This window comes from Serratia sp. D1N4 (genome assembly GCF_054552755.1).
The window spans coordinates 346,029-807,401 of record NZ_CM137274.1 but is presented as its reverse complement, the minus strand read 5'-3'; the positions used below and the strand labels follow the sequence as shown (position 1 = coordinate 807,401).

Genomic DNA, 461,373 nt, shown 5'->3' with positions numbered 1-461,373 from the left:
ATCGGCAAACGCCAGTGAGGCAATAAAAATCGACATAGTGAAACCAATACCACAGAGCACCGCAACGGCAAACACTTGTTTAAATCCAATGTCTTGCGGTAATTTTGCGATCCCCAACTTCACTGCTAGCCAGCTAAAAGTGAAAATCCCCAGCGGCTTACCGATGAACAAGCCCGCCGCAATCCCTACAGGTAACAGTGAGGTTAATCCGCTCAAGGATACACCCTGTAATGAAACACCGGCATTGGCAAATGCAAACAACGGCAAAATCAAGAATGCAACCCAAGGATGCAGTTCATGTTCCAGCGTTTCGGACGGTGAAGACCCATTTTTAACATTCAGCGGGATCAGGAAACCGATAATCACCCCGGCTAGCGTGGCATGCACACCGGACTTCAGGATTGCCACCCACAGCACCAGCCCGACGATCATATACAGTGAGGTTTGCCCCACTCCGCGCCAGTTCATCAGTGCCAAGACGGCAATCGCCGCAGCGGCTACGCCCAGTGCCACCATCGACACCCCATGGGTGTAAAACAGCGCGATAATGATGATCACGCCCAAGTCGTCGATAATCGCCAGCGCCAGTAGGAAAACCTTCAAACTGGTCGGAACACGGTTACCCAACAGTGCCATGACGCCCAGGGCAAAAGCGATATCGGTCGCTGCCGGGATCGCCCACCCCTGGCGCGTCACCTCATCTGCCCCGTTGAACAGCAGATAAACCAGCGCAGGCACCAGCATGCCGCCCAATGCGGCGATCGCCGGAAATATGGCTTTATCACGACCGGCCAATGAGCCTTGTATCAGCTCACGCTTGACCTCCAGGCCAACCACCAGGAAAAAGATCGCCATCAGCCCGTCGTTAATCCACAGCAGCAACGGCTTAGCGATCTCCAGCGATGAGATTTTAACCATCACCGGCAAATTGAGGAATGCCTGATACAGGCCCTGCATCGGAGTATTAGCCATGATCAGCGCCACGACGGCGGCCACGATCAGGATAATGCCCCCTGCCGCCTCTTGGCGTAAAAATTGACGGATAATATTAGTCACAGTGCATCACTCCAGATCTGAACCAGGCGATACGCCTTGGCTTTGAGACAATGTAATGAGTATAGATGCTGTTTCACTTCGAAAAAATCAGTTTATAAGCGCTTAACAACTCGTTAAAAACGATCAATTAGCGATATTTATCACATTTTTAGCATGGGTATTGGAATAATAGCAGCCACAAAAAACCCCGGTGTTTTATGACCGGGGTTTATCAACAGAACAACAGAAACGCTGATTAACGTGTCAAATCGTCAAAAAACTTCTTCACGCCGTCGAAGAAGCTTTTCGAGCGCGGGCTGTTTTTATCACCTGAGGGGCCACCGAGGCTCTCTTCCAGTTCTTTCAATAACTGTTTCTGCTTGTCGTTCAGGTTCACCGGCGTTTCTACCACCACGCGGCACAGCAGGTCGCCCTGGCTGCCACCACGGACCGATTTCACACCTTTACCACGCATACGGAACAGTTTACCGGTCTGGGTTTCAGCCGGAACTTTCAGATTAACGCGGCCATCCAGCGTCGGCACTTCAATTTCGCCACCCAATGCAGCCATGGCGAAATTAATCGGCACTTCGCAATACAGGTTATTGCCTTCACGCTCGAAAATCGGGTGCGCCTTCACCTGCACCTGAACGTACAGATCGCCCGCGGGTGCGCCGTGCTCGCCAGCTTCACCTTCACCCGCCAAGCGGATACGGTCGCCGGTATCAACACCTGCCGGGATTTTCACCGACAGCGTTTTGGATTTCTCTACCCGACCATGGCCATGGCACTTGGTGCAAGGATCTTTAATGATCTGACCACGTCCGTGACAATGCGGACAAGCCTGCTGTACGGTGAAGAACCCTTGGCGCATCTGCACCTGGCCCTGACCGTGACAGGTTGGACAGGTAACCGGTGAACTGCCCGGTTTGGCACCGCTGCCGTGGCAAGAGTCACACTCTTCCAGCGTAGGAATACGGATCTCTTTAGTGACACCGCGTACGGCTTCTTCCAGCGTCAGATCCATGTTGTAGCGCAAATCTGAACCGCGACTGGCACGCTGACGGCGCCCGCCACCGAAGATATCGCCAAATACGTCACCAAAGATATCGCTGAAATCAGCACCGCCACCGCCGCCACCCATACCACCTTGTTCAAAGGCAGCATGGCCGTACTGATCGTAGGCAGCACGCTTTTGATCGTCGGTCAGGATCTCGTAGGCTTCTTTAATTTCTTTGAATTTGGCTTCGGCGTCTTTTTCCTGATTACGGTCAGGGTGATACTTCATCGCCAGACGTTTGTACGCCTTTTTGATCTCACGCTCATCTGCCGTCTTGGCGACGCCGAGAACCTCGTAATAATCTTTCTTCGCCATTATTTTCGCTTACCCTTAACATGCGTGCACGGGCGTAGAGTTGCCTCGACGCCCGTGCTGGTTTCCGGTTACGGCCTTTGGCCGCACCGTGCCCGCTTAAGGGCGATTATTTTTTGTCTTTAACTTCTTCGAACTCGGCATCAACTACGTCGTCGTCTTTCTTCGCCGCGTTGTCTGCACCCGCATCAGCACCCTGTGCCTGCGCCTGAGCTTGTGCCATTTCCAGCAGTTTGCCGGAAACCTGCACCAGAGCCTGGGTTTTCGCTTCGATCTCGGCTTTATCTTCGCCTTTCGCAGCCACTTCCAGATCTTTCAGCGCCGCTTCGATAGCCGTTTTGTCTTCCGCTGGCAGTTTATCGCCCGCTTCTTCCAGTTGCTTACGGGTACCGTGGATCAAGTGATCCGCCTGGTTACGGGTTTGCACCAGCTCTTCGAACTTACGGTCTGCTTCAGCGTTCACTTCCGCATCGCGCACCATTTTCTGGATTTCTTCTTCGTTCAGACCAGAAGATGCCTTGATGGTGATCTTCTGCTCACGACCGGTGTTCTTGTCTTTAGCAGACACATGCAGAATACCGTCGGCGTCGATATCGAAAGTCACTTCGATCTGAGCCATACCGCGCGGTGCGGCCTGGATACCGTCCAGGTTGAACTGGCCCAGCGACTTGTTATCGTTAGCGCGTTTACGCTCACCCTGCAACACATGGATGGTCACTGCCGCCTGGTTGTCTTCAGCGGTCGAGAACACCTGGCTGTGCTTGGTTGGGATGGTGGTGTTTTTGGTGATCAACGGCGTCATCACGCTGCCCATGGTTTCGATACCCAGCGACAGCGGGGTAACGTCCAGCAGCAGAACGTCTTTCACATCACCGGCCAACACGCCGCCCTGAACCGCAGCACCTACGGCCACCGCTTCGTCCGGGTTAACGTCTTTACGTGGCTCTTTACCGAAGAAGTCAGCAACTTTCTTCTGAACCATTGGCATACGGGTCTGGCCACCCACCAGGATCACGTCCTGAATGTCGGAAACCGACAGGCCTGCGTCGTTCAGTGCCACTTTCAACGGCTCAATAGAACGTGCAACCAGATCTTCTACCAGTGACTCGAGCTTGGCGCGGGTCACTTTGATGTTCATGTGTTTTGGACCGGAACCATCTGCAGTGATGTACGGCAGGTTCACGTCGGTCTGCTGGGCAGAAGAGAGTTCGATCTTCGCTTTCTCGGCGGCTTCTTTCAGGCGCTGCATCGCCAACGGATCGTTGCGCAGATCCATGCCCTGATCTTTCTTGAACTCTTCTACCAGGTAGTTGATCAAGCGGCTGTCGAAGTCTTCACCACCCAGGTGGGTATCCCCGTTGGTTGCCAGCACTTCGAAGGTTTTTTCGCCATCAACATCATCGATTTCGATAATAGAGATATCGAAAGTACCACCACCCAGATCGTATACCGCGATAGTGCGGTTACCCACTTCTTTGTCCAGGCCGTAAGCCAAGGCAGCAGCGGTTGGTTCGTTGATGATACGTTTGACTTCCAGACCCGCGATACGGCCCGCGTCTTTGGTTGCCTGACGCTGAGCATCGTTGAAGTAAGCAGGAACGGTAATTACCGCTTCGGTTACCGGCTCGCCCAGATAATCTTCCGCCGTTTTCTTCATTTTTTTCAGCACTTCAGCAGAAATCTGCGGAGGTGCCATTTTCTGGCCTTTCACTTCCAGCCAGGCGTCGCCGTTATCAGCAGCAACGATGTTGTACGGCATGATCGCTTTATCACGCTGTGCTTCTTCATCCTGGAAGCGACGGCCAATCAGGCGCTTGATCGCAAACAAGGTATTCTGTGGGTTAGTGACCGCCTGACGCTTAGCAGGCTGGCCAACCAGAATTTCACCATCCTGGGTATATGCGATGATCGAAGGTGTAGTGCGATCGCCTTCGGCGTTCTCCAGCACACGTGCCTTGCCGCCATCCATAATTGCTACACAAGAGTTGGTAGTACCCAGGTCGATACCAATAATTTTGCCCATCTAAACATCTCCACTAATAAATTCATAATCGGTCAGGTTGCTAACCTATATGCGGGCGATTCTTCATTTTTCAACTGCCCGCTATTCCAGTTTTATCCCCTTCACCTTGCAAACTACAGGCAGATGCTAATTTACAAGCTGAAGGGGATATCCGCGGTCGGCAACTGCGGTTGTCAATAAGATGGGGCCATCCGAACCAGCATCAAGGGCCTGAGTAAAAAAAATTTCGTTTTTACCCACTGTAAGATCATTGTTTCCTTTCATCGGGATCATTATGATGCCGCGCGCTCTGATGGAAGCGAGGCTTTTTTCGGCCATTCAGACCCATTATGAGTTTACCTATACCCAAAATATTTCAACTGGCTTGAAAGACAGCGGGCATATCCATTTTTGTTAGTATTCTGTTATTACAGAGGACATATGCACACCAACAAGTTGGCGAATCCAGGCCCTCTGGGTCTGATGGGCTTCGGAATGACTACCGTCTTGCTGAACCTGCACAATGCAGGCTTTTTTCCACTGACCTCCGTCATCATCAGCATGGGGATTTTCTTCGGTGGTATGGCTCAGATTTTTGCTGGCATTCTTGAATTCAAGAAAGGCAATACCTTCGGTTTGACCGCTTTCACGTCCTACGGCTGCTTCTGGCTGAGCCTGGTGGGGATCCTGCTGCTGCCACGTATGGGTCTGGCAGATCCTACCGACGCCACCGTACTCGGTATTTATCTGGCGCTGTGGGGCGTCTTCACCCTGTTTATGTTCTTTGGCACGCTGTGCGCCAACCGCGCGCTGCAATTCGTGTTCGCCAGCCTGACCTTGCTGTTTGCCCTGCTGGCCGTCGGCAACATGACCGGTAACCACGCCATCCTGACCTTTGCTGGCTATGAAGGGATCATCTGTGGTGCCAGCGCTATTTATCTGGCGATGGCAGAAGTGATTAACGAACAGCTGGGCCGCACCGTTCTGCCTATTGGCAGCGTAACTGCTTCACCAGCGGCGCAAGTCACCGCAACCGCCTGATTAATGACGTTCTGATAGCAAAAAGCCCTGCCGTTGCAGCAACGACAGGGCTTTTTTAGCATTCAGGAACCGGTGATCTAGAGCTTGTTCTCACTGTTCAGATCGCGGCGCAGGTAGATCCCTAACAGCAACCCGATCATCGACAGCGCCAGCACATAGTAAGCCGGAGCTAACGGGGTTAATTTCATGATCAGCGTGACAAAGATCGGGGTTAACCCACCAAAGATGGCGTAGGCCACATTGTAGGAGAATGAGATCCCGCTAAACCGCACTTCTGCCGGAAAAGCCCGCACCAGCACATAAGGCACCGCTCCTACGATCCCCACGCTGAATCCCACCAGCGCATAGGTCGCAAACAACATTTCCGGGTGAGTTCCTATCGTCTGATAAAACAGCCAACTACAGGCGGCAAGCAGCAGGCTGCCGACGATAAAGGTTTTGCTGGCACCAAAGCGATCGGCCGCCGAACCTGAGGTGATACAGCCGATAATCAGCATAACGATCGCCACGCTGTTGGCCTGCAACGACAGCGCCGGAGCAATGCCAAACTGTTTTTGCAGATAGGTTGGCGTCATCAGGATCACCACGACAATCCCGGCCGACAGCAGCCAGGTCAGCAGCATGGATACCGCCACCTCTTTCTTGTGATTGACTATCACCGATTTCAGCGGCAGCTCTTCCGCCAGCGCTTTACGCGCCTGCATCTCGATAAAGATCGGTGTTTCCTGCAACCAGCGGCGCAGATACATGGCGAACAGACCAAAAATACCGCCGAGGAAGAACGGAATACGCCAGCCACCGTTGAGGATCGCTTCTTGGCTGAGCGTGGTATTGATGAGGGTAGCCACCACCGATCCCAGCAGGATACCGGCAGTTAATCCCGCAGTGAGCGTGCCGCAGGCGAAACCAATGCGTTTACGCGGCACGTGTTCGGCAACAAAAACCCATGCCCCCGGCACTTCCCCGCCGATCGCCGCGCCTTGCAGCACGCGCATCAGCAACAGTAACAGCGGTGCCGCAATACCAATACTGGCATAAGTGGGCAGCATCCCCATCGCCAGCGTCGGTAACGCCATCAAGAGAATACTCAGGGTGAACATCTTCTTGCGGCCAACCAGATCGCCAAAGTGGGCCATGATGATGCCGCCCAGCGGGCGGGCCAGATAACCGGCCGCGAAGATACCGAAAGTCTGCACCTGGCGCAGCCATTCCGGCATGTCCGCCGGGAAGAACAGCTCGCCCATAACCGCAGCAAAGAAAACGAAAATGATAAAATCATAGAACTCTAACGCACCGCCCAAGGCCGCCAAGGTCAGAGTTTTGTAGTCTTGCCGGTTTAAGCGGCGATTATTGTCGTGGTGCATAAGATACCGTCAGAGGAAACAATGAAGAAAAAAAGCACAGCGGCTTTATGTAAACGAATCCTTACTATAACGGCAAATTATTTTCACACCAAATCGGTTGAACGCTATTTCGCAGTTGGCTGAAATTTAGAGGTTCATCTCACGGCGCGCATTTTTAGGGCGAAATGCCGCTACCACTGCCTCGTGGGTTTCTACGTAAGGCCCCTCAAGCAGTTGGATGCAATAAGGCACGCTGGCGAAAATACCATGCACCACCACCTTGCCCTGCTCATCTTTTACCCCTTCTAGCGTTTCCTGAATCGACTTTGGCTGCCCCGGCAGGTTGATGATCAGTGCCTGTTTGCGGATCACGCCAACCTGACGCGAAAGAATGGCCGTTGGTACATAGTGTAGGCTGATTTGGCGCATTTGTTCACCAAAGCCAGGCATCACGCGATCGGCGATCTCCAACGTGGCGTCAGGCGTAACATCACGGCGTGCCGGGCCGGTTCCGCCAGTGGTCAGCACCAGATGGCAGCCCATTTCATCGACCAGTTCGCACAAGGTATGTTCAATCAGCATCTGCTCATCGGGGATCAGCCGGGTTTCCAGTTCGAAAGGCGTGGCCAGCGCGCTGCTAAGCCAAGCCTCCAGTGCCGGGATCCCTTTGTCCTGATAAACACCGCCGGAAGCGCGGTCGGAAATTGAAACCAAACCAATACGTAATGTGTCCATGCTTAACCTCTGTCGCTGAAGTGCTGTGGATGGGTTCATCTCCCACCCTGTTACTCATCCCGAAAGTATAGGGTGTCAGCCTACCACCGGGGAAAATGGGCATAAAAAAGGCGGCCTAAGCCACCTTTTTCCACGCGAATTGCCGTTAATTACAGCAGATCGGCGATCATTTTTTCCAGCTTGCCCTGGTCTACGGCAAATTTGCGGATGCCGTCGGTCAGTTTCTCAACCGCCATTGGATCCTGGTTGTGCTGCCAGTAGAACTCAGACTCAGTCAGCGGTGCAGGACGTGCCTTCACTTCACCGGTATAGGACAGTTTACGCTCCAGCGCCCCTTCGCTCTCTGCCAGTTCTTTCAGCAATGAAGGCGCGATGGTCAGGCGATCACAACCGGCCAACTCGATGATTTCACCGATGTTACGGAAGCTTGCGCCCATCACTACGGTTTCATAGCCGTGCTGCTTGTAGTACTGATAGATCTCAGTCACGGAAACCACGCCCGGATCTTCATGCGGTGCGAACTCTTTTTTGTCGCCATTGGCTTTGTACCAGTCGAGGATACGGCCAACAAACGGAGAAATCAGATAGGCACCGGCTTCGGCGCAGGCACGTGCCTGGGCGAAGGAGAACAGCAGCGTCAGATTACAGTTGATGCCTTCTTTTTCCAGGCGTTCCGCCGCGCGGATGCCCTGCCAGGTAGAAGCCAGTTTGATCAGAATGCGATCGTTGCTGATACCCGCTTCATTATAAAGTTTGATCAGGCGCTTGGCCTTGGCCACGCTGGCTTCGGTATCATAAGACAGGCGAGCGTCCACTTCGGTGGAAATACGGCCTGGGATCAGTTTCAGGATTTCCAGACCGATGTTGACCGCCAGCTTGTCTGCTGCGTCGGCGACTTGTTGCTCACGATCGCTGCTCTGCTCACGCGCCCAGGCGATAGCTTCATCAATCAGTTTGCGGTATTCAGGAATTTGAGCTGCATTGAGGATCAGCGAAGGGTTAGTCGTTGCATCTTGCGGTTGATATAGCTTCATTGCAGCGATATCACCCGTATCCGCAACCACCGTAGTAATCTGGCGTAGGGAAGTTAATTTATCGGTCATGTTGGCATTATCTCATCGTTTGTGCATGAACTTTTGGCATCGTTCAACCATGCCCTGAGCTGATAATAACATGCGAGAGGCCCGGTGCAAGGCTGGAAAATCACAGCGTTGCGGCAAGGGTTTCATCCATGTTCAAGCAACCGTTTACATCCATAACCTTCGTAATTTCCGAGCAAAAAGGACGGCATTACCGTGCATTCTCTTCTGAAAATTATGTTAAATTCGCGCCAGCAGATCTATATTACGTCTAGAATCCAAGAAATTCTCACCCCGATAACATCAAAACATATTTAGCTAACTCACTGTAACAGTTAGCTAAACATATTTTCCTTTAGGTGGCGGGAGCGCTGTGCGCTGTAGAGCTTAACTAAGGAGAGATCTGTGACGGATCTAATCAACTTTATTAGTAATATCCTCTGGAAATCGGTACTCATCTATTTGCTGCTGGGTGTTGGTCTCTATTTCACTTTGTGTACCCGTTTCATTCAGATTCGCCACTTCGGCCATATGTTTTCCGTGCTGAAAAACAGTACCAAAAGTGATAGCGCCGGTATCTCCTCTTTCCAGGCGCTCTGCACGTCGCTGGCCGCGCGCGTTGGCACCGGCAACCTGACCGGTGTCGCAATCGCCCTCACCGCCGGTGGCCCCGGAGCCATCTTCTGGATGTGGGTGGTGGCCTTTATCGGTATGGCGACCTCTTTCATTGAAAGTACCTTGGCCCAGCTATACAAAACCAAAGACGATGACGGCAACTACCGTGGCGGCCCTGCCTACTACATGGAAAAAGGGCTGGGCATGCGTTGGATGGGCGTATTGTTCTCCGTTTTCCTGATCATCGCCTTTGGTTTGGTGTTCAATGCCGTGCAGGCTAATGCTATCGCCCAAGCCAGCGCCATCGCCTTCAATTTCAACCCCATGTATGTGGGTATTGCTCTGGTCATGCTGAGTGGCATTGTGATCTTCGGCGGTATCCGTTCCATCGCCCGCGTAGCTGAGAAGGTGGTTCCGCTGATGGCGGTCGTCTATCTGCTGCTGGCGTTATGGATCGTCGCTCATAACATTGAGCATATGCCGGCGATCCTGGCGTTGATTATCAAAAGCGCCTTCGGCCTGCAAGAAGCGGTGGCAGGCACTCTCGGCTATGGCATTTCCCAAGCGATGACCCAAGGTGTACAGCGGGGGGTGTTCTCCAATGAGGCCGGTATGGGCTCCGCCCCCAATGTGGCCGCCTCCGCTACCCCGTATCCCCCTCATCCGGCTTCACAGGGCTATGTGCAAATGCTCGGCGTGTTTGTTGACACCATCGTGATTTGCAGCGCAACCGCCGCCATTATTCTAGCTTCCGGCATCCTGGAGCATTCGCCTGGCAATATCAGCGGCATTGACCTGACCCAGCGGGCGCTAACCAGCGCTGTGGGTGCCTGGGGCGCATCTTTTGTCGCAGTGGCCATTTTCTTCTTTGCCTTTACCTCGATCATCGCCAATTACGCCTATGCCGAAAGCAATCTGATCTTTCTGGAGCATAATCATCCGGCCGGATTACTGATTTTCCGTTGCGCAGCCTTAGCTATGGTGATGTTCGGTTCGATGGCGGACCTACCGGTGGTGTGGCGCCTGGCGGATATTTCAATGGCGCTGATGGCCATCACCAATCTGACGGCGATCCTGCTGCTGTCTGGTGTCGCCTTCAAGCTGACCAAGGATTACAACCACCAGCGCTCGATCGGCAGATTACCGACCTTCGATGCGAGCTATTATCCCGAATTGCAATCCCAGCTAGAACCAGGCATATGGGAGCGCGAAAAGCCGCGTTAGCCTATTGAGGGCGTGCGTTAAGCGCGCCCTATTACAGCCATTCATCCCTTCTGCCGCGCTTTTTGTTACAGTATCGGTTCTTTGATAAACAGGATGTGGCCATGCTCGTTATTATTTCACCCGCCAAGACCCTAGACTACACAAGCCCACTGGCGACCGAACGTTTTACGCAACCTGAGCTGCTGGATAAATCGAAAGCGCTTATCAACCTCTGCCGTAAACTGACGCCCGCACAAATTGCCAGCCTGATGAGCATCAGCGATAAACTCGCCGGCCTGAATGCCGCACGTTTCAGTGAATGGCGACCTGAATTCACCCCGGAGAATGCCCGCCAGGCACTGTTGGCGTTTAAAGGCGATGTTTATACCGGGTTGCAGGCACAGGATTTCAGCGAAGATGATTTCGACTTTGCACAACAGCATCTGCGTATGCTTTCCGGGTTATACGGCGTGCTGCGGCCGTTAGATCTGATGATGCCTTACCGCCTGGAAATGGGTATTAAACTGGAAAACCCGAAAGGCAAGGATCTGTACAGTTTCTGGGGCGAGCAGATCACCAAGAAACTGAACGAAGCGTTAAAGCAGCAAGGTGATGATGTCATTGTTAACCTGGCTTCTGACGAATACTTCAAATCGGTAAAACCGGCCAAATTGCAGGCGCAGCTGATCAAACCGGTGTTCCTTGATGAGAAGAACGGCAAGTATAAAGTGATCAGTTTCTATGCCAAGAAAGCACGTGGGCTGATGAGCCGCTTTATCATCAAAAATCGGCTGACCAAAAGCGAGCAACTGGTTGATTTCGATCTGGAAGGCTATGCCTTTGACGAAGCCGCTTCTGCAGGTAACGAACTGATATTCAAACGCCCGGAACAATAAAGCCGCCTGGCAGCAAGCGGCTCTTAGGTTGCACAAGGGGCGCAGAGCGCCCCCTCCATCAGGCCGGTAAGGTCATCAGGAACTGACGCAGTCTGGCGAAATCAGCCGACATGTGATGCGACAGCAGTGGCAGATTGGCACGCGCCGCCAATGCTTCTGGCAACGGTAACTCCTGATCCAGGATCGCTTCAACACTCTCTTTGAACTTGGCCGGGTGCGCCGTGCCCAGGAACAGGCCGAACTCCCCGTCTTTCAACTGATCGCGCAACGCACGGTAGGCGATCGCCGCGTGCGGTTCGGAAAGATAGCCCAGTGCTGCCAACTCTTTCATCGTGTCTTTGGTGGTTTCATCGCTCACCGCAGCGTGGCCCAATTCTTTAAGCTGCCAGATTTTGCGGCGGAACAGTTCTTCCACGCGCGGCCAGTTGTTTGGCTGGCTGACATCCATGGCATTGGACAGCGTCGCCACCGTGGCGTGCGGCTGCCATTCACCGTTGCTCAGGAAACGCGGCACGGTATCGTTGGCATTGGTGGCAGCAATAAAGCGCTTCACCGGCAGCCCTAAGGATTTTGCCAGCAACCCGGCGGTCAGATCGCCAAAGTTGCCGCTCGGCACCGAAACCACCAGTTGATTACGGGCTTCCTGTGGCAACTGCGCTACCGCTTCAAAGTAGTAACAGATCTGTGCCAGCAGACGGCTGATATTGATCGAGTTAGCCGAGTTCAGGTGCACCGTGTCTTTCAGTTCCTGATCGTCAAACGCCTGTTTGACCAACGCCTGACAGGCATCGAAGTCGCCCTCGATCGCCACGGTGTGAATGTTACCGCCCAGAGTACAGAACAGTTTTTCCTGCAACGGACTGATCTTGCCCTGCGGATACAGGATCACCACCCGGACGTTTTTCAGCCCATAGAAGGCATGAGCCACGGCGGCACCGGTATCGCCAGACGTCGCGGTCAGAATGGTCACCGGCTGATCGCCCGCCACTTCTGCCAGCATCTGCGCCATAAAACGGCCGCCGAAGTCTTTAAACGCCAGCGTTGGGCCGTGGAAGAGCTCCAGGCAAGCCACATCGCTCTCAACCGGTGCTATCGGTGCCGGGAAGGCAAAGGCGGCTTTTACACGCTGATACAGCGCAGCTTCGCCGATCTCATCGCCAATAAAAGCCGATAGGATCTTGGTGCTGCGGGTGACGAAATCCATCTCCAGCAGGTGATCAATCTCGGTCAGTTCGAACTCAGGCAACTCCAGCGGGAAAAACAAGCCTTGCTGTTTGCCCAGCCCCTGTTTGATCGCCTGTGCGAAGCTGACCTGCTCATTGTGGTCTTTAAGATTGTACAGTTTCATGCGTTATCCCAATAGTCGAGCGCCGGCAGTATCCAGACGGCAAATATGAACAAAACCTTCATCGTTTTGCAGATAGTGATTTGTCAACCAATCGGCCATGCGTTGCGCGGTAGCGCCGTCATCACAGATCGCAAACAGCGTCGGGCCGGAACCGGAAATACCACAGGCCAGCGCGCCGATATCCTGTGAGGCTTTGCGCGCTTCAGCAAAGCCCGGCAGCAGGCGAGTACGATAAGGTTCAGCAATCACATCCTGCATCAGCTTGGCGGCCAGGCGCGGCTGCTGCGTGTGGCAAGCGTGAATAAAGCCCGCCAGATAGCGACCATGGCTGATACAGTCCTGACGACGGTACTGCGCAGGCAGAATGGCGCGTGCTTCAGCGGTGGAGACTTTGATACCAGGATAAGCCATCACCCACAGCCACTCTTTAAAGCAAGGCACTTCCTGACTGATGAAACCTTCCTCTTCCAACATCAGTTGCAGGCCGCCGAGATAGCACGGCGCAACGTTGTCGTAATGTACGCTGCCAGAAATACGTCCTTCCAGTTCCCCCATCAGCGCCAACAACTGCATGTCGTCCAACGGGCGATCACAGAACTCGTTCATCGCCATCAGGCCAGCCACTACCGAACAGGCGCTGGAACCCAGCCCTGAACCGATTGGCATATTTTTCTCAAGCCGCATCGCCACCGGGACTTCACGGCCAATTGCCTGGCAGAAACGCTCCCAGCACTGGTAGACAATGTTCTCTTTCGGATCCGCTGGCAGCTTGCTGACAAAGCGCCCGGCGTTTTCCAGACTGAAGCGGGAGGCCGCCTCTACGCTGACGCAATCGCCCAGCAGCGAACCGTCGATGGGGGAAACCGCCGCCCCCAAGACATCGAACCCAACGCTGACGTTACCAATTGAGGCCGGTGCATACACCTTAACCATATTAAACTCCCAACTTCCATGACAGTGTGCGCAACAGATCGGCAAATACCCCTGCCGCAGTCACATCATTACCCGCACCATAGCCACGCAGCACCAGCGGCAGTGGTTGATAATAACGGCTGTAGAAGGCCAGGGCGTTCTCACCGTTCTTCACTTTATACAACGGATCGTTGTCATCTACCGCATCAATACGCACCTGGCAGCGGCCTTCTTCAATCACCCCGACATAGCGCAGCACCTTGCCTTGTTCGGCAGCAGCAGCCACGCGGCGGCCAAATTCGGCATCCAGTTCCGGCAAGCGCGCCAGGAAAGTCTCTACGTCGCCCGACGCATCAAAGGACGGTGGCAACACCGACTCGACCTCAATATCGCTCAGTTCGAACGCATAACCCGCTTCACGCGCCAGAATCAGCAGCTTGCGTGCCACATCCATGCCGGAAAGATCGTCACGCGGATCCGGCTCGGTGTAGCCGTTCGCCTTAGCCTTCAGGGTAGCCGCCGACAGCGACATACCTTCATCCAACTTGCCAAAGATAAACGACAGTGAGCCCGACAGGATACCGGAGAAACGCGTCAGTTCATCACCAGCGTTGAGCAGGTTCTGTAGGTTCTCGATCACCGGCAGACCCGCGCCCACGTTGGTGTCATACAGGAACTTGCGGCGTGAACGCGCAGCGGCAGTGCGCAACTGCTGGTAATAGTTCATTGAGGAGGTGTTGGCCTTCTTGTTTGGCGTCACCACGTGGAAACCATCGGCAAGGAAATCGGCATACTGATCGGCCACCGCCTGGCTGGAGGTACAGTCGACGATCACCGGGTTCAGCAGATGGTACTCTTTCACCAGGCGGATCAGGCGGCCAAGGTTGAACGGCTCCTGCGCGCTGCCCAGCTCATCGCGCCAGCTTTCCAGCGAAATACCGTGCACGTTGGTCAGCATGGCGCGCGAGTTGGCGATACCACAGACGCGCAGATCGATATGCTTCTGCTTCAGCCATGGCTGCTGACGGTAAATCTGTTCGATCAACGCCCCACCCACGCCGCCGACGCCGATCACAAACACTTCGATCACCTGATCGGTGTTGAACAGCATCTGGTGGCTGACACGCACGCCGGTCGTCGCGGAATCATTATCGACCACCACGGAGATAGAACGCTCGGAAGAGCCCTGGGCGATAGCGACGATGTTGATGTTGGCGCGCGCCAGCGCGGAGAAGAAGCGCGCGGAAATGCCACGCAAGGTACGCATACCATCGCCCACCACCGAGATGATTGCCAGGCGCTCCATCACGTCCAGCGGCTCCAGTACGCCGTCTTTCAGCTCCAGATAGAATTCTTCTTCCAGTGCGCGACGTGCGCGCTGTAGCTCGCTCTGCGGCACGCAGAAGCTGATGCTGTATTCGGAAGAGGACTGGGTGATCAGCACCACGGAGATGCGCGCCCGCGACATTACGGCAAATACCCGCGCCGCCATGCCCACCATCCCTTTCATACCCGGGCCAGAAACGTTGATCATCGCCATATTGTTCAGGTTGGTGATCCCCTTCACCGGCATCTCGTCATCCACGCTTTCGCCGCCGATTAAGGTGCCAGGAGCTTGTGGGTTGGCGGTATTTTTAATCAGGCAAGGGATTTGGAACTGGGCAATCGGGGTGATGGTACGCGGGTGAAGCACTTTGGCGCCGAAGTAAGAAAGCTCCATAGCTTCCTGATACGACATCGATTTCAGCAATCTGGCGTCCGGCACGGTGCGTGGATCGCAGGTATAAACGCCGTCGACATCGGTCCAGATCTCACAGCAATCTGCACGCAGGCAGGCGGCCAGTACGGCGGCAGAATAATCGGAACCATTACGCCCCAGCACCACCAGTTCGCCTTTGTCGTTACCGGCGGTGAAACCGGCCATCAGCACGATATGATCTGCTGGAATGGCGGCGGCAGCGATACGCTGGGTGGACACGGCGATATCGACGGTCGATTCCAGGTAATGGCCCTGCGCGAGCAGTTTCTCCACCGGGTTGATCACGGTGACCGGATAACCCTTGGCTTTGAATACCCCTTCCATAATGGCAATCGAAAGCTTTTCGCCACGGCAGATGATGGCGGCGTTAACACCGTCCGGGCACTGCCCCAGCAACGCTACGCCGTGCAGCACCTGTTTCAGCTGCGCGAACTCCTGATCGACCAGCGCTTTCAGGCGATCGTACTCAAAGCCCGGCAATGCCTTGGCCAAGCCGCTCAGCAACTCAGCAAAAATACGCTCTGCGTCGCTCATATTTGGCTGAATATCTTGGCCTGCCGCCGTTTTTTCAATCATCGCCACCAAGTGATTGGTGATCTTGGCGGGTGCGGACAATACCGTGGCCACCTGTCCCTGACGCGCGTTATTCTCCACGATATCGGCAACGCGCAGAAAACGTTCCGCGTTCGCTACCGAGGTCCCACCAAATTTCAACACTCGCATTTACTTTATCTCCTGAATTTATGACGAAAAAAAAGCCCGCACTGGTTAGGTGCGGGCTTTTTTCTTCTGTTTCTTGTGTGCGTCAGCCCGCCCCGTTACCTGTGGTATCGGTGGTGGTAATAATTGTGGTGTTCAGGCTGATGTTTCGCATTTAGTCTGTCTGTCTCATTAGAATCTTGTCCCCTATACTGGTTAAAGCAATCACTTTCCCAAGTCAAATTATTTCTTCAATTCGCTTGTTTAATGACCAGGCCAAACTCTGCGCAATGAAACAGATTAAAAACCAAATAACAGAACAAAAAATCAATAAAAAGCTCAACTAACAGTGAATTAAACTGGATTATCAAAGAATAACATTAGCATTACTTTATCAATTTTTTTTCAATGTCATGCAGCAGCGTATGCAACATCACGATATCGCGCTGTTGTAATACACCAAGCCGCTGGTGCAGCCAATCACGCAATTTTTGGTCACCGCTGACCTCAAGGGTGCTCAATAAACGATCGGCGCGTTGCCGTAAAGCCTTCAGTTGCCCGGCATTGGCAGCAGGTTCCTGCGGAGGGCTGACCTTCATCAGTTCCGCAAGCTGGTAGCAATACACCATCACCGCTTGACCAAGATTAAGCGAAGGGTAATCAGCAATCATCGGTACACCGGTCAGCAAATCCGCCAGTTCCAGCTCTTCATTGGTCAGGCCCGAATCTTCGCGGCCAAACACCAACGCAGCCTGCTGCACCCACTGCTGGCGCTCCATCAATTGCCCAGTCAGTTGCTGCGGCGTGCAATAGTAATGAAAGCGAGCGCGGCTGCGGGCGGTGGTGGCGACGGTAAAATCCACGTCGGCCAGCGCCTGCTGCAAAGTAGGGAACGTCTGTACGGCATCCAGGATATCACCCGCCCCGTGCGCCACCCAGCGCGCTGCTGGCTGCAAATGAGCATCGCTATCGACAATGCGCAATGAGTTAAACCCCATAGTTTTCATCGCCCGCGCCGCTGCGCCCACATTTTCCGGCCGTGCCGGAGCCACTAACACGATATGAAGCTGCATCATTACTCCAGCAAAAAAGTAGAAATAGTTCTTTGACTGTTGAGGGCAGGCTGATTATATTTACAAATGATTAACATAATTTACCACCCCCAATAATATGAACAAATAGAGCATTGGAAGCATAACCAAGACAAAAGCCTTATATCCACAAGAAATATATTAATTTTTTTATTAATCAGATAATTGAAAATTTCCAATTATCAGTTAACCAACGATTGTAGCGCATTGGCTATTACAATGCTGAATCGTTCACAGAATTTGTTAATCTGTGTCTTAAGCTTGCATTTCTGTAAGTGTTTTTCACAAATCTGTTAACGTGCTAGAATTGAATTTGATATATGTCAACAAAGCGTAGTTTTGTTGGGTGATGAATTCGGCACGCACTGTTATATTGCTGTTAATAGGGTTAGGATATGCGCCGTTTTGGCATCATTTGGGGATGCTGGCAGTAGCGTCTCCTCCAAGCTAGCGATCTTGTTGACATTGATGGAAAGTGCATCAAGAACGAGTTTACGTACTTTAGTCGTTTGGTCATGAGGGAACGTGAGCGGTATCTCTGCCCTCCACGAAGAACACAAAGACTTCTGTACTTCCTATTTTCTATTTTGTTGGCAATTTTAGGTAGCAAATATGCAGACCCCGCACATTCTGATTGTCGAAGACGAGTTAGTCACTCGTAACACCCTGAAGAGCATTTTCGAGGCGGAAGGCTACATTGTTCATGAAGCCAATGACGGTGCAGAAATGCACAACATCCTGTCTGAAAATGATATCAACCTGGTTATCATGGATATCAACCTGCCGGGCAAAAACGGTTTACTGCTGGCGCGCGAACTGCGTGAACAAGCCAGCGTAGCGTTGATGTTCCTGACTGGCCGTGATAACGAAGTGGATAAAATCCTTGGCCTGGAAATTGGTGCCGATGATTACATCACTAAACCGTTCAACCCACGCGAACTGACTATCCGTGCGCGCAACTTGCTGTCACGTACCATGAATCTGGGTAGCGTCGGCGAAGAACGCAAACTGGTTGAAAGCTACAAATTCAATGGTTGGGAACTGGACATCAACAGCCGTTCACTGATCGACCCAGCAGGCGAGCAATACAAGCTGCCGCGCAGCGAATTCCGCGCCATGCTGCACTTCTGCGAAAATCCGGGCAAGATCCAATCCCGTGGTGAATTGCTGAAGAAGATGACCGGCCGCGAATTGAAACCGCACGATCGTACCGTAGACGTGACTATCCGCCGTATTCGTAAGCACTTCGAATCCACGCCGGATACACCGGAAATCATTGCCACCATCCATGGTGAAGGTTACCGCTTCTGCGGCGATCTGGAAGAGTAACTTCCGCAACGGTTTACCCTGGGGTTCAGCATGCTGAACCCCTTTTGTTTTACTTGGCTTCACCCCAAGGGATGATGGGCACCGCGCTCAAGGCATTCTTCGGTGAACCGTCAATCACTTTGTCTGAGTAGGTCAAATAAACCAGCGCGTTACGTTTGGCATCATAAAAACGCACCACCTGCAGCTTTTTAAACACCAGCGAAGTCCGCTTCTGGAACACCACGGTACCTTCTGATTTGCCATTTTTAATCTTGTCACTCAGCTCGATCGGCCCAACCTGCTGGCAGGAAATCGCGGCATCCGAGGTATCTTCCGCCAGCCCGAGCCCACCTTTTAACCCACCGGTTTTTGCCCGGCTGATATAACAGGTTACATTTTTAACATCCGGATCGTCGAACGCTTCAACCACAATTTTATGGTCTGGACCAAACAGTTTAAATACCGTATCAACTGAGCCCACCTGTTCCGCCTGCGCACTGCTAATGGTTGCGCAAACCAGGCCAAACAAAAATATCCATCTTTTTTTCATTCACTTAACTCCAAGAGAACAGCCTAAGGGAAAACGGGGCGGTAATTAAGAACGCTTATGTTTTAAGTCACAGAAGAGGGATTTTCTCGGCCCGAGCTGCCATTTTTAGCACAGTGCGGAGAAAAAATCTTTGGGAGTCGCGGAGTAAAAAAGTTGCTATTATGCGGCATTGTTGTTTCTTTATGCCTGTTAATGTATCCCTCCCCAGTAGTCGCCCGGCGCATTGAGAGGGGCATTTCGTGCAATGCAGCTGATTGATGGATAAGTCAGTTAGCATCAGGTACCAGCGCGATAAATGAAATCGTTCGGGTTCCGACCCTACAGCTCTACGAGGAAGATCTATGGATCAAGCCGGTATCATTCGTGATCTGCTTAGCTGGCTGGAAAGCCATTTGGACCAACCTTTGTCACTGGACAACGTGGCAGCAAAAGCGGGCTACTCTAAATGGCATCTGCAACGGATGTTCAAAGATATTACCGGTAACGCCATCGGCGCTTACATCCGCGCCAGGAGATTATCCAAAGCCGCCGTCGCATTACGCTTAACCAGCCGACCCATTCTGGACATTGCCTTACAATATCGCTTCGACTCGCAGCAGACGTTTACCCGCGCGTTCAAGAAGCAGTTTGCGCAAACGCCAGCCTTGTATCGCCGCGCTGAAGACTGGAGCGCCTTCGGTATTTGCCCACCGATACGCCTGGGGGCCTTTACCTTGCCACAGCCGGAGTTTATCACTCTGCCAGAACAGCACCTGATTGGCCTGACGCAAAGCTACTCGTGCACCCTGGAACAAATCTCCAACTTCCGTAACGAACTGCGCGCGCAGTTCTGGCGTCAGTATCTGGGTGAGGCAGAAACCTTGCCACCGGTGCTATACGGCCTGCACCATTCACGGCCAAGCCAGGAAAGGGACGACGAGCAAGAGGTGCTGTACACCACCGCCCTGGAGCCGCATCACGTCCCGGCCAACGTTCAGGAAGGCCAGCCAATGGTATTGCAGGGCGGCGAATATGCCATGTTCAACTATCAGGGGCCAAGTTCAGGCCTGCAGGATTTTATCCTGATGCTGTATGGCACCTGCCTGCCAGCGCTCGAACTGACGCGCCGCAAAGGGCATGATATTGAGCGCTTTTATCCGCAAAGTGACCGTAGGCCACCTCAGGCACCAACCGAGATCAAGTGTGATTACCTGATCCCGATCCGCCGTTAACGCTGTAGTTCGTCCAACGCAGGCATATCTAGGTGCGAGACATCGCCTGCGGTTTCTACGATCCAGCCGGAAGCCAGCCACGGGCTTTGCTGATAGTCAACGCGTGACAGCGAACAGTTGCGCAAACGCAGACGACGTTCTGCATAGGCTGGCAACCCCAGCACCGTACTGATCAGGCAACCCAGTGCAATACCGTGGCTGACAATCAGTGGCTTGCTGCCTTGCGGCAACTCCAGGCAGCTTTCCAGCGCGGCGCGCACTCGCGCGCCTAACTCCGTCATGGATTCACCTTGAGGGATGCGGGCATCGGCAGTACCATCGACCATCTGTTTGCGCCACTGCTCTTCCTGTGGTGTCAGGCTGTCGATCAGGCGCTCTTCCAGAACGCCCATATGCAGTTCACGCAATCGAACGTCGTTAATCACGTCACAACCACACGCCTCTGCAATAATTTGTGCGGTGCGACGGGTGCGGCCCAGATCGCTGGTAATCACGTGCGTAATGCCTTCAAGGCGCACGCGCTTGGCAACCTGTTGTGCCTGGTATTCACCCTTGGCGGTCAACGGGCTATCGGACTGGCCTTGAATACGACGGGCCGCGTTCCATTCCGTTTCGCCATGGCGAACAAGGTATACCTGTAACATGTTTGTTTTCCGTTATACTGCGTGAAACTTGAGTTTATCTGCGCCCGGTGGCCACTGATACCAACGCCTGGCATATTGTGACAGAAGGATATTAGACCCGTTATGTACCATGTTATCGCTGCAACTACCAACCCGGCAAAGATTAAGGCTATTCAACTGGCCTTTGATGATACCTTTGGTGAAGGCCAGTGCCGTATCGAATCTGTGGACGTCGCCAGCGGTGTCTCACTGCAACCTATCGGTAATGTCGAAACTCGTACCGGTGCACGGCAGCGGGTGATGGAAGCTCGGCAGGTGCGGCCAGAGGCCGACTTTTGGGTTGGCGTAGAGGCCGGGATCGAAGAAAACATGACCTTCGCCTGGATGACCATAGAAAACCCGCAAACCCGTGGTGAATCACGCTCTGCCAGCCTGATGCTGCCAGAATCTATTTTACAGGGCATTCGCGCTGGCCGCGAACTGGGCAGTGAAATGGCGGAGTTGACCAGCAATACCGAGATAAAACGCCAAGAGGGCGCGATCGGCATTTTCACCGATGGCAGGCTGAGCCGCACCAGCGTTTACCATCAGGCATTGCTGTTAGCCCTGGTGCCGTTCCACAACCCGATTTATCGCAACTACGCTAGCAATACGCCAAATCAATAATCTGCTGGGTGATGCTACTGTGCATCACCCAGCAACTGCTGCTCGAGCCACAGTTTTAACGCCGGAGATGCCGCTTTAAGGCTGTTCGAACCGCGGGTAATGGTGGCAATCCCTGCTCCCAGTTCATTCTTCAGCTCACGCTGGCTCATTTCGCCGCGCATCAATTCCTGAATGATCCGCACGCGCGTCCCGAGTGCGGTCCGTTCGTCCGGCGTCAAGAGCAGTTGCATCAGTTGTTGGTGTAAGTCTTGGGTGAACGAACTCTGCAACAGCGCCACAAAGCGCAGCCAATCGTCATTACCTTGTTCTGAAAGAGCGGGGTCGTTAAGTGATAATTGCGTCATGGCAGCCACCATACTATTTAACTAGTACAGCAGCATACCATATCCCCACTGGCCAGCAAAATTCAGGCCAGCAGGGCCATCTTCTTCAACATCAATAGCGCCGTTGCCACTCGGCATCGGTCAACACTTTCGCCGGGCGATGCATAAAGTGGCGGTAAAACGCATCGTAAGCCAAAACGTTCTTCACGTAAGAGCGGGTTTCCGAGAACGGAATACTTTCCACAAACGCCACCGCGTCAACGCGGCCATCGGTGTTGCCCAACCAGGTGTTCACCCGCGACGGGCCAGCGTTATAGGCAGCCGAAGACAGAATACGGTTGCGGCCAAATTGCTGGTAAACCGATTCGAGATAGCTGGTGCCAATGTTGATGTTGGTTTGAGGATCAAACAGCTGGCTCGGGCTGGAATAGCCCGGAATGCTGTACATCTCCACCGTATGCTGAGCAGTACGCGGCATCACCTGCATCAATCCTGTCGCGCCGACCGGCGACTGGGCTTTCGGGTTCCAGGCGCTTTCCTGACGAGCAATCGCCATGGCATAGCTTGGCGTAATGCCTTTATCCTCGGTAGCGCGGTGGAACTCCTGTGACCAGGCCATCGGGAAGCGCTCCTCCAGATGATCCCACAGCTTGGCAACGATGGTGGCCTGTACGCTCAGATCGGCCCATTTCTGCTCAAAAGCATAACGCGCCAAAGCTTCCTGCTCCGGCTGGCTGCGGCTGACCACAAACGAACTCCATTCATTGCGCGCCAGATTATCCATATTCCAATACATCAGCTCACGTACGCGGGCAATTTCCTGGCCATTCACCAACGCAGCGCTGGGCTTGGTGGCAGCTAGCACCTTTATCGGGTAGGGCATATTCAGCTTTTGTGCCGCCACCATTGGATAGAAACCGCGCTCATTCATCAGGCTGCGCAGTATCTGCTCCCCTTCACTGCGCTTACCTTCATCAATCAGTTCACTGGCACGCCAGTAACGCCATTCGTCTTTATTACGGGACTCTTCCGGTAAACGTGACAACCAGGTTTTCAACCCCGCACGATCGCCAGCCCCCAGCGCCATACGTACCCGGCGTTCCAGCAACGCAGGAGACTGGCTGCGCAGGATCACCTGATCGCGCCATTGAGTCTGCTCAAAAGTGGCATCGCTGCCCATCAAACGCCAGGCTACCGCCTCTTCCAGCTCCAGCTTCTCGCTGTCACTCATTTTCTGCAGGCGAGCCAGGGTCGGGATCATCGCCCGGGCATTTTCCGCATCTTGGCGGGCGAGGCGGGCAAAAACGATGCTGGTGGCCGAACGGGTAAAATCGGTTGGGCCAACGCTACGGGCAAAAGATTCCACCGTGGCCGGATCGTTTTGCAAGCGCACCAACGCATCGCCCATGGTCTGATAACTGGCAGGCAACTGGCGATACAAATAGTTGACCAGGCTGCTGTTACCCTCGGCCAACGCCAGCTTCATACGTGCCAGCGTGTTCAGCGGCGTTTGCTTACCGGCTGCCTGCCAGACACCGAACAGCTTGTCACAGGAACCCGGCAGAGTTTTACCACTCAGCCAGATCTCATCTGCACCGCTCCAGGCGGTTTGCTGATCGCCGGTCACCCATTTGGCGTAATAGTAATTACAACGTGCCGCCACCGGTTTTGGTGCCTGCGGGCTGAACGCCAGCAGCGTGCGCCAGTCCTCACGGCTTGCCAGTTCATTAACAAAGCGGGCAGACAGTGATTGAGCTGGCGGCAACGTTGGGTTCTTCTGCAAGAATTGGCTCACCTGCGCAACGCTGGCAGTAGCAAGCTCCTGCGTTAGCTGACGGTACTCCAGATACGGATACAGCGGATAATCCTGCAACGTCGGCATCAGTTGCTGCACCACATTCTGCTGATTACTGTCCCAAGCCTGCTTGATTTGCAGGTAACGCTGACGCTGGGCATCCAAAGAATCTGCCAATGCTGCACCAGAAAATGCTGTGAGGCACAGGCCTAATGCCAAAAGCCGCCATTTGTCCATACTTACGTTTTCCTCACTGGGTTGTCTTGCCAAGAAACTCTGCACCACGTTGAGCGGCACTTGATACTTATCATAGACAGCAGAAACCTATATCCATTCATTAGATTATAAGAAGTTTACTGCCACAGCGTATTTCGCCCTGTTTCGCATTGAGATCTTGATAACTCAGGTGATTATCTCGACTTTTTTCATCACACAATAAGCTTGGTGTTCTATAGTTTTCTTTAGATAGCACCTTGGTTTCCTATACATAAAGTGACGTAAAAACAGAAACATTCACATAAGAAATGAAATACTGATTATTAATTTATTTTTGTTATTCCAGATCAAAAACCTAAGTTCTCGATTACTTACTATCATGCGGCCAATGACTTACCCACAGGGTTATTGAAAATCATCAACATTGACACCCGCATGACAGCAAAAAAATGGATATCAACCCCGGCAAAAGGGCTGCCGACGCAAGTGGGAATACAGATTTAATTTACTTTTAGGAGAGGCTTAAATGCCAACACATACCCCCCATGAGCACCATGCTCCCATTACGCCGGAGAAAGCATGGTATCAGTATGATATCGAAGAAACTCTTCAGCATTTAAACAGCCGGCCCGAAGGCCTGAGTGAACAGGAAGCTGCCGCGCGCCTGGCAAAATTCGGCCCGAATGCGCTGCCTGAAAAGGCGGGGAAAAGCGCCTTCATGCGCTTTATCGCTCATTTCAAAGACGTGCTGATTTATATCCTGCTGGCCGCCGCCTTTCTTAAAGCCGTAATGGGCCACTGGATCGATACCGTGGTGATTCTTGGGGTTGCCGTAATTAACGCCCTGATCGGCTTCGTACAGGAAAACAGCGCGGAGAAATCGCTGAAAGGCATTCGGAATATGCTTTCCAGCCAAGCGATTGTGGTGCGTGACGGGATTAATCATACGGTGAATGCCGAAGACCTGGTGCCCGGCGATATGGTGCTGCTGCGCCCTGGTGACAAAATCCCGGCCGACCTGCGGCTGCTGGAATCGCACAACCTACAGGTGGAAGAAGCGATTCTGACCGGTGAATCGACCGTCGTCTCCAAGCAAACCGATGCCATCAACGAAGAAGTGATGATTGGCGATCGCACCAACCTGCTGTTTTCCGGCACCACCATCAGCGCTGGTAATGCCAAAGGCGTGGTGATCGCCACCGGCGGCCACACCGAGCTCGGCCACATCAGCGAGATGATTTCCACCGTTGAAACCCAGCGCACACCGCTGCTGCAACAGATGGCTCGTCTGGGTAAAGGGATCTTTATTCTGATCCTGGTGATGATGGTGCTGCTGGGTCTGTTTGCCTTAACGCTGCGCGATATGCCGATCGGTGAACTGCTGCTGGCCTTGATCAGCCTGGCGGTGGCTTCGGTGCCCGAGGGCCTGCCTGCCATCATCTCGATCATCCTGTCGCTGGGCGTGCAGGCGATGGCGCGCAACCGTGCCATTATCCGCAAATTGCCGACGGTAGAAACTCTCGGTTCAATGACGGTGATCTGCTCGGACAAAACCGGCACCCTGACCATGAACGAAATGACGGCGAAAAACGTCATCATGGCCGACCATGCGTTCCGCGTAGAAGGCGAAAGCTACCAGCCCACCGGCGGCATTTTCTTCGCCGACAGCGACAAACAGGCGCGAGTGCAGGATATCCCCACGCTGGCGCAGTTCATTACCGCCATCACCCTGTGTAACGACAGCCAGGTGAAACAGGATGACAGCGGCCGCTGGATCATCACCGGCAGCCCAACCGAAGGTGCGCTGAAAGTCTTGGCGATGAAAGCCGAACTGGCGTTTGGTGAAGCCCGTCAACTGGCAAAAATCCCGTTCGACTCCAGCTACAAATACATGGCGGTGCGCAGCCAGGTGGCTGGCAAAAATCAGGTGTTCCTCACCGGTGCCCCTGATGTGCTGTTCTCGCTGTGCGAGCTGGAGCTGACCGAATCCGGCATCAAACCGTTCCGCCGCGACTATTGGGAAAAAGAGATGTCGCGCTTTGCTGAGCAGGGCTTGCGCATGGTAGCTGCCGCCAGCAAAACCACGCCAGATGAAGAGGTGGAACTGGATCATGACGATATCCGCCAGCAGATGGTGTTTATTGGCATCGCCGGGGTAATGGATCCGCCTCGCCCTGAAGCGATTGCGGCGATCGCAGAATGCCAGCAGGCCGGTATCCGCGTGAAAATGATCACCGGCGACCACCAGACAACCGCCATGGCGATCGGTGCCATGCTCGGTATCGGTAACAGCCAGGATTCCATCACCGGCAACCAGTTGGAACATATGGATGATAAGGCGCTGGCAGAAGCCGCGCTGCATTACGATATCTTTGCCCGCACCAGCCCGGAACACAAACTGCGTCTGGTGAAAGCGTTACAGAACAAAGGTGAAGTGGTCGGTATGACCGGCGATGGCGTCAACGATGCGCCAGCGCTGAAACAGGCCGATGTCGGTATCGCCATGGGAATCAAAGGCACCGAGGTCACCAAAGAAGCCGCAGATATGGTCTTGACCGACGATAACTTCGCCACCATTGCCAGCGCGGTGAAAGAAGGCCGCCGCGTTTATGACAACCTGAAGAAAACCATCCTGTTTGTGCTCCCCACCAACCTGGCGCAGGGCCTGTTGATCATCATCGCCATTCTGGCGGGTGCGATACTGCCGTTAACCCCGATCCAGATCCTGTGGATGAACATGGCCACCTCCACCACCCTGTCGTTCGGCCTGGCGTATGAACCGGCGGAAAAAGGGCTGATGCACCGCAAACCGCGCGTACCGGGTAGCCACGTACTGGATCTGCACGCCATCTGGCGCATCGGCTTTGTCGGAATTCTGATCGCCATCAGCGCCTTCATACTGGAAGCCTGGATGGCGCCACGCGGCTACAGCAGCGAATTCATCCGTACCGTGCTGCTGCAAACGCTGGTGACCGCGCAGTGGGTTTATATGTTCAACTGCCGCACCACCGATCGCTTCCCGCTGAACCGTCAGGTGTTTATGAACAAAGGCCTGTGGCTGGTGAGCGGCGTATTGCTGCTGTTGCAGATGGCCATCATCTATCTGCCATTTATGAACTCGCTGTTCGGCACTGCGCCACTGCCGCTGTTCTACTGGGGCATCACGCTGCTGATTGCCATTGCCCTGTTCCTGATTGTGGAAGCCGAGAAGTGGGTCATCGTCCGCATCAGGGCGAACCGCAAAAAAGCGGCATAATCCCTGCGTAAATTTATCCCCAGCGCCCGGCACACTCTGCCGGGCGCTTTTCTTTATCCGTGGCGAATTCCACCTGTTAGCGCACATTAACGGGTATACTTAGCGATCGTCGTGGGAGGTCTGGGATCCGTGGTTGAAACGGGCTACACTCGTGCCGCCAGACATCCTATAAAAACTGATAGAGAGGCTCGCAGCAACGTGGCTCAATACGTCTATACTATGCATCGCGTCGGCAAAGTGGTTCCGCCGAAGCGTCACATTCTGAAAAACATCTCCCTGAGTTTCTTCCCTGGGGCCAAAATTGGCGTACTGGGCCTGAACGGCTCCGGTAAATCCACCCTGCTGCGCATTATGGCCGGCATCGATACCGATATCGAAGGGGAAGCGCGCCCGCAACCGGGTATCAAGATTGGCTATCTGCCACAGGAACCGCAGCTCAACCTGGAACATACCGTTCGCGAGTCGGTAGAAGAAGCGTTGGCCGAAGTGGTGGGGGCTCTGAAACGCCTTGATGAAGTGTACGCACTGTACGCTGAAGAAGGTGCCGATTTCGATAAGCTGGCCGCCGAACAGGGCCGCCTGGAAGAGATCATTCAGGCTCACGATGGCCACAACCTCAACACCCAGCTTGAGCGCGCCGCCGATGCTCTGCGCCTGCCGGAGTGGGACGCCAAAATCGCCAACCTTTCCGGTGGTGAGCGCCGCCGCGTTGCGCTGTGCCGCCTGCTGCTGGAAAAACCGGACATGCTGTTGCTGGACGAACCGACCAACCACCTGGATGCGGAATCCGTGGCCTGGCTCGAGCGCTTCCTGCATGACTTCGAAGGCACCGTAGTGGCGATCACCCACGACCGTTACTTCCTGGATAACGTAGCGGGTTGGATCCTTGAACTGGACCGTGGCGAAGGCATTCCGTGGGAAGGCAACTACTCTTCCTGGCTGGAGCAGAAAGACGCTCGCTTAGCGCAGGAAGCTTCTTCCGAAGCCGCACGCCGCAAGTCGATTGAGAAAGAGCTGGAGTGGGTGCGTCAAGGCGCCAAAGGCCGTCAGTCTAAGGGTAAAGCCCGTCTGGCACGCTTTGAAGAGCTGAACAGCACCGAATACCAGAAACGTAACGAAACCAACGAACTGTTTATCCCACCTGGCGCACGCCTGGGCGATAAAGTGGTGGAAGTCAGCAACCTGCGCAAATCCTACGGCGACCGTTTGCTGATCGACGATCTCTCCTTCTCGGTACCGAAGGGCGCGATTGTCGGCATTATCGGCCCGAACGGTGCGGGTAAATCCACGCTGTTCCGTATGATGTCCAATCAGGAACAGCCTGATTCCGGCAGCATCGTGCTGGGTGATACCGTCAAGCTGGCCTCGGTCGATCAGTTCCGCGACAGCATGGATAACTCCAAAACCGTGTGGGAAGAAGTCTCCGGCGGCCAGGACATCATGCGCGTCGGCAACACCGAAATGCCAAGCCGTGCTTACGTCGGCCGCTTTAACTTCAAGGGCGTCGATCAGGGCAAGCGCGTGGGTGAACTGTCCGGCGGTGAACGCGGCCGTCTGCACTTGGCCAAGCTGTTGCAGGTTGGCGGCAACGTGCTGCTGCTCGATGAACCGACCAACGACCTGGATATCGAAACCCTGCGCGCGTTGGAAAACGCCCTGCTGGAATTCCCAGGCTGTGCGATGGTGATCTCGCACGACCGTTGGTTCCTTGACCGTATTGCCACCCACATTCTGGATTATCAGGATGAAGGCAAAATTGAATTCTTCGAAGGTAACTTTACCGAATACGAAGAGTACAAGAAGCGCACTCTGGGTGCCGAAGCGTTGGAACCACGCCGCATCAAGTACAAAAGAGTCACCAAGTAATCCGATTCAGCCCGCGCTCTCAGCGGGCTTTTTATTATCCCTACGCATAATCTGCACTGAAACAAGCCAGCACCGGAATGTATTATCCGTCTTATATACTCTAAATAATTCGAGTTGCAGGAAGGCGGCAAGGGAGAGAATCCCCACGAGCATAGATAACTATGTGACTGGGGTGACCGACAAATCTGCCTGGAGCAGATTTGAACGCTGCTTGCAGCGGCCCCGAAGGGGCGAGGCCCAGGGATGGGCCGAGTAACAAAGCCAACGCGCATGCAACTTGAAGTATGACGAGTATACACATTCAAAGGAGCACCACCATGTCCATCAAGGCCATTGCCGTCGAACCGCAAAACCCTGCCCGCTTTATCGAGATCTTCCCGGAACAACCCAAACCGGGTCAGTACGACCTGCTGGTGGAAGTAAAAGCCGTTTCCGTCAATCCGGTGGATACCAAAGTCCATGCGGGTCTACAGAAAAACGGCTTGCAGCAACCGCGCATTCTCGGCTGGGATGCCAGCGGCGTGGTGCTGGCAGTCGGCAGCAGCGTGGAAGATTTCAAGCCGGGCGATGAAGTGTGGTACGCCGGGGATATTACCCGCCCAGGCAGCAACAGCACTCAGCAACTGATCGACTCACGCATCACCGCGCATAAGCCGCGCACGCTGAACTGGGCCGAGGCCGCCGCCATGCCGCTGACTGCCCTCACCGCTTGGGAGGCACTGTTTGAACATCTGAAAATCCAGGATGCCGCAGCGGGTAAAACCCTGCTGATCATCGGCGGTGCCGGTGGCGTGGGTTCATTGGCGATCCCGCTGGCCGCACAGCGCAGCAAGGTGAAAGTGATTGCCACCGCTTCACGCCCAGAATCTGCCGCCTGGTGCCGCGAGCGCGGTGCCGAACTGGTGGTGGATTACCGCGATCTGAAGGCCAATCTGGCCAAAGAAGGCATTGAACACGTCGATTATATCCTGTGCCTGAACGATACCGACGGCCACTGGCCAGCCATCAGCGATTTGATCGCCCCGCTCGGCCATATCTGCACCATCGTAGAGAACAGCCAGCCGCTGGATCAAAACGCGCTGAAGCTGAAAAGCGCCGCGCTGCATTGGGAATTCATGTTTACCCGCAGCATGTACACCACGCCGGATATCGCCCAGCAGGGGGAAATCCTCAAGCAAATGGCGCAACTGCTGGATGCTGGGAAATTGACGACCACGCTGAGCGAAACGCTGCATGGTCTGACGGTGGAAACCCTGGCCGCCGCACACGCCAAGCTGCTGGAAGGCCATATGCAGGGTAAGTTAGTGATTGTTTACTGATAACCTCAGGGCGCAGTCTGCTGCGCCCTCATCCTTCAGCGCGACAGGGGGGAAACCCCGACCAACCGGCTGGCATCCGCCGCCAGCAACTGCTTGACCAGCTTAACGCAGTGCAGGAAACGCTCTTCATAATCGCTGGATTCTACGTGCACATATTCGATGTTGTTAGCGCGCAGCATCTCTTCCAGCAAGTGCTGAAACGCTTTGCGATCAACCGGATTACCCAGGCTACGCAAACCATCGGCCACCCACGGCGTATTGTTCTCCAGCAGGATCACCAGATCGAAACGGTACTCGTCGATCAGCGCCTGCACAAACGGGTGCTCACGCCCTTCGTATTTCTTGCAGAACGCCTGAGTGGTAACAAAATCGGTATCGATAAACGCCACTTTGTTGGCGTATTTCACCGCAAAATCCACGTACTGCGCCTGCCCGAGCGCAATCTTGTCGTAGTCGGAATACTGTAGCGCCATCTCGTCGCCGCCCAAGTGGGAGAACACGTAATCACGGCCATATTCCCAGGCGCTGGTGGTGTTGAAGATATTCGCCAGCTTGTTCACCAGCGTTGATTTACCGCTGGACTCACCGCCTAAAATCGCCACGGTACGCACAAAGAACGGCTTCACCTCGGTCGGGATATAGTCCCAGTAACGGAACGGATCCTGGCGGATCTGGCGGCCGCTGATGTTCATAAAGGAGCGTTCCGGATCCACCAGAATGGTCTCGATATCCAGATGTTCGCGGTAGCGCGGCGCATCCAGCTCTTCGCTGGAATAGATAAAGCTCGGCACGATGCCCTTCTGCTCCATGAAGTTCTTCATACCGTTGCTCCAGACCCCCCAACCGTGCGGGTAAGGTTCAATGCCCTTTTCGTCGAAGGAGTGGATATGAATGTTTTTCTGGTATTTGAAGGTTTGCAGCAGCCAACGCAGGCGATCGCTGACCGTCGGTTGCTGTGACATCGAGCTGTTCTCGAACAGTTCGCGATCGCGCGGTTCGTCATGGCATAGAATGACATGCAACTCGTCCACCTGGCTGCAAGCGCGCTGGATCAGATAGATATGCCCGGTGTGCAACGGGTAAAATTTACCAAACACCACGCCGACTTTTTTCTCGCGACGCGGGAACTCTAACCCGAGAAAACGGTGTACGGCTTCCAGCTTCTGCGCGCTGGGGCTTTTGATTTTATCGTTCAACAGTTGGCTGAGATAGCCCTTGGTCATGCTGCTGGCATCGGCCACCTGTTGTAAGGTACAGCCTTTTTGCTTAATCGCCGCTTTTAGGTAATCGAACTGCCGCATAACCCCTCCAAGTTTATATACCCTTCATCTTTCAAGCCTTTGCTGCCTAGCTGCAACATGAAAGCTATTGGGTATAATATACTAAACAAGGCAATATTACGGCTCACTTAAAGCTCATCCAGAATGCTCAAGGCATCCGCCAACTTCTTCACGCCAAACACCTGCATATTGGCTGGTGGCTTTTTCGGTACGTTGGCATGCGGCACAATGGCGCGCTTGAAGCCATGTTTTGCTGCTTCGGAGATACGCTCCTGGCCGCTTGGCACCGGGCGGATTTCCCCCGCTAGCCCGACTTCGCCAAATACCACCAGATCGTCAGGCAGCGGACGATCGCGGAAACTGGAGACCAGCGCCAACAGCAACGCCAAATCGGCGCTGGTTTCGCTGACCTTCACCCCGCCCACCACGTTGACGAATACGTCTTGATCCGACATCTGCAAACCGCCGTGGCGGTGCAACACCGCCAGCAGGATCGCCAAACGGTTCTGCTCCAACCCCACCGCCACGCGACGCGGATTGGCCATCATTGAGTGATCCACCAGCGCCTGAATTTCTACCAGCAGCGGGCGTGTGCCTTCCCACACCACCATCACCGAACTGCCGGAGGTGACTTCATCGCCACGGCTGAGGAAAATGGCAGAAGGGTTGCTGACTTCACGCAGGCCCTGTTCGGTCATGGCAAATACGCCCAGCTCATTCACCGCGCCGAAGCGGTTTTTATGGCTGCGCAAAGTGCGGAAGCGGGAATCGGCATCGCCGTCGAGCAGCACGGAGCAGTCGATACAGTGTTCCAGCACTTTCGGCCCGGCCAGAGAACCGTCTTTAGTCACGTGGCCAACCATCACGATCGCCACGCCGCGCGTTTTGGCAAAGCGCGTCAGATAGGCAGCGGTTTCACGCACCTGCGCCACGCTGCCGGGCGAAGACTGGATATCCGCCATATGCATCACCTGGATCGAGTCGATCACCATCAACCTTGGCTGTTCCTGCTCGGCGATCAGGCAAATTTGTTCAATACTGGTTTCCGACAGCATGTTCAGGCCGCCGGTCGGCAAACCCAAGCGGTGAGCGCGCATCGCTACCTGTTGCAGCGATTCCTCACCGGTGACGTACAGGGTTTTCATCTGTTCAGAAAGCTTGCACAGCACTTGCAGCAGCAGCGTACTTTTCCCCGCACCGGGGTTACCGCCGATCAGAATGGCACTGCCCGGCACCACCCCGCCGCCCAGTACGCGGTCAAACTCGAGGAAGCCGGTAGAAAAACGCGGCAACTCTTCCAGGCTGATGTCCGACAGCTTCTGCACCCGGCTGACGCCCGCATCGCCCGCATAGCCGCTGAAGCGCTCGGTACGGGCAGAAGATGAAGACACCGCAGCCAAGCGCACTTCCGTAATGGTGTTCCAGGCATTGCAAGCGCTGCACTGCCCCTGCCAGCGCGGATAATCGGCACCGCATTCATTACAGACAAACGCCCGTTTTGCTGCTTTAGCCACGGTTACCTCACCTCATGTTTCAAGCTGCCGGTGAGCACACAGAGTACCCCTAGCAGATCGGCATGGCGAATCGACACCTGTGCCTTTTCATACACTTTAGGCTTGGCGTGATAGGCAATGCCCAGCCCGGCCACCTGCATCATTTTCAGATCGTTGGCACCGTCACCGATCGCCACGGTTTGCTGCGGCGGAATGCCCAGTTTTTCCGCCAGCTTCACCAGCACATCGGCTTTGTATTGTGCATCCACCACCGGCCCCAGCACTTCGCCGGTCAATTTTCCGTCGCGGATTTCCAGTTCGTTGGCCGCGACCGCCACCAGTTTCAGCTTGTCGCGCAGGTATTCGGCGTAATAGGTAAAACCGCCGGAAGCGATAGCCACATGCCAGTCCAGCGCCTGCAATTTGCACACCAGGCTGGTCAGCCCCGGCATCAACGGCAGTTCATCGCGCACCTGTTTCAGGATATTGGCATCGGCCCCTTTCAGCGTACCCACGCGCTGCCGCAGGCTGGCGGTGAAATCAAGCTCACCGCGCATCGCGCGCTCGGTAACTTCGGCCACCTGCTCGCCCACACCGGCCAGCTTGGCAATCTCGTCAATGCATTCAATCTGGATCGCAGTAGAGTCCATATCCATCACCAGCAGGCCCGGCGTACGCAAATGTGGGATCTTGCCAAGCGGTGCCACGTCCAGCCCGTTCTCGGCGGCCAGCAGCTTGGCGCGCGCAGACAGCGTTCCCGCCAGACGCACCACCTGATAATCCTCCACATTCCAAGCGGTGACGATCACCATCGCCGCCCCGAGCTTGCGCTGGAACTGGGTAATGCGCTCTTTATCCAGTTTTCTGCCATATAATAGCCAACCGGTATGGCCCGCTCGATAATCCAGCGGCATGACTTCGTCACCGCTCAGCGAAAGGGGAAGACCCGGCCATTGAGAGATCTCGGCAGGGAGATCGCAATAGGTCAGACTATTCGACATCATTGACTCCTGAAAAACTGCAGCTTGAAAGACGACGGGTAAAGCTATCCTATCGCCCTTGGTTCTGGCAACATAAAGCGTCCAAAAGACCAAGGAAGCCGCATGGCTAAAGCTAAACTGAAATTCCGCCTGCACCGCACCGCTATTATCCTGATTTGCCTGACTTTGCTCGTAATGCTGATGCAAGGTGCCTCCTATTTTAGCCTGAGCCACCAAATGGCGCGATCGGAACAGGTGGAACAACTGGCACAAACGCTGACCAAACAGGTGGCTTTTAGCCTGGCTCCGCTGCTGGATGATGACGGTGATATCGACAACCAGCGCATTGACAGCATTTTGCAACAGCTCACCGACCACAGCCGGATCCTCGACGCCAGCGTCTATCAGTTGGACGGCACGCTGGTGGCCCATTCCGGTGAGCAGATCAGCGTGCGCGATCGCCTATCGCTCGACGGCAAACGCGCAGGCAGCTATTTCAACCATCAGCTTGTCGAGTCGATTCAGGGCAAAGATGGCCCCATCGGTTTTATCCGCGTCACGCTCGATACCCACGTGCTGGGCACCGAATCCAAACAGGTGGATAACACCACCAACCTGCTGCGCCTGATGATCCTGCTGGCATTGGCCATCGGCATTATTCTGGCTCGCACGCTGCTGCAAGGCCGCCGCAGCCGCTGGCAGCAGTCGCCGTACCTGTTGACCGCCAATACGCCGCTGGCAGAAAGCGACGACGACAAGCCCGAAGAACCAGAAGAAGCGAAAAAGGACTGAGCTAAGCCAAACGCTGAATGCGTTCATTCAGCGCCTGGATCTGCATTTGCATTTGTGCGGCGATGGTGCGGAATGGCTTGCCGATCTGCGGGTGTTGCGCCGTACGTTGCCAGAACTCCAGCGCCATCAGCTCTGCTTGCCGCCAAACTGCGCCGCTGACTTCATTGCTCAGGCCGATCTCCAGCGCATCCTGCCGCATATTGCCGCTATTGGCTGGTGCAAACGCCATTGGCAACATGTCATACAGCGGTGCCAGCTCCACGGGCCGCTGCTGCGGGCGCAGAAACGACAGATTCCCCTGATGCATATCGCTGTTGGCGATCAACCGACCAAACGCCCAATACAGAGCGATTTTCTGGTAAGTATGAGGGTTGATGATCCCTTGCCGTAATAGCCGTTCAGCCGCCGTGACCCAGTTAGCGCCACCGCTGCCGCTGAATTCGGCATCCAGAGCCTCCAGCGAAACCATGGCAACGCGGCCATACTCGCCAACGCGATCGAAACGCTCAAGCTCCAAAAAGCACTGCCGGTCCTTGCCAAACAGCACGTTGGCGGGTGCAGCAGGCAACCCGGCCTCCGCCACCACCTGCAACGCTAATGACTCGGCAATCAGTAAATCACTCCAGCGTTGGGCAATGATATTCTCCGGCGCGGCGCTGAATTTCACCAGTACATGACCATAGCGTGCGCCTGCCAGTTCGGCATAAACAGTAAACTTGGGTTGCTCGCCACCGGCGGAAGATCCAATCAGTTCTCCTGCCAACGCGCGCGCAGAGAGCGCGGCGTACTGAACGGCTTTGTCCGCCAACGGAACCGGGTTCTCTGGATCGCGCGTCAACCAGCGTTGATAGCTGCCCGCTCCAGGCAGCAGATCGCCACTCATCTCCTCACCATAGTGGCAAAGCGCCTGTAAACGCTGATCCTCATTCCATCGCAGGACATCTTCCGGCAGCCGGAGCTGCCGGGCAGCGGCTTTGCCCCAGGCGCGACCAAGAAAACCTATCGGACGCAGATCGTTCAGGTACCCAGGCAAACCATGGTAAAGCTGCCATTCTCCGCTTTGCTCATTGCGCACCACGCAGCCGTCGGCGGGATACAGGGGATAGAGCGTGGCAAACCCATGCGCCTTACCCAATTCATCGATACGGTACAGCGGGAAGTGCAACTCACCGCTGACATCACGCCTTAGCGCATAGCGCGTCGCCCGGCCTTTACCGATGGTCAACACCGCCCCCGCCAAAGCGCGGATTCGGCGCGATAGCGTTGGCTGGCTGATGCCCAGTGCGCCGGTAAGCTCCTGGGCCGTGGCCGGGCCGTGACGCAAGATTTGTTCGACAGTGCTCATCGCTGAATAGAGTAGTGAATAGATGGGTGAATAAAGTAATAGCGCTAATTAGCTGAAAGGTAAAGGATTAGTAAGATAGGCTTGCGGAGAGATGAATAGATTAGTGAAGGGGCGCAGCGTCCTACGCCCCTGTGGTATTTACGCTTTATCGCCTAACAGCACAGATTCCAGCGCGATAACGATCATTTCGTTAAAGGTGGTCTGGCGCTCTGCGGCGGTGGTAGCTTCGTGACGCAGGATGTGGTCAGAAACGGTGCAGATGGTCAGCGCTTTACAGCCGAACTCTTCGTACAGCTCTGCGGCCACGCCGTAGATGCCCGCCGCTTCCATTTCCACACCCAGAATGCCGTACTTCTTCATCACCTGGAACATATCTGGATCTGGCGTGTAGAACAGCTCGGCGGAGAAAATATTGCCCACGCGCGCCGGGATGCCCTGCGCCGCCGCAGCGTCTACGGCGTTACGCACCATATCGAAATCAGCAATCGCGGCATAGTCGTGATCTTTAAAACGCATGCGGTTCACTTTGGAATCGGTGCAAGCGCCCATGCCGATCACCACGTCACGCAGTTTGATATCATCACGCACCGCACCGCAGGAGCCGACGCGAATGATTTTCTTCACGCCGAATTCCGCGATCAGCTCACGCGCATAGATGGAACAGGACGGAATGCCCATGCCGTGGCCCATCACCGAGATTTTACGGCCTTTGTAGGTGCCGGTGAAGCCCAACATGCCGCGCACGTTGTTCACTTCCACCGCCCCTTCCAGGAAGGTTTCAGCGATGTATTTTGCCCGCAGCGGATCGCCCGGCATCAGCACCACGTCAGCGAAATCACCCATCTCAGCATTAATATGTGGCGTAGCCATAATCTCTTCCCTCAATTCTTATTAAAAAAGGCGCTGGCTTCACGCCAACGCAATCTACAGTCTTAAAATAGGTTTTTACCGTAATCCATCGGCGACAGGCCAAAATAGCTGGCAATGGTCTGGCCGATGTCGGCGAAGGTTTCACGGTGCCCCAGCGAGCCCGGTTGCACTTTCGGGCCATACACCAGCACCGGGATGTGTTCACGGGTGTGGTCGGTGCCTTCCCAGGTCGGATCACAGCCATGGTCGGCGGTAAAGATGATGATGTCGTCACCCGTAACGCGCTCCAGCAGTTCCGGCAAGCGGCGGTCGAACTGTTCCAACGCGGCAGCATAACCGGCCACGTCGCGGCGGTGGCCGTAGGAGGAGTCGAAATCAACGAAGTTGGTGAACACGATGGTGTTATCACCGGCTTTTTCCATTTCGCTCAGCGTGGCATCGAACAGCGCATCGATGCCGTTGGCCTTCACTTTCTGGGTAATGCCGACGTTGGCATAGATATCGGCAATCTTGCCGATAGAAACGACTTCACCGCCTTTTTCATCAACCAGCTTCTTCAACACGGTTGGAGCCGGGGGTTCCACCGCCAGATCGTGGCGGTTACCGGTGCGCTGGAAGCTGCCCGGTTTGTCACCGAGGAACGGGCGCGCAATCACGCGGCCGATGTTGTAGCCGCCTTCGGTCAACTCTTCACGGGCAATTTCACACAGCTCGTACAAGCGATCCAGACCAAAGGTTTCTTCGTGGCAGGCGATCTGGAACACCGAATCCGCCGAGGTGTAGAAAATCGGCTTGCCGGTTTTCATGTGTTCTTCCCCCAGTTGATCGAGGATCACCGTGCCGGAAGAGTGGCAGTTGCCGAGATAGCCCGGCAGGTTGGCGCGCGCTACCAGCTTGTCCAGCAGTTCCTGTGGGAAGCTGTTGTGCTCGTCCTTGAAATAGCCCCACTCGAACAGCACCGGCACACCGGCGATCTCCCAGTGGCCGGACGGTGTGTCTTTACCTGAAGAAAGCTCGCTGGCATAACCGTAAGCGCCGATGATCTCAGCGTTTGGGTCCAATCCTACCGGGAAGTTGCCGGTAGACTCTTGCGCCGCTTTGCCCAAGCCCAGGCGGCTCAGGTTCGGCAGCGTCAGCGGGCCGCTGCGGCCCACGTTGGCTTCACCACGCGCACAGGCTGCCGCGATATGGCCAAGGGTATCGGAGCCTTCATCACCAAAGCGTTTGGCGTCGGCGCTGGCGCCGATCCCGAACGAGTCCAGTACCATAATATAGGTGCGTTTCATTCTGTTCTCCTGCTGTGGGCGGCAGCTTACAAGCCGCTACCGCTCCTGATTCTTTAACAATCACGGTTATTGCGTGATGCGCTGATACACCACCGGCGTAGTTACCGGGGCTTTATCGCCCATCACTATTGCACTGCGCACCGCATCTGCTGCCTGTTGCCAGCTCTCTTCATCGTTGGCGTGGATCAGCGCCAGCGGGCGCTGCGTACCCACGGCATCTCCCAAGCGCGCCATCTCCGCCAGGCCGACGCTATAGTCGATATTGTCGGTAGCGCGGCGGCGGCCACCGCCCAGCGCGACGACGGCCATCCCCAGCGCACGGGTATCCATCGCGGTGATAATGCCCGGTTTTTCGGCATAAACCGGTTTACTCAAGGTCGCCGTCGGCAAGTAGCTGTCGTAACGCTCCACAAAGTCCACCGGCCCCTGTTGCGCCGCCACCATGCGGCCAAACACTTCCGCTGCTTTGCCATTGTCCAAAACCGCTTGCAGCTTGGCGCGAGCCTGCGCATCATCCGCCGCCAAGCCGCCGGAAAGCAGCATTTCCACGCACAGCGCCATGGTGACTTCCAGCAGGCGCGGATTGCGGTATTCACCGGTCAGGAAGCGCACCGCTTCACGCACTTCCAGCGCGTTACCGGCGCTGGAGGCCAGCACCTGATTCATGTCGGTCAGCAACGCGGTGGTTTTACACCCCGCACCGTTGGCTACGCCGACGATCGCCTGCGCCAGATCTTGCGAAAGCTGATGAGTCGGCATAAAAGCCCCTGACCCCACTTTGACATCCATCACCAACGCATCCAGCCCTTCCGCCAGTTTCTTCGCCAGAATCGAGGCGGTGATCAGCGGGATGGAATCGACGGTAGCGGTAATGTCGCGCGTGGCGTAAAAACGCTTATCCGCCGGAGCCAGCGAGCTGGTTTGGCCGATAATCGCCACGCCGACATCTTTGATAATTTTGCGGAATGCGTTGTCATCAGGGAAAATATTGAAGCCCGGAATGGCCTCCAGTTTATCCAGCGTGCCGCCGGTGTGGCCTAAACCACGGCCAGAAATCATCGGCACGTAGCCACCACAGGCCGCCACCATCGGGCCAAGCATCAGCGAAGTGACATCGCCCACGCCGCCGGTAGAGTGCTTATCGACAATCGGGCCGTTCAGCGCCAGGCTTTTCCAGTCAAGCACCGTGCCGGAATCGCGCATCGCCATGGTGAGCGCCACGCGCTCCGCCATGTTCATATCGTGGAAATAGATGGTCATCGCCAACGCGGCGATCTGCCCTTCGGAAACCACATTGTCACGCACCCCATTGATAAAGAAGCGGATTTCTGCTTCGTTCAACGGCTGGCCGTCACGTTTTTTACGGATTATTTCTTGCGCCAGGAACAAGGCATCCCCCTGCTTGAGCTATTTAATTTCACTGCGCCAACGCGGCGCGCTAGAGCATCAGTAACCGTTGCTGGCGGTTTGGGTGCTATGCCCCAACGTCGTCAGCAGGCTGGCCAACAGGCTCGAGGCACCAAAGCGGAAATGACGCGCATCGGCCCAGCCCTCCCCCAGGATACGCTCGGCAAGTTGCAGATAGTGTTGCGCATCTTCCGCCGTGCGCACGCCACCGGCAGGCTTAAAGCCCACGGTTTTGCTGACGCCCAGATCGCGGATCACCGTCATCATCAGTTCAGCACTTTCCAGCGTGGCGTTAACCGGCACTTTACCGGTGGAGGTTTTGATAAAGTCCGCCCCGGCATTAATGGCAATTTCAGAGGCTTGGCGAATCAGATGCGCCTGCTTGAGTTCACCGGTTTCGATGATCACTTTCAGCAGGACGTTAGCGGCGGCGCAGGCCTGTTTGCACTGTTGCACCAGCTCAAAACCGACTTTGTCATTACCCGCGATCAAGGCGCGATAAGGGAACACCACGTCCACTTCGTCAGCCCCGTAGGCGATCGCCGCGCGGGTTTCCGCCAGCGCGATATCGATGTCATCATTGCCATGCGGGAAGTTGGTGACGGTCGCAATACGGATATCCGGCGTCCCCTGCTCACGCAGCGTTTTACGCGCAATCGGGATAAAACGCGGATAGATACAGATAGCGGCAGTATGGCCCGCCGGGCTGTTAGCCTGACGACACAGTGCGATCACCTTCTCGTCGGTGTCATCGTCATTCAGCGTGGTTAAATCCATCAGGTTCAGCGCGCGTTGCGCTGCTGCGGTTAGTTCGGTCATAAAACTCTCCAACTTTACTCGTCATACTTCAAGTTGCCTGGGTGTTGGCTGCGCCCGTTCGCACCAGTCACATAGTGGCCTATGCTCCTGGTGACTCTCGGACTTGCCGCCTACATGCAACTCGAATTATTTAGAGTATAAACACTCGGATGTTGGCGAGCGGACTTGGTTCCATGAAGATAGCCCGTGAGCAACGTCCTCACGGCGGCAACTGAGATCCTTCTCACCGCATATAGCCCTTCGATATTGGAACACGATCGCCTTGGCTGATACGTGTTCCGATTCACATAATATGAAATGTCACTGCAACAAACTGGAATTATATGTGATTTAAATCACAAAATAACGCGACTTTGTTCACAAACTCGTTAAACGGACGGGTAATCAATGGCGGGCGCTCTACAGAATGCCCGTATCAGGAAATCATGCGGCAGCCCCCAGCAAAACATGCTGGGGGCTGTTTCTAGTTTAGCTTACAGCGCCAAAAAGAACCCGGCGATGGTAGCACTCATCAGGTTAGAGAGCGTACCGGCAGCCACGGCCTTCAGGCCAAAGCGTGCAATATCGTGCCGACGGTTCGGTGCCATGCTGCCCAAGCCACCGAGCAGAATCGCTACGGAAGAGAGGTTGGCAAAGCCGCACAGCGCAAAGGAGATAATCGCCTTGGTGTGCTGTGACAGGACCTGCAACCCATCGGCGGCGACCACGTCGTCCGGGCGCAGATAAGCACCAAAGTTCATATAGGCTACGAACTCGTTGACGATCACCTTCTGGCCGATAAACGAACCAGCCACCATCGCCTCACTCCACGGCACGCCGATCAGGAAGGCGATCGGGGAGAAGACCCAACCCAAGATCAGTTCCAGCGACAGCTGCGGGAAGTTGAACCAGCCACCAATGCCACCCAACATACCGTTCAGCAAGGCGATCAGGGCGATAAACGCCAGCAGCATCGCGCCCACGTTCATCGCCAGTTGCATCCCCGAAGCCGCACCTGAAGCCGCAGCGTCAATCACGTTGGCCGGGCGATCTTCAGCGGCGATCAGCTTCATCGCGTCGTCTTGGTCGTGGGTTTTCTCGGTTTCCGGCACCATCAGCTTGGCGAACAGCAATCCGCCCGGCGCGGCCATAAAGGATGCGGCGATCAGATACTCCAGCGGCACGCCCATCTGGGCATAACCTGCCAGCACCGAACCGGCCACCGACGCCAAACCACCACACATCACCGCAAACAGTTCAGACTGCGTCATGGTAGCAATATACGGCCGTACCACCAGAGGCGCTTCGGTCTGACCCACGAAAATATTGGCCGTTGCCGACAGCGATTCGGTGCGCGAAGTGCCCAGCAGTTTCTGCAGGCCGCCGCCGAGCACTTTAATCACCAGTTGCATGATGCCCAGATAATAGAGCACAGCGATCAGCGAGGAGAAAAACACGATCACCGGCAGTACGCGCAGCGCGAACACAAAGCCGCCGCCGCCAAACACCTCGAACATTTTGTCGGAAACCAGGCCGCCAAAAATGAAAGAGATGCCTTGATTGCCGTAAGCGATGACGTTAGCCACCCCTTCAGACATGCCGCCAAGAATACGGCGGCCCAGTGGCACGTACAGTACCAGCGCGCCAATGGCGATCTGAATGATAAATGCCCCGAGCACGGTACGCAGTTTAATAGCGCGTCGGTTGCTGGAAAGCAGCACAGCAATGGCGATCAGTACCACCATACCGACCAGGCTCATGATGAGTTGCATGTGAGAATATCCCTGTTGCGAAAAAGTAATGCATCCCTGTTCGGTGAACCCGCAGGGTTGCTTAGGAGTAGATAACGGGGCGCAATTATACTGAGCGTGGAGAAATTCGCCTCATTATATGTCACAGATGAATACAACAAGTTGCAAATGAAAATCTCGCAACGTGATTTAAATCACGTTTTAGGCGATGTGCGGCGTCAAGCCGAATAAAGACAGGGTGTTTTGTTGCAGATGATGGGCGATTTCATCGGGCGGTTCGGGCCGCAACTGGCAAAGCACCTGAAACACCTCGGCGGCCCGTTCAGGGCGGTTCGCTTGCCCCTGATAGCCCGCTAACGGCATATCCGGCGCATCGGTTTCCAGCAGCAATGACGCCAGCGGTAACTGTGCCATCACGCTGCGTGTTTTCTGCGCGCGTTCGTAACTGATAGTGCCACCAACGCCGATGTAATACCCCAGCCGGATAAAGGCCTGTGCCTGCGCCAGGCTGCCAGCAAAACCGTGTACCACGCCACGGCGCGGCACATCGGCCCGGCGCAATATCGCCGCCAGTGGATCGTGGCTACGGCGGGAATGCAGGATCACCGGCAGATCGTGGCGTTTTGCCAACGCCAACTGTTGCTTGAGCAACACCTGCTGGCGATCAAACTGGGGGTTTTCCATATACAGATCCAGCCCAATCTCCCCCACCGCCACCAGCTTTGCCGGTTGGCGGGCGAGAAAAACCGCCAATTGCTCAAGCTGTTCATCGTGATGCTGCGCGATATACAACGGATGCAGCCCCAGCGCGGCAAACACCGGCGCATGATCGTGCGCCAGTTTCAACACCAGGGCAAAACGATCCGCCGTTACCGCTGGCACGATGATCTGCTGCACACCGGCTTGCGCGGCCAGTGCCAAGCTTTCATCTTCGTGGCCGCTAAACGGCGGAAAATCAAAATGGCAGTGGGTATCGGTAAAAACGTAATTCACAGCGCGTCTCCATCACCAGCGGAGGGATCTCCCGGCAGAATGATTTTCGCCGTTGCCAACTGGGCTTCCTGATTGTGCGAATGTGGCATATCTGTCGCGATCGGTGAAGGCATACGCACGCTTTCCGGCTGCAACAAGCGGCGTGAAACGGGCTGTTGCAGCTTGATGCCATCGCGCTTTTCCTGCTCCAGCAGCCAATGGCCAACCGTGGCCAGGAAGTAACGCCCGCAGCGGCGGCCAAGATGATAATCCTGATTCAGCGCAGGCAGACGGCTGCCGAGCGCACTGCTCGCCAGCGGCTTAGGGGGGAATATCTCAAAGATGCGCAGCTCACCCGGCGGTTGCTCAATAAACTGCTGGATGCGGTGATAACTCTGCTCATGCTGCTGCATGATGCGCACCATCTGCTGCAAACTGCTGTCACTCAGCCAGTGCTCCATGCGTTTCAGCCACTGCGGCGTGTAATACATCTGCGAAGGCACGGTGCGGATCACCACAATGGTATCGGCACCGCGGCGATAGGCCTCCTCCACCGGGATAGCATCGCTGATGCCACCATCCAGATAGCTGATACCGTCCAGCTCAACGCCCTGGCGGTAAAAGCCGGGGATGGCGCTCGATGCCTTGATCGCAGGCAACCAGTTAGCTCGCTCAACGCGCAGGTAAGCGGGTTCAAAATTATCGCTGCGACAGGCGCACATCAGCAATTCACGGCCATTGCTGAGATGCTGCTCGGCAACATCGATCGCCAGCGGCAGTTGCTGTGAAGTGATATCTATCAACCAGTCAAGATCGATAAGATGCCCACCGCGCACAAAACGCAGAGGGTTGAAGAAATTGGCCGACGTGGTGTAACGGGTGATCACGCGTCGCGCATACCCCAGCTGGCCACAGATAAAGGCCGAAAGATTCTGCGCTCCGGCAGACGTGCCAATCATCAGTTCAAAAGGGTTAAAGCGGGCGCGCTGCAACTCGTCCAATACACCGGCAGTAAAGATGCCGCGCTGCCCGCCGCCCTCACACACCAGCGCCATTTTACCGGGCTGGAATGGTTTATATGCCAGCGGTTCTATATTACCGAGCGTGATAGGTATTCTGTATCCCAACCCTATCTCCTCAATGTGGCTGTTTTTCTGAGGATAACTCTTCTTGCTCTCTTCCGTAATCTTCTTGCAAGACGCCGGAGAGGCAGTCATTACTCCCAACCAACCAGGCATAGTCACTACCGGAAAACTCTGCCCACGCCTGCCAGACCTGGCCTTTCCACTGTTTCCAGCGGCCGACAATGATGTCGCTATTCATGACTGAACTCTCCAGACGACGAGAAAAGGAATTAAGCTTTGTTACACTTTGAGAGAAAAGTTAAGGACGCCGACGACCGGCAAACAGGCTGATCAGGAACAGAATGATCCCCACTACAAACACCATTTTAGCCGCCCAGGCGGCGGTGCCAGCCAGCGAACCAAAGCCTAGCGCGGCCGCGATCAACGCAATGACTAAAAATATAATGCCCCAACGAAACATAAGCTGCTCCTCACGCAGGAGCGCAATAGGTTGCGCCCCTTGATGATCATGTAGTTAGAAATGGATTTAAGATTTCACAGCCAGATCGTTCTTGACGCTTTTCACGCCATCAATCGCTTTGGCAATGCTCTCTGCCCGCTCGGATTGCGCCTGCGTTTTTACCGTACCGGAAAGCTGCACCACACCGTCGGTGGTTTCCACTTTCACATTACGGGAAGGTACGATGTCGTCAGCCAGCAGTTTGGCCTTCAATTCACTGGTGGTTGCAGCATCACCGGCATAAGCCTTCACCGATTGGGTGGCTTCGTCTTTCACGTGCAGCTTGTCGCTGACGGATTTCACCCCTTCCACCTTACCGGCAACCGCAACGGCACGTTCGGCCTGCACCTGGCTGCTGACAAAACCACTGAGCGTTACCACGCCCTTCTCAGTGACCACCGAGATATCGGTACTTTTGATCGCTTTATCGTCAACCAATGCGCTTTTCACTTTCGCGGTTGTCGCACTGTCACCCATATAGCTGTCGACTTTTTTCATGGAGCTATCGATTTTGGCACCCGTGCTATCAGCCACGCTGGTGGCTTTGTTGAGCAGCGACTCTTGCGCCAGCACACTGCCACTCACCAGAACAGAACCCAAAACGATAGCCATCAAAGAATGTGCAAACTTGGTATTTTTCATCGATCTCTTCCTTCTTGTTGTGAATCCCCATCAACTGCGGATCCCTGCACCGTGTTATCACGGCGAACTCAAATGAATACTTCACGATTACTATACAATCAAACGTTCACGATAAGATCAAAGCAATATCTATGCCATCCTTATAAAACCATTAAGAATCAACAGTAAAGAAACAGGAATGCAACACTTAGGTGAGAAACTGTTGCCTATTGGCGACAGTCGCGTCTTCATACGGGGACACTGTTGCTATCTCATTGATATTAATGAGATAGAACTGTCTCCGATCGACAACACAGCAAAATAACCTTCTATATAGTAACTGAATAGCAGTTATTTTTGCTTATTAAATGCCAAAGACCCTAATAAATATAGTCCATCAGGTGAAATTTGCAGAAGGATAGCTGTGAAACATCAGCCACGAGGAAAAATAGAATTTATAAATAAAATTTAATAATTAGCAAGATGAGTGCTGAGAGTTGCAACTGCTGGGGAGTCATGGGCACCGCAAGAATGCGGTGCCGCATCGGCAGATTAGTGTTCGCGAGTTTTGCGGAATACCACGTCTGGGTAACGTTCTTGCGTCAGGTTGAGGTTCACCATGGTCGGTGCGATGTAGGAGAGATTATCACCGCCATCCAACGCCAGGTTCAGTTCGTTCTTGCGCTTGAACTCTTCAAATTTCTTCACGTCGCTGCACTCCACCCAACGGGCAGTGGAAACGTTCACCGACTCATACAGCGCTTCCACGTTGTATTCGGATTTCAAGCGTGCAACCACCACGTCAAACTGCAGCACACCGACGGCCCCCACGATCAGATCGTTGTTGGAGATTGGGCGGAACACCTGCACAGCCCCTTCTTCCGACAGCTGCACCAACCCTTTCAGCAGCTGTTTCTGCTTCAGCGGATCGCGCAGGCGAATGCGGCGGAACAGTTCAGGGGCAAAGTTCGGAATGCCGGTGAACTTCATATCTTCACCCTGGGTAAAACTGTCGCCAATCTGAATGGTGCCGTGGTTATGCAAACCGATAATATCGCCTGGGTAAGCTTCTTCCACATGAGAACGATCGCCCGCCATAAAGGTCAGCGCATCGGAGATCACCACGTCTTTGCCGGTACGAACCTGGCGCAGCTTCATGCCTTTCTCATATTTGCCGGACACTACGCGCATAAAAGCCACGCGGTCGCGGTGTTTCGGATCCATATTCGCCTGGATCTTGAACACGAAACCGGTAAATTTATCTTCTGCAGCGACCACTTCACGGGTATTGGTTTTACGCGGCATCGGCGCAGGTGCCCAGGCCACCAAACCATCCAGCATATGGTCCACGCCAAAGTTACCCAAGGCGGTACCAAAGAACACCGGGGTCAATTCACCGGCCAGGAAGGCTTCCTGCTCAAACTCGTGGGAAGCCCCTTGCACCAGTTCCAGCTCTTCGCGCAGTTGCGCAGCCAAGTCTTCACCCACGGCAGCGTCGAGATCCGGGTTGTTCAACCCTTTGACGATCCGCACTTCCTGAATGGTGTGGCCTTTACCGGTCTGATACAGGTAGGTTTCATCTTTATAGAGGTGATAAACCCCTTTGAACAGCTTGCCGCAGCCAATCGGCCAGGTGATCGGCGAGCAGGCGATTTTCAGTTCGCGCTCGACTTCATCCATCACTTCCATCGGATCGCGGATGTCACGGTCAAGTTTGTTCATAAAGGTCAGGATCGGCGTATCACGCAGGCGGGTCACTTCCATCAGCTTGCGGGTACGATCTTCAACGCCTTTTGCGGCGTCGATCACCATCAGGCAGCAGTCCACCGCGGTCAGGGTACGATAGGTATCTTCAGAGAAGTCTTCGTGCCCTGGGGTATCCAGCAGGTTGACCAGACATTCGCGGTACGGGAACTGCATCACCGAGGTGGTGATCGAGATACCACGCTGTTTCTCCATCTCCATCCAGTCGGATTTGGCGTGTTGGTTGGAACCACGGCCTTTTACCGTACCGGCGGTCTGGATAGCCTGTCCGAACAGCAGCACCTTCTCGGTAATGGTGGTTTTACCGGCATCGGGGTGCGAGATAATGGCGAAAGTTCTTCGCTTTTTGATTTCATTAAGAAAATCTTGGTTTACCATGTGTAAATTCTTTTAGTTTGTACACGGATTTGGACACGCTTTTGGAAGCACTCTCTTTTCAGTTCTTCGCTTGTCAAATTCGTCGTGTTAATCGTAATTGGCTGCTATTTTCGCTGATCTTGACTTTATAAACAATCAATGGTTGTGCAATGTATTACCATTTACTCTCAGCGAGCGCCAAGGATTGGCTGTCGCTGGTTTGCAATCGTTGCTTATTCAGCCCATGAACAACTGTGGCTAATCGACTGCTGTTTTATACCAATGCGACGAGGCAACTCAAACTGAGTCTCCCCTAGTAAGCTGCAAAGCATGATTTTCGATTGCCGAAGAAGATTCAGACATTTCCACCAACTAGCCTAGACAGCCTCTTCCAACCAAATCCCTGAACAGGGATGTATTATATCCCAACATGGTTACTTTAAACGATTAAATTAATTTAATGTACCTATATTGGCACCTTAATTAACAAATTGACAACCAACCTATAAGGTCCTAAATTAAATACATTAGGCGCATAAAATCTTTTAATGTAACCATTTAGGGTCTCAATATAATGAGTGATAAAACAGCCTATGCCCTTGCAGAAGAGATCGGCGAGCGCTTAAAGCAAGCACGACTCAATCGAGATCTCACTCAGTCCGAGGTAGCAGTTCTTGCCGGTGTAGCACGTAAAACCGTGTTGAATGCTGAAAAAGGTAAGGTACAACTAGAAATATTGATCGCGATTATGATGGCACTAGATTTGACTGATCAGCTAGATCTGTTTCTTCCAAAACAAGAAATATCACCTTTACAGCTAGCGAAGTTACAAGGAAAGAAGCGTCAAAGAGCATCAGGACAACGCCGCAATGTGGATGAGGATAAACCTGAATGGTAATGGAAGTAATAGAAATCACGTATCAAGAGCATGAGGTTGGCGCAGTTAGCTTTGATACCGACAAAGGGGTCGGCGCTTTTGAATATGACCCAAACTTTTTAAAAAAAGGGATCGAACTGTCACCAATCAAGATGCCATTATCAAGACGTATTTATAGCTTTCCTGAATTAGATTTCAATACATTCAAAGGACTACCCGGACTAATAGCTGATTCTTTACCCGACGATTTTGGGAATGCGGTCCTCAATGCATGGGTGGCTGGCCAAGGTCGTTCACCGAATAACATTACCCCCTTACAGCGGCTTCAATATACTGGCAAACGAGGTATGGGGGCATTAGAGTACGCGCCAGCAACACAATTACGCAGTCTTAATGCGTCACAGCAAGTTGAGATCCAATCTCTGGTATCAATCGCACAAGAAATCTTAGATTCTCGTGGTCATTTTGAGATGAAGCTAAAGCAAAATGGGCAGGAAGACCGCGAAGCAATGATGTCCTTACTCTCAGTCGGCATGAGTGCGGGCGGAGCAAGACCTAAAGCAGTATTAGCTTTCAATGAAGACTTTACCCAAGTTCGTTCTGGTCAGACAGCCGTTCCAGATGGCTTTACTCATTATCTGATGAAGTTCGATGGCGTTAGCGAACATAATAAAAACCAAGAAACCTTCGGTGACCCTCTTGGCTATGGTGCCATGGAGTTTGTATATCACTTAATGGCCAAAAAATGTGGTGTCGATATGATGCCATGTCAGTTACTCCAAGAAGGGAACCGAAGGCACTTTATTACTCAACGTTTTGATCGAATCAAAAACAAAAAAATACATGTGCAAACGCTAAATGGATTAGCTCACGTGGACTATAAAAAGCCAGGCTCATTCTCTTATGCTGAATTATTTAGCATTGCGCGCCAGTTAAAACTCTCCGCATCCGAAGCGGAGCAACTACTAAAACGTATGATCTTTAATATCATTTCACGGAACCATGACGACCATTCTAAGAATTTTGCTTTCATTCTAAAAAACGAAAAATGGTCACTTGCTCCAGCCTATGATCTGGCCTATAGCTACAAGCCAGGCAGTAAATGGGTTAACAGTCACTGGATGAGCTTAAATGGTAAAAGGGATAATTTCACTCGTTCTGATTTTTACAGCTTAGAAAAACTCAGCCCATTGTTTAGCAAAAGAAAAATTGACAACATCATTAATGAAACAATAGAACACGTATCAAGCTGGCCCCAACTAGCCGAAGAATGGGACGTACCAAAAACTTTGGTCGATGAAATAAACGCAAATCTACGGCTTAATTTTTAGGGGCTCTGTTTGCAAAGTCTGAGCGCGGCTTTTTAACCCGAGATAGAGTCAGTGACAATGCATGTATGAATTTCAGACAAAAACAACTTATTTGCTGTTAATAGATTTAAAAACAACGAATGAGGTGTATTCAATCTAAAATACACCTCATTCGTTGTAAAAATAGGGCTTCTTGACGGTGAACGCTACCCCAGCGGCAGCGCCATTACGATCGCATCTTCACGACCGTTAGCGGCGGGGTAATAGTTGCGGCGCACCGTCACTTCGTTGAACCCGAGATCTTCATATAGCGCGATCGCCCCATGGTTGGAAGCACGCACTTCCAGCCACAGCGTGACCACGCCACGCGCCTCGAGCTCTGCGATCAGCGCAGTGAGCAGCGTGCGGCCAAAACCCCGACGCTGCCAATCTGGGTGAATGGCAATGTTAAACAGCGTAGCTTCATCCAGCACGATCTGGGTAATGGCAAAACCCGCCATCTGCCCTGCGGCTTCCAGCTTCAGGTTAAGATAGCGCTCGCCCTGATTGCTGGCGAATGTTGCCTCAGTCCAAGGAAAAGCATGGCTGGCGTGTTCAATCTTGAAGGCGGTGGCCAGATCGGCCGTCGTCAGGGGTGAAATGCTGTTCATAGTGACAAATCTGCTGCCAGAGTGCGCGTTTGGCACCCGCATCTTGAGAAAGCTCGGCCAGCGCCGGGCTGTGTAGCTGCGCACCGGCCACCGCGAGCGGCTCCGCAATGCCCAACCGCCAACTGTTGCATTCGGTGTCTTGCGGCAGCATCGCCACCTGATCCGGCGTCAGACCATAGGTTTGCGCCGGTTGCAGCCCCAGGCTGCGTAGCACATCACAAAACAAGGGATCCTGAGGATCGGGCAATGTTTGCGCCACCACCAGCAGACGCACTTCCGCCGGCAGGCTGACCGCGATCTCGCCCTGCAACGCGCCAGGGCGGCGCAATGTCCACTGCGTAATCCCCAGTTGTTGTAATAGCCAATCGCGTTTTGATGCCATACCGATTCCCGTGTGTTGCGCACTATGCCTGCCATGTGCCGCGCTATGCTAACAAACCCGCGCACCCTGCGCCAACAAACCCGTCGAACATCTCGCCACAAAGCTCTATAATCTCCCGCTTAATCTTGAGGAGCCAAAAACTGATGTCCGCATTAACCCCAGCCAGTGAAGTCATGCTGCGCCACAGTGATGAGTTTGTTGCACGCCGCGTCCTGTTCGCGGGCGATCTGCAGGACACCCTGCCGGCCCAATTCGAGGCCGCTGATGTGCGTGTCCACACCCAGCAATACCATCACTGGCAGTTACTGAACCGGATGATGGGCGAAAATGCACAATTCGGCCTGACGGTAGATCCCACCTTCGTTGCCAACTGCGATACGTTGGTCTATTACTGGCCAAAGAGCAAACAGGAAGCGCAGTTCCAACTGTGCAATCTGCTGTCTTTGCTGCCGGTTGGCGCAGAAATCTTTGTGGTTGGTGAAAACCGCAGCGGTGTGCGCAGCGCGGAACAGATCCTAGAGCGCCAGGCCACCCTGGCAAAAATCGACAGCGCGCGCCGCTGTGGTTTGTATCATGGCCGTATCGATGTACAGACCACCTTTGATCTGGCCGACTGGTGGGAAAGCTATCAGTTGCACGATCTGGAAGTGAAAACCCTGCCGGGCGTATTCAGCCGTGATGGGCTGGATGTAGGCAGTTCGCTGCTGCTGTCGACGCTGGAAAAACACATGAAAGGCAAGGTGCTGGACGTGGGTTGCGGTGCTGGCGTAATGGCGTCGGTGCTCTCCAAGCTGTCACCAAAAATGAAGCTGACGCTGAGCGACGTGAATGCCGCCGCGGTGGAATCCAGCCGCGCAACGCTGGCCGCTAACGGTATTGAAGGTGAAGTGATCGTCAGTAACGTCTATTCCGACATTACCGGCCGCTTTGACATGATCATCTCCAACCCACCGTTCCACGACGGTCTGGCCACCAGCCTGACTGCCGCAGAAACCCTGATCCGTGGCGCATTGAAACATCTGCCAATCGGTGGGCAACTGCGTATCGTCGCCAACGCCTTCTTACCATATCCGGATATTCTGGATGCCACTTTCGGCAGCCACGAAGTGCTGGCGCAGAACGGCCGTTTCAAGGTGTATAAAGCCACCGTTGGCCGCCAACCGCGCGATCCGAAGAAGAAAAAGTAACTCGGCATTGAAATTCACGGGCGCACTTCAGCGCCCGTTTTAGATATACCCAAGTTTAATCAAGATGCAGGTAGGCAGCAACTGAGTGAGTCCCCAGGAGCATAGGCCACTATGTGACTGGGGTGAGCAAAGGCAGCCAACACCCCTGCAGTTTGATTGACGACGGGTATATTAGCCGTTAATAAACTCCATCCCAACCTGCGTATAACGCGCGCCAGCCACGCCTGCCAGTGGGAATACCGCCTCGATCGCCGCCAGTTCCTGTTCACTCAGCGTAATCTCCGCCGCCGCTACGTTTTCTTCCAGATAGCGCCTGCGCTTGGTGCCTGGGATTGGCACAATATGTTCCCCCTGCGCCATCACCCACGCCAGTGCCAACTGTGAAGGCGCAACGCCCTTCTGCCGGGCCAATTCACTGACTTTTTCCACCAGTGCCAAGTTGCGGGCAAAGTTTTCCCCCTGAAAACGCGGATTAGCACGGCGGAAATCGTCCTCGGCCAGATCTTCCGGGCGCTGGATCGCCCCGGTTAGAAAGCCGCGCCCCAGCGGACTGTAAGCCACAAAACCGATGCCCAACCGTTCACAGGCCGCAAGCTGGCCTTGCTCGGCATCCCGCGTCCACAGCGAGTATTCGGTCTGCAATGCGCTAATCGGGTGCACTTTGTGCGCGCGCTCCAGTGTGGCAACGGAAGCCTCGCTTAGACCGATATAGCGGATTTTGCCCTCTTTAATCAGATCCGCCATGGTGCCCACCACCTCTTCGATCGGTACCTGCGGATCAACCCGGTGCTGATAATAAAGATCGATGGTTTCCACCCCCAAGCGTTGCAGGCTGCCTTCGACCGAGCGACGGATATACTCCGGCTTGCTGCTCACGCCACGGGCATGGGGATCGGCCGGATCGCGCACAATGCCGAACTTGGTCGCCAGAAATACGCGATCGCGCTGGCCTTTGATCGCTTTACCGATCAGTTGCTCATTGGTATGCGGGCCGTACATATCGGCGGTATCCAACAGCGTGACGCCCAACTCCAATGCCCGGTGCAGCGTGGCAATCGCCTCTTTTTCATCGCTGCCGGTGGAGTAAAAGTCGCTCATTCCCATGCAGCCTAAACCCAGAGCCGAGACGACGGGGCCGTTAGAGCCTAATTGACGTTGTTGCATTGTGTTGTCCTCATTGAACGGTCTATGTTGCAACCCAGTCTGGTTGTTTACGCTGTAAAGATAAATAATGAAGATTGCACATCACTGTTTATAAATCGCTAACAATGACAGGCGGGAAGATGGATCAGATTCAGGCCATGCGTATCTTTACCCGGATCGTGGAATTGGGCAGCTTCAGCCGTGCGGCTGAACGCCTGCAACTGCCGCGCGCCACGGTCAGTAATGCGTTGAAGCGGCTGGAGCAGCGGCTCGGGGTCCGTCTGCTGCTGCGCACCACGCGCCAGGTACAGATCACCGCCGAGGGCACGCTGTACTATCAGCGCTGCCTGCAACTGCTGGATGCGCTGGAAGAAGCAGATACGCTATTCCACCAGCATAAGCTGCAACCCGCGGGCAAAGTGCGTATTGATATGCCGCACTCGCTGGCGCGGGAGATCGTCATCCCGGCACTGGCGGATTTTTATCAGTGTTACCCAGAAATTGAGCTGGCGCTCGGCGCCAACGATACCCATGTGGATCTGCTGCGCGAAGGCGTAGACTGCGTGCTGCGCGCCTGGGAAACCGAAGACGACGCGCTGGTTGCCAGGCTGATTGCCCAGATGCCACAGCTAACCTGCGCATCCCCCGCCTATCTGCACACCTTCGGTACTCCGCAATCGATCGACGATCTGCAACACCATCAGGCGGTGGGTTATTTCTCGCTGGTCAACAACCGTAACTATCCGCTGGAATTCTGCCGCAACGGCAAGCTGGAACTGCGCGAATTACCCAGCAAGCTGAGCGTCAGCGGTGCCGATGCCTATACCAGCGCCTGCCGCGCCGGAATGGGATTGATTCAGGGATCCCGCTACTCGGTGGCTTCCTGGTTAAAGACGGGTGAAATGGTGGAGGTCTTGGCAGAAACACCGCCGCCGCCGATGCCGATCTACATCATGTATCCCCCCGGCCGCTTCCTCGCGCCACGCGTTAGGGTGTTGATTGATTGGCTGATTGGTCTGTTCGATGGTTATCAACAACGCTGATGAGGCGTTTTTTCCAGCGAACGCCCTAAAAGCAGGAAATAACTATTGACGTACCCGCCAAAATCTCTAGAATTCGCCCCCGTGGTAGCATTACTCCGGTGATGTTTCTGGTAAGCGAAGGTGGCGGAATTGGTAGACGCGCTAGCTTCAGGTGTTAGTGTTCTTACGGACGTGAGGGTTCAAGTCCCTCTCTTCGCACCAATAACCACATGATTTATATTACACAGCATCAATGCGAAGGTGGCGGAATTGGTAGACGCGCTAGCTTCAGGTGTTAGTGTTCTTACGGACGTGAGGGTTCAAGTCCCTCTCTTCGCACCAAGCTGGTGATATAAATCAAGATTAAGCAACAACATCGACTGTGCGAAGGTGGCGGAATTGGTAGACGCGCTAGCTTCAGGTGTTAGTGTCCTTACGGACGTGAGGGTTCAAGTCCCTCTCTTCGCACCAATTGATGAGTTCTCTTCCCGTTTTTCCTGCGTATTAAATCCTCTGAAAAACCAACACGCTAATGCGTGATTTTGTCGTTTCAGCTAAAGCTGAAATGCAGGCTGATGGCGGCTAATCCGCCTGCCAACGCCATAAACGAAGGCAGCAAGAGATAATGGCGCAGATGGCTGTTAAACAACATCACCAGCGTAACCAGCATGGCAATGACGATCAGGGTACGCAGTTGCATCATATTGAGGTCGGTCAGCGCGATTAACGGCATCAGAACGCAAGGTAGCAATACGCCCCAGGCGCTGGTCAGCCGTTTGCCCAAGCACATACTGACGATCCATAACCCACATGCAATGATTATCGCGGCAATCATGATAGCCTTATTTCACAAATGATAATGATAACCAATATCATATAACACTTTTTTTCCCTGCGCAGCAATTTCCCCCTTCATCAGGCTTAACACAGATGACAGTCTGGTGAAAAAATGATAATTTCATCTAAGCAAATTCCTAGAAAAATTAGCATATTAATAATATTTAACTGATCCCTTCATCGCAGGTGCTCAATCTACGCACTGGGAATTTTTCATAACCTTATTCTTCCGGCAGAACAATTGGGCAAAGAGTGATCCCTGTATGAATGCGCGTTCTTATCTGGAGCTGCAAAGCAACAAGCACCGTTTATCGTTATTGCTTTTTTTATCAATGAATACCGTCTCTGCCGTCTTCACTTTATTGTTACCCTTTCAGGCGAATCCAGCCTTTACTCTGCCATTAATCGGCATTCCTCTGTTTTGTCTGGCGGCATTCGGGTATACACGCCGATCGCCACGGCAATACATCAAAAAATTGCACCTGTCTGCCACGGTACTCGGTCTGCTGTGGGCGGCACATATCTATATCAAACATCAATACCTGCCCAACGATAGTCACAGCTTTCTGTTAATCAGCCTGTTCAGCATTTTCTTTATCAGCGCAATCTCTCTGACGGATAACGTTATCGCCTTCTGCCTGAACGCCTTGCCTTCGGCGCTGACCATTCTGTGGCTGGACGATATGCACAATACCCTGCGCATCCTGTTAACCATTCTGTTGCCGATCGTGGCTTTTTCAATCCATCACCTGATGTTGAAACGCAGCGAAGCCTTTACCCAAGATCTGGTGGCCAATCTGTATCACGAGCGGGATAAGTTCAACGATCTGAGCATGCTGGATCCGTTAACCGGCCTGTATAACCGCCGTGGTCTGGAAAATAAGCTCAATCAGCTGCTCGCGCCTACCGCAGGCAGCCACTTCGTGCTGCTGCTCGATATCGATCACTTCAAGGCTTACAACGATCGCCACGGTCATACCATGGGCGATCAGGCGCTGCTCCAGGTCGCAACCGCCATTCGTGATACGGTGCGTTCACGGGATATCGTGGTGCGTTACGGCGGCGAAGAATTTCTGGTGCTGCTGATCAACGTCAGCGAAGAGTACGCCACTTCTCTGGCAGAGAGCGTGCGCCAATGCGTGCAGGAACTGATCATCCCCCATCACCGTTATCCGCAGGAGATCACCAGGGTGACGTTGAGCGCCGGTATTACCGTGCTGGATAAACTGGATCTCGATTCTGCCATCTGCTCTGCTGACGCGGCGCTATATCGGGCGAAAAACAGCGGCCGTAACAATATCCAACGGGCCAGTAGCCCGCAAAGCGCCGCGTCTTGACGGCCCGTAACCTGTTGTCATAGTAAAAAATTCGCCATCGGGCCTTTTTCCATATGCCATTCTGGCAATCGCGCATTACACTAAGCAGCGACTTTTGCCTTTCCCTACAGCATTTTGAAAATGGAAAACGACCGTTGAAGACCTCACTCTCCGCTTTATTGCTGGCGCTGGGCCTATGTGCCGCGCCGCTGGTCAGCCAGGCCGCCACTCAACTGACGTCACAGATTGTCGATCAGTATGCTGAACATATCTTTTTCAATAGCGGTGCAACCGGCATGGCGCTGGTAGTGATCGACAATAATCAGGTAGTTAACCGCAGTTTTGGCGATACCAAACCGGGTAACGATCAGCGTCCACGCCCAGATTCCCTGATCCGCATTGCTTCCATCACCAAGCTGATGACCAGCGAAGTGATGGTCAAGATGGCGGAAGAAGGCAAGATAAAGCTCACCGATCCGCTGCGCAAATACGCGCCCAAAGGGGCGAATGTGCCGTCTTACAACGCACGTCAGCCGATCACTCTGCTGAATCTGGCCACGCACACCAGTTCCCTGCCGCGTGAGCAGCCCGGCAAGAAACCGCCCAAAACGCCGGTGTTTACCTGGCCAACCAAAGCTCAGCGCTGGCAGTGGCTGGCACACGCCAGCATTACCGTGCCGCCGGGCGTGCGGGCCTCCTACTCCAACCTGGCGTACGATCTGCTGGCCGATGCCCTGTCGCGCGCCGCAGGAAAGTCCTACAACGCTCTGCTGCGTGAGAAAATCACCGCCCCGCTGGGGATGGTGGATACCACGCTGACGCCCAGCGCCGAACAGTGTTCACGCCTGATGATTGCCGCTACCGGGTCAAGTGCCTGCCGCGATACCACAGCCGCCGCTGGCAGCGGTGGCGTCTACTCCACCCCGCGCGATATGCAGCGCTGGATGCAGCAGTTCCTGTCTTCCAACCTCACCGGTTCGAGTAAACTGACGGCGCAGAGCGAGCAAACCATGTATTTCCAGCGTAGGGAGCTGGCATCGCTGACAGGGATGGATGTTCCGGGCCAGGCGGATGCTCTGGGACTAGGTTGGGTGTATATGGCCCCGAAAGATGGCCTGCCGGGCATTATTCAGAAAACCGGCGGCGGCGGCGGCTTTATTACCTATATGGCGATGGTGCCACAGAAAAATATCGGCGTATTCGTGGTAGTGACCCGCTCAGAGTTGACCAAATTCACCAATATGAGCGATCCGGTTAACCGGCTGGTGGGCGATCTGGTGGCGAACAAGGGCTGATTCTGCAACAATTTCGGGCGAACTTACTTGTTCGCCCGAGATACTTTAGCGGGCGCGATAAACCGACGGGGAACAGCCTTCAAGCCGGTTGAAGAAGCGGGCAAAATAGGCCGGATCTTTAAACCCCAGGCTGTAGGCGGTTTCATGCACCGTACAGGCGCTGAACAGCAGCATACGCTTGGCCTCACGCAGCATGCGATCGAAAATCAACCGCTTGGGCGATCGGTTGGCGAAACGACGGCACAAATCATTGAGCCGCGACTCCGTCACCCCCAGCGTTTGCGCATATTCCGGCACCGGCAGGTGTTCGCGGAAACGCTCATCCACCATCTTATTGAAACGCTGAAACAGCTTCAGTTCACTGCGCATCCCGCTGGCGGCTTTATCTTCCAGTGAGGTATTGCGCAGCAACAGCGTCAATACCGCCTGCGCCAGCAACGCCAGCGTCTGCTCGCGCCCTGCCATTCTCTGGCTGAACTCACGGCGGATCAGCGCCCAGTAATGGCTGAGCGCCGCCAACTCTTGCGGCGCATCGGCCAATGAAAGGCAAATCCCCGGCATCTCCAGTTCCAGCGCCAGATTGCTGCCGGGGTACAGCCGTTCCAGCACCGGCCAAACCAGTTCCTGACGCACCGTCAGTACGTGTCCGTCGCTGTCCGGTTCGGTGAAGAAAGCATGCGGCACCGAAGGGGGCGTGAGAATGAACAACGGTGCCTGCACCGAATAGTGCTGATCGTCGAGCTGTAGCTCTATCTTGCCGGTTTCCAGAAAGTGCACCTGAAAGAAGCTTTCATGCCAGTGCACCTGCATGTCACGGCCGAAAAACGCCGCCAGCCCCGCGAAGGTTTCGTAGTGCACTTCATCGGCGGCATAATGCGCGTCATACTCTTTGCAAATATCGATATTGACGATAAAGCCGGTATTTTTCTGCACGCTGTCCTCCGAGAATGAGAATAGCGGGGCTCAACATTTTTTGAGCCCCTTGGTTTTGAGTTTTAAGGCGTGGCACGCGGCCGTGAATCTTTCATCGGGATACGCCATACCAGCACGGCACCGATAATCAGCAGCGCCGAGACAAAATACAGCCCGGAGTTGAAGCTGCCGGTCACATCCTTGAACCAACCGATCAGCAGCGGGCTGACGGCGGAGCCGATATTCCCGGTGGCGTTGATCACCGCGATCCCCACCGCACGTGCCTCAAAGCTGATCGACTGATCCGGCGTGGTCCAGAAGATCGCCATAGCCGTAAAGGATCCCACCGACGCCATCACAATCCCCAGCAACTGGATCATGCTGTGGTTGGTGGCCGAAGCCAGCAGCCAACCCGCAGCGGCAAACAGGTACGGCAACGCGGTGTGATATTTACGCTCCTGCAACCGATCCGAACGTTTACTCCACCAAATCATACCGGCGATGGTACAGATCTGCGGGATCGCCGCCAGAATGCCGATCACAATATTGCTGCTGCCCTGGTTAAAGCTCTGCAAGATCTGCGGCGTCCAGATATTGATGGCGCTCAGGGTGTTGGTCAGGCAGAAATAGGCCAGCGTATACATCAGCACCACCGGCGTCAGCACTTCGCGCCACAGACTGCGCTGCTGCAAAGCCCGATGGCTGCTCGGCCCTTCTGGCTGCACCAGTTGCAGTTTGTCCGCGTCCATCATCGCCTGTAGGCTGCTTTTCTCTTCGTCGGTCAGCCATTTGGCTTTGGCTGGCGTATCGTCAAGGTAGAACCACACCACCACACCCAGGATCACCGAAGGGATTCCTTCCAGCAGGAACAGCCACTGCCAACCTTTCAGGTTCATCATGCCGTCCATCGCCAGAATGTAGCCGGACACCAACGAACCCAACGCCATCGTGACCGGCATGGCAATCATAAACAGCGCGTTGGCCCGGGCGCGGTAGAACGCCGGGAACCAGTAAGTGAGGTACACCAGGATCCCCGGTAGGAAACCCGCCTCGGTAATGCCGACAATCATCCGCAGCACGTACAGGCTGGTTGGCCCGGTGGCGAACATGGTGCAGGTAGAGGCAATGCCCCACAGCACCATGATGGTGGCGATCCAACGCCGTGCCCCCACCCTGCTCAGCATGATGTTACTGGGGATACCGAAGATCACGTAGGTGACGTAAAACAGCGTTGCCGCCAGGCCGAACATGGTGGAGCTAAGACCGAGGTCCTGCTTCATGGTCAAACCGGCAAACCCGATGTTGATGCGGTCAAGGAACGAGAAAACAAACAACACAAATAAGAAAATAATCAGGCGCCGAAATAACTTTTTAATCACCGATTGCTCGGTGGCGGTTAACGCTTTATGTTGCTCAGCCGGGTTAAGTGGCTTGAGCGAATCGACGTTGCTCATAGTGACTCCGATTAGTAGACGCCCGGGGATTGCACTGCCGGTTTGCCCCGCTTGAATTGGCTTGCCAAGGATTCAGCCGCCCGCGCCAGCAGGGTGGTATCCACCCCAACGGCGACAAACAGCGCACCGGATTCCAGATAATGCTGTGCCAGTTCCATCTGTGCCGTCAGGATGCCCGGAGCCTTGCCCGCAGCGCTGATGCGCGCAATCGCATCATCAATGGTGCGCTGCACTTCCGGGTGCTGCGGATTACCCGCAAAACCCATATCGGCACTCAGATCCGCCGGGCCGATAAACACCCCGTCCACGCCTTCCACCTGCAAGATGGCATCCAGATTGTTCACCGCTTCACGGGTTTCGATCTGCACCAGCACGCACATCTGGCTGTCGGCCTGTTGCAGATAGTTGGGTATCCGGTTCCAGCGCGATGCCCGGGCCAGCGCACTGCCCACGCCACGAATGCCGTGCGGCGGATAGCGAGTGGCACGCACCGCGGCCTGCGCCTGTTCGGCGTTCTGGATCATCGGGATCAGCAAGGTCTGCGTACCAACGTCCAGCAGCTGTTTGATCAACACCGCATCGTTCCAGGCTGGGCGCACCACCGGGTGGCTGGGATAAGGTGCTATTGCCTGCAATTGGCCGAGCACCGTCTGCACGTTGTTTGGCGCGTGTTCACCGTCGATCAGCAGCCAGTCAAATCCGGCTCCGGCCAGCAGTTCGGCGCTATAGCTGCTGCATAGCCCCAGCCACAGGCCAATCTGCGGGCGTTTTTCCTGCAAGGCCTGTTTAAATTGGTTAGTTAGCATTGTGTTCTCCATTAGGTATTTCCCCCTCACCCCAGCCCTCTCCCTCAGGGAGAGGGAGCAATCGGTGCACTTGATTAGCCTCTGCACAACGACATCAACAAACTCCAGCCGTCCCCACAGAAGAGAACAATCGCTGCACTTGTTAGCCTTTGCACAACAGCCTCAACAAACTCCAGCCGTCCCCACAGGAGAGGGCAATCGCTGTACTTGACTAGCCTTTGCACAGCGGCCTCAACAAACTCCAGCCGTCCCCAAATCGCTGCACTTGATTAGCCTTTGCACAACGGCATCAACAAACTCCAGCCGCCCCAAAATCGCTGCTCTTGATTAGCCTTTGCACAACGGCATCAACAAACTCCAGCCGTCCCCACAGGAGAGGGCAATCGCTGCTCTTGATTAGCCTCTGCACAACAGCCTCAACGAACTCGATCCGTCCCCTCTCCCTCGGGGAGAGGGTCAGGGTGAGGGGGAGCGATCAGACAAACCGGCAGCTGATGCAGCCCATCGGGCCATAGTCCGCATGGAAGGTATCGCCGCGCCGTGCGGGCACCGGCCGGGTAAAGGAGCCACCGAGGATGATCTGCCCGGCCTCCAGTTCCACGTCATACGGGAACAGCTTATTGGCTAACCATGCCACGCCGTTGGCCGGATGATTAAGCACCGCCGCCGCCACGCCAGACTCTTCAATCACCCCGTTGCGATACAGCAAGGCGCTGATCCAGCGCAGATCCAGCGCATCCGGCTTGATCGGCCTGCCACCCATCACCACGCCAGCATTAGCGGCATTGTCAGAGATGGTGTCGAATACCTTGCGTGGCCGCTGGGTTTGCGGATCAACGTTGTGGCTGCGCGCATCGATGATCTCCAGCGCCGGGATCACATAGTCGGTGGCGTTGTACACGTCGAATAGCGTGCAGTTCGGCCCACGCAGCGGTTTTGCCAGCACGAACGCCAGTTCCACCTCCACGCGCGGCACGATAAAGCGATCGAAAGGAATATCGCTGCCGTCGTTGAAGAACATGTCGTCCAGCAGCGCGCCGTAGTCCGGTTCGGTGATCTGCGAGCTCATCTGCATGGCGCGCGACGTCAGGCCGATCTTGTGGCCTTTCAACGTGCGCCCTTCAGCAATCTTCACCTCAACCCACTGGCGCTGGATGGCATAGGCATCTTCGATGGTGATCTCCGGGTGATCCAGCGACAACGCGCGGATCTGCTCCCGGTTCTGTTCCGCCTGATGCAGGCGCTGCACGGCTCGGCTCAGTACGTCTTTATCCAGCATTGATGGCCCTTCCTCTTATTCAGTTTTTACTAAACAGCGCGTGGACGTTGTTCTGCTTGTAATTCAGCACCGGATCCAGCTCTTCCAAGGTGAAAGAGAGCGCCAGATAACGGTTGGCCATCAGCGCGGCGAAGTGATCCTTGATCAGGATGAACAGCATTTCCGCCACCTGTTGGCGGCTTTCTAGGCTGCGGCCGTGGCCGATCTTCAGCGTCATATGCACGAAGGCGTAGTTCTGCTTGCCATCGGCCATCTGCCAGGTATCCAGCCAGATGGCGCGGCTGCGGATGCCCGCCAGCGGGAAAATGCCGGTTTCCGCCAGCGCGTGGTGCACCTTGGCAAACAGCGCGGGCAAATCCGCCTCCCGGCGGATGTTGTCAGTACATTCAGCATAAAAATGGGGCATCAGGCACCTCAGGCTTCAGCAGGGAGTGGGAACACGGCATTCACCTGCCCGGTACCGGAGCTGGCAAACAGCGGGGTGACAAACTCCACCTCGCCTGAGTACTTATCCCAGCCCAACAGACCCAGCAGCATCACGGTGTCGTGCATGTTGCCCTCGCCGTAGCAGTAGTTGGCATACTCCGGCAGCATTTCGCAGAACTCGCTGAAGCGCCCGGCTTTCCACAGCTGCACCACACGTTCGTCCATCTGCTGATCGAACTGGCGGGTGTAGCTGTTCATGCCTTGTTCGGCACGCTGATCGTCGATAAAGCGGTGTGACAGTGAGCCGCTGGCCAGCACCGCCACGATGCCGTCGTATTTCTCGATCGCGGTTCTGATCGCTTCACCCATGCGGCGGCTGTCGGCAAAATCATGCACGGTGCAGAAGGCAGAAATGGACACCACCTTGAAGTGCCGATCGCTATTCATGTAGCGCATTGGCACCAGCGTGCCATATTCCAGCTCCAGGCTTGGGATCTCATGCGCCTTGGCGCGTACCCCGAGCTTGCAGGCTTCTTCGGCGATCAGGTGGCCCAACTCCGGGTTACCGTCGTACTCATAATCCATGTCGCGGATGAAGTGTGGCAGCTCGTTGCTGGTATAGACCCCTTTGAAGTGCGAGGTGCAGTTGATGTGATAGGCGCTGTTCACCAGCCAGTGGGTGTCGAACACAATGATGGTATCGACGCCCAGTTCACGGCAGCGCGCACCGATCTCTTTGTGACCGGCGATCGCCGCCTGGCGGCAACCGTGGTGCTTGCCCGGCAGCTCAGACAGATACATTGAAGGAACGTGTGTGATCTTTGCGGCTAATGCTAACTTACCCATATATCCTCCCATACCCTTCATACGTCGAGTTACAGGTGCGTTAGCTGTGCCGTAACTCGAAATCTGGGTATAAGTCCTTGGTTAATCTAAAGGGTGTGAAACCTGTTACACACCCCAGCGTGGGATCGGGTGATCCCCCATGGAAATACAGACGTTTTTCATTTCGGCAAACACTTCGAAGCTGTACTCGCCCCCTTCGCGGCCGGTGCCGGAGGCTTTCACCCCGCCAAACGGCTGACGCAGATCGCGGACGTTCTGGGTGTTGACGAACACCATACCCGCTTCAATATTGCGGGCCAGACGCAGCACCTTGCTCACATCCTGCGTCCAGATGTACGACGCCAGGCCGTACTCCACATCGTTGGCCATGCGCAGGCCGTCTTCTTCTGATTTGAACGGCAGCAGGCAGGCCACCGGCCCGAAAATCTCCTCCTGCGCGATACGCATACGGTTGTCGACATCTGCCAGCACCGTCGGGCGCAGGAAGTTGCCGTGGCTCAGGCCCGCGGGTTTATCCGGGCCGCCTGCCAGCAGGGTTGCCCCTTCTTCGATACCTAGGCGGATATAGCCAGACACTTTCTCCCAGTGCTGCGGGCTGATCAGCGCACCCACCTGGGTATTAGGATCCTGCGGATCGCCCACGCGCAGGCGGTTGGCGCGCTCGGCAAAGCGTTTGACGAATTCCGGGTAGATGCTTTCCTGAATAAAGATGCGCGAACCGGCGGTGCAGCGTTCACCGTTGATTGAGAAGATGGTGAACAGCGCGGCATCCAGCGCGCGCTCAATGTCGGCATCTTCAAAGATCAGCACCGGCGATTTACCGCCCAGTTCCATCGAGAATTTCTTCAGTCCGGCGCTTTCAATAATGCGGCGGCCGGTGGCCGTACCGCCGGTGAACGACACCGCGCGCACGTCTTTATGGCGCACCAGCGCATCCCCTGCGGTAGCACCGTAGCCCTGCACCACGTTCAGCACCCCGGCAGGGATACCGGCTTCCAGCGCCAGTTCGCCCAGGCGATCGGCGGTCAGCGGCGACAGTTCGGACATTTTCAGCACCGCGGTGTTGCCCAACGCCAGGCAAGGCGCGGTCTTCCAGGTGGCGGTCATAAACGGCACGTTCCACGGCGACACCAGCGCACACACCCCCACCGGCTGGATCAGCGTGTAGTTGAGCATCTTGTCGTCCACCGGATAGGTGCGGCCATTCATCTGCTGGCAGATTTCGGCGAAGAACTCAAAGTTGTGCGAAGCACGCGGGATCAGCACGTTTCTGGTTTGGTGGATCGGCAAACCGGTGTCGGCGGTTTCCATCTCGGCAATCTGCGGCACGTTCTGGTCGATCAGCTCACCCAGGCGGCGCATCAGGCGCGCGCGCTCTTTCATCGGCGTATTAGCCCATTTCGGGAAAGCCTCTTTGGCAGCAGCTACCGCCTGATCGATCTCCAACTGGCCGCCGGAGGCCACTTCCGCCAGCACTTCACCGTTGGCCGGGTTAACGGTGGTGAAATACTCTTTACTGGCGACGTTCTTGCCATTGATCCAATGGTTGATGGTTTTCATCTCAGGCTCTCCTCGTAATCTTTTTCACTGATAATGTGGTTAACCAAGCGGCCAATGCCTTCGATCTCCACCACCACTTCGTCGCCCGGCTGCACATCGGCCAAGCCTTTCGGCGTGCCGGTGGCGATCATGTCGCCCGGTTGCAACGTCATAAATTCGCTCAGATAAGCGATCAGGAATGGGATGTCGAAGATCATATCGGCGGTGGTGCCGCGTTGGCGTAACTCGCCGTTGACGTAGGTGCTGAGCGTCAGGTTGTGCGGATCGTTAACATCGTCACGATCGACAATGTAAGGGCCGATCGGCGTCAGCGTGTCGCGGCTCTTCACCCGCAGGTTCGGGCGGTAGTAGTTTTCCAGGTAATCGCGGATCGCGTAGTCGTTACACAGGGTGTAACCGGCCACGTATTCCATCGCCTGTTCGCGGCTGACGTTGCGCGCGGTTTTGCCAATCACCGCCACCAGTTCGGCTTCGTAATGCATATAGTCGACGCCCGCTGGGCGAACAGAAACCTGGCGATGGCCAGTCAGCGTGTTTGGCCCTTTCAGGAACACCAGCGGTTCTTCCGGCGCTTTAAACTCCAGCTCACTGGCGTGATCGGCGTAATTCAGGCCGAGGGCAAACACCGTGCCCTGCGCGGGCGGCAGCCACTCGACGTCATATTCATCAAGCTTGCTGCCATCCGGCAGCGTCACCTGCAACTGGTCATCAACGGTGACATTCACAATCTGGCCATGATGGCGGATACGAGCATGTTTCATGATTATTCTCCTACCTGCATCACGCGGTTAGTCAGAGCTGGCAAAGGCGCACCTGGGGCACGCACCGTAACCCGATCGCCCGGTTTGATTTCCACCCGCTGGTGCGGCGTGCCAACCAGCACCGCGTCGCCCGGTTGCAGGGTAATAAAATCGCTGATGGCGGCGATCAGTTCCGGCACTGAACGCACCAGATCGGCCATTGACCAGCGATCCTGCTCTACGCCGTTGATTTCGGTGACGATCTCCAGTTGATCCACATTACTTAACGGCACCACCTCACCGAGCGGGCAGAAACCGTCGCGGCATTTGGCTTTGATCGCCGGGCGGTAAAAACTGGTTTCCGGCAGGCTGACGTCATTCGCCAGCGCATAGCCAGCAATGTAGTCAGCCACCTTTGCAGCCGGAACCTTACGGGCAATGCTGCCAATCACCACCGCCAGCGTCGCGCCACTTTGCACGGTTTCACCGGCCGGGAAGGGAATGCTGCCGCCGTTGATCAGATGGGTGTTGCGAGGTTTGATAAACCACACCGGCGTCTTCGGCGGGGTTTGATACGGGGCCGCGCGAAACGCCTGATCCCAGGCATCAAGCTGGCTGCGGTGATTCAGTGCAACGGAAAATACGGTGCCTTTCATAGAGACTCCTTCAATGGCAAAACAGCACAATCACTATTCGTTAATATATTAATGATCAGTTTTATACGCTGTTCAGCTTTTACGCAACGCGGTTAATTTAATTTGTGATCGCGATAACGAAATATTCACAAAACAAAAACATTGCTGCTATTATTCAATCCGTTAACCCTTTCTAGTGTTTTTTTTCATCACGGCGGGTACTTTTGCTTCCTTCATCGCCGCAAAGTTGGCTACTATTAAGTTGTTAACAAACTCCTCTCACAGACAGAACGTTTTGAAAGCTAAAGGCCATACACATGCATGAATCGCTCACCATCGCCCTGTTGCAGGCGCGTGAAACCGCCATGGGGTTCTTCCGCCCGATCCTGAAAAGCCATAATCTGACGGAACAGCAGTGGCGTATCATTCGCGTCTTGGCCAACAGCCGTTCGATTGAGTTCCATGAATTAGCCGCAGAAACCTGCATCCTGCGCCCCAGCCTGACCGGCATTCTGTCGCGCATGGAGCGGGATAAACTGATCTTCCGCCTCAAGCCGGTCAACGATCAGCGCAAGCTGTATGTCTCGCTGACCCAGCAGGGTCAGGAGCTGTATGAATTGGCACGCCATCAGGTGGAACAGGGCTATCAGGAGATCGAAGCGGCGTTTTCGCGGCAGAAAATGGAACAACTGATGGGGTTGCTGGGTGAATTGACCCAGCTAGGTGCTAAGCAGCCAGACGATGTGGCAACGGATCCCAACGAGCAATAATAAGAGTTGCAGCCAACGGCGCTGCAACGTGCAATTTCTCGGCTCAGGCCAGCGGATGCTGAGTGATATTGAGGATCTGCGCATGCGCTCCCACGGCAAAGTTACTCAAGGCGTTGAAGTCACTGCCCCGATAGCCGAGGATTTTGCCATCGGTGCGCATGCCCTGCAGATCGATCAGCACCACGCCGAGCGTCGGCACAATCTTTTCGCGCCAGACGAACAGGTAGAGCTTTTCCGCCACTTTCACATAATGGCAGCGATCGACGTCCGCCAGCCCTTGCTCAACGCCATCTAAGCACTGCCAGGCGTAGAAATTGTCATTCAGATAGATATGCTCGTAACGCTCGGTTGGGCTGTAGGTGTACAGATTACGCATGCTGATCAGTTCGTCGGTCAACTGCGGCAAGGCAGCAACGCTATGATCCAGACGGCCAAAGCGCAATTGCACATTTACCGCGGTCAACGGCAACCCCTGCTCGACCCGGCTGAAGGCATCCAGCCTCACCTGTGGCTCATCCGGTAATTGGCCATATACCGCGGTAAAGTTACCCTGCTGGCGATCGCACACCAGCGTGATGCTGCCGTTGGCGCGCTGCGGATCGAGAAAATCGATAAACAGGATCCCCGGGCGAATGCTGGTGGCACGGTAGTCAACGCGCCGATCCTGCCACAGCAAGGTTTGATCGTTATTGAAATGGCAGCTCACTGAATCCCCTTCGGCAAAACAGAAAGCCAGCTCAAGCCCCGCCAAATCCTGTTGCTCCAGCGTATGGCTGTGCGGGGCGAAACCTTCTGCCAACGCGCCAACCTGAATAAATACCGCTTCTGAACTCATCTGCTGCTCCTTATAAAGAGGTGAACGCTAAAGTAGGGACATCGACAATCGTGGAACCGCCATCGGCCACCAGCGTTGCGCCGGTAATAATCGATGCCTGCGGTGAACAGAGAAAACGGCACACCTGCGCAATCTCTTCGGCGCTGGCCGGGCGGCGCAGCGGCACATCGCGGCAAACGTGTTGGTAGGCTTGCTCCAGGGTTAAGTTATGCGCAGCCATTAACGGCTGCATCTCTTCATCCGCCATCGGCGTGGTCACCCAGCCGGGGCATACTGCGTTGGCACGCACGCCCTGCGGACCGTAATCGCGAGCAATGGAGCGCATCAGGCCGATCAGCGCATGTTTGGCGGTAACGTAGCCGCACACCTCCGGCCCGGCGGCCAATGAAGCGATCGACGCCACAAACAGCAGGTTGCCGCCGCTATTCACCAGTTCCGGCAGGCAGGCCCGCGCGCTGGCAAACGCGCTGTTGAGGTTGCTGTCCAGCGCCTGCTGCCACTGGCTGTCGCTCACGTCGGTGATCCGCCCCAGCCCCATGCCACCGGCGCAGCCGATCAGGCAATCAATACGCCCGGCCTGTTGTAAAATTGCCGGTAAGATTGTCTTTTGCCAGCTATCACCGCTGGCCGCATCACCGACCACCGCCTGAACGCCAATCTCATCCGCCAGCGCGTTCAGCGGTGCATGGCGGCGGCCAACGATAAACACCCGATCGCCCTGCTGTGCCAGCAAGCGCGCGCAGGCGGCACCAATGCCGCTGCCGCCGCCGGTGATCACTACCACTCTACTCATCACACTTCTCCATCAGTTGGCCGATCATCAGGAAGCTGCTCAGCAGCAAACGCCGCTGCTCGGCCTCCAGCCGCAAATAGCGACGACTCGCGGGCAAACGGCTGACCACTTCGGAAGCCGCGAAATGTTCAATCTCCATCTGCCAGCCACCGTCTTTCACCTGGAGCGTAACGTGGCGGAAATCGAGCTTCTCCAAGGTTGCCCCGATTTGTGGATATTGATACAGCATGGTCAGCAGCCGCTGGGCACTCGCATGTTTGGCTTTGGTGCGATAAATCACGCCGTTGCGGCGCAGCCAGCCGCCGGTAATCACCTTCAGCACCAGCGGTTCAGCAAGCGTGGTCAGGCCCTGCAAGCGAAAACGGTGGGTGACGATATGCGCCAGAAACAGCGATTGCACCTGCTCACAGATATCAATGCTCGGCCCCTGCGGCAGCGTCAGCCGCAGTTGGTTGGCCGCCAGCCGTTCACAGGTGTAGGGTTGCAGATTATTAGCCAGGCGGTTCAGCGCCGCCCCCGGTTGATAACCGGGAGGATCGCGCCGCCAAGCGCGATTAAGTGAGGGAAGTAAGCCGATCAAATTCCACCTCCTCGTTTTCCGCTCTGGCAAAGGCGCGTTCCAGCACTTCTTCCACCGGCACCGGTTTAAACGGGTTAACTCGCTGCACGCACAGGGTCCAGAACAGCGCATAAGCAGCGGTCAGGCCAATCATGATGCCGAACGGAATATAGACGTCACGCGGGTTCATACCCGGGGGGGTAATATTGAAAATCGCCAGCAGAATACCGATGCTGGAGACGATCTGCGGCAGTGGGAACCATGGCGATTTATAAGCACGCGGCAGATCCGGGCGGCGGACGCGCAGGATCACCACCGAGCAGGTCACCAGCAGATAAGCCACGCCCCAGGCGCAGACGGCGGCCAGCACCATCGGAATGATGCGATCCAGATTGCCCTGAATGGCAATAGCATGCACACAAGGGATCAACACCGCCGCCGCAATCGCCACCACCGGGGTTTTAAAACGCGGATGCAGGTAAGCAAAAATGCGCGGTAATGCCCCGTCCAGCACCATGCCGTACATAATGCGTGGCACCGCCGCCATCAGGGTGTTGATGGTGGCCGCACCCGCCAGCAGCAGCCCGATACCGAGCCAGTATTTACCAAAGTCCCCCATCACTCGGCCAGCAAACGCCGGAATGGCCATCGGCGTATCCAGCAGATGCACGTTGTTGGCCGCATCCAGCACTACGTTTTCCACCTGATGGCTGAGCGCCGCACCGTACAGCGCCATACAGGTCGCCACACCGCACAGCCCTAATGACATGGCGCGCGGGATGACGCGGTGGGAGCGTTTAATCTCCGGTGCCATCGGCGTTACCAGTTCGCAGCCGACGAACATAAACATCGCCATGCCAATCAGGCTGAATACCGCCCAGGGATCGCCGACGCTGAGCGTGCTGCCGAACCAGCCTTCCAGCGGCACCGCGTGGGGCAGCAACAGCCCGGCGATCGAGAAGATCATCAGCGTGGTCCACATGCAGAACGTCAGCACCACTTCCGCTTTGCCGAAAGCCTCAATACCTAGCGCATTCAGCAGGCCGAAGATGATCACCAAGCCGATGCCGATCATCCACGACGCATTGTGGCTTTCCACCAGGGTGTTGAGATGCTCAAAGTTCACCAGCGCCATGATGCCGGAGAGAATGGTTTCAGCGGTGCCAGCAAAGATATGCACGATCAGATAGGCCGACAGGGTGCCAGTAATGGCAAAAAACCGCCCCATGCCGCAGGAGATATAGTCATACACTGAACCGGTGGTCGGCATGATCGCCGCCGCTTCGGAGAAGGTGGTGAGCTGCGCTTGCATCATGATAAAGGCGATCAGCATCGCCAATGCGAAGGTATCACCACCGATACCAAAACCGCTGGTCACGGTCAGGATCACCGGGCTGGCCATTATCACCCCAACCGAACTGGCTAACGTGGTGGGGAACCCGACCTTGCCCCGTTCAAGCTGGGCATGGAGCCGTGATGACAGGTTCATGGTTACTTCCTCTTTATAGTTTTTGACCCGGTGTTGTGGCCGCTAAAAGCGGTAATCTCACTATAAGAAGGAAAGGAAAAGACTGACTATCGTCCTTAAGAACGATAGGGATTAACTTGTGGGTAATATCACGCGAGCGCAGCGTATTTGCTTCTCGGCGTCGGTATCAATAATGTAAACGTATTACCACAACATATTTAAGGATAAATCAATGACGATGCAGGGATTTAAAGCCACTTTGCTGTGCGCCTCGCTAGTTTTAGCCTACCCGACCTATGCCGAAACGCAGATACAGGACATTAAGCTCAATGACGTGACGGTGTTTATTCGCGGAGCCGAGTTATTCAATAGCGCGAAAGTCACCTTACCGGCGGGTGAAAGCGAAGTGATATTTACCAATATCGCCAGCGGAGTGAATGAACAAAGCCTGATGCTGGATGCCGATAACGGGGTGGTGGTTCAATCCTCCAGCGTAAAACGGGACTTTCTGACCGAGAATATCTCACCAGAAGTGGTGCAACTGACCACGCAAATTGAAACGGCAACCCGTGAGCAGAGTAAGCTGAACGTGCAGCGAGAAGTGATTCAGGCTCAGCTCTCGGTGCTGGAAAGCAATAAAGCGCTGGGCGGCGAGAAAGAAGGCGCTTCGGTTGAACAAATTAACCAGATGCTTGAACTGGTCAGCAAGCGAATGAGCGAAGCTTTGCTGGCGGATATTGATCTTAAAGAAAAGATCGCCGCCATCGATAAAAATATCGAAAAGTTGAACAGTCAGCTTGAGGAAGCGCAGCAAAAAACAGGCCAGGCGGTTAATCAGGTGGTAGTGAAGTTTTACACGCCGAAAGCCGTGACCAGTGATATTAAATTATCCTACGTGATTCAGGATGCAGGTTGGGTTCCAACCTATGATGTGCGGGTGGAGAATATTAATCGCCCGGTGAAGCTCAGCTATAAAGCCAACGTCTTTCAGAACAGCGGGATTAACTGGAATAAAGTGAATCTGACGCTTTCCAGCGGTAACCCCAGCGAGGGCGCACAGGCTCCGCGCTTAAATCCTTGGTTTCTCGATCTGTATAAGGATTACTCGCGCAGCAAAATGGTGGCGCAAGAAACGCCGATGCCAGCCATGGCACCCGCGCCGATGGCTGATGAATCTGTCGATACCCTGGCAGGGGCGCAAGAGCGAAAAGTTAAGAGTCAATCGTTGTCAGATTATGTGGTAACCGATGTCGGCGGCGTTAATACCCGCTTCAGCATTTCCTTGCCCTACAATATTGCCACTGACGGCAAAGGCCATGCGGTATTAATTAAAGATGTCGATGTGCAAGGCGATTACCGTTACGTGGTGGTGCCAAAATTAGAGCAGGATGCATTTTTACAGGTTCAGCTAAAAGAGTGGGAAAGCCTCAATCTGCTGCCGGGTCAATCCAGCATTTTCTTTGAAGGCTCCTTTGTTGGGCAAGGCTATATCAATATCAAGAACGCCAAAGAAACGCTGGATCTGTCTTTAGGCCGGGATAAGAAAATAGTGATTAACCGTGAGAATGACAAACAACTCACTTCTAAATCCGAGTTTTTTGGTAATTCCGTCAGCCAGCAATATTCCTACGTTATGAAGGTCAAAAACACCCGTAAAGAGCCGGTTAAATTGGTGGTGCTGGATCAGGTGCCGATGAGCCGTGATTCCTCCATCACGGTCGATAACCTCAACTATGACGGTGCCAATTACAATAAAGATACCGGCGAGGTTCAATGGGCGCTGGATCTGGCACCAAATCAATCCCGTAAATTGGGCTTATCCTATACGGTGAAATACCCGAAAGACCAACGGGTTAACGGCCTGTAGAGCGCATTTAAGTCACCCTTTCCCCCGCAGAAAACCACAAAAAGGCCTGGCTATCGTTCTTAAGAACGAGGCCAGCCCACAAGCGGTGCTATTTGTAGCACGCCGCTACGCCAAATATGGCAGAGATAGAAATCACAGAAACCGTTGTAAATTCAGCGGGAAACTGCCACATCATTTTTATTAATGTATTAATGAAGCCGCTATTAATCAGAGGTGAAAAGCCTACCAAACCAACACCGAGATGTTGTTATTAATGTGTTTTATTGCAATAACGCTCACGTTGTTAATGTGTTCTTATTGTGTTAATTATTTGCTACAACTATGCTTGCAACGTTCATATATTGCACAAGCGGCAGATCAAGAAAGGGAGGAAAATGAATTATGCGAACCACATCATCCCCCGTGCGTAACGACGCTTTTATCTCAAGCTGTCTGAATACCATTGCGCATCTGATCCCGGTTTCTGCGGCGGTATTCTATCTGGTCGATCCGGATCTGCGGCCCGAACACTATATCCTGCACGGCATTTCTGATAACACCCACCAGCAATATCTGAATCACTTTCAGCAGTTGGATCCGCATAAACCCGCCAATTTCCACCAGCAGGAGATCACCATGGTGGGCATGAGCCCGGCGGCGTTCGCCAATAACAGTCACTACTATCATGACTTTATGTTACCGAACCAGATGCGCGATATGACCGAGATCTTTATTCGCCAGCGCAAGCGGATCATCGCCGGGGTTTCGCTGATCCGCGATACGCCGTTCACCGAGCCCGAACGCAGCCGGCTGCGGGCGATCATGCCTTTGATCGAACTGGCCACCCGCGATCTGCTGCCAGACGCAGAGGCACCACTGCTCACCGCCAAAGAGCAGGAGATCGTCAATATGGTGCGCGAAGGGGCGAGTAATAAACGTATTGCCTTGAAGCTGGGGATTTCGCTCTCGACGGTGAAAACACATATGCGCAATATCTTTGCCAAAACGGCGGTGGTTAACCGCACTGAGCTGGTTTCCAGCGGTTTTATCGCTCACGGCTGATCGTTTTACTCAAAATATCACAGCACAAGATCCGCCAAACCTGGCCCGGCTTCCGCATGCTAAAAAAACGGCGTGGCGGATATTTATGGATGAAAATCAAGGATATTAACGATGTCCAATAATTCACTTTCAATATCTGTTCCCGCTACGGCGCTCCCCTGCCCGCCCGCGCTGTTAACGGCAATTATTGTTTTTGCGGCCATCGCACCGGGCATATTAATGACCGCACCGGCGGTTGCCGCGCAGTTGGCGCTGCAATGGCAGCTCAGCCCCGGCCAGATCGGCCGCTTATTCTCCACCGAACTCGGAGCCATGAGCCTGGCAACGCTCCCGGCCTGGTGGTGGATCGGCCGCATCAACTGGCGCCAGATCGCTACGCTGGCGGCCACGGTATTTATGCTTGGCAACCTGGCCTCGGCGATGGTCAGTGATTACAACCTGTTACTGATACTGCGCTTTATCGCCTCGCTGGCAGGCGGCACGCTGATGATCCTGTGCATCACCTGCGCTGCCAGAACGAGCAACCCCAGCCGGGTGTATGCCTTCTGGGTGTTGGGCCAGTTGTTGTTGGGGGTGATTGGCCTGTTGGCATTGCCGCCGCTGTTCGCCCATTTCGGCCTGATGGTGGTGTACCTGATTCTGGCGGCGATCATGCTGTGTTGCCTGCCGCTGATCCGCGCGTTCCCCAGCGGCTTTCACCCAACCAACGGCACTTCCAGCCCGTTCCCAGCGGCCCCGCTCAGCCGCAAGCTGTACGCCGTGTTAGCGGTGTTAACCTTCTATATCAGCCTGAGCGCCGTCTGGACCTTTATCGGCAATATCGCCGCCACCGCCGGCCTTTCGCTGGTGCACAGCGGGCAGGTGCTGGCGGCTGCTACTGTGTTTGGCATTATCGGTGCCGGATGCGCCTCGTTGATTGGCGCACGGCGCAGCCATAAACCGCTGTTGTGGATCGGCTATGGCCTGCTGATCGCCAGCATCGTGCTGCTGAGCCGCGATCCGCTGCTCATTCGCTTTACGCTGGCTGCGGTGATGTTCAAATTCACCTGGACCTTTGTGCTGCCATTCATTCTGGCGCGCGTCGCTGCGCTGGATAACAACGGCAAGCTGATGAACAGCATCAACCTGGTGATCGGCGGCGGTATGGCGATTGGCCCAACGCTGGCGGGTTACCTGATCGAATCTTCCGGTGGGATCGGCTCTTTGCTGGGCGGGGCGCTCACCTGCGCGCTGCTGTCTTTGCTGCTGATCTCACTGGCTTCACCGCGCACGCCGCGCCGTTTAACAGGAGTTATAAGGTGAAAAGAAAAACCGGTTTCTTCTTTGATGAACGCTGCTTCTGGCACAGCACTGGCCTGCACGCCACCACGCTGCCGGTGGGCGGCTGGGTACAACCGCCATCGGGCGCAGGCCATGCGGAATCGCCGGAGACCAAGCGACGGATGAAAAACCTGATGGACGTTTCAGGCCTGTCGCGCCAGCTCAGCCTGCTGAGCGCAGAACCGGCGGAAGAAGAGGATCTGCTGCGTATCCATCCCGCACACTACCTGCAACGCTTCAAGCAACTGAGCGACAACGGCGGCGGCATGCTGGGGGAAGAAGCCCCATTGGGGCCGGGCAGTTATGAGATCGCCAAACTCTCTGTCGGTTTGGCCTGCGCCGCCGTCGAAGCGGTGCTGAAAGGTGAGTTGGACAATGCCTACTCGCTATCGCGCCCGCCGGGCCACCACTGCCTGCCGGATCAATCGATGGGATTCTGTTTTCTGGCTAACATTCCGATCGCCATCGAACGCGCTCAGGCCACGCTAGGGCTGGGCAAGGTGGCGGTGATCGACTGGGACGTACACCACGGCAATGGCACTCAGCATATCTACTGGCAGCGCGATGACGTGTTAACCATTTCTTTGCATCAGGACGGCTGTTTCCCTGCGGGTTACGCCGGTGAGCAGGATCGCGGGGAAGGTGCCGGTCGCGGTTATAACCTCAATATTCCGCTGCTGGCCGGTGCCGGTGACGACGGCTATCAATACGCCATGCAGCAGATAGTGATCCCGGCGTTGGAACGCTTCAAGCCGGAATTAATCATTATTGCCTGCGGTTACGACGCCAACGCCCTCGATCCGCTGGCGCGTATGCAACTGCACAGCGACAGCTTCCGCGCCATGACCGCACAGGTGCAAAGCGCTGCCGATCGGTTATGCGAGGGTAAACTGGTGATGGTTCATGAGGGCGGTTATGCCGAAGCCTACGTACCGTTCTGCGGGCTGGCGGTGATGGAGGAGTTGAGCGGGATCCGCACCGAAGTGCAGGATCCGCTGCTGGGGTTTATTCAGCAACAGCAGCCTAGAGAAGCCTTCAACCAGTTCCAGCGCGCGGCTATTGATAGGTTGGCGAGGGAGTTTGATCTGTAATTCCTGTTTAGAAGCGTGGATATCCACGCCTCTGTCTCCAACATATTTAACGAATAAACCGGAAAGTCTTCGACTGGCACGGCGCAAGCTGGCCGAAATCCCCGCTCGCTGCATTCTGCTGCGCCAGCGGTTGTTCATCCATACCGGTTTCCAACCACTCCTGCGACGGTGTTTCCAGCGTTAACTGCCCGCCGATCGTCACCTGTTCTGAAGGGTTGTAGACGCGGATGACCAGGGCTTCGGCATCTTCGGCCTTCTTCAGCACGCTGAGCACCGGGCCAGATTCCGCCATCGACAGCAGGCTGAAACGCAGCGGGGTGCGGAATGGCGCCAGGTTCAGCTTCATCGCATCGAACGGGATCTTGTTGTAGCAACGCACCGGTGTGACATAGGCCCGCGCCTGCTGCATCACGCCCGCCTGATGCGGATCGCCCGCAAAGCTGAACAGGCTGAAGCGGCAGTGCAATTTGCCACGCATCTGCGAATCCGGCGTCGGCAGTTTGATGCCGGAAGGGCGGCCTGGGCGCAGCAGTAACTCTTCCTTGCCCAGCACGCCGACCGAGCGGAACAGCGTCAGCGCAAAGGTATCGCGGCGTTCACCGACAATCTCAAACTCGCGCAGCCCTTCGGTGAACAGCGCCAAGCCATGGTGCCGATCGTGCAACGCGGCAAAGTTCATCAGTTGCCACACCGGGATCGGCGCTTCCTTCCAGCCTTCCTGTTGCCAATACGCCATCGCCGGATCGTCCACCGGGCGGGTAATGCTGCCAAACTGGTTATCCGCTAGCACGGTTTTGCTGGCAAACGGCGTCGGGATCAGCACGCGCACGCGGTGATCGTCGGCCTGGTTATCCAGTTGCATCTCAATGTCGATGCGGCGGCTGCCGTGCGCCAGCGTGATCTGGCACTGCACGTCCAGATAACCGTCGGTTTGGCGTTCGGCACGCTGTTGCAGATTGGCAGGCAGCGCCATCCGCAGTGCCAGCGTGGCGGTACTCTGCCAAGCTTCGTGGCGGATGGCGGTGGTCACAGCGCTCTGCGTGGAGTAGATCAACCATTCCTGGCGGGAAGGAGAATAGTCGTATTCGTCGCCATCATCCGAGCCGTCTTCCAGTTGCAGCACCTGTTGGTAGCGGCAACCGGTCTGCTTATCTTCAATATCCAGCGTGCCGTTAGCATTCAGGCCGATGCGGTAATAGCGGTTTTCCAGCAGGTCCGCTGGCTGCGCCGCAGGTTGGCGCAGAACCCCGGCCTGATTGGCGTGGATATGCAGGGTGCAATATCCCATTGCCGGTAAACTTTGGCGCAGTTGAATATCGTATTCCATAAACGGATCGTAGTTGCCGTAATGGACGATTTGGCGATCCACCAAGCCCGGGTCGATCTCCCGTGCGTCACGAATAAAGTATTCCACCGGCTGACCTTGGTCGTCCAACAGCGAGAACTGCCGGGCACGAATGCGGATGGTGGTGTTGATCACCTCTTCACGGGCGTAAGGCAACAGATTGAAGAAGGTCAGTTTGTCGGCCACCTGACCTTCCGCATCGCTGTGCTGCACCGGCATGTTGTCGACAATCTTGCGCATATAGAAACGCACCAGATTCTCGGCCATGTCATCCGCCAGGATAAAGCGTGTCATGATCTCCTGATGCACTTTGTCGCTACAGCAACAGCCGATGCTGTCGTGTGCGTGGTTTTTCAGGATCTCTTTCCACATTTTCTCCAGCAGACCGTGGTGATATTCAAAGCCCAACGACCAGGCGATCGCCGCCAGCGGTTCGAGAATATTGACGATCTTGTTCTCGATCTCCGCATGGGCGATCTTGATGTCCATGCGAGTAGAGGAGATGGTGCGGTGCACGCGCATGTACTTGCCGTCGTTGAATTCACCTTTCAGCGTCGCCAAACGTTCACGGCTGGCTTCGATGCGCTCAAACACTTCTTCAAAACGGCTCATGACAAATTCGCGCTGCGGGTAGATCTCGCGCAGCTTGGCCATCACCGCGAAGATATTCTGTTGCAGCGGCATCTGATCGTGGCCGTTGGGCAGCAGGATGTCTTGGGTAACCGAGGCGTTTTCCAGCACCTTGAAGTAGCTGTCCAGCCGTTTGCGCAGCCCGGCTTCATCCTCTGGCAGATATTTACCGATGGCGTAGCCCAACGGCAGTACCTGCGCCGCCACTTCGCTGCCGTCATTGCTCTGCCACAGGAATTCGGTTTTGTCGGTGCCGTGGCGCTCGGAGCAACCACGCCAGAACATGGCACGCGTGATGCCAAAGCCGTTGAAGATGTGCGGTAACTGTGAGGACATGCTGAAAGAGTCCGGCAGATAGCCAATCTTCATCGGCTCGCCGAAGGCCAGGCAATCGCGCATGCCGTACATCAGGTTGCGGACGATGGATTCACCGGAGACCACCATGGTATCGGTCTGGGTATACCACGGGCCGATAATCAGCTTGCCCGCCTGCACCAGCGCCTTCACCCGCTCGGTGTTTTCCGGCTTGATGGCGAAATAGTCTTCCAGCACCGCCGTTTGCCCGTCCAGCACATAGAACCGGTACTCGGGATCGGTTTCCAGCCGGGTCAGGATCTCTTCCATATTGTTAATCAGCAGGATGCGTGACTCCTCGGTGGTAAAATACCACTCACGATCCCAGTGCATATGCGGCGTAATATGAACTCGTGATACTGCTTTCATCTTCAATTCCTAAATAGGGCAGCGCATTCAATAGACTGCCAATCAGTTAACGCTAAACCGTTCAAGGTGAGGCTGCTAGCTCATCACCCCGGCCCTCTCCCCAAGGAGAGGGGGAAATGCGAACCCGAAATTACTGCGGCTGAGCAATAGTGTATTTGCCCTGCTTGGTCGCCTGGCGCCGCCAGAGGATCAGCACCAGCGTGGAAATCACCGTACCAATCAGCGCCGCACCCAGCCAGATCGCCGCCGACAGCAGCCCACCCAGGCCATTGTCATGCAGCAGGAACAGCGAGAAGATCCCCGCGCCCGGTGTAGACAGGCCGATGCCCATGCCACCGACGATAGCGCCAGTCACCATCGATCCCACCAGGAAGGAGCCGATCACCCGCAGCGGATCTTCAATTGCCATCGGGATCGCCCCTTCGGTAATGCCCGCCAGGCCCAGCAGCCAGGTGGATTTACCGGTCTCAATTTCAAACTGCTGGAACAGACGCGGTGCCAGCATCGTCGAGGCGGTAACCGTGAAAGCCGACACCATTTTGACCGCACCGAAAATTGCATAAGGGCCGAACACCCCGTTGGCCATCGCCCCCAGGCAGAAGGCATAAGCCGCTTTGTTCACCGGGCCGCCGAGATCGAACGAGCACATAAAGCCGAGGATCGCCCCCAGCACCAGCGCGTTGGTGCCCGACAGACCGTTGAGCCAGTTGGTCAGGCCGTTGTTCAACCAGGCTACCGGTTGGCCAATGACAAACAACATCAGGCTGCCCGCCACCAGGGTGCCAATCACCGGGTACAGGTAAAACGTCAGGAAACCGTTGAAGTTCGGGCTGAGGCGCACGTGGCTTTTTACCCAACGCATCAGATAGCCAGCGATCAACCCGCCGACCACGCCACCGAGAAAGCCGGAGCCGATCATGTTTGCCGCCAGCCCGGCAGCAAAGCCGGGGCCCAGCGCCGGTTTATCGGCCAGCGAATAGGCGGTGTAAGCGGCCAGTACCGGCACCATCAGGGTGCCAAGCATGCCGCCACCCAGTTTGCGATACATCCACAGCCAGGAGTTCTCCTGATCGAACAGATGTTGCAGCCCGAGGATCTGTGCCAACAGCACCGCCACCGCCAGCACCGTGCCACCCGCAACGATCAGCGGCACGGCAAAAGAGATACCGCTCAGCAGCGCCTGCTTGAGTTCGGTTTTCACGCTCGGTTTCTGCGCAGGCAAGTCCTGTTGCCTGACGCGTTCAGCACCGTTGCCGGATTTGCCCGCCTCCAGCGCACGATTGAGAATACGTTCGGCATGTTTGATCGGTTCCGCCACCGGCGTTTCAATGCGCGGAATGCCGTTGAAGCGTTCCACCTCTTTGATCGCCACCTCGGCGGCAAACACGCAGGCGGTGGCTTGATTCAACTGCTCAGCCGTCAGGCGGCCTTCGATACCGTTGGCACCCTGTTTTTCCACATAGACGTTAATGCCGAGCTTGCGCCCCGCCTTTTCCAGATATTCCGCCGCCATATAGGTATGGGCGATCCCTGCCGGGCAGGCGGTCACGCACACGATCGTTGGCCGGGTGGCATCCTGCTGCGGTTGTTCAGGCTCTGCCGCATCTTGGGACAACAGGGCCAGCAACTGTTCCGCCGTGGTGGCCTGCAATACCGCCGCACGAATATCGTCATCCACCAGCGCGGTGGTCAGCGTGGTGAGCAATTGCATATGGGTGGAACCGGCCTGAGCCTCAGGGATCGCCAGCAGGAAGATCAGGTTGACGCTTTCCGGGCCATCAATGCCTTCCCACTCAATCGGGGTTTTCAGAGTAGCGACGGCAAATGCCGCCTCTTTGACCGTATCGCTTTTACCGTGCGGCACCGCCAGCCCTTCCCCCAACGCGGTGGGGCCCTGCGCTTCGCGGGCGAATACCGCCTGCAGGAAAGCCTCTTTGTCGTGCAATTTGCCTTGCTCGGCCAGTTGATCGGCCAGCAGATGAATGGCCTGATCGCGCCCCGCAAACTCCGTTTGCAGGTTTATCAGGCTGGGGTGGGTCAGGCTGCTCAGGTTCATCGCTATCCTCGGTTTAACTGCTTTCGCTGTGAAGCCAACACGGCTCCATCACCAGACAGGTGGCGATAATAACAAGTAGTACCATACCATTTTGTGATCAATTTCAAATCACCATTATTTTTGTATTAAATTTGTATTATAAATATAGGCCAATAATTCAACGAAAGACGGGTTATTGGTTTTATTATCCTAGTGTGAAGGCTAGAATGCAGGCAGAAAGCCATACACCATCGGGGATGCCAACATCTTGAGCAAGAAGCCTATTTATCGCCAGATTGCGGATACTCTGCGCCAACAGGTTGCCAGCGGCGAACTGAAACCAGGCGATGCGCTCCCGACAGAGGCCCTGTTGTGTGAACAGTACGGCGTCAGCCGGGTAACGGTGCGCCAGGCGCTGAAGTTGCTGACCGAAGAGCGGGTAATCGAAAGCCTTCAGGGCAGCGGCTGGTATGTGAAAGAAGAGCGGGTTAATTACGATATTTATCAGTTGACCAGCTTTTATGAAAAACTGGCCGATCGCAATGTGGAAACCCATAGCGATGTGCTGATCTTTCAGGTCGCCAAAGCCAGCCCGGAGATCGCCGAAGCGCTGCGTCTGACCACCGACGACAAGGTGTATTACGTTAAGCGGGTGCGTTACATCAAACAGAAACCGGTCACGCTGGAAGAAACCTGGATGCCGCTGGCGCTGTTCCCCGATCTTAGTTATGAAGTAATGCAAAAATCCAAGTATCACTATATCGAGCAGGTGAAAAAGCTGGTGATCGACCGCAGCGAGCAGGAAATCATACCGGTGATGCCTTCCGAAGATGCAGTAAACGCGCTGGGGATTGATGCACAGAAGCCGATTCTGGAGAAAGTCTCCACCGGTTTTCTGAGCGATGGCAGGGTGTTTGAATTCAGCCGTAATTTCTTTAAAAGCGAAGACTACAAATTTACGCTGGTGGCAAAGCGTGGGCGCTAAGCACTTCCCCCGCTTTACCCCATAAAAAAAGCGCCCGCAGGCGCTTTTAGCCTATCAGAACACTCAGCCCACGCGGACTGGCATACCCAAACGCGCTTTAACCGCAGCGTCGACTTCATTCTGGTCAACGCTTGGATCCATCAGCGTTTTGCCAACCGCTTCAGAGAACAGAATTGGTACTGGCTCTTTTGACTTCAGTTCCTCTTCGCTGGAAGACAGCGGATTATGCACTTCCAGGTAACGGGAACCGTCCGGCTCAACGGTGGCTTTCACCGGCTCGTTGATGAACTGCACGCGGGTGCCGACCGGCACGCTGTCGAACAGGTATTTGATGTCATCAGCACGCAAGCGCACGCAACCATGGCTCACACGCAGGCCAATACCAAAGTTGGCATTGGTGCCGTGAATGGCATACAGGCGGCCCACGTACAGCGCGTACAACCCCATTGGGTTATCCGGGCCAGCTGGGTAGACCGCTGGCAGGATTTCCCCCTCGGCAGCATACTCTTCACGCATTTTGGCAGTCGGCGTCCAGGTTGGGCCGTCTTTCTTACGCTGTACGCTGGTCACCCAGTCCATTGGGGTGTCTTTACCCAACTGGCCGATACCAATCGGTAGCACTACCACGGTATTGGTGCCTTTCGGGTAATAGTACAAACGCATTTCAGCGCTGTTGATGATGATGCCTTCACGCGGTGCACTCGGCAGAATCAACTGCTGCGGAATGGTCAGCGTGCTGCCCGGTAACGGCAGGAACGGATCCACGCCCGGGTTGGCTTCCAACATGTTGCTCAAACCCATCTGGTACTGAGCCGCAAAGCTTTCCAACGGCAGTTTGCTGTCTGCTGGTACGGTAATCTGGATATTTTCCCCGACTAAGCGACTATCTTTAGCGGGTAAAGGGTATACAACGGCGAGGGCAGCCTGGCTAAACGCAGCCAGTGCCGTAAACAGGGTTAATAACGCGCGAATGCTCATTTTCATCTTCGTATTAGAGTGGTGGCCGCACTGGCTATGATTAATATGTGTTAAATCCGGCCAAGTGTGACCGGATGCGCATTATATGTGCACTTCCCCCCAAGAGTGAAACATTACTGGAGCAAATATCACACTTTTTTGTCGCCAAATGTGCTGCACGGTAAACTTTGTATAGATATCGGCCCAGAAGTGCCAAATCTGAGCCAGATATTCGCCACCGAGCTAATTACTGTGCCAACCAACCACCGTCCATATTCCACGCCGCACCGCGCACCTGTATAGCCGCATCGCTACACAGGAACAGGGCTAATTCACCAAGTTGCTCCGGGGTGACAAATTCCTGCGAAGGCTGCTTCTCGGCCAGCAGATCATCGCGCGCCTGTTGTGGATCGATCCCTGCGGCAATGCGTTGATCAATCTGCTGCTGCACCAAGGGTGTCAGCACCCAGCCGGGGCAGATGGCATTGCAGGTGATTGCGGTGCGCGCCGTTTCCAACGCAATGGTCTTGGTCAAGCCAATCACGCCGTGTTTGGCCGCCACATAGGCCGCCTTCTCTTTGGATGCCACCAGGCCATGTACCGACGCCACATTAATAATGCGCCCCCAGCCACGCTCCAGCATGCCGGGTAATGCCAGGCGGCTGGTATGGAACACCGAGGAAAGATTAATCGCGAGGATCGCATCCCATTTCTCTGGCGGGAACGCCTCCACCTTGGCAACGTGCTGGATCCCGGCATTGTTAACCAGAATATCCGCCCCGCCAAACTCACGGTTAACATAGTCCATCATGTCGCCGATCTGCAGAGGATCGCTGAGATCCGCCGCATGATAGCCCGGCGTTTTACCAATGCTGGCAATATGATCCTTCGCCCGCTCGATATCGCCAAAACCGTTAAGGATCACGCGCGCCCCTGCCGCCGCCAGCGCAGAGGCCAGGCCAAGGCCAATACCGCTGGTTGAACCGGTAACCAGTGCCGTTTTGCCCTGTAATTTCATGTTAATTCTCCTTTATACAATGCCGGTCAGATAGAACACCCCAATGACAAACAGCACCGCGGCGCTCTTGATCAGGGTGATGGCGAAGATCCCGCCATAGGCCTGCCGGTGACTCAAACCGGTAATCGCCAACAGGGTGATTACCGCACCATTGTGCGGCAGAGTATCCATGCCGCCGCTGGCCATTGACGCCACGCGATGCAGTACTTCTAACGGAATGTCCGCCGCATGGGCGGCAGCAATAAATGAATCCGACATCGCCGCCAGCGCAATACTCATGCCTCCGGACGCCGAACCGGTGATACCGGCTAATATCGTGACGCTGATGGCTTCGTTCAGCAGCGGGTTGGGGATGGTTGCCAGCGCCTTGGAGAGCACCAAAAATCCCGGCAACGCCGCAATCACCGCACCAAAACCGTATTCCGACGCGGTATTCATCGCCGCCAGCATCGCGCCCCCCACGGCATTTTTACTGCCTTCGGCCAAGCGACCACGAATATTGCGAAAGCCAAACAGCAGTACCACCACAATGCCACTCAACAAGGCCGCCTGCACCGCCCAGATGGCCGTGAGTTTGCTCACTTCGACGGTGATCGGCTTAGCCAGGCCGGCCAGCAGCAGTTCATGGCTGGGGCCGTACCATTGCGGGATCCAGCGGGTGAAAGCCAGGTTCAGCAACCCCACCAGGATCAGCGGCATAATGGCAATCCACGGATTGGGCAGATTGATATCTTCTGGCGTTTCCGGTTCGTTCAGCAACGCAGTGCCATAACCTTCACCGCGCAGCTGCGCCTTATGGCGCTGCCGCTCAAGGTAGGCCAGACCGACCACGATAATAAACAGCGAACCTATCAGCCCAAGCCAGGGCGCTGCCCAGGCGGTGGTGCCAAAAAAGCTGGTGGGGATGATGTTCTGGATCTGCGGAGTGCCCGGTAACGCGTCCATGGTGAAAGAAAAAGCCCCCAACGCCACCGTTGCAGGGATCAGGCGTTTCGGGATGCCGCTCTGGCGAAACAGTTCGGCCGCAAACGGATATACCGCAAAGGCCACCACGAACAGAGAAACCCCGCCATAGGTCAGCAGCGCACACACCAGGACGATCACCGGAATGGCGTGGCGACGGCCCAGAATGCCGATCGCCGCCGCCACAATGGAACGGGAGAATCCGGAGAGTTCAATCAGCTTGCCAAACACCGCCCCCAGCAGGAATACCGGAAAGTAGAGTTTGATAAAGCCGACCATTTTCTCCATAAACAGCCCGGTAAAGGTCGGGGCTACCGCGCTAGGGTCGGTCAATAATACCGCCCCCAGTGCGGCGATCGGCGCAAACAGGATCACGCTGTAGCCGCGATAGGCCGCCAGCATCAAAACGGCCAGTGCGGCCAGGGCTATTAAAACGCTCATCAATGACTCCTCATATAATTATTATTTTCGAGTACAGGCTCCACAGATTGCTCAGGCACGCTCAACGGCCAGTGCCACCCCCTGCCCGCCGCCGATACACAGCATCGCCAGCCCTTTTTTGGCTGCGCGGCGCTGCATCTCATGCAGTAGCGTCACCAGAATGCGGCAGCCAGAAGCGCCGATCGGGTGGCCGAGCGCGATCGCTCCGCCGTTGACGTTCACCCGTTCACTGTTCCAAGCCAACTCCTTGCCTACAGCCAGCGCCTGTGCGGCAAAGGCCTCGTTGGCTTCGATCAGATCGACCTCATCCAGTGCCCAACCGGCTTTAGCCAATGTGCGGCGTGCCGCATCGACCGGGCCGATCCCCATAAGCGCCGGATCAACCCCCGCCGACGCATAAGCGGCAATACGCGCCAGCACCGGTAGCCGCAACTCCGCCGCCTTTTGCGCACTCATCAGCAACACCGCCGCAGCGCCATCATTGAGTGAGGAGGCATTACCGGCGGTGACCGAGCCTTGCGGAGCAAACGCCGGGCGCAAGCGAGCCAACAGATCTTCGGTGGTGCCCGCCCGTGGTTGCTCGTCTTGCGCTATGAGTAAAGGCTCCTGCTTGCCGCGCGGCACCAGAACCGGGGTGATTTCCGCTATAAAACGCCCAGCCTGCTGTGCGGCATGGGCTTTTTGCTGTGACTGTGCGGCAAAACGATCCTGTTCCGCGCGGCTGATGCCATAGCGCTGTGCCAGATTTTCGGCGGTGACGCCCATGTGGTAATCGTTGAACGCATCCCACAGGCCATCGTGGATCACGCTGTCGATCATCTGGGCATGGCCCAACCGCAGCCCGGCACGCGCACCGCTCATCAGATAAGGTGCCTGGCTCATGCTCTCCTGCCCGCCTGCAATTACGATCTGCGCGTCGCCGCAGCGGATCGCCTGCGCCGCCAGATGCACCGCCTTCAACCCTGAACCACACACTTTATTGAGAGTGAAAGCCGGTACACCGAAAGGCAGACCGGCGTTGAGCGCCGTTTGCCGTGCCGGGTTCTGGCCGCAGCCCGCCGTCAGCACCTGCCCGAGGATCACTTCATCCACGCTTTCCGCTGCCACACCGCTGCTGGCCAGCAAAGCCTTCACTACCGCCGTACCAAGATCCACCGCCGAAAGCGGCGCGAGTGCCCCTTGAAAACGGCCTACCGGCGTGCGGGTTGCCGCCACAATAGCCACGTACTGCATGTTAACCTCCTGTATCAGAAGCGCATTTCTGGAACCTGATCCGGTACGATCAGTTCACCGGCCGTCTTGGCGACGATCTCTGCCACGCTGACGCCCGGTGCCCGTTCACGCAGCACAAACGCCCCGTTTTCAATCTCCAGATAGGCCAGATCGGTCAGCACTCGGCGAATGCAATTGGCCCCGGTCAGCGGCAAGGTGCAGCGCGGCAGCAGCTTGGATTCGCCGTCCTTTGAGGCATGGGTCATTACCACGATGATATTTTCCGCCCCGGCCACTAAATCCATCGCGCCACCCATGCCTTTCACCAGCTTGCCGGGGATCATCCATGAGGCGATATTGCCCGCCACGTCCACTTCAAACGCCCCCAATACGGTGAGATCCACATGGCCGCCACGGATCATGGCGAAAGACTGCGCCGAGTCGAAAATCGCCGCCCCAGCGCGCGCCGTCACGGTCTGTTTGCCGGCGTTGATCATGTCAGCATCCAGCTCCGCCTCGGTGGGGAACTCCCCCATGCCCAACAGCCCGTTTTCGGACTGCAACATCACATCCATCCCCTGCGGGACATAGTTGGCCACCAGCGTCGGGATGCCGATCCCCAGGTTGACGTAGTCACCATCACGCAGCTCTTGCGCTACGCGTTGCGCCATTTGTTCACGGGTAAGCATCGGGTTCTCCTCAGGAACGAAGGGTGCGCTGTTCTATGCGCTTTTCGAAAGTGCCCTGGATCAGGCGATCGACATAAATACCGGGGGTGTGGATCGCGGCCGGATCCAGCTCACCGGGGGCCACGATCTCTTCCACTTCCACCACCGTGATGCGCGCGGCGGTGGCCATCAGCGGGTTGAAGTTCTGTGCCGTATGGCGATAGATGACGTTGCCGTAGTGATCGGCCTTCCAGCCTTTGATGATGGCGAAATCGCCGGTAATCGCTTGCTCAAGAATGTAGGGGCGCTGATTGAATTCACGCACCTCTTTGCCCTCGGCGATCGGCGTGCCGTAGCCGGTGGCGGTGAAAAATGCCGGGATCCCTGCGCCGCCTGCGCGCACCTTCTCCGCCAGCGTACCTTGTGGGGTCAGTTCCACCTCCAACTCACCGTTGAGCGCCAACTGCTCGAACAACGCGTTTTCACCCACGTAGGAAGCAATGATCTTGCGGATCTGCCGGTTCTCCAGCAGCAGGCCGAGGCCAAAGCCATCGACACCGCAATTATTCGAAACCACCGTCAGTTCCCGCACGCCACGGCGGCGGATTTCGTCGATCAGGTTTTCTGCAATACCGCACAGGCCAAAGCCCCCTGCCAGCACAGTCATGTTATCCGTCAGGCCATCCAGCGCTTCCTGATAGCTACTGACGCGTTTATCCAGCCCTGCCATACGCTTGCCTCTGAGAATGGTGTGGCGAAAGCGATATGCTTTCCCCGTGCGCAGGCATCATCAGCGCACAACAATGATTTGTTAATTTTGTTTTTATGCTCCATTGATTTAGAATTTTTATTAATATAATGTTAATCAATGTTTAACAATGAGTTAATGAGCGTGATAATGAAAATGAGCGTCAAGCAGTTACGTGCGTTTTTAGCGGTAGCTCACACTCTTAACTTTGCCCAGGCGAGCGAACAGCTGAATCTTTCGCAACCGGCGTTAAGCCTGGCGATTCGCGCGCTAGAAGAGACGCTTGGCGGGCCGCTGCTGTTACGCACTACGCGGCGCGTGACGCTAACCCCGGAAGGCGCGACGCTGTTCCCCATCGCTCGGCAGCTGCTGGCCGACTGGGATAACGCCGAAGAAACGCTGCGGCAGCGTTTTACCCTGCAACGAGGTAAAGTCTCGATTGCCGCTATGCCCTCTTTCGCCGCCAACCAACTCCCGCCACTGCTTAAGGTGTTCCGCGATCGCTATGCCGGTATCAACGTGGCCGTTCACGACGTGATTAACGAGCAGGTTTTCGAGATGATCCGCGAAGGGCGCGTAGAGATGGGCATCGCCTTTGAGCCCGAACCCAGCGACACCCTGCATTTCACCCCTTTGTGTACCGATCGTTTTGTTGCCATCGTGCCCAAGGATTCGCCATTGGCCAGCAAAGACCACGTCACCTGGCGGGAATTGCTGACCATGGACTTTATTGCCCTGCAACGCCCTTCGGCGGTGCGGTTGCTGCTGGAGCAGGAGTTACTGCGCAGTGGCAAAAAGTTGGAGGTGGCATTTGAAAGTCACCAGTTGGTCACCGTAGGCCGCATGGTGGCCAGCGGCCTGGGTGTCAGCGCAGTTCCCGCCCTGTGCGTGAAACAGATGGGGGAATTGGGGGCGCAGTGCGTGCCTTTAATCGCCCCGCAGATCGAAAAACGAGTGGGGTTGATCCGGCTGGCACAGCACCAGCTTTCTGCCGCCGCCCAGGCGCTGGTGGAGACCATCGAACAAGGCGAATATTAGGCTGTATCCCTCTACAAGATTAAAAACGCTCCCTTTCTTTATCAATAATGATTATCATTACCAAATAAGAAGATCGGCATGCAACGCCGTGACCGATCGAGTTTTATCTTTGATTCAATGCTGAGCCTGAATTTGGCCGCTGAGCTTCTGCCCCGCGGCGATCTGTACTTTGATGAAATGGAGCTTGTATGAATGCTGTAATGACAATGGGCCGCCGGTTTAGCGGACGCGCGGTTTATCCTCTGTTACTCCTCACCACCCTGATGTTTGCCACCACGCTGCGAGCGCAGGCAGAGCCGGAGTTACTGCGTAAGCCGATCGGCAAAGGGGCTTATGAGATGGTGTACAGCCAAAGCGAAAATGCGCTGTATCTGGCTACCTCGCAAAGCCGCAAGCTGGATAAAGGCGGGATCGTTTATCGCCTTGATCCGCAAACGCTGGATATCACGCAAGTTATTCATAACGACCTGAAGCCCTTTGGTGCCGCCATCAATCACCAAACCGGCACGCTGTACTTTGGCAATACCGTCAATAATTCGGTCACCGCCATCGACAGCAAAACCGGCGAAGTGAAAGGCCGCCTGGTGCTGGACGCCCGCAAACGCTCAGATACGGTCAAACCGCTGGCCCCGCGTGAACTGGTGGCCGATGCCACTACCGATACCCTGTATATCACCGGCCTGGGGGAATCCAGCGTGGTGTGGGTGGTCGATGGTAAGGATCTGACCCTGCGCACCACCATTACCGATACCGGCAAGTTCGGCACCGGCCTGGCGTTGGATGCAGCGGCAAGTCGTCTGTATGTGACCAATGCCGAAGGCGAGTTGGTGACTATCGACACCAAAACCGACAAGATTCTGTCACGCAAAAAGCTGGATGAGTCGAAAGAGCACTTCTTCCTGAATATCAGCCTGGATCCCGCTACGCACCGCGCGTTTATCACCGACTCCAAACAGCCGCAGGTGTTGGTGGTGGATACCCGCAGCGGCAATATCTTGCAGAAAATCGACCTGCCAGAATCGCTGGCGGTGCTGTTCAATCCGGCGCGCAATGAAGTGTATGTCACTCATCGCAAAGCAGGCACGGTAAGCGTGATCGACGCCAAAAGCTACAAGCTGCTAAGCACCCTTAAAACCCCGGTGCACCCAAACAGCCTGGCGCTGTCGCCGGATGGCCAGACCCTGTATGTGAGCGTGAAGCAGGCATCCAGCCGCGATAAAGAAGCCACAGAACCAGACGACGTGATCCGTATTGCGTTGAAGTAATCCCTTGGGGTGCAGCAGCGCCCCTTTCTCTTACCCCGCCCTCCAACGTCTGTTCATAGAACTGTCATTAAAAGCTGCTAATAAATTGCCTCGATAATTCATAGATTTATTAGGGAAGATTAGTAATGCTAAAAAATGCAGCGCGCTCTGCAATCGCTATTGCCGTGATTGCTTCTGTCGCCCCCGCCTATTCCGTTGATGGCCGTACGATCAACGCCACAGAGCTGATCGCAGGCTTTAGCCAGCTTAACAACAGCGTGGAAGGGCGTAATGCCCTGACTGAAAACCTCGACACCTCGATCGCCATCAACAACGGCTCTTCTGCCACCCAGCGCGCCAGGGCGATTGCGGATAATACGATAGCGGCACTGATCGGCTCCATGGACAACGGCCTGCTGGTGGCTAATGCGCTGGGGCCGAAGATGTATGAGATTTTCTCCGCCAACAACAGCATCAATGCGACAGCCTATAAGGCCAGCACCTTTTCCCCAAGCTTCGCGGCCCTGTTCTCGCAGGTGAATGCGCTGATCCAAATAGATTCGAGCTTTGCCAAAAACTATTTCGCCAATGGCAGCACCAACGGCAATCCGGCGATGCAGGCCACCGGCATCAGCCTGCCAGAAGGCGGGGTGTATAACGTCTACGATCTGGCTTACCAGCCTACGGAGGAAAACCGTAACACCGTAGGTAACTCACGCCCGGTGCAGGTTGCGCCGGGCAGAGTCGAGAGCTTCAGCGCCCTTGATTTCTTCGGAGCCCAGACCGACAGCGCGGTATCCATCCTGCCCACCCTCAAGGGGAATGCCTCTTTCCCCAGCGGCCATACCGCTTTCGGCTTCGCCAGCACCTACCTGTTTGCAGAAATGGTGCCGGAACGTTTTCAGGAGTTCCTCCTGCGTGGCTCTGAATATGGCAACAGCCGCGTCACGCTAGGCGCTCACTATGCGCTGGACGTTATTGGTGCGCGCATTATGACCACCTACGCTATGGCGCAAATCCTCAACAATAACCCCGATTATCTGGGGAAAAGCATCTCGGGGATCTTGGGTGGACCAATCACCACCACTAACGATTTCCAAGGCTTGATGGCAACGGCACAAACGGATCTGCGCACACTGTTGGAACAAGGGTGCGGCACTACGCTGGCGGCCTGTTCAGCGGCCGACCAAGCGGAGCGCTTGCAGCAGGCGGCACGTAATAAGGCCGACTACACCTATCGCCTGACTTACGGCCTTGCCGCTGTTGGCCCAACAGATCTCGCCCCGGTGGTGCCAGAAGGGGCAGAAGTGTTGCTCGCCAGCCGGTTCCCCTATCTGACTGCCGAACAGCGGCGCGAGGTGCTCGCCACTACGGAGATCGAGTCCGGCCATGCGCTGGATAACGGTTCAGGCTGGGCGCGCCTCAATCTCTATGCCGCCGCCGACGGATACGCCGCCTTCAACGGCAACGTTGCAGTCACCATGGACGCCAGCCAGGGCGGCTTTAGCGCTTATGACGCCTGGAACAATGACATCACCGGTAATGGTAGTTTCGTGAAAAAGGGGTCAGGTATCCTCGAACTTACCGGTAACAACCGTTTTTCAGGCACAACAGAGGTCGCCGGTGGTGCGTTGATCGTCAATGGCTATCACGGCAACTCTGCCGTCACGGTCGATGACGGCGCGTTGCTCGGCGGTTCCGGCACGGTCGGTGCGTTGAACGCGCTGTCTGGAGCGGTTATCGCACCGGGTAACTCGATTGGCACCTTGCAGGTGGCTAATGACCTCACCTTCCAGCCTGGCGCGCACTACGCCGTCGAAGTCGCGGCTAATGGCAGCAGCGATCTGATCCAGAGCGCAGGAACTGCCGTACTGAACGGCGGCGAAGTGGATGTCTCGCTGGAAAACAGCGGCAACCTGCTCAACCAGAGCGAAGTACGCAGCCTGCTGGGCCAGCAATACACCATCCTGACCGCACAGCAAGGCATCAGCGGGCAGTTTGATCGCGTGCAGCCAGATTATCTGTTCTTGGGCAGCACCCTGAATTATCAACCGAATCAGGTGACCCTGAACGTTGGGCGCAACGCCACCGCCTTCGCCGATGTGGCACAAACGCAGAACGAACGTGCCGTGGCGCGCGCCGCCGAGACGCTGGGCGCAGGTAACCCGGTGTACGAAAGCATTCTTGCCAGCGGCACACCTTGGGAAGCTCGGCAGGCGTTTCGCCAACTGTCGGGGCAAATCCATGCCGATATCGCCTCCGCCCAGATGAATGACAGCCGTTACCTGCGCGAATCTCTGAACGGGCGGCTGCGTCAGGGCTCAGGGCTGGGCAGTTCGCCTGAGATAAAAGCGAACGAAGGCGGCGCCTGGGCACAACTGTTAGGCGCTTGGGATCACGCCTCCGGTAATGCAAACGCCACCGGCTACCAAGCATCAACCTACGGAGTGCTGATGGGGTTAGACTCCACCTATGCCGAAGAGTGGCAGCTCGGTATGGCGACAGGTTATACCCGTACTTCGCTGGACGGCGGCTACGGTTCTAACGCCAACAGCGACAATTATCACCTGGGGGCGTACGGCAGTAAGCAGTTTGATGCGTTGGCATTGCGGGCTGGCAGTACCTACACCTGGCACCGCATTGATACCGCGCGCACCATCAATTATGGCGCGCAGTCAGACAATGCTTCGGCCAAGTACAGCGCCCGCACCCAGCAACTGTTCGCCGAGGCGGGCTACAGCATCAAAGCTGCGCAAGTTAACCTCGAACCCTTTGCCAACTTGGCCTACGTCAATTTCCAGAATAACGGTATTGCTGAAAATGGAGGTGCCGCCGCGCTACGTGCAGATAAGCAGCACACTGACGTGACGGTTTCCACTTTGGGGTTACGTGCCGATACCCAGTTACAAGCCGTCACGCTGCGTGGTGAATTGGGTTGGCAACACCAGTATGGCGAGTTGGATCGCGCTACCGGGTTGATGTTTAGCGGCAGCAACTCATCGTTTGTGATCAACAGCGTGCCGGTATCCCGCGATGGCGCGGTGTTGAAAGCCAGCGCAGAAGTCGCTGTTGGCAAGAATGCAGCCCTGTCACTGGGCTATGGTGGTTTGCTATCGCAAAACCATCAGGATAACCGCGTTAACGCGGGCTTTAGCTGGCGTTTCTGATTATTTCACCAGCCCATACCGACGGGTATGGGCTATTACCCCTATAAATATAATGGTTTATTTCCGACCAGTATTAACCGCCTTGCCAACCTCGCAAAATTAGCCCTACCAAATTGTTTTTTATCAGTTTATTTTCAAATAAAAAATATATGTATAACACCCAACAAAATATCATCTCCCCAGAGCACAGGATAGCTCTTATAGTGCGCCCCCATCGGTGGAGCTAGCATTGAACGTAATACTCTTTATCTTCTGCAATCGTCTCACTAAAACAGAATACTACTGGTTAAATTTTATTATTACCCCTCTAGCCTGATAGGAAAAACATCAGATTTGCTTAGAGTTTCAGGATTACATCATGAATCAAAAAAAGATTGTGCTGCAATGCGCTTGCCATTTTACGCGCATTGGGTTAGGTACGTTAATTAACAATACGTTCTTCACTGAAAGTGTTAATTTTATTGACAGAACCAATACCCAAGAAAATTTCGAATCAGATGTCAGTAATTTAACATATGGAGATATCGTCATCATTGTATTAAGCGATAATGACTATGATCCAGTTTCGCTGATCAATCTGGTTTGTGAGCGTTTATCCAAAGTACCGCTAAACGGTAGGATATTATTCATCGGTAACATTGCCTATATAAATAAGTTTCGCTACTACCTTGCGAGCCTAAAAAGTGCCTGGGCATTTATCGATATCTCAATGCCACTGAAGCAGTTACAGCAACAGTTGCAAAATGCAGCTTTAATGTATACCGACATGTATCAGTGTTCTCAACCGACCGCGACCACGCTAACACAACGTGAATTGACCGTGCTGCACCGGATGTTGAACGAGCAATCAGTCATTCAAATAGCCAAAGAGCTAGGTATTAGCGAGAAAACGGTGAGCTGTCATAAACGCTCCGCACTCGTGAAGCTCAATGTTCGCTCATTGAATCCGCTGCTAATGGGTAATGATAATAAAGAAAAAACAGATCACAGATTATCTCCATCACTGAATACCGAGCCCCCACAGAGAGGAAGAACTGTTTTACATACTATATTTGACGTGTTGTTGAAAAAGCCTCTCGCTCATCGAATTGCTACCGATAAAAACGAAAATATTCATGACCAGGTAAAAATTTGAAGTATGAAGAATATATCCACGGCAAGGCTATTCCATAAACGGATAGCCTTTTTCCACCACCTCCAGCACCTCGCTCATATACGGCGTGGCGGGTATTTTCACTAATGCCGGGAAAAAAATTAGGGTAACGGGAAAACATCCATTATGCATGATCACATTCGGGCTAACTCCCCCTTTGCATAACAGATCAAGCAGCGTTTCATACGCACCGGAATCGCGGACACGATGTAACAACACCAGAGGGAAGTGGCCTAGCGGCCTAACCCGAGATAAGCGAAAGGATTCCGCGGTTGCTCCGCCAGTAATGCCTTTACGCATAAACAGGGCAACATTCAGTTCTTCTTCCAATTCGTGAAGACCAAAACACGAATACCGGCAAAGTGATGCCAGAATTCCCGGGCTATACCAGCGAAGCAAAAGAAGCTATTCCAGTGATCAAGGTTAAAGCGGTAAAGGGATAGGTCATCATGGTCGAATCACTGAGAAATCCTTTGATTGGTTTGCTGTGTTTATCAACGGTTGGCTGCGCCAATATGAGTGGCGAGGAGATCGCTACCGTTGGGGTGGTCGCTGTCAGCATTGGTGCTCTGGTTGCGGTCGCACTGCTTAGTGACAGCAATGATGATGAGCGGAACCAGAAAGAGCGTAACAAGAAAGGTCGCCATAAAGGTGCTGAAGGGAAAGAACACCGCAAAAGTCATGCTGAACGTCGTTAATCTCTATACCCGATTATTACAGCCCCGAGGTTTAAGCTGGGATGAGGTGCAGTTGCCGTAACCTGCCAAGCGTGGCCTAGCGCATCTATGGGGCATACTCTGCCCCCAACTCAACATTACCTAACCGCTCACCTTCCGATTCCAACCGTTCATCCGCGTATTAAACCACTGACTGAAAATCAGATGTATTCCCCTCCCCAGGCTAGTGATGATGGGCTGTTCCTCTACCTGCCCCTTAACACCGGGGGAAGACGTTACAACACCTATGACCGACAACAGGCCGCTGTTGGCCTGCAATAACAAATAACCAGATTTATCACTCATTTTTTGCAGATAGGAATAAGGACACCTCAATGAAACGCGAGGGAATTTTAAAACATATCCCATGGATATTATTAGGAATACTGGGTGCTTTCTGCCTGGGCGTGGTGGCATTGCGCCGTGGCGAGAGCATCAGTGCGTTGTGGATCATCGTGGCTTCGGTGGCGGTGTATCTGGTGGCGTATCGCTACTACAGCCTCTACATCGCCACCAAGGTGATGCAACTGGACGCCACCCGCGCCACACCGGCGGTGGTGAATAACGATGGCCTCAACTATGTGCCAACCAACAAGAACGTGCTGTTCGGCCACCACTTTGCGGCAATTGCCGGTGCTGGCCCGCTGGTTGGCCCGGTGCTGGCGGCACAGGTCGGCTACCTGCCCGGCACGCTGTGGTTGCTAGGCGGCGTGGTGTTGGCGGGGGCGGTACAGGACTTTATGGTGCTGTTTATCTCCTCGCGCCGTAACGGTGCTTCTTTGGGCGAGATCATCAAAAAGGAAATGGGCCCAATACCTGGCACCATCGCGCTGTTTGGCTGTTTCCTGATAATGATCATCATCCTGGCGGTATTGGCGCTGATCGTAGTGAAAGCCCTGGCAGAAAGCCCGTGGGGCGTATTCACCGTCTGTTCCACCGTGCCAATCGCGCTGTTTATGGGCGTGTATATGCGCTTCCTGCGCCCTGGTAAGGTGGGTGAAGTGTCGATCATCGGTATCGTGCTGTTGATCGCCTCCATCTGGTTCGGCGGCGTGATCGCCCAAGACCCATACTGGGGCCCGGCGCTGACCTTTAAAGACACCACCATCACCTATACGCTGATTGGTTATGCCTTTATTTCTGCCCTGCTGCCGGTGTGGCTGATCCTGGCGCCGCGTGATTATCTGGCGACCTTCCTGAAAATCGGCGTGATCGTCGGGCTGGCGATCGGTATCGTGATCCTCAACCCTGAGCTGAAAATGCCTGCGGTGACGCAGTTCATTGACGGCACTGGCCCGGTGTGGAAAGGCACCCTGTTCCCGTTCCTGTTTATTACCATTGCCTGCGGCGCCGTTTCTGGCTTCCACGCGCTGATCGCTTCCGGTACCACACCTAAGCTGCTGGCCAGCGAAACCCATGCGCGTTTCATTGGTTACGGCGCGATGCTGATGGAGTCCTTCGTCGCGATCATGGCGCTGGTAGCGGCTTCAATCATCGAGCCTGGCCTGTACTTTGCCATGAACACTCCACCGGCTGCGCTCGGCATCACCATGCCAGACCTGCACCGCTTGGGGACCGAAGATGCGCCAATGATCATGGCCTCTCTGCGTGACGTAACCGCCCATGCAGCGGCTACCGTCAGTTCCTGGGGCTTTGTGATTACCCCAGAGCAGATCCTGCAAACCGCCAAAGACATCGGCGAACCTTCGGTACTGAACCGTGCCGGTGGCGCACCCACTCTGGCAGTCGGTATCGCTCACGTGTTCCACCAGGTCATCCCTGGTGCGAATATGGGCTTCTGGTATCACTTCGGTATTCTGTTCGAAGCGCTGTTCATCCTGACCGCTCTGGATGCGGGCACCCGTTCCGGCCGCTTTATGCTGCAAGACTTGTTGGGTAACTTCGTCCCGTTCCTGAAGAAAACCGATTCGCTGGTGGCTGGTATTGCCGGTACTGCGGGCTGCGTTGGCTTGTGGGGTTACCTGCTGTATCAAGGCGTGGTCGATCCGCTCGGCGGCGTTAAAAGCCTGTGGCCGCTGTTCGGCATCTCCAACCAGATGTTGGCTGCCGTAGCGCTGGTCCTGAGCACTGTGGTATTGATCAAGATGAAGCGCACCAAGTACATCTGGGTGACCGTGATCCCAGCCGTTTGGCTGCTGATCTGTACTACCTACGCGCTGGGTCTGAAGCTGTTCAGCGACAACCCGCAGTTGGAAGGCTTCTTCTTCCAGGCCAGCCTGTACAAAAACAAAATCGCCGAAGGTGGTACTGAACTGACCGCCCAGCAGATTGCCAACATGAACCATATCGTGGTGAACAACTACACCAACGCCGGTTTGAGCATTCTGTTCCTGCTGGTGGTCTACAGCATCATCTTCTTTGGCATCAAAACCGCCATGGCAGCGTACAAAAACCCGCAACGTACCGATCAGGAAACGCCATACGTGCCGGTTCCTGAGGGTGGCGTCAAAGTTTCGTCGCACCACTGATGGTGATTTAATAGATACCCTGCATAATGAAAGCTAATTAATACCCAATGGATTTCAAGCCACAGCTAGGCGACAAGATCGTTAATCCCCAGGAGCTGACTCAGGTCAGTGACTGGGGTTCACGAACGCAGTCAACAACGCTGTGGTTTGAAAGACGAAGGGTATAGGGTATTTTTCTTTGGAGAAGAACCATGTTCGGCAACCTTGGCCAGGCAGGTAAATATCTCGGGCAGGCAGCACGCATGTTAGTGGGCGTGCCTGACTACGATACCTATGTCCAGCACATGCAAGACAATCATCCGGATAAACCGATGATGACTTATAAAGAGTTCTTCCGTGAACGCCAGGAGGCCCGCTACGGTGGCAATGGCAAAGGTGGCATGCGCTGCTGTTAGTGAACATCAATAAGGACAAAAGATGAAACCCATCGCAGTCACCATCCTGACGGGCTTTTTGGGCGCGGGTAAAACCACTCTGCTGCGCCACATTCTGAACGAAAACCACGGTTACAAGATTGCCGTCATCGAAAACGAATTCGGTGAAGTGCCGATCGACAACGCCCTGATTGGCGATCGCGCCAGCCGCATCACCACCCTCAGCAACGGCTGCATCTGTTGCAGCAAATCCAACGAGCTGGCGGATGCGCTGCTGGACTTGCTGGATGCGCTTGATCAAGGCCAACTGGAGTTTGACCGGCTGATCATCGAATGTACCGGCATGGCCGACCCCGGCCCGATTACCCAGACTTTCTTCTCGCACGACGTCATCTGCGAACGTTTTCTGCTGGATGGCATCATCACGCTGGTAGATGCGGTGCATGCCGAGCAGCAACTGAACCAGTTCACCATCTCGCAGGCACAGGTAGGCTATGCCGACCGCATTTTGCTGACCAAAACCGATGTTGCCCCCAACAACGAAGCACTGATCCAGCGTTTGCAGTTAATGAACGCCCGCGCACCGATTTATAACGTCACCCAGGGTGATATCGATCTGGCTGTCTTATTCGATATTGAAGGTTTTGTGCTTAACGATCGCCTGAACGTGGCTCCTCCGGCACCGCTGTTTCGGCGTATCCCGCAGCCACAGAATAATATCCGGTCGATTGTGGTGTATCACGACCAACCACTGGAACTGATGCAAATTTCCGCTGTGATGGAAAGTTTGCTGCTGAAATTCGCTGATAACCTGCTGCGCTATAAAGGTATATTGTCGATTAAAGATGAATCACGTCGCTTACTGTTCCAGGGCGTACAGCGCTTGTATAACGCCGATTGGGATCGCGAATGGTTACCGGACGAACCGCGCCAAAGCACGCTGGTATTTATTGGGGTCGACTTGCCCGAGGAAGAGATTCGCGGTGCATTTGCGGCGTTGGAAGGGGAGTGTATGAATTAAGGGCTTTTTCGCCGCAGGCAAATCCTCCGATCAAACAACTCCCTGCTATACTTTTGGCATATTCCCCCGTTTTTAGCGGGGCGTGGGCGCATGGATGCTTCATTGTTTTCTTCTTAAACGATGCGGAAGGTGCCTTATGCCATACCTACCCAAGATAAATCATCTGAGAGTCTTCGAAGCCATTATTCTGCACGGCAGCATCCGGGCTGCCGCTAAAGCCCTGAACCAGACACAACCTGGTATAACGCGTACTCTCCAGGAGCTCGAAGCAACGCTCGGCGCAACGCTAATGGTCAGAGGATCCCGCGGTATAATCCTGACTGATGCCGGAAGGATCTTCGAAAAACGGATGAAGTTGGTGCTATATGAGTTGGAGCGTGCTGTAAACGAAATAAAACAAATTAATCAATCACAGCATGGAACCGTTTCATTCGGGTGTTCACATCTCAAGACACTGAGGATTATTCCTAGTGTTATGCAGCGCATTAATAAAACCTATCCCAAAGCTCAAATTTCTCTTTTTGAGGGGCAACAGTCTGAGCTATTACCCTCGCTGCGCGTGGGTAGACTGGACTTTTTTATCGGCATCATTTCCGAAGAGATATCTTTGGGCGAATTTATCGAAGAGCCCTTGATGACTTGCCCATTTGGCGTTATTGCCAGGAAAGGGCACCCCCTGGCGCACTGCACTTCACTCGAAGAATTACGCAACGCCAAGTGGTATCTCCCCGTAGCCGATGCCGGGTATTACAGCCATCTTGAAGCGATCCTTTTTCCCTCAGGGAAGGGGCCTGAAAACATGATATTGAAGGGGGATTCCTTTACTGTCGGTGAACGACTGGTGCTGGAGGCGGATTATCTGGTGATTGCTCCGCTGGCGATGCTCGATATCGATTATATGAAAGATCGATTTTGCATCATCCCTGTGAAAGAAAAATTCCCTCATGGCCAATACAGCCTACTCTATCGTCAAGATGCGTCTTTGACCCCGCTAGCCAAACATTTGATCAGCGAAATTCGCCTGGAATGCGGCAAGCAGGTGATTCAGAAAATAAACTGACCGGCTCAGGCACGCGCAATTCAGAACTATTGCGGCAGGTAATTTAAACATCAGCTCTACAGAAGCGGCTGAAAAGCGCAGGCTTTAATTTGAGTACTGTTCACACATGAAATATGCGCCTATCGCTTCCCGTAGAGCCTCACCATTGATCGCGGTGCTATGGCAGCCCCAACTATACCCAAAATAATTCGAGTTGCTTGTAGGCGGCAACTGAGAGAGGCCCTAGGAGCATAGATAAACTATGTGACTAGGGTGAACGAAGGCAGCCAACACCCAAGCAACTTGAAGTATGAAGGGTATAACCACCAGCAACACTGATGAATAGTGAAGAAATATGTTGGTTTTATCAAACACGGCTAATTTATTCTATTGATAGGTCTGGAGATTATCTGGCTTAGTATTTCCCGTAAATAGTCTGCATTACAGTGTGCCATTAAGCGGTGAAGTACCGCAAAAGAACGTTAAATACTTCTCTCAGCTACCGGGATTTACAGCGCGCGTAAAAATGCTGTTTTCTTACCAAATTTAGTGATTTCATGTAAATCCCCCCAATTTTAATTGAAATTATTTTTTTATCACTCTGTTTAATAATGAATTTAACCAATAAATGCTTTTTTTGCATCACACAAAACAAAATATCATCTTCCCACTACCCGAGATAAATCCTATAGTGCATTTACATCACTAGAGGGAAGTAACTTTTTCCCTCCGTAGAATTTTTCCCCATACAAAAACAGGAATGATCTCAGACACCATAAATTTCATTATTGCTCTAAAACACATGCATAATAAAAATTGGTTAGACACACGTCAGAGAGGCAGCCTATTACAGGTGGGCAAAACCACCAATTCACAGCTCAATATGCTCGTGAATATAAGGAATGAAAAACATGGAAAGTATAAAAATATTACTGCAGTGCCCTTGTGAATTTACTCGCGTTGGAATGATGGGTTTATTAAACTCCCACTATCCCGACTCGAAAAATAACATGATAGTCAACGTCAGCAGCCTTGAGCAAGCTGAAGATGTGTTAGTCATGAATACTAGCCTGGATATTATCATCCTGACATTAAGCAGTCTTTATTACAATGCCGTTGAGCTACTGGATGTACTGAGTCGTCGTATTCCTCTACATCATCCTGATAGTAAAATAATTATTTTTACAGATAATAAGTGCATCGGGGCATTAAAACGCCATCTGAAAGGGCTAGAGAATATTGGTACCATTCTGGAAATTAATGTGCCTATTGAAAAAATAAAGTGTGAACTATCAAAAATGGGCAAACCAGAAAAAGCATTAAACAAACCAGTAGCCAACGTAACTTGCGTGCTCTCTGCACGCGAATTAACAATACTCAAAAAATTACTGCATGGAAAAAGCATTTCGCAAGTGGCAAAAGAGCTTTCTCTTAATTACAAAACCATTAGTCATTATAAACGCTCGGCAATGAGTAAATTGGGAATTAGGACTCTTCACCCGCTGTTTATTCCCTTTTGAAAGCAAAGCTGACTATTTGGCCACATGAGATAACATTTTAATCAAGATAGTGTATCCCATCATGTTTTTATGCAACTCACTTTAATCAAAGTGGAGTAAACACTCCAGAAAGCCCAATTAAAACCAGGTTAATTGACACCTATAAAAAATATCAGAAAATTTTCTTATTAATTTTAATATGTTGTAGATGGAATATAATAAAAATGGATAGATTTCTCGTGACACGCTTACCCAAAATTCACCAGATCAATATTTTTCTAAAGATAATCGAATGTGGCAGCATTCGTGCAGCAGCGATTGAACTCAAGCAAACTCAACCCGGTGTCACGAGAGCGATAAAAGAACTCGAGAAAACATTAGGCAGCCCATTATTTATTCGGGGCAGCCGCGGCATTGTCCTCACGGAGATGGGCCGGATTTTCGAGAGCCGTGCGCAACTCATCATGAAAGAACTGGAACGAGCCGTTAATGAGATCGAAATCATCAATGGGGAATCGCAAGGTGCTGTAACATTGGGATGTTCATCATTATTGCCCTTCACGATCCTGTCATCCTCCATACAGAGATTTCAGCAGCGTTATCCTAATGTAAAAATCTATATCACCGAGGGACAGGTATCAGAGCTGCTTCCCGCCTTGCGTGAAGGCGAGTTGGATTTTATTATCGATGCCATATCTGCAGATTTTACGCTTAGTGATATCACTATAGAGCCATTTTTTAAGACATCGGCGCATATTTTCACCAACAAGAAACATCCACTGGCACACTCTACCTCACTGGAGGATCTTAAGTATGCCAACTGGTGTCTGCCTTCATCAAAAATTGGTTATTATGACAAGCTAAACTCGAAACTTTTCTTTGACGCTCACGAAAGACCTACGACCGTGGTACGCTCCAACACCATGATCATGGCATTGCAGATGGTATTAAATGAAAATTATCTTACCGTGGGTGCCAAAGAGATGCTCAAGGTCCCCTATTTCAATAAAGATTTACACCCTATATTGATAAAAGAGACATTACCCGATATTGACTATAGTTTTATTTACTCTCAGCGCTTCCCTTTGACTCAGATAGCGAGAAAGTTTATCAACAAATTAAGATATGAATATGATGATTATCAATAGTAGTCATCAACCCAGCGAATGCAAAGAGTTTGCTTATAAATTTTCAATCAGGTTTATTTAACGGCGTGAGGGATAGTTTTATTTATGTGATTTTTATAGCATGAGAAATTAGTCCCCAGTTATTTTTCACTTTATAATAACAACAATAAATCATAGATAGCACTAAAGCGTTAAACTAAATCACCAGCAAGCAAAGCAACGACAAACTGGCAACCGAGTGGCAGAGTTTTAATATTACCGAAGGTAACAAGGTTAGCCTAACAGCAACTCGATTGCGCTGAACCGAAGGTTCCAAAGTGACAGGGAAACTGAACACCGATGATCGCGTATTTCTGGTCAACCCGAGTGGTGTACTGTTTGTCAGCAACACCCAGGTTAACGTCAGTGGGCCGATGGCTTCGACTCAATACTTGACCGGTAGCTGGAATACTGAATGGTATGGCAACAGGCTGCACAGGAGTTTGAGAGCCCATCCATAATTCTATTATCTGCCTGTGCTACTCGTCGCGTGCTTGTGACCCAAGCCTGTTGCCTCAGCCTCTTCGCCTGCTTTAAGCTGACAAGCGCCTATTATCTGAACCCAAAATAATTATGCTTATGTTATCCTCACTGCCCACATGGTAATCTCTTCGTTTTATTCTGGCTTGGTCAGGTTTATTCATGAGTCGTATAGCTGATAACCTCGTCGCTATCATTGATACACTATGCGGGATGGTGCCAACCAGCCGCTGATAGCCCAAGACACGCAATATTGCATCACTGTTAATTTTTCGAGTAAAGGAGTAGGCAATGTTTTTCCTGATGCCTGAGAATGTCATTTTTCTCGTCAGTTTTGCGCTTGTTTTTGTGATTGGATTAGTTGAAATACTGGCCATTATCTGTGGCATGAGTCTTTTCGCTCATGTAGATGCTCTTTTCCCATCAGATATTGATGCTAGTGATTCCATTTTTGCACAAGGGCTTGACTGGTTGAATAGAGGAAGAGTCCCTTTCCTTATTCTGTCCGTTCTTTTTTTATCCTGTTTTGCAATCGCTGGCTTTGTTATTCAATGGTTAAGTCTGACCGTAGCACACTCACTACTCCCAGGTAGCCTTGTTGCGCTCCCTTCTATTGTGTTCACCATTTTTATGGTGAAAAAAGCCAGTGGGTTGCTCGCAAAAATTATTCCGCCGAATGAAACCAGTGCCATATCTGAAGATCTTTTTATTGGATGCATGGCCGTTATCGTGGGAGGGACGGCCAGCACCAACTCCCCTGCTCAGTGCAGGCTGGTGGATAAATTTAATCAGACTCACTATCTGCTCGTGCAGCCTGAAAAGGAAGATGAAACATTCTTAGCAGGAGATAAAATCCTGATAACTGCACGACTTTCCTCTTCTCTGTTCCAAGGGATGAAAAACCCATGGCCAGAGCATTTATAACATTACATTGAGAATATTTAATTAAATTAAGGATTAATTATGGGTGCATTGAATAACATGGATAGTTTATCTTTTTTTGCTAGCATTGCTGGCTCAGCTCTGGTTGTCTTATTTATCATCGGCCTAATATTTTCCCGGCTATATAAGAAGGCATCTGCAGAGCAATCCTTTGTCAGAACGGGGCTTGGTGGATTAAAGGTGGTACTGAGCGGTGGTTCTCTTGTCCTCCCCGTTTTCCATGAAATCATTCTGATCAATATGAATACGTTAAAGCTGGAAGTCAGTCGCTCTTTGCGGGATAGCCTGATTACCAAAGATCGTATGCGTGTGGATGTTGTCGTGGCTTTTTTCGTACGTGTAAAACCGACCGTTGAAGGTATTTCAACAGCAGCACAAACACTTGGGCAGCGTACTTTATCACCTGAAGATTTACGTATTCTGGTGGAAGATAAGTTTGTTGATGCGCTGCGTTCTACAGCATCCCAGATGACTATGCAGGATCTACAGGATACTAGGGAAAAATTTGTCCAAGGCGTTCAAAATACCGTTGCCGAAGATTTGACCAAGAATGGTCTGGAACTGGAAAGCGTCTCCTTGACTAACTTTAACCAGACATCAAAAGAATACTTCGATCCTAATAATGCTTTTGACGCCGAAGGGTTAACCAAGCTTACGCAGGAAACAGAACGTCGCCGCCGGGAGCGCAACGAAGTTGAACAGGATGTTGAAGTGGCAGTTCGTGAAAAAAACCGTGATGCACTTTCGCGTAAGCTGGAAATCGAACAGCAAGAATCCTTCATGTCTTTAGAGCAGGAACAACAGATCAAAACCCGCACGGCGGAGCAAAATTCAAAAATCGCGACATTTGAAGCAGAACGACGTCGTGAAGCCGAACAAAGCAGAATTATGGCCGAGCGTCAGATTCAGGAAGCTGAGATCGAAAGTAAGCAGGTGCTCAAAACCCGCGAAGTTGAAGCTAACCGTGAAATCCAGGTCAAAGAGATTGAACAAACTCGCGTCACTGAAATCGCACAGCAGGATAAAGCGATTGCCATAGCCGCAAAATCCGAGCAGCAATCACAGGCGCAAGCACAGGCGAACAATGCACTATCTGAAGCAGTTAAAGCCGAGCAAAACGTAGTGACTACACGCGAAACTGCCGAAGCCGATCGTGCAAAACAAGTTGCCTTGATCGTTGCCAGCCAAGAAGCAGAGACCAAAGCAGTCCAGTTAACGTTGAATGCGCGGGCTGAGAAAGAAGCAGCAGAACTGCAGGCAGCAGCCATTATCGAACTGGCTGAGGCCACACGTAGAAAGGGGCTGGCAGAAGCAGAAGCGCAACGCGCACTTAACGATGCAGTTAATATGCTGTCCAGCGATCAAACCAGCCTCAAATTTAAACTGGCACTCTTGCAGGCTCTGCCTGCCGTTATCGAGAAATCGGTAGAACCGATGAAGGCGATTGAAGGGATCAAAATCATTCAGGTGGATGGCTTGAATCGGGCTGCAGCAACTAATGCATCTGGAACTGGCGGTTCTGTTGCAAGCGGGAATCTTGCTGAGCAGGCTTTATCTGCCGCACTATCATATCGGGCACATGCACCTATTCTGGATTCCCTACTGCAAGAAGTGGGGCTCTCTGGTGGTTCATTAAATGCGCTTACGGCGGCATTGCCACAACATACAACGGTGAGCTCTGATGTAGAACCTAACGCTCCGGCAGTAGCATTCCCTGCCGATAACTCCACCTTACCTACCAAACAGGCAGCATCCGGTCAACATGAGCCATTAATCGAATCTGCAGTTTAATACCCTGTCATCCGCCAACCTTCGGCCCGATATCTACTCCCTCTTCGGATATCGGGCCGGAGGTTGGTCACCATACGCCACGGGTGCAACCTGGTAAAGGCTGGGTTGACGCTTACCTTTAATCAATGCTTTTTGTTTATCGATAAGGTTGTCCTGCACGTTTTTATGTCGATGCCATGGACATGTCACGTCATCATGTTTAAAAAATCACATTTCATCGACACATAGCCAGAACGTGTCGATGTTGTAAACATGTTAGGGCCATATGTTTAAAAAAATAATTTTTATCGACATATACTAAGATGTACACCGTAGGTCTGCTAAAGCGCCGCTGTCTTCACATCGTTAATCAGGGTTGCCCCGCTGCAAGCCAGGTTATCTATACCCAAAATCTCTAATGTCTAATAAACGCCGCTGGCTACGCTCTTCTATGCCGAAAGGCATCTGCTAGCACCGGAACTGCTGCGTTTGGTGCGCGGCGTCACTTTTACTTGTGAAAGTGACGCCGCAGCACGGACCCACTTCAGCCTTAGAGATAGCTGCACCCGCGCCCTGGTTAGGGACGATATGAAAGCGATGGGATTTGATGTGTCCAAGAAGTTTGCCCGTTGGCTGGACAAGCTGGAAAAAGACGGCTTGTTCTCATTCGACGGTGAGCACATCACACCGTTACCGCACCGAAACAAGGTGGGGGAAGAAGTGGGGGAAACGTTATGATCGCTTGCCTTGCTCACTCACCGTTTTATGACTGCCCTGCCTGGAGGACAAATGGCTCCTCTTATTTATGATGCAGTTCCTGTAACCGACCACACTGCTGCCGCATACCATCAAAAACACATTCCGCAAGCTCTGGTGGAAACGACTCTGGCAGCAACGCAGATACACGTTCAATAACCACAGGTGTTCTGGATATGATTTCATCCATCATTGATTCAACCTGCCGTCTGCCCAGACCGGTTAATTCCCCCTGCTTGATCCAATGCCGCCGTTGAATTCTGTACAACTGGTAATAATTACTGCTACCACGGACTGCCATTGCCAGTTTGCACTTCTGCCAAGAAATCTGGTTATTGCCAGGGCCAATGACTGGCCATGCCGATAAAACATCATACAGAGGCGTAAGGTGATAACGACCTTGTGGCTCAATAGCGATACTGAAATTTTTGGCATGCCCATCTGTGGCCGCTATCAGCCAGAAAATAATTTGCGCCATAAAGAACAACGCCTTGTCCCGTTCAGCCTGGTCTGAATGACTCAGTATGGCCATAATATCGGCAATACCCAGCCCACCATCAGACTGGTATTTTCGTAGTGGAGAAATCCCCAGAGCCTGACACATATCCTCTTGTGGCAAGCGAACGATCCATTGCCGATCGCCCGACCATCTCCTATCAAAACGCTCAACAATCAATGCCTTCTGCTCTTCAAACTGCGCAACCTGCGTTTTTGCCACGGGGAGCCCAAACTCCTCAAGGATCCAAGAACATAGCCATTCATTTTCAACCGACGTACTCATATTCGCTTTCATATTACCAACCAGCCCGAGTGGTAACTTGAAAATATGCGTCGTTGGGGTGCTACCTTCTGGCAAACACCATTGTTCTTCATGCCGCAGTAAAGCCGTTTTTTCTTGTGCTCCGGCAATTGATAAGCGCAAATCGTCAGTATCATCCTGCCGACCAGGTAACAAAGCTGCCGTGGTATTACGCAATCTTGTGGCGATCTCTGCATCAGAAAGCGGACGATAGTTTATGGAGAATAAATCTGTGGGTTCTTCATCAACATTCAGTAACTGTATCGCACCAACACAGTCTCTTCCCAACTCAGCCAACAGATCAAAAGGCTCAAGGCTTGCTGCCTGGTAACGCATGGCTAAACGCCTGCGAATACCTTCGCTGTCAGGCAATAAATTATCAAAATAGTCGCGTACCACGTTGCCGCGCCAAAGCTGATTGCCGGGAGTGAAAAGCAAAGAGAGCGATAAAGGTCTGCCCTGTTCATCAGCAATCCATTCCGGGAGGTATTGCAGCCGATCTTCGCCTCTGACCTTTTCCCAGAATCCAACCTGGATCCCATTCATCCATATCGCTAAACGCTGTTGTGTACGACGCATATCATCACCATTTTTCCCGTCGGGCAGGGGAATCTATTGGTTTTTCTGCCCCTTTCATTGTTGAAGATGACGCAGGTAAGAACCCTCTTGGTTCAGAAGAGAGCACCACTTCAACCCCCAGTAAAGTAAGCACCTTAAACAAGCGCTCAATACTGGCGCTTGCAGGGTTTGCCTCCAGACGGGCATAGGTTTGCTGTGTGACGCCTAACCTTTCAGACACTTCTTTTTGCGTCAGTCCATTCGCCTTGCGAAAGCCAATCAGCAATGGACGCAACTGATTCAAGGTTTTCAACGGATAAACAGTATTCATAAGGCACTTACCATTGTTTAGACGCTTATACATACTATAGGCTGTTTTTAAACAATACACCCTATAAGCTGTAAATACAAAATACATCAAATAAGCTGTGAAACAATAAAACAGCTTATAGGCTGTAAAAATGTAATGAATTAATAAAGTGGCTAATGATGTCGAACAGAAAGTTTACCGCTATCCGGGTTGCCTTTCTGTGTTGCCGCAACGTGAAGATACCCTTGATGAGGTCAAATGGGCTTTGACGGCCATGACCGAAATAGATTTCTGCGCAAGGCTGGCGTTGCCGGAAGGTGAATCTGTGTGCGGTGCGGTCAATTTTGAGAAAATAGACGACCGGTTGGAGTGATGCAGGGTGGAGACTCATACCGTCCAGGGCTGACGACGTTCGTCAGGCAGGATGAGGTTGTGCTGGGTAAATTGATTTCCGCTTTTGGTTGACCGTTGATAAAGTCAGCAACAAAGAGTGGAAAGGAACCCAGCATGGTCGAACGTATTGATTACCAGATTGAAAAATACAGCTTTGCGGACGTTAATGAAGCACCGCGTCTTTCTCAGCAATGGGCTGAAGTCATCGAAGAATGCCGTCGGGTAAGGGCTGGAAGTGCCGAGCGTTTGCGTATCGCATTGCTGAATGTGGACTACGTCACCAGCTTTGAGCTGCCCTTTCGTTTGCTGTTGGTGCGAGCCCCGCAACTGATTGCCGATCTGCGTGATGAACTGCAACTCAGTCGGAAAAGCGCCGTGTTTAACGGCAGGCGTTTTGGTTGTGTTTACAGCGTGAAGTCTGATTTGAGTAAAGTACCGGATGAATTTCAATACCGTCTATCAACCCGTATTTTCCGGGAAGGATCTTCAGGCGATACCGCTGCGCCTTACCGGGAGATTGCCAAAGAAATTAAAATGCCGCGTGAGCGGCTTAAACGAGCGCTGGAGAACGGGCTGGCGGTAACGGCGCTGGATGGTCTGTTTTGGTTCGGTATGCAGCGGATCGCAGCAGACGTGGCGGTGCTCAGAAAAAAAGGGATGCGTATTGCAACCTCAGAGGTACAGATATGGGACAGCCTAACTGACACTCTCCGCCTTGTACCGGTATACCGCAGCGCCTGATACGCTCATTGTCATTATTGTGGTATTTTCTTGGTATGCTTTTAGACCGTATCGGCAGTTTAGGGTTGCAGGCAGTTCAGGGGTTGATTGAGGCGTTGGCAAGCATTCAAGAGATACCCACAGGATTTATATAAAACGTGTTTATCTGAATCTAAACCTGCATAACATCAATCTCTCTATCCTGTAGGCAGATCATCTATTTTTCCCAAAGTGACGGCATAAACACGCTGAATCAGTTGTAATGTATTTCGTTCAATAAAACATCAAATTAACGTCCATCTGCTTGCTTTTCATTCAGTGTGGCAAGATAATCCCCCGCGCAAAATAATACATTTCTTTACATTAATATATTCAGGGATCACACATGTTGGGATGCAGGACGCGCCCGTGGCGGTACACGGCATTAGTAGCGATAGTGGTATCGGCGGCAGGGGTTTTTCCGGCTACCGCCGCGTTTCTCAGCCCCGCCGATCGCGATACTATCCAACAGCAACAGCGTGATCTGCTGCAGCAAAACCAGCAACAGCGCCAGCAACTGCAACGCAGCCTGACCCCCACGCGCCCGGACGCCCCGCCTGTTGCGGCTAACGCTGGCCCCTGTTTCGCCATTAATACCATCCGCCTTGATGGGGCCCTTCACCTGCCTGCCAGCGCGCGGCAAACGCTCACGCAGCCTTATCTCCAGCGCTGCCTGAATCTGGCGCAGATCCAGACGTTGGTACAACAGGTCTCCGACTGGTATATCGCTCGCGGTTACATCACCAGTCGCGCGTTCCTTACCGAGCAAGATTTATCTCACGGGGAGCTGAAACTGCTGGTGTTGGAGGGCCAACTGGAGAAAATCCAGTTGGATAAACGTGATGACCGGATGCTGAAGATGGCGTTTCCCGGTCTGGTAGGCACTATCCTCAACCTCCGTGATGTCGAACAGGGCATGGAGCAAATTAACCGCCTGCGTCAGCAACCGGTACAGATTGAAATCCTGCCCGGCAGCCAGCCGGGTTATTCAGTGGTGAACCTAACCGCTACTCCTGAGTTCCCGGTCATGCTGGGGTTGGGGTTCGATAACAGCGGGCAGAAAAGCACCGGCACCGGGCAGATCAACGGCTCGTTGACCGGCAATAACCTGCTGGGGCTGGCAGATCAGTGGTTTGTTTCTGGCGCACGCAGCAGCGATTTTGCCAACGACCACAACGCCCGCAGCGTGCAAGCAGGTGTCAGCCTGCCTTACGGCTACTGGCTGGCAGATTACAACTATTCCTACAGCGACTATCTGTCGACCATCAACAATCAGGGCTTCGATTGGCGCTCCAGCGGCGACAGCCAGACGCATCGTTTCAACGTTTCGCGCGTATTGTTCCGCAACAGTGAGATAAAAACCGGGCTGGCGTTGGGTCTGACGCACCGCATCAACCGCAACTACTTGAACGACGCCCGGTTGGAAAGCAGCAGCCGCAAGCTCACCAGCGTATCGCTGGGGATCACACACAGCCAGAAGCTGTGGGGCGGGTTTGCCACCCTCAATCCGACCTACAGCCGTGGCGTACCGTGGCTGGGTGCGGAAGACGACAGTGGCAAAAGTAACGATGCGCCGAGAGCGGAGTTCAACAAAACCTCGTTTTCCAGCAGCTATTACCTGCCGCTGGCCCAGGACTGGACCTATCTCACCAGCGTCTACGGTCAGTGGTCGCCGGATCGCTTGTACGGCAGCGAACGCCTGACCATTGGCGGCGAAAGCTCAGTCCGGGGTTACAAAGAGCAATATCTGTCCGGGGATAACGGCGGTTACTGGCGTAACGAGGTGAACTGGTCGCCGTTCAGCCTGCCGTACCTCGGCACTATCACCCTGTTGGGCGCAGTGGATGGCGGTTACCTGCGCCACGATTCACAGGATACTTACGCCTCCGGCACGCTGTGGGGCAGCGCGGTGGGGCTCGGCAGCCGCAACCGTTATTTTGGCAGCCAGTTGACCGTCGGTTGGCCGCTGTCACACCCGAGTTGGCTGGAGCCGGACCGGGTTTCTGTCTATTACCGCATCAATATTGTTCTTTAATTAATTTCCAGGGAAAGGGTTAACACATGAGTCAGTCAACGGATCGTCCTCTGCATGCCACCCAACGTTGGCTAAGCTATGCCCTGTGTACCCTTTTGGCGTGGCAGCCAGTGTTACCGGCTTTTGCCAACGGCGTGAGCGTCGCCGAAGGCAATACGAAACTCGATCAGGCCGCCAACGGCGTGCCGGTGGTCAATATTGCCACGCCCAATCAGGCCGGGATTTCCCACAATAAATACAACGATTTCAACGTAGGGAAAGAGGGGCTGATCCTCAACAACGCCACCGACCGGCTCACTCAGAGCCAACTGGGTGGCCTGCTCCAGAACAACCCCAATCTGCAAGCAGGGAAAGAAGCCCAGGGCATCATCAATGAAGTCGTAGCCCCGAATCGTTCGCAACTGCAGGGCTACCTCGAAGTGGCGGGCAAGCAGGCCAATGTGATGGTGGCCAACCCGTACGGCATTACCTGCGATGGCTGCGGCTTTATCAACACCCCGAATGCGACGCTGACCACCGGCAAACCGGTATTGGGTGCCGACGGTAGCTTGCAGGCGCTGGAAGTGACCCAAGGGGCGATCAGCATTCAGGGCCAAGGGCTGGATGCCAGCCAGAGCGACAAGTTCGCGCTGATTGCCCGTGCCACCGACATCAACGCACAACTGCATGCCAAAGACGCAACCATCACGCTGGGTGCCAACCGGGTAGATGCGCAGGGCAACGTCACACCGATCGCTGGTCAGGGCGAGGTGCCGAAAGTGGCGATCGACACCGGTGCATTGGGCGGCATGTACGCCAACCGCATTCACCTGGTGTCCAGTGAAACCGGCGTCGGCGTCAACCTCGGCAACCTCAATGCCCGTGACGGGGATATCACCCTTGATGCCAACGGCAAGCTGACAATCAATAACAGCCTGACCAGCGGTACGCTGACGGCAAACGGGCAAAGTATCAGTCTGCTGGGGGACCACAAAGCCGGTCAATCCATCGCGTTGACCAGCCAGGGCGATCTCACCCAACAAGCAGGTACGCTGGTCAGCGACCAGAATATGGTCCTGGCCAGCGGCGGTACGTTACAGGTCAGCAACGGCAAGCTGACCGCCGGAAACGATATCAACCTGCGCACCCGTGACCTGCTTATAGACGCCAGCAGCCAGGTTGATGCAGCACGCCATATCGATATGACGCTGTTTAATTCCGGGCTGACTCAGGGGCAAACGATCGCCGGGCAAAACCTCACTCTCAGCGGAGGCGCACTGGCAAACAGCGGCACGCTGGCGGCCAATGGGGCAATACAAAGCACCCTCTCCTCCCTCGGGAACAGCGGCACCGTTCAGAGCCTGGGGAACATGACGCTGAACGGCCAATCACTGACCAACAGCGGCAACATACTGAGCGGTGGGGCCTTGACCCTTTCCAGCCAAACGCTGGATCAGGACGGTATTCTGAGCGCCAAAGGGCAAGCCTCTCTCACTATCAGCGGGATGTTGCGTAATGGCACCACCGGTGAACTGTTGAGCGATAGCAGCCTGAGCGTGACAGCGGGAACGTTACAACAAAATGGTCTGCTCTCTGGCACGAAAGCATTAACCCTCAACGGCGATACGCTGTTCACCGGGGCAGGCTCAATCACCACCAGCCAGGGCGACATTACCGTTAACGCGGGGAACGCCACATTAGGCGGAGAATGGAGCGCCGGGGGAGATCTGGCGCTGCAGAGCACCACCTTGACCACACAGTCCGGGGCACAGGTACAAAGCGGAGGCGATCTCACCCTCCAGGCCCAGCAAGCCACGCTGGCAGGCACCCATACCGCCAAAGGGGCCTTGACGGTAGCGGCAGACTCCGTGTTACACAGCGGGAAAAGCCATGCGGCAACCCTGGCGCTGAATGCGAAAACCCTCACCAACCAGGGGACCCTGGTCGCCCCCATCTTGACGATAAACAGCCAAACGCTCACCAACAGCGGCCTGCTGCAGGGCAGCCAGACCCTGCAACTGATCGCCCAACTGCTCGACAACCAACAGGGCGGAACCCTGTATACCGCCAATTCGCTGTTGTTGACGGTCCCGACGTTAAAAAACGCAGGGCTGATCACCACCGATCGCGATCTGCAGCTCAAGGGTGAACAACTGAGCAATAGCGGTGAAATCAACGCCGTTAACCTGACGGCGGACTATCAGCGCATCGACAACCAGCAGAGCGGTTTGCTGCTGGCCGAAGATCACCTGTCGCTCACCGCGATGGCGTTCTCCAACGCCGGGCAACTGGCTGCGGATCAACTGACCCTGACCAGCAACAGCCTCACCAATAGCGGAACATTACAGGGCGACAGTGCCCTTTCCATCAAGGCTGATGAGGTGACTCACCGTGGGCGCTTACTCACCGGCGGCACGCTAAGCCTGGCGGCAGACTCCCTGACCAACGCCGGGATAATGCAAGCGGCCATGATGACGCTGTCACTGGCCAAACAGTTCAGCAACCAGAAAAGCGGCACCATCAACGCGGCGGAGTCGTTAACGTTAACCACCCCTCTGTTCAATAATGACGGCCTGCTGACAGCGTCCATTCTAACGCTGGATACCACAACACTTTTCAACACAGGTACCCTGCAAGGCAGCAACCAGCTCAGTATTGGGAGCGCTTCGCTGGATAACCAGTTGGGTGGCGTTCTGTTCAGTGCCGGGAAATTGGCATTACAAACGGAGTCACTGACCAATGCCGGGTTATTGCAGGGCCAGACGCTGGATCTTTCGACCCAGACCTGGCTCAACAGCGGTAATGCGCTGAGTGAACAAACCGCCGATCTGAACATCGCTCACGTGTTCACCAATCAGGGGAAAGTGCTCAGCCAGCAAGGGCTGAATATTTCCGCCGCTACGCTCGATAACGCGGGGTGGCTGGCGGCCAACGTGCTCAGCGTGGTGGGCGATGTCATCAACCAGGGGCTGCTGCAGGGCAGCCAGTCCGTGCAACTTTCGGGTGCCCACCTCAGTAACGGCACCACTGGCAAGATGTTGACGGAGGGCGCCTTACGCCTCGACGGCAAGCAGTTGGTTAACCAGGGCACTCTGCAAGGCCAGCAATTGGAGGTAAATGCCAAGAGCTGGCAGAACAGTGGCAGCGCTCAGGCGCAGACGCTGCTGACCGCAGATCTTACCGGCGATCTCACCAACAGCGGTTATTTACTGAGCCAGGATCGGTTTGCCCTCACGGCGGCCAGTATTCTGAATCAGGGTACGCTGGCGGCTGACACACTGACACTGACCGCACCGCAACTGACCAACAGTGGCTTACTACAGGGTAACAGCCATCTGCAACTGGCTATCCCTACCCTCAGCAACCTCGCCACCGGGAAACTGATCAGCGGCGGTGCGCTGGATCTGGCCCTCGACCAACTGGATAACGCCGGGTTATTGCAGGTTAATGACGATTTATCGCTTACCGGCCAGCAATTTACCAACCAGGGCAGCATTCTGGCCAATAACCTGAGCATCAACATGCGCGGTGCCTTGGTTAACCAGCAAAACGCTCAACTGGTGGCGCGGGAAAACGCCACCTTCCGCAGCCAATCGGTAGACAACGCCGGGGTGCTGGCGGGCAACAGGCTGACGCTCAACAGCGGTAACGTGATGCACAGTGGCACCCTGCAGGGCAATATCGGGCTGACCCTGATCACCACGGGGCTGAAGGTGCTCGCCGGGGCACAGTTGCTGAGCGGCGGTGAGCTAACGCTCAACAGTGGCGCGGTCACCAACGCCGGGCTCTGGCAGGCGGATACGCTGACGTTTAGCGTCGATAGCCTGGATAACACCGGGTCGATCAATGCGATCTCCAACCTGACCGGTGATCTCACCGATACCCTGCAAAACGCCGGGCAGATCGGCAGCCTGAATACGCTGAACCTCAACGGCACTCACCTAACCAACAGCGGCAAACTGGTGGCCAATCAGTTGACGCTGGGGGCCAGCACGCTGAGTAACAGCGGATTATGGCAGGGTAACGAATGGCTTGATGCTCAGGCAGATGTGATGACCTTGGGAGCCTCAAGCCGTACCTTGGCCGGAGGGCAACTGGCGCTGAATGCCGGGCAACTGACCTCGGAAGGCCTGGTGCAGGGTGGGCAAACCCACATCACCGCCAATAGCTGGCTGAACCGTGGCACCCTGCTGGGGACCGATTCGCTGTCGCTCAACGTCACCAACGAACTGCTGAATGAAGGTTCACTGCTCAGCCAGGGCGACAGTGAGATACAGGCGCAGACGCTGACCAACAGCGGTTCCGTGCTGAGCGAAGGGCAGTTATCCCTGGCGGGTGCTCGGTTAGACAACCAGGGGGCCGTACAGGGCGATACCCTGAGCCTGGCCCAGGCGGTGGTAAACAACGCAGGCACGCTGATCGGCCTGCAATCGCTGACCCTCGGCACTCAGGCGCTTACCGCCCCGCTGCTGACGCTGGTGAACAGCCGCCAAGGCGCTATCCTGACGCAGGGCACACTGACGGTGAACGGCGGCACCATCACCAATGACGGGCAGTGGCAGGGGCAACAGATCCTGTTAAGTGCTCAGCAACTGGAGAACAGTGGCGCGATCCAGAGTGCGGATGCACTGCAAGTGGCCCTGTCCGGGGCGTTGAATGCCGCAGCCAACAGCAAAATCACCGCGAACGGCACGGCGGCATTACAGGCGCTGTCGCTGACCAATGCCGGGCAATGGCTGGCAAAAAACCTCACCCTGCACGGTAATACCCTGAATAACCAGGGTGACATCAGCGGTGTAGACGGGTTAACGATCGCACTGAGCGGCGATTTTATCCAGCAACAGGATCACACCCTGCTGACGGCGGGCACGCTGAAACTGGACGCTGCATCGGTGACCAACTTTGGCCGTCTCCAGGGGAATGATCTGTGGATTAACAGTGGTGCACTGACCAACAGCGGGCGCATACAAGGGGAAAACGGGCTGACGCTGACCCTGTCCGGCACGTTGACCAATCATGCCACGGGTACCCTGCTCAGCCAGAACGCGCTGACCCTCACCACACCGCAGTGGGTTAACAGTGGCCTGATACAAAGCGGTGGCCAGGCCTGGCTAGACGCGGCGACGTCTGGGTTCAATGACGGTCGGCTGCTTTCCGGTTCTGACCTCACGCTTAACGGCACACAATTCACCAACAACGGTTGGCTGCAGGCCGCCACGCTGCTGCTGAATGCCAATACGATAAATAACAGCGGCACCCTGCTGGCAGAACGGCAGGCTACGCTGACAGGCAACAACCTGATTAACCTAGGTACCGTCCAAGGCAGCAGTCTGGCGGTCAGCACCCAGCAACTGACCAACGGTGGGACGCTGCTCGGCACATCGGGGCTCAGTATCCAAGCCAACCAGGTGGATCAACAGACCACGGGGAAACTGTTCAGCGGTGGCGATTTATGGCTGAACAGCGCCAGCTTTGCACAACAAGGCCAGGTAGTGGCGTTGGGTAACTTGACGCTGCAACTGGTGAATGCCTTTACCAGCCAGAATGTGATTGCCGCAGGTCAGGGCCTGAACATCAGCAGCCAGGGGGCGTTGACCAATCAGGGCACGTTGCAGGGGCAGAGCGTTAACCTCGCCACCTACGGCATCTTGACCAATAACGGGCAAATCACCGCCGGGAGTGGTGCTAGTACCCTCAGTGGCAGCGCTATCGCCCTGAATGCCGCCGGAACGCTGCAATCAGGGGGAGATGTCACCCTGAACAGCCAGAGCGATATTACCGTCGGGGGCTTTACCGGCACGCTGGGCACACTGACGCTGAATGCGGCGGGCAGCCTGGTCAACACCGCCCTGCTGTATGCCGGTCACAACCTGTATCTGCTGGCCAACAGCATCAAAAACCTGCGTGGTGATATTCTGGCGGGCAACAGCCTGTGGATGCAGCGCGACATGGCAGGCAACGCCAACGGCGAAGTGGTGAACAGCTCCGGCACCATCGAGACGCAAAATGGCGATATCACCGTCAACACCGCCAGCTTGCTCAATGAGCGTACCGGGTTGACCTACTCAACCCAGACCCTCGATATGAGCAACACTTACAGTTGGCTGAACAGTGCTTCCGCCGATATCCCGATTGAGGTTTTGGGGCTGGATACCCTGACGCAAAGGAGTGTCACCTCGTCATATTCCACCTCAGGCTCCTGTGGGGGAGCGCCCTGCTTTGTCTATGCCAATAAGACCTATTACTATCTGCCCACCTCTGGCAACGAAACCCGGCAATTTGCCGTCCGTCAGATCCTGTCACAGGCCTCCGCCGAAGGGGGCAGCGCACGTCTATCTGCGGGCGGCAACTTAACGGTTCAGGCAAACGCCCTTAACAATCAGGCCAGTGTGCTGCTGGCGAACGGCGATATTTTGCTCGCGGGCACCACGCTCAATAACCAGAGTTATCAATCCGGCACCTACACCGAGTATGCGGTTTTCAACTATCTCGACGGTGTGCGCAAGAACGCATACAATCCTTACTATGGTCACGTCATCCGCTCTGGCACAAACGAAACCGAAGACACGGTCCACTATGTTCTGGCGGGCCACACAACAGAAACGACCTCAGATGACAGCTACCGTTCCGTTATCCAGGCAGGCGGTAACGTCACGGCAAACTTCAGTCAGGATATCAGCAACACCAACGCCACGGCCAACGCCGGCAGGGTAAGCAATACCCTCACTGCCCCGGTGCTGAACACCCTGAGTCAGCAGGCAATCGGCGGTGCCGTAGGGCAACAGACGCTCTCAGCCAGTGACAAGGTGGCCGTCAATTCGCCAGAATGGCAAGACAACCTGCAAAATGCCCTGCAACAGATCGCGGGTGGCAACGGGTTGGAGAATTCCACGCCAGAGCTCACCGGATTAGGAAAGTACAGTGACAATGGCCTGGGGAATGCCAATCTGGGGGATGGAGCCAGTTTGCAAAACACCACCACCGGTGGCGCGAGCCTGGTCAAACCCGGTGGCAACGATTTAAGTCAGTATCAGGGCAAAACGGTCGATACCAGTGCCTATCCCCTGCCCTCGGGTGAGAACGGCTATTTTGTCACCTCGACCGATCCCAACAGCCCGTATCTGATCACCACCAACCCGAAACTGAATGGCCTGGGGCAACTGGATCCGAGCCTGTTTGGCGAACTTTATGCCCTGTTGGGCACCTCTCCCGGCCAGGCTCCGCGTGAAACCGGTGGGCAGTACACGGATGAAAACGCCTTTATCGGCTCGGCCTATTTCCTCGATCGCCTGAATCTCCACCCGGATTACGACTACCGATTCCTGGGGGATGCGGCCTTTGATACCCGCTACGTCAGCAATTTCATGCTCAATCAGACCGGGAGCCGCTACCTGAACGGCGTAGGGTCGGATCTGGAACAAATGCAAGCCCTGATGGACAACGCCGCCAAGGCGCAGCAGTCCCTCGGGCTGAAGTTCGGTATTTCATTGACGAGCGAGCAGATCGCCGCACTGGACCACAGCATCTTGTGGTGGGAAGCCACCACACTCAACGGCCAGACGGTGATGGTGCCGAAGGTCTACCTGTCACCAAAAGACGTGACGCTGAATAACGGCAGCGTGATTTCCGGCAAAAACGTCACGCTCACGGCGGGGAATGTGACGAACAGCGGCAGTACACTGACCGCACAGAATGCCCTGACGCTCGATAGCCAAAACAGCATCAGCAATCTCAATGCCGGCCTGCTCAATGCGGGCGGCAACCTGCAACTGAGCGCGCTGGGGGATATCAACAACATCGGCTCCACTATCAGTGGCAACCGGGTGGCGTTAGAAAGTTTCGGTGGCAGCATCAATAACCTCACGCTGGCGGAAACCAACAGTTTCAGTGCCAGAGGGCCCAACGGCGAATTTGTCGGGTTCACTGACACCACGCTGGGTAATACCGCCTCTATCACCTCGCTGGATTCACTGAGCCTGAGTGCCGGTAAAGACATTCGCTTGACCGGTGCCAACCTGTCTGCCGGTGGCGATTTGTGGCTGGATGCCTGGGGGGATATCGCCATCACCGCCAATCAGGTGACCCATAGCTATGCCCAGTCAGGTTTTGGCAAGGACAGCACCCTGAATACCGTTACCGACGTGGCGCGCAGTACGCTGACCAGCGGCGGTGATTTGATGTTGGACGCGGGCCGGGATGTGACCTTGCAGGCGGCAGCGGTGGCAGCGGATAACAACGTCAGCCTGAGCGCCGGACGTGATGTGAATCTCACTACCCAGCAAACCAGCCAGTACAGTGAAAGCAAAAACGGCAAGCGCCAACAGGTGGACGAATCTCTCCGCCAACAGGGTACGGAGATTGCCAGCGGTGGAAATACCACGGTTCAGGCAGACCGAGACGCGGCCTTGAATGCGGCACAGGTGCAGGCCAGCGGTGACGTGGCGGTGAACGCCGGGCGGGATATCACGCTCAACAGCGCCACCGAAAGCGATTATCACTTCTTCGAAGAAACCAAAACCAAGAAAGGCTTCCTGTCGAAGACCACCACCCACACGGTGCGTGAAGATTATGCGACGCAGGAACAAGGGTCGATGCTCAGCGGCAACAACGTGTCGTTGTCGGCAGGTAATGACCTGACGGTAAAAGGTTCTGCGGTGGTGGGTGACGGCAATATTGCTCTGAAGGCAGGCAACAACGTCGAGATTGTGGCATCCACCGAAGAGCAATCAAGCTACCGGTTGGATGAGAAGAAAAAGAGCGGCCTGTTCAGCGGTGGTGGATTGGGCTTTACCATCGGCAACACCTCGTCACGCCATAAGGTGAACGAAGATGGCACTACCCAGAGCCAGAGCGTGAGCACCATCGGGTCGACCGGTGGCGATGTCAACATCGTTGCAGGCAATAAGGCGCATATTGGCGGTGCGGATGTGATTGCCAACCAGAACCTGTCGGTGACCGGTGACAGCGTACAGATTGACCCTGGGCACGATATCACCCGCCGGGATGAGACCTTTGAGCAGAAGACCAGCGGCTTGACCGTGGCGCTCTCTGGCCCAGTGGGCAGTGCTGTCAACAGTGCGGTTACCACTGCACAACAAGCAAAAAAAGAAACTGACGGGCGCTTGGCCGCCTTGCAGGGGACTAAAGCGGCACTGTCGGGTGCCCAGGCCGTGCAAGCTGGGCAACTGGTGCAGGCAGAGGGTGGCGATGCGGCGAGTATGGTGGGCGTCAGCGTTTCATTGGGTTCGCAGAAATCGTCCTCGCAACAACATCAGGAACAGAAAACCGTCAGTGGTTCGACACTGACGGCAGGCAACAACCTGACGGTCACTGCCACCGGTCAAGGAAATTCGGCAAACAGCGGCGACCTTCTGATTGCCGGTAGCCAGCTCAAAGCCGGTGGTGATACCACGTTAGATGCGCAACGCGATTTGCTGCTACTGGGTGCAGCCAATACGCAAAAAACCGAAGGCAGCAACAGCAGCAGTGGTGGCAATATTGGCGTCAGCCTGGGCGTGGGTGGCTCGGGTAGCGGCTTGAGTGTGTTTGCCAACGCTAACAAGAGCCAGGGCAATGAGCACGGCGATGGCACCTTCTGGAGCGAAACCCTGGTCGACAGTGGCGGTACGCTGTCGCTGCACAGTGGTCGCGACACGGCATTGGTGGGTGCTCAGGCCAGCGGTGACACGGTGAAGGTGGATGCGGGGCGTAATCTGACGTTGCAAAGCCAGCAGGACAGCGACAACTATGATGCGAAGCAGACCAGTATCAGCGGCGGTGTCAGCGTGGCGGTGGTGGGCGGCGGTGGCTCCGCCAACCTGAGCATGAGCCGTGACAAACTGCACAGCAACTATGACAGCGTGCAGGAGCAGACGGGTATCTACGCGGGTAAAGGCGGCTTTGACGTCACGGTGGGTGAGCATACGCAACTCGACGGGGCGGTGATAGCCAGCACGGCAGACGCGGATAAAAACCGGTTGGATACCGGCACACTGGGCTTTAGCAATATCCATAACCAGGCAGACTTCAAGGCCGAGCATCAGGGCGGTAGCTTAAGTTCTGGTGGCCCGGTGGGCTCTGACCTGCTGAGCAATTTGGGCAGCATGGCACTGTCGGGGTTGGGCAACAGTGGCCATGCAGAAGGCACAACGCAGGCCGCAGTCAGTGACGGCACTATCACTATCCGTGACCAGGCCAACCAGAAGCAGGATGTGGCGGACCTGAGTCGAGACACCGACAATGCTAACGGAAGTATTGGGCCGATATTCGACAAGGAAAAGGAGCAGAACCGGCTGAAGGCAGCGCAACTGATAGGGGAAATCGGTGCACAGGCGATGGATATCGTCCGGACACAGGGGGATATCAACGGACTTGAGGAAGCACTGAAACGTCATCCGGAGTTGAAAGGCAATGCGGAAGAGTTACGTAAAACCGATGCCTATAAAGCGGAGATGCAGAAATACGGCACGGGCAGTGACTTGCAGAAAGCAGCACAAGCCGTCACAGCAGCGTTGCAGGGCCTGGCCGGTGGCAATATGGCCGCCGCCATTGCCGGTGGGTTAAGCCCGTATGCAGCAGAGCAAATCAAGAAATACACCGGGGATAATGATACCGCCAACGTACTGGCCCATGCGGTGTGGGGTGCTATAGCGGCAGAGATGAGTGGTAACTCTGCTGTGGCTGGGGCAGCAGGGGCGGCAGGAGGCGAACTGGCCGCGCGTTATCTGGCGGGGCAGTTGTATCCTGACGTGAAACCTGAAAACCTGAGTGAGGAGCAGAAGCAGAGAATCAGCGCACTGGCGACCTTGGCGGCAGGGTTAGCGGGTGGTGTCGTGGGTGACAGTACTGCGAATGCTGTGGCGGGAGGTCAAGCTGGAAAGTCGGCGGTAGATAATAATTTCCTGAGCCAGGGAAGCCCGCAAAAATACGCTGAGAAGTACAAAGGATGTAACGGAAATGCAGATTGTGAGCAGACAATCCGTAAGGATATGGCCCAGGAGTCGGCGGATAACATTCAGAAACTGAAGTCTTGCTGGGATGCCGGTGACGCTACCTGTGTTGCAGATACACGAGCAAAGATAGAACTTAGTGATAAAGCGTATACTGAACTGCGCCAACAAGACAACATGGCCGGACGGGCTTATGAAGACTCGGCGAAATGGTATGCTGATATTATTGATCAGTGTGCTGGTAAATGTGATTGGCTAGAAGCATCATTGCTGAAGACCGGAGCCGATGGGCTAGGTAACTTGGCTTATGGTGCACTGGGTGCGGGGAGTTTGCCGAAGCCGGGACAGATAGTGAAGCCAGGCGTTTCTCAAGAAATTGCGAACGCTGATAAGGAAATGTTGAGCAATGCTAATAAACAATTAGATCAATATGTAAAATCCTTTGCTGATAGTAAATATAAACCAGCAACGGCTATTGGCGCAGTTGATCCATTGACTGGAAAAGTTGTAACCACGTCTAATGGAGCAATACCTGAAGTTATCGCTCCTGAGTTAAAAGCGTATGCAGATAAATTGGGTGGGTTAGGCGTGAAAACTGCATGTGGTAATACATTGGGAAGATGCGCAGAGTTTAGGGCTGCCAATGAGCTTCTGTTATCGAATCCCAATCTAACACTTAAGGATATCAAATTTACACCCGCCGTTCGACCTAGAACTGGCGAGGTAGTTCCGCGCTGTGAGAACTGTACAAACATATTTGGGGCCGAATAATGACGTATATGAATGATGAGTTCTTAGAATCCAATGATTTAGATTGGTTTTCATCCTACGGAGATGGCTCTTTAGCCCATTTTGCAACAGGAGGAAGTTGCGCAATCCCTGGAAAAGTTAGGGATTCAATTGATAACTATGAAATTATTTATGATTACTTCAACTCACTGGGAGTAGTAAGTGACATTGAAATCGTTGAAAATAATTTACCCTCATTCATAACTGAAGAACAGCGTGCTCGTTATTTACAGTCATTTATCAATATGGCGGCTAAAGGGCTTTTTAGTTATGACATTAGAAGAGAGGATGGCAGTTATAGATTGATCGCTCGGCCCAAATTTCGGTTAACATACGAGCAACTGCCAGAGGAAGTAAAAAATATAATTTATATGCTTCCTGCCGAAATAACGCCAGATGCTGTAATTGTAAGAAAACTTGAATGATAGTTTTTGGCCAATAGGTCGGGATCACTTATCTATGGCCAGAACTCAATCACCAGTCTACTACTTTTCAGTCGTCGATTTTTGCTAACAGACTGGGGGGATTGTTATTAGGTAGTGATGTTTGCTCTTTAACAGGTCAGGGAAGCCCACAGAAATACACCGATAAGTATAAAGAATGTAATGGAAATGCTGGCTGTGAGCAGACTATCCGTAAGGATATGGCGCAGGAGTCAGCAGAGAATATTCAGAAGCTGAAATCATGCTGGGATGCCGGTGATGCTACCTGTGTTGCAGATACACGAGCAAAGATAGAACTTAGTGCTAAAGCGTATACTGAACTGCGCCAAAAAGACAACATGGCCGGACGAGCTTATGAAGACTCGGCGAAATGGTATGCTGATATTATTGATCAGTGTGCTGGTAAATGTGATTGGCTAGAAGCATCATTGCTGAAGACCGGAGCTGAAGGGTTAGGTAACTTGGCTTATGGTGCGCTGGGTGCGGGGAGTTTGCCGAGGCCGGGACAAACTTTAAGCGCGAATAATCTTAAGGTTGCCAGCGAAATTAGTAAGGATATAGCATCTGTTGGGAAGCAAACAGACATTGGTTTTGCTGCAAAGCAAACTAAGAAAAGTGCAGGACAAATCGTTGTCAAAAATATAAATCAATCTGAGGCAATTGAAAATTTATCTGCCAATGGTTATATCAAATCAGTTTCGAAAGATGGTTCGGTTACCGTTATGACGAAGGGTGAGAAGGTATATAGATTCTATCCATCTTCAACTGGAGGTGGGATCGCTGGTGCTGAATCTGGTGTGCCGTCTGCCTCTGTGTCAGTAAATGGTAAAATCATTTCTAAATTACGTTTCCCAGGAGAGTGATGCCATGACTATCGAACATGATGATGCAATGACTCGACTTAAAAATGTCGTAAGGCTTGGAGTTAATCTTCCTGCTCACGTTTTTCACAAAAAATTTTCAAGATATTTCTTTTTTGATAATGATATCTGTACATCTGACGATTTGATTAGTGTGACTAAACTAATCATCAGAGAGTCTTTGGGACATGACTTAATTGCGAACGTTTTCGCTAGTTCAGATTTTAAATACTTGGGCGATCTGTATATGAATGAAGATTGGGTCGCTAAAATAGCTTCCTTAAGCACTGAAATGAATAACTCCGGTGATTATGGGGGCCTAATTATTTTAGATCAGGAAAAACAATGGGCAATTTTTCAGAAAACCCCTGTTGATGAGGGCGTGTTAGGGTTCAATAGCAATAAAAAATTAGAGCCCATAAATAATTTAATTTATGATAACTTTGTTGATTGCAAGAACTTTAAAGAATGGCTTGAAGAAAAGACATCACAACATGCTGAATTAGTTAAATGTATGGGGAGAGACTATTTAATGAGCATAATGAAAAACTATAGGGAAGCATAATTGACATATTTCCTACTGTTGACTATTATTAAAAAATCCCGACAACTATAATCGCAGATGTAAAGATCGCGCTATAACAGGGTATTAGATTGCTCTTTAACAACATCGGAGAAAATGGCGTAACAGGCTGAAAAAATGCGTTTGGGTAAAAGTTATCCGAGCCCAAATGAACAGGGAACAATTAAGGTGTGAGATAGGCTAATAGGGCAAAACCTATAAAATATCGCGCATTAACGAAAGAGGAATTTCTGAATGAATTTAACAAATGATTATCAGAATTTACTCGATGCTATTTTTAATGGTGATAAAGATATAGCTATCTTTGTTGCGGATGGCGCTCATTACTACCTTTTTGATAGTAAAGATAATTACTGCATCGATGTTAGGCCAGAATATAAGGCGTATATAGCTAAAGGATGGATAAAAGAGTCTCTGTATGACGAGGCAGTCAGTTCATTCAGAAATGGAGTTCCTGTCTTATCTAAGGATAGCTTTAAAGATTACATAACCAGAAATGATGTTGCTATTTATACAGTTGACTGGATGAGATCATTCTTCACATTAGACAGAGATGACGAGCAACTTGTCAGTTTTTATGATTATGTTGAGCGATTTTTATCTACATTAACAGACCCAGTATCAGTTGAGTGGGATAACTGGAGAATGCGGCTACCTAAGTTTTATATTAATTTTGACAAAAAAATTTATCGCCATACTGATTGGGATAGAAGTCACGAAGCGTTCGTACCTTCTGATTGGAACGCTCAAGCAAATAGTGATTTTGGCTTATTAGTACCAGACAAAGAGCAATACTGGCTTATTAATGGCATGAATTTTTGGAAATTACAGATGTAAATGGTGAAATCCCGCCCTCAGTGGCGGGATTTTACTTTATATGTCAGCCAGTTATGCTTCTGCTGCCAGTCGGATGATCAACTGCCCCGGTTCGGTGATCACTTCGATCCTCTGCCCAGTGGTGAATCCGAGCGGTTCCAGCCATCTTCCCTTGATGGTCAGTTGCGGCAGCGGGTTCGGCCTGCCGCCGTTGGTGCGGTATCCTCCGTACCCAGGGGTGAACCGCCCCGAGTTTTTTGGAGAGTATTAATTCTGGGCGCTCAGGCTGCCAGTTCCTTGTTTTCAAGGGAAGCATAATACGCTTTTTCAGCTTCAACCGGCGGGATATAGCCTATCTGCTCCAGCAGGCATCGATTGTTGCCCGTCGTTGACACATTTCCAGACGTCCCCTTGTTCAATGTTAATTACAGCTCAAGTGTTGAGGCTCAATCAATGGTAACCTTGATTGAGTACCCACCCTAAACGTCATTTTGGCAGTTCTAGGTCTGTAAAACACGTCAAGATTGCCTTCTTATCAAAAAATGTATTCACTAATAGCGTGACTTTGGGAGATGAAATTATCATTCCCAATCCCAATCAAAAACCATGTAATCATTTGATTAAAAAGCAATAATAAAGGAAAGTAGTGTTAGTATTTCTTCACAAAATCATTTTTGCGATAAAGCGAGCTCATAGCCAAAAAATGACATTGGTCACGGTTTGAACAGCTCACTGCTTATATATTACATTAATAAAACTTAACATAATCAGATAGAGCATTCTTATGGGTGGAGTAAACAAGCTGCAAATCAAGCCCTTCCTTTCTATACTTTTAGGTATGAGCCAGATTGAGACTAATGCAGCTGAGATTCATGCAATTATTGCAAAAATTATTCATAATGAAGGTCGAAAGGAACAGACTGTTGAGATGCATCCAACAGAAGAGGATTCTGCAGGTGAAGCCCTAATTTTTTACACTCACTACGAAGTCCTAAAAAATCCAAATTGGTTTTCAGGTAATATTCTTACCGATGTAGAGAATCATATATTTATCACAATTTGCCTAAATAATACCTTCGCTTTTTATATCTCTGAAAAAGGGATGAAAGATGAAGTTAGAGGATTTTTTTTCACCCCATTACTACCAAATCTTCAAGTGATTAATATCAGTCAACTTAATTATCTTTTTATAAATGAAGATAAGATTAAAATGTTATGGCTTTTGGGCATACATGGTAGGGAAAGTTTTAAAGCTGACTCGAAGATATTAGGTGGTGAGAGTGTGGCTGAAACTTTAAACCCCTTAGAAGACCAGTCGTTTGCTATGTCTGCTGTTCGCACTTCTATTGAAGGCGCAGATACAACTATCGGTTTAAACCCATATAAGTCCTCTTTATGGAGAGGTCCTTGTAAAAACTGGGAAACTTTTGAAAGTAGAGTAATTGAAATACTGGATAAGATCGATAAAAATAGGGATGAAATTGAGAACCCAATTAGTATACTAGCTACTCCTGTAGCCGAAATGAAAGGAATTCGCAACGCCTATGACCTTTCATTCCTAGAACCTGAGTTTTATAGCTATGGATTAAGTGATAATAAAAAAGACAGATTGCGCATCATCCACAGTGATTATACTTACAATGTACTGGATACATTAACCTCTTCTGAAATTAAGTTAGAGGTCTTTAAACATAGATCTAGCATCGGTGATATAAATATTACACCAGAAATAAAAGATTATGACGTCGAGTTTAAAGTGAGCAGAATATATCCAAAAAAGGGAAGAAAAAAAGACATTGAATACTTTGCTAATATATTTAAACACCCAGATTTAATTAAATGCTGGTATGAGTCCGGGCATGCAATAGTTAATGGGCGCATTTATAAAACAGAATATAAAGATGTTACCTACAATAATTTCATTTGGGCAAATTTTGACGGTTTTGATATACTGAAAGAAAAACCTGAGTTTGAAGGAAAAGTAGCACTTAGCAAAATAGGTCAACAAAAATCTCTCTTTTGTTGGATGAAACATCATTGGAGTGGACTTTGGGACACTCATGAAAATTTTTTAACTACCGATAAACCATCAGGGTGGCTTCTATGCGATGATGGAGCGGGTGAGAAAGCTGATTTTATACATGTAGTTCAATATAATGACAAGGTCTACATTTCACTAGTTCATATTAAAGCAGCCAACATAAGTAGCACTGACAGAAGAATTTCAGTAGGCGCTCACGACATCGTTTTAAACCAAGCAATCAAAAACCTTCGATATATTAGCAGGAAAAAATTAGTTACCGATCTAAGAGAAAGAGCTGAAAAAGCAAACACTAAGTATTGTTGGAATAATAATAAAGAAAGCGATTATAGTAAGTTCTTAAATGCTATTGAATCATTTGAAAATGATAGTAAAGTTAAATTTAGAGTGATAGTTGTACAACCCCACACAATGAAAAGTTACTACTGTAAAAATTCTCAATCAAATGTAAGAAGACAGTTAGACGTCCTGCTTGTTAGTGCTGAGTCAGCAATAAAAGCATCAGGAGCAGAGTTTTTCATAATAGGCCATGATGATGCTCAAAAAACATAGCATTTTTTAAGTGATAACTACGTGATGAAGTTAAGCAACTTAGGTCAGTAGATGACAATGCTTAAGAGGCGCTACAAATGGGAGCGGTATTAAGCACACCACAAATCATCCACATTTTATTCTGTATGCTTCCATACTTATCATTCAGTTGATGTTATTTATAACCTTGGGTAATGGTACTATTACTGACCATTTACCATTTCAATGATTTGTAATGCAAGGGAATATTGAATTCCGTCACTTTTGCGAGCATGATCGCAACAATATTGTTTACCGGGATAACTGCATGATCACCAGTAAGACACTGCAAACAGCGATTTCCAACCTGACTGTTTGGCGCAAAGGCGATCAGCGTGCACCACATAAGCCATTGTTACTGTTGTATGTGCTTGCGCAGTATCAAAAGGGCCATGAAAGAATGTTCAATTATGGTGAAGAAATTCATCAGCCACTGCTGGAACTGCTCCATAGTTTTGGCCCACAGCGGCGCGAACATTACCCCACCATGCCATTCTGGCGCTTACGCAGTGACGGTTTCTGGGAATTGCAGAACGCTGAATTTTGCAGCCCACAGAAAGGTAATAAAGAACCACCGAAGCGTGAAATCATCGAACATGGTGTGATGGGTGGCTTCGATGAAGAAAGCTACCAGTTATTACGCAGTAAACCCGCGCTGCTAAACAAACTCGCACAGCAAATCCTGAGTGAACACTTCCCCGATAGCCTACAAGAATTACTCGCTAACCGTTTAGACTTACAGCTTAGTGATACACGCAAAGTACGTGATCCGGCGTTCCGCCAAACCATCCTGCGTGCTTACAACTATCAATGCGCTGTTTGTGGTTACAACCTGCGGCACGACAGCACACCCGTTGGCCTTGAAGCAGCACATATCAAGTGGAAGCAATACGGTGGCCCTTGTACCGTAACCAACGGCCTGGCGTTATGCTCATTGCACCATTCTGCCTTCGACATGGGAGTGATTGGGCTTGATGACAACATGAAGCTACTGGTTTCAGAAGGCGTAAATGGCAGCCAAATGGTTGAACGGCTATTCTGGGACTTTGCAGGACGGGCGATTTTACTACCCAAAAATGCAGAACATTATCCACTGGAGCAGTTTGTGGAGTGGCACCGGGGGCAGGTGTTTAAAGCCTAAATCAAATGATACTCACAAAGATATTAATGTGGGATAAGTCAGATTGATGTCGGTTGACCGAAAAGCGAGAAGAGCCTTGCAGTGACTGATTTCATGACTTGTTCCCAGTAGACTAGTTCACCATAGCAATTCTGTGTCAATACCGCTCGAATTGTTGCCCACCCTGCCAAAGTAAAACTGCCAAGAGTTACTTAGTGCCATTGCAACATAATCATGTAGATAGCGTGATATATGAGCACAGCATACATACGCCGGACTTTGAAATGGCCTGCCAGTTAACATCGGTTATGAATATTCTCGCCTGTTATTTTTATGCAGAGGAAGAAGATCTGGCTGAAATTATACCCGGGTACTCTGAGTCGAGAAAAAATCAGCCACATAAGAAGCATTAGCTCCAGCACCAACGGAAAGGGGCTGGAGCGGTGTAAAAATTACTGCTAGTTTAATAAGTTTTAAAATTACCTTTCGCATCCATAATTGTATCCCACTGTTTAAACTCGTCGCTACTAAGAACTACACAACCTTTTGCCATAGCTTTAAAATTATTTTTAATATATTTATCTTGCTTTGTAGAGAAATGATCGAAATTTGAAATCAATGTTTTTCTTCTAAGATTCTCCACATATACGGGGCAAATGAGATTTTTTCCACCAAGTGAAAACATATTAACAGCCTTAATAAAAAAATCACTTCTACCTTTTATATATTGTGTATCCCATATGGTATTAGGGAATAGTTCTCTATAGTATTTATCAGATGTAACATTATAATAATGAGTTCTTTTGTCTAATACACCAATTATACTTAACGTATTCGAGCTAATAAATAAAAACCCATTAGGCCAAAAGAAAAAAATCAAAAACAATGAAGCTAAAATAGCAAAAGCAGTCTGTTTCACCACTTCAAAACTCAAGACTCCATTGTTATCAAATGAAAAATTCCTTGAATAAAAAATCATCGCTGGGAACAATGATAATATTGAATAGAATGAAAGAAAAAAGAAAGCATAGATAAACCCAGAAAAAGTATGTCCATCCATATTCATCAAGAGTAAAGAAACAGATAAGCTTATTGACATTGAAGATAAAAAACATATAGCCGAAGTGGCAATAATAGAGCCACTTATTTTCATAAACTTATTAAATCCGCTATAACGATATATGTGAGTGTTTTTTATTTTATACGGGATGATAGTGAATATTATAGAGGCAAGGAAAGAGATGAGTAAAGATCGAAATGGTTCGTCTATATAGAGAAAAACCTTCTCTATATAAATATGCTTTTTAGCAAAAGAAGAAAAATAGTCAGACGATAATATAAAAACAGATATCAACATAGATATTATCATCACCAAAGTAATATATGGCATATTTTTTGTATTACTAATGTAACTTTCTTTGACAAAAGATGAAAATAGCATCAAATTAAAACTTGGCAATATAAATATAACTGACATTAGTATAGAAATGAATAAAAACGAACCCAATATTGAAATAAGAGTTACTTTATTTTCAATAGCGCCAATTAAAAGATCAAGGCGTGAAAAATGTCCTAAATACCCCCAAACAATAATTATGGAGAATAGTATGTATATAGGTGAAATTTTTAGTGCATAAAAGAAACATTTTTTAGCATTATTAAAAATCGGCATTAATTCGCTTTCCTTGATTCCTTCCATATATCCCTCTGTATAAAAAACCAGGATTCCATTAAAAATCAATCACATGATTAAATTCTCTAAAATAACGAAGTATTGCAACATATCACTTTTTAAACTCATACGGCACCACATGCGCCTTGCGGTTCGCATCCAGATAATCTGCCCACCATTGCAGCATCAGCTTGCGTTCTTCGATGTGTTCAGCCTTATGGATATAAGCCGCCCGCACGCTATTGCGTTCCTGGTGGCTCATTTGCCGCTCTACTGCGTCCTTTGACCACTGCCCTGACTCAACCAGTGCGCTACAGGCCATGGTGCGGAAACCATGCCCGCACAACTCGGTTGTGGTGTTATATCCCATGACGCGCAACGCATTATTGACGGTATTTTCACTCATGGGTTTGCTAGGACGATGATCGCCAGGGAAAATAAGCTCATGGTTGCCGCTGATCGCCTTGATCTCTTCCAACAGTGCTAAAGCCTGCCGGGATAAAGGCACCAAATGCTCGGTACGCATTTTTGCCCCACGTTGAGAGTGTTTTACACCCGGTATCGCTTCACGTTCAGCCGGTATGGTCCACATAGCACGTTTAAAGTCGATTTCAGTCCAACGGGCAAAGCGCAGTTCGCTGGAGCGGATAAAGACACATAGCGTTAACTTTAAGGCTAAGGTGGTCAACGTCCGCCCTTTATAGTGCTCAATCCTTGCCAGAAAATCCGGTAACCTCTCCAGTTTCAAAGCAGGGCGATGGGTGGCTTTTGGCGAAGCTAACGCCCCAGAGAGATCTTGGGCGGGATTACGCTCTATCAGATCGTTCTGCACCGCATAGCGCATAATATCGGTCACCCGCTGGCGCAACCGTGACGCCAAATCGAGATGGCCGTTTTGCTCCACCACTTTCAACGGCTCAAGCAAGTCTTTGGCTTTCAGGTCAGCAATGTGGCGCTGCCCTATCGCTGGCAGAATATTGCGTTCCATGTCACGCCATACCCTTTCAGCATGCGTTTTTGACCAGCGATTCTGACTAATTTGCTGGAACCAGTCATGAGCCACTTTTTCGAAGGTATTCAGCGCAACCTGCGCTTCTTCTTTTTCTACTTCCCGTTTTTCTGCCGGATTGATGCCATCGGCTAACAACAGCCGTACCTCATCGCGCTTCTCTCTGGCCTTGGCCAACGAGATCAGCGGATAGGCACCAAAAGCAATCCGGCTCTCCTTACCAGCAAAACGGTACTTGAGATACCAGCGCTTAGAGCCGTTGGGATTTACCAAAAGATACAGGCCATGCGCATCCGCGAGTTTGTAGGCTTTCTCGCGTGGCTTGGCGGTTCTAGCTACAACGTCTGTCAGGGCCATAATTGGGGGTCAACTCATTATCGAAGTGGGTTGACCCTCATCTTGACCCCCAAATCATCTGGATGTCAATGGACGAAAAAAGACCACTGTGGATAAAGTAGACAGTTCACGAAGGTACAAGGGAATACAAAATGTGTTATTTAACAATAAGATATAAACGTTAATGGAAGATTATGGACATAAAAAAAGCCACCCTAAGGTGACTTAATTTCATACTATGGTGCCGAAGGCCGGACTCGAACCGGCACGTCTTTCAACGGTTGATTTTGAATCAACTGCGTCTACCGATTTCGCCACTTCGGCACTGGAAGCAGTATGCGGAAAACGTGGGCATTATACCTGCCAGCTTCTCTCGTGCAACAATTATCACGCACTCAATGAGTTGAATGTTGAAAAAAACGTCACCCGGCTATTTTCCCTGCGTACTTTGCTTGTTTATCAGCCCCATTTTGATTGCCACGTTCACAGATGGCGGCCAAGCAAGAGCCACGCTATCAAGTCCTGAAGGTGAGCAATCCCCAAGGTAACATCACGTCTTGTTGTTACACATCACATTATTCATCACAGTCCCCTGTTACCGGTAAAATCGCCAAAAACAAAATTAACCAATTGAATATAAAATACTTTATTAAAAATCCAGATCGAGCCTTCTGTGACCCTCATCGTTTAATTGTTAAATCAGATAATTAAACATTAACTCCCATAACAAAAAATAACAGCCATTGCGCGGCAACATCGCCAGCAGCCCGCAGCTGCCGAGGAGAGAGCATGATCCCATCGGAACGCCGTGATTTTATCTATCGCCATGTACATGAATATCAGTTGGTCACCATTGTGGCTTTAGCCGAGTTGATGAGCGTTTCACACATGACTGTTCGGCGCGATATCCATCAACTGGAAGAAGAAGGCAAAGTGATCAGCGTCAGCGGTGGCGTACGCCTGAGCGATGCGCTGCGTCAGGAGTTGGCCTATAAAGAAAAAGCCCAGCTGCATCACCGGCAGAAACGGGCCATCGGCAAATATGCCGCAGCGATGGTGGAAGATGGCCAGGTGGTTTACCTGGATGCGGGCACCACCAGCTTCGAGATCGCCCGCCATCTGGCAGAACGCTTCAACCTGACCGTCGTTACCAACGATTTTTCCATTATTCAGCACCTGATGAATCGCCCGCAGCTCAACCTGTTTCATACCGGTGGGCGCGTCGATCAACGCAACTTTTCCTGTGCGGGCAGCAGCGCTGCCATGCTGCTGCGCACCCTGAATATCGATATCGCCTTTATCAGCACCAGTTCCTGGGATCTGGAGCATGGCCTTTCCACACCACACGAAGAAAAAGTCCTGGTGAAACAGGCACTGCTGGACGTGGCACGGCGCAAGGTGCTGGTCTCCGACAGCAGTAAATACGGCAAGTACGGCATGTTCCGCGTCTGCCCCCTAACGGCGCTCGACGACATCATCTGCGATGCCGCGCTGCCGCCAGATGCACTGCAACAGCTCAAAGAGCGCGGTTTGCGGCTGCACAGCATCAACCTCTGATAACAACAATCTCCCCTATAGGGAAAGGAAAATAACCATGAAAGTCATCATTACCGGTGGAGCAGGTTTTTTGGGGCAGCGTTTAGCAACCGCATTATTGCGGGAGAATGAGCTGCCCTTCAGTGAATTGATTCTGGCGGATATTCAGCAGCCTTCCGCCCCTGTGGAAGACCCGCGCGTACGCTGCCTGGCGCTCGATCTCACCCAGCCCGGTGCTGCTAACCAGTTGATCGATAAGCACTGCAGCGTGCTGTTCCACTTGGCTGCCATCGTCAGCAGCCATGCGGAAAGCGATTTCGATCTCGGCATGCAGGTCAACTTCGACGCCACCCGCCAGCTACTAGAAGCCGCACGGCATAATGCCCCGGCCATGAAACTGATCTTCACCAGTTCGCTGGCGGTGTTTGGCGGCACACTCCCGTCCATCGTCACCGATAATTGTGCCGTGCTGCCGCAGTCATCCTATGGCACGCAAAAAGCCCTGTGCGAACTGCTGATCAACGACTATGCCCGCAAGGGATTTGTCGATGGGCGAGTATTGCGCTTGCCCACCATTAGCGTGCGGCCCGGCAAGCCAAATAAAGCGGCCTCTTCGTTTGCCAGCGGCATCATCCGTGAACCGCTGCATGGCGAATCTTCGGTTTGCCCGGTTTCCCCCGATCTCGCTTTGTGGTTATCCAGCCCTGGTACCGTAATGCGTAACTTTATTCATGCCGCTCGGCTTTCTGCCGCGCAGTTCGGTACCTCTCGTACCGTCAACCTGCCCGGCATCAGCGTCACAGTCCAACAGATGTTGCACGCACTGGGTGCGGTTGCCGGTGAACAGGCTCGTGAACGGGTCAGCTTTGCACCGGACGAAGCCATCAACCGGATCGTCGCCAGTTGGCCGGGTAACTTCGACGTTCAGCGTGCGCTGGCGTTAGGGTTCTCTGTCGATGAAGACTTCCAGCAGATCATCCGTGCCTTTATGCGCGATGAAATGCTACAGGCAGGGGGCTGATTATGGCGCTTTATACCCCTATCATCGGCCTGGCAGTGGCCGTATTCGTGCTGGTTTTTCTGGTGCTGCGTACCCGGGTGCACGCACTGATTGCCATGCTGGCGGCGGCCTCGATCGCCGGTATTTCTGGCGGGCTGACGGCAGTACAAACGGTAGATACCATCAGCAAAGGGTTCGGCAGCACGCTTGGCAGCATCGGGATTGTGATCGGCTTGGGCGTGATGATGGGCCGCGTGCTGGAAGTCTCTGGCGCAGCGGAACAGATCGCCTACAGCTTTATCAAATGGCTGGGCAAAAAGCGTGAAGAGTGGGCATTGGCGATCACCGGTTATATTGTCAGTATCCCGATTTTCGTCGATTCGGCCTTCGTCATTCTTTATCCACTGGTGAAGGCGCTGGCCAAAAAAGGCAAACGCAATCTGTTAACGCTCGGGGTTTCCTTGGCTGGCGGGCTGATCCTCACCCACCATGCCGTGCCACCCACACCGGGCCCATTAGGTGTGGCAGCGATCTTCGGCGTTGATATTGGTGCCATGATGATGGCGGGCCTGGTGTTGGCTATTCCTTGCGTGATCGGTGTGGTTATCTATGCGCGCTGGCTTGGCACCCGTTACCCGGATTTTGAGCCGGAAAATCGGGATGAAGAACCCGAGGATTTGCACGCTGCCCACCAGCGCTATATGGCTGAAAAAGAAGCTAAGGCACTGCCTAGCCTGACGTTATCACTGCTGCCAATCGTGGCCCCCATCGTGCTGATCTTTATCAACGCGGTGAACAATATGCTGGCAAAGGCCGAAGGCATGGTATGGCTGGGCGAAAGCCTCTGGGGGCAGGCGTTCGCCTTTCTGGGTTCGCCGATTATTGCTTTGGCGATCAGCGTGTTGCTGGCGGTCTACACCCTGATGCCCAACGTCGATAAGCACGAAACGCTGGAACGGCTGGAAGAAGGTTTGCAGACCGCAGGGATTATCCTGCTGGTCACCGGTGCAGGCGGCGCGTTAGGAGCGGTGCTACGTGAAAGTGGTACCGGCACCTTGCTGGCCCAGCACGTCGCCAACCTGCCGCTGACGCCAGTGCTAATCCCCTTTTTCATTGCGACGCTGGTCAGGCTGATACAAGGTTCAGGTACGGTGGCCATGATTACCGCCGCATCGATCTCTGCCCCAATCGTCAGCCAGTTACCCGGCGTCAACATGCTTGCCGCCGCTCAGGCTGCCACCATGGGCGCGCTGTTCTTCAGCTATTTTAACGACAGCATGTTCTGGGTAGTAAACCGCATGATGGGGATCAAGGACGTTAAGCTACAGATGATGGTCTGGTCGGTGCCCACCACTATCGCCTGGGCGATCAGCCTGTGCGGTATCCTGATACTGGATTGGCTACTGTAATTTCTGATAAACAATGCCAGTCAGTGGGTTTAACTGACTGGCATTATTAAAGCAATATGAATAACGCTATCTGCGTTTCAGCAACATATACAGGCTAAGCAGCAGGAACAGCAGGCTCGGCAACAGCGCGCCCAATACCGGCGGCATACTGTAAACCAGGCTCAGCGGGCCGAAAATCTGATCCAGCACATAGAACAGGAAACCGAAGCTGATACCGGTCACAACGCGGATCCCCATAGGAACGCTGCGCAGCGGGCCGAAGATAAACGATAGCGCCATCAGCATCATCACCGCCACGGAGAGCGGCGAGAAAATTTTGCTCCACATGTTCAACTGATAACGGTTGGCTTCCTGCCCGCTCTGCTTCAGGTACTTCACATAATTGTGCAGCCCGCTGATAGAGAGTGATTCAGGATCTAACGCCACCACGCCCAGCTTGTCCGGCGTCAGGTTGGTTTTCCAAATACCGGTCAGCGTCTGGGTACCCGTCACCTGTTTCGCGTTGGTCAGATCAGAAGTATCCACCTGCGACAGTTTCCACTCGCCATCTTCGAAGTTGGCGCTGGCGGCATAGCGTACTTTCTCCAACCTGCGCTGGTCGTTAAAGTGATAGATATTCACCCCAGACAGCTCAGTCTCACCGGACACCCGTTCAATGTAGATGAAATCATTGCCGTCTTTTGCCCATAAGCCGCTTTTGGTGGAAAGCAGAGAACCGCCGTACATCTGCTGCGCACGGTAGTTACGCGCCATCTGCTCACCTTGCGGTGCAACCCACTCGCCAATTGCCATAGTCAGCAACACCAGCGGGATCGCCGTTTTCATCACCGAACCGGCGATCTGCAAGCGGGTAAAACCGGCCGCCTGCATGACCACCAGTTCACTGCGCGTAGCCAGCGTCCCCAAGCCAAGCAAGGCCCCCAACAACGCCGCCATCGGGAAAAAGAGCTCAATATCTGTCGGTACGCTGAGCAGAGTAAATACCCCCGCCCCTAGCGCCGTGTAGTCACCCTGGCCCACTTTACGCAACTGCTCAACGAACTTGATGATGCCGGAAAGCGATACCAGCATAAACAGCGTCATCATGATGGTGTTGAAAATCGTTTTACCGATATAACGGTCTAATACACCAAACATCAGGCCGCTCCTTTGAAGCGTTCACGCAGTCTGCGCATCGGTACGGTGTCCCACAGGTTAAGTACCAGCGCAATCGCCAGGTAGGCCACGTTCACCACCCACATCCACAGCATCGGGTCGAGTTTGCCTTTACCGCCGTTGGAACGCAGCGATGTCTGCACCAGGAAGAAGATAAGATACAGCAAGATGGCTGGCAGCATGCTCAGCACGCGGCCCTGGCGCGGATTCACCACGCTCAGTGGCACCACCAGCAGCGCCATCAGTATCACAGAAACCACCAGCGTCAGGCGCCAGTGGAACTCGGCGGTGGCATCCGGATCGTCAGATTCCCACAGCATACGCATCGACAACTGCTCAGTCTGGGTGTTATCCAGCGTCACCGGGCGGTGGCCGATCACCGCTTTGTAATCATTGAAATCCGTGATGCGGAAATCACGCAGCAGCGCAGTGCCCTCAAAGCGGGTGCCTTTATCCAACGTCACCACCTGCGAACCATCGCGGTTCTGGTTAATCACGCCGTGCTCCGCCACCACCACCGAAGGCCGCTGATTACCGCTTGGGCGCAGCTGCGCCAGGAACACATCATTGAAGGCGTTCCCTTTTACGTCGCCGACAAACAGCACGGCATTGCCATCCTGTGACGGGCGGAACTGGCCTTCTGCCAGCCCGGCAATGCTCGGGTTGGCTTTGGCTTCCGCAATCACTGCATCCTGATTACTGGAAGCCCATGGCCCCAACCAGAACACGTTCACCGCAGCAAAAGCGGAAGTGAAGAGCGCCAACGTCATGGCGGCAATAATCAGGGTCCGTTTACCCAAGCCGCAAGCATGCATAACGGTGATTTCGCTTTCGGTATACAACCGCCCAAGCGTCATCAAAATGCCAAGAAACAGGCTTAAGGGCAGGATCAGCTGCGCCATCTTTGGCACACCCAATGCAAGCAGGGATAATACTAAGTTTGTTGGGATATTACCGTTGACCGCATCGCCTAACACCCTGACCAGGTTCTGACAAAAAAAGATCAGGAGCAGGATAAACAGGATGGCAATTTGGCTCTTCAGCGTTTCCCGTACCAGATATCTAATGATGATCACGCTTATTACGCCTGTGAAAACTTGTCTTTTTGCAGGAAAATCGCTAGTTTCATCGCTAATCCGCCATTTTTTGTCATCATGTGGCAACCTTCACAGCTAAAATAGTATTAGAACATCAAGCCGTTTGGGTGCCTTATAGGTACTATCCTATAGTCGCCAAAACAGAACATTTACGCAGTTCAGGTTAACATACTCAGTTAACTCAATGACGGCAGCACGTTACGAAGTCAGTCATTCTAGCCGTAGCTACCGCCGTTGTCTTTAAGATTCAGGAGAGTGCATGGAGTTCAGTGTAAAAAGCGGTAGCCCGGAAAAACAGCGTAGCGCCTGTATTGTCGTCGGCGTTTTCGAACCGCGCCGCCTGTCACCTATCGCAGAACAACTCGACAAAATCAGTGATGGTTATATCAGCGCATTGCTGCGCCGTGGCGAACTGGAAGGCAAAGTCGGGCAGACGTTACTGCTGCACCATGTGCCGAACATTCTCTCCGAACGCATCCTGTTAATCGGCTGTGGCAAAGAGCGCGAGCTCGATGAGCGCCAATACAAACAGGTGATTCAGAAAACCATCAATACCCTTAACGACACCGGTTCCATGGAGGCCGTCTGCTTCCTTACCGAACTGCACGTCAAAGGCCGTAACACCTACTGGAAGGTGCGCCAGGCGGTAGAAACTGCCAAAGAAACGCTCTACACCTTCGATCAGCTAAAAAGCAACAAAGTGGAGCCACGCCGCCCGCTGCGTAAAATGGTGTTCAACGTGCCAACGCGCCGCGAACTCACCAGCGGCGAACGTGCCATCCAGCACGGCCTGGCTGTCGCTTCCGGCATCAAAGCTGCCAAAGATCTCGGCAATATGCCACCGAATATCTGTAACGCCGGGTATCTGGCATCGCAGGCGCGTCAGTTGGCGGATGCGTTCAGCACCCACATCACCACCCGCGTCATCGGCGAACAGCAGATGAAAGAGCTGGGGATGAACGCCTATCTGGCAGTCGGTGCCGGTTCGCAAAACGAATCATTGATGTCCGTGATGGAATATAAAGGTAATCCCAATCCCGACGCTAAGCCGATCGTGCTGGTGGGCAAAGGTCTGACCTTTGACTCCGGCGGTATCTCGATCAAACCGGCCGACGGCATGGACGAGATGAAGTACGACATGTGCGGTGCCGCCACGGTGTATGGCGTGATGCGCGTGGTAGCAGAGCTTAATCTGCCGCTGAACGTGATCGGCGTGCTGGCAGGCTGTGAAAACATGCCGGGCGGGCGCGCTTATCGCCCAGGTGACGTGCTGACCACCATGTCCGGCCAAACGGTTGAAGTGCTGAACACCGACGCCGAAGGCCGCCTGGTGCTGTGCGACACCCTCACCTACGTGGAGCGTTTCGAACCGGAACTGGTGATTGATATCGCCACCCTGACCGGGGCCTGCGTGATCGCACTCGGCCATCACCTCACCGGTTTGATGTCGAACCATAATCCGCTGGCACACGAACTGATCGGCGCTTCCGAGCAATCTGGTGACCGCGCGTGGCGCCTGCCGCTGGCAGACGAGTACTACGAGCAACTGGATTCCAACTTTGCCGATATGGCAAACATCGGCGGCCGTCCTGGCGGGGCGATCACCGCAGGGTGCTTCCTGTCGCGCTTTACCCGCAAATACAGCTGGGCACACCTGGATATTGCTGGCACCGCATGGCGCTCCGGCAAAAACAAAGGGGCTACCGGTCGCCCGGTGGCGCTGCTGGCGCAGTTCTTGCTTAATCGGGCAGGTCTGAACGGCGACGATTAATATACCCTTCATCTTTCAAGCTGCAGCGTTGTTGGCTGCGCTCGTTCACCCCAGTCACTGACTCAAGTCAGCTCCTGGGGTTTCACGAACTGGCCGCCTAGCTGCAACTTGAAATCTATTGGGTATATAATCATGCAATACGGGCGCACTGGTTGCGCCCCTACTTTTTCTTAGCGGCAACGAATCAATGAGCAAACAGGCAACGTTCTACCTCCTCGAACACCCAGACCCCGCTGGCGCGCTCAGCGCACACGAGGCGGTGGCCTGCGCCGTTGCTGCTGAACGTTGGCGCACAGGCAAGCGGGTGCTGATCGCCTGTGAAAGCCAAGAGCAGGCCCAGCGGCTGGACGAAGCGCTGTGGCAGCGCGAGCCGCACCAATTTGTGCCGCACAACCTCGCGGGCGAAGGGCCGAACTACGGCGCCCCGGTCGAACTGTGCTGGCCCGGTAAACGCGGCAATGCCCCGCGCGATCTGCTGATCGCCCTGCTGCCGCAGTTTGCAGATTTTGCTACTGCTTTCCATGAAGTGGTAGACTTCGTTCCTTACGAAGACACCTTGAAACAGTTGGCGCGCGAACGTTACAAAGCCTATCGCAGCGTCGGCTTCCATTTGACCACGGCCACGCCGCCAACTTACTGAACAACGAAGCACAATGGAAAAGACAAACAGTCATCTCGATACCGCCTACGACCCAACACAGATCGAACAGAAGCTTTACGACCACTGGGAAAGTCAGGGTTATTTCAAACCGAATGGCGATACTAGCCAGGAAAGTTTCTGCATCATGATCCCGCCGCCGAACGTCACCGGCAGCCTGCATATGGGCCACGCGTTCCAGCAGACCATTATGGACACCATGATCCGCTACCAGCGTATGCAGGGTAAAAATACCCTGTGGCAGGCCGGTACCGACCATGCAGGGATCGCCACCCAGATGGTGGTTGAGCGCAAGATCGCCGCAGAAGAAGGCAAAACTCGCCACGATTATGGCCGCGATGCCTTTATCGACAAGATCTGGCAGTGGAAGGCTGAGTCCGGCGGTACCATCACCCGCCAGATGCGCCGCCTCGGCAACTCGGTGGATTGGGAGCGCGAACGCTTCACCATGGACGATGGCCTGTCCAACGCGGTGAAAGAGGTGTTTGTCCGCCTGTACAAAGAAGACCTGATCTACCGTGGCAAACGCCTGGTGAACTGGGATCCGAAGCTGCGCACCGCCATTTCCGATCTGGAAGTGGAAAACCGCGAATCCAAAGGTTCCATGTGGCACCTGCGTTACCCGCTGGCCGACGGCGCAACCACCGCCGAAGGTAAAGATTATCTGGTGGTTGCTACCACCCGTCCGGAAACCGTGCTGGGTGATACCGGCGTGGCGGTCAACCCGGAAGATCCGCGTTACAAAGACCTGATTGGCAAAGAGCTCATTCTGCCATTGGTGAACCGCCGCATCCGTATTTTGGGTGACGAACATGCCGATATGGAAAAAGGCACCGGCTGCGTGAAGATCACCCCGGCGCACGATTTCAACGACTATGAAGTGGGTAAGCGCCACGGCCTGCCGATGATCAACATTCTGACTTTCGACGGCGATATCCGCCAGGAAGCGGAAGTGTTCGATACCCTGGGCGAAGCCAGCACGGCCTACAGCAGCGAAATTCCAGCACAGTTCCGTGGCCTGGAGCGTTTCGCCGCGCGTAAAGCCGTGGTAGCCGCCTTTGACGAGCTCGGCCTGCTGGACGAAATCAAACCGCACGATCTGACCGTGCCTTACGGCGACCGTGGCGGCGTGGTGATCGAACCGATGCTCACCGACCAATGGTACGTGCGCACCGCACCGCTGGCCAACGTGGCGGTAGAAGCGGTTGAACAGGGTGAAATCCAGTTCGTACCTAAGCAGTACGAAAACATGTACTTCAGCTGGATGCGCGACATTCAGGACTGGTGTATCTCGCGCCAACTGTGGTGGGGCCACCGTATTCCGGCCTGGTACGATGCTAATGGCAACGTGTACGTGGGCCGCACCGAAGAAGAAGTGCGCAGCGAAAACAACCTGGGTGCGGACATCGCGCTGAACCAGGATGAAGACGTGCTGGATACCTGGTTCTCCTCCGGCCTGTGGACCTTCTCTACCCTGGGTTGGCCAGAGCAGACCGCCGCGCTGAAAACCTTCCACCCCACCAGCGTGATGGTCAGCGGCTTCGACATCATCTTCTTCTGGATTGCCCGCATGATCATGCTGACCATGCACTTCATCAAAGATGAAGACGGCAAGCCGCAGGTGCCGTTCAAGACCGTGTACATGACCGGCCTGATCCGCGACGACGAAGGGCAGAAGATGTCCAAGTCAAAAGGCAACGTGATCGACCCGCTGGATATGGTAGACGGCATCTCGCTGGAAGATCTGCTGGAAAAACGCACCGGCAACATGATGCAGCCGCAGTTGGCAGAGAAAATCCGCAAGCGCACCGAGAAGCAGTTCCCGAACGGCATTGAGCCGCACGGCACCGACGCCCTGCGCTTCACCCTGGCAGCATTGGCTTCCACCGGCCGCGATATCAACTGGGATATGAAGCGCCTGGAAGGCTACCGCAACTTCTGTAACAAGCTGTGGAACGCCAGCCGCTTTGTGCTGATGAACACCGAAGAGCACGACTGTGGCTTCAACGGCGGTGAGATGCAACTTTCGCTGGCCGATCGCTGGATCCTGGCAGAATTCAACCGTACGGTGAAAGCCTACCGCGAAGCGCTGGATACCTATCGTTTCGATATCGCCGCGGGCATCCTGTATGAATTCACCTGGAACCAGTTCTGCGACTGGTATCTGGAACTGGCCAAGCCGATCGTCAGCAACGGCAGCGAAGCGGAACAGCGCGGCACGCGCCATACGCTGATCACCGTGCTGGAAGCCTTGCTGCGTCTGGCGCACCCAATCATTCCGTTTATCACCGAAACCATCTGGCAGCGTGTGAAGACTCTGACCGGCGAAACCGCAGACACCATCATGCTGCAACCCTTCCCGGCCTACGACGCCGCGCTGGAAGACCAGCAGGCGCTGAACGATCTGGAGTGGATCAAGCAAGCGATCACCGCGGTGCGTAACATCCGTGCCGAGATGAACATCGCGCCAAGCAAAATGCTGGAAGTACTGCTGCGTAACGCCAGCGGCGATGCTCAGCGTCGGGTGCAGGAAAACCAGAGCTTTATCGAAAAGCTGGCGCGTTTGGAATCCATCACCCTGCTGCCTGCTGGCGATAAAGGCCCGGTATCGGTCACCAAACTGGTGGAAGGTGCGGAACTGCTGATCCCGATGGCCGGCTTTATCGATAAAGACGCAGAGATCGCGCGCCTGACGAAAGAGATGGGCAAGCTGGACGCAGAAATCGCTTCTATTGAAGGCAAGCTGTCGAATGAAGGCTTTGTCGCCCGTGCGCCGGAAGCGGTCGTCGCCAAAGAGCGCGAACGCTTGGCCGCCTGCCAGGAAGGCAAAGTGAAGCTGCAAGAACAGCAGGCGACCATCGCCGCGCTGTAACTGCCGCCTGCATAGCCAAGCAAACCGATCAAAAACAGCGGGTATTTTCCCCGCTGTTTTTTTATCACCATTGCCAAGGGTCAGCCTTAAATGGTATTACAAAGTATTAATGCGGCCCATTCCGTAATAACAACAAAATTCCGTAACCTTCCAGGGTTTCTCTCAATGGCGAGTATAAACATGACAACAGCAACCCCAGTGCGTCTTCTGGTGCGCCCAATAACGGCTGAAGATAATGCCGCTATTGCTCACGTCATTCGCGAAGTCTCCGCCGAGCACGGCTTGACGGCGGATAAAGGCTACACCGTTTCCGACCCCAATCTGGACGCGTTATACCAGATCTACAGCCAGCCACGTAGCGCCTACTGGGTGGTGGAGATAGAGGGTCAGATTGCCGGCGGCGGCGGCATTGCGCCACTGCAAGGCGGCGAAGCCGACGTTTGCGAATTACAGAAAATGTATTTCCTGCCGGAATTGCGCGGCAAAGGCCTGGCAAAACGCCTGGCGCTACAGGCGCTGGAGTTTGCCCGCCAACAAGGGTTCCGCTGCTGTTATTTAGAAACCACCGCCACTCTGCAACAGGCGATCGGCCTGTATGAGCATCTCGGTTTCGAGCATATCAATCACGCTATGGGCTGCACCGGCCACGGCGACTGCGAAGTTACCATGCTGAAAACGCTGTAACCTTCGCAGCCCCTCACCCTAACCCTCTCCCACAGGGATAGGGGACTTAACGTGCCACAGCCTTACTCCTGCGCCTGACGATAACACCGTTCCAACTCCCTCTCCCTCGGGGAGAGGGCCGGGGTGAGGGGAATCGGCTTGGCATCTGCATATTGAAAATTTATTAACATCAACATCACTCAACAAAAACCATCACATTTTTATATTTCAAACATATAAGCTGAGCCTTTAATCCATAATGTAAAATTATTGTGATATTCGTTAATAAATTAACGATCACAAATTGACCACCAATCCTGCTGCGCTACTCTGCAATAACCAGCCATCACGCACAGGGAACACTTATGTCGGAAAATACCTTCGATTACATCATTGTCGGCGCAGGCTCAGCGGGCTGCGTGCTGGCAGCACAGTTGATCCGCCGTACTCAGGCGCGTGTTCTGCTGCTGGAGGCCGGTGGCGACGACAATAATCTGTTTATCAAGATGCCCGCTGGGGTAGCCAAGATCATCGCCAAAAAAAGCTGGCCGTATGAAACCGAGCCAGAACCCCATGCCAACAACCGCCGTATGCAGATCGCCCAGGGCAAGGTGCTGGGTGGCAGCAGTTCGGTGAACGGCATGATTTATATTCGCGGTCAAAAACAGGATTACGACGATTGGGCCAAAAAATTCGGCTGCACCGGCTGGGGTTATCAGGACGTGTTGCCCTATTTTAAACGCGCCGAGGCCAACGAAAGCCTGTCCGATGGCTATCACGGCAGTGACGGACTGCTGCCGGTCAGTGAGAATCGCTATCGGCACCCGCTCAGCATGGCGTTTATCCGCGCTGGCCAGGAACTGAACCTGCCCTACCGCAACGACTTCAACGGCGAAAGCCAACACGGCGTCGGTTTCTACCAGACCACCACCCACAAAGGCGAACGCGCCAGCACCGCACGCACCTACCTGAAATCGGTGCGTGATAACTCACGGCTGGTAGTGAAGCTCAATGCCTTGGTGCACCGCGTCACTTTCGCAAGCAACGTGGCAACCGGTGTGGTTTACAGCCAGAACGGCGGCAGTGAAATCACCGCACAAGCCAGTAAAGAAGTGATCCTCAGCGCTGGCGCAGTCGGTTCACCGAAGATCCTGATGCTGTCCGGTATTGGTCCCCGCCAACATCTCGAATCCTTAGGCATTACGCCCCTGGCAGATCTGCCGGTGGGCAAGAACTTCCACGATCATCTGCATATGTCGATCAACGTCAGCATGCGCGAGCCTGTCAGTTTGTTCGGTGCCGATCGCGGTTTGCAGGCGCTGCGCCACGGTGCCGAGTGGCTGGCGTTCCGCAGCGGCGTGCTGAGCTCCAACGTGCTTGAAGGTGCCGCCTTTACCGACAGCCTCGGCGATGGTCGGCCAGACGTGCAGATCCACTTCCTGCCGCTGCTGGACAGTTGGGACGACGTACCCGGCGAACCACTGCCAGCGATCCACGGCATGACGCTGAAAGTCGGCTATTTACAGCCCAAAGCACGCGGCCAAGTGCAATTGCGCAGCCGCAACCCAAGCGATCCGGTCAAGCTACAGGCCAACTACCTTGGCCACCCGGACGATCTGGCCGGTAGCATTCGCGCTGTTAAATTTGGCCTGCGCTTTTTGCAAACCGCCGCCCTTAAACCGCTGATTAAAGATCTGCTGATGCCGCAGCCACAGTGGACCAACGACGAAGCGCAGTTGGAGGAGTTCGTGCGTAACTTCTGCAAGACGGTCTATCACCCGGTAGGCAGTTGCCGCATGGGCCAGAGCAGCGAAGACTCGGTGACCGATCTGCAACTACGGGTACACGGCTTTGAACGCCTGCGGGTGGTGGACTGCTCGGTCATGCCGCAGGTCACCAGCGGCAACACCAACGCTCCGACCATTATGCTGGCGGAAAAGGCAGTGGATTTGATTTTGGGTGAAATAGCTTAACTCGCCACTTTTCTAGGCGGAAAGTCGCTACTGCCGTGACTTTCCGCTTTCTCACAACGACTTGTCTGACTTCTCTGCTCAACGAGGCAATAACACAGCTAAATTTTTCTCCTTGATTTGTAGATTGATCAATCTACAATGATGGCAACTATGCTGCCTCTTACGAGAAAATCATGAGCAAAAATCTTGGGCGCCCACGTGAGTTCGATCCGCAAGCTTTTCTTAATCAGGCAAAAGACTGCTTTTGGCAGAACGGATACCGAGCTACCTCCATTGCCGACCTCATGAAAGCATCGGGTCTGGCTAGTGCCAGCATTTACAAACTATACCCTGATAAAAAAGCGATCTTCCTCGCAGCCCTTACTCAATACATGGACGAAGGCCTGATGCGCCTCAGAACACGCGCCGCCACACTGCCGCCACAGGATGCCCTGCGTGAAACGCTCGACTATTGCGCCGTGATCTCCACCGGCCCAGATGGCGAAAGAGGCTGTTTCACTATTGCTGCTGCCAATGAGTTACTGCCCGGAGACCAAGAAGTAAAACAGAAAGTGGATTACATGTTCACGCAGATTCAGGCGGCAATCACGCAGATCATCACCCAAGGTCAGGCAGACGCTACCTTCAGACAAGATATTGCGGCAGAAACTATTGCCAGTGGAATTTTTATGATGCTGGAAGGTATGCGGGTCTATGGGAAAGTCACCCCAACGCTTGAGTCACTAAAAAAAGCCAATGAATTCATGATTATGTCAGTGAAGAATGGAGCATAACACCTCCATTTCATGCTGTTACAGCGAAAGGGTGAACCATGTTAGAACCAGGCATGCAAGTCAGACAGGCTCAACATAGCCACCATATGGTGATCGTCAGCCTGCATGATAAACAGGCGACTTGTGTTTGGTATGAACGAGGAAGGATGCAGAAGAAAATGTTTCCCCAACACCAACTGATCGTGGTCAGAGGGCTGTCTGGCTCAGGCATGTTTCCCTGAGCTACAGGGAAAACATCACCCCACCGGCACACCGCTATGAAAGCGGAACTCATTATCCGGCGACCGGATCAGTTCGGCTTCAATGCGGCCAAAATGTGCCACACGCTCGCTGATATCCCCCTCGGCGATCTGCTGCGCCAGCGTCAGGTAGTCCTGATAATGGCGCGCCTCGGAACGCAGCAATGAAACGTAGAACCGGTTAAGTTCGTCGTCCAAAAACGGCGCCAGCTTAGCGAAGCGCTCGCAGGAGCGGGCCTCGATATAAGCGCCGCAGATTAATTTGTCGATCAAGGTAGCCGGATCGTGAGTGCGCACTTCGCGGATCATGCCTTTGGCATAGCGGCTGGCGGTGATCTTTTTATAGCGGATCTGCCGCGCCTGCATGATCTCCAGCACCTGCGAGAAATGATGCAGCTCTTCCTTAATCAGCAGCACCATCTTATCCACCAGATCCTGCCCGTAGGCCGAGCCGTTTTTTGGCAGGATCTTCTTGGTGAAAGCGCTCTGGCGGAATAAAGCTTCCGGCACGCCCTGCTCCTCATGCACAAAGGCCTCATAGGGCCGCAGCAGTGCCAGCAGTGCATCGCCGCTCTCTTTGTCCGCCACATAACGGCGGATCAGCCACATGCCGGTCTGCGCCGCTTTCAGTTCGCAAACCATATGGTCGGTCAGCAACAGTGGCAGGTTTTCCGGACGGCGCGCGGCATCAATCCAGCCATCTGGGGTTTCACAATGCAGGAAGTTCAGAATTGGGGTTAATAGAGAATGGTATGTCATTTGAGATTACACAGGAAAAGGGCCGGGAACCCGGCCCTTTAGATTAATTAATGGCGCTTACCGTCGTCGTCTTCATCGATAAATTCGCCGTCTTCTTCGTCATCCTCACCGTCTTCACCGTTCGGATCTTCGTAGTAGGTGCCCCAACCGTCGTAGTTAACGCCGCATTTCTCTGCCAGCGCCACCAGTTGCTCCACCTGGCTGTCGATCAGCTCAGCATTCAGCGCCACTTCGCTGATCACGTCACAGCACATCACCAGTGAGCCATCTTCTACTTCCAACTCTTCGGCATCGGTCACTTCGTAGCCCAGCTTAAAGGCTTCAACCGCGGCCTTCTCCAGCACTTCAAACTTTTCGGCAGAGAAATGGTGCTCAATGGTGTAGAGCGCATCCGGATCGCTGCCGTCTTCCAGCAGTTCTTCGATGATCAGGCGGGTTTCTTCACGTTGTTCTTCCAGCAATTCGCGGTTTGCCATGCCTCTATCCTCAATAAAATGGCTTTCAATACTTCTATTTTCACACACCAATGTCACAGCTGCCATGATAAACGTGAAAGATTTCTTTCTTGGGGTTGAAATTGAATATTCATACATATAAAGTGAATTTTAATTCAATTAAAACGTTAGGGATATACGAAGATGAGCCAGATAAACCCCTTTTACAGTCGTCACTTTTTGAGGTTAATGGATTTTACTCCTGCCGAGATCCAGTCTCTGCTGCAACTGGCTGCTGATTTAAAACAGGCCAAAAAGCAAGGCCAGGAAACCCGCCACCTGCAAGGCAAAAACATCGCGCTCATCTTCGAAAAAGACTCAACCCGTACCCGATGCTCTTTCGAAGTTGCCGCATTCGATCAGGGGGCACAGGTCACCTATCTTGGCCCAAGCGGCAGCCAGATCGGCCATAAAGAATCGATGAAAGACACCGCCCGCGTGCTGGGCCGCATGTACGACGGTATTCAGTATCGCGGTTTTGGCCAGCACCTGGTGGAAACGCTGGCAAACCACGCCGGTGTACCGGTGTGGAATGGCTTGACCAACGAGTTCCACCCCACCCAACTGCTGGCAGATCTGCTCACCGTGCGTGAACACATGCCGAACAAACCGCTGAGCGAAGTGAAGTTCGCCTACATCGGTGACGCACGTAACAATATGGGCAATACCCTGTTGGAAGCTGCTGCACTGGTGGGGATGGATCTGCGTCTGGTGGCACCAAAAGCCTGCTGGCCGCAGGCGGAACTGGTAGCAGAGTGTCAGGCGCTGGCGCAGCAGACCGGCGGTAAAATCACGCTGACGGAAGAGATCGCCGAAGGGGTGAAAGGCGCTGATTTCCTGTATACCGACGTTTGGGTCTCAATGGGCGAGCCGAAAGAGGTGTGGCAGGAACGTATTACCCTGTTGAAGCCTTACCAAGTGAACATGGCGATGGTTAAGCTGACCGGCAACCCGCAGGTGAAATTCCTGCACTGCCTGCCCGCGTTCCACGACGATCAAACCACCTTGGGTAAGCAGATGGCAGAGCAGTATGGCCTGCTGGGCGGTATGGAAGTCACTAACGAGGTATTCGAATCCGCGCACAGCGTGGTGTTCGATCAGGCGGAAAACCGCCTGCACACCATTAAAGCGGTGATGGTCGCCACATTGAGCAAAACGCTCTAGCCCAGAGCAACACTCTCGCAAACCCCTTCAGGTCGAGGGGGTTTATCTAGCAAACCCTCCCCCCGCGTCATATAGTCTTTTTTGTCATATCAAATAACAGATTGGCCTTTGCCTGCTTTTTACGAACGTTCTACCGTGGCACTTTGGCGGTGGAAATACCGTAAAAAAATCAACGATAACAACCTCTTCTCCGTTCTGGTTTGCCAGTACACTCAAGGGAAACGTCTATGAAAGCCAAAGCCTTACCGCTGTTTATTCTCGCCGCACTTTCCGGAGCCGCATTCGCCGCCACGCCGCCCAATACGCTGGTGGTCGTCCAATCGCTGGATGATATCGTCAGCCTCGATCCGGCAGAAGCCAACGAGCTTTCCAGCATCCAGACCGTGCCAAGCCTGTATCAACGGCTGGTGCAGGCCGATCGCGACAACCCGGCCAAGGTGATCCCGGTGCTGGCAGAAAGCTGGCAGGATGACGCCGCCGCCAAAACCCTGACGGTGAAGCTGCGCCCGCAGGCGGTGTTCTCCTCTGGCAACCCGCTAACCGCCGACGACGTGATTTTCTCTTATCAGCGCGCGGTGAAAATGAATAAGTCACCGGCGTTTATCCTTAACGTGCTCGGCTGGCAGCCGGACAATATCGCTACGCAGTTGAAGAAGATCGACGATCATACCGTGCAACTGAGCTGGACGGCGGACGTCAGCCCGGCGGTAGCACTGAATATTCTCTCAACGCCGATCGCCTCGATCGTCGACAGCAAAGCGGTGCAGCAAAACGTGAAAGGCGATGACTTCGGCAACGCCTGGCTGAAAATGCACTCCGCCGGTAGCGGCCCGTTCAAGATGCGGGTTTATCAGCCGCATCAGGCAATAGTGCTGGACGCCAACCCAAGCTCACCGGGCGATAAGCCGCTGCTCAGCAACATCATCATCAAAAACGTGCCAGACCCCAGCGCGCGCCGCCTGCTGATCCAGCAAGGCGATGCCGACGTGGCGCGTGAACTGGGCCCGGACCAGACCGCTGCGCTGAAAAACCAGCAGGGCGTGAAGGTGCTGGAAATCCCTTCCGCCGAGCAAAACTATCTGGTGTTCAATAGCGGCAACCAGGCCAATCCGCTGCTGAATAACCCGGCGTTCTGGGAGGCCGCGCGCTATCTGGTGGATTATCAGGGCATCACGAAAGATCTGCTGAAAGGGCAATACTTCGTACACCAAAGCTTCCTGCCGGTGGGTTTGCCGGGTGCGCTGGAAGATAACCCGTTCAGTTTTGATCCCGCTAAAGCCAAGGCGATCCTGGAAAAAGCCGGGATCGCTAACGCCAGCCTGACGCTGGACGTGGAAAACAAACCGCCGTTTATCACCATTGCCCAGTCGTTGCAGGCCAGCTTTGCCCAGGGCGGCGTAAAGCTTGAGCTATTGCCTGCGGCGGGCAGCCAGGTGTATGCGCGCGTGCGTGCCAAGCAGCACCAGGCGGCGATCCGCCTGTGGATCCCGGATTACTTCGACGCGCACTCCAACGCCAGCGCCTTTGCCTATAACGACGGCAAAAGCAGCACGGTGGCAGGCTTGAACGGCTGGCAGATCCCAGAGCTGAACCAGAAAACGCTGGCGGCGGTGGCAGAAGCCGATCCGGCCAAGCGCAGCGCGCTGTATACCGCCATGCAGCAGGAGCTGCAACGCAGTTCGCCTTATGTGTTTATCGATCAGGCCAAAACGCAGGTGGTGCTGCGCGATAACGTGAAGGGCTATCAACAGGGCCTGAATGCGGATATGGTTTACTACGATCGCGTCAGCAAATAATCAGGATTGTCATGTCGGTAGCAATAAAACCCACGCCGGGGAGCCCTTCCCGGCGTCATATTTGGGGGTTGGCCCAGAGCCTGCTTACGCTGGTGCTGACCCTGTTCGGCCTGCTGTTAATCACCTTTCTGCTTTCGGCGCTATCGCCGGTTGATCGGGTGTTGCAGATCGTCGGCGATCACGCCAGCGCCGCCACCTATGAACAGGTAAAACATCAGCTCGGGCTGGATCGCTCATTGCCGGTGCAGTTTTGGCACTATCTGGAGCGGCTGGCGCATGGCGATCTCGGCACCGCCAGCGCCACCGGTCAGCCGGTGTTGCAGGATCTGCTGCACGCCTTCCCCGCCACACTGGAACTTGCCACACTGTCTCTGGTGATTGGCGCACCGCTCGGCGTGCTGTTCGGCGTACTGTGCGCCCGTTTTGCCGGTAGCAAGCTGGATATCTTCGTGCGTTTTATCACCCTGCTCGGCAACTCGGTGCCAATCTTCTGGCTAGGGCTGCTGATGTTGCTGCTGTTTTACGCCAAACTGCAGTGGAGCGCCGGGCCGGGGCGGCTGGACGATATCTACCAATACAGCGTGGAGAGCAAAACCGGTTTCGCGCTGATCGACACCTGGCTTTCTGGCGATATTAGCGCGGTGCGTAATGCGCTGGCGCACCTGGTGCTGCCGGTCTGCCTGCTGGCCTATTACTCACTGGCCAGCATCACCCGCCTGACGCGCTCGGCCTGCCTGAGTGAACTGAATAAAGAATACGTCACGCTGGCGCGCGCCAAGGGTGCCAGCGAGATGCGCATAATGCTGTGCCATGTACTGCCGAATATCGGCGGCACGCTGCTGACGGTGATCGCTCTGTCTTACACCAGCATGCTGGAAGGCGCGGTGCTGACCGAAACAGTGTTCTCCTGGCCCGGTATTGGCCGCTACCTCACTACCGCGCTGTTTGCCGGTGATACCACCGCCATCATGGGCGGTACCCTGCTGATCGGCCTGTGCTTTGTGCTGATCAACACCCTCACCGATCTGCTGGTACGCGCGATCGACCCAAGGACGCGGCCAAGATGACGATCGCGATGCTCAAACGTTCCCCTTCTGCCACCTGCGGTGCGCTGATCCTACTGGCGCTGGTGCTGATCGCCCTGTTCGCCCCCTGGCTGGCCCCGGTTGACCCTAACTGGCAGAACGCCGCCAACCGCCTGCTGCCACCGGGTGCAGGCCACTGGCTCGGCACCGATGGCTATGGCCGCGATGTGCTTTCACGCCTGATCTACGGCACCCGACCAACGTTCGGGCTGGTGCTGCTGGTGACGGTGATTACCCTGCCGCTCGGTCTGCTGATCGGCGTGCTTTCCGGCTATTACGGCGGCTGGTTGGAGCGCGTATTGATGCGTTTTACCGACGTGGTGATGTCGATGCCACGGCTGATTCTGGCATTCGCCTTTGTGGCGATGCTCGGGCCAGGGTTGGTCAACGGCGCACTGGCGCTGGCACTCACCACTTGGCCCGCCTATGCCCGTCAGGCGCGGGCCGAGATCCAGTTGCTGCGCAAAAGCGACTATCTGGCCGCCGCCGAAATGATGGGCATTCAGGGGCCGCGCCTGCTGTGGGGCCATATTCTGCCGATGTGCCTGCCTTCTGCCGTCGTCCGGCTGGCGCTCGATCTGGCTGGCATTATTCTCGCCGCTGCCGGGCTGGGTTTTCTCGGTTTGGGAGCACGACCGCCGATGGCCGAATGGGGTTCGATGGTGGCCGACGGCATGCAGGTGATCTTCGATCAATGGTGGATCGCTGCGATCCCTGGCTGTGCGATCCTGATCAGCAGCCTGGCGTTTAACCTGCTGGGCGATGGCCTGCGCGACTTACTGGATCCGCATCATGACTGAGCCACTTTTGGTAGCACGCAATCTCTGCATCAACTTTAACGGCCACAACGTGGTGGATAACCTTGCGCTGACGATTGGCCGGGAAAAGGTGGCATTGGTCGGGGAATCGGGTTCCGGCAAATCGATGACCGCCCGTGCGCTGATGGGGCTGGTGCGTAAACCGGGCATCGTCAGCGCCGATACCTTGCGCTATCGCCAAACCGATCTGCTGGCGCTGAAACCGCGCCAGTGGAACGAGGTACGCGGTGCCAAAATCGCTATGGTGTTGCAGGATCCGCGCTATGCGTTGAACCCGGTGCGCAGCATTGGCAAACAGATCGAAGAGTCTCTGACGCTGCATCATTCCCTGACCCGCGCCGATCGCCATGAGCGCGTGTTGAACTCCCTGGCCGCCGTTGGTTTGCCGGAGAATATCTACCACAGCTATCCTGGCCAGCTTTCCGGCGGCATGGGCCAGCGTGCCATGCTGGCGATTGCGCTGGTTAACGATCCGCAACTGCTGATTGCCGACGAACCCACTTCTGCGCTGGACGCCCGGCTGCGTAATCAGATCCTCGATCTGATCGTCGAACAAACCGCGCGGCGCAATATGGGCCTGCTGCTGATCAGCCACGATCTGCCGCTGGTGGCAGCGCGCTGCGATCGGGTGTTGGTGATGTATCAGGGCAAACTGGTGGATCAAGGCATCGCCGCCGATCTGCCGCTGGCAACTCACCCCTATACCCGCACGCTGTGGGCCTGCCGCCCGAGCGCCGCCACCTATGGCCAGGAACTGCCGGTGCTGGATCGCAGCATCGATTTTACCCGGAGCGAACATGGCGCTGATTGAAATTGAAAACCTACAGGTCAGTTTCCCGCAGGGCCACGGCCAAAAAATCGCCGTGGAATCGGTGAGTTTTGCCGTCGAGGCCGGGGAAACCTTCAGCCTGATTGGGGCCTCCGGCTGCGGTAAATCCACCGTATTGCGCGTGCTGGCAGGCCTGCAACGCGAGTGGTGCGGCGAAGTGCGGCTACTCGGCCAGGCGATTCAGCCGTTGCAGCGCTTCACCGGCCAGCTGCGCCGTGATGTGCAGATGGTGTTTCAGGATCCTTACGCCTCGCTGCATCCGCAGCACAAGATTAGCCGCACGCTGGGGGAACCGCTGAAGATCCACGGCGAAAAACAGATCCCGGCGCGCATCAACGAAGCCTTGCAGCAGGTCGGTTTGAACGCAGCGATGGCCGAACGTTACCCGCACCAGCTTTCTGGCGGCCAACGCCAACGGGTGGCAATAGCCCGCGCCTTGCTGCTGCGGCCCAAGCTGTTACTGCTCGATGAACCTACGTCGGCGCTGGATATGTCGGTGCAGGCGGAGATCCTCAACCTGCTCAACCACCTGAAGCGCGAGCACGGCATGACCTATCTACTGGTCAGCCACGACGGCGAGGTGATCGCCCATATGTCTGAACGCGCCGCGCTGATGGAAAACGGCCATATTGTGCGCCATTTCAACCGAGGGGATTTGCAAGCGGGCAAGCATCATAGCGTGCAGCATTAAACCATTAGATACCGGTAATCAAGAAATCCAACGCAGAGATAATGGTATTGCGGTATTCAACTAAAGAGCCAGCCGGATGGGTGAGTGATTTGATGGGAACTGTGGTCAATTGGTGGGTAAGGATAATAAATACCTCACCATCAACCCTGACTTTCGGGCAGAGATTAGCAGGGAATTTATCTCTGAAGTTTGCCAATTCAACGAGGGGAAGCACAATTCGGCTATCGAGCTGACTTAATAAATCATTTTGTATATCAATAAAATAGGGGTAATTAATACGGTTATTACCCCGGTTTTCATAAAGCGTGAATTGCTGCATTATAACTCCCTGTGCTCATCCGAAAAAAGTCCATACTCCTCGGCAACTTCGTTACAAAGCAGAAGCCCTTCCTGATTCTGCCTCAGCCATTCTTCACGCTTACGTTCAGCGACAGCACGGTGTAATGCCGCATCTAACGTCGCGGATAGGTTGATATTGAATTTTCTGGCCTCTGCCAATAACTCGACATCAACAGAAACATTGGTTGGTTTTTTTACGGCTTTAGAAACTTCAGAGCGTTTCATAACACCTCCATCATGCGCATCAGTCATGCACATTTAATATACACTATCTTTCTCAGCCTAACAAATAGCCAACATCCATATTGGCTACGCCCTCTCTCAACAGCCAATCGGTTGCGAAAGGGCAAAAAGTGATGTTTTAGCGCTTGCAGTGACGAAAAGCACGAGTATAATGCGCGACAATTTGCCAGGAGAAAGCATGAAAAACGCCGCTTGTTTTGTTCGCAACCATCGACAAAACCGACTGCCCATCGGCAGCCAGCAGCCGTTGTTTCTCCTGTTGCATGATCTCATTATTTAAGCCCCTCATTGAGGGGCTTTTTTTTGCCTTAAGAACTGCCCCACGCCAAGGGCACGAGTCGAGGAGAGTGAACATGGCCAACCCGCTATATCGCAAAAACATCATCTCTATTAACGATCTCAGCCGCGAGGATCTGGAACTGGTGCTGCGCACCGCCGCCAGCCTGAAAGCCAATCCGCAGCCGGAGTTGCTTAAACACAAGGTGATCGCCAGTTGCTTCTTTGAAGCGTCAACGCGCACCCGCCTGTCGTTTGAAAGCGCCATGCAGCGCCTGGGGGCGTCGGTGGTCGGCTTCTCTGACAGCACCAACACCTCCCTCGGCAAGAAAGGCGAAACGCTGGCCGATACCATCTCGGTGATCAGCACCTATGTGGATGCCATCGTGATGCGCCACCCGCAGGAAGGAGCTTCACGCCTGGCGGCGGAATTCGCTGGCGGTATCCCGGTGTTGAATGCCGGCGACGGTTCCAACCAGCACCCTACCCAAACCCTGCTAGACCTGTTCACCATTCAGGAAACCCAAGGTCGGCTGAGCAACATCAACATCGCCATGGTGGGCGATCTGAAATATGGCCGCACCGTCCATTCGCTGGCGCAAGCGCTGGCTAAATACGACGGCAACCATTTCTTCTTTATCGCCCCGGACGCACTGGCGATGCCGGGCTACCTGCTGAAGATGCTGGAAGAAAAAGGTATTACCTACAGCCACCACAACAGCATTGAAGAAGTGGTACCGGAGCTGGACATTCTGTACATGACCCGCGTGCAGAAAGAGCGCCTCGATCCTTCCGAATACGCCAACGTGAAAGCCCAGTTCGTGCTGCGGGCGACAGACCTGGAAGGGGCTCGCGACAACATGAAAGTGCTGCACCCGCTGCCACGGATTGATGAGATCACCACCGATGTGGATAAAACGCCGTACGCGCACTATTTCCAGCAGGCGGGCAACGGCATTTTCGCCCGGCAGGCGCTGTTGGCACTGGTATTAAACGCAGATTTGGCTCTTTAAGGGGGAACCGTCATGACTCACGATAATAAACTCCAGGTTGAAGCGATCAAATGCGGCACGGTGATCGACCATATTCCGGCGCGTATCGGCTTTAAGCTGCTGTCGCTGTTCAAACTGACCGATACCGATCAACGTATCACCATCGGGCTGAACCTGCCTTCGCGCGAGTTGGGCCGCAAAGATCTGATCAAAATCGAGAATACTTTCCTGACCGAGCAGCAGGCAAACCAGCTGGCGATGTATGCGCCCAAGGCCACGGTCAACCGCATCGACAATTACGAAGTAGTGCTGAAGCTGAACCTCAGCCTGCCGGATCATATCGATGGCGTACTGACCTGCCCGAACAGCAACTGCATCAGCCGCAGCGAGCCGGTGGCTTCCAGCTTCAGCGTGAAGTCCCGCGCGGGCGAAGTGTATTTAAAATGCCGCTACTGCGAGAAAGAGTTCGAGCATCAGGTCGTCTTGCAGGCAGATTGATTTCCCCAGGAGTGGCGCTGTTAATCTGCCCGCCACTCCCTATAATGGGATTTCTGAAAAAAATCATGCTTCGCCATCACAACACTGTTCAGTGAGTTCCCTCTCCCACGGGGAGAGGGGGCGTTACCTTGAGCATTGCGCTTAAGTGAACGGTGTTATCTACCATCAGGAGATAAAATGTCACGTAACATCAGCACTGAACTCGCGCCAGCCGCCATTGGGCCTTACGTACAGGGCGTTGATCTGGGCAGTATGATCATCACTTCCGGCCAGATCCCGGTAGACCCAAAAACCGGTGCAGTCGCCGATGACGTTGCCGCTCAGGCCCGCCAGTCACTGGAAAACGTCAAAGCGATCGTCGAAGCCGCAGGCCTGAAAGTGGGCGATATCGTTAAAACCACCGTTTTCGTGAAAGATCTGAACGATTTCGCCACCGTTAACGCTACCTATGAAGCCTTCTTCACCGAACACCAGGCCTCATTCCCAGCACGCTCCTGCGTGGAAGTGGCGCGCTTGCCAAAAGACGTGAAAATCGAGATCGAAGCCATCGCCGTTCGCCGTTAATCCCCGCGCGATAGTTGATACGGCTAGCCTTGGCTGGCCGTTTTATTTTGTAGGTATTGCATCATTTGATGTTTCCATACTCCTCAATGTGCTGTGAATATATTTTCCCTTTTATATCAACGACAGCGAAATTTAATATTTAAATCCATCTAAAACCTCAACAACAAACATTTAGTTCGGATAATTCCAATTGAGCAGATAATATAATTTATATATTCGGCATTACATAAGCACAAAACACTACAAAAACAATCCAAAGCAGCCTATTATGCATGCTTTAGCACATTGACCACAGATTAAAAACCACGTAATCTTCGCATCCTGAATTAAACGAACTGAAATAACCGCATATTTAAAAGAGTGCAAATAGATTTTATTTTAATGTTAATCACCATACACTGCTATTAACAACGCAGTAAAGATTACAAGGAAGAATCCTAATTAAAATAGATTTTAACTCTGACGATAGCTTTAATTCCATCGAGATAATTCACACCCTAGAATCATGATGTCAATGTGCCATTACCTACAATGAATCGTTGCATTATTTTAACTTATTTTAACCTAAAGAAAATAAAGGATTATTTATGTCTAACTTCAAAATGAACGTACTGGCCGCAGCATTGATTTCAGCTTCAGCATTTGCTGTACATGCTGCCGATCAAGGTTCAGGTACCGTAACCTTTACCGGTTCTATTATTGATGCACCATGTTCAATTACCCCACAGACTTCAGATCAGGTTGTTCCGTTGGGTCAGGTTTCCGCAGCGCTTCTGGCTAACCAAGGTACTTCTACACCACAGACCTTCACTATCGATCTGGAAAAGTGCGACGTTTCCACGCTGAAGAACGTTTCTATCACCTTTAATGGCACTGCCGATGGCGACATGCTTGGCATCGTTGGTGATGCACAAGGTGCAGGTATCGTGATCACCGACGGTAGCGGTACTGCAATCAAGCTTGGCCAGGCCTCTGCTGCACGCCTGCTGAGCAATGGTAACAACACTTTGCTGTTCTCCGCTTACCTGAAAGGTAAAAGCGCAACTCCAGACAGCGTGAAGCCGGGTTCATTCACCAGCATCGCCAACTTTACTCTGGCTTATCAGTAATTGTTGCCAAAGCATGCGGCTTCGGCCGTATGCTTTATCACTAAACAATAATGGTGTTAAAGATAAGTATGTTGAGACCTCTGTTATTACTATTCTGCCTGATATCTTCCTCTACAACGTTTGCAGTACGGGAACAGCATGGCCGGGTGAATATGAATGGGGTCATTATTAATCCGGCTTGTAGCATATCCTCTGATAATGCTGAGCAAACCGTTGACTTAGGTGTTATTACTCAAGAACAAATCGAAGAGGCTGACACCCCAATTATATACCCCTTTACCATTAATTTAGTCAGCTGCATTTTAGCAACCTCGCAATCAGCAGGGGGCGCGCAGCATACGTTTAGCCTGAAGTTCGACGGGCCAAGCACGCCAGGAAACACCTTATTCAGTCTGGGTGAAGCTAGCCAAGGGTTAGCCTTCGAAATCCACGATGAACAGGGTCATGCAGTTATCCCAGGCGCAATGATGAAGATAAATGAACAGGCTGCAGAAAATAAAAAACTAAATTACTCGCTACATTTACTTAAAACATCGCAACAGGTCAAACCTGGAACATTTCAAACAGCCGTGCATTTCACACTGGTGTATCAATAAATACCTTCATGAATGGATACTGACTATCGGTTCGTGAAAGAGATAATCGAGCCATTTATATGAGCCATACAATGGATTGTGTCAAAACACTCTGCGTTACATTTGCGACATCATTGATGGGGCTCAGTGGCGCTACGCATGCCATAGAATTCAACACCGATGTCTTAGATATCGAAGATAAGCAGAATATCGACTTATCACGCTTTACCACTTCTGGTTACGTGATGCCTGGGCACTACCCCTTGGTCATCAACGTTAATCAGCATGGTTTACCTGAACAGACTGTCACTTTTCTTCCTCGTGAGGATAAACCAGACAGCAGCGAACCTTGCCTGACGGAGAATGTGGTGACTTTGCTTGGGATGAAACCCAATATCGCGGAAAAAGTCAGCTATTGGCATAACAATACCTGTGCGGACTTGAACGCGCTCGATGGCGTGATCACCAGGACCGATCTCGGGGCCGGTGTCTTATATATCACCATCCCTCAGGCGTGGCTGGAATACAGCGATCAAAACTGGCTGCCCCCCTCGCGCTGGGATGATGGTATCTCCGGTATGTTGCTGGACTATAACCTGAACAGCTTGGTCAGCAGACCCCAGCATGGCGCATCTATCAATAGTGCCAGCCTGAACGGCACGGCAGGAGCGAACCTGGGCCCATGGCGCTTGCGCGGCGATTATCAAGGTAATTACACCGACATTGGCGGCAGCAATAGCCAATCCCAACACAACTTTGACTGGAACCGGGTGTATCTGTTCCGTGCTATACGCTCGCTGGCGGCAACGTTAACGTTAGGAGAAAATTATTTCACGTCGGATATTTTTAACACTTTCCGCTATACCGGCCTGAGCCTGGCCAGCGACGAGCGCATGTTGCCACCAAATCTACGTGGTTATGCACCAGAGGTCAGTGGTATTGCCCGTACCAATGCCAAAGTCACGGTCAGTCAGCAAGGGCGGCTGTTGTACCAGACCACGGTGCCTTCCGGGCCGTTTCGCATTCAGGATCTGAGCAGTTCAGTGAATGGATTGCTGGATGTGCGGGTAGAAGAACAGGATGGCAGCGTGCAGACCTTCCAGGTCAACACCGCCACCATTCCCTACCTGACCAGGCCAGGAGCGATACGTTACAAAACTGCCGTCGGGCGGCCATCAAACTCTGGCCGTAACCTAGAAGGGCCAGCGTTTGCCAGCGGCGAGCTCTCCTGGGGCATGAGCAACAGTTGGTCACTGTACGGCGGCGGTATTGCTGCCGGTGATTACAACTCTCTGTCCATGGGGATTGGCCGCGATCTGTTCGCTCTGGGAGCACTGTCAGCCGACGTTACCCAATCCTGGGCGATGAATTTACCGCAACAGGCATCACTACAGGGGAAGTCGTTCCGCCTGAACTATGCCAAGCGCTTTGACCAGTTGGACAGTGAAATAGCCTTTGCGGGTTACCGTTTCTCGCAGCGCCAGTTTATGACGATGGACCAATATCTCGATATCCGTTACCACGGCAATAGCCGCGGCAATGACAAAGAGATGTACACCATTACGGCCAATAAAAACTTTTCTGATGCCCGGCTCAGCCTGTATCTCTCTTACAGCCATCAGACATATTGGGATCAACAGGCTACAGACAATTACAGCCTCTCTCTCAACCGTTATTTTGACGTGTTTGATATTAAAGATGTGGCGGCCAACCTGTCCGCAGGCCGTAGCAAAAATAATGGCGTGAATGATGACAGCCTATTCCTGAGCTTTTCGGTCCCACTCGGGGGCCAACAGAATATGACTTACAGCGGGCAACATAACCGGAGAGGTTATAACCAGACCGTCAGCTATATCAACAACAGCGGTCAGGACAGCAATTACCGTCTGAGCGCGGGGTTGAATAACCAGCAACAGGGCGGTGCCAAAGGTCAGTTCAGCGGCTTTTATAACCAGCGGAGCAGCATCGCTGAACTCAGCCTGAACAGTAGCTATGCCCAGGATAATTTCACCTCGTATGGCCTGGCGCTGAAAGGCGGAGCCACGCTGACGGCCAAAGGCGCTGCGCTGCATAGCAACAATATGAATGGCGGCACCCGCCTGATGGTCAATACCGACGGCGTAGCCGGAGTGCCAATTGAAGGACGCAGCCTCCGTTCCAATGCATTTGGTATCGCGGTGCTCAACGATGTCCCGAGCTATTACCGCACCGACACGCGGATCGATATCAACCAATTGGCTGAAGATGTTGAAGCCCGTCAGCCGGTTGTTGAGTCGGCCTTGACGGAAGGGGCCATCGGCTATCGGCAGTTTAGCGTCGTCAAAGGCCTCAAGGCCATCGCGACACTGCGCCAGGCTGATGGCAGTTATCCGCCCTTCGGCAGCAGTGTGACGAACAGTAAGGGCCAGGAACTGGCGATCGTCAGTGATGATGGATTCGCCTATCTGAGTGGTATTTCAGCCGGAGAGACGCTGGATATCACCTGGAATGGCAGCAAACAGTGCCAGGTCAATGTACCAGAAAGAATACAGGCGCAGTCGCAATTGCTACTGCCCTGCCACCCAATGAAATAGGTAAGTAAGAGTATGAAAATCAGACAGAAAATCGCCTTGTTAACCGTGCTGTTCCTGGGGAGCCAGGCAGCCGATGCGGCTATCGCCCTAGATCGCACCCGGGTGATTTATGACGGACAGAGTAAGTCGGTCAGCCTGAATATCAGTAATGAAAATAAAGAGTTGCCTTATCTGGCACAGGCGTGGATTGAGAATGCCCAGCATCAGAAGGTCACTACCCCGCTGGTCGTCACCCCGCCGGTACAACGGCTAGAGCCCGGCGGTAAAAGCGCCGTGCGGATCGCTGCCTCACCGGAGGCAATGGCTCTGCCTCAGGATCGCGAATCGCTGTTCTACTTCAACCTGCGTGAAATTCCTCCTCGCAGCGAGAAAGGCAACGTGATGCAGATCGCGTTACAAACACAGATCAAACTGTTTTACCGCCCGCAGGGGATTGCCCCTAAAAAAGGTGAGGTCTTGCAGGAACAAGTGAAGCTGCAAAAAACGGCGCAGGGTTACCGGATTGAAAACCCAACCCCTTATTACCTGACGGTTATTGGGTTGGCAGAGAAAGATAGCACCAAAGCTGATGACAATTTTCAGCCATTGATGATCGCCCCTAAATCCACCGATGAATTGAAATCGAACCATTTCAACCAGCCGACCTTGACTTACGTTAATGATTACGGTGGCCGACCGGTACTGAATTTCAGCTGTAACGCAGGTCATTGCCACGTAGTAAAACCGGCATAAATGGCGATTGCCAGGGAGAAGAGACATGAAAAGGGATAGGTTTGTACATAGCCTGCGCAAAATAGCACTGATGGCGGGTGCTATCTGCCTAACGTCGTATAGCCTGCCGAGTATGGCCGCTATCACTGCGGGCAGTTGCGCCGCAGGAACCATGAGCGCTGGCCCTTACGTAGTGCAATCGTTGCCTACCACGTTAACCAACGGGACCGTACTGGCCTCCCGCGTTTTAACCACCTCCTTTAAATATAACAAAACCGGTAACACGGCTGATACCTTGATAACCGGGAGCTGGTATCAACAAGGGAACTACAACAGTACCTATAATACTGTGCCAGTGAGTAGTACGAGTAGCGCGGCGAATCTACTGCCCGGCGTTGGTTTTCGCATGTCCAATATCGGCAGCTCGCCAGGTGGGTTTACCAATACCACTCTATTCAACAAACTCAACGTCCGCACGGTTTCTACCGCAGGCAACAATCTTACCGCCACAGATTACTGGTTGCAGGAACTGGTGGTGACTAATGCTGCAATCTACACCGGGGGGCAGATCACCAGCCTCGGCAGCGCAGGCGTCGCCATCGCCTTTGGTAACCAAAAAGCCTGGGATGACCAAAATCTCTCCGCAGGTGTCGGTCGTTGTATTAACTATCAAGCGTTTATAGGGGCAAGTGCCTTGACGCCAGAAGGCGGGGGAGCTGCGGTTATCCCTCCATTACCTGTGCCGAAAAACCCGACCTGCGATTTAGGCGGCACCAACATTGCCGTGCCTTTACCGGATGTGGACAGCTCGACCCTCAAAAACAACGGCGATATGAGTGGCAGCAAGTCGTTTTCCATCCCATTGGGTAACTGCGGTAAAGATGCCAAACCCTATATCACATTTACTGACAGTAATAACAAAGCCAATCGTTCTACAACGTTGGGGTTATCTGCAGCAAGTACCGCCGCCGGAGTGGGAATAGTGATTGAAAAAAGTGGCGGGAATTTAGTGCAGTTTGGTGCACAGAACACCAGCGTCAGCGGCAGCAACGTGGGGCAGTTCTTAGTTGGCACCTCATCGGCAGACGGCAGTTCAATTCCACTGAATTTAACGGCTAAATATATTCGTACCAATGCCGAGCTGAAAGCGGGCGAGGTAAAAGCTGATGCTATTTTCACCATCGCTTACCCTTAAGTTTCCGCGGAATGCTTGAACATAAGATAGGCGCTATGACTCAATGATAAAGGCAGGTATTCGTCATTAACTATCATTGAATACCTGAATATATCCTCCATCATTCCCGTTGCAGTAAAGCGTTGAGCACAGATCAACGCTTTACTCCCCCTCTAGGGCATGAGAAAAATGCCGCCAAAACCAGCCCCATCTCCATAATGTCTCCCCATCCCAAACGCGGTTCTGTCACGCGGGCAAAAGTGAGCCGAATGCACCCCATGATTGTAAAAGCCCCTTTACACCACAACGGATTAAACGGAATGACCGAACCGGTTGCTAGGCTCACCGATCCCAGTGTTTATCTTGACTGGGTTGTGGTTAAGGTTCGCTACTGTGGCGGCGTGATTAACTACGCCCTGCGCTTTGCTCTGGGTAGCAACCCCAAATTTCTGAAAGTTCTATTGGATAGGAGTTAGCAGTAACTCAGATTCACTGCACTGAAAAGAGGCAGACAGGCGGTGCGGTGCTAATGGCACTGAATAAATTCACAAGCATAGATGTGTTAAAGGTGGGGGGTTATCTGGCACGTCGAAAAGTGGAGGATGCAGCGACAGAACTGGCGATGGGGGTAATGCGCGGTTTTACTCTCGGGTTCGGTGATCGTCCGAGCGATCACCGTTGATGTATTCACAATTACACAGAATAATTGACAAGCCCCGTGATTATCATTAAGCGAAACAGGAAAGCTTCATTAACGCAGAAAATTGCTCGCCGTTATAATTAGCAAAAAAATGATCTGAAGACGTGACGCCAAGCTTCGCCAAGGCTGAGTTTTTATGGCTATACAACGTCTTTTGCTCTCTGCCACTGCTTTGGCTCAAATAATTAATACTCTTTCTCTTGGCTAACTCCACCAAGACGGCTTTCTCCGTTCTGGTAATATAGGGCCTTTTTACTCGTTTTGAATCTGTGATGTGAAGTATGTTATTAACTTTACGTAGCAAAGCCAAAACTGGCTCTGCTTTATTGTAAATACTACAAGAGTAGAATTTCAGAATCGCTATCGGAAACTGCCCTTCGGGGTACCTATGTGTAAAAAGCACTTTGGGTCGTTTCTTATGAGACTCGTAAACCTCATCCAGCCAGGTAAAAACGGCTAATAGCGTGAATTCAATACCACTCATATCGATAATAATAACATCCCAATCAGAGGATGGCATCTCTGCCAACTCATTAAATGAATGAAAAACATCCACCTTTGCCACAGGAGAATAGACGTCTTGAAGTAACGCCTTCATTCCTAAACTTGAGAACTTATCCTCATCAAGTAATGCAACGTTTAGTGATTTTACTATCTTCATGTTATTTCCTTATCATTTACGACACGTTGAAAGTGCTATTGCTTAACTGACAACGCTACAATCGCCTTCTGTCTTGAAATAAAGCTTTAATATATATTTACAGGTTATGCTATAACCTTCACCTCGGGAGTAATTGATAAAATCATCAGGTACGCCTAAATACTGGAGGTCTTCTTCTAATTTCTTCACCACTTGTAACAATCGTGGATAAGAAGAACTTAAGCTGCTGGCTTCCCAAACGTTACTCAGTAACTCCTCTCTGCTGACAATAATGTTGTTCGCTTTCTCTAGGAGATAACAAAGCAACTTCATTTTGGTCGTCCTGACTGAAAGAGTCCTGGGCTCGTCTTTTTTTGTGGTTGTCACTTTGAATAAGCTTTTATGTAATAAGTCGACTTGCAGACAACATCCATTATCAAACTTTATCAAATATCCATAATGGTTATTTTTATCCGGCATGCAGACTCCTTGCTGAAAAACTCAACTTCTCAGTACTGCTCATTAATATAATCACGGTAAAGTTATAAACTCCCATAATAACCTCCTGGCTAAGACTATTCTCTGTTATAAGATTGGGTGTCACAATCCCAATACTTTAATGTAATGATTTGTCAGATTATTATATGACTTACTATTTTTTATCAAAAAAACAGTAATATAGTGGCTATGGGGTGAAAAAATGAGGGGTATTCAGAATTAAAATCTAATTACTCGTCGCGTTATAGAGTAAGCGTTTTCCTCTTTTTTACTGTACTTTATAGAGCTATCACCTTTTTTCGTTTTCAGGTATTACTCTTCATTTATTTACCTGCATAAATACACTATAATCATATCATTTTAATATTTTCACAACATATCTCTTGTTGATAACATTAACGTACTAACAATGACATTTTCATGAGGCATATCGTATCGCTGAAATTTCCCTGATGAAAGAAAAAACGTTGTATTTAGATATCTAATTAAGACTAAAAAGTATCTAAACCACGCCTGAAAGAAATTTAAACCTTCTGATAAATCTAAAGTAAAAAAATAAAAAATACATAAAAATCAATATCATATATCTTTTTATTTGTTTTGCTTGGTGATGTTTCGCCAAAACAAGATAAATGGTAAAGACATGCTCATAAAATCAGCCAGAGGCATGAAAACTGCTTATCAGGCTATTTAACTCATTAGTCTGAAATGTTTCTAAAAAAATGCGCTGCTATTCCATCACCTTCGTCTCACTGTAAGCCCCGAATACTCCCTTTCTGTGCACATCAACAAGCGGTGCTAACACGATAACGATAGTTATACTCATGAGGAACAGAGCATTTCTCTTGGTTAAAATCAATAAATAACAATGGAATATGAAAATCGTAAAATAAAATTATTTGATATAACCAGAGACTGCCATTTTGAATTACACTTAGGTAACACATTGTTTTGTAGACGAAGCATCACGATATTGCTGTGATATCAATAAAGTGGTCGTCATATGATAAGCAACAGGGCTAATCTTGGTGTTGTTCAGGTTGTCAGCGCTAACTTGAGACATCGCTTGAGATTTAACATAATGATATATAAAAAATAAATTCACTAGCCTGGTGGAACATGAGCAAGCGATACATCATTGATTCAAGTTTTGAATTTTGGCCAGAGACCTATCAGTTGGTCGCTTTCGGGGCTGAAAATATTACCATCTCCCTTAATATGCCAGCCAGTCGCTGTTTGGAACTGCTTATCGAGCAGCGTTTCAGCCTCGTTCCCCAGAATGAGTTTTACGAATACGTTTGGGGAGAGGAAGGCCATAGCGTTTCGGTTAACACGCTCTATCAGAATATAGCCCTGCTTCGTAAAGCGCTAAAAAGTATTTCCAAGAAATATGGAGTTATGGTGCTAACGGTGACTAGACAGGGATTTAAACTCAATCCTATTTTTACCGTGCAGGAAAAACTTGGTGAGGAAGTGATCGATACGACCACCAATATCCCATCAGAGATCCTGACCGATGAAGCTCCACATAAAGAGATCGTGCTCGTGCAGGCCAACTCACCGTCATCTTGGTGGAGCCAAAAGAATGCCGTACTAAAATGGCTCCTGGCTTGCCTGATTCTCATGTTGATAATGACGTCGGTAATACTCTACCACTCTTTGGAAAGAACAGAATCCTCACCGTTAAGCCATTATTCGCTCTATCCTGATGAGACTGAGTGTACCACTTATGCCAACACCTTCATTCCCGAGGTATCAAGAAGGATACAAATGATTAAAGAGTTAGGTGTCGACTGCCAAAAAAAACCTTATCTGTACATCACCGTATTTAGTTATAGCACTCGTACTTCCGCCGTTGCCTGTAATACCCCAATAGACAGTAACCCACCCCCTTCCTGCATAACTTATAATTTCATTGGGAAGGACATAAGATGAAAAGAATATATATCTACGCCAACATTCTTGCTGTTCTGGCTTTGTTTGCTTTGCTTTACTATGCCTTTATCAATAAGTCGCCAGATAATATAAACCTCTCTTGTCATGGTACCTTGGTCAGTGGCAATCAGCATACAGCAAGTAGGATGCGGGTTTCTTTATTCTTGAACGGAAATCGCGGGCGAGTTAACTTCGATGGCATCGTAGAGAGTGATAACCATCGGATAACCGTTATACGCAGAGCGTCCTCATTCTTTCTGGCCCGTCACGAAAATGGCTATATGATAAGTCAATCTATCGTCTCCGAACTCCCAGGCAATACAGCCTCAGCAGACGTATTAAGGAGCATGTTCCCTTCTTTTATGTTGTTTAATGGCGAAGATTATAGATTTAACATGTATTCCGTAGGAAATAGTAACTTCCTTTTTATGAGTGACAAATTTGTGACCTTATACTGTTCTCGTTAGCCCCTCTATACGTGAATACCATTCATCTCACCTTCGACTATTTTATGCCCCGTTTTATCGCAGCCAGGAATAAATATTAACCTGACTGCTTCAACATTTCTTGACAATAATGGTATCTAACGCTCATTGCAGGGCCAAAACTGAGCCCTGCAATGATTGAGTCAACGTACCGCAATGCCGCGCAATAACGCCTCCAGTGGGTACACCGCCGCAATCACCACTTCATCACGGATCTGCGCAGCGGCATCCAGTTGCTGTTGCGCCCGTTCGGCTTCGGCTTTGCTCAATGGCTTGCCTTGCTGATAGCGATCCAACAGCATCAGCCCCAGATCGGCCAACGCACTGACGTCCTGCGCCACCGGAGCCAGATCCTTCATCACCACGTTGCCCGCGATCGCTTGCTGCACTGGCGCACCGTTACGCTGCCAGTGCTGTAAACGCGCACGAATCGCCTGAGCTGCCGCCTGCTGATTCTTGTCTTTCAGCAGCAATGCCACCTGAGCGTGCAAATCACGCACTGCCGCACTTTCCGCTGGCAACGCATCGGCAAAGCGGTTTAGCGGTTCGAACTGGTGATAATGACCGGCTTTAAACTTCAGATGATTGCGAGTGTAATACTGACCGGGTTCCACCGCTTCAGCGAGGATCTGCAACGGCGTGATCTCCACGCTGTTAGCCAAGCGGGTGAACTCGCGTGCCGTTGCAGCATGCTGCTGCAAGCCTGCGGACACCACCGACCAGGCATCCACCGCCGCCAACCGCTGATACATATTGCTTTCATCGGTAACATCTTTCGCCGACCACAGGCGCTCCGCCACCGCAAAAGTGCGGGGCCACATTTTGATATCGAGGATCGGCGCGCGAATGTTTTCCGCCCAGAATGCAGCTTCGCCACCCAGAATATTGGCCTGATGCTGTTCATCCGGCACCACCGGCATTTTACCTGTTGGGATCGCCGCCAATTTGCTGCCAGTAGTGGGATAACGCACATTGCCCACCCGCGTATAGCCGGTCAGTTGATCCTGCTGCAACGTCAACACCGGGCACGTTTCCCCCATCCAACTGTCGATGCAGAAAGTCACCTGTTCCGGCGTGCGCCACTGAATATCCTGCACCGCACGGCGCGATTTACCTTTAAAATCAATAAATCCGCGCCAACCCTCTTTGCCTTCAATCAGCGTGAAAGAGCCTTCAACCGCGCTGCCCTTAAAGCGCGGCATGCTGAACTGCCAACTTTGCGCGCTTTCCCCCTCCCGCACCTCCGTCACCACGTCCAGCGGCTGCGGCAAAATCTCATTGCGGTAGTGGTAAGCGGTGCTTTGTGGTTGATCGAGGTAAAAACCGGTGGAAAGAATGCCTTGATAACCGTCCTGCGCGCTGGCTCCCAAAGAGTCCGGCCCCTGCCAGGATTGGATCACAATGTTATGCGGCAAGACCGGGTGATAAATCTCATCCCAACCCACCATGCGGCGCTGATGTTTTTCGAGGATGTTTTCCAGCTTTTGGTTGAAGAAGGCTTGCAGCGCATGGGCATCCGCCAGTTGGTTTTGCTGCATAAATGCCTGAATGCTTTTCGACTCGTTCCATTGGCTGGCATCCACTTCGTCCCCGCCGATGTGCAGGTAAGGATCGGGGAAAATCGCCACCAGTTCGCCGATAATATTGTCGACAAACTGATACACCCGGCTGTTAGCAGGATCGAGCGTCGGCTTATGCACACCCCAGGCACGTTCCATCTGATACGGCCCCGGTGCGCTCATCAGTTCCGGGTAAGCCACGGCGATAGTGGAAGCATGACCGGGCAGATCGATCTCCGGCACCACGCGGATCCCGCGTGCAGTGGCATAGGCCACCACCTGCTGCATCTGCTCGCGGGTGTAGAAATGGCCGTCGCTGGCCAGTTGTTGCAGTTTGGGGTAATGCTCAGAGGCAAAACGCCAACCCTGATCGTCGGTCAGGTGCCAATGGAAGACGTTGAGTTTCGCCGCCGCCATGCCGTCGATCTGGCGCAGGATATCCGTAACCGGCAGGAAGTGACGTGCCGAATCCAGCAGCACGCCGCGCCATGGGAAACGCGGCACGTCGGTGATATTCACCAACGGCATAAAGGTGTTCTCACCGTCGGTCTGCACCAGTTGCAGCAGCGTTTCCATGCCGCGCAACGCACCAAAACGCGTGTTGGCGGTCAACGTTGCACCCTGTGGCGTCACTTGCAGTTGATAGCTCTCATCGCTATCCGGCAAGGGCTGTGGCGCAACCTGCTGCTTGATAATAATCTCAATGGTTGCCGCTCCGTTCTGCTCCCCTTGCGGTGCCAGCGTCCAGCCGGTTTGGCGTTCGATGCGCTCGCGCCAGCGCGGCAGAGCCTCCGTCAGTTCGTCCCCCCGTATGTTGATGGTTAAACGATAATCCAGCGGCAGTTTGCCTTGCGGCTGCGCCAGTTCAACCTGCTGCGGCCAAGGCATTAACGGTAAATCCCCCGCAGGCAGCGCTGCGGCATTGAGGGAAAATAACAGCGAAGAAGCCAGTAGCGTATAACTGAAGGGTTTGTGCATCAGCAATTCCTCAAAGGAAAAAAATCAAAATAACCAAAGAGGTAGATAAAGACCGAGCGGCGTGGGGATGTCCAACCACGAGGGCAAAAAAGGGAGGTGGATCACAAATTGATTTAGGGATTGGGAAGGTGAATATAATGTCCCTTGCTCCAACCCCTATTCATAGAAAAGGTCTACCTATCAGGCTTTACTGCCTTGCCCAACGTGCCCCCACACCATCTCCCCCTTGTGGAAGGTAGCGGTTCTGGGTGAAATCCGCGCCACCGCTTCGGCGGAACAGGAGGCATCCACCAGCACAAAGCTGGCGTCGTCCTGGGCTTTTGGCCATACACGCTCGCCTTTATCGTTTAGCGGCAGCACATCGCCGGTAGCCACCGCCAGCGCGCGCGACAGGGTTTTCTCGTTCGGGCGAATATAGAGCTGGGCATAAAGGTTGGCCTTTTCCAGCATGTCCCCCAGACCATACGGTGACCAATGATCGATCACGCTGTCGGTGCCGGTCATCACGAACACACCCTTTTCGCGCAACTGGCTAAGCGGCATATGCAGCGTGCCGATCGGCACCGAACTGGCGATCGTGACCTGCTGAGCCGCCATGCGGGCTGCTACTTCATCGACCTGCTGCTCATTGAGCGTTGCCAGCGCAAAGGCGTGGCTGATGGTCAGCTTGCCTTTCAGCTGCGGGGTTTTCTCCACGGTGCTCAACATGTAATTCACCGCCGCCATGCCCGCCGGGCTGGTTTCATGCAGGTGAATATCCACGCCTTTGTTATAGTCCAGCGCGATCTGGAACATAGTATCCAGAGACTTTTCCATCGCTCCATCAACGTTGGTCGGGTCCAAACCGCCCACATAATGTGCCCCCGCCTGCATCGCTTCGCGCATCAGCGGTTCTGACTTGGAAAACAGCAGGCCATGCTGTGGAAAAGCCACAATCTCACAGCTAAAACCAGACTGACGGCGCGCCAACACCGCTTGCAGGTTTTCCAGGTTTTTCAGCCCCGAAGTGGGTTCAACGTTGCAATGGCTACGGGCGGTGGTGGAACCGAATGACTGGATGAGGTCGATCAGCTTTTCTGCCCGCTCTTGGGTAAAAGGTTGCAGCTCGGGCAGCAATTTCTGCTCCAGCGCGATCATATCCTTGATGGTAGTACCCGCCGGGCGATTGAGCGCGCGCCACGGGCCGCCGTAAAAGGTTTTGTCCAGGTGGATATGCATGTCGCGCATCGCGGGCAGCATCAGCTTACCGCCAGCGTCATACGCCGGTAGCGTGCCGTCTGGGTGCTGGCGGTTATCGCGCAGGGCAACAATCTTGCCTTGGTTGATCTCCAGGGTTTTCAGTTCAGTACGGGTGCTGACCGGGGTCGCCCCTTCAAACTCAAAGCCCGCCTCCAGCAGCACGTTATCCAGATAATAGTGCGGGTCGGTAATTTTCATCGGTGCCCCCGCCTCTGCCTTGGCCGTTTTGCTGGTAGCTGCATAACTGACCGAGCTGGCCGCGCCCAAAAACGCACAGGCGGCAGCCACTTTGCCGCTGCGGCTTAAAAACTCACGACGGCTTTTATTCTCATTCATCTGTTCTTCCCTCTCAGAGGTTGACGATATGGGTACCCGTTTCACCGCGCAGTGCGGCGGGCAAACAATCCGGCGTGGTGATCACCACGCGTTTTCCACCCTCGCGTAAAAACGCCAGGCTGGCGACAATCTTCGGCAGCATACTGCCGGGAGGAAAATGCCCTTCCGCCATATAGCGGGTCATCTCTGCCACATTCACCCGATCGAGCTCGCGCTGATTCGGCTTGCCGAAGTGAATGCACACTTTCTCCACGCCGGTGGTGATCACTAAAACATCTGCACGGATCTCCCGGGCCAGCAGCGCGGTCGAGAGATCTTTATCGATCACTGCGTCCACGCTCTGATAATGCCCCTGCGGATTGCGGATCACCGGAATACCACCACCACCGACACCAATCACCACAAACCCCTGCTGGGCCAATGCCTTAATGGCGTCGGCTTCGATAATCCGCTTGGGCTCCGGCGAAGCCACTACCCGGCGATAACCGCGCCCAGCATCTTCCACAAAACGCCAGCTCGGCTGTTGCTGCTGTAAAGCATCGCGCTGTTCAGCACTAAAGAATGCGCCGATCGGCTTGGTGGGGCGCATAAAACCGGGGTCGCTTTTGTCCACTTCCACCTGGGTCACCACCGTTACCGCTTTCTGCTCACCACGCTGCGCCAGCCGGTTGTTGAGCGCCTGCTGAATAAGATAGCCGATGCCGCCCTGAGTATCCGCCACGCAGTTGGCCAGCGGGGTCAGCGGCAATCCTCCGTACTCATGCGCAATCTCAGCGCGGCGTAATTCCAGCCCCACCTGCGGGCCGTTGCCGTGGGTGAGCACGATCTCATAATCCGCTGCCAACATCTCCAGCACCGATTCGGCCACCGCTTTTACCGCCTCGGTCTGATGTTCAACCGACTGGCTGGCGTTGTCTTTGATAATACTGTTGCCACCGATGGCAACCACCACAAGTTCTTTCATCTGCATTATCCGGTAAGAAATGTCGCCTATCCGTTCAAGGTAGGGCCGGGTGATTTGCCCCTCACCCTAACCCTCTCCCCCAGGGAGAGGGAACTGAACGTGCCACAAATTGACGCCTGTACCAACCACAGCACCCTAACGGTTCCCTCTGCCACAGGGAGAGGGAACTGAACGTGCCGCAAATTGACGCCTGTACCAACCACACACCGTAATGGCTCCCCTAGGGAAGCTACCGTTCCTGACCACTGCCCCTAACGGCTCCCTCTCCCACGGGGAGGGCTGGGGTGAGGGGGGAATCACTGAAGTTACACAGTTTTACTGGGCTCCGGCGCTACAGCAGGAGCCTCTTCGCGGCTATCGAGGAAATGTTTCACCACAAACATGCCCGCCATCATCAGATAGGCCACCACGAACAGTAACGAGTTACCCCCTGCAAAGCCGACCATCGGCGAGTGGATCACACCGAATAATGCCAGCAGCGCACCGGTTGCCGCCGCCACCGCACCGCGCAGCGGTTTGTTAATGATGGCGAAAATGGCGATACAGCCCCACAGCATGCTGGCAAGCGGCGCACCGTTACCCAAATGCACCAGCCCCTGGTAATACACGCCCTTGCTGTGCAGTACCTCAGCTCCCAGCTTGGCAGCCGAGGTGCCCGCCGCTGCCATCACGCTGTTGACCATGGTCAGCGCCCAGTTGGCGATCCACGGGAACAGGCAGATGAAGATCACCGGCACCTCCGCTTTCGGCGTTTCCCTCACCACTTGGTTGGCGGTCACCACGCCGATAAATACCAGAATCGGTACAATCGCGGTCATCGGAATCACCGCCAGCATAAAGGCCCCCAGCCCGAATAACGGCACGATAAACATGGTGACGCCGGAAGCCAGCGTGTAGCCGATGCTGGCCCCCATTGCTTTCCAACCGGCGTGACCCACGTAAACGGTTACCGGGAACGGGTTGCCCATCAGGCAGCCGAGCATTGAGGAGAGGCCGTTTGCCATCATCACTTTACGGGTGTTGTAGTTATCCCCCGCCGCGTGCGCACTTTCGATGTTCTCCAGGTCAAAGATATAGTTCGCCAAGCCCAGAGGAACGGCGGAAGCCAGGTACGGCAGCGCGTGCGGTAAGCCTTGCAGGAAACTGTCAACGTGCACGCCTGGCGGGTTGAAACCAAAGGAAGACATCGACGCTTTAATCGCTTCCGGGCTTTGCAGACCCGAGATCCACGCCAGCGCGGTACCGGCCACCAGCAGCAGTAAACCGGTGGGAATACGCGCGAAGATCGGCTTTTTGCCAAACCAGTTGATAAAGATCAGCAGCAGCACGATAAACGAGACGGTCGGCGCTTCGAACGCCTGTAGCATCGGGTTCATCGCCAACAGCAACAGCCCCAGGCCGGACAGGCAGGAAAGCAGCACGGTGCGCGGGATCATCTTGCGGATGGTTTCGCCAAGGAATGAGCCGCCCACCAGGATCAGCGCTTCGACAAAGCACCACACCAGGCCGATCTGAATGGCAAAATTAGCATCGCCGGTTTGCTGATAAACCGGCATCAGCACCAGAAAAGTGACGGTAAAAATCGACGGTGCGCTGGGGCCGGACGGCAGCGCGGTCACATCCGTACGCCCGGTCTGGCGCGCCATCTGTAGGCCAAACCAGGTGTAGCAGATGCTGGCCGTCAGCACCGCCAGCCCAAAGGCCGGGGCAATGCGCCCGTAAACAATCTCTTTCGGAATACCCACCACAAAGATGAGCAGCCCCATCATGGTGAGCAGGTTGGTCAGGTTATTGGTCATCAGCCCGAAATAGGCTGCCCAGTTACCGCGTTTCCATTCTAATTTTATTCTGTTCATGGACTGTCCTTCACAGGTCGTTAAAACACGCTCTACGATCCACGGGATCGCTATCGGTCCTGCAGGTGAACAACATTCTGGTTCTGGTGTTGGTTTGCTACCTTGGGGCTAGAGCCCCTGTTATTGTTATCCCCTATGGATTTCAAGTTGCAGCTAGGCACCAAGCTAACTCATCCCCAGGAGCTTACTCAGGTAAGTGACTGGGGTGAGTTAGTGCAGGTAACAGCGCTGCGGCTTGAAAGACGACAGGGTTATTGGCAGTAGCGATCGCGATAAGCCAGTAACGCCTGCTCAAAACAGGCAAACGGCGGGTGAACAATACCGGCGCCGATCATGCCGATCCCCGCGTCTTTATGCGCGATGGCGGTGTTAATCACCGGCAGAATGCCGCTGCTGCCGACCTTGGTGATATCGATCGCCGTCGGGATCCCCATAAACGACAGCAACGGAATGGTGACGTTGGGGTTTTCGCCGAGGGTGATCTCGCGCATCTGGCGGGAGAAATCGATCGCCTCATCCACCGTGCCGCCCACCAGCGCGACAATCGCTGGCGCGGTCGCCATAGCAAAGCCGCCAATGCCGTAGGTTTCGGTAATTGCGCTGTCGCCGATATCCAGCCCGGAGTCTTCCGCTTTGTAACCGGCAAACATCGGGCCGATCACCTGCTGTGCCGGGCCGGTAAACCACTGGCCCGGCAACCCGCTGATGCGCAGGCCAAACTCCACGCCGTTACGCGCCATGGTGGTGACCACGGTGCTGTACTCAATGCCGTGCGCCGCATCCATCGCCGCTTTGCACATCGCCATCCAGGTCGGGCCGGAGAAGTAATCGCTACTGGCGACAAAATCGAACACCTCACGCTGCTGCTCCACCGGGTAACCGGTCTGAATAATCCACGGCGTCAGCGCCTGGATCAGCAGCGCAGTGCCCGCGTTGTTGCGGTTATGGCATTCGTCACCCATATGCAGCGCCTGGGCCAGCATCAGCCGCAGATCGATCTCCCCCGCCAGCTTCATGGCGTCGCGCAGCATCGGGCCTTGCACATCACGCATCCAGTTCAGGCGGTCAATCACGCTCTGGTCGTTGGCCCCCATGCGCAGGATCTTCGCCATCTGCTCGCTCATGTTGGTATACGCACGGTTGCCGTAGGTTTTGTTCTCGACGATGTGCATAAACATTGACGCAGAAGTGACGCCCGCCATCGAGCCAACACAGTCATGCTCGTGGCACGGCGAGAAGACGATCTCGCCGGAGGCCGCCAGCTTGGCCGCGTCGTCCAGATTGGCCGCCAATCCTTCAAACACCAGCGCCCCGGTCACTGCCCCTTTCATGCCGCCGCACATCTTTTCCCAGCTAATCGGTGGGCCAGCGTGCAAAATGGTGTGGCGCGTCATGCCCGGCACCACGTTAATCGCCTGGTCGTAACCCACCAGCACCGGGTGCGACTGAATAATGCGTTCCAGCGCCAGTTGGTTCGCCGCCGCGATTTTATCGGCAAGATGTGGCGAGGCGATCTGGTCCAGCGCTGCGATCACCGCCACGTTGCCCTGCCCCGGTGGCGTCCAGTCGAGATGGGTCACCGGCACATGCTGTTTTTTAAGATCGTCACTGAACATCGCCAGGCCAACGTTGATCACGTTCAACGGCTGGTTAAATAATGTATGGCTCATCAGGCTTTCTCCCCTTTGCAGACAAATTCACGCGCCAGTAACCCGGTATTAGTGCTACTGCTGGCCCAGATCACACCCGCGTCCGTGAGCATCTGGCACTGCTGTTGCAACGATGGCGTATCAAGATCGGTCCCCAGCACATAGCCAAGGATCTCCAGCGGCCGTTGCTCGCGGGCGGCAATCGCCTTGGCCTCTTTGATCGCCTCGATCATCACCCCCACCGGATCTTGGTGAGCACCAAAGCCGAGCACAAAATCCAGCACGATCACGCCGACTTCAGGATCGCGCGCCTCTTGCAACAGACGGCTGATGCGATTGGTGGGGTCGATCATCGGGTGCGGTTTGCCGTTGGTGAAATCGTCATCGCCAAAATCGAGGAAGGTGTGCGCCACACTCTGGTTCAGATCTTTCAGGCGCATTGCCGGGTCGGGTTGGATATTGCTGTAAACGTCGCTGTATTTTTCCAGGGCAGCAAACATCGCCTCGTCACACAAAGTGCCGCCACAGAACAGCCCGCGAATGTATTTTTGCTGCGGCGTCAGTTTGGCGCGCACGTCTTCAATCAGCGGCCAGTTGAGCGGATGGAGATCGAGAGACTCTTGCTTGATACCGGTTAGCAGCACCGCTTTTAGCGCGGCCTCTTTAGTACTACGCGCAAACTGCACCCCTGCTTCATCGGCAGGCGGCGTATTGCGCCCAAGGAAACAGACCACCACCGGCTTGCGGCAGGCACGGGCGCGTTCCAGCACGGTGCGCGCCACCGCGGGCGCAGGCGGCTTGGAGATCAACGCAATCACCGCCGTTCCGCTGTCTTCCTCCAGCATTTGCAAAGCGTCGAGCATCATCAGGCCGCCGATCTTTTCACTCATATCGCGCCCGCCGGTGCCAATCAGCTGCGAAATACCGCCGCCAAACTCATGGATGCGCACGCTCAGTTCCTGGCTGCCGGTGCCGGACGCGCCGATAATACCGATGTTGCCCCGGCGCACCGCGTTGCCAAAGCACAGGGCCGCGCCGTTGATAATCGCGGTGCCGCAATCCGGCCCCATCATCAGTAGCCCTTTTTCATGCGCCAGCTGTTTCAGCGCCAGCTCATCGTCAATCGAGACGTTATCGGAGAACAGCATCACGTTGAGATTGTTCTCCAGCGCCTGGCGGGCTTCGCGCGCCGCGTACAGGCCGTTTACCGCGATCACCGCGAGATTGCTCTCTGGGATATTGGCCTTGGCGCTGGCTAAGGTGGCGTAGCGCGCCTCGTGCCGGGTGCTTTTATCTTTATGGGTGAACAGCGCTTCAATCGCTTGCAGCGTGGCTTGGTTCGCCTCTTCGCTGGCCCCTTTGATGACGATCATCAGATCGCCGTTTTTGGCCTCTTCAAGCTCCGGGGTTAACAGCCCCAGGTTCTGCAACACCCCTTTGTTCATTTCGGTGGCCATCGCCACAAACGCCTGTTCAACCCCGTCCAACTGGTTGGCTTTGGTTGAGATCGACATCAGTGAAACGGAATCAAACCAGGTGTTCTTTTTAACCATGATCCTGATGGGCATATTTTTCTCCAAAATATGAGGTCAAGAGGCAGGCATCCGCCATGCCATGCAGCATGTCGTAACCTGAACTTGAGCCGATCTGTTTAATTTCGTTAATGGTGTGAATAATAAGGTGGCGCTCGTCACGCACTATTTGGGTTATCAGGTTGCTAATAACCTGCCGATAGCGCTGATTGATTGCCGCCGCTAAAGTGATTGCGCTCAACAGCGTGGTTTTTTCTTTCGCCTTTTCCAGCACGGCGAGAAAATTCTCGCGATAATTTTGCGCCGGGTGGCCAGGAACAAGTAATATTACGCAAAGCCCAACCAGATAATCATCACCAGAAGGCGTTAAGCCAATCCCTAAACCAATAAGGGAATATATCGCTTCGTCAGGAAATTTATTCCGCCGCATTGCCATTAATAACGCTTCACGATGATGCTGTAATAACCTCGCTATTTCCTGATGAAATATATTTTCACCACGATAATGAAAAAGTGAATTACCGGATATTGCGTGCTGATTAATCCATTCCCCCCATCGCTGCCAATCAATATATTTAATGCTTTCAGCCGTTAAAGCGTGCTCAGGCTGTTGCCATAACTGGCAGCGGGAAAAATCAATCCACTTATCCTGGCCAATTTCAATACCGCTTGGAGAAAACAGCACCCGTTCACCGGGGCTAAATACCTTGTCGCAGTGCCTGAGCGCTATTCGGCAGCTATTGGGGGCGTTATCGTACTCATCGCTTAATAACGTATAGAGCATGTGCTGCTCTGGGACGAACAGGTTTACCGCGCGGGAAAACACCTGTTCGACCTGCCCGCTTAGCCGCTGGCGGGGGAAGGCCCCCTCCGCCGATAGCGCCGTGATGCACTGCCTGAGTGGCGGTGCGATAGCGTTTCTCCTCTATTCTGCACCAGCGGCAACCAGCAGCTCAGCAATGTGGTGATAGCCTTTTTCACGCGCCAGCGTCAGCGGCGACTTACCATATTTATCGGTCATATGGGGATTGGCACCGTGATCGAGCAGTAATTTGACAATTTCCTGCTGCTTGGCCCCGCCGTCATTAAGCACAATCGCTTCCAGCAACGGCGTCCAGCCGACAAAATTGGTGTGATTAACGTTAATATCGGTGCGCGTTAATAATTCGCGCACAATTTCAACGTGACCTTTCTCACTGGCGGGGGTAATACCTACGCCACCGAAACGGGTTAAACGATCCAAATCTGGCTTGGCGGGCAATACCAAACGCAATAGCGTTAAATCGTTATTTAAACAGCTAAGCAGGAAGGGGTTAAAACAGGTTTGATCCTGTTTATCAACATCCGCACCGGCGGAGATTAATAATGCCACGCAGTCGTAATGTTTATTCAAGCTGGCTAGCGTAATGGCGGTTCTGCCTTGACGATTGGTGGTATTAATATCCACACCGTTAGCCAAGCATTTTTTCAGCGCATCGCTATCGCCCTGTTCCGCAGCAAAAAGAAATGCGGTTATCAATTCTTGCTCTGGCATATTCTGGCTCCCTTTTTCTTGTGGGCTTCTGATACTTTTCATTGCTACTGAGAATAGCAACAGACGCAGAAGAAAAACATCCGCTTAAAAATCATTCATCGCAAAGGGAAGCATTATTGAATAGTTTTCAACAATCAGGGCAAAATGTGCGGCAGCGCAGGCTTTCCCTGGCGTTTTCACTCGTTCATCAGAGTAAACGCCTCTGCGATAAACAGGCTTTTATCGCTTGCTACATCAGGCTTTAAACAAATCATCAGAAGTGTGACTCTCTTCAAATCAGTTGTAACGCCAGTGTTAAATTCCGTTCAATACTGGTTGCCCATCTGGAGAATTACCAATACATTCAACCCTGCGGCCGGAGTGGATTTCCCCTTCTTCGGTCACCACCATCAGGTGGGATGAATTCGGAGCCCAACGCATGAATTCCATTTTTACCGAAGAGAACCTGTTGGCTTTTACCACCACGGCGCGCTTCGGCAGCTTCAGCAAAGCGGCCGAAGAACTGGGCCTGACGACATCGGCCATCAGCTACACCATTAAGCGCATGGAAACCGGGCTGGATGTGGTGCTGTTTAACCGCAACACCCGCAGCATTGAGCTCACCGAATCCGGCTTCTATTTCTACCGTAAGGCCACCGATCTGCTGAACGACTTCCACGCCATCAAGCGCGGCATCGATACCATCTCGCAGGGTATTGAGGCACGGGTGCGCATCTGTATCAATCAGTTGCTCTATACCCCACGCCATACCGCCCGGCTGTTGCAGGTATTAAAAAAGCAGTTCCCTACCTGCCATATCACGGTGACCACCGAGGTGTACAACGGCGTTTGGGATTCCATCATTACTCATCATGCCAATGTCGCGATTGGCGCGCCAGATACCCTGCTGGATGGCGGTGGGATTGATTACACCGAAATTGGCGCCATCCGTTGGGTGTTCGCCATTGCGCCCGATCACCCGCTGGCGTTGATGCCGGAACCGATATCCGAGAGCCAGCTGCGGCTGTATCCGAACATCATGGTGGAAGACACCGCGCATACCATCAATAAAAAAGTGGGCTGGTTGTTACACGGCCAGGAAGCGATTCTGGTGCCAGATTTCAACACCAAATGTCAGTGTCAGATTTTGGGTGAAGGGATTGGTTTTTTGCCGGAATATATGGTGCGTGAGGCGGTGACCAAAGGGGTACTGGTCATCCGCAACATTCATAACCCACGGCAGGATTCCCGCATGTTGTTGGCCACGCAGCATGCGGCAACCGGGCAGGTCACCCAGTGGATCAAAAAGCAGTTCGCGCCGGGCGGAGCACTGACCGAGATTTATGCCGATTTACTCTATCGCATTTAAGGGGGGTACAAAGCCCTAATGCCTGTCAGTTAAGGCTAACCGTTCCCTTGGGGAGAGGAGACGATCACCGCACTACAAGCCCCTCACCCCGGCCCTCTCCCACAGGGTGAGGGGGCGACTCCTTTAGCCATTGATGTATGATTCCCCGACAAAAATCACTGCCAGCCGTAGCGGCGCACAAACCAGCCTTTCACGCACTGGGTCAACACCATGTAACCGGCCAGAATCAACACCAGCCATGGGAAGTAACTCAGCGGCAACGCCTGCAATTGCAGGAAACCGGCCAGCGGCGAGAAGGTCAGGCCGATACCGGTGGCGATCACCGCCAGCGTCATCACGCACAGCGGCCAGGAAGGGCGGCTCTGGATAAACGGGATTTTGCGCGTGCGGATCATATGGACGATCAGCGTCTGCGACAGCAACCCCTCCACAAACCAGCCAGATTGGAACAGCGTCTGCATTTCTGGCGTATTGGCCTTGAACACAAACCACAGCAGGCAAAAGGTCAAAACGTCGAAGATCGAGCTGATCGGCCCAAAGAACACCATAAAGCGCCCCAGATCGCCGGAGTTCCAGCGCTGCGGTTTAGTGATCTGATCGTCGTCCACGTTGTCGAACGGAATGGCGATCTGTGAAATATCGTACATCAGGTTCTGAATCAGCAAGTGCAGCGGCAGCATCGGCAAGAAAGGTAAAAAGGCGCTGGCAATCAGCACGCTGAACACGTTACCGAAGTTAGAGCTGGCGGTCATCTTGATGTATTTCAGCATGTTGGCAAAGGTACGGCGGCCTTCGATCACCCCCTGCTCCAGCACCATCAGGCTCTTTTCCAGCAGGATGATATCTGCCGCTTCTTTGGCGATATCCACCGCCGAATCCACAGAGATCCCGATATCCGCCGCCCGCAGCGCCGGCGCATCGTTGATGCCATCCCCCATAAAACCAACCACGTGCCCTTGCTTGCGCAGCAGTTGCACAATGCGCTCTTTGTGCAACGGCGTCAGTTTGGCAAATAGCGTGGTGCGCACCGCCGCCTGAGTCAGTTCTTCATCATTCATCCGTTCAACGTCGCGGCCAAGCAGCACCTGATCCGCCGCCAGGCCAACGTCTTTGCACACTTTGGCCGCCACCAGCTCATTATCACCGGTGAGGATCTTAACGGTGATGCCGTTCTGTTTCAGCGCTGCCAATGCCGGAGCCGTGCTCTCTTTCGGCGGATCGAGAAAAGCGATATACCCTTCGAGGATCAGATCCGCTTCATCCACCACGCCATATTCATATTCTGCCGCTGGCAGGATCTTGTTGGCGACCGCCACTACGCGCAGCCCCTGCTGATTGAGATCGTCGGTCACGCGGCGGATGCGTGTCAGCAAGGCATCACTGAGCGGGATCACCTCTTCGTCCTGCCGCACATGGCTGCAGATCGTCAGCATCTCTTCCAGAGCGCCCTTGCAGATCAGCTCATGATACTCTTTGTCTTTCTCTACTATCACCGACATCCGGCGGCGTTCGAAATCAAACGGGATCTCGTCCACCTTACGGTAATGCTGCATTAACTCCGGCTGTTGGTGCTCATCGGCACAGTTCAGCACCGCCACGTCCAGCAGGTTTTTCAGCCCGGTCTGATAGAAGCTGTTCAGCCAGGCATAGCGCAGCACCCGTTCGTTATTGGCACCAAATACGTCGGTATGGCGCTCCAGCACGATCTTATCCTGGGTCAGGGTGCCGGTTTTATCGGTACACAGAATGTCCATCGCACCAAAGTTCTGGATCGCATCCAAGCGTTTGACGATCACTTTCTGGCGCGACAGTTTGACCGCCCCTCTCGCCAGGGTAGAGGTGACGATCATCGGCAGCATTTCCGGGGTTAAACCCACCGCCACGGAAAGCGAAAACAGCGCGGCTTCCCACCAATCGCCCTTGGTGTAGCCGTTGATCAGCAGCACGATCGGCGTCATCACCAGCATAAAGCGGATCAGCAACCAGCTTACTTTGCTGATACCGCTCTGGAAGGCGTTCGGCTGCTCATCCTGGCCGATCACACGCTGCGCCAACTGGCCGAAGTAGGTATTACCGCCAGTGCCAATCACCATCGCCAGCGCAGTGCCGCTCACCACGTTGGTGCCCATAAAGCACAGATTCTGGCACTCCAGCGGCGAGTCCAGCGGAGCACGCGATTCAACCCTTTTTTCTACCGGCAGCGATTCACCGGTCAGCGCCGCCTGGCTGATGAACAGATCCTTGGCGGAAAGCAGCCGCAGATCCGCCGGGATCATATCCCCGGCGGCCAGTTTGATGATATCGCCCGGCACCAGCTGAGAAATTGGCAGCTCAACGTGCGCGCTTTTGCCGGTCAGCGCATCGCTGCGGTAAACCGTTGCGGTGTTACTCACCATCGCTTTCAGCGCATCCGCCGCCTTGTTGGAACGGGCCTCCTGAATAAAGTGCAGCAGCGTGGAGATCGCCACCATCAGGCCGATCACCAGCGCACCGGTCAAGTCTTCGGTGGCGTAGGAGATCAGCCCCAGCACCGTCAGCAGCAGGTTGAACGGGTTGCGATAGCAGTGCCACAGGTGGCGCCACCAGGTCTCGGCCTGCTGGTTTTCAATTACGTTGGCACCAAACTGGCTGCGCGCGGTTTCCGCCTCACGGTCGGTGATACCTTCCGGGTGGCTGTTGAAGCGCTCATAAAGCTGCATTTTGCTGGCAGCGGCGCACTCCAGGCGCTGCTGGGCCAGACCGGCAGGCAGTTCATGTGCCGCTCCGCTGACGCTTGCCAGCAGGGCATCGCGCCGTACCAGGCGGCGCGGTAGGCTGCGGCTAAACAAGCCGAGCAGTTGACGGGGAATATTTTTGAATTTCATGGTTCGCACCTTGTCGCCCAATGCCTTACGACAATGGATGAACAGCGAATCTGCACGCCGCAACGCTTTTTGGCACGCCAAAAATTGTCCGCCGAGGCAGATGCTCTTTATGTTAATAACAGGGGCGAACTGCGAAGCGCACGCCGCTGTTTACCGTTTATACTCGTCATACTTCAAATTGCATGTGCGTTGGCTGCACTCGCTCACCCCAGTCACATCGTTATCTATGCTCCTGGGGACTCGCTCACTTGCCGCCTTCCTGAAATTCGAATTATTTAGAGTATATTTCACCGATAAAACAGCCACGCAGCGCGAAGAGGCTTTACCGGGGAACCGAATAGCTGTTTTCGGGGCTAGGATCAGGATCCATACGGGTAATCTCTCCGGTAAATAAAAAGAGTGAATGACAATCGCGGTCATTCTGTTTTGCGCAAAGATTCGTTGAGAAAAATACGCTATTGTGGCGGGCATAGATCGTCTGTTGTAACTTTAAGCCTATTAACCTAAACGATAACTAAACCATGCAAAACCGGCTGACAATCAAGGATATCGCCCGCCTCAGCGGAGTAGGTAAGTCCACCGTCTCGCGCGTGCTCAATAACGAAGGCAGCGTAAGCCCGCAAACCCGTGAACGGGTGGAAGCGGTGATCCGCAGCCATGGGTTTACGCCATCCAAGTCGGCGCGTGCCATGCGCGGCCAAAGCGATAAAGTGGTGGCTATTATCGTTTCGCGGCTGGATTCACCGTCGGAAAACCAGGCGGTGCGCACCATGCTGCCGTTGCTGTATCAGCAGGGTTTTGACCCGATCGTGATGGAAAGCCAGTTTGAAACCCGGCTGGTACAGGAACATCTGCATGTACTGCAACAGCGCCATGTCGACGGGGTGATCCTGTTCGGCTTTACCGGCCTGACCGCCGCGATGCTCGCACCCTGGCAGGAAAAAATGGTGGTGATGGCGCGTGACTACCCCGGAATTTCTTCCGTCTGTTACGACGATGACGGCGCGGTGAAACTGCTGATGCAGCGGTTGCGCAAGCAAGGCCATACCCATATCAGCTACCTCGGCGTGCAGGAAGCGGATGCCACCACCGGGATGCACCGCCACCAGGCCTATATCGACACCTGCCGTGAGTTAAAGATCCCGCCGGTTGCCGCACTCGGTGAACTGAACTATCAGAGCGGTTTCCAACTGGCCGCCAGCGTGATTGAGCCACACACCACCGCGCTGGTGTGCGCGTCTGATACCATCGCCCTCGGCGCGATGAAATACCTGCAACAGCAGCAGATTACGCCGTTACAGGTGTGTGCGATCGGCAATACTCCGTTGCTTAACTTCCTGTTCCCTGAGGTATTTTCAGTGGAGCTTGGCTATGGTTCCGCCGGGCAGCAGGCTGCCCAACAGCTACTGGGCCAGCTCAGCGGTGAGTTAGGTATTCGCCAGATCATTATCCCCAGCAAGCTGGCCTGATTAAACGCAGGTCACGGATTATGGGGGTCTATCCCCTTCATACTTCAAGTTGCTTGGGTGTTGGCTGCGTTCTGTCGCCTGCAAGCAGCTCGGATTATTTTGGGTACATTGATTTTCTGTGATAAAAAAACCGCCTTTTTCGGCGGTTCTATTTAAGAAGCTTCTCGATGTCTTTTAGATCTTTCTTGCGGTGCTTTTTTTGTTCGTCATAGAAGTTCTCATGTGATCCAAGCGTCATAAGATACAGTACCAGCTTATCCTCAACCCAGCTGTAACCCAGTAGGTACAACTGCTCATTGATAACAAACTTATGCACCCACAAATGCTTTAAGTCGCCCTTCTTTTGTTCACCAATGGTTGGTTCGGCGATTATTTTATCAATTTCGTCTTCAACCTGTTGCAGCACGTCCGTGTGCAACCTGTCCAGAGCTTTGCTAAATCGCCGGGTTTCGTAAACATCAGGCTTGTTTGGTGTCCTTGGTAGCGCTTCTTGCTGTTCTTCGTTCATACTTTTTCATTCTGCCATTATCAACTTCGCTTTTTGCCAACAACGCTTCTTTGATGAAGGAGAATGGCAGGTCGGGATTGTCCTCGGCCATACGGCCTATCTTGGCCCAATACTCGATCTGTTTAGGTACGCTGCGGCTCGAAGCGTCGGCATACACTTTCACATCCTCAACAAAGCCCCCATCGAGACGAACACTAATTGCAGTCGTCATGGAATAACCTCTTAACTCTATTAAAATTTCTCTACGATCTATCCTAGCGATACCTAGGATAAAGATATCCAATACGACTTTGGATACTCACAGCTTGCGATAAAAGATCGCATCGCACAAGCCAGTTTGCCATCTTTTGTCGCAAAAGAATGTGTTTTGCCATAAAAACAGTAACGCTTCCTCTGCCCAATACCAGAGCCATTTTGAACCTTTATTAACCATTCTGTGATCCTCAACCCAAAATGGGAACGTTCCCATTTCATAAAAACCTACGAATGACTAAGCTTTCTTTATCCCCACCTCTGCGCCTAAAAAAGGGTTTCATCATGAGTAAAGTTCAGCAGCAGGATATTGACCGTCTGATTGTGCTGGTGGGCGGCCGCGAGAATATCGCCACCGTCAGCCACTGTATTACCCGCTTGCGTTTCGTGCTTAACGATCCCGCCAAGGCCGACCCCAAAGCGATCGAAGAGCTGCGAATGGTCAAAGGTTGCTTTACCAACGCCGGGCAGTTCCAGGTGGTGATTGGCCCGGAAGTGGGCGATTACTATCAGGCGTTGATCGCCACCACTGGCAACAACGAAGCCAACAAAGAGCAGGCCAAACTGGCCGCACGCCAGAACATGACCTGGTCTGAGCGCGCCATCTCGCACTTCGCCGAAATCTTCTTCCCGCTGCTGCCTGCGTTGATCAGCGGTGGTTTGATCCTCGGTTTCCGCAACGTGATCGGCGATATCCCGATGTCTGGCGGCCAAACGCTGGCCCAGATGCACCCGGCCTGGAAAACCATTTACGATTTCCTGTGGCTGCTCGGTGAAGCGATCTTTATGTTCCTGCCGGTCGCCATCTGTTGGTCAACGGTGAAAAAGATGGGCGGCACGCCGGTGCTCGGCATCGTGATGGGGATTACCCTGGTTTCACCCCAGCTAATGAACTCCTACCTGCTCGGCCAGCAGGTGCCGGAAGTGTGGAACTTCGGCTGGTTCACCATTCAGAAAGTGGGTTATCAGGCGCAGGTGATCCCGTCGATCCTCGCAGGCTTAACGCTGGGCTGGATCGAAACCCGCTTGAAAAAGATCGTGCCGGATTATCTGTACCTGGTGGTGGTGCCGGTGGTTTCTCTGCTGCTGGCGGTGTTCCTGGCGCATACGCTGATCGGCCCGTTTGGCCGCATGATCGGCGACGGCGTAGCCTGGGCGGTAAAAGCGGTGATGACCGGCAGCTTTGCGCCGATCGGCGCTGCGCTGTTTGGCTTCCTGTATGCGCCGCTGGTGATTACCGGTGTGCATCAGACCACGCTGGCGATCGACATGCAGATGATCCAAAGCATGGGCGGCACGCCGGTCTGGCCGCTGATTGCGCTTTCTAACATCGCGCAGGCTTCGGCGGTGCTCGGCATCATCATTATCAGCCGCAAGGCCAACGAGCGTGAAATTTCAGTCCCGGCGGCAATCTCCGCCTACCTCGGCGTTACCGAACCGGCGATGTACGGCATCAACCTCAAATACCGTTTCCCAATGCTGTGCGCCATGATCGGCTCAGCCATGGCTGGCCTGATCTGCGGGTTGACCGGCGTGATGGCCAACGGTATCGGCGTCGGCGGTTTGCCGGGCATTCTCTCCATTAAACCGCAGTTCTGGGCAATCTATTCTCTGGCGATTCTGGTAGCCATGGTAGTCCCGCTGTTGTTGACCATCATGGTGTACAAACGCAAAGCCAGCCGCGGCGAGTTGCCGGTCTGAATCAATAAACGGGCCCGCCTGCGGGTGGGCCTATGGCAATACATAAAGAGGCTAAGGTTCCGATGAGCAATCCTACCCCCTGGTGGCAAAACGGTGTCATCTATCAAATCTACCCGAAGAGCTTCCAAGATAGCACCGGTAACGGCTATGGCGATCTGGCGGGGGTTATCCAGCGGCTGGACTATTTACAGGAACTGGGGATCGACGCCATCTGGCTGACGCCGGTGTATGTTTCACCACAGGTGGATAACGGCTACGACGTGGCCGACTACTGCGCCATCGATCCGGCCTATGGCACACTGGCGGACTTCGAGCAGTTGGTGGCAGAGGCCCACCAGCGCGGCATCCGCATCGTGATGGATATGGTGTTCAACCATACCTCCACCGAGCACCCGTGGTTTAAGGCGGCACAGGATCCTAACAGCCCGCAGCGCCAGTTCTATATCTGGCGCGACGGCGAAGCGGATACTCCACCCAATAACTGGCGTTCCAAGTTCGGCGGCAACGCCTGGCAATGGCATGCCGACAGCGGCCAGTATTACCTGCATCTGTTCGCCACCGAGCAGGCCGATCTCAACTGGGAACACCCGCCGGTGCGCGAAGAGTTAAAGAAAGTGTGTCAGTTCTGGGCGGATAAGGGCGTCGACGGATTGCGCCTCGACGTGATTAATCTGGTGTCTAAACAACAGGATTTCCCCAACGACACCCAAGGCGATGGCCGCCGTTTTTACACCGATGGCCCGCGCATCCACGAGTTCTTGCAGGAAATGAGCCGTGAAGTGTTTCAGCCGCGCGGCCTGATGACCGTGGGCGAAATGTCTTCCACTTCGCTGGAACACTGCCAGCAGTACGCAGCGCACAGCGGCGCAGAGCTGTCGATGACCTTCAACTTCCATCACCTGAAGGTGGACTACGCTAACGGGCAGAAATGGACGCTGGCAGCGCCCAATTACGTCGAGCTGAAGCAGATTTTCCGCCACTGGCAGCAAGGCATGCACAACAGCGCCTGGAACGCGCTGTTCTGGTGTAACCACGATCAGCCGCGCATCGTGTCCCGCTTTGGCGACGAAGGTGAGCTGCGCGTCACCGCCGCCAAGATGCTGGCGATGCTGCTGCACGGCATGCAGGGCACGCCGTATATTTATCAGGGTGAAGAGATCGGCATGACCAATCCTGGTTTTAACCATATCGATCAATATCGTGATGTGGAAAGCCTGAATATGTACGCCGAGCTGAGCGCACAGGGCAGAAGCGACGCCGAACTGCTGGCGATCCTGGCCAGCAAGTCGCGCGACAACAGCCGCACGCCGATGCAGTGGAACGCCAGCGCCCACGCCGGTTTTACCCGCGGCACACCGTGGATCGCCTGCGCAGAGAATTACCCGCAGATTAACGCCGAAGCGGCGCTGGCGGATCGGGATTCGGTATTTTATGCCTATCGCCACCTGATCGCCCTGCGCAAGCAGTATCCACTGCTGACGCACGGTGATTATCAGGATCTGGCCCCGGATCACCCGGCATTATGGTGCTATCAGCGCAGTTGGAATGGGCAGCGATTGTTGGTGGTGGCTAACCTGAGCCGCGAACCTTTGGCGTGGAACGCCGCAGGCGTTGAGCTGGCCGATGTGTGGCAACCCTTGATGAGCAACTACACAGATGCGGCGGAACAACCGCAGGCCATGACGCTGCGGCCGTTTGAGGCGGTATATTGGCTGGTGAAGGGGTAATCTTTTCTCTGTGGTATTCCCCCTAACGCGGGGAATACCACAAAATGGCGGCTGGTTATTTATCGCATTATTTCAGCTGCCTGTGCGGCAGCAAACGTAACTCTGCACAATTCAGCCAATCAACAGCTTGTTGCATTTCAGTATTGTTAATCAGGTATCTCAAACAACACTATGGAGGAAAGGGCAATGCCCTTTCCTCCATAGCGTAAAGCTTCTGCTTTAATCATCACCCCGAATGTCGACCAACCAGGCTATCTTCTGGTGCCTGTTCACGTTGATGTAAACCATAATCTCTTATTACCGATGTCACGCGTACACGGTAGTCATGAAATATCTTGTCTCGGCCAGCTTGTTGAGCAGACAAATGTGCCTGTACATTTCGCCACTGTACCACCGCTTCTTCATCCCTCCAGGTGGTGACTGACAGTACTTTTTCAGGATTTACCGTGCTTTGAAAACACTCAACGCCAATAAAACCGTCCATCGGTTCCAGAAGTGGTGTCAATTTGTTCACTAAATCCACATAGGTTTGCTGTTGCCCTTCAACTGCCTGTAATTCAAATAATACGACAATCATTTTTGACTCCTCGTCATTGCTCAACAAAGATATTTATTGCAACACTCGCTCAGTCCTGTTCAAGGTTGCGCAGCCAGATGGTAAAAACGGTATGCGCTGCCGTCGCCAGGCGATCACCTAATCGGGCAGCATCTGCACGCAACAGGCCAGGGTTGATCCCTACCTGTCCTAACTCGCTTGCATGACCGACCAACCAATGCTCAATCTTGTGTACATCCGCTTCCAGATGAAATTGCAGCCCAAGGACATTGGGGCCTACCGAAAACGCCTGGTTTGCGCCAAGCGATGTACTGGCCAAGCGAACACCTGCCGCTGGAATGTCAAACTGATCGCCGTGCCAATGCAGCACCGGAATATCTTCCAGGGCGGCAAGTACGGACTCCCTACCATCATCAGTCAACGTCAGCGAGGTAAAGCCTATTTCTTTGACTCCCAGAGGATAGACATTCGCGCCAAGGACTCGGGCAATGAGCTGGGCTCCCAGACAAATCCCCAGCAAAGGCTTACCAGACTGCAATCGTTGTCGCACAATGGCTAATTCTCCCTCCAGGAAGGGGTAAACCCGCTCATCGTATGCGCCGATCGGGCCCCCTAGAACAATCAGCAGATCGGCCTGTTGCACCTCTGTGTTGTCAAGTTCGTCGACTGTCGGATCGAGGTATCTCACCTCATAGCCTTGCTCAGATAGTGCCGTGTCTAGCGTGCCTACATCTTCAAAATGAATATGGCGTAGTGCGATGGCTGTTTTCATACAAATCCCATTAGCAAGATGGCAGCGTTACCCGGCAAGACCCAAACTCACCGTCAAGTTTCCAGATAATGGAAAAGTGCAGCACGCCAAGGCATAGCCAGCATTTTTATCTTCATCACTGAGACAAAAATCCGATTCAAAGCGACACTCACCCTCGGAAACCCTGACGCGGCAGTTACCACAGATACCCGCTCGGCATTGACTACGAATAGGAATACCGCTGGACTCCAGAATTTCCAGCAGGCTTTTGCCCAAGGGAGATTCGATGGTCTGCTCGCTGTCGGCAATACGCAGTTTCACAGTCTGCCCGGCCTCTTCATGCTGCCTCTCTGGCAGCATTGCGCTGGCCGGAGATGTGAATGCCTCTATCAATAGCCGGGCAGACGGAAACTCGGCAGCAGCATGCTCACGAAACGTATCCGCGAAAGAGTGGCTGCCGCATATAACCACGGCTTGGGGTTGCTCCAAAACCTTCAAAGAGTCTGCGGAGAGTCTGCCAGGAGCAAAATGATCGCTCGGCTGGACACTCTCCTGGGTAATAAACACACGGAAAGTGAACCATGTTGTGGTAAGTGCCAGTTGCAGCAGTTCGTACAGGAAAGGGATGTCGGCAATTTTCGGCACACTCAGCAGCAGTACAACATCAGGCACCGGTTGGCCTATATCCGCACGCACAGCTAACTCTCGAAGCAAAGCGAGGGGCAAAGTGATGCCGATCCCTCCCGCCACCATACCGATACGTTGATGATGAGCGATTGACTCTACTGAAATGTCACCAGCCACATATTGCAGGGACATAACCCCATCCTCATGGAGAGTTGAATGTAAATGGTCCGATACCCCGCCATAATTCGAACGCTTCACCGCAATTTCGAACAGATCCCTGCCCTGCTTGCGGGTAATTGAGTAAATTCTCTGCTGGAGCTCACCAAAGGTATCCGGATAGTGAATCGCGACATATCTGCCTGGTTGAAGCGAATTTAGAAATTCAGCTGACGCATTTTGTACCCGCATAGTGAAAACCTTGACGCCCCCAACTTCTGATACCGCCCCTTCACAACGAGCCTGAATAATGGAGCTCATGGGCACGTCTCCTGAGGCGAGGATAAATCAGCTTTCACAGAGGCATAGGGCTTGCTCGTCAACCCTATCCTGTCGATGAGTTTCTCCACAGAGTCCGTGTAAACGCTAATCTCATTGCTGTCGCTGACATCATGAAGAATGTCCCGTGCATGGGGGAACTTCAGCATGGAGAACACCTTTCCCCATGCGCCCAGTTCGTTGTTGGCGAACATTTGTACGGTTTTGAGGATGATTGTCCGCATGTATTCACGCTCTTTACGGCTGATGTTTTGCACGATATCGGTCGCTACAAGACTGAATACGCTGGAATGAGCCCACTCATCCATGGCATGTGTACGTGTAACCTCATGACAAATCGGCTGAATAGTTGTGTCTGTCGCCATTGTTTTCAGGTAGTCGGTGATCAGCGTCTCACTGGCGCACGCAATGGAAAAACGTGTCAGGCGGCGCTCCCATTCGGCACCACAGTCAGCCAGAAGCCCCTCACGCCATGTAACCAGATTAAAATTTGCAAAGTCGAGGGGCGGAATTTTGCGCATTTCGTAGATATAGTTGCATGCCATGATTGACATGCGGGTGTGCAAAGCTTCGTCCAAAAGGGCCTCTGACATCACGTCCTGCAGTAGCATACGATTCGCACTGGGTGGTGGCGTCTTGATGATGTCCTCGCAGGCCGGTGTAACTACGTTGCATTCAATATAAATAGTCTTCAGGTTATAGATCCCCCACGCATAGGAGAGACATTCAGATTGAAGTGCTTCAGGGGCTTCTTGCCAGGCCTGATGATGACGAAATGGCAACAAAGAACGGGTGAAATCCTCCTTGGATGAGTCAAATGCCAGATCCCAATAGTCAGGTAATTCCTGATTAACTGCCGCACGACTTTTCCAGAGAGTTGATAACTTTTTCAGCATGGTGTGAACGGTGTTGTTAGTTTCAGAACTCAAAATTTTCATGTCGAATATCCTTGTAGCAAGACTGCATTCTTATAATTAGCCTATTCCTTGCTGCGCCAGCCGCCTCCAAGCTGCCGTATGAAAGAGTTCGAGTAAGTAACCCAATGCCTTTCACTCGTACCTTCAACAGCATGAGGAACGCCCCGGCAACAGCACTGAAGGATCCCTAAATAATTCATGAAAAAACAACTATCTACTCTGGGTGCCAATACTGAGATCCCTAAATGAGCCTAGTGATAATATGGACTCATTCGATAGTCCATTCCCCCCATACTCACCAGACCACTTTAAGATAAATGGAAATACTTCATCCCTTAAGAATTGCTAACACTCATGCAGCATCATCAATAGCAGTCAGCCCCACCGTTTTCGCTTACCTATGGCGGAGAGGTTTAATTCCAGGAGTTGTTACCATCAGAATGGCGGATATGTGATAAAGATCTCTATAACGTTAATTTATACATTTTGATGAACACGGTGCTGAAACCAACCTGATTTTCAGGTTGATAAATGGTCTGTATAAACTGAAAAACGTGGCCTATCTTGGCAGCCTTTATAGCGATAACATCACATTAGGTACTCGCGTGGGGATACCGCCCGCACACTCAGGTTATTTCGGTCCTATGTGGGAAACACGCACTCAACAGGCTGAGGTAGGTGAACGACGCTATTGTTGCCTTAACGCGTTGGCAAGGCGCTGCATCGCGGCCTCTATTTCATAAGCCGTCAAGGAGGAGTAACCCAATATCCAGCCCTGCTTTTTATCCTCACCAGCATACAATCGGCTGAGTCCTGGTAATTGTACGCCCGCCGCTGCCGCCTGCCGGATCGTCTGCTCTTCAGACCACCCAGGAGCCAACAGACAGGGGATTTGTAGCCCGCCCTCTGGTCGCAATGCAGTCACAATACCTCCCAGGTGCCTGTCGATAGCCTCAAGCATAATTTCCCTGCGCCCGGCATACAGTTTGCGCATTGCCCGGACATGCGAGTTGTAATGTCCATCCTCCATAAAACGCGCCAGGGTTAGCTGAAGGAGTTGCGGTGTGTGCCCGTCTATGATGCTGCGCGCATAGGTGAATGCCTTGACCAATTCGGGTGGCAAAGCCATGTAGCCTATCCTGAGGCCCGGATAGAGCGTCTTGCTGAAGGTACCGAGATAGATAGTTCTTTGGTATTTATCCAGCCCTTGGACACAGGCGGTTGGCAAGCCTTCGTAGTGAAACTCGCTGTCGTAATCGTCCTCGATGATCCATTTGCCGTTCTCGGCTGCCCAATTGATCAGCTCAAGCCTGCGCTCCAGCGACAGCGTTGCCCCGGTAGGATATTGGTGAGAAGGCGTCACGTAGATGCAATTGGCACCACTGCGATCGGCCCGCAGCAGATCCAGACGAATACCTTGTTCATCAACATCAATAGGAACAATTCTTGCCTCTGCGGATTCAAACGCTTTCTTGGCACCGAAGTAACCCGGGTTCTCCAACAAAATGGGTTTGCCTGCGTCCACCAACAGTTGTGCGCACAGAAACAATGACTGCCTGGTACTGCTCAGCACCAGGATCTGGTCAGGAAAAACCTTGGCACCACGTTCAAGATTCAAGTAGGACGCAATCGCCTTGCGTAAAGGTTCAGCACCTTGAGGATCGCCATGCAGCAATACATTGGCACGACAGTCCTTCAGCACCTGACGTTGCAGGCGCTCCCAGACGTCGGTCGGGAAATTACGGGTTTCAGGCAGGCCGGTAGCAAAGGCTTTAATCACCCGTTGATCGGCAACCCCTTCACTCTCAAAAATCATTCGTCCGCGTCGGCTCAGGCCTGCCCCCGGTTCCATCTCACTCGGCTTATGGCCCAGAGGTTTGGCAAGCCTGCGCGCCACGCCTCGCAGTTCAGTACCTACGGTTGCAGACACATAGCTCCCAGAGCCCTTGCGCCGGACGATGAAACCATCACGGTGCAACTGCACATAGGCATTCTCTACGGTGTCACGGGCAACACCCAGTGATTTGGCTAACGTACGGGTGGCTGGCAACTTAATGTCCGAACCAAGCACACCATCAAGGATCAGGGTACGCAATGCACGCTGAATGCGCTGGTGCAGATCCAGACATTGAAAATCAGCATCATTGAGCCGAATTCTCAATGTTTCAAGCTCAAAGCATTTTGCCATTAGGTCTGCCTCAGGGAATAAAAATGGCCTACTGAAACAGACCATTTTATCGTTAGACTCTATTTCTCACCACTGAGTGTTAATCAGTGACACGCAGCATCACATCTAACCTTAAGCAAGGCCGAAAAAATATGGAAAGATCGTATAACTTCAGCGCAGGCCCAGCAGCACTACCACTTGAAGTACTCCAGGAAGCCCACGAGGAATTTTTCGACTTTGCCGGATCGGGTATGTCCGTGATGGAAATAAGCCATCGTTCAGAGATTTTCATCGACATAGCAAGGCAAGCTGAAAGCGACCTACGTGCCCTTTTGAACGTTCCCAGCGACTACAAAGTCTTATTTCTTCAAGGAGGCGCTTCCATGCAATTCTCACAAGTCCCAATGAACCTGCTGCGTGGCAAAGACACGGCGGATTATTTGCACACCGGGCTTTGGTCGGGCAAAGCTATCAGTGCTGCCAAGCGATACTGCGATGCCCGAATTGTGAGTAGCAACGCATCTTCGGGCTTTAACCACATTCCCGCCGCCACTGGCTGGCAACTTAATCCTGACGCCGCATACCTGCACTATACAGAGAATGAGACGGTTCATGGCGTTCAATTCCCCGCAACACCGGCCTCACTGGTTCCTTTGGTTTGCGATGCCTGTTCAAGCCTGCTATCCAAGCCTATCGAGGTGGAGAAACACGGTCTTATTTATGCCGCCGCACAAAAAAATATCGGACCTGCTGGCGTATCAATAGTGATCGTCGATGAGGCGCTGCTTGATGCACCATTGGCTATCACGCCTGACATTCTGAACTATGCCATTCAGGCGCAAAACGAATCCATGCTTAATACACCGGCAACATTTTCCTGGTATCTCACTGGATTGACGCTCAAATGGATTCTACGTTCAGGAGGGATTAGTGGCATCCATCAAGTCAACACGGAAAAGGCAGAACTGCTGTATCGCACGATTGACAACAGCAACGGTTTTTACATTAACACAGTGCAACCCGCTTTCCGTTCTATCAACAATATCCCTTTTGTTCTGGCTGATGCATCCCTTGAACAGGACTTTCTCCAACTGGCAGACCAGAATGGGTTAAAAGGGCTAAAAGGGCATGCATCCACAGGGGGGGTTAGAGCCAGTATTTATAACGCCGTTACGCTCAATGCTGTTGAGGTATTAGCCGACTTTATGAACGACTTCCAGCGGGTCCGTGGCTAGCCCCCGGGCCAGTAATAGGCATCTGGTAGCGCACGCGCGCCAAAGATAGCCTGGCCCACACGGACTACTGTGGCACCTTCTTCAATAGCAATTTCGAAGTCGCCAGACATCCCCATAGAAAGCTCATCCAATCCAATACCGGTTGAAGTCTCCTGTCGCAGACGATCGCGGAGTTTGCGTAACCGTACGAAACAGGCTCGAACACGAACCGCTTCTGATGAAAATATGGCAAGTGTCATCAAACCGCGTACACGAAGTGCAGAGAATGCAGGCAATGCCTGCAAAAAAGCCATCACCTCTTCTGGCGGTAAACCATACTTACTGGCCTCACCCGAGGTGTTGACCTGGACAAACACATCCAGGCTGCGCCCTTCTGCCTGTAGACGACGCTCCAATGCCTCGGCCACGCGCAAGCTGTCAAGAGCTTGAAACTCTGAGGCAAAGCGCGCTACCAGCTTGGCTTTATTGGTTTGCAGGTGGCCTATAACCGACCAATTCAGGTCGGCCAAATCGGACAGAGATCCCCACTTACGATTCGCCTCCTGCACCTTGTTCTCACCAAATTGCCGACAGCCTGCGGCATAGGCAAGACGCAAATGAGCAACATCAAAAGTCTTGCTCACCGGCAACAGACGCACGCTTGCCGGATCACGGCCAATACGCCTGCAAGCGCTGGCGATACGCTCGCCAACCAGGGTCAAATTATGCCGAAAATCCTCAACGCTATTAGCCTGCGGATAAAGGCCGTGGCGGTCATGCACGGTCTTGGTTTCGAATAACGTTTCATCAGCGTCAGATGGCGTTGGCATCAATTAGCGGCTCCTTTACTGGCTCTAGGCTCTGAAACCGAAGGATTGGCATCTTGGGAAGTTGAGGCTCTGCGAGGTAAACGGCCATTGAGTACCGCGTAAGCAACCAGCCCAATCAGCAGTCCCCAGAAAGCACCGCCGATACCGAATAGCTTGATATTGGCAGCCGCGGCCAGAAAAGTGATCAACGCAGCCTCGCGGGATTTCGGATCGGCCATTGCACTGGCGAGGCTGCCACCTATCGTTCCAAGCAAGGCCAGCCCCGCTAACGTGGTGATGAACGTTGCCGGAAAGGCCATGAAAACGGCTGCCAGCGTTACACCAAACACCCCGACGAGGATGTAGAACAAGCCTGCGGCAATACCTGCAACCCATCGTTTAGACGGGTCTTCGTGCGCTTCCTTACCAGTACAAATCGCGGCCGTGATAGCCGCAATGTTGAACGCATGTGAGCCAAACGGAGCCATGAGCAGGGAACCGAGCCCGGTAATCGTTATGATCGGATTGGCACTGGTTTTAAAACCGTCGTTACGCAGTACCAGCATGCCAGGCATGTATTGCCCAGTCAGGGTAATCAGGAACAGCGGCAGCGCGACACTCAGTAAGGAATTTAACGAAAATACCGGCATCGTGAATACCGGGGCAGCAAACTGAAGCTCCAGCCCGGACAGATCAACACGTCCTTGAGTAAGCAAGAAAGCCAAACCCAGCACCAAGATCCCCACCACGGCATAACGTGCGGTAAAACGTTTGAGCACCACATAGGCAATAATCAGCATGCCTGCCAGCATGGGATCAATACTCATACCGCCAAAGGCACCGATGCCAAACTGCAACAGGATGCCTGCCAGCAACCCGGAAGCCACCCCCGCAGGGATCAGGCGGATTAGCTTCTCGAAATAGCCTGACAAACCGAGCACCACAAAGGCGGCGGCCGAGATCAGATACGCCCCCACCGCCTCGGCATAAGACGTTGTTGCCAAAGCCACCACCAGAAATGCAGCAGCAGGCGTTGACCAGGCCGTAATGATCGGCTCACGAGAAGCCCAACTGAGAAGAATCCCCGTGACGCCCACACCAATTGAGATAGACCACACCCACGAAGCGGTCAGTTCAGGGCTGAGGCCTGCCACTTTCGCCGCCTGGAAGACCAGAATGAAGGTACCACCATAATTGACAATCACCGAGATCAGCCCTGCAACGATCGGATGTATAAGATCCCTTAAGCGAACGGAGGACGTCGAAGTTAAAGGCTTTGAAGAGGTTGAGGAAGACATAATGTGGCGGTTCCTTCTGTAGCTTTACTTTGGCTAATAGAGGTTATTTTATACCGCACGTATGGACTGTTTAATCAGTACACTTTTCACATTTATAGCAGACCACTTTTACAACATAATTACTTTACAGGCCCAACTGGGGCAATACAGTGAAAAAGCCATGATCCGCCCTCACCGCGCCGGGCACCGATCTTGGTGACAATGACCAGATCATCAGGATAAGGATGCAGTTTGTGCGGCAGAAGATAAATGCTTCGAGGAAGGTAGCCCGTGGTTACTGCCTTAGCGCAGTGGCAAGATGCTGCACCGCCGCTTCGATCTCATAGTCCGTCAAAGATGCATAACCCAGTATCCAACCTTCTATTTTATCCTCTCCGGCATACAAACGGCTAAGCCCGGCTAATTGCACACCCGCCGCCGCTGCCTGCCGGATTGTTCTCTCCTCTGACCATCCGGCCGCCAACAAACAAGGGATCTGCAACCCTCCCTCTGGCCGCAACGCGGTCACAACATCCGCCAGATGCTGACCAAGAGCTTCCAGTAAGGCCGCCCTACGCCCGGCATACAGTTTGCGCATTGCCCGGACATGCGAGTTGTAATGCCCATCCTCCATAAAATGCGCCAGGGTTAGCTGAAGGAGCTGCGGTGTGTGCCCATCCATAATGCTGCGCGCATAGGTGAATGCCTTGACCAATTCGGGTGGCAAAGCCATGTAGCCTATCCTAAGGCCCGGATAGAGCGTCTTGCTGAAGGTACCGAGATAGATAGTTCTTTGGTATTTATCCAACCCTTGGACACAGGCGGTTGGCAACCCTTCGTAGTGAAACTCGCTGTCGTAATCGTCCTCGATGATCCATTTACCGTTCTCGGCTGCCCAGCGAACCAACTCCAGCCTGCGCTCCAGCGACAGCGTTGCCCCGGTAGGATATTGGTGAGAAGGCGTCACGTAGATGCAATTGGCACCACTGCGATCGGCCCGCAGCAGATCCAGACGAATACCTTGTGCATCGACATCAATAGGAACAATTTTTGCCTCTGCGGATTCAAACGCTTTCTTGGCACCGAAGTAACCTGGGTTCTCCAACAAGATGGGTTTGCCTGCATCCACCAACAGTTGTGCGCACAGAAACAATGACTGCCTGGTACTGCTCAGCACCAGGATCTGGTCAGGGAAAACCTTGGCACCACGTTCAAGATTCAAGTAGGCCGCGATCGCCTTGCGTAAAGGTTCAGCACCTTGAGGATCGCCATGCAGCAATACATTGGCACGACAGTCCTTCAGCACCTGACGTTGCAGGCGCTCCCAGACGTCGGTCGGGAAATTACGGGTTTCAGGCAGGCCGGTAGCAAAGGCTTTAATCACCTGCTGATCGGCAACTCCGTTACTGGCCAGGATCATTCTGCCACGCTGGCTCAGGCCCGCCTCCGGTTGCCCGGCTCTACGCTTATCATCCTGCTGCTTAACACGCCTGCGAACGGCTCCTCGCAGTTCAGATCCCACACTCTCAGACACATAGCTCCCAGAGCCTTTGCGTCGAACGATGAAACCATCGCGGTGCAGTTGCACATAGGCATTTTCGACCGTATCGCGGGCAACACCAAGCGATTTGGCCAGCGAACGGGTTGCTGGTAGCCTCACACTCGAGCCGAGCACGCCTTCGAGGATCAAGGCACGTAAAGCGCGTTGGATACGCTGATGCAGATCCAGGCACTGAAAGTCAGAGTCATTGAGCCGAATTCTCAGCGTCTCAAGCTCAAAGGATTTTGACATTGTATCAACCGTACACCGGATATCGGCGGCACAGCGCCAGCACGAGTTCTTGCACCTGATGCGTCACTTGCTCACTGCCGCCGTTTTCCAGCGCATCCAACACATCACAAAGCCAGCCTGCCAACTGTTCGCATTCATTGATGCCAAAACCACGAGTAGTAACGGCCGGAGTACCAATACGTACGCCCGAGGTTACGAAGGGTGAACGCGGATCGTTAGGCACTGAGTTTTTATTCGTGGTGATAAAAGCACGGCTCAGGGCAGCATCCGCCTCTTTACCGGTATAGGGTTTATCAGACAGGTCAATCAGCATCATGTGGTTATCCGTTCCCCCGGAGACCACCTTGTAACCCCGTTTTTGCAGTACCGCAGCCATAGTGCGCGCGTTGCTGACCACCCTCTTCTGATAGGTTCTGAATTCCGGTAACAGCGCCTCTTTGAAAGCAACAGCCTTGGCCGCAATGACATGCATCAATGGCCCACCCTGAACGCCAGGAAACACGGCGGAATCGAGCTTCTTGTTGAATTCCTCACTCTGCCCTTTGGACAGGATAATCCCGCCACGCGGGCCACGCAGGGTTTTGTGAGTGGTACTGGTGACGACATGCGCGTGAGGCAATGGGTCTGGATATTCGCCAGCCGCCACCAGGCCAGCCACATGGGCCATGTCCACCCAGAAGATCGCCCCGACCTTATCGGCAATCTTGCGCATACGTGCCCAGTCTTTGTAGCGGGAGTAGGCAGAGAAACCGCCAATCAGAATTTTAGGCCGGGTCTCAAGCGCAATGCGCTCCATCTCTTCGTAGTCAATCAGCCCGGTCTGCGTATCAAGGCCGTAGGGAACGATCTTATACAGCCGACCAGAAAAGTTGGCTGGGTTACCGTGAGTCAGGTGCCCCCCTTGTGACAGATTCATCCCCATCACGGTATCACCGGGGTTAGTCAATGCCAGAAACACGGCGGTGTTAGCTTGCGAGCCAGCATGCGGTTGAACATTGGCGTAATCGCAGTCAAACAGCTTTTTCACTCGCTCTATGGCCAGGCGTTCTGCCACATCAACATACTCGCAGCCGCTGTAAAAACGTTTGCCCGGATAACCTTCAGCATACTTATTGGTAAATACCGAGTTCTGAATGGCCATCACCAGCGGGCTGGCATAGTTTTCTGAGGCAATGAGCTCGATGTGGTCTTCCTGCCGGCGCGCTTCGTTCTGAATTGCCTCGGCAAGTTCAGCGTCAAATTCAGCCAGGGTCACAGATGAGTTGTACATGATAGGCTCCTAATGTTTGGAGGGGCAGATGGAGCCAACTTATACCGCAATTATGGCCTGCATAATCCGGACAATTTTTTCAGTGTGAGCAGACCACTTGGGCATTCGATATTCAATGCCACCAAAGGCTAAAAGCCCTTTTTCTCCCACTTTATTTTATTCCTTTAAAATCAATATATTAATTGCAGACTAAAAAGGAGTGTCGCGATATCTTGGCTATGTATCCACCACACTCCTTTCTGGGGTATATCATCTCTAACCCTGCAATCCGTCCGCCCCTCGGCAAAAACTGTCTCTTGATCAGATTGATGTGGTCCAGCAATATCGGACACTCGCTAAGGTTTTTACGCTGCATGCCTCTCTTTGGCATGCGGCGTCTGGCCGTTTGAAGCGGTATATTGGTTGCTGAAGGATCAATATTCACGCACGCAAAACACCGTCATCTTCCCGGTTTATCCCCACTAACGCGGGGAATATTCCCGCGCCGCCAACAATCACTTTTTACCCAAGATAAAAGCAGCCTGTAATTTGACAGGGCATTATTTCAACTCACTAATTCAAGCAGTTTCCAATGACTCCGAAGAAAAGTATAAAGCCCAAGATTACTGGTGATATTGAGCTTATTCATTGCGGACTTTTTCTGCGAAAATACTGTTTTAACATTTTTATTCAAGATATTAGCGATCGCCGTTAGACAGTATTCCTGATTAATTAATCTGAGCACTTCGATTTCTTTTGACGTCAGCCAATATTTATCACCTATATCACCTTGTTTCTGCATGAACTTTTCATAAGGCTGCATATTGCTTTTATGCAAGCGCGATAGTTGCCTACTCACCTTGTTAATGACGACCGAGGGTGAATCCTGCCGATAAATAATGGGAAGCACTTGAGTACCGGTATGGGTATGACCGAGGTTTATTTCTGATTCACAGATGGGGAAAATAACCCCCATAAAATGTCTTCCAAAAAATGGCAGAGCACCCAGAGAGTGAATGTCATGATCAACCTCTTGAAATACCAGGTCCGCACGCGCCACAAGCTTGCAATCAGGCTCGGTAAATATGACCTGAGTGTTTCTGGCGTTAAAGTGCTGTTTTAATATTGTACGCAGCGCATCCACATAAAAGGTATTACTATCTCTTATAGCTATACTTAACATAATTCCCTCTACTCATTAATGTGCATCTAATGGCAGGGCGATGTTTTACTTCCTACCAATCTGGTAAAAATGCAACGTTACCGTTATGGCGTGCCGGTCTGCGTTGTTGGGGTATAAATAATACGTAGGCTGCCGGTGTAACGTCCGGCCGTTTTATCAGCCAGACGAAAGGCTGGTGTTGTCAGGGTTATTGGCGCAGGTACACATAGCGCGACGCCCGACCCGCCCGGTAATACCACCTGCCGTTGGATATTGCGCCGATTGGTATCGGTCCAGATAATTTCGCTGCCGTTTGACACATTCTGCACCGCTCCCGTTGTCGGATTTATCACGCTGACCTGATAGTCCAGCCGGTTAGCCGCCTGATTTTTATCTGCTCCTTGCCGGTAAACGGAGAATTGCCCAGCCGGGCGACCAGATGCGCTGGCACCTTCGTCCTGAAATAGCAGGCTGAGGCGGTTGCTGGATGAATTACTGCCGTCGTACAAGCACATATCCAGCGAGGTTGTACCGCTGGCGGTAGTGTTTTGCACACCCGGCCGGTTATTCAGGTTAAGGCTCACCTGCGGCGTAGCATTAGGGAATGCCGGGAAGTAGATTTGCTGTCTGCCAAGATCCGTAACGTCCAGCACGATATTGGCATTCCAGTCAGCCCGGTGAAAACCGTTACAACCGGTGGTTAAATGTGTATCGCAATTACTCCATGCCATCACACGCATTTCCAAACGAGCCTGCCATCGCCCAGGTAAACTAAGCTTATTAAGTTCTGATGCAGGGATATAAACAGAGAAACCTCTCTGTGTAGCGCTAGCTCGCCATGATGCTAAAGAGTTCCGTTCTTTTATACTGCTTAAATTTAACGTAACGCGGGCATTGCTCTCGTGTTTGAAGATAAGCTTTAGGCTGTTAGCTGGAACGTTACTGTACCAGATAAGTTTTGTCGGGCACGCTCCATAGGTGGCGTCGTTTTCTGAGTAACAAATCAAACTATTCAATTCATCCATGTTATTACAATCATTGCTATTTGTGCATTCTGGGCTTGAACTTCCGCCAAAAACGCTATCCCAGATAAATAAGCGGACAGGGGGACTTCTTTTGTCAAACCGCACATTCAACGATGAATTTTGTGGCTCAGGAGGTATAGTCAATGCTGCGGTCAGAAAGGGGATCCCATATACCATTAGCGCTAATCCCCTTATGAGGCCGATGGGCGTGAAGCAAAAAGAAAAAATCTGATACATTGCGACTCCTGAAGACTGCTTACTTAATGTTTTTTACCATCACCTGTTTTGAACCGTGCTGCTGTCTTTATGGCGGTTACCCGCCGTCATCAGTTCCACCTGTTTTTGCTCGGCATTGGGCAGATTCGCCATCTCAGTGCTGGCACATTGTGTGGTACCCACCCAGCGCACCACATCACGTATCGCTTTTACCTTCAGTTGGCACTGCCAGAACGCGTTCTCTTTCATCAAGTACAACGTCTTCAGCAAATTCGTTGTTTCCAGCGTAAAACCGCCCTGCCCAAGCGGCGTCCAGGACTGTACGTTTAGCGGGATCGCGCCCTCAAGCGGCTGGTTATTTTCATCGGTCATCCTGCCCAGCCAGGTGTAGTGGGATGTCACCTCGATACCGCGGCTGAACACTTTTCCTGGTGTCAAAAATACCGTTCGCGAACCGGCCCCTTTGCTGATTTGGCTGTTAATCCCCGCCAACGCAGAGGAGGACTCGTTGACACTGAAGGTCGACTGGCGATAGGCGGGCACGGTAAATACCGTCCGGCTGTTGCCGCTGACGTCAGCCTGCCCGGCACTGTCGACGGAGACGTTAACCCGTGAAGCCCAATCCCCTTCAGGCGTATCCACACTCAACGCAATCGCCGATGAGGGAGAGCCGTCACCCCAGCGGCCCCACAGCAGCCCGGTCCGGTCAACAACCAGCGAAGACCCATAGTTGCCGCTGCTGCTGAGCCTGTGATGGTTTTCCGTTCGGTCATACGCGTCGCTGACGGTGAGCATGCCGTTACCGTACTGGCCGCCCATGCGGGCGTAGGCCGATGCGGTTGCCGTCTGCGCATTGACGCCGTAAAGCGATGCACCCAACTCGTTCTCTCCGCTGTCGTCGGTATAGCGGCTATAGGCGGCGTTGTAGCTCAGCCGATCCCCTCTATGCTGGCTTTTCTGCCAGTTGGCCCCCAGCGAGGATAGGCTGCGCTTGCTGCCAAACGTCAGGCTGACGTTCAGGAATGCCACGCTGTCGACGCCATCAAAGCTGGAATCCCGGCGTGTAAAGGCGTTAATACTGGTATTGATGTTGATATCATTAATCGTGAAGGCACGACTGAGCCCCACCTGCCAGGTGCGGCTGTGGGAGCGGCTGGTGTAAACCTGTTCCCACGGCGCGCCGCCCAGGCGTTTTATGTCGTCATCCGAAAGTTCGCGGCGAGAGGCGTAACGCCCTTGGTTGCTGTTAATGGCATAGCCCAGGCTCGCGTTCCATTGCGCGATGGGAACCGACAGCATCAGGCTGGTGCTTTTATAGCAACCGCTGTAGCTGTAGCGGTTCTCCGCCCGTTGATTACAGTCCGGGGCCGTCATTTCCGAGCGGTAAAAACTGAGTGAAAAGCCGTCGTTATAATTCACCTGTTGAATATTGCCCCGAGAACCCTCGCTACCGTGCAGGTAGCTTATCCGCGAGGTCAATACGCCATCGATGGGGCCGCTGCTGAAACCGTGGCTCCAGTCTGCGGCGCTTTCCCAATAGCGGGCATTGCTTAACAGAGTGCTGCCCGCCGTCAGGGACAGCGTATCGATCAGAGGAAGGCGAAATCCGCCCTGAACCACGCGTTGACTCTCGTCGGTGTTATTTTGCTCACGGCCGATCTGGTTACCCCCCTGTAAAAACCACTGAAAAGTATTCAGCGGAGCACTGCCCGTAGCGGTGTAGGGAAGGGTTTCCGTCCTGACCAGTTGATTATCTTCATGGATACGCAGAGTCACCGTATAGCTGCCGATGGGAAAGGTACGGGTATCCAGCTTCTGCGCACCGGCCCTCAGATAAAATGATGACAGCAGTTGACCATCACGGTAGGCGTCTACACGTGCTTCCCGCGACAGGAAAACGGTCACCGGCGTTCCCTGAACGACGTTGTCCCGATTGATCCACGCCAGCGTCGAGCCAATGCGGGCACCACGGATTTTACCCAGCGGAAGCTGGCTGAGGTTGATGTTGCCGCCCATGTTGCTGAAAATATCGCGTGAGTCCATGATGCCGCCCTGCAGGTAGATCTGTTTCATGAAGTCCTGGCGGAAATAGGCGTTGTTCACGTCGGCCTGCTGAACGCTGTCAGAGCGGAAGCGCTGCCCCTGCCAGTTCCAGTCGACGTTGATAAAGCCGTTTTCCGTTACCCCCAGAGAACCGTTGCCTTGCACCGAAGCCGACTGATAATCCTGATCGGCGACAAAATTAACGTTTTGCTGGTGCACGAGGGCGTTACGGCTGTCGATCGTGACGTCGTAATATTTATCGTCGTTTTTCTCTTCTGGCAGATATGCCTTTCCAAGGAACAGGCTGATGCGCCCGTAGTTCTCGTCATAAATAACGGCGACGGCGTCGGTCTCAATAAAGTCACAGCCCGGCGCATTGCCACTGGTGCTGCATGCAAGGTTGCCATTGCGCTTAAGCGGCCGGTTTAACGAACTGCGCAGCAATAATTGAGGCGCGGATGAATCGTTATATTTTTCCTGAATCGCGGCTGCAATCTGATCGGGCTGCAAAAAGAACACATTATCGAGATCGACCTTGGCCTGAAAAAGCCCCAGAGATCGGCCATACAGCGACACATCCAGCCAGATAACCTGCCCTTTGGCCAGATCTTCAAAGCCCGCAGGCACCTTCGGGGATGCCGCCGCGTGGTTGTAGACCAAAAACAGAGCCGCCAGCGCAGCGGATAAAGGTTTGATTCTGATATTCATCCGTGACATCCAGGAAGTCAGGCGAGGCCGTCAGCCTCGCCTGTCAGAGGTAATACTTTTAGCCACCGTTTTTTGCAGTTGCCTGGGTAACGATAAGGCTGACAATACCGCTGTACTTGCCGGAAGCCGTGGCCACGCCAGCATTAGTCTGCGAGATAATCAGCGGTATTGCCGCCGAACCATTAGTGATCCCTGCTGGGAAAGTCGTGGCGTAGTTAAACACCGTGGTGGTGGTACTCAGTTTCTGCCCGTTCAGCGTTACACTAAGCGGAATGGCGTGGTCACCGCTCTGGTCGCTCAGTGAAGGAGAAGACGCTAGGCTGACGTTAAGATCGCGGTCTGCCGTATTTGACCATAGCTTGATATTATTACGATACGCTGCCAGCCCCTGGCCCGGCAGGTATTGCATCGTAATGCTGGCCGGCAGCGCGCTATTATCGGCCTGCGTGATAGCAAGGGTAGGGTCAATATCTGCCGTCACGGTAATATCCTGCTGCACGGCATTGGCGTTAACAGCGGTAAATAAAACCGCTGAACTCAGTGCAATTTTGAAAATACTTTTCATTGAAGACTCCATTAGTGGTATTGATGTATCCCTTCATTCCAAAGGGAGGTTATTTCACCTGACTGGCAGGTAATTCAATTTCTTCCGTCGCGTTTTTAAGCCAGTTGTAATATTTGACGCGGTATTTTTTTTCGGGTGAGAAACGCACGTTAGCAAGGTGTATCGTCGTACCCGGATACAGGGTCGAGGTCTCTTTTTTCCATGAGCACTCACCCGCTGTATTGCATATTGCTAACTCCCGCAGTGGCAGGCGAACTGTCCCATCATTAATTAACTCTGCAGAGCCAGGGTTATATTTTAAGCTGACCATGGTGTCTGCGGGCGCAACATGGACTAATGCACCCCATACGATGCTAACGCCGACTTCTGCCGTACTGTTTTTTTGGTTTTCTTCGTCATTCATCTTATTAAAAATATTTTCTGATACACTTTCGAAGTAAACGCGCCAAGTGGTTTCCTTTGGCGGAAAAGAAAGGGAAACCAGCCGAACAATTCTTTCCCCACCCGCCGTGAGTGCCAGTTTTTGTGGTGTGACGATCAGTGATTCACCGGCAGAGATATCAACAGGGATCTCTTTTTCTTTCGGCGTTCCAGGATCGATGATCTTTTTTAAGCTAACCTTGATAAATTGCACTTCATCACTTTGAGACAGCACTTTAATTTGTGCTGCTCCGTTTTTATCTACAGCAGTCTCCATCGGATACACCATCATTGATGCCCGACTGGTGAAGCAGAAGAAAACCAGCACAAAGACAGCACACTTTATAGTGTGTTGTAGTAAAGAATATTTGGTCATTATATTTGCGTATCCGTATGCCGTCAGTCATCAGCGTGTTTTAATTACCTGACAAATCATACTCGCTAAGAAATTTTAAATATATTTAATACCGTTTAACTTCAAAAATTAGATTTTTATGTTGTTAAAATGTAACAAATGATTTGATTAGTCTTGATCTGCGGTAAATTAAATGATTTACTAGAGATTAATCTCATCGGGAAAATGAGCAGAATTTTAATTAAAAACAAATACATTGATCAGCGATTGACTCTGGGTGGGCATTTCAAATAACTTATTATTAAAGTATAAAAAAACTCTTTTCATGATTGCTAATATTTGATTTTTTCACCAAGAAGATTCTTATCCATATGAAATTTATAATTAATTTTGTTCTCTATTTTGATTCTGACACTCGAGTGTTAGCGCTAAAAAATGACGAAAATCTCTCTATAGAGCTGTCAAAACCCGCAAATAGACTGTTATGTGAGCTGATCATTAACAACAAGATCACTCTTGAGCGCGAGGATATTATTAAGAGCGTATGGGCAGATTATGGCTTTTCAACATCAACGGCCACTTTAAGCAACCATATTAGTGAGTTAAGGAAGGCCTTCGCAAACTTAGGGCTCAATAAGGAAATGATTGTCACCGTGCCAAAAATAGGTTTCCGGCTGGAAGCAGAAATTCACCCTATTGAGCAAAAGGATGACGTAATCAAAGGGGTTGCTACCTCAGTCAAAGATGTGGCCCTCATGGATGAACCCTTCCTGCAAATTAATGAGCGCGTCTTATCTCCTTCAGAAAATCGTGCGGGTAGGATAATAAAACGAATCGGGCTGAAGACGAGTATCCTTGTTGCAGGTATACTTTTGGCCGTTATTATTGCCGGCGTTACTTTCCTCATCTTACCGCAAAGTGAAATAATTCGTCCGGTCACCGCTATGGGGAAATGCAGTATCCATAGCTTAAGCAATATCAAACCCTCTTCCGATTTTATCGCAAATGTGCAAGGTATGATAAAAAAAGAGAAAATAGATTGCACCCGTGAGCCTGTTGAGGTTTATTACACAGACACACGTCAAGACAATAAATTATTAAAGATAAGCTTTATGGCCGTTTGCTATCCCATTGATGACGGTCATTATCAAAACTGTAAGAATTATAAATTTGTCAGGTAGATCTATAAATGAAAAAAATCATCACCTCATTGCTGTGCATCGTTGCCTTATGCGGCTATTTCTATTACCACTATTATGGCAAGTCATCGCTTCGCTGTGATGCTCAGTCAATTGCACACATTGAACAAGACAATACTGAAATTGAGCTAAATTTGCACAATAACATTATTGTTACGCTCCCCGATGAAGGGTTCATCTCAATGGTCGGCTCAGTGAAGCAGGATGATAAAGAATATCTCGTAAGCAGAACACTGCATTTCACCATCAAATCTTCAGGATTAAAAAACAATCATAGATTAGAAATAATCCGAGAAGAAATTGATAAAAGAGATGAACTGCCTGAGGGCTTATGGCTAAAGTATATTTTCCCGAAGTCTACGGGCGTTGAGTTCTACTCGGAGGCAAGAAAGTTGAATAAAAATGCCATCCTATTTCAGTCGCTTTCTAATCCACAACTGGTTTGCGTACTGGTAGAAAATTAGGTGAGCCGGTACCGGTCACCCTTTTCCAAGCTGCCTGCACGGCAGTGAACGAGCTGTTCATCAATGCGGTGCTCTGCGTCATTTTCTAAGCTGCCTGCACGGCAGTGAACTGGCGGATCCTGGATGCCCAATATTTCGGAGTTTTCTAAGCTGCCTGCACGGCAGTGAACGCAAGTATGAGTATGACCAGATGACAGAGAGCTTTCTAAGCTGCCTGCACGGCAGTGAACTAACGCGTTGCTGGGTAAAACGCCGCTTGATGTTTCTAAGCTGCCTGCACGGCAGTGAACTTGTCTACTACAATAAATTCTGTTAATCCTTTGTTTCTAAGCTGCCTGCACGGCAGTGAACCTGGATTCCAGACCGGCCCATGACGCTTTTCATTTCTAAGCTGCCTGCACGGCAGTGAACACAGTCAGTCACGGCTATGCGGTACCGAAATATTTCTAAGCTGCCTGCACGGCAGTGAACGCGCTGACGGATGAGGGCACAGAGATTATCTGTTTCTAAGCTGCCTGCACGGCAGTGAACAGTGATACACCAGTTGCTGCGGAGAGTTTAGATTTCTAAGCTGCCTGCACGGCAGTGAACTCTTATCGATCAACTGCTGGGCACGTTTTAAGTTTCTAAGCTGCCTGCACGGCAGTGAACGATTTCCGGCGGTAAAGATAGCCTGGCGCAGTTTTCTAAGCTGCCTGCACGGCAGTGAACTGTTCCACTGCAAAAAATGAGTTAATCAGGATTTTCTAAGCTGCCTGCACGGCAGTGAACTGTTCAAGCATAGCGCTAATCGCGTTAATTATCATTGGCTAACACCACCGAAGGCTAAAAAACCCTTTTTCCGTCGCGTACTTTTATCCCCTTTAGAATCAATACATTAATCGCAGACTAAAAAAGAGGGTCAACGATATCGTGGCGATGTCTCCACTGAACTCTCTCCGGGGAATATCATCTCTAACCCCGCAATCCGCCCCTCGGCAAAAGAGAGAGGCGGATTACGTCACCATCACCGCAGCGGTTTTATCACCGACCGAATCTCGCTAACACAATCGATAATATTATGGTGATTGCATGCTAATGGAATAACCTTCAACCGATCGCACACGGCCCCCACTCCATTATCCTCACTCAACCATGTCGCGTTGCCACCAGCCAAAGACTGATAATAAGAAGACACCTGCGTGGCCTTAAACAGCGTGACTTCCGTATGCCGCAGCCGGCCAGAAATCTGCCCCTGGCTGATCGCCTGCTCCGCCTGCTCCACCGCCAAGGCACGCACCGCGCCATCCCCATCAATCCCCATTTCCGCCAGCATGTTTTTGCGCAAATCTGGCATGTCCTGATAATTCACCTTGGCCTGATAGAAACTGTCCAGCAGGTAAAGCTGGATATGCTTAACCCCGCGCGCCTCCAGCCGGGCGGCGATCTCCAGCGCAATCACCCCGCCCAAAGACCAACCCAGCAGTTGGATCGTCGGTTGTTCCAGTAGCCCTTGCTGCTCCATATTGGCCAGATAATAGCTCGCCACGGCTGGCAAATCGCTCAGTTGCTGCGGGTGATAAAGGTTGTAGTTATCAACCCCCATGCAGTTGATCTCCCCCTCCAGAGCCTGGGCAAAATTGAGGTAGGTTTCACACCCCACGATCGCCGGGTGAATCAGCCACAGGCTTTCCGCTTCTGGCTGATAACGGTTAAGGCGCTGAATCGGCTGATAGCTTTCCACCGTTAGCAGGCCGCGGATCGTCCGGTGCTTAAACAGCTTCACCACTGGCACGGTTTCTGCCAGTAAACCGGACATCTTCTGGCACAGGGAAATCGCCAGAATAGAGCTGCCGCCGCAGGCAAAGAAATCATCGGTGACGCCAATGGTCTGTTGATTCAATGCCTCCTGCCATAAGGCGCACAGTTGCCGCTCCTGCTCGCTCTCAGGCGCAACATACTCGCGCTCAGAGCTGACAAACTCAGGCAACGGCAGCCGTTGGCGGTCAACTTTCCCGCTGGCGTTAAGCGGGAATGCTTCTAGGAAGATCAACGCGGCGGGCACCATATACACCGGTAAGCGCTCTTGCAGATGGGCGAGCAAGCGCGGGTGATCCACCGGCGCATCACTCACGTAATAGGCGATTAACCGCTCTTGCTCACCGGTTGATTTGAGCGCCAAACACTGTTTGATCGCGCCAAAATCCATCAGGGTGCTTTCGATCTCGCCCAACTCAACCCGGTATCCGTTGATTTTGACCTGATTATCAATGCGGCCACGGAACTCCATATTGCCATCGGCCAGCCAGCGGCCGAGATCGCCTGGGCGATAGAGCCGTTCCCCGGTAATCGGGTGCCGAACAAATCGCTCAGCGGTGCGTTCCGGATCGTTAAAATATCCTGGCGATAGCCCGACGCCACCAATGTACAGTTCGCCGACAATGCCCGGTGGCACCGGGTTCAACTGCTCATCCAGAATATAAAAGCACTGATTGGTGAGCGCTTTACCGTAAGGAATGCTGTGCTGGAATACCGCCCCTGGCTCCACTTCGAAGACACAGGACAAAATTGACGCTTCCGTGGCACCACCGATGCTGATAAATCGGCTATCGGGTGCCCAGCGATGGCAGCGCTGCGGCAGAGTAACCGGGATCCAATCACCGCCGAGCATCACCTTGGTTAACCAAAGGTTCTGTTTAAGCTCTTCATGCTCGACCTGCTGCATCAGTAACTCAAATAACGCCGGTGCAGACAGCCACAGCGTCACCTGATGCTCAAGCATCAGCTGGCACCAGGCATCCGGCTGATAGCGCTGTTTTTCACTTGGGATAACCAAACGCCCGCCCACCGACAGCAGGCCAAAAATATCATAGACGGAGAGATCAAAACTCAGCGCACTGATGGCCAACGCGGCATCGCCAGGGCCAACCTTCAGGCGCTGGTTAACATCAATCAGGGTGTTATTGGCCGCCGCGTGCTGAATAGCCACGCCTTTCGGCACGCCGGTAGAACCCGACGTGAAGATCACGTAAGCCAACGTCTCGGGTGTCACCGGCTCAGGAGGCAAGAGTTTGACAGGCTGCGGCAGATCGCGGGCCAGCCCGTTATCATCCAGGCAAATCGTCGCAAACTCATCGCGCAACCAAGAGTGATCGGTCAACACCAGGCTGCAACCCGCTTGCTGCATGATGCTCAACCGACGGTTTTCCGGCCAGGAGGTATCCATCGGCAGATAAGCACGGCCAGCCATTAACGCCGCCAGCACCGCCACAATCTGCGCCCGCCCTTTATCCATCACTACCGCAACCAATGCCGAATAGCCAAAATCGCCCTGCCGGATCTGGTTCGAGAGCACCAGCGCCCGTTGGTACAACTCACCGTAGGTGCAACTCCCCAGCGAATCGATCAGCGCAATATCATGCGGGTGCTCTTTTGCCCGCTGCATAAACCCGTCATGAATGGCGTAGGCATATTCGGCCGATGGCCGGGTTTCAACCGCCGGTTGCAGGTATTTTTGCTGCTGATCGGCGCTTAACAGGCTCAAGTTGGCGACTTTTCCCGCCGGTGCTTGCACCATAGCGCGCAATAACTGCTGGAAATGCTGAATAAGGCCGTTGATCGTCTCTGGCGCAAACAGCGCGCAGGCATAGTTGAGGTTGGCGGCCAACTGCGGCTGCCCGTCTTCCACCATCAGGCCCAGATCGAACTTCGCTACCTGATAACAATCGCTAAGATCGAGCGGCGTAAACAACGCTTGTTTCTGCTGCCCGCCGATGGCCTGCTCGACGCTGAACACCACCTGGAACAGCGGCTGTCTGGAGAGATCGCGCTCCACGTTCAGGCTTTCAACCAGGGTTTCCAACGGCATGTCCTGATATTCCTGGCAGGCCACGGTATTGGCAAACACCTGCCGAATCATCTCATCAACGCGCATTTCCGGTTCGATCACATTGCGCAACGCCAGCGTGTTCACAAACAGGCCAATCAGCGGTTCGACCTGCGCATGCGGGCGGTTGGCCACCGGTGCGCCAATAATAATGTCCTGCTGATTGCCGTATTTACCGAGCAGCAGAGTGAAACCGGTCAAAAGTACCGCATGTAACGACACACCGGTTGCTCTGGCTAGATTACGCAACCGATCGCTCAGTTCGGCATCCAAACGGAAAGGCACCGTTGAACCACGATGATCAAACTGTTTTGGCCGCGGATAATCCGTCGGTAGCTCCAACTGCTGATACCCCTGCATTTTATCCAGCCAGAACTGCTGCCGAGCCTGGTGACGAGCGCTCTCCGGCTGGCAATCCAGCCAAGCGGCATAATCGGCATATTGGATAGTCAGTTCGGGCAGCGTCAGCTCAGTATCCTTGGCAAAGAACGCATAATACGCCTCAAGCTCAGCCAGCAAGACGTTGGCCGACCAACCATCAAAAACAATGTGATGGAAGTTGAGCAAAGAGAAACAGGTTAACTGGCCGTTGGCTTCCCGGCGTTCGATCAGCAGATGGCGAACCGGATACTCTTTGCGCAGGTTGAATGGCCGGTCAATGGCGGTTGCCAGCGCCTGTTCCCATTGCTCTGCTTCTACCCGCAGGCGTTCAACCGGCAGCGGTTTCTGTTGCAAAGCAAACTGCGTGCAGCCCGCGTCGGTATGCTGCACCACCGTGCTGCGCAGCAAATGGTGGCGCTTGACCACCGCCTGCAACGCCAGTTGGTAGGCAGCCACATCGATCTCCGCCCCCAGCTCAAACAGCATCGGGACATGATAGAGATTGCTACCCTGCATCAGTTCTTCGATAAACCACAAACGCATCTGTGATGAGGAGAGCGGATACTTGGTCTGCGCTTGTGCGGCGATCGGCCAAGGCGAATGCGCCTCTGCCTGCTGCTCCAACTGCTGGCAAAGCTGCCGGATAGTCGGGTTAGCGCTGAACATGGCAAACGTCACTTCTCGCGCCAGAACCTGGCTCAGCCGGTTACACAGGGTGATCGCCTGGATCGAATTGCCGCCGCTGCTGTAAAAATTATCGTTAACCCCAACGCGTTCACAGCGCAGCACCTCGGCCCACAAATCACAGCAGAGTCTTTCCTGCTCACCGATCGGAGCGGTATATTCCTGCTGATTAACGGTAGCTTCTGGCTCCGACAGCGCGCGACGATCGATTTTACCGCTGACGCTTAATGGGAGGCTCTCTAAGGCGATCAAATCGGCGGGGCGCATATATTCCGGCAGCGTCTGCGCCAACACGCTATGCAGGTAAGCGTGGTCCATCGGTTGGCTGGCGGTGTAATACAGCAAGATCCTGGGGGAGTTGACCGTCACCGACGCCACACACTGATTGATCTCCGCAACGTTAGACAAGGTGCGCTCTATCTCACCCAGCTCAATGCGGTAACCATGGAGTTTCACCTGATAATCGATGCGGCCCAGGAATTCGATATCCTCATTTTCCAGCACACGCCCCAAATCCCCGGTGCGATACAGGCGCTCCCCAGTAACCGGATGAAAGATAAAGCGTTCGGTCGTACGTTCCGGATCGTTTAAATAGCCCTGCGCCAAGCCCACGCCAGCGATATACAACTCACCGGGTACGCCCTGCGGCAACGGTTTCAGTTCGCTATCCAGAACATAAAGTGACTGGTTCGCCAGCATTACCCCGAGCGGAATACTCTGGCTAAAGCTTTCTGTTGGCCCAACTTCATACATGGTTGAGCAGATAGCGGATTCGGTTACCCCCCAGCAGTTGAAGATACGGCATTGCGCGGCCCAGGCGTAACCGCGCTGAACCAAGGCCGGTGCCACCCAATCACCGCCCAGCATCACCACACGCAACGGGGAATCAGATGCGCTGGCGTATAGTTCAACATGTTGAGTCAACAGCTCAAACAGGGCCGGGGTTGACTGCAAAATGGTCACCTGATGCTGCGAAACCAGCTGATGCCAAGCCTGAGGTTGATAGCGCTGTGATTCCGTTGGGATCACCACCCGCCCACCAGCCGACAGCGCGCCAAAAATGTCATAGACCGACACATCAAAACTCAGGGCGCTGATGGCAAAAACCGCATCGCCTGGGCCGACATTCAGCCGGGTATTCATAGCGATAATGGTGTTATTGATCGCCGCATGGGCGATCGCCACGCCTTTCGGTACCCCGGTCGAACCGGAGGTGAAGATCACGTAGGCCAAAGCATCCGGCTCCACCGGCTGCGGCGCGCATAAGGGCTGTTCGAGCGCTACACCCTCCGCTTTGCCTGCGCCATCCAGCAGCAGAGCCGTGAATGCGGCGTTTTGCCAAGGTTCATCACACAGCACCATCCCCACGCCAGCCTGCTCCACGATCGCCACGCGGCGTTTTTCCGGCCACGATTTATCCATCGGCAGATAGGCTTTGCCTGCCATCAAGGTGGCCAGCACGGCAACGATCTGTGCGCGCCCCTTGTCCAGCAGAATAGCCACGAGCGCCGAATCACCGCCTTCGCACTGGCGTATCTGGTTCGAGAGCACCAGCGCCGCCCGATACAGTTCGCCGTAGCTGCAACTCCCCAGGCCATCAACGATGGCGATATCATCAGGCTGCCTGCGCGCCCAATCCATAAAGCGCTGATGCAGAGCAAAACGGTAGTCAGCAGCAGGCGTTGCCGGTTGTTGCACCGGCGTAGTCGCCGCCAGCAGCGGCAGTTGTTGATGCGGCACATACAAGTGGGCGGGCAGATGCGCCAGCATAGTCACCAGCAGGGATAACAGCGTATCGGCCTTTTGCTCGGTCAGATACTGGTTGGCATACGCCAGCGCCAGCATCAGCCCATCATCTTGGTTATAGGCCAGCAGATTCAGCGGATAATCCGTTTTCTCGGCGGTAGAACGGATACGCACCGGCATGCCATGCGTCTCCACGCTCGGATAGTTTTCAAACACCAGCAAGGTGTGGAACAGTGCCTCACCGCCACGGCTCAACTCCGCCAAGGGCTGATAGCTGTATTCATCCAGTTCGTTCAGGGAGCGCTGAATCGCCTGCAACTGCTGCAAGCAACTGTGGTCGTTATCCCATTCCACCACCAGCGGCAGAGTATTGATATACAAGCCGACGCTTTCCGCAATCCCCTCGATCGGCAGGTTACGGCCAGACAGCGTGGTGCCCACCAGCGTGACCTCCTGCTGGCTGTATAAGTGCAAGAGCTTGTGCCAAGCAAACTGCAACATAACGTTCAGCGTCACCCCTTGGTTCAGGGAAAGCTGCTGCAATGATGAAAACACCGCAGTAGGCAACAGGCGCTTGAGCGTGGTTTGCTCGGAGTTTGTGACGTTTTTTGCCTCATAAGACACGCTGAGCAGGTATGAGATGTCATTGCCCTGGCATTGATCGATCTGCCGCCGTTGCCAATAAGCCCGGCTATTTTCTGCCTGTTCCACATAGTAGCGCTGCGCTTGCAGGTAGGTGGTTTCCTGCCGGGTGTCTGGCCGTTGCCCCGCCTGTAATTGCAGATAGGTTTGATGCACATACTCCAGCAACAGTTGGCCGCTCCAACCGTCCGTGATGCTGTGGTGTACGGTATACACCAGGCAATAATGCTGCTCACTAACCCGCACCAGCCGCAGGCGGAATAAGCCGGGCTGCTGCAAGTCAAACGCCTCAGCCTGCTGCTGCTCGCACAGTTGGCTGAGGGCACGCTGCCAATCCCCCTGCTGCCGGTACTCCACGTATTGCCAATCGATGTCCACCTCGGCACAAATCACCTGTAGCGGCTGCCACTGCCAGTTAAAGCAGGTGCGCAGGATCGGGTAGCGCGCCGCGGCCAGTTCCCACGCCTGCCGATAACGCTCAGGATTGAGATCGGTAAGGTAATCCAGCACCATTTGCACGCGATAGCTGGCGTCATCCGGTTGGCTAACGTGATGGTAAATAAACCCCTGTTGCAGGCTATTGCAGGGGAAGATCGCCTGCGGCGCATAGCGCTGTTGCAGCGCTTGCCGCACGGTTGCGGGCAGCTCATCGCCCATTGCTTCCGGCAAACAGGCACTCTGTTCAATCAACAGATGCACTTCATGGGTAAATTGCCGGGCAACCTCCGCCAAGGCTGCGACCGTCAGCATGCCATCCAGGCGGAAGCAGAGCTGCTCATCGGTGATCCAACTGTTGAGGATCAGCAGATCGCGGCTGGTGTTGGCCGGGTGGCTGTTTTGCCCGGCAAACTCGGTTAACAGTTGCCAGTCCGCGCCGTGATCGGCAAATTGCCCCAGATAGTTGAAGATCACGCCCGGATAACGCAGCTCCGGGCGGCGTTCGGTTGCGCGGCTACGGAGCACGCCGTACCCGATGCCGTGGTTTGGCACTGCCGCCAGCGCGGCCTGAACCTGGCCGATATCCGCCTGCGGATTATCCGCTAGGGTAAAGTTCACCGGATACAACGCGGTAAACCAGCCGAGGGTGCGGCCAACGTCCATTTGACCACCGGGGAGATCGCGCCCATGGTTTTCTAACATCAGCGTATGGCTGCTCGCCTGGCTGTAATGCCGCAGGGTGCGCAGCAGGGCGGCCAGCAGCACCTCATTCACCTGCCCACTTTCCTGCATCAGCCGGTCAGTGGCTTCAGGTTCAAGCTGGCCGTAATGCAGGTTCAACTCATTGCTCAAGGTGAACGCGGCGCGATAATCCCGCTGCTGCTCACATTGCTGCCGCCAGTAATCCCCTTCGGTTTTATCGAGAGGAACATAATCCAACAAGGCATTCACCCACTGCCGATAGCTGGCAGATTTGGGCCCCAATGCTTCGCCAAGATACAGACGGCGCAGATCCTCCACCAGAATACGCCAGGATACCGCATCAATAATCAGGTGATGGCAGGCAAAGAAAATGCGCGCAGAACCATCCCGATAACCATCAACGTAGCCAAACTGCCACAGCGGGCCGTGCTGGTAATCAAAACCGCTTTGCCACTCGCTAAATAGCGCCGCTAATTCAGCATCGGCCAGCTCGGCTCGGTTGCAGCGCTTTAACGGCTGAGGGGCTAGTTCCGCCCGATAATGCTGGCGGTAACCCTGTTGATCCGGCGTAAAACCGGCTCGCAGCATGTCATGGTGATTCGCCAGTTCATCAATCGCCTGCTGCAAGCGCCTCAGATCCAATGCGGGCACCCTAATCAGGAATGATTGGTTCCAGTAATTATCCTGTGCAAACGCCTGCTCAAAGAACCATTGCTGGGTCGGTGCCATAGCAATCTCTTGGCTGAGGTTCCCCTGCTCCGCCAACGGTGCGTCAGGCAAGGCTTCGCTTGCAACGTTCTCCAGCAACGCGGCAATAGAGCGATGCTGATAGAGATCCTGAGTGCGAAATGCCATGCCAATTCGGCGCATCTCTGACACCAGGCGGATCGCGGTGATCGAATCCCCGCCAAGACGCAGAAAATCATCGTTGATGCCGATATCCTCCAGCCCCATCACCTGCTGCCAAACGGCCTGCAACTGCTTTTCCTGATAGGTACTGGCTGGGCGATAGCCGTGGCTGACCTGGCTGTAATCCGGCTCTGGCAGCGCGCGCGTATCCAGTTTGCCATTGATGGTCAGCGGCAGCGCCAGCAGTTGAACCAGCGCTGCGGGCACCATATAGTCCGGCAGCAGCTCAGCCAACTGGCGTTTTACCTGCTCATCATTCAGCGTTATCTCTGCAACGTAATAAGCCACAATGCGCGGCGTATCGCGCCCCTGGATCACCACGGCGCAATGCGCCACCGAGGTTACCGCCACAAAGGCCTGCTCGATCTCGCTGAGTTCAATCCGATGGCCACGGATCTTGACCTGAAAATCGTTACGGCCGACGTATTCCAACTCACCGCTCGGCAGCCAGCGGACAATATCGCCGCTGCGATACAGCCGCTGATATTCGGCTTCTTCTGCCGTCGCGAACGGGTTGGCAATAAACTTTTCCTGCGTCAGCTGCGGCTGATTCAGATAGCCGCGCGCCAGCCCGAGCCCGGAAATACACAACTCACCGGCCACGCCAAGTGGTAGCGGCTGTTGTTGCTGATCCAACACATACAGACGCACGCCGGGCAACGGCCGCCCGATATTATTGGCCCCGTTGTAGCGGTAAAGATTGATCGACGTGCAAACGCTCGCCTCTGAAGGCCCGTAGCCGTTAAACAGCCGGTGCCCTGAGCCGGTGTAGTGATCGAGGCACACCTGCGAGGTCGCTTCCCCCGCCACGACAATCCGCGCTAAACAACCCGGTATTTTCGGCTGTAGTTTTAATAACGCTGGCGGCAGAATGGCAAACTCAACCTGATGCTGTTCAATCAGCGCTAACAGCGCGGGCAGATCGTGGCGCTGTTCTTCAGACGCCACCACCAGCGTATGCCCACCGCACAGGGCGATGTAGGTTTCTGCCACATGGGCATCAAACACCACGGAAGCAAATTGCAGGCAACACAGTGCTTCATCTGGTTCGCTGATGGCGGCCTGGAACCCGCGAATCATATTGAGCACCCCTTGGTGCTCCAACAGGGTTCCTTTGGGCTGGCCGGTGGTCCCAGAGGTATAAATCACATAGGCCAGTTGCTGAGGAGTCACCTCAACCGCCAAAGGCGTATCGTCCCCCTCAGCCAAGTCATCCAACACCCACAGCTCGGCGGGCAGGGCCATATCCTGCAATTTCGCCAGTAGCCCTTGTTCGGTGATCAATAACGGGGCTGCGCTATCGGCCAGAATATAGCTGATACGCTGCTTGGGGAGCTGTGGCTCCAGTGGGATATAAGCCGCCCCGGTTTTCATAATCGCCAGCATGGTGACGATCATCTCCACGCCTCGGTTCAGGCACAGTGGTATCAGGGCATCTGCGCCAATACTCTTTTGCGTGATGCGCTGATACTGCTCGGCGATCCGGCGGGCCAGCCGGTTACTTTTCTGTTCGAGCTGGCGATAGGTCAACTGCTGCCGATCATCGATCAGGGCAATACGTTGTGGGTATTGCTGCGCCTGACGGGCGATCGCCTGCGGTAAAGTGCCCGCTGCCATCGCCACCGCTGATGGCTGGGCATTCCAATCGATCAGTTGTTCACGCTGCTGGGCCGGGGTGATCGGTGGGAAACGGCCTAATGGCTGTTCTGGCTGCAACAACGCCTGGTTCAGTAACTGCTGGTATTGTTCGGCCATCGCGGTGATCTGCTGTGGGGCAAACCGATCTGGCGCATAGCGGATGCGGAACACCATGCTTTCACGCTGTTCCTGATACTCCAACACCAGCTCAGCGTTAGCCAGGCTATGGTCAAACCGGTGGTTACAGCGCGCCTGACACCCCGCCAGATCCAAGGTCAGGTTATTGAGATGGGCCTGCGCAAAGCTGACATTCAAGCGCAGCCCGCTGTTTTTCAACACCTCGTAGATCGGCCAACGGGTGAAACGTAAACCTGGTTTGGCTTTCAACGCACGGCTGTGAGCAAGAGTTCGCTGGTAAATATCCGCAAAGCTCTCCTCCGGGCGGACAAAGAAGGGGAACACCGCCGTGTTCACCTGCGCACCTAATTTCAGATGGCTGCCACTCTCCATCGAGACTGGGTAAGCAATATGTACGGCATCGCTTTGGCAGTGGCGCGCTATCAATAATGCCCAGAGCGTTTTGAAGATCAGAAATGCATTAGCATGCCTGATTGATGACTTCAGCGTGTGCCATTTTCCGAGAGATATTGAGAATTGTACATGCTGACCTGATAATTGATTATCAGGACGATGCACATAGGGAAGCTCATTAATTTTTGGTAAATTCCTTAAGGAATTCCTCCAAAATTCATCTGAATTTTCAGAAGCGAGCTCATTTAATTTCAGCCGATATTCTTGGCACTTCTCGGTGATATCTCCTACATCGTTTTTCTCATTTCCCGGCAAGATTTCATTATTATAAGCCCGCGATATTTCAGCATACAGCTCAGCCGTGGAAAATCCATCAACAGTAACATGGTGTAAAACCAGAACAAACTCGTATACGTCGGCTTTACCATTCTGGCATAATCCATAGCGCAACAGCGGCCCGTTATTTAAATCAAAAGGCCGTGCAGCCAACTCTGCTAATGCTTGCAGGTTGTCGCACCTTTCTAACCCTGTTGCCGTACTGCCTTCATTTTTACACCATAAGAGCTCATCACCCTCCTCTACCAAATGGCTATGTAATACCGGATACTTTGCAATAACGCTTTTTATCGCTCTCTCAAGCCTATGGATATCTAATGATCCGGAGATACTCTGGTCCATTACCATATTGTACTTGGCAGATAAAGGTTCAAGTTGCCATTCCGTCCAAAACAGTCTTGTATAAGGTGTTGCTAATGCCGTATGCACGTCAAATCCCTCTCTGACAAAAAGAATATCCAATAGGTTTAAAGTTCAAATTTTGTTCGATTTATAGCAAATAAGGCATAAAACAAGCCATAACCATTATGAAATGGCTTTTGGCTTGTTTTATGTTCTCTATACCTTAGTTCGGAACGAAGAGATCTCTGATATCCACAAGCCGGGCATTGACAATACCCACCCTGTTTTTATTCTTTAAATTCAGCAATATGCGCTGAATACAGCTACGCGACAGCGTTGTACGCTGCTCAATAAACTTCAGCACTGAGGTATTCGATCGAAAATCTTCAGGAAATTCCATCAAGAGTACCAACATGTTTTTTACAATATCTTCAGACTTATATTGCAAGACACTGCTATCACGTAAATAAAGCAGTGACATCTTGTAGGATACTGCGCTGATATACTCTTTTTGCAAGTCAAGCTTATTGATAAGATACTGAGCTCGAGTCCTGGATATCTGATATAAACAGCTATGGGCTCCTAACTCTATCGAGTAGTAGACACCAGCCCCTGGATAAAATGATAGCCCAATGACATGAGGGGAGAAAACGGTAGAAATGATAAGATTATCCTCTAACCGGCAAAGATTAGCACTCCCTTCCTCCAGCAAAAAAAGCTTAAAAAACTCAGGATCATTCTTTATTATAATACCTTTTGTTATGTCACCAGGTCGCTTAGGGACTATTTTCTCCGCATGAGGAATCAGGTCATTAAGTAGGCGATTAAACGCAACATTAGGTTTTTCAACTTTGAACATACTTCACCGTTTTCTTTACAAGACAGACTATTTCTATCTTGCACATATCAATTACCTGCCTACATAAGAAGCATCGAGAATGTTTAGCACTCTTTAACTGTCTATACGATATTATAGAAAATGGCTCAGCCATGCATCAGAATCATTAAAATAAGATAATCATCTAAAATGAATAATAAAAAATCATGATGCAATATAAAAAACCAGGAAATGGCTCTGCAATTGGATGTTAATCTAAAAAAATGAAAACGTTCGGGAGTTAATAAAAAGAAAAGAAAACCCTAACCATGTTAATTAGTAGGTCATTTGATTCATACCTCATAGGTGTTATAAATCGCCATTTTTACCATAGTGTCGAGCACTATTTTAGGTGCTTTTCACGAACGGAAATAACCTGTGACTTTGTACGTGATGCCTTAAAGGATTTGAGGGCGACATAGAGATAAATTGGTCTGTGCTCGATGTAAACCACGCTGTCCTAACCCGTAAATCGTTGCTGCCTGTGCGGCAGTGAACCATGCATGGCAGCCAAAAAGGACTCTACTCGCTTTCTAAGCTGCCTGCACGGCAGTGAACTACTGTCTTGAGCGCCTATCTCATTATCGCGATTTCTAAGCTGCCTGCACGGCAGTGAACGGCCCAACGTGACCTGGCTCGAGATTGCATTATTTCTAAGCTGCCTGTACGGCAGTGAACCGTAGCCAGATACCCGCCCCGCTGCGCTGCATTTTCTAAGCTGCCTGTACGGCAGTGAACTAATCAGAAAAGCGGTTGGGCATTTGACATATTTTCTAAGCTGCCTGTACGGCAGTGAACGCCAGTGTTGCAAAGTGCGTGGAGCGGGTGGAGTTTCTAAGCTGCCTGTACGGCAGTGAACATCGGTGCGGCACAGTATGGCGACCTGGCAACTTTCTAAGCTGCCTGTACGGCAGTGAACTCAGCAACTCACTCGTTGCCGCACCGCAGGCATTTCTAAGCTGCCTGTACGGCAGTGAACGCTGACGCGCAACACCATATTAATGATGTTGCTTTCTAAGCTGCCTGTACGGCAGTGAACTTGAAGCTGAATCATATAATGGTTGGTGCTACTTTTCTAAGCTGCCTGCACGGCAGTGAACGTCGGCCAAGTCCTCACTGACTGCGGCACGCATTTCTAAGCTGCCTGCACGGCAGTGAACTGCTGGTTAAAGAGCAGATCACCGATATCGAGCTTTCTAAGCTGCCTGCACGGCAGTGAACCGTTCAAGAATAGCGCTAACCGCTTTATTTATCATTGAGTAACAACGCAAAAGGCTAAAAAACCCTTTTTCCACCGCCTTCTTTTCTCTCCTTTAGAATCAATATATTAGCTATGCGCTAAAAAAGAGGGTCCACGACACCTTGGCTATTTATCCGTTGAACTCTTCTCGACAACGCTGAAGAATGACGGCTGGTATTTTGCTTGATGAAAAACGGTATAGGCATTTATGAATGAAGTGATCTGGCACCTCTATATACTGCGTATGCCGAGCGGCATGCTGTATACCGGCATCACCACCGATGTGGCGCGGCGTATAGCGCAGCATCAGGCCGGTAAAGGGGCAAAAGCGCTGCGGGGAAAAGGTGAGTTGGTGCTGGTTTTTCACTGTCAGGCGGGCGATCGCTCAACGGCACTGAAGCTGGAATATCGAGTTAAGCAACTGAGCAAAAAACAGAAAGAAAGCTTAGTGTTGCATCAGCCCAGTTGCCTAAACGATTTACTAACGGATACGTGCCAAAAAGCTTAAAACCGCTGTACCAACTGCACTACGCCTGCCTCTGCTTGTGCCAAGCGTTCATCGCTCATATCAAATACCCCTTGCACCAAATGCGGCGGCAAATAATCCATGCCGGTCAGATTGGCCATCGCGTTGAACGGGCGCAGCAAATCGGCCACCGGATAGCGGTTATACCCTTCCGGCGAATAGGCCTGCGCATTACCGCCGGTAGTCACTATCAGTTGCAACGGTTTGCCATGCAGCTTGGCGCCTTCGCTGCCGTAAGCGAAACCGTAGGTTAATACCGCATCCTACCATTCACTGAGGATCGCCGGTGAGCTGTACCAGTAAAACGGAAACAACATCACAATTACATCGTGGGCTTGCAGCAGTTCCTGCTCGCGGGCCACGGCCAACGCAAATCTGGCTGTATTACGCCTCGGCCGATCTGCCGCCACGGGTGCGCGCCTGGGTTGATTTTTTACTCAACCATTTTCGCCACTCTCCGGCGTGATGCGATCGTCATCACGCTTTAGCGATTTTGGCGTGTTACGACCATTTTGCGTTCAGCCCGCTGATAGCAAGGGCTGCCATTCTTCCTGAAATTGACCGTTGTACATCCTTCAAACGCTCTCCCGAATTCTTTGTCCCAGGTCAAAAAAACCGACGCCACACCCATATATAGTGCTCACAGTAAATTAATCATCTATATGTAGTAGTTATCCACAAAGTCATCCACACGCCCCCGCAGCCCTTGTGTTCTGCGGCATTGCCCTGTGGATAAGCCGAAACTGTGCCAATACCCCAGCATGCGGGTGTAACGCTCCCCAACGGGAACAGGAGTAACAACGTGAAACCAGTAGTGATTAAACGGGACGGTTGTCAGGTCTCTTTTGACGAAGAGCGCATCAAACAGGCCGTTGAGCGGGCCGCGCTGGCCGCTGGCGTGATCGATGCCGACTACTGCGCTACCGTCGCCCGTGTGGTCGCTCAACAGATGGAACAGCAGCCGCGTGTCGATATCCATGAGATCCAGCAGGCGGTCGAAAACCAGCTGATGGCTGGCCACTACAAGCAACTGGCACGTACTTATATTGAATATCGCCACGATCGAGACGTATCGCGCGAGCTGCGCGGGCGGCTGAACCAGGAGATCCGTGGCCTGGTGGAGCAGAGCAACGTGGCGCTGCTGAATGAGAACGCCAACAAAGACAGCAAGGTGATCCCTACCCAGCGCGATCTGCTGGCCGGGATCGTCGCCAAGCACTACGCCAAACAGCATATCCTGCCGCGCGACGTGGTGCTGGCGCACGAACGCGGCGAAATCCATTATCACGATCTCGACTACTCGCCGTTCTTCCCGATGTTCAACTGCATGCTGATCGACTTGAAAGGCATGCTGACCAACGGCTTCAAAATGGGCAATGCCGAGATCGAACCGCCGAAGTCGATCTCCACCGCCACCGCCGTCACCGCGCAGATCATCGCCCAAGTGGCCAGCCATATTTATGGCGGCACCACCATCAACCGTATTGATGAGATCCTGGCGCCTTTTGTTACCGAAAGCTTCCACAAGCACCAGCAGATCGCGCAGCAGTGGCAGATCCCGGACGTGGCAGGCTATGCGATGGCGCGCACCGAGAAAGAGTGTTACGACGCCTTCCAATCGCTGGAATACGAAGTGAATACCCTGCACACCGCCAACGGTCAGACGCCGTTTGTCACCTTCGGCTTTGGCCTGGGAACTCGCTGGGAATCGCGCATGATCCAGCAGTCGATCCTGAAAAACCGCATCGCCGGGCTGGGTAAAAACCGCAAAACGGCGGTATTCCCGAAGCTGGTGTTCGCCATCCGCGACGGCCTGAACCACAAGTTTGGCGATGCCAATTACGATATCAAGCAACTGGCGCTGGAGTGCGCCAGCAAGCGCATGTATCCGGACATCCTCAATTACGATCAGGTGGTGCAGGTCACCGGTTCGTTTAAAACCCCGATGGGCTGCCGCAGTTTCCTGGGGACTTACGAAGAGAATGGCCAGCAAGTCCACGATGGCCGCAACAATATCGGCGTGATCAGCCTTAACCTGCCGCGCATCGCGCTGGAAGCGCACGGCGATGAAAGCCGTTTCTGGGCGCTGCTGGATGAACGCCTGCTGCTGGCGAAAAAGGCGTTGATGACCCGTATTGCACGGCTGGAGGGCATCAAGGCGCGCGTGGCACCGATTCTGTATATGGAAGGGGCCTGCGGCGTGCGGCTGAAAGCCGACGATAATATCGCGGAGATCTTCAAGCATGGCCGAGCGTCAATCTCGCTGGGCTATATCGGCGTACATGAAACCATCAACGCCCTGTTTGGCGCGGAGAAGCACGTGTATGACGATGAGCAATTGCGCGCTAAAGCCATCGCCATCGTCGAGCGCCTGAAAGCGGCCACCGAAAGTTGGAAAGCCGAAACCGGCTACGGTTTCAGCCTGTATAGCACGCCGAGCGAAAACCTGTGCGATCGCTTCTGCCGCCTGGATACCAGCGAGTTCGGCGTAGTGCCGGGCGTGACCGACAAAGGCTACTACACCAACAGCTTCCACCTCGACGTGGAGAAAAAGGTGAACCCTTACGACAAGCTGGATTTCGAAGCGCCCTATCCGCCGCTCGCCAACGGTGGCTTCATCTGTTACGGCGAATACCCGAACTTGCAGCACAACCTGAAGGCGCTGGAAGACGTGTGGGATTACAGCTACACCCGCGTGCCTTATTACGGCACCAACACGCCGATTGACGAATGCTATACCTGCGGCTTTACCGGCGAGTTTGCCTGCACCAGCAAAGGGTTCACCTGTCCGAAATGCGGCAACCATGATTCGGCGAAAGTGTCGGTAACGCGCCGCGTTTGCGGCTATTTAGGCAGCCCGGATGCACGGCCGTTCAACGCCGGTAAGCAGGAAGAGGTGAAACGCCGGGTGAAGCACTTGGGGAATGGGCAGATTGGTTAACCTTGGTTAACGGCCCCCTCACCCTAGCCCTCTCCCACAGGGAGAGGGGATGGATGGTGCCAGATTTTAGTCCAGTTCCCACCCGAACCACGCTTTTCCCCCTCTCCCTAGGGGAGAGGGCCGGGGTGAGGGGAACAAAAAAGAAGCTAATACTATGAATTACCACCAGTATTACCCCATCGACGTGGTCAACGGCCCCGGCACGCGCTGCACGCTGTTTGTGGCCGGTTGCGTGCATCAATGCAAAGGCTGTTACAACCAAAGCACCTGGCGGCTGGATTCCGGCCTGCCGTTTACCGCGCAGATGGAAGAGCGGATCGTGGCCGATCTCAACGACGTTCGCATTCCGCGCCAAGGGCTGTCTCTCTCCGGTGGCGATCCGCTGCACCCTGCCAACGTCGCCGCCGTGTTGCAGTTGGTGAAACGGGTACGCGCCGAATGCCCCGGCAAGGATATCTGGCTATGGACCGGTTATCAGATGGATGAGCTGGATAGCGCACAGCGGCAGATCGTCGATCAAATCAACGTGCTGATCGACGGCAAGTTTGTGCAGGAGTTAAAAGATCCGGCGCTGATCTGGCGCGGCAGCAGCAATCAGGTGGTGCATAAGTTGCGTTAGCTGGGGAATGTTTCACGCTGATGGGCTCTTGTGCCGTCGTACCAAGCCCGAATAACCGCGATTGATGAGTACATTGCTGTGTTTGGCCAATTGACACTTTGCATAACAATTGCGGTGGTTACCCGAAAATAGAGTTAACTTTTCCAAAAGTTGGGTAAATACCGGCCCCGAATCAAAATGTTTTCAACTCGGGAGCGGTATTGCGCTAGTTGCTGACTATTTTGCTAGCTTATTCGCGATGGCATTAAACATCAGCGAGGACTCTAGAGGCTGCGCACTCAGTGGAGGTACGGCTTTCGGCCATACAGACCACTGAACAATCACTAACTTCTGCTTTGGGTTGACAGCAATCATCTGGCCAAAGATACCCAGCGCCCATAGAGTATCCGCGCTCGCCAACCCATGCTTTGGCTCAACGTCTTTGGCGTTGGCTGGCACGCTGTTATCCCACCATTGGTAGCCATAAATGCCGTCAGGATGCTCAGCGCTAACCGATTTCTCTGCCTTGTTCCAGGTACGGGCATCCACAACCCAGCGATCAGGCAGCACTTTGGTTCCATCGGGTAATACCCCGTCGTTCATAATGAACAAACCAAATTTCCCCCAGTCTTCCAGTGTGGCATTAAAACCATGCGCCCCGACATCATGCTTGCCTATCTGGTAACTCTCCCACACACCATCATGGACCATGCCATATGGCTGCCAGATTTTTTCCTCCAGGTATTGTGCCAGAGATTTGTCGGTTGCCTTTTCCAGCGTATCACCAAGCAACCAGGCACCACCGGAAGAGTAGGACCATACCTGCCCTGGTCTGGCATAAGCTTTACGCTGTGGATCTTTTACCAGCCGGTTTACACAATCATAAGTCTGTTTATTCGCCTCGCACTGAGTCAGCAGAGCAAAGTCAGATTTTGGATTGGTATAGTCTTCGCCCCAGGTAACGCCAGAGGTGTGCTGCATCAGTTGACGTAGGGTCACCTGTTCCCAAGCTGTGCCGCGTACATCTGGATTGTATTTAACAATCTGATCATCCAATGAAGCGATTTTTCCCTCTTTGAGCGCAATACCGACCAACGTTGAAACCACCGACTTGCCGACCGAGCGCGACGTCCACAATGTGGTATCGGTGTTACCCTTGGCGTAATGCTCCCAAACTATTTTCCCCTCTTTGATGACCATCATTCCGGTAACGTCATTGCGTTGCAGATAGTCCGATAGCGCGTACTTCTGCCCTTGATACTGATAGCTAACGGCGGATAAATCCCTCACATCCCGCGCAATCGGGGCTGCTTTACCTGCTTTAAATACCTCTCCCGCATAAGAGCGATAATTGTTACGGAACCCGACTACACGCTGTTGCTGGTTCCATGTCAGCATATCTTTCACATCCGGCAATTGGGTATCGAGAGGGGCCGGACAGACGCTCAATTGTGCCACAGGGCAATCCGTTGAAGCTTGCGCCGCACCGACCGGCAGTGCAACGCCCAAACACAACGCCAGGAAACAAAATCCAGTTTTCAGTTTTTTCATAACACTTTCCTTCCTCAAGGAGCCGCTCTAGGGCGGCTGCTCTTCATGGGGATCAGCGAGACCACCACCGCACCCAACACCAGAAAACCGGCGACCAGATAAATTCCCGCATTGAAACTGCCCGTAACATCCCTCAGCCAGCCCATCAAGAGTGGGCCCAGCGCTGCGCCAGTCATCCCCGTGGCATTGATCACCGCAATACCGATAGCACGCGCCCGCAGGCTGATGGATTGATCGGGCGTGGTCCAAAAGATCACCATCGCGGCAAACGCCCCGGTGGACGCCATAATAATCCCCAGTAACTGCACCAGACTGGTGGTGCCCAATGCGGTAAACATCCAGCCCGCTGCGGCAAAAAGATAGGGCAGCAACGTATGCATTTTGCGCTCCTGCAAACGGTCTGAACGCTTGCTCCACCAAATCATCCCTATGATGGTACAGACCTGCGGAATAGCGCTGAGAAAACCAATGGTGATATTGCTGCTGCTTTGATTAAAACTCTGCAAAATCAGCGGGGTCCAAACGCTTAAGGCACTCAGCGTATTGGTCAGGCAGAAGTAAGCCAAGGTGTATAGCATAATCACCGGGGTAAACAGCTCACGCCACATGCTGCCGCTCTGCAATGCGGTATAGCTGGTGCTCCCCTGGGGTTGCACCAGGCTCAACTTGTCTGCCTCCATCATTTCCTGCAAACAGATTTTATCGTCGTCGGTTAACCATTTGGCCTTGGCGGGGCTGTCATCCAGATAAAACCAGACCACCACCCCCAGCAGCACCGAAGGAAAACCTTCCAGCAGGAACAACCACTGCCAGCCACGGAGATCCAGCAGGCCATCCATGCTCAATATGTAGCCCGATGCCAGCGAGCCCAGCGCCATGGTGACCGGCATGGCGATCATGAACAGGGCGTTGGCCCGCGCGCGGTAGTAGGCGGGGAACCAGTAGGTGAGATACAGCAATAAACCGGGTAAAAAACCGGCCTCGGCAATGCCCACCAGCATTCTCAACACGTACAGGCTGTTAGGGCCAGTGGCGAACATCGTGGCGGTAGAAGCCACGCCCCAGATCACCATAATAATCGCAATCCAGCGCCGCGCGCCGACGATCCCCAGCATGATGTTGCTGGGAATGCCAAACACCACATACATCACGTAAAACAGGGTGGTCGCCAGGCCAAACATGGTGCTCGTCAGGCCAATATCTTTCCCCATGGTCAGGCCGGCAAACCCAATGTTGATGCGGTCCAGATAGGAGAAAACAAACAGGATGAATAGAAACACCAGCAGCCGACGAAACAGCTTGTTAATAACGGCCTGTTGGCGGGCATTCAGCCGCGCACCATCGGCCGTAGGGAGCATCGGCGGGTCACACTGTATCTGCTCAGAAGAGGGGCTACCGTTCATGATATCTCCGCAATAAGGTTCATGGGTGTTGAAAATCCGGTGCAGGCACGCGGATAGGCTATCCACAGCGTGATTGGCTCACGGGGGATATATAATGTTTTGATATTTATATTAAAAATGGCCATTCCCAGAGGTTTTCGTGAGCCATTTGTTTTTCGTTATTGCTCAATTCGACACCAAAACATGGGCTCACTTATAGGAAGGAACAGATCCGGGTAGCAACAGGTTTCTGCATAAATGATACGAAAATGTTAACTGTGTTACATTTTTGTATCATTTTCGTGCGATATTCGGCCGCACCACGATGGCGATCGGCAGGGAGGACCCCAAGAGGTATGCTGTAATGCTATAGACACCTACCATTAGCAGCTATAATCAGCGCGCAAATACCTCCCTCAGTAAGGAAAATCATGAGCCAAATACCAGATAGTCCGTCCCCGGAAGATCCGGTTTTTCACCGTGAGGAATTCCCGTTTTACTGGATCGTCAATGTCTACGCGCGTTATACCCAAATCATGGAAGTCACGCTCAAGAAGGTTCAGCTGGATGTGTCGCGTTTTCGGGTGCTGGTGATCACCCGCCTGTATGGCACCGCCAGCATCTCGCAGATTTCCGAGTATGCGATGGCTAAAATGCCGACGGTCACTAAAATTGTCGGGCGGCTGCGTGACGATGGATTAGTGACGACCGTCAGCAGCGAACGGGACGCCCGCGTGACTGAAGTGACACTCACCGCTGCTGGCAAGGCCAAAGTGGAAGAGGCGCACCGCCTGACGCAGAAGGTATTTGAAAAGGCATTTAAGGGCATGACGGCGGCCCAGCGAGAAAAAATGAACCAGTCTCTCGGGCGAGTCTTGGATAATCTCAATGAGCTGTAACCTCCCCCGCGCTACCCCGATCGCAAAATTGTGATCGAGCGATTAAAATAGAAATTAACACACTGTAAATAAAGACGTTATCACCACCGTCTGGGATTTTCCCCGGCGGTTTTTTTATTGGGAAAATAACCTGATTTTTCATTTTATTCATCATGATAGGTTATTAACCCTGCAATTTTTAATGCTATATCGATTGTTACCGAGATGTAATTTTTATGTGAAATATTACTTGAATTTTCATCTAAATCATCCATGATGGATTCATCGTCAATCTGAATAAAAAATGTACTCCTGGTTATTCTCAAAACAGATACGTTTTTTAAATCCAAGGTGGCAATGATGAACCATTTCAGTAACAGCAATGCCTACGTTGAGAAATTTACCCTGGGGCAAGGCGATCTGCACTTTGCGGTGAAAGATACCCTCGATGTCGCAGGCTATGCCACGCAGGCAGGGTGCCGAGCTCTCGCATCCGCCTCTCCAGCACAGCACCATGCGCAGGTGGTGAATACCCTGCTCAATCAGCACTGCGTTCTGGAGGGAAAAACCACCCTGCATGAGCTGGCGTTTGGCGTCACCGGGATTAACCCATGGAGCGGAACCCCGCTGAATCCTCAGTACCCCGCGTTGATCCCCGGGGGTTCTTCCAGCGGTTCGGCGGCGGCGGTGGCCGCTGGCGACGTGGATTTCGCCATCGGCACCGATACCGGGGGGTCGGTTCGTCTGCCTGCGGCCTGCTGCGGTATTCTGGGGCTAAAACCGACCTATGGCCTGCTCAGCCGCCAAGGGGTTATGCCAGCACAGAGTTCGTTAGACTGCGTGGGCCTGTTTGCCCGCAAGGCAGGCGTGCTGCGCCAAGTATTGAGCCGCTTAGCCATTCAGCCGGGTAACAGGCTGCTAACCCTGCCAGCAATAGGGGTGATTAGCGCCGCCGCGCCGTCTATCGATGCGTTAATTCACCAGGTGCTGGAACAGGCTGGAGCCACGCTGCACCCCATCTTGCTGCCAGAGCTTGACGAGGCTTACCTGGCCGGAATGACCCTCATCAGCCATGAAAACTGGCAAGCGTTTCACCCACTGCTGGCGCTGGATGGCATCTCCGACGATGTCGCCACCCGCCTGCGTGCCGGGGAAACGGTGAGCGCCGCCGCGCTGGCCCAGGCTGAACGCGTGCGGCAGAGTTTCAGCACTCGGCTGGATACGCTGCTGGAACGCACGCCGCTGCTGGCCTTGGCTACCCTGCCAGAACTGCCACCGACGCTGGGCGAAGCCCGCGATCCACTCAGCATGGTCAGCCTGACAAAGCTGGTTCGCCCCTTCAATCTCAGCGGGCACCCGGCGATCTCAGTCCCGATCGGTGAGATTGATGGCCGCCCGGTAGCGCTCCAGTTAGTCGCCAACAAAGGCCACGACCCTCTGCTGGTTGATGCTGCGGAATACCTGCTCGCCAGACTCCGCTAACGGCACTCGTTCGGCCCTTATTTGATTAATCAACTCAGTAAGTACGGCTTACTGCGGCAGCACTCGGCTGCCCGCTAACCACAGAATCACCCAGGAGGAAGCCATGTCAGCTCTACATCGTCATGAAGATATTGCTCCATTACTGAATGATATTGCGGCCCACAGCGTGGATTTTGAGCATCAGCGCCATATCTCCGCCGACATCATTGCCCGTTTTAAACAGATCGGGGTTTACCGCGCGCTGGTGCCAAAGATTTACGGCGGTGATGAATGTCCCCCGGCGCAATTTTGTGAACTGGTTGAACAGATTGCCACCGCCGATGGTTCTGCCGGGTGGGTCGCCAGCTTTGGTATGAGTCCGTTTTACCTTGGGGCGTTGCCCACCGATACGCTACAGGCCCTGTATCGCCACGGCCCGGACGTGGTTTTTGCCGGGGGCATATTTCCCCCGCAGCGAGCACCGCAGACGGATGGTGGCTACCGCGTCAGTGGGCGCTGGAGCTTTGCCAGCGGCTGCATGGGGGCCTCGATCTTTGGCGTGGGGATCATGCCGGAAGGCGGGCAACCGCTGCCGCGTATGGCGGTGTTACCACAAAGCAGCGTGCAGATTGATCCCACCTGGAACACCGTTGGGCTGGCGGGCACCGGTAGCCACGATCTGGTGGTGAATGATGTGTTTGTGCCGCAGGAGTGGACCTTTACCCGCGGTGCGGCTCTCAATCTGGATGGGCCGTTGTACCGCTATCCGGTGCTCTCCCTGGCGACACAGGTGCTGTCCGTGGTGGCGCTCGGCGTGGCGCGTGCTGCGCTGAATGAAATCTACGCTATTGCACATCGACAACAGTCGGTCACCGGTGCGCCGCAGTTGGCAGAACGGCCACAGGCGCAGATCCAGATCGCCCGCTGCGAGGCCGAACTGTGCTCTGCCCGTTCCTGGTTTTATCAGGCGATTGATGACGTCTGGCAAGCGCTATTGGCGGGTAACGACGCCTCTTGCCAGCAGATCAATGCGTTACGCCTCTCTTCTACTCATGCCACCCGGGTGGCCGCAGAGGTGGCCCGCCAGGCTTTGGCGCTCAATGGCATGGGCGGGATCGCGCTGACCAGCCCGCTACAGCGCTATGTGCGCGACACCCTGGTGATTACTCAACACGCTTTTATGGGCGACCTTTCTTATATCAATGCCGGTACGGTGTTTTTCGGCGGTAAGCCGCTGCCGGGTTATTTGTGATTTTCACTCAAAAGGAACAACAGATGAGCCAGTCAAACAAACTGCGGGTGCTGTTTTGCATCGGCGTAAACCAGAATTTTTTTGATGCTACCGCGCCTGAAGCCAAGCAGGTGTGGGCCGCCTTTGGCGCAATGATGAAAGGGATGGAGGAAATGCCAGGGATCCGGGTGATTGGCAACATGGACGACGATCAAATCATGGTCGGGCCATCGCCAGGCTGGCCGTGGACGACCTACGTATTGGCCGATGCCGACGCGCTGGAACACGTCAGCGCAGTGTGCAACCTGTTTCGCACCACGCCCGTCGGCGATGGGGCTTACAAGTTATGGAAGTACTGCAAGATCGAAGCCCGCGTCGGCCGTGAACTGATCATACAGCGCTAACGGAGCCGCTCATGAACTTACCGGATGCTCAGCGTTTACAGCAGTTGGAAGATCAGCAGGCGGTACGGCTGTGCATCAGTGACTACATGCGCCTGTGTGACGAGCTCAACAGCCCGGAAAGTGCCCGCGCAGCCGGGGCGTTGTTTACCCCAGACGCCCGCTGGGAAGGAGTTGGCGAACCCTATGCCACCCGTCTTGGCGTGCATCAAGGGCGTGAAGCCATTGTGGCGATGCTGCTGCGCTATGTCCGTCAACCCGCCCACTTCGCCATGAATGCCCATTTTCTCTGCTCGGAAACGATCGGCTGTGAGCAGCCAGGGCGCTTGCGTGGCCGTTGGCTGATGTTGCAAACCTCTACCTTCAGTACCGGGAACGCACATCTGAATGCAGCTGAAATTATTGCCTGGTTTGTGCGCGCAGAAAGCGGCATGCAGATCGCTCATTTTACTACCCGCAATCTGTTTAGCCGCCCGGTGAATCACTGGAACAGTGCCGATGAACTGCCGGTACCCGATGAAAGCCGCTAATTGAATATATACAGGGGAATGACCATGTCTTGTCAGCACGCTATTGCAGTAAAAAACCTCGACGCGACACCGCCCAGCAGCGCCGAAATTGCCGCGTTGGTTAAAGCCGACCGGGTACACACCTCGCTGTATACCTCCGCTGAACTGTTTGAACTTGAGCTGGAGCGGATCTTCAGCAAAACCTGGGTCTGGGTGGCGCACGTCAGCGAACTGCCGGAAAGCGGCAGCTTTAAAACCACCGAGATCGCCACGCAGCCGGTGATCGTGGTGCGTGACCGCAAAGGAGAAATTCGCACCCTGCTCAACCGTTGCCGTCACCGGGCGGCAACGGTATGTGAACAGCGCAAGGGTAAAACCAACAGTTTTGTCTGCCCGTACCACGGTTGGGGCTATGCGCTGGATGGCAGCCTGCGCGGCGTGCCGCATCCTGAAAGCTATGCTGATCAACTGAATAAAGCCGAACTGGGGCTGGTGCAACTTCGGACTGAACAGTACGCCGGAATGATTTTTGCCACCTTCAATCCGGGTATCGAACCGCTGAGCGACTATCTGGGGGCAGCCAAAAAGTGGATCGATCTGTTTATGAAGCAGGGCGCGGGCTATCCGGTTAAAACCGGCCCGGCACATCGCTTCCGCTTTCCCGGCAACTGGAAAATCCAGTTGGAGAACACCACCGATGGCTATCACTTCCCCGTGGTGCATCGCTCGTTTTTAAGCTCCGTCAATAAGCAGACCGAAGAGATGCTCAACTTTGTCGGCGGCAGCGGCTATGTCGAAGATCTGGGCAACGGCCACAGCGTGATGGTGATGATCCCAGAGTTGGTCGATCTGGACGCCAACCTGGATGCGCCCATTCCTGAACGCTTTCTCGAACTGGCAGAGGCGCTGCGCCAAGATCATGACGAACCGCAGGTGCGCCGCATTGTGCGTGCCGTCGGCGGTTCCGGGTTCAACCTGAATATCTTCCCCAATATCGCCTGCTCGATGGCGTTTTTCCGGGTGCTGCAACCGCTGTCGGTGAATGAAACCGAAATTCATCACGCGGTGATCACCATGGACGGCGGGCCGGACATTGCCAATCAGGCACGCCTGCGGATGCATGAACACTTTCAGGGGCCGATGGGGTTTGGCACACCGGATGACTCCGAAGCCTGGGAGCGGGTGCAGCGCGGTGCGACCGCCGGGGACAATTTGTGGATCATGCTAAACCGCGGGCTCGCCGGTGAGCAGCCAACCGCCGACGGCCTGCGCAGCGACGTCAGCGCCGAAACCGGGATGCGGGCAGCCTACCAGATGTGGAAAAAACTGATGACGGAGAACTCATAATGGAAGCCTCTAACGCAGTGCTGTTCAGTGCCATCACGCTGATTAATCTGGAAGGTGATTTGCTCGATCAAGGCGATTTCAATGCCTGGCTGGCGCTTTGGCAACCTGACGGGCTGTATGTGATCCCTATCGATCCGCAGGAAACCGATTTTAAAAACAGCCTTAACTACGCCTATGACGATCACCAAATGCGGATGAAACGCGTGCGCCGCCTCGACAGCGGCGAATCCATCTCCACCACGCCGCGCGCCCGCACGCTGCGCACGCTGTCGCGTTTTCGCCTGCTGGAAGCAGACGAACATCAGGTGGTGGTGCGCTGTGCTCAATCCCTGTGGGAACACCGCAAGGGCAACAGCAGGCACTATGCCGCCGACGTCACTTACATCCTGTTGCCACAGGGCAGCCAGTGGCTGATTCAGCAAAAGACCATCCGCCTGATTAACAGCGATGACGTGCTGCACAGCATCGGCTACATCCTCTAAGGAGCAAGGCATGACACAAACCGCATTAGTGACCGGTGCCGCTTCGGGCTTAGGCAAGGTTATCGCCACCCATCTGTTACAGCAGGGTTTTCAACTGGTGTTAACCGATGTGAACCTTCAGCGGGCACAGCAAGCCGCTCGTGAGCTGGATAGCCATGGGGATCGCGTACTGGCACTGGGGTTGGATATCCGCCAGGTGCAAGACGTTGAACGCGCGCTGGCCGCCACTTTAGAGCGTTTTGGCAGCCTGGATGTGCTGGTGAATAACGCCGCGCTGACCTTGGCAACCCCGGTGATGGACATCCAGCCCGATGAGTTTGATCAGGTACTCACCACCAACCTGCGCGGCACTTTTGTCAGTTGCCAGACCGCAGGGCGCTATTTTGCCGAGCGGGGCTATGGCCGAATTATCAACCTGGCCTCGTTGGCGGGGCAAAATGGGGGAACCGCCTCTGGGGCGCACTACGCGGCCTCGAAGGGCGGCATTCTGACGCTGACCAAGGTCTTCGCTCGTGAGCTAAGTCAATCCGGCGTCACCGTAAATGCGATTGCGCCGGGCCCGCTGGATTTACCCTCGGTTCATGCGTTAGTCCCGGCAGAAAAGCTGGCGGGGTTATTGCAGATGATCCCGGTCGGCAAGCTGGGCGATGCCGAGTTTGTGGCGCAGGCGGTAGCGTTATTAGCCTCACCGCAGGCGGCCTTTGTCACCGGTGCCACCTGGGATATCAACGGCGGGTTGTTTATGCGCTAAGGCATAAGGGAGTCAATATGTTGATATTAAAAGTGATTGCCCGAGCATTGCAGGGCGATGTCGTCCTGCTCACCTTGGCTGATCCAGCAGGCAAGGAGTTGCCCGGTTTTACCGCCGGGGCACATCTCGATCTCCACTTGGGGAACGATCTGGTTCGCCCTTATTCACTGTGTGGCGATCCTGCCGATCGCTATCACTACCAACTGGGCATACTGAAAGCCGCTCAATCTCAGGGCGGTTCGCGGGCGGCGCATGCTTTGCAGCCAGGGGATGAGGTGCGCGTGAGCACGCCGCGCAATCTGTTCGCGCTGGAGCCCAATGCGGCCCACAGCCTGTTGATTGGCGGGGGTATTGGTATTACGCCCATGCTGGCGATGGCGGCAACGCTCTATGCCGCTGGCCGTTCCTTTAGCCTCCATTACTGCGCCCGCAACCGCCAGCAGGCCGCTTTTGCGGATAGGTTGGAACATGCCCCCTATGCCCACCATGTACGGCTGTATTTCAGCGACGAGCAACGCTTGGCATTAACCCCAACCCTGACGGATGTACCCGAGAATACCCATGTCTATGTCTGCGGCCCGCCACGCCTGATGACGGCGGTCACCGAGCAGGCGATCGCCTTGGGTTATTGCCACGATCGCATCCACCAGGAGTGTTTTGCGGCTGAAGTGGCAATGCAGGGTGCGGCCTTTGACGTCACCCTGGCCAGCAGCGGCACCAAGGTGCGAGTGGCAGAGAATCAGAGCATTGTCGAAGCCTTGGCGCAGGCGGGGTTGAAAGTATGTGTTTCCTGTAAACAGGGGATCTGCGGCAGTTGCTTGACCGACGTGCTGGAAGGAGAACCGGATCATCGCGATAGCTATCTCACCGACGAGGAAAAGGCAGCTAACAATCTGATTCTATTGTGTTGCTCGCGAGCGAAAAGTGCGCAGTTAGTACTCGATCTATAAGGAAGAAATCATGACTCTTCAAACTGAATTTCGTAATGCGATGGCGCAGTTGGCTAGTGCAGTCTCGGTGATTACCACCGATGGCCCGGCGGGAAAATATGGTTTTACCGCTTCGGCGGTGTGCAGTGTGACCGATCAGCCGCCCACCCTGCTGGTGTGCATGAACCGTAATTCTTTTGCCAACCCCCATTTCAAGCAAAACGGTACGCTGTGCGTCAACGTGTTGTCCAGCAACCATCGCGATCTATCGGGGATATTTGCCACTGCCACGTTGCGCTCGGAGCAGCGTTTTCTCCATGACAGTTGGCAAGTACTCGCCAGCGGTGCGCCAGTATTGAATTCGGCCGTCGCCAATTTTGATTGTACGATCCATCAATTCCACGAAATCGGCAGCCACACGGTGTTTTACTGCCAGGTGCAGGCGGTGCGCATCAGTGAATCCCCACGTGGGCTGATGTACTTCAACCGTCGCTATTATGATTTGGATGGATAACTGCAAGATGTGAGGCCGATCGTGACGCAACTGGCTTTCCGGCGGCTTGGGAAATTTAGCGTTTTTGACTGACACAGTATCACAGGGATCGCGTTAAAGGGGATTTCCTTTACGCTGGGGGATTCAGATGGTGACCAGGCCGTGACGATCTGCCCCCACTATGATCAACGTGAGCAATGCAATTGGTCGGATTCTAAAATTTTCACCCCATTGCCAGCGCTGAAGGCCTGCGTTAACAGGGTTTGCGCCACGTCGTTGCCAGCAACCGAGCGCCATTTGCCGGGCAGCAGCGCAAACAGCGGCACGCTGAGCCACTCCAGCAGGCGCGGTTTCGCCCGGCCCAACAGCATGGAAGGCCGCACCAGCGTCAGGCGTGGCCAGTTCTGCGCGCGCAGCGCCTGTTCCATCTCCCCTTTGGTGCGATTGTACAAAAATTGGGAACGCGGATTGGCACCGATGGCGCTCACTGCCAGGCAATGCTGCGCGCCCAACCGCTGCCCGGCGAGAGCCGTTTCGATCGCCAGTTGATAATCCACATGGCGAAACGCCTCGGCACTGCCAGCCTGACGGCGCGTGGTGCCCAGGCAACAGAACACCACATCCACCGGCTGATCCAATCCGGCCAGCAGTGCAGACAGATCGCCACCAATCGGATTGTGCAGCTTGCCGTTTGGCGGCAACGCCGCCCGCGTGGGGGCGATGATTTCCGTTACCTGCGGAGCAGTCTGCAATAGTTGCAACAGTTCTCCCCCTACCAGACCAGAAGCCCCGGTGATTAATACCCTTGTCATGCGTTCTCCCTTTACTCCCCAGCAAGCATCCAAAGATGCCCTTGTCTCAACCGGGCATCTTACGTTTTTTATTTCTTTACTGCGCGGGCTTCACATCTGCAACAAACGTCGGCAGATCCCAGGTTCCGCCCAACCGAATATAGCGACACATGCCTGTCGTAGCTTCACGACGCTTACGGAATGTTTCACCGTCCCACACCCAACTTGCCATTCCCCAACAGTCACCCAACCCGCGCCCTTTGTGGCCATAAGAAATAACGCCTTCACCATAATCCGAGCCCGAAGTCGTCACTAATAGCGGGGCTTCTTTCAACGTATTGTCGATCACCCAGTAACCACGGCCTTCGTTATAGGCGGCTCGCCAGCACAGCGCGGAGATCACGGCATACTTATCCCCCAACGGCGTCAGTGTGATGGCTTCTTCGCTTCCCTCGTTCTCATCCTGCGAGGGCTGTATTCTCTCGCAATCCTCCGGTTTCAAGGTGGCCAACAGCTTGGGTTTTAACGCTGCAATTTCTGGCGCAGTCAGCGGACGTTCCTGCATTTCAGCGACCTTCACCGCCCGAATAACCGGAGCAGGAATCGCTGCAGGCACGCTGCTTTCAGGCTTGTCGCCCTTTTTAGTCAATGCCCCCGGCGTACCGATACGCCCCTGGACATCATCCATTTTCAGCATCACGGCGGAAGCGCCGTCACCAGAAAGCACAAAGGGTAGCGGGCCACCTTTAAATTCAACTTTACTACTCCCTTTCACTGCTTTGATAAGTGCGCGGGTCTGGGCTTCTGATAAGCGCCAGGTATCACCCTCTGCCACTTTGAGCGCACCAGCAGATTTATCAGCAATCCAGAGGGTGAGTTTACCCATAGGGTTTGAACCATTAGACTCTATATCCCCCAAGGTCACTTCCCCCGTTGGCACCGTTCCAGGGCCAGCAAGACGCGTGAGCAGCACTGAACCACTGGACTCGCTCTCATCGCTATAACCCGCTGCACGGCAGGTATTAGTGTTGTCACAGGCCAGTTCCCAGTTCTTGTGGCTGAAAGAAACACCACTATCTTGCGCCATTACCAAGGGAGCAAATGCGGCCATCAGCGCCAGTGCAACTCTATCTCTGTTTTTCAATCCATCTCTCCTTAATGGCCAAACACTAATATTATGAAAAATTAAATGAGCGTATTAACAAGATAAGGGGCGTATCCAATGCAGCTTTTTACCAAATCCTAACGTGTTATCGGTCATTTTCACTTCCTGCAAAGTGAGCTGCCAGATCGGGGCTTTCATCACCTTCGCCACCGGGAAACGCTTGCAGTAACGCTCGCGGGCTAATAGATCTTCATCCCCCTGTAACAGGGCGATGTCACCACGATACTGCACGCCTTTGATCAACGCGATGCTCTTTGGCTGCGGAGCAATGGTTCCCACTACCGTGCTGTTCTGCTGCATCAGGCGGCCATGTTGGGTGTGCGGTTCGGTCATCAGCCACAGCGCCATGCGTTCGGCATCGAACACGTAAAAACAGTTGGCACACCACATCTCCATGCCATTACCGGCGCACAGCGTGAGCACGTGCTGCTTGTTGAGAAAACGGATGATGGGCTGCTGGTCTTCGGTTTGACTCAACGTTATCTCTCCTGTTACCGACATCTTCACGGTTGAAGACAGTCACAATTAGCGGCAATTCATTTTAAAGCCCCAAAACAGCATAGTAATAAATAATCTTTGTATTGATATGCACATCAAGCAGGCCTTATGAATAACAATAAAAAAACATTCTGGCTTTATTGGGTTCTCTACAGATCAAATTAGCGTGATACTCCCCCCGATACTCAACCGGCTTAAGCCAAGCCGATTCACGCCAGCCCGCATTTTTGTGGCTATTAATTCACATCGGTGAATAGCTGTATATACCTGTCATACTTCAAGTTGCATACCTGTGTGACTACATCCTGTTTGATTCTGCCTGGGTGGGTTACGAACAGTTCATCCCGATGATGAAAGAGTGCTCGCCGCTGCTGCTGGAACTGAACGAAAACGATCTGGGGATTATCGTTACTCAATCGGTGCATAAGCAGCAGGCGGGCTTTTCGCAGACCTCGCAAATCCACAAGAAAGATCGGCACATCAAAGGGCAGGATCGCTACTGCAACCATAAGCGTGCTGTGGCTAGCCCCGTGGCCAACTAACGCACAAACCAAGGGTTCAAGATTGACTCTTGGCAATTCGCGCTCTCCGCTACGGCCACTCGACGATGTAAGAGCGTTTTTTTACCAACAGAAGCGCGGTGAACAAGGCTTGAAAACCGAGATAGTCACGGAAAAACAACCACAAAGAGTTAAAAAATGAACGACTATTTTGAATGTTCTTATTTTTACCCTCCTAAATTCTGACAAAAAACCCGCAAAAGACTTAAAATCTGAATAAATATGATTTTCAGGTTCAACACCCCAACCAGACCAAGAAACACAGGTCATCGTCTTTTATTTTTAGCCAATCATAAAAACATTACTATTTAGTTAATTGTTTGTTTTTAACAAAACACATACAAAATAATTATTCCTCCACCTATTAATCTTAGTGAAAGATATAAAAACAAAATATGTCATTCGATTTTTTTGAATGTTCTATCAAGCTTGCTCAGCAGGAGCGGTAGTTTATAATGGTGAATAAAACAAATAAAAAATGTTGTTTCAAATAAATACACTGTGTAACATGCCGCTTGGATTTTTATTAAATACAGGAAAGTAAAAAATGAACAAATTTGCTAAATTGGTACTTATTGCTGCTGCACTGTCTACTCTGACTGCTTGTACTGGGCGTATTGAGAACAAAACTAAAGATTGCAGCTACGATTACCTGCTGCACCCTGCAATTTCTATCTCTAAAATCATTGGCGGCTGTGGTCCAACTGCTAAGTAAGAACCAGCACTAGTGCTTGTTTTATTGGTGACGCATAAAATTCAACTAGTTACCCGCATTTTCAATATAATAGATCTATAGTTTAGATTTATTTATATTATGAGATGTATAGGTTAAACTATTTTTATCGTCACCAACCTTACAACGCCAAACTAATAATGCAGATTTTTCTTAGTTATTGTTTATAATCAAGCTGAATAGCAATTAACTTCACTAACCAATGTATTTAGGGTTATGAACCATTCTCTACATTAGAGATACTTGTGAATTATCCCTTCTGCCACTCATGAAATACCCGTTCTAAACGCCAATCTTGGAAAATGCGCTTCCCGCACGAAGTTGTTGTATTCATATGGATGCAGAAGGCATAGCATCCTCCCCCATAGAAAAAATCACCATGCTTTAAAATTATAAAACCAGCAAGGTTCGTTAAATAAATCTAACTTTTTGAAGATCACATCAGTTTTGAACTGCCTGTACGGCAGTGAACGGGATAAATCAGGCTTATGCTGACCATCCGCTTTTCTAAGCTGCCTGCACGGCAGCGAACTTGATCCGCAGCCGTCCAATCGGCATCAAGATTTTCTAAGCTGCCTGCACGGCAGCGAACGTCTTTGCTCAATGATCCTTTTTTGATCCTTGTTTCTAAGCTGCCTGCACGGCAGCGAACGATCCGGGTGGCGGTGTCTATAGCGTTCTACTTTTCTAAGCTGCCTGCACGGCAGCGAACCCGTGTTGACCGAGGGACTGAACTTGGTCAATTTTCTAAGCTGCCTGCACGGCAGCGAACAGCATTTCAGTATTCGGGTTGGTCTGGCTCATTTTCTAAGCTGCCTGCACGGCAGCGAACAGTTACCTCCGCGCCGCCAGCGCGATCAGGCATTTCTAAGCTGCCTGCACGGCAGCGAACGAATCAATGCGATTACCCAGGCCGTACATGCTTTTCTAAGCTGCCTGCACGGCAGCGAACCGGCTGATGCCTGTCGAGTGTGAACGCCTCCAGTTTCTAAGCTGCCTGCACGGCAGCGAACGAATCCGCACCCGTTCCCCAGGAAACAGCCAATTTCTAAGCTGCCTGCACGGCAGCGAACAAACAGACGCCAGGTTCAGACATTACCGCACATTTCTAAGCTGCCTGCACGGCAGCGAACTCTGATGGTCGCCAATGTTCCCGCTGTTGTTCTTTCTAAGCTGCCTGCACGGCAGCGAACTTCGTTGGCCGACATCACACCGCTGCGAGTAATTTCTAAGCTGCCTGCACGGCAGCGAACTGTTTCTTCAGGTCACTGAGCGCCGCCTCACTTTTCTAAGCTGCCTGCACGGCAGCGAACCCGCTGAGGATATTTCCGAAGGCCCGCTAACCTTTCTAAGCTGCCTGCACGGCAGCGAACCTACCACATCAGGGAAGCTCACATGGGTGACTTTTCTAAGCTGCCTGCACGGCAGCGAACGACAAGATTGTCGCCAGCCTGTTGCCGTTGCTTTTCTAAGCTGCCTGCACGGCAGCGAACCGGTGATTGTTTTCGCTAAATACCGGGTTATCTTTCTAAGCTGCCTGCACGGCAGCGAACGCCGCAATCGTATTTTGTGCAGTTCTATAACTTTTCTAAGCTGCCTGCACGGCAGCGAACTTCGTTCTCGCTAGTTGTACGTGGCGCACGTTTTTCTAAGCTGCCTGCACGGCAGCGAACAAACGCATTGCCCTGCGCCTCTAACTGTTCACTTTCTAAGCTGCCTGCACGGCAGCGAACACGCGCCTTGCGCTTGATCGTCCCCCCCTCTTTTTCTAAGCTGCCTGCACGGCAGCGAACGCTGCGACCTTCTTCGATAAAATGGTCTTTGCTTTCTAAGCTGCCTGCACGGCAGCGAACCGACGGCAGTCATACCGAGGCGCAGGAAGTCTTTTCTAAGCTGCCTGCACGGCAGCGAACTTGCTGCTGTGGGCTTCTCTGAATGTGATCATTTTCTAAGCTGCCTGCACGGCAGCGAACGATATTGCCGACCCTTTCCGCCCGCGTTTCGCTTTCTAAGCTGCCTGCACGGCAGCGAACATGGCGCCAGTGCCTTTAACGTCCATCTTCCCTTTCTAAGCTGCCTGCACGGCAGCGAACCCATGGCGTGCTGCCGATGGCATTTGTGGATTTTTCTAAGCTGCCTGCACGGCAGCGAACTTCCTCAGGGTCGAAATAGGCGGCCGTTTCCATTTCTAAGCTGCCTGCACGGCAGCGAACCCGAACCACGCCGATAAACTCTTCAACATCGTTTTCTAAGCTGCCTGCACGGCAGCGAACTTGTGATGTTACTGCCTGCAGATACATCAACATTTCTAAGCTGCCTGCACGGCAGCGAACAGAACAGCGTTACGGGGCGTGGTGGTGCGCCCTTTCTAAGCTGCCTGCACGGCAGCGAACTGTAATAATAATGCGCCAGCATCCTGTTTATTAAACATAAATCAAGGTTCGAGCTGGAAAACCCTTTTTTCTTACCCTCTTATTACACCATTAAAAAACAATCAGTTAGCAATAGCCGAAAAAAAAGGGTTAAAACCAGGGTACGGTGGTACTGCTACTTAGACCATAGGCAGAGAAACTCCCCAACTGAGCTTGTTCCTGCAATTCACCATGCTGAATATAAATCCGCATCGTATTGCCGTTCGAAAGGCTACGCAGTTGAATAAAGGGCAACCTGAGCGATTTCTGTTGGGTATCAGGTATTTGCTCAAACGCTTGCTGTTCGGTTAACCACCCCTTGGCAATCGATCTCTGTCGCTTGTTATGAGCGCTTTTTGCCTGCACTCGCCTCACCGTTCGGTATTGTACCGCCTCAGGTACCGGTAATACCGCACTGCATCGAACGTAGTCACGCATGCCTTGTAACCAGCTTTGCTGCATCAGATTTTCGATATCCTGCGCCGAACCGTGTAAGCGCAACACGCTACCCAGAGTCTTATCATTACAAGGAAAGCTAACGCCTATTTTCCCTACTGCATAATGCCCTAACGCACGGTGTAATTTAGCAAACAGATTATTAAGCAAATCCTGTGCTGAGGTTTCCAGATCGGGTTGAACCTTAATATCCAAATAGTGGTCCATAATCACCTCGTTTAGCTTGCATCACCAAAGACACCACCGCGAATCAACATAGCAATGACATAGTGCTGCTGTGCCAAATCAGGTTCTTTACCTTTCAATACCCAAGCATCCAGCAAATTATAAAAATCCAACTTCTCCCTGGGTTGCCGGTAAGCCTTACCACGATTGGTCACTGAGCCATAAGGCTCTACCGCGATCGCCCCCACCTCCGCGGAGTCTGGGTGCCAGGTATCAATCGTACGCAAAGCATTGCCAATTTTTTGCGAGTGCATGGCGGCCACCTGGTTCAGTTGGAACAAGAATTTGCTCTTATCTCCTTTACCACCACCCATCACCAATTCTTGCGAAGGGTAGACCGCCTGCCCTTGCCCCAGACGGACAAAAGCCTGAACCTCAATAAAGGTATACTGCTGGCCATGCAGACCCGCTTCTATCGCTTTACTTAACTCCAGCAGATCGCCAGTCACCGGAGGAAATTCATTCAGGCTTTGTGCATAACCATCAAACACCCAAAAGCGACCACCACAACTCACCCGCACCTCAACCTGCTCAGCACCAACGCGGTTACGCCACAGGAAGCGGCCACTGGCAATATTGGTTGCATAACGTCTGGCAAGTTCACTAAATCCTTGGCGGGCAACATAGTCCTGGATCACTGCGGCCAATGCGGCCTGATAGTCAGGATCGTTGCAGGTAGAAGGCGTAGCCAGCCCACCGAGCACGCGCAGAGTAAAGCTCACTTTTAATGTGTCACAGTCGAAAGGTAATGCCGCCACATCTACGGTTTGCAGGTTGGCATTTTGAATCGCTGCATCCAGCTTCGCAGTGTCACTGCTGATCGCTGCCTTTAAACGGTTGGAAATCGTACCGCGCACCGCCTTTTCCTGTACCAAGATGGGCTGCCAGCAGGTTACATCCGTTCTCTCTTCCCAATTTCCCGCCGCCATAATCGCGTCAGAACAAGCCAACTTGCTTTCAAATGCCAGCACTGATGCCGTTTTTAATGTGATAGTCGCCATGATCCAATTCCTTTTTTATCAGAAAAAATCGAAATCTTCTTCGAGTTGAGAAATGCTGTCTGTAACCACGCTAGGTTGTGCCTGACAGAGATACCACTCTTGGTCACAATGGTATTGCCAAAATATCTGCCGCAAGTCGTCAAGATTGTGTGGGCTTTTCCATTCACCAATACCGTAGACCGCCTCTGCGAAACGAAAAGGCGTAACCCAATCGCGGCTGTTGTTCACCATACCTGGCTCATAGCAAGGCGAAATAGCGCGGAATCCTGCCATGATCGGCACCAGCCAGCCACTTTCTGGCTTGGGTTGATAAACCCACTGCGCTTTGTTGTTCTCATCCAGCGCACCGTGCTCATCTTGCAAAGGCACAGCCTGATATTTCAGCGCAGAAAAATCGAGCCAGGCATCCAAGAGATCGGCTTCAGGTTGGTTTTGCTGCAAGCGTAATAGATGCTGCTGTAACAGAGAGGAACGATCGAGCAGGACAAAACCAGGTAGCAAACGCCGGGTAAAGCGCGATCGCTCCTGTGTCGTCGTGGGAAAAGCCACAATGTCGATGTCTTGTAACCCGCTAATCGTCCCCCCAGCTAATCTCTGGCTCTGGCACAACGGAAATAAATGCTCACGCAGCGCCGCAATGCCTGCTTCACCGCCAGAAATCAGCCCCTGACACTCCAGAACCAGGGAGATATCCATCTGCATACGCCCCTCTTCAACAATAGGGGCCGTATTTCCCTCTTTAGTCAGTGGATTACGCGTTAATGCAAACACATAATCGCCCCATCCCGACGGCTGATAAGCCTGGATCTGATGATGATGGCACACCACCGCGCAGCCCTGTAGTTCGATACCGTGGCTCTGCTGAAGCTTGCGTGATAGCGCATGGGTATAGCCTAAGAGTTGAGTGATAGCAGGAAAACCGTAAGTCAGTCCGGCAATGGTGTTGACATTGCTGACCTGAAGGTGGCGTAGGGTAATTAATGTACTCATGCTTCCTCCCTCCACCCAAGGTCAAACTCCCGGAGGCGTTGACTGAAGACCTTCTGCCAGGCCTGGCTTTCAGCCTGGGCAAACGTCATCCGCTTGTGCTCCAGCTTTTTATTCAACCAATACGCAAATTGCTTGGCGATCTCGCCCGGCCAGGCATTTTTACTGCGTTGCTGCTGAAACTCTGCGGAAGGATTATGAGGATCGAGCCATATTCTCTGCGCATCAGGTAATTTACAGTCAGGATGCGAACTCCACCCTGCTAATTCGGTCAGAAACTGTATCTCACTAGCGTAATTCAATAAGGTGTCCACCAGCGCTAACACACAACGCCCACGCTGCTGACGGATCTCCAACGTACTCTCTTTCTCCGCCACACTGAGCAGGTAGTTTTTCAGTTGATTGACCTGTTGCCAGGTACGGCGGTTAAATTCGCTGCTATACAAAATATCTGTACCGCTGGGAGGGGTTAAGCAGCCGCGCCAGTTGGGCGGTGCGCAGGAGAGCAGCAGCATTTTTCCCCCGCGCATACTGTTCAAGATGGAGATGTTCTGAGGTTTAGAGCCGCCGTAAGACTGGATTGCCGTACCGGGGTAACTGACCTGAAGTTCAGCATGATATTTCCCGGCCTTTTTCGCTTCACGGATCTCTTTGGCCTGTTCACCAAAGCGGCTTTGCCCAATGCGGCCATAGATCTCATGCGCCAGAGAAGAAGGAAACAGCGGGCTTAGCAGATGATAGTCTTGTTTGGTGATAGGAAAGAAGATCTGTTTGGCAAGGGTGTGCGAGCTGAGATTTTTATCCACCAGCGCCAACTTAAAACCGGCCAGCCACTCTTCCAACTGCTGTAGATCGGCAGTAAAGGGAGCAAAAGGTGAGATATCGTCCTGCGCGATACAATCCGCTACGCTGGCACCATTCACAGTTAGCTGTAACAGCTTGGCCACATCCAAAGCAGCTGCGTTACCAATAGCATCGGTTTCCAGTTGGTTCAACGCCAGTGTGGAGAGATAGCCCTTGGCAACGGTTGACTCTCTGGCATCAAGTACACCGCTCCCCTTCGCATCGCCATGGGTAAACTTCAGTGCATGAGTCACCAGGCTGATCTGTTTGGCTCGCTTAGCCGCATCGGTTAACCAGGGAATATAGGCAAACTGATTATCCAGCGCCTGAAGCTGTGCCTGATATTCCGTACTGATTGCCACACGTCTCGCTGCCTCCGGCTCCTCCTTTAGTGCCTTTTCGCAGCTCTTTTCTACAGGTTCCTTTTTAACTCTTCGTCGCTCATCGATATAGCCAGCAATTGCTGCTGAGAGCCCGGTATATTCCATAAAGTGATCCTCACATTAATGTAGCGAGTACGACATAGAACAACTAACAGCGTTCAAATAGTAACCTTCCAATGAGTTAATCTCAACCTAAGTACTTATAATATAAAAATACGATAATAGACTTAACATCCATCAACCAATATGATTGCACTCCTACCGACTAGGTAGCTTAGAAGTAAGTACTTATGACCTCACTACCGCGCAGGTAGCCCGCGCCCTTACTCAAGGGCGCGGAACACGCCTAACACCGGATGATATCGCCATGCCACAGAGGTAGAACGCGACTCCCGCAAACGGATCTCACCATAACGAGTGCTGATTTCGTTGAGTTCCAGATCAAACCGTTCGGCCAAGAGTGGGTAAACATAGTCGGCATCCAGATTGAACCAAGGCTGATTGCCCGCGGCTAGTGTTAGAGCTACCGGCTCAATCACATCAACCGGTACATAACAAGGCGGCCTGGCGTTCATGTCATACAGGCGAAAATCGGCAACCTCACCAATCTCTTCCAGAAAAAGAAAATACTGTTCATCCGCCGCTGATTGACGGAATGGGGTGCAACGCTGAAATTCAGCGTGCCAGGTTGGCTGGTTCAACCACCAGCGAGAAGCACTGAGCAAGGGCTTCTCACCACGCTTATCTTGGAATAAGGCACACAATAGTTGAGCATGCTCCAGCTCAGAAAAGTTGTCGTATTGCGATTTCAGTCTAAGTTGCTCAGGTGACAAAATACGGGGTAAGGAATTAATTTCCTGGTACTTGATGTCGCGCAGCAATACGGATAAATCGTGGCTGGAAAAGCGGCGTTCCTGACTTTCAAAACCAGGGTGACGGTAAGCAATCTCCTCCCCGGCCAACGCATTAATGTTGTGTGTAAGAATGACAATATTGTCAGTCTCAGGTGAACACTGCCGATGCCGTTGTACTCGCCCCGCCAGTTGGATCAGCGAGCGCATTGAGCTGGGTTCGACTATCGCCCAATCATAGTCATGATCACGCCCCACCTCTGCTACCGAGGTTGCCAGCACCACAAACAGCTGATTTTCCTCTGGTGCGTTCTGTATCGCTGCCTGAATTTCTGGCTGGTGCCAAAGCGCGTCAGGATCGTAACGCGTCAACGCCGCATCAAGCCGGGTTTCAATATGAGAGCGCTGTGCCAAAGGGTGTTGGCTGTGGTAAACACAGTAGTGAATCCGATAATTTGCTTCCGGTGTCGTCGCCATCAGTGCTGAAGCTAGCGCTACTAACGGAGCGATATTGGCCATCCGCACCAGACCGATAGAAACCCGCTTACCCGATGGGTGGCGCTGGTGGTGGGCTTGATGCAGAATCGACATCTGCCGTTGGATCACGCTAACTATCGAGCGCACCGCTTCCAGCTTGCCAGCATGATTGTTGCTGACTGCCACCAGCCTAACCTTACGCAACACCTGTTGCCGGTTCAGCAAATTCTGCGCTCGTTGCAGAACAAAAGCCTGATGCTGTTGCTTGAAGCTTTCTCGGTCCGCAATACTGCCGTTGCCGGTATCGTATTCATCCACCCAAGCACAACAAATCTCTCCTTGTGGATTAGGTTCGCCATTGACGCTGGCATAATCCATCCACCCACGTTGATAGGCTTCAAATAACGCCACAATCAGGGCCGGTGGTAATGTTGCCGATGAGAGCAGTACACGGCTACCCAGCATTCCCGCCCAGTTGACCAGCCGACACAACGCAGGCAAGTCCGCCAGATCAAAATCATCGGGTTCGTCCAACACCAGATCTGACGTTAGTAACCGCAGCATTGGTGCAATCTGCTTACCCCCTCGAACCCCCTCAGTCGCGGGCATCAGATGATCGATAGTGCTGACGAGGATCGGGGCACTCAGCAATTGCTGTAGTTTTGGGCTGGCCTTCAGCCAACGGCTTAAGCGGCCATCTTCCAGGCTACCGTCATATTTTACATACATATGCTCGGCAAACAGATCGTCTGCCGACTCGCTACCTGAAGCCTGCAGTTCCCGCTGTTGCTCCTGCTCATTAAGCTCTTTGACAGCAGCAGAGCCAATCATAACGGCCAGATCATCATCCTGTAGATGCAACCTATTAAGCAGCGCTTCACCGGTCTGCAACGTCAACGTGCGTAAACCTAACGCCACGCTAAAACGGCAGCCCAACGTCTCATCCGCCAAACCATACATAATCCGGGCATTGGCAAACGTCTTACCACAGCCGGTAGAAGCCATATTGACGCCAAAAAAACCTTGCTGCCGAGTTTGTTCTCTTAACGAGCAAGCGAGATCATATGCCTTATCCTGCCAACGGAACCGGCTGTCAGTAGCACGTTTTTTAAAGTCTTTATGCCGGGTTATCGCAGGCAAAGAGTCTCTCAGCGCAGGTAGACTGCGGGCCAACAGGAAAGCATTATGAGCAACACCAATGTTATGTTCATCCAACTGCTGTTTACATTGGTGAGTGGTACGATCGGTGTTGGCAAAAGCGGTATAGTTGCGATCTTGCCACTTTTCCGTCACGGGCTGCGCTGAATAAAAGTGATCTGCCAGCATCAGAACCAGACGTGAAAGATGCAAAGTAAAACGCTGTTCAAACCACCCCACCCCGTTGTAGAGCACACTACTTTGCAGGGCACGCCGGGCAATTTCCTGCGCCTTCCTGCACCAGGTTGCGCTTTTGAACGGTGTCCCATGCGGAAACTGCCAGTTATGTTCACGTACCACTCCCGCATAGTCATTCATAAACTGCGGGGAATTCCAGCCGGGTGAAAAGCACTCACTGAGCCAGCGATCATGATATTCAAGTTTCGGTGGGTTTTGATATTCCGGCCAACGGGGTGAAGCAGGATAAACGGGCAACCGGTGATGAGAAACAATCAACCAGGCAACCACCTTCGCCAGCGGCGGCAATGCGGTGAATGGATTCTGTAGCGTGCGGGCATCATCAGCAATCAACTTGGCCAGCAGCGCGGGCTCATCCGCAGCGCTTACTTCCGCCAACGCCTGTAGCCACTGCGCATCCTCCCGTTCTGCGACAAAAGCAGTAAATAACCGCAGTGAGACCCACTCATGTCGGCAAGGCTCAAAAGAAGCACCTATCCTCAAGAGCTTGTTTTGAAACAGTCGATTAGCCTTACCAAAATCGTGAAACAACCCAGCAATACCCGCTAACAGCGCGATAACTTCAGCGTTGTGCCATTGATTCTCATCCTGACTACGCAGGATATCTCGCTGCGTGCTGTTCGTCGGTACCGTGCCCTGTGCATTAAAACGGCGCAGATTACCCACGATCCACAGCAATTCCGTGTTGTTGGCTCCCCGAATCCAATGACAAGCCACTGCCGTATTACGCTTGGCGGTTTTACGCAGCAGTTTCCTCAACGTATTCAAACCCTCTTGAGTAATCGGTGTTTGCCAAGTCCGATCCCCTTTCCGCTCGGCGAACTGGTCCAAAATACGACGAGTTTCTATCAATGCCTTTTTACTGCACTGAGCAACCAGCAAAATATTCATTTACCCACCTGTGACAGACTTTCTGCGGTGTCTTTCAGGGTATCAATCATCACATCCAGTGCATCCGCCTGCTGAAATCCAGTGAGGCAACGCTGGCGAAATTGCTGTTCATCCTCCCCAGCCATCGCGGCGATAAAGGCTTGAGGCAGAATTAAAGCATCTTTAATCAAATCAGCAATATCAAACACCAAGCCACCACGCCGAGTTTTGCCATGAAGTATCGACAAACCATGCGGCAGGCCAATAACCCAAGCCGCAGTAGCGCCAAGGCCATAAGCCAGATAGTTACCGTGATCTAAAAATCGGTTAGCGATGTCGATACCGCTGCCGCGTTTGGCACGGCTGAACTCACCATACTTCACTCCATTGGCCGCCAATTTATAGAGCGCTTTAGTCATGACCGCCTCTTGTGCCAGAACATCGTTGCTATTCTGGCAAGCGGATAAGCGCTGGATAAAATTGTCCAGCACCGGATTAAGCTGGGCAGCATCAACCTCGAATGCCTGTTCACGCTGCATGCGCACCGAGAGCCAATGAGTGCGGATTTGAGCAATGCGCTGTTGCTGAAAAGCAATAGCCGCAGCCAGACGCTTATCGTCGTTAAACCAGAAGCTCACCCAATGCTGTAGATATTCCGTTGGCCGGTATTCGCTTTGTGAGGTTAACCAGGAAACATCCACTTCAACTTCATTAGCGGCAAACAAAGGCGTGCCCCCACCGCCACAGAATCCAACCAGAACCCCCGCTTTAGCAAACTCACGCATAGCGGCCTGAGTGATTGAGGTACCGGTCCCCAGCATCACCACGGAGGTATTGGCGATGGGGATATTCCAATAGAGAGATTGCTTACCTTCATCAGTGACATATTCAACCCGCCCGCCGTTCACTAATACCCGGCAGTATTGTAAATAATAAATATTGGCGCGTTTCGAATGCAGGATAGTTTTCAAATCAGAAGGAGAGAATTGATTACTCATAAAATAGTAACATCCCTATTTTGGCGGGTCACAGAACCAACGCACATACAACTTGAGGTATGACCGGTATAGCATAATTCCCCGAGAAAATAGGATGATTAATGCTAAGTTTTTATTTGATTTTTATGGGTAATGAATTTGAGAGATGAATATAAAAAATCCATCATTAGATAAGGGGTGAGGGGCTTTTTTATCACGATCTATTGCCAACGACTCCGTTGGAAGCTCATTGTCATTGACAACGAAACTCATTGAATTAATTGATATTTAATCAATGAAGGTTCGCCGTGAATAGCCCCTCACCCTAGCCCTCTCCCGCGGGGAGAGGGGACCGTTTAGTGCATATTTCAAGCACCAAAGCCGCAGCAAGCCGTGATACTCTGTCCGTCGGAGGTGATGGGGCTGTCTATTGGCAACTTGTGTAGATACCTACGCCCGCAGGGAGAGGGAGAACAGGAATATCGCCTAACACCAATATTCCCTTTCTTTATTAGCTTAAATCCGAACCGTTGCTGGCAATGACCTTCTTATACCAATAGAACGATTTCTTTCTGGTTCTGGCTAAGGTGCCATTCCCTTGATCGTCACGATCGACATAGACAAAGCCATAGCGTTTGCTCATTTCCCCGGTAGAAGCAGAAACCAGATCGATGCAACCCCAGGAGGTATAACCCATCACCGGAATACCGTCACTGATCGCCTCCGCCATCGCTTTAATATGCTCACGCAAATAGCTGATGCGGTATTCGTCGTCAATTTCACCTTGTTCGTTGATTTCGTCTTTTGCGCCCAGACCATTTTCCACCAGGAACAGCGGTTTCTGGTAGCGGTCATACATCATGTTCATCGTAATACGCAGGCCCAGAGGATCGATCCCCCATCCCCAATCGCTGGCCTGGATGTATGGGTTTTTCAGCGATTTAACCACGTTGGCGGCGCTGCTGTTGTGCTCGTTCATCTCTGCCGAGGCACAGCGCGAGGCGTAATAGCTGAACGAGACAAAATCGACGCTGTTTTTCAGGATCTCCGCGTCGCCTGGTTCCATTTCGACGGTGATGCCTTTTTCCCTGAACAAACGTTGGGTGTACGAAGGGTAGGCTCCGCGCGCCTGAACGTCGATAAAGAACAGGTTTTCGCGGTCTTTTTCCAGCGCGGCCCACACGTCTTCCGGTTTACACGACCAGGGGTAGAAATTGCCACCGGCCAGCATGCAACCGACCTGATTGTGCGGGTTAACCTCATGGGCGATTTTCGTCGCCAGCGCGCTCGCCAACAGTTCGTGGTGTGCGGCCTGATATTTCACCTGCTCTTGATTATCGCCCGGTTCGAATACCAAGCCCGCGCCGGAGAACGGGCTGTGCAACAGGATGTTGATTTCATTGAACGTCAGCCAGTATTTCACCAGCCCATCAAACGCTTCAAAGCAGGTGCGGGCGTAATGGGTGAAAAAACCCACCATTTGCCGGTTGCGCCACGAGCCGTATTCGCGCACCAAATGCATCGGCACATCAAAATGGCACAGCGTCACCAGCGGTTCAATGCCGTGCTTTTTGCATTCGGCGAACACATCGCGGTAGAAGGCAATGCCCTCGGCATTCGGCACGGTTTCATCCCCGTTGGGGAAAATACGGCTCCAGGCGATCGAGGTGCGAAATACGCTGAAGCCCATTTCCGCCATTAGGGCGATATCGTCTTTATAACGATGATAAAAATCGATGCCCTGATGGCTCGGGTAGAACTCATCTTCACGCAGGGCAAAGCGTTTTTCCTGGCCCAGCTTGACCGCCAACCGATCTTTACCGTGAGGGATCATATCCACCGTGGTCAGCCCTTTGCCGCCTTCAAGATAAGCGCCTTCGGCCTGGTTGGCAGCGAGAGCACCACCCCATAAAAAATCTGCGGGGAAAACAGATGCTGACATAAGATACCTCTTGTTAATTAGTTACAGACAACTCGGATGCAGGTTTGGCTTTTTCGCTTTCCGCCTCTTCGGTGACGGGAATGTCTTCAAACCCCATCAGCAGCGTGAGGACGAAGGAAAGTACGATCGCCAGTGCCATCACGCCAAACACCCAGACGATGGTCATCGGGTTGGCCGGATCAAAAAACTGCACGCTGGTGAACAGGCCCGGAGAGGCCATCGAGTGGCTTGCCAATCCGGCCACACCAGCCACGCCGCCGCAGACAAAGCCGCTGATCAACGCCGCGATCAGCGGGCGTTTCAAGCGTATTGCCACGCCGTAAAGCGCCGGTTCTGAAATACCGGCAACAATGGCGGATGCCGCTGCGGCCAGCGCCGTCTGGCGCAGTTCCGGGTTTTTGGTGCGCCAGGCCACCGCCAGCGATGAGCCGCCTAACGAGAGGTTGGCACCAATTTCTGACGGCATCACCATGCCCTCTTTGCCGGTTTCCGCAATGGTCTGAATGATGGTTGGGGTGAACACGCGGTGCATCCCGGTCATCACCAACAGCGGCCACAGCCCGCCCATAATGGCGACGGATAACCAACCCAGATAGCTGTGAATGGTGTAGACCAGCGCCGAAATCCCGCTACCAATCCAGATGCCCAGCGGCCCAATCAGCAGGATGGCGATCGGTGCCGAAACCAGCACAATCAGCATCGGTTTGAGGAAGTTTTTGGTCACCGCTGGCGTGATGCGATCGACCCATTTTTCAATGTAGGAGAGCAGCCAGGTCATAAACAGCGCCGGGATCACCGTGTAGGTATATTTCACCGCGGTGACCGGTAGGCCGATAAATTCAACCTGCTGGCCCTGCGCCGCTTTGGCCATCAGATCGATAAAGGTGGGATGCACCAACACCCCGGCAATGGCAATCGCCAGCGACAGGTTGGTTTTGAATTTTATGGCAGCGGAAGCGGCCACCATCACCGGCAGGAAGAAGAATGCGCCATCGCCGATCACGTTGAGAATAATCAGCGTTGAGGAGTCTTTACCGAATACACCGGTCATATTCAGGATCATGGCGAGCAATTTCACCATCGATCCGCCGATGATCGCCGGGATCAGCGGCGACATAGTGCCGATCAGCGCGTCCAGGATCCCTGCCCCAATGCGTTTCAGGGTAATCTTGTTCTTTTCTGGCGCAGGCCGCTCGGCCACCGCCCCTTCTGGCAGCAGTTTCAGCACTTCGGCATAGGCTTGTGAAACCGTATTGCCAATGATCACCTGGCACTGGTTTTCGCTTCTCACCACGCCCAACACGCCGCTGATGGCCTTGAGTCTTGCGCTATCAACCACGCTATCGTCGTTGAGCACAAAGCGTAAGCGCGTCATGCAATGCGTCACCGCCGCGACGTTACTCGCTCCCCCAACTGCATCCACTATCGATCTTGATACCGCCGCATAATTCTTTGACATGAGGACTACTCTCATAGATAGGTAACCGGTTCCACATAAGAGTGAAAACATTGCAGTTAAATATCAATTTATAATTTTTTTTATTGTCTGTTTTGTGAAGGTGATCGAATTGAAGCGGTGATGCAAGGTGGGTACCCCGCTCAACGGCGTGAGCGGGGCCGAAGAAGGTTAGCGTTTTTCTCGGGCGGCGCGTCGATACAGCGTGCTGCGGGCAATGCCTAGTGCCTGAGCCGCTTTACTGACGTTACCGTTATAGCGTTCAAGGGTTGCCGCAATCACCCGGTCATCATGCTGATGCAGGGCAACCTGAGGCAGAACCTGTTTAGGCCGGTATTTTTCTGGCAGAGCTTCGCAGTTCAGCACCTCATGGTCATCCGCCAGAGCGAACAGCACTTTGAGCACGCTTCTTAGTTCACGCACGTTGCCCGGCCAATCGTAATTCGCCAACGTTTGCAGCAGTGCAGGGGCGAGTTGGATACCGCGCTCCACACCGCCCAGTTCCTGCCACAGTTGCGTGATAAAAACCGGTAAAGAGGGCCATTCACGCAGCGGGGGCAGCGTCAGGGAAAACTCCTGTAGCCGGTAGAGCAGATCTTCGCGGAACTCGCCTTCGGCTACCCGTTGATTGAGATCCCGGTGCGTGGCAGAGATAACCGTAAAGTTGACCGGCCAAGTGCGGCTGGAACCCAGCGGTGCCACCTCTTTTTCCTGCAACACCCGCAGCAAGCGGGTTTGCAGCGCTAATGGCATATCGCCAATTTCATCCAGAAACAGCACGCCGCCGTCCGCCTCGCGGATCTTGCCGATATAGCCGTTCTTGTTGGCACCGGTAAACGCCCCCGGCTGATAGCCAAACAGCTCCGACTCAATCAACGGCTCCGGAATAGCCGCACAGTTAATGGCCACAAATTTGCCCTCTCGCCACTGGCTTTGCTGATGCAGCGCCCGGCTGACGTACTCTTTGCCGCTGCCCGTTTCGCCGTGAATACACAGAGACACCCCCGCGTTCAACAGCCGCACCAGCTTATGAGTGTTATCAGGCAGGGAAAGTGAAACATCGGGTGCAGCAACCGGGGCTGCCGCAACCTGGGTGCGGGCCGGTGCGCGCAGGCGGCAAAAATAGCGCTGCTGGTGGTGAGTGAGGATCGGCTGCGGAACGCTGTTGGCCTGCTGCTCGCCATGGGGAAAAAGCTGCTGGAAAGTGAGTGAGCCAAAACGATCGGCGCTCAGTTGCAGCTCGCGCATGGCCAGGCGGTTCGCCGCCACTAGCACGTTGCCGGAGAAAACCAGCAGCATCTCCGCAGCGCTATCAATCCCCTGCACCTGTGGATGCAGGCTCATCAGCCACTGGTCCGGTTGCAGGCTCTGCTTCACCCACAAAGACTCAATCTGCTGCGCGGCCTCTTTGATCCAGGCCAGCGTATAGGGGTGGGGATAATGCGCAGGCCCGGAAATATCCAGCACGCCAGCAATCTGCCCGTTGGGCGCTTGCAGCGTCATGGCGGCGCAGTACAACCCCTGATTGCTGGTGAGATAGTGCTGATGGGCAAAAATTTCGCAGCCATCATCAATCGCCAGCGCCGTGCCGATGGCATTGGTTCCACGGCCACATTCGCTCCACAGGTTGCCGGGTGCCAGCGCAAAGCGTTGGGCTTTTTGCAGTGCCCGCATATCACCGAAGGTGTTCAGTATCAGGCCGCTGGCGTCGGAAAGGACCACGACGGATTGCTTATCGGCGATTTTTTCTGCCAAGGTTTTAACCGTGGGATGGGCAAATTGCTGCAACGCGGCGTTACTCGCCAGCACGTCAGCCAGCTCTGCCTGACGAAGACGCGGGAAATCATCGGCGATACGGCTTAAGCCATAGAGTTCGCTGCGCAACCAGGAATCATTAAGCAACGGCGTATCGACGGCGATGGCTGTGCTGATGGCTGACGAATTTCCCCGCATTGGTGACCTCATCTCTGCCTAGAAGTGTTGCAATATTGTAGCCATTGCGTTCTATCAGTGTTGCGATTTGCAACACAAATGGCAGATTCTTCCCTTTTGCTACGCAGGCCCAGCAAGCCAGTTAATTTTAATTAACTGATTTTAAATAAAATTTCACTTTAAACGGCCATCATGAAAAGAATGGCACGGCGGCTGCAATAGTCCTAGCGCAACCGCAATATCCCGTAGCGGTTGCCACACTCTGATAGCGATACCCTACATAAGGAGTTTGCGATGCGTTACGCACATCCCGGCACGCCGGATTCATTGGTTTCTTTCAAAGCGGCTTACGGCAACTACATTGGTGGCAAATTCGTAGAACCGCTCGGTGGCCAATATTTTATGAACACTTCGCCTGTGAATGGCAGTGACATTGCGCAGTTCCCGCGCTCCGATGCCCAGGATATTAACGCCGCATTGGATGCCGCACACCTGGCCGCAGATGCCTGGGGGAAAACCAGCGTGCAGCATCGTTCCACGCTGCTGCTGCGGGTGGCCGATCGTATCGAAGCCAATCTGGAATACCTCGCGGTTGCAGAAAGCTGGGATAACGGGAAACCGATTCGTGAAACCCTGAATGCCGACCTGCCGCTGGCGATCGATCACTTCCGTTACTTTGCCGGTTGCCTGCGAGCACAGGAAGGTAGCGCGGCAGAGATCGATGAGCACACCGTTGCCTATCACTTTCATGAGCCGTTGGGCGTTGTCGGCCAGATTATCCCTTGGAACTTCCCGCTGTTAATGGCAGCGTGGAAGCTGGCTCCGGCGTTGGCGGCGGGCAACTGCGTGGTGCTGAAACCAGCGGAGCAGACGCCGCTGGCCATTACGCTGCTGATGGAGCTGATTGGCGATCTGTTCCCCGCAGGCGTTCTCAACGTGGTGCAGGGCTACGGCCGCGAGGCGGGTGAAGCGCTGGCGACCAGCAAACGTATCGCCAAAATTGCCTTCACCGGTTCAACGCCGGTTGGCCGCCACATTATGGCCTGTGCGGCGGAGAATATTATTCCTTGTACCGTCGAGCTGGGCGGTAAATCACCGAACATCTATTTTGCCGATGTGATGGACGCCGAACCGGAGTTTATCGAGAAAGCGGTTGAAGGCCTGGTGCTTGGCTTCTTTAATCAGGGTGAAGTCTGTACCTGCCCGTCGCGCGCCCTGATCCACGAGTCCATTTACGCCCCCTTCATGGAACGCGTGATGGCGAAAGTCAAAGACATCCGCCGTGGCGATCCGCTGGACACCGACACCATGATCGGCGCACAGGCTTCTCAGCAGCAGTTTGACAAAATCCTCTCCTATATCGATATCGCCCGTAATGAAGGGGGGCAAATCCTGACCGGCGGCGGGAGAGCCAGCATCACGCCTGCGCTGGATAATGGTTTCTATATCCAACCCACGCTGATCAAAGGGAGCAACCAGATGCGTTGTTTCCAGGAAGAGATTTTTGGCCCGGTAATCGGCGTCACCACCTTCAAAGACGAAGCAGAAGCGCTGGCTATCGCCAACGAAACCCAATTCGGCTTGGGCGCAGGCGTCTGGACCCGTGATACCAACCTGGCTTACCGCATGGGGCGCAGCATCAAAGCGGGCCGCGTCTGGACCAACTGTTATCACATCTACCCTGCTCATGCGGCGTTTGGCGGCTATAAGCAATCGGGCGTTGGGCGTGAAACGCACAAGATGGCGTTAAACCAGTACCAACAAACTAAAAACCTGCTGGTCAGCTATAGCACAGCACCGTTGGGCCTGTTCTAAGCCCAGTCTATTTTTAAGGATGAAAATATGAATACAATGAAAGCCGCCGTGGTTAAAGCGTTTGGGGAACCCTTGGTGATTGAACAGGTACCGATCCCGAAAGCCGGGCCGGGCCAGCTGTTAGTGAAGATTGTTGCCACCGGCGTCTGCCATACCGATTTGCACGCTGCCGAAGGCGACTGGCCGGTCAAGCCACAGCCGCCGTTCATTCCCGGCCATGAAGGCGTGGGCTATGTGGTGGCGGTGGGTGAAGGCGTAAAACATATCAAGGAAGGGGATCGGGTAGGAGTACCTTGGCTGTACTCCGCCTGTGGCCACTGCGAGCACTGCCTGGACAGTTGGGAAACCCTGTGTCACTCGCAGCAAAACGCTGGCTACTCAGTTAACGGCAGCTTCGCGGAATATTGCCTTGCGGACGCCAACTATGTCGGCATCCTGCCGGATAACGTTGAATACCACGAGATCGCGCCAATTCTCTGCGCTGGCGTTACGGTCTATAAAGGCCTGAAAATGACCGAGACCAAACCGGGTGACTGGGTGGTGGTTTCGGGTATTGGCGGGCTCGGCCATATGGCGATTCAGTATGCGGTTGCCATGGGGCTGAACGTGGCGGCGGTGGACATCGACGATGACAAATTGGCGTTTGCCAAGCGTTTAGGGGCCAGCGTGGTGGCGAATGCCAAGCAGGTCGATCCAGCCAAGGTGTTCCATGAAAGCTTCGGCGGCGCACACGGCGTGCTGGTGACAGCCGTCTCGCCAAAAGCCTTTGAGCAGGCCATCGGTACCTTACGCCGCGGCGGCACCATGGTGTTGAACGGGCTGCCTCCGGGCACCTTTGACCTGTCGATTTTCAATATGGTGCTGGATGGCATTACCGTGCGCGGTTCAATTGTCGGCACCCGCAAGGATCTACAGGAAGCCCTCAATTTTGCCGGGCAGAATAAAGTGGCAGCGAATATTAGCGTTGAGCCCCTGAGCAACATCAACGATATTTTCGCCCGCATGCACGCCGGTAAAATCGAAGGGCGTATCGTGGTCGATTTAGCGTTATAAGCACCGAAACCATCCGGTGGGTAATCAAGCAGGTATCGCCTTTGGCTGTACCTGCTTTTTTTTGGGTATAGAATGTGCGTCATTGTCAAAAAGCCAGGAAATACCTATGTCTACCATGCAGGAAGTGGCCAAGAAAGCAGGCGTCTCTAAAGCCACTGTTTCACGTGTTCTTTCCGGCAAAGGATACGTCAGCGAAGCAACGAAAGATCAGGTATACAAAGCCATCGAAGAGGCGGGGTATCGCCCCAATCTGCTGGCGAGAAATCTGGCCACCAATAAATCGCAATGTATTGGCCTGGTGGTAACCAACACGCTCTACAACGGCAGTTATTTCAGCGAGCTGCTTTCCCAGGCGGCGCAAAAACTGGAAGACAATGGTCGCCAGCTGATTCTGGTGGACGGCAAACACAGCGCCGAAGAAGAGCAGGCAGCGATTCAATTCCTGCTCGATTTGCGCTGCGATGCCATCATCATCTACCCGCGTTTCTTGACCATCGATGTGATGGACGACATCATCGAGCAGCATAAACAGCCGATTATGGTGGTGAACAGAAGGCTGAGGAAACACCAAAGCCACTGCATTTGCTGCGACCACAAAGGTGCCAGCTTTAACGCGACTCGATACCTGATTGAACGGGGCCACCGCGATATCGCCTTTATCACCGGCTCACTGGATTCACCGACCGCCATTGAGCGGCTTTCTGGTTATAAAGAAGCGTTAAATCAACACGCTATTGCTGTGCAGGATAATCTGATCATCAAAGGGAAGTGGACGCCAGCCAGCGGTGCCGCAGCGGTAGAATCTTTGCTGAACGATAAAATAACCTTTAGTGCGGTGCTCGCCAGTAATGACGACATGGCCGTTGGTGTTATCAAGCAATTAAACCAGGCGGGTATTGCCGTGCCCCATCAAGTCTCGGTGATCGGTTTCGATAATATCCCTACCGCACCGTACCTGATCCCAGCACTTTCCAGCGTTAAGGACCCGGTTAGCGCGATGATGAATGAAGTGATCGACCGGCTGATTTCTATGCTCGATGGCGGGTATTTGTCCAAAGACAACATGTTTACCTCGGAGCTGCTGGTCAGGGATTCGGTGGGGAATGGGCCGTTTTGGGGGAAATAATCTGTTGCCCCACTTTCCGCCATGGAAAGTGGGGATAAAATCAAATATCGGCCTAATAGGCGGAGAGGTCACAGGGTGAACCAGTAAGAGCATCCTCTGGCAGAGAGCCTGTAATCTCGGCCGGAGATAACGCCGCTTTAGTCCAAATTATCCATGCCAATGAACCATGGGTTGCGGTTGAGGTTGCCGCGCCAGAACCGATGGAGAAATAATTACCCGGCCCCGAGAGTGACACGGCATTTAATACGCCACGATAAGGCAACGCCGGCCCTGATTTCACCTTCGCCGCTTTGCCGTCAATAAACAGGTTCACCGTTCCCGTATTGTAATTCTCCATCGCGATACTGACCTGATACAGATGGTATTGGCTGGTATCGGTTTGCACCACAGAACTGCTGCTGCCGTCTATATTGTTAAGCTGCACGCCGGTGGCAGAACTCGTTTTCTGGATCACCGTTTTCACCCGGCTGCTGTAATCCGGCCCTAATAGAAAATCGCCGGTTGCCACTTCGATTTCAAGCGCGTTCTTGGTGCTAGGCTCATTGGCTTTCACACAGGCCAACCAGGTAAACCCTTTCGGATAACCATCGCTGGTGACGCTGTCTGCGCTGGCTTTCAGCCCTTTATTGGCATTATCACAGGAGCCGGTATTGCACAGGCGTATCGTCGTAGTGACGGCCGACCCGGTGTTGTCATAGCGCAGCGTATTATCCGGGTTGATACTGAATGGCGTAATATTGCCATTAACGGCAAACAGATTCGCCGTGCCATAACTGTTGCTCACTGCCCAGCTCACATTCGGCATCAAAGCGCCGTTGGTGACGGGAGCATACAGATTCCATTTGATTGAACCGTCGTCGATATCATCGGCCCCCGGTTCTCCATCCTCTGAGCCACCGGCGTTTGCTAGCCCTGTCGTCCAACTCGATCCTGGCGTGATGCCATTGCCATACCAGGGAGCCACGGTCTGTTCAAGCCAGACACGTTTTGCCAAGCAACTCGAGCAGAGGACCCTGCCCACTCCAACTGCGGATGGATTATAATTTCTCTATATTTATCAGCAAGTTTTGTGCGTATTGAACAATATCTTCATGCTCTTGTGGTGAGAATTTTTTTATCTGGTGATACACCATAGACAGGCGCGGATTATGCATCAGGCGCGACTGATGCTGAATAAAAAAATGCCAGTAAAGCGCATTGAAAGGACAGGCATTTTCCCCCGTACGCGTGCGCGGGTTATATTCACACTGTGAACAGTAATTGCTCATTTTGTTGATGTAGGCCGCACTGGAGACATAGGGTTTGCTGGCCAGCAGCCCGCCATCCGTAAACTGGCTCATCCCAAGCGTATTGGGTAACTCAACCCATTCAAAGGCATCAATATAAATCCCCAGATACCATTGGTGAACCTCGGCAGGCGCAAGCCCGGCGAGTAAGGCAAAGTTGCCGACAATCATCAGCCGCTGGATATGATGCGCATAAGCGTGCTCCAGCGACTGCCCGATAGCCTGCGCCACGCAATGCATTTTGGTGTTGGCGCTCCAGAACCAGGCGGGAAGCGGTCTCTGGTGATTGAAGAAATTGTTATCGCGATAGCCGGGCATTTTCGCCCAATAGACGCCTCTCACATACTCACGCCAGCCCAAGACCTGCCGGATAAACCCCTCAGCACAGGCAAGAGGAACCTCGCCGTTTTGCCAGGCCACCTGCACCTTGGCGACAATTTCACGTGGAGACAACATTTTGGTATTGAGGGCAAAGGAGATCAGGGAATGGAACAGGTGCCAGGAGTCTGTGTGCATCGCATCCTGCCACTGGCCAAAGTGGCGGAGGTCATCACGGACAAAATGTTCCAGTAACACCAACGCTTCTTTTCGATCCAATGGCCAGCGAAAATCACCCGCATGCGGCTCGCCAAAGCTGGGCACATCAAGCCCGATGAGGGTATTCCAGAGTGCGGTATGATCGTGTACAGGCCGACGATCGTTTGGAGGCGCAGGCTCGCCCTTCCAAGGCTTGCGGTTCTCTGCGTCGTAATTCCATGCTCCTCCCTCTGGCGTACCGTCCGGGCACATCAATACCTGTTCGCGGCGGCGCATCGCGTGATAGAAATGCTCCATACGCCAGGTTTTACGCTGGCCAAAAAAGTCTGATACCTGATGGCGTTCACAAAAAAAGTGCTCGCTGTCCACGCTAACGGCCTCGACCGCGCAGGTTGCAGACCAGCGTTTTAACTGTTCGTCCAGACGCCACTCATCGGGGAGTTGCCAACAGAATGTCACTGCCTGATAGTAAGCAATAAGCGCATCAAGGTTATCCGTCAGCGATCCACGATTCGACGGGTCATCCAGTTGGAGATAGCGTACCCGATGGCCTTGCAGGCGCAGTTGGCGAGCAAATTCACGCATGGCGGCAAAGAGGGCAATAATTTTTTGTGCATGATGGAGGACGTACCGCGTTTCCTGCCGCAGCTCAAGCATCACGTAGACAACATGGTCTGAGTGCTGCTTGAACCAGGAGTGATCGGGGTTGAGTTGATCCCCTAAAATGAGCCTGAGTTCCGTCATATTTCCCCTGATAACATCACGATAAACCATTTTCGGCTGCGTTAGTGGCCTCGCGACCTCAGCGCGGAAATGCTTTTAGTTAAGCCAGTAGATTGATGCATTCAAGATCGTGGCAAATCCAATCCATAGTCGTACCTTTCCTGCTGGAAGAGATGCTCAAAGGTAACAGTGGCCACTACAGCCGTGCCGAAAACTGGCCTCTTCAAACGCCACCGCAGAGGCATTATTAAAACGACTCTAAGCACCCATCGCCATCATACTGACGACAGAACCCCGTGGACGGGCACTGCCTCTTATTGTAGGTGAAAGCACTATTCTAGCAGTCAAGTTGAATTAGGGGGGGGCACAGCCAGAGGGGGAACGCTCAATGGTATGGCGGTTAGAATATCAGTTAACCGACCGACGAAAAAAAAGGTGGGTGAGTGACCCACCTCTCTCATGTTGAAGTACTGACTTACGGTGACTAAAACCGCCCAAAAGGTGACGAATACTCCACCAGCCCGTTAACATCATTCAGGGCGTCTTCTGCCAGCGGGTAAACCTGAAATGCCGCTTCAGCCCCCGGCCAACGGCAGTGCAGATCGTATTGGGCGGCGGTTTTGAAACCGAAACGCCCGTAGTAGGCCGGATCCCCCAGCACCACAACGGCGGCATAGCTGAACTCGTTCAGCGCATCCAGCCCTTCGTATATCAGTTTTTCACCCAAACCCTGGCGGCGTAGATTTTCGTCCACCGCCAGCGGCGCAAGCCCTACCCACTGACGATCAACGCCCGCAACATCAACCGGGCTAAAGGCCGCATAGCCAACCACACCGCCTTCATCGTCGGTGGCGACAATGCCCAGCGTCAGCAGGCCATCTTCACGCAGTTGCTGCACGAGATCGGCTTCGTCATCACGCCCGAAAGCCCTGCGCAGCAAGGCATCAATGCCCGCTGCATCCACCGGAATCTCAACGCGGATCAACATGGCTGCGGTACACGGGAGGATTGCACCGTGCCCTCCTGCAAACCTGCTTCAATAAAAGCCGCCAGTTGCAGCAGGCCAACGCGCAGCGGCGCAGGCATGGCATCCAGATCGATGGCGTCCATCAGATTCTTTACATACAGGCCCAATTCGGTATCTCCTTCAATCCGCAGCCGACGCTGGAAAAACAGCGTATCGGGATCTTGCTTACGCGCTGCAATCAACACCAGATCGTTGGCATCGCCGCTGAAGCTGACATCCGCTTCCGCCTGTTGGCTTACCACCAGCCTGCCGTTATCAACCGTCATAAACCATTGCAGCGCCAGATCGCACACTTCGATTTTCAGCCAACGCGACTCGAGAAACTCTAAATCTCCGTCCGCCAGCGCCTGACGAAACTGCCAGCCCAGCACCTGTTCCAGAAGCTGGCGCTGTAGAGCAAACGGCGTGAATTTTAGCGGCACGCGCAGCAGCGACGGCCCCTGACGCACAATGCGTGCCCGTAGTTTTTCCAACACTGTCATTCACTCCTTTCAACTCAATCTGAGCCTATTTTGCCACATTGATGCTCTGCGTAACCGGTCTATATCAACAAATAGTGCAATTAACATCCGCAGCCGCCTTTCTATCAATACGCCAGAAACTGCCTCAAATCAAAACCTGTTGGCGGCAGGTTGACTAAAATTGTCCCCCCGTTGACATCATTGCCAAGCGAGAAATTGCCCGGCAACCATTATCACAGCGTATGCCTAGCCTGGCATACGGCTGAATCAGGATTAAATCTATGGAGCTGCTTTGCCCCGCCGGTAATCTGCCGGCCTTGAAAGCTGCGGTGGATAATGGCGCAGATGCCGTTTACATCGGCTTGAAAGACGATACCAACGCACGCCACTTCGCCGGGCTGAATTTTACCGAGAAGAAGCTGCAAGAAGCGGCCGATTACGTGCATCGGCATGGGCGCAAACTGCATATTGCCATCAACACCTTTGCCCACCCCGATGGCTACGCCCGCTGGCAGCGCGCCGTGGATATGGCGGCGCAACTGGGGGCCGATGCGCTGATCCTGGCCGACCTGGCGATGCTGGAATACGCCGCGCAGCGCTATCCGCAGGTCGAGCGCCACGTTTCGGTGCAGGCTTCCGCCACCAATGAAGAAGCCATCCGTTTTTATCAACGCCACTTCGATGTGGCACGCGTGGTGCTGCCACGGGTGCTGTCGATGCATCAGGTCAAACAGCTTTCGCGCACCAGCCCGGTGCCACTGGAAGTGTTCGCGTTTGGCAGCCTGTGCATCATGGCCGAAGGGCGCTGTTATCTCTCTTCCTACCTGACCGGTGAGTCGCCCAATACCGTGGGTGCCTGCTCACCCGCGCGCTTTGTGCGCTGGCAACAGACGCCACAGGGGATGGAATCGCGCCTGAATGACGTGCTGATCGACCGTTATCAGGATGGCGAAAACGCCGGTTACCCAACGCTGTGCAAAGGCCGCTATCGGGTGGATAACGTGCTCTATCACCCGTTGGAAGAACCCACCAGCCTGAATACGCTGGAGCTGTTACCGGAGCTGCTTGCCGCCAATATTGCCTCGGTGAAGATCGAAGGCCGCCAGCGCAGCCCGGCGTATGTCAGCCAGGTGGCGCGCGTGTGGCGGCAGGCGATCGATCGCTGTAAAGCCAACCCGGCCACCTATCAGGCCGATGCCGCCTGGATGGAAACCCTCGGCGCAATGTCCGAAGGCACCCAAACCACGCTCGGCGCTTATCACCGCAAATGGCAGTAGCAGGAGGAACCATGAAATATGCATTAGGCCCGGTACTCTACTATTGGCCAAAAACCGATCTAGAAGCCTTTTATCAGCAGGCTGCCAGTAGCAGCGCCGATATTATCTATCTTGGCGAAAACGTCTGCACCAAACGGCGCGAGATGAAAGTGGGCGACTGGCTGGCGCTGGCGCAGGAGATCGCCAAATCCGGCAAGCAGGTGGTGATCTCTACCCTGGCGCTGCTGCAAGCACCTTCAGAACTGAACGAACTGAAACGTTATGTAGAAAACGGCGAATTCCTGATCGAAGCCAACGATCTCGGCACGGTGAATATGGCCGCCGAGCGCGGTTTGCCGTTTGTCGCCGGGCACGCCCTCAATTGCTATAACGCCTACACGTTACGTCTGTTGCATCAGCAGGGCATGACGCGCTGGTGTATGCCGGTGGAGCTTTCCCGCGATTGGCTAGTGAACTTGCTGAACCAGTGCGAAGAGCAGGGGTTCCGCCAGCAGTTTGAGGTGGAAGTGCTGAGTTACGGCCATCTGCCGTTGGCTTATTCCGCGCGTTGCTTTACCGCTCGCTCAGAAAACCGCGGCAAGGACGAATGCGAAACCTGCTGTATCAAATATCCGCAGGGTCGGATGGTCAATTCGCAGGAAAATCAGCAAGTGTTCGTGCTGAACGGTATTCAGACCATGAGCGGTTACTGCTACAACCTGGGTAATGAGTTGGTCGGGATGCAAGGGCTGGTGGATATCGTGCGCCTGTCGCCGCAGGGGGAAGAGACGCTGGCGATGCTCGATCGCTTCCGCGCCAACCAGCAGGGAACCCAGCCGCTGGCGCTAACCGATCACGCAGAGTGTAACGGTTACTGGCGGCGGGTGGCCGGGTTAGAACTGGTGCAATAGCCTTTGGAACGACCTAAATGCTAAAGGTGGTGCCCCTCTTCCTGCGGGAGTGGCCGGGATGAGGGGTTTTAATGCGGTGATACCCCCCTCACCCTAGCCCTTTCCCTGAAGGAGAGAGGGCTGGTTAGCTCTGACTGGCAAGAGGCTTTCACCTGATCTTGAAAAACGCACGGATCAATCGTAGGAGATATTGAACTGTATGGAGCTTTTCACTTTGCCAGGCGTAGCTTGCCCGGTGGCGTAATACTCATAGGCAATATCACACTGGCTCTCGTTATTGACGATGACCGCGCAACCAACGCGCGGGCTGGTGCGCAGATCCAGCGGCGTGTCATTCATCAACAGCCTGATCTCAACGTTCTCGGCTTCGCCAGTCAGGGTATTGACCAGATTACCGGTATCTGCACTGACGGTGCCGCCATTGTTCAGCGTGATATACGGGGTATAACCGTTAGTACAACGCGCCCCGCCCAAATGGATACTGCCTTGGGTACGGCCATGTGTCATACCTGGGCTATTCAGGTTCCCCATGTACACCTTCGGCAACAGCCAATCGTAGGTTTTGTGTTCTTGCCCTACAACGCTGTCGAAATAACAGGTGGCGAGCTTAATCGAACCCGTCACATTCAGCACTCCGGTGGAAGAGGCCTGCACGCTCGCTGCGCAGCAGAACAGCACCAGTAGAGAGAAGAGCCTCAACGTATTCGCTATATGCATTTCACGCTCCCGATCACTGATAGGTGATCATAAACTCGATTTGAGCATCAGCCTTGCCGGCCCGGATCGGGGCGGCGGTCTGAATATACGTGGCCTTAACCCCCAGGCTGTAATCACTGCCGCGATCTTCAAGGAAGGTTATATAGTTGGCCAGATCGATATCCTGATTGAATTTGGCTACCTGATAATTGCCGTTTTCCTGTTTGAAGCTCAGTTGCACTCCAATACCCGCCGCAGCATCACCTGCTTCAACATTCAGCTTCGAAATTCCCTGCTCGGCATTTTCGAAGCCATTGCGCGGCGTCAGTTTGATGCTGAGAACGTTCGGCTTGAATACGCTGTAGGAGGTCCGGCCATAGAATGCAGGACAACCCGACAGGACAATCTGTGTCTCGGCATTACCGGCCGTGCTGCCGACGCCATTGAACTCATCCGGGTAGTGTTCACCAAGCGGCAGGTAATAGTTACTGCCCACGTTGCAGGTGGCCGGGATCACCGTCAGACTGCCGCTTATCGACGTTTTCTGATAGACAAAATTATCGCCATTACCATTCAGTGCAGTCTCAAAGCTGGGTAAGTCGCTTCTACCGATAGTGCCACTGCCGACGTTGCTGGCGGTTTTGATAAATTCAATGTTAAAACCGACCGAAGCATCACTCTGGCTGGTGAAGTTGAAAATGCTGGTACTGCTGTTGGATAAATAGGCTGGAAGACTGCCAGGGATCTGCAAGCGTGCGCTGCCACCGTCGGGAGTGCCTTGCCACAGCGCCACCCCAATGCCGGGAATATTGGTATTGAACACGTACGGAAACGTGGAGTCACTGTAGCTGGACTGACCATAAGGCGTGCTGGTAAAAGAACTCACCAGAGCATAGATACCCGCCTTACACAGCAGTGCGGCACCGTTACCACTGGTTTGGATCCGCTGGGAATAGATCACGCTACCGATCGGTAAATCTTCCCCTACGGTCACCGAACCACCGATAGTCAAACGGGTATCAAGCGGTAAAGAAATAGCGGAACTGCTATCCCACTCACAACCGGCCTCTCCCGCTACGGCGTTTTGCGCATATAAGCCTGCACAGAGCATCACCGATGCCACCGCTCCTGACGCGATTCTTGTTTTCATCTGTTTTCTCATTAACCTTGGCGCTCTGTTATTGGCAGATACCTTGAATCACTGGCCTGCTATCGTCAGGCGAGGATGATGGCAGCGTATAATGGATACTGCAGTGTTCTGCCTGCGCATCCCCCCATCTCACCTGCAGGACTCCCGCTTCGGCAAGGTCATGCGCAATCACCAGGCTCGCCTGCCCTACGATGCCGATAGCGTTGTTCTGCGCATCATAAACGTTGGCGGCAAAAGGCAGTGGCGTGCCATCCTTACGCTTCGCCTTGATGTAGGTTACCTTGCTACGCTTGGTTTCATAATCAAGCAGCACCAAGGCCCCGGCACGAGGAACGGCGATACTTCTGCTGGACAGCAATTCAACATCCTGCGACGTGCCCTTAGGATCGATATCCACCTGATTGAGGTAGTAAGGCCGCAGGTAAGGCACGATCGCATAACCGAAGCGATCGACCTCCACGCCGGAGGCGCTGGTGACCAGTGCCCCTTTGGCACCCGGAGCACGAACCAGGCCGCTGGTTTCCCCAAGTGATTGCCCCAACGTGATGCCGCCACGGTGAGCGACAATGGCACCGTCCATGTTGGCCGACAGTTGCCGGCTGCCCTGGCCGTAGCTATAGCTGGCACCCATATTCGCCTGTGAAGCGCGGTAGCCCACGCCGCTGTTGAAGAAGTTGCCATTTGACGCGGTATCACGGCTGACACTGACGGCATAGTTAAACTGATTCTGCTCACCCGCATTCCCCGACAGCCCAACCATGCCATTGCTCCCCTTGCTGTCGGTGCTTCCGGTAACGTCGAGCGTTGGAGCGTGCGCACTCCCCCCCAACGGTAGTGAAAGACTCAGCGTATATTGGGTTTCGCGCCGATCCAGCGTGCTGTCTTGCAGCCCCGAGAACTGACCGCTCAACGTCCGGCTGACCGAAAGGGTGTAACTAAGGTTGTGCCAGAAGTTGCTATAGCCTAGCTGCATGCTCTGCTGTGAACCCTTCTGGTTCCAGTAAGTAATGTGATTACCGGTGGCATACAGGCTTCCCCAACGCTCGCCCAGAGGCTGGCTCACCGAAAGCGTGAACATGCTGCGCTGCCGCCCATAGGTATCAATATTTTCATTACGCAGCGCCAGATCGCGCAACTGCACGGCATCATTCAGGCTGAGGAAATTGTCGGTTGAATAGCGATAGGCCATCACCGAGAAACTGGTCTGTGTTTCTGCATAGACCTGGCTGAACCCGATACGATAGCTTTGTCCTGAGCGTTGATCCTGCTCAGGCAGGCGGGCTATCGACTGGGTGACGTCCAGGGAAAGCGCGCCAATCGGCGTGTTCAGGGCACCGCCTAGCAGCGCAGAGAAATAACTTTCACTGCCAACAACGCCGGTATAACCCGTCACCAAGTTACTCAGGCCAAGCTGGTAGGTCAGGCTGCCAAAATCGGGCTTATCGACCAACCCCGTGGTATTGATCTTACCTGCTGCCACCTCGTAACGGCTGATACCGGGCCGCAGCATCTGCGTAACCGAGGCATAAGGCACCGCAAAAGATCGGACCTGACCATTGGCTTCTTCGACGCGAACCGTCAACTCACCACCATAGCTGGTAGGGTAGAGATCGTTGATCTCAAACGGCCCCGGAGAAACGGTGGTGGTATAAATGGTAAAACCGTTCTGTACGATCGTGACTCTGGCGTTGGTATTGGCCACGCCACGCACCACGGGAGCATAGCCGCGCAGGGAGTCTGGCAGCATGCGATCATCGGAATACATCCTGACGCCACGGAAACGGATGCCGTCAAACAGCTCACCACTGGTAAAAGCATCGCCGATGATCAATTGGGATTTCAGCACCGGAATATCACGGCCAATATAGGTGGAGGCACTCTTATAGGCGCCACCGTCACCATCTGAAACCCAGTTGAACGACCCGTTGTTACGCACACGCCAAGGACCAACGTTCAAACCATTGCGCAGCCCGAGATAACCATAGGTGCTGGTATTTTCGCGCTGCTGAGACTGATAGACGTTGGCGTTATAGTTGACCATCAGGGCGGTCAGGCCATCTTCCCACAGCTTGGGGTTAACATAACCACGTGGCGCTCTGTTCAACAGCAACTGCGGTATCGACAGCGTCAGCTTTTGTTCGCCGGCATCAAAACTGGCTGAGGCTCCGGGCAGGAGCGCGCTGAGCGACCCGCAATATCCTTCGGCTTCCAACTGGCTAAGCCGCAGCGGTGGCGTTTGCTCCAGCAGTTTCTTTTCGCTCAGATTGAGCAGAGAAAAGAAGCTGCCGCTGTAGCAAGGGATGGTGGCATATTGGCTGCCAGGCTGTGGTTTAAAATGAACTTCTTCGCTGCCGATCGGTTGCCCGTTGAGTTCAATTTCCGCATTGTAAACACCGGGGACCACGATGTTGCCGCGGCCAAACTGGGCGGGATCGAACTTCCCGGCTTTACCGCCAGGAAAAAAACTCGGATCAAATTTCACCTCTTCCGGTGACTCTGCGGCATAGACAGACGTGGCCGAAATCATGGCGTAAGACAGGATCCATTTCAGTCTCATTTTTCTTGCTGGTTTATGCGTAGTCATAGCATCCTTGACGACTCAGATAAGCCAATAATCCTGAAAAAACAACGAAGGCTAACGAGTTAGCGGGTATGTTTTTTCAATAAAAGCCCCATAGTCATTGATCGCATTGGCCATTACGGTGTTTGGCAGCCCACCAACGGCGTTACCACTGCGCTTGACCTGAAAAGCCTGCTCAGAGAAAGGGGCAATCATGCCACCGTCACTGCCCGCCATTGCCGCTTTCCCCGTGCCAGATAGCCTTAAAGAGGCGTAACTGATGTAATAAGGGGTGGGGTTTTTTCCGATGAGTTTCTCCCCTTGCAAACGCCAACTGACCTGCCCGATGACTTCAGGGGATAAGCCTTTTAACGCTACGGGGCGGTAAAACACCTTCAGGCGATTGCGATAAGCAATGGAGAGGTAATTTTTATCGCCTTTCGACTGCGGGGGCACTTCAAGTACGTTGATCCAATAAAGCGTTTCACGATCGGTTGCCTGTCTCGCGATAGGTGCTACGGTAATACGTAACGTTTGCGCCTTGGTTGGTTCAATGCGTGAAACAGGTGGCATAATAGTAAAAGGCACATCACTGTCTTCAGGAAGCGAGTTAGGATCTCCCCCGTCAATCCAGGATTGCACCAATAAAGGAACATGACTTTTATTTTCCAGTTTTAGCGTCACTTCTCTTTCATTAGACGGGTAAATAACGCGAGTACCAGAAATAACAATACCCGCATGCAGGCATGAAGAAAATAATCCGGCGACGAGCACCAATGATGACAACCAATATCTTTCCATGAAAAGCATAACCGCCCTGTAAGTATATACCCATCACCCTTCAAACTGCGGAACTATTAGCTGCCCACAAATTAAAAAGGCTCTGGGTATTGCTATTAAACAGGGCCCTGTTTGCGCAGGCCCCTGTCACTACTGCTATAGTTTATTGATAAACAATACTATATTTAACCGTAGAGGCTACTTTACCCGGAGTGGCTGCACCACCCACTGCAATATACTGACCAAAGTACGTGTACTCGGCCGTATTATTGGTGATGGTTTTCGGCAAATAGTTCTCGGTACCGGTCCACAGGTTAATTGGATTGTTATTCTCGCCATTCAGGATTTGTACCTGAACATTGCCTGCCGGGTTATCTGCTGCAATGATGGTATTCTTCAACCAGCCTGTTGCTCTGTCGATCGCCGGGCTAGTTGGCTCGAAATACACTTGAGCAATCTTCCCATTAGTGCAGTTGGTGTCACCATCGCCACCCAGAGTAATTTTAAACGGGGTAGCGTTCGCCGTAGCTCCTGGGCTGTTCAGCGCACTGGCCTGAACCTGTCTTAAATTGACGTTTACATCAATGTCACCATTTGGAGTCTTACCGTTGATCAAACAAGTGGTATCAGTAACTTCGCCAATAAAATTGATGTCACCATCAATAGCAAGAGCAGAAGTCGCAGTCAGGCCACCCATGACACAGGCAAGCGTCATTAAGAGAGTATTTCTTTTCATTTAAATAATTATCCTGTTAATTGTCCTTAAATACTCTGAATCTTTGGGGTAAACCTTAGGTTCAGAGCCATTATTTCACTTTATAGTGAAATCCTGTCTCCCTATTAGTTGTACCTAAAAAGCTATATAAAGGTACAATCAATGCTCCTTGCAACGTATATCCCTTTCCGCGAGAGGCTTTAATAAAACTGTCATCTATACCTATTGTTGCCAACCGCGCCTTAAGTTCAGTAATTACTTGCGTTAGTCTGGTGGAGGAGGAAGACAAATTATAATTCTCCCAAACATTGACCAAAATCTCTTGATTAGAGACATAGCCAAAACTTGCATTCGCCAACAAATAAAGTAACAATCTCATCATCGTCTCACGCAACTTAAAATAATTACTAAAGCGATAGTCAAGATAACTACTATATTCTATAGTATTATATAGTTTTATTACTGAGCCTGACTTTATATCGACTTGGAATTCATCATTAACAACATAGCCAAAAAGCTGCAATTTTTTTGCATCAACTCTTATAATTGATTTCTCTGCATCTCTTTTTTGGCTTGTGGTATCCATTATCACTCCGTAGCATCACTGCTGTAACCACCTAGATATTCTATTTATCGATTAAAAATTCAGCACATACATATATTATCGGCCCGGTCTATATTATGGACTAGGATTATAATGTCAATTCATAAAGGCAAAAAAAATCACGCTTAAAAGAGAATTAAAAACTTTATTAATTAAATAACACACCAAAAGATAGATTATATGACTATATAATTTATATTTTTAGGTTAAAATTCTATTCATACAGATAAATTAATACATAAGCATGAAATTCTTTTTTTGTCATTTATTTGGATAGCTATTTCGCTATTTTTAGGCTCAAATCTGATTGACTAACATCAAAATCACTAATTATTTCTCATACCCCTAGCCATTTGGGTGTTTTTACATGAACTCCTTTCTTAATTCTCTACTCTCGTTGATTAATAGCGCTGCGAGTAAAGACTGTCGATTGTTCTGGATAAATAAAACAGAATATTAATTAATTTTTATGATGCTTTTCCTTGATTCATACACCTTAGTAATGATTAACTCACCTAGGCCCTGATATATACCCAAAAACTTTGAGGCCATTTAGAGAGGTTCAAGCACGGATATCCTCTTTTCTCATCGTAAATTGGATTATGCTTTCACAGCTTGCAGATCCCTGCACTCGCCCTTTAAGCGATAAACCTATAGGCCGTGCCCCGTAATGGCAGGAAACGGCTTTAAGCACAATGGACGATGAAATGACTGAAAACACACAGGTGCCGCTTTCGGTACTGGATTTATCCCCAATCCCTCTGGGAGCCAAAGCGCGGGATGCGTTCCATTCCTCATTGGATTTGGCGCAACATGCCGAAAAATGGGGATACCAGCGTTACTGGCTGGCGGAACACCACAATATGACCGGCATTGGCAGTGCGGCAACGTCGGTGCTGCTGGGCTACCTAGCGGCGGGCACCCAACGTATTCGCCTCGGTTCAGGTGGCGTGATGCTGCCAAACCATGCGCCGCTGGTGATTGCCGAGCAGTTCGGTACGCTGGAGTCGCTCTATCCAGGGCGTATCGATCTGGGGCTTGGCCGTGCGCCGGGTACCGATCAGCGCACCATGATGGCACTACGCCGCCATCTCTCCGGTGACGTGGACAACTTCCCGCGTGACGTGCAGGAACTGCAACGCTACTTCGGTGAAGTGCAGCCAGAACAAGCGGTGCAGGCAGTGCCGGGCCAGGGGTTGTATGTGCCCATCTGGCTGCTGGGTTCCAGCCTGTACAGCGCGCAACTGGCAGCGAAGCTCGGCTTGCCCTTCGCCTTTGCCTCTCACTTTGCGCCAGAAATGCTGTTCCAGGCGTTGAACCTGTATCGTGACAATTTTACCCCTTCCGAGCAGTGCCAACAGCCGCATGCCATGGTGTGTGTGAACGTGATTGCGGCCGACAGCGATCGCGATGCCCGCTTCCTGTTTACCTCCATGCAGCAACAGTTCATCAATCTGCGTCGGGGTTCGCCAGGACCACTGCCACCGCCGGTAGACAATATCCACGCCCTGTGGACTGCGGGTGAACAATATGGAGTGGATCAGGCACTACGGATGTCGATCGTCGGCGGCGAAAATACGGTGCGCCAAGGGCTGCAAACGTTGCTGCGTGAAACCGATGCTGACGAGATTATGGTTAACGGCCAGATTTTTGATCATCAGGCGCATTTGCGATCGTTTGAGATTGTTGCCGGGGTGAAAGGCGACTTAATGAAGAGATAGGGGTTACGTATAGGTGATGCCCCTCACCCTAGCCCTCTCCCACAGGGAGAGCTGCTGTGTTTAAAGTCAATGGGTGATGATTAATTTGTCACCCATTGCCTATTGTCTCGCAGCATCGCGTTTAATATCGTTAACAGCTTTCTGATGCATGCGGTTAGCGCCACTTTCTTCGCTTTACCCCGTGCAACCAGCCTCTCATAGAACTCTTTTATCGTCTTATTGCTACGCGTTGCCGACAACGTTGCCATGTAAAGCGCCGCTCTCACCGCCGAACGACCGCCCCAGATCGTTCGCTGCCCTTTCATTTTCCCACTTTCATGGGCGTACGGGCACACGCCAACCAAGGCACTGATTTCTCGCCGTGTCAGCTTACCTAGCTCCGGTAACAACGCCAGTAACGTCGACACCGTCACTTTACCTAGCCCTTTCACCTCTTCGAGCAACCTGGCTTTCTCCTGCCAGACTGGCATCACCTTCAGTTGTCGGTGTATATCATCGTCAATATCGCTAATCTGCTGGTTCAGCCAATTAACATGGGCATGTATCGATTGGCTGGCCTCGTATAACGCACCCTCAAGCCTGTTAAGCTCCGCTGTGCGGATCTCTACCAATTGACGCCGTCGCGTTACCATTCCCGCCAGACGTTGAGTTTGAACATCGTTTTGTTCTCTCACTGGCGGCTCTATCGCCTGGGCAGAGCGGCATAACACTGCAGCATCTATCGTGTCTGTTTTTGCCCGTTTTCCCAACGCACGGGCAAAATTCTTGACCTGCCGGGGATTAACGACCGCTACGGGCAATGTCTTCAACGTGAGCGCTGCACAAAGTGGCCCATGATATTTACCTGTAGCCTCCATGGCGATCAGCTCCACCTCATAGGTCTCAAGCAAGGTGATTAACGCCTGATGCCCTGAGGACGTATTGTCAAATTGAGCAATACGATGGTCTGTGTTGATAAACACGTCGAACTTCTCTTTGGCGATATCAATACCGACGTAAGTCTTTTGCTTCATCTCATGTCTCCCAGCCTTGCGTGATACGGACTGACAGCATCGTCGTCCAGGCAGCTGTTCGGGCTCATCATGAAACCGACGTGGCGCAATAAGCTCTCCCACGGGCTTGGTGTCCCAGAGGGGGTACGTGCTGCCACGCCGGGTAAGAACACGGTACAACCTATCTTTTTACATCAACTACAAACATACAAGGGAACCGATCGAGTATGTTTGAAATTACAGTGATTCACCTTGGAGGAGAAAGCGAACGAGTTTGCTGGGATTATCTCTTTACTGCCAAACGAGCAAGGGCTATCAGCTCCCTCTCCCTGCGGGAGAGGGTTGGGGTGAGGGGCTCAGCGTTGGATCAGGTAGCGAATGGTCGGGCCATCCTGCTGAATATCCAGTACTTTATAGCCGTGATTACGCGCATCCAGCGGGATGTTGTTGATCGACTGCGGGCAGTCGCTGATCACTTCCAGTATTTCACCCGGTTTAAGCTGCGGCATCGCCTCCAGCGTGGCCACTGCCGGATAAGGGCAAGGTTCGCCCACCATATCCAAGCGATAATCCGGCACTATCTCTGCCTGTTTCATGACGCACTCCTTAAGTCAGCCACCTGCGCATCAGCTTTTGCGCGGAAAAAACGTTTCTCCCACCACAACATGGCGGCAAAGGCGATTGCCAGCAGCAGATAGGTCACTAGCAGCCCACCGATCGGCCCGAAGGTATCCAGCAGGTTAATCTTGTCGTAATGAGTGGCTAATGCAGGGGACAAATCATCCCAGTAATACGCCAACAGCGTTGCACCGATGATATTACCCAAGCCCACCCACCAGTAGTGGATCTGCCCTTCTACCGCACGGTACATCCAACCGGTTTCACAGCCGCCAGCCAGCACAATCCCAAAGCCGAACAGCAATCCGCCGATAACCGCATTCGGGCCAGCCCACATGATTTTTGGCGCGACGCCCAGTTGCACATAGCTGAAGATGCCAATCGCACTCACCGCCATCCCAAGAATGATCGCTTTAGCCATATGGGTGCGGCCGGTGATCCACAGATCGCGGAACGCCGAGGTGAAGCAGATCTGTGCGCGTTCAATCAGCAGGCCAAAGCCGATGCCAAACAGCATGGCGATGCCAAGCTTCGGTGCATCGAACAGAGTCCATAATGACCAGGCCACGGTCAGGCAAAAAATCACCATCCCCAAACGGAAACGGCGGCGTGCTTGCTCCGGCTTCTGCGTCAACGGTGCGGCAGCACTGACCTTTTGCAGCTTGACCGGGATGCGGAACATCGGCAGCAGGGTAAATTTCGCGCCGAAGTAAGAGCCTGCGGCCGTCGCCAGTGCAAAAAACCAGGCGTGCAACGAAAACTGTGGGATCCCGGTGAAGAAAGCTGCCAGGTTACAGCCCATCGCCAAGCGTGCGCCAAAACCGGCAATAATGCCGCCCAAGAGCGCCTGTGCAATGCGGATACGGTGTTGTGGCATGCGCAGCTTGACGTTATTCGCCCACAGCGCGGCGGCGATACAACCGGCAAACATGCCGATAATCATCCGGCCATCGATACGCTCGAGTGGCGAATCTTGCAGGCCTATCACTTTAAAATAGCCCCACTGCTCGGGGTGGAACCCCAACCCTTGCAGCACATGGCCGCCCCAGCGGGTGAACTCACCGGTTACCGCCCAAAACGTGCCCGTCATGCCAAAATAATAGGTAGAAAGGATCCCGGCAGCCATCACTGCCGGTAAAGGCGCCCAAAAGCGTACCAGGTACTGAGATTTGAATTGCTGCCAGCTCATGGCATCTCCTGTGCATGACATCCGTAAAATAAACCTTGCGAATCATACGCCATTTAGCGGTATAAACTGCGATTTCAAGCATAAAAAAACCAGCCCGCAGGCTGGTTTCTGATGTGACTAACCGCGAGCGGTTAAATCAGCAATTATGCATCACCGAAACGGCGACGTGGTGCAGCAGGTGCCGCATCGTCACGGCGCGGTGCTGGCTTACCGCCACGGCGTTCGCCACCGGCAGCGTTACCGCCTTCACGACGCTCACCGAAAGAACGACGCGGAGCAGCAGCGGCCCCTTCACGGCGCTCGCCATTGAATGGACGAGCAGCACCGCCACCACGACGCTCACCGCCGTTACCACCAGCAGGACGCTCACGGCGTTCATGTGGCAGTGCATCACCCAGCAGTTGCATATTCATCGGCTTGTTCAGGATACGGGTGCGAGTGAAGTGATTCAGGATCTCGCCCGGCATGCCTTTCGGCAGCTCGATAGTGGAGTGGGAAGCAAACAGCTTGATGTTACCGATGTAACGGCTGCTGATATCGCCTTCGTTAGCGATAGCGCCAACAATATGACGAACTTCTACACCATCATCCCGGCCCACTTCAATGCGGTACAACTGCATCTCACCGACGTCACGACGTTCGCGACGTGGACGTTCAGCACCATCACGGCTCTCTGGACGTGCACCGTCTGGACGTGCGTCACGACGACGCTCGCCGCCACGCTCGTCACGGTCGTTAAACTCACGGCGTTGACGCGGCTTGAATACCGGATCCGGTGGCAGGATCAGAGGACGTTCGCCCTGGGCCATTTTCAGCAGTGCTGCGGCCAAGGTTTCCATATCCAGATCTTCTGCCGGTTGCAGTTTAGCCAGCAATGCGCGGTACATATCCAGATCGCTGCTTTCCAGTTGCTGCTGCACTTTAGCGGCAAACTTGGCCAGACGGCGCTCACCCAGCAGGTCTGCGTTTGGCAGCTCAACTTCTGGAATGGTCAGCTTCATGATGCGTTCAATGTTACGCAGCAGGCGGCGTTCGCGGTTTTCCACGAACAGCAGCGCGCGGCCAGCACGGCCAGCACGGCCAGTACGGCCGATACGGTGAACGTAAGACTCTGAATCCATAGGGATATCATAGTTTACGACCAGGCTGATACGCTCAACGTCCAAACCACGGGCTGCCACGTCGGTGGCGATCAGGATATCCAGGCGGCCATCTTTCAGGCGTTCCAGAGTCTGCTCACGCAGAGCCTGATTCATGTCACCGTTCAGTGCAGCACTGTTATAACCGCTACGCTCCAGCGCTTCGGCCACTTCCAGAGTCGCGTTTTTAGTACGCACGAAGATGATCGCAGCGTCAAAATCTTCTGATTCCAGGAAACGCACCAGCGCTTCGTTTTTACGCATGCCCTGCACAGTCCAGTAGCTCTGGCTGATGTCCGGACGGGTAGTCACACTTGACTGAATGCGCACTTCCTGTGGATCTTTCATGAAGCGACGGGTAATACGACGGATCGCTTCCGGCATGGTGGCAGAGAACAGCGCAGTCTGATGTTCAGCCGGGATCTCCGCCATGATGGTTTCTACGTCTTCGATAAAGCCCATGCGCAGCATTTCGTCGGCTTCGTCCAACACCAGGCCTTTCAGGCTGGAGAGGTTCAGGGTGCCGCGCTTCAGGTGATCCAGCAGACGGCCCGGAGTCCCTACCACGATCTGTGGGCCCTGGCGCAGAGCGCGCAGTTGCACGTCATAACGCTGGCCACCGTACAGTGCCACCACATTCACGCCATGCATGTGCTTGGAGAAATCGGTCATTGCTTCAGCAACCTGAACCGCCAGTTCGCGGGTCGGTGCCAGCACCAGGATTTGTGGTGCTTTCAGGGCTGCATCAAGGTTGTGCAGCAGTGGCAACGAGAACGCTGCCGTTTTACCGCTCCCGGTCTGCGCCATGCCCAGCACGTCGCGACCGTTCAACAGGTGAGGAATACACTCAGCCTGGATCGGTGATGGTTTTTCGTAGCCCAGATCGGTCAGGGCGGCGATGATTGGAGCAGACAGCCCCAGGTCAGCAAAAGAGGTTTCAAACTCAGTAGTCATGTACACGTGCCTCATTAATAATGGCAGCCAGTCTACATAACTCGTCGAGAAAATTTTCAGTCATTTTCATTGAAAAGTGTGAACCGGCTCAAATTAGATTGTAAAACAGACAAAAAAGCCCTCGCCCGTTAAGGCGATTACTCTGGTTAAAAAACCAATGTAATTCAGGCTGATAAGTGTCCGTCAGCTATTGCTGGTCCGATTCCGATAGGTCGTCTTGTTCTTGGCTTAACATCGCCAATTCCAACAATGCATAGCGGTGCTCAACAAAGTTATGAACGTTGTTAGCTACCGTCAGTTTGAACAGCGCCGAAGCGGTGTCCTTGTCCCCCAGACTTAGGTAATGCTTACCTAAATAGAAGTCAGTTTCACTGAGATGCTCAGCGAGCGAAGTGTTATCCGTTGCATCTGCCTTGAGCCGTTCCATCAGCGTTTTTTCGCTGATTGTGCCCAGGTAGAATTCGACAATATTCCATCCCCATTGCCCTCGGTTCGCTTTGTCATAACGCTGCTGGAGCGCTACGGTAGCTGTCTTGGGATCGATTTCTCTTTCCACCAGATAAAGCCACAACGAACGGAAGGGATCATTTGGATCGTCTTGATAAAACGCCTGCAGATCATCCTGCGCTAACGGGAAGCGACCACCATAATACAGTGCGATGCCCCGATTTAAACGCGCGTAATTGTAAGTTGGATCAAGCTCTAGTACAGAATCAAACGCTTCATAGGCAGCATCAAAATTGCCTGCCTGCGTAAAGTAAATGCCCAGGTAGTTGAAAACTTCCGGCATATCAGGACGTATCGCTAACGCTTGCGAGAAATCATTGCGCGCCAGTGCACGTAGCCCGAGGCTATCATACAGCACACCGCGCTCATATAAAAGCTGCGCACGCTCATCGTCCGTCAGTGCCCGGCTGGCAAGTATTTGTTCCATGCGCGCCAGGATCACTTCCTGCTGCAGTGTTGGCTGCAACGGGATAGCCAGAACTTCGTCTTTACGCCAATCATGGTTGCTGCATCCTGCCAGCATGAGTGCTGTCGCAACATAACACCAGCGCAAGAAAGGCTTCATTTCCCACTCCCGAAGACAAACATTGGATGAACGTCCTGTCCTCCGCTTGCTAATACGCGGATATCCTACCCACGTGATAAGAACAGCTCCCAACCCCAAGGTGGGGAGCTGTAAAACTTATGATACAGTTACTCTGCTTCAGGAACCGGTGCGGCAGCGGTTTCTGGCGCTGTCGCTTCTTTGATGCTCAGGCGCACACGGCCCTGGCGATCAACTTCCAGTACCTTAACCGGCACTTCCTGGCCCATCTGCAGATAGTCGGTCACTTTCTCAACGCGCTTGTCAGCGATTTGAGAGATATGTACCAGACCTTCTTTACCGCCGCCGATGGCCACAAAGGCACCGAAATCAACGATACGGGTCACTTTACCCTGATACACACGGCCAACTTCGATCTCAGCGGTGATCTCTTCGATGCGACGAATAGCAAATTTCGCTTTTTCGTTGTCGGTAGCAGCAATTTTCACTGTACCATCATCTTCAATTTCAATGGTCGTGCCGGTCTCTTCGGTCAACGCACGAATGACAGAACCGCCTTTACCAATGACATCTTTGATCTTGTCTGGATTGATACGGATGGTATGGATACGCGGTGCAAACTCAGAGATATCGCCACGCGGCGTGCTGATTGCCTGTTCCATCACGCCCAGAATGTGCAGACGCGCACCCTTGGCCTGGTTCAGAGCCACCTGCATGATTTCGCGGGTGATACCTTCAATTTTGATATCCATCTGCAGCGCGGTGATACCTTCACGGCTACCGGCCACTTTGAAGTCCATGTCGCCTAGGTGATCTTCGTCACCCAGAATGTCAGACAGCACCACAAAGTTGTCTTGCTCTTTCACCAGGCCCATCGCGATACCCGCAACCGCAGCCTTGATTGGCACACCGGCATCCATCAGCGCCAGAGAAGCACCACAAACCGAAGCCATGGAAGAAGAACCATTGGATTCAGTGATTTCAGACACCACACGCACGGTGTACGGGAAATCTTCTGGTTTAGGCATCATCGCCAAGACACCGCGTTTAGCCAGGCGGCCGTGACCGATTTCGCGACGCTTAGGTGAACCCACCATACCGGTTTCACCAACGGAGTACGGAGGGAAGTTGTAGTGGAACAGGAAGTTGTCGGTCTTCTCGCCCATCAGTTCATCGATATTCTGTGCGTCACGCGCAGTACCCAGAGTGGCGGTAACCAGCGCCTGAGTTTCACCACGGGTGAACAGGGCTGAACCGTGAGTACGCGGCAGCACGCCGGTGCGCACGTCCAGACCACGGATCATGTCTTTTTCACGGCCATCGATACGCGGCTCGCCACGCAGCACACGGCTACGTACGACGTTTTTCTCAACGTTACCCAGGATGTCTTGAATCTCTGAGGCATCCAGCGTTTCGTCTTGTGCCAGCAGAGTTTCCACTACGCTGTCTTTGATCGCGTCAACCTGAGCATAACGCTCTTGTTTCTCGGTGATGTGGTAAGCATCACCCAGACGGCTTTCTGCCAGTTCAGCCACGCGCGCATGCAGCGCTTCGTTGACCGCAGGCGCCTGCCAATCCCACTTCGGTTTGCCAGCTTCAGCAACCAGAGCGTTGATGTTTTCGATAACCACTTGCTGCTGGTCATGACCGAACACCACTGCACCCAGCATCTGATCTTCGCTCAGCACGTCAGCTTCGGATTCCACCATCAGCACGGCACCGGCAGTACCGGCAACCACCAGATCCAGACGGCTTGCTTTCAGTTCGTCAGTGGTTGGGTTCAGCACATACTGATCGTTGATGTAACCCACGCGCGCTGAGCCGATTGGGCCATTGAACGGAATACCGGACAGGCTCAGGGCAGCGGAAGCGCCGATCATCGCAACGATATCTGGGTTAACCTGTGGGTTAACGGACACCACGGTGGCGATAACTTGCACTTCGTTCAGGAAGCTGTCTGGGAACAGTGGGCGAATTGGGCGGTCAATCAGACGGGAGGTCAGGGTTTCGCCTTCGCTCGGACGGCCTTCACGGCGGAAGAAGCTGCCTGGGATACGGCCAGCAGCGTAAGTACGCTCCTGATAGTTAACGGTCAGCGGGAAGAAGCTCTGGCCGGGTTTGGCTTTTTTCTGGCCTACAACAGTTACGAATACGGCTGTGTCATCCATGCTCACCATAACGGCGGCAGTGGCCTGACGTGCCATCATACCAGTCTCAATAGTGACGGTATGTTGGCCATACTGGAATTTGCGAATGATCGGTGTCAGCAAAATTTAATCCTTAATTGACGGCGCGCAATCGTAATGACGACTCGACACGCCAGTGACTCAACTTGCCTTCACATTACATCCTCGCGACTAATGACAACCCTTATCTCAGCCTGAGATAAAGCCTCTCATTAGCCGCGCGAACCTCTGTAACGGAAGGTCCTAGTAATACATTAACCTGATTTACCTATGCTTCCTAGAAGAAAGGGGCCAAATTAGGCCCCTTTCCACTGAAACTTGCTCGATTAGCGACGCAGACCCAGACGCTCGATCAGGCTGGTATAACGTGCTACATCTTTACGCTTCAGGTAGTCCAGCAGCTTACGACGCTGAGAAACCATACGCAGCAGACCACGACGGCTGTGGTGATCTTTTTTGTGCTCTGAGAAGTGGCCTTGCAGATGGTTGATTTGCGCAGTCAGCAGGGCAACCTGAACTTCGCTAGAACCGCTGTCGTTAGTACCACGACCAAAATCAGCTACGATTTTAGCTTTAGCTTCAACACTTAGAGACATTGTCATACTCCAGATTATAGATAATAAATACGGGCGCCGATCTCTAATTCAGCAACCCAATGCATAAGCTGCGCCATTCTACTCTTATCCCCGCCATCCTTCAAGCGATCGGGGAGGTACGCAGGGCAAGGCGATCAGTCGAAATACTCAACCACCAGGCGCCGCGGCGCGACTCGCCCATCGTCAGCAATTTCGCCAATACCAATAAATTTACGCTCTGCACCTTCCGTGATGCGTACCAATCCTGAGGCTGGCGCGCCCGCAACCTGTACCGGCTGCCCCTGTTTGACGTAACCGGCCACCGCTGGTAGCAGATTCACTTCAGGGAAGTCTTCCGCCGGGCTATCCATCGGCATCAACAGCGGATCGAGCAGTTCGCTTGAAGCGATCCCCTGCTCCTCGGCCTGTGCCACCAAGGCATGCAGCTGTTCCAATGTGACCATTCGAGCGATCGGATACTTCGCCACCTGCAAGCGACGCAGATAAATCACATGCGCACCACAACCCAGCAACTCACCGAGATCGTCGGTGATGGTGCGAATGTAGGTACCTTTCGAACAGTGGATTTCCAGCTCCAGCTCATCCCCTTCCCAGCGGATAAATTGCAGTTCGTAGACGGTGATGCTGCGCGCTTCACGTGGCACTTCGATACCCTGGCGCGCATATTCATACAGCTTTTTGCCCTGATATTTCAGCGCCGAATACATCGATGGCACCTGCTGAATATTGCCACGGAAGGTATCCAGTGCAGCATCTAGCTGAGCTTGCGTGAAGTTAACCGGCCGCTCCTGCACCACCTGGCCATCCGCATCCGACGTATCGGTACGCTGGCCCAGGCGGGCAATAACGCGGTAACGCTTGTCAGAATCGAGCAGATATTGTGAGAACTTGGTCGCCTCACCCAGGCAAATCGGCAGCATGCCGGTTGCCAGCGGATCGAGCGCGCCGGTATGGCCCGCCCGATTGGCGTTGTAAAGACGTTTCACTTTTTGCAGGGCGTCGTTGGACGACAGGCCCTGCGGTTTATCCAGCAACAGTACGCCGTGGATATCACGGCCACGGCGGCGCGGGCGACTCATTAAGCCTCCTCGTCATCGCCTGATGCAGAACGGCGTTCAGCATCACTTTTCACCACGTTGGTCACCAGGTTAGACATACGCATACCTTCAACCAGTGAGTTGTCGTAAGCGAAAGTCAGTTCAGGCACCACACGCAGGCGCATGGCTTTGCCCAGCAACGTGCGGATATAACCGGAGGCGTCTTCCAACGCTTTAATGCCGTTGGTCACCAGATTCGGATCGTGATTTTCGGTCAATACGTTCAGGAAGGTGACATACACTTTGGCGTACGCCAGATCGCGAGAAACTTCTACCCCTGAAACGGTTGCCATACCGATACGCGGATCTTTGACTTCACGCTGCAAAATGATCGCGATCTCTTTTTGCATCTCTTGTGCCACGCGTTGACCGCGGCTGAATTCTTTTGCCATTTGAGTATCCTCCAGACAAATCGGGGGGCCATGAGGCCCCCCAGAACAAATTTAAGCATCATATGAAGCTTAAGCGATGGTGCGCTGGATCTCGATAATTTCAAACACTTCGATCATGTCGCCAACGCGCACGTCGTTGTAGTTCTTAACGCCGATACCACATTCCATGCCGTTACGGACTTCGTTGACGTCATCTTTAAAGCGGCGCAGGGATTCCAGCTCGCCTTCGTAGATAACCACGTTGTCACGCAGAACGCGGATTGGGTTGTGACGTTTAATCGTGCCTTCGGTAACCATGCAGCCTGCAACAGCGCCGAACTTAGGTGATTTGAACACGTCACGCACTTCAGCCAGACCGATAATCTGCTGTTTGTACTCAGGCGCCAGCATACCGCTCATCGCCTGCTTCACTTCGTCGATCAGATTATAGATCACGGAGTAGTAACGCAGATCCAGGCTTTCTGCTTCGATCACGCGGCGCGCAGAGGCGTCGGCACGAACGTTGAAGCCCAGGATGATGGCATTGGAAGCAGCGGCCAGAGTTGCGTCGGTTTCGGTGATCCCACCTACGCCAGAGCCAACAATCTTCACCTTCACTTCGTCGGTAGAGAGTTTCTGCAGCGAATCAGAAATCGCTTCACAAGTACCCTGTACGTCAGTTTTCAGCACGATGTTCAGTTCAGAAACTTCACCTTCGGTCATGTTGGCAAACATGTTTTCCAGTTTAGATTTCTGCTGACGCGCCAGTTTGACTTCACGGAACTTGCCTTGACGGTACAGCGCCACTTCACGCGCTTTCTTCTCGTCACGGACTACGGTCGCTTCATCACCTGCGGCAGGAACGCTGGACAGACCCAGGATCTCAACCGGGATAGAAGGACCCGCAGAAGTCACTTCGCGGCCCAATTCGTCACGCATCGCACGCACACGGCCATATTCGAAGCCACACAGCACGATATCGCCTTTGTTCAGCGTACCTTCCTGAACCAGCACGGTCGCCACTGGGCCACGGCCTTTATCCAGGAAGGACTCGATCACCACACCGCTCGCCATACCGCTGCGAACCGCTTTCAGTTCGAGAACTTCCGCTTGCAGCAGAATAGCGTTCAGCAGTTCATCGATACCGGTACCGGCTTTTGCCGATACGTGAACGAACTGTGCTTCACCGCCCCACTCTTCTGGCATAACGCCGTACTGAGACAGCTCTTGCTTAACGCGATCCGGATCGGCTTCTGGTTTGTCGATTTTGTTAACCGCAACCACCAATGGCACTTTCGCTGCCTGAGCATGCTGAATAGCTTCGATGGTTTGTGGCATCACGCCGTCGTCGGCTGCAACCACCAGAACCACGATATCGGTCGCCTTGGCACCACGGGCACGCATAGAAGTAAAGGCTGCGTGGCCTGGGGTATCCAGGAAGGTGATCATACCGTTTTCGGTTTCTACGTGGTAAGCACCGATGTGCTGGGTAATACCGCCAGCTTCGCCCACTGCCACCTTGGTGGAGCGGATGTAGTCAAGCAGGGAGGTTTTACCGTGGTCAACGTGGCCCATGATGGTTACAACCGGAGCACGAGACTCGGCTGCTGCACCAGTGTCACGGTCGCTCATCAGCGCTTCTTCCAGCTCGTTCTCACGACGCAGGATAACTTTGTGGCCCATCTCTTCGGCAACCAGCTGTGCGGTTTCCTGGTCGAGGACCTGGTTGATGGTCGCCATTGCGCCCAGCTTCATCATCGCTTTGATGACCTGAGAGCCTTTTACCGCCATCTTATTAGCCAGTTCGGCAACGGTAAGGGTTTCGCCGATGATAACGTCACGGTTCACCACCTGAGCTGGCTTGTTAAAGCCCTGCTGCAGGGTGCTTGGCTTACGCTTGCCTTTACCACCGCGGGTTACGGCGCGAGCTTCTTCGCGGTCTGCTTTAGACTCGGAGAGCTTGTTGCCTTTTTTCTGCTTGGTCGCTTTGCCACCGCGAGTACGGCTGCGGCGCTCGCCTTCAACTTTGGCGTCGTTTTCGTCTTCGGCTGCACGAGCGTGCTGAGAGGTGGTCACGTGGTAATCGGCTGTTTCAACCGCAGCGCTTGCTGCTTCAGCTTCGGCCCACTTCTCACCGTTCTCTTCGGCCATACGGCGCGCTTCTTCCGCTACGCGTTTGGCGTCTTCCTCAACCTTACGGCGCACTTCTTCTTCCGCTTTACGTTTCAGTTCAGCGGCTTCGGCTTCACGGCGTGCTTTTTCTGCCTGAGCTGGCTTGGTCATTTCGTCGGTACGTTGATTGGTCACTTTTTCTTTTTCCGCTGAATTACGCTTAGCAATCTCCGCGGCCTCACGTTTGGCTTGCTCTTCGGCTGTACGCTTCGCTTCAGCTTCACGTTTCGCTAACTCTTCTGCTTCGCGCACTGCCTGCTCTTCCGCTTCACGCTGTGCCTGCTCTGCCGCTTCAGCCTGTTGAGCTTCTTGCGTATCGCGATTTACATAAGTGCGTTTCTTGCGGACCTCAATTTGCACCGATTTACTTTTACCGCCGGTGCTCGGAATATTCAAGGTGCTGCGCGTTTTGCGCTGCAACGTGAGTTTACCTGGTGCACTACCGTGTTCACGGTTCAAGTGCGCCAGCAAGGTTTCTTTCTCATGCTGGGTTACAGAGTCAGTCTCTGACTTGTTGATCCCAGCATCAGCAAACTGCTGTACCAGGCGATCAACTGGAGTCTGAATCTCTGCTGCCAGCGATTTTACGGTTACATCTGTCGTCATGCTGTTCCTTCCTGCTACAGTTTATTACGCGTTGTCGCCAAACCAACAGATATTACGGGCGGCCATAATCAGCTCGCCGGCCTGCTCATCGCTAAGCCCTTCAATATCAGCCAGATCGTCAACACCCTGCTCGGCAAGATCTTCCAGCGTACAAACCCCACGCGCGGCCAGTTTAAAGGCCATGCTGCGCTCAAGCCCTGAAAGGTTGAGTAAATCATCAGCAGGTTTTTGGTCGCCCAGGCTTTCTTCCTGAGCCAGAGCCAGCGTGGTCAATGCAGCTTTGGCGCGATCGCGCAACGCTTCAACGGTATCTTCATCTAGGCCGTCGATTTCCAGCAGCTCTTTGATCGGTACGTAGGCCAGCTCTTCTAACGTTGAGAAGCCCTCTTCGACCAAAACGGTGGCGAAATCTTCGTCGATAGCAAGATACTTGGTGAAGGTATCAATGGCGGCATGAGCCTCGGCCTGATGCTTGGCCTGCAGATCGTCCGCCGTCATCACGTTCAGTTCCCAGCGATCATCATCACGATGCTGTTTCAACAACTGGGAGGCTAAACGCACGTTTTGGCCATTACGGCCGATCGCCTGTGCCAGATTGCTGGCTTCAACGGCGATATCCATCGTGCACCGGTCTTCATCCACCACGATCGAGGCAACATCTGCCGGGGCCATGGCGTTAATGACGAACTGTGCAGGGTTATCATCCCAGAGGATGATATCAATACGTTCCCCGCCAAGCTCGCTCGAAACGGCCTGGACGCGGGCACCGCGCATACCGACACAAGCACCGACCGGGTCGATACGCTTGTCGTTGGTTTTCACGGCAATTTTTGCACGGGAGCCAGGATCGCGGGCTGCCGCTTTAATCTCGATCACTTCTTCACCGATTTCCGGCACTTCGATGCGGAACAGCTCTTTCAGCATATCCGGGCTGGAACGGCTGACGAACAGTTGCGCACCACGCGCTTCTGGACGCACGGCGTACAGCACACCGCGGATACGGTCGCCTGGGCGGAAGTTTTCGCGCGGCAGCATGTCTTCACGGCCAATGACGGCCTCCGCGTTGCTGCCCAGATCCAGCGCAATGCTGTCACGGTTAACTTTTTTCACCACGCCGGTGACGATCTCACCTTCGTGTTGGCGGAAGGCGTCAACCACCATCGCACGTTCAGCTTCACGTACTTTCTGTACGATAACCTGCTTCGCGGTCTGGGTAGTGATACGGTCAAAGGTGACGGATTCGATCTGATCTTCGATATAACCACCCAGTTCCATGGATGGATCTTCATACTGCGCAGCTTCCAGCGTGATTTCACGCGTTGGCTGAGTCACTTCATCAACGGCGACCCAACGGCGGAAGGTATCGAAATCGCCGGTTTTACGGTCAATGCTGACACGCACGTCGATTTCCTGCTCATACTTTTTCTTGGTTGCGGTGGCTAATGCGGTTTCCAGCGCTTCAAAAATCTTCTCACGCGGAAGGGATTTTTCATTGGAAACAGCTTCAACAACAGCCAGAATCTCTTTGTTCATCCTAGTTGCCTCATCCAAACTTTAAAAGTGGGGTACCAGGTTCGCTTTCTGAATGTTGCTCAGCGCGAACACTTCATCTTTCCCTTCCACAGTAACCGTGATCATCTCGCCTTCGACGGATTTGATGATGCCCTGCCATTTGCGGCGGTTTTGTATCGCCATACGCAGAACAACGCTGACTTCTTCACCGATAAAACGCTGATAGTGTTCTGCGGTGAACATAGGACGTTCAAGGCCAGGAGAGGAGACTTCCAAGTTGTAAGCGACCGTGATCGGATCTTCGACGTCCAATACAGCGCTGACCTGGTGGCTGACATCAGCGCAATCATCAACATTGATTCCGTTCTCACTGTCAATATAGATGCGTAGCGTCGATTGGCGCGCCCGAATAAATTCGATACCTACGAGCTCAAAGCCCAACGCCTCTACCGGTGCGGAAATCATCTCTGTTAACTTTTGCTCTAATGTGGACAAGCCCACCCCCAAGACATAAAAAAAGGGCTTAATAGCCCAGTGATTCTGTTGCCAAATAACAAAAAACCCCGAAAATTCGGGGCTTTATGCAACTGGACCCTGTTTGCCGCAAAGCGGCTTCGGTGCAACTTTCTAACAAGTGTCATTTTCAAATGTTGTTCGAGAAAAGCGGATTTCAATCGAAAAGTGTATTTGAAAATAGACACTTAAAGGAAAGTGGTTGCGGGGGCCGGATTTGAACCGACGACCTTCGGGTTATGAGCCCGACGAGCTACCAGGCTGCTCCACCCCGCGTCCGAAAACGTGGCAAATATTACGCCGATAATCGCAAAAAAGCAAGTTATCTCTGGGATTTGGTACCGAGGATGGGACTCGAACCCACAAGCCCGTTAGGGCACTACCACCTCAAGGTAGCGTGTCTACCAATTCCACCACCTCGGTACAGATTCTTACTGCTAACGGCTGTTTTTACTCTTAGGCACCAACAACCGTTTTCAAACTTTTTATTGCTTAGCGCGGGATATCGCTGCTCGGCTTAGCAGGTTCTGCCGGTGCGGTAGTCTGCTCAGTTTTCACTGGCTGACCCAGGTTTTCCCACTCGCTGCCTTTCTGGTTCTTATTGCTGCTCAGGTTACCCAAGATCAGACTGATGACGAAAAACAACGTCGCCAAAATAGCCGTCATGCGGGTCATAAAGTTGCCTGAACCAGTCGATCCGAACAATGTGCCAGAAGCACCTGCTCCGAATGAGGCTCCCATATCAGCGCCTTTGCCTTGCTGCAACATAATCAGAGCCACTAGCCCGATTGAAATCAGCAAGAAAATTACCAGAAGAGCTTCGTACATAGTTGTACCTGTATCCTTGCGGGTTCACCGCGTGCCAAATGCTTCTCACCCCAGATGCTTCTATAACGAAGTCGCGGCGTGTCATTAAACAGCCCACTGAAGCGGGTGTGAATACTAACCAAAGCCGTCAGGCCACGCAAGGGCAATTTGCTGCCACCGATGCGTTTGCAGAAAAAAACATCAAAAAACGAGGTAATCTGTGATCTACGCAGGCTCCCTGAAACGGAGCCTGCGTGAAAACAACGTGTTAGCCTGCCAGTTTCACCGCATCGGCAATACGATGCGCCAGCATCTCAACCTGTTTTTCGTCTTCACCTTCCACCATCACGCGGATTAACGGCTCAGTACCCGATTTACGCAACAGAACGCGACCATGGCCAGCCAGTTCGGCTTCTACCTGCGCCGTCACTGCGCGCACAGCTTCGGATTCCAGTGGGTTATGTTCACCGACAAAACGCACGTTAACCAGAATCTGCGGCAGCAACTTCATGCCGCTGCACAGATCGTGCAGGCTCATGCTATTGCGCACCATGGCCGTCAATACCTGCAAGCCAGCCACAATGCCGTCACCGGTGGTGGTTTTATCCAACAGAATTACGTGGCCGGAGTTTTCCGCACCAATACGCCAGCCCAGCTCTTGCAGTTTTTCCAGCACATAGCGATCTCCAACCTTGGCACGTGCGAATGGGATACCCAACTGCTTCAGCGCCAATTCCAGACCCATATTGCTCATCAAGGTACCCACGGCACCGCCACGCAACTGGCCTTGACGCAAACCTTCACGGGCAATGATGTAGAGGATCTGGTCACCATCCACTTTGTTGCCCAGGTGGTCCACCATCATCAAGCGGTCGCCATCGCCATCGAAGGCCAAGCCAACATGTGCCTGCTCTTCCAGCACACGTGCCTGCAGTTGACGCACATCGGTAGCACCACACTCTTCGTTGATGTTCATACCGTCCGGCTCACAGCCGATGGCAATCACCGTAGCACCCAGCTCACGCAGTACGCTTGGTGCGATGTGGTAGGTTGCACCGTTCGCGCAATCCACCACAATTTTCAGGCCATTCAGGCTCAATTCGCTTGGGAAGGTGCCTTTACAGAACTCGATATAGCGCCCGGCAGCATCGACAATGCGGCTGGCTTTGCCCAGTTCGGCTGACTCAACGCAGGTCAGCGGCTTTTCCATTTCAGCTTCGATGGCTTCTTCCACCTCATCCGGCAATTTAGCACCGTCGATCGAGAAGAATTTGATGCCGTTATCGTAGAACGGGTTATGTGAGGCCGAGATCACGATCCCGGCTTCCGCGCGGAAGGTTCGGGTCAGATAGGCCACGGCTGGAGTGGGCATCGGGCCGGTAAAGGATGCGGAAAGCCCCGCCGCTGCCAGCCCGGCCTCCAGCGCCGACTCCAGCATATAGCCGGAAATGCGGGTGTCTTTGCCGATGATAATTTTACGCGAGCCATGACGGGCCAGTACCTTACCGGCTGCCCAGCCGAGTTTAAGGACAAACTCCGGGGTGATCGGGCTGTCGCCGACTTTGCCACGAATACCATCGGTACCAAAATATTTGCGCTCGCTCATGTCTCTACTATCCCTTAGCTGAAAGTGTTGCCTCGACGACACGCATCGCCTCGACGGTTTCTTTAACATCATGCACTCTGACAATCTGCGCCCCTTGCATTGCGGCAATCACCGCACAGGCAACGCTGCCAATAACCCGTTGCTCGGGTGGCACATTCAACAGTTGTCCAATCATCGATTTGCGCGACATTCCAACCAACAAAGGCAAACCAAAATGATGAAACTCCGACAGCCGGGCCAGAAGCTGATAATTATGCGCCAAATTCTTACCGAAACCGAAGCCCGGGTCGAGCAACAATTTCTGTTTTGCTATTCCGCCTGCCATGCAGCGGTCAATATGATGCTGGAAAAACGCATTTACATCGCCAATCAGATCGTTGTAATGCGGTGCCTGCTGCATGGTACGGGGCTCACCCTGCATATGCATCAGACAGACCGGTAGACCACTTTCGGCGGCGGCTTCCAGCGCTCCAGGCTCCTGCAGCGAACGCACGTCGTTAATCAGGTGCGCGCCGGCGCGGGCAGATTCGCGGATCACCGCGGCTTTCGAAGTATCTACCGAAATAAAAACCTCAAACCGCTGGGCAAGTGCTTCTACCACTGGCACCACACGGGCAAGCTCTTCTTCTTCGCTAACGTCGGCGGCACCAGGACGGGTCGATTCGCCGCCCACGTCAATCATCGTCGCACCGGCAGAGATCAACGCATGGGCATGCAGCAAGGCATCATGCAGCGAATTATGTCGGCCACCATCGGAAAAGGAGTCTGGAGTGACGTTAAGGATCCCCATCACCTGCGGATGATTGAGATCAAAAATCTGGTCGCGCACGGTTAACTGCATAATTAATTCACCTTAATGTTGCCTGCCGGGAGTTTACGTTGAACGTTGCAGGCAACGGCCCAACCCTACTGTGTCAGCGGGCAACAACGCGGCAATTTCAAATATGACGGGTACAAAAAACCCCGGGCTTAGCCGGGGTTCGATTTTATTACACAGCCGACGTTATTTGTCGAGCTGTTGCTGTTCAGACATTGAATTGTCTGGGTTTGGCGTCTGCGGCTCATCAACCGGCGTCGGTGCTTTTGGCGCGCCACCGTTGTCGGAGCTGTTATTCTTCGCAGCATCGTCCCAACCGGCTGGCGGGCGTACTTCACGGCGGTTCATCAAATCATCAACCTGTGGCGCATCAATCGTTTCGTACTTCATCAACGCGTCTTTCATGGCATGCATGATATCCATGTTTTCGGCCAGCAACTGCCGGGAGCGTTGATAGTTACGTTCAATTAATGCCTTAACTTCCTGGTCAATAATCCGCGCGGTTTCGTCTGACATGTGCTTGGTTTTGGAAACTGAACGCCCCAAGAAGACTTCGCCTTCTTCTTCTGCGTAAAGCAACGGCCCCAGTTTTTCCGAGAACCCCCATTGGGTCACCATGTTACGGGCAATGGTTGTTGCCTGTTTGATGTCCTGAGAAGCACCGGTGGAGACGTTATCCACACCATAGATCAACTCTTCAGCCAGACGGCCACCGTAAGCTACGGAGATCATGCTTTCCAGTTTCTGACGGCTGTAGCTGATGCTATCCCCTTCCGGCAGGAAGAAGGTCACACCAAGCGCACGGCCACGAGGAATAATCGTGACTTTATGCACCGGGTCATGCTCAGGCACCAGACGACCAATGATCGCATGGCCCGCTTCGTGATACGCGGTGGATTCTTTCTGCGCTTCGGTCATCACCATGGAGCGACGTTCCGCACCCATCATGATTTTATCTTTGGCTTTTTCGAACTCAACCATCGACACCACACGCTTGTTTCCACGCGCTGCAAACAGCGCTGCTTCGTTAACCAGGTTGGCCAAGTCAGCACCGGAGAAGCCCGGAGTACCACGCGCAATCACAGAGGCATCAATATCCGCAGCCAATGGCACACGGCGCATATGCACCTTCAGGATCTGCTCGCGGCCACGTACGTCTGGCAAGCCCACCACCACCTGACGGTCAAAACGACCTGGGCGCAGCAGCGCTGGGTCAAGTACGTCAGGGCGGTTAGTTGCCGCAATCACGATAATGCCTTCGTTACCTTCAAAGCCGTCCATTTCGACCAGCATCTGGTTCAGCGTTTGTTCACGTTCATCGTGACCACCGCCAAGACCTGCGCCACGCTGGCGGCCTACGGCATCGATTTCATCGATAAAGATGATGCACGGCGCCGCTTTTTTAGCCTGTTCGAACATGTCACGTACGCGGGAAGCCCCCACGCCGACGAACATTTCGACGAAATCAGAACCGGAAATGGTGAAGAACGGCACTTTAGCCTCACCGGCGATCGCTTTCGCCAGCAGGGTTTTACCGGTACCTGGAGGGCCTACCATCAGCACGCCTTTCGGGATCTTACCGCCCAGTTTCTGGAAGCGGCTCGGTTCACGCAGGTAATCCACCAGTTCACTCACCTCTTCTTTTGCTTCGTCACAACCCGCGACATCGGCAAAAGTGGTTTTAATCTGGTCTTCCGTCAGCATACGGGCCTTGCTCTTGCCAAAGGACATCGCGCCCTTGCCACCGCCGCCCTGCATTTGCCGCATAAAGAAGATCCAGACCCCAATCAGCAACAGCATCGGGAACCAGGAAATAAAGATCGAAGCCAGTAAACTCGGTTCTTCCGGTGGTTCACCGACAACTTTGACATTCTTGGTTAACAACGTATCCAGCAGTTTCGGATCGTTGACAGGGATGTAGGTCGTGTATTTGTTACTGTCTTTACGAATAACATTGATTTCACGTCCATTAATTCGTGCTTCACGAATCTGATCTTGGGTCAGTTCGGACATGAAGGTAGTGTAATCTACCCTACGGCCATTAGACTCGCTGGGCCCAAAGCTCTGGAATACAGACATCAATACTACCGCGATGACTAACCAGAGAATTAGGTTTTTCGCCATGTCACTCAAGGGATTAACCTCATATTACAACTGTGTTAACAAACAGCGTTAGGGTACTACAGTTTCCGCCCTGTCGCTACAATGTACACTTCACGCGAACGTGCGCGGGAAGCGTCTGGCTTACGAATCTTAACCTTCGTAAACAGGGAGCGAATTTCCCGTAGGTACTCGTCAAAACCATCTCCCTGGAACACCTTCACCAGGAAACTACCACCTGGAGCGAGGACATCACGACACATTTCCAGTGCTAACTCCACCAGATACATCGATTTCGGGATATCGACTGCCGGGGTGCCACTCATATTCGGCGCCATGTCAGACATGACAACCTGAACCTTACTTTCACCTACACGTTCCAACAGCGCTTTGAGTACCAGTTCATCACGAAAGTCGCCCTGAAGGAAATCGACACCAACAATAGGATCCATTGGCAAAATATCACAGGCAATGACACGCCCGTTACCACCAATCTGAGTGACGACATATTGCGACCACCCACCCGGTGCAGCACCCAAATCGACTACCGTCATGCCCGGCTTAAACAGTTTGTCACTTTGCTGTATTTCATCAAGTTTAAACCAGGCGCGGGAACGCAGCCCTTTTTTCTGCGCCTGAAGTACATATTTATCGCTAAAGTGTTCTTGTAGCCAGCGACTGGAGCTAGCCGAACGCTTTTTATTAGCCATCTCGTTTTCCAACTATCCTAAAAGAGAGTCTTATGTCAGGTTCGCTGCTCACGTAGACGCCATTCGGTGCAGACCGATTTGGTGATATACATGAGATGGCGGTAGAATGACCCGTTTTCAATCCCAACTTAAGCAAAAAAGACAATGAATCTGAATAATAAACAAAAACAGCACCTGAAAGGCCTGGCGCATCCGTTAAAACCGGTTGTCATGCTGGGTAATAACGGTCTCACCGAAGGGGTGCTGGCTGAAATTGAACAGGCTCTGGAGCATCATGAGCTGATCAAAGTAAAAATTGTGGCCGAAGATCGTGAGACTAAATCCCTGATCGCCGACGCTATTGTGCGTGAAACGGGTGCCTGCAATGTGCAAGTGATCGGCAGTACGCTTATTCTTTACCGCCCATCGAAAGAGCGCAAGATCACTTTGCCGCGCTAATCCACCGTCCGTTTGACGGAAAAGGTGCCATGCACCGAGTTCAGATAAAAGGCCGCTTGCGGCCTTTTTCCTTTCTTTACAAAACACTGCTGAATATCTGACCAATTGTTCCAGGATTACAGATATTCAACCTTCAGGATTTCATATTCGACATCGCCGCCCGGCGTTTTGATGACGACAACGTCATCCTGCTCTTTGCCGATCAAACCGCGCGCCATCGGTGAATTGACTGAAATAAGATTCTTTTTAAAGTCAGCCTCATCATCACCCACAATACGGTACGTGACTTCGTCTTCAGTTTCCAGGTTCATTATCGATACGGTAGAGCCAAAAATTACGCGGCCAGTATTCGGCATTTTGGTGATATCGATCACCTGCGCATTAGACAGTTTGGCTTCAATTTCCTGAATGCGACCTTCGCAGAACCCTTGCTGCTCACGGGCGGCATGGTATTCAGCGTTTTCTTTCAAATCGCCATGTTCACGCGCATCGGCGATATCTGAAATGATTTTCGGACGGCGCACGCCTTTCAGATATTCAAGTTCTTCACGCAGTTGTTCTGCGCCAAATAAAGTCATCGGAATCTGTTTCATCGTTTCAATACCTCTAAATCTTTCCTGTTCAAATAGCCGTCATCCTGACGTGTTCGTATGAAAATACGGCAGGCGTTGCGCCTTCCGTCTCCAGGCGATAAACAAAAGAAACCTGACTCGGAATTTTCTCCCAAGTCGGGATCGATTTTGCATTTTGAGATGCATTTTAGCCTAGAGTTCCTTAAGGGTCATCGTTTACTTTCTCCCTTAATGCACCGTAGTATGGCAACACGTTATCCAGCTGTTACCCCGAGATTATGCGTTTTTCACGAATTGTCAGTGCATTGGCCTGTGCATTTGTTCTTAATGCAAATGCGGCCCCGGTCGAAGATTACACACAATACTTGCCTGATGGGGCCAACCTTGCCCTGATAGTTCAGAAGATTGGTGCCTCTGCGCCAACCATCGACTATCACTCACAGCAAATGGCATTACCGGCCAGTACTCAGAAAGTGCTGACAGCGCTGGCGGCGTTGTTACAGCTCGGGCCTGACTACCGTTTTACCACTACCTTGGAAAGCCAGGGCAACATCACGGATGGCGTGTTGCGCGGTAATCTTATCGCCCGTTTCAGTGGGGATCCGACCTTCAAGCGCCAGAGCCTGCGCAATATGGTGGCGGTGCTGAAAAAGCAGGGAGTGAGTGAAATTAGCGGCGATGTTCTGGTCGATACATCGGTATTTGCCAGCCACGATAAAGCCCCCGGCTGGCCGTGGAACGATATGACCCAATGCTTCAGCGCACCGCCAGCAGCGGCAATTGTCGATCGCAACTGCTTCTCGGTATCGCTTTACAGCGCACCGAACCCCGGCGAAATGGCCTTTATTCGCGTTGCTTCTTTCTATCCGGTCAATATGTTCAGCCAAGTGAGAACGTTGGCGAAGGGTTCCGCGGACGCACAATACTGCGAGTTGGACGTGGTGCCTGGCGAGTTGAACCGCTTTACGCTGACCGGATGCCTGACGCAGCGCAGCGAACCGCTACCGCTGGCCTTTGCCATTCAGGACGGCGCCAGTTACGCCGGTGCGATCCTGAAAGATGAACTGACGCAGGCGGGGATCAAGATAGGTGGCCATCTCAAGCGCCAGACCCTACCCGGCATGACCGGTACGGTGATTGCCCAGACACAGTCTGCACCGCTGCATGAGTTACTGAAAATCATGCTGAAAAAATCCGACAACATGATCGCCGATAGCGTATTCCGCACCATTGGGCACGAGCGTTTCGGCGTTCCCGGCACCTGGCGTGCCGGTGCTGACGCCGTACGCCAGGTGTTACGCCAGAAAGCCGGGGTAGATTTAGGCAACAATATTGTGGTCGACGGGTCGGGCCTGTCGCGCCACAATCTGCTGACACCGGCTACCATGATGCAGGCACTGCAATATATCGCCCAACACGACAATGAGTTGAATTTCATCTCGATGCTGCCGCTGTCCGGCTACGACGGCACCCTGCGCTATCGCGGTGGCCTGCATGAAGCGGGCGTCGATGGCAAAGTTTCTGCCAAAACCGGTGCTCTGCAAGGGGTGTACAATCTGGCAGGCTTTATTACCACCGCCAGCGGCCAACGTTATGCCTTTGTGCAATTCTTGTCGGGTTACGCGGTGCCACCGGAAGATCAGAAGCAACGCCGCGCTCCGTTAGTCCGTTTTGAAAGCAGATTGTATCGCGATATATATCAGAACAATTGAGGATCAATCAGCATGAAACTATTGATTGTTGAAGACGATGAATTGTTGCAGCAAGGCTTGGCATTGGCGTTATCCCACGAAGGCTATGCCTGTGACTGCGCTGCCACGGCGGCCGAAGCCAACAGCCTGATCGTCACCAGTCAGTACAGCATGGTGATCCTGGATCTTGGCCTGCCGGATCTCGACGGTGCCAGCCTGCTGCGCCAGTGGCGCCGTCTGCAGATCGGCATACCGGTGCTGATCCTGACCGCGCGCGATGCTCTGGAAGATCGCGTTGACGGCCTGGATGCCGGTGCCGATGATTATCTGATCAAACCCTTTGCCTTGGTTGAGCTGCAAGCCCGGGTACGAGCGCTGCTCCGCCGTTATCAGGGCCATAGCGATAACCTGCTGCAACAGGACGATCTGACGCTGAATCTCTCCAGCCAACAGGTGTATTTGCAACAACAATCGATCGATATCACGCCAAAAGAGTTTGCCATCCTGTCACGCCTGATGATGCGCGCGGGTCAGACCGTCAATCGCGAATTGCTGCAGCAGGATCTCTATACCTGGAATGACGATCTGGGATCGAACACCCTCGAGGTTCACGTCCATAACCTGCGCCGCAAGCTGGGCAAAGATCGTATTCGTACCGTGCGCGGCATTGGTTACCGTCTGGAACCCGCATCATGATCAGTATGCGCCGCCGTCTATTGCTGATGCTGGCGCTGATCCTGCTGGTCACCCAGCTTATCAGTGCGTTCTGGCTATGGCATGAGAGCCAGGAGCAAATCAGCTTTCTGGTGGATGAAACCCTGTCCGCCAAAATGCGCAATGAACGGGTGGATACCGAAATTACCGAGGCTATCGCTTCACTGCTTGCCCCGTCGCTGATCATGATGATCGTGACTCTGCTGGCCTCTTTCTGGGCCATCAGTTGGATTACCCGCCCGCTTAATCAGCTACAGGAACGGTTAGAAAAGCGCTCCGCAGATAACCTGACGCCGTTACCCGTGAGTAACAGCAGTCTGGAAATGGTGGCAGTGACCAGCACGCTGAATCAACTGTTTTCACGCCTTGATCATACCATCCAGCAAGAACGCCTGTTTACCGCCGACGCCGCCCATGAGCTACGCACGCCGCTGGCCGGTATCCGTTTGCATCTGGAGTTGATGGAGCAGCAAGGGATTAAAGAAAGCAAGATACTGATTGCCCGCATTGATCAGTTGATGCACGTCGTTGAGCAATTACTGATGCTGTCGCGCGCCGGCCAGAATTTTGCCAGTGGTCATTATCAGCAATTTGACTGGGTAAGCCACGTTATCCAACCGCTAAAGGAAGAGTTGGAAGAGCTGGCGGCTCAACGCGGGCAAATATTGCTCTGGCAGTTGCCTGCGCAAGCCGTGACCCATGGCGATCCGGTCTTGCTGCGCCTGATGCTGCGTAATCTGGTGGAGAATGCCCACCGCTATAGTCCGGAAAATAGCACCATTCATGTGCAGCTCACCCCGCAAGATCGCGGGCAGCGCTTGCAGGTGCTGGATGGAGGACCAGGCATTAAGCAAGAGCAGGCGGGAGAGCTGACGCAGGCATTTCGCCGAATGGATCAGCGTTACGGCGGCAGCGGGCTTGGGCTGAATATTGTGATCCGTATTGCGCAGTTGCATCGCGGCTGGCTGCGGCTTGAAAACCGGGCCGATGCCAGTGGTCTGAACGCACAGTGCTGGATACCCGACAACGTGCTGAACCCATGAAAAAGGCCCAGCATCGCTGAGCCTTTATTTTCATACCGATCACGCCAGAACAGAATTACTTCTGGTAGATGATTTCGATGCCTTCGTCGTCATCTTCATTCCAGTCATCATCCCAGTCGTCTTGCGCTTCGGCTTCCACTTCAGCGATTTGCTCACGGTGGTAGTCATCCCACATGAATTCGACTTTCTCTGGCGCACTTTCTTCAATCGCCATGGTCTTCGGTTGGGTATTGATAAAGTTCATCACGTCCCAGCACAACGCATTAACGCCTTCGCGGTTAGCGGCGGAGATCATGTAGTACTTACCTTCCCAACCCATGCCCTCTACGATCGCCTTGGCGCGTTCGGCGGCCTCTTCTGCATCCAGCAGGTCAAGCTTATTGAACACCAGCCAGCGTGGCTTGTGCGCCAGATTTTCGCTGTACTGATTCAGTTCATTGATGATGACCTTGGCATTCTCTACCGGATCGGATTCATCGATCGGAGCGATATCCACCAAATGCAGCAGCACACGGCAACGTTCCAGATGCTTCAGGAAACGGATCCCTAAGCCAGCACCGTCGGAAGCGCCTTCAATCAGCCCAGGGATGTCGGCAACCACGAAGCTCTGCTCGTTGTCCATTCGTACCACGCCCAGGCTAGGTACCAGCGTGGTGAACGGATAGTCCGCCACTTTTGGCTTGGCCGCAGACACCGCACGAATAAACGTCGATTTACCCGCATTCGGCAACCCCAGCATGCCCACATCGGCCAGCAGCAACAGTTCCAGCAGAATGTCGCGCATTTCGCCCTTGGTACCCAAGGTTTTCTGGCGCGGAGCGCGGTTTACCGAGGACTTGAAACGGCTGTTGCCCAGGCCGTGCCAACCGCCTTTTGCCACCATCAAACGCTGCTGATGACGAGTCATATCGCCGAGGATCTCTCCGGTGCCCTGATCCTGCACACGAGTCCCTACCGGCACTTTAATCACAATATCTTTACCGCGCTTACCGGTACAGTCACGGCTTTGGCCGTTCTGGCCACGTTCGGCACGGAAAGATTTCTCAAAGCGGTAATCGATCAGGGTATTCAGGTTTTCGTCAGCCAGCAGGTAGACGTCACCGCCGTCACCGCCGTCACCGCCGTCCGGCCCACCGTTCGGGATGTATTTCTCGCGGCGGAAGCTGACGCAGCCATTACCACCATCACCTGCAACAACCAGGATCGTCGCTTCATCTACAAACTTCATTTACCGTCTCCGTAAATCATTCACCGGACTGCTTCAAAGAAACAATCAGGTTGGGTTCTGCCCGTCGCGGCCACCAGCGGTGACCAATTGCGGAAAACATGGCGCCTGCTACCACCACAAAAGCACCGACATAACCGACAGCATTCAATGTCGGGGCGGCGAATACTTGCGGCCATGCCAGCGCCAATAAATCTGAAAACATCAGGGTAAACAACGGTGTGAGCGTCACTATCGCACTCACCTGCGCCGCCTGCCAACGCGCCATCGCCTCTGCCAGTGCACCGTAACCAATCAGCGTATTCGCCCCGCAAAACAGCAAGCAGGCCAACTGCCAGTTGCTGAGCTGGAAAATCATCGCAGGCTTGGCCAGCGGGAACAAGGTGATTGCACATAAAGCGTACAACATGACCAGGATTTGCGGCGAAGCCAATCGGCGCAGCAGCACTTTCTGAGCCACCCCGTAGGTTACCCAAACCATGGCAGCACACACGCCCAGCAGAACACCGAGGGTGTAATCCGTCAGTCGGGTAAAAATCTCAATCAGGCTGACGTTGAAAAACAACATCAGCCCGCAAATCAGCATCAATGCCCCAATCACCTGGGTGATTCGCATCCTTTCTTTCAGGATCAATACGCTGGCGAACATCATGCCAACCGGTGACAACTGACCAATCACCTGCGACGCCGTCGGGCTCAGGTATTGCAGTGAAGAACTGAAAAACACAAAATTGCCCAGCAATCCTGCCGTGGCAATAATCAGCAAGAGCAACCAGCGCGGTTGACGAAATATTTTCACCGATGGCAAACGCCCGCGCACTGCCAGAATCATGCCCAAGCCGATAGCGGCGAAGGCAAAGCGGTACCAGACGACGGTAAAGGGCTCCATCACCTTCAGCACTTCTTTCATCGCGATCGGCAACGCCCCCCAGCAGATTGCTGTGGTAAGCGCCAGGAGAATACCCATACCGGCCTGCTGTTTTGTTTCCATTTTTCCTAATGCCTACGGGCCTGGGCACAAGCACCCTATAAATGTAAAAAGCCCCGCAATGAATTGCGGGGCTTACATCTATTTCGTAAGGCTCGAAAAATTATTCAGCTTCGATGCTGATGAATTTACGATTGCTCGGGCCTTTAACTTCGAATTTGACTTTACCGTCTTTCAAAGCAAACAGAGTGTGGTCTTTGCCGCAACCCACGTTGATACCAGCGTGGAATTTAGTGCCGCGCTGACGAACGATGATGCTGCCTGCCAGTACTGCTTCGCCGCCAAAGCGTTTTACGCCCAGACGTTTAGCTTCTGAATCGCGACCGTTACGAGTCGAGCCGCCAGCCTTTTTGTGTGCCATTAATCCGCTCTCCTAACTTAAGCGCTGATGCCGGTGATTTTAACATCAGTGAACCACTGACGGTGACCCTGCTGCTTACGGTAATGCTTACGACGACGAAACTTAACAATCTTAATTTTTTCGCCACGACCGTGAGCAATGACCTCAGCTTTGATCTTACCGCCATCGACGTAAGGAACGCCGATTTTGATATCTTCGCCATTAGCGATCATCAGAATCTGGTCAAACTCAACCGCTTCACCAGTTGCGATGTCCAGCTTTTCCAAGCGAACGGTTTGACCTTCGCTTACTCGGTGTTGTTTACCACCACTTTGGAAAACCGCGTACATATAAAACTCCGCTTTCCGCGTGCCCAACTGTTCAGTACAGAGCGCGCTATAAATATTCACAATAGGGCGCGAATTCTACGCAATAATCCCGCGCATGACAAGTGCAGAATAGAGCCAGAAGGTGAAAAAAGAAGAAAAAAAACACAGTTTCTTTCATGGCGTTTATCTGTGTCGTTTTTCAAGTACAATCAAAGGCGACAGTGACCGCCCTATACCGATGTGAGCAGCGATCTCATCGCGGTGAACAGAAACACAGCTGAAAAAATACAATGAACCTAGAACAAATTACTGAGTTAACCGCGCAAGATATGGCGGCCGTGAACGCAACAATTCTCGAACAGTTGAATTCCGATGTCACGCTCATCAATCAACTTGGCTATTACATTATCAGCGGTGGCGGTAAGCGCATTCGTCCGATGATCGCCGTGCTGGCGGCGCGGGCGCTGCGCTATCAGGGTGATAAGCATATTACCGTGGCAGCCCTGATCGAGTTTATTCACACCGCCACGCTGCTGCATGATGACGTGGTGGATGAATCCGATATGCGCCGCGGCAAGGCTACCGCCAATGCAGCGTTTGGCAATGCGGCCAGCGTGCTGGTTGGAGACTTCATCTATACCCGAGCTTTTCAGATGATGACCAGCCTGGAATCGCTGCGCGTGCTGGCGCTGATGTCTGAGGCCGTCAACGTGATTGCCGAAGGCGAAGTGCTGCAATTGATGAACGTGCACGACCCTGACATTACTGAAGAAAGCTACATGCGGGTGATCTACAGCAAAACCGCCCGCCTGTTTGAAGCAGCAGCCCAGTCATCGGGCATTCTTGCCGGTGCCAGTGAGGCAGAAGAAAAAGCACTGCAGGACTATGGCCGCTACTTGGGTACCGCGTTCCAGTTGATCGACGATCTGCTCGATTACAGTGCCGATGGGGTAACGCTGGGCAAAAATACCGGTGACGATCTTAATGAAGGCAAACCCACGCTGCCATTACTGCACGCTATGCATAATGGCAATGCAGAACAGGCAGCGATGATCCGCACAGCCATTGAGCAGGGGAATGGCCGCCATCTGCTGGAGCCGGTTCTGGCCGCCATGGAGGCGTGTGGTTCTCTGACCTACACCCGCCAACGCGCAGAAGAAGAAGCGGACAAAGCGATTGCTGCGTTGCAGGTGCTGCCGGAGTCGCCACACCGTGCAGCGCTCGAAGGATTAGCACATCTTGCGGTTCAGCGCGATTTTTAAGAAATAACCCTTTCCTAATATTCAAATAGGTCTGGATTCCAGGCCTATTAATTCTCTTCATTAATGAGTTCCAGTGGAACAAACGATTAATGCCCATCCGTTAGTCATACCATTCACTATGTAGTTGCCACACAAGAAAATTGTCCCGCGATAACTCAAGGCAGGCTTATTGACCAAAGAGAAGATAAAACGAAAGCCGCACTGAAAACACTTGGCCGCAGGAATACGGTGTTTGTGAAACACTTCACACAATGATTCGCGTTACTTGTTCTGCTCGGCAATCCACGCCAACAGGCTTCCGACGCCTTCGCGCATCAGGAATGCCATCACCTGCGCCCGCTCGCTGTCTGACAGGTGGTAGTAATATTCAATCCAGACCGCCAAAGGATCCTGCCGTTCCACCTCATAGGCCGCCGGTTCTTCCCGCAGTACCAACAATTTCCTCACGCCAGTCGGCAGGCTGTCGATATGATACTCCAACGCCTTTCCCTGCACGCCTTTACGACGGCGGCTGACCCAGCCTTCGCGCCGAGCCATCAGATTGATTCCCTGTGTAGAAGAAGGTAATCCTGCGATGCCTGTAAGCTCCTTGGCAGCAAACCACTCGTTTTTCATAGCCATTATCTCTGGACAATAGTGTGGCAAGACAAATTTTTCAGAAACCATAAGATGTTTTTTAGAAACTTAGTGGTATTCTTGTTTCTGAATAAGCGCTTCATGTTGTTCAAACGATTAATTCTGACCTGTTAGTTATACCACTAACAGAACTTTCTCTAATCAAAAAAGGAATGTAAACATGAATTCACGGAACCCAGACTGGCATCCAGCAGACGTAATAGCGGCATTAAAGAAGAGAGGGACGACATTGGCAGCGGTTTCACGCGAGGCAGGGCTAAGCTCATCCACCCTCGCCAATGCGCTGTCACGCCCCTGGCCGAAAGGAGAATGGCTGATTGCCGACGCATTGAATGTTCATCCTGCGGAAATTTGGCCAAGCCGGTATTTTGATCCGCACACGCAGCGTCTGCTGGATCGAAAAAGTCGTATCAAATCATGAGACAAATAAAAAAGCCGCCGGACTGTTGTTCCGGCGGCTTTTGTAAAGCTAATCGAACTGGCGCTATCAGTTATTGATAAATTTTTCGCCCAGTTCGATATCTTTGTGCAGCACGTCCAGCATTTCGTTCAGCGCTTGTTGTTCGAACGCGCTCAAAGCACCGATGTCTTTACGTTCTTCAACACCGTTTTTACCTAACAGCAGTGGCTGTGCGAAGAAGCGGGCATACTTGCCATCACCTTCAACATAAGCACATTCCACCACGCCTTTCTCGCCGCTCAGCGCACGCACCAGAGACAAACCGAAGCGCGCAGCCGCCTGGCCCATAGACAGGGTTGCTGAACCGCCACCGGCTTTAGCTTCAACCACTTCGGTACCCGCATTCTGGATACGCTTGGTCAGATCAGCCACTTCCTTCGCGGTAAAGCTCACGCCAGGGATCTGCGACAGCAGTGGCAGAATGGTCACACCAGAGTGGCCACCGATGACCGGTACTTCCAGCTCTTCCGGCTTTTTGCCTTTCAGCTCAGCCACGAAGGTGTTGGAACGGATAATATCCAGCGAGGTGACGCCAAACAGTTTGTTCTTGTCGTAAACACCGGCTTTCTTCAGCACTTCTGCGGCAATCGCTACCGTGGTATTCACCGGGTTGGTGATGATACCAATGCAGGCTTTCGGGCAGGTTTTAGCCACTTGCTCGATCAGGTTACGCACGATACCGGCATTCACATTAAACAGATCTGAACGATCCATACCAGGCTTACGAGCAACACCGGCAGAAATCAGCACCACATCGGCACCGTGCAGCGCAGGAGTTGCATCTTCACCACTGAAGCCTTTAATTTTAACTGCGGTTGGGATGTGGCTTAAGTCAACGGCAACGCCTGGGGTAACAGGGGCAATGTCGTAGAGGGTGAGTTCAGAACCTGAAGGAAGCTGGGTTTTGAGTAGAAGGGCGAGGGCCTGGCCGATACCGCCAGCAGCACCGAGAACTGCAACTTTCATCCTATACTCCTTTATTATCTTAAATATAAAAGCGCCGTGAATTCTTTGGTCTCGGACCTTAATTTATTACACCTTTAAAAACAACCTATTAACAGTCGGTTTTAGAGCTGGCGCAATAAAATGGCCGATGTCGCGATCATTTTAGATTAAATAGCTTACGCATTAAGGGCATAGCGCACACTAATCGAAAATAGTGCGAGGTTCTTCACGGGCGAGTTAACCGGCGGTTACATTACACCCTTACATAACATCAGAACAACATCATTTTAATAACATTTTCTTTACCGGGGAGCTGACTCGTTTCCCACGCCCAACGGGCATATTCATGAGGTGCGGATTTTGTTAAAATCCCGGCCCTTCCTTATTTTCCGCGCATTACTCTTTTATCTTGGCACGTCAATATTGCATAAAAATTCATTTATATGCATAATAATGACATCCATTGTCAACATTCCACGGTGCAGAATGCGTAATCCCGCAAAGCAGGAAGATCTGATCAAAGCGTTCAAGGCGTTATTGAAAGAAGAAAAATTCAGTTCTCAAGGCGAGATCGTTTTAGCGCTGCAAGAAGAAGGCTTCGAGAACATTAACCAATCCAAAGTGTCTCGCATGCTGACCAAGTTCGGCGCGGTGCGCACACGCAATGCCAAAATGGAGATGGTGTATTGCCTTCCGGCGGAACTCGGTGTGCCCACCACCACCAGCCCGCTGAAGAATCTGGTGCTGGATGTCGATCACAATGATGCCATCGTGGTGATCCATACCAGCCCAGGCGCCGCACAGTTAATTGCGCGCTTGCTGGATTCCCTGGGCAAATCCGAAGGGATCCTCGGCACTATCGCCGGTGATGATACGATCTTCGTCACCCCCGCCAGCACGTTTACCGCACGCCAACTGTTTGAAGCCATTCTTACGTTGTTCGAACAAGAACTGTGATGCTATTCCGTTAACAAAATAGGGCTGACGGCCGTATTTTGTTAACGTTCTCTCGCCATAACGCTCGCACCTCGACCTACTCCCCCACGTTTAAAACTGCTTCTTTACCGACTTACAGCACATTTCAATGACATTCTCGCGTGAGCAATCAGTAGTATCTGTGATATTCCGCACTTTTAGTCAAAAGCACTTAGCCTGTTGAAATTACATAAATTTAACATCAACTGCTCATTTTATCATCGCCTTTTATTCCATTAGATTCTTAAAAATAGTGATGAACGAATAAAGTTTCACTATAAATTGTTAGCGGGCTATTAATTTTTGTAGTTACTAGATGTATACTCATTTTCGTGACGTAAATCACAGTTCATTGGAACTGATAAAAGAATACAAAGAGGATTAATCATGAAAATTAAAACCACCATTGCAGCAATCAGCCTTCTCTCTATGCTTTCTTTTGGCTCTTTTGCAGCACAATCCATTGATGCATCGCAGGCCGAAAAATTGCAATCCGTAGGTACCATCACCGTCAGCGGTGTCGGTGCAGCGCCTTCAGATATCCGTCAGGCGCTGTCTGCCAAAGCCGATGCCAAAGGGGCAACCGCGTATCGTGTGATCGAAGCACGCAACGAAGGTAACTTCCACGCCACTGCTGAAATTTACAAGTAATCACTAAGAAAACGCATTTGCTGAACTGCCCTCGTCACTGCCACTGCCGAGTTCTGAGATAAATGCCGTTTTCCTAGAAAACCTCGTCGTCCTATTCAACGAACCCTATTGCCCTCGCTCGCGAGGGCTTTTTTATCGGCGTAAAAAAGGCCGCTTTCGCGGCCATAACGTGATAGATGAGAGAAGTCTCTTCAGTAGGCTTCTTTCGGCTCGGCCTTTTTAGCCAAAGCCGCCAGCAGTTTGTCATGAATACCGCCAAATCCGCCGTTGCTCATCACCAGAATATGGTCACCTGGCTGCGCCGTTTTGACGATCATCTCCACCAGCGTCTCGAGATCGGCACTCCAATGCGCCGCTTGCACACAGGCATCAGCCACTTCGGCTACCTGCCAAGGAATGTGATGCGGCTGGAACAGGAACACTTCATCAGCGCGCCCCAACGAAGGGGCCAGATCGTTTTTGCTGATCCCCATCTTCATGGTGTTGGAACGGGGCTCCAATACCGCCAGAATACGTGCGGTGCCCCCCACTTTGCCACGCAGCGCGGCCAACGTGGCAAGAATAGCGGTAGGATGATGGGCAAAATCATCATAGACCGTCACGCCGTTGGCTTCGCCACGCAGTTCCAGGCGACGGCGAGCATTGATGAAATCACCCAACGCGCGGCAGGCATCGGCGGGTTGTACGCCGACGTGACGGGTTGCCGCAATCGCCATCAGGCCATTATGCATATTGTGTTCACCCACTAGCGCCCAGTTAACCTCACCGACCTTATCGCCATTGAGGAAAACCTCGTAATGGCTGGCATCTGGGGTCAACTTGTGCGCGCGCCAGGCCCCCTCTTCGCCGACCAATTCCTGCTCACTCCAGCATCCCATCGCCATCACCTGTTTCAGATGCGCGTCATTGTCCGGCAGAATGATTTTGCCTTTCCCCGGTACCAGGCGCACCAGGTGGTGGAACTGCTTCTGGATCGCTTTCAGATCGTCAAAAATGTCAGCATGATCGAATTCCAGATTGTTCATGATCAGCGTACGCGGGCTGTAATGCACAAACTTGGAGCGTTTGTCGAAGAAGGCACAATCGTATTCATCAGCCTCGATAACAAAGAACGGGCTGCCACCGAGACGGGCAGAAACATCGAAGTTACCGGGCACGCCACCAATCACAAAACCCGGCTGATAGCCGCAGGCTTCCAGGATCCAGGTCGCCATCCCGGCGGTGGTGGTTTTACCGTGCGTACCGGCCACCGCCAACACCCAACGATCGCGTAGCACCTGATCGTGCAACCACTGCGGACCAGAAACATAAGGAATGCCACGTTCCAACACCGCTTCCACACAAGGATTTCCACGGGTCATCGCGTTGCCGATAATCACCAGATCCGGTACAGGATCCAACTGTGCCGGATCGTAACCCTGGATCAGATCGATCCCCTGATTTTCCAGCAGCGTGCTCATCGGAGGATAAACGTTGGCATCTGAGCCGGTAACCTCATGTCCAAGCGAACGCGCCAGCATTGCCAGCCCACCCATAAAGGTGCCGCAGATCCCAAGAATATGTATGCGCATTAGGTTTCTCATTTGAGTGCATCGATTTAGTGCTTATTCTAACGCTCAGAATCGCCTAGAAGAAATGGATTTGCCTATGAATGGCGTAATGCTTTGGGCTACACTGGCTGACGATAAACGTTGGCGGTTTGTTAACAAACCGCTATCCATCCGTAGATTCAGGGATTGTGTCATGAAAACGTTAGGCGAATTTATCGTCGAGAAACAGCACGACTTCTCTCACGCCACTGGCGAGCTGACTGCACTACTTTCTGCAATTAAACTGGGCGCCAAAATCATCCACCGTGATATCAACAAGGCCGGTTTGGTTGATATTCTGGGTACCAGCGGCATTTCCAACGTCCAAGGCGAGGTTCAGATGAAACTGGACCTGTTCGCCAACGAAAAACTGAAAGCAGCACTGAAAGCACGCGGTGAAGTCGCGGGTATCGCTTCTGAAGAAGAAGACGATATCGTCATATTCGACGGCGAGCGGGCTGAAAATGGCAAGTATGTGGTGCTGATGGATCCATTGGACGGTTCGTCCAACATTGATGTCAACGTCTCAGTCGGTACGATTTTCTCGATCTATCGCCGTATCACACCGATCGGTATTCCTGTTACCGAAGAAGACTTCCTGCAGCCTGGCAGCGCTCAGGTTGCTGCCGGTTACGTAGTGTACGGCTCATCCACCATGCTGGTGTACACCACCGGTTATGGCGTACATGCCTTTACTTACGATCCGTCTCTGGGGGTGTTCTGTCTCTCTCACGAGAAAGTGCGCTACCCGGAAAAAGCCTGTATGTATTCCATCAACGAAGGTAACTACATCAAGTTCCCACTCGGGGTGAAAAAATACATCAAATACTGCCAAGAGCAGGATGAAGCGACGCAGCGCCCTTACACCTCACGCTATATCGGTTCACTGGTTGCCGACTTCCACCGTAACCTGCTGAAAGGCGGTATCTACATTTATCCAAGCACCGCCAGCCACCCGCAAGGCAAGCTGCGCCTGCTGTATGAATGCAACCCGATGGCGCTCCTGGCTGAACAGGCCGGTGGCAAAGCCAGCGACGGCAAAAGACGCATTCTGGATATCGTGCCGGAAAAACTGCACCAGCGTGCCCCGTTCTTCGTGGGGACTAAGTCGATGGTAGAACAAGCAGAGTGCTTTATCGCCGAGTTCCCAGACGAATAAGCCCTTTTCGGTTTTCCTGGCAGCGAGATAACTGCTGCCAGGATCCATTGCCTTGCCCACCAAAATCTCTGACCCTATGTATCATCCGCTGTCAGCTTGCCGGAGCGCTGAAAACACGCTGTTGTATCCGGTTAACATCAACATCGCTCAGGTAGCGCGCAATGCCGCCATAATAGCTTTCGTGATAGCCGTATTCTGGTTTTCGCAATTCAGCCAGCACATCCGCTTTAGCAGCATGTTCAAACACCAACCGATACATCGCCACAATCAGCCCGGTACGATCGCTGCCGTGCCAGCAGTGAACCAGCATCGGCTTCTGGGCAAAGCGAATTTCCCGCAGCGCACTGACCACGATGTCATCATTGATAACCGCAGCGTTCATCGGCACCCGGCGCAGTACCAGATGTGTTCCCTTCGCTTCGCTGCCATCATCATTCCACTGACGAAGGTTGAGAACCGTTTTGATGCCGCTCTGCTCCAACGCCTGCATTTGCGCGGAGTCAGGCTGGGCAGAACGGTATAAATCCGCGGAAACCTGATGGTAGTTTTGAGGCAGGCCGAGAGCCGTGGCGTTAACGACCTGGCTACACATCAAGAGGGCTGACACTGCCAGTAATTGCACGTGGTAATATAAGTTCGAATTTCTTTTCTTTCCGCTGCGCTGCAACCTATCAATCATGACCAAACTCCCTTATCGGTTCTGTGGGTGCTTAATATACCTATACTTGGCGTATTTGACAGCGGGGGACACTGTGGCGAGCGGCCTGTTAACACCATTGGCAACAGAGATAACCCCCTCATACACAGACCAAATGATGCCTTTGCGGCTTAACCGGCGAAGCGAATAGAACGCCGTTGTGTCTGAAAAATCGCAGTACTTTAACAGTGTTTTGGCTATAATTAGCCACCACTCCATTTCTGGTTTGATTAAAGGAAACCGACATGAGCTTGAATCTGGTCCCTGCTGGCAAAGACCTGCCGGAAGACATCTACGTAGTTATCGAAATCCCGGCTAACGCCGATCCGATCAAATATGAAATCGACAAAGACACCGGCGCGCTGTTCGTTGACCGTTTCATGTCCACTGCGATGTTCTATCCGTGCAACTACGGTTACATCAACCATACTCTATCCCTGGACGGTGACCCGGTTGACGTGCTGGTGCCAACGCCATATCCGCTGCAACCTGGCTCAGTGATCCGCTGCCGTCCGGTTGGCGTGCTGAAAATGACTGACGAAGCCGGTGAAGATGCGAAACTGGTTGCCGTACCGCACAGCAAGCTGACCAAAGAATACGATCACGTGAAAGACGTGAACGATCTGCCAGAACTGCTGAAAGCACAGATCACTCACTTCTTTGAGCACTACAAAGATCTGGAAAAAGGCAAATGGGTGAAAGTGGACGGCTGGGCTGATGCTGCTGCCGCTAAAGCTGAAATCGTTGCCTCTTTCGAACGCGCCAAGAAGTAATTCTTGCCCGTTCAGATGAAGAACGCCGCTCATTGAGCGGCGTTTTTTTTACTGCTTTTAGTCTAGGCGCTTCAGCCAGTCACCACACTCAATCCGCGGAAAACCCTCTACGCTGTGCTTATACAGGTAGATCCACGCACTTCCATAAGGTGTCTGAATCAGTTCGCGCTTATAGTCCCTGGTATTACTTTTCAATTCGTCCAGCTCTGCCAGAATCGATGAGTTAATACGATACACTTCGCAATGTACCGTGCCCTCTCCAGGGATTGCAGCCGGGTAATGGCCCAGATTATAAATCTGATAACCATCAAGCTCATGATCACCCAACCATTGGGCGTTAGTCATCCAATGGCTGTTCCCCTGCTTGCGTCGTAAACTGCCGTAAACAATGATTCGCATAGCTTAAAACTCAAACTGATAGAGCACATCCAGTGCTTGGTCAATGCCAGACACCGCTTCCAGATACAGCCTAGGCATCAGGCGGTATCGCAACGTCAGCGTGGCCAGCGAGTCGAATATCCCCACCCCATATTTTACTTGTAAGCCGGGGAGGACATAGCCGCTCACCACTACCTGAGAGCTGTCACCAACTCCCTCGGTATCAAGGGCCAAATTACTTACGCCAAACGCCTCGCCGATTTTACCCACAAGTTGACCACTTTGTGCAACCCCCATACCAATTAACATTGAGGTCATGGCGTTGCCATCAGCACCGGTTGCCCCCAAACCCTGGCCGCGCAACAGGTAAGACAGCGCTTCTTGCTGCGATAACGTCGGGTCAGAGAACACCTCCAGCCTTGGCGCATCGGCCATGCCGGTCACTCGCACCCCGGCGGTGACGCCATCCTGGGTGGCATCCGGGTTACGCACCGCTTCGATATTCAACAATGGCTGGTCGGGTGGGCCAGAGAACAGCAACTGGCCTTTGCGCACGATCAAATCCTGCCCGTAAGCGTGGAAGCGCCCCGATGGGATATCAATATGCCCGTTCAGCCCCAGACCATTCTGGTCCTGTATCACCCTCAGATTGCCGCGCAACACGGCTTTCAGGCCGAAGGCATCCAACCGCACGTCGTTGCCGATGCGCACCATCAGATTACTGTTGATCGGGATCCCCGCCGTAGCCGGTTTAATCGGTTCCAACCGGTTATTGAGCATCACTTCATCACGGGAGATACCTACCGCACTTTCCGGCAGTTCCTGCACCGTGATACGCGCCCAAGGAATATCAACCGAACCGTTAAGTGCGAACAGCTGCGGCGTGGCTTCAAACACCAGATCCGGTGAAACATCAATCCGCACCATTGGCGGTATCGTTACCCGTAGCTGATTACCTTTAGCCGCGATGCGCGCGCGCCAGGCATTGATATCATGCCAGTCAGCATCACCCGCCAAGTTCAGTTGCCCATGGGTAGTGCTGAGCAAACCTTCCAACGTTGAAGTCATCCCGTTGAAATTCACCGCCAGGCGGCCTTCGGTCATATCAAACGGCATCCAGTGGCCGGTGATCATCGCCTTATCCAGCGCCAAGCGGCCAAATACCAGCGGCCTCTGCGCGCTGCCACCCAACTGCAGATTGGCATTCAGCATCCCCGAGGCTTTCTCGCCCTGCGTCAGCATCGGCTTCAGTAAAGCCATGGAGATATTGGTGATGTTCACATTGCCGCTGATATTACGGCGCACCTGCGGATCGGTGATCTGAATGTTACCGTTGAACTGCCCATTGTTGACCAGCTTGATCAGCCAGTCAGCCTGCACGCGGCCATTGTTCATCCCCGCGTTGAGATTGAGCGTCTCAAACGCGATCGGCAGCGCGCTGCCCTGCATCTGCTGCACCACTTTCACGCTGTTACCCACCAGCGAGACTCGCGCCTGTGGTAACGCACCGCCCGGTTGCCAACTGACATCCGCCCGGCCGCTGAATACGCCGCTCATCGCCGTGTCTGGGCCGAGGAACGGTTTAATCATCGCCAGATCAAAACGGTTGAGCACTACGCTGGCCTGGCCACTGGCTCCGGCTTCAATGGTTCTCGGCACGCACAGCTCAGCATTGGGGTTCTGCCAACAGTGCGGCCCAACGCTGACTCTCTGCTGCGCATTCAGGTAATCCAGCGCGATGGAGCGGGTCAAACGCCATTCACCTACCGGCGTGTCGAAGCGGGTATTGTTGAGCTCGCCGCGCCAACGCTGCTGCTGACGATCGAAACTACCGCTAAGCTGAAGTTGCCCGGAAACCGGCTTACCCTCAATATTCAATTGCAGCTGGTGTTGGCGCTCGCTGCCGCGCGCATCCAGCGTCAGCAGATTGACCTGTAATGCATCCTGCTTCAGTTGTTCCACCCGCACGGTTAACTGCCCCTGGATCTGGTCAGCCGAACGCACATCGCCGTCCACTTTCACCCGGTTGATGTGCAGCGCCTGCCATTGCAGGCCAAGCGCCGTCAGATCCGCCAGCAACTGCGGTGCCTGCAAGTTGCCACGCAGCTTGAGTTGGCCTCTGACCGTTCCTCCCAACCCTGGCAAGGCACCATCCAGACGCGGTGCATCGATATTGGCATCCAGATTCCAGTTTTTCTCGTCTAGCTGGCCTTTGGCACTGAGCGTATTGCGCCCCAGCGCCAGTTCGATACCGGGAATTCGCCACTGCCCGGCCGCATTGCCACTGAGTGTGCCACGGGCCGAGACTTTGTTTTGCTTCACATTGCCATCAAGCTGCAATACCGGCACCTGAAGTTGCCAACTGCCGCCGTGCAAACTGCCACGGGTGGTGATTTTGCCCTCTAACCGTGCTGGCCACTCCGGCCATTGTTTGGCGGTGTTGATACCGCTGAGCGTCAGTTGAGAAGTCCAGCTTATTGCCTTGCTCCAGTCCACCAGCGCGGTGAGATCGGTATTGCCCTGTAGCGCCGCCACGCGCAGGCGTTCGAGCCGGAACTGTGCCAGATTGCCTTTACCATCCAGCGTGATAGCCGCCGGTGGCAGGTCCTGGCCCTGGAAATTGGCGCGCGTCGATAGCGCATAATCAGCGGCTTTGCCGTTGAGGCGCAGGCGCAGATCGTTGACCTGATACTGTGCCTCGCCGGTCAACGGCCATTTCAACCGCTTGCTTTGCAACGTCAAGGCCAACGGTAACCCGGCTTGTGCCAGTTGGGTTTGCGCATCGAGCTGCGCACTCACCGGGCCGGAGAGATTCAGCGCCAGTTTCAGCTCTTCACGCAGCGCACCACCGATGTTCAGCTTCACCTTTTCGCCTTTCAGCGGATCGATGTTCAGCGCACTGTTGATCGTCATTTCTACTGGCCAGTTGCCGGTCAGCGTCGCCTGGCCTTTGGCTGAAAGCGAACCCTGTGGCGATTTCACGACAAAACTGTCGAGCTGAATGTGCTGATCCTGAGTACTGAGTTGCAGCAACAGGCTAGTGATCGATACGTCGTTATCGCCGGTCAAACGCAGCTGTTCACCGCTGATTTGTTGGACGGTGATATCAAGCGGCAGGTGGATTTCCGGCAAATCCGGCAACAGCGGCTTGCTGAACAACGCTTGCAGCGTTTCAGCCAGCGGTTTTTCTGCGGCCGTTGCTTCCGCCTTCTTCGCTACCTCGTCAGCGGTAAGTACCGGCGTTTTTGGCAAAGCGATCAACAAAGCGCGGATTGAGGTGGGTTGCAACGTTAATGCACGCTGCTGCCACTGAGCACCAGTGCGGAACTCCCCGAGCGAAATAGCGGTATCGTCCACGCTGACCTTGACGTTATTCAACGCCAACAGACGTAACGCGATCGGGTACGGCGTGCTGAGGTTGGTGAGCGGCTCACTGGTTTCCGTCACCGGAGCAGATGGCGGCATTTCGGCGGTTTTCACCACCACATCCACATCTTGCGCAGTCAACGCATTGATACACAATGAGCTGTGTTTCAGGCAGGAGAGATCGAGCGACAGATGGAACTGCCCGGCGTTAACCGCGACCCCTGGCATCTGGTATTTCACGCCTTTCAGCGTCAAATCACGCCAGCCACCGCTGACGGCGGCAATTTCCAGCCGCGGAACCCAACGTACTGCGCCGTTGATCACCATATGCAAGCCAGTAGTGGTACCCAGCAAAAACGCCAGCGTTCCCAGCAGCAGAAGCAACAGGATCAGGAACCCCAGACAAATCTTTTTCACCAGACTCATAGTTCAGGCCCCAAGCCGATATAAAACTGTACGCCGTGGGTTTCTTGATCCCCAATCGGTGCAGCGATATCCAATTTCACCGGCCCAACCGGTGACTGCCAGCGCACGCCAACGCCCGCACCGGTTTTAATATCCCGCTGTCTGATATCATTCACCGCTTCCCCCGAGTCAACAAACATCGCACCCCACCAGCGGCCGGTCACGTTGTATTGATATTCCAACGAACCGGTCAGCATTTTAGAGGCGCCGGTCAGTTTGCCACTGTCATCACGCGGAGAAACACCCTGGAATTTGTAACCACGAATACTGCGATCGCCACCGGCGAAGAAACGCAGATCCGGCGGTATTCTGTCGAAGTTGTTGGTTTCAATCCATCCCACCTGAGCACGGGTCACAAAACGGTGTTTTTCTGCCAAGGTGCGGATCCAGACGTTTTGTGCCTGCAACAGCGCAAAATCGACGTCAGAGCCCCAAGTGGTGTCTGAAACATCTATCGAATAACGTTGGCTGTCCCCCCAGACCGGCATCAGGCCACCGCGCACGCGCGTGCGGTTAATGGTGGCACCGGGATAAAGCAGCATGGTGGTGTCGGTGACCAAGCCTTGGGTAAAGTGGTCCAAACGCCAGCTCATCGTTAACGCTCGCTGCCAGCCGCTGGAGAGATCCCAGTTACGTGAAACCACCATTTTGGTACTGTCAGATTTGGTATCATTCAGATCGGTACGCTTGAAACCGCCTTGCAGCAGGTAATACTGCTCAAGAGGGCTTCTCAGCAAGGGAATGCGATAGGTCAAATCCAGCTGTTGCTCCGGTGCCGAAATACTGGCACTGGTGGTCAGGCTCTGGCCGCGCTCGTTCAGCCAGGGCTTGCGCCAGGTCCCTCTCACTCGCGGGCCGATGTCGGTAGAGAAACCGCCGCCCAACTCCATAATATTGCTGTTGCGTGGCGTGACCAGCGCATCTAGCGGCAAAATCTTGTTCTCTTTGGCATCGTGAAAATCAGGAGACACCACCACCGAGTTAAACCAGTTAGTGGCAGATAAACGACGGTTCAGCTCAGCCAGATCGCTCGAGTCGTAATAGTCTCCCTGATGAAAGGGCACCAGATTTTGCAGATAGTCTTCGCGGATTTGCGATCCCTGGAACTTCACCTTGCCAAAGCGGTAACGATCGCCACTGTCAAAGTCGATGTCCCAAAATGCCTTATGCAGTTCCTGCGCAACACCAAGCTGGCTCTTGGCCATGTTGGCATCGAAGTAGCCTTTACGCAGCGCCAGCCCGGTCAGTGAGTTCTTAAAGCTGTCGTATTCACCGTGGTTAAGGATTTCACCCAGGGTCGGGCGGCTGGTTTTGACCAGCGTGAGGTAGTCTTCATCAGTTCGCGCGCCGCCTTCCAGGTTGATATTCGCTCCAGCAATCCGCACCGGCTCACCGGGGTTGACCTTGGCGTACAGCACCGGGCGCGAAAGCGTCGGGCGATCGTCCAGCGTAAACTCAATCGTCGGCTCATAGTATCCCAACGGTCGTAAGCCCTGACGAATAGCAGCGTCCACCCGTGCGCGAAAACGCCCTTCAGCGCTCACCTCTTCCGGCGTGATCCCCGAAAGCCGCACGCGAACGTTTCTATCCAAATCCCCACTCAGGCCTTGAACCTGTAGCCGCAGATTCGCCGCAAGCACCGATGGCGCAGCGAACAGCGCACATAAAACGCAAAGGACCGGGTATCGTGGCACACGTTCTCCTTAGTTTATTTTATTTCCTGCCAATACCTTTGCTCTGGAGCCCGGCATCTTCTGTTACCGAAAACAAGACGCATTCTTGGCTTTTTGCGCTCAAAATACTGCGTTAAGCTTATACATAAACACAACATAAGACTTATTGTGGGCAAAGAAGTTGCCAGTTACAACTGACACACGCCTCTATTAGGTCAATTCTTACTGCAACTACAGGAGTAAACCGTGGTGCAATTCCTTGATAAGTCTCAAACTATCGATCAGGCCAATGCGTTACCTGGCCGTACCACGCCCATGCCGGTGGCAACCCTCAACGAGGTGACCGGCCACTCCATGACGGCAGTGCCTGAAGGGATGGAAATCGCGATCTTCGGCATGGGTTGCTTCTGGGGTGTCGAACGCCTGTACTGGCAACAAGCGGGGGTTTACAGCACCGCAGCCGGTTACAGCGGTGGGTACACGCCAAACCCAACCTATCGCGAGGTGTGCAGCGGCCAGACCGGCCATGCCGAAGTGGTGCGCGTGGTGTTTGATCCGCAAGTTACCAGCTATAAACATCTGCTACAGATATTCTGGGAAAACCACGATCCCGCGCAGGGGATGCGTCAGGGCGGAGATATCGGTACACAGTATCGTTCTGCTATCTACTTTTTATCGCCCGAGCAGCAGGCAGAAGCGCAACACAGCCTGCAACGCTTCCAGCAGGCGATGAATGAAGCGAATGATAAACGCACCATCACCACCGAAATCGCTGCCGCGCGGCCATTTTATTACGCCGAGGACGAGCACCAGCAGTATCTGCACAAGAACCCTGGTGGCTATTGCGGCCTGGGCGGGATCGGAGTCTGTCTGCCGCCGCAGGGTTAACCCGTTGACCAGCGGTAAATTTTTAACCGCTGGCGGCCCTCACAGGGCTACTGCTATACTATGCAGGCTGCGTTTGCAGCCTGATAGCTTCCCTTCTGGTTGTTATCATTACTTTTTTCACAATATATACCCCCTCCGAAAGAGCGCCGCCATCCCGTCGGCACGAATGGATAGACTATGTTAAACAGTATTTTACTGATTCTTTTTCTGATTGCGGTGAGCGCATTTTTCTCGCTTTCGGAAATTTCTCTGGCCGCGTCACGCAAGATCAAACTGAAACTGATGGCTGACGAAGGTAACGTCAATGCCGCCAGAGTGCTTAAACTGCAAGAAACGCCGGGCCTGTTCTTTACCGTGGTACAAATCGGCCTTAACGCCGTGGCCATCCTGGGCGGTATCGTCGGTGATGCGGCTTTCTCCCCCTCTTTTAAAGTGTTATTCGATCGTTTCCTGTCACCTGAACTGTCGGAGCAAATCAGCTTCATGTGTTCGTTTGTGCTGGTGACCAGTATGTTCATTCTGTTCGCGGATTTAACCCCGAAGCGCATCGGTATGATTGCACCAGAGACGGTTGCCGTCCGGATCATCAACCCGATGCGTTTCTCGATCACGATCTGCCGGCCACTGGTGTGGTTCTTTAACGGCATGGCCAACCTGATCTTCCGCCTGTTCAAACTGCCGATGGTGCGTAAAGACGACATTACCTCCGACGATATTTATGCGGTGGTAGAAGCCGGTGCGCTGGCCGGGGTGTTGCGCAAACAGGAACATGAGCTGATTGAAAACGTGTTCGAACTGGAATCACGCACGGTGCCTTCGTCGATGACCTCCCGTGAAAGCGTGATCTACTTCGATCTGCGCGAAAGCGAAGACAGTATCAAAGAGAAGATTTCCACCCATCCGCACTCCAAATTCCTGGTTTGCGACGGCAACATCGATCAGGTGGTCGGCTATGTTGACTCCAAAGACTTGCTGAACCGCGTGCTGGGCAACCAGAGCCTGGTGCTGAGCAGCGGCGTGCAGATCCGCTCGGCGTTGATCGTGCCCGATACGTTAACCCTGTCAGAAGCGCTGGAAAGCTTTAAAACTGCGGGTGAAGACTTTGCGGTGATCCTCAACGAATACGCGCTGGTGGTCGGGATCATTACCCTGAATGATGTGATGACCACGCTGATGGGCGATCTGGTGGGCCAAGGGCAGGAAGAACAGATTGTGGCGCGTGACGAAAGCTCCTGGCTGATTGAAGGCGGTACGCCGATTGAAGATGTGATGCGCGTGCTGCACATTGATGAGTTCCCGCAGGCCGGTAACTATGAAACCATCGGCGGGTTTATGATGTATATGCTGCGTAAAATCCCGAAACGTACCGATTTCGTCAAGTATGCTGGCTACAAGTTTGAAGTAGTGGATATTGATAGCTACAAGATTGACCAGTTGCTGGTTACGCGCCTGAGCGACAAACCGACCAGCCTGTTGCCAAAAACCCCGGATGAATCCCTTCAGGCATAAACGCCTAGCTCCAGAAACATCAGCGGCCCCGTTTGGGGCCGCAATTGTTTACAGATTCAACTCCCCTATACCCTATGGATTTCAAGTTGCAGCTAGGCGACAAACTCGTGAGCCACCAGAAGCTCACTCCGTTAAGTGACTGGGTGAACGAGTGCAGTCAACAACGCTGCGGCTTGAAAGACGACGGGTATAGCAATCAACCCATTTCGGCTTGCAACAGCAACACCTGCCGGTTGACCTCTGACATCACGCTGAAGTGGCGTTTGTCACGCACCTTCGGTATCAGGATTTTGCCTTTATCGAATTCGAATGCCCCTACATCTTTGATGTACAGCCGCCCTCGGAACAGGGTTTTTACATACTTCGCCACCGTCAGTGGATTATAACGCTGGAAGATTCTCATTGTTTTACTCTCCTCCCGTTGGAGCAATACGTTCAGCGGGCCGCCAAAGCGGCAGCCTCGAAATTCGGAACGCGACTTGATTGCTATCTAATAGACTGAGTAAAGACTACTTCGTTCAACTCTGCCTGGTTTTCTACACTGGCTTTACACTTTTTGACAGAATTGTATAGAATGATTTTTTAATTTATCAGTATAACCCTTCAAAAACCGCATGATTACAACCAGAAGGGAAAACTGCGATCCGGCTAACAGGACAGACCTCTGATGACCACCTATGCTTTAGGCACCTGCGTATCATTTAATAATAATTTCCCCTTTCAGGAGAATGCATGAAAAAGAGTAGCCTGCTGATGATAGCGCTGCTGTTGGCCCCAATGCTGGCCTCGGCACACAATTTCCAACTCCAACAGCGCGTCGCCCCTATCGGCGTCAGCGACAAAGGAGAGTTGGATTACGATAATGATAAGTTTAGCTATAAAAGCTGGAATAGCGCGCAGCTGAGCGGAAAAGTGCGTGTCGTCCAGCATATTGCTGGCCGTACCTCCGCCAAGGATCTGAACGATCCGCTGATTGAAGCTATTAAGGCAGCGAAACTGCCGCACGATCGTTACCAGACCACCACGATCGTCAATACCGACGATGCCATCATCGGCACCGCCATGTTTGTGCGCAACAGCATTGAAGACAGCAAGAAAACCTTCCCTTGGTCGCAGTTCATTGTCGACAGCAATGGCATCGTCAAAAAAGCCTGGGATCTGCAGCCGAAGGGTTCTGCGATAGTGGTACTGGACCAAGAAGGTAAGATCCAGTTTGCCAAAGATGGCGCATTAACGCCGCAAGAAGTGCAACAGGTGATGGCGCTGCTGCATCAGTTGCTGAAATAGCGAATAGGTAACCCCGCCATGTTCGTTGGCGGGGCTTTTCTAAAATAGCGAAACCCGAAAACCGGGGTTGAGAAAAGATTCACGCGGAGTATATAGCAGTGGCTTACCCTGCCAGTCGTGGATTTTCGCCCCGGCGGCCACCGCGACCGCATGCCCTGCGGCAGTATCCCAGATATTGGTTGGCCCGAAGCGTGGATAAAGCTGCGCTTTCCCCTCTGCCACCAGACAGAACTTCAATGAAGAGCCCACGCTAACCGTTTGATGTTCACCTAACTGATGTAGGTAATCCTTCAATTCATCGTCGCTATGGGAACGGCTGACCACCACCAAAGGCGGATGAGCATTGCTGACGCCGATCGCGCGGCGTTGGCCGCCCTCTTCCTTCCAGGCTTTACCGCGTTCGGCCAGATACAAAACATCGATTGCTGGCGCATAAACCACGCCCATCACCGCTTCCCCCTCTTCGATCAGGGCAATATTGACCGTGAACTCGCCGTTACGGTGTAGGAACTCTTTAGTTCCGTCGAGGGGATCAACCAGCCAGTAGCGCGTCCAATTGCGGCGCACTTCCCAGGTTGGTGGATCCTCTTCCGACAGCAGCGGTATGCCCGGCGTCAGCGCAGCCAAGCCCCGTTGGATAATATGATGCGCAGCCAGATCGGCAGCGGTAACCGGGGAATCATCTTTTTTTTGTGTAACATCAAGCGGTTGTTCACCGTTATACACCGCCATGATCGCCGCCCCCGCCTCGCGGGACAACTGGCAAATTTGCTCTAACATCATTCACCTCTGGAGCTTAGTTTCTTGGGAAATGTCCCCTTGCTACAGCTAGCAGCCTAGTTTTTTTTCCGTGGAATAGCCATCTCAACCCCTTAACTTACGGTATTTCCTCAAGTCTTGTTCATCACAACTTTGCACTTCGCCACGTTACATTCGGCAATTTTCTGCCAAACTTCACAGTTTGGTGATACACCCAATGATAATTACATATCCCTTTGCGATACCTCTCGAATATTAATGGAATGGAGACAACCAATGATAAAACGTCCACTGAGATTATCTGCCCTTGCTCTGCTGGTGTGCGCCTCAGCGCAGGCCGCAACGGTGGATCTGCGGGTGCTGGAAACCAGCGACCTGCACAGCAATATGATGGACTACGACTATTACAAGGATAAACCAACCGATAAATTCGGCCTGGTGCGCACCGCCAACCTGATCCAGCAGGCACGGCAGCAGGTCACCAACAGCGTGCTGGTGGATAACGGCGATCTGATTCAAGGCAGCCCGCTGGCCGATTACATGGCAGCAAAGGGATTAAAACCCGGCGATATTCACCCGGTTTATAAGGCCATGAATACGCTGGACTATGTGGTGGGCAATATCGGTAACCACGAGTTCAACTACGGCCTCGACTACCTGAAAAACGCCCTTGCCGGTGCCAAATTCCCCTACGTTAACGCCAACGTCATTGATGCAACAACACAAAAACCGTTGTTCACCCCTTACATTATTGTCGATACGCCGGTCAAAGACCGTGACGGCAAAGCCCATACTCTACGCATCGGCTATATCGGCTTTGTACCGCCGCAAATCTTAAGCTGGGATAAAGTGAATCTGCATGGCAAGGTTACCGTCAACGACATCACCGAAACCGCCAAACGCTATGTGCCTGAGATGCGTCAGCAAGGGGCCGATCTGGTGGTCGCCATTCCTCACTCCGGCCTTTCCAGCGAGCCGTACAAAGCGCTGGCAGAAAACTCGGTGTACTACCTCAGCCAGGTACCGGGTATCGACGCCATCATGTTTGGCCATGCCCATGCGGTATTCCCGAGCCAAGATTTCGCCAACATTCAAGGCGCAGACATTGATAAAGGCCTGCTGAACGGCGTGCCAGCGGTGATGCCGGGCCAGTGGGGTGATCACCTTGGCGTGGTGGATCTGCAACTGAACAACGACAGCGGCAGTTGGAAAGTCACTGCCGCCCAGGCAGAAGCACGGCCGATCTACGATAAAGAAAACAAAAAGTCACTGGTGGCAGAAGATGCCAGTCTAGTGAAAGTCTTAGAGCAGGATCATAAGGCAACGCGCGAGTTTGTCAGTAAGCCGATCGGCAAATCCGACGGCAATATGTACAGCTATCTGGCGTTAGTACAGGATGATCCGACGGTACAGATCGTCAATAATGCGCAAAAAGCCTACGTCGAACACTACATTCAAGGTGACCCGGATCTGGCGGATCTGCCGGTGCTTTCCGCCGCTGCGCCGTTTAAAGTGGGTGGCCGCAAGAACGATCCCGCCAGCTTTGTCGAAGTGGAAAAAGGCCAGTTGACCTTCCGCAACGCCGCCGATCTTTATCTCTACCCGAATACCTTAGCGGTGGTGAAAGCCAGCGGCAAGGAGGTCAAAGAGTGGCTGGAATGTTCCGCTGGGCAATTCAATCTGATCGATATCAATAGCAGCAAGCCGCAGGCGCTGATTAACTGGGACGGTTTCCGCACCTACAATTTCGATGTCATTGACGGCGTAAACTACCAGATCGACGTCAGCCAACCCGCCCGCTACGACGGTGAGTGCGCGCTGATTAATGATAAAGCGGAACGCATCAAACAACTGACCTTCAAGGGTAAACCGATCGATCCGCAGGCAACCTTCCTGGTGGCGACCAATAACTATCGCGCCTACGGTGGCAAGTTTGCCGGCACCGGCGATCGCCATATCGCCTTTGCTTCACCGGATGAAAACCGCTCAATACTGGCAGCCTATATCAGTGCAGAAACCCAGAAGCACGGCGCGGTACACCCACAGGCGGACAATAACTGGCGTTTGGCAGCATTGCGCAGCGCGCAGCCGCTGGATATCCGCTTTGAAACCTCACCCAGTGAGAAAGCCAGCGCATTTATCAAAGAGAATGCGCAGTACCCGATGACGTCGGCAGGTAGCGACAACCTCGGCTTTGCCGTTTACAAGATTGATTTATTGCAGAAGTAAAACGAGCAGGGCGCCGTGAATGGCGCCCTGTTATCAGGCATGAATTACAGGATTTCCAGCAACTCAACCTCAAACACCAGCGCGCTGAATGGCGGGATGGATGCACCCGCACCACGCTCGCCGTAGGCCAGTTCGTGTGGAATATACAGCTGCCATTTGGAACCAACCGGCATCAGAGTCAGCGCTTCGATCCAGCCTGGGATCACGCCGCTAACTGGGAACTCTGCTGGCTGACCGCGCTCAACGGAGCTGTCAAACACGTCACCATTAATCAGGCGGCCGGTGTAATGCACACGCACGCGATCCTGGCGGGATGGGATCGGGCCATTACCCTGTTCCAACACGGAGAACTGCAGGCCAGACTCGGTTAACGTCACATCATCACGCTTGGCGTTATCTTCCAGGAACTGCTGGCCTTCAACGGCCATCGCCTGTTGGCGATCGCGACGCACCGCATCCGCACGTTCGTGGATCTCACGCAGTGCACGATGCACCACATCGACCGGAACCGCCGGGGCATTCCCTTCAAGCGCATCACTCAAGCCCGCCAGCAAAGCTTCCGGTTGTAAACCTTCAAGCCCAGATTCTTGCAACTGCTGGCCAACCTGTAAACCAATCCCGTAACTTGCTTGCGCTTCAACGCTATCAAAAGAAGGGGTTGTCATTGGGATTTTTCCTTTAGTCTCTAAAAAGTCGAAAGCGCAGCATAACAGCGCCGCCAAGCCGGGTAAAATCTTGTGTAGAGAATGATGACTTTTGTCGTAGAAAAAGAAACAATCACTTTCTGTTAACATTCAAGGTTGTCTAGCCCTTAGCAACCCTCCACTGCAAACCATTAGCGGGCTATTATATCAATCGCTTTGAAGGGTATACTGGCATTAACAGTAAACCATTTTGTACAGTGGCATTTTTACGCAGTTGAAGAGAGGTCACCATGGGCAGAATCGCGCCCAGGAGAAGGAAAACCACCCGAGTCTACCAGCCGCTGCTGCGCACCTGGCTGAATCTGAGCCAGCGGCTGAAACCCAGCACGGCACCAAAGACAGAGCTCCCGGAAACGCCAGAAGAGACGGACTTGCAGCCACCCGCGCCAAACGGCAAGGGGCAGCAGCTCAAAGCCCTGTGGCTGAAGGTGTGGCATCTGCCGGACAGTTTCCACTGGATGGAGCCACTGCCCTATTTTCACCGCCGCTGGGTGATCGTTTTTGGCACCATCCTGCTGCTCTCCTTGCTATGGCCGTATTCCGACGATAGCGCCTCACGCCAGTTCCCGGTGACTCAGCAGGAAAACAGCATACCGCTACAGGCGGAGCTGATGGGCAATAATCCGCAGCGAACGGCGGCTCAGCCTGCAAACGACAACTGGCAACGCTATCAGATCCAGGCAGGCCAAACCTTGGCGCAGCTGTTCCGCGACAACAGCCTGCCGGTGAGTGACGTGTTTGCCATGGCGCAGGTAGAAGGTAGCGACAAACCGCTCAGCAATCTCAAAGCCGGGCAGGAAGTGCGTATCGAACGTGGTGCCAACGGCGTGATTATCGCGCTGTCCGTTACGGCAACCGATAACAGCGAAGTCCTGTTCCGCCGCCAGGCCGATGGCAGCTACCGCCGTCTCCGCTAGCCGTTAATCTGCTCCAACAGAAAATCACGCAGTACAACGCCCTGGTTGTGCTGTGTGTCTTTGCTGCCATACAGCAGCGTCAAGGGTTCACCTTGCCGTAATAACGCCACCAGCGGCTGCCAGGCGTCGTTTTCCGCCAGTTGCTGACGGTAACGTTGCTCAAACTCATCCCACTGGTCGGTATGCTGGTGAAACCACTGGCGTAATGCATTATCCGGTGCCACCTGTTTCAGCCAGACCACGCCCTCCAACCTTTCTTTACTGACGCCGCGTGGCCACAGCCGGTCGATCAGGTAGCAATACTCCGGTGCCGGAGCGCTAAAATCATAAACTCGCTGTAGGTTGATTTCTGCCATTTTGCGCTTCTCCTTGCCAACAGATGGCACAGAGTAACGCGTTTTACCGGGCGCAGAAAAGCAAAACGCCAGCACGAGGCTGGCGTTTTAACTTGGCAGGCAGTCGCGATTAAGCTTCTGCAACCACCACTACATTCAGCTGTGCGAACACGTCGCTGTGTACCTGGAAGTGCACTTCGTGCTCACCAGTGGTACGCAGAACGCCGTTCGGCAGACGAACTTCGCTCTTGGCAACTTCAACGCCTGCCGCAGTCACTGCGTCAGCGATGTCGCGGGTGCCGATAGAGCCGAACAGTTTACCTTCGTCGCCTGATTTAGACGCGATGGTGACTGAACCCAGTTCGTTGATCTTGGTTGCGCGAGCTTCAGCAGCAGCCAGAACGTCAGCCAGTTTGGCTTCCAGTTCAGCACGGCGTGCTTCGAAGAACTCTACGTTTTTCTTGGTAGCAGGAACAGCTTTGCCCTGTGGTACCAGGAAGTTACGGGCATAACCCGCTTTAACGCTAACTTGATCACCCAGGCTGCCCAGGTTTGCTACTTTATCAAGCAGAATAACTTGCATTACCTTATCCTCTCAAAGTCGTTAATGGACAGTGGCCGATTACTGATGACGATCAGTGTACGGCAACAAAGACAGGTAGCGCGCGCGCTTGATAGCACGGGCCAGCTGGCGCTGATATTTTGCACGAGTACCGGTGATACGGCTCGGGACAATTTTACCACTTTCAGTGATGTAGTTTTTCAGCGTAGCGATGTCTTTATAGTCAATCTCTTGAACGCCTTCCGCTGTGAAACGGCAGAACTTGCGACGACGGAAATAACGTGCCATTTGGCTAGTCTCCAGAATCTATCAATTCAATCTGCTCGGCATGCAGGACCAATTTGTTCAGCCCGTTGCGCCCTTGATGGCAGCTAACGAAGCCTTGCACGGTAACCTGACTGCCGACCGTTAATCTTTGAGTTAAAGCTTGTGACTGTTGTCCGCTGACAACCACGGGCATTCTGCACCAGGCTTGTCTGCTAAATCCGGCCTCTACCTGCGCTGAGCGATGCTCAAGCACAAACTGGCAATGAGGTATTCCGGAAGGACTCACTTTTCGCACCGGCGTCTTGCACACTGTGCCAGACAACACCAGACGATTAGCCGTCACGGCGGCAATTACTCTTCAGAATCCCCAGCATCATCATCAGCGGTTTCGCTAGCGAAATCATCGCGGCGATCGCCACGGCGTTCGTCTTTCGCTTTAACCATTGGAGATGCTTCGGTTACCGCGTGCTTAACGCGCATAACCATGCTGCGGATAACGGCGTCGTTGAAGCGGAAGTTAGTTTCCAGCTCATCGATCGCTTCCTGCGGAGCTTCAACGTTCAGCAGAACGTAGTGAGCTTTGTGCAGTTTGTTGATCGGATAAGCCAGCTGACGGCGGCCCCAGTCTTCCAGACGGTGAATCTGACCTTGCGCGTTAGTGATGGTAGCACTGTAACGCTCGATCATGCCCGGAACCTGTTCGCTTTGGTCAGGATGGACCATAAAAACGATTTCGTAATGACGCATCGAATTGCTCCTTACGGATTATTCAGCCTCCTGTCAGGGTCAACCGCGGCCCATGGAAGCAAGGAACGTGTGTATGTGTGCGGCTGAAAAATGACGCGTAATCATACTGGCGCAGGGTGGGAAACTCAAGGACAGAGTGGGATTTATTGCAACCCACGGGCAAATAGCCGGATTTCCCCGTGGAAAAAGCCATATTGCCCCTCTTTCGGGGCGAGTTTACAGCGAGCGCTGGAAAAAGGTGACCGTGGCAGCCAGCGCACCGGGCGTAATGCGATGCCGAACGCCCGCTTCGGTAAGATAGCTTAATCGCTGGCTCAACCCGCGCAGGCGCAGTTCGCTGGCCAAACGCTCACTTTCCGCAGCCGGCACCACATCATCCGCCTCACCGTGCCAGAGCAACAGCGGCCGCCCGGCAAGGCGATCCCAATGATGGTCGACGCCATAATCTGCCAGCGGCGCGATACGTGCTGCAAAGGTGGCTTCGTCCAGCGGCTGGCCTTGATCATCCAAAGGGGGATACAGCGTCTGGGCCAGTGAAGAGAAATAGCCGGAACCCATCAGGCTGGCGGCAGCCTTGATCCAAGGATAACGTGTGAACGCGCCCAAAGTCGTCATAGCCCCCATCGAAGCACCGGCCACACCAGCACGCTGCTCGGCGATCAGCCCACGTTGTTCAAAATGCGCCTTGAGCGCGGGCAGTTCATCGACGTTGCTCTTCAGGATCTCCCAAAAATGTGCCAACCGCCGCGCTTCGTTGCCGTCAAAACGCTCGCCGTGCATCTCACAGTCCGGCAGTACCGCACGGAACCCGGCTTTTGCCAACGCATAAGCAAAATAGGCATACACTTCTTTCGAGGAGGTATAACCGTGATAGAAAAAAACTGTCGGTAACGGTTTCTCATACTGCCCCGCGGGCACCGCGTGGATCACCGCGATATTCCCTGCTCGTTCATCATGCATCTCTACCATTTATTCCCCCTTGAAATCCACTGGGTATAACCAAGAGTAAAGGGTATAACAAATGATTGCGTTACACTGAATAGCTAAAGAAGATTTTCCGAGACCTGCCATGAATCTTTCCCGCGCTGCGCCCACCGGGCAGGCGCAGGAAATTACCCGAATGCAAACCGCGGGGCTGGAAAAGATGACAACCATCAGCGCGCTGGTTCGCGGCAGCCCGATGGATGTAGAAGCCGAAGTTCAGCGTAAGGCCAATACCAGCGGCGCACGTTATTACCTGATCATCATGAACAGCGACAGCGTCGTGCCCGGCCAATGGTACTCACAGGCGATTCTTTATCATTAACTCTTTATGCCCCCATTGCCCGGTTCAGCAGCGTATCGCACACGGCATTCGGCAACAGGCTTTCCCCACGGTGCTCCAACGTTAAATGGCACCAGGCCTCAGCAACCGGCGGGCCGCTATGCTGCAACAACTGCGCTGCGCAGCATAAGTCGAACAGTTGCTGGGTCAGCAAACGCCCCATTTCTTCCCGTGGCTGGCGCATACGCTGCTGCCACTGCCGCCAGGCGCGATCGAACAGGCGATTCTGCCCACGCGCGGCGGAAAACTCATGCTGCAACACCTCCAGTGCCCCCGGCAGTTTATGTAGGCTGCGCAACACATCCAGGCACATGATATTGCCAGAACCCTCCCAAATGCTGTTCACCGGCATTTCACGATACAGCCGTGGCAACTCGTTTTCTTCGCAATAGCCGATTCCCCCCAGCACTTCCATGGCTTCGGCGATAAACGGCGCACCCTGGCGGCAGATGCTGTATTTGGCGGCTGGCGTCAGCAAGCGGCTATAAACCGCTTCACCCTCGTTGCTCCGGCTTTCCCAGGCACGCGCCAGCCGGAACAGCAACGCCGTGTGCCCCTCAAGGCGTAACGCCATGCGCGCCAACACCTGGCGCATCAACGGTTGTTCAATCAGCGTTTTGCCGAATACCTGCCGCTGTAGCGCATGATACAGCGCCACCGACAGCCCACGCCGCATCAGGCCGTGGCTGCCGAGCGCGCAGTCAAAGCGCGTCATTCCACCCATTTTGAGGATGTGCCGCACGCCGTCACCCTCATCCCCCAACAGCCAGGCAGTGGCATCCTGAAATTCCACTTCGCTGCTGGCGTTGGAACGGTTGCCCAGCTTGTCTTTCAATCGCTCCAGCCGTACCGCATTGCGGGTGCCATCCGGCAGAATGCGTGGCAAAAAGAAGCAGGACAGCCCCCCTTCCGTTTGTGCCAGCACCAGATGCGCATCACTTTGTGGTACCGAAAAGAACCATTTGTGACCCACCAGCCGATAAGCTTCACCGTTACCACGCCCGCCGAGCGGTACGGCGGTAGTGGTGTTGCTCAGAACGTCCGATCCCCCCTGTTTTTCGGTCATCCCCATGCCAATCAGCAAGCCGCGTTTTTGCGCCCCCGGCAGCAAGTGGGTGTCATAACGATCGGAGAGCAGCGGGGCTAGCCAAGGTTGAAAGGCCGACGGCAACGCGCGTTGCAACAGCGGAATGGCGCCAAAAGTCATGGTGATCGGGCAAAGCGTTCCGGCTTCAACCTGCGCATGCAGCACAAAACGCGCAGCACGGGCAACAAAAGAACCCATACGGGCATCTTCTTGCCACGGCAGATTATGTACCCGATTAGCCACCAGCCCTTGCATCAGGATGTGCCAAGCGGGGTGAAAACGCACATCGTCCAGGCGTTGCCCGGTGGCGTCATAGCGCAGCAGCTCTGGCGGATTGACATTGGCCAACCTCCCTAGCTCCAATGACTCTTGCGTGCCTAGCTGTTGGCCGAGAGAGGCCAATACCTCAAGATCCCAGTTGGCCTGCTCACGCTGCACCGCTTCACGCAATGGCGTATCGGAAAGAAAAAGGTTGCTGTTGCCCAAAGGTTTGGGCTGGTTGAAAACCGTATGCGTATTCCAGACCATTGTTTGGCTCCCTGATTAACCATCAAGGTAATTATGGTCGTTGAAGGGATTTCTGCCGGAGACGGGATCACAAGATGGAAGATTGGAGATAGAGGCGGAGAATCCCCGCCCCTGAGATAACGTTATCAGCTACGCTGACGCACCGCTTCAAACAGACATATCCCGGTAGCCACCGAAACGTTGAGCGAGGAAACCGTACCCGCCATCGGGATGCTGATCAGTTCATCGCAATGTTCGCGGGTCAGGCGACGCATGCCTTCGCCTTCAGCTCCCATCACCAGCGCCATCGGGCCGGTCATTTTGCTCTGGAACAGCGTATGGTCGGCTTCACCGGCGGTACCCACAATCCAGATATTCATCTCTTGCAGCAGACGCAGGGTGCGCGCCAGATTGGTGACGCTGATCAACGGCACGTTTTCAGCCGCACCGCAGGCCACCTTCTTCGCCGTGGCATTCAGTTGCGCAGAACGATCGCGCGGTACGATCACCGCATGCACCCCGGCCGCATCGGCGCTGCGCAGGCAGGCACCGAGGTTGTGCGGATCGGTCACGCCGTCCAGCACCAGCAGGAATGGCGTCTCAATGCTTTCCAACAGGCCCGGCAAATCGTTTTCCTGTAACTTGCGCCCTTCACGCACCCGCGCGATGATTCCCTGATGAACCGCGCCTTCCGCCTTTTCATCCAGCCATTGGCGGTTAGCCACCTGGATCACAATGCCGGTCGCTTCCAATTCGGCAATCAGCGGTTGCAGGCGGCGATCGTCGCGCCCTTTGAGAATAAACACTTCCAGGAAGCGTTGCGGATCGCGTTCTAACAGGGCTTTGACGGCATGAATGCCGTAAATAATTTCGCTCATGATGCTCTTTTAACTGTGCGGCCGGGGAGACCCGGCCGTGGATAATGACGTGCCGCAGGTTAACCCTGTGCAGCACCTTTGCTCTTGCTGGCGCGCTTGGCTTTGGTCGCTGCCGCTATCTTTTTGGTTTTGTCAGACGGTTTTTTGGCTTTCGCCTTTTGGTCTTTCTTCACCTTGTCGGCAGGTTTGGCCCCTTCTTTGCGGAAGGCGCTGTCCGGCTCGAAGTTGGCCGGTGGTTTGCCACCACGGCGCTTTGGCTTAGCCTGAGTGCGGCCAGCACCGGCACCATCACGCAACGTACGCTGCCCACCGTTCTTGGCGCGCTCGCGCTCGGTTTTGCCTTCACCACGCGGTTTACGGGTGCTGGAAACCAACGCGAAGTCGATCTTGCGCTCGTCCATATGCACCGCATCAACGCGGATCTCTACCGTGTCACCCAGGCGATAAACCATCCCTGAGGATTCACCGATCAGGCGCTGGCCGATATTATCGTAGCGATAGTAATCGTTATCCAGCGAGGATACGTGCACCAAACCATCGATAAACAGATCGTTCAAGCGAACAAAGAAGCCGAAGCCGGTGACGCTGGCAATAATACCGCTGAACACTTCACCGACGTGATCCTGCATAAAGTCACACTTCAGCCAGTCCGCCACGTTGCGGGTAGCTTCATCCGCACGACGCTCGGTCATCGAACAGTGAGCACCCAGTTGCAGCATCTCTTCAAAGTCGCTGTGCCAGCCGCCGGTCGGCGTCCAGCGCTCTTTCTGTTCGCCATGCTCTTTAGCCAGCAGATACTTGATGGCACGGTGCAAGGACAAATCCGGATAACGGCGGATCGGCGACGTAAAGTGGCCATAAGACGCCAGCGCCAGGCCGAAGTGGCCACGGTTTTCTGGATCGTAGATCGCCTGTTTCATCGAGCGCAGCAACATGGTTTGCAGCATTTCGCGGTCTGGACGATCCGCCACTTCATCCATCAGGGTGGCATAGTCTTTCGGCTGCGGCTTCAAACCACCGCCCAGCGTCAGACCCAGCTCACTCAATACGCTGCGCAGCGCGGTGATGTGATCGTCACTTGGACGATCGTGCACGCGGAACAGTGCAGGTTCGCCATTCTTCTCCACAAACCGCGCGGCGGCGATGTTCGCCATGATCATGCATTCTTCGATCAGCTTGTGTGCGTCGTTACGTACCGTAGGCTCTACGCGCTCAATGCGTCGTTCGGCGTTAAAGATAAACTTGGCTTCTTCGGTTTCGAACGCGATACCACCGCGTTCAGCACGCGCCTGATCCAACACTTTATACAGGGCATGCAGTTCCTGCAGGTGCTTGACCAGCGGATGATACTGCTCTCGCAGATCCTGATCGCCCTGCAAGATGTGCCAGACTTTGGTGTAGGTTAAACGTGCATGGGAGCTCATCACCGCTTCGTAGAATTTGTGCGAGGACAGCTTCCCTTGAGCGGAGATGGTCATCTCACACACCATACACAGGCGATCGATCTGCGGGTTAAGCGAGCACAGGCCGTTGGACAGCACTTCCGGCAGCATCGGGACCACTTCAGACGGGAAATAGACCGAGGTGCCACGGGCACGGGCTTCGTCATCCAATGCGGTACGCGGGCGCACGTAATAACTGACGTCGGCAATGGCCACCCACAGGCGCCAGCCGCCACCGCGTTTTTTCTCACAGAACACGGCATCATCGAAGTCACGGGCATCTTCACCGTCGATGGTCACTAGCGGCAGATGGCGCAGATCGACACGCCCTTTCTTGGCAGCCTCTGGCACTTGCTCGCTGAGATCGGCCACCTGTTTTTCCACCTGTGGTGGCCAGGTATGCGGGATCTCATGGGTACGCAGTGCGATATCCACCGCCATGCTGGTGCCCATTTTATCGCCCAGAACTTCGACAATCTTGCCGACTGCTTTGGTACGGCGCGTCGGGCGCTGGGTCAGTTCAACCACCACCATATAGCCCATGCGCGCGCCGCTGACGGAATCGGCCGGGATCAGAATATCAAAGCTCAGGCGGCTATCGTCCGGTACCACAAAACCGGTACCGGCATCGGTAAAGTAGCGGCCGACGATCTGGCTGGTTTTTGGCACCAGTACGCGCACGATACGCGCTTCGCGGCGGCCTTTACGATCTTCACCCAGAGGTTGTGCCAGCACCACGTCACCGTGAATGGCCATTTTCATCTGTTCGGCGGAAAGATAGAGATCGTCTTTGCGGCCATCAATACGCAGGAAGCCATAGCCGTCGCGGTGCCCAATCACGGTGCCGCGCAGCAGGTCCAAGCGCTCCGGCAGCGCATAGCACTGGCGGCGAGTAAACACTAACTGCCCGTCACGTTCCATCGCACGCAGGCGACGACGCAACGCTTCCAATTGTTCTTCACCGGATAAATTCAGTTCATTACCCAACTCTTCGCGGCTGGCCGGCGTTTCACGTTTCGCCAAATGGGCCAGGATAAATTCACGGCTAGGGATCGGGGATTCGTATTTTTCTGCTTCTCGTTCCAGGAATGGATCTTGTGACATTGAGGTTCCTCCGTTGTCATCAGCAGGGTGTTGCTGAGCCTTGTGTTCTCAGCAACGCTTTATTCAACAAGCAAAAGCTTGTAGAGCGGCGGATTGTCCTCGACCATATCGGCCAAAGTATGCTTGTCCAGCTCTTCAAGGAAATTTTGTACGCTCTGGTGGAGCACCTGCTTCAGGCGGCAGGCTGAGGTGATATGGCAAAACTCACGGCTACAGTTAACCAGCGAAATCGGCTCCAAGGCGCGCACCACATCGCCAAGACGGATGGTTTCAGCCGGTTTGCCCAACCGGATGCCGCCGTTCTTGCCACGCACTGCCATGACAAAGCCTTCGCGGCTCAGTTGGTTGATGATTTTTACCATATGGTTGCGTGAAACGCCGTACACCTCCGTCACTTCCGAGATGCTGGTCATTCTGTCCGCTGGCAATGACGCCAGATAGATCAATGCCCGCAGGCCATAATCAGTAAAACTTGTTAACTGCACGTCTACCTCTGGGTATCAGGTTACTTGACTGATTTTGGATGACTCTATTGGATAATAAACCAGCCGGAGAGTTCGTCGCTAATTATTTAGCGCTGAGAAGCCTCTCAACTAGCATAATGGAAGGATTTTTTGATGTGAAACCGCAATCGGGGAGAATAAATGAGAAAAACAAACCGGGACTAGGCCCGGTTTGCTTGTACAGATTTATGCGTCGAATGGATCGCGCAGAATCATGGTTTCGCTACGGTCCGGACCGGTCGAGATAATATCTACCGGTACACCGGTCAGTTCTTCGATACGCTTGATGTAGTTCAGCGCTGCCTGCGGCAGTTTGCTGTGCTCTTTCACACCAAAGGTGGTTTCGCTCCAGCCGGGCATAACTTCGTAGATCGGCTCAATACCTTCCCAGCCTTCTGCTGCCAACGGCGTGGTGGTCATTTCGCGGCCATCCGGCATACGATAACCCACACAGATCTTCACTTCTTTCAGGCCATCCAGCACGTCCAACTTGGTCAGGCAGAAGCCGGACAAGGAGTTGATCTGCACCGCACGGCGCACCGCTACCGCATCCAACCAGCCGGTACGACGACGACGACCCGTGGTAGCACCAAACTCGTTGCCCTGCTTGCACAGGAACTCACCGATGTCATCGAACAGTTCGGTTGGGAATGGGCCTGCGCCCACGCGCGTGGAGTAAGCTTTCACGATGCCCAGCACATAGTCCACATAACGCGGGCCAATGCCAGAACCGGTCGCTACGCCGCCAGCGGTGGTGTTGGAAGAGGTGACATACGGATAGGTACCGTGATCGATATCCAGCAAGGTGCCCTGCGCGCCTTCGAACATGATCAGGTCGCCACGCTTGCGCGCACCGTCCAGCAGTTCGGAAACATCAACCACCATCGCGGTCAGAATGTCGGCAACCGCCAGCACATCGTCCAGCGTTTTCTGGTAATCAACGGCATCCACTTTGTAGTAGTGAACCAACTGGAAGTTGTGATAATCGATGATCTCTTTCAGCTTCACAGCGAAAGTTTCTTTGTCGAACAGGTCACCCACGCGCAGGCCGCGACGAGCGACTTTATCTTCATAAGCCGGGCCGATGCCACGACCGGTAGTGCCGATCGCTTTCGCGCCACGCGCTTTTTCACGCGCGTTATCCAACGCGACGTGATAAGGCAGGATCAGCGGGCAGGCTTCAGACAGTAACAGACGTTCGCGTACCGGGATGCCGCGCGCTTCGAGTTCACCCATTTCCTTCATCAACGCATCTGGTGCCAGAACTACACCGTTGCCGATGATGCTGGTGACGTTTTCACGCAAGATACCTGAGGGAATTAAATGAAGAACGGTTTTTTCACCGTTGATAACCAGAGTGTGGCCAGCGTTATGGCCACCTTGGTAGCGCACAACATATTGAGCCCGTTCAGTCAGCAGGTCTACGACCTTGCCCTTACCTTCGTCACCCCATTGGGTGCCCAGTACGACGACGTTCTTACCCATTTTCAAAATCACCGATTGCTTAAAAATGGATTCTACCATCGTAATTCCTGAGTTTCAGCACTTTTAGCATACGATTGCATACTTTTTCGGCTAAACTTTAAACCCCCATGCGACTACGCAACATGTAGTAGATCACACAGCCTGCAACCACTATTCCACCGCCAAAACGCCGCAATGTGGAATCAGGTAACTGCGTCATTGCCAGGATCATCTTGCGCCAGGCCTGTGGAAAAAGCATCGGCCCCAACCCTTCCAATACCAAAACCAGCCCAAGCGCCAGCCAGATCGTTGAGTTCATATCTCCCCCAATAAAGAAGGGCCCGTGGTTAACGGGCCCCTGATATCACTATTATGCTGACATTATCTGTTACGCGTAGCTTCTGGCGATTTCATGTAGCGGAAGAAATCGCTGTCTGGGCTCAACACCAACACGTCCTGGTTACCTGGGCCGAAGCTGGTTTCATAAGCACGCAGGCTACGGATGAACGCATAGAAATCAGGATCCTGACTGAAGGCATTGGCAAACAGTCTGGCCGCTTCTGCATCGCCGGCACCGCGAGTGATACGCGCCTGACGCTCGGCTTCCGCGATCGTACGGGTCACTTCGTAGTCGGCGGTAGCACGCAGCTTCTCAGCTTCTTCCTGGCCTTGTGAACGGTGACGACGGGCTACCGCTTCACGTTCTGCACGCATACGCTGGAAGATCGCATCAGACACTTCGGCTGGCAGGTTGATCTGCTTGATTCGCACATCAACCACTTCGATCCCCAGAGCTGCCATGCTGTTCGGGTTAACCGCTGGCTGTTTGCCGGTGGTTTCCCGCTCAACACGGGCTGCGGCAGAGGCGATCGCGTCATCGGCTTCCGTGGTCACGGCTTCTTCACCTTCACCGACGGTACCGGTGTTCAACGCGTCACGCACGTCGGCCATCAGGCGGCCACGTGAATCGGTAACGATATCACGCACGTCCAAACGACCAATCTCAGAACGCAGACGGTCACTGAACTTACGTTTCAACAGCACTTCGGCCTGAGAAACATCACCACCACCGGTTGCCAGGTAGTAGCGGCTGAAATCACTGATACGCCATTTCAGGTAAGAGTCGACGATCAGGTCTTTCTTCTCGCTGGTGACGAAGCGATCGGCCTGGTTATCCATGGTCTGGATACGCGCATCCAGCCTTTTCACGGTTTCAACGAACGGAATCTTAAAATGCAGACCCGGCGCATAAACCCGCGGTTTGTTTTCGTTGTCGCGCAGTACTTTGCCGAAACGCAGCACGATGCCGCGCTCGCCTTCCTGTACTACAAACAGTGAGGTATAGAGTGCTACCAACACCACAGCGACGATAACTATGAAAGACTTACGCATTGATTATTCTCTCCCTACGCGAGTGTTGTCGCTACGCTGCGTATTTGCCCGGCGCTGGTCCATCATCGAACTACCGCTGGTGCTACTGGAGCCCGCATCTGCCGTCGTGCTGGTAGAAGGAGCAGGGTTGAGACGAATCAGGCTGGTATCTTTACTGCCTTCGGTCGCCGCCTTACCGGTTTGGCCACGCAACATCTGATCCAGTGGTAACACCATCAGATTGTTATTGCCTTTGTCATTCACCAGCACCTTGCGGGTATGGCTCAGGACTTTCTCCATGGTTTCGATATACAGACGCTCACGGGTCAGTTCCGGGGCAGATTTGTATTCCGGCAACAGTTTGGCAAAGCGCGCCACTTCACCCTGAGCTTCAAGAACCGTACGGGCTTCATAAGCTCTGGCGTCTTCTAACAGACGCTGTGCCTGACCGTTGGCACGCGGCTGAACTTCGTTGGCGTAAGCTTCTGCTTCACGAATGTACTGCTGCTCGTTCTCACGTGCGGCAATCGCATCATCAAACGCGGCTTTCACCTCTTCCGGCGGACGTGCAGCCTGGAAGTTGACGTCCAGCAGTGTGATACCCATTTTGTACGGACGAATGGTTTCTTCCAGTACACGCTGAGTATCGCTACGCACGATGGTACGGCCTTCGGTCAGGATTTTGTCCATGGTGTATTTACCGATAACGCCGCGCAGCGCGCTGTCGGTCGCCTGTCTCAGGCTGTCGTTGGCATCGGTTACGCTGAACAGATAGGCTGCCGGATCGGTCACGCGGTACTGCACGTTCATCTCTACGCGCACCACGTTCTCATCGGAGGTCAACATCACACCGGATGCCGCCAGTTCACGCACCGATTCCACGTTAACCGGACGCACTTCATCAATGAAGGTCGGTTTCCAGTTCAGGCCCGGCTGCACCAGATGGCTGAGTTTACCGAAACGTGTCACCACGCCGCGCTCAGCTTCTTTGATGGTATAGAAACCGCTTGCGGCCCAGATCACCACCACCGCAACCGCAGCAATACCGATAATACGGCCACTGAAGTTCGGCCCAGTTGAACCGGTGCCACCGCTGTTATTGCTGTTGGAGCCTTTGCCCCCACCCAAACTGCTCAATTTCTTGCTCAGTTTGCGGAAGATGTCATCCAAATCGGGTGGCCCTTGATCGCGACCGCCTTTGTTGTTACCGCCAGAGTTGCCGCCATTATTATTGCTGCTCCCCCACGGGTCGCGGTCCTGTCCGTTATTACCGGGCTGATTCCACGCCATGTTTTAGCTCCATTATTCTGTGATTGGGTACTTCAGGCTAACACTTAACTCACTCTGTTATTGAGTGAGCACTCAAATGTAACAGCATATGATCATACGATAAAGTTAATCAGGTCCTGTTCCTGCTTACAGAGGCGACGCCACTCCACGATCGGCATACGTACCACCATGCCGATACTGCCGTCCTCTTCGTTCCACTCTTTCTCGATTGCCTGAAGCTGATAGAAACGGCTACGAAGACGGCCTGCCTCTGGAGGTAAACGCAGTTCGTAATGCGCGATTTCCCCCGAGAGGCGCTCCGTCAACGCCTGAAATAGCAACGGGATACCTTCACCGCTGGCGGCAGACAGCCACACGCGGATCGGTAAGTTTTCATCGTTGCGATCGATACGTGGGACGAAATCATCCAGCATATCTATTTTGTTCATCACTAACAGTGTAGGGATCTCATCCGACTCAATCTCTGCCAGTACGGTATTCACCGCTTCAATGTTTTCGTCCACCCGGGTATCCGCAGCGTCGATCACATGTAACAACAGAGAAGCCTGGCGCGTCTCCTGCAAAGTCGCTTTAAAAGCGGCAACAAGATCGTGCGGCAAGTGCCGGATAAAGCCTACGGTATCCGCCAACACGGTATCGCCCACGTCCGCTACGTCAATACGTCGCAGGGTAGGATCCAAGGTGGCAAATAGCTGATCTGCCACATAAACGTCGGCAGATGTTATTCGGTTAAACAGGGTAGATTTACCGGCGTTGGTGTAGCCCACCAGCGATACGGTTGGCACATCGGCACGGGTACGCGCTCGCCGCCCCTGATCGCGCTGCTTCGCAACCCGCTCAAGGCGCTTGAGAATCAGGCTGATGCGATCGCGCAGCAAACGACGGTCGGTTTCTAGCTGGGTTTCCCCCGGGCCGCGCAGGCCAATCCCGCCTTTCTGGCGTTCAAGGTGCGTCCAACCACGAACCAGACGAGTGGCGATATGACGCAACTGCGCCAGCTCAACCTGCAGCTTACCTTCATGGGTACGGGCACGCTGGGCAAAGATATCTAAAATCAACCCGGTGCGATCGATCACGCGACATTCACACAGGCGTTCGAGATTTCTCTCCTGCGCCGGGGAAAGGGAATGATCAAACAGGACAACAGACGCGCCACTGGTTTTCACCGCATCTGCAATTTCTTCGGCCTTTCCTTCACCGACAAAGTATTTGGGATGAGGTGCTTTGCGGCTACCAGTCACCACTTGCAAAGCCTCAACGCCCGCAGAAGAGACCAGCGATTCGAATTCACTGAGATCTTCTGTATCTTTGTCTTGCGAGAAATAGATATGAACCAGTACGGCCTGCTCACCGGCTTCATAACGGTCAAACAAGCGTGCAACCTCTCAAACGGATGAAAACCGCGAGTTTGGGGGACATAAACAGCACTTTGCTGCCTATGCACCCCGTCATGGTTGACTCGCAACGCGCCTTATTCAGCGTCATCGCTTTCCTGCTGCGGCGGTTGCGGCGCAGACGGGTTGTTACCATGGTGATAATTACTGGTGCCGCTGCTCGGAGTGTTGCTATGGTGCGATACCGGGCGTGACGGGACAACGGTAGAGATAGCGTGCTTATAAACCATCTGGCTCACCGTGTTCTTCAACAGGATGACAAACTGGTCAAAAGACTCAATCTGGCCTTGCAGCTTAATACCATTCACCAAATAAATAGAAACCGGAACACGTTCACGACGCAATGCGTTCAGGAACGGATCTTGCAAAGATTGCCCCTTAGCCATTCTATCTTTTCCTTATTTGCTTGTTGTTTGTAACTAAGAACCTATCGGCTCTAAAATAAACGACGTAAAAAATTTGCGCGCTGAAAACTCATCAATTGTACACAATCACTCAACCTATGCACTAACAACCTGAATTACCGAGTCCAAAGCCTCTCCCGGCTTTTCACTGTCTAACCAATGAACCGACTCCCAACCCCGTAACCAGGTCATTTGGCGCTTGGCCAACTGACGCGTTGCGCAAACACCTCGATAAACCATCTCATCGTAACTAATTTCACCGGACAAATATGACCACATCTGGCGATAACCGACACAGCGAATGGAAGGCAAATCCGTATGCAAATCACCCCGTGCAAAAAGTGCACGCGCTTCCGTCTCAAAACCTGCCGCCAACATTTGCTCGAAACGCAGCGCAATGCATTGATGTAGCAACTCACGGCTGACTGGCGCTATCGCAAATTGGTGAACATGATAAGGCAACGATTCACCCGAAATTTTTGTCAGTTCCGTTAAAGTTTTACCCGAAATATAAAAAACTTCCAGTGCTCTGGAAAGTCTCTGCGGATCATTGGGATGAATTCGCAAAGCGGCAACCGGATCAATCTGCTGTAACTGACGGTGCAATGCCTCCCAACCCTGTTCTGCCGCTTGCTGCTCAATACGCTCACGCACCGCCGGATCGGCAGACGGCAGCGGCGATAATCCTTCCAACAGCGCCTTGAAATAGAGCATGGTGCCCCCCACCAGCAGCGGGATACGCCCGGCAGCGGTGATCTCGTGCATCTCTTTCAGCGCATCAGCACGGAAATCCGCGGCAGAGTAGACTTCGGCAGGATCACGGATATCGATCAACCGATGCGGTGCCTGCGCCAGTTCTTCCGCCGTCGGCTTGGCGGTGCCGATATCCATACCACGATAAATCAGCGCAGAGTCCACGCTGATCAGTTCCACCGGCAAGCGCTCGCGCAGCGCCATGGCCAATGCGGTCTTGCCCGAGGCCGTCGGCCCCATGATAAAAATGGCCGGAGGGCGATGTGTCATTTCAGTTTCAGTCATGCTTAAGGGCTGTCAGTGCAACCTGTAAATCAACAGGTTGTAAAAGACCGGCAGGTGGGGATTTGACCAGCTGCGGGCAAAGTCGTTCAACGTCGGTCAGCAATTGTATCGCTTGCGAGCTGTTCCACTGTTCATGCTCACTGCCTAAATGGCGGGCAATCCAGGTGGCCAGCACGGTTGGCGACATCTCTTGATGTTCGGCCAGATAGCCTAACAGCTCAGGAATCAGTTTTTGTAAATTTTGTTGCCGTAACGGTAAAGGAACTGCGCGCAAGGTCACACGCCCGTGATCAGATTGCAGTTCCAGCCCCATTTTCACCAGCAAAGCCTGGTGCTGCACACAGGCCGCTGCTTCATTTTTATTCAGCGCCAGTTTGATTGGGATTAACAGTGGCTGCGGCCGTAACCCCTCTTCCGGCGGGCAAAGCTGCGCTTGACGCAGCCAACGTTCCGCAATGGTCAGATTGAGTAACGCCAGTTGCTGGCGTTGTTCAACCAGCGCATAACTTGGGGGATAAATCATCAACACGCGGCCAAAACCATACTGGCTGCCAGCCAATGGTGCTTCCTGTTCGGCTTTAGCGGGCGGGAACAACGGCTGCTTGACCACGTCCGGCGTTGCTTCCGTTACCGGTACCGCCTGCAACAGCTTGCCGTACAACTCACCTTCCCGTTTCTGATAACCCGATCCTGTTTGATAAGGCTGCTGAGGCGCACGCTCACGGGCAACGGAAGGGGTGACAGGCTGCGTCTCACGCTGCGGAGCGGGTTGTGAAAAATGGTTACCACCGGCCGCAACGCGGTTTTCCGGTTGCCAAGCAGGGGTTTCCTGCGCGCTTTGCGGTTCTGCCAGCGGCAATGGCACGTTACCGGCCTGCTGTAATACGGTGGTGACCGCCTGGTAGATAAAATCATGCACCAGCCGAGCCTGATGGAAACGCACCTCATGCTTGGCGGGATGGACATTCACATCCACCTGATGCGGATCCACTTCCAGATAGAGTACATAAGCCGGTTGCTGATCGTCTTTCAACTGATCCTGATACGCCTGGCGGATGGCGTGATTGATCAGGCGATCGCGCATCATCCGGCTATTGACGTAGCAGTATTGCATTTCGCCCAATTGGCGTGCGCCTTCTGGATCCGCCACCCAACCACGAATGGTGAGATCGCCATGCTGCCAGGAGATCGTCAGCGCATGTTGCAAGAAAGCCGGGCCGCAGATGCTGGCCAAGCGGCGCTCATGCTGGCTTTCCTCTTTGGCCGCGCGATACTGACGCATCAGCTTGCCGTTGTGGTTCAGATTGATTGCCACATCGAAACGCGCCAGCGCAATGCGCCGCACCACTTCATCAATATGGCCGAATTCGGTTTTTTCCGTGCGCATGAACTTGCGCCGCGCCGGGGTATTGTAAAACAGATCGAGCACTTCCACCGTGCTGCCTACCGGATGGGCGGCGGGTTTGACCGTCACGGCCTGTTCACGCCCTTCAGCATAGGCCTGCCAGGCCTCATTCTGTTCTTCAGTACGGGAGGTGAGCGTCAGACGTGAAACCGAACTGATACTGGCCAGCGCTTCGCCGCGAAAGCCCAGGCTGACAATCGCTTCCAGATCGTCAAGAGTACTGATTTTACTGGTGGCATGACGGGCCAGCGCCAGGGCGAGATCGGCTTTGCCAATCCCACAGCCGTTATCGCGAATGCGGATCAGCTTGGCACCACCGCGCTCGATATCAATATCAATCCGCGTCGCGCCCGCATCCAGGCTGTTTTCTACCAGTTCCTTCACTACCGACGCAGGCCGCTCGACCACTTCTCCGGCGGCAATCTGGTTGGCAAGCTGTGGCGGTAACACCTGGATAGGCATGCGAATCCCTCTGTTTTATGACATCAAGCCTACGGAATGATCAGGTTCCGATCGAGCGGCGCGACGTCCGACTTTAATTTATTCACACTTTTCAGTTCGCTGACGCTGACACCATAACGCGCCGCAATGGATGACAAAGTATCACCGCGCGTCACTTTGTGCCTGGTCGGTTTGTTCGCTTTAGCTTTGGCCGGAACCGCGACACTGGCCCCCGCAGGCACCTTCAGACGCTGCCCCACCCAGACCCCGTCTTTCTTCAGGTTGTTGAGCGTGCGCAGTGCTGCCATGCTGGTACCGTAACTGTCGGCAATGCCAGAAAGCGTTTCCGCCGGCTTCACCACGTGGACCTGCGTTTTACCGCTAATGGCGCTGCGTTGGCTACTGATAACCGGCTCGGGCTGCCTCAAATTTTTTACCGTGGAGTTAACCGCCGCTGCGACCTGCAGAGGGCGGTTTTCGACCTTTGGGTCAGCTTGTAGCGGATGCGCCAGGAAATAACTGCGCAGACCATTGTGGATCGCCCGTGCAATCTTATCCTGATATGCGCTACTGCCCAGCAGTCGCTCCTCCGTGCTATTACTGATAAACCCGGTTTCCACCAGCAGCGATGGAATATCCGGTGAACGCAGCACTCCCAGGCTGGCGTGTTCCGGACGGCGTTTGTGCAGTGAACCGACGCGCTGTAACTGCTGCAATACTTTCACCGCCACGTCGTAGCCAACGCGTTGCGAATGACCAAACTGCAGATCCAGCACCGCCTGGCTCAGATAAGGATCGGCCTGGCTGTTGGCCAGCAGATCGCCCGCGCCGCCCAGCAATTCGGACTGTTTCTCGTGTTGTTCCAGCCAACCAGCCATCTCGCTGTTAGCGCGGCGGTTAGACAGCACCCACACCGAAGCGCCATTAGCACTGCGGTTAGGCGCAGCATCCGCATGAATCGAAACCAGCACGTTAGCGCCCTGTTTACGCGCCACATCGGAACGCCCCATCACCGAAATAAAGTAATCGCCGCTACGCGTCAGCACCGGTTTGAACATCGGGTCGGCATCCAGCAACGCTCGCAGACGATGCGCAATCGCAATGGTCACGTTCTTCTCTTTGAGGCCGTTTGGCCCGATGGCACCGGGATCCTGCCCACCGTGCCCGGCATCAATCGCCACCACCACGCGGTCGCCGGAACCGGTAGAAACCCTGTTGCTGCGTGGCGTAAGTTCCGTCGCGGTACCGGATACTGCTGCTGATTGATTGTTAAACGGACTGGAACCGATCGGTGCCACCGGCGTTTTACGCACTGGCTCGCTGGCTACCGGTGCTTTACGCACGCTACTGACGTTCGGGCTATCTTCGGCGGTAATGGTGAATACCACGATATAGGTGCTGCCGTTCTGGCGCGTCACCGCACGGGTTTTCGCTCGTTGGGTCAAATCAAACACCAACCGCACGCTCTGGGCATCTTTCGGCGTACTGGAACGAATGCTCTTCACCAGATTATGACCGCTGAAGTTCAGCGGCAGGCCGCCCACTTTGCCACTTTGCTTCACGTCCAGAACGACGCGATCCGGCCCACGCACCGTGGAAAACGCATAGTCCGGCGGGCCGGTGAAGCTCACCGATACCGTAGCTTCACGCTGGGCGTTAGTGACGTTGATATCGGATAACGACGAGGCTGCCTGTGCGCTAAACGGCCCCAGCAGCGCGAGCAGAGCGATAACGGTAAGTCTTTTCAACACATACATCATGAAAGCGTCATCCCTGTTGCCCGTCAATACGGTCTAAAAGTTCGGCGCCATAGGCGGAAACCGCCTGAATCTGTGCCTGTCGGCCTTCATCATGATAACTGAGATGCAGTTCCAGATCGGGATCGGGCAACACACCGGTCCCCTGCTGCGGCCATTCCACCAGGCAAATGGCATCCTGCGCAAAATAGTCGCGGATGCCCATAAATTCGAGTTCTTCCGGATCGGCTAACCGATACAGATCAAAGTGATATACCGCCAGCGGCTGCAACGCATAAGACTCAACCAGCGTATAAGTCGGGCTTTTCACGTTGCCCTGATGGCCCAGCGCCTGTAGAAAACCCCGGCTGAAGGTGGTTTTACCGGCACCCAAATCACCATAAAGATAAATCACGCTGGCACGATCGCAGGCCTTAGCCAAAGCGGCACCCAGTGCGACAGTCGCTGCCTCATCCGGCAGAGGTAAAACGAGTTCTTTCATTCGATAATATCTATTTTGCCAACTCAGGATTAACGTAATGGGGGATTATCGGCAGCAGATCGGTCGCCAACAATCCTCTTGTTCCTTGCTTTTCTGCCACACCATCAGCGGCGGCGCCATGCACCACACAACCCGCGCAGGCAGCATCATACAGCGGGAGTTTTTGTGCCAGCAAACCACCGATAATGCCCGACAGCACATCTCCCATGCCGCCAGACGCCATACCGGCGTTACCGACGTCGGCGATCGCCATTTCGCCCTGCCGATCGGCAATCAGCGTACCGGCTCCTTTCAACACCGCCACCCCACCGTATTGCGCCACCAGCTTGCGCACCGCAAGTAAGCGGTCACTCTCAATATCGGCCGTATGGCAATTCAATAAGCGTGCCGCTTCGCCAGGATGGGGGGTAATCACACGATTCTGACGCTTCTCAGGATGTAATGCCAGTAAGTTAAGCGCATCCGCATCCCAGAGTGCCGGTTTATCACTGGTTTGCAGCAGTTTCAACGCATTCTTGCCCCAGTCACTCTGGCCTAGCCCTGGGCCGATCACCACCACATCGGCCCATTCGAGCGCCTGTTGCAAATTGTCATCCGTCAGGCGCTGCACCATCAGTTCTGGGCACGCGGTCAACAGCGGCCCGACATGCTCAATGTGAGTAAGCACTCGCACCAAACCGGCACCGCTGCGCAGCGCCGCTTCTGCCGCCATACGGATGGCACCACCAAAGCCGTGATCGCCACCAATCAGCAACAAGCGGCCATGATCGCCTTTGTGGGAACAGGGCCGGCGTGGTTTCAGCCACTGCCCGAGATCGCTGGCGGTAATTCGCTGAATTTGTGGCGGCTGCTTTGCCAACCAGTCGCTCAACCCTAGCGTACTGTGGTGAAGTTGCCCAACCCAGTCACGCGCTTGCCCGGTCAGCAAACCCGGTTTAAGGGCGATAAAAGCCAAAGTATGGGCAGCGCGGATGACAGCCCCCGGTGTGGCACCGCTTTCGGCCAGCAGGCCAGAAGGGATATCCAGGGCGATAACCGGCGCACTGGCACGGTTAGCGGCCTCAATCAGCGCATCATACGGAGCGCGCGGCGCAGCACCTAGCCCAGTACCGAGCAGGCCATCGATAATCAGATCGATCTCTTCCGGCCAACGGCTGTTGGCAGGCAGGATTTCACCGCCGCTTTCCAGCCAGGCTTGCCGTGCGTTCGCTGCCTCTGGGGGTAATGGGCGGGAGCCTTCACAGGCAATGAGTGTCACTTTAACGCCATCAGCCACCGCCAGACGGGCGACCACATAACCATCGCCGCCGTTGTTGCCATGGCCACACAGCACCAGCCAGTGGCTACTGGTGGGATAGTGGTCACGCGCCAGCGCATAGGCGGCAGAACCGGCACGCAGCATCAACTGGTAGAGAGAAATGCCGAGCGCAGCCGCAGCAGCGGGTTCCGCCTGGCGGATCCAATCCGCAGACCAGACTGAGTGTGGTAAACTGTCAGCGTATGGTTTCTCACTATGGCTCGTCATGACACACCCTCTCGATCTCAATCAACTCGCCCAACATATCAAGCAATGGGGGCAATCGCTAGGATTCCAGCAGGTTGGCATCTGTGATACCGATCTGAGTGCGGAAGAACCGAAGTTGCAGGCGTGGCTGGACAAACAGTATCACGGTGAAATGGCTTGGATGGCGCGCCACGGCATGCTGCGCGCGCGGCCGCATGAGCTATTGCCCGGTACGTTACGCGTTATCAGCGTACGAATGAACTATCTGCCCGCCAAGGCCGCCTTTGCCAGCACGCTGCAAAATACGCAGCTCGGTTATGTCAGCCGTTACGCGCTGGGCCGTGATTATCACAAGCTACTGCGCCAACGGTTAAAAAAGCTCGGCGAACAGATTCAGGCTTATTGCGGTGAACTGAATTTCCGGCCCTTTGTTGATTCAGCACCGGTGATGGAGCGTGCGTTGGCGTCTAAAGCCGGGATCGGCTGGGTTGGTAAACACTCACTTATTCTTAATCGTGAAGCCGGTTCCTGGTTCTTCCTGGGGGAATTGCTGATCGATTTGCCGCTACCGGTCGATCAACCGCAAGAAGAACAGTGCGGCCGCTGTGTAGCCTGCATCACCACCTGCCCGACCGGCGCTATTGTTGCGCCTTACACCGTCGATGCCCGGCGCTGTATTTCCTACCTGACTATCGAACTGGAAGGGGCTATTCCAGAGGAATTCCGCGCCCTGATGGGTAACCGTATCTACGGTTGCGATGATTGCCAACTTATCTGCCCATGGAATCGTTTCTCACAGTTAACCGATGAAGACGATTTCAGCCCGCGCGCGGTGCTACACGCGCCGCAACTGCTCGATCTGTTCGGCTGGAGCGAAGAGAAGTTTCTGCGTATCACCGAAGGTTCCGCTATCCGGCGCATTGGCCACTTGCGCTGGCTGCGCAATATCGCCGTCGCCCTTGGCAACGCCCCTTATCAGGATCAGATCGTTATCGCACTGCGTGCCCGCCAAGGTGAAAACCTGATGCTGGATGAACATATCGTCTGGGCGTTGGAACAGCAGCTTGCGCGGCGTGAAGCGTTGGGAGTTGAAGTGCAAAGCACGCAGAAAAAACGTTTGATTCGTGCGGTAGAAAAAGGATTGCCGAGGGATGCATAAAATCTATCATTCCGCCACCCAGAGTCACCCTGTGGATTTGTGCATAAAAATAAAAACACCTTGTCTTTCAACCGCAACAAAAAGAGCAAGTGATCGGGATAACGTTTTATAAGAAATAAATAGTTAATCTTATCAATAAGATAAACATTTCATTAGCATGACGTTGATTTTTTGCACTGCGGATATTTTGTACACAAATTGTGGATAACTCTGTTCACAACATTGCGTCAGAAGATGAATAACTGTTGAAAGACCGCGCCTGGAGCGGCGTAGAACTGGATTGTATCTGGAGAGAAAATTGGAGCGGGAAACGAGACTCGAACTCGCGACCCCGACCTTGGCAAGGTCGTGCTCTACCAACTGAGCTATTCCCGCATTGAGATGCTTCCGGCATCCGGCCAACCAATAACAGCATGGCCTTTGAAATTTTTGGAGCGGGAAACGAGACTCGAACTCGCGACCCCGACCTTGGCAAGGTCGTGCTCTACCAACTGAGCTATTCCCGCGTCGCATGGGTACTACTTTTTTACTGCTTTTTATTCATCATGCCGCATTAGCAGCATTGTTGAATTTGGAGCGGGAAACGAGACTCGAACTCGCGACCCCGACCTTGGCAAGGTCGTGCTCTACCAACTGAGCTATTCCCGCCCGGCGTATCGATGGCTGAACTAAACGAAATTCTTCATCGGTACGGGGTGCGCATTATACGAGAAATCCTTTCTGCCGCAAGCCCCTGAAAGCAAAAAAACGGGAATTTTATTTGATTGCTGCTTTAAACGTCAAAGTGGCGAATTAAGCGCCACAAAGGCGCTCAGAGGCCATACCTGCGATTTAAAGCTGAATAAAATGCTCACGGTAATACGCCAACTCCGCTACCGATTCACGGATATCGTCCAGCGCCTGATGGGTGCCCTGCTTCTTGAAACCCGGCAGAATTTCCGGCTTCCAGCGGCGTGCCAGCTCTTTTAAGGTGCTGACATCGAGGTAACGATAATGGAAGTAAGCCTCCAGCAGCGGCATATAGCGGAACAGGAAACGGCGATCCTGGCCAACGCTGTTGCCACAGATAGGTGACTTGCCTGCTGGCACCCACTCCTGCAAGAACGCAATGGTGGCCAGTTCAGCGGCACGCGCGTCAAGCTTACTGGCTTTAACCCGCGCCACCAGCCCGCTGCCGGTGTGGGTACGCACGTTCCACTCATCCATCAGCGCCAGCTGTTCATCAGACTGGTGCACGGCGATTACCGGCCCTTCGGCGAGGATATTCAGATTGGCGTCAGTCACCAGCGTTGCGATCTCAATAATCCGATCGCGTTCAGGATCCAGCCCGGTCATCTCCAGATCGATCCAAATCAGGTTATTTTCGTTTCCTGTCATGATATTTCCTGCGTAAAAGCCGAAAGATAAACCAAGCGCGGGCAAACCCGCAGCCAGTGGCGGCTAACAACGGTTATTTAATATAAAATAGCGTGTATCATAGCCTTTTTGCTCGTCCCGAGCGATAAAAGCCGATTCGATTCAAGTGAGGCGCAGTGACTAAGAACAAACTGTCCAAAGGTCAACAACGCCGCGTGCAGGCGAACCATCAGCGTCGTCTCAGGCGCACAGACAATAAACCGGAGCTGGATGATTCCCAACTGGGCGAACCGCAAGACGGGATCGTCATCAGCCGCTTCGGTATGCATGCCGACGTTGAAGCAACGGACGGCAGCCTGCATCGTTGCAACATTCGCCGTACCCTGCGTTCGCTGGTGACCGGCGATCGCGTGGTCTGGCGCCCTGGCGTCGGTGCCCATGAAGGGGTCAAAGGTATCGTCGAAGCGGTACATGAACGTACTTCGGTGCTGAACCGCCCTGATATCTACGATGGCGTGAAGCCGATCGCTGCCAATATCGATCAGATCGTGATCGTATCGGCGATCTTGCCCGAACTTTCACTCAACATGATCGATCGCTATCTGGTGGCCTGCGAAACGCTGGAAGTTGAGCCGTTGATCGTGCTCAACAAGGTCGATCTGCTGGATCCCGAAGCCCGCAAGCGGGTCGATGGCATGATGGATATCTATCGCCGCATCGGTTATCGCGTTTTGGAAGTCTCCAGCCAGACCCGCGAAGGGATGGAAGCCTTTGAACAGGCACTGGTAGACCGCATCAGCATCTTTGCCGGGCAGTCCGGCGTGGGGAAATCCAGCCTGCTGAACGCCCTGTTACCTGCAACAGAAAAGCAAATTCTGGTAAATGATGTTTCCGGCGTCTCCGGCCTCGGGCAACATACCACCACGGCAGCACGGCTGTATCACTTCCAGCATGGCGGCGACGTGATCGACTCCCCAGGCGTGCGTGAATTCGGCCTGTGGCACTTGGAGCCGGAACAAATCACCCGTGCGTATGTCGAATTTCGTGACTACCTGGGCGGTTGCAAGTTCCGTGACTGCCGCCACGATACCGATCCCGGCTGTGCGATTCGCGCAGCGGTGGAGAGCGGTGCAATAGCGAAAGAACGTTTCGCTAACTACCACCGTATTCTGGAAAGCATGGCGCAGGTGAAAACCCGTAAAAACTTCCCGGAAGCGGAGATCTGAGCCAACTAAAGCAGGCGTTGCAGCGGCATCGCCGCCGTTGAAATGTGCGTCCTTTTACCCGATGGGTTTCAAGTTGCAGCCAGCGGCGCTGCTGCTTGAAAAGCCGAGGGGATATTCATTCAAGAGGTTAATGTGCTGAATAGCATAAAAATTAAACTACAGTATTGGTTGCCGAAACTGGCACTGACCCGTCTCGCTGGCTGGGGTGCCGAAAAACAGGCCGGTTGGTTGACCCAACTGGTGATCAAAGCTTTTGCCCGCTATTACCGCGTGAATATGCAGGAAGCCCACAATCCGGATTTGGCCTCCTATACAACCTTCAACGAATTTTTCGTGCGCCCACTGCGCGAAGGTGCACGCCCAATCGTCGCTGAACCCCATGTGCTGGCTTTACCCGCCGATGGTGCCATCAGCCAGCTCGGCCCCATCCAGGACGATCTGATTTTCCAGGCCAAAGGCCATCATTACAGCCTGGAAGCGCTGCTGGCCGGCAACTACCTGCTGGCAGAACAATTCCGCAACGGCCTGTTCGCCACCACCTATCTGGCCCCGAGCGACTACCATCGCGTCCATATGCCGTGCGACGGCGTACTGCGCGAAATGATCTATGTACCGGGCGATCTGTTCTCAGTTAACCCGCTGACCGCCGCTAACGTGCCAAACCTGTTTGCCCGTAATGAGCGCGTTATTTGCCTGTTTGATACCGCCGTCGGCCCAATGGTGCAGATCCTGGTCGGTGCCACTATCGTTGGCAGCATCGAAACCGTTTGGGCGGGCACCGTCACGCCGCCGCGCGAAGGCATTATCAAACGCTGGACCTACCCGGCCGAAGGTCAGGAGGGCACCGTTTCGCTGGCAAAAGGCGAAGAGATGGGCCGCTTCAAACTCGGTTCTACGGTGATCAACCTGTTCACGCCGGGCAGCGTACAATTCGCCCCGCAGCTGAACAATGGCGTCGTGACCCGTATGGGTACGGCCTTTGCTGAAATCGCCGCCGCGCCAGACGCTGCCGCACCGTAAATTTGAAGGAATTGACGCTGTGCGCCTGATTATCTCGTTATTGCTCAGTTTATTACTGATTCAACCGGCCCTGGCCGCCACCATTCCCAATGAATCACAGCTCCGACAAGAGCTGAAACAGGCTGAGAGCAACAAAAACGCCCCTAATCAGGCGGAAACGGTTGAGGCGCTGCAAAGCGCCCTTAACTGGCTCGCCGAACGCAAACAGTCGAAGAATAATTCCGAACAATATCAGCGGGTCATTGATAACTTTCCAAAGATGACCCAGGACCTGCGTCGCCAGTTGACCCTTGAGGAAAACAAGGTTCTGCCGAATGGCGATAACATGGCAACCAGCGATCTGGAACAGTTGATCCTGCAAACCAGTAGTCAACTGCTGGAACAGGCGCGCCTGCTGCAACAGGAGCAGGATCGTTCACGCGAAATCAGCGACTCTCTCAGCCAGTTACCCCAACAACAGACAGAGGCCCGGCGTGCGCTGACGGAAGTGCAGCGTCGCCTACAGGCTCAGGGCAACAGTCAGGCTTCGCCCTTGACGCTGGCGCAGTTGACGCTGCTCCAGGCCGAGTCGGCGGCACGCAAAGCCAAAGTGGATGAGTTGGAACTGGCACAGCTTTCGGCCAACAATCGCCAGGAACTGGCGCGCATGCGCGCTGACGTGTACAAAACGCGCCACGATAAGACTGATGCCCAATTACAGATACTGCGTAACAACCTGAACAGCCAACGCCAGCGCGAAGCCGAACGGGCGTTGGAAAAAACCGAACAGCTGGCAGGGCAGAACAGCGATCTGCCAAGCAGTATCAACCAGCAATTGCAGATCAACCGCGAGCTTTCTACTGCCCTGAACCATCAGGCGCAGCAGATGGATCTGATCTCCTCTCAGCAACGTCTGGCCGCCGCGCAGACTTTACAGGTGCGCCAGGCACTGAGCACCATTATCGAACAGGCTCAATGGCTGGGAACCTCTTCCGCACTGGGGGAAACCCTGCGGGCGCAGGTTGCTTCGCTGCCAGAAATGCCAAAACCGCAGCAACTGGACAACGTGATGGCCGAGCTGCGCGTGCAACGCCTGCGTTTCGAAAGCCAGTTGGAAAAGCTGCCGCAACAGGCCAAAGAGCTTAAACAGGACGACGGTTCCGCGCTAACCAGCGCCCAACAACGCATTGTCGATGCGCAAATTCGTACCCAGCGTGAGCTGCTCAACTCGTTGCTTTCCGGCTGTGATACCCAAATCCTCGAGTTGACCAAGCTAAAAGTCGCCAACACCCAATTAGTCGACGCACTGAACGAAATCCGCGACGCCGCTCACCGCTACTTATTCTGGGTGCCAGACGTCAACCCGATTAATCTGTCTTATCCGCTGACCGTCGCACATGACCTGACGCGCATGCTGTCGCTGGATACCCTGACGCAGCTCAGCGGTGCCTTCATGATGATGGTCACCAGCCGCGAAACGCTGGTGCCGATTTTCGGCGCGCTGCTGCTGGTGATCTTCAGTATCAGTTCGCGTAAGCATTACCATGCCTTTCTGACGCGGGCCAGTAGCCGGGTTGGCAAGGTGACACAGGATGAATTCTACCTGACGTTGCGCACCGTATTCTGGTCAATCCTGGTGGCATTACCCCTGCCGGTTCTGTGGGCCGCATTAGGTTTTGGTTTGCAAAACGCCTGGCCGTATCCGGTGGCCGTAGCGATCGGCGATGGCGTCACCGCCACGCTGCCGGTGCTGTGGATCTGCATGATCAGCGCCGCCTTTGCCCACCCGCAGGGGCTGTTCATTGTACATTTCCGCTGGCCTGCGCAGCAGGTTTCGCGCGCCATGCGCTATTACACAATGTCGATCTGGCTAATCGTGCCGCTGATTATGGCGCTGATCACCTTCGATAACCTCGACGATCGCGAGTTCTCCAACACCCTTGGCCGCCTGTGTTTCATCCTGCTGTGCCTGGCACTGAGCCTGGTTACCCACAGCCTGAAACGCGCCGGTATCCCGCTGTATCTCGACAAAAACGGCTCCGGCGAAAATCTGGTCAATACCGCGCTGTGGGGGCTACTGCTGTCCGCCCCGCTGGTGGCCGCACTGGCTTCCACCGTCGGTTACCTGACCACCTCGCAGAAACTGCTGGCCCGGCTGGAAACTTCGGTCGCCATCTGGTTCCTGCTGTTGGTGGTGTACCACATTATCCGCCGCTGGATGCTGATTCAGCGCCGCCGCATTGCCTTTGATCGTGCCAAACAGCGCCGCGCAGATATTCTTGCCCAGCGTGCCAAAGGTGAAGAAGAAACCTCGCATACCCCCAATAGCACCGAAGGATCGATGGAGGTGGACGAGACTGAAATAGATCTTGATGTGATCAGCGCGCAGTCTCTGCGGCTGGTTCGTTCGATCCTGACAATGATCGCGCTGGTTTCGTTGATCTTCCTGTGGTCCGAGATCCATTCCGCCTTCGGTTTCCTGGAAAACATTACGCTGTGGGACGTCACCTCAACGGTGAACGGCGTCGACACCGCCCAGCCGATCACCATGGGCGCGCTGCTGATCGCCATTCTGGTGTTGATCGTCACCATGCAGTTAGTGCGTAACCTACCGGCGTTGCTGGAGCTGGCGGTGTTGCAGCATCTGGATCTGACGCCGGGCACCGGCTATGCCATTACCACCATTACCAAATATCTGTTGCTGCTGTTCGGGGCGATCCTCAGTTTCTCTTGGATCGGTATTGAATGGTCGAAACTGCAATGGGTAGTGACCGCACTCAGCGTGGGGTTGGGCTTCGGGATGCAGGAGATCTTTTCCAACTTTATCTCTGGCCTGATCATCCTGTTTGAGAAACCGATCCGCATCGGCGATACGGTGACGATCCGTAACCTCACCGGCAGCGTCACCAAGATCAATACTCGCGCCACCACCATTTCGGATTGGGATCGCAAAGAGATCATCGTGCCTAACAAGGCATTTATCACCGAGCAATTTATCAACTGGTCGTTGTCGGATACGCTGACCCGTGTGGTGCTCACCGTACCGGCACCGGCAGAAGCCAACAGTGAAGAAGTGACCCAGATCCTGCTGAACGCGGCAGAGCGCTGCGCGCTGGTGCTGGATAATCCAGTACCAGAAGCCTATCTGGTTGATTTACAGCAGGGTATCCAGATCTTCGAACTGCGTATTTACGCCGCCGAAATGGGCCACCGTATGCCGCTGCGCCATGAGATCCACCAGTTAATTCTGGCCGGTTACCGCGAACACGGTATTACCCTGCCGTATCCACCGTTCCAGGTACGCAGCGAAACGCTGTCGCGTTTGACTAATAATAGCCGCACAGCCCCTTCCACCGCTGCGCCAAACAATCGCCGCGAGTCGGGTGGGCTATAAATGCAAAAAGGGTTTGGCCAATGCCAAACCCTTTTTTGTCTCGCGAAGCGCTTAAGCCCGGTCAACCGGGAACGCGATCACGTCACTCAGGCTTTCAGCCCCCAGTGCCAACATCACCAGACGATCAACCCCCAGCGCGACTCCAGCACACTCTGGCATCCCGTGCTGCAACGCATCCAGCAGGTTGTTATCAATCGGGTGCTGCGGCAAACCGCGCGCCGCGCGTTTACGGTTATCCTGCTCAAAGCGCTGACGCTGCTCGTTGCCATCGGTCAGTTCACGGAAGCCGTTCGCCAGCTCAATACCTTTGTAATAGACCTCAAAACGCTCCGCCACCCGGTGATCTTCCGTGCTGATTTCTGCCAGTGAAGCCTGAGAAGCCGGAAAATGGTAAACAAACGCAGGCTTGTCACGGCCGATATGCGGCTCGACGCCCACGGTAAACAGCAGTTGCAGCAGGGTATCGCGATCTTCTTCGGTATCAGCAATATTGCTCAGATCGAGCTTGGCTGCCGCTTCACGTAGCTGCGGTTTTTCCGCAGACAGCGGATCGAGATCCAAATGGCGCAAAAACGCCTGCTGGTAGGACAGGGTTTCGGCGCTGTCGCAATCCAGCACCTGCTGCAACAGATCGTCCACCTCATTCATCAGGCGGTACATGTCGTAGTGCAGCCGATACCATTCCAGCATGGTAAATTCAGGATTGTGATGCCGCCCGGCCTCTTCATTACGGAAGCTGCGCCCCATCTGGTAAATCGGGCCGCTACCGGCCGCCAGCAGGCGCTTCATGTGGTATTCCGGGCTGGTCATCATGTACAGCGTCAAGCCATCTGCGGCTCCTGGGCCGACAAAGCGCGTCTGGAACGGGAACAGGTGAATGTCGGTGACCGTCGCCTGGCTCATCGCCGGCGTCTCCACCTCCAACACGCCACGATCGGCAAAGAAACGCCGGATCTCAGCCAGGATCGCTGCGCGTTTCAACAAATTGCCAATGGGGGCGCTTGGTTGCCAGCTTGCCGTTTCGCTCATGATCATTACTCCGAAATCAAACAGGGGATGCAGTCTACTCGCAGACTGCTACGCAAACAAATTCTTCACCACCGAGCCTCGTCTTTTAAAATCATAAAAAATAGAGTCGCCATATAAACCACCGCTAATGAGATAAATAAGAGTTAAAGGGCTGCCAACCCCTTATTTTTACAGGAATGCCTCTCGCCCAGCAGTTAAAAGGCAAAACAATCGATCACATCAAATTTCTACTACTTAACTTTAGGTATAGTGATACCCCTATATTCGCTGGGAGTTATCTATCCTTAGTGTTCAGTCAAATGACCGGCTTACCCGAAAGTTTTATAAATATTAAGTATAGATATTTTCATTTTGTCGTTTTAACAAGACTACTGGAGGAATGCAGTGCAAACCTTTAACGCCGACCTAGCCATTATTGGCGCAGGGGGAGCAGGTTTACGGGCAGCAATCGCCGCAGCGGAAGCCAATCCCCAACTCAAAATCGCGCTAATATCTAAAGTTTACCCGATGCGCAGCCATACGGTGGCCGCCGAAGGGGGCTCCGCCGCCGTCACCCAGGCTCACGACAGCTACGACTATCACTTCCAAGACACCGTTGCCGGTGGCGACTGGCTGTGCGAGCAGGATGTGGTTGATCACTTCGTCCACAGTTGCCCGCGTGAAATGGCCCAGCTTGAACTCTGGGGCTGCCCGTGGAGTCGCAAACCGGACGGTTCCGTCAACGTGCGCCGCTTCGGCGGCATGAAGATCGAACGCACCTGGTTTGCCGCCGATAAAACCGGCTTCCATATGCTGCACACCCTGTTCCAGACCTCGCTGAAATATCCGCAAATTCAGCGTTTCGACGAGCACTTCGTGCTGGACGTTCTGGTGGATGACGGCCAGGCTCGCGGTCTGATCGCGATGAACATGATGGAGGGCACCCGCGTACAGATCCGTGCCAACGCGGTGATTATGGCAACCGGTGGGGCTGGCCGCGTTTACCGCTATAACACCAACGGCGGCATTGTGACCGGCGATGGTATGGGAATGGCATTCCACCACGGCGTGCCGCTGCGCGACATGGAGTTTGTGCAGTATCACCCCACCGGCCTGCCAGGTTCTGGCATCCTGATGACCGAAGGCTGCCGCGGCGAAGGCGGTATTCTGGTCAACAAAGACGGTTACCGCTATCTGCAAGATTACGGTATGGGCCCGGAAACCCCGCTTGGTGAGCCAAGAAACAAATATATGGAACTGGGCCCGCGTGACAAAGTGTCGCAGGCTTTCTGGCATGAGTGGCGTGCTGGCCGTACGGTTCCTACGCCGCGCGGTGACGTGGTGTATCTGGATCTGCGCCACTTGGGCGAGAAGAAGCTGCTGGAACGCCTGCCGTTTATCTGCGAACTGGCAAAAGCCTACGTGGGCGTTGACCCAGTCAAAGATCCTATCCCGGTACGCCCAACCGCGCACTACACCATGGGCGGTATCGAAACCGATCAGAACTGCGAAACCCGCATTAAAGGGCTGTTTGCGGTGGGTGAATGTTCCTCCGTCGGCCTGCATGGCGCGAACCGTTTGGGTTCCAACTCGCTGGCAGAACTGGTGGTCTTCGGCCGCGTGGCCGGTGAACACGCCGCACGCCGCGCGCTGGAAAGTGGCCCGGCTAACGGCAGTGCGCTGGATGCACAGGGCCGTGACGTGGAAACCCGCCTCAGCAACCTGATGAAGCAGGAAGGCAACGAGAATTGGGCGAAGATCCGCGACGAAATGGGCCTGTCGATGGAAGAAGGCTGCGGTATCTACCGCACGCCAGAGCTGATGCAGAAAACCATCGATAAGCTGGCAGAGCTGAAAGAGCGCTTCAAGCGCGTCAAAATCACCGACACCACCAACGTGTTCAACACCGATCTGCTGTACACCATTGAACTGGGTTACGGCCTGGACGTTGCCGAATGCATGGCACACTCCGCCTTCAACCGCAAAGAGTCGCGCGGCGCGCACCAACGTCTCGACGAAGGTTGCACCGAGCGTGACGATGTGAACTTCCTGAAACATACGCTGGCGTTCCACAACCCGCAGGGTGCGCCTCGCCTGGAGTATAGCGACGTGAAAATCACCAAGCTGCCACCGGCCAAACGTGTTTACGGCGCAGAAGCCGATGCACAGGAGAAAAAGGATAAGGAGCAGGCGAATGGCTGAGATGAAAACCCTGAAAATCGAAGTGATGCGCTACAACCCGGAACGCGACGCTGAGCCGCATTTCGAGACCTACAGCGTGCCTTACGATGAGCAGACTTCGCTGCTGGATGCCTTGGGTTATATCAAAGATAACCTGGCACCGGACCTTTCCTACCGCTGGTCATGCCGTATGGCCATCTGCGGTTCATGCGGCATGATGGTCAACAGCGTGCCGAAGCTGGCCTGTAAAACCTTCCTGCGCGAATACACTGCGGGCATGAAGGTCGAAGCGCTGGGCAACTTCCCGATCGAGCGCGATCTGGTGGTCGATATGACCCACTTTATCGAAAGCCTCGAAGCGATTAAGCCTTATATCATCGGTAACGATCGTAAACTGGAAGATGGCCCAAGCATGCAGACTCCGGCACAGATGGCGAAATACCATCAGTTCTCCGGCTGCATCAACTGTGGCCTGTGCTATGCCGCTTGCCCACAGTTCGGCCTCAACCCGGAGTTTATCGGCCCGGCGGCGATCACGCTGGCGCACCGTTACAACCTGGATACCCGCGATCACGGCAAAAAAGAACGTATGCCGCAGCTCAACGGCCAGAACGGTGTCTGGACCTGTACGTTTGTTGGCTACTGCTCTGAAGTCTGCCCGAAACACGTCGACCCGGCCGCTGCGATCCAGCAGGGCAAGGTGGAAAGTGCCAAAGACTTCATGATCGCAATGCTGAAACCGCAATAAGGGAGAGGAGACAGCAATGACCACACAACGTAAGCCTTATGTGCGTACCATGACACCGACCTGGTGGCAGAAGCTCGGTTTCTACCGCTTTTACATGCTGCGTGAAGGCACATCGGTGCCCGCCACCTGGTTCAGTATCGTGCTGATCTATGGCGTTTTTGCTTTGAAAGGCGGGCCTGAAAGCTGGGCCGGTTTTGTCGGCTTCCTGCAAAACCCGCTGGTGCTGCTGATTAACATCATCACCCTGCTAGCTGCCGTTCTGCATACCAAAACCTGGTTCGATCTGGCGCCGAAAGCCGCCAATATCGTGGTGAACAGCGAAAAAATGGGGCCGGAGCCGATCGTTAAGGCACTGTGGGGCGTGACGATTGTCGTTACCCTGATCATTCTCGCCGTAGCCTTAATCTAACCCGGAGGAAACATGATAAATCAAACACCTAAACGTTCTGATGAGCCGGTTTTCTGGGGGCTGTTCGGTGCAGGCGGTATGTGGGGGGCGATCGTGGCACCTGCGATCGTGCTGCTGATCGGCATTATGCTGCCCCTTGGCCTGTTCCCCGGTGAAGCGCTGGGCTATGAGCGCGTGCTGGCGTTTTGCCAAAGCTGGATCGGCCGCCTGTTCCTGCTGCTGATGATTATTCTGCCGCTGTGGTGCGGGCTGCACCGTATCCACCATGCTATGCACGATCTGAAAATCCATGTACCAGCCGGTAAATGGGTGTTCTATGGCCTGGCGGCGATCCTGAGCGTTGTCACGCTTATCGGCGTCGTAACCCTGTAAAACCCTTGGCGGCCAGCCTCCGTTGGCCGCCATCCCCGCCCTATGGTATACATCGTTTATCTTCTACTGATAAACAGGTGTTACCCATGCGTTTTTGGTCAAAACTTGGCGTGATGTTATCTGCCGTAATTTCCGTTGCTTGCAGCGTGGCCCCACCGAAAGACATCAAGATAGTGGACAACTTCGACAGCCAACGCTACCTCGGTACCTGGTATGAAATCGCCCGACTGGATCACCGCTTTGAACGCGGCCTGGAACAGGTGACGGCTAATTACAGCCCGCGCGAAGACGGCGGCCTGAAAGTGGTTAACCGGGGATTTAATGCGCAAAAGCAGCAATGGCAGGAGAGCGAAGGAAAAGCCTATTTTATCGGCTCACCGCAGGTTGCCTCGCTGAAGGTGTCGTTCTTCGGCCCGTTCTATGGCGGCTATAACGTGATCGATCTGGATCCTGAATACCGCTATGCGCTGGTTGCTGGCCCGAACCGCGACTACCTGTGGATCCTGTCACGCACGCCAACGCTAGACGCCGCCACGCGCGACAGGTTAGTGCAGGTCGCCAAAGGCTACGGCTTTGATACCTCGGCCCTGGTTTGGGTAAAGCAACAAACCGCTCAATGACTGCTGAATTTCAGCCCTAAAATACCGGCGACGATCAAACATAGGCTGAGAATGCGCATGATATTGGTCGATTCGCCGAGCAACACCATGCCCATTACCGCTGCCCCAACCGCCCCGATTCCGGTCCACACCGCATAGGCGGTACCGGCGGGCAGCGTTTTCATCGCATGAGCCAACAGAACCATGCTAACCACCATGGCCGCGATAGTAATCAGGCTAGGGGTAAGACGGGTAAAACCGTGAGTATATTTCAGGCCAATCGCCCAGACGACCTCAAGCAGGCCAGCAAAAAGCAAAATGATCCACGCCATGAACAGGCTCCAGAACAGATGGGGTCGTCCCCAGGCAACAGATGCGCAGGTGGGTCGTCCCGCCTGGCCGAGTGAAGGCATAAATAATAACCGACATCACGCCTGAAGGCGATGATAGGTTTAGCGAAAAAGGTGCAGATCGGTAACAGGGAGAGGCAGAGAAGCCACAGGCTGTGGCTTCTCTAAACAACGAATTATTTTACGCGGGAAACGTATTCGCCAGAGCGGGTGTCAACTTTGATCACTTCGCCAATCTGCACGAACAATGGCACTTTAACGACCGCGCCGGTGCTCAGGGTCGCTGGCTTGCCGCCGGTACCTGCGGTGTCACCTTTCAGGCCTGGATCGGTCTCAACGATTTCCAGCTCAACGAAGTTCGGTGGGGTCACGGCGATCGGCTGGCCGTTCCACAGGGTCACGATGCACTCCGCCTGATCCAGCATCCACTTGGCGTTGTCGCCAATTGCTTTCTCATCAGCAGCCAACTGCTCGAAGGTTTCGTTGTTCATGAAGTGGTAGAACTCACCGTCGTTGTACAGGTAAGTCAGGTTCATATCCACTACGTCTGCGCCTTCGGCGGAGTCGGTAGATTTAAAGGTTTTCTCAACGCGGCTGCCGGTCAGCAGACGGCGCATTTTTACGCGAGCAAAAGCCTGGCCTTTGCCGGGTTTTACGAACTCGCTGGATTCGATAGCGTAAGGCTCGCCCTCGAACATGATTTTAAGACCCGGACGGAAATCGTTGCTAGAATAAGTCGCCATAACGGCCCTCTGAATATTTATTTAACTGGTAGCTTAGCCAAAAAATGGCACACATTGTAACCCAAAACACGGCGGATAGAGAAGATTGGTTGCATCAACTCGCCGATGTTATTACCGATCCCGATGAATTACTGCATCTTTTATCACTGAATACGCACCCGGAACTGCCGCAGGGGCGCGATGCTCGCCGTCTGTTTGCCCTGCGGGTGCCGCGCGCCTTTGCCGCACGCATGCGGCCCGGCGATGCCAATGACCCGCTGCTGCTGCAAGTGTTGACCGCTCGCGAAGAATTTATCACGGCCCCGGGTTTCACCACCGATCCGCTGGATGAGCAGCGCAGCGTGGTGCCGGGCCTGCTGCATAAGTATCGCAACCGCGCCCTGCTGCTGGTAAAAGGCGGCTGTGCGGTCAATTGCCGCTACTGCTTCCGTCGCCATTTCCCGTATCAGGATAATCAGGGGAACAAAGCGAACTGGCGCCAGGCGCTGGAGTATATCCGCCTGCATCCGGAGCTGGATGAAATCATTTTCTCCGGTGGCGATCCGCTGATGGCTAAGGATCACGAACTGGACTGGCTGATCGCTGAGCTGGAAGCCATTCCACACCTGAAACGCCTGCGGATTCATACCCGCTTGCCCGTGGTGATCCCGGCACGCATTACTGCCGAGCTTTGCCAGCGGCTGTCGGCGTCGCGCCTACAGGTGCTGATGGTGACACATATCAATCACGCCAACGAAATCGACCAGGAACTGCGCGCCAGTATGGCACAGCTGCGCAGCGCAGGCGTTACCCTGCTGAACCAGAGCGTGCTGCTGCGCGGCATCAACGACCATGCAGACACGTTGGCCGCCCTGAGTAATGCGCTGTTTGATGCCGGGATCTTGCCCTACTACATTCACGTACTGGACAGAGTTCAGGGCGCCGCCCACTTTATGGTCAGCGACGACGAAGCGCGCGTGATTATGAAAGGCCTGCTGAGCCAAGTTTCAGGCTATCTGGTGCCACGCTTGGCGCGTGAAGTTGGCGGAGAGCCAAGCAAAACACCACTGGATCTGCGCCTGGTGCAAGGTTGATCAAAAAGAGGAATGCCTAGGCACTCCTCTCAATCTTATGCACGACACCCCGCCAGCATTAGGGGCATTTATACACTTGGCCAATCATTTTGCTGTCGAGCGGTGCAAAACTCGAAAGCAGGTTCTGGCTTGGGCTGCTCGCACCGTAAATCACGTTGCCGCCCATTTCTGCTGCCTTGTTGCGCAGATCGTTGGCTGCACCACGCACTGAGCTGCCTTCACCACCGGTGCCCGAGAGCCAGTTGCTCTGAGTACCCGTCACTTCGCCCATCAACTGGCATTCTGCGGGCGGTTTAGTGTCGGTGAATTTGATTTGCTGACCTGCGGCGGTCAGTTCATTGGAGCTGCTGCAACCTGCCAGCAGCAACGCCGCTGATAGACCCAGTAAGGCTTTAATCCGCATCTTGTTCCCCATATGACGTTGATAATGAGCAAAAGCTTATCAGAAGGGTGGCTCTATACCCAGCGCTGGGTATATCTCTTAAGCATCGTTGCCACTTGGGCCCGATCAACGCCTTAAGCGACAGCCGATGAAAACCCAGTTTACACGCTAAATCAGCCCGGTCTGCAAAATATCATCCAATACAGTGCGGCAGCGCTCGCAAAATCAAAACCCGCGTTAAATTAAAAGTCAGGCCCAATCGGCTTCCAGCACCTCTTTTCCGGTTGTACGCGCAGGCGTGGCCTGCAACCGAGTCTCCAGCAGTTGGAATACCGCTACCGCCTGCGCCAGTACCACCGCCTGCTCTTCCACATTGGCTGCCGTCGTCGCCACTTGCTCCACCAGCGCCGCATTCTGCTGAGTTACCTGATCCATCTGGGTGATGGCTACGCCGACCTGCACTACGCCCTTACTTTGTTCTTCAGAAGCACAGGTGATATTTTCCATGATGACCGTGGCCTTATCCACCGAGCTGACAATATCTGCCATGGTATTACCCGCTTTTTCAACCAGTTGCACCCCTTCGGCGACATCATTGGCGACCCCCATCACCAGAGCGCTGATCTCCTTAGCCGACAAAGCACAGCGCTGTGCCAGATTGCGCACTTCACCCGCCACCACGGCAAAACCACGCCCCTGTTCACCGGCGCGTGCCGCTTCCACCGCGGCATTCAACGCCAGAATATTGGTCTGGAAAGCGATGCTGTCGATCACGTTGATGATATCGCCCACTTTCTGCGCGCTGTTGCTGATCACCTGCATTTTGCTGACCACGCTGCCCATGATTTCGCCCCCTTCGCGGGCAATATTGGCGGTCTGGTTAATCATGCCAGAGGCCTGATTGGCGTTATCGGCGTTCTGCTGCACCGTAGCGGTGATCTGCTCCATGCTAGCGGCGGTTTCGGTCAACGCACTGGCCTGCTGTTCGGTACGGCTGGAAAGATCGGTATTACCCGCTGCAATCTCTTGCGTCCCCAGATTGATGGATTCGACGCCATCACGCACCTGTTGAACGGTTGCCGTCAGTTCGTGCTGCATTTTTTGCAGGCTGGCAAACAGTTGTCCGATTTCATTGCTGTTTTTTACTTCAATCACCTCACGCAGATCGCCACTGCCGATCTTTTGCAGATGCTCGGATATCTGTTGGAGCGGCAGCACCAGGCGATGACGAAAAGCGCGATGAACCCACAGGAATAACCCGATAATCGCCACCAGCGTGCCGGCCAATAAACGGATGAACAGCTGCTGGTTTTGCTGCGCGCTGCTGAGGGCTGCACGATGATTGGCTTCGGTGGCAACCATGTAGTCAGCGAACTGTCTGTCCAGATTCTGCCGCGCCTGGCGTTTCTCTGCGGTTAACTGGTGTAATTCACCGAGTAACGCGGCTACCGGCGTGGTTTCCACCAGCGCGATCTCACGCTTTAACATGGTTTGCTGCCCCAGATAGGCTTTTTTCATCGCCTCCCCCAGTTCGGGGTTGGTCAAGGTCAGCCCTGGAATGGCCCAGTACAAGTCGAAGGCGCGATCGGCAGTGCTCAATTCATTACGCGCATCTGCTAACCCCTGTGGGATATCAACCCGATCGGCGTTCACCATCAGTTCCAACGCCAGATTGTCGATCAGCGTCTGCGTCTGCAACAAAGCCTTCCAGCTGCGGTTGAGGGCGGCCTCTTCTTCTGACAGCGTCCCCATAGTACGGATATTCTGGCCATTCTGGTTGATAAAGTAGAAAGCGATGGTACTGGTTCCCATCGGCATCAGCCCCAATAACGCCAGGATCAGTATCAACCAGGTGGCTATTTTCATATTTTTCAGCATTCATCCTCTCCATTAACATCAAGCGCAACGAGCACCCGCCCTTTCATCGGTATGGTTAATATCGGTCTGCTGAAGAAAGTGTTTATGCCGGAGAGAAAATAAACTGATAGTCACTGAGATTATTAGGGTTACTGGCGATTTGAAGGATAAAAAAAACCCGGCCATATTACTGGCCGGGGTTTTCTAGCACACAGAAGTGTGGGGGGAGGATTACATCATGCCGCCCATGCCACCCATGCCGCCCATACCGGCAGCGCCCATGTCGCCTTTATCATCTTTCGGCAGATCGGTAATCATGCACTCGGTGGTGATCATCAGGCCAGCCACAGAGGCCGCGTACTGCAGAGCAGAACGGGTCACTTTGGTTGGATCCAGGATACCCATCGCGATCATGTCGCCGTATTCTTCGGTGTAAGCGTTGTAGCCGTAGCTGCCTTCGCCCGCTTTCACGTTGTTGGCGATAACAGAGGCTTCTTCACCGGCGTTGATCACGATCTGACGCAGTGGAGACTCCATCGCACGCAGGGCAACTTTGATACCCACGTTCTGGTCTTCGTTGTCGCCTTTCAGGTTAGCGATTTTACCCGCTACGCGAATCAGCGCTACGCCACCACCAGCAACCACGCCTTCTTCAACCGCAGCACGGGTCGCGTGCAGGGCATCTTCAACGCGGGCTTTCTTCTCTTTCATTTCAACTTCAGTGGCTGCGCCAACTTTGATAACGGCAACGCCGCCAGCCAGTTTAGCTACGCGCTCTTGCAGTTTTTCACGATCGTAATCAGAGGTCGCTTCTTCGATCTGCTGACGGATCTGAGTCACGCGGCCCTGAATGGTCTTCTCGTCACCCACGCCATCGATGATGATGGTGGTGTCTTTGTTGATCACGATGCGTTTTGCCTGGCCCAGATCTTCCAGGGTGGCTTTTTCCAGCTCCAGACCGATCTCTTCAGAGATCACGGTACCAGCAGTCAGGGTTGCGATGTCTTGCAGCATGGCTTTACGGCGATCGCCGAAACCAGGTGCCTTAACCGCAGCCACTTTCACGATGCCACGCATGGTGTTAACCACCAGAGTCGCCAGCGCTTCGCCTTCAACATCTTCAGCGATGATCAGCAGTGGTTTACCGGCTTTAGCAACCGCTTCCAGCACAGGCAGCATTTCACGGATGTTGGAGATTTTCTTGTCAGCCAGCAGGATGAACGGGCTTTCCAGTTCGATAGAACCGGTTTCTGGCTTGTTGATGAAGTATGGAGACAGGTAACCGCGATCGAACTGCATACCTTCAACCACGTCCAGCTCATCTTGCAGGCCGGTGCCTTCTTCAACGGTGATAACGCCTTCTTTGCCCACTTTTTCCATGGCTTCTGCAATCAGTTTACCCACGGTTTCGTCGGAGTTTGCAGAGATGGTGCCTACCTGAGCGATTGCTTTAGAATCAGAGCAAGGCACAGACAGTTTTTTCAGTTCTTCTACTGCGGCGATAACCGCTTTATCGATACCGCGCTTCAGATCCATCGGGTTCATGCCGGCAGCCACTGCTTTCAGGCCTTCGGTGATGATGGATTGAGCCAGTACGGTGGCAGTGGTGGTACCGTCGCCTGCAGCGTCGTTCGCTTTAGAGGCAACTTCTTTCACCATTTGTGCACCCATGTTTTCGAACTTGTCTTCCAGTTCGATTTCACGAGCAACAGATACGCCATCTTTGGTGATGGAAGGAGCGCCGAAAGATTTATCCAGCACTACGTTACGGCCTTTCGGGCCCAGGGTTACTTTTACTGCATCAGCAAGAACATTCACACCGCGGAGCATCTTCACGCGAGCATCATTGCCAAATTTTACGTCTTTAGCTGCCATTGGTATTTCCCTTCAACTCGTTCAGTTCAGAAAGATATAAAGCGTTATTTCGCTTCCACAATTGCCAGAATGTCGCTTTCGGACATGATCAACACTTCTTCATTGTCGATCTTCTCTGCTTTCACGCCGTAACCGTCGTTGAAAATTACGATGTCGCCTACTTTCACATCCAGCGGCTGAATGCTGCCGCTTTCCAGAACACGTCCTTTACCGACGGCTACCACTTCACCACGAGTGGATTTACCCGCTGCAGAGCCAGTCAGAACGATGCCGCCAGCAGATTTTGATTCAACTTCTTTGCGCTTGACGATAACGCGGTCATGCAATGGACGAATACTCATTGAACGCTCTCCTGTAAGAAGGTCTCTATCAGATTTAGGGTTGTTCACCGGATTATTGATACCGGCTCCGTGGGATTTGAAATGGGGGCGTTCCATCCCTCTTCAAGGGGCAAGATCAAAAAAATTTTCTTTTTGAGGGAGGAAATTGCTGTCACTGCTAGCAAAAACGCGGCCAAGGTGGCCGCGTTTGGGGGATCAATCAACGATCGTTGGGTTTGTCGCGTTCGTCCGGCTGGTGATCCAGCGTGTAGCGCTCGTCGTCCTTACGCTGGAACTCACCGTCGAAGGTATTGCCATTGGCGGCACCGCCGTTCTGGCCCCAACCAGCCGGGCGATAAACGGAAAGATGCGGCATCAGTTTCAGCGTCAGGGATTTCTGCACCGGCGGCAGTAACAGTAATAAGCCGAGGAAATCGGTGAAAAACCCTGGCACCAGCAGCAAGAACCCTGCCAACACCAGAGAAACGCTTTTCACCATCTCCGCCGCCGGGCTTTCACCCGCCGCCAGCTTTTGCTGCAACTGCATAAAGGTTTTCATGCCCTGATTGCGCACCAGAGACACACCCACGCAGGAGGTAAATACCACCAGCAGCAGGGTAGTCGCCACGCCAAGCACGGCAGCAACTTTGATAAATAACGATATTTCGATGTAAGCCAACAGAAATATTAACAGTAACGGTAACCAGCGCACCGTATTCTCCTATCAGTAGAGTCGGCATACCCACCCAGTGGTGCATACGCGAAAAATAGAGCCTGTAACAGGCTCAGACTGCTGACAAAGCCAGATATTAGGGAGAACGTGCCGAAGGGGTCGTAGCGGCGTAAGCCGCCGGAGCGCCCCTCGGTGCGCTAGGCCCGAGTATCTCGGGCTTAAAAACCACTTTGTCATCAACCTCAGCCTGTAACAGGCTAACCTCTCTAGAATGGGGGCTTTCTGCGGTTATTTCAACCTGACAAATTTTTTATTACTAAACTCATTAAACGTGAAACAGATCACAGAACTCAAAAGCTCTAGTTTTCTGAAACACCAGATAGTGATCTGCGTTCATTCATTTATTACAAAGCAGCATATGATCTGGGCAGCAACAATCGATGCGGTCAATACTTCCGCACTTGAAGCTCTCGGCAACATAACTCCGTTATTAAGCAAATAATTAATTCGGCAGCAACATAGAGAAGGTTCTCATGTCAAACAACATTCGTATCGAAGAAGACCTGTTAGGAACACGTGAAGTACCCGCAGAAGCCTACTATGGTATTCATACTCTGCGTGCGATTGAAAACTTCTATATCAGTAACAGTAAGATCAGCGATGTGCCTGAGTTTGTTCGCGGTATGGTGATGGTAAAAAAAGCCGCGGCACTGGCCAACAAAGAGCTGAAAACCATTCCACGCAAGATCGCCGATACTATCATCCAGGCCTGTGATGAAGTGTTGGACAAAGGCAAATGCATGGACCAATTCCCGGTGGATGTGTTTCAGGGCGGTGCTGGCACCTCGCTGAACATGAACACCAACGAAGTGTTGGCGAACATCGGCTTGGAGCTGATGGGCCACCAGAAGGGTGAATATCAATACCTCAACCCGAACGATCATCTCAACAAATGCCAGTCGACCAACGACGCCTATCCTACCGGCTTCCGTATCGCGGTCTATGCGTCCAACCAGAAACTGATCGACGCCATCAACCAATTACGCGAAGGCTTTGACCGCAAATCCAAAGAGTTTGAAACCATCCTGAAAATGGGCCGTACCCAGTTGCAGGATGCGGTTCCGATGACCCTGGGCCAGGAATTCCGCGCGTTCAGCGTGCTGTTGAATGAAGAAACCCGCAACCTGCACCGCACGGCGGAACTGCTGCTGGAAGTCAACTTAGGTGCTACGGCGATCGGTACTGCGCTCAACACCCCGGAAGGCTACCAGCAATTGGCCGTACAGAAACTGGCGGAAGTCAGTAACCTGGCGGTGGTTCCGGCCGAAGATCTGATCGAAGCCACCTCCGACTGCGGTGCTTACGTGATGGTGCACAGTGCGCTGAAGCGTTTGGCGGTGAAACTTTCCAAGATCTGTAACGACCTGCGCCTACTCTCTTCCGGCCCGCGCTCTGGCCTGAATGAAATCAACCTGCCAGAACTGCAGGCCGGTTCTTCCATCATGCCAGCCAAAGTGAATCCGGTGATCCCGGAGGTGGTGAACCAGGTTTGCTTTAAGGTGATTGGTAACGATATCTGCGTTACCATGGCGGCTGAAGCGGGTCAGTTACAGTTGAACGTAATGGAGCCGGTGATTGGTCAGGCAATGTTTGAGTCAATCCACATTCTGACCAACGCCTGCTACAACCTGCTGGAAAAATGCATTAACGGTATTACCGCGAATAAAGAAGTGTGTGAGCACTACGTGTTCAACTCTATCGGTATCGTGACCTATCTGAACCCATTCATTGGCCACCATAATGGTGACATCGTGGGCAAGATTTGTGCCGAAACCGGTAAGAGCGTGCGTGAAGTGGTGCTGGAGCGCGGGTTGCTGACCGAAGCTGAGCTGGATGACATTTTCTCTGTCGAGAACCTGATGCACCCGGCCTATAAGGCGAAGCGTTATACAGATGAAAACGAACAATAATAGACACATCCGGTAGCCTGAAAGGCACGCTAATCCTTTGGATAGCGTGCCTTTTTTCTTTCTGGCTTCCACAACTTATTAACTTTTAGTCTTCATAAATCGTCATTTTAAGGGGTAAACACTATGTTAGCAGTGGAGTTAGTGATCGTTCTGCTTGCCATCTTCCTGGGTGCCAGGTTAGGCGGCATCGGGATTGGCTTTGCAGGGGGCCTTGGGGTGCTGGTACTGGCGATGATTGGCGTCAAACCCGGCAGTATTCCTTTCGATGTTATTTCTATCATTATGGCGGTGATTGCCGCGATCGCCGCGATGCAGGTGGCCGGCGGGATGGATTATCTGGTGCAGCAAACCGAAAAGCTGCTGCGTAAGAATCCAAAATACATCACCATTCTGGCGCCGATCGTCACCTATTTTCTGACCATCTTTGCCGGTACCGGTAATATCTCCCTCTCTGCGCTGCCGGTGATTGCCGAAGTGGCCAAAGAGCAGGGCATCAAGCCTTGCCGCCCGCTGTCTACCGCCGTGGTTTCTGCGCAGATTGCCATTACCGCCTCGCCTATCTCTGCGGCCGTGGTGTATATGTCTTCAGTGATGGAAGGCCACGGCGTGAGCTATCTGCACATGCTGATGGTGGTGATCCCTTCCACCTTCCTTGCCGTATTGCTGATGTCGCTGCTGGTCACCTTGCTGTTTGACTCCAAGCTATCTGACGATCCGGTGTATCAAAAGCGCTTTGAAGAAGGCTTGGTGACCCTGCGTGGTGACCACGTGCTGGAGATCAAACCGCGTGCGAAAACCTCGGTGCTGCTGTTCCTGGCTGGCGTACTGTGCGTGGTAGCTTACGCCATCATCAACAGCCCAAGCATGGGCCTGGTGGCAACGCCGCTGATGAACACCACCAACGCCATTCTGATCATCATGCTGAGCGTGGCCACTCTGACCACCATTCTGTGCCGTGTCGATACCGATCTGGTGCTGAACTCTAGCACCTTCAAGGCCGGGATGAGCGCCTGTATCTGTATTCTGGGCGTTGCCTGGTTGGGTGATACCTTCGTGCAGGCCAACCTTGATTGGATCAAAGAGACTGCGGGCACCGTAATCCAATCCCACCCTTGGCTGCTGGCGGTGATCTTCTTCTTCTGTTCTGCGCTGCTCTACTCGCAGGCGGCGACCGCCAAGGCACTGATGCCGATGGCGCTGGCATTGAACGTCACCCCGCTGACCGCCATCGCCTCCTTTGCCGCCGTTTCCGGCCTGTTCATTCTGCCAACCTACCCAACGCTGGTGGCGGCAGTACAGATGGACGATACCGGCACCACACGCATCGGGCGCTTTGTGTTTAACCACCCGTTCTTCATTCCCGGCACCATGGGCGTGGTGTTCGCGGTGGTGTTCGGCTTCCTGATTGGTAGCGTTATTCTGTAATCACCAGGCGGGGCTACGGCCCCGCTTTTCCCGTCTCATTTCCCCATCGGTGATAAACTCGCCTTCTAGCTAACCTGGCTTCAGGGTATAGTGCCCTATTGATAATCTGGTTGAGAGGGGCTGAAGATGTCAGATTGCGAAGCTATCGTCATACTCTGTACCACACCCGATGAAGCGACCGCGCAAGACCTGGCGGCACGCGTATTGGGGGAAAAACTGGCGGCCTGCGCCACCATGCTGCCCGGCGCATCCTCGCTGTATTACTGGGAAGGGAAACTGGAGCAGGAATATGAAGTGCAGATGCTGTTCAAAAGCGATCGCCAACATCAGCAAGCCCTGCTCGCCTACCTGAAACAACATCACCCGTATCAAACGCCCGAGTTGTTGGTGCTACCGGTGATGGCTGGAGATAAAGATTACCTGTCATGGATCAACGCCTCATTAAACTGATACTGCTGCTTTGCAGCCTGTTTTTCCTGCCGCAAACGGTGCAGGCTTCGCTGTTTGGCCAAAGCGCTGGCAACCAGTTCGTGCCTGCCGATCAGGCATTTGCCTTCGATTTTAAACAGCAGGACAGTCAGTTGACCCTGAACTGGCAGATCCGGCCGGGTTATTACCTCTATCGTCAGCAAATCAAACTGGTTGCGCAGCAGGCGACGCTCGGCAAGTTTGAACTGCCCGCCGGGCTGGACCACAAAGACGAGTTCTTTGGCGAGACAGCGATTTTCAAACAGCAACTGACGCTGAACATTCCGCTGTTGCAGGCGGACGCCAGCGGCAGCCTGAGCGTGACTTATCAGGGCTGTGCCGAGGCCGGTTTCTGTTATCCACCGGAAACCCGCGTTATTCCGCTAAATGCCGTGGCGGCGGCCACGCAGGCCACCATACCCACCACCCCGGCCGAGATCGAACCAGCCAGCCTACCGTTCTCACCGCTGTGGGCTTTGCTGCTGGGTATCGGCATTGCTTTCACCCCCTGCGTATTGCCGATGTATCCGCTGATTTCCGCTATTATTCTTGGCCGTGAACGGCCACACAGCAGCGGGCGCATTTTAGTGTTGGCGGTGGTGTATGTGCAGGGGATGGCGCTGACCTATACCTTGCTCGGCCTGGTGGTTGCCGCAGCCGGGCTACAATTCCAGGCTGCGCTGCAACATCCTTACGTGCTGATCGGGCTATCGTTGCTGTTTGTCGCCTTAGCTTTCTCCATGTTTGGCTGCTATTCGCTGCAACTGCCTTCTTCGCTGCAAACGCGGTTGGCAAACTGGAGCAACACCCAGCAAGGGGGATCGCTGGCGGGCGTGTTCGCGATGGGCGCATTGGCAGGGCTGATCTGCTCTCCCTGCACCACCGCGCCGCTCAGCGCTATCCTGCTGTACATCGCCCAGAGCGGCAATATGTGGGCCGGTGGTGGCACCCTGTATCTTTATGCCGTGGGAATGGGCATTCCGCTGGTGCTTGTCACGCTGTTTGGTAACCGCCTGTTGCCTCGTAGTGGCCCATGGATGCAGTACGTCAAAGAAGCCTTTGGTTTTGTGATCCTGGCACTGCCGGTGTTCCTGCTGGAACGGGTGATCGGTGATGTTTGGGGCTTGCGACTGTGGAGCCTGCTCGGTCTGGCGTTCTTTGGCTGGGCGTTTGTGCTGAGCCTGAAATCATCCCGTGGCTGGGCGCGCATCATGCAGTTAGTGTTATTGGCCGCGTTGGTGATCGCTGCCCGTCCGTTACAGGATTGGGCCTTTGGCGCATCACCCGCAGCGCAGCAGGCCAATCAGCTACACCTGAACTTTACCCGTATCGATAATATTGAACAGCTTAACCTGGCGCTACAGCAGGCACAGGGAAAACCGGTTATGCTGGATCTGTATGCAGACTGGTGCGTTGCCTGTAAAGAGTTTGAAAAATATACCTTCAGCGATCCGGCAGTGCAGGCGCAATTGGCTAATACTTTGTTATTGCAGGCAGATGTCACCGCCAATAATGCCGAGCAGGTGGCTTTACTCAAACATTTGCAGGTGCTAGGCCTGCCCACCATCCTGTTTTTTAACCAGGCAGGTGAGGAACTACCGGCCGCCCGCGTAACTGGATTTATGGATGCATCGGCATTCAGCGCGCACTTGCAGCAAACAATACGCTAACCGTAATCGCTTTCACGTTGTCGTAAAGACGGCGGATATACTGAGTTGAGAACCATTTTTGGAGGGAGCACAAATGCAACGTGAACAGGTTCTAGATACCGCTTTGGAGCTGTTGGAAAAGCAGGGCTTGGCGACCACCACCCTGGAAATGCTGGCAGAGAAGCTGGGTGCACAACTTAGCACCATGAAGCCATTCTGGCCGGATCGTGAAGCGCTGCTGTATGACTGCCTGCGCTATCACGGCCAACAGATTGATACCTGGCGCCGTCAGTTGCTGCTCGATGAAACGCTGAGCCCACAGCAAAAATTGCTGGCACGTTATGATGTGCTGACCGAGCATGTACGCAATGAACGCTATCCTGGCTGCCTGTTTATTGCTGCCTGCAGTTTCTACCCGGCCGCCGACCATCCGATCCATCAACTGGCCGAACAACAGAAACAGGCCTCGCTGGATTTCACCCGCAACCTGCTGCGTGACATGGAGGCCGAGGATGCTGATGCCGTGGCACAGCAAATGGAACTGGTGCAAGAAGGCTGTTTGAGCAAGCTGCTGATAAAAAGGCAATTACAGGATGTCTCTATCGCCAAACAGTTGGCAGAGGATATTTTAAAAATCGCCCAGTGCCGCAAGTTCGGCGCGCTGAGCTGAGGAAATGGCGCGCTTCGATCCTGGCCACAAAGGCTGAGTTCTGCGCGCTTTGACTGAAAAGCCAGCAGTCGACGCTGTTTTCATGTTTTTTGCCATAAAGCCGTTGACGCCGCACGGCCAATACGGTTTAATGCGCCCCGTTGCCCGGATAGCTCAGTCGGTAGAGCAGGGGATTGAAAATCCCCGTGTCCTTGGTTCGATTCCGAGTCCGGGCACCACTTTCATTTCTCCTCAAGTCTCCTGAATTCAAGTAAACTCCTGTAAAATCCTTGTTATACTCGATTTAACCACTTCGTTAGCCCCACAAAAGTCAGCATTCAACTGTATGGGCCAAGGGATGGCTGGGATTCATGTTGTTCAGCGTTACCCTGAGGCTTCAAATGTCGTTCCGTACCAGGTGAGCCGAAAAACAAGAAGTATCATATCGCCAATGAGTGTAGGCTTTATCTACTCGTAAATATCACCAGCCCTCACGATACCTTCCCAAGATCCTCATAACTTGCATTACTTTTGTCTATCAAGCGACGTGAAAAAGTCGTCATGGCCTCGATTGAAAAATACCTACTCTACTTATTCTAAGTATTACTAAAGAAGTTTATAGAAAATTGAAAATATCTTTATTTATATCATCAAAGAAAAGGTTGATATTACTTACTCCAACCTTCATCAATGCACTTCTTTTATGATGAGATATCGTTTTTTCGGATAACTTTTCTTTTCTTGCCAACTTAGTATTAGAGTCACCATCAATCAATCTTGTAATGACCTTCCTTTCCATATTAGATAATACCCTCCCCTTATCTTCCTTTTCTCTTCTTTTACGAAACATCGCATTGACACCAATAGTCGTCTTTATCTTAATGCTGTTAAATCCAAAGTTTGAGCAAAGATTCACTATATTTTTATTCTTTGAAATAAACACAACGTCATTACTTACGCCTTCAAAAAACAACAGGGCTTTCAAATTGGACATCATGTCCTCAAAGTAAACAACAAACAGGTCAGATTCATTATAATTATTTTTTTTAAAAAAGGAATCGAGTGATGACATTGATACTTCACCCTCAGACAATTCATTAATAAGACTAGACACCCCCAAATAAAAGTAACTGTTTTTTGTTACTATAAAATACTGCCTACTCATGTCTCCCCCGCGAAGATTGAAATTTATAACCACTATAAAAACGGATAATACTCTCTATTTTAATCATAGGTGATATATTACCAATTATTATAATATCCATTATTTATCAATATGATGGATATCATCATTATTTACGAATAATGCCGAGTGTCTTGCCACGGCAAATTTTCTACAGTTTGATTTACATATTCTATACTCACATATTTTAAGTTGCATGTGCGTTGGCTTTGTTACTCTGACCATCAATGGATTTCATCCATTCGGTGCACCGCATCGTCAACGTCTTACCACTCGAGGGATTAATGGTATAACCTTATAGCAGAATAATTATTTGCAAGATAAAATGGCTGCACGTGAAACAGCATGCTTTTGTTCATGGGTATACTTTAATTCTTTTTCAGCTTCAGTACGTGTTACTGATACAGGGGTTGAATCTCCACTATCAGAAACCTTTATAAAATACGTTTTCCCAACTTCTAACTTAACTCGATAAAGCAATTCTGTTTTACCACGATATAATGGAGCATCATTCTGATATGCACCCAATGTATATTCACCGGGCACAAGACAGAAAGTAGAAAAACCACCAGGTAATAAAGAAGTATGATAATGCCCGTCAATGTATACATTGGCACCGGACAGTTTCTGTGCTTCAGAGCCCACCCGATAATAGATAACACGTGTTTTATCAGACTTGCCTACTGACGACTCATGATATTGTTCACCAAATACCTTTAGCTTATGTACATTCTGTGATGTTTGGCTAAAAGCATTAGGCACCAACGGCAATGATAATAAAATCATCGCAGCGACTTTTATGTTCTTACAGTACATTTTTAAAACTCTTTGGTGTTGCTATTGATGCTTACGCACCTTGAAAGGTGCGTAAGCTATTGATGAATTATATTGAAGGGGCTGGCATGCAGCCCCACAAGTTAGCCTTACGAAAACTGAACGCTCACTCCCTGTTGAACCAAGAGCTCAGCATCCAGCCCGGTGTGGAGGTAGACGTCGTAAGAGATACCCGCCGAGATCACTTGTCCGAGGTTTTCCCAGTCACCGACGTCCATGCCGTTAGGCAGCAGATCGCTCAGCATCACCATATCACCCGCATCACCTTTGACTGCCAACTGCACGCTGTCGTCGTTGATAAATGCGCCACGGGATCCCTGATCCAGTACGTCACCCAAAGAGAGCTTCAGCGTGTTATTGCCAGAACCGGTGATGTCGATAACCTCTACCGAACTCAGACGCCCTGTCCAGGCAGACAAATCCAACACCTGATCTGCCCCCGTCAGTTTCAGAATATCAATACCGCCGTTCCCCTCAATCACCTTCACGCTGTTGAGTGCGTTGACATCGTCCACCGTAAAAATGTTGTCGCGGTTCTGCCCGTAGACTTCAGACACATCCCCGGTTACCGCCATATTCACACCCGGCACTGCACCACTGGTGTTTGTAAAGCCTGACAGGTTACCGGCCAGATCGACCAGGGCTACGCTGGCACTGTTTGCCGATCCCACATCCAGGGTCACTGACCCGGCGGCGATATCCTGTGCGGTAAGGGTATGCTCGAAACGCTGGGTGCCACCGTCGGCAACCACTGCAATTCGCTCCCCGACAGCAACATTCTGCGGGTCAAACTCAACCAGCAGGCTGCTCCCTTCCAGGCGAACTGCCGCAGGCGCTCGTGGCGCAGTGATGTCGAGAGTGACGGCCTGAGACATTACAAAACCGGCGTTACCAGACTGATCCACTACGCGGGTCTGGATAGCCCAGCTCGCGACATGCAGGCTCAAATCCTGAGCGGCCCATTTAGTGCCGTCCGTCAGAGCGTTGAACCAGTTGCGCCCCCCGTCAGTAGACACTTGCAGGGTCTGACCCGCTGTCAGTTCTGCACTCAGCGTACCGTGCATCAAGCGCCCGACACTGCCATTGTCGGAGACAAAGTCATTTCCGTCATGACCGGAGTCTTTACCCATCTGTGACAGACGTGCAACCTGAGTTGGGCCATTGCCAGTATAAACAATCAGCTCAAACGGATCTGAAGCCGCACTGCTGTTGCCTGCAACATTCACAACAACGGCGGTGAGACTGTATTCACCGTCGTTCAGGTCGTTCTCTGGCGTCACGCTCCAGTGCCCCTGAGCGTCCGCTTTGCCGCGGCCGATTTCGACGCCACGGCCATAAACAATCACCGTGACATCCGGTTCACTGCGACCCGAGATTTCAGGACGACGATCGTCGGTCACATCACCAGAAACTAACTCCCCTGTCAGTGCACCAACATCATCAATTACTGATTCAATAACCGGCATTTCTGGCAGTTGAACAATAATCGTGGTTTGCCATGCTTCCGAGCTACCAGACTGATTACCCGCCCCGTCGGTGGCTCGTACGGTAAAGCTGTGTTCACCCTCCGCCAGTTCGCTTTCCGGCGTGAATACCCAGTTACCTTCGGCATCGGCAGTGGTTTCACCGATTTTCTTGCCGTTGTCGTAAATCTCAACCTTCGCGCCCACTTCCGCCTGACCTTTCAGGGTTGGCATCGTATCGTCAGTGGTCTCACCTGGCTCAAGAACACCGGTCTTTTCACCCACATCGTCATAAACGCTACCGATCGTTGGTACATCTGGTGCAGTGGTGTCAACAATCACTACCCACGGATCGGACGGCTTCGATTGGTTACCCGCCGGGTCTTCGACTATCACGCTGATCTCGTGCTCGCATTCGCTCAGCTCGGTTTCCGGTGTAAAGCTCCAATTGCCGTCTTTATCCACGGTGGTTTCACCAATCTTGTTGCCGTTATCGAGCACCACAATGGTGTCACCCGGTTCGCCCTTGCCGTTCAGGGTTGGCTTGGTGTCGTCGGTGGTTTCACCTTTGGCGATCGGTCCTTGTACTGGCCCCTGATCGTCGATGATTTCACCGATCCCTGGGCCATTGCCGTCAATCCCCGGTTGCTCCGGTGGCGTAATGTCGATCACCAGTTCCCAAGGCAGTGACATCGCGGAAGTATTACCCGCGGCATCGGTCGCACGAGTAGTAAAGCTGTGCTCGCCTTCCACCAGTTCGCTTTCCGGCGTGAATGACCAATCGCCATTGGCATTAGCGGTAGTTTCACCAATCTTGTTACCGTTGTCGTAGATCTCAACCTTCGCGCCCGCTTCCGCCTGGCCGTTCAGGGTCGGCGTGGTGTCGTCGGTCACGTCGCCCGGTTGCAGTTCCCCGCGCTTGCTGCCCGCGTCGTCATAGATGCTGCCAATGGTCGGCGCATCCGGCGCTGTGGTATCCACAATCACTACCCACGGATCGGACGGTTCAGACTGGTTACCCGCCGGGTCTTCAACGATCACGCTGATTTCGTGCTCGCCTTCGCTCAGCTCGGTTTCTGGTGTAAAGCTCCAATTGCCGTCTTTATCCACGGTGGTTTCACCGATCTTGTTGCCGTTATCGAGCACCACAATGGTGTCACCCGGCTCGCCCTTGCCGTTCAGGGTTGGCTTGGTGTCGTCGGTGGTTTCACCTTTGGCGATCGGTCCTTGTACTGGCCCCTGATCGTCGATGATTTCACCGATCCCTGGGCCATTGCCGTCAATCCCCGGTTGCTCCGGTGGCGTAATGTCGATCACCAGTTCCCAAGGCAGTGACATCGCGGAAGTATTACCCGCGGCATCGGTCGCACGAGTAGTAAAGCTGTGCTCGCCTTCCACCAGTTCGCTTTCCGGCGTGAATGCCCAGTTACCCTCGGCATCGGCAGTGGTTTCACCGATTTTCTTGCCGTTGTCGTAGAGCTCAACCTTTGCGCCCGCTTCCGCCTGGCCGTTCAGGGTCGGCGTGGTGTCATCCGTCACGTCGCCCGGTTGCAGTTCCCCGGTCTTGCTGCCTGCGTCGTCATAGATGCTGCCAATGGTCGGCGCTTCTGGCGCTGTGGTATCCACAATCACTACCCAAGGTTCGGACGGTTCAGACTGGTTACCTGCCGGGTCTTCGATGATCACGCTGATCTCGTGCTCGCCTTCGCTCAGCTCGGTTTCCGGTGTAAAGCTCCACTCACCATTTTCATCCACGGTGGTTTCACCGATCTTGTTGCCGTTATCGAGCACCACAATGGTGTCACCCGGTTCGCCCTTGCCGTTCAGGGTTGGCTTGGTGTCATCAGTGGTACCGCCACTGAGGATCGGGCCCTGTACTGACCCCTGATCGTCAAGGACTTCACCGATCCCTGGGCCATTGCCGTCAGTACCTGGCTGCTCTGGTGGCGTAATGTCGATCACCAGTTCCCAAGGCAGTGACATCGCTGAAGTATTACCCGCGGCATCGGTAGCACGAGTAGTCAAGCTGTGCTCGCCTTCTGCCAGTTCGCTTTCCGGCGTGAATACCCAATTACCCTCGGCATCGGCAGTGGTTTCACCGATTTTCTTGCCGTTGTCGTAGAGCTCAACCTTCGCGCCCGCTTCCGCCTGGCCTTTCAGGGTCGGCGTGGTGTCATCCGTCACATCGCCCGGTTGCAGTTCCCCGGTCTTGCTGCCCGCATCGTCATAGATGCTGCCAATGGTCGGCGCATCCGGCGCTGTGGTATCCACAATCACTACCCACGGATCGGACGGTTCAGACTGGTTACCCGCTGGATCTTCGATGATCACGCTGATTTCGTGCTCGCCTTCGCTCAGCTCGGTTTCCGGCGTAAAGCTCCAATTGCCGTCTTTATCCACGGTGGTTTCACCGATCTTGTTGCCGTTATCGAGTACCACAATGGTGTCACCCGGTTCGCCCTTGCCGTTCAGGGTTGGCGTAGTATCGTCAGTGGTTTCACCTTGGCCGATCGGCCCCTGTACTGGCCCCTGATCGTCGATGACTTCGCCGATACCCGGCCCGTTACCGTCAATCCCCGGTTGCTCTGGCGAGGTAATGTCGATCACCAGTTCCCGAGGTGGTGACATCGCGGAAATATTACCCATGGCGTCAGTGGCACGGGCGGTCAAGCTGTGCTCACCTTCCGCCAATTCGCTTTCCGGCGTGAATACCCAGTTACCCTCGGCATCGGCAGTGGTTTCACCGATTTTCTTGCCGTTGTCGTAGAGCTCAACCTTCGCGCCCGCTTCCGCCTGGCCTTTCAGGGTCGGTGTAGTGTCATCCGTCACGTCGCCCGGTTGCAGTTCCCCGGTCTTGCTGCCTGCGTCGTCATAAATGCTGCCAATGGTCGGCGCATCTGGCGCTGTGGTATCAACAATCACTACCCACGGTGAACTAGCTTCACTGTAGTTACCGGCCTGGTTTAACGTTACAAAGGTCAGATCATGATTGCCATCAACCAACGGAGTGCCAGGGGTGAAATTCCAATTCCCAGATGCATCCGCCGCAACTCGAGCGATCTCCTGCCCATTGTCATAGATAATTACCGTAGAACTCGGTACAGCCGTACCCGCAATACTTGGGGTGGCATCGTCAGTAACATCACCTGATTCGAGGCTATGCACGATATCGCCATAATCGTCGTAGACCGAATCGACAACAGGTGCATCAGGCATGCCAAGTACAATATTGATGTTCCAAGGTTGTGATACCTTGGAGACATTGCCTGTAATATCGGTTGCAGTTACGGTAAAGCTGTGTGAGCCAGGATCCAGTGGCGCAATTGGCGTAAAGCTCCAGTTTCCTGATGCATCGGCCTGGACTTCACCAATCTTGTTACCGTTATCGTAAAGGGCAACTTTACTGCCCGCTTCAGCGCGCCCATTTAGCGTTGGCGTATTATCGTCTGTGGCGGCACCGCTGAGTACTGGCCCAGTCACTGCGCCAACGTTATCAACAATCTCGACAATCTGAGGTTGATCCGGTGGCAAAGTGTCAATGGTGAAATTAAATTTAGCGGAAGACAGGCCGGTATTACCGGAGAAGTCGATACCCACCGCCCTGAATTCATATCGGCCATCGATGAGTGGAGAAATTGGTGTAAAGCTCCACATGCCAGACTGATCGGCATAGGTCGTACCTACCAGTGCATTACCGTTGTAGATGGTGATCAGACAGTTGGCTTCACCTTTGCCCGAAATGATCGGCGTATTATCATTGGTATAGCCGTTTTTGCCGATCGCTCCAACTGTGCCAGTGTTATCGGCCACCACGCTGGAAATTTCAGAACGTGAAGGTGCCACCGTATCGATGATCAATACGATGTTACCGGAGGTTTGGTTGGTAGCCGGATCGCGGACGTAGAGGAGCTGTCCACCTTCTTGCAGCGGCACAGAAGGAGTAAATGACCAGTTACCTGTCATGTCGACTTGGGTAAAGCCGATGAATTCACCGTTCTGGAAAACGTCCAACTGTGCACCAGGCTGCCCAACACCTTTAAGCTTCGGCGTTTTATCGTCGGTAACGCTGCCACTCACCAAAGTTCCCTGACGGCCACCAACCTGATCATAAACGGTGGTGATTGAAGGTACTACAGAGAATACTGCGTTTTCTGCCGGGTTTTCAGCAGACAGCGGCATCGCATCCGCCACGGTTGTCACATCCGTTTGATCTGGCGCAGCGTCGCTGGTCGGGTTTAACGACTCAGCCATTTTTTCGAGCGTTTGCAAGGTAGCAGCATGCTGGATCACTTTCAGAGAAACCGCTTCTGTCTGTTCCTGCTGCGTACCAAGATAGAGATTGGTCAACGCCACTGCCCCTTGAACCGGCATATCTTCAGCGGAGAGATGCTGGCGATATTCGCCATTATTGGTCAAGCTGAAAACTTTGCCGTTAGTCAGGGCAAAGTCCTTGATCACGATGGTAGAAGGTGTCTGTGAATCTGCATAAAACTTCAGATGAAGATCGTTATTAACACGTTCAGCCGCAAGGTTTTCGTTAATATCAGCACCATTCTCCTCAGTAATGATATAACGCGCCCCCTCTATCGATTGGATAGGTAAATATAAGCTATCAATTTTATCTATAGGATAGAAAAACAAAGTCTCTTCATCAGTTAAAAAAGCAAAATTCATTGGTCATTTATCCATATACATTATTCAAAGGGAAAGCCAACCTCAACCCAGCAGGGCAATGCTCGCTTTAATAAGATTTAAAATTAAGTGCAAGTGAATCTTTTCTTTGATTCAGATGTTACCTCCCTGACAGCAGCACATTTATAGTTCTTTAAGGTTTTAAGCGAAAAGAACCTCGTAAGGATTTATTAAAAAAATAATATCTTTAACTACATCTGCAAAACTGTAGGGTAAGGTAAATCATGGAAAGTCACCCTGTCCTCACACCTATTATTTATAGTATTACTCTAAACGCCAACGGTCTCTCTGTCTGTCAGGCCTGTTCGAATTTGAATTAAAGATGATAGAACTAGTATTAATTCCATTTCGTTATTATCCGTATGTCATGCTGGTAGGCGGAAAATTCGAGAAGCCTACTTAAGCAAGTAGCCTCTCCCATCAGGCTCTTTTACCTGCCATTTTGGCCCTGGCAGGGATGTTAGTCTCTAAACGCCCAGATGGGAGACCCAAAGGGCAAACGTAGAGAGTCATCCTCACCTACTGCATACCAATATTGATTTAAAGATAAAGCGGGCATAAGCCCTGTATAGCAAAGCCCGCTTTATTGCTGACCTAGTCAGACCTTTTTGAATAATTAATGGAACTGTACATCAACGCCCTGTTGTACCAGGACGTCTGCTTCCAGCCCGGTGTGGTGGTAGACGTCGTAAGAGATACCCGCCGAGATCACTTCCCCGAGGCTTTCCCAATCACCGACGTCCATGCCGTTAGGCAGCAGATCGCTCAACATCACCACATCACCCGCATCACCTTTGACTGCCAGTTGCACGGTGTTTTCGTTGATAAATGCGCCATGGGATCCCTGCTCCAGCACGTCACCCAGAGAGAGCTTCAGCGTGTTATTGCCAGAACCGGTGATGTCGATAACCTCTAACGAACTCAGACGCCCTGTCCAGGCTGACAAATCCAACACCTGATCTGCCCCCGTCAGTTTCAGCGTATCAATACCGCCGTTCCCCTCAATCACCTTCACGCTGTTGAGTGCGTTGACATCGTCCACCGTAAAAATGTTGTCGCGGTGATGCCCGTAGATTTCAGACACATCCCCAGTTACGGTCATATTCACACCCGGCACTGAACCACTGGTATTCGTAAAGCCTGACAGGTTACCGGCCAGATCGACCAGGGCTACGCTGGCACTGTTTGCCGATCCCACATCCAGGGTCACTGACCCGGCGGCGATATCCTGTGCGGTAAGGGTGTGCTCGAAACGCTGAGTGCCGTCATCGGCAACCACTGCAATTCGCTCCCCGACAGCAACATTCAGCGGGTCAAACTCAACCAGCAGGCGGCTCCCTTCCAGACGAACTGCCGCAGGCGCACGCGAAGCGGTGATGTCGAGAGTAACCTCTTGCGACGTCACAATGCCGGTGTTACCAGACTGATCCATCACACGAGTCTGGATAGTCCAACTCGCGGCATGCAGGCTCAAATCCTGAGCGGCCCATTTCGTGCCGTTCGCCAAGGCGTTGAACCAGTTGCGCCCACCGTCAGTAGACACTTGCAGGGTCTGACCTACTGTCAGTTCTGCACTCAGCGTACCGTGCATCAAGCGCCCGGCACCGCCATTGTCGGAGACAAAGTCATTCCCGTCATAACCTGAGTCTTTGCCCATCTGCGAGAGGTATGCAACCTGAGTTGGACCACTACCGGTATAAACAATCAGCTCAAACGGATCGGAAGCTGCACTGCTGTTGCCTGCAACATTCACAACAACAGCGGTGAAACTGGACTCACCGTCGTTCAGGTCGTTCTCTGGCGTCACGCTCCAGCGTCCCTGAGCGTCCGCTTTGGTACGGCCAATTTCGACACCCTGGTCATAAACAATCACCGTGACATCCGGTTCACTGCGGCCCGAAATTTCAGGACGACGATCGTCGGTCACATCACCAGAAGTCAGCGCGCCTGTCAGTGGGCCGACGTCGTCCATCACTGATTCAATAACCGGCATTTCTGGCAGTTGAACGACAATCGTGATCTGCCATGCTTCCGAGCTGCCAGACTGATTACCCGCCCCGTCGGTGGCACTTACGGTAAAGCGGTGTTCACCCTCCGCCAGTTCGCTTTCCGGCGTGAATGCCCAGTTACCTTCAGCATCGGCAGTGGTTTCACCAATTTTCTTGCCGTTGTCGTAGAGCTCAACCTTCGCGCCCGCTTCCGCCTGGCCTCGCAGAGTTGGCATCGTATCGTCAGTGATATCACCTGGCTCAAGAACACCGGTCTTTTCACCCACATCGTCATAAATACTACCGATCGTTGGTACATCTGGCGCCGTGGTGTCAACAATCACTACCCACGGATCGGACGGCTTCGATTGGTTACCCGCCGGGTCTTCAATGCTCACCGTGATTTCATGTTCGCCCTCAGACATTGGCGGCGGTGTGAAAGTCCAATTACCGTCAGGTTGAACCTCAACGCTGCCCAACGGTTTATCATTGTCAAAGATGTGGACGGTATCTCCCGGTTCACCTCTACCGCTAAAGGTAGGTGTGGTGTCATCCGTCGTGCCGCCATTCGCTACTGGCCCCTGCACGACCCCTACATCATCGATGACGCTGCCGATCCCGCTTTCCCCGTCGTTTCCGGGTTTGCCTGGTGGCGTAATATCGATATTGAAATCAAATACCGGAGTTGCCTGGCTCTCACCACCAGCAAGAGAGGTCACCGTTGCTGTGATTGCATGGTTACCTTCAGCCATAGGTGTCTGTGGCGTAAAACTCCAGTGACCAAAAGCATCACTGGTCACCGAACCCAGCTCAACACCTTTGTCATAGAGCACAACGGTCGAGTCAGGAAGCGCACGGCCGCTAAAGGTTGGCGTTGCGTCATCTGTCACTCCACCTTTGCTGATTGAACCTTGTTTAGCGCCAAAATCGTCCAGAACTACGTCAATAGATACGTCAACCAGACGAGTGTCGACGGTAAACGTAATAGGAGCGCTGATGTTACTCTCGTTTCCAGCCAGGTCGACAACCTTAGCAGCCAAACGGTGCTCACCATCGGTTAACGCCGTATCCGGTGTAAAACTCCACTCACCATTGCTATCACTGACAACTCGCCCGATTTCTGTACCCTTGTCATAAATGACGACGGTTGAACCAGGTTCAGCCTTGCCATTGAAGGTTGGCTGAGCATCATCAGTAACGGTACCGTTAACGATCGCTCCCTGGATGTTGCCAACATCGTCCAGTAATTCACCAGATTCGATCGCAGCTGGCGGTGTTGTATCAATGATTAACGGATAATCACCCGTTTGCGGGCTGATATTACCTGCGGCATCGGTAGCTAAAGCCGACAGATTGTTTAGGCCCTCAGGCAAATCACTTTCTGGTGTAAAACGCCATTGCCCTGAAGCATCAGTGACAACGTTGCCTAACAGCTCACCATGGTTATAAATACTGATAATCATCCCTGGTTCTGAAGTACCGACCAGAGTAGGACGAACATCATCAGTCACCGCATTCTTCTGCAATGTCCCCTGGATGCTACCAACATCATCAAGCACGGCGATAATAGCCGGGGCACTCAGTGCATTTGCCGCAATCAGTGAAAAATCGAAAACCGATGAAGGCTCGCTCATATTTCCTGCCGCATCGATAGCTTTCACCGTAATTGCATGATTACCCACGTCGAGCGCTAAATCCGGTGTGTAACTCCAGTTACCTGTGGCATCAGCAGTGGTTTCACCAATCTTCTTGTCATGATCATAAATCTCAACCTTAGAGCCAACTTCAGCTCTACCATTCATTACCGGACGGTTGTCATCAGTGACCTCACCCAGTTTAATTGCACCGGTTTTGTTGCCCACGCTGTCATAAATGCTATCAATCAACGGCGTATCTGGCGGTGTGGTATCGACAGTCACTACCCACGGATCGGACGGCTTAGACTGATTACCGGCCTTGTCTTCGACGATTACGCTAATTTCGTGCTCGCCTTCACCCAATTCGGTCTCCGGCGTAAAGCTCCAATTGCCGTCGTTATCCACGGTGGTTTCACCGATCTTATCGCCATTGTCGGTAATAATGATGGTGTCACCCGGTTCACCCTTGCCGTTCAGGGTTGGCATAGTGTCGTCCGTAATATCACCTTTGGCGATCGGACCCTGTACCGGCCCCTGATCGTCGATGATTTCGCTGATATCCGGCACCTGGCCATCAACCTTCGGCTGGATTGGTGAGATAATGTCGATCACCAAATCCCAGGGCTGTGACATCTCGGAAGCATTGCCTGCAACGTCGGTCGCACGAGTGGTAAAACTGTGCTCGCCTTTCGCCAGTTCGCTTTCCGGCGTGAATGACCAATCGCCATTGGCATTAGCGGTAGTTTCACCAATCTTGTTACCGTTGTCGTAGATCTCAACTTTCGCACCTGATTCAGCCTTGCCCGTCAGAGTCGGCCGTGTGTCGTCGGTAATCGCACCGGGCTCCTGAGCGCCGGTTTCGCTGCCGACATCATCGAAAATACCTGCAATGACCGGCGCTGCTGGCGACACAGTGTCAACGACTAATTCAAACGCATCAGACGGAGAACTCACTTTACCGTCAGCATTCTGCTCAACCATGGTAATGCTGTGGGCACCGTCATCCAAAGGATCACGTGGGGTGAATGACCAACGGCCATCCTGACCAACCTCGACCTCACCGATTTTCTTACCATTGTCATAAAAGATAATGGTATTTCCAGGCGTACCGCTGCTTCCTAAAAAGGTCGGGGTATTATCATCAGTCTCAGAACCAGCCGTAATGGCCCCCTGTAAAGACCCTTTATTATCAATAACCTGACTCAGTGATGGGGAGGTGACGTCTGGAGCGGGTTGCAGCACCTCAGGAGATTGAGGCGCATCACTTTTGCCGCCGCCGCCATGCTTACCAGGTCTACCCTGACTCACCATCGCCCCAATCGCGCCCATACCTAATGCCAATACACCAAGTGCACCCAGTATGGAATAGCTCTCACTGCTGGGCAGTTGCTCGCCCCCTAAAACCAGAGGTGAACTTTCGCCATCCAGCAGCATCGCCGCAACGGCGTTATCATCATCACCATTGGAAGAGATATATGGATAATAAGCACCGCTTTCAGCCATACCGATAAGTTCCCCATTATGCAGGAAGAAATCCTCAATAATGACGGTTGGCTGATCGAGTGAATCCCCTTCAAGACTCACATGCAGGTCTTTGCCCACTCGTTTAACCGTGATGTTTTCAGGGGCAAAACCCGTTTCTTGGTCTGCCAGGATAAACTTACCATTTGCAATGGCTTTTATCTTTTTGGGGGACCCCGTATTTTTAGGGCGCAAAGGAATCTCTTGCCGTACTTCTTTGCCTTCAACCAATACGAGTTTTGTTGGCTGCGTTACCATATATTCTTCCTAATTAATTTCAATTTTCTAACAGTACAACCGTTACATAAACGTCTTGCTTAAAGAGGAAATGTAACAATCCAGATGGTGTGCATAATGATGCAAAACATAGGGTTTGGGAGGCTGCCACAGCATATTGGAAACATACCATTTCCCTTGAGTACCATATTGAACAGATTTCTGATGAAAGAGTCTTTCTGATTGGTATGAATTTTTAACGCTTGTGAACGGTCATGTACGAAAGAGTAGGAAAACAGAAAATCACCATAAAAACAGCACGATAAACAAAATCACATAAAGCAGAGGGTAAAGAAAGTCAGACTGACTCAGTTAGTATCTGAATATGAATGAAAGACTTGCAAGGGAAGCCCGCTTATAACGCCAACTATTCAAGCATTGTCCGCTTAAATCCCCAGCCAGGGTGGACATTTCAGGTAACATGCTCGTAGGGTGCACCAACTTTTTGAAATCTTCAAGCGTAAGAGGATTTACGAGTGTGATTTCGAACTGGTCAGGTATTTATTTCCTTTTCCTGCCCTTATTCTATCCATCGCATTAATTCGCGACGTTCTCTAAGTAACTACGGCATAGACGACCAAAATCTTTACTTGGCATTAATGCTGGTCGTTGTGCTAGTGCTGAAAATGACTATAGAGCAACTCATAGTTTGTGCTTGTTTTCTTAGAACCTCCTCATTAATTACCTGATAAATTAAATTTAAATGAAAAACATTACTGATAGTTCAATCCGCTTTTCAGTCATCACTGAAGGCTCACTAATACAGACCGGTTATCTAGACGCATCGCAGAGCGAACCAACACAATATATTCCATATATCCCAGCTAATATTTATCTGGTGCAAGAGGTTGAAACCGCGTCGATTGAGGATGTATTAGTTGCAGAACGTTCAGGTGAAGACCTGATTTTAACCTTACACAGCCAGGAAAATAGCCAGCCACATCTGGCTCTTAGAGACTTTTTCACCCACAACGGCCAGTTGTACCAAATTAAACCGGACGGCGAATTTATCCGCAGCCTGTCTGCGCAGGATAACCCACAGCAGGGTCCGGCCACATTTGACGTCCAGTCATTAGGCCACATCGAACAGCAGCCACAAAATCTGGCGCTCGGTATACTTCATGAGGTTTCTGTTACAGAGGCCAATGCCGCACTGCCTCAGAGCAGCGAAGCTGCACCAGCCATGATGACGATGGCCTCTTTTATGCTGGATGAGGCACCTAAAATCACTCACGCCCTTGACCAATTGGGTACACGCCAAGGGGCATTGAAGTCAGGTAACGTCACTGATGATCAATGGTCAGTGTTAGAAGGTAGCGGTAATCCCGGGGCCTCCCTTGAGATTCTTGATAATGGACGGGTGATCGGCGAAGTGCTCGTTGGTGAAAATGGTCTTTGGAGCTTTGCGCCTGAAGAGAAGTACGGTGAAAGTGGGCATTTATTGGTAGCTCGCGACAAGGCCAGCGGCCAGTCATCCGATAGCTTTGCGTTGATCGTCGACTCTATTGCTCCCTCACGTGCCGTGATCGACAGCATCAGCAGCGATGACCACGGGAACACCCTGATCGGAAAAAATGGCTACACCAGCGACAATACGCCATTGATTAAAGGCCGTGCCGAAGCGTTCAGCGTGGTTGCTATCTATAATGGCAACTCCATGATCGGGAGCGCATTTGCCGATGTTACGGGAGCCTGGGAGTTCTCTTCCATTTTCACCTTCCCGGATGGTGAGTACACTATCACCGCCAAGGCACTCGACTTTGCTGGTAACACCGGTCTTGGATCGTTAGCCTACACCATCACTATCGACACTATCCCACCCGCGGTGCCGACCATCCTGCAGGCGTCTGACGACGTTGGTTCACAGCAGGGCCTCCTGGGCTCCGGGGACTTGACGGATGACCGCACTCCTACGCTGTCTGGCAAGGCCGAAGCGGGTGTGACGGTATTTATCAATGACAACGGCAAACTGCTGGGCACCACCATGGCAGATGTCAATGGCAACTGGTCTTTCACACCCGATGCTCCACTGACAGACGGCGATCACCATTTCACCACTTCTGCCCGTGACAAGGCGGGAAACACCAGCAATGCCGAGAGCGATGCTTTCACGCTGGTTCTGGGGGAAGATCGCACTTCTACCCCGACTATCGACAGCTTGGCTGACGATGTGGGTAACATTCAGGGTTTACTCAAGCACGGTGATTATACCGACGACGCTACACCAACCCTGCGTGGCAAAGCACAGGCTGGCGACTCGATAAAAATTTTTGATAACGGCATTCTGATCGGTGAAACCCAGGCTGATGTTTTAGGCAACTGGAGCTTTACGCCCGCGTCTGCGTTGAAGGAGGGTCAACACGCTTTCCAAGTGCAGGCGCTCAATGCCACTCATTCTCCCAGTGAGCTTTCCCCAACATTCGAGATAGTCCTGGATCTGACCCCGCCTGATACGTCGAGTCTGCGTATTACCGGGGTCTACGACGACGTTGGCGCTATTACAGGTAATGTCGTCCATGGAGGCCGGACTGACGACCAGAACCCGACCATCAGCGGCACCGGTCCGGCGGGCGAAACCGTGATCGTCTATGTCACCGATGCCAAAGGGCAGCATGAAATCGGCCGCGTACAGGCCAGCAACAACGGCACCTGGACCCTTGAGGTCAATGAAACCTTAAGCCTGGGCGCTCATACTTTCACCGCCGTCGCTGTCGACACGGCAGGTAACACGACGCCGCCTAGCCCTGGTTACAAAGTGACCGTCACTACCAACGATATGATCGGTGGGTTTGACCTCAATAGTAATCAGACATCGGGCGGAGCGATCAACACCACGGTAGTTGGAAATCAAAATAACCCGCAGGTAACCAAGCTGGCCAACGGTAATCTGGTGGTTCTCTGGCAGGGGGATAACAATACATTTTATGATGTCTATATGCAGTTGCTGGATCCGACTGGCACACAAAAAATTGGTCGGGAACAGTTTGTCAACCAGCGCACTGTCTCAAACCAGGACAGCCCACAGGTAGTCGCGCTGGCCGATGGTGGGTTCCTGGTCGTATTCGAATCCTATCAGGCCAGTGCTTTAGACAACAGCCTAGATGGCATCTTCGCCCGTAAATACGGCGCAGATGGCACTGCCCAGACTGATGAATTCCTGGTCAACCAGACGACATTTAGCATTCAACGCAGCCCGGCAGCGCTGGCTTTACCGGACGGTGGCTATATCATCTCCTGGTACAGCGCACAGAGTAATAATTCGATCGTACAACGCACCTACAATGCCAACAACCAGCCAGTGGGTAATGAGGTTGTCATCAGAAGTGGCGGTGCAGACTCATCTGGTAGCTTGGAAATGGTCCTGTTAGGCGATACAGGTTGGTACCTCACCGTCTGGGAAGGTGTAGACAGTAGCCTGAGCGGTATTAATGGCAAGTTACAGAGAATTGACGGTTCTGCGGTAGGCCCTGACTTGATCCTGAATACCACTCAGGATGGCGCTCAACAGTATCCAGATGTACTGGCACTGAAAGATGGTAGCTTTGTCGTTATGTGGAATTCCAGCGACAGTAAGAGCGTAGGCAGCGACATCCGTGCTGCTCACTACGGCTTTGACCCTGTCACCGGCACCGCTACGCTGCTCGGTAACGGTGACTTTATCGTCAACGCATACCGCGCAGGCAAGCAGTATAAGCCTGTGGGCGTGGCACTGGAAGATGGCGGCTACATGCTGTTCTGGGGTTCTGAAGGCGGTGACGGTGATGGTTCAGCCATTTTCGCTCAGCGTTTTGATGCCAACAGTAACAAGGTCGGCCATGAATTCCTGGTTAATCCGACCACCTGGGGCAGCCAGGGTTCTGGTTGGGATCACATTGATCTGGCGAATATCCTTGACGCCACGCTGATGGAGAATGGCAATATTTTCGTCACCTGGCACAGTGAAGTGATCGATCGCCACGGATATGGTATCGAAGGCGTCGTCGTTGACATTGATGCCGGTTTCTACTCGGAATTCCAAGTCAATAGTGTGATTAATAAGAATCAGACAACCCCGGCGGCTGCTGCGTTACCCGATGGCAATTTTATGGTTGTCTGGCATTCGCTAGATGCAAATAATTCAGATATCAAGGGACAGTTGTTTAATGACCAAGGAATACCAATTGGCCCAGAGATACTGCTCAGCCAGGAGATGAAGGCATACAATCAGTTTGACCCTGTCATTACTACGCTTGCTGACGGTACCTTTGTCGTCGCATGGGCAAGTGCCGATACGGCAAACCATATCCGTATGGCTCATTACGGTTATGAATACAATGAGCATGGGCAAGTGATTGGCACCGTGCAGATTGGCCGTGAGCAAGTGGTCAACCCGAACCCGAGTGTAAACTGGACAAATATGCCCTCTATCGCCGCATTGGACGATGGCGGTTATCTGGTGACCTGGCGTAAGGGGAGCTCAATCACCACGATGGTATCACGCCAGTATGATGCCAATGACCAGCCGGTCACTGGTGAAGTGTTAGCCGGTTCCTCGGCGATAACCTCGGGTTCGGTATCAAGCACGTTAGCCGATGGCAGTGTCGCGATCGCTTATACTACTCTGGGGAAAGGCGTTGATAATGACGTCATGGTACAGATCTACAATCCGCTGACGCATACCTACAGCCCTGGTTTTATTGCCAACCAGACTCTGCCGGGGGCGCAAAGTGCCCCAAGTATCACCACATTGGCCAATGGTAATTTTGTGGTTTCATGGGATAACGGCAATACCACGGGTCCAGATCAGGATGGCAGCGTTTATGCTCGCGTTTATTCTGCTGCCGGTGAACCCTTGGGCAACGAATTTATCGTCAATACCTTCACGCTATACGCTCAACAGAAACCAATAGTCCAGGCCAACCCAAACGGCGGCTTTGTGGTGGTTTATGAGTCACAGGCCGACATAACACCTGGGGCAGGGACATTCGGTATTTATATGCAATTCTTTGACGATAACGGTAACCGTGTTGGCCAGGAAATGCAGATTAACCAGATAGTGGCGGGAACTCAATCCGAGCCCGATATTACCTTCCTGGCCGATGGCCGTCTGTTCGTCACCTGGACCGACTACCAAGTGGGTGATGGCAACGGCTCATCCATCAAGGGCCGCATTATTGACATAGATGGCACTCTGGGCAACGAGGTCGCCATGAATGGCAGTACCCAGAACGCCACGACGCTTCTGGCATTGGCTGATGATGCAACTCAGGGTAGCCTGTGGATGCTGTTTGACGATGGTTCAGCCTCTGGTCTGATGCTGAGCGGCGAATCATTGTCGGCGGTGCGCGGCGGTGCGGGCGATGATGTCATTGGTATTACTGATACGTCATTCGTTTCTATCAACGGTGGCGAGGGTATCGATACCCTGCTGCTGGACGGTAAAAACATGGCACTGGATCTTGACGCACTGATAGGCCATATCACTGGGATCGAGAAGATCGATCTTGGCCAGGGCAGCGCCAACAGCCTGAGCCTGAGTGCCTCTGCGCTCGAAGGGTTTGGGCAGACCGATATGGTTATGACCGACGGCAAGAACCAGTTGGTGATCAACGGTGACGGTTCGAACGCTCTCCAGCTTCTGGATACGCAATCCGAGTCGTGGATGGGAGCAGGTGAAGCTGAAATTGGTGGCGTGATTTATCACACCTATGTTGCTGGCGCAACGGAACTGCTGGTAGAACAGAATATCCATGTAACCCTAGGCTAAGCTGTAAACGTTATCTGGCCCATCAAGCTCAAGGGTTACCCCAACAGGGGTAGCCCTTTTACTTATCACAATCCCAAGACGTTGCTGTTCACTCACTTGCCCTATTCTTTATTAGCACCAGATAAAATAGCCAGCAATTGATTACCTAACCGCACAATTTCTTCGCCGGTTTTCTCCTCACGATGGGATGCTGCCAACGTAATGATGCGGGCAACCAAAGATTCAGCACTGACGGGTGCCGCCAACGTAATTTTCTCTAATGCTTCGCAGAATGAGGCTAATAACATCTGGGCTGATTCGTAACCCGAATTTTTGATGAGTTCTTCCAGGGCCGTAGCCTTTTCAATCATTTCATGCATTTCAAAAACACCAAATGCACCATTGAGGAAATGCAGTTCATGCAAAATGGCAGGGGTATCTTTTGTCTCAATCGCCTCTTTGAGCACCGCAAGTGAATTGGCGCAGGTCTGTTCAAAAAGCTGCTGAATATCTGCCGGCAGCGCATTGCCATCCAGCAGCCCGGCTTGTACAGCCTCAACCTCGGGTTTCATTTTTGCCTCGAGATAAACAGCTTCCAGGCCACACACTACCAGCAGCATCTCTTTCAATTCTTTCAATAACAGCGGCTTGGTGAGGACCCGCGCCATCCCAGCCGCCTTACAAGCGGTGTATTCCTGCTGGGTCGCACTTGCTGTTACCGCCACCACAGGCATCGTTGGCCATTCATCTCGCGCTCGCCGTGCCAGCGTATAGCCATCCATCCCCGGCATGGATAAATCCGTCAGAAGAATATCAAACCGTTCCTGCTGCAAATAGACCAGTGCCCGCTCACCGTCTTCAACCAGACACACCGTGCAGCCCAACAGCCGCAGTTGTTCCGCAAGCAGATGCCGGTTTACCGGGTTATCCTCAGCGACCAGCACATGCAACGCCTGCGGTAAAGCCTGTTCTCCCCGCTCACGTATCGGCAGATCCTGCCCCTGTAAGCTATGGCGCAAAGCGTAAGCCAACCCTTTTAGCCCATAGACTGATGTACTCAACACTCGCCCGGTAGCGACCGGTATCTGCGGCCCTTCATTGCTGCAATCAATCACCCAGATAGCCTCTTCAACCAGACGATTTTCATCATCGGGGTGCCAAGTGGTCCTATCACCCCAAAGTATCAAAGTCTCTAGGGTGTCTAACGCCGCGTCATCAATCTGAGCAGGGTGTTGATAGCTCTGTACCTCCAGCCCCCATGCCGTCAATATCCTTGTCAGATATGCCCGACACTCTGGCATCATCGCCAGCACGCTGACTGGCTGCCCGTTAAATAATGGACGATCGGCCTGCGCGTTGGCCCGGGATAAAGGTAACGACAGTTGGAACACGCTGCCTTTACCCAGCTCACTGGTGACGGACAGATCCCCGCCCATAGCCCCCGCTAGCCGCTTACAGAGTGCCAACCCCAGTCCGCTACCGCCGTAGCGTCGGCTAATGGTTTCATCCGCCTGGCTGAACGCATTGAACACCTGTTGCTGCTGTAACGCCGATATGCCGATGCCCGTATCTTCGACCGCGACCAGAACGAGGGAGGTAGACATATCCACGTTAATTCGCAGTACTACCTGCCCCTGCTCGGTAAATTTCAGCGCGTTCGATAACAGATTGTTGATCACCTGCCCCATACAGGTCGGATCGCCCAACAGCGGTAGCGTAGTCGTTTCACCTAGCTCCCCCCGTAGCGTGAGCCCCTTTGCCTGCGCGATTGGGGCAAAGATGTCCAGAGCCCGGGCAGCCACCTCAAGAATATCAAACTCGATGTACTCCACATGCATCTCACCAGCCTCAATCTTGGTAAAATCCAATACATCATTGATAGTTGCTAGCAGGCTGTCTGAGGCATGGCGGATCACATCAAGACGATCGCGCTGTTCGTCCAAGGGCGAATGGGATAACAGTTCAAGGTTGCCAAGAATGGCATTAAGAGGGGTGCGGATCTCATGACTCATCACCGCCAGGAAAGAAGACTTGGCAGCGCTGGCTTTGTCGGCGTACTCTTTAGCTGCGATCAGATACTGCTCCAACTGTTTTTTGTCGGTGATATCCACAAAAGCTACCACCAGAACATCTTCCCCTCTGTAACGTGCCAGAGCCATACAAACAGACAGATTGACCTGTTGCCCGTCATTCGTGTCGAACGTTATTTCCCGGCGCACAAGCCCCTTTTGGTGAAAGTTCTTTTGTTGGTGATAGCACGTGACCAGTGCGGCTGGCAGGCTGTTATAGCCGTTTTGAAACCGCTCTTGCATTTGCACCATAATCAGGCTGCGCAGTAAAAGGGTGCCATTTCCCAATGCCAGTAACCCCAATCCGACAGGAGCCGTTTCAATAAAGGTGCGACTGAGTTGCTCACTTTCAAAAATCCGTTCGGACTGTTGCATTGCGGGTACCAAAACGCGTCGCTTCACTAACAGCAATAAAATCCAAGTGACCAAGATGGTAATGCTACCAAAGATAATCGGGATGAGGAGTTGCAGCCCTATGTCAGCAATGATATGCCGCAATGAGAGAGAGTAAACCAGCATCCAGCCGTTCCGGCCAAGCACCCAGCTATAGAGGAATTGACCATCTTGATAATAACTTCGACGAGACTTACCCAACCCTTCTTTCTGCACTAACTGTGCCAATTTAAGCAGTCTACCCTCGGCCAGTTTGTTGTAGGGCAACATCAGCCGTCCACTTTGGTCCAGAAGCAGACTGTCTCCACCGAAACTGGACTTGGGAAGTGTCTCTGCCAATCTCTCAACCGGCAGCTCAAAAACCAGTGTGCCAAACTTTTCATCTTTGGATCTCCACATGGTAGAGACAACACGGAATACGGGTTTGTGGCTCAACAGACTTTCGGAAGGGGGCAACCAATGTAAAATTGGCTGTGGCGGGCGACTTAATTCGTTGTGGGGCGCAAAGTTTTGCTCTACATCATCGCTTAACTGTTCCGTTAATACGGAACGTGGTTGGGATAATAAACGATGTGAAATATCCTGTTCCCAAGGTATGGAGGTGAATAGCAGGAATTTTTTATCTGCGCTGTAAATATAAGCACTGAGTTCACCACTATTGCGTCCCCTGGCTTCAGAGGCGTAGTGGGAAATATTTTGCGCCACAGAGAGATAAAACCAGGTGTCATCTGCATTTGTCAGAGGCTGAGTCGCCATAACCAGAACCGGCTGATCCTCAACGGTTTTCTGAAAAAGCAAGCTGTCATCATTCGCTTTAAAACGCAAAAGAGTGGCCTGGTCTACAGGCCTGATCATATTCAACGACATGGCGACATCATGCGTATTAACGCTGGCCCTAGCCGTCGAACGTACTATTTGATTTGATAATTTATTGATATTTATAGATGTTTCGACCTGAACCCTGGCCAAATACCCACGTACACTCGCCCAAATCTCCAGCCCGCTGGCGAATAAGATGAGCAGAGTAATCACTATGCCGCCACCGTTTATCAACAGATAATGATGGCGACGTAAGCGCCCCAAAACTTCATCTTTATGAAAATTTCTCATAGACAGGAGACTCTCAAGATTTTTTCCAGTACTTCGTCACATTACATCAAGGTGACTCAGTAAAACCCCCCGCTCACGTAGAGGTACCACTTGAAGCATGAGGGATAAAATAGCCAAGTTAGGTCAAAATGATTATGGTGCAGTATCAGAGAATTGTCAGTGATACCTCTTTGCTAATTTCTTTTCGTGCATAAACGAGGTTTTTCAAAATACTAGCGAGTCAGTTACGGATGGGCGCCGGAGAAGTAACTCATGCTGAAGCCCGTGCAGAAAGGGGTCTAATAGCCTTTTGGCAGCCGCCTCCCCTAATTTGAGATGTGATTCAATCTCTGCCAGATTTTTTTCAGCCTCCGGAAAATGGTACACGCTCAGCGCCCCTCGGAGTTTGTGCAGCTCCCGAAGAATACCCGCTATATTACCAATACCCTGCGCTTCGCGAATCGAATCAAAAGACGATTGGCATGTTTCCTCAAAAATATCCCACATCCCCTCTGGCAATGTTTGCCCACCCGATGGTGCGCTGGCCTGTTCTTCAACTCGCGTTGGTAACCCACTGGAAACCGTCTCCAGGCCGCATACCTCCAGCAATACCTCTTTCAACTCTTTTAATAACAGTGGCTTAATGAGCACCCTTGCCATTCCTACCGACGAACACTTTGCATATTCCTGCAGAGTAGCATCCGCTGTCACGGCCACCACGGGCATAGATGGATACGCTGCCTGCGCACAGCGCGCCAGGCTATACCCATCCATACCCTGCATGGAGAGATCCGTTAGCAAAATATCAAACCGTTCCTGCTGCAAGCAGGCCAATGCCTGCTCTCCGCCCTCTGTTAAGCACACCGTGCAACCCAACAACCGAAGTTGATCTTCAAGCAGGCGTCGGTTGAATGGGTTATCCTCTGCCACCAGTACCCGCAGCGCATGCGGTAAACTCTGTTCATCTCGTTCACGCATCGGCAAATGATACCCCTGCAAACTATGACGTAATGCCAAGGCCAACCCACTCAACCCATACATTGATGTGCTCAATATCCGCCCGGTAACAGCAGGGATACTCGAACCTTGGTTCTTACACTCAATCACCCACAAGGCCTCCTCAACCAGACGATTCTCATCATCAGGATGCCAGAGAGCTTGGTCACCCCACAGCACCAGAGTCTGTAGAGAATCTAACGCCGAGTCATCAATTTGAGCCGGATGTTGATAGGTATCCACCTTGAGTCCCCACGCCGTTAATACCCTTGCCAGATACGCCTGAGACTCTGGCATCGCTGTCAGTACACAGACCCGCTCTCCATTGAATAACGGACGATCCACCTGTCCCACTTTTTGAAATAGCGGTAACGACAGTTGAAATACGCTCCCCTTATCAGGTTCACTGGTAACAGACAGTTCTCCGCCCATGGCCTCCGACAACCGCTTACACAGTGCCAAGCCCAGTCCGGTTCCCCCATAGCGCCGATTGATGGTTTCATCCGCCTGGCTGAACGCGCGGAATATCTGTTGCTGCTGCAACGTCGACATGCCAATCCCAGTATCTTCGACCTCAAAGCGTATTAATGAAGCAGGTGCATCTACGCAAATCCGTAGCACTACCTGCCCCTGCTCGGTAAATTTCAGCGCGTTCGATAGCAGATTGTTGAGCACCTGCCCTAGGTAGGTCGGATCACCGAGCATCGGTTGAATCGTGGTTTCCCCTAATTCCCCCAACAGAACCAGCCCTTTCTCCTGGGCGATTGGTGCAAAGCTCTCCAACACGCGGGCTGCAACTTCCAGTACATCAAACTCGATATGTTCTAAATGAAGCTCCCCGGCCTCAATCTTGGAGAAATCCAGCACATCGCTGATGGTCGCCAACAAGCTATCTGATACATGGCGGACAATCGCCAGGCGATCGCGCTGTTCGTCCAACGCTGAATGGGCTAACAGTTCAAGGTTGCCAAGGATGGCATTAAGAGGGGTGCGGATCTCATGACTCATCGCTGCCAGGAAAGAGGACTTGGCCGCACTGGCTTTGTCGGCGGATTCTTTGGCTGCAATCAGATGTTGCTCCAGCTGTTTTTTGTCTGTGATATCAATAAAAGCCACTACCAGCGCATCTTCTCCCCGGTAGCGAACAGGAGCAATACTGACAGACAGATTAACTTGCACGCCTTCGTGTGTGCTGAAGGTCAATTCCTGACGTACTAATCCACTTTCTAAGGTCTTTGTCTGCTGGCGATAACACTTGGCAAGTTCTGCAGGCAAGCTGTTTCCCCCGGTTTGCAACCGCGACTGCGTTTGTATCATGACCGGACTACGCAACAGCGGTTCGCCATTTTTCAGCCTCAGCAACCCTAGCCCCACAGGCGCGGTTTCAATCAGGGTAAGGCTGAGTCGCTCACTTTCCAAGACCTGTTGAGCCTGCCTGATGAGCGGACGGAAGAGGTAAAATTTAAAATAGATCAGAAAGCACCAAACAAGCAGTACGGAGCCCAAAGTCATTAGCGCATCACCGCCAACCTGACGAACAATAACGGAAGCAATCTGGCGCCATGAACAGTGAAACACCAGAAACCAGTTGGTCTCCCCCAAAGTTACAACTAAGGTGAACCCTTTTTCCTGCTGTTCTGGCTGGTACTTCGCATCATCATGTATAGCCGGTTGATCAACGTACCGATCACCCTGCTTGCTGATGATATCTCCTTGTTTTGACAAAAGAGTATAAGTGCCTTGCTTATCCTCAGGCACGGAAGTGGACATCAACGCAGGGGGACGGAATTCCACGACAAGAACGGCAAACGGTTTGCTATCCAGCTGGATCGGTGCAGCGAGCCGCAGCACTTTTTCACCTGAGTAGGGATTTATATAAGGGGGCATCCAGTATGTGCGGTTTGCGTCACGACTTGTCTCTGCCCGAACAGATGAAAACACATTCTTATCCACATCTTGTGTCAGCAAATTCAGATAATATTTGGGGCCTGATTTAAGTTGTTCACGGCTAGCCAAAGACGGTGCAGGAATAATACCAACCATCTCATGCCCTACGCTGTAAAAATAGCTGGATAGAATATCTTTTTGCATCATCAGGCTATCTGCAGATATCACTTTTCCGAGGTAAGTACTCAAACTCAAGAAGTGCCTGACCACTTTTTTATCCACAGTTAAATTCGCGGGGCTATAAACCCACTGTGAAACGGGCACAGATGCAGGTTTTAAAACCAGCTGCTTATCATTGAGGTAGAATTGGCGCACGTAAGCGTTGTTAAGCTTAATGTCTTCTTTTAATAGGATTTCGGCCCCAACCAACATCGTCCTGAAAGTATTTTCCAACCTGACAATTTCTCTCTCCAACCTAGCATGCTCACCAGCAAAATCTTGGCGTAACATCTCGATATGATTGAGCACGGCGGTTCTTACTCCAATAGTAAAAACTAAAAGGAGCATAAAAGTGCTAAAGAAACCGAAACCAAAAACCAATAGGCGTTGATAGCGGCGAAAGCGAATAAGAGACTCTACATGGGAAGTTAACACGACAGTATAAACGAAACAAAGATGGAGTTCGGCCTCACGAAAAATATTATCATGGGGTATAGAAAGAGTATACGGAATACCTTGATGACAAAAAACGAACTAATCCTACTGTTATCTGCAAAATAACAGACAAAAACGAAATTTATACCCTGATAGCTCAACTGACCTGTACTGAAGCATAGCCAACTATGTCATTACGGCGTATGGACGCTGCCAATATCCCTGCCACTTGAAGGATAATGAGTACCTCAACAAAAATTAGACGCCCTCCCCAAAAAAAGCCTATGCTCTTCTCATCATATGTGGTTATCACTAAACCAGAACAGTTATCACATAAAGGATGTGGCTAAAATATGAAAATTCGCCTTTTGTTAGCTGACGATCACCCTGCGCTGCTGGCGGGGTTGACGCATGAACTGGCTCAGCTCCCTACTCTGGAGATTGTAGGCACGGCGTTGGATTCTGATGCGCTAGTTGAGCTGTTACACAGCACAGAATGTGATGTGTTAGTGACTGATTACATTATGCCCGGTGGTAAATACGGCGATGGTATTAGCCTACTATCCCATATCAGGCGTATAAAGCCACAATTGAGAATTGTCGTTTTCACCACATTGGAAAACCAGGCCCTGGCGCAAGAACTCGCTAAGATTGGCGTCAACGGCGTGTTGGGAAAAACACAGCATACCAGTCAACTGATCTCGGCAATCCATGCGGTTTATGCTGGCTCGAACTATTTCCCCACCAATGACCTGATAACAGGCCTGAGTGGTATTAAGCAGAATCCGGCTTCACACCTTGCGCTGACCAAACGCGAGATGGAAGTGGTTCGCCTTTACGTATCAGGCTTGTCAGTTAACGAGATTGCCGCTCAGTTACATCGTACCAAACAAACTATCAGTTCCCAGAAAGCCAGCGCCATGCGTAAGTTAGGCATTTCACGCGATGCGGACCTGTTCCGCTTTGCCTTTGAATCAGACTTGACGAGCAGACAATAATTTTTATTATATTCAATCAGATATGCTTATCACACTTCAAGCTACAAGGATGTTCTCCGCATTACTGCGTCATTCAAAGCATCGCCCCTTCGGAGCCGCCGCAAGCAGCATGCAAATCGGTCTTAGAACGATTTGCATGCTGCTTGCAGTTCGAGTTATTTACAGTAGATATCTCTATTTCAGCCTGATATTAGCTACATGTAATAAACAGTAAAATATCAAAGCAAATAACATTGCTTTATATATGGTTAATCTCGGTATTATTTTAATCTGCCCCATCATAAAGCTAGCGAGAAAAGCAAAAACATCAGTTTAGTACTGGTCCTACCTTCTTTCATTTCAATTCGAACATACCTGACAGACACAGAAGCTGTTGGAATTTAAAGTATGTTCCTATAGCAAGCGTGAAGGGGAAATTTATTTTCCTGACTCTCTTCCCCCATATTTTACAGAGATAGCGACAAAAGCTATGTCTTTTTAATAAATCTTTGCAAAAGCCTAGGTCGATTAAGACACCAAAGGATTATAAATATGCCGTCGGAAAAAGATCATCTGAATAAGAATGAGAATGAGAATTCGTTTACTCTTCCGCCACCAGAGCGGATCGTAGACACTCTGCTTGAGTGCACTCTGTGGATGTGTGAATACCAGGGCGCCCCCCGGAGCGTTGAAAGCCTTTGTGCAGGGTTACCTAAAGGGAATCAGCTGACCACGTCACAGGCTCTGAGTGCATTAACTAATGCAGGCCTTACCGCAGGAACGGTTCGTCGTCGGGCACACGAATTTTCCCCGCATCTGATGCCTATTATATTGCTACGTAAAGATCGTGGGGCGGTTATTTTACTTGCTTCTCGTCGTGATGAAGAAGGGAAACTACGTTTCCAAATAATTTTGCCTGAAATTAGTGTTGATTCACCCGTAGAAATAGGCCAGGAAGAACTCTCAACCTGGTATTCAGAGCATGCCATTTTGGTTAAACCCAGTGCACAGGTTGATGCCCGTGCCGGTGAGGAAACACCGCATTCATCTGGGCATTGGCTGTTCAGTACCCTGTGGCGTTATCGCAGTTATTATCGCAGTGCAGCGCTTGCCGCAGTCATTGTTAATATTTTGGCGCTGTCCAGCATATTTTTTACGATGAATGTCTATGACCGTGTGGTGCCAAACCAGGCTTATATCACCCTTTGGTCCTTGGCTATCGGCGTGGCTCTTGCCATGTGTTTTGAAGCGGTAACGCGCTTTGTCCGAGCAAAGTTATTGGATATGGCAGCTAAAAAAGCTGACTTGGTATTGGGTTCTCAGTTGTTCCGCCAGGCATTGGGCGTACGAATGGAACACAAGCCACCTTCGGCCGGAGCTTTTGCCAACCAACTGCGCGAATTTGAATCGGTACGAGACTTTTTTACTTCGGCGACTTTAGCCACGATATCTGATTTACCCTTTGTTCTGCTGTTTGTTGGCGTGATCTTCGTCATCGGCGGTTCGCTGGGGTGGATACCGCTCATGATGATACCTTGCATCATCATTATCAGCGTGCTCATTCAATGGCCACTGGCGCGGACCATGCGTGAAAACCTGCGTGAATCCTCGCTCAAACAGGGAGTCTTGCTGGAATCAATTGAGGGGATGGAAACTCTCAAATCTGTTGGCGGAGAAGGTCATATGACGCGTCGTTGGGAAGCATTCAGTGCAGCCGCTGCCAGCACCTCAATGAAGTCACGCCAACTCACCAGCACGGCATTAAATTTAGTGAGTTTTCTGCAACAGTTGCAGACGGTAATTATCATAGTGTTTGGCGTTTATCTGATTGGTGATGGATCGCTTTCTCAGGGGGCTTTAATAGGGACAGTGATGTTGGCCGGGCGAGCAACGGCACCGCTGACGCAAGTGGCAGGGTTAGCCGTACGTTTTCAGCAGGCTAAAGCGGCGATGATTTCATTGAATCGCCTTATGGATATGCCACTTGATCGTGAAGTTAATAAGAAATACTTACCATTGCCTTCATTGCAAGGGCGATTGGAACTGAAAGGGATCAAGTTCGCTTATCCGGCACCACCAGATAAACCTAATCAGCCCGTGCTCGAAGGCATAAATGTTTCAATCGAGCCCAATGAGCGAGTAGCGATATTAGGGAAAATAGGCAGTGGCAAGTCGACGTTGTTGCGTTTGATTGCCCGTCTTTATCAACCGACGGGGGGACAAATGATGATGGGGGGGATCGATGTAGCACAGATTGACCCGGCAGACTGGCGTAGCACCGTAGGATATGTTGGTCAGGAAGCACGTCTGTTTTACGGCACGCTGCGCGAAAATATCATGATTGGTCGTCCAGATGCCTCCACTGATGAGCTTCTGAGAGTGTTGCAACTGACGGGGCTGGATCAGATCGCACAAAAGCATCCAATGGGCATCAACCTGCCTATTGGCGAGATGGGTGAAGGGCTGTCTGGGGGACAGCGCCAATTGGTTTCTTTAGCACGCAGCTTGTTAGCTCGTCCAAAAATACTGTTACTGGACGAACCCACAAGTTCTATGGATACGCAAACTGAAGCCCTTTTTATGGCACGACTAAATAACGCCACTAAAGACCAAACTCTGGTGCTGGTGACTCACCGGACCTCATTACTGAATTTGGTTGACAGGATCTTGGTTGTGGATGAAGGACGTATCGTCGCTGACGGGCCAAAAAATGAAATTATCGCTGCATTGACTGCCACGGGCGATCGTGAATCAGTGGGTAAAACGCCTGCTAACGCGAAATAGATTATTCAGGTTGAACGCCTGCTAGTGAAATATAATTAAGGAATTCAGACATGTTTAATAAATTTCAGAGCCGCTTTAAGCGCGCCCCGAAGCCTGCTGCTTTAAAAGCAGGTGATGCAGCGTTTATGAGTGATTTGCGTGAGTCATTACTTATTCAGTCTGCACCGGGCTCTCGTAATGTTTTATATATTATTTGTATTATTTTAGTGACAGGGTTCGTCTGGGCCCATTATGCAAAGGTTGAGGAAATAACCCAAGGTGAAGGAAAGATTATTTCCAAAAGCCGTGAGCAGGTTATAGAAAGTCTGGAAGGTGGGATTATTGAAGAAATGCTGGTTCGTGAAGGCGATATTGTAGAAAAGGGACAACCCTTGCTCAAAATAGATCCCACTCGAGCAAGCTCTACTTACCAGGAAATGAACGTCAAACTGATGGGATTAAAAACCATGATGGCGCGGTTAGAAGCCGAGGCTTATCAAAAACCGCTGCAATTTCCAGAGGAATTACATAAACATCCTTTAATGATAGAGCAGGAAACCAAAGCTTATGAATCACGGAAAAAATCTCTTGAGGATAGTTTGAGTGCGTTGCAACGTAGCCGCGATCTTATTTTGAAAGAAGTTGCTATGACTGCACCGTTAGCCTCACGGGGTTTGATCTCGGAAGTGGAGCTTCTGCGAATGAAGCGCCAGGCTAACGATCTTGAGATCCAGATCGTAGAACGTCGTAACCGCTACCAGGGTGAGGCAAACGCAGAATTAACTAAAGCCGAACTTGAAGTTGCACAATTGATAGAAGGCCAGGTAGGCCGCAAAGATGTCCTGACGCGCACCACTATTTACGCCCCGGTTTACGGAACGGTGAAAAACGTCAGTATCAGCACGATTGGGGGGGTTATTCAACCAGGTGCAGACATTATGGAAATTGTTCCGCTGGAAGATCAACTGATTGTGGAAGGGCAGATTAAGCCACAGGATGTCGCGTTCCTGCGCCCAGGGCTGCCGGCAACCGTTAAGGTTTCTGCTTATGATTATGGTATTTACGGGGGGCTTAAAGGAACAGTAGTGCATATAAGCCCTGATACGTTACAAGATGAAAAGAAACTGGCCGCTGGCCGCCCGGATGCTATTTATTATCGGGTGCAAATACTCACCGATACCAGTTGGCTGGAGTCTGGTGGCAAGAAATTACCGATTATTCCAGGCATGACTGCAACCGTGGAAATACGTACTGGTGCAAAAACAATTTTAGATTATTTACTGAAGCCCGTATTTAAAGCCAGAGAAGCATTCCGCGAGAGATAATTCAGTATGAAATTAAGTAGAAGAAAAAATCGTTTACCAAAGTCTCGCACGTTAATGCTGAATGCTTCAATGCGGTTTCTGCTGTGTGCTGGGATAACGTTCTCATCTATACTGCATGTCCAGGCTAATACTTTGGATGTTGCCCTAATAGCAGCGGAGGATGAAACCCATCAGGTTTCATCATGGAGTTTATTTTCATCTACAAAGAAAACGATCGATAAGGCAGCGGATAAAGAAAATACCAAGTTGATGGCAGCGGCTAAAGCCTCAGCCTATATATCGCATCAAAAACAGATTTCTCGCCAAGACGCTGAGCCTGGTGAGATGGGGAGTCATGCATTTAAAACCATTCTGGCTGGCGCTTTAAAACAGGCTATCGAACGCAGCCCTTCGCTTAAAAAGGCCAGTGCAGAACTCGGTGCCGCAAATGCTGACGTACGTGAAGCCGAAGGACAACGTTGGCCACAGATTGATGTCAGTGCCAATTCTCGTTCAAAGTCGTTAGGCCGCGACTCTAATCCAACCACTCAGGCGTTGAATGTGAATATGACGACCACGGTGTACGATTGGGGACGTACAGGAAAAATGATCGATGGCCGAAAAGAGCTTAGTACTGCAGCAATCCAAAAGTATAGGGTCAATGTGGAAGTCTTAGCTCAAGACGTAGCTAGTACCATCCTGGAGAAAGAGAAAGCCAGTCGGGTAGTTACTATCAACCAACAATATGCTGAACGGATGGAACAGCTGGTTGATATGTTGGGGTATATAGTCGCTACGGACAGTGGGCGTGCGAGTGAATTGGTACAGGCACGTGCCCGATTGCTGGAAGCCGAATCTAGCCGAGATACGTGGCAAGCACGGGAGAGAGACGCTGAAATAAAACTGCGTAAGCTGATTGGCAAAAACAGTGTCAAAATTCCAAAGGATATTAAATTTACGTTACCAGATATCGAGCTGAACCAATTGCTAGCAATTGCCCAGAATCACCCTGCTTTATTGCAGGCAGAAGCTGAAGCCAAAGCATCAAAGCTTCATGCGGAGTCTCTACTTGCTGCAGAAAAACCGCAAGTCAATTGGGTGGTAACAAAATCAACGGCCAAGGATGATTTTGGCCGTGAAGATCCTTGGCAGACCATGGTGACGGTCAGTTGGCCTGTCTTCCGCGGTGGTTCAGCCACCGCGGCCCGAGAGGCTGCATTGCTGAGAGCCGAAGCTGAACTTGAGAATAAAGAAAGACAGCAAATGGACCTTGAGTTTGAAGCTCGGGCCGCAGTCCAGGATGCCAATACTTTGCTGGCAAGGGCAAATCTTTATGTCAACTTGATTGCAGAAACCAAAAAGGTGAAGACTGCATTTTTTGACCAGTGGCATCATCTTGGCCGTCGAACGCTTCTTGATGTTCTGATTGCTGAAAGTGATTACAACAATAATCGTGTTAATGAGGTTTCATATCGTTTTGACAGTTATCTCGCTGTATTAAAAGCCTATGGAAGTACGGGGATGCTAAGCCGCTGGTTATTCGAGGATTTTAATAGCGTTAAGCGCTAGTTTCTCTTGGTCGCTTGGAGTTTAGGGGAAAGTATCTAACGCACGCACTTTTAACGACGACGGAGTTATATCTCTTCCACCTTTAAAAATTATTGATGCATTTTCCATCACCAGAATCAATGAGCGGAGTATGCTCTTTTGGGCATACTCTTTTGCTCTCTACCTACCGTTCTTAATACTTTCCACCTAGAACGATGCGATAGCAGTTTATTTAAAAAATAAACTGTCAAGGATAAAATTATTAATAATTGGATGATTTATGAATATTAATATCATTATTGCGGACGATCACCCGGCAATACTTTCGGGTATCTCATATGAGTTATCGACAATTCGCACATTAAATATTGTCGGAAAGGCGAGGAACTCGACAGAGATCCTTGATGTATTAAACCAGACTAACAGTGATGTTCTTATAACGGATTACGTCATGCCTGGTGGCGTGGCTGGAGATGGTATGGCAATGCTTTCTTTCTTGAGGCGCCATTACCCTGAGTTAAAGATTATTGTTTTTACTATTCTAGACAACTCGGCAATTGTTGCTGAGATACTCAAGCTAGGGGTGGGCTCAGTGTTGAATAAGGTTGAAGATATTGGCCACCTTATCTCTGCAATACATGCTGTCTATGCCGGTGCCACCTATATCTCGCCTCATTTCAAGGCAGTTGCACAAGGTTTGGGGGGTAATATGGCTTCGCGCACGACTAACCATAACCTGACAAGACGAGAAGCGGAGGTGATCAGGCTGTATGTTTCGGGGATGTCTGTAAACGACATTGCAAGCCAGTTAAAGCGAACTAAACAAACCATCAGTTCTCAGAAAACCAGTGCTATGCGCAAGCTCCAAATATCAAGAGATGCTGACCTGTTTCGTTTTGCTTTCGAAACGGGCTTAACCAGCGTTGGTTAGGTGACTGTCGTGCTCATAATTTCGGACGTTATCTAAGCAGTATTAGTTAATACAATGCACAGTATCGCTTTTAATCCCCATTTACTCAGCGATATTGCGGTCTTGGCAAGATAACTTCATGAAGCACCGGCAAAAACTGAAAAGTCAGTACGGTACCTATTTGTCACTTAGCTTATTTGGGTGTGTCAGTTTGATGTTGGCCAGGTCCGCGCCGTTAACTCAACAAACCGCGCCTAATATTGTTAACCTTGCCAGAGGTAAGCCCCTCCTCTGGTGAACGGTTAGGTTTTCTCTCATCGTAATGACAGGGACTTCGGGTGCAATTGGGGGATTACCATTTCAATATACTGGCCCTTTCTACCGCAAGAACATCCAGCATAGTTCTCTATTAAATCTAAACAGCCATCATCGCTACTGCCAGAAATTGACAGTAATACGGCTTAGCATGGGTTGCATTGAGCAGCTTTTGTACCAACTCATTCACAACCGATACGGAGTATCCCCATGGCGAACTCACTTTCCATTCTTTTTATGCAGCCTGAAAAATGAGTAATAACTGGATTGCCGTAGCTTCGGCAGAGCATGTGCAATGCGGCAGAACCGGCGGATTTATGCAGGTTTGCCACGGCAAAGCAGGCCCATTGCGCCGCGTGAAACCAGGAGATCGCGTTGCTTATTATTCACCCACGATTGAGTTTGGTGGGAAAAATAAACTACAGGCCTTCACTGCCCTCGGCGTCGTCAAACCGGGTGAGCCTTACCCATTCGATATGGGCGGCGGGTTTTGCCCTTTCCGCCGCGATGTGGCTTGGTTCAATACCAATGAAGCGCCTATTCAGCCGATCTTGAATGTTTTGGAGTTTTCCGCTGGCAATCGGAATTGGGGGTATCAACTGCGATTTGGGATTTTTCAGATCAGCACTCACGACATCAACATCATTGCGGCTGCGATGGGGGTCGAACGGCTTTGTTAAATACATCGAGTTGTGGCAGCATAATTAATAATTGCCGCTCTTCGCAGACAGGGTTAATTAAGCCGATTAGTCACTTGTTTATTGCACTCTAAGCGGATTTCATCGATCAGCAGTTTTGCTAATGGCGTCAAGGATCCCTGTTTGCGATAAACCAAACTATAGTGACCGTCTGGCAATTCTTCTTTAATCGGAATAATACAAAATTGATTTTTAACAAACTCAAGATCAAACATGGGTAATGGGGCGATAGATAAATAATCGGCCTCCAGAAGAAGTCGTTCACCAACAGCAAGGGAGTCTCCTCTTAATATAGAGGACTTGGGCCCTTGACCTGATGGGAACAGTATTGCCTCAAGATAGTTGTAGTATCCAGGAACGGCCAAAGGTAAATACCACTTGGCATTGCGTAATTCTACAATGGAAGCACTTTTCCCCAAAGGGTGATCTTTTCTGGCAATAACGCCATACCGGCAGGTGAGTAAAGGCTCTTCAATATATTCTTCAAGAGAGATACCATTAGAGAGAATACCAATAAAGAAATCTAACCTACCGACCTGTAACGAAGGCATTAGCTCAGACTGTTGTCCTTGATGAATAGAAATCCCGACCTTTGGATAAGTTTCCTGGATCCTTTGGATAACATCAGGAAGAATTTTGAGTGTTTTAAGGTGAGAGCAGCCAAATGAAACGGTACCGTTCTGTAATTGACTGATTTGTTTTACTTCATCTACGGAACGCTGAATTTCATATAACACTAATTTCATGCGCGTTTCGAAAAGCCGCCCGATATCCGTGAGGACAACACCATTTCTCCCTCTGATGACAAGAGTTGCGCCAAGCGCAGCCTCAAGCTCTTTAAGGCTGCGAGTCACGCTTGCCGGAGTTTGATTCAAAGCTTCGGCAGCAGTCTTAACACTCCCCTGCGCAATAACAGCCTCAAAGACTTTAAAATGATGAACTCTAAGATGGGCTATCTCTGGTAATGCGGCCATGAAACACCCTTCTGTTCGGTGGATAACGATATCGTAGATTTCTGCCTTACTTATTAAACAATAGAGAGTTGATTTTTATTTCAACCTAGTTACAAGCTAGTAAGAAATGCCTTTATTGTCAAATTACTAAGCTGAGAGGTTCAATAAAATTAATATATTACGAATCTCTCTGGTAAATACTTCATCAACTTATTAACCAATGAGATAATAAAGATTGAAACACAGGAGGGGCAAGTCGCATTACCCGTAAATGCTGAGGATTGTCGCTAAACCACAATCCCCAGCATAACAATAGGCAAAACTACGGCACGGTCAGAATCGCCGTGGCAGAACCGAAGAAATCACCGGCCTCCACGCTCCCCACTTTAGTCAGGGTGGAGACAAACTCCAGCGGCATCTTGATATTCGCCAGAGCACGTATCCTGATCCCCGTTGACCCACTCACGCCACCAATGGTCAACCGGGATTGCAGGCTACCGTCGCTTCTGAGGTTCACCAGACCATTTCCGCCCGCACCAGCAGCGTAAACCACAACATCCATTTCTTGTGTACAACGGACATAACCGGTCTGCCGAGCTTGGTTCCCTTCAATATCTTTCAACTGAACCTGCCCGTGTGTCAGCTCAATGCTGGTTTCGGTAAATTCACATTTGCCCACCGGCGGCGGTACGATACCGCATAGGCTGCTGGGCATCATGATGCTTCCGCCAGCATTCCCAGTACCCGTTGTAGACTTATAGTAAATCCCGACGCATTCCTGAGTCACTGCCGGGCCAACGTGAGACTGAGTGCCGCTGCGCGGTAGCGAATACTTACGTTGAAAAGCCGCCCCCACCTCGCCTACTGTTGCATAATTCTGGATAGCATCAATGAATTCTGCACCATCTGAAACGCCAGGCCCCGCCTCCCCGGCATCGCTGTGCCGATGGCCAATAAATGCCGTGCATTGTGCCCATCGATAACAGGGGTTCGGCGTAGCATCATTGGTGTCCCAATATTCAATGGTCCACCAATACTTCGCATTCGTTGGCGTACCAGTACTTCGTGTAATATATGAATAAATCGCACTCTGGGCGCTAAAGGCTGTCAGCATCGTGACAGCCAAAATAATATTTCTCATGGCTTTCATAAACACTCCTGTGATTATCCCTTATCCGTCGAGTGTCAATTAGCCACATCGTTGATATCAGGGTAAGCCGTATTAACAGGCTACTCATATTCCAATAAGAACGTCGCGTTGGCGGTAAAGCCACCGGGAGTAATGCTTTTCTGGGTAATAGCGTCTGGTTCACCCTGCACATAGGCCCGCAGGCTGAGGGTATTATTCCCCGCAAGCAGCCCCTGGTTATAACGCCCGGTATTGAGTGCCACCAGATTCCCCTGCTGCGTTTCAATACCGATGGCAATACCCTGAGTCTGGCTTGCACCCGATATTGCCAGCAGTCCATTAAGTTTGGTGTTTTCAATACCAGAAAACGTCAGCTTCACCATATTTCCCAGGCTGATATCACAATCTTCCAGATGTAATACCAACGGTTCCCCCAGCGTGCGGCCATTAAGATAAAGATATTTTTCCACTATCGAACCAAAATCGACCGTAATATTTTCATCTGCTGCCCGCAATGTGCAGGGCTCTGCAACCAAAGCGCCCCTGAAACGGACATTATCGGCAGCCTGGCATAAGCCGGATATACTCATAAGCCCTAGCATCACAGGTAATAATCGTGCTGAAAGCCGCATCATATTGCTCCCTATTATTGGTAATCAGCCTGAAGCGTGACTGCGGCTTCAAAGGGGCCTTCCGTTAACAACACCCCCGGCTTTTGTACCGGCACGGCCCTGAGCTGGGGCTTGCTGGCTGATGTGATAGTGAGTTCGCTCCCCAAGGTAAACGGCTGGCCGTCACGCAGGATCCTAATTCCCAAGTCGTTAATATTGGTTTGCACGGCCGCATTATCAAACGCGGTGCTGTTCCCCGTAAGCTTCAGCTTTAATACCCAGCTGTGGGTATTAGGTTCACAAACCAGGTTATAATTAATGTCCTGCATATAATTAACGCCATCCACCTTTTTAATGCCGACCTTCAGGCCGAAATCAACGGTGATATTATTACCACTGTTGATGGTGCAAGGAGGCGGCTCGAGCAAGGTTCCCCGAAATGCCACATCGCCCCCGGCAGCAAACGCCATCGATAAATACCCGCTTAAACCCGCAATCAGCAGGGAAAACTGTAAAATCCGCATGACTTCTGTCTCCCTCTGTTTACTGGTAATCGATTAGTAACGTCGCGGCCGCCGTAAATTCACCGCCGGTCAGGGTGGCCCCACTCTGTTTGACCAGCACCGCATAAAGCTCCGGTTTGCTGGGATAGGTATAGTTAAACCAGGTATTGGCATTTAACGGCTGAGTCCCGCGATATAAAGCGATCCCTAAACCGTTTTTATCCGTACGCAGCAACGCCGAATTAAAGCTGGCCACAGTGCCCTGGATACTCATTTTCAGGTTATTGGATTTCTGGATATCACAACTCAGGCTATAGGTAATCGCCTGTTTATAATTAACGCCATCAATACGGGTGGTCATCACTTCATCACCAAAATCCACCCGAATCGTTTGATTATTATTAATCGTACAGGGCGGTGGAATAATGACCGTCCCTCTGATATTCACCGGTACGTTGGCGATAGAGGGAGCACTTATCAGCAAAACGCTCAGTAACACCCCGAAGCGATATTTACCTATCGCCCCTGTGCGCATTGCACCCTGGCGATGCGCACCCGGTACAGGATAATGTTGTTGCATTCGTTCTCTCCTTGCAGACCTGACCCGCGCCCTCTCCCTGTGACCTGGCACGACCGGTTTGGGTTAGCCCTTCTTCTCCGGCACCAGTTGGCAGTTCGCCCCACCGCATCTGAACGTCAGCAGCGGGCGGCCGCCATAATCGTTGACGTAGGTCAGTACCGGCGAATTGCCGAGCACAGCAGCCCCCACGCCCAGCGGCGCACTCCCTTTTGGATCCAGCATCAGCGGCTCAAAACCTGGCGCACTGACACCTTTTTGGCTCCCCGCATCCACCAGCGTCACGTAATAAGGCGTCGGGTTGTTGACCACATACTTGTCACCTTGCTTGGTCAACGTCAGTTGCTCCTGCCACGGCGTTGCCATCTCTGTGGTGGTCTTCACCAGCCCTTTTGGCCGATAAAACAGCTTGATGCGCGTCTGCAACGCGATCTGCAAAGTGTTGGACTTATCGCTCTTTGGTGGAATTTCGCGCAGATTGAAGTAGTACAGCGTTTCCCGATCCTGTGGCAGTTGGCCCACCGTCGGCAACGCTTGCACCTTGACCTGGCTTTTCGCCCCGGCTTCGATGCGCTGTACCGGTGGCAGCACCGTCAGCGGACTGGTCACCTTGTTACCCTTTTCATCTTCTATCCAGCCCTGTGCCAGATACGGCAGTTGCGGGTTGTCATTATTCACGCTCAGGCTGACCGACTTCTCCCCGCCGGCAAAGATAATCCGGGTACGATCCAGCGCGATAGCCGCTTGGGCCTGCGTCGTCAGTACGCACAGCAAAGTTCCGGCGACCAGCACCATCCCCGTATTCACTCTTTTCATTTCATGTCCCATCATCGTGTTACCTCAGCGTTTGTCTGTACTGCTGCCAAGTCTGTTGTGGTGGTTTTCGGGCTGATCATCCTGCACGGCAACAGCAATTCTTTCATCCCGCCGGCTGGCAACACGGCTGGCAATATCAGTTCACATTGCGCCCGATCGTCCCAGTGCACCGTCATCGTCTCGCCGCGCTGGATGCCGCTCAGATACACGCTGCCGCCGTCGTTGACGATCCCCACATCGCGTTTTTTCAGATTCTGTACCGTCGCCCCGAACGGCGGCATCGTGCCGTCCGCCAGCCGGATCACCGCCATCGCCTTCTCACCTGCGACCACGTCAAACCGGCGGTAACCGATCGCCCCTTCAGTCAGCGTCGCCTGCACCACCGACTTCAACGCCTCGGCATTGTCGGGCAGTTGGTCCAAATCGATGTTCACCCGATTGCGGTAGTAACTGTTCATATCCGCCACCACCGCCTTGCCATAGCGGTTGGTCAGCACCGGTGCGCCGTAGTTGCGGATGGGAATACCCGCCACTCCATCCGTATCCACCAGCAGACGGGTGCCACCCGGTATTGCTACGCGGTGCAATGCTGCCCCTTCACGGGTCGCGGTCATTCCACCTTGTAGAGCCAGCCCCACCGTGCTGTAACTCCCGCTCTGAGCACTGGCGGTAGCATTAATCTGTGCCCAATCGGCCTGATGGCTATAGAAACCGCTCGCCAACGCCCCATTGCGCGTCCAACCACTGCTCACCTGATAGCTGCCGCGATCGCCAACGCGATCGGAGTAGCTGACCCGGTGCGTGTTGTCATTGCGATCCCAGGTCCCGCTGTAGCTGACAGAACCTCTGTTGCCCCAAGGCAGGGATAGCGACAGGAATACCCCATCGTCATTCAGCCCGTTGTACTGATTGCGGTAACCGGTTAACGACAGGCTGAGGTTCTTGAAACGGCCGATATTGAGATAGCGCATCAACGACAGGCTGTAGCGATCGTTGGCTTCCCGATCCCAGTAGGTCTGGTGGTCGTAGTTCAGGTTGGCCGTCAGCCCCATGTCGCGGAACTGCTGGCTGTATGACACCGTGTACATCTCTTTGCTGCTCTGGCTGCGAACCCCAAGGTTACGCATCTCGATAAACTCACCCATGGTCATAAAGCTGCGTTCCGAGAAGCGGTAACCGGCAAAGGTCACCTGCCCACCAATCTGGTCGAAGTTCTTCGAATAACGCAGGCGGTACGATCCCCCACTCAGAGTTTCCTGCGGCAAGCGCGCCCTGGACTGAGTCACGTCAAACGACAGTGCCCCAAATGCCATCAGGTCACGGCCGATCCCCAGCGCCAATGCGTTGTACTCATCACCGGCTAAGCCACCGCCGAACAGCGACCAGCCGTTGCTGATGCCCCAGGAGAATTCGCCACTGCCAAACAGCGGGCCCTGCGTGCGGTGCCGCCAGTCGGTCGGCCGTCCGCTCGCCAGTTTGTAGCGCACCATGCCCGGCCGCGTCAGGTAAGGGATACTCGCCGTGCTGATGCTGAACGCCTGCACGCTACCGTCCTGTTCTTCGACGCGGACATCCATCAGCCCCGATACCGCGTTACTCAGATCCTGAATACGGAACGGCCCGGCCGGCACCAGCGTTTCATACAGCACTCGTCCCTGCTGGCTGACCACCACCCGGGCGTTGGTACGTGCCACCCCGCTCACCTCTGGCGCATAGCCGCGCAGGTTTGGTGGCAGCATCGCGTCATCACTCACCAGGCTCACCCCGGTATAGCGGAAGCTGTCAAAAATGTCGGAATTGAGAAAATCTTCACCCACCGTCAGCTTGGCGCGTAGCTGCGCGATCGCCCGGTAAGCGGTGTACTGTGTCCACTCGAATTTCTGATGGATGGGTTCCCCCGATCCGGTCTGGTGATCAATCTGTGTCTGCCAACTGGCCCGCAGCCGCCAACTTCCCGCGTTGGCGCCCACCAGCCCGTTGCCGCTCAGGTTATAGCCCTTCTGCACATTGTCATTCTGGGTCTGACGCTGATTCTGAGCGTTGAGGTTGTAGTCCAGCAGCAGCCCGGGGATCCCATTATCCCAGCGTGCTGGCGGATCCCAGTCGGCGGCACTGTATTCAAGGTAGGCCTGTGGAATGCTGAGATACAGGGTGTTGCTGCCCAAATCTGGGCGCACCGTCATCCCTTCAAGGCTGCCGAACGCCAAACACTGGCCGTTATGCCACCAGGTCAGTTTGCGAGCAAACTCCTCTTTGAGCCCTATCTGTTCTACCAGCTTGGCAGGGAGGCAGGCATCACTGTTAGCCGGATCTTTTTCCGCCGGATAAAACTGAATCGACTGTTCCGACAGTTCCTGTTGATTAACGTTGACCACCAGGCTGTACTCACCCGGCATCACATAGCCAGCGCGAGCAAAACGCTTCAGATCGATATTGCCGCGCTCCTGTACATCCAGCACGTCGGTATTGAATTCGATGGGTTTTGCGGCAGACACCTGGCCATTCACCAGTGCCAGCGCAATCAGCAGCGGCAGCAGTCGGGGGCGCGGAACCTGTACTCCTACAAGTGGGGTGCTCATCATCCATTGACCTTTATGCGTTAATGACTTTCCCGGACGTTATGGTTGTTATTGAAGGGAATACCCTGCCGGGGAAGTAAATCTGTCTTGACGCGCGGATTCTCCATCATCACGTCAGCGTACGACTCAGTAATACTCGAGTTGGTAGCGCACCAGAGCGGTATAGGTGCCGGTCTGCAACGGTTGGTTGTTGCTTACCATACGGGCGGTGTAGTTCAGGCGCATTTCCTTGGCCTGTAATACCGGCGTCTGCTCGGGTAGTTCTATACCGGGAACGGCCTCATTGCCCCGCGCGTCACTCAATACCAGCGCCACGCCACGGGCTTCGCCATCAACCCCGAAGCGCCCATCCTCATTGCGGCCGTCAAACGTGACCCGGAAATGCTGCCCGCCGAGGATATTATCGCCGACGTGTTTCAGCGCGCAGTTCACCAGGCCGATACTGAATGGACGAGCCAATGCCTGACTGTTATTGACCACCTGATCGAAGGGCAGCGTACCCATATCGATGGTCTGGTCACGGCTCTTGGTATCGATATCGCAAGCGGTGGCGACGATCGCCCCGTTCATGTTGAGGCGGCTATTCCCCCAGGCTGGCAGTGCGGTGACAGCGCCCACCAGTAACAGCAACGTGGCAGTAGTAAACGTATTCCCTGACATCCCTGACTCCCGTTACGGACAAAGGAAACAAAGGCTGCATACGGGAACCGCATGCAGCCACGTCCAATCTTAGTTGTATGCCAACGTAAAGTTGGTGGTCGAGGTGAAGTCACCTTCCTCGATATCCGCCAACGTAGTACCGGCATGCCCCTGCAGATAAGCAGAGAAACTCAGGGTGTTAGCACCCGCCAGCAGGTTTTGCACGGTAGTTGCAGTACCCAGTTTGATCGGTTGGTTAGAACCGTCGAACATGGCAATACTCGCGCCACGAGCACCTGTGATGGCCAGCAGCGTATTGGTGTTACCCGTAGCGCCACCATTTGGGCCACCGAAAGTCACCTGCACCTTGTTCTTGCTGGAGATATCGCAACCTTGCAGTTTGATATCAAAGTTCAATACGCTGGATTTACCGCCATTCACCAGGGCCACGTTGGCTACCTGACCGAAGCTCTTGGTCTGATCAAGGCTTTCTGGTGCGATGGAGCAAGGGGCATCGATGATCTTGCCTACGAAATTGACTTTGCCTGAACCGGCATCAGCATTTGCCAAAGACACCATTCCCAGAGACAAAATCGTAGCCAGCGCAATGTTATTCAGTTTCATGTTTTCTTTATCCTTAAAACGTTAATTAACGAGAGATCCAGGTATATTATTCGCCACAATAAAAACCATGCCGAACAGTTCGGTACAGTTTAATTTTGACGTTGGTTGATATACTTGGCAGCATCCTTTCATTTGGTATAAAAGAAGGCTTCCTTTCCTTCCCCTTTATTTTCGAAGGGGCGGCACACCAGAAAAAAAGCAACACTTTTCCGGTGCTTCATCCAATGAACAAAGCAAAAAGGTAAAATAATGGTCTACACAGCAGTCCTAAAAGGACGAATTTCACACCATAAAAAGTCAGCACCCATTTTATCTATCGAATACCAACACATTAAAAGGGGGAAACTCTACAAGCTATTTCATAAGACATATCACATACCTGTCTTCGGAAAAATTATTGCAAACACCCCTGAGTTTTGAAAGTATTTTTTCTGAATAACGCAATTTCGCCATAAAAGTCTTATTTTTTAGCAAGAATTTTCCTATTGCGACAACACCGGTCGCAAAATCGGATTAATCAGAATTTAATTCTGCAAAAGTAGCCATGGGCGATTTCATTGATCGTAAATTTCATTTTTACAAAACAATAACCTATGGTAGCTTAGAGTGGAGAACTAATGCCTCATGCAAATGGCAAAAGTGCTTTGGTTTTAGATGATTTTCCTTAGCCGCCACAGAGAGAAAACATTAGCAGAGCAAGATTAATCCTCTTCATCAATCTCTATCAAGACACATTAAAAGGAGGTAGTGAAACATGTCTTATCACAATAAAGAAAGAGAACAGCAGCTTAATAATGTACTTAATGCCCTACGGGCCCTATGTAAGCGCGATGTTCACCACTCAGCCATCCCCCCACAAGTAAATTGGCCCAAAACTCGGGAGATAGCGGAATATTGTGAAATCACCATTTATCTTGCACGTTACTATCTGCTGAGATTAGTTGATGATAAAAAGGCTTATGTTACCTCAGGTTCACTCAATAACAGTTTGCGCTGGTACATCGCCGAATCAGCCCCACTACCTAAGCAGCATGAAAAAAGGGAGATACAGTCCGCCACGGCAGAAAATTAAATACACTGGCTGACCTTCAGACATCTGTTTCACCTTTATTTTTCACTGATACTCATCCATTACAGTACCTGTCTCTCTCTTATACTCTCAATAATTCGAGTTTCAGGAAGGCAGCAAGCCGGAGAACCCTAGAGCATAGATAACGCTGTGACAAGGGTAAGCGAAAAATCTGCCGGGAGCAGGTTTGAGCGCTGCTTGCAGCGGCCCCATTGGGGCGAGGCCCACGGACGGGCCGAGTAACAAAGCCAACGCACATGCAGCTTGAAGTATGGCGAGTATATCACCGTATAACAGACACCCTGGTAGAAAGGACTCCATATCATGGCACAGCCACTCTCCATCCTGATAGTCGATGCCGACCGCTATTTTACCTATGGCCTGCGCCTAGGGTTGCAGGGTTTTTTCCAGTCTCGCGGCCAAGACATTCACCTGTTTGAAGAAACACAGACTGAAGACAACATTGACATCATTTTTTTGGGTGACCTCATCAACAGCCCTCCGTGGCTTTACCGATTACATCAACGGAATTGCCATCCAATGATGTTCTTTATCAAACCTCAAGGGCGGAACCAAAACCTATTCAAACGTGGACTACAGTGCGAAAAATGCCATGCGGGGACACTGTACCGTCACCAGACTCTGTTTTCCTTGTTTGATCTGTTGGACTCCGTCTTGTCTTCCCTCCCTCTGCCGTCAGGGCCGTTTCACCATGATTGCCCGTGCATGTCCCCGTTGACACCACGGGAAATGGATGTTTTACGCTGTATCTACCGTGGGATGAACGGGCGTGATACCGGCGCACATTTAGATATCAACGTGAAAACGGCTAATGCCCACAAGCAAAGTGCCATGCGGAAACTGAATTTCAAGTGTAATCAGGAACTGTATCAATGGCTCCTTCAGGGAGGAGGGCGCTATTTAAACGAACGGGCACTGGCGGAAATGCACCTTTTGTCGCCGCAACCAGAGACACCAACAGAAACCGGGTATCTATCGCCGACGCAGCTAATCGTACGGGAGATAAACAACTCGTATCCGGCCTCAGCCAGACACCAACGGTCAAAGACCCGCAACCAGCCCAAGCATGCACCCAGGTTATGCGCCTCAATGGCCAAAACGGTTTAACGCCTGCATCCTTTAACCGAGGACAGGTAAGGACAATGATTCATCCACTTTTTATAAACGGACGTCTACGGGCGTCCATTTGCCGTTAACATCCTGCTGCTATCACGACGAGCCCATAGCCCATCGCCACTGCATTCAACCATTTCCCTCCTGTATCAAGCCCCATCCGGCCACGAATTGAAAGGCTAGAACTCTGTGCTACGCTTAATACCGTTATTAATAGTCAAACACCTGTCTAGGGAACGCTCAGGAACATTGGATATCACCATGTTTATGCCCTGCGACCGATGCGTTGCCAAATGACCGCCAACCGTGACGATGTGACATGGAGGGACACCGCCTGATGCCAGAAACACCTCTCGAAAAGCCTTCACGCACCGATCAGCAAATTGAAAATGACTTGCCGGTGACGGCAAAACTGCTGGCCGTATGGCGGTTTATCTCCTCTGCCTATGTTACGTTTTCGGCAAATACAACGACCATGGCGTTACTGGTATCCAGCACAAACAGATGAATAGAAAAGTGATACTCGGCATGGATCTGTGGCCTTGAGTAACGATATTTCTTTACTGGTGAGCTAACGTAATAGCTGTTTTCCCACTCCCAACGGTATTGTAAGGAAGAAAGAATGAACTTTGAAACTCAGTCAATTGGCAATGTATTGGTTGTCACTCTTTTGGACAGGCGGTTGGATGCATCGGTTTCCGCTCAGTTTAAGGCAGATATACAAGCCATGATTGCGCAGGGGACCCACAATATTTTGCTGGATTTCGCTCAGGTTGATTTCATCGACAGCAGTTTTTTAGGCGCTCTGGTTTCTCTTCTGAAGGCCTTACATGGCAAAGGTGAGCTCGCGGTCTGCTCACTGAACAACAATATCCACAGTATGTTCAAGCTAACCCGGATGGATAAAATATTTACTATCGGCGCTGATCAAAGCAATGCATTACAACAAATGTGCTAATTAGCACCTTGATTAACAAGGAATATTCATTATGAAAGCCATGATTCTTGCCGCAGGTAAAGGAACCAGAGCCAGACCGCTGACCACCATATTGCCAAAGCCAATGATCCCATTAATCCGCAAGCCGATTATGGAGTCGATCGTTGAGCATTTAAGAGAGTATGGATTTAATCAGTTAATGGTCAATACCAGCTACCTTTCCGCAGATATCGAGAATTATTTCCGCGATGGTCATGCCTGGGGAGTGGAAATGGGTTACTCCTACGAAGGGGTGATGGAGGGAAATACCTTTGTTGATAACGTGCTGGGCTCCGCCGGTGGCATGAAGCACATCCAGAATTTCTCGGGCTTTTTTGATGACACTTTTGTCGTGGTATGTGGTGACGCATTAATTGATGTGGACTTCGACCAGGTATTGGCTTTTCATCGGGCCAGAAAAAGTGTCGCTACCCTGATCATGCGCCCCGTGCCAGCCGATCAAGTGAGTAAGTACGGGATTGTCGTCACCGATGACCAAGGCCGAGTCAGTAAGTTTCAGGAAAAACCTAAAGCAGAAGAGGCGTTATCAAACAATGCCAACACGGGTATCTATGTGTTTGAACCCGAGATATTCAACTATATTCCTGATGGCGTTGAATACGACATTGGTAGCCAGTTATTCCCTAAACTGGCTGAGTTAGGCGTTCCTTTCTACGGCATTGCCTTGCCATTCCAGTGGGTAGACATTGGCTCATTGCAGGACTTCTGGCATGTGAACCGCATGATCCTTAATCGGGAATTGCCTGATTATCCGATGCCGGGCATTCAGGTTGCGCCGCAAATCTGGTGCGGGCTTAACGTTAAAGCCGATTTTGCCAACCTGGATATTGAAGGGCCGGTCTATATTGGCAGCAGTACCGAAATACAGCCAGGAGTGACCATCAGGGGGCCTGCGATTATTGGCGCCGGTTGTCTATTGGAGCAAGGTGCCGTGGTCGATCAAAGCTTTGTGGCTGATTACACCCGGGTTGGTGGAATTGCACAGCTGTACCAGCAGATGATTTTTGCCGGGAAAGTGATTTCGCCGGACGGCACTGCCATCGATTTGTCTGATGCGGGCTTGAACTGGCTCATTGATGATAAACGTCGCACAGACATTATCACGGCGGAGAAGTCGTTATTCAAAGAGCTGCTCACCAAAGATACCTTGCAATAAGCGCTGGTCGCCAAGGCGAATGCAGGCTCAATTAATGCGCAGAGGTTTGTCTGCCGCATTATCGGGCCTGCAGTTGCTCACGAAGCGTTAAATTTTCGCCACCTGCATAGTTTATAACTCGCCAATTGATACCCTGCCCTCTCCAGCTAAAAAACCACCGCAGACACTAAAAATAAAACAGCGTTTTATAAAATAAGTGAAGTTGATCGGCCAATACTTTTCTTCTTTGCCATAGACTCGCCACAGCAGGCAAAAACACAAAGGTTTTCCCACAGCCATAACCCTATGTTACTGAGATTCTCTGCATATTGCCGGGAAGATCACACGTGATGTGGCTATGGGGATGGCAACAATGAAGACACGTAAAATAGGCCTATTCAACTATCTTGCCTACGGCTCCGGGGATTTCCTCGGTGCGGGCACGACGGCACTCACCGCCGCCTGGTTATTGTATTTCTACACAACGTTCTGCGGGCTTAGCCCGATCGAAGCAACCTTTATCTTTGCCATGGCCAGGGTATTGGACGCGGTAGTCAGCCCGCTGATGGGCTATCTGACCGATAATTTTGGTTCCACCTGGCTAGGTAAACGCTTCGGCCGCCGTAAATTCTTTATCCTGCTCGGTATTCCACTGGTCTTCAGCTATAGCCTGATGTGGGTAGGCCATATGGATTATTGGTACTACCTGCTGACCTACCTGTTCTTCGATGTGGTCTATACCATGATCCTGGTGCCGTACGAAACGCTGGTGCCAGAGATGACCGACGATTTCAAGCAGAAGACCAAGTTTTCCGGGGCGCGTATCGCGCTGGCGCAGCTGTCTGCCATTCTTGCCGCGTTCCTGCCGGGCATTCTGCTCAGCTACTTGGGTAAAGACAATGCCGTGTCGTTTTTCTACGCCAGCCTGGTGTTCTCAATCATCTGTGCCTTTGTATTGACGCTGGTCTATTTCTTCACTTGGGAGCGGCCAACGGAACAAAAATCGGCTGCCGCACTGGAAGCCGAAAAGCAAAAGCTCACACTGGTCCAGAGTCTGAAGCGCCTGAACATCGAACTCTCTTCCACGCTGCGCATCCGTATTTTCCGCCAGCATTTGGGCATGTACCTCGGGGGCTATATCGCGCAGGACGTCTTCAACGCGGTGTTCACCTATTACGTGGTGTTCGTGCTGCTGCAAAGCGCCGCCACGGCCTCCAACCTGATGGGCACCATGGCCATCATGCAGTTCGTGGCGGTGATCGCCATGATCCCGCTGTGTATTCGCTTCGGGCCTGCCCCCTCTTACCGCATGGTAGTGGTGCTGTTCGGTATGGGGGCCGTCTCCTACGCCGTGCTGTATTACGCCAACCTCAGTGACGTTTTCTCGCTGTTGCTGCTGGTTTCTGGCCTCGCCGGGCTGGGCCGTGGTGGAATCAACTACGTGCCGTGGAACATCTACACCTATATTGCCGACGTGGACGAAGTGATCACCGGCCAACGCCGCGAAGGCATCTTTGCCGGCATCATGACCTTGACCCGTAAGGCCTCACAGGCCGGCGCGGTGATGCTGGTTGGCGTCATCCTGCAACTGTCGGGCTTTGTTTCCGGCCAAAGTCAGCAAGCACCTGAAGTGAGCCACGCCATTCTGATGATCCTGAGTGTGGGCACCTTGGCGGTTCTGGCGATCGGCTTCACCATCTCGCTACGCTTTAAACTCAACCTGGCCACTCACAGCGTGCTGCGCCAAGAAACCGAGAAGATGCGCATTGCTGGCCAGGTAGTGCCCGGCAACATCACGCCAGAAGCGCGTGCCACCGTCGAAATGCTGGCGGGCATGCCTTATGAATCGCTATGGGGTAACAACAATATTGGCTACCTCAACCGTAATAAACCAGCTGCACTAACGTTGTCCAAGGCCACTCCAGGCCAGAAGGCGGCGGGCAGCGTGACACATTGAACACAGGTTAAAAAGGACATCGCAATGTTGGTATATCCCGTAAAACACAGCCCGTTACTGCGCCAGCCTGAACGCTTTATCAGCCGCCAGGAGCTGCACCAGTTAATTGGCAGTCTGGTGGACAACCTGGTCAATATCACCGATGAAACCGGTGAGTTCCTGCTGCGCCTTGACGATGGGCGGGTCATCGATACCAAAGGTTGGGCTGGCTGGGAGTGGACGCACGGTATCGGCCTGTACGGCATCAACCAGTATTACCGCCAGACCGGCGACGCCACTATGTGCGCCATTGTTGACGATTGGTTCGCCGCACGTTTTGCCGAGGGCACGCCGACCAAGAACGTCAATACCGCCTGCCCGTTTCTCACCCTGGCCTACCGCTATGAGGAAACCGGCGATGCGCGCTGGTTGCCGTATCTGGAGCGCTGGGCGGAATGGTTGATGCACGAAATGCCACGCACCGAGCACGGTGGTATGCAACACGTCACGCTGGCGGAAGAGAACCACCAGCAACTGTGGGATGACACCTTAATGATGAGCGTGCTGCCGCTGGCCAAAATCGGTAAGCTGCTGAACCGCCCGCAGTATGTGGAAGAGGCCAAATATCAGTTTCTGGTTCACATTCAGCACCTGATGGAGCGCGAAAGCGGTCTGTGGTTCCATGGCTGGACTTTCGAAGGCAAACACAACTTTGCCAAAGCCCGCTGGGCGCGCGGCAACAGTTGGCTGACCATCGTGATCCCAGAGTTCCTCGAACTGCTTGATCTGCCGGAATACGATGCCACCCACCGCTTTCTGCTACAGGTCTTGGAGTGTCAGGTGGCGGCGCTGGCGCAGTGCCAACACCAAAGTGGCCTGTGGCACACGCTGCTGGACGATCCTGAGTCGTATCTGGAATCTTCCGCCACCGCCGGTTTCGCCTTTGGCATGCTGAAAGCGGTGCGCAAACGCTATATCGACGGCAAGTATCTGGCGGTTGCGGAAAAAGCGTTGCAGGGCGTGGTGAAGCAGATCAACACCGATGGCGAACTGACGCAAGTCTCGTTCGGTACCGCGATGGGCAAAAACCTGGACTATTATCGCCAAGTACCGCTCACATCGATGCCTTATGGCCAGGCGATGGCCATTCTCTGCCTGGTGGAATACCTGCACGTTTATCTGTAACCGCAATAGGGCTGCAGCGGCAGCCCTATTCACCAGACACAATCATAACAATGGTTGGCCAACCTCATTTTCTTAGCGGCCGATCCCCTCAATCTCAATGCGCACGACATCACCGGCCTGCAAGAAGCGTGGCGGCGTGAAGCCAATCCCCACCCCGGCTGGAGTTCCGGTTGCAATAATGTCGCCAGGTTTCAGTTCGATACCGGCAGATAAGGTGGCGATTAATGACGGAATATCAAAAATCAGATCGCGGATATTGGAATTCTGACGTAATTCACCGTTGACCCAACACTGTATGGCCACCGAGGTAAGATCGATTTCATCCGCCGACACCAGCCATGGCCCCATCGGGCAAAACCCGTCCAGCGATTTACCCATAAACCACTGACGATGATTTTTTTGTAAATCACGGGCGGTGACGTCATTAACAATGGTGTAGCCCCAAACGTGATCGAGCGCATCGGCCTTGCTGATGCCGCGGCCGCCCTTACCAATAATCACCGCCAGCTCAGCTTCATAATCCAACTGATCGGTGACTTGCGCATGGCGTGGGATTTTGGCACCGCTAGCAATCACGGTTTCTGGCGTTTTGGTGAACACCACAGCAAACTCTGGCGCCACCTCATCGGCTTTTGCGCTATGGTCAAAACCCGATTTGCTGAACTCAGCGGCATGCTCGCGGTAGTTTTTGCCGATGCAAAAAATGTTACGCGCGGGGAGCAGTGGAGCACAAATGCTGACGTCCACCAGCGGATAACCTTCCCCTTTAGGCTCTAAGTCACTTTTGATATTTTTCCACTGCTGTATCAGTTGGCTCATGTTTACTGCCAGGCCCGGCATGATTTCGGCCACAGGCCAGTAACGCGCCCGTGCAGCGTCGATCAGCGCCACAAAACTGGCTTCATGGTTTTTCTGTAACGTCGCTAATTTCATTCCTCAGTCCTTTTATTGGCATCCATCGGGTTTTAATGTAGGCCGTTCGGAAAGGACTGCAAGAGTTTTCATTCTAGCCATTAGAACGGCAAAGGCAGGGGAAAATGTTCTGCCTGAGGTTGATGACAAAGTGGTTTTTAAGCCCGAGATACTCGGGCCTAGCGCACCGAGAGGACACTCCGGCGGCTTACGCCGCTACGACCCCTTCGGTACGCTCTCCCTAATAACAGGCTTTGTCAGTAGTCTGAGGCAGATGACTTTAATGACGTTAAACGTGCTTTACGCTGCGTTAAGGCGTTACCGGCTTACCGTCGATGGTCACGTTCCTGATAGCGCTGAAATGCCAAGGGGTATCACCGCGCAGCTGGCTGAAAACCACCCGGTCGAACTGGCTGTCTTCCAAATCGCTGATCGCGGTGGGCGGCACGTTATTAAAACGCACGTTGTCAAAATGCACCTGCCGATGCCAGGCATTTTTCTCGCTGTTGCCCTTGATCTCAATGGCTGGGTGATCTTCCTGCGTACCCTGCACCGTCACGTTCTGCACCAGAAAATGGTAAAACTGCGCCGGTTGCTTCGCTGCCGGATAATCAATCTTGGCGTTAGGATCCGAGTAATTCAACGTCAGGATCACCGGCTGGCGCGCAATATCTTTCATGGCATTATTACGGAATGTCACGTTGCGGGCCCCACCGCCGATATCCGTGGTGCTCTTGGCGCGTAGGCCGACATCGGTAAGGTAGATGACGTTATTTTCGGCCAGAATGTCTTCAATCCAGGCACCGGTGTGGCTGCCTGTCACAATAGCGCCGTGCCCTCTGCGCAGGTAGTTGTTGAATAACCAAGCCCCTTTCATCGGCGGTTGCTCACGCGCTTTTTCACCGGTTCCCGCCGCGAAGTTAATGCAGTCATCGCCGGTATCAAAAAAGTTATTCATCACCATCACGTTCTGGCTATTACCAAACTCAATCCCATCGCCGTTGTTAGCATCAAAGGTTTGATGGATCAGGTTATTGGCGGCCACATTGTGGCTTTCCAGCAGCATAATGCCGTGGAATGCCGGATTGCGTGCCGTGAAATCCGCCAGATAAACATTCTCTACGCCACGCAGCGTCACCAGGCTTGAGCGGCGCTGCCCGTAGGCGACTTGTAGCGGCACGCCTTCGGCCACCGCTTTGGCGACCTGATGTTTAGCCAGGATCCCATCTTCATGCACTTTGCTGTTTCTGCTGGAAATATATTGCGGCAGGCGGTTGCCCACCTCATCAACCAGCTCAGCCGTTTTCTGACGTAGCCAGCCATTGCCGTCGATGATGCCGGGCCCAACGATGCGGATATTGCGGAAGGTGCCGGGCTCCACATGTTCAGGATCGATAGCATTGATCAACGAGGCCGGGCGCATTTCGGTGGAATAACCGTACAGCCGGTAGGCTGGTGGATAATCCGCCGGGTCCTCTGAGCCGAGCAGGGTCGATCCCGCTTGCAGGTTAAGCGTCATATCACTTTTCAGCCACAGCGCCCCGGTTTTGTAGACCCCCGCCGGAATATCAACCCGGCAGCCGGGCTGACAAGCATCGATCGCCCGCTGAATCGCTTTGGTATTCAGCGTGGTGCCGTCGCCTTTAGCACCAAAATCGGTGATTTTGATCACGAAAGGTCGCGGCGTAGTTTTGGCCGTAATGCTTTGACTGGCGTCCGACTGCGAACCATCGGCATAGAGCGCTTTGACGGTAAACGAATATTGGCTGTCTGGTTTTAAGCCAGTGACTTTGAAATTCTGGATCACAATCCGCTGCGAGAAATTATCTTTGTCGTTAGCGTAGAAATGATTGATATAAGGCTTGGCGGGTGAAAATCGATCGCTGTTCTCACTGGCTTTGCCCAGCAGTTTGCCATCTTCATAAACCAGATAGTCGACGATATCACGGGTATCTTCCGGTGCTTTCCACACCAGCACCAGGCTGCTGTCGTCGGCCGCCAAAGTTGGCACCTGAAGTTGCTGTGGTGCCTGTTTATTCAGAGCAGCAGAAGCCTGCGGAGTTATTGCCATCAAACTGGTCGCCATAAATAGAAGCGTTGCCTTAAGAGTCATCGTGGAAGGTGGATACGGTATTCTCATGGGGATCCCTTATCACTGGAGGAGTGGTCAATATCGCTACAGCGCATTGAATACTATCCTCTTTGCCCCCGCCCTCCAAATAAAGAAACTTCGTTTCATTAAATTAAATTTGTTGTTTTATTATTTCATGACTTGAGTCAAAAACTACGTAAGGCACGGACTAATAAACCTCGATAAAAAGATTTTTTGCTCCCCTACCTTCCAGTAAAGATTGGCAATCCATCACCATGGCGGCTGAACCACAAACATAAAAATCCGTAGTAGCCGGGTCAAAATGCAGGTTATTGAGCGCCTCGGTGACTCTGCCTTTAAATGCGCCATCAGTAACAACGTCTACCCTACTGAGGCAGACTGTTCTAGCTGGCGGCAACGGGGAAAAATAGCCAGTAATATCATCAGCCAAAGTCCGGCAGCCAAAAAACAGCTCGGCCATATTGATATTCCCTTCCCGTGTAAGCTGGCTAAACATCGGTAAAAGTGGCGCTAATCCCGTGCCGGTGGCAATAAACACTTTGCGGTTGGCGTTTTTCACCAACGCATAATGGCCCAGCGGGAGTTCAATCTCGGTCTGCTGCCCAATGGCGGCATTCTTGACGAAAACAGAGCCATCGCCGCCGGTGCGGGTATCGATCACGAATTCAACCGTTCTCCCCTCAGCACGCGCAATTGAATAATCACGCCATTCGTAATCGGCGACACGCAGGCGGCCAAATTGCCCCGGTTCAAAGGCGGCAAGCGGTGAGTCCAACTCAAAATGAAGATGCCAAATGGTGGCGGTAAGCGGCGTTTTGTTGATTAATACGGCACGCTGCTTTTCCGCAGGCAACGGATAGGTAGGTAAAGGTGGAAGCTCCTCTTTCAGCGCCGCCTGGATTAAATTGTACCCTCTGGCCCCCATGGCTTGTGATGCGGCACCCACACCGCCCATCAATGCGCCAACGATCCCCAGGCATCCGGCGTCGGTGCCGGAAATATATAACCCCGGAATCGGCGTGGTGGCCCCTAAAAAATAGGCTCGATAGCGTTCTGGGGTGGCAGGTAATCCATAGAAACCGCCCCGGGGATGCGAAGTATAGTGTTCCATCGTTAAAGGCGTAGACAGCTCAGAATAGCTCACCAACTGCGTTAAACCGGGCAACGATGTTTCTGCCAATTGCAATAATCCTTCGGCCACCCTGTTTTTCTGCGCCGCATAATCCTTGCCGCGCAGCCCTTTAAGAGAGTCTTGCCAGGCAGAGAACGCATCAGGCTGCACAAAAGAGATGATTTCCGCCGTATGGAATCGATCATCACCCGCTTTGGCAGAAGGGAAAGAGACATAGATGTGCGCGGGCTGGCCTTTCATCACATTTTCGGAGTGCGAACTCAGATCGCTGTAATCGGTACTGGTATTAATCCAATAGTTTTCACCCTGCACGCCCAAGGTAGAAACCGGTGCCTTTAAACGCAAATACAGTGTGACGGCGGATACGCCGCTGCTTTTCAGCCGTTCAACCAGTTCACGAATTGCCGCCGTTTTGTCACCGATTTCGCCATCCGTCGGCAGTAAATGTTGAAACGTATTCTCTAAACCAATATTGGAGATAATTGTGGGCGCGCGATAAATAACTTCGCGTGGTTCGCCGCTTCTTCTATCGATCACCTTTACCCCAGCGGCCCGACCATTTTCGATCACGATCGCCACCGCTTGCTGGCTGACGCGTATCGCCCCGCCGTGGTTTTCTATTCGTTTTTCAAACGTTCGCGCGATACGGCCAGCGCCGCCTTGCGGATACCAAGCGCCATTCAAGTAGTGCTTTACGATCTGCGCATGAATCGCAAAAGCACTCTTGGCCGGAGGTAAACCATAATCACCCCACTGGCTGACTAACACGGCGCGTAACAGCGGGGAATGAAAGTTGTTCTCCATATATTGCTGGGTGGTCTGGAGCGATTTACGGCTGGTTAAACGTTGTAACATTCCTACGATAGGGGCGACTTGCTGTGGCACAAAGGCGCGAACAAACCCCATGGTAGCCCAAAGACAGCAGAGGTTGATATCGCGGAAATAGCGGTTGATAGCCCTGGCTTCAGCGGGAAAATGGGCGATTAAACGCGCTTTATATACAGCGGGATCGGAAGGTACGTTGAACTGGAAATCTGGATAGATAAAACGGTCAAAATCGTCAGGGAGTTTATTCCATTTCAATTCGCCATAGGAGAGCCAATCAAATAGCTGCCGGGTTTTAGAATCGGGCTCAACATTGCCAATATAGTGCAGCCCGACATCCCAGGATGCGCCATCACGGCGAAAAACATGGGTCAGCCCACCGGGTTCTGAGTGTTTTTCTAACACCAGGACCTTTTTATCACCGACCCCCGCCAACAGCGCTGCGCTGGTAAGCCCGCCAATCCCTGAACCAATGACGATGACATCCCACATAGTCAGAACCCTCTCCATGATGCTCAATGACGTATTGTTATATCACGCTCGGGGCTTGCGGTAGCCAAAGTGGGTAATCACGGTGTGATTGTGATAAAACAGCGGGCGCAATACTAGGCTCAAATCACGGAAGACCATCATGCCAACGATCATCACTCACGCAGCGGTCCCGCTATGCCTCGGATTGGGGCTGGGGCAGAAAATTATCCCGCCGCGCCTGCTATTCGCTGGCGTTGTCTTGGCCATGTTGCCCGATGCCGACGTGCTGGCATTTAAATTTGGCGTCGCTTATGGCAACGCGTTTGGCCATCGCGGCTTTACCCATTCGCTATTTTTTGCTGCGCTAATGCCCACATTGGCTCTGCTGCTGTGCCGATGGTTTAAAGCACCGCCGCTGAAAAGCGGGTTATTCCTGTTTGTTTCACTGCTGTCGCACAGCCTGCTGGATTCGATCACCACGGGCGGCAAGGGTGTCGGCTGGCTGTGGCCGTGGAGCGATGAACGCTTCTTCGCACCCTGGCAGGTGATTCGGGTGGCACCATTCAGCCTGGCGAAATACCTGACGCCGTCAGGCCATGCGGTGATGGTTTCGGAATTGCAGTGGGTGTGGTTGCCAGGGCTTATCCTGATGACCGTGCTGATTGTCTGGCGCAAGATGCGATGATGGTGCCGGTAAACCCGCCGTCAGCGGGCTTACCGGTGTTTTTGAGGACTTAAGACTGACTGACCGCTTTCACTTTACCAGCCAGGAACTCCCGCTCGTAGGCCAGTGATTTCTCATGATCGAACTGGTTTTCCCACTTGGCGATCACCAACACCGCCAGAGCGTTGCCCACCACGTTCAATGCGGTACGCGCCATATCCAGGATACGATCCACACCGGCGATAAATGCCAAACCTTCCAACGGAATACCCACGCTGCCCAGCGTCGCCAGCAGCACCACAAAGGACACGCCAGGAACGCCAGCGATCCCTTTTGAGGTCACCATCAGCGTCAGCACCAGAATGATCTCCTGGCCTAGCGACAGCTCAATGCCGTACAGCTGCGCAATGAAAATTGCGGCGATACTCTGATACAAGGTGGAACCATCCAGGTTGAAAGAGTAACCGGTGGGAACCACAAAGCTGGTGATCGACTTCGGCGCGCCGTAAGCCTCCATCTTTTCAATAATGCGTGGCAACACGGTCTCTGAACTGGCAGTCGAGTAAGCCAGAATCAGTTCCTCTTTCAGGATGCGGATCAACGTCCAGATACGCAGGTTACATATCCGCGCCACAATGCCCAGAACTACCAGGGCAAAGAAGGCAATGGCGAAATAAACCAGCACTACCAGCTTGGCCAGCGGCAGCAGCGAAGCAAAACCAAAGTTCGCTACCGTAACTGAAATCAAGCCAAACACCCCGATCGGCGCATAACGCATGATCATGTGCGTCACTTTGAACATGCTTTCAGAAACCGCCTTAAACACCTTCAGTAGCGGCTCTTTGGTCTCTTTCGGCAGTGAGGAAAGGCCCAAGCCAAACAGTACCGAGAAGAAGATGATCGGTAACATGTCGCCTTTAGCAATGGAGGCAAAGACGTTTGAAGGGATCAGCGACAGGATAGTGGCTACCAGGCTGTGTGAACCGCTTTGTACCTGTTCCGTCGTTCTTTCATATTTGGAGATATCCACCGCGGTCAGCGCCGACATGTCGATACCGTGCCCGGGTTGAAAAACATTAGCCAATGTCACCCCAAGCACAATGGCAATGGTGGTAATCACTTCAAAATAGATAATGGTTTTCAATCCAATACGGCCTAACTTTTTGGTGTCGCCAACACCGGCGATCCCCACAATCAGCGTGGAAATAACGATAGGCACCACAATCATCTTAATTAGACGAATAAAGATATCACCGGCCGGGCTCAGTATATTATTGACCAGCCACTCCCGTGATTCCGTCTGATTATGCAATACGGCACCTAATATAATCCCCAATATCAACGCAATCAGAATTTGCCAGGCCAGGCTGATTTTTACACTCTTCATACCGAAAATCCCTCACAGACTCCTCTCCAAAGTATTTAACAAACAATAGCTTCAGATGGAATACTTAATCATTTAATACGGGCTTATGCTAATTGAAACCATACGCTCGCTTGCCCCTCATGCAGCGCAATATAAATCTGTACCATCTGGAGCCCCTGTTCTGCAAGCCTTGTTTTATCTGGCTTACATACTTTTCAGAATGAAAAATAAGCAAGAGAAAAATGAATGGCAACATAATTGCTTGTTCTTAAAAACATAATATTAGCGCTAAAGGATCACATGCACACTAAATCGAACAATTTTCAAACAAAATAGAAATGCGTTATTTTTCATCCGTCTTGCATAATTAGTCCGAATGAAATGTTTGTATTTTGTTAATTAATAGTTTACAAAATGAAACAGAGTTGCTAGCTTAAGCGCCATAATGAGAGCGGGTTTTATGCGGACAAGAAAGGTCTTATAACGCTTTTACTGGCTAATAATTATATCCCCAAGAGTAGAGAATAAAGATCGTTTGGTAGTTAAGAATCGCAAAAATTATTCATAGCCTGAATTAAAAATAGTTTAAATAGAAATATATTCCATACTTATAGCATTCCATCCCCTTCAACCAAAAAAAGTCCGTTTCTTAATGTTAACTCTTTTTGGTTATTTAAAAAGTTTTTTAAGGAAAACCCCTACATTAAGGGTTTTTCACCGTCAACCAAGCAGATCCATCACGCAATTACAGCAGTAACTATTACAAATCAATATCTTCGTTGCGTGATCCGCCGCGCAAAAAAGGAACAAAGAATTAGAGCAAACTATACATAACCATCAGTTGACATATTATTAACAATTCTAAGGAGAAAAACCATGAGCCAACTGCCTAAACACGCCATTCCGTCTGCAATTGCAGAACGAGCCCTGATTAACCCGGAGCAATATCAACAATATTATCAACAGTCTGTGCAAGACCCGGAAGCGTTCTGGGGGGAGCACGGCAAGATCGTGGATTGGATCAAACCTTATACCAAAGTGAAGAACACCTCATTCGATCCCGGCCATATCAGTATCCGCTGGTTCGAGGACGGTACGCTGAACCTGTCAGCGAATTGCCTGGATCGCCATCTGGCCTATCGCGGCGATCAAACCGCCATTATCTGGGAGGGTGATGATCCAACCCAATCGAAAAAGGTCACCTATAAACAGTTGCACCATGATGTCTGCCAGTTCGCCAACGTGCTGAAAAAGCTCGGGGTGAAAAAAGGCGATGTCGTCGCTATTTATATGCCGATGGTGCCGGAAGCTGCCGTCGCGATGCTGGCCTGTGCGCGCATTGGTGCCATACATACCGTGATCTTTGGCGGTTTCTCACCGGAAGCCGTGGCCGGCCGTGTTATCGACTGTAACGCCAAACTGGTGATCACCGCCGATGAAGGGCTGCGCGCCGGCCGTTCCGTGCCGCTGAAAAAGAACGTGGACGATGCGCTGCAAAACCCTGGGGTGAAAAGCATCAGCAATGTGGTGGTCTTCCAGCGTACCGGCAAGCCGGGTTACTGGCAGGAAGGGCGCGACCTGTGGTGGCATGAATTAATCGCAGGCGTTGCCGCCGACTGCCCGCCGGAAGAGATGAACGCTGAAGATCCTTTGTTTATCCTTTATACCTCCGGTTCTACCGGCAAGCCAAAGGGCGTAGTGCACACGACCGGTGGCTATCTGGTTTACGCCGCACTGACGTTCAAATATGTCTTCGATTATCACGATGGCGATATCTACTGGTGTACCGCCGACGTAGGCTGGGTTACCGGCCACAGTTATCTGCTGTATGGCCCGCTGGCCTGTGGCGCAATCACGCTGATGTTTGAAGGCGTGCCAAACTATCCCGGTGTGAACCGCCTGTCACAGGTGGTCGATAAACATCAGGTCAATATTCTGTACACCGCTCCCACCGCAATCCGTGCGTTGATGGCTGAAGGTGACAAGGCCATCGAAGGCACCAAGCGCGATTCGCTGCGCATCATGGGTTCGGTCGGTGAGCCCATCAACCCGGAAGCCTGGGAATGGTATTACAACAAGATTGGTAACGGTAAATGCCCGATCGTCGATACCTGGTGGCAGACCGAAACCGGCGGTTTCATGATCACCCCGCTGCCGGGTGCCACCGAACTGAAAGCCGGTTCCGCCACGCGCCCGTTCTTTGGCGTTCAGCCTGCGCTGGTGGACAACATGGGCACACCACAGGAAGGGGCCAGCGAGGGTAATCTGGTGATCACCGACTCCTGGCCAGGCCAGGCTCGCACCCTGTTCGGTGACCACGATCGCTTCGAGCAGACTTACTTCTCTACCTTCAAAGGCATGTATTTCAGCGGTGACGGCGCCCGCCGTGACGAAGATGGCTATTACTGGATTACCGGCCGCGTAGATGACGTGCTGAACGTCTCCGGCCACCGTCTGGGTACCGCAGAGATCGAATCAGCGCTGGTTGCTCACCCGAAAATTGCCGAGGCCGCGGTGGTGGGTATTCCACATCACATCAAAGGCCAGGCGATTTATGCCTATATCACGCTGAATCATGGTGAAGAACCCACGCCGGAGCTCTATACCGAGGTACGTAACTGGGTACGCAAAGAGATCGGGCCGCTCGCCACACCGGACGTTCTCCATTGGACAGATTCATTACCGAAAACGCGCTCCGGCAAGATCATGCGGCGTATTCTGCGCAAAATTGCTGCCGGTGATATCAGCAACCTGGGGGATACCTCAACGCTGGCAGATCCAGCTGTAGTCGACAAGCTGTTGGAAGAAAAACAATCAATTAAAGTTCCATCCTAATTTGCGCCGCCCCGGCCGTTCATCTGCAATCACGGGGTGAACGGCTTGTATACCCGATTGACTTCAAGGTGCCGTAAGGCCGTGCTTGGAAAATGAGAGGTATAGCGCGACGTACTCGATCAATACCTACTGGAGAAACTCAGATGAATGACAACATTTATCAAAGGATTGAGGAAAACCCGCGCTTCAAGGAACTGGTAAGAAAACGCAGCCGTTTCGCCTGGCTCCTTTCGCTGATCACACTCACATTGTACGTTGGCTTTATTTTGCTGATCGCCTTCAATCCGCATTGGTTGGGTACACCGATCGCCGCAGGATCGACCATTACCCGCGGGATCCCGATCGGTGTTGGGTTGATCGTGATCTCTTTTGTTTTGACCGGGATTTATGTATACCGTGCCAACGGTGAATTCGATCGTCTTAACGCCGAAATCTTGCGTGAGGTGCAGCAATGAAGCGCCTGATATCCGCTATCACCCTGCTGGCATTGCCAGGCCTGAGCCATGCTGATGCGATTGGGGGCGAGGTACAACGCCAGCCACTGAACATCCAGGCCATTATCATGTTCGTCCTGTTTGTGGGCGCTACTCTCTATATCACTTACTGGGCTTCCAAACGCACCCGTTCCCGTGGAGATTACTACACGGCAGGTGGCCGCATTACCGGGCTGCAAAACGGGTTGGCGATTGCCGGTGACTTTATGTCAGCCGCGTCGTTCCTCGGCATCTCAGCGTTGGTGTATACCTCCGGCTACGACGGCCTGATTTATTCCATCGGCTTCCTGATTGGTTGGCCGATCATCCTGTTCCTGATTGCCGAACGGTTGCGTAACCTCGGGCGCTATACTTTTGCCGACGTTGCCTCTTACCGGCTTAAACAAAAACCCATTCGTACCCTTTCCGCCTGTGGCTCACTGGTGGTGGTGGCGCTGTATCTGATCGCTCAGATGGTCGGCGCAGGCAAACTGATCCAGCTGTTATTTGGCCTCAACTACCATATCGCCGTGATACTGGTCGGTATATTGATGGTGTTATACGTCCTGTTTGGCGGCATGCTGGCCACCACCTGGGTACAGATCATCAAGGCCGTCCTGCTGTTGGCAGGTGCCAGCTTTATGGCTCTGATGGTTATGAAGTCGGTAAACTTTAACTTCAATACCCTGTTTAGCGAAGCCGTGAAGGTCCATCCGAAAGGGATTGCTATCATGAGCCCTGGTGGATTGGTTTCCGATCCGATATCGGCGCTCTCTCTAGGCCTGGCATTGATGTTCGGTACCGCGGGTTTACCGCATATTCTGATGCGTTTCTTCACCGTTAACGATGCTAAAGAAGCGCGTAAAAGCGTGCTATATGCCACCGGTTTTATCGGTTACTTCTATATCCTGACCTTTATTATCGGCTTTGGTGCGATCCTGCTAGTCAGCGCTAACCCAGCGTTCAAGGATGCCAGTGGAGCCCTGTTAGGCGGCAACAATATGGCTGCGGTGCACTTGGCTAACGCCGTGGGCGGCAACTTCTTCCTCGGCTTTATCTCCGCCGTCGCGTTCGCCACCATTCTGGCGGTGGTCGCCGGGCTGACATTGGCTGGTGCTTCTGCGGTTTCTCACGATTTGTACTCTTGTGTTATTAAAGACGGTAAAGCGACTGAACGTAATGAGCTTAAAGTCTCCAAGATCACCGTCTTGGTTTTGGGGATCGTCGCCATCGCTCTGGGTATTCTGTTTGAAAAGCAGAATATCGCCTTTATGGTTGGCTTGGCGTTTTCCATCGCCGCCAGCTGTAACTTCCCGATTATCATTCTTTCCATGTATTGGTCACGCCTGACAACCCGTGGGGCGATGATCGGGGGTTGGCTCGGCCTGTTGACCGCAGTGATCCTGATGATCCTCGGCCCAACCATCTGGGTGCAGATCCTTGGTCATGCCAAACCTATCTATCCGTATGAGTATCCAGCGCTGTTCTCAATGGCAGTTGCCTTTATTGGCACCTGGTTCTTCTCAGTTACCGACAGTTCCCTCACTGGGCAGCAAGAGCGTGAGCGCTTCCGCTTCCAGTTTGTGCGTTCGCAAACCGGGCTGGGTATCTCTCAGAGTTCAAAACATTGATATTACTGATTACCAAAGGCTCCTTCGGGAGCCTTTTTTATCAAAAGGGAAAACCACTGCAGGATCGCCAAGAAAAGGCGATATCTTTTTCTTTGTGAAATTATTCACGCATAAAATATGCATCACGATTTAAGCACCTCCCAGATCCGCTAAAAAACCTCGTTACCCTTCAGAAAAAATGACCAAAGGCTGAAAAGCAATTGTTCAAAGGTTGAACTCTATCTCATATATCAGCAGCTATTTATTTTATAGTCCGAAAAAATAGATCGTTAGCATAGTCAGTGTTTCTACATATTTTTCGTTGGGAAGTATCCAAACTATTTCGTTGTTTCTTTTAGGGAAAAAAATCTGATGGTGGGCTAATGACCTGCTTCTGGCCGTTTTGTCACTAAAATGGAGATAGACCAATGCAAATAGGAAAGATCGGTACGGCAATGTCTTTGGCGAGTTTTATGGCTCTGGGCCTTAGTGGGTGTAATGATAGCGATACGATAAATACTGGCAATTCCAAACAGGCAGACTTAGGTTATCGGGACGTAAAACTGTTGGAAATCGGTGGTCTGAAGTTCAAAGATCTCAACAAGAACAATAAGCTCGACCCTTATGAAGATTGGCGTCTGGATGCCACAACCCGTGCCAACAATCTGGCTTCACTGATGACCACCGCAGAGAAAGCCGGGTTAATGATGCATGGAACGTTGCCACTCTCTTCAGAGCGTGTCGACGTTGAAACGGCTAAAAAAGATATTATCGATAATGCCGTTAATACATTTATCACGCGTATGGCTGGTAATCCTAACTACATTTCCCATGATAATAACCAGATACAGCAAGTCGCCGAGGGAACTCGTCTCGGCATTCCCATTATCATCAGTACTGACCCTCGGAATCATTTTACCAACGACCCGAATGCAACCAGCATTGTCGCGGGCAGTTTTTCCCAATGGCCTGAAACGCTGGGATTCGCCGCGATCGATGACCTAGAGTTAATGAAAAAATTCGGTGATATCGCTCGGAAAGAGTATCGGGCAGTAGGGATCCAGATGGCTTTGTCTCCTCAAGCCGATCTGGCGACAGAACCGCGCTGGGGAAGAATCAACGGAACATTCGGTGAAGATAACCAGATCTCGAAGAGAATGACGCAGGCCTATATTGAAGGTTTCCAAAACGGTAATACCGGTCTGAATAAAGACAGTGTCATTACCGTGGTAAAACACTTCGCTGGCGGTGGGCCACAGTTGAAAGGTTTGGATCCTCACAACGATTACGGTAAAGAGCAGGTCTACCCAGGGGACGACTTTGAGTATCACCTGGTGCCTTTTGAAGGGGCATTTGCCGCGAAAGTGGCCTCGGTTATGCCTTATTACGGCCAACCGGTCGATCTTTGGTATAAAGATGCGCTCATTGAGTCCGTTGGGTTCGGTTTTAACAAACAGGTTCTGACAGACATTCTCCGTGGGCGTTATGCTTTTGACGGCGTGATCCTGAGTGATTGGGGAATTTTGTCAGACTGTGAAGGCACATGTATTACCGGTATGAGTGATGCAGATGTCGCCACAGGTATTTCACCTTTCGCTATCGTTCCCTTCGGTATGCCTTGGGGCGTTGAAACCCTGACGCGTCAGGAGCGAGTCGTTAAAGCCGTGGATGCCGGTATCGATCAGTTTGGCGGGACCAGCGATCCCAGCGATTTAATCGCGGCTGTGGAGGAGCAGCAAATCACCACCACGCGTCTTGATGAGTCTGTCGTCAGGATACTGAAACAAAAATTCGCCCTTGGTCTGTTCGAAAATCCCTACGTTGATGAAACCGCTGCCGCAACGCTTGTTGGTAACAATGATTTCCAACAGCAGGCCACTGACGCGCAGCGCCGCTCACACGTCTTGTTGAAAAACGACAGTAGCCTGTTACCAATGTCACTCACAGGTAAAAAGGTCTTCCTGTATAACGTGAATGCCGAAGTGGCGGCCAGCTATGGGCTAACCGTTGTTAGCACACCAGAAGCGGCCGATATTGCGGTGATACGCGTGAATACACCTTACCAGACAGATCCACACTATCCGTTTGGCTCCGTTCATTTCGGGCAACTGGGGTTTGACGATCAGGCAAGCGTGGTATTAGATGAGAAACCGGGTATCTACAGCGGCAGTGCTGATTACCAGATCATCAAACAGGTGAAGCTTCAGGGGATCCCGACTGTCACTTCAATTTATCTCGATCGTCCGGCAATACTCACCAATATCGTCGATAAAACGGATGTTTTATTGGCCAACTTCGGCAGTTCTGATGCCACACTCTTCGATATCATCAGTGGTAAGGCAAAACCTGAGGGCAAATTACCGTTTGAACTGCCTTCAAATTGGGATGCTGTTCTGCAACAAAAAGAAGATGTGCCACACGACTCTGTAAATCCGCTCTACCCGATTCATGCAGGGATGAGTCTGTAATCCCTAATGTGAATTTCAAAACGCAAAAAGGCCATCCTTGCGGATGGCCTTCTGCTTTGTTTGATGCCTGGCAGTGTCCTACTCTCGCATGGGGAGACCCCACACTACCATCGGCGCTACGGCGTTTCACTTCTGAGTTCGGCATGGGGTCAGGTGGGACCACCGCGCTATTGCCGCCAGGCAAATTCTGTTTCATTCCAGGCCGTTACATGTCTCTGCACGTAACCACCAGAACCAATCTAAGAACTTCGCTGAAAATTAAAACTTATATTCTCTCTCTCACCAAAACACCTTCGGTGTTGTAAGGTTAAGCCTCACGGTTCATTAGTACTGGTTAGCTCAATGCATCGCTGCACTTACACACCCAGCCTATCAACGTCTTAGTCTTAAACGTTCCTTCAGGGACCTTAAAGGCCCAGGGAAGACTCATCTCGAGGCAAGTTTCGCGCTTAGATGCTTTCAGCGCTTATCTTTTCCGCACTTAGCTACCGGGCAGTGCCATTGGCATGACAACCCGAACACCAGTGGTGCGTTCACTCCGGTCCTCTCGTACTAGGAGCAACCCCTCTCAATCTTCCAACGCCCACGGCAGATAGGGACCGAACTGTCTCACGACGTTCTAAACCCAGCTCGCGTACCACTTTAAATGGCGAACAGCCATACCCTTGGGACCTACTTCAGCCCCAGGATGTGATGAGCCGACATCGAGGTGCCAAACACCGCCGTCGATATGAACTCTTGGGCGGTATCAGCCTGTTATCCCCGGAGTACCTTTTATCCGTTGAGCGATGGCCCTTCCATTCAGAACCACCGGATCACTAAGACCTACTTTCGTACCTGCTCGAGCCGTCACTCTCGCAGTCAAGCTAGCTTATGCCTTTGCACTAACCTCACGATGTCCGACCGTGATTAGCTAACCTTCGTGCTCCTCCGTTACTCTTTGGGAGGAGACCGCCCCAGTCAAACTACCCACCAGACACTGTCCTCACCCCAGATTATGGGGCCGAGTTAGAACATCAAACATTAAAGGGTGGTATTTCAAGGTTGGCTCCATGCAGACTGGCGTCCACACTTCGATGCCTCCCACCTATCCTACACATCAAGGCTCAATGTTCAGTGTCAAGCTATAGTAAAGGTTCACGGGGTCTTTCCGTCTTGCCGCGGGTACACTGCATCTTCACAGCGAGTTCAATTTCACTGAGTCTCGGGTGGAGACAGCCTGGCCATCATTACGCCATTCGTGCAGGTCGGAACTTACCCGACAAGGAATTTCGCTACCTTAGGACCGTTATAGTTACGGCCGCCGTTTACTGGGGCTTCGATCAAGAGCTTCGCGTTGCCGCTAACCCCATCAATTAACCTTCCAGCACCGGGCAGGCGTCACACCGTATACGTCCACTTTCGTGTTTGCACAGTGCTGTGTTTTTATTAAACAGTTGCAGCCAGCTGGTATCTGCGACTGGCTTCAGCTCCGAGAGCAAGTCTCTTCACCTACGCGCCAGCGTGCCTTCTCCCGAAGTTACGGCACCATTTTGCCTAGTTCCTTCACCCGAGTTCTCTCAAGCGCCTGGGTATTCTCTACCTGACCACCTGTGTCGGTTTGGGGTACGATTCTGTGTTACCTGGAGCTTAGAGGCTTTTCCTGGAAGCTTGGCATCAACCACTTCTGCACCGTAGTGCATCGTCATCACGCCTCAGGGTTGGATAAGAGAACGGATTTACCAATTCTCTCCCCCTACACGCTTAAACCGGGACAACCGTCGCCCGGCTAGCCTAGCCTTCTCCGTCCCCCCTTCGCAGTAACACCGAGTACGGGAATATTAACCCGTTTCCCATCGACTACGCCTTTCGGCCTCGCCTTAGGGGTCGACTCACCCTGCCCCGATTAACGTTGGACAGGAACCCTTGGTCTTCCGGCGAGCGGGTTTTTCACCCGCTTTATCGTTACTTATGTCAGCATTCGCACTTCTGATACCTCCAGCAGCCCTCACAGACCACCTTCAACGGCTTACAGAACGCTCCCCTACCCAACAACGCCTTAGCGTCGCTGCCGCAGCTTCGGTGCATGGTTTAGCCCCGTTACATCTTCCGCGCAGGCCGACTCGACCAGTGAGCTATTACGCTTTCTTTAAATGATGGCTGCTTCTAAGCCAACATCCTGGCTGTCTATGCCTTCCCACATCGTTTCCCACTTAACCATGACTTTGGGACCTTAGCTGGCGGTCTGGGTTGTTTCCCTCTTCACGACGGACGTTAGCACCCGCCGTGTGTCTCCCGTGATAACATTCTTCGGTATTCGGAGTTTGCATCGGGTTGGTAAGCCGGGATGGCCCCCTAGCCGAAACAGTGCTCTACCCCCGAAGATGAGTTCACGAGGCGCTACCTAAATAGCTTTCGGGGAGAACCAGCTATCTCCCGGTTTGATTGGCCTTTCACCCCCAGCCACAAGTCATCCGCTAATTTTTCAACATTAGTCGGTTCGGTCCTCCAGTTAGTGTTACCCAACCTTCAACCTGCCCATGGCTAGATCACCGGGTTTCGGGTCTATACCTTGCAACTATTCGCCCAGTTAAGACTCGGTTTCCCTACGGCTCCCCTATTCGGTTAACCTTGCTACAAAATATAAGTCGCTGACCCATTATACAAAAGGTACGCAGTCACCCAACTAGTAGGCTCCCACTGCTTGTACGTACACGGTTTCAGGTTCTATTTCACTCCCCTCGCCGGGGTTCTTTTCGCCTTTCCCTCACGGTACTGGTTCACTATCGGTCAGTCAGGAGTATTTAGCCTTGGAGGATGGTCCCCCCATATTCAGACAGGATGTCACGTGTCCCGCCCTACTCATCGAACTCACAATGCATGCATTTTAGTGTACGGGGCTATCACCCTTTACTGCGCGACTTTCCAGACGCTTCCACTAACACACCCACTGATTCAGGTTCTGGGCTCTTCCCCGTTCGCTCGCCGCTACTGGGGGAATCTCGGTTGATTTCTTTTCCTCGGGGTACTTAGATGTTTCAGTTCCCCCGGTTCGCCTCGTATGGCTATGTATTCACCATACGATAGTGCAACGAATTGCACTGGGTTTCCCCATTCGGGTATTGCCGGTTGTAACGCTTCATATCAGCTTACCGACACTTTTCGCAGATTAGCACGCCCTTCATCGCCTCTGACTGCCTAGGCATCCACCGTGTACGCTTAGTCACTTAACCTCACAACCCGAAGGTGTTTCCTGTAAACAGAGAACACAGTCGTGCTGTAAACAATTGAGAGACTCTCTGACAGGGTAATCCTTACCCCAATAGTTCTACGGAGGGATAAGTTTCAGCTGTCAGGTTTCAATTTTCAGCTTGTTCCAGATTGTTAAAGAGCAATATCGTAAACACGACTTGTGAAAGTCATCTTTACGTTATTTTCGGTTCCGCAAGAACCGGTGATAATGTCTTTCACTCATTATCGGATGGCGTCCCCAAGGGGATTCGAACCCCTGTTACAGCCGTGAAAGGGCAGTGTCCTAGGCCTCTAGACGATGGGGACACGAAAATCCGATTAAACAGAAACTCTTAATCGGTTCGTATCAGCATGAGTCCAGAAGACTCATTACATCAACAGGTAGCGCTTTTGCTCATTACTTTCTATCAGACAATCTGTTGTGAGCACTCACTCGAATCAATATCGTTAGGTAAGGAGGTGATCCAACCGCAGGTTCCCCTACGGTTACCTTGTTACGACTTCACCCCAGTCATGAATCACAAAGTGGTAAGCGCCCTCCCGAAGGTTAAGCTACCTACTTCTTTTGCAACCCACTCCCATGGTGTGACGGGCGGTGTGTACAAGGCCCGGGAACGTATTCACCGTAGCATTCTGATCTACGATTACTAGCGATTCCGACTTCATGGAGTCGAGTTGCAGACTCCAATCCGGACTACGACATACTTTATGAGGTCCGCTGGCTCTCGCGAGTTTGCTTCTCTTTGTATATGCCATTGTAGCACGTGTGTAGCCCTACTCGTAAGGGCCATGATGACTTGACGTCATCCCCACCTTCCTCCGGTTTATCACCGGCAGTCTCCTTTGAGTTCCCACCATTACGTGCTGGCAACAAAGGATAAGGGTTGCGCTCGTTGCGGGACTTAACCCAACATTTCACAACACGAGCTGACGACAGCCATGCAGCACCTGTCTCACGGTTCCCGAAGGCACCAAGGTATCTCTACCAAGTTCCGTGGATGTCAAGAGTAGGTAAGGTTCTTCGCGTTGCATCGAATTAAACCACATGCTCCACCGCTTGTGCGGGCCCCCGTCAATTCATTTGAGTTTTAACCTTGCGGCCGTACTCCCCAGGCGGTCGACTTAACGCGTTAGCTCCGGAAGCCACGCCTCAAGGGCACAACCTCCAAGTCGACATCGTTTACAGCGTGGACTACCAGGGTATCTAATCCTGTTTGCTCCCCACGCTTTCGCACCTGAGCGTCAGTCTTTGTCCAGGGGGCCGCCTTCGCCACCGGTATTCCTCCAGATCTCTACGCATTTCACCGCTACACCTGGAATTCTACCCCCCTCTACAAGACTCTAGCTTGCCAGTTTCAAATGCAGTTCCCACGTTAAGCGCGGGGATTTCACATCTGACTTAACAAACCGCCTGCGTGCGCTTTACGCCCAGTAATTCCGATTAACGCTTGCACCCTCCGTATTACCGCGGCTGCTGGCACGGAGTTAGCCGGTGCTTCTTCTGCGAGTAACGTCAATCAATCGCGCTATTAACACGACTGCCTTCCTCCTCGCTGAAAGTGCTTTACAACCCGAAGGCCTTCTTCACACACGCGGCATGGCTGCATCAGGCTTGCGCCCATTGTGCAATATTCCCCACTGCTGCCTCCCGTAGGAGTCTGGACCGTGTCTCAGTTCCAGTGTGGCTGGTCATCCTCTCAGACCAGCTAGGGATCGTCGCCTAGGTGAGCCATTACCTCACCTACTAGCTAATCCCATCTGGGCACATCCGATGGTGTGAGGCCCGAAGGTCCCCCACTTTGGTCCGAAGACGTTATGCGGTATTAGCTACCGTTTCCAGTAGTTATCCCCCTCCATCGGGCAGTTTCCCAGACATTACTCACCCGTCCGCCGCTCGCCGGCAAAGTAGCAAGCTACTTTCCGCTGCCGCTCGACTTGCATGTGTTAGGCCTGCCGCCAGCGTTCAATCTGAGCCATGATCAAACTCTTCAATTAAAAGTTCGATTTGCTTTAACAAGTAAAGCGATGCTCAAAGATTACTTTCTGCAAATGCATTGCCCTTGCGGGTCAATGTATACTGCTTTGGTCACTCTTCAAGACTTGATATTTTTTGCCACCAAGGTGGCTGGATATCGTCTTGTGAGTGCCCACACAGATTGTCTGATAAATTGTTAAAGAGCGTTGGTTACCGGCATGTTTCTCGGTAACGCGGGAGGCAGATAATACGCTTTCCCGCTGAAGAGTCAACCTTTTTTCTCTTGCGAGATGCGGTGTTTTCACCGGGTTGCTTCTTCCTGGCTGGGCGACTTGTCAGTCGTTGTTCCCGGTCAGTGGAGGCGCATTATAGGGAGTTCTCAGAGCGCCGCAATCCCTAAATTCAAAAAACGTTTCAAGCGCGGATATTTTCAACAAAACGCTGCACAAGGCAGCGCCTTTATCATTTTTCGTACTGGATACGGCTGAATTCCTGAGTAAAACGCTCGACCTGCTGCCAATCTGTATACTCCACTTCTTTACTGGTATCCGTCTCTCCCCCTGTCATCTTCATGATTAAACGAATCATGAAGCGATCGAACCAGCGATAACGCGGATAACGCAATGCGCCGGCAAACACAGCACATTGTTTTGGTTGCCAAGGCGATGACAACAAGAACTTACGAGTATAGGCATTGGTTTGCGGTGCACGCTTCTCAGGTTTACGGGCGGTCAGATTCACCGCAAAGAAGGCACTCGGCATTTGGTTCAACTGCTCAGCATGGCGCTTAACAAACCTTTCCAGCACCGGATGGAAATGGCCGTAACGCACAGAGGCACCAATTAATACCTGTTGGTACTGGTCCAACTCAATAGCATCTGCCTGCAGCAGATTGATAACGTCACAGCTCAGGGTATCCTGCAATTTGCTTGCTATATAAGAAGCAATGGCACGCGTTTGCCCATCACGGCTCGAATAAAGAATCAGTGCCTTCATGGCATTACTCCTTTTATAGGATCACTCACGCCAGAAGGTCGGCGTGAAAAGAACCAACAGCGTAAAGACTTCCAAACGACCAAATAGCATGGTCAGCACCAATATCCATTTTGCCGGTGGTGGCATAGTAGTGAAGTTATCGGCAACCACACCGAGGCCTGGCCCCAAATTGTTCAGTGTGGCAGTTACCGCAGCAAAAGCAGAGAAATCATCCACGCCAGTCGCGATAATTGCCAGCATACTGATGATAAACACCAATGCATAGGCCGAGAAGAAGCCCCATACCGCTTCGAGGATGCGTTCTGGCAACGCACGGTTACCCAACTTGATGGTATAAACCGCATTCGGGTGCACTAAACGTTTCAACTCTCGCGAACCCTGCAAATACAGCAACAGAATGCGGATAACCTTGAGCCCGCCGCCCGTTGAACCGGCACAGCCACCAATGAATGCCGAACAAAGTAACAGCATCGGCAGGAACAGCGGCCATTTAGAAAAGCTGTCGGTAGTGAAACCCGCCGTTGTCGCCATCGAGACGACCTGGAAGAAAGCCTGGTTGATGGTTTCCATACCGCTTTTATAGATGCCATGCCACCACAGTATCAGAGTGCATACTGCCACTAAGGTAAACTGCACGGCGATGAACATGCGGAATTCTGGATCTCGCCAGTACACTTTCAAACTACGCCCACTCAACACGGCAAAATGCAGACCGAAATTACAGCCAGATATCAGCAGGAAAACAGCGACAATCGTGTTGATTGTCGGGCTGGCATAATAACCAATGCTGGCGTCATGCGTGGAAAACCCACCGATGGCGATGGTTGCGAAGCTGTGACCAATGGCATCAAACGCCGACATGCCAGCCCCCCACAACGCAAGCGCACAGGCAATCGTCAGTAACACATAAATCAGCCACAGAGTTTTGGCGGTTTCAGCAATACGCGGGCGCATCTTGTTGTCTTTCAGCGGGCCCGGCATTTCCGCACGATACAACTGCATCCCCCCAACGCCAAGAATTGGCAGTATGGCTACCGCAAGAACAATGATCCCCATCCCCCCCATCCATTGCAGCATTTGGCGGTAGAACAAGATCGCCTTCGGTAAAGAATCCAACCCCACCAGCGTAGTGGCACCGGTTGTGGTTAAGCCGGAAAAGGATTCGAAGAAGGCGTCGGTGAGAGAGAGATTTGGCCGTTCCGCAAACAGGAAAGGTAATGCCCCGACGCTACCCAATACTGTCCAGAACAGCACCACAATCAGGAAACCTTCGCGGGGTTTTAATTCATTCTTCTGTTTACGGTTCGGCCACCACAGCATCAGGCCGATCGTCACCGCAACAAAGAAGGTCTGACTGAATGCCCGTCCTGCTCCATCGCGGTATATCAATGCCACCAGGCCGGGAATAAACATCGTCCCGGAAAACAGGATGACTAACAGGCCCACAATGCGGGTTATGGCGCGAAAATGCATTTCAGCACGATCCTTAGCGATTCAGTTGGGGGAATTATTACGAAATAGGGGTTAATTGCAAATTACCGCGACTCAGATCACGTAATTTATTCCCAAATACCTCAACACCTGTTGCTGGTAAGGCCAGATGCAGCATCACTGCGGCACCATATTCCCCATGTACAATCCGCCCTTCACTTTGCTGCAGCAAATTCTCTACCAGCGCCAACTGCGCATAGTCACACTGCAAAGTATATTCGGCCTGTGGAACCTTGCTACTGACAACCAATTGTTTCAGTGCCTGCTGAACACCACTACCATAAGCTTTCACTAACCCACCGGTTCCCAGTTTGATACCGCCGTAGTAACGCACTACCACAGCGGTTATCTCACCAATCCCACTGCCCATCAACTGCGCAAGGATCGGTTTACCCGCGGTCCCCGAAGGTTCACCGTCATCAGAGAAACCTAATTGCTGTGAATCATCAGGTGCCCCGGCAACAAACGCCCAGCAATGATGCCGAGCGGTGGGATATTCCTCACGAACCTGCTGGATAAAGGCTTTGGCCGCATCGACTCCGCAGGTTGGTGCCAGCAGAGTGATAAAACGGCTCTTCTTTATCTCTTCACTAACGCTGATCACAGCGCTAGGGATCGGGTAAGGCTGCATCAGGCCAGATTCAGATCGCGCGTCATGTTCTCAATACGCTTCTCATGAATCACGATATTGTCCTCAATGCGGATACCACCGTAGGGTTTCAGCGCATCAATGCGATCCCAGGAAAAGTGTTTACTGAACTCACCACTACGCCATGGAGCCAACAGTGATTCAATAAAATACAATCCTGGCTCAATAGTCAGCACCATACCCGGTTGCAACACTCGGGTACAACGCAGGAAAGGATATTTTGCCGGTGCTGGCAGATGGGTACCGTGTTCATCCTGCATAAAGCCAGCAGTATCATGCACCTGCAAGCCAAGAGGATGGCCCAGGCCATGCGGCAGGAATGGGCAGGTAATGCCCTGCTCAACCATCGCCTCTTCGCTGATGCCACTCACCAGCTTATGGTTTTTGAGCAGCTTGGCGATACGCTGATGCATTTGCACATGGTAATCGGTATAGCGCACACCAGATTTTATGGTGCCAATCAATGCCAGCTGTTCGTCGTTAAGATCTTTCACCAGATGAGCGAATGCATTACCACTCTGGCCCGCATAAGTGCGCGTCAGATCGGCGGCATAGCCGTTGTACTCAGCCCCGGCATCGAGCAGGAAACTACGGGCTTCAGCAGGTGGTTGATGATCCAGCTTGGTGTAATGCAGTACCGCCGCATGTTCATTCAGGGCGACAATGTTGTCGTAAGGGACATCGGTATCGCGGTGACCGGTTGCCGTCAAGTACGCGAGATTGATATCAAACTCGCTCATGCCAGACATAAAAGCCTCATGCGCGGCGCGATGGCCCATCACGGCAGTTTTCTGCGCTTCACGCATGCAAGCCAGTTCATAGCCGGTTTTGATCGAGCGATGGAAATCGAGGTAATTCAGTACCGCTTTCGGATTGATATTCTCAGAAACAATACCGAGATCGCGTGCACGCTGCTGGGCATAGCCGATATAGCCTACACGTTCGCGCTGTGATGGCAGCTTACTGGCGATATCGTCAGCATTAACCAGCGGCTGCATTTCGACAGATTGGGTCCAGAAACTGTCCGGCAGTGGCTCGACGCTGTGCCAGTAATCTACCGGGGAATAGAACCAGAGCTTCGGTTTGTTAACGCCATCCACCCACAGCCAACAGTTCGGCACGGAAGTCACCGGCACCCAGGCTTTAAAGTTCGCATTCACTTTAAACGGATAGTGGTGATCATCCAAGAAAACCCGTTGCAGTTCCCCGGAGTGGATCAGCAACGCATCCAAGTTATTGCGTTCTAACACTTCACGCGCCCGCTTTTGCAGCGTTGCCAGGTGATCGTTATACAAAGAAGCCAGCGTTTCCATCACAGTACCCTTATACCCTCAAAACGGAATGCGCCATCTTAACACACTGCATCGGCGCTCCAACCCCATCTCCTCTGGCATGCGGAGAGCTTCGCAAACCTGCTGCAAATGCATTGCATCTCGCGTTCAGTCTTTTAGCAACGCGTTTTAACTTACGTATTTATCGTTCTCAGCAGGAAAAATAACCTATATTTATATCAATGGATTACTCATCTTCCATGTGATCAATCCTGCAAATACGCAATCTTTTATTTGCATATTATTAACATAAAAACCACACTCCTCATCATCTGGTCATACCAGATCATCTGCGCTGATTCAGGAGATAGACATGCTCTACCAAGGCGAAACATTACAAGTACACTGGCTCGAAAACGGTATCGCCGAGCTGGTGTTCAACGCACCTGGCTCGATCAACAAACTGGATACCAGCACCGTTGCCAGCCTGGGCGCGGCACTTGAGGTGCTGGAAAAGCAAACCGAGCTGAAAGGGTTGCTGCTGCGTTCTTCCAAAGCCGCCTTTATTGTCGGCGCTGATATCACCGAATTCCTTTCGTTATTTGCCGCACCGGCTGAAAAACTGCATGAATGGCTGGTATTTGCCAACAGTGTTTTCAACCGCTTGGAAGATTTACCGGTACCGACCATTGCAGCCATCAATGGTTATGCGCTCGGCGGGGGCTGTGAATGTATCCTGGCGACTGATTTCCGTGTTGCCTCTCCAGATGCCCGCATCGGCCTGCCTGAAACCAAGCTTGGCATCATGCCGGGTTTCGGCGGTTCGGTACGTTTGCCACGCCTGCTGGGGAATGACAGCGCGCTGGAGATCATTGCGGCAGGCAAAGACATCGGGGCTAAAGAGGCGCTGAAAGTCGGCCTGGTCGATGCCGTAGTGGCAACAGAAAAACTGGTGGAAGCCGCCCTGAAGATGCTGAAACAGGCGATCGATGGCCAGCTCGATTGGCGTGCTCACCGTCAACCGAAGTTAGAACCATTGAAACTGAGCCCAATCGAAGCGGCGATGAGTTTCACCACAGCCAAAGGCATGGTGCTGCAAACTGCGGGTAAGCATTATCCGGCACCGATGGTCGCAATAAAAACCATTGAAGCCGCTGCAAAACTGGGCCGTGACGAAGCGCTGAAGCTCGAAACCGCCAGCTTTGTGCCTTTAGCGCGATCCAATGAGGCTCGTGCTTTGGTGGGCATTTTCCTTAACGATCAGTTTGTGAAGGGCCATGCGAAGAAGCTGGCGAAAAATGCCGAAGCACCAAAACAGGCTGCAGTCTTGGGCGCCGGGATCATGGGCGGTGGTATTGCTTACCAATCAGCGCTGAAGGGCGTACCGGTCATCATGAAAGACATTAATGACAAATCCCTGACGCTCGGCATGAATGAAGCCGCCAAACTGCTGAATAAACAACTGGAACGTGGCAAGTTGGATGGTTTGAAGATGGCGCAGGTGCTGTCCACCATTCAGCCCCGGCTGGATTATGCCGGTATTGAACGGGCCCAGTTGATTGTTGAAGCGGTGGTAGAAAACCCGAAAGTGAAGGCTGCCGTGCTAGCCGAAGTGGAAGGGTTGATCGGTGAAAATGTCGTGTTGGCCTCTAACACCTCAACCATCCCGATTACTCAACTGGCCAAATCGTTGAAGCGCCCACAAAACTTCTGCGGTATGCACTTCTTCAACCCGGTCCATCGCATGCCGCTGGTCGAAATTATTCGCGGTGAGCAAACCAGCGACAGCACCATTGCTGCCGTGGTGGCTTATGCCACCCGCATGGGTAAAACGCCGATTGTGGTCAACGATTGCCCTGGCTTTTTTGTCAACCGCGTACTGTTCCCCTACTTTGCCGGTTTCAGCCTGCTGCTGCGTGACGGCGCTGACTTCCGCCAGATCGACAAAGTGATGGAAAAACAGTTCGGCTGGCCGATGGGCCCGGCTTATCTGCTGGATGTCGTCGGCATTGATACCGCTCACCACGCTCAGGCCGTGATGGCCGCCGGCTTCCCTGAGCGGATGAGTAAAGATTACCGCGATGCAGTCGACGTGATGTTCGACAACCAGCGTTTTGGGCAGAAAAACCAGTTGGGCTTCTACCGTTACAGCCAAGACAGCAAAGGTAAGCCGCGTAAGGATAACGACGAGCAGAGCGATGCATTGCTGGCCGAAGTGAGCCAACCGGCACAAGCCATTAGCAGCGACGAGATCATCGCCCGCATGATGATCCCGATGATCAACGAAGTGGTGCGTTGCCTGGAAGAAGGTATTGTCGCCAGCCCGGCAGAAGCCGATATGGCGCTGGTGTATGGTCTTGGCTTCCCACCGTTTCACGGTGGCGTGTTCCGTTATCTGGATACGCTTGGCAGCACCCATTACGTCGAAATGGCGCAGCGTTATGCTCACCTTGGCGCGCTATATCAAGTGCCAGCAGGTCTGCGTGCCAAAGCAGAGCGCAATGAAAGCTACTATCCGGTGGTGGCAGCGGCGCTGTCTGATATCTCCACTGGCCAACCGGCATGAGGTCATAAAGATGGAAAATGTAGTTATTGTTGATGCCGTACGTACGCCGATGGGCCGCTCAAAAGGCGGTGCCTTCCGCCAGGTACGCGCTGAAGATCTCTCCGCTCACCTGATGCGTGCCGTGCTGAGCCGCAACCCGGCGCTGAATGCCGCCGAGATTGACGATATTTACTGGGGCTGTGTGCAACAAACGCTGGAGCAGGGTTTTAACATCGCCCGTAACGCTGCACTGCTGGCAGAAATTCCCCACCGCGTACCGGCAGTGACGGTGAATCGCCTGTGTGGTTCATCCATGCAGGCGCTGCACGATGCCGCTCGCGCTATTATGGTGGGTGACGCACAGGTCAGCCTGATTGGCGGCGTTGAGCATATGGGCCACGTGCCAATGAGTCATGGTGTCGACTTCCATCCAGGCTTGAGCCGTACCGTGGCCAAAGCCGCCGGAATGATGGGCCTCACCGCAGAAATGCTGGCCAAGATCCATGGCATCAGCCGTGAAATGCAGGATGAGTTCGCCGCACGTTCACATCAGCGCGCACATGCCGCCACTTTGGCCGGGTACTTCAAAAATGAAATTGTCCCCACCAGCGGCCATGACGCCGACGGCGTGCTGACGCGTTACGATTATGACGAAGTGATCCGCCCGGAAACCACCGTCACCAGCCTCGCCGCATTACGCCCGGCATTTGACCCGGTGAATGGCACCGTTACGGCAGGCAGCTCTTCGGCATTGTCCGACGGCGCCTCTGCCATGTTGATTATGAGCGAATCGCGCGCTAAAGCGTTGGGTTTGAAAGCCCGCGCGCGTATCCGTTCGATGGCCGTTGTCGGGTGCGATCCTTCCATCATGGGTTACGGGCCGGTGCCTGCCAGTAAACTTGCGCTGAAACGCGCAGGTCTAAGCGTGCAGGATATCGGTCTGTTTGAACTGAATGAAGCTTTTGCTGCCCAGTCTCTGCCCTGCATCAAAGATCTTGGGTTGCTGGAAAGTATGGACGATAAAGTTAACCTGAACGGCGGCGCGATCGCGCTCGGCCACCCGCTGGGCTGTTCCGGTTCACGTATCTCCACCACCCTGCTGAATAATATGGAACGCCGCGATGTGCAGTTCGGCCTGGCGACCATGTGCATCGGCCTGGGTCAGGGGATCGCAACGGTGTTTGAACGCGTTTAGCTGTGTCTGATTGAACGCCCGCCAAGGCGGGCATTCCAAGAGTTTAGTTGTCGTACTTCCCGCCTGTCAGGGGCGGGTTTTTTATGCCCAAAATCCGCACCGGCCCCAATAAAAACGGGGCGCGCTTGGCGACCCCATTTTTACTGCTGCGTACTTGATTAGATAAACGAGAAAGCATCACCATACATATGCGCTTCTAAAGCGCCGCGCTCGGCACAGAAACGCTCGCGGGCAATCTTCGCCATCTCGAAACGGCCAGCAATATAGATGTCATGCTCTGCCAGTGAACCGAAATCCTGCAATACCGCGCTTAATACGGTACCGCTGCGGCCACGCCAGTCACTCTCTGGCTGTTCCACCACCGGGATCACCTTCAGATTAGGGTACTGCATCGAAAGGTTTTTCAGTTCGCTGAGATCATAAAGGTGCTTCAGTTCACGCCCGCCCCAGTAAATGGAGATTTCACGATCTGGCTGCCGCTCCAGCGCAGCCAGCAGGATAGAACGGGCATAAGAATACCCGGTTCCACCCGCAATCAGCACCAGCGGGCGGTTCCCCTCTTCACGCAGCCAGGCATCGCCGTGCGGAATATCCACGGTGATCGCCTGCTCTTTGAGGATTCGCTCCATCACCGCCATTGCGTACAGATTCAGTTCCGAAGCACCGATGTGCAATTCGATATAGTCTTGCTGTGCAGGTGTCGAAGCAAGAGAGAACGGACGTTTATCACGCTCGTCCATCACTACCATCAAGTATTGCCCTGCCTGGAACGAAAACGATCCTTCAGGTACTAAACGTACCCGATAAACGGTATCGGTAATGGCCTCTACGGAGGTCACTTTACAGCTCAATATTGTCATGCGTTCCCTCTGTCGGGTCATCAATGCAAAGCTGAGTACAAAGCCTGACGCTACAACGTCGGTTCTCTGTCACTGAATATGGCGAGTTCGTCCCAGATTTCATCGATGCGCGCACACACCTTTTCATCCATCTTAATCGGACGGCCCCACTCACGCTGGGTTTCTCCCGGCCACTTATTGGTGGCATCCAGGCCCATTTTCGAGCCAAGACCAGAAACTGGCGAAGCGAAATCCAGATAATCAATCGGGGTATTCTCCACCAAGACGGTATCCCTTGCCGGATCCATGCGGGTGGTAATAGCCCAAATCACGTCATTCCAGTCGCGCGCATTCACGTCGTCATCGCACACGATAACAAACTTGGTATACATGAATTGGCGCAGGAAAGACCAGACCCCCATCATTACGCGTTTGGCATGCCCAGCATACTGTTTTTTGATGGTAACTACCGCCAGACGGTAGGAACACCCTTCCGGTGGCAGATAGAAATCCACAATTTCCGGGAACTGTTTTTGCAGGATCGGCACAAAGACTTCATTGAGCGCTACGCCCAAAATCGCCGGTTCATCCGGCGGCCGGCCGGTATAGGTCGAGTGATAAATCGCGTTCCGCCGCTGGGTAATATGGGTGACGGTAAATACTGGGAAGTGGTCAATCTCGTTGTAGTAACCGGTGTGGTCGCCGTATGGGCCTTCTGGTGCCATCTCACCCGGATCGATATAGCCTTCCAGCACAATTTCGGCGCTGGCAGGAACTTCAAGATCGTTAGAGAGGCATTTGACCACTTCGGTCTTGTTGCCGCGCAGCAGCCCGGCGAACGCATACTCGGAAAGGTTATCCGGCACCGGCGTGACTGCGCCGAGAATGGTGGCAGGATCGGCTCCCAAGGCAACCGCGACCGGGAAACGCTCACCGGGATGGGTCTGACACCATTCCAGATAATCCAGCGCGCCACCGCGATGCGAAAGCCAACGCATAATCAGCTTGTTCTTGCCCAGCACCTGCTGGCGATAGATGCCGAGATTCTGGCGCTCTTTGTGCGGGCCACGCGTCACGGTCAGCCCCCAGGTTACCAGTGGTGCGGCATCTTCCGGCCAGCAATGCATAATCGGGATACGGCCCAGATCAACATCATCACCCTGCCAAACCTGTTCCTGACAGGGCGCGGAACCCAACACCTTGGTCGGCATGTTGAGCACTTGCTTGAATTTGGGGATTTTATCGAACAGATCGCGGAAGCCTTTCGGCGGTTCCGGCTCTTTGAGGAACGCCAGCAGCTTGCCGACTTCACGCAGCGCGCTGACGTCTTCCTGGCCCATGCCCATCGCCACGCGCTGGGTGGTACCGAACAGATTACACAGCACCGGCATGTCGTAACCTTTCGGGTTCTCGAACAGCAGCGCCGGGCCGCCCGCACGCAGGGTACGATCGGCGATTTCTGTCATTTCCAGATAAGGATCAATCGGCTGGCTGATGCGTTTTAATTCCCCTCTCTTTTCCAGCAACGAGAGGAAATCGCGTAAGTCACGGTATTTCATGATGATCATTATAACGGCCAGTGAGGAGGGCATTATAAGCCCTCTTCACAGTTGTTGCTGCAATTTTGTTAAACAGCGCTCGGCGGTTCAATGGCAGGTAAAGGGCACTAACGGGCGTAATGCCTGCGTGTCATGATATTCCTGCGTTTCCACGCCATGGCGGAACACCTTGAAACCCTGCTGCTTGGCACTAAAGTAATGCAGATCATTACCGCTGACATACAGCAAGCTGCCTTCACGCAGTGCCACCACCGACTCGCTCGGGTTAACCGCACAAAACTCGGCCAGCCGCTCATCACGGGTTTCCCCCATGTGGCCACTGAGATGAGCATCGATATAGTGCGGGTTAATCTGTAGCGGGAACAGACCCAGGGCGGGCAATACGACGCTGTTACGCACCGGCATATCGTTGGTGGTACGGATACTCGGTGTCGCCACGTTGCAACCCGCGCTCCAACCCACGTAAGGCACGTTGCGTTCACGCACCGCGCGCTGGATCGGCACAATCAGGCCATTTTCGTGCAACATCTGGTTCAGCATCCAGGTATTGCCGCCGCTGATCAGAATGCATTCGGCCTGCGCAATCGCCACCGCCGGAGACTCGGCATGATGAATGCTGGTGACCTTGATACCCAACGCCTGGGTTAGCTCTTGCGCTCGCTGATCGTAATCGCTGCGGATCAGGGCATAAGGGATTAATACCGCAGAGGCGATCTTACAGCGTTCAATCATCGCCAACAGTTGGTTTTTGGCATAACCGAGCAGTTCGGCTTCACCGGAAAGTTTGCCGTTACTCAGCAGAAATAGCTCCATATCTCTCCCTCAATTCAGAAATGATAATAACGTCACATTGGTCATCTGACACGCCAACCATACTGTGACAGTAACAAACTTAAAGCCTACTGTTATACCTGAGCAGGGTAGATAAGTGTGTGATATTCCCCTGACTGCCAAATATTCATACAGATAGAGATTGTCACAGACAGATAAGCCGCGTTACTAGGTATCCGTTGCGGCTTTTGCTATGCTTACTGGCTGACAGAAAGGCATGTGAAATTATGGAATCTTGGTATTTACTTTATTGTAAGCGTGGCCAACTTTTACGGGCACAGGAACACTTGGTACGGCAAGAAGTGAACTGTCTGAGCCCGATTATCACGCTGGAAAAGATCGTACGTGGTAAGCGTATTGCGGTCGATGAGCCGTTATTTCCCAACTATCTGTTCGTCGAGTTCGATCCAGAGCGCATTCATACCACCACGATCAGCGCAACGCGAGGTGTCAGCCACTTTGTGCGTTTTGGGGCTTTACCGGCGCTTATTCCGCTACAGGTTATTGAAGAGCTTCAGGCACACAGTGATGAACACTATGTCGATCCGCAAACCCCACAGCCGGGCGATGCCGTGTTGATTACCAACGGGGTCTTCGAAGGCTTAAAGGCGATCTACACCGAACCGGACGGTGAAACCCGCTCCATGCTGTTGCTCAATCTGATCAACAAACAGGTAAGCCAAAGTATTGATAACCGGCAATTCCAGAAACTGTAATGCAAACAGGCACCCAAGGGTGCCTGTTTGGTATTGGCCGATTAGCGCCGCATCGCATCCTCATGCAGCCACTGCGCAACACGCTTGGCGAAATAGGTCAGCACACCATCTGCCCCCGC

The 461,373-nt window shown here is 53.0% G+C and carries 362 protein-coding genes, 11 tRNA genes, 3 rRNA genes, 5 pseudogenes, 3 CRISPR repeat arrays and 1 other annotated feature (2 of these 385 running past the window's edge); of the genes and pseudogenes, 158 read left to right on the top strand and 223 right to left on the bottom strand.

Features of this window, described 5'->3' with window-relative positions; genetic code table 11:
* The 4 genes from nhaA to ACX1CU_RS03410 all read right to left on the bottom strand — a co-directional run.
* On the bottom strand, positions 1–1,056 hold the 5' portion of the coding sequence (gene nhaA, locus ACX1CU_RS03425) for a Na+/H+ antiporter NhaA (RefSeq protein WP_459401235.1). Its footprint begins 111 nt before the window's first position; 1,056 of the gene's 1,167 nt are visible here — the first part of the coding sequence; its start codon is at positions 1,054–1,056; the stop codon falls past the left edge of the window.
* Between the two features lie 235 nt (positions 1,057–1,291).
* Complete coding sequence (gene dnaJ / locus ACX1CU_RS03420; protein WP_459401234.1) at positions 1,292–2,410, bottom strand: molecular chaperone DnaJ; 1,119 nt, start codon at positions 2,408–2,410, stop codon at positions 1,292–1,294.
* Between the two features lie 106 nt (positions 2,411–2,516).
* On the bottom strand, positions 2,517–4,430 hold the full coding sequence (dnaK, locus tag ACX1CU_RS03415) for a molecular chaperone DnaK (protein ID WP_459401233.1): 1,914 nt from the start codon (positions 4,428–4,430) through the stop codon (positions 2,517–2,519).
* A 126-nt stretch (positions 4,431–4,556) separates the two neighbouring features.
* On the bottom strand, positions 4,557–4,748 hold the full coding sequence (locus ACX1CU_RS03410; protein WP_459401232.1) for a hypothetical protein: 192 nt from the start codon (positions 4,746–4,748) through the stop codon (positions 4,557–4,559).
* A gap of 102 nt (positions 4,749–4,850) precedes the next feature.
* Here ACX1CU_RS03410 and satP point away from each other — a divergent pair, with 102 nt between their 5' ends.
* A complete protein-coding gene (gene satP / locus ACX1CU_RS03405) occupies positions 4,851–5,450 on the top strand; it encodes an acetate uptake transporter (protein ID WP_459401231.1) in 600 nt (199 codons plus the stop codon).
* 77 nt (positions 5,451–5,527) lie between these two features.
* Here the strand turns inward: satP and ACX1CU_RS03400 are convergent, their stop codons facing one another.
* The 3 genes from ACX1CU_RS03400 to tal all read right to left on the bottom strand — a co-directional run bounded on the left by ACX1CU_RS03400 (position 5,528) and on the right by tal (position 8,631).
* Positions 5,528–6,814, bottom strand: coding sequence for an MFS transporter (locus ACX1CU_RS03400; protein ID WP_459401230.1), 1,287 nt, complete (start codon positions 6,812–6,814; stop codon positions 5,528–5,530).
* A gap of 126 nt (positions 6,815–6,940) precedes the next feature.
* Positions 6,941–7,528: a molybdopterin adenylyltransferase gene (gene mog, locus ACX1CU_RS03395; RefSeq protein WP_459401229.1), complete on the bottom strand. Its 588-nt coding sequence runs from the start codon at positions 7,526–7,528 to the stop codon at positions 6,941–6,943.
* Positions 7,529–7,677: 149 nt separating this feature from the next.
* Positions 7,678–8,631, bottom strand: a complete 954-nt coding sequence (gene tal / locus ACX1CU_RS03390) for a transaldolase (protein WP_459401228.1) — start codon at positions 8,629–8,631, stop codon at positions 7,678–7,680.
* 381 nt (positions 8,632–9,012) lie between these two features.
* Between tal and ACX1CU_RS03385 the strand changes: the two genes are divergently transcribed.
* Together ACX1CU_RS03385 and yaaA are read left to right on the top strand one after the other, a co-directional pair.
* Positions 9,013–10,446, top strand: coding sequence for an alanine/glycine:cation symporter family protein (locus tag ACX1CU_RS03385; RefSeq protein WP_459401227.1), 1,434 nt, complete (start codon positions 9,013–9,015; stop codon positions 10,444–10,446).
* 101 nt (positions 10,447–10,547) lie between these two features.
* Positions 10,548–11,321: a peroxide stress protein YaaA gene (gene yaaA / locus ACX1CU_RS03380; protein WP_459401226.1), complete on the top strand. Its 774-nt coding sequence runs from the start codon at positions 10,548–10,550 to the stop codon at positions 11,319–11,321.
* Between the two features lie 58 nt (positions 11,322–11,379).
* Here the strand turns inward: yaaA and thrC are convergent, their stop codons facing one another.
* The 6 genes from thrC to yjjY all read right to left on the bottom strand — a co-directional run bounded on the left by thrC (position 11,380) and on the right by yjjY (position 17,666).
* Positions 11,380–12,669 carry a threonine synthase gene (gene thrC, locus ACX1CU_RS03375; RefSeq protein WP_459401225.1) on the bottom strand — a complete coding sequence of 430 codons (1,290 nt, stop codon included), beginning with the start codon at positions 12,667–12,669 and terminating at the stop codon, positions 11,380–11,382.
* A 3-nt stretch (positions 12,670–12,672) separates the two neighbouring features.
* Positions 12,673–13,602 carry a homoserine kinase gene (thrB, locus tag ACX1CU_RS03370; RefSeq protein ID WP_459401224.1) on the bottom strand — a complete coding sequence of 310 codons (930 nt, stop codon included), beginning with the start codon at positions 13,600–13,602 and terminating at the stop codon, positions 12,673–12,675.
* Position 13,603: 1 nt separating this feature from the next.
* Positions 13,604–16,063: a bifunctional aspartate kinase/homoserine dehydrogenase I gene (thrA, locus tag ACX1CU_RS03365; protein WP_459401223.1), complete on the bottom strand. Its 2,460-nt coding sequence runs from the start codon at positions 16,061–16,063 to the stop codon at positions 13,604–13,606.
* Positions 16,064–16,088: 25 nt separating this feature from the next.
* Positions 16,089–16,207, bottom strand: a sequence feature (Thr leader region).
* Positions 16,146–16,214, bottom strand: coding sequence for a thr operon leader peptide (gene thrL / locus ACX1CU_RS03360; RefSeq protein WP_071998276.1), 69 nt, complete (start codon positions 16,212–16,214; stop codon positions 16,146–16,148). Its footprint overlaps the feature before it by 62 nt.
* A 211-nt stretch (positions 16,215–16,425) precedes the next feature.
* Positions 16,426–17,112, bottom strand: a complete 687-nt coding sequence (locus ACX1CU_RS03355) for a tRNA/rRNA methyltransferase (protein ID WP_459402715.1) — start codon at positions 17,110–17,112, stop codon at positions 16,426–16,428.
* Positions 17,113–17,498: 386 nt separating this feature from the next.
* A complete protein-coding gene (gene yjjY / locus ACX1CU_RS03350; protein WP_459402714.1) occupies positions 17,499–17,666 on the bottom strand; it encodes a YjjY family protein in 168 nt (55 codons plus the stop codon).
* A 76-nt stretch (positions 17,667–17,742) separates the two neighbouring features.
* Between yjjY and arcA the strand changes: the two genes are divergently transcribed.
* On the top strand, positions 17,743–18,459 hold the full coding sequence (gene arcA / locus ACX1CU_RS03345) for a two-component system response regulator ArcA (protein ID WP_459401222.1): 717 nt from the start codon (positions 17,743–17,745) through the stop codon (positions 18,457–18,459).
* A gap of 49 nt (positions 18,460–18,508) precedes the next feature.
* On the opposite strand, the gene creA is transcribed toward arcA, so the two are convergent.
* Positions 18,509–18,988, bottom strand: coding sequence for a protein CreA (creA, locus tag ACX1CU_RS03340; protein ID WP_459401221.1), 480 nt, complete (start codon positions 18,986–18,988; stop codon positions 18,509–18,511).
* Between the two features lie 341 nt (positions 18,989–19,329).
* Here creA and robA point away from each other — a divergent pair, with 341 nt between their 5' ends.
* A complete protein-coding gene (gene robA, locus ACX1CU_RS03335) occupies positions 19,330–20,199 on the top strand; it encodes an MDR efflux pump AcrAB transcriptional activator RobA (RefSeq protein ID WP_459401220.1) in 870 nt (289 codons plus the stop codon).
* On the opposite strand, the gene gpmB is transcribed toward robA, so the two are convergent.
* Positions 20,196–20,843, bottom strand: coding sequence for a 2,3-diphosphoglycerate-dependent phosphoglycerate mutase GpmB (gene gpmB, locus ACX1CU_RS03330; RefSeq protein WP_459401219.1), 648 nt, complete (start codon positions 20,841–20,843; stop codon positions 20,196–20,198). The genes robA and gpmB overlap by 4 nt on opposite strands.
* A gap of 102 nt (positions 20,844–20,945) precedes the next feature.
* Between gpmB and yjjX the strand changes: the two genes are divergently transcribed.
* Positions 20,946–21,488, top strand: a complete 543-nt coding sequence (yjjX, locus tag ACX1CU_RS03325; RefSeq protein WP_459401218.1) for an inosine/xanthosine triphosphatase — start codon at positions 20,946–20,948, stop codon at positions 21,486–21,488.
* Between the two features lie 14 nt (positions 21,489–21,502).
* Here the strand turns inward: yjjX and trpR are convergent, their stop codons facing one another.
* Positions 21,503–21,832 carry a trp operon repressor gene (gene trpR / locus ACX1CU_RS03320; protein WP_459401217.1) on the bottom strand — a complete coding sequence of 110 codons (330 nt, stop codon included), beginning with the start codon at positions 21,830–21,832 and terminating at the stop codon, positions 21,503–21,505.
* Between the two features lie 91 nt (positions 21,833–21,923).
* Positions 21,924–23,843, bottom strand: coding sequence for a murein transglycosylase (sltY, locus tag ACX1CU_RS03315; RefSeq protein WP_459401216.1), 1,920 nt, complete (start codon positions 23,841–23,843; stop codon positions 21,924–21,926).
* 505 nt (positions 23,844–24,348) lie between these two features.
* On the opposite strand from sltY, the gene ACX1CU_RS03310 reads away from it, so the two are divergent.
* The 3 genes from ACX1CU_RS03310 to ACX1CU_RS03300 all read left to right on the top strand — a co-directional run bounded on the left by ACX1CU_RS03310 (position 24,349) and on the right by ACX1CU_RS03300 (position 30,263).
* The gene (locus tag ACX1CU_RS03310; RefSeq protein WP_459401215.1) at positions 24,349–27,078 is read left to right on the top strand and encodes a cation-transporting P-type ATPase; all 2,730 of its coding nucleotides are present in this window, start codon (positions 24,349–24,351) and stop codon (positions 27,076–27,078) included.
* A 198-nt stretch (positions 27,079–27,276) separates the two neighbouring features.
* Positions 27,277–28,944: an energy-dependent translational throttle protein EttA gene (gene ettA / locus ACX1CU_RS03305; protein WP_459401214.1), complete on the top strand. Its 1,668-nt coding sequence runs from the start codon at positions 27,277–27,279 to the stop codon at positions 28,942–28,944.
* 317 nt (positions 28,945–29,261) lie between these two features.
* The gene (locus ACX1CU_RS03300) at positions 29,262–30,263 is read left to right on the top strand and encodes a zinc-binding alcohol dehydrogenase family protein (RefSeq protein ID WP_459401213.1); all 1,002 of its coding nucleotides are present in this window, start codon (positions 29,262–29,264) and stop codon (positions 30,261–30,263) included.
* Positions 30,264–30,298: 35 nt separating this feature from the next.
* Here the strand turns inward: ACX1CU_RS03300 and nadR are convergent, their stop codons facing one another.
* From nadR to serB, 3 genes are all read right to left on the bottom strand, one after another.
* Positions 30,299–31,564, bottom strand: coding sequence for a multifunctional transcriptional regulator/nicotinamide-nucleotide adenylyltransferase/ribosylnicotinamide kinase NadR (gene nadR, locus ACX1CU_RS03295; protein WP_459401212.1), 1,266 nt, complete (start codon positions 31,562–31,564; stop codon positions 30,299–30,301).
* A 107-nt stretch (positions 31,565–31,671) separates the two neighbouring features.
* Positions 31,672–33,057, bottom strand: a complete 1,386-nt coding sequence (radA, locus tag ACX1CU_RS03290; protein WP_076942610.1) for a DNA repair protein RadA — start codon at positions 33,055–33,057, stop codon at positions 31,672–31,674.
* Positions 33,058–33,059: 2 nt separating this feature from the next.
* Positions 33,060–34,037, bottom strand: a complete 978-nt coding sequence (serB, locus tag ACX1CU_RS03285) for a phosphoserine phosphatase (protein WP_459402713.1) — start codon at positions 34,035–34,037, stop codon at positions 33,060–33,062.
* A gap of 102 nt (positions 34,038–34,139) precedes the next feature.
* Here serB and ACX1CU_RS03280 point away from each other — a divergent pair, with 102 nt between their 5' ends.
* Positions 34,140–34,808 (top strand): YtjB family periplasmic protein, encoded by a 669-nt coding sequence (locus ACX1CU_RS03280; protein ID WP_459401211.1) that lies wholly within the window; start codon positions 34,140–34,142, stop codon positions 34,806–34,808.
* A gap of 1 nt (position 34,809) precedes the next feature.
* Here ACX1CU_RS03280 and yjjJ read toward each other — a convergent pair whose 3' ends face one another.
* From yjjJ to prfC, 12 genes are all read right to left on the bottom strand, one after another.
* A complete protein-coding gene (gene yjjJ, locus ACX1CU_RS03275) occupies positions 34,810–36,153 on the bottom strand; it encodes a type II toxin-antitoxin system HipA family toxin YjjJ (RefSeq protein WP_459401210.1) in 1,344 nt (447 codons plus the stop codon).
* 138 nt (positions 36,154–36,291) lie between these two features.
* The gene (deoD, locus tag ACX1CU_RS03270; protein ID WP_337262480.1) at positions 36,292–37,023 is read right to left on the bottom strand and encodes a purine-nucleoside phosphorylase; all 732 of its coding nucleotides are present in this window, start codon (positions 37,021–37,023) and stop codon (positions 36,292–36,294) included.
* Positions 37,024–37,085: 62 nt separating this feature from the next.
* Complete coding sequence (deoB, locus tag ACX1CU_RS03265; protein WP_459401209.1) at positions 37,086–38,309, bottom strand: phosphopentomutase; 1,224 nt, start codon at positions 38,307–38,309, stop codon at positions 37,086–37,088.
* A 66-nt stretch (positions 38,310–38,375) separates the two neighbouring features.
* Positions 38,376–39,698 carry a thymidine phosphorylase gene (deoA, locus tag ACX1CU_RS03260; protein ID WP_459401208.1) on the bottom strand — a complete coding sequence of 441 codons (1,323 nt, stop codon included), beginning with the start codon at positions 39,696–39,698 and terminating at the stop codon, positions 38,376–38,378.
* Between the two features lie 57 nt (positions 39,699–39,755).
* Complete coding sequence (gene deoC, locus ACX1CU_RS03255; protein WP_459401207.1) at positions 39,756–40,535, bottom strand: deoxyribose-phosphate aldolase; 780 nt, start codon at positions 40,533–40,535, stop codon at positions 39,756–39,758.
* A gap of 473 nt (positions 40,536–41,008) precedes the next feature.
* A complete protein-coding gene (locus ACX1CU_RS03250; RefSeq protein ID WP_459401206.1) occupies positions 41,009–42,286 on the bottom strand; it encodes a NupC/NupG family nucleoside CNT transporter in 1,278 nt (425 codons plus the stop codon).
* Positions 42,287–42,466: 180 nt separating this feature from the next.
* On the bottom strand, positions 42,467–43,258 hold the full coding sequence (locus ACX1CU_RS03245) for a TatD family hydrolase (protein ID WP_459401205.1): 792 nt from the start codon (positions 43,256–43,258) through the stop codon (positions 42,467–42,469).
* Positions 43,255–44,364, bottom strand: a complete 1,110-nt coding sequence (locus tag ACX1CU_RS03240) for a patatin-like phospholipase family protein (RefSeq protein WP_459401204.1) — start codon at positions 44,362–44,364, stop codon at positions 43,255–43,257. Before ACX1CU_RS03240 ends, ACX1CU_RS03245 begins: the two co-directional genes overlap by 4 nt.
* A gap of 10 nt (positions 44,365–44,374) precedes the next feature.
* Positions 44,375–44,560 (bottom strand): CsbD family protein, encoded by a 186-nt coding sequence (locus tag ACX1CU_RS03235; RefSeq protein WP_459401203.1) that lies wholly within the window; start codon positions 44,558–44,560, stop codon positions 44,375–44,377.
* 60 nt (positions 44,561–44,620) lie between these two features.
* The gene (locus ACX1CU_RS03230) at positions 44,621–44,782 is read right to left on the bottom strand and encodes a DUF1328 domain-containing protein (protein ID WP_459401202.1); all 162 of its coding nucleotides are present in this window, start codon (positions 44,780–44,782) and stop codon (positions 44,621–44,623) included.
* 66 nt (positions 44,783–44,848) lie between these two features.
* A complete protein-coding gene (gene osmY, locus ACX1CU_RS03225) occupies positions 44,849–45,463 on the bottom strand; it encodes a molecular chaperone OsmY (RefSeq protein WP_459401201.1) in 615 nt (204 codons plus the stop codon).
* Between the two features lie 531 nt (positions 45,464–45,994).
* Positions 45,995–47,584, bottom strand: coding sequence for a peptide chain release factor 3 (gene prfC / locus ACX1CU_RS03220; protein WP_459401200.1), 1,590 nt, complete (start codon positions 47,582–47,584; stop codon positions 45,995–45,997).
* Between the two features lie 553 nt (positions 47,585–48,137).
* Here prfC and ACX1CU_RS03215 point away from each other — a divergent pair.
* Positions 48,138–48,461 carry a helix-turn-helix transcriptional regulator gene (locus ACX1CU_RS03215; protein ID WP_459401199.1) on the top strand — a complete coding sequence of 108 codons (324 nt, stop codon included), beginning with the start codon at positions 48,138–48,140 and terminating at the stop codon, positions 48,459–48,461.
* On the top strand, positions 48,455–49,771 hold the full coding sequence (locus tag ACX1CU_RS03210) for a type II toxin-antitoxin system HipA family toxin (RefSeq protein ID WP_459401198.1): 1,317 nt from the start codon (positions 48,455–48,457) through the stop codon (positions 49,769–49,771). Before ACX1CU_RS03215 ends, ACX1CU_RS03210 begins: the two co-directional genes overlap by 7 nt.
* A gap of 185 nt (positions 49,772–49,956) precedes the next feature.
* Here ACX1CU_RS03210 and rimI read toward each other — a convergent pair whose 3' ends face one another.
* Both rimI and ACX1CU_RS03200 read right to left on the bottom strand, forming a co-directional pair.
* A complete protein-coding gene (gene rimI, locus ACX1CU_RS03205) occupies positions 49,957–50,400 on the bottom strand; it encodes a ribosomal protein S18-alanine N-acetyltransferase (RefSeq protein WP_459401197.1) in 444 nt (147 codons plus the stop codon).
* Positions 50,345–50,782, bottom strand: a complete 438-nt coding sequence (locus tag ACX1CU_RS03200; RefSeq protein WP_459401196.1) for a DNA polymerase III subunit psi — start codon at positions 50,780–50,782, stop codon at positions 50,345–50,347. The genes rimI and ACX1CU_RS03200 overlap by 56 nt, the downstream gene beginning before the upstream one ends.
* A 143-nt stretch (positions 50,783–50,925) precedes the next feature.
* Between ACX1CU_RS03200 and rsmC the strand changes: the two genes are divergently transcribed.
* The gene (rsmC, locus tag ACX1CU_RS03195; RefSeq protein WP_459401195.1) at positions 50,926–51,969 is read left to right on the top strand and encodes a 16S rRNA (guanine(1207)-N(2))-methyltransferase RsmC; all 1,044 of its coding nucleotides are present in this window, start codon (positions 50,926–50,928) and stop codon (positions 51,967–51,969) included.
* A 171-nt stretch (positions 51,970–52,140) separates the two neighbouring features.
* Here rsmC and ACX1CU_RS03190 read toward each other — a convergent pair whose 3' ends face one another.
* Positions 52,141–53,133: an aldo/keto reductase gene (locus tag ACX1CU_RS03190; RefSeq protein ID WP_459401194.1), complete on the bottom strand. Its 993-nt coding sequence runs from the start codon at positions 53,131–53,133 to the stop codon at positions 52,141–52,143.
* A 119-nt stretch (positions 53,134–53,252) separates the two neighbouring features.
* On the opposite strand from ACX1CU_RS03190, the pseudogene ACX1CU_RS03185 reads away from it, so the two are divergent.
* From ACX1CU_RS03185 to ACX1CU_RS03170, 4 genes and pseudogenes are all read left to right on the top strand, one after another.
* Positions 53,253–54,204: pseudogene (locus ACX1CU_RS03185) on the top strand (LysR family transcriptional regulator).
* A gap of 65 nt (positions 54,205–54,269) precedes the next feature.
* A tRNA-Leu gene (locus ACX1CU_RS03180) sits at positions 54,270–54,356 on the top strand.
* A gap of 33 nt (positions 54,357–54,389) precedes the next feature.
* Positions 54,390–54,476: transfer RNA gene (locus ACX1CU_RS03175), tRNA-Leu, on the top strand.
* 42 nt (positions 54,477–54,518) lie between these two features.
* Positions 54,519–54,605 (top strand) — tRNA-Leu (locus ACX1CU_RS03170).
* Positions 54,606–54,684: 79 nt separating this feature from the next.
* On the opposite strand, the gene ACX1CU_RS03165 is transcribed toward ACX1CU_RS03170, so the two are convergent.
* Entirely contained in the window at positions 54,685–54,969 is a 285-nt protein-coding gene (locus ACX1CU_RS03165; protein ID WP_459401193.1) for a DUF1435 domain-containing protein, read from the bottom strand.
* A 265-nt stretch (positions 54,970–55,234) separates the two neighbouring features.
* On the opposite strand from ACX1CU_RS03165, the gene ACX1CU_RS03160 reads away from it, so the two are divergent.
* Entirely contained in the window at positions 55,235–56,308 is a 1,074-nt protein-coding gene (locus ACX1CU_RS03160; RefSeq protein ID WP_459401192.1) for a GGDEF domain-containing protein, read from the top strand.
* A gap of 134 nt (positions 56,309–56,442) precedes the next feature.
* Positions 56,443–57,582, top strand: coding sequence for a D-alanyl-D-alanine-carboxypeptidase/endopeptidase AmpH (gene ampH / locus ACX1CU_RS03155; RefSeq protein ID WP_459401191.1), 1,140 nt, complete (start codon positions 56,443–56,445; stop codon positions 57,580–57,582).
* Between the two features lie 45 nt (positions 57,583–57,627).
* Here the strand turns inward: ampH and hpaA are convergent, their stop codons facing one another.
* The 9 genes from hpaA to ACX1CU_RS03110 all read right to left on the bottom strand — a co-directional run bounded on the left by hpaA (position 57,628) and on the right by ACX1CU_RS03110 (position 66,261).
* Positions 57,628–58,515 carry a 4-hydroxyphenylacetate catabolism regulatory protein HpaA gene (hpaA, locus tag ACX1CU_RS03150; protein ID WP_459401190.1) on the bottom strand — a complete coding sequence of 296 codons (888 nt, stop codon included), beginning with the start codon at positions 58,513–58,515 and terminating at the stop codon, positions 57,628–57,630.
* Positions 58,516–58,577: 62 nt separating this feature from the next.
* Positions 58,578–59,948 (bottom strand): 4-hydroxyphenylacetate permease, encoded by a 1,371-nt coding sequence (hpaX, locus tag ACX1CU_RS03145; protein ID WP_459401189.1) that lies wholly within the window; start codon positions 59,946–59,948, stop codon positions 58,578–58,580.
* An 11-nt stretch (positions 59,949–59,959) separates the two neighbouring features.
* Positions 59,960–60,754, bottom strand: a complete 795-nt coding sequence (gene hpaI, locus ACX1CU_RS03140; RefSeq protein ID WP_459401188.1) for a 4-hydroxy-2-oxoheptanedioate aldolase — start codon at positions 60,752–60,754, stop codon at positions 59,960–59,962.
* A gap of 475 nt (positions 60,755–61,229) precedes the next feature.
* Positions 61,230–62,033: a 2-oxo-hept-4-ene-1,7-dioate hydratase gene (gene hpaH, locus ACX1CU_RS03135; RefSeq protein ID WP_459401187.1), complete on the bottom strand. Its 804-nt coding sequence runs from the start codon at positions 62,031–62,033 to the stop codon at positions 61,230–61,232.
* 19 nt (positions 62,034–62,052) lie between these two features.
* Positions 62,053–62,439, bottom strand: coding sequence for a 5-carboxymethyl-2-hydroxymuconate Delta-isomerase (locus ACX1CU_RS03130; protein ID WP_459401186.1), 387 nt, complete (start codon positions 62,437–62,439; stop codon positions 62,053–62,055).
* Positions 62,440–62,447: 8 nt separating this feature from the next.
* Positions 62,448–63,305 carry a 3,4-dihydroxyphenylacetate 2,3-dioxygenase gene (hpaD, locus tag ACX1CU_RS03125; protein ID WP_459401185.1) on the bottom strand — a complete coding sequence of 286 codons (858 nt, stop codon included), beginning with the start codon at positions 63,303–63,305 and terminating at the stop codon, positions 62,448–62,450.
* Between the two features lie 105 nt (positions 63,306–63,410).
* Positions 63,411–64,865 (bottom strand): 5-carboxymethyl-2-hydroxymuconate semialdehyde dehydrogenase, encoded by a 1,455-nt coding sequence (gene hpaE, locus ACX1CU_RS03120; RefSeq protein WP_459401184.1) that lies wholly within the window; start codon positions 64,863–64,865, stop codon positions 63,411–63,413.
* The gene (locus ACX1CU_RS03115) at positions 64,862–65,626 is read right to left on the bottom strand and encodes a fumarylacetoacetate hydrolase family protein (protein WP_459401183.1); all 765 of its coding nucleotides are present in this window, start codon (positions 65,624–65,626) and stop codon (positions 64,862–64,864) included. Before ACX1CU_RS03115 ends, hpaE begins: the two co-directional genes overlap by 4 nt.
* 2 nt (positions 65,627–65,628) lie before the next feature.
* A complete protein-coding gene (locus ACX1CU_RS03110; RefSeq protein WP_459401182.1) occupies positions 65,629–66,261 on the bottom strand; it encodes a fumarylacetoacetate hydrolase family protein in 633 nt (210 codons plus the stop codon).
* A gap of 296 nt (positions 66,262–66,557) precedes the next feature.
* On the opposite strand from ACX1CU_RS03110, the gene hpaR reads away from it, so the two are divergent.
* On the top strand, positions 66,558–67,010 hold the full coding sequence (gene hpaR / locus ACX1CU_RS03105) for a homoprotocatechuate degradation operon regulator HpaR (protein ID WP_459401181.1): 453 nt from the start codon (positions 66,558–66,560) through the stop codon (positions 67,008–67,010).
* A gap of 43 nt (positions 67,011–67,053) precedes the next feature.
* On the opposite strand, the gene ACX1CU_RS03100 is transcribed toward hpaR, so the two are convergent.
* Genes ACX1CU_RS03100 through ACX1CU_RS03085 form a run of 4 tightly spaced genes read right to left on the bottom strand, consistent with a single transcriptional unit; the run spans position 67,054 to position 70,686 of the window.
* A complete protein-coding gene (locus ACX1CU_RS03100; RefSeq protein WP_459401180.1) occupies positions 67,054–67,845 on the bottom strand; it encodes a MoaF C-terminal domain-containing protein in 792 nt (263 codons plus the stop codon).
* 10 nt (positions 67,846–67,855) lie between these two features.
* A complete protein-coding gene (locus ACX1CU_RS03095) occupies positions 67,856–68,638 on the bottom strand; it encodes an SDR family NAD(P)-dependent oxidoreductase (RefSeq protein WP_459401179.1) in 783 nt (260 codons plus the stop codon).
* Positions 68,631–69,218, bottom strand: coding sequence for a DUF3156 family protein (locus tag ACX1CU_RS03090; protein ID WP_459401178.1), 588 nt, complete (start codon positions 69,216–69,218; stop codon positions 68,631–68,633). The genes ACX1CU_RS03095 and ACX1CU_RS03090 overlap by 8 nt, the downstream gene beginning before the upstream one ends.
* A complete protein-coding gene (locus ACX1CU_RS03085) occupies positions 69,193–70,686 on the bottom strand; it encodes an APC family permease (protein ID WP_459401177.1) in 1,494 nt (497 codons plus the stop codon). The genes ACX1CU_RS03090 and ACX1CU_RS03085 overlap by 26 nt, the downstream gene beginning before the upstream one ends.
* Positions 70,687–70,897: 211 nt before the next feature.
* Here ACX1CU_RS03085 and ACX1CU_RS03080 point away from each other — a divergent pair, with 211 nt between their 5' ends.
* The 4 genes from ACX1CU_RS03080 (at position 70,898) to ACX1CU_RS03065 (ending at position 75,984) form a co-directional block, all read left to right on the top strand.
* Positions 70,898–72,532: a DUF4139 domain-containing protein gene (locus tag ACX1CU_RS03080; RefSeq protein WP_459401176.1), complete on the top strand. Its 1,635-nt coding sequence runs from the start codon at positions 70,898–70,900 to the stop codon at positions 72,530–72,532.
* Positions 72,533–72,913: 381 nt separating this feature from the next.
* Complete coding sequence (locus ACX1CU_RS03075) at positions 72,914–73,573, top strand: LuxR C-terminal-related transcriptional regulator (protein WP_459401175.1); 660 nt, start codon at positions 72,914–72,916, stop codon at positions 73,571–73,573.
* Positions 73,574–73,684: 111 nt separating this feature from the next.
* Positions 73,685–74,875: an MFS transporter gene (locus ACX1CU_RS03070; protein WP_459401174.1), complete on the top strand. Its 1,191-nt coding sequence runs from the start codon at positions 73,685–73,687 to the stop codon at positions 74,873–74,875.
* Positions 74,872–75,984 carry a class II histone deacetylase gene (locus ACX1CU_RS03065; protein WP_459401173.1) on the top strand — a complete coding sequence of 371 codons (1,113 nt, stop codon included), beginning with the start codon at positions 74,872–74,874 and terminating at the stop codon, positions 75,982–75,984. The genes ACX1CU_RS03070 and ACX1CU_RS03065 overlap by 4 nt, the downstream gene beginning before the upstream one ends.
* A gap of 46 nt (positions 75,985–76,030) precedes the next feature.
* Here the strand turns inward: ACX1CU_RS03065 and mngB are convergent, their stop codons facing one another.
* A complete protein-coding gene (gene mngB / locus ACX1CU_RS03060) occupies positions 76,031–78,682 on the bottom strand; it encodes a mannosylglycerate hydrolase (protein WP_459401172.1) in 2,652 nt (883 codons plus the stop codon).
* A 130-nt stretch (positions 78,683–78,812) separates the two neighbouring features.
* Complete coding sequence (mngA, locus tag ACX1CU_RS03055) at positions 78,813–80,738, bottom strand: PTS 2-O-a-mannosyl-D-glycerate transporter subunit IIABC (RefSeq protein ID WP_459401171.1); 1,926 nt, start codon at positions 80,736–80,738, stop codon at positions 78,813–78,815.
* Positions 80,739–80,985: 247 nt separating this feature from the next.
* Between mngA and ACX1CU_RS03050 the strand changes: the two genes are divergently transcribed.
* Positions 80,986–81,702 carry a GntR family transcriptional regulator gene (locus ACX1CU_RS03050; RefSeq protein WP_459401170.1) on the top strand — a complete coding sequence of 239 codons (717 nt, stop codon included), beginning with the start codon at positions 80,986–80,988 and terminating at the stop codon, positions 81,700–81,702.
* A gap of 63 nt (positions 81,703–81,765) precedes the next feature.
* Here the strand turns inward: ACX1CU_RS03050 and ACX1CU_RS03045 are convergent, their stop codons facing one another.
* The 6 genes from ACX1CU_RS03045 to ACX1CU_RS03020 all read right to left on the bottom strand — a co-directional run bounded on the left by ACX1CU_RS03045 (position 81,766) and on the right by ACX1CU_RS03020 (position 87,691).
* Entirely contained in the window at positions 81,766–82,686 is a 921-nt protein-coding gene (locus ACX1CU_RS03045; protein WP_459401169.1) for a L,D-transpeptidase family protein, read from the bottom strand.
* Between the two features lie 220 nt (positions 82,687–82,906).
* On the bottom strand, positions 82,907–83,677 hold the full coding sequence (locus ACX1CU_RS03040) for a 3-hydroxybutyrate dehydrogenase (RefSeq protein ID WP_459401168.1): 771 nt from the start codon (positions 83,675–83,677) through the stop codon (positions 82,907–82,909).
* Between the two features lie 12 nt (positions 83,678–83,689).
* Complete coding sequence (locus tag ACX1CU_RS03035) at positions 83,690–85,084, bottom strand: GntP family permease (RefSeq protein WP_459401167.1); 1,395 nt, start codon at positions 85,082–85,084, stop codon at positions 83,690–83,692.
* A 48-nt stretch (positions 85,085–85,132) separates the two neighbouring features.
* Complete coding sequence (locus ACX1CU_RS03030) at positions 85,133–86,314, bottom strand: acetyl-CoA C-acetyltransferase (protein ID WP_459401166.1); 1,182 nt, start codon at positions 86,312–86,314, stop codon at positions 85,133–85,135.
* A gap of 14 nt (positions 86,315–86,328) precedes the next feature.
* A complete protein-coding gene (locus ACX1CU_RS03025) occupies positions 86,329–86,982 on the bottom strand; it encodes a CoA transferase subunit B (protein ID WP_459401165.1) in 654 nt (217 codons plus the stop codon).
* A gap of 10 nt (positions 86,983–86,992) precedes the next feature.
* Positions 86,993–87,691, bottom strand: coding sequence for a CoA transferase subunit A (locus ACX1CU_RS03020; RefSeq protein WP_459401164.1), 699 nt, complete (start codon positions 87,689–87,691; stop codon positions 86,993–86,995).
* A gap of 168 nt (positions 87,692–87,859) precedes the next feature.
* On the opposite strand from ACX1CU_RS03020, the gene ACX1CU_RS03015 reads away from it, so the two are divergent.
* The 4 genes from ACX1CU_RS03015 (at position 87,860) to ACX1CU_RS03000 (ending at position 94,293) form a co-directional block, all read left to right on the top strand.
* The gene (locus ACX1CU_RS03015; RefSeq protein WP_459401163.1) at positions 87,860–88,747 is read left to right on the top strand and encodes a LysR family transcriptional regulator; all 888 of its coding nucleotides are present in this window, start codon (positions 87,860–87,862) and stop codon (positions 88,745–88,747) included.
* Positions 88,748–88,953: 206 nt separating this feature from the next.
* Positions 88,954–90,012 (top strand): 7-bladed beta-propeller protein YncE, encoded by a 1,059-nt coding sequence (gene yncE, locus ACX1CU_RS03010; protein WP_459402712.1) that lies wholly within the window; start codon positions 88,954–88,956, stop codon positions 90,010–90,012.
* 125 nt (positions 90,013–90,137) lie between these two features.
* On the top strand, positions 90,138–93,158 hold the full coding sequence (locus ACX1CU_RS03005) for an autotransporter outer membrane beta-barrel domain-containing protein (protein ID WP_459401162.1): 3,021 nt from the start codon (positions 90,138–90,140) through the stop codon (positions 93,156–93,158).
* Between the two features lie 358 nt (positions 93,159–93,516).
* Positions 93,517–94,293 (top strand): helix-turn-helix domain-containing protein, encoded by a 777-nt coding sequence (locus ACX1CU_RS03000; protein ID WP_459401161.1) that lies wholly within the window; start codon positions 93,517–93,519, stop codon positions 94,291–94,293.
* 27 nt (positions 94,294–94,320) lie between these two features.
* On the opposite strand, the gene ACX1CU_RS02995 is transcribed toward ACX1CU_RS03000, so the two are convergent.
* Entirely contained in the window at positions 94,321–94,641 is a 321-nt protein-coding gene (locus ACX1CU_RS02995) for a hypothetical protein (protein WP_459401160.1), read from the bottom strand.
* 119 nt (positions 94,642–94,760) lie between these two features.
* On the opposite strand from ACX1CU_RS02995, the gene ACX1CU_RS02990 reads away from it, so the two are divergent.
* From ACX1CU_RS02990 to ACX1CU_RS02940, 11 genes are all read left to right on the top strand, one after another.
* A complete protein-coding gene (locus ACX1CU_RS02990) occupies positions 94,761–95,009 on the top strand; it encodes a hypothetical protein (protein WP_459401159.1) in 249 nt (82 codons plus the stop codon).
* A 353-nt stretch (positions 95,010–95,362) separates the two neighbouring features.
* A complete protein-coding gene (locus ACX1CU_RS02985; protein WP_459401158.1) occupies positions 95,363–97,516 on the top strand; it encodes a carbon starvation CstA family protein in 2,154 nt (717 codons plus the stop codon).
* A gap of 191 nt (positions 97,517–97,707) precedes the next feature.
* Complete coding sequence (locus tag ACX1CU_RS02980; RefSeq protein WP_459401157.1) at positions 97,708–97,911, top strand: YbdD/YjiX family protein; 204 nt, start codon at positions 97,708–97,710, stop codon at positions 97,909–97,911.
* Positions 97,912–97,933: 22 nt separating this feature from the next.
* Complete coding sequence (yjiA, locus tag ACX1CU_RS02975; protein ID WP_459401156.1) at positions 97,934–98,911, top strand: GTPase; 978 nt, start codon at positions 97,934–97,936, stop codon at positions 98,909–98,911.
* 136 nt (positions 98,912–99,047) lie between these two features.
* Positions 99,048–99,971 (top strand): LysR substrate-binding domain-containing protein, encoded by a 924-nt coding sequence (locus ACX1CU_RS02970; RefSeq protein WP_459401155.1) that lies wholly within the window; start codon positions 99,048–99,050, stop codon positions 99,969–99,971.
* Positions 99,972–100,861: 890 nt separating this feature from the next.
* On the top strand, positions 100,862–101,470 hold the full coding sequence (locus ACX1CU_RS02965) for a helix-turn-helix transcriptional regulator (protein ID WP_459401154.1): 609 nt from the start codon (positions 100,862–100,864) through the stop codon (positions 101,468–101,470).
* A 203-nt stretch (positions 101,471–101,673) separates the two neighbouring features.
* Complete coding sequence (locus tag ACX1CU_RS02960) at positions 101,674–102,597, top strand: LysR substrate-binding domain-containing protein (protein WP_459401153.1); 924 nt, start codon at positions 101,674–101,676, stop codon at positions 102,595–102,597.
* Positions 102,598–102,893: 296 nt separating this feature from the next.
* Positions 102,894–103,076: a filamentous hemagglutinin N-terminal domain-containing protein gene (locus tag ACX1CU_RS02955; protein WP_459401152.1), complete on the top strand. Its 183-nt coding sequence runs from the start codon at positions 102,894–102,896 to the stop codon at positions 103,074–103,076.
* Between the two features lie 310 nt (positions 103,077–103,386).
* Positions 103,387–104,019 carry an OB-fold-containig protein gene (locus ACX1CU_RS02950; protein WP_459401151.1) on the top strand — a complete coding sequence of 211 codons (633 nt, stop codon included), beginning with the start codon at positions 103,387–103,389 and terminating at the stop codon, positions 104,017–104,019.
* Positions 104,020–104,076: 57 nt separating this feature from the next.
* Entirely contained in the window at positions 104,077–105,828 is a 1,752-nt protein-coding gene (locus tag ACX1CU_RS02945; RefSeq protein WP_459402711.1) for a flotillin family protein, read from the top strand.
* A gap of 567 nt (positions 105,829–106,395) precedes the next feature.
* On the top strand, positions 106,396–106,545 hold the full coding sequence (locus ACX1CU_RS02940; RefSeq protein ID WP_459402907.1) for a hypothetical protein: 150 nt from the start codon (positions 106,396–106,398) through the stop codon (positions 106,543–106,545).
* A gap of 61 nt (positions 106,546–106,606) precedes the next feature.
* Here the strand turns inward: ACX1CU_RS02940 and ACX1CU_RS02935 are convergent, their stop codons facing one another.
* Both ACX1CU_RS02935 and ACX1CU_RS02930 read right to left on the bottom strand, forming a co-directional pair.
* Positions 106,607–107,941, bottom strand: a complete 1,335-nt coding sequence (locus ACX1CU_RS02935; RefSeq protein ID WP_459401150.1) for a type II toxin-antitoxin system HipA family toxin — start codon at positions 107,939–107,941, stop codon at positions 106,607–106,609.
* A 4-nt stretch (positions 107,942–107,945) separates the two neighbouring features.
* Positions 107,946–108,251 carry a helix-turn-helix transcriptional regulator gene (locus ACX1CU_RS02930; protein ID WP_459401149.1) on the bottom strand — a complete coding sequence of 102 codons (306 nt, stop codon included), beginning with the start codon at positions 108,249–108,251 and terminating at the stop codon, positions 107,946–107,948.
* Positions 108,252–108,399: 148 nt separating this feature from the next.
* Here ACX1CU_RS02930 and ACX1CU_RS02925 point away from each other — a divergent pair, with 148 nt between their 5' ends.
* The 8 genes from ACX1CU_RS02925 (at position 108,400) to ACX1CU_RS02890 (ending at position 125,857) form a co-directional block, all read left to right on the top strand.
* Complete coding sequence (locus ACX1CU_RS02925) at positions 108,400–108,603, top strand: hypothetical protein (RefSeq protein WP_459401148.1); 204 nt, start codon at positions 108,400–108,402, stop codon at positions 108,601–108,603.
* A gap of 134 nt (positions 108,604–108,737) precedes the next feature.
* Entirely contained in the window at positions 108,738–109,364 is a 627-nt protein-coding gene (locus tag ACX1CU_RS02920) for an ECs1377 family protein (protein ID WP_459401147.1), read from the top strand.
* 364 nt (positions 109,365–109,728) lie between these two features.
* A complete protein-coding gene (locus ACX1CU_RS02915) occupies positions 109,729–111,417 on the top strand; it encodes a ShlB/FhaC/HecB family hemolysin secretion/activation protein (protein ID WP_459401146.1) in 1,689 nt (562 codons plus the stop codon).
* Between the two features lie 26 nt (positions 111,418–111,443).
* On the top strand, positions 111,444–123,116 hold the full coding sequence (locus ACX1CU_RS02910; protein ID WP_459401145.1) for a hemagglutinin repeat-containing protein: 11,673 nt from the start codon (positions 111,444–111,446) through the stop codon (positions 123,114–123,116).
* Complete coding sequence (locus ACX1CU_RS02905) at positions 123,116–123,559, top strand: hypothetical protein (protein ID WP_459401144.1); 444 nt, start codon at positions 123,116–123,118, stop codon at positions 123,557–123,559. Before ACX1CU_RS02910 ends, ACX1CU_RS02905 begins: the two co-directional genes overlap by 1 nt.
* Before the next feature lie 101 nt (positions 123,560–123,660).
* Positions 123,661–124,440, top strand: coding sequence for a hypothetical protein (locus tag ACX1CU_RS02900; RefSeq protein WP_459401143.1), 780 nt, complete (start codon positions 123,661–123,663; stop codon positions 124,438–124,440).
* A 4-nt stretch (positions 124,441–124,444) separates the two neighbouring features.
* Positions 124,445–125,002: a hypothetical protein gene (locus tag ACX1CU_RS02895; RefSeq protein WP_459401142.1), complete on the top strand. Its 558-nt coding sequence runs from the start codon at positions 124,445–124,447 to the stop codon at positions 125,000–125,002.
* Positions 125,003–125,254: 252 nt separating this feature from the next.
* The gene (locus ACX1CU_RS02890) at positions 125,255–125,857 is read left to right on the top strand and encodes a hypothetical protein (RefSeq protein ID WP_459401141.1); all 603 of its coding nucleotides are present in this window, start codon (positions 125,255–125,257) and stop codon (positions 125,855–125,857) included.
* A 51-nt stretch (positions 125,858–125,908) separates the two neighbouring features.
* Here ACX1CU_RS02890 and ACX1CU_RS02885 read toward each other — a convergent pair.
* Positions 125,909–126,061, bottom strand: a pseudogene (locus ACX1CU_RS02885) (SymE family type I addiction module toxin); the annotation flags it as partial.
* A gap of 559 nt (positions 126,062–126,620) precedes the next feature.
* On the opposite strand from ACX1CU_RS02885, the gene ACX1CU_RS02880 reads away from it, so the two are divergent.
* Together ACX1CU_RS02880 and ACX1CU_RS02875 are read left to right on the top strand one after the other, a co-directional pair.
* Entirely contained in the window at positions 126,621–128,429 is a 1,809-nt protein-coding gene (locus ACX1CU_RS02880; RefSeq protein WP_459401140.1) for a hypothetical protein, read from the top strand.
* Between the two features lie 286 nt (positions 128,430–128,715).
* On the top strand, positions 128,716–129,588 hold the full coding sequence (locus ACX1CU_RS02875; RefSeq protein WP_459401139.1) for a phosphorothioated DNA-binding restriction endonuclease: 873 nt from the start codon (positions 128,716–128,718) through the stop codon (positions 129,586–129,588).
* 442 nt (positions 129,589–130,030) lie between these two features.
* Here ACX1CU_RS02875 and ACX1CU_RS02870 read toward each other — a convergent pair whose 3' ends face one another.
* The 3 genes from ACX1CU_RS02870 to ACX1CU_RS02860 all read right to left on the bottom strand — a co-directional run bounded on the left by ACX1CU_RS02870 (position 130,031) and on the right by ACX1CU_RS02860 (position 132,908).
* Positions 130,031–131,266 carry a hypothetical protein gene (locus ACX1CU_RS02870; protein ID WP_459401138.1) on the bottom strand — a complete coding sequence of 412 codons (1,236 nt, stop codon included), beginning with the start codon at positions 131,264–131,266 and terminating at the stop codon, positions 130,031–130,033.
* 85 nt (positions 131,267–131,351) lie between these two features.
* Complete coding sequence (locus tag ACX1CU_RS02865; RefSeq protein WP_459401137.1) at positions 131,352–132,605, bottom strand: tyrosine-type recombinase/integrase; 1,254 nt, start codon at positions 132,603–132,605, stop codon at positions 131,352–131,354.
* A gap of 218 nt (positions 132,606–132,823) precedes the next feature.
* A tRNA-Leu gene (locus ACX1CU_RS02860) sits at positions 132,824–132,908 on the bottom strand.
* Positions 132,909–133,373: 465 nt separating this feature from the next.
* On the opposite strand from ACX1CU_RS02860, the gene ACX1CU_RS02855 reads away from it, so the two are divergent.
* From ACX1CU_RS02855 to ACX1CU_RS02845, 3 genes are read left to right on the top strand one after another with little or no spacing between them, the layout of a single operon-like run.
* Positions 133,374–134,141 (top strand): DeoR/GlpR family DNA-binding transcription regulator, encoded by a 768-nt coding sequence (locus ACX1CU_RS02855; RefSeq protein WP_459401136.1) that lies wholly within the window; start codon positions 133,374–133,376, stop codon positions 134,139–134,141.
* Between the two features lie 37 nt (positions 134,142–134,178).
* On the top strand, positions 134,179–135,141 hold the full coding sequence (gene denD, locus ACX1CU_RS02850) for a D-erythronate dehydrogenase (protein WP_459401135.1): 963 nt from the start codon (positions 134,179–134,181) through the stop codon (positions 135,139–135,141).
* Positions 135,141–136,529: a GntP family permease gene (locus tag ACX1CU_RS02845; protein ID WP_459402710.1), complete on the top strand. Its 1,389-nt coding sequence runs from the start codon at positions 135,141–135,143 to the stop codon at positions 136,527–136,529. The genes denD and ACX1CU_RS02845 overlap by 1 nt, the downstream gene beginning before the upstream one ends.
* Positions 136,530–136,595: 66 nt before the next feature.
* Here the strand turns inward: ACX1CU_RS02845 and lptG are convergent, their stop codons facing one another.
* Both lptG and lptF read right to left on the bottom strand, forming a co-directional pair.
* Positions 136,596–137,666 (bottom strand): LPS export ABC transporter permease LptG, encoded by a 1,071-nt coding sequence (lptG, locus tag ACX1CU_RS02840; protein ID WP_459401134.1) that lies wholly within the window; start codon positions 137,664–137,666, stop codon positions 136,596–136,598.
* Positions 137,666–138,760, bottom strand: coding sequence for an LPS export ABC transporter permease LptF (gene lptF / locus ACX1CU_RS02835; RefSeq protein WP_459401133.1), 1,095 nt, complete (start codon positions 138,758–138,760; stop codon positions 137,666–137,668). The genes lptG and lptF overlap by 1 nt, the downstream gene beginning before the upstream one ends.
* 280 nt (positions 138,761–139,040) lie before the next feature.
* Between lptF and pepA the strand changes: the two genes are divergently transcribed.
* The 6 genes from pepA (at position 139,041) to ACX1CU_RS02805 (ending at position 147,491) form a co-directional block, all read left to right on the top strand.
* Positions 139,041–140,552 (top strand): leucyl aminopeptidase, encoded by a 1,512-nt coding sequence (pepA, locus tag ACX1CU_RS02830; protein WP_459401132.1) that lies wholly within the window; start codon positions 139,041–139,043, stop codon positions 140,550–140,552.
* Positions 140,553–140,739: 187 nt separating this feature from the next.
* Positions 140,740–141,192: a DNA polymerase III subunit chi gene (locus tag ACX1CU_RS02825; RefSeq protein WP_459401131.1), complete on the top strand. Its 453-nt coding sequence runs from the start codon at positions 140,740–140,742 to the stop codon at positions 141,190–141,192.
* 13 nt (positions 141,193–141,205) lie between these two features.
* Positions 141,206–144,082, top strand: a complete 2,877-nt coding sequence (locus tag ACX1CU_RS02820; RefSeq protein WP_459401130.1) for a valine--tRNA ligase — start codon at positions 141,206–141,208, stop codon at positions 144,080–144,082.
* Between the two features lie 180 nt (positions 144,083–144,262).
* Positions 144,263–144,766, top strand: a complete 504-nt coding sequence (locus ACX1CU_RS02815; RefSeq protein ID WP_459401129.1) for a GNAT family N-acetyltransferase — start codon at positions 144,263–144,265, stop codon at positions 144,764–144,766.
* Positions 144,767–145,110: 344 nt separating this feature from the next.
* Entirely contained in the window at positions 145,111–146,718 is a 1,608-nt protein-coding gene (locus tag ACX1CU_RS02810; protein WP_459401128.1) for a GMC family oxidoreductase, read from the top strand.
* 173 nt (positions 146,719–146,891) lie between these two features.
* Complete coding sequence (locus tag ACX1CU_RS02805; protein ID WP_459401127.1) at positions 146,892–147,491, top strand: TetR/AcrR family transcriptional regulator; 600 nt, start codon at positions 146,892–146,894, stop codon at positions 147,489–147,491.
* A gap of 236 nt (positions 147,492–147,727) precedes the next feature.
* Here the strand turns inward: ACX1CU_RS02805 and miaE are convergent, their stop codons facing one another.
* Together miaE and rraB are read right to left on the bottom strand one after the other, a co-directional pair.
* Positions 147,728–148,489 carry a tRNA isopentenyl-2-thiomethyl-A-37 hydroxylase MiaE gene (miaE, locus tag ACX1CU_RS02800; protein ID WP_459401126.1) on the bottom strand — a complete coding sequence of 254 codons (762 nt, stop codon included), beginning with the start codon at positions 148,487–148,489 and terminating at the stop codon, positions 147,728–147,730.
* Between the two features lie 47 nt (positions 148,490–148,536).
* Positions 148,537–148,965 (bottom strand): ribonuclease E inhibitor RraB, encoded by a 429-nt coding sequence (gene rraB / locus ACX1CU_RS02795; RefSeq protein WP_459401125.1) that lies wholly within the window; start codon positions 148,963–148,965, stop codon positions 148,537–148,539.
* A gap of 162 nt (positions 148,966–149,127) precedes the next feature.
* Between rraB and argF the strand changes: the two genes are divergently transcribed.
* The 6 genes from argF (at position 149,128) to ACX1CU_RS02765 (ending at position 155,366) form a co-directional block, all read left to right on the top strand.
* Entirely contained in the window at positions 149,128–150,147 is a 1,020-nt protein-coding gene (argF, locus tag ACX1CU_RS02790; protein WP_459401124.1) for an ornithine carbamoyltransferase, read from the top strand.
* 227 nt (positions 150,148–150,374) lie between these two features.
* Positions 150,375–151,943 (top strand): ABC transporter substrate-binding protein, encoded by a 1,569-nt coding sequence (locus ACX1CU_RS02785; RefSeq protein ID WP_459401123.1) that lies wholly within the window; start codon positions 150,375–150,377, stop codon positions 151,941–151,943.
* An 11-nt stretch (positions 151,944–151,954) separates the two neighbouring features.
* A complete protein-coding gene (locus ACX1CU_RS02780; RefSeq protein WP_459401122.1) occupies positions 151,955–153,010 on the top strand; it encodes an ABC transporter permease in 1,056 nt (351 codons plus the stop codon).
* A gap of 8 nt (positions 153,011–153,018) precedes the next feature.
* Positions 153,019–153,828 carry an ABC transporter permease gene (locus ACX1CU_RS02775; RefSeq protein ID WP_459402709.1) on the top strand — a complete coding sequence of 270 codons (810 nt, stop codon included), beginning with the start codon at positions 153,019–153,021 and terminating at the stop codon, positions 153,826–153,828.
* Positions 153,821–154,657 carry an ABC transporter ATP-binding protein gene (locus ACX1CU_RS02770; protein ID WP_459401121.1) on the top strand — a complete coding sequence of 279 codons (837 nt, stop codon included), beginning with the start codon at positions 153,821–153,823 and terminating at the stop codon, positions 154,655–154,657. Before ACX1CU_RS02775 ends, ACX1CU_RS02770 begins: the two co-directional genes overlap by 8 nt.
* Complete coding sequence (locus tag ACX1CU_RS02765; protein ID WP_459401120.1) at positions 154,644–155,366, top strand: ABC transporter ATP-binding protein; 723 nt, start codon at positions 154,644–154,646, stop codon at positions 155,364–155,366. The genes ACX1CU_RS02770 and ACX1CU_RS02765 overlap by 14 nt, the downstream gene beginning before the upstream one ends.
* Before the next feature lie 4 nt (positions 155,367–155,370).
* Here ACX1CU_RS02765 and ACX1CU_RS02760 read toward each other — a convergent pair whose 3' ends face one another.
* Entirely contained in the window at positions 155,371–155,685 is a 315-nt protein-coding gene (locus tag ACX1CU_RS02760; RefSeq protein WP_459401119.1) for a CcdB family protein, read from the bottom strand.
* Positions 155,685–155,930 carry a type II toxin-antitoxin system CcdA family antitoxin gene (locus ACX1CU_RS02755; protein WP_156293978.1) on the bottom strand — a complete coding sequence of 82 codons (246 nt, stop codon included), beginning with the start codon at positions 155,928–155,930 and terminating at the stop codon, positions 155,685–155,687. Before ACX1CU_RS02755 ends, ACX1CU_RS02760 begins: the two co-directional genes overlap by 1 nt.
* Positions 155,931–156,301: 371 nt before the next feature.
* On the opposite strand from ACX1CU_RS02755, the gene pyrB reads away from it, so the two are divergent.
* The 9 genes from pyrB (at position 156,302) to ACX1CU_RS02710 (ending at position 165,102) form a co-directional block, all read left to right on the top strand.
* Positions 156,302–157,237 (top strand): aspartate carbamoyltransferase, encoded by a 936-nt coding sequence (pyrB, locus tag ACX1CU_RS02750; RefSeq protein ID WP_459401118.1) that lies wholly within the window; start codon positions 156,302–156,304, stop codon positions 157,235–157,237.
* A 12-nt stretch (positions 157,238–157,249) separates the two neighbouring features.
* The gene (gene pyrI, locus ACX1CU_RS02745) at positions 157,250–157,714 is read left to right on the top strand and encodes an aspartate carbamoyltransferase regulatory subunit (RefSeq protein WP_459401117.1); all 465 of its coding nucleotides are present in this window, start codon (positions 157,250–157,252) and stop codon (positions 157,712–157,714) included.
* A gap of 177 nt (positions 157,715–157,891) precedes the next feature.
* Complete coding sequence (gene ridA / locus ACX1CU_RS02740; RefSeq protein WP_156293981.1) at positions 157,892–158,278, top strand: 2-iminobutanoate/2-iminopropanoate deaminase; 387 nt, start codon at positions 157,892–157,894, stop codon at positions 158,276–158,278.
* Positions 158,279–158,865: 587 nt separating this feature from the next.
* Positions 158,866–159,387, top strand: a complete 522-nt coding sequence (locus ACX1CU_RS02735) for a fimbrial protein (protein ID WP_459401116.1) — start codon at positions 158,866–158,868, stop codon at positions 159,385–159,387.
* Between the two features lie 152 nt (positions 159,388–159,539).
* Entirely contained in the window at positions 159,540–159,983 is a 444-nt protein-coding gene (locus tag ACX1CU_RS02730) for a fimbrial protein (RefSeq protein ID WP_459401115.1), read from the top strand.
* Positions 159,984–160,054: 71 nt separating this feature from the next.
* Positions 160,055–162,535, top strand: coding sequence for a fimbria/pilus outer membrane usher protein (locus ACX1CU_RS02725; RefSeq protein ID WP_459401114.1), 2,481 nt, complete (start codon positions 160,055–160,057; stop codon positions 162,533–162,535).
* Between the two features lie 12 nt (positions 162,536–162,547).
* Positions 162,548–163,267 carry a fimbrial biogenesis chaperone gene (locus ACX1CU_RS02720; RefSeq protein ID WP_459401113.1) on the top strand — a complete coding sequence of 240 codons (720 nt, stop codon included), beginning with the start codon at positions 162,548–162,550 and terminating at the stop codon, positions 163,265–163,267.
* A gap of 25 nt (positions 163,268–163,292) precedes the next feature.
* Positions 163,293–164,441 (top strand): fimbrial protein, encoded by a 1,149-nt coding sequence (locus ACX1CU_RS02715; protein WP_459401112.1) that lies wholly within the window; start codon positions 163,293–163,295, stop codon positions 164,439–164,441.
* 508 nt (positions 164,442–164,949) lie between these two features.
* Positions 164,950–165,102 carry a hypothetical protein gene (locus tag ACX1CU_RS02710; RefSeq protein ID WP_459401111.1) on the top strand — a complete coding sequence of 51 codons (153 nt, stop codon included), beginning with the start codon at positions 164,950–164,952 and terminating at the stop codon, positions 165,100–165,102.
* A 46-nt stretch (positions 165,103–165,148) separates the two neighbouring features.
* Here ACX1CU_RS02710 and ACX1CU_RS02705 read toward each other — a convergent pair whose 3' ends face one another.
* Both ACX1CU_RS02705 and ACX1CU_RS02700 read right to left on the bottom strand, forming a co-directional pair.
* A complete protein-coding gene (locus ACX1CU_RS02705; RefSeq protein ID WP_459401110.1) occupies positions 165,149–165,781 on the bottom strand; it encodes a hypothetical protein in 633 nt (210 codons plus the stop codon).
* A 42-nt stretch (positions 165,782–165,823) separates the two neighbouring features.
* Positions 165,824–166,240 (bottom strand): winged helix-turn-helix domain-containing protein, encoded by a 417-nt coding sequence (locus tag ACX1CU_RS02700; protein ID WP_459401109.1) that lies wholly within the window; start codon positions 166,238–166,240, stop codon positions 165,824–165,826.
* A 1,137-nt stretch (positions 166,241–167,377) separates the two neighbouring features.
* On the opposite strand from ACX1CU_RS02700, the gene ACX1CU_RS02695 reads away from it, so the two are divergent.
* Positions 167,378–168,193, top strand: a complete 816-nt coding sequence (locus ACX1CU_RS02695) for a winged helix-turn-helix domain-containing protein (protein ID WP_459401108.1) — start codon at positions 167,378–167,380, stop codon at positions 168,191–168,193.
* Positions 168,194–168,821: 628 nt separating this feature from the next.
* Here ACX1CU_RS02695 and ACX1CU_RS02690 read toward each other — a convergent pair.
* The 8 genes from ACX1CU_RS02690 to ACX1CU_RS02655 form a co-directional block, all read right to left on the bottom strand.
* Positions 168,822–171,215, bottom strand: coding sequence for a family 20 glycosylhydrolase (locus ACX1CU_RS02690; protein ID WP_459401107.1), 2,394 nt, complete (start codon positions 171,213–171,215; stop codon positions 168,822–168,824).
* A 180-nt stretch (positions 171,216–171,395) separates the two neighbouring features.
* Positions 171,396–172,790 (bottom strand): amidohydrolase family protein, encoded by a 1,395-nt coding sequence (locus tag ACX1CU_RS02685; RefSeq protein WP_459401106.1) that lies wholly within the window; start codon positions 172,788–172,790, stop codon positions 171,396–171,398.
* Between the two features lie 13 nt (positions 172,791–172,803).
* The gene (locus tag ACX1CU_RS02680; RefSeq protein ID WP_459401105.1) at positions 172,804–173,754 is read right to left on the bottom strand and encodes a carbamate kinase family protein; all 951 of its coding nucleotides are present in this window, start codon (positions 173,752–173,754) and stop codon (positions 172,804–172,806) included.
* Between the two features lie 305 nt (positions 173,755–174,059).
* A complete protein-coding gene (locus tag ACX1CU_RS02675; protein ID WP_459401104.1) occupies positions 174,060–175,610 on the bottom strand; it encodes a xanthine permease in 1,551 nt (516 codons plus the stop codon).
* Between the two features lie 251 nt (positions 175,611–175,861).
* On the bottom strand, positions 175,862–177,280 hold the full coding sequence (locus ACX1CU_RS02670) for a YlbE family protein (protein ID WP_459401103.1): 1,419 nt from the start codon (positions 177,278–177,280) through the stop codon (positions 175,862–175,864).
* Entirely contained in the window at positions 177,280–178,827 is a 1,548-nt protein-coding gene (gene fdrA, locus ACX1CU_RS02665; RefSeq protein ID WP_459401102.1) for an acyl-CoA synthetase FdrA, read from the bottom strand. The genes ACX1CU_RS02670 and fdrA overlap by 1 nt, the downstream gene beginning before the upstream one ends.
* Positions 178,805–179,575, bottom strand: a complete 771-nt coding sequence (locus ACX1CU_RS02660; protein WP_459401101.1) for an oxamate carbamoyltransferase subunit AllH family protein — start codon at positions 179,573–179,575, stop codon at positions 178,805–178,807. Before ACX1CU_RS02660 ends, fdrA begins: the two co-directional genes overlap by 23 nt.
* Positions 179,576–179,716: 141 nt before the next feature.
* Positions 179,717–180,325 carry an ankyrin repeat domain-containing protein gene (locus ACX1CU_RS02655; RefSeq protein ID WP_459401100.1) on the bottom strand — a complete coding sequence of 203 codons (609 nt, stop codon included), beginning with the start codon at positions 180,323–180,325 and terminating at the stop codon, positions 179,717–179,719.
* 418 nt (positions 180,326–180,743) lie between these two features.
* Between ACX1CU_RS02655 and ACX1CU_RS02650 the strand changes: the two genes are divergently transcribed.
* On the top strand, positions 180,744–181,673 hold the full coding sequence (locus ACX1CU_RS02650; protein ID WP_459401099.1) for a LysR substrate-binding domain-containing protein: 930 nt from the start codon (positions 180,744–180,746) through the stop codon (positions 181,671–181,673).
* Between the two features lie 155 nt (positions 181,674–181,828).
* Here ACX1CU_RS02650 and mgtA read toward each other — a convergent pair whose 3' ends face one another.
* Positions 181,829–184,537, bottom strand: a complete 2,709-nt coding sequence (mgtA, locus tag ACX1CU_RS02645) for a magnesium-translocating P-type ATPase (RefSeq protein ID WP_459401098.1) — start codon at positions 184,535–184,537, stop codon at positions 181,829–181,831.
* Between the two features lie 521 nt (positions 184,538–185,058).
* On the opposite strand from mgtA, the gene treR reads away from it, so the two are divergent.
* The gene (gene treR / locus ACX1CU_RS02640; protein ID WP_459401097.1) at positions 185,059–186,006 is read left to right on the top strand and encodes a trehalose operon repressor TreR; all 948 of its coding nucleotides are present in this window, start codon (positions 185,059–185,061) and stop codon (positions 186,004–186,006) included.
* Positions 186,007–186,154: 148 nt separating this feature from the next.
* On the opposite strand, the gene ACX1CU_RS02635 is transcribed toward treR, so the two are convergent.
* The gene (locus tag ACX1CU_RS02635; RefSeq protein ID WP_459401096.1) at positions 186,155–186,514 is read right to left on the bottom strand and encodes a type II toxin-antitoxin system RelE/ParE family toxin; all 360 of its coding nucleotides are present in this window, start codon (positions 186,512–186,514) and stop codon (positions 186,155–186,157) included.
* Positions 186,465–186,725, bottom strand: a complete 261-nt coding sequence (locus tag ACX1CU_RS02630; RefSeq protein WP_459401095.1) for a TA system antitoxin ParD family protein — start codon at positions 186,723–186,725, stop codon at positions 186,465–186,467. Before ACX1CU_RS02630 ends, ACX1CU_RS02635 begins: the two co-directional genes overlap by 50 nt.
* Before the next feature lie 326 nt (positions 186,726–187,051).
* On the opposite strand from ACX1CU_RS02630, the gene treB reads away from it, so the two are divergent.
* Both treB and treC read left to right on the top strand, forming a co-directional pair.
* A complete protein-coding gene (gene treB / locus ACX1CU_RS02625; RefSeq protein WP_459401094.1) occupies positions 187,052–188,467 on the top strand; it encodes a PTS trehalose transporter subunit IIBC in 1,416 nt (471 codons plus the stop codon).
* A gap of 62 nt (positions 188,468–188,529) precedes the next feature.
* A complete protein-coding gene (gene treC / locus ACX1CU_RS02620) occupies positions 188,530–190,194 on the top strand; it encodes an alpha,alpha-phosphotrehalase (RefSeq protein ID WP_459402708.1) in 1,665 nt (554 codons plus the stop codon).
* Between the two features lie 226 nt (positions 190,195–190,420).
* Here treC and ACX1CU_RS02615 read toward each other — a convergent pair whose 3' ends face one another.
* The 5 genes from ACX1CU_RS02615 to pdxR (ACX1CU_RS02595) form a co-directional block, all read right to left on the bottom strand.
* Positions 190,421–190,771: an antibiotic biosynthesis monooxygenase family protein gene (locus ACX1CU_RS02615; RefSeq protein WP_459401093.1), complete on the bottom strand. Its 351-nt coding sequence runs from the start codon at positions 190,769–190,771 to the stop codon at positions 190,421–190,423.
* A gap of 49 nt (positions 190,772–190,820) precedes the next feature.
* A complete protein-coding gene (locus tag ACX1CU_RS02610) occupies positions 190,821–191,522 on the bottom strand; it encodes a glutamine amidotransferase (RefSeq protein WP_459401092.1) in 702 nt (233 codons plus the stop codon).
* Positions 191,523–191,549: 27 nt separating this feature from the next.
* Positions 191,550–192,605, bottom strand: coding sequence for a 2Fe-2S iron-sulfur cluster-binding protein (locus ACX1CU_RS02605; RefSeq protein ID WP_459401091.1), 1,056 nt, complete (start codon positions 192,603–192,605; stop codon positions 191,550–191,552).
* Complete coding sequence (locus tag ACX1CU_RS02600) at positions 192,602–193,561, bottom strand: AurF N-oxygenase family protein (protein ID WP_459401090.1); 960 nt, start codon at positions 193,559–193,561, stop codon at positions 192,602–192,604. The genes ACX1CU_RS02605 and ACX1CU_RS02600 overlap by 4 nt, the downstream gene beginning before the upstream one ends.
* A gap of 667 nt (positions 193,562–194,228) precedes the next feature.
* Positions 194,229–195,728, bottom strand: coding sequence for a MocR-like pyridoxine biosynthesis transcription factor PdxR (gene pdxR / locus ACX1CU_RS02595; protein WP_459401089.1), 1,500 nt, complete (start codon positions 195,726–195,728; stop codon positions 194,229–194,231).
* Positions 195,729–195,859: 131 nt separating this feature from the next.
* Between pdxR (ACX1CU_RS02595) and serC the strand changes: the two genes are divergently transcribed.
* On the top strand, positions 195,860–196,942 hold the full coding sequence (gene serC / locus ACX1CU_RS02590) for a 3-phosphoserine/phosphohydroxythreonine transaminase (RefSeq protein ID WP_459401088.1): 1,083 nt from the start codon (positions 195,860–195,862) through the stop codon (positions 196,940–196,942).
* On the opposite strand, the gene ACX1CU_RS02585 is transcribed toward serC, so the two are convergent.
* The 9 genes from ACX1CU_RS02585 to ACX1CU_RS02545 all read right to left on the bottom strand — a co-directional run bounded on the left by ACX1CU_RS02585 (position 196,939) and on the right by ACX1CU_RS02545 (position 208,464).
* Positions 196,939–197,751 carry a YggS family pyridoxal phosphate-dependent enzyme gene (locus ACX1CU_RS02585; RefSeq protein ID WP_459401087.1) on the bottom strand — a complete coding sequence of 271 codons (813 nt, stop codon included), beginning with the start codon at positions 197,749–197,751 and terminating at the stop codon, positions 196,939–196,941. The two genes, serC and ACX1CU_RS02585, sit on opposite strands and share 4 nt — an antisense overlap.
* Positions 197,751–199,028, bottom strand: coding sequence for a benzoate/H(+) symporter BenE family transporter (locus ACX1CU_RS02580; RefSeq protein ID WP_459401086.1), 1,278 nt, complete (start codon positions 199,026–199,028; stop codon positions 197,751–197,753). The genes ACX1CU_RS02585 and ACX1CU_RS02580 overlap by 1 nt, the downstream gene beginning before the upstream one ends.
* Before the next feature lie 274 nt (positions 199,029–199,302).
* Complete coding sequence (gene pdxR, locus ACX1CU_RS02575; protein WP_459401085.1) at positions 199,303–200,799, bottom strand: MocR-like pyridoxine biosynthesis transcription factor PdxR; 1,497 nt, start codon at positions 200,797–200,799, stop codon at positions 199,303–199,305.
* 4 nt (positions 200,800–200,803) lie between these two features.
* Positions 200,804–202,069, bottom strand: a complete 1,266-nt coding sequence (gene glyA / locus ACX1CU_RS02570; RefSeq protein ID WP_459401084.1) for a serine hydroxymethyltransferase — start codon at positions 202,067–202,069, stop codon at positions 200,804–200,806.
* Positions 202,070–202,613: 544 nt separating this feature from the next.
* Positions 202,614–203,231 carry a LuxR C-terminal-related transcriptional regulator gene (locus tag ACX1CU_RS02565; RefSeq protein WP_459401083.1) on the bottom strand — a complete coding sequence of 206 codons (618 nt, stop codon included), beginning with the start codon at positions 203,229–203,231 and terminating at the stop codon, positions 202,614–202,616.
* 83 nt (positions 203,232–203,314) lie between these two features.
* Positions 203,315–204,235 (bottom strand): CfaE/CblD family pilus tip adhesin, encoded by a 921-nt coding sequence (locus ACX1CU_RS02560; protein WP_459402707.1) that lies wholly within the window; start codon positions 204,233–204,235, stop codon positions 203,315–203,317.
* 276 nt (positions 204,236–204,511) lie between these two features.
* On the bottom strand, positions 204,512–207,202 hold the full coding sequence (locus tag ACX1CU_RS02555; protein ID WP_459401082.1) for a TcfC E-set like domain-containing protein: 2,691 nt from the start codon (positions 207,200–207,202) through the stop codon (positions 204,512–204,514).
* 58 nt (positions 207,203–207,260) lie between these two features.
* Positions 207,261–207,767: a CS1 type fimbrial major subunit gene (locus ACX1CU_RS02550; RefSeq protein ID WP_459401081.1), complete on the bottom strand. Its 507-nt coding sequence runs from the start codon at positions 207,765–207,767 to the stop codon at positions 207,261–207,263.
* 49 nt (positions 207,768–207,816) lie between these two features.
* The gene (locus tag ACX1CU_RS02545) at positions 207,817–208,464 is read right to left on the bottom strand and encodes a fimbria/pilus periplasmic chaperone (RefSeq protein WP_459401080.1); all 648 of its coding nucleotides are present in this window, start codon (positions 208,462–208,464) and stop codon (positions 207,817–207,819) included.
* 449 nt (positions 208,465–208,913) lie between these two features.
* Between ACX1CU_RS02545 and ACX1CU_RS02540 the strand changes: the two genes are divergently transcribed.
* Together ACX1CU_RS02540 and ACX1CU_RS02535 are read left to right on the top strand one after the other, a co-directional pair.
* On the top strand, positions 208,914–209,723 hold the full coding sequence (locus ACX1CU_RS02540; RefSeq protein ID WP_459401079.1) for a winged helix-turn-helix domain-containing protein: 810 nt from the start codon (positions 208,914–208,916) through the stop codon (positions 209,721–209,723).
* Between the two features lie 8 nt (positions 209,724–209,731).
* Positions 209,732–210,205: a FidL-like protein gene (locus tag ACX1CU_RS02535; RefSeq protein ID WP_459401078.1), complete on the top strand. Its 474-nt coding sequence runs from the start codon at positions 209,732–209,734 to the stop codon at positions 210,203–210,205.
* Positions 210,206–210,227: 22 nt separating this feature from the next.
* Positions 210,228–210,976: a CRISPR direct-repeat array (repeat unit 28 nt; unit sequence TTTCTAAGCTGCCTGCACGGCAGTGAAC).
* Between the two features lie 235 nt (positions 210,977–211,211).
* Here ACX1CU_RS02535 and ACX1CU_RS02530 read toward each other — a convergent pair.
* Together ACX1CU_RS02530 and ACX1CU_RS02525 are read right to left on the bottom strand one after the other, a co-directional pair.
* Positions 211,212–222,506: an amino acid adenylation domain-containing protein gene (locus tag ACX1CU_RS02530; protein WP_459401077.1), complete on the bottom strand. Its 11,295-nt coding sequence runs from the start codon at positions 222,504–222,506 to the stop codon at positions 211,212–211,214.
* Positions 222,507–222,642: 136 nt separating this feature from the next.
* Positions 222,643–223,278, bottom strand: coding sequence for a helix-turn-helix domain-containing protein (locus ACX1CU_RS02525; protein WP_459401076.1), 636 nt, complete (start codon positions 223,276–223,278; stop codon positions 222,643–222,645).
* 548 nt (positions 223,279–223,826) lie between these two features.
* Positions 223,827–224,517: direct repeats of the CRISPR family, unit length 28 nt; unit sequence TTTCTAAGCTGCCTGCACGGCAGTGAAC.
* Positions 224,518–224,744: 227 nt separating this feature from the next.
* On the opposite strand from ACX1CU_RS02525, the gene ACX1CU_RS02520 reads away from it, so the two are divergent.
* On the top strand, positions 224,745–225,044 hold the full coding sequence (locus ACX1CU_RS02520; protein WP_459401075.1) for a GIY-YIG nuclease family protein: 300 nt from the start codon (positions 224,745–224,747) through the stop codon (positions 225,042–225,044).
* On the opposite strand, the pseudogene ACX1CU_RS02515 reads toward ACX1CU_RS02520, so the two are convergent.
* Positions 225,041–225,436, bottom strand: a pseudogene (locus ACX1CU_RS02515) (NAD(P)H-dependent oxidoreductase); the annotation flags it as partial. The gene ACX1CU_RS02520 and the pseudogene ACX1CU_RS02515 sit on opposite strands and share 4 nt — an antisense overlap.
* Here ACX1CU_RS02515 and ACX1CU_RS02510 point away from each other — a divergent pair.
* The 3 genes and pseudogenes from ACX1CU_RS02510 to nrdG all read left to right on the top strand — a co-directional run.
* Positions 225,421–225,528 (top strand): annotated as a pseudogene (locus tag ACX1CU_RS02510) (LysR family transcriptional regulator); the annotation flags it as partial. The pseudogenes ACX1CU_RS02515 and ACX1CU_RS02510 overlap by 16 nt on opposite strands.
* A 336-nt stretch (positions 225,529–225,864) precedes the next feature.
* Positions 225,865–228,003: an anaerobic ribonucleoside-triphosphate reductase gene (gene nrdD, locus ACX1CU_RS02505; RefSeq protein ID WP_459401074.1), complete on the top strand. Its 2,139-nt coding sequence runs from the start codon at positions 225,865–225,867 to the stop codon at positions 228,001–228,003.
* Between the two features lie 154 nt (positions 228,004–228,157).
* Complete coding sequence (nrdG, locus tag ACX1CU_RS02500) at positions 228,158–228,622, top strand: anaerobic ribonucleoside-triphosphate reductase-activating protein (protein ID WP_459401073.1); 465 nt, start codon at positions 228,158–228,160, stop codon at positions 228,620–228,622.
* A gap of 216 nt (positions 228,623–228,838) precedes the next feature.
* Here nrdG and ACX1CU_RS02495 read toward each other — a convergent pair whose 3' ends face one another.
* Both ACX1CU_RS02495 and hpaX (ACX1CU_RS02490) read right to left on the bottom strand, forming a co-directional pair.
* Positions 228,839–230,152 (bottom strand): serine hydrolase domain-containing protein, encoded by a 1,314-nt coding sequence (locus ACX1CU_RS02495; RefSeq protein WP_459401072.1) that lies wholly within the window; start codon positions 230,150–230,152, stop codon positions 228,839–228,841.
* A gap of 14 nt (positions 230,153–230,166) precedes the next feature.
* Positions 230,167–231,510, bottom strand: coding sequence for a 4-hydroxyphenylacetate permease (gene hpaX / locus ACX1CU_RS02490; protein ID WP_459402706.1), 1,344 nt, complete (start codon positions 231,508–231,510; stop codon positions 230,167–230,169).
* A 455-nt stretch (positions 231,511–231,965) separates the two neighbouring features.
* Between hpaX (ACX1CU_RS02490) and ACX1CU_RS02485 the strand changes: the two genes are divergently transcribed.
* The 10 genes from ACX1CU_RS02485 (at position 231,966) to ACX1CU_RS02440 (ending at position 240,037) form a co-directional block, all read left to right on the top strand.
* On the top strand, positions 231,966–232,433 hold the full coding sequence (locus ACX1CU_RS02485) for a MarR family winged helix-turn-helix transcriptional regulator (RefSeq protein ID WP_459401071.1): 468 nt from the start codon (positions 231,966–231,968) through the stop codon (positions 232,431–232,433).
* Between the two features lie 339 nt (positions 232,434–232,772).
* A complete protein-coding gene (locus tag ACX1CU_RS02480) occupies positions 232,773–233,894 on the top strand; it encodes an amidase (protein WP_459402705.1) in 1,122 nt (373 codons plus the stop codon).
* A gap of 103 nt (positions 233,895–233,997) precedes the next feature.
* Positions 233,998–235,125 carry an acyl-CoA dehydrogenase family protein gene (locus tag ACX1CU_RS02475; protein ID WP_459401070.1) on the top strand — a complete coding sequence of 376 codons (1,128 nt, stop codon included), beginning with the start codon at positions 233,998–234,000 and terminating at the stop codon, positions 235,123–235,125.
* A gap of 23 nt (positions 235,126–235,148) precedes the next feature.
* Positions 235,149–235,508 carry an IacB protein gene (locus tag ACX1CU_RS02470; protein WP_459401069.1) on the top strand — a complete coding sequence of 120 codons (360 nt, stop codon included), beginning with the start codon at positions 235,149–235,151 and terminating at the stop codon, positions 235,506–235,508.
* An 11-nt stretch (positions 235,509–235,519) separates the two neighbouring features.
* Positions 235,520–236,035 carry a nuclear transport factor 2 family protein gene (locus ACX1CU_RS02465; RefSeq protein WP_459401068.1) on the top strand — a complete coding sequence of 172 codons (516 nt, stop codon included), beginning with the start codon at positions 235,520–235,522 and terminating at the stop codon, positions 236,033–236,035.
* A gap of 24 nt (positions 236,036–236,059) precedes the next feature.
* Complete coding sequence (locus tag ACX1CU_RS02460; RefSeq protein WP_459401067.1) at positions 236,060–237,361, top strand: aromatic ring-hydroxylating oxygenase subunit alpha; 1,302 nt, start codon at positions 236,060–236,062, stop codon at positions 237,359–237,361.
* Positions 237,361–237,843, top strand: coding sequence for an aromatic-ring-hydroxylating dioxygenase subunit beta (locus ACX1CU_RS02455; RefSeq protein ID WP_459401066.1), 483 nt, complete (start codon positions 237,361–237,363; stop codon positions 237,841–237,843). Before ACX1CU_RS02460 ends, ACX1CU_RS02455 begins: the two co-directional genes overlap by 1 nt.
* A 10-nt stretch (positions 237,844–237,853) precedes the next feature.
* Positions 237,854–238,594, top strand: a complete 741-nt coding sequence (locus ACX1CU_RS02450) for an SDR family NAD(P)-dependent oxidoreductase (protein ID WP_459401065.1) — start codon at positions 237,854–237,856, stop codon at positions 238,592–238,594.
* A gap of 17 nt (positions 238,595–238,611) precedes the next feature.
* Positions 238,612–239,544: a PDR/VanB family oxidoreductase gene (locus tag ACX1CU_RS02445; RefSeq protein WP_459401064.1), complete on the top strand. Its 933-nt coding sequence runs from the start codon at positions 238,612–238,614 to the stop codon at positions 239,542–239,544.
* 10 nt (positions 239,545–239,554) lie between these two features.
* A complete protein-coding gene (locus tag ACX1CU_RS02440; protein ID WP_459401063.1) occupies positions 239,555–240,037 on the top strand; it encodes a flavin reductase in 483 nt (160 codons plus the stop codon).
* A 164-nt stretch (positions 240,038–240,201) separates the two neighbouring features.
* Here ACX1CU_RS02440 and ACX1CU_RS02435 read toward each other — a convergent pair whose 3' ends face one another.
* The 3 genes from ACX1CU_RS02435 to ACX1CU_RS02425 all read right to left on the bottom strand — a co-directional run bounded on the left by ACX1CU_RS02435 (position 240,202) and on the right by ACX1CU_RS02425 (position 242,449).
* Positions 240,202–240,828 carry an NAD(P)H-binding protein gene (locus ACX1CU_RS02435; RefSeq protein WP_459401062.1) on the bottom strand — a complete coding sequence of 209 codons (627 nt, stop codon included), beginning with the start codon at positions 240,826–240,828 and terminating at the stop codon, positions 240,202–240,204.
* A 76-nt stretch (positions 240,829–240,904) separates the two neighbouring features.
* Positions 240,905–241,918, bottom strand: a complete 1,014-nt coding sequence (locus tag ACX1CU_RS02430; RefSeq protein ID WP_459402704.1) for a DUF1176 domain-containing protein — start codon at positions 241,916–241,918, stop codon at positions 240,905–240,907.
* Between the two features lie 87 nt (positions 241,919–242,005).
* Positions 242,006–242,449, bottom strand: coding sequence for a YhbP family protein (locus tag ACX1CU_RS02425; RefSeq protein WP_459401061.1), 444 nt, complete (start codon positions 242,447–242,449; stop codon positions 242,006–242,008).
* A 308-nt stretch (positions 242,450–242,757) separates the two neighbouring features.
* Here ACX1CU_RS02425 and ACX1CU_RS02420 point away from each other — a divergent pair.
* Positions 242,758–242,985 (top strand): annotated as a pseudogene (locus tag ACX1CU_RS02420) (ornithine decarboxylase); the annotation flags it as partial.
* A 592-nt stretch (positions 242,986–243,577) separates the two neighbouring features.
* Positions 243,578–243,745: a YhfL family protein gene (locus ACX1CU_RS02415; RefSeq protein WP_459401060.1), complete on the top strand. Its 168-nt coding sequence runs from the start codon at positions 243,578–243,580 to the stop codon at positions 243,743–243,745.
* Positions 243,746–244,267: 522 nt separating this feature from the next.
* A CRISPR array of direct repeats spans positions 244,268–246,156; the repeat unit is 28 nt; unit sequence TTTCTAAGCTGCCTGCACGGCAGCGAAC.
* A 129-nt stretch (positions 246,157–246,285) separates the two neighbouring features.
* Here ACX1CU_RS02415 and cas6f read toward each other — a convergent pair.
* From cas6f to ACX1CU_RS02370, 9 genes are all read right to left on the bottom strand, one after another.
* Positions 246,286–246,837 carry a type I-F CRISPR-associated endoribonuclease Cas6/Csy4 gene (gene cas6f, locus ACX1CU_RS02410; RefSeq protein WP_459401059.1) on the bottom strand — a complete coding sequence of 184 codons (552 nt, stop codon included), beginning with the start codon at positions 246,835–246,837 and terminating at the stop codon, positions 246,286–246,288.
* Positions 246,838–246,848: 11 nt separating this feature from the next.
* On the bottom strand, positions 246,849–247,856 hold the full coding sequence (gene csy3 / locus ACX1CU_RS02405; RefSeq protein ID WP_459401058.1) for a type I-F CRISPR-associated protein Csy3: 1,008 nt from the start codon (positions 247,854–247,856) through the stop codon (positions 246,849–246,851).
* A gap of 18 nt (positions 247,857–247,874) precedes the next feature.
* On the bottom strand, positions 247,875–248,846 hold the full coding sequence (gene csy2 / locus ACX1CU_RS02400; protein ID WP_459401057.1) for a type I-F CRISPR-associated protein Csy2: 972 nt from the start codon (positions 248,844–248,846) through the stop codon (positions 247,875–247,877).
* On the bottom strand, positions 248,843–250,048 hold the full coding sequence (csy1, locus tag ACX1CU_RS02395; protein WP_459401056.1) for a type I-F CRISPR-associated protein Csy1: 1,206 nt from the start codon (positions 250,046–250,048) through the stop codon (positions 248,843–248,845). Before csy1 ends, csy2 begins: the two co-directional genes overlap by 4 nt.
* A 344-nt stretch (positions 250,049–250,392) precedes the next feature.
* Complete coding sequence (gene cas3f / locus ACX1CU_RS02390) at positions 250,393–253,683, bottom strand: type I-F CRISPR-associated helicase Cas3f (RefSeq protein ID WP_459401055.1); 3,291 nt, start codon at positions 253,681–253,683, stop codon at positions 250,393–250,395.
* Positions 253,680–254,660, bottom strand: coding sequence for a type I-F CRISPR-associated endonuclease Cas1f (cas1f, locus tag ACX1CU_RS02385; protein ID WP_459401054.1), 981 nt, complete (start codon positions 254,658–254,660; stop codon positions 253,680–253,682). Before cas1f ends, cas3f begins: the two co-directional genes overlap by 4 nt.
* Before the next feature lie 490 nt (positions 254,661–255,150).
* Complete coding sequence (locus ACX1CU_RS02380; protein WP_459401053.1) at positions 255,151–256,581, bottom strand: 6-phospho-beta-glucosidase; 1,431 nt, start codon at positions 256,579–256,581, stop codon at positions 255,151–255,153.
* A gap of 13 nt (positions 256,582–256,594) precedes the next feature.
* Positions 256,595–258,040, bottom strand: a complete 1,446-nt coding sequence (gene ascF / locus ACX1CU_RS02375; protein ID WP_459401052.1) for a PTS cellobiose/arbutin/salicin transporter subunit IIBC — start codon at positions 258,038–258,040, stop codon at positions 256,595–256,597.
* Between the two features lie 168 nt (positions 258,041–258,208).
* On the bottom strand, positions 258,209–259,990 hold the full coding sequence (locus tag ACX1CU_RS02370) for a sigma-54-dependent Fis family transcriptional regulator (RefSeq protein WP_459401051.1): 1,782 nt from the start codon (positions 259,988–259,990) through the stop codon (positions 258,209–258,211).
* Between the two features lie 273 nt (positions 259,991–260,263).
* Here ACX1CU_RS02370 and exaC point away from each other — a divergent pair, with 273 nt between their 5' ends.
* From exaC to ACX1CU_RS02355, 3 genes are all read left to right on the top strand, one after another.
* A complete protein-coding gene (exaC, locus tag ACX1CU_RS02365) occupies positions 260,264–261,784 on the top strand; it encodes an acetaldehyde dehydrogenase ExaC (RefSeq protein ID WP_459401050.1) in 1,521 nt (506 codons plus the stop codon).
* 27 nt (positions 261,785–261,811) lie between these two features.
* Positions 261,812–262,837: an alcohol dehydrogenase AdhP gene (gene adhP, locus ACX1CU_RS02360; RefSeq protein WP_459401049.1), complete on the top strand. Its 1,026-nt coding sequence runs from the start codon at positions 261,812–261,814 to the stop codon at positions 262,835–262,837.
* 106 nt (positions 262,838–262,943) lie between these two features.
* Positions 262,944–263,963, top strand: coding sequence for a LacI family DNA-binding transcriptional regulator (locus ACX1CU_RS02355; RefSeq protein WP_459401048.1), 1,020 nt, complete (start codon positions 262,944–262,946; stop codon positions 263,961–263,963).
* Between the two features lie 52 nt (positions 263,964–264,015).
* On the opposite strand, the gene ACX1CU_RS02350 is transcribed toward ACX1CU_RS02355, so the two are convergent.
* From ACX1CU_RS02350 to ubiT, 4 genes are all read right to left on the bottom strand, one after another.
* On the bottom strand, positions 264,016–264,957 hold the full coding sequence (locus tag ACX1CU_RS02350; protein WP_459401047.1) for a hypothetical protein: 942 nt from the start codon (positions 264,955–264,957) through the stop codon (positions 264,016–264,018).
* 43 nt (positions 264,958–265,000) lie between these two features.
* The gene (locus ACX1CU_RS02345; RefSeq protein WP_459401046.1) at positions 265,001–266,530 is read right to left on the bottom strand and encodes a cryptochrome/photolyase family protein; all 1,530 of its coding nucleotides are present in this window, start codon (positions 266,528–266,530) and stop codon (positions 265,001–265,003) included.
* 463 nt (positions 266,531–266,993) lie between these two features.
* Positions 266,994–267,497 carry a GNAT family N-acetyltransferase gene (locus ACX1CU_RS02340; protein ID WP_459401045.1) on the bottom strand — a complete coding sequence of 168 codons (504 nt, stop codon included), beginning with the start codon at positions 267,495–267,497 and terminating at the stop codon, positions 266,994–266,996.
* On the bottom strand, positions 267,491–268,012 hold the full coding sequence (gene ubiT, locus ACX1CU_RS02335; RefSeq protein ID WP_459402703.1) for a ubiquinone anaerobic biosynthesis accessory factor UbiT: 522 nt from the start codon (positions 268,010–268,012) through the stop codon (positions 267,491–267,493). The genes ACX1CU_RS02340 and ubiT overlap by 7 nt, the downstream gene beginning before the upstream one ends.
* 266 nt (positions 268,013–268,278) lie before the next feature.
* On the opposite strand from ubiT, the gene ubiU reads away from it, so the two are divergent.
* Positions 268,279–269,274 (top strand): ubiquinone anaerobic biosynthesis protein UbiU, encoded by a 996-nt coding sequence (gene ubiU, locus ACX1CU_RS02330; RefSeq protein WP_459401044.1) that lies wholly within the window; start codon positions 268,279–268,281, stop codon positions 269,272–269,274.
* Between the two features lie 11 nt (positions 269,275–269,285).
* Entirely contained in the window at positions 269,286–270,164 is an 879-nt protein-coding gene (locus ACX1CU_RS02325) for a U32 family peptidase (protein WP_459401043.1), read from the top strand.
* Positions 270,165–270,338: 174 nt separating this feature from the next.
* Here the strand turns inward: ACX1CU_RS02325 and ACX1CU_RS02320 are convergent, their stop codons facing one another.
* The 6 genes from ACX1CU_RS02320 to ACX1CU_RS02295 all read right to left on the bottom strand — a co-directional run bounded on the left by ACX1CU_RS02320 (position 270,339) and on the right by ACX1CU_RS02295 (position 276,651).
* Positions 270,339–270,881: a fimbrial protein gene (locus ACX1CU_RS02320; protein ID WP_459401042.1), complete on the bottom strand. Its 543-nt coding sequence runs from the start codon at positions 270,879–270,881 to the stop codon at positions 270,339–270,341.
* A 13-nt stretch (positions 270,882–270,894) separates the two neighbouring features.
* Complete coding sequence (locus ACX1CU_RS02315; RefSeq protein ID WP_459401041.1) at positions 270,895–272,010, bottom strand: fimbrial protein; 1,116 nt, start codon at positions 272,008–272,010, stop codon at positions 270,895–270,897.
* A 28-nt stretch (positions 272,011–272,038) separates the two neighbouring features.
* Positions 272,039–274,567 (bottom strand): fimbria/pilus outer membrane usher protein, encoded by a 2,529-nt coding sequence (locus ACX1CU_RS02310; protein ID WP_459401040.1) that lies wholly within the window; start codon positions 274,565–274,567, stop codon positions 272,039–272,041.
* A 78-nt stretch (positions 274,568–274,645) separates the two neighbouring features.
* Positions 274,646–275,371, bottom strand: a complete 726-nt coding sequence (locus ACX1CU_RS02305; protein WP_459401039.1) for a fimbrial biogenesis chaperone — start codon at positions 275,369–275,371, stop codon at positions 274,646–274,648.
* A gap of 142 nt (positions 275,372–275,513) precedes the next feature.
* Positions 275,514–276,086, bottom strand: coding sequence for a fimbrial protein (locus tag ACX1CU_RS02300; protein ID WP_459401038.1), 573 nt, complete (start codon positions 276,084–276,086; stop codon positions 275,514–275,516).
* A 70-nt stretch (positions 276,087–276,156) separates the two neighbouring features.
* On the bottom strand, positions 276,157–276,651 hold the full coding sequence (locus ACX1CU_RS02295; RefSeq protein WP_459401037.1) for a winged helix-turn-helix domain-containing protein: 495 nt from the start codon (positions 276,649–276,651) through the stop codon (positions 276,157–276,159).
* 713 nt (positions 276,652–277,364) lie between these two features.
* On the opposite strand from ACX1CU_RS02295, the gene ACX1CU_RS02290 reads away from it, so the two are divergent.
* Complete coding sequence (locus ACX1CU_RS02290; protein ID WP_459401036.1) at positions 277,365–278,390, top strand: luciferase-like monooxygenase; 1,026 nt, start codon at positions 277,365–277,367, stop codon at positions 278,388–278,390.
* An 80-nt stretch (positions 278,391–278,470) separates the two neighbouring features.
* Here ACX1CU_RS02290 and ACX1CU_RS02285 read toward each other — a convergent pair whose 3' ends face one another.
* From ACX1CU_RS02285 to rlmE, 20 genes are all read right to left on the bottom strand, one after another.
* Entirely contained in the window at positions 278,471–279,403 is a 933-nt protein-coding gene (locus ACX1CU_RS02285) for an IS110 family RNA-guided transposase (RefSeq protein WP_459401035.1), read from the bottom strand.
* Between the two features lie 335 nt (positions 279,404–279,738).
* The gene (gene yedF, locus ACX1CU_RS02280) at positions 279,739–279,978 is read right to left on the bottom strand and encodes a sulfurtransferase-like selenium metabolism protein YedF (protein ID WP_025122890.1); all 240 of its coding nucleotides are present in this window, start codon (positions 279,976–279,978) and stop codon (positions 279,739–279,741) included.
* Positions 279,975–281,189, bottom strand: coding sequence for a selenium metabolism membrane protein YedE/FdhT (gene yedE, locus ACX1CU_RS02275; protein ID WP_459401034.1), 1,215 nt, complete (start codon positions 281,187–281,189; stop codon positions 279,975–279,977). Before yedE ends, yedF begins: the two co-directional genes overlap by 4 nt.
* Positions 281,190–281,332: 143 nt before the next feature.
* Entirely contained in the window at positions 281,333–283,282 is a 1,950-nt protein-coding gene (locus ACX1CU_RS02270; protein ID WP_459401033.1) for a DEAD/DEAH family ATP-dependent RNA helicase, read from the bottom strand.
* Positions 283,272–283,346 (bottom strand): protein YrbN, encoded by a 75-nt coding sequence (yrbN, locus tag ACX1CU_RS02265; protein ID WP_223499600.1) that lies wholly within the window; start codon positions 283,344–283,346, stop codon positions 283,272–283,274. The genes ACX1CU_RS02270 and yrbN overlap by 11 nt, the downstream gene beginning before the upstream one ends.
* Positions 283,347–283,469: 123 nt before the next feature.
* Positions 283,470–284,354, bottom strand: a complete 885-nt coding sequence (gene nlpI / locus ACX1CU_RS02260) for a lipoprotein NlpI (RefSeq protein WP_459401032.1) — start codon at positions 284,352–284,354, stop codon at positions 283,470–283,472.
* 128 nt (positions 284,355–284,482) lie between these two features.
* A complete protein-coding gene (gene pnp / locus ACX1CU_RS02255; protein ID WP_459401031.1) occupies positions 284,483–286,603 on the bottom strand; it encodes a polyribonucleotide nucleotidyltransferase in 2,121 nt (706 codons plus the stop codon).
* A 242-nt stretch (positions 286,604–286,845) separates the two neighbouring features.
* Positions 286,846–287,115 (bottom strand): 30S ribosomal protein S15, encoded by a 270-nt coding sequence (gene rpsO, locus ACX1CU_RS02250; RefSeq protein ID WP_012004950.1) that lies wholly within the window; start codon positions 287,113–287,115, stop codon positions 286,846–286,848.
* Between the two features lie 134 nt (positions 287,116–287,249).
* Complete coding sequence (gene truB / locus ACX1CU_RS02245; protein WP_459401030.1) at positions 287,250–288,194, bottom strand: tRNA pseudouridine(55) synthase TruB; 945 nt, start codon at positions 288,192–288,194, stop codon at positions 287,250–287,252.
* Complete coding sequence (gene rbfA, locus ACX1CU_RS02240) at positions 288,194–288,604, bottom strand: 30S ribosome-binding factor RbfA (protein ID WP_459401029.1); 411 nt, start codon at positions 288,602–288,604, stop codon at positions 288,194–288,196. Before rbfA ends, truB begins: the two co-directional genes overlap by 1 nt.
* Before the next feature lie 69 nt (positions 288,605–288,673).
* On the bottom strand, positions 288,674–291,361 hold the full coding sequence (gene infB / locus ACX1CU_RS02235; protein WP_459401028.1) for a translation initiation factor IF-2: 2,688 nt from the start codon (positions 291,359–291,361) through the stop codon (positions 288,674–288,676).
* 24 nt (positions 291,362–291,385) lie between these two features.
* On the bottom strand, positions 291,386–292,894 hold the full coding sequence (gene nusA, locus ACX1CU_RS02230) for a transcription termination factor NusA (protein ID WP_459401027.1): 1,509 nt from the start codon (positions 292,892–292,894) through the stop codon (positions 291,386–291,388).
* A 21-nt stretch (positions 292,895–292,915) separates the two neighbouring features.
* Positions 292,916–293,368, bottom strand: a complete 453-nt coding sequence (gene rimP / locus ACX1CU_RS02225) for a ribosome maturation factor RimP (protein ID WP_459401026.1) — start codon at positions 293,366–293,368, stop codon at positions 292,916–292,918.
* 217 nt (positions 293,369–293,585) lie between these two features.
* A tRNA-Met gene (locus ACX1CU_RS02220) sits at positions 293,586–293,662 on the bottom strand.
* Between the two features lie 60 nt (positions 293,663–293,722).
* Positions 293,723–293,809, bottom strand: a tRNA-Leu gene (locus ACX1CU_RS02215).
* Positions 293,810–293,878: 69 nt separating this feature from the next.
* The gene (secG, locus tag ACX1CU_RS02210) at positions 293,879–294,214 is read right to left on the bottom strand and encodes a preprotein translocase subunit SecG (RefSeq protein WP_459401025.1); all 336 of its coding nucleotides are present in this window, start codon (positions 294,212–294,214) and stop codon (positions 293,879–293,881) included.
* Positions 294,215–294,461: 247 nt separating this feature from the next.
* A complete protein-coding gene (gene glmM, locus ACX1CU_RS02205) occupies positions 294,462–295,799 on the bottom strand; it encodes a phosphoglucosamine mutase (RefSeq protein WP_459401024.1) in 1,338 nt (445 codons plus the stop codon).
* Between the two features lie 7 nt (positions 295,800–295,806).
* Positions 295,807–296,640 (bottom strand): dihydropteroate synthase, encoded by an 834-nt coding sequence (gene folP / locus ACX1CU_RS02200; RefSeq protein WP_459401023.1) that lies wholly within the window; start codon positions 296,638–296,640, stop codon positions 295,807–295,809.
* Between the two features lie 162 nt (positions 296,641–296,802).
* Positions 296,803–298,740, bottom strand: a complete 1,938-nt coding sequence (gene ftsH, locus ACX1CU_RS02195) for an ATP-dependent zinc metalloprotease FtsH (protein WP_459401022.1) — start codon at positions 298,738–298,740, stop codon at positions 296,803–296,805.
* A gap of 56 nt (positions 298,741–298,796) precedes the next feature.
* A complete protein-coding gene (gene rlmE / locus ACX1CU_RS02190) occupies positions 298,797–299,426 on the bottom strand; it encodes a 23S rRNA (uridine(2552)-2'-O)-methyltransferase RlmE (RefSeq protein WP_459401021.1) in 630 nt (209 codons plus the stop codon).
* Between the two features lie 144 nt (positions 299,427–299,570).
* On the opposite strand from rlmE, the gene yhbY reads away from it, so the two are divergent.
* Entirely contained in the window at positions 299,571–299,864 is a 294-nt protein-coding gene (yhbY, locus tag ACX1CU_RS02185) for a ribosome assembly RNA-binding protein YhbY (protein ID WP_459401020.1), read from the top strand.
* A 116-nt stretch (positions 299,865–299,980) separates the two neighbouring features.
* Here yhbY and greA read toward each other — a convergent pair whose 3' ends face one another.
* Positions 299,981–300,457, bottom strand: coding sequence for a transcription elongation factor GreA (gene greA / locus ACX1CU_RS02180; RefSeq protein ID WP_459401019.1), 477 nt, complete (start codon positions 300,455–300,457; stop codon positions 299,981–299,983).
* A 257-nt stretch (positions 300,458–300,714) separates the two neighbouring features.
* Here greA and dacB point away from each other — a divergent pair, with 257 nt between their 5' ends.
* The 3 genes from dacB to pmrB are packed head-to-tail and all read left to right on the top strand — an operon-like array spanning position 300,715 to position 303,884.
* Entirely contained in the window at positions 300,715–302,148 is a 1,434-nt protein-coding gene (gene dacB, locus ACX1CU_RS02175) for a serine-type D-Ala-D-Ala carboxypeptidase (protein ID WP_459401018.1), read from the top strand.
* A 12-nt stretch (positions 302,149–302,160) separates the two neighbouring features.
* Positions 302,161–302,823, top strand: a complete 663-nt coding sequence (gene pmrA, locus ACX1CU_RS02170) for a two-component system response regulator PmrA (RefSeq protein WP_459401017.1) — start codon at positions 302,161–302,163, stop codon at positions 302,821–302,823.
* On the top strand, positions 302,820–303,884 hold the full coding sequence (gene pmrB / locus ACX1CU_RS02165) for a two-component system sensor histidine kinase PmrB (protein WP_459401016.1): 1,065 nt from the start codon (positions 302,820–302,822) through the stop codon (positions 303,882–303,884). The genes pmrA and pmrB overlap by 4 nt, the downstream gene beginning before the upstream one ends.
* Positions 303,885–303,939: 55 nt before the next feature.
* On the opposite strand, the gene cgtA is transcribed toward pmrB, so the two are convergent.
* From cgtA to rplU, 4 genes are all read right to left on the bottom strand, one after another.
* Positions 303,940–305,112: an Obg family GTPase CgtA gene (gene cgtA, locus ACX1CU_RS02160; protein WP_459401015.1), complete on the bottom strand. Its 1,173-nt coding sequence runs from the start codon at positions 305,110–305,112 to the stop codon at positions 303,940–303,942.
* A 16-nt stretch (positions 305,113–305,128) separates the two neighbouring features.
* Complete coding sequence (locus ACX1CU_RS02155; RefSeq protein ID WP_459401014.1) at positions 305,129–306,100, bottom strand: DMT family transporter; 972 nt, start codon at positions 306,098–306,100, stop codon at positions 305,129–305,131.
* Between the two features lie 100 nt (positions 306,101–306,200).
* Positions 306,201–306,458 carry a 50S ribosomal protein L27 gene (gene rpmA, locus ACX1CU_RS02150; protein ID WP_459401013.1) on the bottom strand — a complete coding sequence of 86 codons (258 nt, stop codon included), beginning with the start codon at positions 306,456–306,458 and terminating at the stop codon, positions 306,201–306,203.
* Positions 306,459–306,475: 17 nt separating this feature from the next.
* Positions 306,476–306,787, bottom strand: coding sequence for a 50S ribosomal protein L21 (gene rplU, locus ACX1CU_RS02145; protein ID WP_459401012.1), 312 nt, complete (start codon positions 306,785–306,787; stop codon positions 306,476–306,478).
* 269 nt (positions 306,788–307,056) lie between these two features.
* Between rplU and ispB the strand changes: the two genes are divergently transcribed.
* A complete protein-coding gene (ispB, locus tag ACX1CU_RS02140; RefSeq protein WP_459401011.1) occupies positions 307,057–308,028 on the top strand; it encodes an octaprenyl diphosphate synthase in 972 nt (323 codons plus the stop codon).
* Positions 308,029–308,289: 261 nt separating this feature from the next.
* Here ispB and ACX1CU_RS02135 read toward each other — a convergent pair whose 3' ends face one another.
* A complete protein-coding gene (locus ACX1CU_RS02135) occupies positions 308,290–308,643 on the bottom strand; it encodes a DNA-binding protein (RefSeq protein WP_459402702.1) in 354 nt (117 codons plus the stop codon).
* Positions 308,644–308,824: 181 nt separating this feature from the next.
* Here ACX1CU_RS02135 and ACX1CU_RS02130 point away from each other — a divergent pair, with 181 nt between their 5' ends.
* Positions 308,825–309,085 (top strand): helix-turn-helix domain-containing protein, encoded by a 261-nt coding sequence (locus ACX1CU_RS02130; protein WP_459401010.1) that lies wholly within the window; start codon positions 308,825–308,827, stop codon positions 309,083–309,085.
* 66 nt (positions 309,086–309,151) lie between these two features.
* Here the strand turns inward: ACX1CU_RS02130 and mdh are convergent, their stop codons facing one another.
* Positions 309,152–310,090, bottom strand: a complete 939-nt coding sequence (gene mdh, locus ACX1CU_RS02125; RefSeq protein ID WP_459401009.1) for a malate dehydrogenase — start codon at positions 310,088–310,090, stop codon at positions 309,152–309,154.
* 465 nt (positions 310,091–310,555) lie between these two features.
* On the opposite strand from mdh, the gene argR reads away from it, so the two are divergent.
* Positions 310,556–311,026 carry a transcriptional regulator ArgR gene (argR, locus tag ACX1CU_RS02120; protein WP_459401008.1) on the top strand — a complete coding sequence of 157 codons (471 nt, stop codon included), beginning with the start codon at positions 310,556–310,558 and terminating at the stop codon, positions 311,024–311,026.
* A 405-nt stretch (positions 311,027–311,431) separates the two neighbouring features.
* Positions 311,432–311,695, top strand: coding sequence for a peroxide/acid stress response protein YhcN (gene yhcN / locus ACX1CU_RS02115; protein WP_459401007.1), 264 nt, complete (start codon positions 311,432–311,434; stop codon positions 311,693–311,695).
* A 191-nt stretch (positions 311,696–311,886) separates the two neighbouring features.
* Here yhcN and mpl read toward each other — a convergent pair whose 3' ends face one another.
* Positions 311,887–313,266 carry a UDP-N-acetylmuramate:L-alanyl-gamma-D-glutamyl-meso-diaminopimelate ligase gene (mpl, locus tag ACX1CU_RS02110; protein ID WP_459401006.1) on the bottom strand — a complete coding sequence of 460 codons (1,380 nt, stop codon included), beginning with the start codon at positions 313,264–313,266 and terminating at the stop codon, positions 311,887–311,889.
* Positions 313,267–313,438: 172 nt separating this feature from the next.
* Between mpl and fbp the strand changes: the two genes are divergently transcribed.
* A complete protein-coding gene (gene fbp / locus ACX1CU_RS02105; RefSeq protein ID WP_459401005.1) occupies positions 313,439–314,443 on the top strand; it encodes a class 1 fructose-bisphosphatase in 1,005 nt (334 codons plus the stop codon).
* 91 nt (positions 314,444–314,534) lie between these two features.
* Here fbp and ACX1CU_RS02100 read toward each other — a convergent pair whose 3' ends face one another.
* Entirely contained in the window at positions 314,535–315,122 is a 588-nt protein-coding gene (locus tag ACX1CU_RS02100; RefSeq protein WP_459401004.1) for a tyrosine-protein phosphatase, read from the bottom strand.
* A gap of 263 nt (positions 315,123–315,385) precedes the next feature.
* Here ACX1CU_RS02100 and ppa point away from each other — a divergent pair, with 263 nt between their 5' ends.
* Complete coding sequence (gene ppa / locus ACX1CU_RS02095) at positions 315,386–315,913, top strand: inorganic diphosphatase (protein WP_459401003.1); 528 nt, start codon at positions 315,386–315,388, stop codon at positions 315,911–315,913.
* 57 nt (positions 315,914–315,970) lie between these two features.
* On the opposite strand, the gene ACX1CU_RS02090 is transcribed toward ppa, so the two are convergent.
* From ACX1CU_RS02090 to tamA, 3 genes are read right to left on the bottom strand one after another with little or no spacing between them, the layout of a single operon-like run.
* Positions 315,971–316,312 (bottom strand): gamma-glutamylcyclotransferase family protein, encoded by a 342-nt coding sequence (locus tag ACX1CU_RS02090; RefSeq protein ID WP_459401002.1) that lies wholly within the window; start codon positions 316,310–316,312, stop codon positions 315,971–315,973.
* Positions 316,313–316,315: 3 nt separating this feature from the next.
* Entirely contained in the window at positions 316,316–320,083 is a 3,768-nt protein-coding gene (gene tamB / locus ACX1CU_RS02085; RefSeq protein ID WP_459401001.1) for an autotransporter assembly complex protein TamB, read from the bottom strand.
* Positions 320,080–321,816, bottom strand: coding sequence for an autotransporter assembly complex protein TamA (gene tamA, locus ACX1CU_RS02080; RefSeq protein WP_459401000.1), 1,737 nt, complete (start codon positions 321,814–321,816; stop codon positions 320,080–320,082). The genes tamB and tamA overlap by 4 nt, the downstream gene beginning before the upstream one ends.
* A 225-nt stretch (positions 321,817–322,041) precedes the next feature.
* On the opposite strand from tamA, the gene msrA reads away from it, so the two are divergent.
* Both msrA and paeA read left to right on the top strand, forming a co-directional pair.
* A complete protein-coding gene (msrA, locus tag ACX1CU_RS02075) occupies positions 322,042–322,683 on the top strand; it encodes a peptide-methionine (S)-S-oxide reductase MsrA (RefSeq protein WP_459400999.1) in 642 nt (213 codons plus the stop codon).
* A gap of 177 nt (positions 322,684–322,860) precedes the next feature.
* Positions 322,861–324,192, top strand: coding sequence for a polyamine export protein PaeA (gene paeA, locus ACX1CU_RS02070; RefSeq protein WP_459400998.1), 1,332 nt, complete (start codon positions 322,861–322,863; stop codon positions 324,190–324,192).
* A gap of 196 nt (positions 324,193–324,388) precedes the next feature.
* Here the strand turns inward: paeA and ACX1CU_RS02065 are convergent, their stop codons facing one another.
* Positions 324,389–324,595, bottom strand: a complete 207-nt coding sequence (locus ACX1CU_RS02065) for a DUF1107 domain-containing protein (protein WP_037404450.1) — start codon at positions 324,593–324,595, stop codon at positions 324,389–324,391.
* A gap of 329 nt (positions 324,596–324,924) precedes the next feature.
* On the opposite strand from ACX1CU_RS02065, the gene ACX1CU_RS02060 reads away from it, so the two are divergent.
* On the top strand, positions 324,925–325,479 hold the full coding sequence (locus tag ACX1CU_RS02060; RefSeq protein WP_459400997.1) for a YtfJ family protein: 555 nt from the start codon (positions 324,925–324,927) through the stop codon (positions 325,477–325,479).
* Between the two features lie 39 nt (positions 325,480–325,518).
* Here the strand turns inward: ACX1CU_RS02060 and cysQ are convergent, their stop codons facing one another.
* Positions 325,519–326,259 carry a 3'(2'),5'-bisphosphate nucleotidase CysQ gene (gene cysQ / locus ACX1CU_RS02055; protein WP_459402701.1) on the bottom strand — a complete coding sequence of 247 codons (741 nt, stop codon included), beginning with the start codon at positions 326,257–326,259 and terminating at the stop codon, positions 325,519–325,521.
* A 255-nt stretch (positions 326,260–326,514) separates the two neighbouring features.
* Here cysQ and ACX1CU_RS02050 point away from each other — a divergent pair, with 255 nt between their 5' ends.
* Positions 326,515–328,467: a bifunctional 2',3'-cyclic-nucleotide 2'-phosphodiesterase/3'-nucleotidase gene (locus ACX1CU_RS02050; RefSeq protein WP_459400996.1), complete on the top strand. Its 1,953-nt coding sequence runs from the start codon at positions 326,515–326,517 to the stop codon at positions 328,465–328,467.
* 44 nt (positions 328,468–328,511) lie between these two features.
* Here the strand turns inward: ACX1CU_RS02050 and fklB are convergent, their stop codons facing one another.
* Complete coding sequence (fklB, locus tag ACX1CU_RS02045; protein ID WP_459400995.1) at positions 328,512–329,132, bottom strand: FKBP-type peptidyl-prolyl cis-trans isomerase; 621 nt, start codon at positions 329,130–329,132, stop codon at positions 328,512–328,514.
* A gap of 269 nt (positions 329,133–329,401) precedes the next feature.
* Between fklB and ACX1CU_RS02040 the strand changes: the two genes are divergently transcribed.
* Entirely contained in the window at positions 329,402–330,088 is a 687-nt protein-coding gene (locus ACX1CU_RS02040; protein ID WP_459400994.1) for an OapA family protein, read from the top strand.
* Here the strand turns inward: ACX1CU_RS02040 and ACX1CU_RS02035 are convergent.
* From ACX1CU_RS02035 to yjfP, 6 genes are all read right to left on the bottom strand, one after another.
* Positions 330,085–330,444: a DUF488 domain-containing protein gene (locus ACX1CU_RS02035; RefSeq protein ID WP_459400993.1), complete on the bottom strand. Its 360-nt coding sequence runs from the start codon at positions 330,442–330,444 to the stop codon at positions 330,085–330,087. The two genes, ACX1CU_RS02040 and ACX1CU_RS02035, sit on opposite strands and share 4 nt — an antisense overlap.
* 109 nt (positions 330,445–330,553) lie before the next feature.
* Complete coding sequence (gene rplI / locus ACX1CU_RS02030; RefSeq protein WP_076943051.1) at positions 330,554–331,006, bottom strand: 50S ribosomal protein L9; 453 nt, start codon at positions 331,004–331,006, stop codon at positions 330,554–330,556.
* Between the two features lie 39 nt (positions 331,007–331,045).
* Positions 331,046–331,273, bottom strand: a complete 228-nt coding sequence (rpsR, locus tag ACX1CU_RS02025; protein WP_000135199.1) for a 30S ribosomal protein S18 — start codon at positions 331,271–331,273, stop codon at positions 331,046–331,048.
* A 4-nt stretch (positions 331,274–331,277) separates the two neighbouring features.
* The gene (priB, locus tag ACX1CU_RS02020) at positions 331,278–331,595 is read right to left on the bottom strand and encodes a primosomal replication protein N (RefSeq protein ID WP_076943052.1); all 318 of its coding nucleotides are present in this window, start codon (positions 331,593–331,595) and stop codon (positions 331,278–331,280) included.
* Between the two features lie 8 nt (positions 331,596–331,603).
* Positions 331,604–331,999, bottom strand: coding sequence for a 30S ribosomal protein S6 (rpsF, locus tag ACX1CU_RS02015; protein ID WP_037404458.1), 396 nt, complete (start codon positions 331,997–331,999; stop codon positions 331,604–331,606).
* 216 nt (positions 332,000–332,215) lie between these two features.
* The gene (gene yjfP, locus ACX1CU_RS02010) at positions 332,216–332,968 is read right to left on the bottom strand and encodes an esterase (protein ID WP_459400992.1); all 753 of its coding nucleotides are present in this window, start codon (positions 332,966–332,968) and stop codon (positions 332,216–332,218) included.
* A gap of 70 nt (positions 332,969–333,038) precedes the next feature.
* On the opposite strand from yjfP, the gene bsmA reads away from it, so the two are divergent.
* Positions 333,039–333,305: a biofilm peroxide resistance protein BsmA gene (bsmA, locus tag ACX1CU_RS02005; protein ID WP_459402700.1), complete on the top strand. Its 267-nt coding sequence runs from the start codon at positions 333,039–333,041 to the stop codon at positions 333,303–333,305.
* A 4-nt stretch (positions 333,306–333,309) separates the two neighbouring features.
* Here bsmA and ACX1CU_RS02000 read toward each other — a convergent pair whose 3' ends face one another.
* From ACX1CU_RS02000 to nnr, 15 genes are all read right to left on the bottom strand, one after another.
* Positions 333,310–334,938 (bottom strand): isovaleryl-CoA dehydrogenase, encoded by a 1,629-nt coding sequence (locus ACX1CU_RS02000; protein WP_459400991.1) that lies wholly within the window; start codon positions 334,936–334,938, stop codon positions 333,310–333,312.
* Between the two features lie 125 nt (positions 334,939–335,063).
* Complete coding sequence (gene rlmB / locus ACX1CU_RS01995; protein ID WP_459400990.1) at positions 335,064–335,795, bottom strand: 23S rRNA (guanosine(2251)-2'-O)-methyltransferase RlmB; 732 nt, start codon at positions 335,793–335,795, stop codon at positions 335,064–335,066.
* A gap of 59 nt (positions 335,796–335,854) precedes the next feature.
* Complete coding sequence (rnr, locus tag ACX1CU_RS01990) at positions 335,855–338,341, bottom strand: ribonuclease R (protein ID WP_459400989.1); 2,487 nt, start codon at positions 338,339–338,341, stop codon at positions 335,855–335,857.
* 59 nt (positions 338,342–338,400) lie between these two features.
* Complete coding sequence (nsrR, locus tag ACX1CU_RS01985; protein WP_459400988.1) at positions 338,401–338,826, bottom strand: nitric oxide-sensing transcriptional repressor NsrR; 426 nt, start codon at positions 338,824–338,826, stop codon at positions 338,401–338,403.
* 204 nt (positions 338,827–339,030) lie between these two features.
* On the bottom strand, positions 339,031–340,329 hold the full coding sequence (locus ACX1CU_RS01980; RefSeq protein WP_459402699.1) for an adenylosuccinate synthase: 1,299 nt from the start codon (positions 340,327–340,329) through the stop codon (positions 339,031–339,033).
* Positions 340,330–340,426: 97 nt separating this feature from the next.
* The gene (locus ACX1CU_RS01975) at positions 340,427–340,627 is read right to left on the bottom strand and encodes a DUF2065 domain-containing protein (protein WP_459400987.1); all 201 of its coding nucleotides are present in this window, start codon (positions 340,625–340,627) and stop codon (positions 340,427–340,429) included.
* Positions 340,628–340,689: 62 nt separating this feature from the next.
* Positions 340,690–341,700, bottom strand: coding sequence for a protease modulator HflC (gene hflC, locus ACX1CU_RS01970; protein ID WP_459400986.1), 1,011 nt, complete (start codon positions 341,698–341,700; stop codon positions 340,690–340,692).
* Between the two features lie 3 nt (positions 341,701–341,703).
* On the bottom strand, positions 341,704–342,969 hold the full coding sequence (gene hflK, locus ACX1CU_RS01965; protein ID WP_459400985.1) for an FtsH protease activity modulator HflK: 1,266 nt from the start codon (positions 342,967–342,969) through the stop codon (positions 341,704–341,706).
* A gap of 92 nt (positions 342,970–343,061) precedes the next feature.
* A complete protein-coding gene (gene hflX / locus ACX1CU_RS01960) occupies positions 343,062–344,342 on the bottom strand; it encodes a ribosome rescue GTPase HflX (RefSeq protein ID WP_459400984.1) in 1,281 nt (426 codons plus the stop codon).
* Between the two features lie 98 nt (positions 344,343–344,440).
* On the bottom strand, positions 344,441–344,749 hold the full coding sequence (gene hfq / locus ACX1CU_RS01955) for an RNA chaperone Hfq (RefSeq protein ID WP_459400983.1): 309 nt from the start codon (positions 344,747–344,749) through the stop codon (positions 344,441–344,443).
* A 114-nt stretch (positions 344,750–344,863) separates the two neighbouring features.
* On the bottom strand, positions 344,864–345,805 hold the full coding sequence (gene miaA, locus ACX1CU_RS01950; RefSeq protein ID WP_459400982.1) for a tRNA (adenosine(37)-N6)-dimethylallyltransferase MiaA: 942 nt from the start codon (positions 345,803–345,805) through the stop codon (positions 344,864–344,866).
* Positions 345,798–347,672 (bottom strand): DNA mismatch repair endonuclease MutL, encoded by a 1,875-nt coding sequence (gene mutL / locus ACX1CU_RS01945; protein ID WP_459400981.1) that lies wholly within the window; start codon positions 347,670–347,672, stop codon positions 345,798–345,800. Before mutL ends, miaA begins: the two co-directional genes overlap by 8 nt.
* 29 nt (positions 347,673–347,701) lie before the next feature.
* Complete coding sequence (gene amiB / locus ACX1CU_RS01940; RefSeq protein ID WP_459400980.1) at positions 347,702–349,411, bottom strand: N-acetylmuramoyl-L-alanine amidase AmiB; 1,710 nt, start codon at positions 349,409–349,411, stop codon at positions 347,702–347,704.
* A 7-nt stretch (positions 349,412–349,418) separates the two neighbouring features.
* Positions 349,419–349,889: a tRNA (adenosine(37)-N6)-threonylcarbamoyltransferase complex ATPase subunit type 1 TsaE gene (gene tsaE / locus ACX1CU_RS01935; RefSeq protein ID WP_459400979.1), complete on the bottom strand. Its 471-nt coding sequence runs from the start codon at positions 349,887–349,889 to the stop codon at positions 349,419–349,421.
* A 10-nt stretch (positions 349,890–349,899) separates the two neighbouring features.
* Positions 349,900–351,414 carry a bifunctional ADP-dependent NAD(P)H-hydrate dehydratase/NAD(P)H-hydrate epimerase gene (nnr, locus tag ACX1CU_RS01930; protein ID WP_459400978.1) on the bottom strand — a complete coding sequence of 505 codons (1,515 nt, stop codon included), beginning with the start codon at positions 351,412–351,414 and terminating at the stop codon, positions 349,900–349,902.
* On the opposite strand from nnr, the gene queG reads away from it, so the two are divergent.
* Positions 351,413–352,552, top strand: a complete 1,140-nt coding sequence (gene queG, locus ACX1CU_RS01925; RefSeq protein WP_459400977.1) for a tRNA epoxyqueuosine(34) reductase QueG — start codon at positions 351,413–351,415, stop codon at positions 352,550–352,552. The genes nnr and queG overlap by 2 nt on opposite strands.
* A gap of 299 nt (positions 352,553–352,851) precedes the next feature.
* Here queG and ACX1CU_RS01920 read toward each other — a convergent pair.
* The 4 genes from ACX1CU_RS01920 to orn all read right to left on the bottom strand — a co-directional run bounded on the left by ACX1CU_RS01920 (position 352,852) and on the right by orn (position 353,929).
* Positions 352,852–352,927: transfer RNA gene (locus ACX1CU_RS01920), tRNA-Gly, on the bottom strand.
* 55 nt (positions 352,928–352,982) lie between these two features.
* Positions 352,983–353,058 (bottom strand) — tRNA-Gly (locus tag ACX1CU_RS01915).
* Between the two features lie 66 nt (positions 353,059–353,124).
* Positions 353,125–353,200, bottom strand: a tRNA-Gly gene (locus ACX1CU_RS01910).
* A 183-nt stretch (positions 353,201–353,383) separates the two neighbouring features.
* On the bottom strand, positions 353,384–353,929 hold the full coding sequence (orn, locus tag ACX1CU_RS01905) for an oligoribonuclease (protein WP_459400976.1): 546 nt from the start codon (positions 353,927–353,929) through the stop codon (positions 353,384–353,386).
* A 155-nt stretch (positions 353,930–354,084) separates the two neighbouring features.
* On the opposite strand from orn, the gene rsgA reads away from it, so the two are divergent.
* The 3 genes from rsgA to mscM all read left to right on the top strand — a co-directional run bounded on the left by rsgA (position 354,085) and on the right by mscM (position 359,527).
* On the top strand, positions 354,085–355,134 hold the full coding sequence (gene rsgA / locus ACX1CU_RS01900) for a small ribosomal subunit biogenesis GTPase RsgA (protein ID WP_459400975.1): 1,050 nt from the start codon (positions 354,085–354,087) through the stop codon (positions 355,132–355,134).
* Between the two features lie 132 nt (positions 355,135–355,266).
* Positions 355,267–356,154 (top strand): archaetidylserine decarboxylase, encoded by an 888-nt coding sequence (gene asd / locus ACX1CU_RS01895; RefSeq protein ID WP_459400974.1) that lies wholly within the window; start codon positions 355,267–355,269, stop codon positions 356,152–356,154.
* 19 nt (positions 356,155–356,173) lie between these two features.
* A complete protein-coding gene (mscM, locus tag ACX1CU_RS01890; protein ID WP_459402698.1) occupies positions 356,174–359,527 on the top strand; it encodes a miniconductance mechanosensitive channel MscM in 3,354 nt (1,117 codons plus the stop codon).
* Positions 359,528–359,578: 51 nt separating this feature from the next.
* On the opposite strand, the gene epmA is transcribed toward mscM, so the two are convergent.
* Entirely contained in the window at positions 359,579–360,556 is a 978-nt protein-coding gene (gene epmA, locus ACX1CU_RS01885; protein WP_459400973.1) for an elongation factor P--(R)-beta-lysine ligase, read from the bottom strand.
* A gap of 384 nt (positions 360,557–360,940) precedes the next feature.
* Here epmA and frdA point away from each other — a divergent pair, with 384 nt between their 5' ends.
* From frdA to blc, 5 genes are all read left to right on the top strand, one after another.
* A complete protein-coding gene (gene frdA, locus ACX1CU_RS01880) occupies positions 360,941–362,737 on the top strand; it encodes a fumarate reductase (quinol) flavoprotein subunit (protein ID WP_459400972.1) in 1,797 nt (598 codons plus the stop codon).
* Positions 362,730–363,464, top strand: a complete 735-nt coding sequence (locus tag ACX1CU_RS01875) for a succinate dehydrogenase/fumarate reductase iron-sulfur subunit (RefSeq protein ID WP_459400971.1) — start codon at positions 362,730–362,732, stop codon at positions 363,462–363,464. The genes frdA and ACX1CU_RS01875 overlap by 8 nt, the downstream gene beginning before the upstream one ends.
* Positions 363,465–363,480: 16 nt before the next feature.
* Positions 363,481–363,873 carry a fumarate reductase subunit FrdC gene (gene frdC, locus ACX1CU_RS01870; RefSeq protein ID WP_459400970.1) on the top strand — a complete coding sequence of 131 codons (393 nt, stop codon included), beginning with the start codon at positions 363,481–363,483 and terminating at the stop codon, positions 363,871–363,873.
* A 12-nt stretch (positions 363,874–363,885) separates the two neighbouring features.
* On the top strand, positions 363,886–364,245 hold the full coding sequence (gene frdD, locus ACX1CU_RS01865; protein WP_459400969.1) for a fumarate reductase subunit FrdD: 360 nt from the start codon (positions 363,886–363,888) through the stop codon (positions 364,243–364,245).
* Between the two features lie 86 nt (positions 364,246–364,331).
* Positions 364,332–364,865 (top strand): outer membrane lipoprotein Blc, encoded by a 534-nt coding sequence (gene blc, locus ACX1CU_RS01860; protein WP_459400968.1) that lies wholly within the window; start codon positions 364,332–364,334, stop codon positions 364,863–364,865.
* Here the strand turns inward: blc and sugE are convergent.
* Complete coding sequence (gene sugE / locus ACX1CU_RS01855) at positions 364,859–365,176, bottom strand: quaternary ammonium compound efflux SMR transporter SugE (protein ID WP_459400967.1); 318 nt, start codon at positions 365,174–365,176, stop codon at positions 364,859–364,861. The two genes, blc and sugE, sit on opposite strands and share 7 nt — an antisense overlap.
* Positions 365,177–365,370: 194 nt before the next feature.
* Entirely contained in the window at positions 365,371–365,937 is a 567-nt protein-coding gene (efp, locus tag ACX1CU_RS01850) for an elongation factor P (protein ID WP_459400966.1), read from the bottom strand.
* 44 nt (positions 365,938–365,981) lie between these two features.
* Here efp and epmB point away from each other — a divergent pair, with 44 nt between their 5' ends.
* Positions 365,982–367,010 (top strand): EF-P beta-lysylation protein EpmB, encoded by a 1,029-nt coding sequence (gene epmB / locus ACX1CU_RS01845; RefSeq protein ID WP_459400965.1) that lies wholly within the window; start codon positions 365,982–365,984, stop codon positions 367,008–367,010.
* 58 nt (positions 367,011–367,068) lie between these two features.
* Here epmB and ACX1CU_RS01840 read toward each other — a convergent pair whose 3' ends face one another.
* From ACX1CU_RS01840 to ACX1CU_RS01820, 5 genes are all read right to left on the bottom strand, one after another.
* Entirely contained in the window at positions 367,069–367,413 is a 345-nt protein-coding gene (locus ACX1CU_RS01840; protein WP_459400964.1) for a DUF4156 domain-containing protein, read from the bottom strand.
* A gap of 228 nt (positions 367,414–367,641) precedes the next feature.
* The gene (locus ACX1CU_RS01835) at positions 367,642–369,270 is read right to left on the bottom strand and encodes a methyl-accepting chemotaxis protein (RefSeq protein ID WP_459400963.1); all 1,629 of its coding nucleotides are present in this window, start codon (positions 369,268–369,270) and stop codon (positions 367,642–367,644) included.
* Positions 369,271–369,480: 210 nt separating this feature from the next.
* A complete protein-coding gene (gene groL / locus ACX1CU_RS01830) occupies positions 369,481–371,124 on the bottom strand; it encodes a chaperonin GroEL (protein ID WP_459400962.1) in 1,644 nt (547 codons plus the stop codon).
* A gap of 44 nt (positions 371,125–371,168) precedes the next feature.
* A complete protein-coding gene (locus ACX1CU_RS01825) occupies positions 371,169–371,465 on the bottom strand; it encodes a co-chaperone GroES (RefSeq protein WP_076943083.1) in 297 nt (98 codons plus the stop codon).
* Positions 371,466–371,664: 199 nt separating this feature from the next.
* Positions 371,665–372,156, bottom strand: coding sequence for an FxsA family protein (locus tag ACX1CU_RS01820; RefSeq protein ID WP_459400961.1), 492 nt, complete (start codon positions 372,154–372,156; stop codon positions 371,665–371,667).
* Between the two features lie 494 nt (positions 372,157–372,650).
* Between ACX1CU_RS01820 and aspA the strand changes: the two genes are divergently transcribed.
* The 6 genes from aspA (at position 372,651) to ACX1CU_RS01790 (ending at position 378,517) form a co-directional block, all read left to right on the top strand.
* Positions 372,651–374,087: an aspartate ammonia-lyase gene (gene aspA / locus ACX1CU_RS01815; protein WP_459400960.1), complete on the top strand. Its 1,437-nt coding sequence runs from the start codon at positions 372,651–372,653 to the stop codon at positions 374,085–374,087.
* A gap of 123 nt (positions 374,088–374,210) precedes the next feature.
* Positions 374,211–375,512 (top strand): anaerobic C4-dicarboxylate transporter, encoded by a 1,302-nt coding sequence (locus ACX1CU_RS01810; protein WP_459400959.1) that lies wholly within the window; start codon positions 374,211–374,213, stop codon positions 375,510–375,512.
* 126 nt (positions 375,513–375,638) lie between these two features.
* Positions 375,639–375,962: a divalent cation tolerance protein CutA gene (gene cutA / locus ACX1CU_RS01805; protein ID WP_459400958.1), complete on the top strand. Its 324-nt coding sequence runs from the start codon at positions 375,639–375,641 to the stop codon at positions 375,960–375,962.
* Entirely contained in the window at positions 375,938–377,650 is a 1,713-nt protein-coding gene (locus ACX1CU_RS01800) for a protein-disulfide reductase DsbD (RefSeq protein WP_459400957.1), read from the top strand. The genes cutA and ACX1CU_RS01800 overlap by 25 nt, the downstream gene beginning before the upstream one ends.
* A gap of 73 nt (positions 377,651–377,723) precedes the next feature.
* A complete protein-coding gene (locus ACX1CU_RS01795; protein ID WP_459400956.1) occupies positions 377,724–378,299 on the top strand; it encodes a transcriptional regulator in 576 nt (191 codons plus the stop codon).
* Between the two features lie 142 nt (positions 378,300–378,441).
* Positions 378,442–378,517: transfer RNA gene (locus ACX1CU_RS01790), tRNA-Phe, on the top strand.
* A gap of 377 nt (positions 378,518–378,894) precedes the next feature.
* Here the strand turns inward: ACX1CU_RS01790 and ACX1CU_RS01785 are convergent.
* The 4 genes from ACX1CU_RS01785 to ACX1CU_RS01770 form a co-directional block, all read right to left on the bottom strand.
* Positions 378,895–379,443: a helix-turn-helix domain-containing protein gene (locus ACX1CU_RS01785; protein WP_459400955.1), complete on the bottom strand. Its 549-nt coding sequence runs from the start codon at positions 379,441–379,443 to the stop codon at positions 378,895–378,897.
* Positions 379,444–379,770: 327 nt separating this feature from the next.
* Positions 379,771–380,277, bottom strand: a complete 507-nt coding sequence (locus tag ACX1CU_RS01780; protein WP_459400954.1) for a hypothetical protein — start codon at positions 380,275–380,277, stop codon at positions 379,771–379,773.
* Between the two features lie 107 nt (positions 380,278–380,384).
* Complete coding sequence (locus tag ACX1CU_RS01775; RefSeq protein ID WP_459400953.1) at positions 380,385–386,432, bottom strand: Ig-like domain-containing protein; 6,048 nt, start codon at positions 386,430–386,432, stop codon at positions 380,385–380,387.
* Between the two features lie 634 nt (positions 386,433–387,066).
* Entirely contained in the window at positions 387,067–391,677 is a 4,611-nt protein-coding gene (locus ACX1CU_RS01770) for an Ig-like domain-containing protein (protein WP_459400952.1), read from the bottom strand.
* Between the two features lie 1,033 nt (positions 391,678–392,710).
* On the opposite strand from ACX1CU_RS01770, the gene ACX1CU_RS01765 reads away from it, so the two are divergent.
* Positions 392,711–397,618, top strand: coding sequence for an Ig-like domain-containing protein (locus tag ACX1CU_RS01765; protein ID WP_459400951.1), 4,908 nt, complete (start codon positions 392,711–392,713; stop codon positions 397,616–397,618).
* Between the two features lie 101 nt (positions 397,619–397,719).
* On the opposite strand, the gene ACX1CU_RS01760 is transcribed toward ACX1CU_RS01765, so the two are convergent.
* The gene (locus ACX1CU_RS01760) at positions 397,720–401,169 is read right to left on the bottom strand and encodes a hybrid sensor histidine kinase/response regulator (protein WP_459400950.1); all 3,450 of its coding nucleotides are present in this window, start codon (positions 401,167–401,169) and stop codon (positions 397,720–397,722) included.
* 204 nt (positions 401,170–401,373) lie between these two features.
* Positions 401,374–404,559 carry a hybrid sensor histidine kinase/response regulator gene (locus ACX1CU_RS01755; protein WP_459400949.1) on the bottom strand — a complete coding sequence of 1,062 codons (3,186 nt, stop codon included), beginning with the start codon at positions 404,557–404,559 and terminating at the stop codon, positions 401,374–401,376.
* A 479-nt stretch (positions 404,560–405,038) separates the two neighbouring features.
* Here ACX1CU_RS01755 and ACX1CU_RS01750 point away from each other — a divergent pair, with 479 nt between their 5' ends.
* The 6 genes from ACX1CU_RS01750 (at position 405,039) to ACX1CU_RS01725 (ending at position 413,182) form a co-directional block, all read left to right on the top strand.
* Positions 405,039–405,683, top strand: coding sequence for a response regulator (locus tag ACX1CU_RS01750; protein WP_459400948.1), 645 nt, complete (start codon positions 405,039–405,041; stop codon positions 405,681–405,683).
* Positions 405,684–406,214: 531 nt separating this feature from the next.
* A complete protein-coding gene (locus ACX1CU_RS01745; RefSeq protein ID WP_459400947.1) occupies positions 406,215–408,446 on the top strand; it encodes a type I secretion system permease/ATPase in 2,232 nt (743 codons plus the stop codon).
* 50 nt (positions 408,447–408,496) lie between these two features.
* Positions 408,497–409,750, top strand: a complete 1,254-nt coding sequence (locus ACX1CU_RS01740) for an HlyD family type I secretion periplasmic adaptor subunit (protein WP_459400946.1) — start codon at positions 408,497–408,499, stop codon at positions 409,748–409,750.
* 6 nt (positions 409,751–409,756) lie between these two features.
* The gene (locus ACX1CU_RS01735) at positions 409,757–411,298 is read left to right on the top strand and encodes a TolC family protein (RefSeq protein WP_459400945.1); all 1,542 of its coding nucleotides are present in this window, start codon (positions 409,757–409,759) and stop codon (positions 411,296–411,298) included.
* Between the two features lie 259 nt (positions 411,299–411,557).
* A complete protein-coding gene (locus tag ACX1CU_RS01730; RefSeq protein WP_459400944.1) occupies positions 411,558–412,208 on the top strand; it encodes a response regulator in 651 nt (216 codons plus the stop codon).
* A 545-nt stretch (positions 412,209–412,753) separates the two neighbouring features.
* Complete coding sequence (locus ACX1CU_RS01725) at positions 412,754–413,182, top strand: EVE domain-containing protein (protein WP_459400943.1); 429 nt, start codon at positions 412,754–412,756, stop codon at positions 413,180–413,182.
* A 53-nt stretch (positions 413,183–413,235) separates the two neighbouring features.
* Here the strand turns inward: ACX1CU_RS01725 and ACX1CU_RS01720 are convergent, their stop codons facing one another.
* The 9 genes from ACX1CU_RS01720 to ACX1CU_RS01680 all read right to left on the bottom strand — a co-directional run bounded on the left by ACX1CU_RS01720 (position 413,236) and on the right by ACX1CU_RS01680 (position 421,631).
* Positions 413,236–414,174 (bottom strand): LysR substrate-binding domain-containing protein, encoded by a 939-nt coding sequence (locus ACX1CU_RS01720; protein ID WP_459400942.1) that lies wholly within the window; start codon positions 414,172–414,174, stop codon positions 413,236–413,238.
* Positions 414,175–414,475: 301 nt separating this feature from the next.
* Complete coding sequence (locus ACX1CU_RS01715) at positions 414,476–415,303, bottom strand: MrpH family fimbial adhesin (RefSeq protein WP_459400941.1); 828 nt, start codon at positions 415,301–415,303, stop codon at positions 414,476–414,478.
* 80 nt (positions 415,304–415,383) lie between these two features.
* Positions 415,384–415,872, bottom strand: coding sequence for a fimbrial protein (locus ACX1CU_RS01710; protein WP_459400940.1), 489 nt, complete (start codon positions 415,870–415,872; stop codon positions 415,384–415,386).
* A gap of 56 nt (positions 415,873–415,928) precedes the next feature.
* Positions 415,929–416,417 (bottom strand): fimbrial protein, encoded by a 489-nt coding sequence (locus ACX1CU_RS01705; protein ID WP_459400939.1) that lies wholly within the window; start codon positions 416,415–416,417, stop codon positions 415,929–415,931.
* A gap of 19 nt (positions 416,418–416,436) precedes the next feature.
* Entirely contained in the window at positions 416,437–416,976 is a 540-nt protein-coding gene (locus tag ACX1CU_RS01700; protein WP_459400938.1) for a fimbrial protein, read from the bottom strand.
* 63 nt (positions 416,977–417,039) lie between these two features.
* Positions 417,040–417,789 carry a fimbria/pilus periplasmic chaperone gene (locus tag ACX1CU_RS01695; RefSeq protein ID WP_459400937.1) on the bottom strand — a complete coding sequence of 250 codons (750 nt, stop codon included), beginning with the start codon at positions 417,787–417,789 and terminating at the stop codon, positions 417,040–417,042.
* 11 nt (positions 417,790–417,800) lie between these two features.
* On the bottom strand, positions 417,801–420,371 hold the full coding sequence (locus tag ACX1CU_RS01690) for an outer membrane usher protein (protein WP_459400936.1): 2,571 nt from the start codon (positions 420,369–420,371) through the stop codon (positions 417,801–417,803).
* Between the two features lie 123 nt (positions 420,372–420,494).
* Complete coding sequence (locus ACX1CU_RS01685) at positions 420,495–421,028, bottom strand: fimbrial protein (protein WP_459400935.1); 534 nt, start codon at positions 421,026–421,028, stop codon at positions 420,495–420,497.
* Between the two features lie 69 nt (positions 421,029–421,097).
* Positions 421,098–421,631 (bottom strand): fimbrial protein, encoded by a 534-nt coding sequence (locus ACX1CU_RS01680; protein ID WP_459400934.1) that lies wholly within the window; start codon positions 421,629–421,631, stop codon positions 421,098–421,100.
* Positions 421,632–422,385: 754 nt separating this feature from the next.
* On the opposite strand from ACX1CU_RS01680, the gene ACX1CU_RS01675 reads away from it, so the two are divergent.
* The 7 genes from ACX1CU_RS01675 (at position 422,386) to bglB (ending at position 429,087) form a co-directional block, all read left to right on the top strand.
* Positions 422,386–422,703: a FaeA/PapI family transcriptional regulator gene (locus tag ACX1CU_RS01675; RefSeq protein ID WP_459400933.1), complete on the top strand. Its 318-nt coding sequence runs from the start codon at positions 422,386–422,388 to the stop codon at positions 422,701–422,703.
* Positions 422,704–423,024: 321 nt separating this feature from the next.
* Complete coding sequence (locus tag ACX1CU_RS01670; protein ID WP_459400932.1) at positions 423,025–423,828, top strand: helix-turn-helix domain-containing protein; 804 nt, start codon at positions 423,025–423,027, stop codon at positions 423,826–423,828.
* A gap of 343 nt (positions 423,829–424,171) precedes the next feature.
* Entirely contained in the window at positions 424,172–424,342 is a 171-nt protein-coding gene (locus ACX1CU_RS01665) for a hypothetical protein (RefSeq protein ID WP_459400931.1), read from the top strand.
* Between the two features lie 114 nt (positions 424,343–424,456).
* Positions 424,457–424,792, top strand: coding sequence for an STAS domain-containing protein (locus ACX1CU_RS01660; RefSeq protein WP_459400930.1), 336 nt, complete (start codon positions 424,457–424,459; stop codon positions 424,790–424,792).
* A 31-nt stretch (positions 424,793–424,823) separates the two neighbouring features.
* Complete coding sequence (locus ACX1CU_RS01655; protein ID WP_459400929.1) at positions 424,824–425,987, top strand: sugar phosphate nucleotidyltransferase; 1,164 nt, start codon at positions 424,824–424,826, stop codon at positions 425,985–425,987.
* Between the two features lie 352 nt (positions 425,988–426,339).
* The gene (locus tag ACX1CU_RS01650) at positions 426,340–427,923 is read left to right on the top strand and encodes an MFS transporter (RefSeq protein WP_459400928.1); all 1,584 of its coding nucleotides are present in this window, start codon (positions 426,340–426,342) and stop codon (positions 427,921–427,923) included.
* 24 nt (positions 427,924–427,947) lie between these two features.
* A complete protein-coding gene (bglB, locus tag ACX1CU_RS01645; RefSeq protein ID WP_459400927.1) occupies positions 427,948–429,087 on the top strand; it encodes a beta-galactosidase BglB in 1,140 nt (379 codons plus the stop codon).
* Between the two features lie 72 nt (positions 429,088–429,159).
* Here the strand turns inward: bglB and ACX1CU_RS01640 are convergent, their stop codons facing one another.
* The 3 genes from ACX1CU_RS01640 to ACX1CU_RS01630 form a co-directional block, all read right to left on the bottom strand.
* Positions 429,160–430,020 (bottom strand): fumarylacetoacetate hydrolase family protein, encoded by an 861-nt coding sequence (locus ACX1CU_RS01640; RefSeq protein WP_459400926.1) that lies wholly within the window; start codon positions 430,018–430,020, stop codon positions 429,160–429,162.
* Between the two features lie 289 nt (positions 430,021–430,309).
* Positions 430,310–432,085: a glycosyl hydrolase family 28 protein gene (locus ACX1CU_RS01635; protein ID WP_459400925.1), complete on the bottom strand. Its 1,776-nt coding sequence runs from the start codon at positions 432,083–432,085 to the stop codon at positions 430,310–430,312.
* A gap of 214 nt (positions 432,086–432,299) precedes the next feature.
* Complete coding sequence (locus tag ACX1CU_RS01630; RefSeq protein WP_459400924.1) at positions 432,300–434,561, bottom strand: FAD-dependent oxidoreductase; 2,262 nt, start codon at positions 434,559–434,561, stop codon at positions 432,300–432,302.
* Positions 434,562–434,700: 139 nt separating this feature from the next.
* Here ACX1CU_RS01630 and ACX1CU_RS01625 point away from each other — a divergent pair, with 139 nt between their 5' ends.
* Positions 434,701–435,225 (top strand): metal-dependent hydrolase, encoded by a 525-nt coding sequence (locus ACX1CU_RS01625; protein ID WP_459400923.1) that lies wholly within the window; start codon positions 434,701–434,703, stop codon positions 435,223–435,225.
* 49 nt (positions 435,226–435,274) lie between these two features.
* Here ACX1CU_RS01625 and gltP read toward each other — a convergent pair whose 3' ends face one another.
* The gene (gltP, locus tag ACX1CU_RS01620; RefSeq protein ID WP_459400922.1) at positions 435,275–436,591 is read right to left on the bottom strand and encodes a glutamate/aspartate:proton symporter GltP; all 1,317 of its coding nucleotides are present in this window, start codon (positions 436,589–436,591) and stop codon (positions 435,275–435,277) included.
* 855 nt (positions 436,592–437,446) lie between these two features.
* Here gltP and acs point away from each other — a divergent pair.
* The 4 genes from acs (at position 437,447) to ACX1CU_RS01600 (ending at position 443,956) form a co-directional block, all read left to right on the top strand.
* The gene (acs, locus tag ACX1CU_RS01615) at positions 437,447–439,405 is read left to right on the top strand and encodes an acetate--CoA ligase (protein WP_459400921.1); all 1,959 of its coding nucleotides are present in this window, start codon (positions 437,447–437,449) and stop codon (positions 439,403–439,405) included.
* Positions 439,406–439,548: 143 nt separating this feature from the next.
* Entirely contained in the window at positions 439,549–439,860 is a 312-nt protein-coding gene (locus ACX1CU_RS01610) for a DUF485 domain-containing protein (RefSeq protein WP_459400920.1), read from the top strand.
* Positions 439,857–441,509, top strand: a complete 1,653-nt coding sequence (gene actP / locus ACX1CU_RS01605) for a cation/acetate symporter ActP (protein ID WP_459400919.1) — start codon at positions 439,857–439,859, stop codon at positions 441,507–441,509. Before ACX1CU_RS01610 ends, actP begins: the two co-directional genes overlap by 4 nt.
* A 407-nt stretch (positions 441,510–441,916) precedes the next feature.
* The gene (locus ACX1CU_RS01600) at positions 441,917–443,956 is read left to right on the top strand and encodes a glycoside hydrolase family 3 protein (RefSeq protein ID WP_459400918.1); all 2,040 of its coding nucleotides are present in this window, start codon (positions 441,917–441,919) and stop codon (positions 443,954–443,956) included.
* A gap of 65 nt (positions 443,957–444,021) precedes the next feature.
* Here the strand turns inward: ACX1CU_RS01600 and rrf are convergent.
* The 8 genes from rrf to pepQ form a co-directional block, all read right to left on the bottom strand.
* Positions 444,022–444,137, bottom strand: a 5S ribosomal RNA gene (rrf, locus tag ACX1CU_RS01595).
* Between the two features lie 122 nt (positions 444,138–444,259).
* Positions 444,260–447,168: ribosomal RNA gene (locus tag ACX1CU_RS01590) — 23S ribosomal RNA — on the bottom strand.
* Between the two features lie 249 nt (positions 447,169–447,417).
* Positions 447,418–447,493: transfer RNA gene (locus ACX1CU_RS01585), tRNA-Glu, on the bottom strand.
* Between the two features lie 146 nt (positions 447,494–447,639).
* Positions 447,640–449,182 (bottom strand): 16S ribosomal RNA (locus ACX1CU_RS01580).
* The 16S, 23S and 5S rRNA genes sit together here with 1 tRNA gene alongside, the layout of an rRNA operon.
* 442 nt (positions 449,183–449,624) lie before the next feature.
* Complete coding sequence (gene hemG, locus ACX1CU_RS01575; RefSeq protein ID WP_459400917.1) at positions 449,625–450,158, bottom strand: menaquinone-dependent protoporphyrinogen IX dehydrogenase; 534 nt, start codon at positions 450,156–450,158, stop codon at positions 449,625–449,627.
* A 21-nt stretch (positions 450,159–450,179) separates the two neighbouring features.
* On the bottom strand, positions 450,180–451,631 hold the full coding sequence (gene trkH / locus ACX1CU_RS01570) for a Trk system potassium transporter TrkH (RefSeq protein ID WP_459400916.1): 1,452 nt from the start codon (positions 451,629–451,631) through the stop codon (positions 450,180–450,182).
* Between the two features lie 37 nt (positions 451,632–451,668).
* The gene (locus ACX1CU_RS01565) at positions 451,669–452,280 is read right to left on the bottom strand and encodes an IMPACT family protein (RefSeq protein WP_459400915.1); all 612 of its coding nucleotides are present in this window, start codon (positions 452,278–452,280) and stop codon (positions 451,669–451,671) included.
* Complete coding sequence (pepQ, locus tag ACX1CU_RS01560; RefSeq protein ID WP_459400914.1) at positions 452,280–453,611, bottom strand: Xaa-Pro dipeptidase; 1,332 nt, start codon at positions 453,609–453,611, stop codon at positions 452,280–452,282. Before pepQ ends, ACX1CU_RS01565 begins: the two co-directional genes overlap by 1 nt.
* 331 nt (positions 453,612–453,942) lie before the next feature.
* Here pepQ and fadB point away from each other — a divergent pair, with 331 nt between their 5' ends.
* Both fadB and fadA read left to right on the top strand, forming a co-directional pair.
* Positions 453,943–456,135 carry a fatty acid oxidation complex subunit alpha FadB gene (gene fadB, locus ACX1CU_RS01555; RefSeq protein ID WP_459400913.1) on the top strand — a complete coding sequence of 731 codons (2,193 nt, stop codon included), beginning with the start codon at positions 453,943–453,945 and terminating at the stop codon, positions 456,133–456,135.
* A gap of 10 nt (positions 456,136–456,145) precedes the next feature.
* Positions 456,146–457,309 (top strand): acetyl-CoA C-acyltransferase FadA, encoded by a 1,164-nt coding sequence (gene fadA / locus ACX1CU_RS01550; RefSeq protein WP_459400912.1) that lies wholly within the window; start codon positions 456,146–456,148, stop codon positions 457,307–457,309.
* Positions 457,310–457,467: 158 nt separating this feature from the next.
* Here the strand turns inward: fadA and fre are convergent, their stop codons facing one another.
* From fre to pepE, 3 genes are read right to left on the bottom strand one after another with little or no spacing between them, the layout of a single operon-like run.
* Positions 457,468–458,169: an NAD(P)H-flavin reductase gene (gene fre, locus ACX1CU_RS01545; protein ID WP_459400911.1), complete on the bottom strand. Its 702-nt coding sequence runs from the start codon at positions 458,167–458,169 to the stop codon at positions 457,468–457,470.
* Between the two features lie 50 nt (positions 458,170–458,219).
* A complete protein-coding gene (gene ubiD, locus ACX1CU_RS01540) occupies positions 458,220–459,740 on the bottom strand; it encodes a 4-hydroxy-3-polyprenylbenzoate decarboxylase (RefSeq protein ID WP_459400910.1) in 1,521 nt (506 codons plus the stop codon).
* Between the two features lie 54 nt (positions 459,741–459,794).
* A complete protein-coding gene (gene pepE, locus ACX1CU_RS01535; protein WP_459400909.1) occupies positions 459,795–460,520 on the bottom strand; it encodes a dipeptidase PepE in 726 nt (241 codons plus the stop codon).
* 245 nt (positions 460,521–460,765) lie between these two features.
* Here pepE and rfaH point away from each other — a divergent pair, with 245 nt between their 5' ends.
* Entirely contained in the window at positions 460,766–461,254 is a 489-nt protein-coding gene (gene rfaH, locus ACX1CU_RS01530; RefSeq protein ID WP_459400908.1) for a transcription/translation regulatory transformer protein RfaH, read from the top strand.
* 41 nt (positions 461,255–461,295) lie between these two features.
* On the opposite strand, the gene hemB is transcribed toward rfaH, so the two are convergent.
* On the bottom strand, positions 461,296–461,373 hold the end of the coding sequence (gene hemB, locus ACX1CU_RS01525) for a porphobilinogen synthase (protein ID WP_459400907.1). Its footprint extends 945 nt past the window's final position; 78 of the gene's 1,023 nt are visible here — the last part of the coding sequence; its start codon lies off the right edge, out of view; it ends in the stop codon at positions 461,296–461,298.

Bases quoted from the DNA above. Each gene is read 5' to 3' on its own strand.
- ACX1CU_RS02580 (WP_459401086.1), bottom strand. From the start codon at position 199,028: ATGTCTTCCTCAACCTCTTCAAAGCCTTTAACTTCGACGTCCTCCGTT.
- ACX1CU_RS02315 (WP_459401041.1), bottom strand. From the start codon at position 272,010: ATGAAAACAAGAATCGCGTCAGGAGCGGTGGCATCGGTGATGCTCTGT.
- ACX1CU_RS02135 (WP_459402702.1), bottom strand. From the start codon at position 308,643: ATGAAAAACGAGTGGTTTGCTGCCAAGGAGCTTACAGGCATCGCAGGA.
- ACX1CU_RS02670 (WP_459401103.1), bottom strand. From the start codon at position 177,280: ATGAGCCATACATTATTTAACCAGCCGTTGAACGTGATCAACGTTGGC.
- lptG (WP_459401134.1), bottom strand. From the start codon at position 137,666: ATGTTTGGTGTATTAGACCGTTATATCGGTAAAACGATTTTCAACACC.
- trpR (WP_459401217.1), bottom strand. From the start codon at position 21,832: ATGACGCAATTATCACTTAACGACCCCGCTCTTTCAGAACAAGGTAAT.
- tsaE (WP_459400979.1), bottom strand. From the start codon at position 349,889: ATGAAAGAACTCGTTTTACCTCTGCCGGATGAGGCAGCGACTGTCGCA.
- ACX1CU_RS02820 (WP_459401130.1), top strand. From the start codon at position 141,206: ATGGAAAAGACAAACAGTCATCTCGATACCGCCTACGACCCAACACAG.
- yjiA (WP_459401156.1), top strand. From the start codon at position 97,934: ATGAAACCCATCGCAGTCACCATCCTGACGGGCTTTTTGGGCGCGGGT.
- pyrI (WP_459401117.1), top strand. From the start codon at position 157,250: ATGACTCACGATAATAAACTCCAGGTTGAAGCGATCAAATGCGGCACG.
- ACX1CU_RS02415 (WP_459401060.1), top strand. From the start codon at position 243,578: ATGAACAAATTTGCTAAATTGGTACTTATTGCTGCTGCACTGTCTACT.
- dnaK (WP_459401233.1), bottom strand. From the start codon at position 4,430: ATGGGCAAAATTATTGGTATCGACCTGGGTACTACCAACTCTTGTGTA.
- epmA (WP_459400973.1), bottom strand. From the start codon at position 360,556: ATGAGCGAAACGGCAAGCTGGCAACCAAGCGCCCCCATTGGCAATTTG.
- ACX1CU_RS03005 (WP_459401162.1), top strand. From the start codon at position 90,138: ATGCTAAAAAATGCAGCGCGCTCTGCAATCGCTATTGCCGTGATTGCT.
- fadB (WP_459400913.1), top strand. From the start codon at position 453,943: ATGCTCTACCAAGGCGAAACATTACAAGTACACTGGCTCGAAAACGGT.
- ACX1CU_RS01730 (WP_459400944.1), top strand. From the start codon at position 411,558: ATGAATATTAATATCATTATTGCGGACGATCACCCGGCAATACTTTCG.
- cas1f (WP_459401054.1), bottom strand. From the start codon at position 254,660: ATGAGTAATCAATTCTCTCCTTCTGATTTGAAAACTATCCTGCATTCG.
- miaE (WP_459401126.1), bottom strand. From the start codon at position 148,489: ATGACATACCATTCTCTATTAACCCCAATTCTGAACTTCCTGCATTGT.
- ACX1CU_RS03040 (WP_459401168.1), bottom strand. From the start codon at position 83,677: ATGAAATTACAGGGCAAAACGGCACTGGTTACCGGTTCAACCAGCGGT.
- ACX1CU_RS02690 (WP_459401107.1), bottom strand. From the start codon at position 171,215: ATGCACAAACCCTTCAGTTATACGCTACTGGCTTCTTCGCTGTTATTT.
- ACX1CU_RS02880 (WP_459401140.1), top strand. From the start codon at position 126,621: ATGGGTGGAGTAAACAAGCTGCAAATCAAGCCCTTCCTTTCTATACTT.
- sltY (WP_459401216.1), bottom strand. From the start codon at position 23,843: ATGGACAAATGGCGGCTTTTGGCATTAGGCCTGTGCCTCACAGCATTT.
- ACX1CU_RS02775 (WP_459402709.1), top strand. From the start codon at position 153,019: ATGCTCAAACGTTCCCCTTCTGCCACCTGCGGTGCGCTGATCCTACTG.
- ACX1CU_RS03045 (WP_459401169.1), bottom strand. From the start codon at position 82,686: ATGAAAATGAGCATTCGCGCGTTATTAACCCTGTTTACGGCACTGGCT.
- ACX1CU_RS03230 (WP_459401202.1), bottom strand. From the start codon at position 44,782: ATGTTTCGTTGGGGCATTATATTTTTAGTCATTGCGTTGATCGCGGCC.
- ACX1CU_RS02695 (WP_459401108.1), top strand. From the start codon at position 167,378: ATGAGCAAGCGATACATCATTGATTCAAGTTTTGAATTTTGGCCAGAG.
- pepA (WP_459401132.1), top strand. From the start codon at position 139,041: ATGGAGTTCAGTGTAAAAAGCGGTAGCCCGGAAAAACAGCGTAGCGCC.
- ACX1CU_RS03085 (WP_459401177.1), bottom strand. From the start codon at position 70,686: ATGAACCTGTCATCACGGCTCCATGCCCAGCTTGAACGGGGCAAGGTC.
- bglB (WP_459400927.1), top strand. From the start codon at position 427,948: ATGTTGGTATATCCCGTAAAACACAGCCCGTTACTGCGCCAGCCTGAA.
- ACX1CU_RS02705 (WP_459401110.1), bottom strand. From the start codon at position 165,781: ATGAAGATAGTAAAATCACTAAACGTTGCATTACTTGATGAGGATAAG.
- ACX1CU_RS02155 (WP_459401014.1), bottom strand. From the start codon at position 306,100: ATGGAAACAAAACAGCAGGCCGGTATGGGTATTCTCCTGGCGCTTACC.
- ACX1CU_RS01670 (WP_459400932.1), top strand. From the start codon at position 423,025: ATGGCACAGCCACTCTCCATCCTGATAGTCGATGCCGACCGCTATTTT.
- ACX1CU_RS01640 (WP_459400926.1), bottom strand. From the start codon at position 430,020: ATGAAATTAGCGACGTTACAGAAAAACCATGAAGCCAGTTTTGTGGCG.
- hpaX (WP_459402706.1), bottom strand. From the start codon at position 231,510: ATGCTCCCTACGGCCGATGGTGCGCGGCTGAATGCCCGCCAACAGGCC.
- ACX1CU_RS02825 (WP_459401131.1), top strand. From the start codon at position 140,740: ATGAGCAAACAGGCAACGTTCTACCTCCTCGAACACCCAGACCCCGCT.
- ACX1CU_RS02660 (WP_459401101.1), bottom strand. From the start codon at position 179,575: ATGCTCTATACGTTATTAAGCGATGAGTACGATAACGCCCCCAATAGC.
- ACX1CU_RS02965 (WP_459401154.1), top strand. From the start codon at position 100,862: ATGGAAAGTATAAAAATATTACTGCAGTGCCCTTGTGAATTTACTCGC.
- fre (WP_459400911.1), bottom strand. From the start codon at position 458,169: ATGACAATATTGAGCTGTAAAGTGACCTCCGTAGAGGCCATTACCGAT.
- hpaX (WP_459401189.1), bottom strand. From the start codon at position 59,948: ATGAGCAACGTCGATTCGCTCAAGCCACTTAACCCGGCTGAGCAACAT.
- ACX1CU_RS02630 (WP_459401095.1), bottom strand. From the start codon at position 186,725: ATGACGACTGCAATTAGTGTTCGTCTCGATGGGGGCTTTGTTGAGGAT.
- ACX1CU_RS03020 (WP_459401164.1), bottom strand. From the start codon at position 87,691: ATGGCAGGGCTGGATAAACGCGTCAGTAGCTATCAGGAAGCGCTGGAT.
- ACX1CU_RS01675 (WP_459400933.1), top strand. From the start codon at position 422,386: ATGTCTTATCACAATAAAGAAAGAGAACAGCAGCTTAATAATGTACTT.
- prfC (WP_459401200.1), bottom strand. From the start codon at position 47,584: ATGGTAAACCAAGATTTTCTTAATGAAATCAAAAAGCGAAGAACTTTC.
- actP (WP_459400919.1), top strand. From the start codon at position 439,857: ATGAAGCGCCTGATATCCGCTATCACCCTGCTGGCATTGCCAGGCCTG.
- nadR (WP_459401212.1), bottom strand. From the start codon at position 31,564: ATGCGGCAGTTCGATTACCTAAAAGCGGCGATTAAGCAAAAAGGCTGT.
- ACX1CU_RS02310 (WP_459401040.1), bottom strand. From the start codon at position 274,567: ATGAGACTGAAATGGATCCTGTCTTACGCCATGATTTCGGCCACGTCT.
- tal (WP_459401228.1), bottom strand. From the start codon at position 8,631: ATGACCGATAAATTAACTTCCCTACGCCAGATTACTACGGTGGTTGCG.
- csy2 (WP_459401057.1), bottom strand. From the start codon at position 248,846: ATGAGTACATTAATTACCCTACGCCACCTTCAGGTCAGCAATGTCAAC.
- yhcN (WP_459401007.1), top strand. From the start codon at position 311,432: ATGAAAATTAAAACCACCATTGCAGCAATCAGCCTTCTCTCTATGCTT.
- ACX1CU_RS02295 (WP_459401037.1), bottom strand. From the start codon at position 276,651: ATGGATACCACAAGCCAAAAAAGAGATGCAGAGAAATCAATTATAAGA.
- deoC (WP_459401207.1), bottom strand. From the start codon at position 40,535: ATGACCGAACTAACCGCAGCAGCGCAACGCGCGCTGAACCTGATGGAT.
- nlpI (WP_459401032.1), bottom strand. From the start codon at position 284,354: ATGAAGCCTTTCTTGCGCTGGTGTTATGTTGCGACAGCACTCATGCTG.
- serC (WP_459401088.1), top strand. From the start codon at position 195,860: ATGGAAAGATCGTATAACTTCAGCGCAGGCCCAGCAGCACTACCACTT.
- gpmB (WP_459401219.1), bottom strand. From the start codon at position 20,843: ATGTTACAGGTATACCTTGTTCGCCATGGCGAAACGGAATGGAACGCG.
- ACX1CU_RS01695 (WP_459400937.1), bottom strand. From the start codon at position 417,789: ATGAAAAGAGTGAATACGGGGATGGTGCTGGTCGCCGGAACTTTGCTG.
- yedF (WP_025122890.1), bottom strand. From the start codon at position 279,978: ATGAAACAGGCAGAGATAGTGCCGGATTATCGCTTGGATATGGTGGGC.
- ACX1CU_RS02725 (WP_459401114.1), top strand. From the start codon at position 160,055: ATGGATTGTGTCAAAACACTCTGCGTTACATTTGCGACATCATTGATG.
- treC (WP_459402708.1), top strand. From the start codon at position 188,530: ATGAGCAATCCTACCCCCTGGTGGCAAAACGGTGTCATCTATCAAATC.
- ACX1CU_RS02755 (WP_156293978.1), bottom strand. From the start codon at position 155,930: ATGAAACGCTCTGAAGTTTCTAAAGCCGTAAAAAAACCAACCAATGTT.
- amiB (WP_459400980.1), bottom strand. From the start codon at position 349,411: ATGATGTATGTGTTGAAAAGACTTACCGTTATCGCTCTGCTCGCGCTG.
- ACX1CU_RS03160 (WP_459401192.1), top strand. From the start codon at position 55,235: ATGAATGCGCGTTCTTATCTGGAGCTGCAAAGCAACAAGCACCGTTTA.
- ACX1CU_RS03190 (WP_459401194.1), bottom strand. From the start codon at position 53,133: ATGCAACAACGTCAATTAGGCTCTAACGGCCCCGTCGTCTCGGCTCTG.
- ACX1CU_RS03310 (WP_459401215.1), top strand. From the start codon at position 24,349: ATGCCAACACATACCCCCCATGAGCACCATGCTCCCATTACGCCGGAG.
- ACX1CU_RS02560 (WP_459402707.1), bottom strand. From the start codon at position 204,235: ATGGATGAATTGAATAGTTTGATTTGTTACTCAGAAAACGACGCCACC.
- ACX1CU_RS02040 (WP_459400994.1), top strand. From the start codon at position 329,402: ATGGGCAGAATCGCGCCCAGGAGAAGGAAAACCACCCGAGTCTACCAG.
- mngB (WP_459401172.1), bottom strand. From the start codon at position 78,682: ATGAAAGCAGTATCACGAGTTCATATTACGCCGCATATGCACTGGGAT.
- deoB (WP_459401209.1), bottom strand. From the start codon at position 38,309: ATGAAACGCACCTATATTATGGTACTGGACTCGTTCGGGATCGGCGCC.
- ACX1CU_RS02940 (WP_459402907.1), top strand. From the start codon at position 106,396: ATGAAAGCGATGGGATTTGATGTGTCCAAGAAGTTTGCCCGTTGGCTG.
- ACX1CU_RS01740 (WP_459400946.1), top strand. From the start codon at position 408,497: ATGTTTAATAAATTTCAGAGCCGCTTTAAGCGCGCCCCGAAGCCTGCT.
- ACX1CU_RS02320 (WP_459401042.1), bottom strand. From the start codon at position 270,881: ATGCATATAGCGAATACGTTGAGGCTCTTCTCTCTACTGGTGCTGTTC.
- hpaH (WP_459401187.1), bottom strand. From the start codon at position 62,033: ATGCTGGATAAAGACGTACTGAGCCGAGCCGTGCAGCGCCTGCATCAG.
- treB (WP_459401094.1), top strand. From the start codon at position 187,052: ATGAGTAAAGTTCAGCAGCAGGATATTGACCGTCTGATTGTGCTGGTG.
- miaA (WP_459400982.1), bottom strand. From the start codon at position 345,805: ATGACTGAAACTGAAATGACACATCGCCCTCCGGCCATTTTTATCATG.
- ACX1CU_RS02270 (WP_459401033.1), bottom strand. From the start codon at position 283,282: ATGACTACTGAGTTTGAAACCTCTTTTGCTGACCTGGGGCTGTCTGCT.
- fbp (WP_459401005.1), top strand. From the start codon at position 313,439: ATGAAAACGTTAGGCGAATTTATCGTCGAGAAACAGCACGACTTCTCT.
- denD (WP_459401135.1), top strand. From the start codon at position 134,179: ATGAAAGTCATCATTACCGGTGGAGCAGGTTTTTTGGGGCAGCGTTTA.
- rplU (WP_459401012.1), bottom strand. From the start codon at position 306,787: ATGTACGCGGTTTTCCAAAGTGGTGGTAAACAACACCGAGTAAGCGAA.
- mpl (WP_459401006.1), bottom strand. From the start codon at position 313,266: ATGCGCATACATATTCTTGGGATCTGCGGCACCTTTATGGGTGGGCTG.
- ACX1CU_RS02685 (WP_459401106.1), bottom strand. From the start codon at position 172,790: ATGAATGAGAATAAAAGCCGTCGTGAGTTTTTAAGCCGCAGCGGCAAA.
- ACX1CU_RS02475 (WP_459401070.1), top strand. From the start codon at position 233,998: ATGTCAGCTCTACATCGTCATGAAGATATTGCTCCATTACTGAATGAT.
- infB (WP_459401028.1), bottom strand. From the start codon at position 291,361: ATGACGACAGATGTAACCGTAAAATCGCTGGCAGCAGAGATTCAGACT.
- rplI (WP_076943051.1), bottom strand. From the start codon at position 331,006: ATGCAAGTTATTCTGCTTGATAAAGTAGCAAACCTGGGCAGCCTGGGT.
- nnr (WP_459400978.1), bottom strand. From the start codon at position 351,414: ATGACGAGCCATAGTGAGAAACCATACGCTGACAGTTTACCACACTCA.
- ACX1CU_RS02895 (WP_459401142.1), top strand. From the start codon at position 124,445: ATGACTATCGAACATGATGATGCAATGACTCGACTTAAAAATGTCGTA.
- thrA (WP_459401223.1), bottom strand. From the start codon at position 16,063: ATGCGAGTGTTGAAATTTGGTGGGACCTCGGTAGCGAACGCGGAACGT.
- ACX1CU_RS03115 (WP_459401183.1), bottom strand. From the start codon at position 65,626: ATGAAACATGCTCGTATCCGCCATCATGGCCAGATTGTGAATGTCACC.
- ACX1CU_RS02520 (WP_459401075.1), top strand. From the start codon at position 224,745: ATGAATGAAGTGATCTGGCACCTCTATATACTGCGTATGCCGAGCGGC.
- paeA (WP_459400998.1), top strand. From the start codon at position 322,861: ATGTTAAACAGTATTTTACTGATTCTTTTTCTGATTGCGGTGAGCGCA.
- ACX1CU_RS02470 (WP_459401069.1), top strand. From the start codon at position 235,149: ATGAGCCAGTCAAACAAACTGCGGGTGCTGTTTTGCATCGGCGTAAAC.
- ACX1CU_RS02715 (WP_459401112.1), top strand. From the start codon at position 163,293: ATGAAAAGGGATAGGTTTGTACATAGCCTGCGCAAAATAGCACTGATG.
- mog (WP_459401229.1), bottom strand. From the start codon at position 7,528: ATGGACACATTACGTATTGGTTTGGTTTCAATTTCCGACCGCGCTTCC.
- rpsR (WP_000135199.1), bottom strand. From the start codon at position 331,273: ATGGCACGTTATTTCCGTCGTCGCAAGTTCTGCCGTTTCACAGCGGAA.
- ACX1CU_RS02430 (WP_459402704.1), bottom strand. From the start codon at position 241,918: ATGGCCGCATTTGCTCCCTTGGTAATGGCGCAAGATAGTGGTGTTTCT.
- nrdG (WP_459401073.1), top strand. From the start codon at position 228,158: ATGAATTACCACCAGTATTACCCCATCGACGTGGTCAACGGCCCCGGC.
- ACX1CU_RS01655 (WP_459400929.1), top strand. From the start codon at position 424,824: ATGAAAGCCATGATTCTTGCCGCAGGTAAAGGAACCAGAGCCAGACCG.
- ACX1CU_RS01800 (WP_459400957.1), top strand. From the start codon at position 375,938: ATGGATCAACGCCTCATTAAACTGATACTGCTGCTTTGCAGCCTGTTT.
- ACX1CU_RS02325 (WP_459401043.1), top strand. From the start codon at position 269,286: ATGAAATATGCATTAGGCCCGGTACTCTACTATTGGCCAAAAACCGAT.
- ACX1CU_RS02815 (WP_459401129.1), top strand. From the start codon at position 144,263: ATGACAACAGCAACCCCAGTGCGTCTTCTGGTGCGCCCAATAACGGCT.
- arcA (WP_459401222.1), top strand. From the start codon at position 17,743: ATGCAGACCCCGCACATTCTGATTGTCGAAGACGAGTTAGTCACTCGT.
- adhP (WP_459401049.1), top strand. From the start codon at position 261,812: ATGAATACAATGAAAGCCGCCGTGGTTAAAGCGTTTGGGGAACCCTTG.
- glmM (WP_459401024.1), bottom strand. From the start codon at position 295,799: ATGAGCGAGCGCAAATATTTTGGTACCGATGGTATTCGTGGCAAAGTC.
- ACX1CU_RS01840 (WP_459400964.1), bottom strand. From the start codon at position 367,413: ATGCGGATTAAAGCCTTACTGGGTCTATCAGCGGCGTTGCTGCTGGCA.
- ACX1CU_RS03280 (WP_459401211.1), top strand. From the start codon at position 34,140: ATGGCTAAAGCTAAACTGAAATTCCGCCTGCACCGCACCGCTATTATC.
- ACX1CU_RS02905 (WP_459401144.1), top strand. From the start codon at position 123,116: ATGACGTATATGAATGATGAGTTCTTAGAATCCAATGATTTAGATTGG.
- hpaI (WP_459401188.1), bottom strand. From the start codon at position 60,754: ATGCTAACTAACCAATTTAAACAGGCCTTGCAGGAAAAACGCCCGCAG.
- ACX1CU_RS03250 (WP_459401206.1), bottom strand. From the start codon at position 42,286: ATGCAACTCATCATGAGCCTGGTCGGTATGGTGGTACTGATCGCCATT.
- pmrB (WP_459401016.1), top strand. From the start codon at position 302,820: ATGATCAGTATGCGCCGCCGTCTATTGCTGATGCTGGCGCTGATCCTG.
- rbfA (WP_459401029.1), bottom strand. From the start codon at position 288,604: ATGGCAAAAGAATTCAGCCGCGGTCAACGCGTGGCACAAGAGATGCAA.
- ACX1CU_RS01700 (WP_459400938.1), bottom strand. From the start codon at position 416,976: ATGCAACAACATTATCCTGTACCGGGTGCGCATCGCCAGGGTGCAATG.
- hpaE (WP_459401184.1), bottom strand. From the start codon at position 64,865: ATGAAAACCATCAACCATTGGATCAATGGCAAGAACGTCGCCAGTAAA.
- ACX1CU_RS03165 (WP_459401193.1), bottom strand. From the start codon at position 54,969: ATGATTGCCGCGATAATCATTGCATGTGGGTTATGGATCGTCAGTATG.
- deoD (WP_337262480.1), bottom strand. From the start codon at position 37,023: ATGGCTACGCCACATATTAATGCTGAGATGGGTGATTTCGCTGACGTG.
- ACX1CU_RS01685 (WP_459400935.1), bottom strand. From the start codon at position 421,028: ATGTCAGGGAATACGTTTACTACTGCCACGTTGCTGTTACTGGTGGGC.
- ACX1CU_RS02655 (WP_459401100.1), bottom strand. From the start codon at position 180,325: ATGCCAGAGCAAGAATTGATAACCGCATTTCTTTTTGCTGCGGAACAG.
- ACX1CU_RS02285 (WP_459401035.1), bottom strand. From the start codon at position 279,403: ATGAAGCAAAAGACTTACGTCGGTATTGATATCGCCAAAGAGAAGTTC.
- ACX1CU_RS02035 (WP_459400993.1), bottom strand. From the start codon at position 330,444: ATGGCAGAAATCAACCTACAGCGAGTTTATGATTTTAGCGCTCCGGCA.
- glyA (WP_459401084.1), bottom strand. From the start codon at position 202,069: ATGTACAACTCATCTGTGACCCTGGCTGAATTTGACGCTGAACTTGCC.
- dnaJ (WP_459401234.1), bottom strand. From the start codon at position 2,410: ATGGCGAAGAAAGATTATTACGAGGTTCTCGGCGTCGCCAAGACGGCA.
- efp (WP_459400966.1), bottom strand. From the start codon at position 365,937: ATGGCGACTTATTCTAGCAACGATTTCCGTCCGGGTCTTAAAATCATG.
- ACX1CU_RS02000 (WP_459400991.1), bottom strand. From the start codon at position 334,938: ATGGTCTGGAATACGCATACGGTTTTCAACCAGCCCAAACCTTTGGGC.
- ACX1CU_RS03000 (WP_459401161.1), top strand. From the start codon at position 93,517: ATGAATCAAAAAAAGATTGTGCTGCAATGCGCTTGCCATTTTACGCGC.
- ACX1CU_RS02555 (WP_459401082.1), bottom strand. From the start codon at position 207,202: ATGAATATCAGAATCAAACCTTTATCCGCTGCGCTGGCGGCTCTGTTT.
- ACX1CU_RS03130 (WP_459401186.1), bottom strand. From the start codon at position 62,439: ATGCCCCATTTTTATGCTGAATGTACTGACAACATCCGCCGGGAGGCG.
- pmrA (WP_459401017.1), top strand. From the start codon at position 302,161: ATGAAACTATTGATTGTTGAAGACGATGAATTGTTGCAGCAAGGCTTG.
- ACX1CU_RS02870 (WP_459401138.1), bottom strand. From the start codon at position 131,266: ATGGAAGGAATCAAGGAAAGCGAATTAATGCCGATTTTTAATAATGCT.
- ACX1CU_RS02635 (WP_459401096.1), bottom strand. From the start codon at position 186,514: ATGAACGAAGAACAGCAAGAAGCGCTACCAAGGACACCAAACAAGCCT.
- ACX1CU_RS01795 (WP_459400956.1), top strand. From the start codon at position 377,724: ATGCAACGTGAACAGGTTCTAGATACCGCTTTGGAGCTGTTGGAAAAG.
- ACX1CU_RS01680 (WP_459400934.1), bottom strand. From the start codon at position 421,631: ATGAAACTGAATAACATTGCGCTGGCTACGATTTTGTCTCTGGGAATG.
- ACX1CU_RS02650 (WP_459401099.1), top strand. From the start codon at position 180,744: ATGAATTCCATTTTTACCGAAGAGAACCTGTTGGCTTTTACCACCACG.
- orn (WP_459400976.1), bottom strand. From the start codon at position 353,929: ATGACAGGAAACGAAAATAACCTGATTTGGATCGATCTGGAGATGACC.
- ACX1CU_RS01835 (WP_459400963.1), bottom strand. From the start codon at position 369,270: ATGCTGAAAAATATGAAAATAGCCACCTGGTTGATACTGATCCTGGCG.
- robA (WP_459401220.1), top strand. From the start codon at position 19,330: ATGGATCAAGCCGGTATCATTCGTGATCTGCTTAGCTGGCTGGAAAGC.
- ACX1CU_RS02540 (WP_459401079.1), top strand. From the start codon at position 208,914: ATGAAATTTATAATTAATTTTGTTCTCTATTTTGATTCTGACACTCGA.
- ACX1CU_RS02785 (WP_459401123.1), top strand. From the start codon at position 150,375: ATGAAAGCCAAAGCCTTACCGCTGTTTATTCTCGCCGCACTTTCCGGA.
- ACX1CU_RS01825 (WP_076943083.1), bottom strand. From the start codon at position 371,465: ATGAGTATTCGTCCATTGCATGACCGCGTTATCGTCAAGCGCAAAGAA.
- ascF (WP_459401052.1), bottom strand. From the start codon at position 258,040: ATGTCAAAGAATTATGCGGCGGTATCAAGATCGATAGTGGATGCAGTT.
- blc (WP_459400968.1), top strand. From the start codon at position 364,332: ATGCGTTTTTGGTCAAAACTTGGCGTGATGTTATCTGCCGTAATTTCC.
- ACX1CU_RS01785 (WP_459400955.1), bottom strand. From the start codon at position 379,443: ATGAGTAGGCAGTATTTTATAGTAACAAAAAACAGTTACTTTTATTTG.
- hflC (WP_459400986.1), bottom strand. From the start codon at position 341,700: ATGCGTAAGTCTTTCATAGTTATCGTCGCTGTGGTGTTGGTAGCACTC.
- ACX1CU_RS02435 (WP_459401062.1), bottom strand. From the start codon at position 240,828: ATGACAAGGGTATTAATCACCGGGGCTTCTGGTCTGGTAGGGGGAGAA.
- rpsF (WP_037404458.1), bottom strand. From the start codon at position 331,999: ATGCGTCATTACGAAATCGTTTTTATGGTCCATCCTGACCAAAGCGAA.
- cgtA (WP_459401015.1), bottom strand. From the start codon at position 305,112: ATGAAGTTTGTAGATGAAGCGACGATCCTGGTTGTTGCAGGTGATGGT.
- creA (WP_459401221.1), bottom strand. From the start codon at position 18,988: ATGAAAAAAAGATGGATATTTTTGTTTGGCCTGGTTTGCGCAACCATT.
- rnr (WP_459400989.1), bottom strand. From the start codon at position 338,341: ATGTCACAAGATCCATTCCTGGAACGAGAAGCAGAAAAATACGAATCC.
- ACX1CU_RS02675 (WP_459401104.1), bottom strand. From the start codon at position 175,610: ATGAACAGAATAAAATTAGAATGGAAACGCGGTAACTGGGCAGCCTAT.
- ACX1CU_RS01625 (WP_459400923.1), top strand. From the start codon at position 434,701: ATGCCAACGATCATCACTCACGCAGCGGTCCCGCTATGCCTCGGATTG.
- ACX1CU_RS02730 (WP_459401115.1), top strand. From the start codon at position 159,540: ATGAATGGGGTCATTATTAATCCGGCTTGTAGCATATCCTCTGATAAT.
- yjjX (WP_459401218.1), top strand. From the start codon at position 20,946: ATGTACCATGTTATCGCTGCAACTACCAACCCGGCAAAGATTAAGGCT.
- acs (WP_459400921.1), top strand. From the start codon at position 437,447: ATGAGCCAACTGCCTAAACACGCCATTCCGTCTGCAATTGCAGAACGA.
- ACX1CU_RS02680 (WP_459401105.1), bottom strand. From the start codon at position 173,754: ATGAAAGAACTTGTGGTGGTTGCCATCGGTGGCAACAGTATTATCAAA.
- ACX1CU_RS01630 (WP_459400924.1), bottom strand. From the start codon at position 434,561: ATGTGGGATGTCATCGTCATTGGTTCAGGGATTGGCGGGCTTACCAGC.
- ACX1CU_RS01600 (WP_459400918.1), top strand. From the start codon at position 441,917: ATGCAAATAGGAAAGATCGGTACGGCAATGTCTTTGGCGAGTTTTATG.
- trkH (WP_459400916.1), bottom strand. From the start codon at position 451,631: ATGCATTTTCGCGCCATAACCCGCATTGTGGGCCTGTTAGTCATCCTG.
- ACX1CU_RS02970 (WP_459401155.1), top strand. From the start codon at position 99,048: ATGCCATACCTACCCAAGATAAATCATCTGAGAGTCTTCGAAGCCATT.
- ACX1CU_RS02130 (WP_459401010.1), top strand. From the start codon at position 308,825: ATGAATTCACGGAACCCAGACTGGCATCCAGCAGACGTAATAGCGGCA.
- fdrA (WP_459401102.1), bottom strand. From the start codon at position 178,827: ATGCCCATCAGGATCATGGTTAAAAAGAACACCTGGTTTGATTCCGTT.
- ACX1CU_RS01735 (WP_459400945.1), top strand. From the start codon at position 409,757: ATGAAATTAAGTAGAAGAAAAAATCGTTTACCAAAGTCTCGCACGTTA.
- ubiU (WP_459401044.1), top strand. From the start codon at position 268,279: ATGGAGCTGCTTTGCCCCGCCGGTAATCTGCCGGCCTTGAAAGCTGCG.
- pyrB (WP_459401118.1), top strand. From the start codon at position 156,302: ATGGCCAACCCGCTATATCGCAAAAACATCATCTCTATTAACGATCTC.
- hflK (WP_459400985.1), bottom strand. From the start codon at position 342,969: ATGGCGTGGAATCAGCCCGGTAATAACGGACAGGACCGCGACCCGTGG.
- ACX1CU_RS01710 (WP_459400940.1), bottom strand. From the start codon at position 415,872: ATGAGTATATCCGGCTTATGCCAGGCTGCCGATAATGTCCGTTTCAGG.
- yjfP (WP_459400992.1), bottom strand. From the start codon at position 332,968: ATGGTAGAGATGCATGATGAACGAGCAGGGAATATCGCGGTGATCCAC.
- yncE (WP_459402712.1), top strand. From the start codon at position 88,954: ATGGGCCGCCGGTTTAGCGGACGCGCGGTTTATCCTCTGTTACTCCTC.
- thrB (WP_459401224.1), bottom strand. From the start codon at position 13,602: ATGGTTAAGGTGTATGCACCGGCCTCAATTGGTAACGTCAGCGTTGGG.
- pdxR (WP_459401089.1), bottom strand. From the start codon at position 195,728: ATGGCAAAATGCTTTGAGCTTGAAACATTGAGAATTCGGCTCAATGAT.
- ACX1CU_RS02565 (WP_459401083.1), bottom strand. From the start codon at position 203,231: ATGTTAAGTATAGCTATAAGAGATAGTAATACCTTTTATGTGGATGCG.
- ACX1CU_RS02700 (WP_459401109.1), bottom strand. From the start codon at position 166,240: ATGCCGGATAAAAATAACCATTATGGATATTTGATAAAGTTTGATAAT.
- ppa (WP_459401003.1), top strand. From the start codon at position 315,386: ATGAGCTTGAATCTGGTCCCTGCTGGCAAAGACCTGCCGGAAGACATC.
- queG (WP_459400977.1), top strand. From the start codon at position 351,413: ATGACACACCCTCTCGATCTCAATCAACTCGCCCAACATATCAAGCAA.
- tamB (WP_459401001.1), bottom strand. From the start codon at position 320,083: ATGAGTCTGGTGAAAAAGATTTGTCTGGGGTTCCTGATCCTGTTGCTT.
- ACX1CU_RS03300 (WP_459401213.1), top strand. From the start codon at position 29,262: ATGTCCATCAAGGCCATTGCCGTCGAACCGCAAAACCCTGCCCGCTTT.
- ACX1CU_RS01750 (WP_459400948.1), top strand. From the start codon at position 405,039: ATGAAAATTCGCCTTTTGTTAGCTGACGATCACCCTGCGCTGCTGGCG.
- ACX1CU_RS02440 (WP_459401063.1), top strand. From the start codon at position 239,555: ATGACTCTTCAAACTGAATTTCGTAATGCGATGGCGCAGTTGGCTAGT.
- ACX1CU_RS02340 (WP_459401045.1), bottom strand. From the start codon at position 267,497: ATGTTGATCCGCGTTGAGATTCCGGTGGATGCAGCGGGCATTGATGCC.
- mgtA (WP_459401098.1), bottom strand. From the start codon at position 184,537: ATGAAATTCAAAAATATTCCCCGTCAACTGCTCGGCTTGTTTAGCCGC.
- ACX1CU_RS03075 (WP_459401175.1), top strand. From the start codon at position 72,914: ATGCGAACCACATCATCCCCCGTGCGTAACGACGCTTTTATCTCAAGC.
- ACX1CU_RS02100 (WP_459401004.1), bottom strand. From the start codon at position 315,122: ATGATTGATAGGTTGCAGCGCAGCGGAAAGAAAAGAAATTCGAACTTA.
- ACX1CU_RS01705 (WP_459400939.1), bottom strand. From the start codon at position 416,417: ATGCGGATTTTACAGTTTTCCCTGCTGATTGCGGGTTTAAGCGGGTAT.
- hpaD (WP_459401185.1), bottom strand. From the start codon at position 63,305: ATGGGTAAGTTAGCATTAGCCGCAAAGATCACACACGTTCCTTCAATG.
- fadA (WP_459400912.1), top strand. From the start codon at position 456,146: ATGGAAAATGTAGTTATTGTTGATGCCGTACGTACGCCGATGGGCCGC.
- ACX1CU_RS02355 (WP_459401048.1), top strand. From the start codon at position 262,944: ATGTCTACCATGCAGGAAGTGGCCAAGAAAGCAGGCGTCTCTAAAGCC.
- rimI (WP_459401197.1), bottom strand. From the start codon at position 50,400: ATGAACAGCATTTCACCCCTGACGACGGCCGATCTGGCCACCGCCTTC.
- csy3 (WP_459401058.1), bottom strand. From the start codon at position 247,856: ATGGCGACTATCACATTAAAAACGGCATCAGTGCTGGCATTTGAAAGC.
- ACX1CU_RS02920 (WP_459401147.1), top strand. From the start codon at position 108,738: ATGGTCGAACGTATTGATTACCAGATTGAAAAATACAGCTTTGCGGAC.
- ACX1CU_RS02805 (WP_459401127.1), top strand. From the start codon at position 146,892: ATGAGCAAAAATCTTGGGCGCCCACGTGAGTTCGATCCGCAAGCTTTT.
- mutL (WP_459400981.1), bottom strand. From the start codon at position 347,672: ATGCCTATCCAGGTGTTACCGCCACAGCTTGCCAACCAGATTGCCGCC.
- ACX1CU_RS01725 (WP_459400943.1), top strand. From the start codon at position 412,754: ATGAGTAATAACTGGATTGCCGTAGCTTCGGCAGAGCATGTGCAATGC.
- ACX1CU_RS02765 (WP_459401120.1), top strand. From the start codon at position 154,644: ATGGCGCTGATTGAAATTGAAAACCTACAGGTCAGTTTCCCGCAGGGC.
- ACX1CU_RS02610 (WP_459401092.1), bottom strand. From the start codon at position 191,522: ATGAAAACAGCCATCGCACTACGCCATATTCATTTTGAAGATGTAGGC.
- ACX1CU_RS02950 (WP_459401151.1), top strand. From the start codon at position 103,387: ATGTTTTTCCTGATGCCTGAGAATGTCATTTTTCTCGTCAGTTTTGCG.
- yhbY (WP_459401020.1), top strand. From the start codon at position 299,571: ATGAATCTGAATAATAAACAAAAACAGCACCTGAAAGGCCTGGCGCAT.
- ACX1CU_RS02445 (WP_459401064.1), top strand. From the start codon at position 238,612: ATGTTGATATTAAAAGTGATTGCCCGAGCATTGCAGGGCGATGTCGTC.
- ACX1CU_RS02465 (WP_459401068.1), top strand. From the start codon at position 235,520: ATGAACTTACCGGATGCTCAGCGTTTACAGCAGTTGGAAGATCAGCAG.
- ACX1CU_RS01715 (WP_459400941.1), bottom strand. From the start codon at position 415,303: ATGAAAGCCATGAGAAATATTATTTTGGCTGTCACGATGCTGACAGCC.
- rpmA (WP_459401013.1), bottom strand. From the start codon at position 306,458: ATGGCACACAAAAAGGCTGGCGGCTCGACTCGTAACGGTCGCGATTCA.
- ACX1CU_RS01780 (WP_459400954.1), bottom strand. From the start codon at position 380,277: ATGTACTGTAAGAACATAAAAGTCGCTGCGATGATTTTATTATCATTG.
- rpsO (WP_012004950.1), bottom strand. From the start codon at position 287,115: ATGTCTCTAAGTGTTGAAGCTAAAGCTAAAATCGTAGCTGATTTTGGT.
- argR (WP_459401008.1), top strand. From the start codon at position 310,556: ATGCGTAATCCCGCAAAGCAGGAAGATCTGATCAAAGCGTTCAAGGCG.
- fklB (WP_459400995.1), bottom strand. From the start codon at position 329,132: ATGACAACCCCTTCTTTTGATAGCGTTGAAGCGCAAGCAAGTTACGGG.
- ACX1CU_RS01690 (WP_459400936.1), bottom strand. From the start codon at position 420,371: ATGATGAGCACCCCACTTGTAGGAGTACAGGTTCCGCGCCCCCGACTG.
- ACX1CU_RS02525 (WP_459401076.1), bottom strand. From the start codon at position 223,278: ATGTTCAAAGTTGAAAAACCTAATGTTGCGTTTAATCGCCTACTTAAT.
- ACX1CU_RS02865 (WP_459401137.1), bottom strand. From the start codon at position 132,605: ATGGCCCTGACAGACGTTGTAGCTAGAACCGCCAAGCCACGCGAGAAA.
- ACX1CU_RS03400 (WP_459401230.1), bottom strand. From the start codon at position 6,814: ATGCACCACGACAATAATCGCCGCTTAAACCGGCAAGACTACAAAACT.
- ACX1CU_RS02060 (WP_459400997.1), top strand. From the start codon at position 324,925: ATGAAAAAGAGTAGCCTGCTGATGATAGCGCTGCTGTTGGCCCCAATG.
- nusA (WP_459401027.1), bottom strand. From the start codon at position 292,894: ATGAACAAAGAGATTCTGGCTGTTGTTGAAGCTGTTTCCAATGAAAAA.
- ACX1CU_RS03025 (WP_459401165.1), bottom strand. From the start codon at position 86,982: ATGCTTACCCGTGAACAAATGGCGCAACGCGTAGCGCAAGAGCTGCGT.
- ACX1CU_RS01650 (WP_459400928.1), top strand. From the start codon at position 426,340: ATGAAGACACGTAAAATAGGCCTATTCAACTATCTTGCCTACGGCTCC.
- sugE (WP_459400967.1), bottom strand. From the start codon at position 365,176: ATGGCGTGGATCATTTTGCTTTTTGCTGGCCTGCTTGAGGTCGTCTGG.
- ACX1CU_RS01610 (WP_459400920.1), top strand. From the start codon at position 439,549: ATGAATGACAACATTTATCAAAGGATTGAGGAAAACCCGCGCTTCAAG.
- mngA (WP_459401171.1), bottom strand. From the start codon at position 80,738: ATGAACCTGAGCAGCCTGACCCACCCCAGCCTGATAAACCTGCAAACG.
- ACX1CU_RS03215 (WP_459401199.1), top strand. From the start codon at position 48,138: ATGAGTGATAAAACAGCCTATGCCCTTGCAGAAGAGATCGGCGAGCGC.
- epmB (WP_459400965.1), top strand. From the start codon at position 365,982: ATGGCACACATTGTAACCCAAAACACGGCGGATAGAGAAGATTGGTTG.
- ispB (WP_459401011.1), top strand. From the start codon at position 307,057: ATGAACCTAGAACAAATTACTGAGTTAACCGCGCAAGATATGGCGGCC.
- ACX1CU_RS01745 (WP_459400947.1), top strand. From the start codon at position 406,215: ATGCCGTCGGAAAAAGATCATCTGAATAAGAATGAGAATGAGAATTCG.
- ACX1CU_RS02050 (WP_459400996.1), top strand. From the start codon at position 326,515: ATGATAAAACGTCCACTGAGATTATCTGCCCTTGCTCTGCTGGTGTGC.
- cas3f (WP_459401055.1), bottom strand. From the start codon at position 253,683: ATGAATATTTTGCTGGTTGCTCAGTGCAGTAAAAAGGCATTGATAGAA.
- ACX1CU_RS02980 (WP_459401157.1), top strand. From the start codon at position 97,708: ATGTTCGGCAACCTTGGCCAGGCAGGTAAATATCTCGGGCAGGCAGCA.
- ACX1CU_RS03200 (WP_459401196.1), bottom strand. From the start codon at position 50,782: ATGGCATCAAAACGCGATTGGCTATTACAACAACTGGGGATTACGCAG.
- folP (WP_459401023.1), bottom strand. From the start codon at position 296,640: ATGCAGTTAACCGTGCGCGACCAGATTTTTGATCTCAATCATCCGCAG.
- ACX1CU_RS02290 (WP_459401036.1), top strand. From the start codon at position 277,365: ATGGACGATGAAATGACTGAAAACACACAGGTGCCGCTTTCGGTACTG.
- rfaH (WP_459400908.1), top strand. From the start codon at position 460,766: ATGGAATCTTGGTATTTACTTTATTGTAAGCGTGGCCAACTTTTACGG.
- hemG (WP_459400917.1), bottom strand. From the start codon at position 450,158: ATGAAGGCACTGATTCTTTATTCGAGCCGTGATGGGCAAACGCGTGCC.
- ACX1CU_RS03100 (WP_459401180.1), bottom strand. From the start codon at position 67,845: ATGAGTTCAGAAGCGGTATTTATTCAGGTTGGCGCGTTGGCAGAAGGT.
- satP (WP_459401231.1), top strand. From the start codon at position 4,851: ATGCACACCAACAAGTTGGCGAATCCAGGCCCTCTGGGTCTGATGGGC.
- ACX1CU_RS01980 (WP_459402699.1), bottom strand. From the start codon at position 340,329: ATGGGTAAGAACGTCGTCGTACTGGGCACCCAATGGGGTGACGAAGGT.
- ACX1CU_RS02890 (WP_459401141.1), top strand. From the start codon at position 125,255: ATGAATTTAACAAATGATTATCAGAATTTACTCGATGCTATTTTTAAT.
- ACX1CU_RS02065 (WP_037404450.1), bottom strand. From the start codon at position 324,595: ATGAGAATCTTCCAGCGTTATAATCCACTGACGGTGGCGAAGTATGTA.
- ACX1CU_RS02615 (WP_459401093.1), bottom strand. From the start codon at position 190,771: ATGATTGTCGTATTATTTGAATTACAGGCAGTTGAAGGGCAACAGCAA.
- ACX1CU_RS02960 (WP_459401153.1), top strand. From the start codon at position 101,674: ATGGATAGATTTCTCGTGACACGCTTACCCAAAATTCACCAGATCAAT.
- ACX1CU_RS03235 (WP_459401203.1), bottom strand. From the start codon at position 44,560: ATGAATAGCGACATCATTGTCGGCCGCTGGAAACAGTGGAAAGGCCAG.
- ACX1CU_RS01775 (WP_459400953.1), bottom strand. From the start codon at position 386,432: ATGAATTTTGCTTTTTTAACTGATGAAGAGACTTTGTTTTTCTATCCT.
- ACX1CU_RS02370 (WP_459401051.1), bottom strand. From the start codon at position 259,990: ATGCGGGGAAATTCGTCAGCCATCAGCACAGCCATCGCCGTCGATACG.
- ACX1CU_RS01665 (WP_459400931.1), top strand. From the start codon at position 424,172: ATGCCAGAAACACCTCTCGAAAAGCCTTCACGCACCGATCAGCAAATT.
- ACX1CU_RS02855 (WP_459401136.1), top strand. From the start codon at position 133,374: ATGATCCCATCGGAACGCCGTGATTTTATCTATCGCCATGTACATGAA.
- ACX1CU_RS02455 (WP_459401066.1), top strand. From the start codon at position 237,361: ATGGAAGCCTCTAACGCAGTGCTGTTCAGTGCCATCACGCTGATTAAT.
- ACX1CU_RS02780 (WP_459401122.1), top strand. From the start codon at position 151,955: ATGTCGGTAGCAATAAAACCCACGCCGGGGAGCCCTTCCCGGCGTCAT.
- ACX1CU_RS02945 (WP_459402711.1), top strand. From the start codon at position 104,077: ATGGATAGTTTATCTTTTTTTGCTAGCATTGCTGGCTCAGCTCTGGTT.
- ftsH (WP_459401022.1), bottom strand. From the start codon at position 298,740: ATGGCGAAAAACCTAATTCTCTGGTTAGTCATCGCGGTAGTATTGATG.
- ACX1CU_RS02875 (WP_459401139.1), top strand. From the start codon at position 128,716: ATGATCACCAGTAAGACACTGCAAACAGCGATTTCCAACCTGACTGTT.
- ACX1CU_RS03110 (WP_459401182.1), bottom strand. From the start codon at position 66,261: ATGAAAGGCACCGTATTTTCCGTTGCACTGAATCACCGCAGCCAGCTT.
- ACX1CU_RS02600 (WP_459401090.1), bottom strand. From the start codon at position 193,561: ATGAAAATTTTGAGTTCTGAAACTAACAACACCGTTCACACCATGCTG.
- ACX1CU_RS01720 (WP_459400942.1), bottom strand. From the start codon at position 414,174: ATGGCCGCATTACCAGAGATAGCCCATCTTAGAGTTCATCATTTTAAA.
- groL (WP_459400962.1), bottom strand. From the start codon at position 371,124: ATGGCAGCTAAAGACGTAAAATTTGGCAATGATGCTCGCGTGAAGATG.
- ACX1CU_RS01565 (WP_459400915.1), bottom strand. From the start codon at position 452,280: ATGCAGCCTTACCCGATCCCTAGCGCTGTGATCAGCGTTAGTGAAGAG.
- rsmC (WP_459401195.1), top strand. From the start codon at position 50,926: ATGTCCGCATTAACCCCAGCCAGTGAAGTCATGCTGCGCCACAGTGAT.
- ACX1CU_RS02915 (WP_459401146.1), top strand. From the start codon at position 109,729: ATGTTGGGATGCAGGACGCGCCCGTGGCGGTACACGGCATTAGTAGCG.
- hfq (WP_459400983.1), bottom strand. From the start codon at position 344,749: ATGGCTAAGGGGCAATCTTTGCAAGATCCGTTCCTGAACGCATTGCGT.
- ubiD (WP_459400910.1), bottom strand. From the start codon at position 459,740: ATGCCCTCCTCACTGGCCGTTATAATGATCATCATGAAATACCGTGAC.
- exaC (WP_459401050.1), top strand. From the start codon at position 260,264: ATGCGTTACGCACATCCCGGCACGCCGGATTCATTGGTTTCTTTCAAA.
- ACX1CU_RS02450 (WP_459401065.1), top strand. From the start codon at position 237,854: ATGACACAAACCGCATTAGTGACCGGTGCCGCTTCGGGCTTAGGCAAG.
- pdxR (WP_459401085.1), bottom strand. From the start codon at position 200,799: ATGTCAAAATCCTTTGAGCTTGAGACGCTGAGAATTCGGCTCAATGAC.
- ACX1CU_RS02720 (WP_459401113.1), top strand. From the start codon at position 162,548: ATGAAAATCAGACAGAAAATCGCCTTGTTAACCGTGCTGTTCCTGGGG.
- ACX1CU_RS02810 (WP_459401128.1), top strand. From the start codon at position 145,111: ATGTCGGAAAATACCTTCGATTACATCATTGTCGGCGCAGGCTCAGCG.
- secG (WP_459401025.1), bottom strand. From the start codon at position 294,214: ATGTACGAAGCTCTTCTGGTAATTTTCTTGCTGATTTCAATCGGGCTA.
- ACX1CU_RS03210 (WP_459401198.1), top strand. From the start codon at position 48,455: ATGGTAATGGAAGTAATAGAAATCACGTATCAAGAGCATGAGGTTGGC.
- ACX1CU_RS01635 (WP_459400925.1), bottom strand. From the start codon at position 432,085: ATGGCGACCAGTTTGATGGCAATAACTCCGCAGGCTTCTGCTGCTCTG.
- ACX1CU_RS03015 (WP_459401163.1), top strand. From the start codon at position 87,860: ATGAAAATGAGCGTCAAGCAGTTACGTGCGTTTTTAGCGGTAGCTCAC.
- rraB (WP_459401125.1), bottom strand. From the start codon at position 148,965: ATGGCAAACCGCGAATTGCTGGAAGAACAACGTGAAGAAACCCGCCTG.
- ACX1CU_RS03030 (WP_459401166.1), bottom strand. From the start codon at position 86,314: ATGCAGTACGTGGCTATTGTGGCGGCAACCCGCACGCCGGTAGGCCGT.
- ACX1CU_RS01975 (WP_459400987.1), bottom strand. From the start codon at position 340,627: ATGAACTCAACGATCTGGCTGGCGCTTGGGCTGGTTTTGGTATTGGAA.
- ACX1CU_RS02605 (WP_459401091.1), bottom strand. From the start codon at position 192,605: ATGAGCTCCATTATTCAGGCTCGTTGTGAAGGGGCGGTATCAGAAGTT.
- ACX1CU_RS01875 (WP_459400971.1), top strand. From the start codon at position 362,730: ATGGCTGAGATGAAAACCCTGAAAATCGAAGTGATGCGCTACAACCCG.
- ACX1CU_RS02345 (WP_459401046.1), bottom strand. From the start codon at position 266,530: ATGACGGAACTCAGGCTCATTTTAGGGGATCAACTCAACCCCGATCAC.
- ACX1CU_RS03410 (WP_459401232.1), bottom strand. From the start codon at position 4,748: ATGGCCGAAAAAAGCCTCGCTTCCATCAGAGCGCGCGGCATCATAATG.
- mdh (WP_459401009.1), bottom strand. From the start codon at position 310,090: ATGAAAGTTGCAGTTCTCGGTGCTGCTGGCGGTATCGGCCAGGCCCTC.
- frdC (WP_459400970.1), top strand. From the start codon at position 363,481: ATGACCACACAACGTAAGCCTTATGTGCGTACCATGACACCGACCTGG.
- pepQ (WP_459400914.1), bottom strand. From the start codon at position 453,611: ATGGAAACGCTGGCTTCTTTGTATAACGATCACCTGGCAACGCTGCAA.
- aspA (WP_459400960.1), top strand. From the start codon at position 372,651: ATGTCAAACAACATTCGTATCGAAGAAGACCTGTTAGGAACACGTGAA.
- rlmE (WP_459401021.1), bottom strand. From the start codon at position 299,426: ATGGCTAATAAAAAGCGTTCGGCTAGCTCCAGTCGCTGGCTACAAGAA.
- treR (WP_459401097.1), top strand. From the start codon at position 185,059: ATGCAAAACCGGCTGACAATCAAGGATATCGCCCGCCTCAGCGGAGTA.
- ACX1CU_RS02305 (WP_459401039.1), bottom strand. From the start codon at position 275,371: ATGGAAAGATATTGGTTGTCATCATTGGTGCTCGTCGCCGGATTATTT.
- ACX1CU_RS01810 (WP_459400959.1), top strand. From the start codon at position 374,211: ATGTTAGCAGTGGAGTTAGTGATCGTTCTGCTTGCCATCTTCCTGGGT.
- pepE (WP_459400909.1), bottom strand. From the start codon at position 460,520: ATGGAGCTATTTCTGCTGAGTAACGGCAAACTTTCCGGTGAAGCCGAA.
- ACX1CU_RS02760 (WP_459401119.1), bottom strand. From the start codon at position 155,685: ATGCAGCAATTCACGCTTTATGAAAACCGGGGTAATAACCGTATTAAT.
- ACX1CU_RS02935 (WP_459401150.1), bottom strand. From the start codon at position 107,941: ATGCGTCGTACACAACAGCGTTTAGCGATATGGATGAATGGGATCCAG.
- ACX1CU_RS02485 (WP_459401071.1), top strand. From the start codon at position 231,966: ATGAGCCAAATACCAGATAGTCCGTCCCCGGAAGATCCGGTTTTTCAC.
- ACX1CU_RS02090 (WP_459401002.1), bottom strand. From the start codon at position 316,312: ATGCGAATCATTGTTTACGGCAGTTTACGACGCAAGCAGGGGAACAGC.
- ACX1CU_RS03070 (WP_459401174.1), top strand. From the start codon at position 73,685: ATGTCCAATAATTCACTTTCAATATCTGTTCCCGCTACGGCGCTCCCC.
- ACX1CU_RS03095 (WP_459401179.1), bottom strand. From the start codon at position 68,638: ATGAGTAGAGTGGTAGTGATCACCGGCGGCGGCAGCGGCATTGGTGCC.
- ACX1CU_RS02930 (WP_459401149.1), bottom strand. From the start codon at position 108,251: ATGAATACTGTTTATCCGTTGAAAACCTTGAATCAGTTGCGTCCATTG.
- cysQ (WP_459402701.1), bottom strand. From the start codon at position 326,259: ATGTTAGAGCAAATTTGCCAGTTGTCCCGCGAGGCGGGGGCGGCGATC.
- ACX1CU_RS02495 (WP_459401072.1), bottom strand. From the start codon at position 230,152: ATGAAAAAACTGAAAACTGGATTTTGTTTCCTGGCGTTGTGTTTGGGC.
- thrC (WP_459401225.1), bottom strand. From the start codon at position 12,669: ATGAAACTGTACAATCTTAAAGACCACAATGAGCAGGTCAGCTTCGCA.
- rlmB (WP_459400990.1), bottom strand. From the start codon at position 335,795: ATGAGCGAAATTATTTACGGCATTCATGCCGTCAAAGCCCTGTTAGAA.
- ACX1CU_RS02990 (WP_459401159.1), top strand. From the start codon at position 94,761: ATGGTCGAATCACTGAGAAATCCTTTGATTGGTTTGCTGTGTTTATCA.
- ACX1CU_RS02535 (WP_459401078.1), top strand. From the start codon at position 209,732: ATGAAAAAAATCATCACCTCATTGCTGTGCATCGTTGCCTTATGCGGC.
- ACX1CU_RS02585 (WP_459401087.1), bottom strand. From the start codon at position 197,751: ATGCCAACGCCATCTGACGCTGATGAAACGTTATTCGAAACCAAGACC.
- ACX1CU_RS02480 (WP_459402705.1), top strand. From the start codon at position 232,773: ATGAACCATTTCAGTAACAGCAATGCCTACGTTGAGAAATTTACCCTG.
- ACX1CU_RS01660 (WP_459400930.1), top strand. From the start codon at position 424,457: ATGAACTTTGAAACTCAGTCAATTGGCAATGTATTGGTTGTCACTCTT.
- ACX1CU_RS03355 (WP_459402715.1), bottom strand. From the start codon at position 17,112: ATGCAGCTTCATATCGTGTTAGTGGCTCCGGCACGGCCGGAAAATGTG.
- ACX1CU_RS01760 (WP_459400950.1), bottom strand. From the start codon at position 401,169: ATGAGAAATTTTCATAAAGATGAAGTTTTGGGGCGCTTACGTCGCCAT.
- argF (WP_459401124.1), top strand. From the start codon at position 149,128: ATGAGCCAGATAAACCCCTTTTACAGTCGTCACTTTTTGAGGTTAATG.
- ACX1CU_RS02380 (WP_459401053.1), bottom strand. From the start codon at position 256,581: ATGTCAGCATCTGTTTTCCCCGCAGATTTTTTATGGGGTGGTGCTCTC.
- truB (WP_459401030.1), bottom strand. From the start codon at position 288,194: ATGAGTCGCCCGCGCCGCCGTGGCCGTGATATCCACGGCGTACTGTTG.
- dacB (WP_459401018.1), top strand. From the start codon at position 300,715: ATGCGTTTTTCACGAATTGTCAGTGCATTGGCCTGTGCATTTGTTCTT.
- ACX1CU_RS02550 (WP_459401081.1), bottom strand. From the start codon at position 207,767: ATGAAAAGTATTTTCAAAATTGCACTGAGTTCAGCGGTTTTATTTACC.
- greA (WP_459401019.1), bottom strand. From the start codon at position 300,457: ATGAAACAGATTCCGATGACTTTATTTGGCGCAGAACAACTGCGTGAA.
- frdD (WP_459400969.1), top strand. From the start codon at position 363,886: ATGATAAATCAAACACCTAAACGTTCTGATGAGCCGGTTTTCTGGGGG.
- ridA (WP_156293981.1), top strand. From the start codon at position 157,892: ATGTCACGTAACATCAGCACTGAACTCGCGCCAGCCGCCATTGGGCCT.
- ACX1CU_RS02545 (WP_459401080.1), bottom strand. From the start codon at position 208,464: ATGGAGACTGCTGTAGATAAAAACGGAGCAGCACAAATTAAAGTGCTG.
- yedE (WP_459401034.1), bottom strand. From the start codon at position 281,189: ATGAGCTGGCAGCAATTCAAATCTCAGTACCTGGTACGCTTTTGGGCG.
- yjjJ (WP_459401210.1), bottom strand. From the start codon at position 36,153: ATGAGCACTGTCGAACAAATCTTGCGTCACGGCCCGGCCACGGCCCAG.
- ACX1CU_RS02910 (WP_459401145.1), top strand. From the start codon at position 111,444: ATGAGTCAGTCAACGGATCGTCCTCTGCATGCCACCCAACGTTGGCTA.
- yaaA (WP_459401226.1), top strand. From the start codon at position 10,548: ATGCTCGTTATTATTTCACCCGCCAAGACCCTAGACTACACAAGCCCA.
- ACX1CU_RS03080 (WP_459401176.1), top strand. From the start codon at position 70,898: ATGACGATGCAGGGATTTAAAGCCACTTTGCTGTGCGCCTCGCTAGTT.
- osmY (WP_459401201.1), bottom strand. From the start codon at position 45,463: ATGAAAAATACCAAGTTTGCACATTCTTTGATGGCTATCGTTTTGGGT.
- cutA (WP_459400958.1), top strand. From the start codon at position 375,639: ATGTCAGATTGCGAAGCTATCGTCATACTCTGTACCACACCCGATGAA.
- ACX1CU_RS02985 (WP_459401158.1), top strand. From the start codon at position 95,363: ATGAAACGCGAGGGAATTTTAAAACATATCCCATGGATATTATTAGGA.
- ACX1CU_RS02770 (WP_459401121.1), top strand. From the start codon at position 153,821: ATGACTGAGCCACTTTTGGTAGCACGCAATCTCTGCATCAACTTTAAC.
- ACX1CU_RS02735 (WP_459401116.1), top strand. From the start codon at position 158,866: ATGTCTAACTTCAAAATGAACGTACTGGCCGCAGCATTGATTTCAGCT.
- ACX1CU_RS02300 (WP_459401038.1), bottom strand. From the start codon at position 276,086: ATGAAAAGAAATACTCTCTTAATGACGCTTGCCTGTGTCATGGGTGGC.
- cas6f (WP_459401059.1), bottom strand. From the start codon at position 246,837: ATGGACCACTATTTGGATATTAAGGTTCAACCCGATCTGGAAACCTCA.
- serB (WP_459402713.1), bottom strand. From the start codon at position 34,037: ATGTCGAATAGTCTGACCTATTGCGATCTCCCTGCCGAGATCTCTCAA.
- ACX1CU_RS02710 (WP_459401111.1), top strand. From the start codon at position 164,950: ATGGCACTGAATAAATTCACAAGCATAGATGTGTTAAAGGTGGGGGGT.
- hpaR (WP_459401181.1), top strand. From the start codon at position 66,558: ATGCATGAATCGCTCACCATCGCCCTGTTGCAGGCGCGTGAAACCGCC.
- ACX1CU_RS02460 (WP_459401067.1), top strand. From the start codon at position 236,060: ATGTCTTGTCAGCACGCTATTGCAGTAAAAAACCTCGACGCGACACCG.
- gltP (WP_459400922.1), bottom strand. From the start codon at position 436,591: ATGAAGAGTGTAAAAATCAGCCTGGCCTGGCAAATTCTGATTGCGTTG.